The organism is Apilactobacillus quenuiae, from assembly GCF_002994005.1.
Classification (GTDB): domain Bacteria; phylum Bacillota; class Bacilli; order Lactobacillales; family Lactobacillaceae; genus Apilactobacillus; species Apilactobacillus quenuiae.
This window is the reverse complement of record NZ_POSN01000002.1, coordinates 1-354,112: the sequence shown is the minus strand read 5'-3', so window position 1 is coordinate 354,112 and position 354,112 is coordinate 1. Positions and strand designations below refer to the sequence as shown.

At 31.0% G+C, this 354,112-nt stretch carries 354 protein-coding genes, 9 tRNA genes, 3 rRNA genes, 2 pseudogenes, 5 riboswitches and 1 other annotated feature; of the genes and pseudogenes, 261 read left to right on the top strand and 107 right to left on the bottom strand.

Features of this window, described 5'->3' with window-relative positions; all coding sequences use genetic code 11:
- The 3 genes from C7N44_RS04165 to C7N44_RS04155 all read left to right on the top strand — a co-directional run.
- Positions 1 to 116 (top strand): 23S ribosomal RNA (locus tag C7N44_RS04165); the annotation flags it as partial.
- A gap of 68 nt (positions 117 to 184) precedes the next feature.
- Positions 185 to 301 (top strand): 5S ribosomal RNA (gene rrf / locus C7N44_RS04160).
- 103 nt (positions 302 to 404) lie between these two features.
- Entirely contained in the window at positions 405 to 1,667 is a 1,263-nt protein-coding gene (locus tag C7N44_RS04155; protein ID WP_105956638.1) for a cation:dicarboxylate symporter family transporter, read from the top strand.
- A gap of 556 nt (positions 1,668 to 2,223) precedes the next feature.
- Here C7N44_RS04155 and C7N44_RS04150 read toward each other — a convergent pair.
- From C7N44_RS04150 to zwf, 3 genes are all read right to left on the bottom strand, one after another.
- Entirely contained in the window at positions 2,224 to 3,762 is a 1,539-nt protein-coding gene (locus C7N44_RS04150) for a multicopper oxidase family protein (RefSeq protein WP_105956637.1), read from the bottom strand.
- 139 nt (positions 3,763 to 3,901) lie between these two features.
- Complete coding sequence (gene gndA, locus C7N44_RS04145; protein ID WP_105956636.1) at positions 3,902 to 5,341, bottom strand: NADP-dependent phosphogluconate dehydrogenase; 1,440 nt, start codon at positions 5,339 to 5,341, stop codon at positions 3,902 to 3,904.
- An 82-nt stretch (positions 5,342 to 5,423) separates the two neighbouring features.
- Entirely contained in the window at positions 5,424 to 6,896 is a 1,473-nt protein-coding gene (gene zwf / locus C7N44_RS04140) for a glucose-6-phosphate dehydrogenase (RefSeq protein WP_105956635.1), read from the bottom strand.
- A gap of 245 nt (positions 6,897 to 7,141) precedes the next feature.
- On the opposite strand from zwf, the gene C7N44_RS04135 reads away from it, so the two are divergent.
- Complete coding sequence (locus tag C7N44_RS04135) at positions 7,142 to 8,311, top strand: MDR family MFS transporter (protein ID WP_105956634.1); 1,170 nt, start codon at positions 7,142 to 7,144, stop codon at positions 8,309 to 8,311.
- 38 nt (positions 8,312 to 8,349) lie between these two features.
- On the opposite strand, the gene C7N44_RS04130 is transcribed toward C7N44_RS04135, so the two are convergent.
- From C7N44_RS04130 to C7N44_RS04120, 3 genes are all read right to left on the bottom strand, one after another.
- On the bottom strand, positions 8,350 to 9,102 hold the full coding sequence (locus C7N44_RS04130; protein ID WP_105956633.1) for a nitroreductase family protein: 753 nt from the start codon (positions 9,100 to 9,102) through the stop codon (positions 8,350 to 8,352).
- A gap of 46 nt (positions 9,103 to 9,148) precedes the next feature.
- Positions 9,149 to 9,610 carry a class Ib ribonucleoside-diphosphate reductase assembly flavoprotein NrdI gene (nrdI, locus tag C7N44_RS04125; RefSeq protein WP_105956632.1) on the bottom strand — a complete coding sequence of 154 codons (462 nt, stop codon included), beginning with the start codon at positions 9,608 to 9,610 and terminating at the stop codon, positions 9,149 to 9,151.
- Positions 9,611 to 9,678: 68 nt separating this feature from the next.
- Complete coding sequence (locus tag C7N44_RS04120; protein ID WP_105956631.1) at positions 9,679 to 11,058, bottom strand: hemolysin family protein; 1,380 nt, start codon at positions 11,056 to 11,058, stop codon at positions 9,679 to 9,681.
- Positions 11,059 to 11,270: 212 nt separating this feature from the next.
- Between C7N44_RS04120 and C7N44_RS04115 the strand changes: the two genes are divergently transcribed.
- Positions 11,271 to 12,230 carry a ketopantoate reductase family protein gene (locus C7N44_RS04115; protein ID WP_105956630.1) on the top strand — a complete coding sequence of 320 codons (960 nt, stop codon included), beginning with the start codon at positions 11,271 to 11,273 and terminating at the stop codon, positions 12,228 to 12,230.
- A gap of 98 nt (positions 12,231 to 12,328) precedes the next feature.
- Here the strand turns inward: C7N44_RS04115 and C7N44_RS04110 are convergent, their stop codons facing one another.
- The 4 genes from C7N44_RS04110 to C7N44_RS04095 form a co-directional block, all read right to left on the bottom strand.
- Entirely contained in the window at positions 12,329 to 13,264 is a 936-nt protein-coding gene (locus C7N44_RS04110; RefSeq protein ID WP_157945035.1) for a restriction endonuclease, read from the bottom strand.
- 124 nt (positions 13,265 to 13,388) lie between these two features.
- Complete coding sequence (locus C7N44_RS04105; RefSeq protein WP_105956628.1) at positions 13,389 to 14,348, bottom strand: glycosyltransferase family 2 protein; 960 nt, start codon at positions 14,346 to 14,348, stop codon at positions 13,389 to 13,391.
- 17 nt (positions 14,349 to 14,365) lie between these two features.
- Positions 14,366 to 16,471, bottom strand: a complete 2,106-nt coding sequence (locus C7N44_RS04100) for an ArnT family glycosyltransferase (protein ID WP_105956627.1) — start codon at positions 16,469 to 16,471, stop codon at positions 14,366 to 14,368.
- A 12-nt stretch (positions 16,472 to 16,483) separates the two neighbouring features.
- Positions 16,484 to 16,867 (bottom strand): GtrA family protein, encoded by a 384-nt coding sequence (locus C7N44_RS04095; protein ID WP_225362938.1) that lies wholly within the window; start codon positions 16,865 to 16,867, stop codon positions 16,484 to 16,486.
- A gap of 109 nt (positions 16,868 to 16,976) precedes the next feature.
- Here C7N44_RS04095 and C7N44_RS04090 point away from each other — a divergent pair, with 109 nt between their 5' ends.
- From C7N44_RS04090 to C7N44_RS08070, 6 genes are all read left to right on the top strand, one after another.
- Positions 16,977 to 17,663, top strand: a complete 687-nt coding sequence (locus tag C7N44_RS04090; RefSeq protein ID WP_105956625.1) for a response regulator transcription factor — start codon at positions 16,977 to 16,979, stop codon at positions 17,661 to 17,663.
- A complete protein-coding gene (locus C7N44_RS04085) occupies positions 17,663 to 18,964 on the top strand; it encodes a sensor histidine kinase (RefSeq protein ID WP_105956624.1) in 1,302 nt (433 codons plus the stop codon). Before C7N44_RS04090 ends, C7N44_RS04085 begins: the two co-directional genes overlap by 1 nt.
- Before the next feature lie 117 nt (positions 18,965 to 19,081).
- Positions 19,082 to 20,419 (top strand): GH25 family lysozyme, encoded by a 1,338-nt coding sequence (locus C7N44_RS04080; RefSeq protein ID WP_105956623.1) that lies wholly within the window; start codon positions 19,082 to 19,084, stop codon positions 20,417 to 20,419.
- 208 nt (positions 20,420 to 20,627) lie between these two features.
- Positions 20,628 to 21,053, top strand: a complete 426-nt coding sequence (locus tag C7N44_RS04075) for an Hsp20/alpha crystallin family protein (RefSeq protein ID WP_105956622.1) — start codon at positions 20,628 to 20,630, stop codon at positions 21,051 to 21,053.
- A gap of 42 nt (positions 21,054 to 21,095) precedes the next feature.
- The gene (locus tag C7N44_RS04070) at positions 21,096 to 21,512 is read left to right on the top strand and encodes an Hsp20/alpha crystallin family protein (protein ID WP_105956621.1); all 417 of its coding nucleotides are present in this window, start codon (positions 21,096 to 21,098) and stop codon (positions 21,510 to 21,512) included.
- Positions 21,513 to 21,643: 131 nt separating this feature from the next.
- The gene (locus tag C7N44_RS08070) at positions 21,644 to 21,820 is read left to right on the top strand and encodes a hypothetical protein (RefSeq protein ID WP_167387285.1); all 177 of its coding nucleotides are present in this window, start codon (positions 21,644 to 21,646) and stop codon (positions 21,818 to 21,820) included.
- 69 nt (positions 21,821 to 21,889) lie between these two features.
- On the opposite strand, the gene C7N44_RS04065 is transcribed toward C7N44_RS08070, so the two are convergent.
- Positions 21,890 to 22,216: a hypothetical protein gene (locus C7N44_RS04065; RefSeq protein WP_105956620.1), complete on the bottom strand. Its 327-nt coding sequence runs from the start codon at positions 22,214 to 22,216 to the stop codon at positions 21,890 to 21,892.
- A 94-nt stretch (positions 22,217 to 22,310) separates the two neighbouring features.
- Here C7N44_RS04065 and C7N44_RS04060 point away from each other — a divergent pair, with 94 nt between their 5' ends.
- Together C7N44_RS04060 and C7N44_RS04055 are read left to right on the top strand one after the other, a co-directional pair.
- Positions 22,311 to 22,613: a DUF4190 domain-containing protein gene (locus C7N44_RS04060; RefSeq protein WP_105956619.1), complete on the top strand. Its 303-nt coding sequence runs from the start codon at positions 22,311 to 22,313 to the stop codon at positions 22,611 to 22,613.
- Between the two features lie 26 nt (positions 22,614 to 22,639).
- Positions 22,640 to 23,767: an MrcB family domain-containing protein gene (locus C7N44_RS04055; RefSeq protein ID WP_105956618.1), complete on the top strand. Its 1,128-nt coding sequence runs from the start codon at positions 22,640 to 22,642 to the stop codon at positions 23,765 to 23,767.
- Positions 23,768 to 23,939: 172 nt separating this feature from the next.
- On the opposite strand, the gene C7N44_RS04050 is transcribed toward C7N44_RS04055, so the two are convergent.
- A complete protein-coding gene (locus C7N44_RS04050) occupies positions 23,940 to 24,248 on the bottom strand; it encodes a MazG-like family protein (RefSeq protein ID WP_105956617.1) in 309 nt (102 codons plus the stop codon).
- Positions 24,249 to 24,288: 40 nt separating this feature from the next.
- Here C7N44_RS04050 and C7N44_RS04045 point away from each other — a divergent pair, with 40 nt between their 5' ends.
- On the top strand, positions 24,289 to 26,025 hold the full coding sequence (locus C7N44_RS04045) for a DUF2075 domain-containing protein (protein ID WP_105956616.1): 1,737 nt from the start codon (positions 24,289 to 24,291) through the stop codon (positions 26,023 to 26,025).
- A 54-nt stretch (positions 26,026 to 26,079) separates the two neighbouring features.
- Here C7N44_RS04045 and C7N44_RS04040 read toward each other — a convergent pair whose 3' ends face one another.
- Positions 26,080 to 27,066, bottom strand: a complete 987-nt coding sequence (locus tag C7N44_RS04040) for a DUF805 domain-containing protein (RefSeq protein ID WP_105956615.1) — start codon at positions 27,064 to 27,066, stop codon at positions 26,080 to 26,082.
- A gap of 189 nt (positions 27,067 to 27,255) precedes the next feature.
- Here C7N44_RS04040 and C7N44_RS04035 point away from each other — a divergent pair, with 189 nt between their 5' ends.
- Together C7N44_RS04035 and C7N44_RS04030 are read left to right on the top strand one after the other, a co-directional pair.
- A complete protein-coding gene (locus C7N44_RS04035; protein ID WP_105956614.1) occupies positions 27,256 to 27,804 on the top strand; it encodes a hypothetical protein in 549 nt (182 codons plus the stop codon).
- A 93-nt stretch (positions 27,805 to 27,897) separates the two neighbouring features.
- A complete protein-coding gene (locus tag C7N44_RS04030; protein ID WP_105956613.1) occupies positions 27,898 to 29,004 on the top strand; it encodes a YdcF family protein in 1,107 nt (368 codons plus the stop codon).
- A gap of 10 nt (positions 29,005 to 29,014) precedes the next feature.
- Here the strand turns inward: C7N44_RS04030 and C7N44_RS04025 are convergent, their stop codons facing one another.
- The gene (locus C7N44_RS04025) at positions 29,015 to 29,611 is read right to left on the bottom strand and encodes a helix-turn-helix domain-containing protein (protein ID WP_157945034.1); all 597 of its coding nucleotides are present in this window, start codon (positions 29,609 to 29,611) and stop codon (positions 29,015 to 29,017) included.
- 114 nt (positions 29,612 to 29,725) lie between these two features.
- Here C7N44_RS04025 and C7N44_RS04020 point away from each other — a divergent pair, with 114 nt between their 5' ends.
- A complete protein-coding gene (locus C7N44_RS04020) occupies positions 29,726 to 30,013 on the top strand; it encodes a hypothetical protein (RefSeq protein ID WP_105956611.1) in 288 nt (95 codons plus the stop codon).
- Between the two features lie 62 nt (positions 30,014 to 30,075).
- Positions 30,076 to 30,456, top strand: a complete 381-nt coding sequence (locus C7N44_RS04015) for a hypothetical protein (protein ID WP_105956610.1) — start codon at positions 30,076 to 30,078, stop codon at positions 30,454 to 30,456.
- A 31-nt stretch (positions 30,457 to 30,487) separates the two neighbouring features.
- On the opposite strand, the gene C7N44_RS04010 is transcribed toward C7N44_RS04015, so the two are convergent.
- On the bottom strand, positions 30,488 to 31,072 hold the full coding sequence (locus C7N44_RS04010; RefSeq protein ID WP_105956609.1) for a helix-turn-helix domain-containing protein: 585 nt from the start codon (positions 31,070 to 31,072) through the stop codon (positions 30,488 to 30,490).
- Positions 31,073 to 31,234: 162 nt separating this feature from the next.
- On the opposite strand from C7N44_RS04010, the gene C7N44_RS04005 reads away from it, so the two are divergent.
- Positions 31,235 to 32,275, top strand: a complete 1,041-nt coding sequence (locus tag C7N44_RS04005; RefSeq protein WP_105956608.1) for a zinc-binding dehydrogenase — start codon at positions 31,235 to 31,237, stop codon at positions 32,273 to 32,275.
- 23 nt (positions 32,276 to 32,298) lie between these two features.
- Here the strand turns inward: C7N44_RS04005 and C7N44_RS04000 are convergent, their stop codons facing one another.
- Entirely contained in the window at positions 32,299 to 32,964 is a 666-nt protein-coding gene (locus C7N44_RS04000) for a helix-turn-helix domain-containing protein (protein WP_105956607.1), read from the bottom strand.
- Positions 32,965 to 33,110: 146 nt separating this feature from the next.
- Between C7N44_RS04000 and C7N44_RS03995 the strand changes: the two genes are divergently transcribed.
- A complete protein-coding gene (locus C7N44_RS03995) occupies positions 33,111 to 34,064 on the top strand; it encodes a biotin--[acetyl-CoA-carboxylase] ligase (RefSeq protein WP_105956606.1) in 954 nt (317 codons plus the stop codon).
- Here the strand turns inward: C7N44_RS03995 and C7N44_RS03990 are convergent.
- Positions 34,054 to 34,356 carry a CHY zinc finger protein gene (locus C7N44_RS03990; RefSeq protein WP_105956605.1) on the bottom strand — a complete coding sequence of 101 codons (303 nt, stop codon included), beginning with the start codon at positions 34,354 to 34,356 and terminating at the stop codon, positions 34,054 to 34,056. The genes C7N44_RS03995 and C7N44_RS03990 overlap by 11 nt on opposite strands.
- 105 nt (positions 34,357 to 34,461) lie before the next feature.
- Between C7N44_RS03990 and C7N44_RS03985 the strand changes: the two genes are divergently transcribed.
- Complete coding sequence (locus C7N44_RS03985; protein WP_105956604.1) at positions 34,462 to 35,004, top strand: biotin transporter BioY; 543 nt, start codon at positions 34,462 to 34,464, stop codon at positions 35,002 to 35,004.
- 257 nt (positions 35,005 to 35,261) lie between these two features.
- Here the strand turns inward: C7N44_RS03985 and C7N44_RS03980 are convergent, their stop codons facing one another.
- Positions 35,262 to 35,939, bottom strand: a complete 678-nt coding sequence (locus C7N44_RS03980) for a type 1 glutamine amidotransferase domain-containing protein (RefSeq protein WP_105956603.1) — start codon at positions 35,937 to 35,939, stop codon at positions 35,262 to 35,264.
- Between the two features lie 86 nt (positions 35,940 to 36,025).
- On the opposite strand from C7N44_RS03980, the gene C7N44_RS03975 reads away from it, so the two are divergent.
- The 3 genes from C7N44_RS03975 to C7N44_RS03965 all read left to right on the top strand — a co-directional run bounded on the left by C7N44_RS03975 (position 36,026) and on the right by C7N44_RS03965 (position 37,624).
- Positions 36,026 to 36,709, top strand: coding sequence for a glycerophosphodiester phosphodiesterase (locus C7N44_RS03975; protein ID WP_105956602.1), 684 nt, complete (start codon positions 36,026 to 36,028; stop codon positions 36,707 to 36,709).
- Positions 36,710 to 36,775: 66 nt separating this feature from the next.
- Positions 36,776 to 36,940, top strand: coding sequence for an LEA domain-containing protein (locus tag C7N44_RS03970; protein ID WP_105956601.1), 165 nt, complete (start codon positions 36,776 to 36,778; stop codon positions 36,938 to 36,940).
- Between the two features lie 69 nt (positions 36,941 to 37,009).
- Positions 37,010 to 37,624, top strand: a complete 615-nt coding sequence (locus tag C7N44_RS03965) for an SAP domain-containing protein (protein ID WP_105956600.1) — start codon at positions 37,010 to 37,012, stop codon at positions 37,622 to 37,624.
- Here the strand turns inward: C7N44_RS03965 and C7N44_RS03960 are convergent, their stop codons facing one another.
- From C7N44_RS03960 to C7N44_RS03945, 5 genes are all read right to left on the bottom strand, one after another.
- The gene (locus C7N44_RS03960; RefSeq protein ID WP_105956599.1) at positions 37,625 to 38,002 is read right to left on the bottom strand and encodes a MerR family transcriptional regulator; all 378 of its coding nucleotides are present in this window, start codon (positions 38,000 to 38,002) and stop codon (positions 37,625 to 37,627) included.
- Positions 38,002 to 38,745, bottom strand: a complete 744-nt coding sequence (locus C7N44_RS03955; RefSeq protein WP_105956598.1) for an SDR family oxidoreductase — start codon at positions 38,743 to 38,745, stop codon at positions 38,002 to 38,004. The genes C7N44_RS03960 and C7N44_RS03955 overlap by 1 nt, the downstream gene beginning before the upstream one ends.
- 69 nt (positions 38,746 to 38,814) lie before the next feature.
- A complete protein-coding gene (locus tag C7N44_RS07995; RefSeq protein ID WP_157945033.1) occupies positions 38,815 to 38,967 on the bottom strand; it encodes a hypothetical protein in 153 nt (50 codons plus the stop codon).
- A gap of 308 nt (positions 38,968 to 39,275) precedes the next feature.
- Positions 39,276 to 40,778: a glutamate/gamma-aminobutyrate family transporter YjeM gene (gene yjeM / locus C7N44_RS03950; protein WP_318530500.1), complete on the bottom strand. Its 1,503-nt coding sequence runs from the start codon at positions 40,776 to 40,778 to the stop codon at positions 39,276 to 39,278.
- A gap of 163 nt (positions 40,779 to 40,941) precedes the next feature.
- Positions 40,942 to 41,122: riboswitch (Lysine riboswitch) on the bottom strand.
- 57 nt (positions 41,123 to 41,179) lie between these two features.
- A complete protein-coding gene (locus tag C7N44_RS03945) occupies positions 41,180 to 42,034 on the bottom strand; it encodes an aldo/keto reductase (protein WP_105956597.1) in 855 nt (284 codons plus the stop codon).
- 87 nt (positions 42,035 to 42,121) lie between these two features.
- On the opposite strand from C7N44_RS03945, the gene C7N44_RS03940 reads away from it, so the two are divergent.
- From C7N44_RS03940 to C7N44_RS03930, 3 genes are read left to right on the top strand one after another with little or no spacing between them, the layout of a single operon-like run.
- Complete coding sequence (locus tag C7N44_RS03940; protein ID WP_105956596.1) at positions 42,122 to 44,467, top strand: HAD-IC family P-type ATPase; 2,346 nt, start codon at positions 42,122 to 42,124, stop codon at positions 44,465 to 44,467.
- 58 nt (positions 44,468 to 44,525) lie between these two features.
- Entirely contained in the window at positions 44,526 to 45,026 is a 501-nt protein-coding gene (locus C7N44_RS03935) for a DUF1836 domain-containing protein (protein WP_105956595.1), read from the top strand.
- Between the two features lie 49 nt (positions 45,027 to 45,075).
- Positions 45,076 to 45,708, top strand: a complete 633-nt coding sequence (locus C7N44_RS03930; RefSeq protein ID WP_105956594.1) for an HD domain-containing protein — start codon at positions 45,076 to 45,078, stop codon at positions 45,706 to 45,708.
- A 2-nt stretch (positions 45,709 to 45,710) separates the two neighbouring features.
- On the opposite strand, the gene ybaK is transcribed toward C7N44_RS03930, so the two are convergent.
- On the bottom strand, positions 45,711 to 46,214 hold the full coding sequence (gene ybaK / locus C7N44_RS03925) for a Cys-tRNA(Pro) deacylase (protein ID WP_105956593.1): 504 nt from the start codon (positions 46,212 to 46,214) through the stop codon (positions 45,711 to 45,713).
- Positions 46,215 to 46,318: 104 nt separating this feature from the next.
- Here ybaK and C7N44_RS03920 point away from each other — a divergent pair, with 104 nt between their 5' ends.
- Entirely contained in the window at positions 46,319 to 47,047 is a 729-nt protein-coding gene (locus C7N44_RS03920; RefSeq protein WP_105956592.1) for a GntR family transcriptional regulator, read from the top strand.
- A 243-nt stretch (positions 47,048 to 47,290) separates the two neighbouring features.
- Positions 47,291 to 49,681 (top strand): phosphoketolase family protein, encoded by a 2,391-nt coding sequence (locus C7N44_RS03915; RefSeq protein WP_105956591.1) that lies wholly within the window; start codon positions 47,291 to 47,293, stop codon positions 49,679 to 49,681.
- Between the two features lie 63 nt (positions 49,682 to 49,744).
- Here the strand turns inward: C7N44_RS03915 and C7N44_RS03910 are convergent, their stop codons facing one another.
- Positions 49,745 to 50,632 (bottom strand): RluA family pseudouridine synthase, encoded by an 888-nt coding sequence (locus C7N44_RS03910; RefSeq protein ID WP_105956590.1) that lies wholly within the window; start codon positions 50,630 to 50,632, stop codon positions 49,745 to 49,747.
- An 84-nt stretch (positions 50,633 to 50,716) separates the two neighbouring features.
- On the opposite strand from C7N44_RS03910, the gene C7N44_RS03905 reads away from it, so the two are divergent.
- Together C7N44_RS03905 and C7N44_RS03900 are read left to right on the top strand one after the other, a co-directional pair.
- Entirely contained in the window at positions 50,717 to 51,106 is a 390-nt protein-coding gene (locus C7N44_RS03905; RefSeq protein ID WP_105956589.1) for a hypothetical protein, read from the top strand.
- 15 nt (positions 51,107 to 51,121) lie between these two features.
- The gene (locus tag C7N44_RS03900; RefSeq protein ID WP_157945032.1) at positions 51,122 to 51,649 is read left to right on the top strand and encodes a hypothetical protein; all 528 of its coding nucleotides are present in this window, start codon (positions 51,122 to 51,124) and stop codon (positions 51,647 to 51,649) included.
- A gap of 220 nt (positions 51,650 to 51,869) precedes the next feature.
- On the opposite strand, the gene C7N44_RS03895 is transcribed toward C7N44_RS03900, so the two are convergent.
- Positions 51,870 to 52,712, bottom strand: a complete 843-nt coding sequence (locus C7N44_RS03895; protein WP_105956587.1) for an SAM-dependent methyltransferase — start codon at positions 52,710 to 52,712, stop codon at positions 51,870 to 51,872.
- Between the two features lie 176 nt (positions 52,713 to 52,888).
- Here C7N44_RS03895 and C7N44_RS03890 point away from each other — a divergent pair, with 176 nt between their 5' ends.
- Positions 52,889 to 54,217: an ammonium transporter gene (locus tag C7N44_RS03890; protein ID WP_105956586.1), complete on the top strand. Its 1,329-nt coding sequence runs from the start codon at positions 52,889 to 52,891 to the stop codon at positions 54,215 to 54,217.
- Positions 54,218 to 54,253: 36 nt separating this feature from the next.
- Here C7N44_RS03890 and C7N44_RS03885 read toward each other — a convergent pair whose 3' ends face one another.
- Positions 54,254 to 54,685 carry a helix-turn-helix domain-containing protein gene (locus tag C7N44_RS03885; RefSeq protein ID WP_404799034.1) on the bottom strand — a complete coding sequence of 144 codons (432 nt, stop codon included), beginning with the start codon at positions 54,683 to 54,685 and terminating at the stop codon, positions 54,254 to 54,256.
- A 92-nt stretch (positions 54,686 to 54,777) separates the two neighbouring features.
- Between C7N44_RS03885 and C7N44_RS03880 the strand changes: the two genes are divergently transcribed.
- The gene (locus tag C7N44_RS03880) at positions 54,778 to 55,746 is read left to right on the top strand and encodes an alpha/beta hydrolase (RefSeq protein WP_105956584.1); all 969 of its coding nucleotides are present in this window, start codon (positions 54,778 to 54,780) and stop codon (positions 55,744 to 55,746) included.
- 162 nt (positions 55,747 to 55,908) lie between these two features.
- On the top strand, positions 55,909 to 57,492 hold the full coding sequence (gene rny / locus C7N44_RS03875; RefSeq protein ID WP_225362936.1) for a ribonuclease Y: 1,584 nt from the start codon (positions 55,909 to 55,911) through the stop codon (positions 57,490 to 57,492).
- A 35-nt stretch (positions 57,493 to 57,527) separates the two neighbouring features.
- Here the strand turns inward: rny and C7N44_RS03870 are convergent, their stop codons facing one another.
- Positions 57,528 to 59,084: a bifunctional metallophosphatase/5'-nucleotidase gene (locus tag C7N44_RS03870; RefSeq protein WP_105956583.1), complete on the bottom strand. Its 1,557-nt coding sequence runs from the start codon at positions 59,082 to 59,084 to the stop codon at positions 57,528 to 57,530.
- A gap of 210 nt (positions 59,085 to 59,294) precedes the next feature.
- Here C7N44_RS03870 and spx point away from each other — a divergent pair, with 210 nt between their 5' ends.
- The gene (gene spx / locus C7N44_RS03865) at positions 59,295 to 59,693 is read left to right on the top strand and encodes a transcriptional regulator Spx (RefSeq protein ID WP_105956582.1); all 399 of its coding nucleotides are present in this window, start codon (positions 59,295 to 59,297) and stop codon (positions 59,691 to 59,693) included.
- Between the two features lie 87 nt (positions 59,694 to 59,780).
- Entirely contained in the window at positions 59,781 to 60,584 is an 804-nt protein-coding gene (locus C7N44_RS03860; RefSeq protein WP_105956581.1) for a Cof-type HAD-IIB family hydrolase, read from the top strand.
- Positions 60,585 to 60,623: 39 nt separating this feature from the next.
- Here the strand turns inward: C7N44_RS03860 and C7N44_RS03855 are convergent, their stop codons facing one another.
- Both C7N44_RS03855 and C7N44_RS03850 read right to left on the bottom strand, forming a co-directional pair.
- Positions 60,624 to 61,586: a nucleoside hydrolase gene (locus C7N44_RS03855; RefSeq protein ID WP_105956580.1), complete on the bottom strand. Its 963-nt coding sequence runs from the start codon at positions 61,584 to 61,586 to the stop codon at positions 60,624 to 60,626.
- Between the two features lie 181 nt (positions 61,587 to 61,767).
- Positions 61,768 to 62,562: an alpha/beta hydrolase gene (locus C7N44_RS03850; protein ID WP_105956579.1), complete on the bottom strand. Its 795-nt coding sequence runs from the start codon at positions 62,560 to 62,562 to the stop codon at positions 61,768 to 61,770.
- Positions 62,563 to 62,643: 81 nt separating this feature from the next.
- Between C7N44_RS03850 and C7N44_RS03845 the strand changes: the two genes are divergently transcribed.
- Entirely contained in the window at positions 62,644 to 63,639 is a 996-nt protein-coding gene (locus C7N44_RS03845; RefSeq protein WP_105956578.1) for an NAD(P)/FAD-dependent oxidoreductase, read from the top strand.
- 3 nt (positions 63,640 to 63,642) lie between these two features.
- On the opposite strand, the gene C7N44_RS03840 is transcribed toward C7N44_RS03845, so the two are convergent.
- Complete coding sequence (locus C7N44_RS03840) at positions 63,643 to 64,404, bottom strand: potassium channel family protein (RefSeq protein WP_105956577.1); 762 nt, start codon at positions 64,402 to 64,404, stop codon at positions 63,643 to 63,645.
- Positions 64,405 to 64,511: 107 nt separating this feature from the next.
- Positions 64,512 to 66,632 (bottom strand): LTA synthase family protein, encoded by a 2,121-nt coding sequence (locus C7N44_RS03835; protein ID WP_191983096.1) that lies wholly within the window; start codon positions 66,630 to 66,632, stop codon positions 64,512 to 64,514.
- Between the two features lie 205 nt (positions 66,633 to 66,837).
- Between C7N44_RS03835 and C7N44_RS03830 the strand changes: the two genes are divergently transcribed.
- Entirely contained in the window at positions 66,838 to 67,098 is a 261-nt protein-coding gene (locus tag C7N44_RS03830; RefSeq protein ID WP_105956575.1) for a hypothetical protein, read from the top strand.
- Between the two features lie 67 nt (positions 67,099 to 67,165).
- Here the strand turns inward: C7N44_RS03830 and C7N44_RS03825 are convergent, their stop codons facing one another.
- Entirely contained in the window at positions 67,166 to 67,633 is a 468-nt protein-coding gene (locus C7N44_RS03825; protein ID WP_105956574.1) for a C40 family peptidase, read from the bottom strand.
- Between the two features lie 230 nt (positions 67,634 to 67,863).
- Between C7N44_RS03825 and C7N44_RS03820 the strand changes: the two genes are divergently transcribed.
- The 13 genes from C7N44_RS03820 (at position 67,864) to C7N44_RS03760 (ending at position 82,438) form a co-directional block, all read left to right on the top strand.
- Complete coding sequence (locus C7N44_RS03820; protein ID WP_105956573.1) at positions 67,864 to 68,307, top strand: MerR family transcriptional regulator; 444 nt, start codon at positions 67,864 to 67,866, stop codon at positions 68,305 to 68,307.
- Between the two features lie 21 nt (positions 68,308 to 68,328).
- On the top strand, positions 68,329 to 68,994 hold the full coding sequence (locus tag C7N44_RS03815; RefSeq protein ID WP_105956572.1) for a glycoside hydrolase family 73 protein: 666 nt from the start codon (positions 68,329 to 68,331) through the stop codon (positions 68,992 to 68,994).
- A 73-nt stretch (positions 68,995 to 69,067) separates the two neighbouring features.
- Positions 69,068 to 69,805 carry a TerC family protein gene (locus tag C7N44_RS03810; RefSeq protein WP_105956571.1) on the top strand — a complete coding sequence of 246 codons (738 nt, stop codon included), beginning with the start codon at positions 69,068 to 69,070 and terminating at the stop codon, positions 69,803 to 69,805.
- A gap of 11 nt (positions 69,806 to 69,816) precedes the next feature.
- Complete coding sequence (trxA, locus tag C7N44_RS03805) at positions 69,817 to 70,137, top strand: thioredoxin (protein WP_105956570.1); 321 nt, start codon at positions 69,817 to 69,819, stop codon at positions 70,135 to 70,137.
- Positions 70,138 to 70,550: 413 nt separating this feature from the next.
- Entirely contained in the window at positions 70,551 to 71,936 is a 1,386-nt protein-coding gene (gene nhaC, locus C7N44_RS03800) for a Na+/H+ antiporter NhaC (protein WP_105956569.1), read from the top strand.
- Positions 71,937 to 72,285: 349 nt separating this feature from the next.
- Positions 72,286 to 72,831, top strand: a complete 546-nt coding sequence (locus tag C7N44_RS03795; RefSeq protein WP_105956568.1) for an aggregation-promoting factor C-terminal-like domain-containing protein — start codon at positions 72,286 to 72,288, stop codon at positions 72,829 to 72,831.
- 245 nt (positions 72,832 to 73,076) lie between these two features.
- On the top strand, positions 73,077 to 73,700 hold the full coding sequence (gene apf / locus C7N44_RS03790) for an aggregation-promoting factor (RefSeq protein ID WP_318530502.1): 624 nt from the start codon (positions 73,077 to 73,079) through the stop codon (positions 73,698 to 73,700).
- 409 nt (positions 73,701 to 74,109) lie between these two features.
- A complete protein-coding gene (gene apf, locus C7N44_RS03785) occupies positions 74,110 to 74,691 on the top strand; it encodes an aggregation-promoting factor (RefSeq protein WP_105956566.1) in 582 nt (193 codons plus the stop codon).
- 355 nt (positions 74,692 to 75,046) lie between these two features.
- Positions 75,047 to 75,985: an aspartate carbamoyltransferase catalytic subunit gene (locus tag C7N44_RS03780; RefSeq protein ID WP_105956565.1), complete on the top strand. Its 939-nt coding sequence runs from the start codon at positions 75,047 to 75,049 to the stop codon at positions 75,983 to 75,985.
- The gene (locus C7N44_RS03775; RefSeq protein ID WP_105956564.1) at positions 75,969 to 77,237 is read left to right on the top strand and encodes a dihydroorotase; all 1,269 of its coding nucleotides are present in this window, start codon (positions 75,969 to 75,971) and stop codon (positions 77,235 to 77,237) included. Before C7N44_RS03780 ends, C7N44_RS03775 begins: the two co-directional genes overlap by 17 nt.
- Entirely contained in the window at positions 77,234 to 78,316 is a 1,083-nt protein-coding gene (locus C7N44_RS03770; RefSeq protein WP_105956563.1) for a carbamoyl phosphate synthase small subunit, read from the top strand. The genes C7N44_RS03775 and C7N44_RS03770 overlap by 4 nt, the downstream gene beginning before the upstream one ends.
- Complete coding sequence (gene carB / locus C7N44_RS03765) at positions 78,316 to 81,483, top strand: carbamoyl-phosphate synthase large subunit (RefSeq protein ID WP_105956562.1); 3,168 nt, start codon at positions 78,316 to 78,318, stop codon at positions 81,481 to 81,483. The genes C7N44_RS03770 and carB overlap by 1 nt, the downstream gene beginning before the upstream one ends.
- 19 nt (positions 81,484 to 81,502) lie before the next feature.
- Entirely contained in the window at positions 81,503 to 82,438 is a 936-nt protein-coding gene (locus C7N44_RS03760) for a dihydroorotate oxidase (RefSeq protein ID WP_105956561.1), read from the top strand.
- Between the two features lie 63 nt (positions 82,439 to 82,501).
- Here C7N44_RS03760 and C7N44_RS03755 read toward each other — a convergent pair whose 3' ends face one another.
- Together C7N44_RS03755 and C7N44_RS03750 are read right to left on the bottom strand one after the other, a co-directional pair.
- Positions 82,502 to 83,461, bottom strand: a complete 960-nt coding sequence (locus C7N44_RS03755; RefSeq protein WP_105956560.1) for a GMP reductase — start codon at positions 83,459 to 83,461, stop codon at positions 82,502 to 82,504.
- Positions 83,462 to 83,467: 6 nt separating this feature from the next.
- The gene (locus tag C7N44_RS03750; RefSeq protein WP_105956559.1) at positions 83,468 to 84,775 is read right to left on the bottom strand and encodes an adenylosuccinate synthase; all 1,308 of its coding nucleotides are present in this window, start codon (positions 84,773 to 84,775) and stop codon (positions 83,468 to 83,470) included.
- Between the two features lie 260 nt (positions 84,776 to 85,035).
- Here C7N44_RS03750 and purB point away from each other — a divergent pair, with 260 nt between their 5' ends.
- On the top strand, positions 85,036 to 86,331 hold the full coding sequence (gene purB, locus C7N44_RS03745; protein ID WP_105956558.1) for an adenylosuccinate lyase: 1,296 nt from the start codon (positions 85,036 to 85,038) through the stop codon (positions 86,329 to 86,331).
- Positions 86,332 to 86,370: 39 nt separating this feature from the next.
- On the opposite strand, the gene C7N44_RS03740 is transcribed toward purB, so the two are convergent.
- Positions 86,371 to 87,306, bottom strand: a complete 936-nt coding sequence (locus C7N44_RS03740) for an alpha/beta hydrolase (protein WP_225362935.1) — start codon at positions 87,304 to 87,306, stop codon at positions 86,371 to 86,373.
- A 19-nt stretch (positions 87,307 to 87,325) separates the two neighbouring features.
- Positions 87,326 to 88,111, bottom strand: coding sequence for a tyrosine-protein phosphatase (locus tag C7N44_RS03735; RefSeq protein ID WP_157945031.1), 786 nt, complete (start codon positions 88,109 to 88,111; stop codon positions 87,326 to 87,328).
- Positions 88,112 to 88,255: 144 nt separating this feature from the next.
- Between C7N44_RS03735 and C7N44_RS03730 the strand changes: the two genes are divergently transcribed.
- Both C7N44_RS03730 and C7N44_RS03725 read left to right on the top strand, forming a co-directional pair.
- A complete protein-coding gene (locus tag C7N44_RS03730; protein ID WP_105956556.1) occupies positions 88,256 to 88,822 on the top strand; it encodes a hypothetical protein in 567 nt (188 codons plus the stop codon).
- A 95-nt stretch (positions 88,823 to 88,917) separates the two neighbouring features.
- Positions 88,918 to 89,886 carry an NAD(P)-dependent oxidoreductase gene (locus C7N44_RS03725; RefSeq protein WP_157945030.1) on the top strand — a complete coding sequence of 323 codons (969 nt, stop codon included), beginning with the start codon at positions 88,918 to 88,920 and terminating at the stop codon, positions 89,884 to 89,886.
- A gap of 30 nt (positions 89,887 to 89,916) precedes the next feature.
- Here C7N44_RS03725 and brnQ read toward each other — a convergent pair whose 3' ends face one another.
- Positions 89,917 to 91,299, bottom strand: a complete 1,383-nt coding sequence (gene brnQ, locus C7N44_RS03720) for a branched-chain amino acid transport system II carrier protein (protein WP_167387284.1) — start codon at positions 91,297 to 91,299, stop codon at positions 89,917 to 89,919.
- 147 nt (positions 91,300 to 91,446) lie between these two features.
- Positions 91,447 to 91,686: a binding site (T-box leader), on the bottom strand.
- 175 nt (positions 91,687 to 91,861) lie between these two features.
- Between brnQ and C7N44_RS03715 the strand changes: the two genes are divergently transcribed.
- From C7N44_RS03715 to C7N44_RS03685, 7 genes are all read left to right on the top strand, one after another.
- Positions 91,862 to 92,176 (top strand): SemiSWEET family transporter, encoded by a 315-nt coding sequence (locus C7N44_RS03715; RefSeq protein ID WP_105956553.1) that lies wholly within the window; start codon positions 91,862 to 91,864, stop codon positions 92,174 to 92,176.
- Positions 92,177 to 92,271: 95 nt separating this feature from the next.
- Complete coding sequence (locus tag C7N44_RS03710; protein WP_105956552.1) at positions 92,272 to 93,642, top strand: hypothetical protein; 1,371 nt, start codon at positions 92,272 to 92,274, stop codon at positions 93,640 to 93,642.
- Between the two features lie 127 nt (positions 93,643 to 93,769).
- Positions 93,770 to 94,990: an MFS transporter gene (locus C7N44_RS03705; RefSeq protein ID WP_105956551.1), complete on the top strand. Its 1,221-nt coding sequence runs from the start codon at positions 93,770 to 93,772 to the stop codon at positions 94,988 to 94,990.
- A gap of 21 nt (positions 94,991 to 95,011) precedes the next feature.
- Positions 95,012 to 95,413: a hypothetical protein gene (locus C7N44_RS03700; protein ID WP_105956550.1), complete on the top strand. Its 402-nt coding sequence runs from the start codon at positions 95,012 to 95,014 to the stop codon at positions 95,411 to 95,413.
- A 111-nt stretch (positions 95,414 to 95,524) separates the two neighbouring features.
- A complete protein-coding gene (locus tag C7N44_RS03695) occupies positions 95,525 to 96,748 on the top strand; it encodes an MFS transporter (RefSeq protein WP_157945029.1) in 1,224 nt (407 codons plus the stop codon).
- Positions 96,749 to 96,900: 152 nt separating this feature from the next.
- Positions 96,901 to 98,178: a glycosyltransferase family protein gene (locus C7N44_RS03690; RefSeq protein ID WP_157945028.1), complete on the top strand. Its 1,278-nt coding sequence runs from the start codon at positions 96,901 to 96,903 to the stop codon at positions 98,176 to 98,178.
- Between the two features lie 118 nt (positions 98,179 to 98,296).
- Positions 98,297 to 99,634, top strand: a complete 1,338-nt coding sequence (locus tag C7N44_RS03685; RefSeq protein ID WP_105956547.1) for an FAD-dependent oxidoreductase — start codon at positions 98,297 to 98,299, stop codon at positions 99,632 to 99,634.
- Between the two features lie 48 nt (positions 99,635 to 99,682).
- Here the strand turns inward: C7N44_RS03685 and C7N44_RS03680 are convergent, their stop codons facing one another.
- The 7 genes from C7N44_RS03680 to C7N44_RS03650 form a co-directional block, all read right to left on the bottom strand.
- The gene (locus tag C7N44_RS03680) at positions 99,683 to 101,161 is read right to left on the bottom strand and encodes an APC family permease (RefSeq protein ID WP_105956546.1); all 1,479 of its coding nucleotides are present in this window, start codon (positions 101,159 to 101,161) and stop codon (positions 99,683 to 99,685) included.
- A 181-nt stretch (positions 101,162 to 101,342) separates the two neighbouring features.
- Positions 101,343 to 102,668, bottom strand: a complete 1,326-nt coding sequence (locus C7N44_RS03675; RefSeq protein ID WP_105956654.1) for an amino acid permease — start codon at positions 102,666 to 102,668, stop codon at positions 101,343 to 101,345.
- 331 nt (positions 102,669 to 102,999) lie between these two features.
- Positions 103,000 to 104,370 (bottom strand): amino acid permease, encoded by a 1,371-nt coding sequence (locus tag C7N44_RS03670; RefSeq protein WP_225362934.1) that lies wholly within the window; start codon positions 104,368 to 104,370, stop codon positions 103,000 to 103,002.
- A 332-nt stretch (positions 104,371 to 104,702) separates the two neighbouring features.
- The gene (locus C7N44_RS03665) at positions 104,703 to 105,155 is read right to left on the bottom strand and encodes a MarR family winged helix-turn-helix transcriptional regulator (protein ID WP_105956545.1); all 453 of its coding nucleotides are present in this window, start codon (positions 105,153 to 105,155) and stop codon (positions 104,703 to 104,705) included.
- Between the two features lie 153 nt (positions 105,156 to 105,308).
- Positions 105,309 to 106,103 carry a hypothetical protein gene (locus tag C7N44_RS03660; protein ID WP_105956544.1) on the bottom strand — a complete coding sequence of 265 codons (795 nt, stop codon included), beginning with the start codon at positions 106,101 to 106,103 and terminating at the stop codon, positions 105,309 to 105,311.
- A 136-nt stretch (positions 106,104 to 106,239) separates the two neighbouring features.
- Positions 106,240 to 106,986 carry an ABC transporter permease gene (locus C7N44_RS03655; protein ID WP_105956543.1) on the bottom strand — a complete coding sequence of 249 codons (747 nt, stop codon included), beginning with the start codon at positions 106,984 to 106,986 and terminating at the stop codon, positions 106,240 to 106,242.
- On the bottom strand, positions 106,986 to 107,897 hold the full coding sequence (locus tag C7N44_RS03650; protein ID WP_105956542.1) for an ABC transporter ATP-binding protein: 912 nt from the start codon (positions 107,895 to 107,897) through the stop codon (positions 106,986 to 106,988). The genes C7N44_RS03655 and C7N44_RS03650 overlap by 1 nt, the downstream gene beginning before the upstream one ends.
- A gap of 239 nt (positions 107,898 to 108,136) precedes the next feature.
- On the opposite strand from C7N44_RS03650, the gene C7N44_RS08115 reads away from it, so the two are divergent.
- A complete protein-coding gene (locus tag C7N44_RS08115) occupies positions 108,137 to 108,523 on the top strand; it encodes an aggregation-promoting factor C-terminal-like domain-containing protein (protein WP_225362933.1) in 387 nt (128 codons plus the stop codon).
- Positions 108,524 to 108,637: 114 nt separating this feature from the next.
- The gene (gene trhA, locus C7N44_RS03640; RefSeq protein ID WP_105956541.1) at positions 108,638 to 109,309 is read left to right on the top strand and encodes a PAQR family membrane homeostasis protein TrhA; all 672 of its coding nucleotides are present in this window, start codon (positions 108,638 to 108,640) and stop codon (positions 109,307 to 109,309) included.
- A gap of 31 nt (positions 109,310 to 109,340) precedes the next feature.
- Here the strand turns inward: trhA and C7N44_RS03635 are convergent, their stop codons facing one another.
- Positions 109,341 to 109,664, bottom strand: coding sequence for a DMT family transporter (locus tag C7N44_RS03635; protein WP_105956540.1), 324 nt, complete (start codon positions 109,662 to 109,664; stop codon positions 109,341 to 109,343).
- Positions 109,665 to 109,807: 143 nt separating this feature from the next.
- Between C7N44_RS03635 and C7N44_RS03630 the strand changes: the two genes are divergently transcribed.
- Positions 109,808 to 110,410, top strand: a complete 603-nt coding sequence (locus C7N44_RS03630; protein WP_105956539.1) for a nitroreductase family protein — start codon at positions 109,808 to 109,810, stop codon at positions 110,408 to 110,410.
- A 1,295-nt stretch (positions 110,411 to 111,705) separates the two neighbouring features.
- Here the strand turns inward: C7N44_RS03630 and C7N44_RS08065 are convergent.
- On the bottom strand, positions 111,706 to 113,010 hold the full coding sequence (locus C7N44_RS08065; protein ID WP_105956538.1) for a DUF3290 family protein: 1,305 nt from the start codon (positions 113,008 to 113,010) through the stop codon (positions 111,706 to 111,708).
- Between the two features lie 201 nt (positions 113,011 to 113,211).
- Here C7N44_RS08065 and C7N44_RS03620 point away from each other — a divergent pair, with 201 nt between their 5' ends.
- From C7N44_RS03620 to C7N44_RS03585, 8 genes are all read left to right on the top strand, one after another.
- Entirely contained in the window at positions 113,212 to 113,688 is a 477-nt protein-coding gene (locus C7N44_RS03620; protein ID WP_105956537.1) for a C40 family peptidase, read from the top strand.
- Positions 113,689 to 113,794: 106 nt separating this feature from the next.
- Positions 113,795 to 114,280, top strand: a complete 486-nt coding sequence (locus C7N44_RS03615) for a methylated-DNA--[protein]-cysteine S-methyltransferase (protein ID WP_105956536.1) — start codon at positions 113,795 to 113,797, stop codon at positions 114,278 to 114,280.
- 4 nt (positions 114,281 to 114,284) lie between these two features.
- Positions 114,285 to 114,746, top strand: a complete 462-nt coding sequence (locus C7N44_RS03610; RefSeq protein ID WP_105956535.1) for a PH domain-containing protein — start codon at positions 114,285 to 114,287, stop codon at positions 114,744 to 114,746.
- A complete protein-coding gene (locus C7N44_RS03605) occupies positions 114,736 to 116,148 on the top strand; it encodes a PH domain-containing protein (RefSeq protein WP_105956534.1) in 1,413 nt (470 codons plus the stop codon). The genes C7N44_RS03610 and C7N44_RS03605 overlap by 11 nt, the downstream gene beginning before the upstream one ends.
- Positions 116,149 to 116,240: 92 nt before the next feature.
- The gene (locus C7N44_RS03600) at positions 116,241 to 116,591 is read left to right on the top strand and encodes an iron-sulfur cluster biosynthesis family protein (protein WP_105956533.1); all 351 of its coding nucleotides are present in this window, start codon (positions 116,241 to 116,243) and stop codon (positions 116,589 to 116,591) included.
- A 155-nt stretch (positions 116,592 to 116,746) separates the two neighbouring features.
- Entirely contained in the window at positions 116,747 to 117,397 is a 651-nt protein-coding gene (locus C7N44_RS03595) for an SDR family oxidoreductase (protein ID WP_105956532.1), read from the top strand.
- A 136-nt stretch (positions 117,398 to 117,533) separates the two neighbouring features.
- Positions 117,534 to 119,159 carry an ABC-F family ATP-binding cassette domain-containing protein gene (locus tag C7N44_RS03590; protein ID WP_105956531.1) on the top strand — a complete coding sequence of 542 codons (1,626 nt, stop codon included), beginning with the start codon at positions 117,534 to 117,536 and terminating at the stop codon, positions 119,157 to 119,159.
- A gap of 168 nt (positions 119,160 to 119,327) precedes the next feature.
- Positions 119,328 to 120,422, top strand: a complete 1,095-nt coding sequence (locus C7N44_RS03585; protein ID WP_167387283.1) for a C39 family peptidase — start codon at positions 119,328 to 119,330, stop codon at positions 120,420 to 120,422.
- Positions 120,423 to 120,474: 52 nt separating this feature from the next.
- Here C7N44_RS03585 and C7N44_RS03580 read toward each other — a convergent pair whose 3' ends face one another.
- Complete coding sequence (locus C7N44_RS03580; protein ID WP_105956529.1) at positions 120,475 to 121,713, bottom strand: pectate lyase family protein; 1,239 nt, start codon at positions 121,711 to 121,713, stop codon at positions 120,475 to 120,477.
- Between the two features lie 56 nt (positions 121,714 to 121,769).
- Between C7N44_RS03580 and C7N44_RS07980 the strand changes: the two genes are divergently transcribed.
- The gene (locus C7N44_RS07980) at positions 121,770 to 121,937 is read left to right on the top strand and encodes a hypothetical protein (RefSeq protein WP_157945027.1); all 168 of its coding nucleotides are present in this window, start codon (positions 121,770 to 121,772) and stop codon (positions 121,935 to 121,937) included.
- An 11-nt stretch (positions 121,938 to 121,948) separates the two neighbouring features.
- On the opposite strand, the gene C7N44_RS03575 is transcribed toward C7N44_RS07980, so the two are convergent.
- The 3 genes from C7N44_RS03575 to C7N44_RS03565 all read right to left on the bottom strand — a co-directional run bounded on the left by C7N44_RS03575 (position 121,949) and on the right by C7N44_RS03565 (position 125,779).
- The gene (locus C7N44_RS03575; protein WP_105956528.1) at positions 121,949 to 123,169 is read right to left on the bottom strand and encodes a DUF2075 domain-containing protein; all 1,221 of its coding nucleotides are present in this window, start codon (positions 123,167 to 123,169) and stop codon (positions 121,949 to 121,951) included.
- Positions 123,162 to 123,956: a methylenetetrahydrofolate reductase gene (locus C7N44_RS03570; RefSeq protein WP_105956527.1), complete on the bottom strand. Its 795-nt coding sequence runs from the start codon at positions 123,954 to 123,956 to the stop codon at positions 123,162 to 123,164. The genes C7N44_RS03575 and C7N44_RS03570 overlap by 8 nt, the downstream gene beginning before the upstream one ends.
- A gap of 86 nt (positions 123,957 to 124,042) precedes the next feature.
- The gene (locus tag C7N44_RS03565; protein ID WP_105956526.1) at positions 124,043 to 125,779 is read right to left on the bottom strand and encodes a phospho-sugar mutase; all 1,737 of its coding nucleotides are present in this window, start codon (positions 125,777 to 125,779) and stop codon (positions 124,043 to 124,045) included.
- Between the two features lie 157 nt (positions 125,780 to 125,936).
- Here C7N44_RS03565 and C7N44_RS03560 point away from each other — a divergent pair, with 157 nt between their 5' ends.
- From C7N44_RS03560 to C7N44_RS03440, 25 genes are all read left to right on the top strand, one after another.
- Positions 125,937 to 126,593 carry an NAD(P)H-dependent oxidoreductase gene (locus tag C7N44_RS03560; RefSeq protein ID WP_105956525.1) on the top strand — a complete coding sequence of 219 codons (657 nt, stop codon included), beginning with the start codon at positions 125,937 to 125,939 and terminating at the stop codon, positions 126,591 to 126,593.
- Positions 126,594 to 126,686: 93 nt separating this feature from the next.
- Positions 126,687 to 127,556 (top strand): GRP family sugar transporter, encoded by an 870-nt coding sequence (locus tag C7N44_RS03555; RefSeq protein ID WP_105956524.1) that lies wholly within the window; start codon positions 126,687 to 126,689, stop codon positions 127,554 to 127,556.
- 225 nt (positions 127,557 to 127,781) lie between these two features.
- On the top strand, positions 127,782 to 128,753 hold the full coding sequence (locus C7N44_RS03550; protein ID WP_105956523.1) for a beta-ketoacyl-ACP synthase III: 972 nt from the start codon (positions 127,782 to 127,784) through the stop codon (positions 128,751 to 128,753).
- 32 nt (positions 128,754 to 128,785) lie between these two features.
- Positions 128,786 to 129,031, top strand: a complete 246-nt coding sequence (locus tag C7N44_RS03545; protein WP_105956522.1) for an acyl carrier protein — start codon at positions 128,786 to 128,788, stop codon at positions 129,029 to 129,031.
- Between the two features lie 31 nt (positions 129,032 to 129,062).
- A complete protein-coding gene (gene fabD, locus C7N44_RS03540) occupies positions 129,063 to 129,962 on the top strand; it encodes an ACP S-malonyltransferase (RefSeq protein ID WP_105956521.1) in 900 nt (299 codons plus the stop codon).
- Between the two features lie 2 nt (positions 129,963 to 129,964).
- Entirely contained in the window at positions 129,965 to 130,705 is a 741-nt protein-coding gene (gene fabG / locus C7N44_RS03535; protein WP_105956520.1) for a 3-oxoacyl-ACP reductase FabG, read from the top strand.
- 46 nt (positions 130,706 to 130,751) lie between these two features.
- Positions 130,752 to 131,198 carry an acetyl-CoA carboxylase biotin carboxyl carrier protein gene (locus tag C7N44_RS03530; RefSeq protein ID WP_105956519.1) on the top strand — a complete coding sequence of 149 codons (447 nt, stop codon included), beginning with the start codon at positions 130,752 to 130,754 and terminating at the stop codon, positions 131,196 to 131,198.
- A 50-nt stretch (positions 131,199 to 131,248) separates the two neighbouring features.
- Positions 131,249 to 131,617, top strand: a complete 369-nt coding sequence (locus C7N44_RS03525; protein ID WP_404799036.1) for a 3-hydroxyacyl-ACP dehydratase FabZ family protein — start codon at positions 131,249 to 131,251, stop codon at positions 131,615 to 131,617.
- Between the two features lie 22 nt (positions 131,618 to 131,639).
- On the top strand, positions 131,640 to 133,013 hold the full coding sequence (locus C7N44_RS03520; protein WP_105956517.1) for an acetyl-CoA carboxylase biotin carboxylase subunit: 1,374 nt from the start codon (positions 131,640 to 131,642) through the stop codon (positions 133,011 to 133,013).
- Positions 133,000 to 133,806 carry an acetyl-CoA carboxylase carboxyltransferase subunit beta gene (locus C7N44_RS03515; RefSeq protein ID WP_105956516.1) on the top strand — a complete coding sequence of 269 codons (807 nt, stop codon included), beginning with the start codon at positions 133,000 to 133,002 and terminating at the stop codon, positions 133,804 to 133,806. The genes C7N44_RS03520 and C7N44_RS03515 overlap by 14 nt, the downstream gene beginning before the upstream one ends.
- 10 nt (positions 133,807 to 133,816) lie before the next feature.
- Positions 133,817 to 134,584: a carboxyltransferase subunit alpha gene (gene accA, locus C7N44_RS03510; RefSeq protein ID WP_105956515.1), complete on the top strand. Its 768-nt coding sequence runs from the start codon at positions 133,817 to 133,819 to the stop codon at positions 134,582 to 134,584.
- 45 nt (positions 134,585 to 134,629) lie between these two features.
- The gene (gene fabI / locus C7N44_RS03505; RefSeq protein WP_105956514.1) at positions 134,630 to 135,391 is read left to right on the top strand and encodes an enoyl-ACP reductase FabI; all 762 of its coding nucleotides are present in this window, start codon (positions 134,630 to 134,632) and stop codon (positions 135,389 to 135,391) included.
- Entirely contained in the window at positions 135,384 to 135,971 is a 588-nt protein-coding gene (locus tag C7N44_RS03500; protein ID WP_157945026.1) for a 4'-phosphopantetheinyl transferase family protein, read from the top strand. Before fabI ends, C7N44_RS03500 begins: the two co-directional genes overlap by 8 nt.
- A gap of 195 nt (positions 135,972 to 136,166) precedes the next feature.
- The gene (fabZ, locus tag C7N44_RS03495) at positions 136,167 to 136,610 is read left to right on the top strand and encodes a 3-hydroxyacyl-ACP dehydratase FabZ (RefSeq protein ID WP_105956512.1); all 444 of its coding nucleotides are present in this window, start codon (positions 136,167 to 136,169) and stop codon (positions 136,608 to 136,610) included.
- A gap of 12 nt (positions 136,611 to 136,622) precedes the next feature.
- A complete protein-coding gene (gene fabF, locus C7N44_RS03490) occupies positions 136,623 to 137,861 on the top strand; it encodes a beta-ketoacyl-ACP synthase II (protein ID WP_105956511.1) in 1,239 nt (412 codons plus the stop codon).
- Positions 137,862 to 137,974: 113 nt separating this feature from the next.
- Positions 137,975 to 138,964, top strand: coding sequence for a UDP-glucose 4-epimerase GalE (galE, locus tag C7N44_RS03485; protein WP_105956510.1), 990 nt, complete (start codon positions 137,975 to 137,977; stop codon positions 138,962 to 138,964).
- Positions 138,965 to 139,053: 89 nt separating this feature from the next.
- Entirely contained in the window at positions 139,054 to 139,965 is a 912-nt protein-coding gene (locus C7N44_RS03480; protein ID WP_105956509.1) for an aldo/keto reductase, read from the top strand.
- A gap of 104 nt (positions 139,966 to 140,069) precedes the next feature.
- The gene (locus C7N44_RS03475; protein ID WP_225362932.1) at positions 140,070 to 140,975 is read left to right on the top strand and encodes a DMT family transporter; all 906 of its coding nucleotides are present in this window, start codon (positions 140,070 to 140,072) and stop codon (positions 140,973 to 140,975) included.
- 84 nt (positions 140,976 to 141,059) lie between these two features.
- On the top strand, positions 141,060 to 141,677 hold the full coding sequence (locus C7N44_RS03470) for a TetR/AcrR family transcriptional regulator (protein WP_105956507.1): 618 nt from the start codon (positions 141,060 to 141,062) through the stop codon (positions 141,675 to 141,677).
- Between the two features lie 11 nt (positions 141,678 to 141,688).
- Entirely contained in the window at positions 141,689 to 144,397 is a 2,709-nt protein-coding gene (locus C7N44_RS03465) for an MMPL family transporter (protein ID WP_105956506.1), read from the top strand.
- Positions 144,398 to 144,541: 144 nt separating this feature from the next.
- Positions 144,542 to 145,471, top strand: a complete 930-nt coding sequence (locus C7N44_RS03460) for a YczE/YyaS/YitT family protein (protein ID WP_105956505.1) — start codon at positions 144,542 to 144,544, stop codon at positions 145,469 to 145,471.
- 297 nt (positions 145,472 to 145,768) lie between these two features.
- Positions 145,769 to 147,166, top strand: a complete 1,398-nt coding sequence (locus tag C7N44_RS03455) for an APC family permease (protein WP_105956504.1) — start codon at positions 145,769 to 145,771, stop codon at positions 147,164 to 147,166.
- A 29-nt stretch (positions 147,167 to 147,195) separates the two neighbouring features.
- The gene (locus C7N44_RS03450; protein ID WP_105956503.1) at positions 147,196 to 148,134 is read left to right on the top strand and encodes a DMT family transporter; all 939 of its coding nucleotides are present in this window, start codon (positions 147,196 to 147,198) and stop codon (positions 148,132 to 148,134) included.
- Between the two features lie 137 nt (positions 148,135 to 148,271).
- On the top strand, positions 148,272 to 149,213 hold the full coding sequence (locus tag C7N44_RS03445; protein ID WP_105956502.1) for a DMT family transporter: 942 nt from the start codon (positions 148,272 to 148,274) through the stop codon (positions 149,211 to 149,213).
- Positions 149,214 to 149,315: 102 nt separating this feature from the next.
- A complete protein-coding gene (locus C7N44_RS03440; protein WP_105956501.1) occupies positions 149,316 to 151,037 on the top strand; it encodes a glycosyltransferase family protein in 1,722 nt (573 codons plus the stop codon).
- Positions 151,038 to 151,054: 17 nt separating this feature from the next.
- On the opposite strand, the gene C7N44_RS03435 is transcribed toward C7N44_RS03440, so the two are convergent.
- Positions 151,055 to 151,753, bottom strand: coding sequence for a DUF6198 family protein (locus C7N44_RS03435; protein WP_105956500.1), 699 nt, complete (start codon positions 151,751 to 151,753; stop codon positions 151,055 to 151,057).
- Positions 151,754 to 151,831: 78 nt separating this feature from the next.
- Between C7N44_RS03435 and C7N44_RS03430 the strand changes: the two genes are divergently transcribed.
- Positions 151,832 to 152,146 (top strand): DUF7671 family protein, encoded by a 315-nt coding sequence (locus C7N44_RS03430; protein WP_105956499.1) that lies wholly within the window; start codon positions 151,832 to 151,834, stop codon positions 152,144 to 152,146.
- A gap of 102 nt (positions 152,147 to 152,248) precedes the next feature.
- Here the strand turns inward: C7N44_RS03430 and C7N44_RS03425 are convergent, their stop codons facing one another.
- Positions 152,249 to 152,488 carry a P8 family protein gene (locus C7N44_RS03425; RefSeq protein ID WP_105956498.1) on the bottom strand — a complete coding sequence of 80 codons (240 nt, stop codon included), beginning with the start codon at positions 152,486 to 152,488 and terminating at the stop codon, positions 152,249 to 152,251.
- 179 nt (positions 152,489 to 152,667) lie between these two features.
- Here C7N44_RS03425 and C7N44_RS03420 point away from each other — a divergent pair, with 179 nt between their 5' ends.
- Positions 152,668 to 153,192 carry a TetR/AcrR family transcriptional regulator gene (locus C7N44_RS03420; protein WP_105956497.1) on the top strand — a complete coding sequence of 175 codons (525 nt, stop codon included), beginning with the start codon at positions 152,668 to 152,670 and terminating at the stop codon, positions 153,190 to 153,192.
- A 61-nt stretch (positions 153,193 to 153,253) separates the two neighbouring features.
- Here the strand turns inward: C7N44_RS03420 and C7N44_RS03415 are convergent, their stop codons facing one another.
- Entirely contained in the window at positions 153,254 to 153,457 is a 204-nt protein-coding gene (locus C7N44_RS03415) for a cold-shock protein (RefSeq protein WP_105956496.1), read from the bottom strand.
- Positions 153,458 to 153,746: 289 nt separating this feature from the next.
- Here C7N44_RS03415 and C7N44_RS03410 point away from each other — a divergent pair, with 289 nt between their 5' ends.
- From C7N44_RS03410 to C7N44_RS08060, 7 genes and pseudogenes are all read left to right on the top strand, one after another.
- Positions 153,747 to 154,754: an ABC transporter ATP-binding protein gene (locus C7N44_RS03410; RefSeq protein WP_191983094.1), complete on the top strand. Its 1,008-nt coding sequence runs from the start codon at positions 153,747 to 153,749 to the stop codon at positions 154,752 to 154,754.
- A gap of 2 nt (positions 154,755 to 154,756) precedes the next feature.
- Complete coding sequence (locus C7N44_RS03405) at positions 154,757 to 155,713, top strand: ATP-binding cassette domain-containing protein (RefSeq protein WP_105956495.1); 957 nt, start codon at positions 154,757 to 154,759, stop codon at positions 155,711 to 155,713.
- Positions 155,714 to 155,720: 7 nt separating this feature from the next.
- Positions 155,721 to 156,680, top strand: a complete 960-nt coding sequence (locus C7N44_RS03400) for an ABC transporter permease (protein WP_105956494.1) — start codon at positions 155,721 to 155,723, stop codon at positions 156,678 to 156,680.
- A gap of 103 nt (positions 156,681 to 156,783) precedes the next feature.
- The gene (locus C7N44_RS03395) at positions 156,784 to 157,629 is read left to right on the top strand and encodes an ABC transporter permease (RefSeq protein WP_105956651.1); all 846 of its coding nucleotides are present in this window, start codon (positions 156,784 to 156,786) and stop codon (positions 157,627 to 157,629) included.
- Positions 157,630 to 157,704: 75 nt separating this feature from the next.
- Positions 157,705 to 159,484, top strand: a pseudogene (locus C7N44_RS03390) (ABC transporter substrate-binding protein).
- A 158-nt stretch (positions 159,485 to 159,642) separates the two neighbouring features.
- Positions 159,643 to 160,344, top strand: coding sequence for an NAD(P)H-dependent oxidoreductase (locus C7N44_RS03385; protein ID WP_105956493.1), 702 nt, complete (start codon positions 159,643 to 159,645; stop codon positions 160,342 to 160,344).
- A gap of 2 nt (positions 160,345 to 160,346) precedes the next feature.
- A complete protein-coding gene (locus tag C7N44_RS08060; protein WP_167387282.1) occupies positions 160,347 to 160,523 on the top strand; it encodes a hypothetical protein in 177 nt (58 codons plus the stop codon).
- A 46-nt stretch (positions 160,524 to 160,569) separates the two neighbouring features.
- Here C7N44_RS08060 and thiD read toward each other — a convergent pair whose 3' ends face one another.
- Positions 160,570 to 161,367, bottom strand: a complete 798-nt coding sequence (gene thiD, locus C7N44_RS03380; protein ID WP_105956492.1) for a bifunctional hydroxymethylpyrimidine kinase/phosphomethylpyrimidine kinase — start codon at positions 161,365 to 161,367, stop codon at positions 160,570 to 160,572.
- Positions 161,368 to 161,531: 164 nt separating this feature from the next.
- On the opposite strand from thiD, the gene C7N44_RS08135 reads away from it, so the two are divergent.
- From C7N44_RS08135 to C7N44_RS03360, 5 genes are all read left to right on the top strand, one after another.
- Entirely contained in the window at positions 161,532 to 161,654 is a 123-nt protein-coding gene (locus C7N44_RS08135; protein WP_263851150.1) for a hypothetical protein, read from the top strand.
- Between the two features lie 60 nt (positions 161,655 to 161,714).
- Positions 161,715 to 162,530, top strand: coding sequence for a ribonuclease H family protein (locus C7N44_RS03375; protein WP_105956491.1), 816 nt, complete (start codon positions 161,715 to 161,717; stop codon positions 162,528 to 162,530).
- A 51-nt stretch (positions 162,531 to 162,581) separates the two neighbouring features.
- Positions 162,582 to 163,133, top strand: a complete 552-nt coding sequence (locus C7N44_RS03370; protein ID WP_105956490.1) for a sugar O-acetyltransferase — start codon at positions 162,582 to 162,584, stop codon at positions 163,131 to 163,133.
- A 187-nt stretch (positions 163,134 to 163,320) separates the two neighbouring features.
- Entirely contained in the window at positions 163,321 to 164,970 is a 1,650-nt protein-coding gene (locus C7N44_RS03365; protein WP_105956650.1) for a BCCT family transporter, read from the top strand.
- Between the two features lie 93 nt (positions 164,971 to 165,063).
- A complete protein-coding gene (locus C7N44_RS03360) occupies positions 165,064 to 166,002 on the top strand; it encodes a phosphoglycerate dehydrogenase (protein ID WP_157945025.1) in 939 nt (312 codons plus the stop codon).
- A 40-nt stretch (positions 166,003 to 166,042) separates the two neighbouring features.
- Here the strand turns inward: C7N44_RS03360 and map are convergent, their stop codons facing one another.
- Entirely contained in the window at positions 166,043 to 166,843 is an 801-nt protein-coding gene (map, locus tag C7N44_RS03355; RefSeq protein WP_105956488.1) for a type I methionyl aminopeptidase, read from the bottom strand.
- A gap of 142 nt (positions 166,844 to 166,985) precedes the next feature.
- On the opposite strand from map, the gene C7N44_RS03350 reads away from it, so the two are divergent.
- The 5 genes from C7N44_RS03350 (at position 166,986) to C7N44_RS03330 (ending at position 172,046) form a co-directional block, all read left to right on the top strand.
- Positions 166,986 to 167,870 carry an alpha/beta hydrolase gene (locus C7N44_RS03350; protein ID WP_105956487.1) on the top strand — a complete coding sequence of 295 codons (885 nt, stop codon included), beginning with the start codon at positions 166,986 to 166,988 and terminating at the stop codon, positions 167,868 to 167,870.
- Positions 167,871 to 168,014: 144 nt separating this feature from the next.
- Positions 168,015 to 169,364 (top strand): MFS transporter, encoded by a 1,350-nt coding sequence (locus tag C7N44_RS03345; RefSeq protein WP_105956649.1) that lies wholly within the window; start codon positions 168,015 to 168,017, stop codon positions 169,362 to 169,364.
- 112 nt (positions 169,365 to 169,476) lie between these two features.
- Entirely contained in the window at positions 169,477 to 170,271 is a 795-nt protein-coding gene (locus tag C7N44_RS03340) for an ABC transporter permease family protein (protein ID WP_105956486.1), read from the top strand.
- A 22-nt stretch (positions 170,272 to 170,293) separates the two neighbouring features.
- The gene (locus C7N44_RS03335) at positions 170,294 to 171,154 is read left to right on the top strand and encodes an ABC transporter permease (protein WP_157945024.1); all 861 of its coding nucleotides are present in this window, start codon (positions 170,294 to 170,296) and stop codon (positions 171,152 to 171,154) included.
- Between the two features lie 19 nt (positions 171,155 to 171,173).
- A complete protein-coding gene (locus C7N44_RS03330) occupies positions 171,174 to 172,046 on the top strand; it encodes an ABC transporter ATP-binding protein (protein ID WP_105956484.1) in 873 nt (290 codons plus the stop codon).
- Between the two features lie 47 nt (positions 172,047 to 172,093).
- On the opposite strand, the gene C7N44_RS03325 is transcribed toward C7N44_RS03330, so the two are convergent.
- The 4 genes from C7N44_RS03325 to C7N44_RS03310 form a co-directional block, all read right to left on the bottom strand.
- On the bottom strand, positions 172,094 to 174,016 hold the full coding sequence (locus C7N44_RS03325) for a M13 family metallopeptidase (RefSeq protein ID WP_105956483.1): 1,923 nt from the start codon (positions 174,014 to 174,016) through the stop codon (positions 172,094 to 172,096).
- 87 nt (positions 174,017 to 174,103) lie between these two features.
- Positions 174,104 to 175,012, bottom strand: coding sequence for a glycine betaine ABC transporter substrate-binding protein (locus C7N44_RS03320; protein WP_105956482.1), 909 nt, complete (start codon positions 175,010 to 175,012; stop codon positions 174,104 to 174,106).
- Between the two features lie 15 nt (positions 175,013 to 175,027).
- Complete coding sequence (locus tag C7N44_RS03315; RefSeq protein ID WP_318530497.1) at positions 175,028 to 175,894, bottom strand: ABC transporter permease; 867 nt, start codon at positions 175,892 to 175,894, stop codon at positions 175,028 to 175,030.
- On the bottom strand, positions 175,887 to 177,086 hold the full coding sequence (locus C7N44_RS03310; protein WP_105956481.1) for a quaternary amine ABC transporter ATP-binding protein: 1,200 nt from the start codon (positions 177,084 to 177,086) through the stop codon (positions 175,887 to 175,889). Before C7N44_RS03310 ends, C7N44_RS03315 begins: the two co-directional genes overlap by 8 nt.
- A gap of 239 nt (positions 177,087 to 177,325) precedes the next feature.
- Between C7N44_RS03310 and C7N44_RS03305 the strand changes: the two genes are divergently transcribed.
- The 3 genes from C7N44_RS03305 to C7N44_RS03295 all read left to right on the top strand — a co-directional run bounded on the left by C7N44_RS03305 (position 177,326) and on the right by C7N44_RS03295 (position 179,743).
- Positions 177,326 to 178,426 carry a YibE/F family protein gene (locus C7N44_RS03305; RefSeq protein ID WP_105956480.1) on the top strand — a complete coding sequence of 367 codons (1,101 nt, stop codon included), beginning with the start codon at positions 177,326 to 177,328 and terminating at the stop codon, positions 178,424 to 178,426.
- Complete coding sequence (locus tag C7N44_RS03300; RefSeq protein WP_105956479.1) at positions 178,423 to 179,178, top strand: YibE/F family protein; 756 nt, start codon at positions 178,423 to 178,425, stop codon at positions 179,176 to 179,178. Before C7N44_RS03305 ends, C7N44_RS03300 begins: the two co-directional genes overlap by 4 nt.
- A 76-nt stretch (positions 179,179 to 179,254) precedes the next feature.
- Complete coding sequence (locus C7N44_RS03295; RefSeq protein WP_105956478.1) at positions 179,255 to 179,743, top strand: hypothetical protein; 489 nt, start codon at positions 179,255 to 179,257, stop codon at positions 179,741 to 179,743.
- 43 nt (positions 179,744 to 179,786) lie between these two features.
- Here C7N44_RS03295 and C7N44_RS03290 read toward each other — a convergent pair whose 3' ends face one another.
- From C7N44_RS03290 to C7N44_RS03280, 3 genes are all read right to left on the bottom strand, one after another.
- Positions 179,787 to 181,043, bottom strand: a complete 1,257-nt coding sequence (locus C7N44_RS03290; protein WP_105956477.1) for a M20/M25/M40 family metallo-hydrolase — start codon at positions 181,041 to 181,043, stop codon at positions 179,787 to 179,789.
- Between the two features lie 78 nt (positions 181,044 to 181,121).
- Positions 181,122 to 181,808, bottom strand: coding sequence for a VIT1/CCC1 transporter family protein (locus tag C7N44_RS03285; protein ID WP_225362930.1), 687 nt, complete (start codon positions 181,806 to 181,808; stop codon positions 181,122 to 181,124).
- Positions 181,809 to 181,823: 15 nt separating this feature from the next.
- Positions 181,824 to 182,510 (bottom strand): VIT1/CCC1 transporter family protein, encoded by a 687-nt coding sequence (locus C7N44_RS03280; RefSeq protein ID WP_105956476.1) that lies wholly within the window; start codon positions 182,508 to 182,510, stop codon positions 181,824 to 181,826.
- A 342-nt stretch (positions 182,511 to 182,852) separates the two neighbouring features.
- On the opposite strand from C7N44_RS03280, the gene C7N44_RS03275 reads away from it, so the two are divergent.
- Both C7N44_RS03275 and ppcA read left to right on the top strand, forming a co-directional pair.
- Entirely contained in the window at positions 182,853 to 184,025 is a 1,173-nt protein-coding gene (locus C7N44_RS03275; protein ID WP_105956475.1) for an aminotransferase class I/II-fold pyridoxal phosphate-dependent enzyme, read from the top strand.
- Positions 184,026 to 184,049: 24 nt separating this feature from the next.
- Entirely contained in the window at positions 184,050 to 185,561 is a 1,512-nt protein-coding gene (ppcA, locus tag C7N44_RS03270; protein WP_105956474.1) for a phosphoenolpyruvate carboxylase, read from the top strand.
- A 41-nt stretch (positions 185,562 to 185,602) separates the two neighbouring features.
- On the opposite strand, the gene C7N44_RS03265 is transcribed toward ppcA, so the two are convergent.
- From C7N44_RS03265 to C7N44_RS03255, 3 genes are all read right to left on the bottom strand, one after another.
- Positions 185,603 to 187,012: an MFS transporter gene (locus C7N44_RS03265; RefSeq protein ID WP_105956473.1), complete on the bottom strand. Its 1,410-nt coding sequence runs from the start codon at positions 187,010 to 187,012 to the stop codon at positions 185,603 to 185,605.
- Between the two features lie 99 nt (positions 187,013 to 187,111).
- On the bottom strand, positions 187,112 to 188,086 hold the full coding sequence (dapF, locus tag C7N44_RS03260; RefSeq protein WP_105956472.1) for a diaminopimelate epimerase: 975 nt from the start codon (positions 188,084 to 188,086) through the stop codon (positions 187,112 to 187,114).
- A 15-nt stretch (positions 188,087 to 188,101) separates the two neighbouring features.
- The gene (locus C7N44_RS03255) at positions 188,102 to 189,457 is read right to left on the bottom strand and encodes an aspartate kinase (RefSeq protein ID WP_105956471.1); all 1,356 of its coding nucleotides are present in this window, start codon (positions 189,455 to 189,457) and stop codon (positions 188,102 to 188,104) included.
- Positions 189,458 to 189,641: 184 nt separating this feature from the next.
- Positions 189,642 to 189,828, top strand: a riboswitch (Lysine riboswitch).
- 133 nt (positions 189,829 to 189,961) lie between these two features.
- Between C7N44_RS03255 and lysA the strand changes: the two genes are divergently transcribed.
- The 7 genes from lysA to C7N44_RS03220 are packed head-to-tail and all read left to right on the top strand — an operon-like array spanning position 189,962 to position 197,115.
- Positions 189,962 to 191,269 (top strand): diaminopimelate decarboxylase, encoded by a 1,308-nt coding sequence (lysA, locus tag C7N44_RS03250; RefSeq protein ID WP_105956470.1) that lies wholly within the window; start codon positions 189,962 to 189,964, stop codon positions 191,267 to 191,269.
- A gap of 14 nt (positions 191,270 to 191,283) precedes the next feature.
- On the top strand, positions 191,284 to 191,988 hold the full coding sequence (dapD, locus tag C7N44_RS03245) for a 2,3,4,5-tetrahydropyridine-2,6-dicarboxylate N-acetyltransferase (RefSeq protein WP_105956469.1): 705 nt from the start codon (positions 191,284 to 191,286) through the stop codon (positions 191,986 to 191,988).
- A 5-nt stretch (positions 191,989 to 191,993) separates the two neighbouring features.
- The gene (locus tag C7N44_RS03240; protein ID WP_105956468.1) at positions 191,994 to 193,136 is read left to right on the top strand and encodes an N-acetyldiaminopimelate deacetylase; all 1,143 of its coding nucleotides are present in this window, start codon (positions 191,994 to 191,996) and stop codon (positions 193,134 to 193,136) included.
- 9 nt (positions 193,137 to 193,145) lie between these two features.
- Positions 193,146 to 194,060: a 4-hydroxy-tetrahydrodipicolinate synthase gene (gene dapA, locus C7N44_RS03235; protein WP_105956467.1), complete on the top strand. Its 915-nt coding sequence runs from the start codon at positions 193,146 to 193,148 to the stop codon at positions 194,058 to 194,060.
- Complete coding sequence (dapB, locus tag C7N44_RS03230) at positions 194,057 to 194,833, top strand: 4-hydroxy-tetrahydrodipicolinate reductase (protein ID WP_105956466.1); 777 nt, start codon at positions 194,057 to 194,059, stop codon at positions 194,831 to 194,833. Before dapA ends, dapB begins: the two co-directional genes overlap by 4 nt.
- A 15-nt stretch (positions 194,834 to 194,848) precedes the next feature.
- Positions 194,849 to 196,027 (top strand): aminotransferase class I/II-fold pyridoxal phosphate-dependent enzyme, encoded by a 1,179-nt coding sequence (locus C7N44_RS03225; protein ID WP_105956465.1) that lies wholly within the window; start codon positions 194,849 to 194,851, stop codon positions 196,025 to 196,027.
- 11 nt (positions 196,028 to 196,038) lie between these two features.
- A complete protein-coding gene (locus C7N44_RS03220; protein ID WP_105956464.1) occupies positions 196,039 to 197,115 on the top strand; it encodes an aspartate-semialdehyde dehydrogenase in 1,077 nt (358 codons plus the stop codon).
- A gap of 47 nt (positions 197,116 to 197,162) precedes the next feature.
- Here the strand turns inward: C7N44_RS03220 and C7N44_RS03215 are convergent, their stop codons facing one another.
- The 4 genes from C7N44_RS03215 to C7N44_RS03200 all read right to left on the bottom strand — a co-directional run bounded on the left by C7N44_RS03215 (position 197,163) and on the right by C7N44_RS03200 (position 200,495).
- Positions 197,163 to 197,612: a Fur family transcriptional regulator gene (locus C7N44_RS03215; RefSeq protein WP_105956463.1), complete on the bottom strand. Its 450-nt coding sequence runs from the start codon at positions 197,610 to 197,612 to the stop codon at positions 197,163 to 197,165.
- Between the two features lie 106 nt (positions 197,613 to 197,718).
- Positions 197,719 to 198,147 carry a hypothetical protein gene (locus tag C7N44_RS03210; RefSeq protein WP_105956462.1) on the bottom strand — a complete coding sequence of 143 codons (429 nt, stop codon included), beginning with the start codon at positions 198,145 to 198,147 and terminating at the stop codon, positions 197,719 to 197,721.
- A gap of 57 nt (positions 198,148 to 198,204) precedes the next feature.
- Positions 198,205 to 199,122 carry a homocysteine S-methyltransferase gene (gene mmuM, locus C7N44_RS03205; protein ID WP_105956461.1) on the bottom strand — a complete coding sequence of 306 codons (918 nt, stop codon included), beginning with the start codon at positions 199,120 to 199,122 and terminating at the stop codon, positions 198,205 to 198,207.
- A 2-nt stretch (positions 199,123 to 199,124) separates the two neighbouring features.
- Positions 199,125 to 200,495, bottom strand: coding sequence for an amino acid permease (locus C7N44_RS03200; protein ID WP_105956460.1), 1,371 nt, complete (start codon positions 200,493 to 200,495; stop codon positions 199,125 to 199,127).
- 427 nt (positions 200,496 to 200,922) lie between these two features.
- Between C7N44_RS03200 and C7N44_RS03195 the strand changes: the two genes are divergently transcribed.
- Positions 200,923 to 201,960, top strand: a complete 1,038-nt coding sequence (locus C7N44_RS03195) for a lactonase family protein (protein WP_105956459.1) — start codon at positions 200,923 to 200,925, stop codon at positions 201,958 to 201,960.
- 29 nt (positions 201,961 to 201,989) lie between these two features.
- Here the strand turns inward: C7N44_RS03195 and C7N44_RS03190 are convergent, their stop codons facing one another.
- Entirely contained in the window at positions 201,990 to 204,353 is a 2,364-nt protein-coding gene (locus C7N44_RS03190) for an ATP-dependent DNA helicase (RefSeq protein WP_105956458.1), read from the bottom strand.
- 42 nt (positions 204,354 to 204,395) lie between these two features.
- On the opposite strand from C7N44_RS03190, the gene C7N44_RS03185 reads away from it, so the two are divergent.
- The 3 genes from C7N44_RS03185 to C7N44_RS03175 all read left to right on the top strand — a co-directional run bounded on the left by C7N44_RS03185 (position 204,396) and on the right by C7N44_RS03175 (position 206,158).
- On the top strand, positions 204,396 to 204,596 hold the full coding sequence (locus C7N44_RS03185; RefSeq protein ID WP_105956457.1) for a hypothetical protein: 201 nt from the start codon (positions 204,396 to 204,398) through the stop codon (positions 204,594 to 204,596).
- 86 nt (positions 204,597 to 204,682) lie between these two features.
- Positions 204,683 to 205,165, top strand: coding sequence for a DUF2798 domain-containing protein (locus C7N44_RS03180; protein WP_105956456.1), 483 nt, complete (start codon positions 204,683 to 204,685; stop codon positions 205,163 to 205,165).
- A 132-nt stretch (positions 205,166 to 205,297) separates the two neighbouring features.
- Entirely contained in the window at positions 205,298 to 206,158 is an 861-nt protein-coding gene (locus C7N44_RS03175) for a DegV family protein (RefSeq protein ID WP_105956455.1), read from the top strand.
- Here the strand turns inward: C7N44_RS03175 and C7N44_RS03170 are convergent.
- From C7N44_RS03170 to C7N44_RS03160, 3 genes are all read right to left on the bottom strand, one after another.
- Positions 206,142 to 206,831: an aquaporin gene (locus C7N44_RS03170; protein ID WP_105956454.1), complete on the bottom strand. Its 690-nt coding sequence runs from the start codon at positions 206,829 to 206,831 to the stop codon at positions 206,142 to 206,144. The genes C7N44_RS03175 and C7N44_RS03170 overlap by 17 nt on opposite strands.
- Positions 206,832 to 206,920: 89 nt before the next feature.
- Positions 206,921 to 207,256: a hypothetical protein gene (locus C7N44_RS03165; protein WP_105956453.1), complete on the bottom strand. Its 336-nt coding sequence runs from the start codon at positions 207,254 to 207,256 to the stop codon at positions 206,921 to 206,923.
- A gap of 106 nt (positions 207,257 to 207,362) precedes the next feature.
- Positions 207,363 to 208,673, bottom strand: coding sequence for a nucleobase:cation symporter-2 family protein (locus tag C7N44_RS03160; RefSeq protein ID WP_404799035.1), 1,311 nt, complete (start codon positions 208,671 to 208,673; stop codon positions 207,363 to 207,365).
- Positions 208,674 to 208,744: 71 nt separating this feature from the next.
- A riboswitch (purine riboswitch) is annotated at positions 208,745 to 208,844 on the bottom strand.
- 123 nt (positions 208,845 to 208,967) lie between these two features.
- Here C7N44_RS03160 and C7N44_RS03155 point away from each other — a divergent pair.
- Together C7N44_RS03155 and C7N44_RS03150 are read left to right on the top strand one after the other, a co-directional pair.
- The gene (locus tag C7N44_RS03155) at positions 208,968 to 209,942 is read left to right on the top strand and encodes an asparaginase (protein WP_105956452.1); all 975 of its coding nucleotides are present in this window, start codon (positions 208,968 to 208,970) and stop codon (positions 209,940 to 209,942) included.
- Between the two features lie 18 nt (positions 209,943 to 209,960).
- The gene (locus C7N44_RS03150) at positions 209,961 to 211,124 is read left to right on the top strand and encodes a hypothetical protein (protein ID WP_105956451.1); all 1,164 of its coding nucleotides are present in this window, start codon (positions 209,961 to 209,963) and stop codon (positions 211,122 to 211,124) included.
- Positions 211,125 to 211,174: 50 nt separating this feature from the next.
- Here the strand turns inward: C7N44_RS03150 and C7N44_RS03145 are convergent, their stop codons facing one another.
- From C7N44_RS03145 to C7N44_RS03130, 4 genes are all read right to left on the bottom strand, one after another.
- Positions 211,175 to 211,357 (bottom strand): LBP_cg2779 family protein, encoded by a 183-nt coding sequence (locus C7N44_RS03145; RefSeq protein WP_105956450.1) that lies wholly within the window; start codon positions 211,355 to 211,357, stop codon positions 211,175 to 211,177.
- Between the two features lie 73 nt (positions 211,358 to 211,430).
- On the bottom strand, positions 211,431 to 212,072 hold the full coding sequence (locus C7N44_RS03140) for an energy-coupling factor transporter transmembrane component T (RefSeq protein WP_105956449.1): 642 nt from the start codon (positions 212,070 to 212,072) through the stop codon (positions 211,431 to 211,433).
- Positions 212,073 to 213,479, bottom strand: coding sequence for an ABC transporter ATP-binding protein (locus C7N44_RS03135; protein ID WP_105956448.1), 1,407 nt, complete (start codon positions 213,477 to 213,479; stop codon positions 212,073 to 212,075). It abuts the gene before it with no gap.
- 16 nt (positions 213,480 to 213,495) lie between these two features.
- Positions 213,496 to 214,050: an ECF transporter S component gene (locus tag C7N44_RS03130; RefSeq protein WP_105956447.1), complete on the bottom strand. Its 555-nt coding sequence runs from the start codon at positions 214,048 to 214,050 to the stop codon at positions 213,496 to 213,498.
- An 83-nt stretch (positions 214,051 to 214,133) separates the two neighbouring features.
- Positions 214,134 to 214,224, bottom strand: a riboswitch (TPP riboswitch).
- A gap of 78 nt (positions 214,225 to 214,302) precedes the next feature.
- On the opposite strand from C7N44_RS03130, the gene C7N44_RS03125 reads away from it, so the two are divergent.
- Both C7N44_RS03125 and C7N44_RS03120 read left to right on the top strand, forming a co-directional pair.
- Positions 214,303 to 215,298, top strand: coding sequence for a D-alanyl-D-alanine carboxypeptidase family protein (locus C7N44_RS03125; protein WP_105956446.1), 996 nt, complete (start codon positions 214,303 to 214,305; stop codon positions 215,296 to 215,298).
- 110 nt (positions 215,299 to 215,408) lie between these two features.
- Positions 215,409 to 216,026 carry an LVIS_2131 family protein gene (locus C7N44_RS03120; protein WP_105956445.1) on the top strand — a complete coding sequence of 206 codons (618 nt, stop codon included), beginning with the start codon at positions 215,409 to 215,411 and terminating at the stop codon, positions 216,024 to 216,026.
- A gap of 36 nt (positions 216,027 to 216,062) precedes the next feature.
- Here the strand turns inward: C7N44_RS03120 and C7N44_RS03115 are convergent, their stop codons facing one another.
- A complete protein-coding gene (locus C7N44_RS03115; protein WP_105956444.1) occupies positions 216,063 to 217,907 on the bottom strand; it encodes an FAD/NAD(P)-binding protein in 1,845 nt (614 codons plus the stop codon).
- 121 nt (positions 217,908 to 218,028) lie between these two features.
- Here C7N44_RS03115 and C7N44_RS03110 point away from each other — a divergent pair, with 121 nt between their 5' ends.
- Complete coding sequence (locus C7N44_RS03110; protein ID WP_105956443.1) at positions 218,029 to 218,355, top strand: hypothetical protein; 327 nt, start codon at positions 218,029 to 218,031, stop codon at positions 218,353 to 218,355.
- Positions 218,356 to 218,390: 35 nt separating this feature from the next.
- Here the strand turns inward: C7N44_RS03110 and C7N44_RS03105 are convergent, their stop codons facing one another.
- Positions 218,391 to 218,900, bottom strand: coding sequence for a YbhB/YbcL family Raf kinase inhibitor-like protein (locus C7N44_RS03105; RefSeq protein WP_105956442.1), 510 nt, complete (start codon positions 218,898 to 218,900; stop codon positions 218,391 to 218,393).
- A gap of 104 nt (positions 218,901 to 219,004) precedes the next feature.
- Here C7N44_RS03105 and C7N44_RS03100 point away from each other — a divergent pair, with 104 nt between their 5' ends.
- Positions 219,005 to 219,439 (top strand): MarR family winged helix-turn-helix transcriptional regulator, encoded by a 435-nt coding sequence (locus tag C7N44_RS03100; RefSeq protein ID WP_105956441.1) that lies wholly within the window; start codon positions 219,005 to 219,007, stop codon positions 219,437 to 219,439.
- Entirely contained in the window at positions 219,432 to 220,814 is a 1,383-nt protein-coding gene (locus C7N44_RS03095; RefSeq protein WP_105956440.1) for a DHA2 family efflux MFS transporter permease subunit, read from the top strand. The genes C7N44_RS03100 and C7N44_RS03095 overlap by 8 nt, the downstream gene beginning before the upstream one ends.
- Positions 220,815 to 220,868: 54 nt before the next feature.
- Here the strand turns inward: C7N44_RS03095 and C7N44_RS03090 are convergent, their stop codons facing one another.
- The 6 genes from C7N44_RS03090 to C7N44_RS03065 form a co-directional block, all read right to left on the bottom strand.
- Positions 220,869 to 221,390 carry a hypothetical protein gene (locus C7N44_RS03090; protein ID WP_105956439.1) on the bottom strand — a complete coding sequence of 174 codons (522 nt, stop codon included), beginning with the start codon at positions 221,388 to 221,390 and terminating at the stop codon, positions 220,869 to 220,871.
- A 164-nt stretch (positions 221,391 to 221,554) separates the two neighbouring features.
- Positions 221,555 to 222,325 (bottom strand): ABC transporter ATP-binding protein, encoded by a 771-nt coding sequence (locus C7N44_RS03085; RefSeq protein ID WP_105956438.1) that lies wholly within the window; start codon positions 222,323 to 222,325, stop codon positions 221,555 to 221,557.
- Positions 222,318 to 223,214 (bottom strand): ABC transporter permease, encoded by an 897-nt coding sequence (locus C7N44_RS03080; RefSeq protein ID WP_105956437.1) that lies wholly within the window; start codon positions 223,212 to 223,214, stop codon positions 222,318 to 222,320. Before C7N44_RS03080 ends, C7N44_RS03085 begins: the two co-directional genes overlap by 8 nt.
- Positions 223,211 to 224,206, bottom strand: a complete 996-nt coding sequence (gene trpX, locus C7N44_RS03075) for a tryptophan ABC transporter substrate-binding protein (RefSeq protein ID WP_105956436.1) — start codon at positions 224,204 to 224,206, stop codon at positions 223,211 to 223,213. Before trpX ends, C7N44_RS03080 begins: the two co-directional genes overlap by 4 nt.
- A gap of 402 nt (positions 224,207 to 224,608) precedes the next feature.
- Positions 224,609 to 226,234, bottom strand: a complete 1,626-nt coding sequence (locus tag C7N44_RS03070; protein WP_105956435.1) for an APC family permease — start codon at positions 226,232 to 226,234, stop codon at positions 224,609 to 224,611.
- 171 nt (positions 226,235 to 226,405) lie between these two features.
- Positions 226,406 to 226,789 (bottom strand): VOC family protein, encoded by a 384-nt coding sequence (locus C7N44_RS03065; RefSeq protein ID WP_105956434.1) that lies wholly within the window; start codon positions 226,787 to 226,789, stop codon positions 226,406 to 226,408.
- Positions 226,790 to 226,963: 174 nt separating this feature from the next.
- Here C7N44_RS03065 and C7N44_RS03060 point away from each other — a divergent pair, with 174 nt between their 5' ends.
- Positions 226,964 to 228,514: an ABC-F family ATP-binding cassette domain-containing protein gene (locus tag C7N44_RS03060; RefSeq protein ID WP_225362941.1), complete on the top strand. Its 1,551-nt coding sequence runs from the start codon at positions 226,964 to 226,966 to the stop codon at positions 228,512 to 228,514.
- Positions 228,515 to 228,548: 34 nt separating this feature from the next.
- On the opposite strand, the gene C7N44_RS03055 is transcribed toward C7N44_RS03060, so the two are convergent.
- The 3 genes from C7N44_RS03055 to C7N44_RS03045 all read right to left on the bottom strand — a co-directional run bounded on the left by C7N44_RS03055 (position 228,549) and on the right by C7N44_RS03045 (position 232,838).
- Positions 228,549 to 229,361 carry a hypothetical protein gene (locus tag C7N44_RS03055; RefSeq protein ID WP_105956432.1) on the bottom strand — a complete coding sequence of 271 codons (813 nt, stop codon included), beginning with the start codon at positions 229,359 to 229,361 and terminating at the stop codon, positions 228,549 to 228,551.
- 108 nt (positions 229,362 to 229,469) lie between these two features.
- Entirely contained in the window at positions 229,470 to 230,381 is a 912-nt protein-coding gene (locus C7N44_RS03050) for a proline iminopeptidase-family hydrolase (protein ID WP_105956431.1), read from the bottom strand.
- Between the two features lie 36 nt (positions 230,382 to 230,417).
- A complete protein-coding gene (locus C7N44_RS03045; RefSeq protein ID WP_105956430.1) occupies positions 230,418 to 232,838 on the bottom strand; it encodes a Xaa-Pro dipeptidyl-peptidase in 2,421 nt (806 codons plus the stop codon).
- Positions 232,839 to 232,983: 145 nt separating this feature from the next.
- Here C7N44_RS03045 and C7N44_RS03040 point away from each other — a divergent pair, with 145 nt between their 5' ends.
- Positions 232,984 to 233,400: a bis(5'-nucleosyl)-tetraphosphatase gene (locus tag C7N44_RS03040; protein WP_105956429.1), complete on the top strand. Its 417-nt coding sequence runs from the start codon at positions 232,984 to 232,986 to the stop codon at positions 233,398 to 233,400.
- A 2-nt stretch (positions 233,401 to 233,402) separates the two neighbouring features.
- Positions 233,403 to 233,963 carry a nucleoside/nucleotide kinase family protein gene (locus C7N44_RS03035; RefSeq protein WP_105956428.1) on the top strand — a complete coding sequence of 187 codons (561 nt, stop codon included), beginning with the start codon at positions 233,403 to 233,405 and terminating at the stop codon, positions 233,961 to 233,963.
- Positions 233,964 to 233,992: 29 nt separating this feature from the next.
- On the opposite strand, the gene C7N44_RS03030 is transcribed toward C7N44_RS03035, so the two are convergent.
- A complete protein-coding gene (locus C7N44_RS03030; RefSeq protein ID WP_105956427.1) occupies positions 233,993 to 234,850 on the bottom strand; it encodes a LysR family transcriptional regulator in 858 nt (285 codons plus the stop codon).
- A 106-nt stretch (positions 234,851 to 234,956) separates the two neighbouring features.
- Here C7N44_RS03030 and C7N44_RS03025 point away from each other — a divergent pair, with 106 nt between their 5' ends.
- Positions 234,957 to 235,976 (top strand): YeiH family protein, encoded by a 1,020-nt coding sequence (locus C7N44_RS03025; protein ID WP_404799032.1) that lies wholly within the window; start codon positions 234,957 to 234,959, stop codon positions 235,974 to 235,976.
- A gap of 40 nt (positions 235,977 to 236,016) precedes the next feature.
- Here the strand turns inward: C7N44_RS03025 and hflX are convergent, their stop codons facing one another.
- Complete coding sequence (gene hflX / locus C7N44_RS03020; RefSeq protein WP_105956425.1) at positions 236,017 to 237,285, bottom strand: GTPase HflX; 1,269 nt, start codon at positions 237,283 to 237,285, stop codon at positions 236,017 to 236,019.
- Between the two features lie 472 nt (positions 237,286 to 237,757).
- On the opposite strand from hflX, the gene C7N44_RS03015 reads away from it, so the two are divergent.
- From C7N44_RS03015 to C7N44_RS02995, 5 genes are all read left to right on the top strand, one after another.
- On the top strand, positions 237,758 to 239,386 hold the full coding sequence (locus tag C7N44_RS03015; protein ID WP_105956424.1) for a peptide ABC transporter substrate-binding protein: 1,629 nt from the start codon (positions 237,758 to 237,760) through the stop codon (positions 239,384 to 239,386).
- Between the two features lie 150 nt (positions 239,387 to 239,536).
- Positions 239,537 to 240,466, top strand: coding sequence for an oligopeptide ABC transporter permease (opp3b, locus tag C7N44_RS03010; RefSeq protein WP_105956423.1), 930 nt, complete (start codon positions 239,537 to 239,539; stop codon positions 240,464 to 240,466).
- Positions 240,467 to 240,469: 3 nt separating this feature from the next.
- Entirely contained in the window at positions 240,470 to 241,489 is a 1,020-nt protein-coding gene (locus C7N44_RS03005; protein WP_105956422.1) for an ABC transporter permease, read from the top strand.
- A 10-nt stretch (positions 241,490 to 241,499) separates the two neighbouring features.
- Positions 241,500 to 242,546: an ABC transporter ATP-binding protein gene (locus C7N44_RS03000; RefSeq protein ID WP_105956421.1), complete on the top strand. Its 1,047-nt coding sequence runs from the start codon at positions 241,500 to 241,502 to the stop codon at positions 242,544 to 242,546.
- A gap of 18 nt (positions 242,547 to 242,564) precedes the next feature.
- Positions 242,565 to 243,506: an ABC transporter ATP-binding protein gene (locus C7N44_RS02995; protein WP_105956420.1), complete on the top strand. Its 942-nt coding sequence runs from the start codon at positions 242,565 to 242,567 to the stop codon at positions 243,504 to 243,506.
- 62 nt (positions 243,507 to 243,568) lie between these two features.
- Here C7N44_RS02995 and C7N44_RS02990 read toward each other — a convergent pair whose 3' ends face one another.
- Positions 243,569 to 244,231, bottom strand: a complete 663-nt coding sequence (locus tag C7N44_RS02990; RefSeq protein ID WP_105956419.1) for a histidine phosphatase family protein — start codon at positions 244,229 to 244,231, stop codon at positions 243,569 to 243,571.
- Between the two features lie 156 nt (positions 244,232 to 244,387).
- On the opposite strand from C7N44_RS02990, the gene helD reads away from it, so the two are divergent.
- From helD to C7N44_RS02920, 14 genes and pseudogenes are all read left to right on the top strand, one after another.
- Positions 244,388 to 246,688 (top strand): RNA polymerase recycling motor HelD, encoded by a 2,301-nt coding sequence (gene helD / locus C7N44_RS02985; protein WP_105956418.1) that lies wholly within the window; start codon positions 244,388 to 244,390, stop codon positions 246,686 to 246,688.
- Positions 246,689 to 246,806: 118 nt separating this feature from the next.
- Positions 246,807 to 247,730 (top strand): type I pantothenate kinase, encoded by a 924-nt coding sequence (gene coaA / locus C7N44_RS02980; protein WP_105956417.1) that lies wholly within the window; start codon positions 246,807 to 246,809, stop codon positions 247,728 to 247,730.
- An 80-nt stretch (positions 247,731 to 247,810) separates the two neighbouring features.
- Entirely contained in the window at positions 247,811 to 249,358 is a 1,548-nt protein-coding gene (gene guaA, locus C7N44_RS02975; RefSeq protein ID WP_105956645.1) for a glutamine-hydrolyzing GMP synthase, read from the top strand.
- A gap of 118 nt (positions 249,359 to 249,476) precedes the next feature.
- Positions 249,477 to 250,319 (top strand): annotated as a pseudogene (locus C7N44_RS08110) (DNA/RNA non-specific endonuclease); the annotation flags it as partial.
- Positions 250,320 to 250,634: 315 nt separating this feature from the next.
- Complete coding sequence (locus C7N44_RS02965) at positions 250,635 to 250,976, top strand: hypothetical protein (RefSeq protein WP_105956416.1); 342 nt, start codon at positions 250,635 to 250,637, stop codon at positions 250,974 to 250,976.
- Positions 250,977 to 251,030: 54 nt separating this feature from the next.
- Positions 251,031 to 251,399: a hypothetical protein gene (locus C7N44_RS02960; RefSeq protein WP_105956415.1), complete on the top strand. Its 369-nt coding sequence runs from the start codon at positions 251,031 to 251,033 to the stop codon at positions 251,397 to 251,399.
- Between the two features lie 34 nt (positions 251,400 to 251,433).
- The gene (locus C7N44_RS02955; RefSeq protein ID WP_105956414.1) at positions 251,434 to 252,363 is read left to right on the top strand and encodes a hypothetical protein; all 930 of its coding nucleotides are present in this window, start codon (positions 251,434 to 251,436) and stop codon (positions 252,361 to 252,363) included.
- A gap of 118 nt (positions 252,364 to 252,481) precedes the next feature.
- The gene (locus C7N44_RS02950; protein WP_167387281.1) at positions 252,482 to 253,096 is read left to right on the top strand and encodes a YoaK family protein; all 615 of its coding nucleotides are present in this window, start codon (positions 252,482 to 252,484) and stop codon (positions 253,094 to 253,096) included.
- A gap of 184 nt (positions 253,097 to 253,280) precedes the next feature.
- Positions 253,281 to 253,664 (top strand): hypothetical protein, encoded by a 384-nt coding sequence (locus C7N44_RS02945; protein ID WP_157945023.1) that lies wholly within the window; start codon positions 253,281 to 253,283, stop codon positions 253,662 to 253,664.
- Between the two features lie 37 nt (positions 253,665 to 253,701).
- Positions 253,702 to 255,096 (top strand): flavocytochrome c, encoded by a 1,395-nt coding sequence (locus C7N44_RS02940; RefSeq protein WP_105956411.1) that lies wholly within the window; start codon positions 253,702 to 253,704, stop codon positions 255,094 to 255,096.
- A gap of 12 nt (positions 255,097 to 255,108) precedes the next feature.
- Positions 255,109 to 256,107 carry a hypothetical protein gene (locus C7N44_RS02935; protein WP_105956410.1) on the top strand — a complete coding sequence of 333 codons (999 nt, stop codon included), beginning with the start codon at positions 255,109 to 255,111 and terminating at the stop codon, positions 256,105 to 256,107.
- Positions 256,043 to 256,540: a hypothetical protein gene (locus C7N44_RS02930; protein WP_105956409.1), complete on the top strand. Its 498-nt coding sequence runs from the start codon at positions 256,043 to 256,045 to the stop codon at positions 256,538 to 256,540. The genes C7N44_RS02935 and C7N44_RS02930 overlap by 65 nt, the downstream gene beginning before the upstream one ends.
- Positions 256,541 to 256,618: 78 nt before the next feature.
- Complete coding sequence (locus C7N44_RS02925) at positions 256,619 to 256,972, top strand: hypothetical protein (RefSeq protein ID WP_105956408.1); 354 nt, start codon at positions 256,619 to 256,621, stop codon at positions 256,970 to 256,972.
- Between the two features lie 61 nt (positions 256,973 to 257,033).
- Positions 257,034 to 259,559, top strand: coding sequence for an ATP-binding cassette domain-containing protein (locus C7N44_RS02920; protein ID WP_105956407.1), 2,526 nt, complete (start codon positions 257,034 to 257,036; stop codon positions 259,557 to 259,559).
- A 40-nt stretch (positions 259,560 to 259,599) separates the two neighbouring features.
- Here C7N44_RS02920 and C7N44_RS02915 read toward each other — a convergent pair whose 3' ends face one another.
- Positions 259,600 to 260,235 (bottom strand): carbonic anhydrase family protein, encoded by a 636-nt coding sequence (locus C7N44_RS02915; RefSeq protein WP_105956406.1) that lies wholly within the window; start codon positions 260,233 to 260,235, stop codon positions 259,600 to 259,602.
- 95 nt (positions 260,236 to 260,330) lie between these two features.
- Here C7N44_RS02915 and C7N44_RS02910 point away from each other — a divergent pair, with 95 nt between their 5' ends.
- From C7N44_RS02910 to C7N44_RS02890, 5 genes are all read left to right on the top strand, one after another.
- A complete protein-coding gene (locus C7N44_RS02910; protein ID WP_225362928.1) occupies positions 260,331 to 261,203 on the top strand; it encodes an RluA family pseudouridine synthase in 873 nt (290 codons plus the stop codon).
- Positions 261,204 to 261,217: 14 nt separating this feature from the next.
- Positions 261,218 to 261,976: a DUF1003 domain-containing protein gene (locus C7N44_RS02905; protein ID WP_105956405.1), complete on the top strand. Its 759-nt coding sequence runs from the start codon at positions 261,218 to 261,220 to the stop codon at positions 261,974 to 261,976.
- A gap of 18 nt (positions 261,977 to 261,994) precedes the next feature.
- The gene (locus C7N44_RS02900; protein ID WP_105956404.1) at positions 261,995 to 262,393 is read left to right on the top strand and encodes a hypothetical protein; all 399 of its coding nucleotides are present in this window, start codon (positions 261,995 to 261,997) and stop codon (positions 262,391 to 262,393) included.
- A 132-nt stretch (positions 262,394 to 262,525) separates the two neighbouring features.
- Positions 262,526 to 263,062 carry a GNAT family N-acetyltransferase gene (locus C7N44_RS02895; RefSeq protein WP_105956403.1) on the top strand — a complete coding sequence of 179 codons (537 nt, stop codon included), beginning with the start codon at positions 262,526 to 262,528 and terminating at the stop codon, positions 263,060 to 263,062.
- A gap of 93 nt (positions 263,063 to 263,155) precedes the next feature.
- A complete protein-coding gene (locus tag C7N44_RS02890) occupies positions 263,156 to 264,067 on the top strand; it encodes a cation diffusion facilitator family transporter (RefSeq protein WP_105956402.1) in 912 nt (303 codons plus the stop codon).
- Positions 264,068 to 264,111: 44 nt separating this feature from the next.
- Here the strand turns inward: C7N44_RS02890 and C7N44_RS02885 are convergent, their stop codons facing one another.
- A complete protein-coding gene (locus tag C7N44_RS02885; RefSeq protein ID WP_157945022.1) occupies positions 264,112 to 264,351 on the bottom strand; it encodes a hypothetical protein in 240 nt (79 codons plus the stop codon).
- 267 nt (positions 264,352 to 264,618) lie between these two features.
- Between C7N44_RS02885 and C7N44_RS02880 the strand changes: the two genes are divergently transcribed.
- The 3 genes from C7N44_RS02880 (at position 264,619) to C7N44_RS02870 (ending at position 266,606) form a co-directional block, all read left to right on the top strand.
- The gene (locus C7N44_RS02880) at positions 264,619 to 265,278 is read left to right on the top strand and encodes a metal-dependent transcriptional regulator (protein WP_105956400.1); all 660 of its coding nucleotides are present in this window, start codon (positions 264,619 to 264,621) and stop codon (positions 265,276 to 265,278) included.
- A gap of 101 nt (positions 265,279 to 265,379) precedes the next feature.
- The gene (locus C7N44_RS02875; protein ID WP_318530495.1) at positions 265,380 to 266,144 is read left to right on the top strand and encodes a threonine/serine exporter family protein; all 765 of its coding nucleotides are present in this window, start codon (positions 265,380 to 265,382) and stop codon (positions 266,142 to 266,144) included.
- A 9-nt stretch (positions 266,145 to 266,153) separates the two neighbouring features.
- Positions 266,154 to 266,606 carry a threonine/serine exporter family protein gene (locus tag C7N44_RS02870; protein WP_105956398.1) on the top strand — a complete coding sequence of 151 codons (453 nt, stop codon included), beginning with the start codon at positions 266,154 to 266,156 and terminating at the stop codon, positions 266,604 to 266,606.
- Between the two features lie 31 nt (positions 266,607 to 266,637).
- On the opposite strand, the gene C7N44_RS02865 is transcribed toward C7N44_RS02870, so the two are convergent.
- A complete protein-coding gene (locus C7N44_RS02865; RefSeq protein ID WP_105956397.1) occupies positions 266,638 to 267,009 on the bottom strand; it encodes a DUF1634 domain-containing protein in 372 nt (123 codons plus the stop codon).
- A gap of 10 nt (positions 267,010 to 267,019) precedes the next feature.
- Positions 267,020 to 267,853 (bottom strand): sulfite exporter TauE/SafE family protein, encoded by an 834-nt coding sequence (locus tag C7N44_RS02860; RefSeq protein ID WP_105956396.1) that lies wholly within the window; start codon positions 267,851 to 267,853, stop codon positions 267,020 to 267,022.
- A gap of 157 nt (positions 267,854 to 268,010) precedes the next feature.
- Here C7N44_RS02860 and C7N44_RS02855 point away from each other — a divergent pair, with 157 nt between their 5' ends.
- On the top strand, positions 268,011 to 268,679 hold the full coding sequence (locus C7N44_RS02855; protein WP_105956395.1) for a phosphatase PAP2 family protein: 669 nt from the start codon (positions 268,011 to 268,013) through the stop codon (positions 268,677 to 268,679).
- 35 nt (positions 268,680 to 268,714) lie between these two features.
- Here C7N44_RS02855 and C7N44_RS02850 read toward each other — a convergent pair whose 3' ends face one another.
- On the bottom strand, positions 268,715 to 269,518 hold the full coding sequence (locus C7N44_RS02850; protein WP_105956394.1) for an alpha/beta hydrolase: 804 nt from the start codon (positions 269,516 to 269,518) through the stop codon (positions 268,715 to 268,717).
- 62 nt (positions 269,519 to 269,580) lie between these two features.
- Here C7N44_RS02850 and C7N44_RS02845 point away from each other — a divergent pair, with 62 nt between their 5' ends.
- From C7N44_RS02845 to rpoC, 16 genes are all read left to right on the top strand, one after another.
- On the top strand, positions 269,581 to 270,072 hold the full coding sequence (locus C7N44_RS02845; RefSeq protein ID WP_157945021.1) for a GNAT family N-acetyltransferase: 492 nt from the start codon (positions 269,581 to 269,583) through the stop codon (positions 270,070 to 270,072).
- 41 nt (positions 270,073 to 270,113) lie between these two features.
- Positions 270,114 to 270,290: riboswitch (Lysine riboswitch) on the top strand.
- Between the two features lie 110 nt (positions 270,291 to 270,400).
- Positions 270,401 to 271,858 (top strand): amino acid permease, encoded by a 1,458-nt coding sequence (locus C7N44_RS02840; RefSeq protein WP_105956392.1) that lies wholly within the window; start codon positions 270,401 to 270,403, stop codon positions 271,856 to 271,858.
- Between the two features lie 122 nt (positions 271,859 to 271,980).
- Positions 271,981 to 272,622, top strand: coding sequence for a deoxynucleoside kinase (locus tag C7N44_RS02835; RefSeq protein ID WP_105956391.1), 642 nt, complete (start codon positions 271,981 to 271,983; stop codon positions 272,620 to 272,622).
- 278 nt (positions 272,623 to 272,900) lie between these two features.
- Entirely contained in the window at positions 272,901 to 274,184 is a 1,284-nt protein-coding gene (gene serS / locus C7N44_RS02830; protein WP_105956390.1) for a serine--tRNA ligase, read from the top strand.
- Positions 274,185 to 274,405: 221 nt separating this feature from the next.
- Positions 274,406 to 274,478 (top strand) — tRNA-Val (locus tag C7N44_RS02825).
- A 2-nt stretch (positions 274,479 to 274,480) separates the two neighbouring features.
- Positions 274,481 to 274,553 (top strand) — tRNA-Lys (locus tag C7N44_RS02820).
- A 23-nt stretch (positions 274,554 to 274,576) separates the two neighbouring features.
- Positions 274,577 to 274,660: transfer RNA gene (locus C7N44_RS02815), tRNA-Leu, on the top strand.
- An 18-nt stretch (positions 274,661 to 274,678) separates the two neighbouring features.
- A tRNA-Thr gene (locus tag C7N44_RS02810) sits at positions 274,679 to 274,752 on the top strand.
- A gap of 3 nt (positions 274,753 to 274,755) precedes the next feature.
- Positions 274,756 to 274,827 (top strand) — tRNA-Gly (locus C7N44_RS02805).
- A 20-nt stretch (positions 274,828 to 274,847) separates the two neighbouring features.
- Positions 274,848 to 274,933: transfer RNA gene (locus C7N44_RS02800), tRNA-Leu, on the top strand.
- A 23-nt stretch (positions 274,934 to 274,956) separates the two neighbouring features.
- A tRNA-Arg gene (locus tag C7N44_RS02795) sits at positions 274,957 to 275,030 on the top strand.
- A gap of 13 nt (positions 275,031 to 275,043) precedes the next feature.
- Positions 275,044 to 275,117 (top strand) — tRNA-Pro (locus C7N44_RS02790).
- 176 nt (positions 275,118 to 275,293) lie between these two features.
- The gene (locus tag C7N44_RS02785) at positions 275,294 to 275,761 is read left to right on the top strand and encodes a CtsR family transcriptional regulator (RefSeq protein WP_105956389.1); all 468 of its coding nucleotides are present in this window, start codon (positions 275,294 to 275,296) and stop codon (positions 275,759 to 275,761) included.
- A gap of 16 nt (positions 275,762 to 275,777) precedes the next feature.
- Positions 275,778 to 278,294 (top strand): ATP-dependent Clp protease ATP-binding subunit, encoded by a 2,517-nt coding sequence (locus C7N44_RS02780; protein WP_105956388.1) that lies wholly within the window; start codon positions 275,778 to 275,780, stop codon positions 278,292 to 278,294.
- A gap of 266 nt (positions 278,295 to 278,560) precedes the next feature.
- Positions 278,561 to 282,157, top strand: a complete 3,597-nt coding sequence (gene rpoB / locus C7N44_RS02775; RefSeq protein ID WP_167387280.1) for a DNA-directed RNA polymerase subunit beta — start codon at positions 278,561 to 278,563, stop codon at positions 282,155 to 282,157.
- Positions 282,158 to 282,174: 17 nt separating this feature from the next.
- Positions 282,175 to 285,834 carry a DNA-directed RNA polymerase subunit beta' gene (rpoC, locus tag C7N44_RS02770; RefSeq protein WP_105956386.1) on the top strand — a complete coding sequence of 1,220 codons (3,660 nt, stop codon included), beginning with the start codon at positions 282,175 to 282,177 and terminating at the stop codon, positions 285,832 to 285,834.
- Positions 285,835 to 285,868: 34 nt separating this feature from the next.
- Here the strand turns inward: rpoC and C7N44_RS08185 are convergent, their stop codons facing one another.
- Positions 285,869 to 286,552: a prepilin peptidase gene (locus C7N44_RS08185; RefSeq protein ID WP_157945020.1), complete on the bottom strand. Its 684-nt coding sequence runs from the start codon at positions 286,550 to 286,552 to the stop codon at positions 285,869 to 285,871.
- Between the two features lie 176 nt (positions 286,553 to 286,728).
- Between C7N44_RS08185 and rpsL the strand changes: the two genes are divergently transcribed.
- The 39 genes from rpsL (at position 286,729) to C7N44_RS02570 (ending at position 309,221) form a co-directional block, all read left to right on the top strand.
- Positions 286,729 to 287,142, top strand: a complete 414-nt coding sequence (gene rpsL, locus C7N44_RS02760) for a 30S ribosomal protein S12 (RefSeq protein ID WP_105956384.1) — start codon at positions 286,729 to 286,731, stop codon at positions 287,140 to 287,142.
- A gap of 37 nt (positions 287,143 to 287,179) precedes the next feature.
- Entirely contained in the window at positions 287,180 to 287,650 is a 471-nt protein-coding gene (gene rpsG, locus C7N44_RS02755; protein WP_105956383.1) for a 30S ribosomal protein S7, read from the top strand.
- Between the two features lie 94 nt (positions 287,651 to 287,744).
- Entirely contained in the window at positions 287,745 to 289,838 is a 2,094-nt protein-coding gene (fusA, locus tag C7N44_RS02750; protein WP_105956382.1) for an elongation factor G, read from the top strand.
- 253 nt (positions 289,839 to 290,091) lie between these two features.
- Positions 290,092 to 290,400: a 30S ribosomal protein S10 gene (gene rpsJ / locus C7N44_RS02745; protein ID WP_105956381.1), complete on the top strand. Its 309-nt coding sequence runs from the start codon at positions 290,092 to 290,094 to the stop codon at positions 290,398 to 290,400.
- A gap of 31 nt (positions 290,401 to 290,431) precedes the next feature.
- A complete protein-coding gene (rplC, locus tag C7N44_RS02740; RefSeq protein WP_105956380.1) occupies positions 290,432 to 291,067 on the top strand; it encodes a 50S ribosomal protein L3 in 636 nt (211 codons plus the stop codon).
- A 17-nt stretch (positions 291,068 to 291,084) separates the two neighbouring features.
- A complete protein-coding gene (gene rplD / locus C7N44_RS02735) occupies positions 291,085 to 291,708 on the top strand; it encodes a 50S ribosomal protein L4 (protein ID WP_105956379.1) in 624 nt (207 codons plus the stop codon).
- Positions 291,708 to 291,995 carry a 50S ribosomal protein L23 gene (gene rplW, locus C7N44_RS02730; protein ID WP_105956378.1) on the top strand — a complete coding sequence of 96 codons (288 nt, stop codon included), beginning with the start codon at positions 291,708 to 291,710 and terminating at the stop codon, positions 291,993 to 291,995. The genes rplD and rplW overlap by 1 nt, the downstream gene beginning before the upstream one ends.
- 25 nt (positions 291,996 to 292,020) lie before the next feature.
- Entirely contained in the window at positions 292,021 to 292,860 is an 840-nt protein-coding gene (rplB, locus tag C7N44_RS02725) for a 50S ribosomal protein L2 (RefSeq protein WP_105956377.1), read from the top strand.
- A 63-nt stretch (positions 292,861 to 292,923) separates the two neighbouring features.
- Positions 292,924 to 293,202 (top strand): 30S ribosomal protein S19, encoded by a 279-nt coding sequence (gene rpsS / locus C7N44_RS02720; RefSeq protein ID WP_105956376.1) that lies wholly within the window; start codon positions 292,924 to 292,926, stop codon positions 293,200 to 293,202.
- 16 nt (positions 293,203 to 293,218) lie between these two features.
- A complete protein-coding gene (gene rplV / locus C7N44_RS02715; RefSeq protein ID WP_105956375.1) occupies positions 293,219 to 293,566 on the top strand; it encodes a 50S ribosomal protein L22 in 348 nt (115 codons plus the stop codon).
- Between the two features lie 13 nt (positions 293,567 to 293,579).
- The gene (gene rpsC / locus C7N44_RS02710; protein WP_105956374.1) at positions 293,580 to 294,251 is read left to right on the top strand and encodes a 30S ribosomal protein S3; all 672 of its coding nucleotides are present in this window, start codon (positions 293,580 to 293,582) and stop codon (positions 294,249 to 294,251) included.
- 2 nt (positions 294,252 to 294,253) lie between these two features.
- A complete protein-coding gene (rplP, locus tag C7N44_RS02705; RefSeq protein ID WP_105956373.1) occupies positions 294,254 to 294,688 on the top strand; it encodes a 50S ribosomal protein L16 in 435 nt (144 codons plus the stop codon).
- Positions 294,678 to 294,872 (top strand): 50S ribosomal protein L29, encoded by a 195-nt coding sequence (gene rpmC, locus C7N44_RS02700; RefSeq protein ID WP_105956372.1) that lies wholly within the window; start codon positions 294,678 to 294,680, stop codon positions 294,870 to 294,872. The genes rplP and rpmC overlap by 11 nt, the downstream gene beginning before the upstream one ends.
- A 20-nt stretch (positions 294,873 to 294,892) precedes the next feature.
- Positions 294,893 to 295,159, top strand: coding sequence for a 30S ribosomal protein S17 (gene rpsQ / locus C7N44_RS02695; protein ID WP_105956371.1), 267 nt, complete (start codon positions 294,893 to 294,895; stop codon positions 295,157 to 295,159).
- Positions 295,160 to 295,219: 60 nt separating this feature from the next.
- On the top strand, positions 295,220 to 295,588 hold the full coding sequence (rplN, locus tag C7N44_RS02690) for a 50S ribosomal protein L14 (RefSeq protein WP_105956370.1): 369 nt from the start codon (positions 295,220 to 295,222) through the stop codon (positions 295,586 to 295,588).
- Between the two features lie 32 nt (positions 295,589 to 295,620).
- Positions 295,621 to 295,929 (top strand): 50S ribosomal protein L24, encoded by a 309-nt coding sequence (gene rplX, locus C7N44_RS02685; RefSeq protein ID WP_105956369.1) that lies wholly within the window; start codon positions 295,621 to 295,623, stop codon positions 295,927 to 295,929.
- 27 nt (positions 295,930 to 295,956) lie between these two features.
- Complete coding sequence (gene rplE / locus C7N44_RS02680) at positions 295,957 to 296,499, top strand: 50S ribosomal protein L5 (protein WP_105956368.1); 543 nt, start codon at positions 295,957 to 295,959, stop codon at positions 296,497 to 296,499.
- 15 nt (positions 296,500 to 296,514) lie between these two features.
- Complete coding sequence (locus tag C7N44_RS02675) at positions 296,515 to 296,700, top strand: type Z 30S ribosomal protein S14 (RefSeq protein WP_105956367.1); 186 nt, start codon at positions 296,515 to 296,517, stop codon at positions 296,698 to 296,700.
- Between the two features lie 30 nt (positions 296,701 to 296,730).
- Positions 296,731 to 297,129: a 30S ribosomal protein S8 gene (gene rpsH, locus C7N44_RS02670; RefSeq protein WP_105956366.1), complete on the top strand. Its 399-nt coding sequence runs from the start codon at positions 296,731 to 296,733 to the stop codon at positions 297,127 to 297,129.
- Between the two features lie 29 nt (positions 297,130 to 297,158).
- Positions 297,159 to 297,698 (top strand): 50S ribosomal protein L6, encoded by a 540-nt coding sequence (gene rplF, locus C7N44_RS02665; protein ID WP_105956365.1) that lies wholly within the window; start codon positions 297,159 to 297,161, stop codon positions 297,696 to 297,698.
- A 56-nt stretch (positions 297,699 to 297,754) separates the two neighbouring features.
- On the top strand, positions 297,755 to 298,111 hold the full coding sequence (rplR, locus tag C7N44_RS02660; protein WP_105956364.1) for a 50S ribosomal protein L18: 357 nt from the start codon (positions 297,755 to 297,757) through the stop codon (positions 298,109 to 298,111).
- A 20-nt stretch (positions 298,112 to 298,131) separates the two neighbouring features.
- Positions 298,132 to 298,635 carry a 30S ribosomal protein S5 gene (gene rpsE / locus C7N44_RS02655; protein WP_105956363.1) on the top strand — a complete coding sequence of 168 codons (504 nt, stop codon included), beginning with the start codon at positions 298,132 to 298,134 and terminating at the stop codon, positions 298,633 to 298,635.
- A 15-nt stretch (positions 298,636 to 298,650) separates the two neighbouring features.
- Positions 298,651 to 298,833, top strand: a complete 183-nt coding sequence (gene rpmD, locus C7N44_RS02650; RefSeq protein ID WP_105956362.1) for a 50S ribosomal protein L30 — start codon at positions 298,651 to 298,653, stop codon at positions 298,831 to 298,833.
- A gap of 27 nt (positions 298,834 to 298,860) precedes the next feature.
- Positions 298,861 to 299,292 (top strand): 50S ribosomal protein L15, encoded by a 432-nt coding sequence (gene rplO / locus C7N44_RS02645; protein ID WP_105956361.1) that lies wholly within the window; start codon positions 298,861 to 298,863, stop codon positions 299,290 to 299,292.
- On the top strand, positions 299,293 to 300,609 hold the full coding sequence (gene secY, locus C7N44_RS02640) for a preprotein translocase subunit SecY (protein ID WP_105956360.1): 1,317 nt from the start codon (positions 299,293 to 299,295) through the stop codon (positions 300,607 to 300,609).
- Positions 300,610 to 300,641: 32 nt separating this feature from the next.
- Positions 300,642 to 301,292 carry an adenylate kinase gene (locus tag C7N44_RS02635; protein ID WP_318530501.1) on the top strand — a complete coding sequence of 217 codons (651 nt, stop codon included), beginning with the start codon at positions 300,642 to 300,644 and terminating at the stop codon, positions 301,290 to 301,292.
- A gap of 163 nt (positions 301,293 to 301,455) precedes the next feature.
- A complete protein-coding gene (gene infA / locus C7N44_RS02630; RefSeq protein ID WP_105956358.1) occupies positions 301,456 to 301,674 on the top strand; it encodes a translation initiation factor IF-1 in 219 nt (72 codons plus the stop codon).
- 35 nt (positions 301,675 to 301,709) lie between these two features.
- Positions 301,710 to 301,826 (top strand): 50S ribosomal protein L36, encoded by a 117-nt coding sequence (gene rpmJ, locus C7N44_RS02625; RefSeq protein WP_105956357.1) that lies wholly within the window; start codon positions 301,710 to 301,712, stop codon positions 301,824 to 301,826.
- Between the two features lie 30 nt (positions 301,827 to 301,856).
- Positions 301,857 to 302,222: a 30S ribosomal protein S13 gene (rpsM, locus tag C7N44_RS02620; protein ID WP_105956356.1), complete on the top strand. Its 366-nt coding sequence runs from the start codon at positions 301,857 to 301,859 to the stop codon at positions 302,220 to 302,222.
- Positions 302,223 to 302,245: 23 nt separating this feature from the next.
- On the top strand, positions 302,246 to 302,635 hold the full coding sequence (gene rpsK, locus C7N44_RS02615; RefSeq protein ID WP_105956355.1) for a 30S ribosomal protein S11: 390 nt from the start codon (positions 302,246 to 302,248) through the stop codon (positions 302,633 to 302,635).
- A 72-nt stretch (positions 302,636 to 302,707) separates the two neighbouring features.
- Entirely contained in the window at positions 302,708 to 303,658 is a 951-nt protein-coding gene (locus C7N44_RS02610; protein WP_105956354.1) for a DNA-directed RNA polymerase subunit alpha, read from the top strand.
- A 21-nt stretch (positions 303,659 to 303,679) separates the two neighbouring features.
- Positions 303,680 to 304,063 (top strand): 50S ribosomal protein L17, encoded by a 384-nt coding sequence (gene rplQ, locus C7N44_RS02605; RefSeq protein ID WP_105956353.1) that lies wholly within the window; start codon positions 303,680 to 303,682, stop codon positions 304,061 to 304,063.
- A gap of 177 nt (positions 304,064 to 304,240) precedes the next feature.
- Positions 304,241 to 305,080 (top strand): energy-coupling factor transporter ATPase, encoded by an 840-nt coding sequence (locus C7N44_RS02600; protein WP_105956352.1) that lies wholly within the window; start codon positions 304,241 to 304,243, stop codon positions 305,078 to 305,080.
- Positions 305,050 to 305,913, top strand: a complete 864-nt coding sequence (locus C7N44_RS02595; RefSeq protein ID WP_105956351.1) for an energy-coupling factor transporter ATPase — start codon at positions 305,050 to 305,052, stop codon at positions 305,911 to 305,913. The genes C7N44_RS02600 and C7N44_RS02595 overlap by 31 nt, the downstream gene beginning before the upstream one ends.
- Before the next feature lie 6 nt (positions 305,914 to 305,919).
- Positions 305,920 to 306,714 (top strand): energy-coupling factor transporter transmembrane component T family protein, encoded by a 795-nt coding sequence (locus tag C7N44_RS02590; RefSeq protein WP_105956350.1) that lies wholly within the window; start codon positions 305,920 to 305,922, stop codon positions 306,712 to 306,714.
- A gap of 39 nt (positions 306,715 to 306,753) precedes the next feature.
- The gene (truA, locus tag C7N44_RS02585; protein ID WP_105956642.1) at positions 306,754 to 307,530 is read left to right on the top strand and encodes a tRNA pseudouridine(38-40) synthase TruA; all 777 of its coding nucleotides are present in this window, start codon (positions 306,754 to 306,756) and stop codon (positions 307,528 to 307,530) included.
- A 123-nt stretch (positions 307,531 to 307,653) separates the two neighbouring features.
- A complete protein-coding gene (rplM, locus tag C7N44_RS02580) occupies positions 307,654 to 308,097 on the top strand; it encodes a 50S ribosomal protein L13 (protein ID WP_167387279.1) in 444 nt (147 codons plus the stop codon).
- A 13-nt stretch (positions 308,098 to 308,110) separates the two neighbouring features.
- Entirely contained in the window at positions 308,111 to 308,503 is a 393-nt protein-coding gene (rpsI, locus tag C7N44_RS02575; protein ID WP_105956349.1) for a 30S ribosomal protein S9, read from the top strand.
- 175 nt (positions 308,504 to 308,678) lie between these two features.
- Complete coding sequence (locus C7N44_RS02570) at positions 308,679 to 309,221, top strand: ECF transporter S component (protein WP_105956348.1); 543 nt, start codon at positions 308,679 to 308,681, stop codon at positions 309,219 to 309,221.
- Between the two features lie 13 nt (positions 309,222 to 309,234).
- On the opposite strand, the gene C7N44_RS02565 is transcribed toward C7N44_RS02570, so the two are convergent.
- Positions 309,235 to 309,510: a DUF2187 domain-containing protein gene (locus C7N44_RS02565; protein ID WP_225362927.1), complete on the bottom strand. Its 276-nt coding sequence runs from the start codon at positions 309,508 to 309,510 to the stop codon at positions 309,235 to 309,237.
- A gap of 129 nt (positions 309,511 to 309,639) precedes the next feature.
- Here C7N44_RS02565 and C7N44_RS02560 point away from each other — a divergent pair, with 129 nt between their 5' ends.
- The 10 genes from C7N44_RS02560 to rlmD all read left to right on the top strand — a co-directional run bounded on the left by C7N44_RS02560 (position 309,640) and on the right by rlmD (position 322,093).
- On the top strand, positions 309,640 to 310,260 hold the full coding sequence (locus tag C7N44_RS02560) for a glycoside hydrolase family 73 protein (protein ID WP_105956346.1): 621 nt from the start codon (positions 309,640 to 309,642) through the stop codon (positions 310,258 to 310,260).
- 11 nt (positions 310,261 to 310,271) lie between these two features.
- Entirely contained in the window at positions 310,272 to 310,841 is a 570-nt protein-coding gene (locus tag C7N44_RS02555; RefSeq protein WP_105956345.1) for a xanthine phosphoribosyltransferase, read from the top strand.
- Between the two features lie 107 nt (positions 310,842 to 310,948).
- Positions 310,949 to 313,204: a DNA helicase PcrA gene (pcrA, locus tag C7N44_RS02550; RefSeq protein ID WP_105956344.1), complete on the top strand. Its 2,256-nt coding sequence runs from the start codon at positions 310,949 to 310,951 to the stop codon at positions 313,202 to 313,204.
- Positions 313,205 to 313,229: 25 nt separating this feature from the next.
- On the top strand, positions 313,230 to 315,257 hold the full coding sequence (gene ligA, locus C7N44_RS02545) for an NAD-dependent DNA ligase LigA (RefSeq protein WP_105956343.1): 2,028 nt from the start codon (positions 313,230 to 313,232) through the stop codon (positions 315,255 to 315,257).
- A gap of 48 nt (positions 315,258 to 315,305) precedes the next feature.
- Entirely contained in the window at positions 315,306 to 316,382 is a 1,077-nt protein-coding gene (locus C7N44_RS02540) for a CamS family sex pheromone protein (RefSeq protein WP_105956640.1), read from the top strand.
- 78 nt (positions 316,383 to 316,460) lie between these two features.
- Positions 316,461 to 316,766, top strand: coding sequence for an Asp-tRNA(Asn)/Glu-tRNA(Gln) amidotransferase subunit GatC (gene gatC / locus C7N44_RS02535; protein ID WP_105956342.1), 306 nt, complete (start codon positions 316,461 to 316,463; stop codon positions 316,764 to 316,766).
- A gap of 4 nt (positions 316,767 to 316,770) precedes the next feature.
- Entirely contained in the window at positions 316,771 to 318,231 is a 1,461-nt protein-coding gene (gatA, locus tag C7N44_RS02530; protein WP_105956341.1) for an Asp-tRNA(Asn)/Glu-tRNA(Gln) amidotransferase subunit GatA, read from the top strand.
- Positions 318,231 to 319,652: an Asp-tRNA(Asn)/Glu-tRNA(Gln) amidotransferase subunit GatB gene (gene gatB, locus C7N44_RS02525; protein ID WP_105956340.1), complete on the top strand. Its 1,422-nt coding sequence runs from the start codon at positions 318,231 to 318,233 to the stop codon at positions 319,650 to 319,652. The genes gatA and gatB overlap by 1 nt, the downstream gene beginning before the upstream one ends.
- Positions 319,653 to 319,668: 16 nt before the next feature.
- On the top strand, positions 319,669 to 320,649 hold the full coding sequence (locus C7N44_RS02520; protein WP_105956339.1) for a diacylglycerol kinase: 981 nt from the start codon (positions 319,669 to 319,671) through the stop codon (positions 320,647 to 320,649).
- 79 nt (positions 320,650 to 320,728) lie between these two features.
- Entirely contained in the window at positions 320,729 to 322,093 is a 1,365-nt protein-coding gene (rlmD, locus tag C7N44_RS02515; protein WP_105956338.1) for a 23S rRNA (uracil(1939)-C(5))-methyltransferase RlmD, read from the top strand.
- Positions 322,094 to 322,142: 49 nt separating this feature from the next.
- Here the strand turns inward: rlmD and C7N44_RS02510 are convergent, their stop codons facing one another.
- Positions 322,143 to 323,465: an APC family permease gene (locus C7N44_RS02510; RefSeq protein WP_105956337.1), complete on the bottom strand. Its 1,323-nt coding sequence runs from the start codon at positions 323,463 to 323,465 to the stop codon at positions 322,143 to 322,145.
- 63 nt (positions 323,466 to 323,528) lie between these two features.
- Positions 323,529 to 325,076 carry a gluconokinase gene (gntK, locus tag C7N44_RS02505; protein WP_105956336.1) on the bottom strand — a complete coding sequence of 516 codons (1,548 nt, stop codon included), beginning with the start codon at positions 325,074 to 325,076 and terminating at the stop codon, positions 323,529 to 323,531.
- Between the two features lie 221 nt (positions 325,077 to 325,297).
- Here gntK and C7N44_RS02500 point away from each other — a divergent pair, with 221 nt between their 5' ends.
- The 10 genes from C7N44_RS02500 (at position 325,298) to C7N44_RS02455 (ending at position 333,468) form a co-directional block, all read left to right on the top strand.
- The gene (locus C7N44_RS02500; protein ID WP_105956335.1) at positions 325,298 to 326,017 is read left to right on the top strand and encodes a GH25 family lysozyme; all 720 of its coding nucleotides are present in this window, start codon (positions 325,298 to 325,300) and stop codon (positions 326,015 to 326,017) included.
- A gap of 67 nt (positions 326,018 to 326,084) precedes the next feature.
- Entirely contained in the window at positions 326,085 to 327,425 is a 1,341-nt protein-coding gene (locus C7N44_RS02495) for a DEAD/DEAH box helicase (protein ID WP_105956334.1), read from the top strand.
- A gap of 49 nt (positions 327,426 to 327,474) precedes the next feature.
- A tRNA-Arg gene (locus C7N44_RS02490) sits at positions 327,475 to 327,547 on the top strand.
- Positions 327,548 to 327,705: 158 nt separating this feature from the next.
- On the top strand, positions 327,706 to 328,578 hold the full coding sequence (locus C7N44_RS02485) for a phosphate ABC transporter substrate-binding protein PstS family protein (RefSeq protein ID WP_105956333.1): 873 nt from the start codon (positions 327,706 to 327,708) through the stop codon (positions 328,576 to 328,578).
- Positions 328,579 to 328,638: 60 nt separating this feature from the next.
- Positions 328,639 to 329,556 (top strand): phosphate ABC transporter permease subunit PstC, encoded by a 918-nt coding sequence (pstC, locus tag C7N44_RS02480; protein ID WP_105956332.1) that lies wholly within the window; start codon positions 328,639 to 328,641, stop codon positions 329,554 to 329,556.
- The gene (pstA, locus tag C7N44_RS02475; protein ID WP_105956331.1) at positions 329,556 to 330,443 is read left to right on the top strand and encodes a phosphate ABC transporter permease PstA; all 888 of its coding nucleotides are present in this window, start codon (positions 329,556 to 329,558) and stop codon (positions 330,441 to 330,443) included. The genes pstC and pstA overlap by 1 nt, the downstream gene beginning before the upstream one ends.
- A gap of 13 nt (positions 330,444 to 330,456) precedes the next feature.
- Positions 330,457 to 331,251: a phosphate ABC transporter ATP-binding protein PstB gene (gene pstB, locus C7N44_RS02470; protein WP_105956330.1), complete on the top strand. Its 795-nt coding sequence runs from the start codon at positions 330,457 to 330,459 to the stop codon at positions 331,249 to 331,251.
- Positions 331,252 to 331,260: 9 nt separating this feature from the next.
- Positions 331,261 to 332,016 carry a phosphate ABC transporter ATP-binding protein PstB gene (gene pstB / locus C7N44_RS02465; protein ID WP_105956329.1) on the top strand — a complete coding sequence of 252 codons (756 nt, stop codon included), beginning with the start codon at positions 331,261 to 331,263 and terminating at the stop codon, positions 332,014 to 332,016.
- Positions 332,017 to 332,026: 10 nt separating this feature from the next.
- The gene (gene phoU, locus C7N44_RS02460; protein WP_105956328.1) at positions 332,027 to 332,734 is read left to right on the top strand and encodes a phosphate signaling complex protein PhoU; all 708 of its coding nucleotides are present in this window, start codon (positions 332,027 to 332,029) and stop codon (positions 332,732 to 332,734) included.
- A 20-nt stretch (positions 332,735 to 332,754) separates the two neighbouring features.
- Positions 332,755 to 333,468: a winged helix-turn-helix domain-containing protein gene (locus tag C7N44_RS02455; RefSeq protein ID WP_105956327.1), complete on the top strand. Its 714-nt coding sequence runs from the start codon at positions 332,755 to 332,757 to the stop codon at positions 333,466 to 333,468.
- 47 nt (positions 333,469 to 333,515) lie between these two features.
- On the opposite strand, the gene rbsU is transcribed toward C7N44_RS02455, so the two are convergent.
- Positions 333,516 to 334,394 carry a ribose/proton symporter RbsU gene (gene rbsU / locus C7N44_RS02450; RefSeq protein WP_105956326.1) on the bottom strand — a complete coding sequence of 293 codons (879 nt, stop codon included), beginning with the start codon at positions 334,392 to 334,394 and terminating at the stop codon, positions 333,516 to 333,518.
- Positions 334,395 to 334,664: 270 nt separating this feature from the next.
- On the opposite strand from rbsU, the gene C7N44_RS02445 reads away from it, so the two are divergent.
- Complete coding sequence (locus C7N44_RS02445; protein ID WP_105956325.1) at positions 334,665 to 336,020, top strand: gluconate:H+ symporter; 1,356 nt, start codon at positions 334,665 to 334,667, stop codon at positions 336,018 to 336,020.
- 47 nt (positions 336,021 to 336,067) lie between these two features.
- Here the strand turns inward: C7N44_RS02445 and C7N44_RS02440 are convergent, their stop codons facing one another.
- Positions 336,068 to 336,487, bottom strand: a complete 420-nt coding sequence (locus tag C7N44_RS02440; RefSeq protein ID WP_105956324.1) for a GtrA family protein — start codon at positions 336,485 to 336,487, stop codon at positions 336,068 to 336,070.
- A 1-nt stretch (position 336,488) separates the two neighbouring features.
- Complete coding sequence (locus C7N44_RS02435) at positions 336,489 to 337,424, bottom strand: glycosyltransferase family 2 protein (protein ID WP_105956323.1); 936 nt, start codon at positions 337,422 to 337,424, stop codon at positions 336,489 to 336,491.
- A gap of 197 nt (positions 337,425 to 337,621) precedes the next feature.
- Here C7N44_RS02435 and wecB point away from each other — a divergent pair, with 197 nt between their 5' ends.
- Both wecB and C7N44_RS02425 read left to right on the top strand, forming a co-directional pair.
- Positions 337,622 to 338,746 carry a non-hydrolyzing UDP-N-acetylglucosamine 2-epimerase gene (gene wecB, locus C7N44_RS02430; RefSeq protein ID WP_105956639.1) on the top strand — a complete coding sequence of 375 codons (1,125 nt, stop codon included), beginning with the start codon at positions 337,622 to 337,624 and terminating at the stop codon, positions 338,744 to 338,746.
- Positions 338,736 to 339,623 carry a YihY/virulence factor BrkB family protein gene (locus tag C7N44_RS02425; protein ID WP_157945019.1) on the top strand — a complete coding sequence of 296 codons (888 nt, stop codon included), beginning with the start codon at positions 338,736 to 338,738 and terminating at the stop codon, positions 339,621 to 339,623. The genes wecB and C7N44_RS02425 overlap by 11 nt, the downstream gene beginning before the upstream one ends.
- Before the next feature lie 26 nt (positions 339,624 to 339,649).
- On the opposite strand, the gene C7N44_RS02420 is transcribed toward C7N44_RS02425, so the two are convergent.
- A complete protein-coding gene (locus tag C7N44_RS02420) occupies positions 339,650 to 340,108 on the bottom strand; it encodes a flavodoxin (RefSeq protein ID WP_105956321.1) in 459 nt (152 codons plus the stop codon).
- Between the two features lie 78 nt (positions 340,109 to 340,186).
- Between C7N44_RS02420 and recX the strand changes: the two genes are divergently transcribed.
- The 4 genes from recX to C7N44_RS02400 all read left to right on the top strand — a co-directional run bounded on the left by recX (position 340,187) and on the right by C7N44_RS02400 (position 344,256).
- The gene (gene recX, locus C7N44_RS02415; RefSeq protein WP_105956320.1) at positions 340,187 to 340,990 is read left to right on the top strand and encodes a recombination regulator RecX; all 804 of its coding nucleotides are present in this window, start codon (positions 340,187 to 340,189) and stop codon (positions 340,988 to 340,990) included.
- 39 nt (positions 340,991 to 341,029) lie between these two features.
- The gene (locus C7N44_RS02410) at positions 341,030 to 342,136 is read left to right on the top strand and encodes an AI-2E family transporter (RefSeq protein ID WP_105956319.1); all 1,107 of its coding nucleotides are present in this window, start codon (positions 341,030 to 341,032) and stop codon (positions 342,134 to 342,136) included.
- Positions 342,137 to 342,163: 27 nt separating this feature from the next.
- Entirely contained in the window at positions 342,164 to 342,577 is a 414-nt protein-coding gene (tagD, locus tag C7N44_RS02405) for a glycerol-3-phosphate cytidylyltransferase (RefSeq protein WP_105956318.1), read from the top strand.
- 98 nt (positions 342,578 to 342,675) lie between these two features.
- Positions 342,676 to 344,256, top strand: a complete 1,581-nt coding sequence (locus tag C7N44_RS02400; protein WP_105956317.1) for a peptide chain release factor 3 — start codon at positions 342,676 to 342,678, stop codon at positions 344,254 to 344,256.
- A gap of 22 nt (positions 344,257 to 344,278) precedes the next feature.
- Here C7N44_RS02400 and C7N44_RS02395 read toward each other — a convergent pair whose 3' ends face one another.
- A complete protein-coding gene (locus C7N44_RS02395) occupies positions 344,279 to 345,235 on the bottom strand; it encodes a MucBP domain-containing protein (RefSeq protein ID WP_105956316.1) in 957 nt (318 codons plus the stop codon).
- Between the two features lie 423 nt (positions 345,236 to 345,658).
- On the opposite strand from C7N44_RS02395, the gene C7N44_RS02385 reads away from it, so the two are divergent.
- The 6 genes from C7N44_RS02385 (at position 345,659) to C7N44_RS02360 (ending at position 353,104) form a co-directional block, all read left to right on the top strand.
- Positions 345,659 to 345,925, top strand: a complete 267-nt coding sequence (locus C7N44_RS02385; protein WP_105956314.1) for a phosphocarrier protein HPr — start codon at positions 345,659 to 345,661, stop codon at positions 345,923 to 345,925.
- Between the two features lie 2 nt (positions 345,926 to 345,927).
- Positions 345,928 to 347,652 (top strand): phosphoenolpyruvate--protein phosphotransferase, encoded by a 1,725-nt coding sequence (gene ptsP, locus C7N44_RS02380; RefSeq protein ID WP_105956313.1) that lies wholly within the window; start codon positions 345,928 to 345,930, stop codon positions 347,650 to 347,652.
- 131 nt (positions 347,653 to 347,783) lie between these two features.
- Entirely contained in the window at positions 347,784 to 348,971 is a 1,188-nt protein-coding gene (locus tag C7N44_RS02375; RefSeq protein WP_105956312.1) for a glycosyltransferase family 4 protein, read from the top strand.
- 8 nt (positions 348,972 to 348,979) lie between these two features.
- A complete protein-coding gene (locus C7N44_RS02370; RefSeq protein ID WP_105956311.1) occupies positions 348,980 to 350,002 on the top strand; it encodes a glycosyltransferase family 4 protein in 1,023 nt (340 codons plus the stop codon).
- A 2-nt stretch (positions 350,003 to 350,004) separates the two neighbouring features.
- Positions 350,005 to 351,021 (top strand): lysylphosphatidylglycerol synthase transmembrane domain-containing protein, encoded by a 1,017-nt coding sequence (locus tag C7N44_RS02365; protein ID WP_105956310.1) that lies wholly within the window; start codon positions 350,005 to 350,007, stop codon positions 351,019 to 351,021.
- 22 nt (positions 351,022 to 351,043) lie between these two features.
- Positions 351,044 to 353,104, top strand: a complete 2,061-nt coding sequence (locus C7N44_RS02360) for an LTA synthase family protein (protein WP_105956309.1) — start codon at positions 351,044 to 351,046, stop codon at positions 353,102 to 353,104.
- A gap of 45 nt (positions 353,105 to 353,149) precedes the next feature.
- Here C7N44_RS02360 and C7N44_RS08180 read toward each other — a convergent pair whose 3' ends face one another.
- A complete protein-coding gene (locus tag C7N44_RS08180; RefSeq protein ID WP_225362939.1) occupies positions 353,150 to 353,293 on the bottom strand; it encodes an IS3 family transposase in 144 nt (47 codons plus the stop codon).
- 675 nt (positions 353,294 to 353,968) lie between these two features.
- Here C7N44_RS08180 and C7N44_RS02350 point away from each other — a divergent pair.
- Positions 353,969 to 354,112: ribosomal RNA gene (locus tag C7N44_RS02350) — 16S ribosomal RNA — on the top strand; the annotation flags it as partial.

Sequence of the window (354,112 nt, the reverse complement as noted above, 5' to 3'; positions counted from 1 at the left end):
TTCCCATTCCTTTATGGAAGTAAGACCCCTAAGAGATGATTAGGTAGATAGGCTAGAAGTGGAAGTGCAGCAATGTATGGAGCGGACTAGTACTAATTGGTCGAGGACTTAACCAAGTAAGGTGGTTCTCTAAAGGAATAATAATATCTAGTTTTGAAAGAACGAAGTTCTTTTAAAAGAATAGTGTGGTGGCGATAGCTAGAAGGATACACCTGTTCCCATGCCGAACACAGCAGTTAAGCTTCTAAACGCCGAGAGTAGTTAGAGGATCGCCTCTTGCAAGGGTAGGAAGTTGCCGCACAATTTTTAGAGTTTTCGATAAACATCGAAAACTCTTTTTTTATATACAATGTTACGTTTTATGGTAAAATAACAATTAATGTACATAATAAGGAGTAATTTATATGAAAAAAATTAAACTCTCTTTAGGCTGGCAGATACTAGTTGGCTTAATTTTGGGAATTATATTGGGTATAATTTTTTATAAAAATGCAACAGCAATTACTGCAATGCAGAGTATTGGAACTATCTTTATTCGTTTGATTCAAATGATTGTTATTCCAATTGTTATTTCTTGCTTAACTGTTGGAATTGCAAGTATTGGTGATATTCATAAATTGGGTAGAATCGGTGGAAAAACAATTTTATACTTTGAACTTATGACTACTATAGCCATTGTTTTAGGCCTAGTAATTGGTAATATTTTCCATCCAGGAGATTTTATTAATGTTCACGCATTACACGGTACTGATATTACTCAATATTTAGCAACTGCTAAGAGTGCTAATCATAGTGGTATTTGGGGTACTTTAATTGGACTTATTCCAGTTAATATTTTTAACTCGATTAGTAGTGGTGATATGATGCCAATTATCGTTTTTTCAGTATTATTTGGTTTAGGGACATCTGCAATTGGTGAAAAGGGACAAGTTATCATTGATTTAATGGAATCCATTTCTCAAGTAATGTTTAAAATAACTGGCTGGATCATGAAATTATCACCCATTGGTGTTTGTGCTTTAATAGGTGTTACTTTGGCTGAATTAGGGCTTTCAGCACTTGCTCCACTAAGTTACTTTGTATTACTAACGTATGCTACAATGGCAATTTTTGTAATTGTAGTAATGGGTGCCGCTGCAAGAATTTTTGGCTTTAGAATATTTGATTTGTTAAAAGTCGTTAAAGAAGAAGCAATTTTAGCATTTTCAACTGCTAGTTCTGAAGCAGCTTTGCCTAGAAATATTGATAAGATGAGTAAATTTGGTGTTAGTCCATCAATTGTATCTTTTGTTATTCCAACTGGATATACATTTAATCTTGATGGATCAGCTATTTATCAATCATTAGCTGCATTATTCCTTGCCCAAGCATATGGAATTCATTTATCAATTGGACAACAAATTACATTGTTAATTACTTTGATGATTACTTCAAAAGGAATGGCAGGGGTGCCAGGGGCCTCATTTGTTGTACTATTAGCTACCTTATCTACTGTTAATATTCCAATCTCTGGAATGACTTTTATTGCAGGAATCGATCGTTTTATCGATATGGCAAGAACTGCAGTTAATGTTATTGGTAATTCATTAGCAACCGTTATTATTGGTAAATCTGAAAATGAATTTGATACCGAAAAAGAAAAAGCTTATATGGCAAAACTTAAATAACTAAAAAAGGACTCAGAATATATTCCTGAGTCCTTTTTATTTTATTTATCGTAGATAAACAGCAATTACTTTGGCGTAAGTCATGTTCCCACAACTCAACGAAGATTTCTGTGTAATCTCATAATTACTCATTTTATCTAATTAATAGTAAATTTGGTATAAACTGTTGTTCATACCTCCCCAATTAGTTCCCTAAAAGGTGAAGCATCAATAGTTAATTATAAATTACTGTTATTAATTGCTGACAATTCACTGTCATTAAATGCAATTAAATGATACTGAGATAACCAACAACAGTTAATTTTTCCTTAAACAATCTATAGCTAAAAAGTAAAGCATATGAGTTCGGGAAAATTAACTGTCAGTGGCTGTCTCAATTCAATTTTTAAAGAATTGAAACAACGTTTGACAATAATTTTCCCTTGATAGAATGATCTTTGGACGCTCCTGGATCAAAAGGTAATTCTGCCATAGTTGTTTTCCCTCCTTTGAAAATTAATAATTATTTCTTTTACTATTTAATTATAATACAAAAATGATTAATCAATCAAGTTAATTACATTTTCATATTCATTTTATCGTAGCATTCCATACCACCTAGATTAAGTTCTGATGGTTTTACACCACGCTCCTTAGCAAATGCGTTCATTAAGGTATCCATGTCCATTAAATTGAACTTTTGAGGTTTCTTAGGATCTTGAACTTCAATTTGTGCCATCATACCACCATCTTCATGTTCAATAATGTGACAATGATACATAAAGACACCGGTATGATCAAACCATACTTTGATCTTAACTGTTTCATTGGGATCAACGGCGATGGTATCTTTTAAACCAGTTTCATTTGGATAAGGTGCCTTGCCATTACGTGATAGAACTTGGAATTGGCAACCATGCATATGATATGGGTGAATCATACCACCATCACAGTCGTTAGAATTAGTAATTTCCCAAATCTCACAACTACCCAGTGTTTGTTTAGAATCAATACGTTGCATGTTGAATTTCTTATCATTAATTGCTACTTCTTCATCCATACCGGACATTACAATCTTATGCACTGGAGTATCTGGAGTTACTTCAGGCGCATTTAATTTAAATAATGTATCTGGAAGGGTTGAATCATCCTCAGCGAATTTATGAATTCTGAAATGCACAATTGGGACATCATCAGAATATAGTGTTACTTCATCACCAGGTTTATAGTTGCTGAAATCAACCACAATTTCAGCTCTTTCAGCACAAGTTAACATTAAATGGGTAAACTTCACTGGATGTTCTAGTAAACTACCATCACCAGCTACTTGAGTAAATGGAAGGTTATCTGAAAAATGTAATCTCCATTCACGACGATTAGCGCCATCTAGAATTCTAAAACGAACTTTTTGGGTGGTTACGTCAAAGTATGGGTTAACGGTACCATTAATCATTGCAGTAGGGCCTTGAACACCATCAGGGTCATAATCAGCATGATAATCCCATTGATTATTTTCATGAAATTTACGATCCTGTAAAATTAAAGGAATATCATCGACTCCATAATTTCTTGGTAGGGGTAGTGATGCTTCATGTTCATCCTTGACGACAACAGCAGTAGCTAGACCATGCCAAACTTGTTCAGCAGTTGATGGGCATGGATGAGCATGCAACCATAAAGTAGCAGCAGGTTGATCACATTTAAAGTTTAAAACTTTGGATTCGCCTGGATAAACTGGGGTATGACAACCACCATCAATATCACCAGGTACATTTAAACCATGCCAATGGTAAGTAGTTAATTCAGACAATTCATTTTTAACAGTTACATGAATGTTTTTGCCACGTTTAAAAATAATTGTTTTACCTAGTAATGGTTGGTTATACCCCCAAGTTTTAGTCTTTTTACCAGGCATAATTTGAGATTCTCCAGCTTCAGCAACAACAGTATAATACATATCAGTATCAGTTTCTTTGTCTGGATTTAAAGCTTCTGGAATTTTTAATTTTTGTTCTGGGATATTTGGTTCTTCTAGTGGAATATATCCTCCATCATGGGTATTAAAAGCAGGTTCATAAAAGAAGTAATCGTTTATTGTATTTTGATTTTCTGCCATGTATGTTCAATCCTTTCTTGATAATATACTTACATAATATGATTATTTATAAATGTTTGCAAATAATAATAATTATAAATTGATCATAAAAAAGAGAGACGAAATCAATCGTCTCTCTAAGTTATTAACAATAATTATTTTATTGTTCAGTGTACCATGGGTAATGGAAGTTACCTTCACGGTCTGTACGTTCATAAGTGTGAGCACCAAAGTAATCACGTTGTGCTTGTAGTAAGTTAGCAGGTAATACTTCAGCACGATATGAATCGAAGTAAGTAACAGCGGCTGAAAGTGATGGAACTGGAATACCAGCCTTAGTTGCTAAAGCAACAACATCACGTGCAGCACTTTGATACTTGTTAGCAATGTCTGAGAAGTAAGGGTCTAATAATAAGTTAGTTAACTTAGGATCCTTTTCAAAGGCATCAGTAATGTTTTGTAAGAATTGTGCACGAATGATACAACCTTCACGCCAGATTTGAGCTAATTCACCGAACTTCAAGTCCCAGTCATAGTCTTCTGAAGCGAAACGTAGTTGTTCAAAACCTTGTGCATAACTCATAATCTTACCAAAGTATAGTGCTTTACGTACTTTTTCGATAAGGTCTTTTTTGTCATCTTCACCGATAACGTCAGCAGCTTTTGGTCCGTTAAGAACTTTAGCAGCATTTAGACGTTCGTCTTTTAGCATTGAGATGAAACGAGCATAAACTGATTCAGAAATAACTGATTGATCAGTACCAATTTCCATAGCGTCCATTGATGACCATTTACCAGTACCCTTATTAGCACCACGGTCTAAGATCATGTCAACGATAGGCTTGCTCTTGTCTGAACCTAAGTCATCTTTTCTAGTTAAGATATCACCAGTGATTTCGATTAAGTAACTGTCAAGTTCACCTTTGTTCCAGTCTTTAAAGATATCAGCAAGGTCATCAACTGAAATACCAGCACCATTACGTAGAATGTTGTAGCTTTCGTCGATTAATTCTTCATCACCATATTCGATACCATTATGAACCATTTTTACGTAGTGACCAGCACCATTTGGTCCAATGTATGAAACACATGGTTTGCCATCTTTAGCCTTAGCAGCAATCTTAGTTAAGATTGGTTCAACTAAGTCATAAGCTTCTTTTTGTCCACCTGGCATTAATGATGGTCCATGTAGGGCACCTAGTTCACCACCAGAAACACCCATACCGATAAAGTTAACACCTGATTTATCCAATTCAGCATTTCTTTTCATAGTATCGTGGAAGTTAGTGTTACCACCATCGATTAAAACATCACCTTTGTCTAATAAAGGTAATAGTTCACTGATAACAGCGTCAGTTGCTTTACCAGCTTTAACCATCATCATAATACGACGAGGAGTTTCTAGAGATTTAACAAATTCTTCAACAGAGTAACTTGGAACCAAGTTTTTGTCTGCGTGATCCTTCATTACATCTTCAGTTTTTGAAGATGAACGATTATAAATACCTACAGTGAAGCCTCGGCTTTCAATGTTAAGGGCTAAGTTTTTACCCATAACAGCCATTCCAACAACACCAATGTTTGCTTTTGATTCAGCCATTATAAACCTTCCTTTTTTAAAGAAAATTGTGTATAAATATACACTTAAATTTTAACATTTTACATATTAAATGTCATATAAATTATTTTTTAATCCATTCATTGCCATCGCGTGCTAATAATTCATCAGCAGCTTTTGGTCCCATTGAACCAGGAGTGTAGTTAGGGAAGTCTGGTTGGTCATGATCCCAAACATTTCTAATTACATCAGCGAATTTCCATGCACGACCTACTTCATCCCAACTAGCAAAGTTAGTAGCATCACCTAGGATAGCATCATGAATAAGTCTTTCATATGGTTCTGGAGTAGCAGCCTTTTCATCATCTGATTGAACATGAGTTAAATCAAGTGGTTGCATTTCCATACCTTGTCCAGCTTTCTTACCATTTAGATGTAAGATTACCTTGTTAACAGGGTCAACAAATAATGTTAAAACATCGTTTTGTAAATCGCCTTCTTGCTTGCCTGAAGCAGCAAAAACATCGATAAGAGGTTTTTTGAATACAATGTCAATACGAGTGAATTTATCAGCTAACATCTTACCAGTTCTGATATAGAATGGAACGTTTGCCCAACGTTGGTTATCAAACATTACTTTACCAGCAACATATGTTTCTGTATTTGAGTCTTCAGGAACATTGTCTTCATGGCGGTAATCAGCTTGATCGCCTTTTTTACCATATTGTCCACGCACAAAGTTTTCACGAGCTTCATCTGGTGAGTAGATTCTCATGCTACGTAAAGCACGAATTTTTTCACTACGAACGTCAATGTCTTTAAATGAAACTGGATCTTCCATTGTAAGAATACTTAGCATTTGCATAGTATGGTTTTGAATCATATCACGAAGTGCACCGGCGCCATCGTAATATCCAGCACGTTCTTCAACCCCTAATTTTTCTGATAGGGTAACTTGCACGTTTTTAATATATTTATTATTCCAAATACCTTCGATAAGTGGGTTGCCAAAACGTAATGCCAAGATGTTTTGCACCATTTCCTTACCTAAGTAATGGTCAATTCTGTAAACTTGGTTTTCGTTAAATGATTTACCTAACGCATTATTCAATTCTTCAGCAGATTCGTAATCACGGCCAAATGGTTTTTCGATGATTAAACGATTGAAACCGCCATTATCTGATAAGCAATTATGTGCTTTTAGATTTTTAGCGACAGTACCAAAGAAGTTAGGAGCCATTGAGATGTAGAAAATACGATTTCCTTGAATATCATATTTATCATCTAATTTGTTAGCGTATTCACTTAGTGCATCATAATGTTCAGGATTAGTTACATCATGTGACATATAGTAAAAGTGACTAGCGAAGTTTTTAGCTTCATCTTCACTTTCAGCATTATCTTTTACTGATTCCACAATAACTTCGTGGAATTTGTCGTCACTCCATTCACGACGACCAGTTCCAATTAATGCAAAATGTTCTTGATCAATGTAGCCCTTTTTATATAAATTGAAAATTGAAGGGTATAGTTTACGTTTAGCTAAGTCACCTGTTGCACCAAAAAGCATGAACAAGGCACGAGTTGCTGTTGCCAATACCGTCACTCCTTATACAAAATTTGAACGAAGCTACAATAAATGTTTAATTAGATAAACATTTATTTCGCTCTATATACATGGTTATTATATAACACAAAGTGAAATTAAAAAAGTGTTTTTAACTCCATACAAAATAGATATGAAAACGCTTTATTATTTTTATAAGCTAATCATTTAGAAATGTTTTTAATAAAAGCTTTATAATGATATAAATGAGTATTTTGTAAAAAGGGGGAATTGTTATGAAAAAAAGAAAAGGATTAGGGATGAAACTAATCTTTATGTATTCTTTGTTACTTAATTCAGGAGCTTCATTTATGTGGCCATTAGTGACAATGTATATAAATGATTATCTACATAAGTCTTTAATGGTTTCAGGTGTTTCATTACTACTAATGTCTAGCTTTATGATTGTTGGTAATTATGTAGGAGGATTCTTATTTGATCGATGGTCAGCATATAAGGCATCAATGATTGGTATTTCAATTTCAACGCTAGCGATTTTGTCTTTAATTTTCTTCAATGGTTGGCCAACTTTTGCAGTGTTATTATTTTTCTTAGGGTTTGGAGATGGAATTAGTCTAACACTGCTTAATTCTTATGCAACTACAGTTAAGGATCGTGATGTGCGTTCTGTTTTTAACCTTTTATATATTGGTTTGAACTTAGGAGTTGTAATTGGAACTGCAATGGTCGGCTATTTATTAAAGTATGGAGTTGCGATTGTTTTCATTGCAGCTGGAATTTTTTATGTAGCTCTTTGGTTAATGACATTCTTTTATTTCAACGTTGATTTTACTGATAATCAACCGGTTTCCGTTGACCAAAAACAACCTGTTAAAATAGTGGAACATTCTAAAATCAACTTAATTTATCCTATCTGTATGATGGTATTTGGTGTTTATTTAAGTTATACATTGTGGGAAAGCATTATGTCAGTTCATATTGTTAATATGGGGATATCTTTTGAGAGTTATTCTAGTCTCTGGACGATTAATGGTCTAATGATTGTAATCGGTCAACCACTAATTAATTACTTGAGCAAAAAAATAAAAGTTAAAATTTCAACACAAGTCTTCATTGGGATTTTTATATTTGCGATTTCTTTCTATGGATTAATATTTGCAAAAAGTTACGTTGGTTTCTTATTAATCATGGTATTTTTAACATTTGGTGAAATGATTGGCCTACCGGACGTACCAGCATGGATCGATCAACTATCCAACAAGGCTGAAAAAGGAAAATATCAAGGATTGTTCAATGCTTTAATGTCAGCTGGAAGGGCAATTAGTCCTTTATATGGAGGATTATTTGTTGAATATTTAGGATACAATCCATTGTTTATTTTTACAGCGACATTAATTATGGTGACATGGTTGATTGTGATATATATAAATAAAAAATCAGCTTAACTAAAAAACGCTTTATGTTTTAAACATAAAGCGTTTTTTTAATTATTTAAGAAGCCTTGTGCTTTAATGATTGGTAATAAATCTTTACGATAGTTTCCTTTTGATATATCTGCCCAAATATTTTTGAAGAAGTTAGTATCACGATTGCTACCTTTACGATTTTTATAATATTCATTCAATGTTTTATCAAAGTTTTCAACAACTTGCATGTTGGGTTCTTGATATGCATTTTCAAAATGAATAAGTTCGTTATTTATTCGCGGTTTTAAATCAGGCATTGATGCAGGATGACCAATAGCTAAACCTAAAACGGGGAAGGTTAATTCAGGTAAGTTAAATATTTTAATAATTTCTTTGGGATTATTATAAATGCTTCCCATGATAGTTCCACCTAAGCCCATACTTTCAGCGGCTAATAAGGTGCTTTGTACTGCTAAATCAACGTCGTGTATGGATGCTAAAAATTTATCTGCAGAATGAAGAGCTTCTAAATTAGCATCTGGTTTGTGATTCTGAATAATTTTGGCATTACGATGTTGATCGGCAATGAATAAGAAAAAATGACCAGCTTTATCTGGTAAATGGTGAAGGGTAATTTCACCTAAGCGTGCTAGTTGTTTAGGGTCAGTTACACTGATAATTGAGTATTGTTGTTCACTCATACTATTAGAAGTTCTTTGGGCAGCATTGACTAATGTATTAACTTCTTCCTCAGTTAACTTTTTATCTGTAAAATCACGAATACTACGATGATTTTTAATAGTTTTTAAAACTTCATTTTCAATTGCCATGAACTAAAACTCCTTAGTATATTTAAAAAAAGTTTATCAGCAAATTTTAGTTTTTCAAAGCAGTTTGCTTTAGTAGATTATATATTCTTGGTAAATCGCGGTCTGTACCACGTAATTCAAAGTCACTTACAAATGGACAATCAAATGATTCAGCATAACGTTTTGCTGATAAGCAATATTGTTCATTAAAGTTTTTATTACCTGATCCAACGACACCAATACAATAATCACGGTTGTTATCATATGCAATATATTCACCTAACGCATTGGTCATCATTTCTTTGACACCATTATCAATTCCATTGCCACCATCTAGATAAGTAGGAACAAACGCGAAAAAATTACTATTTTCATGTGCAAAGTCAGTTTGATCTGAAACTTCAGTGGCTTTAATAATTGGATTATGATTGTCTTTTTGATTTTCTTCACTTGCAAAGTTAACTAAGTTATTAACGAAATTTTTAGTGTTACCAGCGATTGATATATATAGAATACGAAGAGGTTTCAAAGGTAAGACGTCCTTTCAATAAAAAAATCTGTTAGAAATTAATTCTAACAGATTTTTTATAATAATGATTATTGTTTATTATCATCACTTTTTAATTCTTTTGGTTTATTTGAATTATTATCATCATTTACGTTAACTTCAAATAAATTAATAAATGAATTTTCAAAATGTAGCACTTTAAATGTAAATTGATCAATTGTAAATTCAGTTCCTGGTTCAATACGCATCCCAGGATTGTTATCAATAAAGTAACCGGAAAGAGTAACGCTATCTGATTTGCTGAAGTCCTTGATTTCAGTTCTAAAGTAACGTTCAAAATCATAAGTTGTCATTTTACCACTTACTTGGTAGGTACCCTTAGGTTGCTTAAAGATATATTCATTAGTTGCAGGGTCAATTTCATCTCTAACAGTTCCAAATAATTCTTCATAAATATCTTTATCAGTAATTATTCCTGAAGTTCCACCATATTCATCGACAACTACAACGATAGGTGTACGTAATGTAATCATTTTTTGTAAAACTTCAGTGATTTTCATATTTTCTGGAACCGTTGCAATATCCCTTAGCAAACGACCTACTTTGATATCTGGATTGACACGTGATTGACGAACCATATCATAACAGTATACATAACCTAAAATATTATCTTTATTGTTATTTTCAACGATTGGAATACGACTATATTTAGTTTGTAAATATTTTCCAATAGCATTTTTAATATTAGTATTAATGTCCATAACTGTTAATTGAGTACGATCAATCATAATATCTTTAGCCACTTTATCGTTGAAATCAAATGCCCTTTGCATATACAAGTAGTCATATTTTTCAAGTGCACCATTTTTAACAGCATCTTTAGAGATGTTTAAAATTTCAGCTTGTGACATTGATTCATCGCTTTCATCGGTCATTTTAAGTCCCATTAATTTAACTACACCTGATGCGGTAATGTTAATGGCCCAAACACCGGGATAGAAAATTTTATGGAAATAATGCAATGGAGTAGCAACCAACCCTAAAATCCTTCTAGGCATTGCAATACTAATATTTTTAGGAACAACTTCAGTAAATACAACTTCCAAATAAGTTAAAATTAAGACACCAACAATACTACCAATTGCATGAGCAGTAGCTGGATTAATAAAATTGGGATCTATTTCTAGTAAATCAAATAATCCGTCTACGAATAATGCTTCACCAATCCAACCCATAATAATACCACTAAGTGATACTCCCACTTGAGTTGTTGATAAATAATCATTTAAATTAGTTATCATGAACATTTCACGAGATAACTTTTTGGACTTACCTTTATTTTCTTGTTCTTCTTCCAACATGCTGTAACGTGTTTGCACTAAGGCAAATTCACACGCAACAAAGAATGCAGCAAAGAAGAAGGCTATTAAAACAATGATGATTTGAAATGCTAATGCACCACTATCCAACAGAACATTCCCCGTTTCTTATATAAAATTGTATGTAAATAACTATACTAAATACAGTATACCCGTTATCAGTCCTTATTTTAAGTCATTTGGTAATGAAACAAAATTATTTAGTGTCATCTTAAAATTAAAAATAGATTAAAATACGATTGACTTATTCTAATTTAAGCGATAGATTAAACATTAACTTTAATAAAAATGGAGTGGTAAATATGAAATATGGGGTTATTGGTGCTGGCGCAATGGGTTACCGTTATGGAATTTTGCTACAAGAAAATGCAGAAGTAGATGTTGATTTTATTGATACTTGGGAACCAAATGTTGAAAAGGTTAAATCACAGGGTGGAGTGTATGTTTCTAGAGATCATGAGAATCGTCATTTAGTTCCAATTAATATTTATTATCCAGAAGAATATCAAGGACATCCAGATGTTTGGATTGTTTTTAAAAAGCAAATGCAGTTATCTGAAGAGTTAAAGCGTGATAGTAAATCAGGACTATTTCATTCAGATCAATATGTTTTTTCTGCAATGAATGGAATGGGACATTTTGAAAAGTTAGCTGAATATTTCGATGAAACTCATATTATTACTGGGACGGCAATGATTGCCACTGTGTTATCAGGACCAGGGGATGTTGATTTCATGGGGCCTAAAAATGGGGAAGCTATGCATATGGCTCCATATAAAAATTATCCAGTGGATGATGTAAACAAGCAAGTCTTTACTGATCTAAAAAAAGCTACGTTAGGTCCTGAAATGGCAGATGATTGGCTTGGCATGTGTATGACTAAAGTTATTTTTAATGCAGTTGTTAATACTTTATGTACAATGTTTGAAATTAAAATGGGTGAATTAATTCAATATGATGGAGTGCCAGATATGGCAGCACAACTTTTTAATGAATCTTTTGATGCTTGTGAAAGAGCTGATATTCCTTTGATTGGAACTCGCCAATCAAATGTGCAATTAGTAGTTGATAATTGTCATAAATTAAAATATCATTATCCATCAATGTATCAGGACTTTTCAAAAGGTAGAAATACAGAAATTGATTACATTAATGGTTATATTGCTAAAATAGGTCGAGAAAATGATTATGTCTGCCGAACCCATGAATTTGTAGTGCATGAGGTTCATTTAGCTGAGAAAATGCGTCAATTTAAAAAATAAAATTGTTCGAAATGGTTTAAATAATTTGTAAAATCGCATAAAATAAGAAAAGTAACTCATCAAGCAGGAAAAGAGCAGCCATTGGCTGCTCTTTTTCTTTACTCAATTATTTCTGTTAATAAATCTAATAACTTATCACGATTCCAAAGATCAACATTTAATTCTTTACTGGCAGTGATTGCATGAGGGGTGAAGTAACTATTACTAATAACAATGGCTTTTTTACATTTATAATATTCAATACCGGAACTAACTTCTTGAACGGCTTTAATGCCAACCGGTGAAGAATATAGTTTACATTGAAAACCGTAAGTAGTATCACCATTTTTAGCGAGTACATCAATGCCATAATCACTACTACCCTTGGTTAATTTAACATCTTGAAAACCTAGTTTGCTTAATAATTTGCAAGTGAAATTCTCGAATTGATAGCCATCAAAATTATCGATATTATTTAATTTCTTTTTAGCTTGATATTGTAAGAATTCGGTATATTGGCTGCTTAAAGTTTTTGCTTTTAACTTTTCTTTTTTTTGCTTTAATTCATCAACTTCATTTAAAAGATCATTCTTTTCATTTTTTAAATAGCTTAAATCTTGATAAATTTTATTGATTTCATTTACCTGTTGGCTTAGTTTTTGTTTGTATGCATTCATTGAATCGATGGTTTCTTCTAAACTATTCTTTTGCATTTGGAGTTGTTCAATTTTTTGATTGAACTTATTAGACTGTTGATAAAAACTTTCTTGGTTCATTTCTACTTTTGAATCATCATATTTTAGATTTTCATGTTTATTATATTTGATTTTGAAGATGAAAGATTTACGACCAGTAAGATTGAAATAAATGGTCTTTAACAAGTTTCTTTCACGACTAGGCATAATTATGTAGATTAAAAGTAAAGTAGTAAATACAGATAATATTTGCGTAATCCAGATGTTTAATTCACTAGTTTTAAATTCACTAATTCCTGTAACCATGCTAATGGCGATTAAAATATATAAACACCTTCTGATAGTATTCCAGGTTTTCAATATTAATTACTCTTTCTAATTTATAATTACCATTATTTTATCAAAAAAAGTATACAATTCCTAGTATGACAAGGCTAGATGACAAAAAAGGGGGGTGCATATAATGCATCCCTTTTATTAACCCTTATTTTGTTTTAATGTTTTTTATATTTTTACAGTTACTTTGAAATCCATAACTATTCGCAACTACATATTGCGGACGACGTTTAGACGCATCAAAGGTTCTAAATAAATAGTTTCCAATAATCCCCATTCCTAGCATGATTGTTCCACTTAGTATAAATAGTGCGGAAGTCGCAAAAATTAGCGTGGTGAATTGATGAAATAGCATTATGAAGCCATAGATTAAACCAATCAGGATGCTAACAGTACCTATATAATTGATCAATTTGAGTGGCACATCAGAAAAGGATGTGATTCCATCACTTGCTAAACGTATCATTTTAGAAAGCGGATACTTAGTTTCACCAGCTAATCTTTCTTGGCGTTCATATTGAACGCAAGTTTGCTTAAATCCCACCCAGCTGACTAATCCTCTGACAAATGGTTCTGGTTCTTTCAATTTTGATAAAGCATTTATTACTTTACGATCCATTAATCTAAAATCCCCAGTGTCCAATGGAATTTCAATACTAGAAATTCTTTGCATTACTCTATAAAAGATTTTCGCAGTTAATTTTTTAAATAGAGTCTCTCCTTCTCTGATTAGTCTTTTTCCATAAACGACATCATATCCAGCGCGCCATTTTTGCAGCATATTAGGAATGACTGAAGGGGGGTCTTGTAAATCGGCATCCATAACAATCACAGCATCACCGTTAGCATATCTAATGCCAGCAGTAATCGCTAATTGATGACCAAAATTACGTGAAAATTCAATAATTTTAATATTTTGATATTTGTTTTGTGATTGCTTGATGATTGCAACACTTTTGTCTTTGGAGCCATCATCAACAAAGATCAGTTCATATTGGTCTGCTTGATATTTAATAAATTTTTCTAATACTTTAATTGTATTTTCAATGCCAGCTTCTTCATTGAAAACTGGTAATACAATTGAAATTAATTTTTGACTGTTTTGCATATTTTACCTCCCAACAATTATTTATAAACACTTGAAAGGTCATACAATGTTTCGCTTGAACTTTGCGGACCACCATTCATCTGATGATTAGATACTTTTTGTGGCATCATTCGATTAGGAATACCAGATTTTTTCATGCGACTAGGGCTGACTTGTTGATTATTTGCAATAGACGTACCAACGTATTCTTTTGCCGATACTTTTTTACCATGCTTTTTGATCCAATTAACGATTGAACTGTTAATTGCACCAGCTTTTCCAGCATCTAAATAGTATTTAACTTGGCCGGACTTAACTAGTTGTTTAAATTTAGACAAAGTCATTGCAGGGTCAGTACCATTAAAACCGCCCATAGCCATTACCGCTTGCTTGGTTTTAATGATATAAGGGGCCGCAGTTCCTGAGTCAGCAGTAGCAAATAGATATTTGGCGTTGCCCTGATGCTTTTGTAAATAATTTAATAATTTATTATTTACATAGCCATTGCCAATGCCACCTTGATAGCCATTATGATTTAACAAATCAGGACCAGAACTAGGAATGGCGTCAGAAGTTTTAGCAATTGTAGGGGTCATGGACCAGAAACTAGGAGCCACTGAAATGGTGATTAATCCGGCAATGATAATATTTTTCATAATCTTTTTAGACTTGATAAATACGATGCCCAAGCTAGCGGCAATTCCAATAATCAAAATGATAATTGCTAACCATGAGTAATAACTTGATACATACCATGCTTGAAGCATTGAAGTAATCGTGATGGCAAGTGGTAAGAAGTAAAAACGAATATCTTTACGATTAAATAATTTTAATGATTTTAACATGCCCATTAAACCAATCCCACTTAAAGCGGCAATTGCGGGCGCTAACATGATGGTGTAATAGGGATGGAAAAAACTAGCGACCGAGAAGAAACCACCTACTAATACTAACCAACCAGTCCATAGCACAATTTGATTTTGCTTTTCAGTAGTTTGATACCATTTTCTTCTAGGATCACCATATACGATGTAAGCTGCAATCATACCAATAATCGCAAATGGTAACAGCCAACTAATTTGTGGCCCCAACGCTGATTGAAATAGTCTTAGAGGGCCGGCAGTACCAATATTAAAGATACTACCGCCTCCACCTGGAGCACCGCCATGTTTCATCCCAGCAGGTTTATTTCCAACAGGCATTTTCAGATTACCTTTTCGTTGATTATTTTTGTTCATCTTAGGTGGAGTAGGTTGGTTTTTATTAGCTTGATTATTGTTACTTTTAGACTTTTGATTGCCCATCCCTTTAAATGTTCCACCAGTACCAGTAGTTTGGCCTAATAATCTTTGGGCTCCATTATATCCAAATGCTAATTCCATGACTGAATTATGTTCTGAGCCACCTTCATAAGGACGATTATTGGCTGATGTCATATCCACTGATAAAGGCCATGCAAGGGTTAGTATCGTTAGTGAAATCATTGCTAGCATGGTATGGACTATCTTTTTTTTCCAATTATTTTTACTTGCGATCCAGTAAAATAACAGTATTGCTGGCACAATCATGAATGCTTGGAGCATTTTGATATTGAAAGAGAATCCAATTAAGGCAAAACTGCCCATTAACCAGAAAATATTTTTCCTGTCGACAGCTTTTTGTAACATCCATAATGACAATAATAGGAAATAAACTAATGTAGCATCCATATTATTAGTTCTGGAATCAGCAACCACAATTGGCGTGGTGGTCATTACAAATGCTGCAATGCGACCAGCATTTGTACCAAATTTAGGTTTTACTAGTCGATACATTAAATAAACGGAACCAATGCCGAATAAAACAGAAGGTAAAACGACACTAAAGTTCGAGACACCAAATATTTTAGCTGAGATAGCCATAAACCATAAAGCAACTGGTGGTTTGTCTACCGTAATGTATCCAGCAGGATCAAAACTGGCATACCAAAAATTTTTAAAACTTTGCGTCATGCTAGTAATCGCAGAAGTATAAAAATCATTGGCAGAACCGGTTTTCCAAGTCCCATATCCATATAGGACTAATGCAATCGCTAAGATAATTGCTAAAATCCAATCGATATTAAATTTATAATGATTAGCTTTTGATCGATTTTTCTTTTTCATTCTTATTCCTCCTTAATTCTGATGATTAGAAAATACCCAGTATTTGCTTAAACAAAAATTTATCGGTATGGTAATAATTAAAGCAATTAATGGAATAATTTGTCCATTGATTGTAGATTGATGACTTATTAAATGAGTGATCATAACACTCAATAGCCATGTTAATAGATAAGTTGTATAGTATCTAAAAGCAAGCTTGCTTAAATCATTTTTAGACTTAAATACCCATTGTTTGTTAACCGTTATGCCAATAATTGAAGTGATGCCATATCCAAATGCTATCGCAATGGTAGGAGAAGTCATTTGCCATAATAATGTATATATAATATAAGTTAAAATGGTATTAATTAAGCCAGTGATACCGAACTTAAGAAATTGCTTAATCCATAATGTCATATTGGCCATTTCCTTTCTATATGAATGTTTTAAGTATAATTTAAGCAACATAAACTAAACTTAAACTAATCATAAAGAAAACTTAAAAAGAAAATTTGGAGGTATTTAAATGGAAGACTTAAATATTTTAATTGTAGAAGATGATGAAGCACTTGCAGATAGTGTGGAACAATTTTTAAAACCAATCGGTAAAACTAAAGTTGTCCATGATGGTTTTGAAGGCCAAATGCTGGGTAAAGATGGTATTTATGATATTGCCATTTTAGATTTAATGCTTCCAGAAATTGGTGGCTATGATATTTTGAAACATTGGAGAAATGTAGATGAAATTGATATGCCAGTATTGATATTAACTGCTAAAGATACCTTAAGCGATAAAGTTAGAGGTTTTGAACTAGGTGCGGATGATTATTTAACTAAACCATTTCACCGTGAAGAATTAGTGATGCGAGTTAAAGCTTTACTAAAACGAGCAGGTCGAATTGGTAATAATAATCAATTAAAATATGCTGGATTTACAGTTGAGTTTAACCGGCATGAAGTTGAATATAAAGACCAGCAATTACAATTAAATGGTAAAGAATATGATTTATTGGTTTATTTTTTACAAAATCCTTCAACCATCATTACTAAAGATCAAATTTTTGATCGTTTATGGGGCTTTGAATCAGAAACCTCATTAACAGTAGTTGAGGTTTATATGAGTAATTTAAGAAAGAAAATTAAACAAATTTCAGGAGAAAATCCAATTAAAACATTGCGTAACGTGGGCTATATGCTAGAGGGTGCTGAATAGTGAAAGAAAAAGTTTTAGAACACAAGCAACAATTAAAGTTCTTTATTAAAGAATTAATTGGTTTCGCCATTTTGTTTGCGCTTTTGGGATTTATTGTTTATTTTTTCTTTCAAAATTCTATTTATTCTAATATTGATGCGGGTCTTTATAGCCAAAAACATCGAATTGAAAGAAATGTGAATCAAGGACCACTTTCTGTTCAACCCCAAGATCACCCTATACCATTTAATCCTAATCACAATGCTGCATTTCAAACTAACATCATTGTTTTTAATAAAGATGGTAAAATTTTAAACAAAAATATGTTAGGACAACGTTCTTACAGCTTATTAAATAAAATAACTTTAAGTAAACACAGTATTAATGATGCTCAAGATGTTACTTTAAAAGCTAGTGATTTTACAACGCATTTTCGATCATTATTGATAAAAGTGGATAAGTATAATGCTAATCCCGACTATGCGGGAAACTATGTATTGATTCTACAAAATGTGGATGCTGATTTATTAGCATTGCATAGTTTTGTAGAAGCTTTAATTATCACGTTAATATTCTTTTGGATCATTGCAATTTTTATTGCATATTATCTTTCAAAATCTAGTATGAAACCAGTGATGAAGGCCTGGCATAAACAAAAAGAATTTAGTTCAAATGCTGCGCATGAATTAAGAACGCCATTAACAGTGATTCAGAATCAAATGGAGTTTTTGTTGACAAAACCGAATGCTAAAGTTATTGACCAAATTAAGCCGATTTCAACAACACTAGAAGAATCAAAACATTTGAAGATCTTAACGCAAAGATTATTAACTTTGGCCCGTTCTGATTCAAATATCATTCAGTCAAAGAAACAAAGTGTGGAATTAAAGCCATTTTTTGAACATATAGTGCAACCGTTTTTTGAAATTACTAATAGTCAAGAAAAAATATTGTTAAGTGATATTAATGTAAACGGAAATGGGAGCTTAGATGGTGATTTAATTAAACAATTAATGGTTATCTTAATGGATAATGCGATTAAATATACACCAATTGGTGGCAGTATAAACATTAAGGTTACTAATAATCATAATAATCTGAAAATATCAGTTTCAGACACTGGTAGTGGTATTTCAGATTTTGATAAAAAACATATCTTTGAGCGATTCTACCGCACCGATAAATCTAGGAATTCAAAAACTGGTGGAAATGGCTTAGGTTTATCAATTGCACAATGGATTGTTAATCAGCATCATGGAAAAATCTTAGTGCGTGATAATCATCCAACAGGCACGGTTTTTGTTGTTAGTATTAGTATCTAATGTGGGTGTTATATTTGTAAAGAAAATTTAAACTCTATTTAACCTATTTTGATGCCTCTCTTTGTTACAATATAAATAATTATTTATAGAAGGAAGGTGTAAAAGATATAGGGTATTATGTTGAATAATATTCACTATCAGTGTATGAAAATAAAAAATGTTTTATTAACGATTGTAGCCACCGCTTTACTAGCAATTAGTTTTGGATCAATTAAAAATAATGTCCATGCGGCAACTGCTAGCGATGCAAATTCTAGTAATACAGTTTATGATTTATCTGAATGGCAACATAATTTCACCGATGCACAAGTGCAACAATTAAAGAGTGAAGTGCCATTTGTCATTTTAAGAGTGCAATATGGTAGTCAATATTATGATAAGACCTTTAATCATAATCGTGACTTGTTAGAAAAATATGGGGTTCCATATGGAGTTTATTCATTTAGTCAATATGAAAGCCCAGCAGATGCTGCGGATGAAGCTAGAACTTTATATCGCCGTGCTCCTAATGCGAAATTCTATGTAAACGATTACGAATCACAAACGGTTAAGTCTGGTGGGACTAACAATGCTACTAAGGCTTGGGTTGATGCATTGCGTCCATTAGTTGGACAACGTAAGATTTTATTCTATTCTTATGTTAGCTTTATGCAAGCACATGCTGCATCAGCTGTGAGCAACTATGATGGTTATTGGCTTGCTGCTTATCAGAATCAAGAACCAAGTAGAGAACATGTCTTATGGCAATTCTCTAGTAACTTTTATTCTAATTCTTTAGGTCAGAACATTGATGCTAATTTATTAACTTCAAAAGATGCTAATTGGTTTATTGGAGATAATTCAACTTCTGATTCAAAACCATCAGATGATAACCAAAGTAATGATGATAATTCACAAAATAACGATAATTCATCAAACCAAGCTCAAAATAATGATTCAAATCAATCACAACAACAAACAAGAAATACACAATACGTTCAACAAAATAAAACTATGACCATTAAGAATGGTTATAACTATAAGTTCTATAATCATGTGCCTGGTGATAATAAGTTTATTGGTAAAACTTATGCCATTTCAAGTGTAAGTGAAAACATTCGTAAACGTATGTATATTAATTCCATCGCAACTATTAATGGAAAAACTTACTATCGGATGTATTCTAATGGTCGTGCTATGGGTTGGGTAAATACAAATGCATTAGTTCCTAATGTTAAGTATTCTAAATATTCAACTACTAAAGTAATGAAAAGTAATCCCAAAGTAGCATTCCATAACCATGTTAATAATAGTGGCTTTGCTAGCACAGTAACAACTGCTAATGGATCTGATTATGCTAACAAGAAAATGACAGTTACACGTCGTGCTCATAAAGATGGTTGGAATAGTTATTATTATCAAGCTTATTATCATGGAAAATTAGTTGGTTGGATTTATCAAAGTGCATTTAAATAAGATTTAAAAAAGTAGTAATTTAAATTACTACTTTTTTTATTGCTATAAATGCCTTTATATCAATGATTATCAACCTTTTTTAGCACTATTTTAAAAAGAGTGCTACTTTTCTCTTGACTATCTGACCATTACTGACTAATATAGAAACTGTTGATAAGGAAATAACAAATCAACAAATAATAAAGACTTTTGAAAGGGGTTTTTGATTATGGCTAATGAATTAAGAAATAGTGATTTAGGTGTATTTGAACCAACCGATGATTTCTTTGGAGATTTTGGTAAGAACTTTTTCAATTCAATCGCTAGTAATCAAATGAAAACTGACGTTACTGAAAACCAAAATGATTACGTAGTAACCTCTGAATTACCTGGCTTTAAAAAAGATAATATTCATATTGATTACGAAAATGATAATTTAACTATTCGTGCAACACACGATTTGAAGAAGGAAGATAATAATAAAGAAGGACGTGTCATTAGAAAAGAACGTACAGCACGTAACACTTCACGTTCATTCTATCTACCTGGTATTGAAAATGATAAAATTTCAGCATCATATGATGGGGGAATTTTGAAGATTACATTACCAAAAGAAGCAAAAGATAATAGCAAGCATAAGATTAATATTGACTAATTAAAAAATTAAATAAATATAAAAATATAGGGGGATTGTATTATGGCTAATGAATTAAGAAATGGTGCTTTTGATATGTTAGATCCAATGGAAAACTTTTTTGGAGATTTTGGTAAAAACTTTGCTAATACTTCTAAAATGAAGACTGATGTTATTGAAAATGATAATAGCTTTGAAGTAAATGCTGAATTACCTGGTTTCAAGAAGAATGATATTGACTTGGACTATCGTAATGATACTTTAAGTATTCACGCTGTTCATGATTTGAATAAAGATCAAAAAGACAAGGATGGACAATTGATTAGAAGTGAACGTTCATCTAGTAATGTTAGCCGTGCATTCTATCTACCTAATGTTGAAAATGATAAAATTTCAGCATCATATGATGGAGGAATTTTGAAGATTACATTACCAAAAGAAGCAAAAGATAAATCAAAACATGAAATTAATATTGATTAATCATAATTAATTAAATGAGCTAGCGAAGACGTTTCAGTTTTCGTTAGCTTATTTTTTATGCTATCAATACTTGTTATTACTTTATAATAGTTCTAAAATATATGTAGATGTTAAATAAGGAGCGCTTGATTATGTGTAATTCTAGGATTATTTCAATTTGCTTTGTGATTTTTTATTTAATCTTATTGTACTTTGCTTTTAGTGATAATATGATGTCTCAAATGTTGGCAATGAAAATGATGGCAGTAGGGATGTTGGCAGAAGCAATTATTAGTTTAGTCACAAGTATTAATCATAAAAATCATTAAAAAAATGTTATATAAATCAAAAATACCATGAAAAGGTAATAATTACCTTTTCATGGTATTTTTAAATAACTAATTATTAGAAGTCTTTTGATTAAACAATTGAATAGTTGAAATGATTAGTAAAATCCATCCAACCAATCCAAAAATAAATAAGAAGACACCACCAATAATTCCTAAAATAGCACCAGATTTTGAGAGGTTATTTTTATTATCTTGTACTAATGCAATTATATTTAAAATTATTGTGATTAATGCAACAATTATAATGATAATTCCAGCAACGCCAATTGAAATTGAATGTGATGTTGTTGCCATAACTCTTGCTGCAATTTGTAAAATAATAGCAATAATATTGAATATTGCAGCATATTTATTAATTGAAAGTTTATTATCCATTTTATTCACCCCCTTTCTAAACTATGTTACTATATTTCTTTGATTAAATTAAGTTAAAATGATTTTAGATAATAAGTGTTTTAGGAGATTAATTATGGATAGTAATGAAAAGAGAAATCACCACCAAGAATTTGAAAATAATAGAATCACGGATGTTAATGAACCAAATAATATGGGAACTGCTGGGTTTGTATTATCGATTGTTGCAATTTTTGCTACAATCTTTTCACCTTCTAGCATTATTCTTTGGATATTGGGAATTATTTTTTCCATCATTGGATTATCTAGGAAGCCTAAAGGCTTAGCGATAGCAGGTACAATTATCTCATGCATCAGTGCAATAGTTTTTGTGACAATGATTGTCTTTGCTTTTGAAATAATTTATTTTATTAAATAGTGAATGTTTGATTAAGGAGCTTACATATGAATTTAAAATCTCTGATAGAGTATGTTATGGATGAATATCCAATCGATAAAAATAATACAAAATTTGCTAATAATCAAATTGCAAAAATATTAAGAAATGGACTTAATAAGATAGTTCCTGATTATGTGTTGATGGACTATTATACCGTTGGATCACCAGGAAAAGGAAATTGGGCAACAGTTCCTTGGATTGGTATTTTCGATACTAATATTACTAAATCTGCAACAAAAGGATTTTATATTGTTTACTTGTTTTCAGCTGATATGCAAAAGACTTATTTGTGTTTAATGCAAGGATATACAAGATATAATAAAAGATTTAAAACTAAGGGAAATGAATACATAAGGTTAGTTACTAAGTATTTTCAACATAGATTGGGTTGTAAGGATAATAAAATATCAAATGATTTAATTGATTTGAAAAGCAACGCTAAACTACCTAAAGGTTATGAACTAGGGGCTATTTATCATTTTTCTTATAGCAAAAGTCATTTACCAGATAATGATCGAATGTTAAAAGATTTGCTTACAATGATTGAGTATTTAAGAGATACAAAACAAATTATGTATGATCCTACTGATGTTGATAATTCAATTAATTATATTTTAAAAATTACTTCAAATTACGAATCTTATGATTTAGACAAAGAAAATAATAATATTCATATTCATACAGATATTAAACATAAAAAATATTTGCACTTAACTAAAAATATAGATTATATAGCAAATGAAGAAGAAAATTCTAAAGTTGGTTTTTTAGGTGAACAAAAAATAATGGATGTTGAAAAGAATAAGTTAAATCGTTTGAGAATGAGCGATTTAGCAAACAAGGTAGAACAAGTTTCCATTACCCAAGGTGATGGATTAGGATATGATATCCACTCTTTTGATGAAAAGGGAAATGATCTGTATGTTGAAGTTAAATCTACTACTGGCGATAAGAATTCAAATTTTTATATAACTTCTAATGAACTAAAAGCAATGAAAAAAATATCTTATCAATATGTAATTGCAAGAGTATATTTTGCTAACAAAAGAGATTGGAATTATTTCTATATAGATGGAGATATTGAATCTAAGTTAAATTTGTATCCTACAAAATATCAAGCTTCTATTCGATAATTTTATATATATGATACAATAAATGTTATACATATATGAACAAAAACATCTCAACCATTATTTTGGTTAAGATGTTTTTTATTTTTGAAAGGAATAATATGACAATCTTTTTGATAATCATTAAATTATCATAATTAAAGTGAAAATATTAATTGAAATTATTTTTTATATCTTAATCATCAAATTTCCAATGTCTATTTTTATTGATATTTAGTTTCTTTTGAACAATATCCTTAGGGTTTACATTTAATTTGTCACACATGTAAAATGCATATATTAGAACATCAGCTATTTCCATTTTTAAGTTGTCAATATCTTCTTTAGATAAATCTTTGTCGGTACTTTTCCATAGAAATATTTTTTCTACTTCCGATGATTCAATTCCTAACGCTCTAGATAATTTTATGAGCGAATGATATTTGTCCCAGCCTCTTTTTTTGTCGAAGCTATGTAATTGTTCTAAAATTTCTTTATATTCCATTTAATTCTCCTTGAATATTTTAAGAGTGAGGTCTTTAATTATGAACGAAAAGGTAAAAAATTCTTATACACCTATTATTAAACAATATAATTATAATATTAATACTAATAATGAAATTATTAAATCTGACAATAATAATAAATTCATAACCAGATACCCAACAGTATATATAATAATTGATAAAGTTAAAAATAATAAATTTAAAGCATATGTAGGCGAAACAAATAATATTATAAGAAGAACAAATGAACATTTAAAAAATGAATCAAAAAGAGGTGACTGGAACAAATTAAATAAATCTGATAGTGCAAAAATTATAGTCATTGCTCATAAGGAATTTAATAAGTCTTTAACCCTTGATATTGAGGACGGCTTAATGCGCTTTCTTTTAAGCGATAAATCAATTGACCATTTGAATAATCGTAGAGTTAATGGGCAAGATTTATATTATACTAGTCAGGATTTTCAACAGATTTTTATTAATATGTGGCAGGCACTATCTAGAGATAATATTAATGTATTTCCAGATATTGATGACATAAGAAATTCTTCTATATTCAAAGCCTCACCATTTCATAAACTTACAAATGAACAGTTAAATGCTAAGGATAAAATAATTAATAAAATTGAAGAGAGTTATTCTATGAAAGATGATAAAAAAAATAATCTTATTGTAGTTGAGGGTTCAGCTGGGACAGGTAAAACTGTATTACTAAGTTCTTTATTTACTGAAATTAATTCAATTAATAAATCTAATTTTCCAAAAGAAAGTTACTTACTAGTTAATCATAATCAACAAGTAGAAGTTTATAAAAATATTGCTTATAAATTAGGTATAAAGTCTATTGCTGGTGACGATATAGTTAATAAGCCAACTAAGTTTTTAAATAAGCACCATATAAAAGACAAAAAAGTTGATATGCTTATGATAGATGAAGCACATTTGTTACTTACACAAGGGAAACAAGCATATAGAGGTAAAAATCAGCTAGAAGATCTTATTAAGAGAGCTAATATTGTTGTAGCTGTTATTGATCCTAATCAAGTTCTCACTTATGAAGAATATATAGAAAAAAGTCAGTATAACGAAATAATTAATACTGCTAAAGAAAACAACAGTCTAATACGACTAAAACAGCAGAATAGAATGCAAGCTAATAAAAATACAATTAAATGGATAGAGAACTTCATATCAAAAAATAGAATTCTTAATATCCCTAAAGATAAAAATTATGAAATAAAAATTTTTAATGATCCTTCTGAGTTACATAGAGCAATTAAATATCATGATGAAGCAAAAGAGAATATAATAAATGGACTTTCTAGAGTTGTTGCTACTTTTGACTGGGAATATAAAAATAAAAAGCCTAAAAATTCTGATTATTGGAAAGTTAGTATTGGAAGTTTTTCATTACCATGGAATTTACAATTGCCAGTTTCCAAAAAGTATAAAAAACTTTCTTGGGCTGAACAGCCTCAAACTATTGATGAAGTTGGTTCAACATTTACTATACAAGGATTTGATTTAAATTATTGTGGATTGATTATAGGACCGTCAGTTAAATTTAGAAATGGTAAAGTAATTTATGATCCAGAATTTAGTCACAATAAAAATGCAAGAAAGCAAAGAACCTTATCTAGTGGTGATAAAGTGGATATTTCTAAAAGTTTATTAAATAATGAATTGAATGTTTTAATGAAAAGAGGAGTACGTGGGTTGTATATATATGCTGTTGATGAGCAATTAAGAGCAGAACTTCTTAAAAGATCAAAATAATTTGCTACTTTATATTAAATACGTTATTTTATAAATTATTATTTTTTATTATATTTATTTATCTGAACTTGAACTAGCTGCATTATTATCATCAGCTTTTTGCTGATCAGATGATTCATTTTGGCTTTGTTGTTTATTTTGATCATCGTTAGTTTTGGCTTGGTCATTGTTTTGACTATCTTGTTTTTGATCATCAGATTGTTGTTTATCATCATCGTTATTAGACTGATCACTAGATTTATCTTGATCATCATTATCATCTGAATTTTCTTTATTACTATCTTCAGATGAAGAGCTTTGTTCACTAGCTGAATCTTTATCTTCTTGGTCTTGATTATCTTTATCTTTGTCACTATCTTGATCTTTTTGATTATCCTCGTCATCATTAGATGATTCACTCTTGTCACTTGATTCTTCAGATGAAGAGCTTTGTTCACTAGAACTAGATTCACTCGGTTCAGATGAAGAACTACTACTTTGAGATGAGGAGCTACTATCACTGCTACTTGAATCATCATTATTAGAAGTATTAGTAACATCTATTTTATTATTGTAGCTATTATCTGCATTTAAAATAAGTTCATTAATGCCAAATAACGCTAAAGCAGTCACAATGATGATTATCCAGTTTAAAATATTACTTTCCCATTTGACCCCAGCTGGTTTAGTAGAAGGTGCATGCCGATTTTCATCAGAAGTAGGTGTGATTAGTAAAACAAAAACAATCACAACACCAAAAATTGGAATTAACAATAGCCATAAAAAATGCCCTGAAAAGTTAGCATCATGTAGCCGACGAATAGCGGCAGTGAATGTCATAATTAGGTGGAAAGCACCGACAATTGAGAATAAAATAATTGCGAAAATATTACCATTAGTCCCTAATACAATTGTAAAAAATAGTAGGGCGATAATACTTGCTGTAACATAGCCTAACCAAAAATCAGCTCGTTCAGTTTTACCTGCAATATAAAACATGTTGGACCACATTTTTTTGAAAGCGGTAATTAAATTGTGATTTTCCATTTCTTCATTATTCATAATTTACATAACTCCATATTTAATAATTTATTTAGATTATAGTTTTTATTACTTAACTTTAGATTAAAAACTCAGTAAGTCTATTGTAAAGATACTGACTGAAAAATGCCAATTTAAAATGATTAAGGTGGTTATTCTTTAGTTTTAAACAATTTGGTACTATATTCTAAGTAGATGGGGGATTATATAATGAAATTGAATAACAAATTATTCTTAACATTTTTATTCGTACTATCAATTTTTATATTAGTTGGTAGTTATCATGTAACTACTAAAGCAGCTTTTAAGCCTGCTATTGTTACCTCTTTTTCTAAATCAATGCGCGGGTATTGGTATGCTTCGAATGGTAAAGATAAATATTATATAGGTAAGAAGGTATTTGAGTATAAACGTGGTAAATATTCATATAAAGCATATTTACATAATTTAAATCAGCAAAAACAATATCCAATTGGAAGTGATTCTTCATCTAAAAAGAGTCCTACGGTTAACTGGTTATATTCTTACAAGTCAAAAGCTAAAGTTCATGGAATGAAATGGATTGATGTACTTGTTTGGAATGCAGGTGCAGGTGATGGTGCTTTTTATAATTTTTCTAAACATAATGGGCATCAAATTTTGAGCACTGCTTATGGTGCTGGTCTATGGGGGACTGAACATTATTATCGTAGTTTTAAATTGGCTAAACAATTCATGCATAAACGTTATCCACATTATGATTACACACTTCAAACATAAACTATATTCAAAATAATTACTTTTTTTCACAAATAGTCTTATAATCGATTTAATTCATAGATGTTAGATTTTGGAAACTGAGGTGATTTAATAATGAAATTATTAAAATCAAAAGCTGTTAATAAAATTTCTAGTTTTTCTATTAGTGGTAAACATATTCAAGAATATGACTCTAACTATTCTTATAGTGCAGTGCAAAAATACTTGAAACACATTATTAGTAAGCCTGAGAAACTTAATTTTTTAGATGCAGTTATTCGCTATAATTACTGGTACAAGCCGGTATTATTATCAGTTAATCATGACAATATGAATAAATCATACAATAATGAAACATTGATTAAACTATACAAAGATGCTTTAAAGATCTCACCTAATAGTGAAAAATATTTGTTAGGATTAGCTTCAATGTATCGACTTAGCAAAAATTTATCAGTAGCCACTGCTATTTGGCAAAGAGTTTTGCAAAATAATCCTAATAATTATCAAGCTTTGTTGAGTTTAGCTGTTTATACGCAGTTTAATAAAAATCAAAAGGCCTTTAAGCGGTCACTAACACGTTTAAATGAAATTGATAGTCAACAAACTAAGCAAGTCGGGGGATGGTTAAAGTATTTAGAAGAACTTAAAACAATTCGCCTTACAACTAATTTAAATCGAGTTTATGATGACAATACTAGTAAACATTTCATTGTGATCTTAGGGGCTTCTTTAACGGCTGAAGGTAAGATGAAATTAAAACTAAAAAAACGTTTACGTGCTGGTTTAAAATTAGCTAAAAGAATGCCTAACACTAGGATTTTGGTGAGTGGGGGTAAATTGCCCCGTGAACCAGATTTTGAAGCTAAAGTTATGAAACAATGGTTGATTAATCATGGAATTAAGGCCAAGCGGATTTTTGAAGAAAATTATTCTCGCGATACAGTGCAAAATACGGTTAATTCAACTGATATTTTAAACGAAAATAATGCTAAAACCGTTACTATTATTTCAAATGCTTCACATATGAAACGTTCATATACACTATTTAAGACTGCTCGTTTAATTACTGGTGGTAATTATTTGTTAGATCAATATGTGGTTTTTGAATCACGAGATGAATTTAAAGCACTAGAAAATAATTCACGTGATATTCCTAAAATTATTAATGATGTTTTAAGGGTTGCCGACTTTTGGTTACTACCGGGAATTCAAAGATAAAAAACCAGCATTATGGATTGATTCCATAGCGCTGGCTTTTATTTTTTATTAAGAAATAAATTAATATTGAATATACAACTAAGCAAATGCTGGTTAATATAGGAGCATTGATAAAATACTTTATGATATTAAATACCACTAAAATAATAAAAGCAGTATTAAATAAATATGCCAAAATTTTCATTAATATTGTAGGCATCCATTTTTCGAAAAAACAGATATTTGGATCTACTATTTTAAGATTACCTAATACTTGATGAAGTTTGTAATCTTCATAAATCAGCTCAAATGTTATTAGGGGAAACAAGATGTTACTTATATCAAATGAAGAAAAAGTGATAATAATTAAAGTAAGGATACTGAATAGGACCGTACCTATATTTTGCCAAATGATTCTAGATTTAATTTTATTTTCTGGAATTAAGTATTTTAATGGGATATCGTAACACTGACTAAATTTATTTAGTGTAAAAAATTCAGGGATAATATATCCCGATTCAATTTGTTTAATTGTTTTTTCGCTGATTTCAGTTTTTACAGCGACTTCGTTAATACTTAAATCTGTGCTATAACGAATTATACGTAATCTTTGCCCGATTAGTCGCATTGAATCACATCCTTTATTGTATTTTTTTAAATTTTTCATATAAATTCATATTCACATATAGTAAAATTAAAATATAATATACGACTTAATGATCATATCCAGGAGGGTATCTAAATGTTTAACGATAAAATTGTTTTTAATTACATGTACAATTTATGGGTCGCAGTTATTTCTGATTTAAAAGATAAAGAAGTAGAAGAAATTGGTCAAGAATTGCAAGCAAAGTACAGTAAAGAATATAACGACCAAAATGATACCAATTTATCAGATGATGATTTCATCGATTTGGTTTCTAATTACACTGAATCAATTCGTGAACAAGCAGTTAGTGATGCGGAAGAAGATGTCAAAAATCATAAAGCACCTAAATTTGTTAAAAATGATTCCACTTGGAATGTATAGAAAGGTTATCCAAAATGGGTAACCTTTTTATGTTATATTGTATTTATGAGGAGGGGGTAACTTTGAAAATTAAATTTTTACATATATTAATTGTTGTTACAGCTTGCTTGTCTATGATTACTATGTTAGATTCTAGCGTGCACGCTGACGCTAAGACGCATCTGAAGCCACGTGTTGAATTAGTTGCTACATATAATTTAAACAAAGTTAGTAAAAAGACGTTAAAACAATTCTATGAAATGAAAAGAACTGACCATAATACAAATGTTTATGTAAGTCATGGTAAAGTTCATGTTTCAATGATATTGCCAGGAGGCTCACCTAAATCACCATTGAAGAAAATGAATTTTGCTGATATGCCATGTAATAGTGATGAGCCACAACATAAACATCATGCAAAAAAATATATTAAAAAGATAATGCATAATCATAATAAAAAATAAGTATCTATGTTTAGATGCTTATTTTTTATTACTAATTTTTATTTGCATCCCATACCATTACAGAAGCTAATACAGCAACAATTCCACCATCTAATAACATTGCACCAAAGGCACCTAGCCTATCAAAATTTATAATCATTAATAGGATACCCGCCAACAACAAAGTTATTGATAATGTATATGAAACAACTCTTGTTAACTTACTTTTGATCCATTTAGCAATCGGATTTTGAAAGCCAAATGGTTCTAACATTTCATTCATATCTTTCCAATGGGTAGCATATCCGCCACCAATGGCACCAATAATAATTAATGGACATGTTATCAGTAAATTATGTGAGAGAAAAATAAAAGAAAAAAGTAACGGAATCATTGATAAATTACTTATCAAATATCTTCTCTTTACTTCAAGTTCAACATCTTCTTTATTTGCCACCTGATTAATTGGTATTTCATAATATTTACTTATTTTATTTATTTGAAACATATTAGGTTTGTCATTACTAATTTCAAAATTATAAATTTTATGTGCTGAGATATTAGTTCCATTTGCTAATTCTTGAATGGATACTTCTCTATCATCCCGCAAATCTTTCAATCTTTCGCCTAAATTCATCTTAAATTCCACCTTATGTATTTATAATTAGTATAAAAAAGTCATGAAATATTTACAACCTACATGTTTTGAAAAGAATAATTTAGCAAACAAATTATTTGTATTTAAATTTTTTATATAAGAAAATGAACTTAAACATAATTAAGTGAGGAGCTTTAAAAAATGAAAAATACTTTATTTGTTGAACCTGGCAAAGTTAAAATTGAAAACATTGATAAGCCTCAAATTCAAGCGGATGATGATGTGATTTTACGTGTCGTTCGTACTTGTGTTTGTGGATCTGACTTATGGGCATATCGTGGTTTGTCTGACAAAGAAAAGAATTCACAAAATGGTGGTCACGAAGCTATCGGAGTTGTTGAATCAGTTGGTAAACATATTACTACTGTAAAACCGGGTGACTTTGTGATTGCTCCATTTACTCATGGCTGTGGTAAATGTGCTGCTTGTCGTGCTGGATATGACGGTAATTGTTTGAACCATAAAGATAACACTACTTCAGGTGCACAAGCTGAATTTCTTCGTTATCAACATGCTGAATGGTCATTAGTAAAAGTTCCTGGTAATCCTGATGATTATAGTGATGCCATGTTAGATTCACTATTGGCATTATCTGATGTTATGGCTACTGGTTATCATGCTGCTCATGCTGCTGAAGTAAGCAAGGGTGATACAGTTGTCGTTGTTGGTGATGGTGCCGTTGGTCTATGTGGAGTTATTTCTGCTCAAATGATGGGTGCTAAAAAGATTATCATCATGAGTCGTCATGAAGATCGTCAAAAATTAGCTTTTGAATTTGGTGCTACCGATGCCGTTGCTGAACGTGGTGATGAAGCTGTTGAAAAGGTTATGCAAATGACTAATAACCAAGGTGCTGATTCTGTGCTTGAATGTGTTGGTACTGAATTATCAACTGAAACTGCACTAAAGGTTGCTCGCCCAGGTGCTAGTGTAGGTCGTGTAGGACTTCCACATGTTAAGAATCCAGATGTTGTTACTCCATTCATTAAGAATGTTTCTTTATCTGGTGGAATTGCTTCAGTAACTACTTATGATAAAGAAGTTTTATTAAAAGCTGTTTTAGATGGTGAAATTCATCCTGGTAAAGTATTTACTAGCAGCTTTGATTTAGATAACATTGATGATGCATATCAAGCAATGACTAATCGTGAAACAATTAAAGCAGCAATTACAATTGATTAATTAAAAAACAAAAAATAAAGCGACTACTTTTTAGTAGTTGCTTTATTTTTTTTGACACGAGCAGACATTTTAATTTGATAAAAGATTGTTAAAATTATAATTATTAATACAAATAAAAATTCTATGATTGGTGTCGTATCATAGGATGAATAAATGAATATAAGAACATTAATGATTAAAATAATGCTAATAATGGTTTCAGTAATTATTAGGTATTTTAAATTAGTAAATATTTTTTCAAACCAAGTACTTTTATAAATACCTAATTTTATTTCTAACCTATTAAAACTACCTTGTACACCTGCAAATGATCCAATGATAATTGCTGGAATAATTATCATGAGAACATGACCATAATTATTTAACTTTATATGCTGAGTCATAATTAGTACATAGGTGAGTAGAATAACGCCACCTAAAATATTTAGGCAAATCTGAATGGGTCTTAATCCACTTTTTACATCTTTTTTATCCAAAAATTCTTTCATTCCTACATCTTCTTTGAGTAGGGTATCCAAAGAAATATGATAAAAATTGCTAATTTGAATTAAGCTATTGATATCAGGATAACTATTTTCATTTTCCCAGCTAGAAATAGTTTTTCTAGAAACTTTAAAAATAATTGCAGCATTATCCTGCGTCAGATTTTTCTTATTTCTAGCAACTTTTAGTCTTTCACCAAAACGCATCTAAACACTTTCTTTCTCTAAATTAATTATGTATATCATATATATTTTTCATTAAAATGACTAGCTAAGTTTCTTGGCATCATTGTTATATCAACATTTTAATTTTGTGATATGATTTGTATTAAAGATGAAACAAGGAGTAAATTATGAAAAAAGAGCAATTATTAAGCTTATTCATTGAACATAAAAATGAATGGCTATCAGGAAATGAACTAGCAGATAAACTATCGATTAGTCGGACCATGATTTGGAAAATTATTCGCAATTTAAAAGCATCAGGGCATCAAATTGAAAGTAAGAAAAATTCTGGTTACAAATATTTAGGATCTAATAGTTTTAATCGATTATTGATCCAAAAACATCTAAATGTACCATTTGAAATTGAAACATTTAACGAAATTGATTCTACTAATACTTACGCCAAAAAAATACTGGGCCAGAGTAAATTAAAAAATCCAACGATAATTGTTGCTGATAAACAAACTGCTGGGTATGGTCGTCGTGGCCGTGATTTCTATTCACCTAAAGATACTGGAATTTATATGACTTTGATTTTGCCAATTAAAGATAATGAAATATTCGATGGTGGGATGCTAACAACAATGACTGCGGTTGCGGTCGTAAATGGACTAAAAATATCATATCCGGATGTTGATTTTAAATTAAAATGGGTAAATGATATTTATGTTAACAATAAAAAGGTGGCTGGAATTTTAACGGAGTCCGTAATGAATGTTGAATTAATGCATCCTTTAGCATTAATTATTGGAATTGGAATTAATCTTAATACTAAAGATTTTCCAGATAACATGGATCGTCCAGTTGGATCAATTGGTGATCAAAAAGTTGATAAAAATAAGGTTGCTGCCGATATTATTAATGAATTTATTCAACTATATCCCAATTATTTAGATGGCAAATTTATTGAAGAATATCGCCAATTATCAATGCTAATAGGTAAAAAAGTAAAAATTCAAACCCATCGAGGTTTAATTAGTGGAAAAGTCACTGACTTTGATCAACATGGACGTTTAATTTTATTTGATGGTAATAAACACCAAGCTATTATGACTGGGGAAGTGATTAAAGTTAATTTTTAAAATAAATTGATTGATGAATGATACATTTCGGATTAAAACGATGCTGACAATAAGGACAATAATTTAGCTTATATTGAGTATATGTCAGCAAAGTTTGGCAATTTCCGCATAATATATTCTTAGCTTGATTAATTTTAACAGGTTTAAATTTATGATTATTTAATTCATCGTGGCATTTATAACAAGCATAAAACTTATGACATTGCTGGCACATTAAAGCCACAATGTCATTTTTAGTATGGTAATGAATACAACGACTTTGTGAATCAACTTTTATTCCATATATTTTCATGACTCCTCCTAACAGTTAACTTTATGTTGACTTAATAGTTAACTAATTATAACATTGTTAACATATAAATTAAAAAAGGTTAACTAATGAATTGTGAGGTAATTTATGAAAACAAAAGATATAACACAAATTTCAGTTATGATTGCTTTAATTATCGTATTAGGAATGATTCCTGGCATTCCAATTGCAGTGATTCCAGTGCCAATTGTTCTACAGAACTTTGCTATTATGTTAGTTGGATTATTGTTAGGTGGTAAAAGAGGGACAATTGCAGTTTTAATATTTATGATTTTAGTTATTCTAGGTTTACCATTTTTATCTGGTTTTCATGGTGGATTAGTGGTATTTGTTGGGCCAACCGCTGGATATTTATTTGCTTGGATGCTTACTCCTATATTGATATCATTTATTAATAATTTAATCAGTAAATACACTCATTGGAAAAATAATTTTGGGTCATTAATAATATCAACTTTATTTACTTCAATCTGTTTTACTTATTTTTTAGCTATTCTATGGTTAAGTTGGCAAAGTAATATTTCATTGACTAGTGCTTTTTATGCCAACCTGTTATTTATACCAGGAGATATTATAAAAGGAGTGATTGCCGTTTTTGTTGCTCAAAGATTAATGAAGATAATGAAGTAAAAAATGGTGATTAATAGTGCAAAATAGGTATATTTACAATATAATTTTCAGCCTTGTTTGTTTAATTTATGTATTGTTTATGGCATATGACATCAACCAATGGCAATTAATATTACCATTAGCATTGATTCAAGCAATTACGATTTATGGATATATAAAGAATAAGGATGATTAATATTATAAAAAGGCCAGTAATAGGCATCTTAATCTTGGAATAATAGTTTCCCAAAATTATGATTACTTTACTGACCTTTTTATTATCTAATATTTTGAATTAATATTTTAGCTACGGCTTTAGCTGAAAATGGATTTTGTCCGGTTATAATGTGATGATCTTGAACGACAAATTCTTTATATGCCCGTTGTTTTTTAAATTTAGCACCACGTTTTTTAGCCATATTCTGATTAGTGAAAGGAACCAATTTTAATTTTCCAGCCAATATTTCTTCAGCTTTAGTAAAACCGGTTACATTATGTCCATTAATTATATATTGACCATAATTATCTTTAATGTTTAATAAACCAGCAATTCCATGGCAAACTGAAGTAATAAAGCCATTATTATGATAAATTTTGTTTGCGATTATTTGTAGTTCTACATTATTTGTAAAGTCCCACATAACGCCATGCCCACCTGTATAATAAATAGCAATATAATCATTAGGATTGATATCGCTTGGCTTTAGAGATTTACACAATGCACGTTCTTGAAAGTCATCCATTTCATAACTTTCCATAATATTTTTATTAACATATCTCATACTACGCGGATCGATTGGAACAAATCCACCTTTAGGACTAACATAGTCGACTGAATATCCAGCTTCATGAATGATATCTACAAACTCTGTGGCTTCACCTAGCCAAAGCCCGGTTGGCTCATTCGTATGTTTATATCTAGTTGTATTTGTTAAAACTACTAGGATTTTTTTCATGTTTCTATCTCCCATGTAAACTAATTGATTTTATTATATAGCACATTTGGTCTAAAATGAAGTATATAGTGAGGAGATAATATATTATGAAAACAATGATTTTTGCACATCGTGGTATTCCAGTTAAATTTCCTGAAAATTCTTTAGAGGGCTTCAAATACTGTATTGATCATAATGCCGATGCAGTTGAATTTGATGTTCATTTAACTAAAGATGGCATTCCAGTAATTATGCATGATGAAAAAATTGATCGTACAACTGACGGTGAAGGCTTAATTAATTCTTATAAGTTTGATGAATTACGTAAGTTTAAATTAGATAATGGAGAACCAATTCCCAGCTTAAAAGAATTCTTAGACTTATTTTCTGGTAAAGATATTAGACTAAATCTTGAATTCAAGACTAATAAAATTCACTATCAAGATATTGAAGAAAAAGTTTTGCAAATGGTCAGTGATAGTGATTTGATGTATCCAGTAATTTATTCATCTTTTAATATCGATAGTATTAAGGTTGCTCAAAGAATTGATGATAGCCAAGATTATAATTTCTTATTTGATAAGAGAATGAATGTAGATCCTAAATTATTTATGGAGAGTGAACATCTTAATAGTTTACACCCAGGTACATATATTCCAGGCATTGAAGAACATGAAAGAATTTGGACCGTTGATGATGACATGGAGATTCATCAATTATGTAAAATTGGCATCCAAGGTATTTTTACTAATGATTTTGAAAAAGCACAAAAAATTAGAGATGAGCTTTAGATAAAGGGCATATTTTTTGAATTTAGCATTTTTGAATGTTAGAACGGAAATGAAGGAGATGTTATTATGAACTTTGATGATATTAAGAATAAGGCTAATGAAACTGCTAGTGACTTGAAGGGTAGAGCTTCAGAAGCAGCTGGTAAAGCCAAAGGCAAAGCTTCAGAAATGACAGGCAAAGCTAAAGGCAAAATGTCTGAAATGACAGGTAAAGCTGATTCAGATAAATAATATTAGTAATTAAAAAAGTACATGCTATACTTAGCATGTACTTTTTTGTCGGAGGAGGTGAAATGATTAGTGTTTACAATTGAATATTTTAAAAATCATTATTTTTATAAAAAAGATTTACAAGATATTTGTAGAAAATATGATTTACCATCAAATGGAACCAAATCAGAGCTAAATAGCTATATTTTGCAAATGTTAGATGGAGTTTCACCTAAACAAATTAAACCATTAAGAAAAAATAATAGTAAAGAATCACTTAAATGTACAGAAATTAATTTAGACACTAAATTATTGAATTCTGGATTTAAGTTGAATAATGAAGCTAGAACTTATTTTGCTAATTATTTTAATGTAGATGACTTTCATTTTAAAAAACCGATGGCAATTAAAATGAGAGAAGTACAAACAAATCACGATAATAGAGCAACCGTTAGAGATTTAATTTCAATATTAAATAATCCTAGTAAAGTAATAAGCAATGCTGAAGAAGATACATATCAATGGAATCATTTTTTGCAAGATTTTTATAAAGATCCTTCATACCAAAAATTTAATAATCCAATAAAAGTTGCTGCGATACTATGGAAAGTTGTACGTGATTCGACATGTCCTAAGAAATATCATCATGAACTGATGACTGATCATTATTTATTAATTCAACAATATAAAAAGGATGCTAAATAATTATTTAGCATCCTTTTGATTAAATTTATTATTTAGTTCTTCATAATGCTTTAACTTATATTCTAAAACTTGCTGAGCATTTTTGTATTTTAAAATTTGATATTTAATTTCTTCTAATTGATCAGCAATTAGTTGTTTTCTTTGTTCAAAAGTATGTTCACCATAGCTATATAAAAGCATATATTTTTGTAATTTATCAATGGTCATTCCGGCATTACGCATACAAGAAACAAATTCAATCTGTTTCAAGTCTTGTTCATTGTAATTTCGATACCCATTACTATCTTTATTAATCTTATATAGTAAACCAATTCTTTCCCAGTAATATAATGTTTGTTTAGAAATATTATACTTCTTAATTACTTCTGATATTTTCATTAAACATTTTGACCAGTAGGACGTACTAAGATTTCATTCATGTTTACATTATCAGGTTGTTCCATCATAAAGATAGCTGAATTAGCAACATCTTCAGCTGATAATGCCATATTTTTATCTTTCGACATTTTAGTAATAGCATCTTGAATTTGTTTATTGCCAATTGTTGAAACTAAGTTAGTATCGACGGCACCTGGAGATACAATGCCAGTTTTAATTCCTTTACCGTGTTCTTCTTGGCGTAAGCCTTCCATAATTGCACGAACAGCGAACTTAGTACTGTTATATACAGCAGAACCTGGGTAAACAACATGACCTGCAACCGAATCAGTAGCCATGATTAAACCTTTACCTTGTTTTTGCATAATTGGTAAAGTAGCTTTAATTCCATTTAAGACACCGATGACGTTAGTATTAAACATTGATTTCCAGGATTCTGGATCACTATCAACTAATTTATCTTGGGGCATAATACCAGCATTATTATAGATAATATCTACTTTATCAAACTTATCAACAGCAGTTTTTACTAGATTTTTAACATCTTCTAGATTAGTAACATCAGTTTTTTGGTAAACAACATTTGCTGGATTTTCAGTGCTATCAGCAATTGCCTTTAGATTTTCTTTATTTCTAGCACCAATTACAACTTTGGCACCTTTAGCGATTGCTTTTTTAGTAGTAGCAGCTCCCATACCAGAACTAGCACCAGTAATAACGATTACTTTATTTTTTAAAGTCATTATAAAACACTCCTTTATTTGATTAAGTTCGTTTATAATAAACCCTATACCCAACTATAATGCAAACAATTAACCTTCTTTATTTATTAAAGTATTACTATTACCAAGATAAAATAAAACTGTTGATATGATTGCAGCAATGTACATTTGATGACCTACAAAATTCAAACATAAACTATATAATGCAGTTATTAAAATTATTGCTGTAACAATTATTGCCAATATATTATTCACTTTTATTAATAATAAAATGGCTTGAAATATTAATGAAAAAATTAATATCAGTAGTGATATGTAAAGTGATTTAATGGTTAAGTTGCCATTATTATATGCAGGGCCACCAATACCCCATCAGAAAAAGCATAATTTAAACCTAAAAACATAATTGAAAATAAGCCTGTAAAAAAGCTAAATAATTTGAAAATTAATTTCATACTTATCTCCTTTCTTCTGCGATTAACAATAACAAAAATTTAGATACTAAAAAATACCAGCTTACATTTCAGTAAGTTGGTATTTTTACATCAATTTTATTCTTGATTAATTTTCTTAACACCATGTGAATAGAATAACCATGCCACAATGATAAAGAATACTGGTCCAAATAATGTCCAGAATGCAGTTTGAATATCATGATCCATCAAAGGTTGAATGGTAGTAAAGATAATAGCAAATGATAATGTAAAAATTGTAATTACAGTGGTTGCATTTGTGAATGCTTTATTTTGATAGAAGATAAAACTGTTTTTACTTTGCGTAATATGCTTTTTAAATAGTGGAAAAGCAATTACTAAGAACAAGTATGGAACTGCAGTCGTCATATTATTCATATCAGTTAAAATTGTGTAGAAAGTTTGAGCTGATGATCCGCCAAATGAAACTCCAGCAATAATCATACAAATAACTAAACATTGAACCCAAAGTGCATGTGCAGGCACGTCGAACTTATTAAGCTTAGTCATTGCCTTAGGCCATAATTTTTTTGGAGAACCTTCAATGAATGACTTAATTGGAGCATAAGTTAAGAAGATAAATTCACCTAAATAACTAATGAAACCAGTTAAACTAGTAAATCTAGCAACCCATTGTCCCATTAATAATGACTGTCCAGTGTTTAAATGAAGGAAGTTATGTCCAAATTCAACACCCAAATTAGTTAGTAAGGCGAAACGCACATTTCCTAAATTAATATCACTGTGTCCTAAATCACGAAGCCAATTAGCACTAATTCCACACATTAGGATTCCTAATAGATATCCCACTGTCATAACAACTGTAGCGATGATAACGGCACGAGGAAATGTTTTCTTAGGATTCTTGGTATTATCAGTAATACTACCTAATGTTTCCATTCCAGCATATGCAAAGATGGCATAAACTAAGAAAGAAAACATAGAAACTGGTGATTGAAAGGCAGGGTTAGGTGAAACTGCCAAGGTGTGCATATTAATCGGTTCGGCGAATTGTCCATGATTGGCCATTAATACTAAAATTGATAATCCAACAAAGATAACTAAATCAACAATTCCAATAATTCCACTGACATATGATAATCCGGCAATGGACTTCATGCCACGTGAAGCTAACCAAGTTACAAAGATAATAACTAAAATTCCTAGCACACCAATGGTTGCAGTTGAACCTAAACCAAATAGATGCCAACTACCAGTAGTATCTTTACCGGAAATAGTAACGGCTAAGGGGATCCACATATTAGTAACTAATGAAACTAATGTGATGACCCAACCAGCTAGCCAGGTAAAGCTACCTATAAATGCCCAACGTTTACCAATAGTTTGTTCTAACCATGAATAGATACCACCATGAGCATCTTTGAATGTTGAACCGTATTCAGCAAACATTAAACTAGTAGGGATGAAGAATAAAATTGCCCCTAATATGTACCAAATAATACTTGAATAGCCCATTTGATAAAAGGCTGTTTGTGAATTGGAGATTCCAAAAATGGTTGAAAAGATAATTAATACTAATCCCATCGTTGAAATCTTTTTTTGACTCTGCATGTTTTCCATGAAACATCGCTCCCTTCAAATGAGGAAGATACTTTTAATTGATAAAATAAACTTAATTATTTATAATTCACAGGTATAAATGTTTCAGCTAATAAATAAAGGGAACTATTCAATTGGAATAGTCCCCTTAAAGTATTATCAACGTTTTATTTTATCGTTAGTTTACCTTAAAAGCACCCCGTAAGTTTTAACTTACGACAGTTCTTAGCTTATTGAGCTAAGCCCCAACAAATTAATTCTTTAAGCTAATTAATAGTTTCGGCAATTATTCCTTTCAACTTATATCAACATGTCTTAAATCATTACTTAAGTCTAGTGATAATAATTGCGCCTCTTCCTTAGATATATTTAATTTACATTTATAATATTATCATTAATTTTTAATAATGCAAATAGTTCAATTAATGAGTAGGATATTGATGTTCAATTTCATATACAATTTCTGGATCATCACCAGTACGTTGTTGCTTATCCAATGCGCTGATTTGTTCCATTTCTTCATCTGATAAATTGAAATCATAAATGTCAGCGTTTTGTTTGATTCTTTCAGGATTGCTAGACTTAGGAATAATTGCAACACCACGTTGTAAATGCCATCTTAAAATGACTTGAGCAGTTGACTTATTATGGTTATTAGCAATTTCTTTTATATTTGGATCATTTAGAGTTGCTCCACGACCCATTGGACTCCAAGCTTGAGTTAGAATATTTCTTTGCTTATTAGCATTAAGCATTGGTTCTTGAGTAAGATATGGGTGATCCTCAATTTGATTAACCACTGGCATTTCATCAGCTGCAGTTGATAATAAATCTAAATGAGTTTGGTGATAATTACTTACTCCGATAGATTTAACTTTACCATCAGCTTTTGCTTTTTCAAAAGCACGCCAAGTTTCAAAAAATTTGGAATGAATAGGCCAGTGAACCAAGAGTAAGTCAATATAATTAGTTTGTAATCTTGCTAAGGATTCATCAATTGCATCTAAAGTTGATTGATAACCTTGTTTGGGTTCAGGAATTTTAGTCGTAATAAATATTTCTTTTCGATTAAGCTTTAGCTTTTTAATTGAATTACCTAGTAGTTCTTCATTATTATAGAATTGTGCGGTATCGAATAAACGATAACCACTTTCAAAAGCAGCCTTGATTGCCGCGTCTATGGTGGCTTGATCTGCTAATTTGTAGGTTCCAAAACCTTCCATTGGCATTTGATTACCATCAGCCAATTTAATTGTATCTTTAATTGAATTAGGCATAATAATCCTCCTTGGACTTTAGAATAACTTAATAATAAAGCAGTATGATAAACTAAATCAATAAAAAAACATAAATGAGGTGAGAAATTGGTAAAACAAGAAAATAGCCAAAAGGGGCTTACGCAATCTGAGGCAAATAAATTATATGAAAAGGGTTTTCATAACAATAAAAAACATGATTTTACATTAAGTGTTTCACAAATTTTAAAAAATAATACATTCACATTATTTAATTTAATTAACATTGTTTTAGCACTAATGGTTTTATACACGGGCGATTATAAAAATTTATTATTCTTAATAATCGCAATTGCCAACACCATAATTGGTAGTATTCAAGAAATTCGTTCTAAAAGGCAATTAGATAAGATGGCCATTTTATCTGAAAGCAAGGTTAAAGTATTTCGCGATGGGAATGTTCAAGCGCTTGATGCTGAAAAAATTGTTTTAGGTGATGTAATTTTACTTAATCACGGTGATCAAGTTCCCGTTGATGGAGAAATTTTAACTGCAACTGGATTGCAAGTTGATGAATCACAAATTACAGGTGAAACTAATTCGATTGCTAAGCAAGCTTCGGATCGTATTACTTCTGGTAGTTTCGTTCTAAGTGGTAGTGCCCGCATTTTGGCAGCTAAAGTGGGTGATGATACTTTTGTTAATCGGATGGAATCAGAAGTTAATCAAACTGACAAGAAATCTGATAGTAAAATGCTTCACACTATCAACCGTATTATTAAAATTCTTACCTTTATTATTGTTCCTTTAGGGAGTGCTTTGTTAGCTACTAAATTATTATCTGGTGATGATATTAATAAAGCCTTGTTAGGAACAGTTGCATCTATGATTGGAATGATTCCTGAAGGATTAGTTCTTTTATCATCAGTTACATTAGCAGTATCTGCGATGAAGTTAGCTAAGAAAAAAGTTTTGGTCAGAGATTTATCAGCGATTGAAACATTGGCACGAGTGGACACCATTTGTCTTGATAAAACAGGAACTATCACGACTGGTAATTTGAAGTTTGAAGATGTTGTGCCAATGGGCAACGTTACTAAAAATGATATGAAATCAGCACTGGGTGGCATTGTTTATTCTAGTGATGATGACAATGAAACCTCTTTAGCAATAAAAAGAGCCATTGATAATCCTAAATGGCAATTAATTGAAAGTATTCCTTTTTCTTCTGATAAAAAATGGAGTGGTGCTAAATTTGATAATGGTAACTATGTAATGGGAGCTCCACAGTTTGTTTTAAATAATATGGATAAGCAACTTCAACAAATAATTGATAGCTATACTTTAAGCGGTTATCGAGTATTGTGCTTAGCTAAAGTGAGGGGTGAATTAAATCAACCACTAAACAATGTTAATTTACTAGGACTAGTTTTAATTAGTGATGAGATTCGTTCAGATGCACGCGATACATTGGCATATTTTAAGAATCAGGATACTGATTTAAACATTATTTCAGGTGATGATCCCAAAACCGTTAGCAATATTGGTAAACGAGTAGGACTTTCAAATAGCAGTGATTTAGTTGATATGTCAACAATTTCTGATAATATGGACTATCAAGAATTGGTGAATAAATATACTATTTTTGGCAGGGTTACCCCTAAACAAAAAAAACACTTAATTCAAGCATATCAATCAAATGGTCATACAGTTGCGATGACTGGTGATGGAGTTAACGATATGCTGGCTATGAAACAAGCAAATTGTGGAATTGCGATGGCTTCGGGAAGTGAAAGTACTAAAGGCATTGCTGAATTTGTTTTGATTAATTCAAATTTTTCTGCAATGGTTAATGTTTTAGGTGAAGGACGTCGAGTAATTAACAACATAAGTAGTGTTGCTTCATTATATTTAATTAAGACCATGTTCTCCTTAGCATTAACAGTATTATTTATGTTTAGTGTATACAGTTATCCATTTCAACCAATTCAATTAACGCCTATTAATACATTTATGGTTGGATTGCCATCTTTTCTATTAGCACTTTCACCAAACTATCAACGAGTGACTAATCAATTTTATCGAAAAATATATGATGTTGCTTTACCGGCTGCAATTACGATTGTTGGTTATGTATTATTAATTATGCTTATTGGTAAATGGGTTAATTTTACTTATCTACAACGTGCAACACTCAGTGTGCTTGTAACTGGAATTATCTATTGGTTAGCATTGTTTATGGTTTCAAAGCCATTTAATAAAACCAAGTTAGTCATTATTGTGCCAACGATTGTTATTTTTGCGATGGTGTTTATCTTCTTCAATAAAATCTTTTCGTTGGTATCAATTTTTGAATATCCAATTATTTTACATGCATTACTTGTTGTAGGAACATCCATTCCGGTATTCTTTATTGTTACATTTATAGTTACTAAAATAGTTAAAATGTGCAGTAAATATAGGAGACGTAAATGAGATTAGATAGTTTTTGAAACTAGATAATATGATATAATCATTGCAAAGAGGTGGTTATATGAATAAGCAATATAATAAATGGCAAACACAAATGAAAAGCGTCAGTCTACCTAAATGGGAAGACTTACCTAAATTTGATTTATATATGGATCAGTTAATTGCGGTCGTGAATGAAGCGATTGGACCATTAGGAATGGACACAGTCACTAGATCGATGGTAAACAATTATGTAAAACAAAAAGCCACTTTTTCACCAGTAAAGAAAAAGTATCAAACTGTTCACGTCGCTGATATTATTATTATTAGTTTATTAAAACCAGTTTTCTCAATTAAGGATATTCGACAAGGAATTGATGAAATTACTAAAAATCAATTTCCAAAACAAGCATATGATGAATTCATTGAAATGCTAGTTGAAAAATTACATCATATTGCCGATGAAGGTGAAAAACCAGTTAGTGATAATGATATCGATCATTTATTAAATGCAATTGCTGATACCATTATTAATCGTTTAATTGCGAATGAAATTTATTCAGATGTGATGCATGAAGAGTGATGTGATGATTTCATATCACTCTTTTTATTATGAAAAGGGAGGTTAATTTATGGATGAGATAGCAGAAATTATTAATTTTGTAGAAGAACAATTAGCAGATGATCAAACAGGACATGATTTCTCACATATTAAAAGAGTCGTTAAGATAGCAGAACGACTATCAGATGCAATTCCTGGTTCTAATCAAATGATTGTTTTAGTTGCCGCTTATTTACATGATGTAATTGACGATAAGCTAGTAGAAAATACTAGAACGCAGAAAAAGTTAGTTATTGATAAATTAACTGAACTGGATTTTTCTTCTGAATATACTAATCAAATTATGAATATTATTGAACATATGTCTTATAATAAAAACTTAGTTAATCATTATCAATTAGATATTAATGGCCAAATTGTTCAAGATGCAGATCGATTAGATGCAATTGGGGCAATTGGTATTGCGCGAGCTTTTTATTTTGGTGGACACTTTGGTGATACTATGTATGATCCTAATCAATTACCACGTACTAATATGGATAAAACAGAATATCGTAAGCATACGACTGTAATTAATCATTTCTATGAAAAATTATTTAAATTACCAGATTTAATGAATACAAAAGCCGCAAGAAAACTTGCGGCACAAAGAAAAAAATATATGGAAAATTTTGTTAATGAATTTAAGGATGAATGGCAATAAACTTATTCTTGGCGAATATCAACAAAATGTCCTTTAATTAAATTAATCATCTGTTCAGCATTAACCTCCACTGAACGGCCAACTTGTCCAGAAGAAACAAGAATGTTTTCTTGTTTTTGAGCCTCTTGGTCAATATAAACAGGGTAATGAAATTTTTCATAAATCCCAATTGGAGTGTTAGCGCCATGAACATATCCGGTAGTTTTTAGTAAATCTTTAAGTGGGACCATGTTTACTTTTTTATTGCCAGATTCCTTAGCTAATTTCTTTTCATCTAAACGTTCATCCATTGGAACGACACCAACAACTGGTCCGGTATTTTTACCATTAAGAACTAAAGTTTTATAAACACGATGTTGATCGACACCATCTTCAATATCCATTTGTCTAACGTCACCTTCTTCGTGAGTAGCAAAAGTATATTGTTTATATGCAATCTTATTTTTATCTAGAATTTGTTCAACTAAAGTTTTATGAATGTTATTCTTTTTCTTCTTCTTTGACATTCAAATCACCTCAATGGATATTTTAGCATATTATTTGTTTAAAATTGAATGCATAAATCTGTTATAATTATTTTAATAAATTTTGTTCAAGTTAGGAGGAAACGATGTCTGATTTAGTTTATCGTAAAGTGATGCGCGATTTAAAGCAAAAAATCGTGAACAATAAGTTTCCCAATAAACGTCTTCCTGATGAACGTAGCCTAAGTGAAAATTACGATGTAAGTCGTAGCTCTATAAAGCGTGCACTTAAATTATTGGCCGATGATGGAATTATTTTTAAAAAACGTGGTTCTGGTACTTTTATTAATCCTTTATATATGAAGAATCAAACCATTTTTCATTATGAAGGATCTAATTTAGGAATTACCGATAGTTTAAAAAGTCAGGGTAAAACGCCTAAAATTCAGTTATTAGATTTTAAAGTAATTCCAGCAAGCAAAGAAATTCAACAAGATCTCTTTTTATCTGAAGGGGATTTTGTCTATGAAATTCAACGACTTCGTCTTTTTGATGACAAGCCATTTATGATTGAAACTGGTTACATTCCAATTAAGATTGCGCCAGAATTAAACAAAGAAATTGTTTCTGGTTCTATTTTTAATTATGTCGAAGATAAAATTAATAAACGTGTTACACAATCATTTTTATCAATATTAGCTAGTCCATCAAATGAACAAGATCAAAGATTACTTCATTTAAAGCCCAATGAACCGGTTGGATTGATGGAAGGAATCTTTTTCTTAGATGATGGAACTCCATTTGAAGTTTCAAATATGCGTCTGCATTACCAATATTTAAGATATAATACTTTTGTTATGTTAAGTGATGATTAATTGATAAAATTTGTGAGAAATATTGGACTATTACCAATAAATCGTTCATAATAATTACGATATTAATAATGATTTATTAAAATTATATTAATTGGACCGTATCAATTTATAAAAAGGTTGACTTTTTATAAAAACCAGTTATTATATTCATTGTATTAAAAATTATTAACCATTTTGTTGATGATTTTTTATGTAAACCATTATTAATTTCAATAGTTTTTTATTAAAAAGGAGTGTTAATTAATGGCACAAGATTTCGATTCCAAACAATACTTGGAAGAATTAGACAAATACTGGCGTACTGCTAACTATTTATCAGTAGGTCAATTATATCTAAGAAACAACCCATTATTAAAGAACAAGTTAACATCAGACGATGTTAAAGTTAAACCAATTGGACACTGGGGTACTATCGTATCTCAAAACTTTATTTATGCACATTTAAACCGTGCAATCAATAAATATGACCTAAACATGTTCTACATTGAAGGTTCAGGTCATGGTGGCCAAGTTATGGTATCTAACTCATACATTGATGGTAGTTACTCAGACATTTACCCAAACATTTCACAAGATGAAAAGGGTATGGCTAAATTATTTAAACAATTCTCATTCCCTGGTGGAGTTGCATCACATGCTGCTCCTGAAACTCCAGGTTCAATTCACGAAGGTGGAGAATTAGGTTACTCACTATCACATGGTGTTGGTGCTATCCTAGATAACCCTGACGTAATTGCAGCTGTTGAAATTGGTGATGGTGAAGCTGAAACTGGCCCATTAGCTGCTGGTTGGTTCTCAGACAAATTCATCAATCCTGTTAAAGATGGTGCTGTATTGCCTATCATTAACATGAATGGTTTCAAGATTTCAAACCCAACTATCATGTCACGTATGTCAGATGAAGAATTATCTGACTACTTCAAGGGTATGGGTTGGAAAGCCTACTTTGTTGAAAACGAAGAAGACTTTGACGATCACATGGCTTACCATGAAAAAATGGCTAAAGTTATGGATGAAGTTATCCCAGAAATCAAAGACATTCAAAAGAATGCTCGTGAAAACGAAACTGCTGATACAGCAACTGAACCTGTATGGCCTATGATTGTTGTTAGAACACCAAAAGGTTGGACTGGTCCTAAGAAGAATCTTGACGGCGAACCCGTTGAAAATTCATTCCGTGCCCACCAAGTTCCACTACCAATTTCTTCAAACAATATGGAACATGCTGATCTACTTGTAGATTGGATGAAGTCATACAAGCCAGAAGAATTATTTAACGATGATGGTACTATTAAGGATGACATTAAGGCATTGGCACCTAAGGGTGACCGTCGTATGTCAGTAAACCCTATTACTAATGGTGGTATCGATCCTAAGCCTCTAGTTTTACCAGACGTAAAGAAATTTGCTGTTGATGTTAAAACTCCAGGTGAAACAATCGCTGAAGATATGAGTGTATGGTCAAACTGGTTAGGTGCTGTTATGGATGCAAACCCTAACAACTTCCGTGCTTTTGGTCCTGATGAATCAATGTCAAACCGTCTATATGGTGTGTTCAATGAAACAAACCGTCAATGGATGGAAGACATTATGGAACCAAATGACCAATACATCGCTCATGATGGTCGTTTAATTGATTCACAATTATCTGAACATCAAGACGAAGGTTGGCTAGAAGGTTACGTTCTAACTGGTCGTCATGGTTTCTTTGCTACTTATGAATCATTTGGTCGTGTAGTTGACTCAATGTTGACTCAACACTTCAAGTGGTTACGTAAAGCTGCTGATCAACCATGGAGAAAACGTTACCCATCATTGAACTTTGTTGATACTTCAACTGTATTCCAACAAGATCACAATGGTTACACTCACCAAGATCCAGGTATGTTAACTCACTTGTCTGAAAAGAAACCTGAATTTATTCGTGAATACTTACCAGCTGATGCTAACTCATTATTAGCTGTAGGTAAGGTTGCATTCGCAAGTGAAGAAAAGATTAACTTAATCGTTACTTCAAAACACCCACGTCCACAATGGTTCTCAATTGAAGAAGCAACTAACCTTGTAAACAATGGTTTAGGTTACATCGATTGGGCATCAACTGACCAAGGTCAAGAACCAGACGTTGTTATCGCTTCAGCTGGTACTGAACCAACTTGGGAAAGTCTTGCTGCCATTTCATTATTACACGATGAATTCCCAGAAATGAAGATCAGATACATTAACGTTGTTGACTTCTTGAAGTTACGTTCACCTAAGGTTGACCCTCGTGGTCTAAGTGATGAAGAATTTGATCGTCTATTCACTACTGACAAGCCTGTATTGTTCGCATTCCACGGCTTTGAAGGTCTAGTTAAAGACATCTTCTTTGATCGTCACAACCATAACTTACATGTTCATGGTTACCGTGAAAATGGTGACATTACTACACCATTCGACATGCGTGTATTGAACCAATTAGATCGTTACGACTTAGCTAAAGAAGTTGTAAATGATATTCCAGAATACTCTGTTAAGGGTGCTTCATTCGTACAACGTATGAATGACATGGTTGACAAGCACAATGCTTACATCCGTGAAGTTGGTACTGACTTACCAGAAGTAAATGATTGGCAATGGAAACCATTAAAGTAATTTAATAATAATTAACTTTTAAAACCTAGAAAGAGCCACATCCATTTGGATGTGGCTCTTTTGTTACATAATATTAAATTCCGCTGGAATTGGTGATTCTATAACTTTGTTATTCATATAATACGGAATAATCAACTTTAATTTCCATGAATGTAGTAACATGTTTCCCGTACTATTATTTTCATTATACAGAGGGTCACCAATTATTGGATGACCAATTTTATTCATATGAACTCTAATTTGATGTGTACGACCAGTTTGAATATTGATTTCCACTAAAGAACTATTACGGTATTCTTTTAGAACATTATATTTAGTTAACGCTTTTTTTGCATGGGTGCCATTAACTTGTCTTTTTCTTTTGTCTGTTATATCTAAACCAATCGGTAAATTAATTATTCCACTTTTTTGTTTAAATTTTCCATCCACCCATGCTAAATAAGTACGATGAATTATTTTGTCTTTAATTAGTTTTACTAAAATGGGGACAACTGCCGGATTTTTACCAACTATAATGGCACCAGAAGTTTCTTGGTCTAGACGATGAATCATATATGCATGCTGTTTAGATTTATTTAAATAAGATTCGCAAAAATTTAGAAGGGTACCAGTTTCATTGGGACTATTAGGATGAGTTTTGATTCCACGTTTTTTATTTACCACTAATAAATCTTTATTCTCGAATAAAATTTTTATTTTTTGACTATTATCTGGGAGCAAATTTTGTACTGGTAATTTAAAGTCATTTGCAGTGAATAAAATTTCAATATGATCATTATTTTTAACATTAAAATTCATGGGAAGATATTTTCCATTAACTGTTATGCGTTTATTTTTTCTCAACGAAAAGATTAGATGCTTCGGAATGAGTAAATAGTTGCTTAGATATTTTCTAACGCTAACAGGTGATATTACATTTTTAACTATTAATTGATACTGCCATTTGTGCATTTAAAGCCTGCTTTCTAAAAAAATTTAGTAAAATTTAATAAGTTGTGATAAGGTGTAAATGAGTAAAATATACTGGAGGAGAATATGAATAAAAATAAAATTGCATTAATTAGTGCATTATCATTAATAATATTTATTATATGCGATATTGTAATGAGTGGAAATAATGCTGATTTATTTAAAACAATTATTATTGCAATTATTTTATATGTTGGTTTTAATATTTTAGGCTATATTAGATGGAAGTTTGCATACCACTTTTTGGGCGTAATTATTGGTATTTATACACTTAGCTTATTTGTGATTATTAATACTATGTTTAGAAATTCTGATGTGCCAGCTTTGCATCGATTTGGAGCTATTTTTATTGCCATCATTGGTGTAATTGTAAATCTCTTTTGGTATCGATTTGCATGGCCACGTATAAAGAATGACTATGTAAGAATAGTAAAACGAAATATAAAGAAAAAATAGGTGTAAAAGATGAAAATGGATGTACAAGAATTCATTGATAAGATTAATGATGAACAATTTGAGGTGCAAACTGTTGAAGTTACCTCAGCAGACTTAGCTAACGATTCAGTTAAGTCATTTCAACCACTTTTAAAATTTATGGAAGAACAAATTAATTTAGGACATTTGGCATCTGCAATGCTACACGTAAAAGGTGAGGACACTAGTTTCTTTTTACAAAATTGTATTGTAAATTTACCATACCGTTATTCTAAGAATATTAGTAAAATGATGTCTGGTGATGGAGATTGTGACTTGAATATATATATGATTGTTGAATCACCAGATGTTAATCGCTCTAAATTACGGATTGACGAATTATCATCTCAAGATGAATTTTCTGATAATGATAAGTTAGAACAAAAATTAGCTGATTGGGTTAAAAATCAATTAACCTCAATTGATGAAAACAAGGAAAAACGACTTAAAGCTGAAAAAGAACTAGCTGAAGATTCAAAGGGTAAAAAGAAAACAACTAAAAAGAAAAAATCCAGTAAAAAATAATTTCAAAACATGTTATAATTAATTTGCGATGAGTCGAGAAGGTCACGCAACTTGTTTGTTTTCATCAGATGATGATTAAGTGACGTTTTTGATGTGGGACACATTATGCTACCGTATTGTAGCGTGTTTGATATTGTTGGTGATGTGAACACCACTTATCCATTTATTTTATAAATGCCACAAAAATACCCCAACTTTATAGTTGGGGTATTTTTTTATTCTAATTTACAAAATATAATTGATCTTTAATTAAATCAAAAGGTCGATGGTGTTTATTTAATTCATTTGAGATTTCTGAATTAACAATTTTCGCATTATCCCAAAATTCTTTTGAATCAGTAGCACCGTATTTCTCACCAATTATTATTAATTGAATATCTTTTTGATATTCACGAATTTTTTGTAACAATTGCCAGTCAATATCAATTCCATCAGGGGACCAACACATAATAATGCAATCAACTGAATTTTTATATTTATCAAAAGCTTCATTAGCATCTAATTTTTCAACATTAGTTACTAAATGATGACCAGTTTCATTTTCTTTTTGCCAGTCCATGCTATCAGTGCAAATTATGTCAGTTCCGTCATCATGTAAACCTTTAGATATATAACCATTACCTGCCATTACTTCTAGCGTTTTTTTATTACCTAAATATTTAGCAAGGCTGTTTGCGAATGGTGCAGAAATATATGCCCACATACCGTACTCTGCTTCTAAATAATCACGAAAGGACCTTAAATCTTTATCTAAAACAGGTAATTGCTCTACATATTTATTCCATGCTTTATCACCTTCACGATCATTCATTGCATAATTATTATTAACAAAGTTAAAAACTTCATCTTGAATATTATCTGGCAAAATTAATTCTGGTAAATCTTGCGGTAATTGCTGTGTTTTTAAAAGTCGATCAGCTTCTAATACATTGTTGACCAAAAAGATAATTGAAGGGAAATCACTAAATATTTTTCTATATTTCTTCATTCTTTCAATATAAGAAGGCTTTTTGACTATTTGTTTATTTTTACGTAACTTTTTTATTAATTTCTTTTTATTCATAATAACCACCTTTAACTATCTAATTGTATTTGAAAAGAATAAATGATGCAAAAAGCATTTTGTGTTAGAACTTATTACATTTATATGCGTTATTTTTATAAAAAACACAATTTTTTTAACAAAAATCTCTTTTTAATGTTATAATTTATTACATTAACTTAAGGGAAGCGATAATAATGGACGTAGCTAGTACAGCATTTGTATTTTTATCAAGTATTTTGGTATTGTTTATGACTCCGGGATTAGCATTTTTTTATGGAGGACTAGTTTCAAAGAAAAATGTAGTTAACACGATGTTATCAGTTTTTATTATTACTGGTTTAGCGATTTTATTATGGATTATTTTAGGTTATAGTTTATCTTTTTCAGGAAATATTGGAGGATTTATTGGTGATGTATCTAATCCTTTTATGCATGGAATTGATTTAAAGACTTTAATGCCTAATAAGATTCCAGTTAGTGTTTATGCAATTTTTGAAATGATGTTTGCAGTTATTACTCCAGCATTATTCGTTGGATCTGTCGTTGGGAGAATTCATTTTAAATTTTTATTGATTTTTATTATCTTATGGTCGATTATTTTGTATTATCCAATGGTACATATGGTTTGGTCAGCTAACGGAATTCTAGCAAAATTAGGGACTTTAGATTTTGCTGGAGGAACTGTTGTTCATATTAATGCAGGGGTTACGGCTTTAGTATTATCTATCTTTTTAGGTAAAAGAATAAAGGAAAATCGTAATGCTAATCATTACAACTTGCCTTGGGTTTTATTAGGTACTACCATTTTATGGATTGGCTGGTATGGATTTAATGCTGGTTCTGCATTAGCAGTGAATAATGTTGCAATGCAAGCAACCATGACAACCACGGTTGCGACTGCTACTTCAATGTTGGTATGGATGTTATTAGATATGCATTTTGTTGGTAAACCACAATTAAATGGAGTATGTACTGGAACCTTATGTGGGCTTGTTGGCATTACCCCAGCTGCTGGTTTTGTAACTATAACAGGTGCGTTTATTATTGGAATTACTGCAACATTAGCTAGTTATTTATTTGTAAATTATTTAAAACCCAAAATTGGCGTTGACGATGTTTTAGATGCATTTGGTTGCCATGGAGTTAGTGGAATTGTTGGCAGCATCTTAACTGGATTTTTGGCAACAAAATCAGTTAACTCATCAGTAACTACTAATGGATTGTTCTATGGTGGTGGTTTCCACATGGTTCTCATTCAGCTAGTTGCAACTATTGGAACAATTGTTTTTGTTGTAGTTGCTTGTTCAATTATTATTTTCCTATTAAGGTTAGTTATTCCAATGCGTGTAACTAAAAAGGAAGAAATGCGTGGATTGGATCAATCTGAACATGGTGAAAATGCTGATTATACAGTTTCTCTTAATGATCAAGCATTTGATCAAAACAAGGATATTGAAGTTAATGCTAAAGAGTTTAAAGGGCAAGTTGGTCATTTGAAGAATCCTAATTTACCAAAAGATTAATAATAAAAGGATGATTTCATTTTTGAAATCATCCTTTTATTTATCATCATCTAAATCTAAATTTAAGCTTTCTTGATATTTATTATCATTATTTTTTTGATTATTGTTACTTTTACCATGAAGGTATCCGTTAATTAATTGAAAAATTTCATAACGATCATGATGAGTTAAGGTTTGATCATTAAAAGTAATTTTATTTTCACTCATCAGAACGGTTTCTAAATTAAAATGTTGGATTGATGTTCTGCCAATTAAGTAATCCATACTAACATTGAAGTACGATGCTAGTTTTTGAATTTCTAAATATGATGGTGATCTAACGCCACGTTCCCAATTGCCAATTTGGGCAGGTGTATTATGATGAGCTCTATCTTTTGAGTATTTATTTAAATTTTCTGCTAATTGTTTTAAACTAATTTTTTGACCTTTTCTTAATGCTTTTAATCTTATTGGAAACAACTTAATCACCTCTAATAATAGTATAACTTAAAATGATACTTCTTGTTAGGTAGTTGTATTTTATTAATATGAAACATATAATCAACATAATATTAAATTAAATGGAGTGGTTTGATTTGGGTAAAAAAATAAAAATTTTCTTAACTACTTTAGGAATATTCTTTTTCTTATTGTGTTTTGGCTTTTTAGGAGCTGGACTATATTTTTATCATGTAGCGGTGGTTCCAGGTAAGAAAAATTTCTTGAAGGACAAAAAAATATCTAAATCTTCACCACTTTATCTGGGTGATCAATGGTATAAATCAGCTAAAAAATATCATTGGACACAAATGTCGACAACTGATCATCTAAAACTAGTAGCTAATTATTTACCGGCTGATAAATCCACAAAGAAAACAGTAATAATTGCACATGGATATATGGGTAAAAAAGAGTTAATGGCTCCATATGCTTATATCTTTCATAAAATGGGCTATAATGTTCTAACTCCAGATAGTCGTGGTCATGGTCAAAGTCAAGGTAATTATGTAGGATACGGCTGGCCTGATCGTATGGATTACATCAAATGGATGCGTCAGGTGATTGAAGAAAATGGTAAAGATTCTCAATTGATTATGTTTGGTGTTAGTATGGGTGGTGCTACTACAATGATGGTATCAGGTGAAAAATCAGTACCACCTCAATTGAAAGCATATATTGAAGATTGTGGATATACTAGTGCTTCTGATGAAATTAATCATGAGGCCAAGCAGTTATACCATTTATCAGATTTTCCTAGATGGCCATTAGTACCGATTCTAAGTGGAATTACCCATATTCGAGCTGGTTATAGTTTGTATAAGGCTTCTGCTCTAAAGCAAGTGCAAAAGAATCATAAGCCTATGCTATTTATTCATGGCGATAAAGATAATTTTGTACCTACTAAAATGGTTTATCCTTTGTATAAAGCAAGTAAGGGACCTAAAAAATTATTATTAGTAAAAAATGCTCCACATGCAGCTTCCTATCAAACTAATCCAGAATTATATGTTAAAACAATTAAATCTTTCTTAGGTCGTTATTTTAATTAATATAGATAGGCTATAATTCATTTTATAGCTTATTTTTTTGTAAAATTATTGTTTATTATTATAAAAAAAGTGTTTGAAAATGTTATGATAATAGGGGTGTATATATAATATAAAATAAATGTAATAAAAATAATTAATATTTTCAGAGAGGAGGACTCCATTTTGATTGGTTTATTATTTGCGATATTCTTGTTGTTAGGAATTATCGCTGGTGTATTGATTAATAAATTTAAAATTAATAATGAAATAAGCAATGCACAAATAAAAGCAAACTATTATATCAAGGAAAATAGTCGTAAAGTTGAAGAGTATTGTAATAATCTTATTAACAAAGAAAAACATGATATCAATAAGTATATTAAAACCTCTAATGATGAAATGGACACACAAAAGTACGAAAATGAGACTCGTAATCAACGTCTTGATCAACATGAAAAATTTTTAAAACAGATGAAAGAACGTTTAGTAGGTTTTTCTACAGATTTAAATGATCGTAAAATTAAACAAGACGAAATGAATTCTAATATTGATAATACGTTAGATAGAGCGCATGATATTTTAAATCAACATCATTCTAAACTTGAACAAATTAGTGCGTTTAATTTTGACCAAGCGCGCGATTATGTCTTTGCTAACACCAAAAAGAAATTAAAACGAGAAACGGATATTGAAGTGAAATATCAGTTAGCCGAAAGCAAAGTATCCGCTAATAAGAGAGCAAATTCATTACTAATTGAGTCAATTCAACGTGGTGCTCGTGATGAACCCAAAACACATATTGAACGTAATTTAGTTTTACCTAATGGTGATGTAAAAGCTAAATTAATTGGTCGAGATGAACAACATATTAGATTATTGGAATCATTAACGGGAACTGAATTAATATTTGATGATGAAAACTCGCTATTATTGCATATCGTTACGCACGATGCTTTTCGTCGTGAAATTGCCCGTACCACTATTGAAAATTTAATTATCTCTCGTCAATTTACTAATAATAATATTGAAAATCAAGTCAATGTTTCAACTCAAAATGTACATGCGGGTTTACGTGAAACTGGTGAAAACGTTGTTCGTTCACTTAAAATTGGACTCATGCATCCTGATTTAATGAAAATTATTGGAAAATTAAAATTTAGAACTAGTTATGGACAAAATGTTTTATACCACTCAATTGAAGTTGCTCAAATTACTGGAGTTTTAGCTGCAGAATTAGGGATGAATGTTAAATTAGCTAAACGAGCAGGATTGTTGCATGATATTGGAAAAGCTATTGATCATGAAGTTGATGGTACCCATGTTGAATTAGGGGTTAAGTTAACCAAGGCTTTTGATGAAGACGAAGTTGTTATCAATGCAATTGCTGCTCATCATGGGGACGTTGAACCTACTAGCCCTATTTCTATTTTAGTAGCAACTGCTGACTCAATGTCAGGGGCTAGACCTGGTGCTAGAAGTGAATCAATTGAAGAGTATGTTACTCGTTTAAGAAATCTTGAAAACATTGCTAATCAACACAAGGGTGTTAAAGACAGTTATGCTATTCAAGCCGGTCGTGAAATTAGAATTATTGTTAATCCAGAAATACTTAATGACGATAAGAGTAAAGCACTTACTCAACATGTTAGAGACCAAATTCAAGATGAATTAACTTATCCAGGTAAGATAAAAGTTACTGCTATTCGTTCATTAAAAGCAGTCCAATATGTTGGAAAACGAAAAAAACAATATTCAGGTAGTAAGTAAAAAATAATCTCTAGATAATATCTAGAGATTATTTTTTATGGTTTATAAATCACTTTAAAGTTGTGATTGTTTTTTGCCTTTATATTTTTATGATTTCTTAAATAATCAGCAATTAATTGACTCATCATCCGACCATCTTTTTTAATAATTTTACCAGCATTAAACATCGTAAAATTACCGCCACCAACAGCTCGATAAATATTTAAAGCAATTTTCAATTTTTGATCACTAGTAATTGGTTTGCCATGATAAATTAATTTTGTAACACGTTTACCAACTGGTTTCGCAACGTTAATTACATAATCAACGCCTTCATACATATCATAATTATAATGTTTTGCTTTAGGAAAAATATAATCATGATTAATTGTGATATTGCCGTTTTCAACTGTAAAATATTTAGCGCTAGTTTCAATAGCGGCTTTTAAATCAGCACCCGTTATCTCTAATACAGCTAATGTATTAGGATATACATAATTAGTTATAATATTGCGCATTGTAATAGGATTTTCAAACCCATGCGCTTCATTATTGAACAGAGCAGTGGCAGATATGTCCACACCCATTGTTTTCATTTGAATTTCTTGTATAAATTGAATAAAGCTATTTTTATTTAGTCGAACGTTAAATGAATCATTAAATTCCATGTTTCCTGTAATACGGGCCATAGGTTCATCTAACCAATGATTAATATCATTTTGTATGGGCAACAATGTGTTAGCAATTCCGTCATCTATTTGGTAGTCCTTTGTTGCAATTAATTCAGCATTACTATTTTTGACAAAATATTTTCCATTTTTTTGCTCAATATTTAATTCAATATGTCCTACATATTCACCACGGTGACCAACTTGAATGATAGGGATATTAAATAAATGCCCAGCAATTTTTCGGTGTTGATGACCAGTTACAATTGCATCAATTCCTTCAATATTGGACAAAATATTATATGTTTCATTTTCACCATTTAATTCTTCCGTTGGATTACCAAATTTATCTTTTTCAATTCCGCCATGATATACGATAACATTTAAATCAGTTTTTTTATTCATTTCGTGAATATATTTTTTAGCGGTATCAGCTGCTGATAAAAATTTTAATCCTTTTAAGTTTTCAGGATTCTCCCATTTAGTAGTTCCTTGAGTTGTTAGTCCCAAGAAACCTACTTTAACTCCGTTAATATTTTTAATTACATATGGTTTACCAAATGGATTATTATTATGTTCATCGATAATGTTAGCACATAAAAATTGACGATTAGATTCTTTAATTGCTTTATGTAAATAGTCTAGTCCGTAGTTGAATTCATGATTACCCAATACTCCAAAATCATAATCCATCATATTGAAAGAATTACTGATTTGAGTTGGTGATGGTTGTTTTTTAACTTTAGCAATATAATATGCTAAAGGAGATCCTTCTATAAAGTCACCATTGTCAATAGTTACGGTATTTTCTAATTTTTGCTTTTGATCTTTAAAACAAGTTGCACATCTTAAAAGGCCAAAAGGTTTATTATCTTTTAGGTTTACATAATTAGTAGGGAATAAGAATCCGTGAGTATCGCTAGTTGCTAAAAGGTTAATTTTCATTCTTTTTCACTCCCGTATATATTCCGTTCATTTATAGAAATTATAATCTTATTTTATGCTTGTGTAAATTTATAATATATTTAAAATACAATTGATTTATAATTCTATTATGTTAGCATAAAAGTAGTTATGAATATTTACTATTAGTAAGTATTTATAATTAGATATACTTGTTTTTTCGTTAATTGAGCGATTTTAGAGGTGATAGATATGTTGAATCTTTATGTTGCACCAAGTAGTGCTTCAAGTCGTAAAGCCAGAGCTTGGTTAAAAGCTCATAATATCTCATTTAAGGAAAGAAATATCAATTCCAATCCATTAAATGCTAACGAAGTAAAACAAATTCTTCGTTTAACTGAAAATGGTAGTGAAGATATTATTTCAACTCGTTCCAAAATATTTAAGAAATTAAACATTGATTTTGATAATCTATCATTATCAAAATTAGTTGATTTAGTTGTTAAATATCCAGATTTAATTAAACGTCCTATCGTGTTTGATAATAAGCGTCTAGAAGTCGGTTATAATGAAGAAGAAATTCGTCGTTTCTTGCCACGTTCTATTCGCGAAACTGAATTGAAGGAACTAGAATCACAACTCGAAGCTTAAGCTTGATTTAGAGTATACGGCATTAATTCAAATTTGAATTAATGCTTTTTTTGTATAGAATAGTAATAACAAGGGAGATGAATTTTTATGATACAAATGATCGCTTTAGATCTAGACAACACCTTATTAAATTCTAATAAAAAAATTAGTCGAAAAAATGAAGATATTTTAAAAAAACTACATAGCAAAGGTATTAAAATTGTTTTATGCACTGGACGCCCCATTAATGCGGTTTGGCCATACATTGAACAATTGGGACTAACAGAAGGTCAAGATTATACAATTACTTTTAATGGTGCCATGGTGATTAGAAATCGGGACAAACATTTATTATTTCAAAAGGGGTTAAAATTAAAAAATTTTGATTTAGTTCATAATTTTGCTAAAAAAAATGATTTACCGTTAGATATTTTAGATTTCGAGAAAGTTTATGAGCTGACCGATTTAGTTAAGTCTACCTACAAAGAAGTTTTAAATTCTAATTTAGAATTTATTAATGCTCAGTTTAATGAATTACCCGATAAAAAATATAGTAAAGCTATTATGTCAGAACAGGCTGATAAATTAGATTGGGCTCGTAATAATATGCCTGAAGAAGTCCAAAATTATTATCATATTGTCCGCTCACAACCTAAAATTATGGAATTTATTCAAAATGGAATGAATAAATCAGTGGGGTTAGAACAACTACTGAAACATTTTGATTTAGATTTCGATAATCTGATGTCTTTTGGTGATGCAGAAAATGATATTGAAATGTTGAAAGCTTCAAGTTTAGGAATAGTAATGGATAATGCTAAAGATGATATTAAAGCAATTGGTGATGATGTAACACTTGATAATAATCAAGATGGGGTTGCAGCTTATCTTGAAAAATATTTTAAAGATTAAATAAAAATTCCTACTAATTTATAGTAGGAATTTTTATTATTATTTATTGTCTGCAAATAATTTAGTTAAATATTGCATAAATGTTTTTAAATAACGTTCATCATCAACTTGAATAGCTGCTTTATCAGAAGGATTAGGATCATCTAATTTTGCAGTATCACCAGTAGTACGACCATAATTTTCTTTACCATGATGGACGATCATATCAAGATCCAATGTTTTAACAAATGTAGGGTCGCAAGCAACACCAACTGCTAGTGGATCATGAAGCGAACAACCACCTAGTTCAGGATACATTTCATCATAAATGCCAATGTAGTAATCAACAATATCAGCAAATTTTTCACCAGCCATTGTACCTAAATCACGCCATTGTTGAGTTTCTTTTTTAGTTAATAATGTTCTTAAAGTAACATCCAGACCAACCATAGTAACAGGTACTTTGTTAGTGAATACTTCATTTGCGGCTTCAGCATCTTGATTGATGTTTGCTTCAGCTGCATCTGAAACATTACCAGGAACAGTTAGAGCACCACCCATTAAAGTAACTTGACCAATTAGGTCACTAATTTCAGGATCTTTACGTAACGCGGCTGCTAAATTGGTTAATGGGCCAGTAGGAATAATAGTTAAATCTTTTCCATATTTATGTGCAGCATCAATCATAAAATCAACACCAGATTCTTTTTCTACTGAACGGCTACTTTCTGGTAATTTGACTTCACCAATTCCGTTTTTACCATGAATATGAGCTGAAACCGGCATTACATCAAAATGATCACTTGTTTGTGAATGACTTTCTCCTTCAAATACTGGCACATCACTTGCGCCCAGCAAATCAAGAATTTGTAATGAATTTTTAGCGGCTTGTTCAACAACCACATTTCCATAAGAATTAACGATACCAATTAGGTCGGCATTAGGTGCGGCGACAGCATAAGCAATAGCCATTGCGTCATCCACACCAGTATCTAAATCAAGAATTAATTTCTTTTTTGCCATAATGAAAAACCCTCCCAAGTTTTTTACCCCTCATGAAATTTCTTCATGAACATTTTTCATTTATAAACTCATTATATTGCTAAAAATTGAAAAAATAAACCATTTTAATATAATTTATTTAATAAACTATATTAAATCCGAACAATAAAAAAGACTGAAGCATATATCTTCAGTCTTTTTCTTATAATTTAGGGTGTTTATTAAACAAGAATTCAGCAATCGTCTTATCCAGACTAGGGTTTTCGTGAAGCATTGAATGTTCTGCTGAAAGTGGATCAGCTCGATATAAATAGAATTGATAACTCTTAACATATGGTTTTACCAATTTACCCATAGGTTTAACGATGTTAACCGCTTCTTCACCATCGGTACCAACATTATAAATTTCACCAGCAATATTTAATACATGCAAAGTACGGGGCAAGTTCTTAACACGTTTATCATTTGGATCATAATCATTGGCGATACTTACAAATTTATTAGCTTCTGGCGCATTTTTTTGGTGAGGGTGCTTTACCATATATTCATAAGCAATCGTTCCACCAGAAGAATGGCCTAAGAAGTTTACTGATTTGATTTTATATTTATCATGTAGATATGACATGACATTCACCATTTGATCAGCTTGTTTTTCAGGATGAGTATTATCTTGGAAAATTAGTTGAACTAATGGGTTATCTTTCTTTATTTTTTTAACATACTTCTTCATGGTAGAAACTTTACCGTCATTAGATATGTAAATACGTAATGAACGTTTGGCAATTCCATGATCATTAAATTGGTTTATGAAATCATCAGTTGAAACTGCATTACCACCATAACCAGGAATGAAAATGGTTGCGGTTCTACTTTTTTCAACTTTAACATCATTTAAGACGCGCCCTCTAAAAACCCAAAGGGTAGATGTAATAAACGCAATTGCTTCTATGAATAAGATGATTCCAATGATAATTTTTCTTTTTCTTCTGCTATGCATAAGTGCTCTTCCTTTGCTAAAGTATAACTATATGGTACATAATATATTAAATAACGCGAAAATAAAAGGAGTTAATTTAAAATGACAGATTCAATCTATGATATCACAATTATTGGCGGAGGTCCTGTTGGTATGTTTGCAGGATTATATGCCGGTTTAAGAAATGCTAAGTTTCAAATTATTGAAAGCTTATCTGAACTAGGTGGCCAAGTGAATGCGCTTTATCCAGAAAAAACTTTATTAGATATTCCAGGTCAAGCTGCCATTAAGGGGCGTGATTTAGTTAATAATTTACAAAGCCAATTAAATACAATGAATGGTGATATTAAGTTAAATGAAACTGTTACCAATGTAGTCGGTGATGAAAATATGTTTAATATTACTACCAATAAAGGTAATAGTAAATCAAAAGCAATTATTATTGCTGTCGGAAATGGTGCATTTAATCCTCGTAAACTTATGGCAGATGGTGCTAGTGATTTTGAGAATAAACAATTAGTCTATACTGCTAAAGATATCCAACAATTTAAAGATAAAGCTGTTTTAGTTGCTGGAGGTGGCGATTCAGCAATTGACCAAGCCTTAATGTTAGAAAAAACGGCTAAAAAAGTATATTTATTACATCGTCGCAATGAATTTAGGGGATTAGAACATATGGTAGATTTACTTAAAAAGTCTTCCGTTGAATTAATTACTCCATACCTAATTAAGCAATTGAAATCTGCCGATAACGACCAAGTCACAGTTATTGCTAAAAAGATGAAAACTGATGATGATTTTAAAAATATTACTGTCGATAAAATTTTAGTTAATTATGGTTTTATTTCTAACAATAAGGATATGGAATCTTGGAAGTTAGATTTAGAAAAAGATCATCATGCTACTAAGGTTAGTCCAACTTTAGAAACTAATGTTCATAATGTATATTCAGTAGGTGACCAAGCCAAATATGACGGTAAGCAAACTATTATTGCAACTGGTTTTGGTGAAGTGCCTATTGCTGTAAATGCAATTATGAATGATTTATATCCAGATAACCATACTCCAATTCATAGTACGCAGTTAACCAATAATTAATTTTTATTTTTTAGTGTTTCTCTTTTGAGAAGCACTTTTTTTATTGACATTTTTTTGTAAATGATTGACTTGTTTGGTTAATTCTTCAATTTGTAAACTTAATTTATCAATCTTATCATCAGTGGCATCACTACTGTCATGAGTGAAAAAATCAGTAATGGTAGATGTTAATAAACCAATAAAACCAACCCCACCGAACATTAGGAATACGGCGATGCATCTACCACCAGCAGTTTGTGGGGCAATGTCTCCATAACCAACGGTTGTTGCTGTTGTAATGGCCCACCATAAAGATGTTGATAAATTATAATGTTCGAAAAAGGAAAAAATTAATGCACTTAAAATTAAAATGACGATACTGACTGAAAATAGATAAATAAATCCAGTATCATATATAAACCGATGTAGTCCACCAGTAAATTTACCATCCCAGCCAAATTTCCAGAATATATTGTAATATCTTACGATTCTTATTACTCGATATAATCGAAAAATTACAAAAATAGGGTGTGCTGGGATTAAAGATATTAAATCTAAAGCAGTTTCTAAAAGAAATTGTTTCTTGTCTTTGGTCATTAAGAATCCGGTTACATAATCGATGATATAAAATATCCAGATACCATAATATATTTTACATAAAATACCATTATATATATTAATAATATTAAAATAATCAAATATGACAAGTAAAACCGATAAAATCGCTAATATAACAATAAAAATACTATACAATAATTCAATTTTTTTATTTTTAAATCTTTTCATTTTTAACGCTCACTTATTAATATAAATTTATTATAGTTATTTTAGAATAAAAATTATAAAATTCAAATAAAGAAGCGAACATTTAAGATTAAATGTTCGCTTCTTTTTTAATTATCAAGGTTTTTATTATTTTTCTTTAAATTAGAAGATCCATTAGTAAAATGCCTTAATTCTGGAGCATCAGTTTTATAAAACTGTTTAGTAGAGTGATTCTTGTTTTGATTAAAGATACTAGTAGATTTTTTACCCAATTCGGTTTCTTTGCCTTTTTCTTTTTGTAACCCATTATTATAATTATAGTCACTAGGATTTACTGGTGTAAATCCACTTGGATTGTAAAAGCGTAGTAAGTTTTGTTCATTAAGTTCATCTGAAAATGATAATTCAGTATTGACGCGTGCTTGCATCTTATTAAAAATACGACGTTGATTTGGGGATGGATGTAATAATTTACCAGTTTTATTACTGTAGATAGTACCACCAATTGAAGTATACTTAGTACTTACCCAATCACGATCTCTAAATGCTACGATTGTGTCATGCTCATTTGAGAAGAGATCAGTTCCAAATTGAACATACTTCTTAGTGTTAATTCCTAATAAGTGTAATAAAGTAGGGAGTACATCGATTTCTCCACCATAAGTATGGTCAATGTAACCACCTTTTTTACCAGGAATATTGAACATTAACGGAACTCTTTGCAACTGTGCATTGTCAAAGTCATTCCAATCATCAGGGTTCTTGCCTAATACTTTAGCTAAATTAGGGTTTTCAGAGTTAGGGATACCATAGTGATCACCATATAACATAATAATGGATTTTTTTAATAAACCGACTTTATTTAGATAATTATAAAATTCTTTAACTGACTGATCTAAATAATGAGCAGTTTTAAAGTAATTATCAATATTATTGTCTCCAGTGTTTGTGGTTTTAAAATTAGAATCTTCGTTGTCTAGTTCATAGGGAAGATGATTAGTAACGGTTATATATTTAGCATAAAAAGGTTGTTGTAATCTTTGAAGATATTTTACGGAGTCTCTAAATAATAATTTATCCTTTAGTCCATAACCTAATGATTTGTCACCAGAAGTATCATAGTAACTGGAATCGAAGAAATATTGATATCCCATGTTTTTATAAACGCTATTACGATTCCAGAAACTAGCAACGTTTCCGTGGAATACAGCACTAGAATAATTTCCTTGTTGTTTTAAAATAGCAGGAGCAGCTTGGAAAATATTATCACTACCAAATTGAGTGAATAGTGATCCTTGTGGTAAACCAAAAGTACTGGTTTCTAGCATATTTTCAGCATCTGACGTTTTTCCTTGACCAACTTGATGAAAGAAATTATTAAATGAATAAGTTGATTTATTCTTATATAAACTATTTAAGAATGGGGTAACTTCTTTACCATTGATTTTTTTGTTAATTAAGAATTGTTGAAAACTTTCTAGATGAATTACAAATACATTTCTACCCTTAGCCATTCCAAACATCTTATTATTTGGAGCAGCATAATGTTTACGAGTGTATTTTAAAACATCATCCATTTCTGACTTAGTTGCCATTGCTCGCAAATCATTATTATGTTGTTGTTTAATTGCATCATACATAGTGAATGAATCAATTCCTAAATACTTTACTATGTAAGTCCGATCAAAAGTCCTTGTTAATAGTTGAGGTCTGTCCATTTCACCAAATGATAAATTTATAGTGAATAATAGAACGGACAATGAAGTGATTGTAAATGACCTTTTAAATCCAATTGATTTTTTATCAATTTTAATGAATCTAAACAACATTAATAGTGCAACTAATAATATGTCTAACCAAAAGAAAATATCATGTGGCATAGTTAAAGCTAAAGATGATCCACTTAATCCTTGATTAACTTTAGAATAACCAGTCATGGTACTAATCGTCATAAAATCGGTAAACTCACGAAAGTATATGACGTTTAAATATAGTAATATGGTATTTAAAATATCTAGAATAATTATGACGGGATAAAACAAACGACCGGGCTTGATATACATTGCGATACCAAATAAAAAGGTAGTTGTTGCAATAGGATTCATCAATGCTACTATGAATTCAAAAGGACTATTCAATCCTAACTGAAAATCATAAAAATATGCGTATATAGTTTTTAGCCAAAAAAGAAATACTAGTAAGCTAAAAAATCCAAGCCTAGTACTTAATTTTTGACGAATATAATTTATCACTTTCAACTTTGTAACTCCTTTTATAATTCATAATAGTTCTAATCTTAACAGACAAATAATAAAATGACATTCTTTTATTTAATAAAAACCTTAGTATACACTATATATAGATTTTAATATTTTAATATTCTATATATAGTTGAAATTTATAAAAATTGTTGTAAAATAAAAGTTAAATTAATAGGGGAGGTTTATTTAGATAATGCAAGCAAAAAAGAAACTTGATATTCAGTTGAATGACGGTAAAATTATTGAATTTATGCCTGACATGATTCATAATGCTCTGTTATCTTTAACGAATAATCAAGAAATTGTTTATCGAACTGAACGTTTGATCTTAGTTCAATTAGCCTCCTACAATTTAATAAAATTGCATGAATTAAGAATGATTATTTATCGAACTTTAGATCAATTAAGATATCATAAAATTGCCTCTAAGTATTATCATGAGGAATTAAGTTAGTATATTAATAAAAAAAATGTTTCCTAATTTAGGAAACATTTTTTATTTATAAACATTTTAGAGAATTTTAATCGTTGATATGACCATAACCAACAACGTTCCACCAAGGAGCCTTGATGCTTTCTTTAATAACACCACGGTTTTGTGCATCAATCATTTTACCGTGACCAATGTACATACCTACATGATAAATGCTTGATGTTGAACCACCAATAAATACTAAGTCACCTTTTTGTAAGTTATCACGTGAAACCTTAGTTGAAGCATTGTATTGAGCTTGAGCAGTTCGTGGCAATCTAACACCTAGAGAGTTTTTATAAACATAGCTTGTAAAACCTGAACAATCAAATGCATTAGCTCCAGTTGCACCATATATGTATGGACTACCTAATTTTGATTTAGCAACTGTATAAATTTGTTGAAAATTATCATTTGCATCTGCATGTACATTATTTTGACTAATTGCTGATCCCATAAACAATAATGAAGTGAACGCAATCATGGTCATCGCTAATTTTGTAAAATATTTTTTCATCTCTAAAATGTCCTCCTCATTTATTTCTACTTATAATAATAGTAAAAGAATATTGCAAAAGTGTAACAAAGCAGTTTCATTCCTATTAAATCATTCAATTATTAGTGTAATAAAGTAGTTTTTGTTGTTTAATATTAGTTGTGATATAAAAATTAATGAAACAAACTTAAAATTATGCTAAATTAATAAATAGTTTCATAATTACAGTATTGCAATGAAAGGAAAACACAATGGATAATAATTTTAAGCGTTTGTTCCCAAAAGCCTTAGATTTAGACCAATTAATTTTTAAAATAGGTGAAGTTAGTAAAATGTTAAATGTGTCTGCTCGACAATTAAGATATTGGGAACAAAGAGGATACATTCAATCTATACGTAATAGTTCTTATTCATCACGTGTTTTTGATATGAAAAATTTCATGTGTGTTAATCTGATTAAATATTATTTAGACAAAGGATTTACTTTAGCTGTTGCACATGAATCAGCTAAAAAAAATCTAGACAATATGAAATTTATAAGAAAATTTATGACATACTCATTTCAGGGAATTGAAAATGTTGATAATCAGCCTGCTATTAATTTGGGATATTTTGATCAAGAAGAAAAAACAGTGTTATACGGATTTATTGATGAAGAGAATAATATTAGTTACAAAGTAATAAAACATGAGTAAATTTTGAGGAGAAATAGTTAAATGAAAACTTTTAAGTGGATTATGGGGATAGTAATTATTCTAATTATTGGTTTCTTTGGATTTAAGGTATCTAAAGCTGTATACAATAATATGGAGCAAAATCAAGCAGCTAAGGATAATCAAAATCAAATTTTAGAAACCCAGAAAAAGGAGATTGAAGCAAAACATAAGTTTGCTGTAAGTATTGCTAATCCTTCAATTGAAGTATATAAAAAAAATCATCAGGTATTGCCAAGTATCGTGGTTGCTCAAGCAATTCAAGAATCTAACTGGGGAACTTCTGAATTATACAAAAAAGCTAACAATATTTTTGGCATTAAAGGTAAGTATAATGGTAAATTTATTAGATACTATACTGATGAATATGTAAGTAATGATACTCCAACTAAAAAGGGTGAAAAAGTTGTGCGTGAGGGCTCACAAAAAAAAGTATCAGTTCCAGCAACATTTAGAAAATATCCAAGTATTAAAGAAGCTGTTGAAAACCATGATCGTGTAATTGCACTCAATTTTATTAAAAAGAAGAATATTACTAGTTATGTTGATCAGGCCAATATGCTACAGAAAAATAATTATGCCACTGATCCTACCTATGCAAAATCATTAATAAAATTAATTCGTCAATACAATCTAGAAAAATATGATAATGAAGCAATCAATAATTAATAAATTGTTATGCCATTTTTAAATAAATTAATATATAATATATTTATATTATATTAAGTAAAGGAGACCTTAGTTGTTATCGATATTAGGTAAGTTGTATGGCCCATTTTTTGATGGGAGTAATTGGATTAATGTCCTAACATCTGAAGATGCATGGATTGTTATTCTTTCATTAGTTTTAATAGAATGTTTATTGTCAGTTGATAATGCAGTTGTGCTAGCTGCTCAAACACAAGTTTTACCAGATAAAAAAGAGCAAGAAGAATCTTTATTTTATGGTATCTGGGGATCTTATATTTTCCGTTTTATAATTATTGGATTAGGTACATTCTTAATTCATTTATGGGAAATTAAAATTTTAGGTGGCTTGTATTTATTTTATTTGGCTTATAAACATTTCTTTGGTCGCGAAAAGCCAAAGAAAAAACTATCCAATAAAGCTAAGCCCGGTAGTCGAAAACAATTTTGGATGACAGTTGCACAAATTGAATTTATGGATATTGTTTTTTCTGTGGATTCGGTATTAGCTGCACTTGCTATTTCACCCAATCCAGTTGTTGTACTAATTGGTGGTTTGATCGGTATTTTATGTATGCGAGGAATTGCTGAAGTAATTATGATAGTTATGAAGAAAATTCCTGAGCTTAAATCAATGGCTTACTTTTTAATTGCAGTTATTGCATTGAAATTAGTAATATCAATTCCAGCAATTGATATTGAGATTCCACCTGTGTACTTTGGATTAATTGTGTTGTGTACTTTTGCTGTTACAATTATTATCCATTTTGTTCGTCGTAAGATAAAAAAATAGGAGCGATATATATTTCAACCGAAATTACTAGAAATAATATTAAACAAGAAACTGATAATAAGATAACGGTTATTGATTTTTGGGCTCCTTGGTGTGGTCCATGTAAGATAATGAATCCAGTTATGAATCAAATGGAGGAACAATTTGCTGATAACATTCACTTTGGAAAAATGAATGTTGATGGCAATGAAGATATTGCCAAACAGTATAAAGTAATGAGTCTGCCTAGCATTGTTTTGTTTAAAAATGGTAAGGCTGTTGAAAAAGTAACTGGAATTTACTCAACTAAACAAATGGCACATTACTTAAAGCGTAAATTAGCAGAGATTTAGTTTCTTATTGACTTTTAAAATATAAGATGTTACTATTTGTTTAATCGGATATTAATAAAACAGTTATTCCAAATTTAAGTAACAATTTAACTGAGCGTCAGGAAGTCGACGGTTGCTGCGAGTCGATCAGGTTAAATTTGATGAAATACGTTGGATAGTGTCTACCCAAGAACGGATTTAGAACCGTTATTTCTAGAGAGTGAGGAATTTTATTATTGTAGATTCCTAATTTGGGTGGTACCACGGTAAAATAAAAAATTAATTCGTCCCTGTTGTTTTAAACAACAGGGACTTTTTTTATAGAAAGAAGAGGTATTAGTTATGATTAAAAATAATTGTGGAGGTAATCCTCGATATATAAACGCTATTTAATTACATAATTTACTGAATAAAAAAATAAGGGAGCGTTTATCATGGAAAATGAAAAACCAAAAGTTAATGTTTTAGAAGGCATTATAGTTTTGCTAATTATGATTGTTATGATGTCATTTGGAGTTATCGGATTGGGAATTTCTCCAGAGCTACCCATATTAGTAAGTATTTTGTTATTAGTATTTTGGGCAAAGTTCAGAGGATTTTCATGGGATGACATTGATGAAGGATTTGTCGTAGGAGTTAAAAATGGAATCGTTCCATTATTTATCTTCATTCTAATCGGAAGTTTAATTGCAGTGTGGATTGCATCTGGCGTTATTCCTAGCTTGATGGTCTTTGGCTTTCATTTAATTAATGTTAATTGGTTTTTACCATCAATTTTTCTAGTTTGTGCTTTAGTAGGAACTGCAATTGGGAGTGCCTTTACAGTAATTTCCACATTAGGAATTGCCTTTATGGGAATTGGAATTACCATGGGAATGAATCCAGCAATGATTGCCGGAGCTGTTATTTCTGGAGCTGTTTTTGGAGACAAATCTTCACCATTATCTGCGACGGTCAATTTAGCTTCTGCAGTTGCCGGAGCAGATTTAATTGATCATATTAAAAATTTAATGTGGTCTACAATTCCTGCAATGGTTGGTTCATTTATTATTTTTGTATTTTTGAATCATAGTAGCGGATCCGCTAATTTAGGGAATGTTAGCAAAACTGTTGCAACTTTAAATACCCATTTCAACATTACATTTTGGGCTGTGATTCCAATTGCATTACTTCTAATTTGTGCATGGAGTCATATTCCAACCATTCCAACATTATTTATTAATATTGTGATATCCTCAATCTTACTTTTTATTGAACATCCACATTTTGGCATCATTAAATTAAATGATTTAATTCTAAATGGTTTTGTATCTAAGACTGGTAATAAATCAGTGGACACTTTACTTTCACGTGGTGGAATTAGTTCAATGATGGGAACAATATCTTTAATTATGATTGCTTTAGCATTTGGTGGTTTATTAATGCATCTTGGCATTATTGATGCAGTAATTACGCCTTTAGCTAAGCGTCTAAACACAGATGCTAAACTAATTGTTACTGTGATTTTGACAGCTATTGGTGTTAACATCTTTGTTGGTGAACAATTCTTGTCAGAAATTTTACCAGCTAATGCATTCAAAGGGGTCTTTAAAAAGGCAGGATTAGCTCCTGTCGCATTAAGTAGAGCCTTAGAAGATGGTGGAACCGTAATTAATTACTTAGTACCATGGGGAGTTGCCGGAGCATTTATATCAGCAACTTTAAATGTGCCAGCAAGTCATTTTGCACCATTTGTCTTTTTAAGTATTCTTTCACCAGTATTTTCTATTTTAAGTGCAGTGACTGGTATTGGAATTAAACATATAAAAACAACTAAATAACAGGTGAAAAGGATAGTTAAATCAAAAACTATCCTTTTTATGTTTCATTTTATTTTATCTGCAACTTAATATAAAAAAAATCTTTATGTGTATAAAAATAAGTGTTGATAGATGAATGTTGTTAAATCAACTTTTTGTGAATTAATCATTCATTAACATTACAATCATATTAATAATGTTTCTATATCATATATTTTGTAATTTTATCGATATCTTGTCGTAATGTTTAACCTATAGAATAATTTCTCGTTGCTCAATTTTGAGTAAACAAATTTTCATTAAATATTTTTATAGGAGTGTTTGAATCATTACAGAAAGAAACCGTTACTTTTTTTACCTTTTTATCGCGATGCTAGCAATAGTATCAATTTCTATTTATCGTAAAGCTACAGATAGTATTGCTGATACTACAACTAATTCTGTAGTTACTGTTAAATCTGGTGATACTTTAGAAAATCTATCAGATAAATATAACGTATTTGTTTCTATATTGAAGAATACAAATGGTAAGTATAATAATCAATTATTAGCTGGAGATCATTTGCTATTACTAAATAGAAATAGTAAAGATTCTTATCCAAAAAATAAGAAAACTTCCATTGATAATAAGCAAAAAAAGGCTCAGAATCAAAAATTGGATTCACAAGCTGATGTTGAAAAGCGATGGAATCAAGCTAATGCTGATGCAAAAGCCTGGATTTCTTTTCATGAATCAACTGATTCGTATACAGCCCAAAATGGACAATATTATGGTAGGTATCAATTAGACAAAAATTATTTGAATGGCAATTACTCACCTGAAAATCAAGAGCAGGTAGCTAACCAATATGTATCAGACCGATATGGTTCTTGGATTAATGCAAAAGCCCATTGGATTTCTAATAATTGGTATTAACGAAAAACATGTAGATTTTCTACATGTTTTTTTATTATATATTTATACTTGTAAAACTAGCATTCCCATTATTACAAGTATAATTGTGAATGTAGTTTCAAAAAGTTACATAATTAAAACATTGTTACATGAAATCCTTATTTTTTAACGTTTTTGAAACTTGTATGTAAAAAAATAATTGTACTATGTTGTCAGTTGATTGACGAAGGTTAAGAAACAACAATTGAAAACAAAACGTATTTAAGATTTCTTACAGGAGTGATTTTATTTTTAAATCAAACAATATCAAATCAATTTTATTTGCAACTGTTGCCGCTGCTGGATTATTCATTGCAGGGGGCACTGCCGCTAATGCGGATCAAAACACAAATTCTAATTCACAACAAACACAAACAGTTACTGTTAAATCTGGTGATTCATTATGGGCTTTAGCTCAAAAACATAATGTTTCATTAGATGCTTTGAAACAAGCTAATCAAAATGTTTCAAATAATACTATTTATGTTGGAGAAAAATTAGTATTACCAGGTACTACTCAAGTAACAAGTACTAGTGATAATGTGCAAGTACAACCACAACAAGCACAATCTTCACAACAAACTAATAACCAGACTCAATCAACTAATAGTTCTACTAATACTTCTAGCAGTTCTAACTCTGCTAAAGATTGGATTGCATCTCATGAATCAAGTGGTTCATATGGAGCTTCCAATGGACAATATTATGGTAAATACCAAATATCTAAAGCTTCATTAAATGGTGACTATTCTGCAGCTAATCAAGAAAGAACAGCTGATCAATATGTTAACTCACGTTATGGTTCATGGGACAATGCTAAATCTTTCTGGCAACAAAATGGTTGGTATTAATTAGAAATATCAATTAAAAAAATGCATCGATTAATTTCGATGCATTTTTTCTATATTATAAGACTTCTAAAACTGTATAATTTTTTTATTTTGTTGTATTTTTTCAAAAATCAACCTTTATTTATAAAAAATTAATTAATATTTTATATTTTTAAGTGATTCTAGTTAATTTTAAAAAGTTGATTTGATAACGTTTTTATCAAATAATATGTCTTTATATTACATAAGTAAGACATTATTACGAAAAAAGCGATTATTTTAATTTTGATGAGAAGTCTATGTAATGATTAGCATGTACTATATGAAACAGTTAATCAATAGCGATTAACACTTTGGAAAATTATCGAATTACAAGATATAGATTTTATAGGAGTGAATTATTATTATTAAGTTAAACAATATTAAGTCAATGTTAGTTGTAACTGCAGCTGCTGCAGGTTTATTTATCGCAAGTGCTGGTTCTGCAAATGCTGATCAGACTACAAATTCTAATGCAGATCAAGCAAAAATTACTGTTAAATCTGGTGATACTCTATGGAGCTTAGCTCAACAACATAACATTTCATTAGATTCATTAGAACAAGCAAACAATAAAACATCTGATTTTATGATTTATGTTGGTGAACAATTAGTATTGCCTGGTAATGCTACCAACACAAGTAGTCAACAAACTACTACTCAATCACAATCAGTACAAGCAAATAAAACTCAAGCTCAACCAGCTCAACAAACACAATCAGCAACTACTCAAGATACATCTGCTTCAACTGGCAGTAACTCAGCTAAGGAATGGATTGCTAATAGGGAATCAAGTGGTTCATATGGTGCATCAAATGGTCAATACTATGGTCGTTACCAATTAGATAAGAGTTACTTAAATGGTGACTATTCAGCAGCTAACCAAGAAAGAGTTGCTAATCAATACGTTACTTCACGTTATGGTTCATGGGAAAATGCTCAATCATTCTGGCAACAAAATGGTTGGTACTAAGATTTAATCTTAACAATTAACTATAATTACTCATTTGATAAAAAAGATATGGAGTTTTTATCCATGTCTTTTTTTGTGCCTTGTAAATCTTAAAATTTGTGATATTATTATAAATAATAAATACGAAAGACCTTTTAATAGTTGACCAGAGAGTCACCAAGGGTTATAAATATGGTAAATAAGTGGATACTTCTAGACCATCCTTGGGACTTTCTGAATTTTCAGAAAGTCTTTTTTATTTCAATTAAGTTACTCCAGAGAGGGTACATTGGATTTAAGAAACAATATCAGTCCATCTAAAGCACCCTGCTCTGTATAGTAAGGTGCTTTTTTATAATTTTTGAGAGGATTTGTAATGAATTTAGACAGCAACTTTTTAAATATCAACGATTTATCAAATGATGAAATCAAACTAATGATTTTATTGGCACATGAATTTAGAAAAGGTAAGCAGATTAATTTTAAAAGACCATTATATGTGGCTAATTTATTTTTTGAGAATAGTACCAGAACACATACATCATTTGAAATGGCGCAACGTAAATTAAGAATGCAAACCTTCAATATTAATCCGCAAACCAGTTCAATGCAAAAGGGTGAATCTTTATCAGATACTATTAAAACGCTGCAAGCAATTGGAATGAACTGCTTAGTGATTAGACATAAAACTACCGGTTGGTATCAGGAATTAACTAAGGATCCTAACATCAACGTTTCATTAGTCAATGCTGGTGACGGTAGTGGTCAACATCCCTCACAAAGTTTACTAGATTTAGTAACTATTGATGATGAATTTCATAAATTTACTGGATTGCACATTGGGATTATCGGTGATTTAGCACATTCGAGAGTTGCTAGATCTGATGCAGAAATTTTACAAAGATTAGGTGCAAACATATATTTTGCCGGACCTAAAGAATGGTATCCAAAATATTTTGATAAATTTGGCACCTATGTAACTATTGATGAAATTATCGAGAAATTAGATGTTGTAATGGTGTTAAGAGTACAACTAGAAAGATTGAATCAAGAGTTAGTCTCATCATTTACCGCTCCTGACTACTTTAAAAAGTATGGATTGACTACTAAAAGAGCATCAAGAATGAAATCCAATGCAATTATTATGCATCCTGCACCAGTCAATCGTGATGTGGAAATTGCTTCAAAATTAGTGGAATCATCAAAATCTAGAATTTTTCAGCAAATGCATAATGGAGTTTACGCAAGAATGGCAATTCTAACAACCGTATTGGACAAATATTTAGGAGATAATAACGATGAAAATTTTAATTAAGCATGCGCTTTTAAAAAATAATTTAGTTGATATTTTGCTAGAACATGGCATTATTAATGCAATTGAACCGGAAATTATTGAAGATGATGCTAGAATCTTTGATGCCAAATATCATACTATTTTGCCAGGATTAGTTGATGTACATGTCCACTTTAGAGATCCGGGTTTAACTTATAAAGAAACTATTGAAAAGGGCAGTATGGCAGCTGCACATGGTGGCTTTACTAGTGTATTTGCAATGCCTAATGTAAAGCCAGTTGTTGATAATCCTGAGATTTTAAAAGGCCAGATTGAAAATAATAAAAATAAAAGTTTAGTTCATATTTATCAATTTGCTGCCATCTCGAGTAATTTAATTTCATACAAAACAACTAACATTGAAGAGATGGCTGATTTAGGGGCAATTGGATTTACAAATGATGGACATGGAGTTCAAGATGCTGAAACGATGTATCAAGCTATGCTTCAAGCAAAAGTAGTTAATAAGCCCATTTCTGCTCATGTTGAAGATGATAGTTTAATCAATGGTGGTGTGATGAATGCAGGATCAGCTGCTAAGAAATTAGGCTTACCAGGGATGAACTCATTATCAGAGACTAGTCAGTTAGCACGAGACTTAGTTTTAGCTAAAGCCTCAGGAGTTCACTATCATGTTGCCCATATTTCAACTAAAGAATCAGTAAATTTACTAAGAATGGCCAAGAAAGAAGGTGTTAATGTAACTGCTGAAGTTTCACCACATCACTTATTATTAGATGACGAGATGATTGAGATGAATAATCCAATGATGAAAATGAACCCACCGCTTAGAACCCTATCTGATCGTAAAGCCTTAATTGGTGGATTACTAGATGGCACTATCGATATGATAGCGACTGATCATGCTCCGCATAGTGAAAAAGAAAAATCAGGATCAATGTTAACTGCTTCGTTTGGCATTGTTGGCTTAGAGACTGCTTTTAGTCTAATTTATACGCATTTTGTAAAAAGTGGTTTAGTTAATATGCAAACTTTAATAAATTGGATGAGTAAAAATCCAGCTCAACAATTTAATATTGATGCCGGTGAAATTAAGGTTGGTGCACCAGCAAATTTAACAATTATGAACTTAGATGATCCATATAGGATTGATGTAAATACATTTTTATCCAAAGGTAAGAATTCACCATTCATTGGTGAAAAAGTTTATGGTAAGACGATGGCAACATTTGTTGACGGTAAACTGGCTTATGAAAGTGGAGGTAATGAATAATGAAACGATATTTAGTACTAAAAAATGGATCTATCTATAAAGGTAATGGTTTTGGTTCTAAAAAAATAGTTCATGGGGAATTAGTTTTTTCTACTGGGATGACCGGATATCAAGAAAGTATGACTGATGCTAGTTATTACGGGCAAATGTTGGTATTTACTTATCCATTAATTGGTAACTATGGAATTAACCGTGACGATATGGAAAGTTTACATCCAACAGTAAATGCAATTATTGTTAAAGAAACTGCTCGATTAACTGGAAACTGGCGAAGTCAGATGACCTTAACTCGTTATGCTGAAATAGAAGATTTACCAGGTATTTCATGCATTGACACCAGAGCATTATCTAAGGAATTAAGATCGCAAGGGTCGATGGAAGCTGTTGTTGTAGATAGTTTAGATGAAAAAGTTATTCATGAAGCTTTTGAAAGACCATTAGCAATATCGTCTGCTCAAATGGCATCGACGAATAGTATTTATCAAGCACCCAATAGTGGATTAAGAGTAGCGATGCTAGATTTTGGCCTAAAGGATTCTATTTTAAGAGCTTTAGCTAAACGGAATGTTAATGTGATTGTTTTTCCTTCTGATACTAGCGCTGAAGAAATTATGAAAATTAATCCAGATGGTTTATTACTATCAAATGGTCCGGGCGATCCATTAAATATTTCATATGCTTTACCAACAATCAAAAAATTAGAAGCAAAATTGCCAGTTTTAGGTATTTGTATGGGACATCAATTATTTGCTTTAGCCAACGGAGCGAAAACATACAAAATGAAATTTGGTCATCGTGGATTTAATCATTCTGTAAAAGATAAAAATCAAACTAGAACTAACTTCACTTCGCAAAATCATGGTTATGCAGTTGAAGAAGCATCATTAAAAAATACTGATTTAGAAGTTACACAACGAGAAATTAATGATGGAACGGTTGAAGGTCTTAAATTAAAAAATTGTCCGGCTTTTTCAGTACAATATCATCCTGATGCTTCGCCTGGACCTCATGATGCTGAATATGTATTTGATGAATTTATTGATGCAATGAAGGTTAATCAGAAAGCGGGGAATAAATAATGCCAAAGCGTACAGATATTAAAAAGATTTTAGTTATTGGATCAGGTCCAATTGTGATTGGTCAAGCAGCAGAATTTGATTATTCTGGTTCACAAGCCTGCCTTTCATTGAAAGAAGAGGGTTATCAAGTAATCTTGATCAATTCTAATCCAGCGACCATTATGACTGACACGGAAATTGCTGATAAGGTTTTTATTGAACCAATAACCGTTGACTTCGTTAGCAAAATTATCCGCCAGGAATTGCCAGATGCCATTCTACCAACTTTAGGAGGCCAAACCGGTTTAAATATGGCTAAAGAATTAGCTGATTCAGGAATCTTAAAAGAATTTCATGTTGAACTATTAGGTACTAAATTAGATTCAATTGAAGAAGCTGAAGATCGTGAGCGATTTAAAGAACTAATGCTTCAAATTTCGGAACCAGTTCCAGAATCAAAAACGGTAAATAATATTGATGAAGCGGTCGAATTTGCTAACAAAATTGGTTTCCCACTTGTAATCAGACCTGCTTATACTTTAGGAGGTACTGGTGGAGGATTTGCATATAATTTAGACGAATTTAAAGAAATTGCTCATAATGGATTAAGATTATCACCAATTAATCAGATTTTAGTTGAACGTTCTATTATGGGATATAAAGAAATTGAAATGGAAGTTATGCGTGATCATAAAGATAATGCCATGATTGTTTGTTCAATGGAAAATGTGGATCCAGTTGGTATTCATACAGGAGATTCAATTGTGACTTCGCCTGTGCAAACCCTATCTGATCGTGAATATGAAATGATGCGTGATGCCGCATTAAAAATAATTAGGAACTTACATATTGAAGGTGGATGTAATGTTCAAATGGCTTTAAGTAAAGAAAGCATGCAATATTACATTATTGAAGTTAATCCTAGAGTATCTCGTTCATCTGCATTAGCTTCTAAGGCTACTGGCTATCCAATTGCTAAATTAGCGGCAAAAATTGCAGTTGGCTTAAATCTAGATGAAATTAATAATCCTATTACGCAAACTACATTAGCCCAATTTGAACCAGCTTTGGATTATGTTGTCACCAAAATTCCACGTTGGCCATTTGATAAATTTACTAGTGCAGACAATCATTTAGGTACGCAAATGAAGGCGACTGGTGAAGTTATGGCAATTGGTAGAACTTTTGAAGAATCATTATTAAAAGCCATTCGCTCACTAGAAATTGGTAAAAATAATGAAGATTATCAAGATACTACAACGAAAGATTTAATAAATAATCTCATGCCAGCTACTGATAATCGAATTTTTGAAATTGCAGAATTAATTCGCCGTAATGTAACTATTGAAGAAATATCTAGAATAACAAAGATTAATATTTTCTTCTTAGATAAAATTAAACATATTATTGAAATTGAAAATTCATTGAAAACTGATCATTCAATTGAACTATTAGAAATTGCTAAACAATATGGCTTTAATGATGAAGAAATTGCTCAATTATGGCATCAAAATAGTGATGAGATTCGTGATTTAAGAAAACAAAATGACATTACGCCAGTTTATAAGATGGTAGATACTTCTGCTGGTGAATTCGAATCGCATACGCCTTATTATTATTCTACTTATGAACAAGAAAATGAATCCATTAAAACTAGTAAACCATCAGTATTAGTTTTAGGTTCAGGTCCTATTCGAATTGGACAAGGTGTAGAATTCGATTACGCGACTGTTCATGGTGTTCAAACCATTCAACAAATGGGTTATGAAGCCATTATTATGAATTCGAATCCTGAAACAGTATCTACTGATTTTTCCATTTCAGATAAATTATACTTTGAACCATTAACCTTGGAAGATGTTTTAAATGTAGTGGATTTAGAACAGCCAGAAGGAGTGATTTTACAATTCGGTGGGCAAACGGCTATTAACTTGGCTGAAGCACTTCATAAAAGGGGTGTAAAAATATTAGGAACGACTGTTGATAATATTAATCGTGCCGAAGATCGCCACCAATTTGATGAAATTATTAAAAAAATAAATCTACCTCAACCAAAAGGTGATACAGCGACTGATACAACCGAAGCTTTAAAAATTGCTAATAAAATTGGTTATCCAGTTATGATTAGACCATCGTATGTTTTAGGTGGCAAAGCAATGGAGATTGTAAATAGTGATGATGAATTAAATCACTACATGCACAATGCAGTTAAGGTATCTAATGATCATCCTGTATTAATTGATTCTTATCTTTTAGGGTCAGAAGCAGAAGTTGATGTTATCTCTGATGGAGACACCATAGTAATTCCTGGCATTTTGGAACATATTGAAAGAGCCGGAATCCATTCTGGAGATTCGATGGGTGTTTATCCACCACAACAAATGCATAGAAGTGTACAAGAACAAATTGAAGGAGATGCGATTCATTTAGCTAAAGCTTTAGATACTAAGGGGTTAATGAATGTACAATTTGTTATTAAAGATGGGAAAGCATATGTAATTGAAGTTAATCCGCGAGCCTCAAGAACGATACCATTTATGTCTAAAGTTACTAAAGTACCAATGACTCAATTAGCAACTAAAATTATGTTGAATCATAAGCTTGCAGATTTGGGGTATCAAACTGGATTAGTGGAGCAAGCTAAAAGAATTAGTGTTAAATCACCAGTCTTTAGCTTCTCCAAATTACCAATGGTAGATAATACTCTAGGACCAGAAATGAAATCCACTGGTGAAGCGATGGGCTCAGATAAGAGCTTTTCTAAGGCATTATATAAATCTTTTATCGCTTCAGGTATACAAATACCTAATACTGGGACGGTTTTATTTACGGTTTGTGATAAAGATAAAGCAACAGCTGTGAACTTAGCAAAACGTTTCCGTCATCTTGGTTTTCAAATTGAAGCCACTAAAAATACCCAAGAATATTTTGAAAAGTATGATTTAAAAACTAAATGTGTCGGTAAAGTAGCTAACGATGATGTGATTAACCCAGTAACTGAGCTATACAAACACCATGTACAACTTGTTGTGAATACAATTGATAATTCCAACACTACTTTTGATGATGAAGCTAAAATTAGAGGCGCTGCAATTGAAAGTTCAGTGCCATTATTTACCGCTTTAGATACGGTTTCATCATTGCTAACGGTCCTTGAAGCTCAAGCATTTGATGTAACCGCATTATAATATAGGAGGAATATTTCATATGACTGTTAATTTAGCATCTAAAATTCAAAAGTTTCAATTTAAAAATCTTTTCTTAAATGCATCTGGTGTCCATTGTCAAAGTAAGGAAGAATTGGATGATTTAAGGCATGATCAGTTTTCAGGAGGACTAGTTACTAAGAGTGCAACTCCTAATAGTCGTTTTGGAAATCCGTTACCTCGTTATCATTCACTACCGGCAGGATCGATTAATTCCATGGGATTACCAAATGAGGGATTCGAATTCTATTTAGACTATGTAACGCATGCAAAAATGCAAAAACCTATGATTTTGTCAGTGGCAGGGATGTCCAAAGATGAAGATTTAGACTTACTACATCAAATCCAAAATTCTGATTATCAAGGATTAACAGAATTAAACCTTTCTTGTCCTAATGTTATCGGGAAACCACAAATGGCATATGATTTTGCAGGGTCTGATCAAATGTTAAAAGAAATTTTTGCTTTCTTTAAAAAGCCATTAGGCATTAAATTACCACCATACTTTGACTTAGTTCACTTTGATAGGATTGCTGAAATCTTGAATCAATATCCGTTAAGTCATGTGAATACTATTAATTCCATTGGTAATGGAATGTGGGTTGATATTGAAAGTGAAATGACGGTATTAAAACCCAAAGGAGGCTTTGGTGGAGTCGGTGGTTCCATTGCATTACCCACTGCACTAGCTAATGTTCGAGCATTGCGCCAGCGATTAAATTCATCAATTGATATTATTGGTACTGGTGGCGTTACTAGTGGTAGGGATGCTTTTGCTCACATCTTGTGTGGTGCAAATATGGTATCGATTGGAACACAGTTATATGAAGAAGGACTTGGATCCTTTCGACGAATTAATAAAGAATTAAGTGAAATAATGGAACGTAAGGGTTATCATTCATTAGATGATTTTAGAGGTAAATTAAAAATAATGTAAACATTTTAAAAACAAAAAAGAGCTTAACAATAATAATTGTTAAGCTACTTTTGCTTTAATTATTTAGTCAATACTATCAACCAATACGTAGTTAACTTTGCGTAAAGCCATTAAATCTTTACCACCAGCATATGAAATAGCTGATTGTAAATCTTCTTGCATTTCTGTTAAAGTATCTTCCATTTTTCCGCGATATGGAATTAATAGTTGACGACCTTCAACATTGTGACGAGCACCTTTTTGTTTGGCTGATGCAGATCCCCAGTATTGTTTGAATTTTTTACCATCTTTTTCAACAATTTCACCAGGCGATTCCAAATGACCAGCAAACATTGATCCAACCATAATCATGGAAGCACCAAATTTAATTGATTTAGCTAAATCACCATTAGTTCTAATACCACCATCAGCAATCATGGGCTTAGTGGCTACTTTTGAACACCATTTAAGTGCTGATAATTGCCAACCACCAGTACCAAAACCAGTTTTGTATTTAGTAATACATGCTTTTCCAGGCCCAATACCAATTTTAGTAGCGTCTGCACCAGCTCGTTCAATTTCACGAACAGCATCGGGAGTACCTAAGTTTCCTACGATTAAGAAAGCTTTAGGTAAATTAGCTTTAATGTAGTGAATCATTTTGATAACGAAATCTGAATACCCATGAGCGACATCAATTGTAATATACTCAGGAGTCTCATTAGCATCTTTTAGTTCATCAATGAATTTATATTCCGAAGCTTTAATACCAACACTAATTGAAGCAAATAGCTTTTTTGCATGCATATTTTTAACAAAAGTTAAACGTTCTGCTGGTTGAAAACGGTGCATTACATAGAAATAATCATTACTTGCTAACCAAGTTGCCAAATTTTCATCAATGACGGTTTCCATATTGGCAGGAACTACTGGTAACTTAAAAGTATGAGGACCAAATTTAATGGTGGTGTCAGCTTCTTTCCGACTTTTAATAATACATTTTTCAGGCAATAGTTGAACATTATTATAATCAAAAGTTTGCATAATTGTTTACCTCACTTCTTCAGCTTCATTTTCTTCCCAGACATTTTTTAAAATGTTTGTGGACTCACGATCAGGGCCAACGGCAAAAGTACATAGGTTAACGCTGACTAGTTCTGCAACTCGTTTTAAATAATTTTTAGCATTTTCAGGTAGTTCATCAACTGTTTTACATTGCGTAATGTCTTCATCCCATCCCGGCATTTCTTCATAGATAGGTTTACATTTATCTAAGATATCTAAATTAGCAGGATAATAATTTAAAACTTTGCCTTCATATTCATAGGCAGTACATACAGGAACAGTTTTAAATCCAGATAATACATCTAAACAATTCAATGAAAGGTGAGTAAAGCCAGAAATTCTAGCAGCATGTTTTAACACCACTGTATCTAACCAACCAATTCTACGGGGTCTTTTAGTAACCACTCCATATTCATGAGCAACATCTCTGATATGGTCACCTTTTTCATCAAAAAGTTCAGTAGGGAAAGGACCTTCTCCAACACGTGAAGTATATGCTTTACATACTCCAACAACTGAATCAATTCGACTAGGTCCAATTCCAGTTCCAATAGCTGCATTTCCAGCAATTGGATTCGATGATGTAACGAATGGGTAAGTACCTTGGTCAATGTCTAGCATTGAACCTTGCGCACCTTCAAATAAAACTTTTTTACCTTGATCTAAATATTCATTGATTAACAATGAAATATCACAAACATAAGGCTTAATTTTTTGTCCCATTGCATAATATTCGTTAAAAATTTCATTAAAATCAAAAGGTTCTAAATCATACATTTTGTCTAAAATATTATTTTTGATGTCTAGGGCTTGATGTAATTTTCTTGCAAAGGTTTCCTTATTAATTAGGTCAGCTATGCGAATACCAATTCGCTCTAACTTATCCATGTAAGCAGGACCAATTCCTTTATGGGTAGTGCCTAACTTAACTTTTTTAGCTTTTTCTTGTAATTTATCAAATAAAATATGATATGGCATGATGACTTGAGCTCTGGAAGATATTCTTAAGCCCTCATAACTCAAACCGTTTTCTTTTAAATAGTTCATTTCTTGAAGCAATGTTTTTGGATTAACGACTACGCCATTCCCAATCACACTTAGTTTGTCAGAGTAGAAGATTCCAGATGGAATAAGCCGACAGTGAAATTTTTTACCATCGATTACGATGGTGTGTCCGGCATTGTCACCACCAGAATATCTAACAATCATGTTAGCATCTTGACTTAAAAAGTCAGTGATTTTTCCCTTTCCTTCGTCTCCCCATTGACTACCTACGATTACGATTGATGACATAAAGTCCACCTCAAATTTTTAAGTATAGTTAGTTTTATAGTTTATAATTTAACTAGAGTATTAAATAACACTCCAAGAAAGAATTTTAACAGTTTATAAAAATAAATCAAGAACTATATTACAAAAATAGTATAAAATATTTCGTCTTTTGTATATTACTGATTAATTTATAAATTAAAAAATGAAATATAATATGAAAAGACGAACAATATATGCTAAAATAAGCATGTTAAATGATTTTTATTAAGGAGTTGGCATTAATGATTGGTCGTTATACAAGAGAAAAAATGGGCTCAGTTTGGTCTAAACATAATCAGTATGCTTCATGGTTAGAAGTAGAAATTGCTGTTGATGAAGCATGGGCTAAATTAGGCGAGGTTCCAGAGGACGATGTAAAAAAGATTCGTGAGAATGCTGCATTTGATGAAAAAGAAATTGCTAAAATTGAGGCAGTTACTCATCATGATGTAGTTGCATTTACACGTGATGTTTCAAAGTCATTAGGACCTGAAAAGAAATGGATTCATTTTGGAATGACCAGTACTGATGTAGTAGATACTGCTCAAGGATATCGATTAAAGCAAGCCAATGCGATTTTAAAACAAGATATTGAAGAATTGACAAACACGATTGCTAAAAAGGCAATTGAATATAAAGATACTGTAATGATGGGGCGTACTCATGGAGTACAAGCCGAACCAACTACCTTTGGGTTAAAGGTTGCCCGTTGGTATTCAGAAATGAAACGTAACATGAAGCGTTTTGAAATGGCTGCAAAAGAAGTGGAAGCAGGTAAGATATCTGGAGCTGTTGGAACCTTTGCAAATGTTGATCCATTTGTTGAAAAGTATGTATGTAATAAGTTAGGAATTCGAGCTCAAGAAATTACTAGTCAAATCTTACCGCGTGATTTACATGCTGACTATATTGCATGCTTGGGCTTGATTGCTACTAGTCTTGAAGAATTTGCAACTGAGATTCGTAGTTTGCAAAGATCTGAAATTCATGAAGTTGAAGAACACTTTGCTAAGGGTCAAAAAGGCTCTTCTGCAATGCCACATAAAAGAAATCCAATTGGTTCTGAAAACATTTGTGGATTGGCCAGAGTCGTTCGTGGACATATCATGACTGCATATGAAGATATTCCTTTGTGGCATGAAAGAGATATTTCACATTCATCTGCTGAACGTATTATTTTACCAGATACTACCATCTTATTAGATTATATGTTGCACCGTTTTAATAAAATTGTTGCAAATCTAGATGTTTTCCCAGAAAGAATGAAGAAAAATCTAAATGCTACGAATGGATTGATTTATTCACAAAGAGTAATGTTGAAATTAATTGATGCGGGAATGTCTAGAGAACAAGCTTATGATTTAGTGCAGCCATTGACTGCTATTTCATGGGATGAAGATAAGCAATTTAAACCCTTAGTTGAAAATAATGAAAAAATTAGGGAAAAGTTGTCTAATGTTGAAATTGAAGATGCATTTGATTATCATTATCATATTCGTCGTGTTGAGAATATTTTTAAACGTATTGGATTAATATAATATAAAAATGCTTAGAATTATTATTCTAAGCATTTTTAATTACATATAAGTATGAATAAATTCTTTAACTTTTTCTTTATAAGTGATAGGGTCACTCCAAAAACTTTCTTCATGACCGGCATTTGGGACAATCCATAGTTGCTTAGGGCCCTTAGAAGCATTGTAGTTAATGCATGACATATAAGATGGAACATAAATATCACTACCACCATGAATGAACAATGTAGGCAAAGTGTTTTTCTTTAATGCATCGGTACAAGAAGCATTGTGCAAGCGATACCCAACGCGATGCCAATTGATAGCACTAACTAATGGTTCAAATGGATAAGCAGGCAAATGGAATCTCTCTTTTAATAGGTAGTTAAACTCATCACCAACATTTGTATAACCACAATCTGCGATCATCGCTTTGACTTGCTTTGGTAGTTTTTCACCACTAAGCATAGTTACAATTCCAGCTCCCATACTAATGCCAAACATTAATATTTCAGCATCTAAACCAACTTTATATAAAACCATATTAATCCAACGCTTATAATCAACACGATCGTTCCATCCATAGCTAACATATTTACCGTCACTATCACCATGTGCTCGATCATCAGGTGCTAAAACATTAAAACCTAGCTCATGATATAGCTTTACAAAGTTAGCCATCGTTTCACGATTACAACCAACACCATGAGCCATGATAATTGTTTTTTTTGTGTTTTTCTTAGCAGGAATGTAAGATGCTACCATCTTCTCACCGGTTTCTTCTTCATGCAAAATCCATTCGTCTTTAGGAATAGCATGAAACCAATCTACATATCGATAATATTCATAGGCAAATTTTAATTGATTAGTTTGAGGAACTGGTTCAGCATCTTTACGACTCATCCCTAATTTGAATAAATATTCACTGAAAGTAAAAACACCAATGCCAACAGTTGCAGATAACATTCCAATTGCAGTTGCAGTTTTTTTAAAACTCATCATCATTTCTCCTTACTAATTAATTTGTTAAATAGATGTCTCTTAACTTATTAATTTCCTTATCAGACAACCCAATAAATTGATGCAAAAAGTTATTGATATTGCCATATTCTTTTTTTATCTTATCCATTGCAGCATCAAAATATTTTTCATCGACACTATATAGATTGGTTAAATTATTTTTTAAAATATTATTCATCCCATATTTAGCATATTCGTTAATTTTTAATTGAATATATGGTTTCATTTGTTCTTTCGATATTAAGTAGTCTTTTTTTATGTCTTTTTCATTAACGCCAAGTGCAAATAATATAAAGGCAGCGGATAGACCAGTACGGTCCTTACCTTGAGCACAATGAAATAAAACAGAACTATTATCTTCATCATTCTTTAATAAAATATTGAATAATCTTCTAAATGCTATTTTTGCACTATCTTCAGTAACCATACTTTGATAAGACAAAATCATATTATTAATGCCTAAATCTGAATTATTACTATACTGTTTAGCATATTGTTCATCTGTTTTATCATGACCAGTATTGAAAACAGGATTAGAAATAAAATGAGTTTTGGGTAAAGTTTTGTCGGCAGCATTATTACGTTCTAGGTCTGAACGCAAATCAACATCATATTTAACCCCATATTCTGTTAGATATCTTTGATCAGTGTGGGATAATTCTGATAGTTCGCCTGAACGAATCAGTTTATTCCATTTGATTTTTCTACCATCTTTGGTAGGGTAACCACCTAATTCTCTAAAATTATAACCATTTTTAATGTCTAAAATTCTTTTGTTTTCCATTTTATCCCTCATTAATCGTGTTCATATTTATATTTAATTGTAAAAGAATTTTGATACTATTGAAAGTATATTGATATTTTAATAAAAGATTATTTTGTGGTAAGTTATAATATGTATTCTATTAATTAATAAGGAGATCATTTTATGAAATTTAAAAAACTAATTTCAATTTCATTAGTTACTGCTAGTTCATTGTTATGCATAGGTTTGGCAGAAAATAGTAATGTTTTAGCTAATGCTAATCACCATAAGCGAGTACATAAAGTAGTAAACAAGAAAAAGAGTATACATAAAAAGGCAAAGAAACATGCTTTTAAACCAGCCATTAATAAATGGTATAAAGGGACACCTAAACAAATTCGTGGTACTTGGTATCACAATGATTCTAATCCAAGATATAATGCTTATATAAAATATAATGCAAATCAAAGTGCTGGCAATTATTTTACTGATAATGTGGATGGTACTTTTACTCCCCAATTTGCTAAAGGTTTGTTCAATATTCATTACATGTACTCAGGCGGTCATCAATACAAGATTCGTGGAGTAGAATATTCCGGTACTGACGAAAATGGCAAGCCAGATAATCAACATCAATATTATGAATATAATGTAAATATTTATCCACATAAATTACACTATCAACTAGGTCATAACGTTAAAGATTATACTAGACATGCTAATTTTGATATTAAGCAAAATAATAGATAAATTGAAAGATGCACTCACTAATATGAGTGCATTTTTAAGTAAAATAATTGTATTTATTCACTTATCCTTATATATTGTATAAGGAGGGTGATAAATTGAATATTTTAGTTGCTGCACCAAATACCAATTTTGATATTGATAAAATTAAGGATAATTTCAAAGAAAATGATAATTTTGATAATGATAATATCTATTATGAAGATCAATCGTTATCTCAAAATGTCTTAGATAGTATTGATATTTTAGTTGGTTATAATAAAAAGATTTTAGATAAAATTTTAACTAGTGACAATGCTCAATTAAAATGGATTCAAGCTTTATCTGCAGGCGTTGATTATTATCCATTAGATCAACTGAAAGATAAAGATATTTATTTAACCACAGTTAGTGGTATTCATGCAGAACCAATCTCTGAAACTGTTATTGGGATGATTTTAGGAAATTACCGTGATATTAATGAAGCTGCACGTAAAAGATCATGGTATCAACCATCTACAATGCCTAAGATGATTAATGGTAAAAAAGCAGTTGTATTTGGAACTGGTCATATTGGTGGTAGAACCGCTGAGTTGTTAGATGCTTTTGGATCTGAAACTATTGGTGTTAATCATAGTGGCCATCCAGCTAAAGGATTTGCACAAACTGTTAGTATGGACGATATCATGACTGACAATCGTGTTTTAAATGCTGATATTATTATTAATGCACTTCCTTTAAGTGATAGTACTTTCCATTACTATAATGAAAAGTTTTTCAATGCTTTGAATAACCAACCAATGTTTATTAGTATAGGGCGTGGACCAAGCACCGTTACTGCAGATTTAGTTAATGCTTTATATGATCAAAATTTGGGGGCAGCTGCATTGGATGTTACTGATCCTGAACCGTTACCTGATGATAGTCCATTATGGAAGATGGATAATGTTTTAATTACTTCACATATTTCAGGATTACATGCAGAATACATGGATGAATCATTAGCTATCTTAGATGAAAATATGCAAGCCTTTAATTCTTATGGCAAACCAAATAAAAATTTAGTGAACCTTGTTGCAGGTTACTAAAAAAGAAGTTGCCGTTGAGCAACTTCTTTTTTAGTCTTTAATTTCCTGTGTAATATTATTTTTATCTTTTTTGAAAAGATGAACTACTAATCCAATAAATAGTCCAACAATAGCTGGAACTACCCAGTCCATCCCGATAGATGCTAATGGAAGATAGCTTTGTTGAAAACTAGTTACTGCATTGCCAAATACACTTTGAGAAATAACTGGTGGAAATGATGAAATCATATCCATTAATGCAGGAACGGCTGTAAATAATACAACAAATAGATAAACAATTAGATCATGCTTAAATAATGGTGAAAATACAGATAATAAGATTAATACCATTGCGAATGGATATAAGAACATCAACATAGGAGTAGACCATTGAATAATGGTATCTAATCCAAAGTTTGCGGTTGTAAATGATGCTAAACACATTAAGCTTAACCATTGTCGATAACTCAAAAATGAAAAATGTTTATGAAAATCTTGAGCAAATGCAGCTACCAAACCCATTGCAGTAGTTAAACAGGTTAATGTTAATAGGGTAGCTAATAATGCATGTCCAATATTTCCCATATAATAACCCATTAATTGATTAAAAGCAGTGCCACCATCGGCAGAACCTTTGAATTTATTTAAAGTAGTAGCGCCTAACCATACTAAAACAACATAGATAGCAGCTACTAAACCTTCAGCAATTAGGCCAGCTTTAGCAGTGACCTTAGCATTACTTAATGGATTAGTTTTACCTAATTGATTAACGGCAGTCACAACAGTAACGCCGAACGCTAAACCAGCAAGCGCATCCATCGTGTTATATCCTTGTAAGAATCCATTGAAGAATGATCCATTTTTGTAAGCTGCAGTGGCAGCTTGAGTGGATGCATTGCCCATAGGATGAAGGAATCCTAATAAAAAGACTGCAAATAGTAATAACAAGAAAATTGGGTTTAATAATTTACCAATGCTTTTCATGATGCTAGATTCTTTATATGAAAGTAAAAATGCAGTCAAGAAGAATAAAAATGAAAATATCAATAATCCTAAATGACCATACTTAGTAGGTAATAGTGGTTGTACTCCAACACTAAATGGAACAGTTGCAGTTCTGGGAGTACCAAATAAAGGACCGATGGTAGCATGAATTAATACCATAAATACTAGTGCAAAGGCTCCACCTAATGGTTTTCCGATATCATAAACGCCTTTGGAATGAGTAACACTAATTGCAAGGACTGATAATAGAGGCAAAACAACTGCTGTACATAAAAAGCCAAGCATTGCTAACCACCAGTTAGCCCCGGATAGTTGTCCCAAATGTAATGGGAAAATTAAATTTCCAGCACCAAAAAATAGGGCAAATAATAATGAACTAACAACTAAGTATTGTTTTAAAGATAATGGTTTCTTGTTTAAGTCTTCCATGAATAAAATCCTCCGGTATGTTTAAAAATATGTTAATTATTAATTGAATCACTATGTGTAAAATCTGAATCGGACTATCCAAAACCATCATCTCCTTTTTAATATGTATAAATGAGTAAATAAAAAACGCCCTTAATCCATTGCTGGACTAAGGGCGTCATTAGTGACACGGTACCACCTTACATTTGTAGATCTAATAAAATAGTTCTACCTCTCCACGTACAATCATACGTTGACACTGTAAGGGGTGTACCCCATGTACTTTAATCCACTCGTTTAAGTACATTGCTCGAAAGGGATTTTCACAATTAGATTAATGCTTCTTTGCACCTAACGAAGCTCGCTTCAAAAATCATCCTTGTTACTCAGCTTTCTCATCGCAATTGATTTATTTATAAAATATCATAAGATTTTAATTTCAAATTGTCAAATGTTATTTTTAGCTGGTGTTTTTATTTAAAATAGATATAATTCTCGTGTTATAATAAACATATGCTTTTAAACGAGACAAGTTAATTTATTTTTATCAAATTTTCGGCTCTCGCCAAAAGGAGAATTTTGTATGAAGATTGACAATTATGTACCAAAGAATAAACGTAAAGAAGTTTCAGATAAACGTATTAAAAACCTAAAACTCATGAGTAAAGTTGCAATTTTGACTTCTTCGCTAATGTATATTGCATATATTCCAGAAATTATGCAAAATCTTTCAGGCAATCCAGTTAGTCCAATTCAACCATTTGTAGCTACGATTAATGCTACTTTATGGACGTTGTATGGTTGGTTCAAGACTTATCGTGATTGGCCACTAGTTATTTCTAATGTACCTGGTGTTATTTTTGGACTAGTTACTTTGATAACTATTTTCATTCACTAATAATAAAAATAATTTTCCAAAGCAGACGATTTTTTCGTCTGCTTTACTTTTTTATATATTATAATATTATTATTGAGTAAGAAAGGAGCAGCTACATGAGCAAAAAAGGTAAAATTACATTTTTGTTATTTATAATATCGATTCTTTACGCCGTATTTTTTATGCATCCAACGTTATGGCGAGATGAAAGCTTTACAATGGCATTAGTAAAACATAGTTATTCTGATATTATTAACCTTGATTCAATGGATGTGCACCCACCATTTTATTACATAGTTTTAAAATCATATTTGATTATCACTACTTTTTGGACTAATTCACTTTTTATTAAAGTAATTTTTGCCCGTACCTTATCATATATAATTACACTACTTTCTTTTATTGTTTTAGGAAAAACAGCTAAATCACTAAATGCCACTGGTGGGAATGCACTTCAATGGACAGGATTATTTTTAGCACCTAGTATTATGCATTATGCGACACAAGTTAGAATGTATGCATTAGCAGCATTATTACTAGCATTGTTGTTGAATCAATTACAACATTATGATAATTCGCATAAACCAGGACATATTATTTTGGCAGTTATTTTTGCATCATTGGCTTCATATACACATTATTTTGCGGCAGTTTCAGCAGGATGGCTATTGGTTTTATATTTTGTTAAGTTTGTTTTTCAAAAATATGATACGCATTCGCTGAAGATATCAATTGGTCTGTTTGTCGGGATGTTTGTTCCATGGGGAATTGTTGCATACTTTCAAGTGCAATCAGTAGCCAAAAATTATTGGATTCCACCAATGAATTGGGAAACTGTTTTAACAGATCTAGTTGATTTATTTACTGATTTAAATACACAAAAAAATTTTGATTTATGGGCTGCAATTGGGTTTATGGTTTTATGTATCTATCCGATTATTTGGAGTTATCGTAAAATGCCTAAAAAATTTAATTTATTGTTTTCCTTTGTAATGGCTGATTTTATGTTCACTGCAATTACCGGACTATTGGTTTCATTTTTATTTAGACCTATTTATTTAGCTAGATATGGTTATCCAATTTACTTTGTTTTTATTTTCTTTATCGTAGTTATTATTGGACATATGTTATCTAGTAGTTGGCAACATGTTATTAGCCATATTTTAAACTATATATATGGATTCTTGTTATCAATTTTAATTGCTATGAACGTGGGATTAGCATTGCAAAGTCAAATCGTAAATTATGACCTTCGCACTTTTAATCTTATGGAATCAGTTGATGGTTATAAAGATATTCCTCATGATATTATTAACATTAATCCTAATCAAAGTACGAATGCAATTGCTCAAAAGATTGTTTATATCGACTCAATTAATAAAAAAGCTAAAATTAAAGACTTTGAAATTAGGCATTTATTTGGTAATGATAATCGAAAATTATTCCATGGTACTTTTGATAATGTTGAAATGGATAGTGTGAAGTAAGATTGATGAATAATTTTTCATCAATCTTTTTTAGCTACTAATATGTTTTTACATATTATGATATAATAACTCAGTTATTATTGTTATACATTTGAATTGAATTTAAGAAAAGAGGTTTTTTCACTCTATGAGTGATTCTAGTCAGCCGATTTGGCGAAGAAATTTATTAGTATTGTGGTTTGCGACATTTATTGCGGGAACGGGATTCAGTGAAGTAATTCCATTCTTGTCATTATATGTTAGTGAGCTTGGAAAATTCTCACATGGGGCCTTATCCATGGTTAGTGGGCTAGTGTATGCTGCAACTTTTATTGTAGTAGCAGTCACTGCACCGATGTGGGGACGCTTTGCTGATCGGCACGGACGAAAAAGATTGTTATTGCAGACGACTGTTGGTTCTGCAATTGCAATTACTTTAATGGGATTAGTTACCAACGCTTGGGAATTAGTCGCATTAAGAGCAGCACAAGGCTTTTTTGCAGGCGTTATTCCCAATGCAACGGCACTAGTTGCGGCTGAAACCCCTAAGAAAAAAGAGGGTTATGCATTAGGCATTATTACGACTGGTTATGTTGGAGGTAATCTATTAGGCCCTATTTTGGGTGGCTTTTTAGCCGGCTTGTTTTCCATTCGAGTAACTTTCTTTATCACTGGTGGATTATTATTCTTATCATTCTTGCTTAGCTTTTTTATGGTTAAAGAAACTTTTAAACCGGATCCTAATAAAATAAAAAAGCAAACTTCATTATTTGATATTCACTTTCTAAGGGAATTTCCTAATCCTAAATTGACGGCCTGGTTATTAGTTTCTACTATTATCGTACAGGCAGGATTATATTCAATTTATCCAGTTATTAGTTTATTTGTAAAAGAATTAATGAATAATCATGGGCCAATTACCGTAGTAGCCGGGGTTATTTCTTCACTTCCAGGTATTGCTATGCTAATTGCTTCACCATTTTGGGGACGCTTAGGTGATCGGATTGGCTCAAATAAAATTTTGATTTATGGATTTATTTTCTCTATTATTTTTTATTTACCACAGGGATTTTTTACTAGTGTAATTGTGCTAGGAATTTTAAGGTTCTTAGTTGGGATTTCAAACGCAGCAATTTATCCAATTATTCAAACATTGTTAGCTAAAAAGACACCTGCTGGGTCTACTGGGATGGTATTTAGCTTGAATCAAGCTGCACAAGCCATTGGGGCAGTGGTAGGTTCAATGATGGGTGGATTTATTTCTAATCTGTTTGATTATAGTGGAGTCTTTGTTTTTACCGCGTTATTATTAGTAGTGAACTTAATTCTTTTGGAATGGCGAGTACCTGAAATTAGGAAAAATAAGTAACTGAATAAGGAGATCTATAAAATGCGTCGACATAATGAACATATTATTGAGCTGGCAGATAGTAATTTATCTAAAGATGATTTGACTCAATTAGCGATTAATTTTGATAAATCAGCAATTAAAAAGATGATTCTACAAACACAAATCAACGATGATAATTTATATGTAGCTAAGTTTGATAGTGAAAATGGTTATAACTTATTTAAAGTAACGCAAAGCTATAATGAATATTTAAATGATTTTATTGATGCATATTTGAAAAAAATTGATAGTGTTCGTGAAATTGCTAAAGTTCATTTTCATCAAGAAATGACTTTGGGTTATTGTATTGATGAATGCATTGCTTTGTTGCATCGTAAATTTGAAAATCATCAAGATGAGGGTTCAATGGTAACTGTTGATAAGAATGGTAAGTTAATTTAGATTGAAAAAGTAACAAAATCTTAATATGGATTTTGTTACTTTTTTCTTGCCTTTTATTTTAATAGTCGTTATGTTGGTAATTACACAGTAAATATAATAGGGGGTTATAATTTGGACGATAATTCATATTGGCGTAAAAACTTATGGATATTATTGTTTGGGACATTTTTAACTGGAGTGGCCTTTAGTGAAATTATTCCGTTTCAGCCATTATATATTGCGCAATTAGGCGATTTTAGTAAAAGTGAGTTAGCTATCTGGAGTGGTATTATTTATGCGGCACCATTTATTGTGGTTATCTTTACTTCAGCAATGTGGGGACGCTTTGCAGATCGCCATGGTCGTAAAAGGCTAGTCCTTCAGACATCTTTTGGTTCCGCCATTACCATATTCTTAATGGCATTTTGTACCAATATTTGGGAACTATTATTTTTAAAAGCCTTACAAGGTTTCTTTGATGGGGTTATTCCTAATTCTATTGCTTTAGTTGCGACCGGGACACCACGTAAAAATACTGGCTATGCCTTAAGTTGGTTATCGACAGGATATACTAGTGGATTTCTAGTTGGACCTATTTTTGGTGGCTTCTTAGTCCGCCTTGTCAGCATTCGAGTATCGTTTATGATAACTGGATTATTACTTTTTTCTTTCTTCCTATTAACATTTATTTTTGTAGAAGAATATTTCAAACCAGATCCTGCCAAGTTGAAAGAGAAGAAACAATCATTTATCAAAATTATCCAAGGATTTTCCAATCCCCATTTTGTAATTTGGATTTTGGTGATTTCAATTGCCTTACAAATTATGAATAATTCAATCAATCCACTAATTACTTTATATGTTAAAGAACTAATGGGGGGCAGTGGTGATATTTCAGTTGTTTCCGGTATTGTTGCTGCTATGCCTGGAATTGGTATGGTTATGGTATCCCCATTATTTGGTCGTTTTGGTGATAAACATGGGACTAATAAGGTATTAACTTTAGGTTTCTTATTAGCAATTCTATTCTTGTTCCCTCAAGGATTTGCTCCTAGTGTTCTGTTCTTTGGTTTCTTTAGATTCTTAACTGGAATTTCCAATGCGGCATTATTCCCATCAGTACAAACCTTATTAGCTAAAGGGACACCAGCTAGTTCAACTGGAATGGCTTTTAGTTTAAATCAGGGTGCACAGGCAATAGGAATCTGTATTGGATCAATTTTAGGAAGTGTTGTCTCCTCAATTTGGGATTACAATGCTGTCTTTTATGTAAGTGCATTAGTTGTTTTAATTACTTTTATTTTAATGAAATGGAAAGTCCCAGAGTTACGAAATAGCTATGAATTTGATGAATAGATGGTTGTTCTTGATGAATAATCATCTTTTTTATTTATGATGTTATAATTATTTGTAAAAGTTATCATTAGGGGATGTAAAAAATTTATTTTATAAAAAAGTATAAAAATATTATATGTATAATAATTATTTTATTCATTTTAATGTTATATATGAAATTAACACTGGCTAAGGATGAAATATTTACATTAACTTTAGTTCATAGTAGTTATTTGGACATTATTAGAACTGATGCGTTGGATGTGCATCCACCATTATATTACATAATAATAAAGTTTGTTTTTAGTTGTTTATTATTTTATAAGCACACTTTATTAAGTGAAATCATTGTAGGAAGATTATTCTCTATATTATGTGCACTACTTTCTTTCATTTATATTAGAATGATTTCAAAAATGCTTGGTATTAAAATTGCTTGGATTTATCAATTAATATTAATGATATTGTTACCTAATGTTTTGGGATTGTTTAATTATAATGTTCATCAACCTATGGATTTACAACCAATCATTAATATTAGAATGTATTCATTAGCAGCTTTATTTTTAGTGATGGGCTTTTATTATCTAATTATTTTTCATCAATCAAAACAAGTTTCAAAGCTAACATTTTCAGTAATATTATTTGAACTTTCCGCATACTCGCATTATTTTACCGCTATGATGGCTGGTTTATTCTTGCTTTGCTATTTTGTTTGGTCTTTATATAAACACGATTACGATAATGGAATGAAATATTTTTTAAGCGGAATTATATATCTTATTCTCTATATTCCTTGGATATTATATGGAATTAGAAAACAGATAGTTCATGCTTCACAAGGATTTTGGATTAGTCGGCACTTTTTATTACAGAATTTTCTAGAAATTGCTTTTTTTGCAATATTATTTATTATTCCATTTTATTGGATGCTCAAAGATCCTAAAATTAAAGAAAAAAGTAGTTTAGTGATTTTATTTATGGTTAATTTTTTAACTGTTTTATTATCTAGTTTGATGTCAATATACTCAACACCAATGTTGTTATTAAGATATATGTATCCTTCATTATTAATCTATGAATTAATATGTTTTTCTTATTTTTTTTATTCTTATGAATATAGATCAAATAAGGTTAGTTATAAATTATTGCTAATTGTTTTCTTTATTTTTATCCCTTTATTATCATTAAAATCTATTCATTATGAAGTATTTAATCGAATTCCAGTATCTTATTCTCTATACAATCAATTTTCTGCAATTAAGCAGCATAAGAATAAATCAGTTAATATTAATAATAAAAATATTAATTTTTTTACTGAGAATGTTATGTACGCTGTCTCAAATAATAAGAAAGTTAAGTCTAAATATAAAGTCTTTAAGAGATTACCTTACAGTTATAATTATGTTTGGAAAAGGGTATATTTATACATGAATTCAAGAATAAATTAAAAGATTGCTTAAAAGCAATCTTTTTTTATGAGTCAAATTAATTGTGTTTTATTTCACAATGTATATAATTATATGCATCAAGTTAATTATTGATAAATTTAATTATGAGGTAATGAATATGAAAATCATTGTAGTTGGTTGTACTCATGCTGGAACTTTTGCAGTTAAGGAAACTTTGAAAAACAATCCACAAGCTGAAGTAACTGTTTATGAAAGAAATGATAATATTTCATTTCTTTCATGTGGAATTGCATTGTATTTAGATGGTAAAGTAAAAGATCCTAACGGTTTATTTTATTCTAATCCTAAAGAATTATCTGACTTAGGAGCAGATATTCAAATGTCACACAATGTTAAATCCATTGATCCAGAAACTAAAACCATTGTTGTTGAAAAATTAACTGATGGTTCGACTAAGACAGACCACTATGACAAGTTAGTAATGACAACAGGTTCTAGACCGGTTTTGCCACCAATTGAAGGCAGAAATAATAAGCATGTTTATTTCTGTAAGAATTGGCACGATGCACAAATCCTATTTGAAAAAGCTAAAACCACTAAACGCATTGCGGTAGTAGGTGGAGGCTACATTGGTGCGGAGTTAGCTGAAGCCTTTTCTAATCACGGTCATGAAACTACTTTAATCGACACTAATGATCGAGTGATGTCTAAGTATTTTGATCGAGAATTCACTGATGTAATTGAACAACAATATCAAGCTCACGATGTGAATTTGGAATTAAATCAACGTGTAGAAAAATTTGAAGAAAATGATGAACTAATTCTTACTACTAATCAAAAGGAAATTCATACCGATATGGCAATTCTATGTGTTGGATTTTTACCTAATACTGAATTATTAAAGGATAAAGTTGATATGTTACCTAATGGGGCATTATTAACTAATGAATATATGCAAACCTCTGATCCTAATATTTTTGGTGCCGGTGATAGTGTTGCTGTCCATTACAATCCAACAGATACAAATGAATATATTCCATTAGCCACTAATGCGGTTCGTCAAGGAATGCTAGTGGGGGAAAATATTAATCAACCTACGGCTAAATATATGGGGACACAATCATCTTCAGGATTACAATTATATGATTACTCGATTGTATCGACTGGAATGACGGTGGCAATGGCCGAAAGTAAAGGAATTGATGTCCATTCAGTTGTCATCGAAGATAATTATCGCCCTGAATTTATGCCTACGACCAAACCAGTCTTAATGTCCTTAGTTTATGATCCTAATACTCGCCGTATTCTTGGGGGCTCACTAATGAGCAAGTATGATATCTCTCAATCAGCTAATACTTTGTCAGTATGTATTCAAAACCGAAATACAATCGATGATTTAGCAATGGTAGATATGCTATTCCAACCCAATTTTGATCGGCCATTTAATTATTTGAATCTTTTAGGTCAAGCTGCTCAAGAAAAAGAAACTAAATAAAATATTGCATAAAAATAGATAACTCAAAAATGAGTTATCTATTTTTATTTATTCAATTTTATTATCAAAATCGTTATTTTTATCTCTTAATTCAGCTACTTGTGCTTTAGCACGATTATGCATTCCATAAGCAAAGTACACAACCATACCTATGATGAACCAAATCAAAGCATATAACTTAGCATCAGCATCTAATCCCCAGAATACCCATAACGAAGCTAGAAAACCAAGTGCTGGCATAACAGGGAAAAATGGCATTTTAAATCCAGGCATATTGATATCCTTACCTTCACGTTTTCTTAACGGATAAATTCCGATTGAAACAAACATGAAAGCAATTAAAGTTCCAGCTGAAATTAATTGTGATAGGAAATTAAATGTTAGAAAAGCCCCAATCAAGACTGAAATTACTGTAATGGTTAAAATTGCATTAACGGGTAATTTATGTTTATCACTAACTTTACCTAAGAACTTAGGTAACATCCCATCACGACCAAATGAATAGAGCAATCTAGAACCTGCCATCATCATTCCAATTAAGGCAGTGAACATTCCGACAACTGCTACAATTTGAACTCCGGAAGCTACATATGGATGGCCACTTTGACGTAGTGCCCAACCAACTGGTTCAGCATTGTTAGCATAGTTAGTGTATTTAAACATTCCAACTAGAACTAGCGATACAGCTACGAATAAAGTAACTGCAATTACTAAAGAACCGATGATACCACGAGGCATCGTTTTTTGTGGATTTTTAGCTTCAGCAGAATTTGCCGCAATTGAATCAAAACCAATATACGATAAGAAAATTACTGAAACCCCAGCATAAATACCACCAAAGCCACCGAATGCAGTTCCATCTGGATTAGTACGAGGTGCAGGAACAAATGGAATATAGTTTTGAATATGAATTGCGAATAATCCTACAAAGATAAATACTAAAATAGCTAAAACTTTTAAAATTACTAAAATATTTTCAATTTTTGATGTTTTATTATCACCACGAGTAATTAAAAAGGCAACAATTAAAATAATCACAACGGTACAAATATCAATAAATCCGCCGGGAGCACTAATTGGGTTAGATAATGCGGTTGGAATATTAATTCCCAATGGGGCAATTAATCCTCTAAAATTAGCTGATAATCCAGCTGCCACAAATGCAACGGCAATAAAGTATTCTGCTAATAGGGCCCAACCAGCGACCCAGCCCCAAAATTCGCCAAAAATAACATTGATCCATGAATAAGCAGAGCCAGCAAATGGCATTGCTGAAGCCATTTCAGCATAGCCTAAGGCAACTAATCCAGCTACAATTGCGGCTAATAAGAACGATATTGTAACTGCAGGGCCAGCGTTATTAGCTGCAACCACACCAGGTAAAGTGAAGATTGCAGTTGATACAATGGTTCCAACTCCTAAAGCCAAAAAATCTTTAGTAGTCATTGATCGAATCATTTTAGAATCTTTTTGTTCATAAACACTAGGATCTTCTTTTCGATTCATTCTTTTGAAAAGATTTCCCATAAGCATTACCTCTTTCTTAGTTGTAAAAACAACTTTTTATTAAAAAATGATTAGAAATTACTTAGAATTCTAATTAAATATATTATCTATGTCAAGTAAAGATTGGCCAATAATCACTATTGTATCATGAAAATAGCCACCCTTAAATTTATAATTCAAGGGTGGCTACTAATTATTTTAATTATTTATTTTCTTTTTTATTAAATTTAGCAAAGTATAAAATTGTCATAAACCCTAGGAATACAACTCCTACGATTAATGGAATTCTAGTATCATCATTAAAGAACATGAATACTAGTGTAATTGCTAACATTGCTAAAGTTAAATAGTTTGAAAAAGGTGCAAATGGCATTTTGAATGGGTGATTCTTGATACGTTCTGGATATAGTTTACGATATTTTAATTCAGAAACAATAATTACGAACCAAGGAACCATCCCGGGTAGTACAGAGGAACTGTACACATAAACGAAGATTTGACTAGCACCTTTATAGAAAAGTGGTAGGATTACGTTTAATAATACACCAAGTAAAATTCCAGTTGCGATTGAAATAACTGAAATGTATGGAACTCCATGTCTGTTCATCTTATTATAACGCTTTGGTAGTTGACCATTTTGTGCTAATAGATATGACATCCTGCTTGAGCTATAAATAGCTGAGTTAGAGCCTGATAGAGCTGCAGTTAGAACTACAAAGTTAATGATAGATGCAGCAAAACTAATGCCGACTCTTGAGAATGTTTCAACAAATGGAGAACCAATATTAACAATCTTATCCCATGGGTAAATTGCTAACATAACAAAAATAGAACCAATGTAGAAAATTAAAATTCTACCAATTGTATCTTGAATAGCCTTAACTAAAGTATGTTTAGGATCTTCAGCTTCACCAGCAGTAACCCCAATCAATTCAATACCTTGATATGAAGCAAATACAATTGATAAGGCAAAGAAGAATCCTTTAACACCACCTGTAAAGAAACCATGTGACCATAAATTAGAGATACCAGTAGGGCCAACTCCATTGAAACCTAATACAATCACAACAGCACCAACAACGATCATAGCAATAATAGTCACAACTTTAATTAATGCGAACCAATATTCTAATTCACCAAATGCACTAACCGAAATTAGGTTAGCAATACATAAGAAAATAATAGCAATAATGCCTGGAACCCACGATGGAATTCCTGGCCACCAAAATTGCATATATGTTCCAATTGCAATCATTTCAGATATACCAACAACAATCCATTGGAAAATATTACTCCAAGCGGTTAGATAACCAAAAATTGGATGCATATATTCTGTTGCAAATTGTGAAAATGAACCACTAATTGGATTATCATAAAGCATTTCACCAAGCGCTCTCATAATTAAATATAAGAAGATTCCAGCAATGCCATATGCTAATAATACAGAAGGACCAGTCCAAGCAATTGTTGACTTAGCACCCATAAACAAACCAACACCAATAGTTCCACCAAGGGCAATCATTTGCATATGTCTAGAACTAAGCTTTCTTTCTAATTCTTCTTCTTTCTTCTTTTCTGCCAATATTTTCACCATCCTATAAATATATTTATGTAGAAAAATCCCTAGTACACTATCTATTGTACTAGGGATTGGGTAACAATGTTACTAATAAATGTTTGAAAAATAAAATTTATTAATTATATATCATAAAATACTATCAAAGCGCTCCCTTGTATCTTGTCGATAAATTTTCATTGTTATTCCCCAGTAAGACTTAATTCTACTTTATATATAAATTTAGCATTAAGAAATATATTATATATAGCTTAATCTGTCAATTATTGTGTATTTATAATTATTATCTTTCAGAATTATTATATTTTACAAAATAAATAATTGTCATAACAATTAAGAATATAACACCAATAATTAATGGAATTCTTGTTGAACCATTAATAAACATAAATACTAATGTAATTAATAGAAAAACTAAAGTAATGTAGTTTGTGTAAGGGGATAGTGGCATTTTGAATGGATGGTTCTTTACTTCTTCTGGATGTTGTTTTCTAAATCTAATTTGTGAAATTAAAATAATAAACCAAGGCACCATTCCAGGTAGTACAGAAGAACTGTATACATAAACAAAAATTTGGTTAGCAGACGGATTGATCATTGGTAAGATTACATTTAGGATTAATCCAAAAAGAATTCCTGCTGAAATACTAATGACGGATACAAAGGGGACACCGTGTTTATTTAATTTCTTAAAGATTTTAGGAATTTGATGATGTTGTGCTAATAGATATGACATACGACTAGCACTGTAAATTCCTGAATTGGAACCAGATAAAGCAGCAGTGACAACCACAAAATTGATAATGGCTGCTGCAGAGGTAATTCCAATTTGGGAGAAAGTTTCAACAAATGGGGAACCAATTGAATTGATTTTATTCCATGGATAAATACTTAAGATAACAAAAATAGCGCCAATATAGAAAATTAAAATTCTACCAATTGTATCTTGAATAGCTTTGACTAAAGTATGTTTAGGATCCTCAGCTTCACCAGCAGTAACCCCAATTAGTTCAATTCCTTGGTAAGAAGCAATAACAATTGCTAATGCAAAGAAGAAACCTTTAATTCCGTGAGCAAAGAAACCAAAATTCCAAATATTAGAAATTCCAGTAGGGCCAATGCCATTAAAACCAAAAACGATTAATACTAATCCAACAATGATCATTGCAACGATGGTTACAACTTTAACTAAGGCAAACCAATATTCTAATTCACCAAATGCACTAACAGAAATTAAATTAGCTATACATAAGAAAATAATTGCCACAATTCCTGGTAACCAATTAGGTAGGTTAGGCCACCAAAATTCCATATATGTACCAATAGCAATTACTTCTGACATCCCAACCACTAAGTATTGAAATATATTACTCCATGAAGTTAAGAAACCAAAAACGGGATGCATGTACATAGAAGCAAATTGCGAAAAGGACCCAGTAATAGGATGTACATATAACATTTCACCAAGAGCTCGCATGATTAAGTATAAAAAGAGTCCAGCAATGCCATATGCTAATAATACAGAAGGACCAGTCCAATCAATGGTTGATTTAGCTCCCATAAATAGTCCTACACCGATGGTTCCACCTAATGCAATCATTTTCATATGACGAGCACTAAGTTTTCTTTCTAAATTATTGTTTTTATCTGCCATAACTATTCACCTTCTTTAAAATATTTGAGTTTATGGTGAAATAAAAAATCCCTAGCACAAATTAATGTACTAGGGACGTATTTTACGTGGTTCCACCCATATTTATATAGCAATAAAATTACTATATACTCTCATTAGTCGTTAACAGAACAATCTGATTTGGCATTATCCGCCAAAATATTTTGAAAAGTGGTAATCATATTATGATGATGACTTAACTTGCAGAAAATGCTAAATCTCTCTGAAAAATCGAAAAATATAATCATGTCTTTTCTCAATTAATTACAATTGTATACTGAGAAAATACATATGTCAACGAAACTAAAACAATTTTAACTTTTCGCTTTTTCTGCTTCTGATTTTTCCAGCCGATGCTGGACATCTAGAATTGTATCCATAGTTTTTTGGAATGTTTCATCATTATATCCTAGACTATTTAAACAACCTTGGACAGTACTGGTGATGGGTTCCTCTTGTTTAGCACCATATTCAGTTAATTTAATTAATACTCGACGTTCATCTTTTTTATCACGAGTTCTAGTGATCCAACCTGCTTTTTCTAAACGTTTTAATAATGGAGTTAACGTTCCATTAGATAAGCCAAGTTTTTGGCTAAGATAGTTTACGGTAACCTCATCTTTTTCCCATAGTGATAATAAAGTAACGTATTGGACATATGTTAAGTTGAATTTACTTAAAGGTTCTTGATAAAATTTGTTAAATAGTTGATGTGCTCTAGTGATTTGAAAACAGATTTGGTTATCTAATGTGATCTTATTAGTCATGTTATATAACTCCCTTCTTTTCTAGTATGTATAAAAGTATAGCGTATCAATAAATTGTATACAATATAAAATATATCACTAAATCAAAATTGGTCAAGGAAATAAATAGAGCACCGTAAATATTAATTTACGGTGCTCTATTTTTATAGTTAATTATGCTTTTTTAGTTATTTTATCAGTTTTTTCTTTATCATCCCATGTATTAAATTTACGAACATAAACAAATAGGACGAATGCAATGATAAAGAAGATTAATGCATATAATAATGATCCTTTAATAATCATTGGTAATTGTAATCTGGTCATCATATGTTTCATTCCATCTTGAATTTGTTTTTCAACAAAGAAGAAATTAAATGGGTTGTAAATTAATTTACGATGGGTATAGATGAAAATCATGAAGATTCCAGCAATAATTTCTGTAATCCAAGTACATGCAACGCCAAAAGCGATTGCTCCATACCAAGTTTTGCAGAAGCCGATTACCATCATGACAAATGATTGGAAAATGAAGAAGTAAGCAATATTACCAAGAACAGCCCAGCTTAATTCTTGAGCTAAAGTTCCCGCTAAAGGTTTGTGAGGGAACACTAGATATTTCATTAATATAACGGCAATAATTGCTACTAATAATAAAATTAAATATGAAATTAAAATGGTAATCACTTTTGAAAAAAAGATAGAAGCCTTACTATGATTTTTCATATTTTCTTTAACTTGAGCATTACTTTCTTGTCCAGCAAATCTGGTAGCAACAATAATAGTTGTTAATAATTCAATTACACCGGTTACAGCACCAAATTGGTTCATCCATTTCCACCCATTTAAGGTTTTGGTTTCCATACCAGTAATGGCCATAATGATAGTTACGATGAATAATCCTAATGCCATAAAACCAAAGATTTTACGATTACGACTATTCATTTCTTGTTTTAATAAATCACTCAATTTTTTGACCTCCCAGGTCTTTAACGAAAGTTAATCATGTCATGAGTTTATCACGTTCACGGAACTAGTCAATAGAAAAACACCCAATTTAGTTTAATAAATTGAGTGCTTAAATAATTTAATTATTTATTTTTAATTAAACATTTCTATGATTGTAGATGACGTATGCAATTGCTGTAAAGATTAGAGCATATATAACAATACCAATTTCCATTGAGGTTAATGAAAGATGGGTCATTGCTTTCATTGTATGATCAGTAAATTGAACATTTATATTTAAAAAGTTTATAGGGTTAAATTTTAATATTTCAAATTTTTTCATTACAAGCATTGAAAACGGATTAATAATGCTTGAAGCAAAGAAAAATAAAATTCCTAGTGCAATGGCAACTCCATTATTTTTAACGATATTACTTACTAGCATTACCATTGGAAGTAATAATAATAAGAACCATGATATACCGAACATGTCTTGTAAAATATATTTCATGCCAAAGTCACCAGAAGATGCAAAAATAATTTTAGTAATAAAAGTAAAAATATAGCTCATTACGATTAAATAAATATACATAAAGAATGTAGTAACTAATTTAGAAATGAAAATTTGTAATCTAGAAAATTGACGTGAAAATAGATATTTAACAGTATTATTTGCAAAATCTCCAATCATAATAGTACTTGAAAATACAACCATCGCAATTAGAGCAAATTCAATATTTATACTAAAAATGTTTTCAGCAAAGCCATTGTGTGAAAATCCATGTTTGTTTGATGATATAAAGTATCCACCAATTAATGACATTAATAACATCACAATTGGCCAGCCAATATAAAACTTACCATGAATTTGTTTATAAATTTCTTGTCTTAATAGAGTTAACATTATTTAGTTTCCTCCTTTTTATTATCTTCAGTTAATAGGTTCAACAATGATTCTTCTAAGTCAGCTTTATCTTTTGATACATCTTGGATTTCAAGACCGGCATTGTTTAATGCAGCTAAAGCTTTGTTCATTGCATCACCATCATCTTTGATTTCAACAATTTTGTCATTAATCTTAGCTTCAAAACCAGCTTGAACTAATGCATTGTAAGCTTTTTCTGTATCATCAGTCGCGAACTTAATATTTTGATTGTCGCTTGATAAGAATGATTTGGCATCGGATTCCTTAACAACACGACCATGATTAATAACAACATAATAATCGGCAATACGAGCCAATTCATCAAGTAAATGACTTGAAATTAGAACACTAATACCACGTTTTGATAATTTCAATAGTAAGTCACGTAAATCGTGAGTTGATTGAGGATCGAGACCGTTCATAGGTTCATCTAAGATTAATAACTTAGGATGATTTAATAATGAAATAGCAATTCCTAAACGTTGCTTCATCCCTAATGAATATTTTTTGGCTTTTCGGTTACAGAAGGAATCGATTTGTGTATCCTTCATAATTTCTTGAATTTCACCATCTGTAGTTGAACCATCATTAAATAGTTTAAGGTTTTGATAACCAGTTAAGCTTAGGTAAGGAGCAGGCGATTCAATCATTGAACCCACGTTTTGTAAACTCTTACGATTGTTCTTAGTTAAACTTTCACCATTAATCTTAATTGATCCAGAATTATAACTAGTTAAACCAACAATACTCTTCATAATTGTAGACTTACCAGCACCATTCGGACCAATAAGTCCTAAAATAGTTCCTGGTTCAACGTCAAATGTAACGTTGAATAAGGCTTGTTTTTGGCCAAACTTTTTATTTAAGTTTTTTACTTCAAGCACTTTCATAACATAATCTCCTTCATTAATTAGTTATTTACTTATGTAACTAACTATATTATAAAAACATTAGAAAGTCAAGGAGCAAAATTAAAATTAACATCTATACTATTAGAAACGAGGTTCTAATAGTATAATATTATTTCAATAACGAAATATTATGTAAATAAAATGTAATTATTAGTTAATCTCCTCGTAAGAAATTTGATGTAACATTATTAACGTAACTTAGAGGAGGGAAAACATATATGCATTCGAATAAAACATTTATATCAATTTTAAGTGTTATCACATTATTCGCTGCGATTTTGTTTTTATTACCACAGAACAATGTTAGCGCTAATGCTAAACATAGACAAAATATCGTACATATAAATAAACATCATAGACGCCATCATAGTAAAATGTCTGCTGCTAATGCAGCTGCCAAACGCTTTATTGCTATGCGTGAATCAGGTGGTTCATATAGTGCAAGCAATGGAAGTTGTTATGGTAAATATCAATTATCAATTGCTTCTTATCATGGTAATTATTCAGCAAGTAATCAAGAACTTACTGCTAACCATTATGCTAATAGTCGCTATGGATCATGGGTCGGTGCCAAAAACTTTTGGTTATCACATGGCTGGTATTAAATATTCCATAATTCCCAATTTTGGGAATTATTTTTTTACAATCTTTTATCTAGTATTGAAAACTAGATTACATGGTTATATAATGTATAAAAACGAAATGTAAGGAATGATTTAATGAAACAGACTAATGCAAATGCTAATAAGATTTCTTGGGTAGGAAGCAAGAGATACTTTTTATTAAATGAAATATTTAGTGCTATTACCCATGGAATTGGGGTTTTACTTGCCATAGCAGGCGCAGTCTGTCTGATTATTCACGGTGCATTTGAAGGCGGAGCAATACGGATTACTACATTTTCTATTTATGGCGGAATGTTAATAATCTTTTATCTAGCTTCAACTTTATTTCATAGTCTATATTTCACAGGTGCTGAAAAATTATTTCAAATTTTTGATCATTCGGCCATTTATTTACTAATTGCTGGAACTTATACTCCGTATTGCTTAGTTGCAATTCAAGGATGGCTAGGGTGGACTATTTTTGGAATTATTTGGGCAATAACAATTATGGGAATTGTATATAAGTCAATCTGGATGGGAAAGTATAAAACTTTATCTACTATTATGTATGTAGTTATGGGATGGATGTGTCTTTTAGGAATTGCTAGATTGTACCAGTATTTAGGAGTCACTGGATTCTTCTTACTATTCTTTGGCGGAATTGCTTTCACATTAGGTGCTGTTATTTATAGTTTTAAACAAATTCCCTTTGGCCATGTTATATGGCATTTATTTGTTCTATTAGGAACAATTATGATGTACTTTTCAATATATATATATGTATAAAAAATACCGTTAAGTGTTTAGCTTAACGGTATTATTTTGGACTAAATAAATTTAGCAATATAACGCCCACGATGATAAGCGCAACTCCAATAACGGATGCAATATTAGTTGGTTCTTTATACACAAAGATTGCGATAATTGTAGTTACTAGGATTCCAATTGCGCTCCAATCAGCATATGTAATGTTTAAAGGAATTTTGATCATAGCAATTGATAAGAAGTAAAAGCACAATATAAAAGACACGACTGCACCTATTGCTGGAATAATTCTAGAAAATCCCATGGACATTTTTAATAAATTGGTGCCAATAATTTCACCGACAATAGCTAAAAATAGAAATAAATAATAGAACATATACTTTAACCTCAATCAAAATATCTTCACAATTAAATCATAACATTGATATTTATGAATGTTTAAAAAATAATCAAAAAACTTTACTTATAAAAAGTAAGTGATATAATATATTTAATAATTAAGAAAGAGGGATGCTTTTTATGAAGACAGATTTATTAAACTTACAAAAACAACGCCGTTCAATTTATGCTTTAGGTAAAAATGTTGATCAAACTCCTGAAGAAATTTCAGATTTTATTAAGAAAACTATCAAGCAAGCTCCTACTCCTTTTAATAGTCAATCAACTCGTGCAGTTATTCTATTTAATGACTATCATAAGAAATTGTGGGACATTGTTTTAAATAACTTAAAACCACATTTAAAATCAGAAGATGCTGTTAAGGCAACTACTGAAAAAATTAATGCTTTTAGTAATTCATTTGGTACAGTTTTATACTTTACTGATATGGATGTTGTGCATGGACTTGAAGACCAATTCCCAGCATATGCACAAAACTTTTATGATTGGTCAGAACAATCACAAGGTAATGCTCAATATGCTGTTTGGACTGGTTTAGCTGAAAATGGAATTGGTGCTAACTTACAACACTACAATCCACTAATTGATGAAGATGTTGCTAAGGAATTTGATATTCCTGAAAGCTGGAAATTACGTAGTGAAATGGACTTTGGTTCTATTGAATCACCAGCTGGCGACAAAGATTACATGGATGATGATAAGCGTTTCAAAATCTTTAAATAATCTTATATCTTAATTAAAATGGGGCTGTTACGTAAGTCTCTTAAAAAATAGGATTTACGTTAATTTTCAACGTAAATCCTATTTTTTTATATTTGAAATTATAAAATTAATGATTTTCGTCATTAGTTTTCTTATGTTTAATGCCATTAAAATGCAAAGAAGCCTTGAGTCTACCCAAAACTGATTCTACATCTATCTTTTATCTTTCTTTGAGCATCAGTCCATATGGAATTACTTAATTCATTTTCAATAAAACGATAATTTATTTCAGATTCATAGTCAGTATTAAAAACAATGTATTTTTCTAAACTATTATTTTTACATTTTTTTCAGAAAGAAATTAAAGTGCGAGAAATCAGTGAGGATTTGATAAATATAAAAGCTGGTAATGAATTGACCATTTAACACGAAATTTTCTTTAATTCGCATAAAAGTGGCATCATGATCAGCTTTAGAATAACTATTATGATTGGCAAATATTTTATTACTTTTTTGATAATTTATTTGTTTATTTGAATTAGGTGATAATTGATTATCTTATTTAATTTTGGCATTTAAATCTTCTAAATGAATAATAATTTCGTTTAAATCATCTAATGAAATTTTAGACTTCTCCGGAATCTCACCCATATATTTAACACTATTCATGTCATGTAGTAAATTAATAATGATTTTGCGATTTAGTTTATCAAAACTTATTATATTTTTAAGTCAAGCAAAAGAGTATTTATTGGCATTTTCCAGAATGTTAGTTCCATCAATAAAACTAACATTGTCAATGTATTTATTCTTTCGTAAACTGTGTGTTAAAAAGTCCTTGCATTTATTAATTAAGTTTTCTGCTTCATCATAAACCCTGAATAGGCAAATAATTCAATAGGAAGAAAATGAGTTTTGCGTTAACCAACGTCCCGGTAGACTTTCTTCTGCTAAAGTACTAATTTGTTGAATGCTAAAGATTCCCTTTGAATATGTAAATAACGTTAATTTTAATAATGACTGTAGTTCGTATTTGTGTGGTCTACCAAAAATATATGAATTATCGGCACCAATTACTTTAACTACTTTATTAATAATTTTAGCTTGATGATTTTATTTGTATTGCCAATCTGTAATAGTTAAATTAGAGTTAGTATTAATTTTTATTTTCTTTCAGTAGGGAATTATTAAAACGATATCGGTCTTGATATCGTTTTTTTATTATATATAAAAAATGCCCGTTAGAAAAATTAAATTCCAACGAGCATTTTTTAGAGGCTTATATCACAGCCCTATTTTTGTATTTTCATAACTAATTATTTACGATTTTGATGACGGAGATTTCTCTTGTCACTTTGTTGATTGTCTTTATCATTTTTGTATTCGTGATGTCTTCTTTGGGAAAATTCTTTTAATTTTTTTATTGATTTGGACCTTTTAATTCGATCAGGAGTAAGATGATGATTCGAATTGAAATTAGACATTTGAGCACCTAATTCATAATACCAAGGCCTTTTTGGTTTAGTAGGGTACGAAATAATTACCAAATGATCATCAACATATTGGCCTAGAAAAATTTGAGAAATTTCTTTATTACTATCTTTCACTAAATCATTAATCCATTCTTCACTATGACCCATTCTTTCAAGAACATCCATATTAACACTACCATCAGTAATAATAGGATAACTCATTGATTCATCACCAAATGTATTAATCGTTAATTGGCCATTTTGTTCTAGAACAGCAGATTGAACATCTTTAAAATTATGAACACCTTGAGTTCTTAATTTAAATGCTAAGTCTGATGCAGAAAGACCATTTCTTAATGCAGTATCAACATTTATAAAACCATTTTTAATAATGTTCTTAGGTTCACCAGCAAGCAATTTTTTGAAAAATTGACTTTGACGGATGAGTATTCTACTGATAAAAATGATCGAAGACCATATTAATAATACGATAAAGAATTGTAATGTGGTAACTGTTTCACTATAGATCATACCACCAATAATTCCACCAAGAACATAATTTTGTAATTGATCAACAGCATTTGAAGGCGCTAAATTACCTTTTCCAGAAAGATTAATCTGAATTACTAACATCACAAAACCAATCAATAATTTTAAGAATATGTTGAAATATTGCTGGTTAATTGGTCCTAAATTGAATTGTGATTCGTTATGAATATTAACTTTATTATCAATTAAACCACTTTTAGTCAAACTATAACTGTTAAAAGTTGAATTGAAGTTAGCCTCATAATACTTTTTATTAACTAAAATTGTCATCCCATTAGTCAACTGAGTACTGCTTGTATATATTTTTGATTTAGGAACTTTCATATCTTTACTAATTCTTTGTACCATTTTAACAGTCTGTGAATTTTGACTGTTCGAATTATTTTGTTGCAATATATTAGCAAATACTAAACTTATTGATAAAATAGCCAGCAAAATTAACATGATAAACATATCTCGATATTTAAGATTAGTTCGATCACGCATATATTTAAAACCATTGAATATTATAAAACCACCAAAGATAATTGCTACTACCAATAATATGTAATAAATAAAAGTATTAGGGTGGGTTAAGTAATGATAAGAATATAAATCCAAAAAATCACCTGCATTAATAAAATTTTTTTACATATATATTATAAGACCTTTTGAAGTTTTAGACCATTAAGTAATATTCGGTAATAGATTTTTAATCATTTTGACACCTACGTGTAGCTGAATAGTATTATTTTTGTCCTATAATTCTGAATACTGAATTAAAGAACGGATGAAAATTTTATTAATAAGGAAGGTAATTAAATGAAATCTATACCGATATTTAAAATATTATTATTTATATCATTATTACTAGGCTTATTTACATTTAGTTTAGCTAATGCACAAACTGTTTCTGCAAATAAAAAATCTCAGCAAGAAAATTTTAATAAATTATATAAAGTAGCTAAAAAACAATTAGGAAAGAAATATGTCTATGGATCAACTGGACCTAAATCCTTTGATTGTTCAGGATTTGTTAAATATGTTTATAAACATGGCTATGGCAAAAATTTACCTAGAACTGCCCAAGCTCAATATAGAAGTAGCATAAAGGTGTCTAAACATCATTTAAAACCAGGTGATCTAGTTTTCTTTGGTGGAAGTAAACGTAGCATTTATCATGTTGGAATGTATATTGGAAAAGGCAAAATGATTGATTCACAAAACAGAGGAGTCGTTCGTGAAAATGTTAAAGCTCCTTGGTGGCATGCAGTTGGATATTCTAGAATTATGAAATAAGAAGCGGATAGATTAATTTCTATCTGCTTTTTATTTTATTATGTTGCTATTTAATACTATGGTAATATGTTCATATGTATATTACAGATAGGAATGAAAATCGTTTATGAAACAATTATTATGGGATGAAATTGAGTACAATAATATTCAAATAATATTTACTGTTAATGATGGTGGTATAAATTTTGTTAATAATCCTAATTGTGGTATTTCTAAAATATATGACTTTTATCCAAAGTTAAAAGCAGAGTTTAAATTTGGCAATGAGCAAACAGAAGAATATAAAATTCAAATTCGTGAATATTTAGATGGTAATCGACAGTATTTTGACCTACCAATGGACTTAGCAGGTAGTGAGTTCCAAAAGAAAGTATGGTCTGCAATTACAACTATTAAATATGGTGAAACCATTGATTTCATTGATTTTGCCAACCAGTTTTCTGAAAGCAAATCACAAGTTGAAGAAGCAATTTTATCTAACCCATTAATTATTTTAATCCCAAGTCATCGAATTACAGGTGTTGATTATAAAAACAGCCTTAGAAACAACTCTGCATTTATTAAATATCTTTTAAATATCGAAAAGGAGTAGTTTTATGAAAAAATTACCTGAAAATGTTAAAAAAATATGGATGCAGGCTTCAATTATTACTTTTATTTGTTGGATACTATTTTTTGTAGTATCTAGGTTTTTGTTGGCTTTTATTAAGTGGCCAACTTGGATTTCTTTTATTGTTTTAGGTATTGGAATACTTGAGTTAATATGTGAATTATCTTTGATTCCATATCGATATGCGTTTAATAAATATAGAATTGCAGAAGAATATGTTGAAATTCAAAAAGGATTTTTCTTTAGAAAGCTATCCTCAATTCCAATTGCCCGAGTTCAAAATGTTAACTTGGACCAAGGACCGTTATTAAGAATGCAAAAATTAAATAGTGTTGATATTGATACTGCCGGCGATAACCATAGAATTGAAGCAGTTACGCATCAAGAAGCTCAACTTATTAGAAAGCAGGTTATGGATCTAGCAATGGAGGCCAGAAATGAAAAATAAACTTTTAAACCCATTAGCTTTATTATTTGGCATAAGAAATTACATTTCTCAAGTTGTAGGAATATTGGTCATAAGTATATGGATTAATTTTGTTTGGATTACACCTGTCTTTGCTTTATTTTTATTAGTATATAAGATTGCATCATATTTTACATACCGTTATTCAATCTTAGATAACCAATTGTTGGTAAAACACGGTATTTTTTTCAAAAAAGAGTTACATATGCCTTATGAGAGAATTCAAAATATTCATCGCAAACAATGGTTCTTTTTGAAACCTTTTAAGTTAGAAGAAGTAATTATTGATAATGCTAGTCATTCTGATTCCAATATTGATTTAGTTGCGGTTAATGAAAATGTAGCTGATTTATTGGAAAATAAAAAAGCCATTGCTATTAACTCGAAACCTGAAAATAAAATTACAAAGTCAGATGTTAATAATAACTTTGATGCACAGTATAAAATTTCTAATCATTCAATGAATTTATTTGCTTTAACTAGTTTTAGAGGCTTATTTGGATTATTTATTTTATTTGAATTTTATCAAAGGTATTCATTTGCAATCTCTGCTAAGTATAAGGATGCGTTTTTTAATTATTTAGGTAGCAAAGGAATTATAATAGTTATACTAGAGATTTTTATTTTATTAATAATTGCTTTTGTTGTTAGTTATATCTCGATATGGATTCAATACTATCGATTTACACTTACTAAAAAGGATGGCTACTTAACTTTCAGTCGGGGGTTACTAAAGAAAGAAACACTCAGAATAAATATTAAGCGTATTCAAAGCATTAACTTTTCACAAAATATCATTCGAAGTTTATTTAAACTAACAACTGTTAAAATTACAATTATCTCCGATCGAAAAGAAAGCACTAATACTAAAGATCCTATTGTTATTCCGGTTTTAAATTCTAAAAACTTATATACAATTGCTAACCAATTTTTTGATAATTTACCATCAAAAGATCCTAAAATATTAGGACAACGTGCTTATTCGGTTTGGTTGTTTATTAGAAATAGTTTGTGGACTCTTTTATTACCATTACCATTGTTATTAAATGGAAATAATTGGTTAACCATTTCTTTTTTTATAGAAATAATGATACTATTTGCAGTTATATTTAACGGATTTTATCGATATCGTCATAATGGGGTTAAAGTTATTAAAAATGATGATTTAGTGATTGAAAACTGTCGATTCTTTAATCGTCATTTACATTTTATAAATTGGCATTGCATTCAATCGATAACTTTAAGAGAAAGCATTTGGATGCAAAAAAATAATTTAGCACATTTGAAAATATCTGAAAGACGAGGAGATTCTTCTGGTGAAATTATCTCTAGATATATTGACGCAGATATTGCTAAGCGAATATATAAATGGTATCAAAGTTAATAATTTAAAAAATATTTTGTACACAAAACATTGACACAAGATTTATAACGTGTACAATGTATTTTGTAATATAAATTGTAGGGGGTATTGATATGAAATTAACAATTACAGATGCAGCAAAGAAAAAAATTCAAGATAATATTTCTGGTAACGCAAAATTTCTTTTAAGTTTAGATGACGGTGTTGGAAAATACTCTGACGCTGGTTCTTGCGCAATTGATACATCCTTTGATTTCATTGCAGTTGACCCTGAATCAGAAGACCATGATTTTGATGAAAGTATGGATTCAGATCTTGGACCAATTTATATTAAGGGATACAGCAAGTCATATATGGATCAAAATTTGAAATTAGATCTTAAGATGAATATTTTACAGTTATCTGGTGATGCTGGAATTATTGATGAGAATGTTCCAATTTCAGATGAAAGAAAAGTTAAATAAATAAAATTACTCGACTTAATTAAACGAAAAAACAAAATTATAAAAACGTCTCTAAAACTTTGGAGACGTTTTTATAATCTGTAAAGCAAAATATTTTCAATATGATTTACAAACTGATATTATTTTAATACTTACTTTAAGAAAGGAAGTTCAAAATGACAAAAGTTTTTGTTGTAGGTGCTCATGGGCACGTAGGTAAACAAATGGTTAAAAAATTAGGTAATCAAGGCTACACCGTTTTAGCTGGTGTAAGAAGTCAAAGTCAATTTGATGAATATAAAGACATGGACAATGTTAAACCAACTTTATTTGATTTAACCTCAAGTCCTGAAGACATGACAACGGCATTTAAACAAAGTGATGCACAAGCAATTATTTTCTCTGCTGGATCAGGTGGAGCTACCGGTGATGACATGACTTTAAGCATTGATTTAGATGGAGCCATTAAGACAATGATTGCTGCTAAAAATTCTGAAATCAAACGTTATGTAATGGTTAGTGCTGCTGGGGCTGATAATCGTGCTTTCTGGCCTAATTCAGGACTACCTGGTTACTATGTTGCCAAACATTATGCTGATGCTTACTTGAAGAGTAGTGGTTTAGATTACACAATCTTACGTCCAACGGCATTAACCAATAATGCTGAAACTGGCAAAATCGTTTTAACTAGTGAAGCTGAATCTAAAATGGATATTCCAAGAGCAGATGTAGCTAATTCAGTAGTTGAAATTTTAGGTGATAGTGACACCATAAATAAAGTTTATGAAATCACTTCTGGTGACAAGAAGATATCAGATGTCCTATAATAATAAACTTGTGTTGTTTATTAGCATGTGATAAGGTTATCAGAGTTATAAATTGAATCAATAAAATATTAACGTCCTTGATTCTATATTTAGAACTAAGGACGTTTTTTATTATTTAATTAGATGGAGGTATGAAATGATAACTGTATCAGATATGGGATTGCATTTCTCAGGCAAAAAATTATATGAAAATGTTAATCTTAAGTTCACGCCCGGTAACTGTTATGGAGTTATTGGGGCCAATGGTGCCGGTAAGTCAACCTTTTTGAAGATGCTAGAAGGTAAAATTGAACCCACTAGCGGTAATATCTCAATTGGACCTAATGAACGCTTGTCAAGTTTGAGTCAAGATCATTATGGCTTTGAAGATTACGAAGTCTTAGACACTGTAATCCAAGGCTATGAAAAATTATATAAGATTATGAAAGAAAAAGATGCTTTGTATGCCAAACCTGATTTTTCTGATAAAGATGGGGTTAAAGCCGCTGAATTAGAAGGTGAATTTGCGGAAATGGATGGTTGGAATGCTGATTCTGATGCATCTCAATTATTACAAAGTGTGGGTATTCCTGAAGAATTGCATAATCAAAAAATGAGCGAATTAACTGAAGGTCAAAAGGTTAAAGTCTTACTTGCTCAAGCTTTATTTGGAAATCCAGATATTTTATTGCTTGATGAACCTACTAATGGTTTAGATAACCATACCATTGACTGGTTGCAAAACTTTTTAGCTGATTATGAAAACATTGCAATTGTTGTATCTCATGATAGATATTTCTTAAATCAAGTATGTACAATGATGTGTGATGTTGATTATCAAAAAATTCAACTATATGTTGGTAATTATGATTTTTGGTTAAAATCTAGTCAATTAGCTACTAAAATGCAACAAAATGAAAATGCTAAAAAAGAAGATCAAATTAAAGAATTAAAAGAATTTATTGCTCGTTTCTCAGCTAATGCTTCTAAATCTAAGCAAGCGACTTCACGTAAAAAACAATTAGATAAAATTACTTTAGATGATATCAAGCCATCTTCACGTAAATATCCATTTATCAAGTTTGAAAAAGAACGTGATCTAGGTAATGATTTATTAAGTGTTAATAATGTTTCTAAGACTATTGACGGTAAGAAAATTTTAGATAATATTACATTTACACTGCGTCCTGGTGAAAAGACTGCCATTACTAGTCGTAATGATTTAGCTACTACTACTTTAATGCAAATTATTGCTGGTAAAGTAGAGCCAGATACAGGTGAAGTTGTTTGGGGACAAACCACTCGCCGTTCTTATATGCCTAGAAATATCAATTCTGATTTCGAAGATGATTCATTAACAATTATAGATTGGTTAAGACAATTTGCTTCAAAAGAAGAAAGTGATGATCCATTTCTACGTAGTTTCTTAGGCCGTATGTTATTCTCTGGTGATAATATTCAAAAGCAAATTAAAGTATTATCAGGGGGAGAAAAAGTACGTTGTATGTTATCCAAGATGATGTTACAAAAGGGTAATGTTTTAATCATGGATGATCCTACTAACCATTTAGATATGGAATCAATTACTGCGTTAAATGAAAGTTTAATTCCATTTGATGGTTCCATTGTATTTACTTCTCATGACCGTGAATTCATTCAAACCATTGCTGATCATGTCATTGAAGTATCTGATAAAGGTATGATTCAAAGAGCTGATACTAGCTACAATGATTTTATGAATAATTCAGACATTCAAAAACAAGTAGAACAATTATATAAATAATAAATAATTATGACACAGTGAATATGACTTTACTGTGTCTTTTTTTGCCATTAGAACAATAATATTACCTGAGTGTTAAAATTTATTTACATAAATGGTTATTATTATTATTTATTAGTTTTTTGTATTATATTATAGTTATACAATAATTGGATGGAGTTGAACTATATGAAAAGAATATTGTCATCATCTGCATTGGTATTGTTTTTAGCCAGTGCATTTGTTTTAGGTGATCAATCTTCTTTGGCGCATGCTGATACTAATAGTGTTTCTACTACTCAAGCTACCAGTAATGATAGTCAAACTAATAATAATGATAATGAGCAACAAGAAAATGGTGAACAATCTCAACAAGAAGCTGAAAAGCAAGCAAATGCTAAAAAGGAATCTGATGAAAAACAAGAGGCTGCTAAAAAAGAAGCCGCTGAGAAGCAAGAAGCTGCTAAAAAAGAAGCTGAAAAAAATAAATTTGTTGATCATGTTAATTTTACATATTCTTCAGCGATTAATTATAATGCCAGAAATGTAAATGTTAATGGAATTAAATCATTTGTTGGACCTTATAATCGTGGAACACATGTTAAAAAGAGTTTGAATTTGAAGGGACAATTGGTTCAACTAACTAATGTAGCCAGAGCTAAAGAAAGAACTTATTATCAAATTAATTATCGTGGACAAGATCAAGGTTGGATCAATGCAACTTATTTGTCTACTACCAATGTATATGAGATTCCATTTACTTATACCAGTCAACATTTTCCATTTGATGCACCTAATGGTTGTGAAGCAACGGCTTTGAAGATATCCTTATCAACTAAAGGTGTTGGGGAAAATATTGGATTAAATGGTTTCTTGAAAAAGATGCCTCGCGCTAAATATGATCATAATAAAGGATTTGTTGGAAATCCTTATGCTGTAAACCATACTAATCAAGATTGGACTATTTATCCTAAAGCTTTGGCTGCATTTGGTAGGAAATTTTATGATGGTGTATATGATATAACTGGTGCTTCTAAGATTAAAATTATTAACGAAGTTCAGCACGGCAATCCAGTGATTGCTGCAACTGGTTATCGTATGCGAAAAGCTACAGGTCATACCTTAGTAGTAGTGGGTTATAAACGTGGTTACTTCAAGATGGCTGATCCATCCTCATGGAGAGCTACTTATAAAACTACTAATAAGCCAGTATTCTGGACTTCTACTAGTCAATTTATGAGTTTGTACAATCATGAAGGGCGTAAAGCAGTCTTAGTTAAATAATTATAAAAATAAAAAAAGGTCTCTCATAATTTAATTATGAAAGACCTTTTTACTAATCTAATATATTTCCAGAATGTTTTATGACATTTACTTTTACTTCATTTGTAGGTAATAGATTAAATTTATATTTTGGTTTCCAATTTGCTTTTTTAACATCAAAATGATTTTTAATTTGATGACCATTAAAAATATTATTTTGATTAGTTAAGCGAGCATCTTTAAAGACTGATACAAATTTTTTAGGGTTGACTTTTTTTGCATCCACAACATTATTTTGTGCAATAATATTAGATTTATAACCAGCCCCAATTGCATAACTAAATTTGTAAGCTTGATGACTATTATTTTGATAATAGTTATTAAATACTTGAACTTTACCATAACGAATACGTGGATTTCTTTGAACAGTATTTAAGAAAAAGTTATTTGCAACAGTTACATTAAGTTTATTTGTATCTGATTTTTTACTATCTGAACTACCAATTAACATCGTTTTATCATGATTAGCAAATTTGTTATAACTAACAGAGACGTTATTTGCACCATCAGTGATATCTACTATTCCATCATGATGTTGATATTGACGACCAAAGTATTCCTTGGCTTCATTATCTGATTGATATCCATTGCCATCACTAAATGAGTTATGATCAACCCAAACGTTATGAGCTTTCTTTATTGAAATAGCATCATATTGAGAGTTCCAATTACCACTTTTGCCATCTTTGGGATCCCACTGTGGAAATAGATCAAATGGTGTAGTAAATTTAATATTCTGTACTATTACGTTGTTCTTTTTAAGAACTAGGCTAGCGTTTTTAATTTGAGCATTTTTCTTACCGATAATTGAAGTGTTTGCCGGTATTTTTAATTCAATTTGTTTAGCTTGAACTTTTTGAGCTATTTTTCTAGCCCGTTCCTGCTTACCAGTTGGTTCTTTCTTACCATATTCTTTTGGATTATAATCTGCTAAATACTTTTGTAAACTATATCCGGTATTTTTAGAATAATCAGTAATTGATTTACCAGCATTCATATCAATACTACCTTTAATATAAATGATTCTAGTAGCTACTTTCTTCTTCAATGCTTTTTTTAATTGATCGGCATTTTTAACAACGTAAACATTTTTATGCTTATTATAATTTCCACCAGTTGTGTTTTTACCAAAACCAATTATATTTGAATTGGTGCTAGCATTAGCTGAATTAATTTCTTGATTATTTCTAATTCCAATAAATAGAAGTAAAAGTAAACCTATAGTTATTAGAGGAGTGACTATTTTTTTCATATCTAATATATCCTTTCTAATTATTATGGTATTATTTTAAGCAAGGAGTGTGTTATATGCCTGAAATAATTACCATTATTATTTTACTAATTTTAATAGTAACAATGTTTCTAATGAAAAAATTTAGAGACAAAATGACTAAAAAAACTTATATTTTAGTTATGTTAGTTATTTTAATCATTGCACTATTATCAATGGTTGCATTACATGTAAATAGAATTTAAAGAGCATAACTTTATGCTCTTTTTACTTTATTATAAAGCTTTATTAACTCATTTCTTAGACTATCATCATGTGCAAAAATATACAATCCTTTAACACCGCGTTTCATTAAAACATTGACTGAATTAAGGACCAATTGAGCTTTAATTTTATTAAACTCAGTTGGATTACTGATATCTTTGCGTTTCTTTAAAGATTCAACATCAGTAAAATTATTTAAGTCAACTTTAATTTCACCGTTATCTAGATAAATTGGTGGGCCTAAAATTACACCTACATAGTTTAAATCAAAGCCCTGACATGTAAACATGGAACCCACTTCGTTAATGGTTTCGGGGATCTCTGCCCATGGAGTTTGAGTATAATTATACTGATCCCAAGGCATTTTAAAATCTGGTTCAATGACATAATGTTTACCACCATCAAGTGTGGAAGGATACCCAGATGTTGAAACAATTCTAGATAATCCAACTTGATTATTCTTTTGAACAATTGTTTTACGCATTTTTTCGGCGTTATCAAAGATTCTAAAATCATATTTGTCATCAGCATTTGTTGGAATTTTTTCTAATTTACCATCAGTAAAACTATTGATCCATTTAACAAGCTTGTCACTAGCAGTCATTCTAAATTGATGAGTTAAATGATATTCATCGTTTGTATAGGGGTCAATAATTTTATGTAAACGTTCTAAATTCCAAAATGATTTAGTTCTTAACACTTGTCGATGATCAAATACTAAGATAGTAATTTTTGAACGTTTAATTACTTCAGCTAACTGGTTTTCTTGATAAAAGTTATTGTAGTGATCCCCCTTAGATAACAATAAATGAGCTTCATCAATGATTGTAATATCGACGGTTTTATTTTCTTTATCTAATTTATTAATAAATGAAGTAGGGCGGTTAAAATTCTTTTTTAATACATTTTTTTCATCACCAGCCATGTTTTTATACACTTTCATAATTTCTGGATGATTGACTAAAAAATGGTTATCAGTATTGTATAATTTATTAGCTTTATCTTTACTCATTTGTTGCAGATCATAAAATAATTTACTTAAAATAACTGATTTACCAGTTCCAGCATCGCCATAAATCGTAAAAACAGCATGCTTTTTATCATTAATATGATTTTTAGTGAACTGTTCGATTTTATTTATTAATTTAGATTGTTCTTTTGTTAGTTGATGTTCAGGTGATAATTTTTCATTAGCAGCGTTCATTTTACTCATTTAATTCACTTCTTTTAATATTTTTGATGATTTTATCTGTAGCAGACCAATTATTCATCGTATATAAATGAATGCCATCAACATCATGTTCATACAAATCATTAATTTGTTTAATTGCAAAATTGATTCCAGCTATATTTAAATTATTAGTATTTTGAATAAAACTTGGCATTATCATTTTAACTTTTTTAAGCCAATTAACGGTTTGCATTTCAGTGATTGGCATTATTCCAGCTAAGATGGGGACATTAATGTTTTGGCTTTTAGTTTTATTTATAAATTGATAATATTTTTGATTATCAAAAAACATTTGACTAATTAGTTGATTGCATCCAGCATCTATCTTTTCTTTTAGGTTTTTAATATCGTCAAATGAAGATTTTGCTTCCGGATGTACTTCAGGATAACAAGCACCCATAATTTTAAATGTTGAGTTTTTGCTTTTTACATAATTGACTAATTTACTTGCATAAGGAAAATCATTTTTTATATGACCATGCTTATCTCCACGCAATAATAATAAATTGTGAATGCCATTTTTATGCACTAACTTTAATATTTCATCAATATCATGCTTACTACGATTAATTCCGGTAATATGGATAATTACCGGAATGCTTAATTCTATTTGAATGTATTTTGCACATTGCATAATATTATCAAATGAAAAATGACTTAAATTGCTAATTGAAACAAAGTCAGGTTGCCATTTATTTAAATAATATCTCATTAATTGCAGCTGCAATAAATCGGGTGCTATTTCTACAGATAATGTTTGCTTTGACATAAGATAGATTACCTCATTTACATATTATTATTAATAAAAGAGTAGTCGAAAAATTTTTAATTTTTGACTACTCTATACAACAATTATTATTTAATTAATTGTCCAATCAATTTATTGACTGCATTAATATATGAATCTAGTCGTTCGCTAGCTTTTGCTTGAGTTTTATCTTCAGTTCCAATATAGAATTTAACTTTAGGTTCAGTTCCTGATGGGCGAATAGCAATCCAAGTACCATCTGCCAACCAATATTTTAAAACGTTTGATTTTGGTAAATCAATTGTTTTAGTTGATCCATCTTGATTGAATTGAGTAGCGGTATCAAAATCTTCTAATGCAACTACTTTACTATCATTGAATGAATCCATTGGATTGGATCTTAATTCTTCCATAATTTTGGTCATTTTATCTTTGCCATCAATGCCTTCAAACATTTTAGAAATTGTTTTTTCTTCAAAGTATCCATATTTTTCATACATTGATTGCAGACCATCATATAATGTTTTACCTTGTTGCTTGTAATAAGCAGCGACTTCAGCTAACAGCATTGTTGATTGAATCGCATCCTTATCACGAACAAATGGTTTAATTAAATAACCGAAACTTTCTTCAAAACCAAATAGGAAGGTGTGGTCATGATTTTGTTCAAAATTATGAATTTGTTCAGCAATGTATTTAAAACCAGTTAATACATTTTTCATCTCGATATTGTAATTATCAGCAATTTTAGTTGCTAATTCAGTGGAAACAATGGATTTAACAACAACTCCATTTGCTGGTAATTCATGATGATCTTTTTTAGCTTTTAAAATATAGTCTAATAATACAGAAGCAATTTGATTACCAGTCATTAATTTATATGAATTATCTGGTTGTCTAACTGCAGCACCTAAACGGTCAGCATCAGGATCAGTTGCAATTAAAACATCTGCACCGATTTTTTGTCCTAACTTAATTGATAAGTTAAATGCTTCTGGAAATTCTGGATTAGGAAAGTCAACGGTTGGAAATTCAGGATCAGAAATAGTTTGTTCTGGAACAATTGAATAGTTTTTGAATCCAGCATTTTCCAAAGCACGACGACATAATACTTTTCCAGTTCCATGAAGAGGAGTGTAAACAAATTTTAAGTCTTTGCCAACTTCTTTGATTAATTCATGATTTACGTTTACTTTATGAGCATTTTCTAAGTATGCTTCATCAACATCTTCACCAATAACTTTAAGCAATTGCTTTTTTCTTAAGTTGCGAATATTAGCCACTTTGATTGCAAATACGTCGGCAGCTTTTCTGGCATAATTAGTAATCATATCAGAAGCCTTAGGTGGCATTTGACCACCATCTTCGCCATAAATTTTATATCCATTGTATTGCATCGGATTATGGCTAGCAGTAATCATTACACCAGCAAAAGTATTTAAATGACGAATTGTGAAAGAAAGTTCTGGAGTAGGTCGAATATCATCAAATACAAAGGATTTAATATTGTGAGTACCTAATACACGCGCAGTTTCATATGCAAATTCCTTTGAATGGTATCTAGAGTCAAAGCTAATTGCAACACCACGTTGCTTTTGCTCATTATCTAAGGTATCCATATATGAAGCAAGACCTTCAGTTGCTTGTCTAACAGTATAAATGTTCATTCTATTCATACCAGCACCCATTAAGCCACGCATGCCGGCAGTTCCAAATGACATCTGAGTACCAAAAGCATCTTTAATTTTTTCATCATTGTTTTTAATTTCTTGTAAATCTAATTTAACTGATTCAGCAAGCTCGCTTTGAGCAAGCCAATTTTGGTAATCTTCTTTGTAATTCATATCAAATGTCTCCAATAAACTGAATTATGTTACTAAAATTAGTATAGTTAATGGCTTTATTTTAGTCAATTTATATTAAAGCACATTCTTTGCGCTATCATTTTATAGATGGTATTCTACTTACAATTAGTAATTAAAAGAAAGGTGAATTTTATTCATGGATAAAAATGAAGAATTAATTAAAGTTGCTAATAGAAGATATGCAACTAAGAAATTCAATCCTGATAAGAAAATATCAGATAAAGATTGGAAAACAATTATGGAAGTGGCTAGATTATCACCAAGTTCAATGGGCTTTTCTCCATGGAAGTTCTTGCTTATTGAGAATGATGCTTTAAAAAAAGATCTTTATGAGCATGCTTGGGGTGCACAAAATAGTTTAGATGGTGCTGACAAATTTGTTATTATTTTGGCAAAGAAAAACGTAACGCCAACATCTAAATACGTTCAACACATCAGTGAAGATGTACAAAAACATTCATTTGATCCTAATTCAGCTTTCGTTGCTAAATTACAAGACTTTCAAGATAATGATTTTAAATTAAATGATGAACGTACATTGTTTGAATGGTCTGCAAGACAAACTTATATCCCACTAGCTAATATGATGGATGCTGCTGCGACTTTAGATATTGATAGTTGTCCAATTGAAGGCTTTAACCGGGAACAAGTTGAAAAAATATTAGTCAAATATGATGCCATTGATCTGAAAGAATGGGGAGTTTCAGTAATGGCTGGATTTGGTTACCGTGATCAAGACATTACACCAAAGAAACGTCAACCGATGGATGAAATTTACAAAGTAATTAAATAATTTATTTTGATTAGAGCCCATAGCTTTTAGCTATGAGCCTTTTTTATGTGGTAAAGTTAAATTACTATATTAAATATATTGGAGTGTTGATGAGTGAATATTTTAATTGGGTTAATTCCAGCTCTATTATGGGGAATTCAGCCGATTATTTTACTGAAAGCCAGAGGGTCTACTATCAATCAATTATGTGGGACGGTTTACGGTGCTTTTATTGTTTCATTAATCGTTTACCTGGTCTATCGTCCAGAAATATCAATGCGACCATTTATATTGTGCCTTATTTCTGGAATGTGCTGGACATTTGGTCAAATGACTCAGTACCGAGCATTTAAATCAATGGGAATTTCATTAGGGACCCCATTATCTACTGCAATGCAATTAATCGGTAATCCAATTACTGCAGTTATTTTCTTTCAAGAATGGCCAACAGCAATGGATAAATATAAAGGTTTTTTTGCATTGTTAGTAATTATTATCGGAATCGTTTTGCTTACCAAAAATGGTAAGCAAGACGCACCTGGTTCTAATCATCGTTATAAATATGGTTTTTGGATATTGTTTATCGGGACTTTTGGTTATATTGGATATTCCGCTTTCCCACGTTTAGCAAATGTTAGTGGTTCAGATGCTATTTTTCCACAAGCAATTGGAATGGTAATTGCAGCCATTATTTTTTCTGTATTTATCATTGAGTATCGAATTCAAAAACCATTGTTTAATAAATTCAGTTTTGAAAATATGATATTAGGAATGATTTTTGGAATCGCAGCTTTTGCATATTTGGTTTCAATTAAATTAAACGGAGTGGCAACTGGCTTTACCTTAACTCAAATGGATGTTGTAGTTGCGACGTTAGGTGGCATGATATTATTTCATGAAGTTAAAGGTAAAAAGAAAATCCTCTTTACCTTATTAGGACTTTTAATAATTATTTTAGGTGGAGTTTTAATCCAAACAATTTAGTTTTGTACAAAAGGTTACGTTACAAATTAAAAAAATAGTAACTTATTAAAAATTAGGAAATCTATATGATATAATCATTGTTGTATCAATGATACACATGATTTTTTATTTTTAATTAACGATCTACGATAAATATCAGTTGAAAAAAGTTTAAAATTATTTAAAACTTAATGGGTGATATTAAAAATAAATTATCAAATATTGATTTTGTTTAGAGGAGATATCATGAGCAGTTTTTCAATTAAAGCAACTGCCAAAGCTGTTCCTGAAAAGATAGTTACTAATGATGACTTGGCTGAGATTATGGATACTTCTGATGAATGGATTAGCAGAAGAACCGGAATCAAAGAACGTCGAGTAGCTGTTAGCGAGACAACCACTTCTTTATGTGCTGAGGTTGCATCTAAATTATTAGATAAAGCCGGTGTTGATGCTTCTAATATTGATTTTATCATCGTTGGGACAATGTCTTCTGATTATCAAACCCCAGCAACTGCAGCTGCTGTTCAAGGTATCATTGGCGCAAATAATGCAATTGCCTTTGATATTAATGCTGCATGCTCAGGATTTGTTTATGGATCTTATACTATGCAATCACTATTAAATAGCAAACCTAATTCATTAGGCATCGTTATTGGTGGTGAACAATTAAGTAAATTAATTAATTGGCATGATCGAACAACTGCTGTGTTATTCGGTGATGGTGCTGGTGGGATGTTAGTTTCAAATCAAGGTAGTGGAGAAGTTTTAGCTTCTAACTTGAAAACTTATGGTGCTCAAGGGAAAGCACTATTAGCTGGTCATATGATTGGTGATGAACATTTTGGAAAAGTAGATGATCAAACTGATCAATATTTTCATATGGATGGTCGTGAAGTCTTTAACTTTGCTACTAAGAACGTTCCCAATTCAATTAAAGAAGCACTAAGCGAAGCAAATATTGATGCGAATGATGTTAACTACTTCATTCTCCATCAAGCTAATGCTCGAATAGTAAAGAATGTTGCTCGTAAAATGAAAGTAGACGATCAGAAGTTTCCAATTAATATTGATCATTATGGGAACACAGCGGCTGCTAGTGAACCAATATTGTTGTCAGAAATGATGGAAAATGGTTTAATAGCTAAAGGGGATATTATTGTCCTATCAGGTTTTGGTGGTGGCTTAACCACTGGAACAATTATTTTAAGATACTAAAAAATTTATTTTATATATGGAGTGTATTTATTATGGCAGACAAGAACGCAATTTTTGACAAAGTAAAAGAAATCGTTGTAGATCAATCAGATGTTAACGCTGATGACATCAAAATGGAAACTAAATTCCAAGACGAATTAGACTTAGATAGTTTAGACTTATTCGAAATCATTGATGCTCTAGAAGATGAATATGATATCGAAATCGATACTGACAACGACATTACAACTGTTCAACAATTAGTTGATTATGTTGCAAAACAAGTTGAAGACAAATAATATTTTTATATTAATTTAGGAGTGTTTAAGTTTGAATATTTGTTATTTATTTAGTGGTCAAGGTAGTCAATTTAAAGAAATGGGACAAGACTTATATAAAAGTAATTCTATTTATAAAGAAACAATTGACGAAGCTTCTAAAACATTAGATTTAAACTTAGCAGATCCAGACATTTTTGATAATCCTAATAATACTCAAATTTCCATTTTAACGATGAGTGTAGCAATTTATCGTATTTTAGCTGACAAATTGGACAAACCCGTTGCGATGATGGGATTGAGTTTAGGTGAGTATAGTGCTTTAGTTGCTGCTAAAGCACTATCTTTTCAATCAGGACTAAAACTAGTACATGATCGCTCACATTACATGGATGAAGCTGGAAAGCAAAATCCAGGTTCTATGGCAGCTGTATTGGGTGTTAGTCCTGATTTTGTTAAAGATGTTTGTGATTCAATTGATGACGTTTATCCAGCTAATTACAACACCAAAAAACAAACCGTAATTGGTGGAACTAAGGAAGGCGTTAAAAAGGCGATGACTGAATTAAAGGAAAAAGGAGCTAAACGTGTTATCCCACTAAAAGTAGCCGTTTCTTCTCATACTCCTTTAATGCAACCAGCGTCTGATCAATTAGCTAAGCGTTTAGAATCGGTTGAATTTAGTGAACCAGAGGTTGATGTAATTAGTAATACAACTGTTAAACCATTCAACACTGAGACTATTAAAGAAACATTAGCAAACCAATTAATCAATCCAACTCACTTTATGCAAGATGTTGCATCTATTGAAGACAAAAATATCGATGCATTTATTGAAATTGGTCCTGGTAATACACTAAGCAAACTTGCTAAAAAGACATTAAAAGCTGACACTTATAACGTTGAAAGTGTTGATACCTTAAATGACTTATTAGATAAGCTAGGAGAATAATCATGGAAAAAACTGAAAAGAGAGTTATTTTAATTACCGGTGCAACTAAGGGATTAGGATTAGCTGATGCTATTCGTTTATCCAAGGATGAAAACAACATTGTGATTATTAACTCACATCGTGAACTAAGTGACGATGAAAATGAAGCATTACAAGCTAACTTTGATAATGAAGTTAAAGTTTTAACTGGTGACGTTGCATCTGAAGAAGATGCTAAAACTATGATTGATAGTATTGTTGATGAATATGGCAAGATTGATGTTTTAGTTAATAATGCTGGAGTAACTCAAGATACATTATTAACTAGAATGAAAGCTGATTCATTTAAACAAGTCCTGAATACTAACTTATTTGGTGCTTTCAATATGACCAAATTTGCAATGAAGAAAATGCAAAGAGCTCGTAAGGGAAGTATTATTAATATGTCTAGTATTGCAGGTCTTCATGGAAACCTAGGTCAAGCTAATTATTCATCAACAAAAGCAGGCCTTGTTGGTTTAACTAAGACTACTGCACAAGAAGGATCACTTCGTGGAATTCGTTGTAATGCAGTTGCTCCGGGAATGATCAAGACTGCTATGACTGATAAATTAAGTGAAAAGAATATTAAAGCTTGGAAAAATGAAATTCCAGCAAGACGTTTTGGTAATCCTGACGAAGTTGCTCAAGTTGTTGAATTCCTAATTGATAATGAATACATGAATGGTCAAGTAATCACTGTTGATGGTGGATTAACAATGTAGTTCAAGTTCAGTAAGAATATTCTTAATTAACAGGAGAAGTTTAATAATGGACGAAAAAGATATTGAAAATTTAATGGACAAATTTGATAAGTCCAGTATGAAAGAATTTAAAATTACTGGAGATGATGGTACTGATATTTACTTTAGTAAACTAGAACATGCCCCAGTACAAAATGTTGCTCCAGCGGCTTCATCAAATGCTGTTTCAACTGCAAGTGATGGTGATTCAAAAAGCAAGGTCACTCAAGGTGGTACTTCTAAAATTAAAGCACCATTGGTAGGAATTGTTTATTTTGCACCAAGTCCTGAAAAGCCAGTATATAAAAATGTTGGGGATCACGTTAAAAAGGGCGAAACTGTTTGTGTAATTGAAGCAATGAAAGTTATTAATGAAGTCAAAAGTCCTATCTCAGGAACAATCACTAAGCAAGTAGCTAATGATGGAGATATGGTCGAATATGATCAACCTATTTTTGAAGTTGAGGAGGATTAATCTTGGATTATAATGTGCATGATTTCATTCCTCAACGTTTTCCTTTTCAAATGATTGATAAGATCATCGATGTAAAACCAGGTGAAAGTGCAAAAGCATTAAAATTACTAAATATTAATGAATGGTTTTTTCAGAATCAACCAGCAAATAGCCTAGGTATGCCTAGACCAATTGCTATGGAAATGCTTGCTCAAACTGGTGTTTGTGCATTGTTATCAATGCCAGAATACAAGGGAAAAAATGTTTTCTTTGGTGGAATTAAAGAAGCCTCTTATAAAGATAGTTTTCGTCCTGGTGATCAATTAGAACTAAACGTTGAGATGACTAAACTAAAACGTAATATTGGTGAAGGTCAAGGAACTATTGTTAGAAATGGCGAAGTTATTTGTGAAGGTACTTTAATTTTTGCAATGGAATAGAATTTCATAAAGGATGACTAAGATGTTTAAAAAAGTTTTAATTGCTAACCGTGGTGAAATCGCGGTGCAAATTATAAGATCACTTCATGAAATGAACATTAAAGCTGTTGCTGTTTATTCAACTGCTGATAAAGATAGCATGTTTGTTAAGCTGGCTGATGAAGCTATATGTATTGGAGGACCACAACCTAGTGAATCATACTTAAGTATGCCTGCAATCATTGACGCTGCTATTTTAACCGAAAGTGATGCTATTCATCCTGGATATGGTTTTTTATCTGAAAATGCTGAATTTGCTGAATTGTGTGAAAAATGTTCAATTAAATTTATTGGACCTAGTTCAAAAGTTATAAATTTAATGGGTAATAAAGCACATGCAAAAGACGCAATGAAGAATAGTGGTGTGCCTACTATTCCTGGTAGTGATGGTTCAATTGAAACTCTTGATGAAGCATTGAAATTAGCAGATAAGATTGGATACCCAGTAATGCTAAAAGCATCTGCTGGTGGTGGTGGAAAGGGAATCCGTGAATGTGATGACCCGGAACAATTAAAAGCTATTTTTACCACCACTAAACGTGAAGCGAGAATTTCTTATAATGATGATTCGTTATATATGGAAAAAGATTTAAGCGATGCTAAACATATTGAAATGCAAGTTATTGCAGATCAATTTGGTAATGTGGTTTATTTTCCTGAACGTGATTGTTCTTTACAAAGAGAACATCAAAAAATAATTGAAGAAACTCCATGTATGGAAGTTTCTCAAAGTCAACGTGATTATTTGGGTAGTTTAGTTACTAAGGCGACTAAAGAAATTGGTTATGAAAATACTGGAACTTTTGAGTTTTTACTTGATGAAAAAACAAATAAATTTTATTTCATGGAAATGAATACTCGTTTACAAGTTGAACATACAGTTACAGAAGAAGTTTCTGGAGTTCAATTAATAAAAGATCAGATTTTAGTTTCAGCAGGTGAAAAATTACCATTTACCCAAAATGATATTAATGTTGATAGTTATGCAATTGAATGTCGAATTAATGCTGAAAAACCTGAAAATGGTTTTATGCCATCACCAGGTAAATTAAAACGAGTTAATTTTCCATTCGGGACTAAGGGTGTTCGTATTGATTCAGGAGTAGAATCTGGAGATACTATTTCACCTTTCTATGATTCAATGATTGCTAAAATCATTGTACATATGCCTAGTAAAGAAGCAGCAGTCGTAAAAATGAGACGCGTAATTAATGAATTTTCAATTGATGGGGTAAGCACTAATCGTCAATTCTTAAACGATTTATTACTAGATAAGCATTTCAATGACTCAGATTTTAATAATTTGTACATTGAAAAATCATTCTTGAAAGAGTGGTTAAAGAATGTCAAAAAATAAAGAAGACTTACAAGCATTAATGGATCAAATTCCAGATAATTTATTTGTTAAATGTCCAATATGTAAGGAAAATTTTTATAATAAAAAATTAGGTATTTATAAGGTATGCCCTAATTGTGGATTTGGATTTAGACTTGGTGCAGATGAACGAATTAAGTTAACTTGTGATAAATTTAAACCAATTGATGAAGATGTTGTTGCACCTGAACGCTTTTTAAATGATAAAAAATATGCTGGAAAATTAGAAAAGTCCAAAAAAGTTACTAATTTAAATGAAAGTGTTCAAACCGGAATTGCTAAAATTGGTGATCAGGAATTTGGACTAGGTGTAATGGACTGGCGATTTATCATGGGTAGTTTAGGGACTGCCACTGGTGAAAAACTAGCACGTTTGTTTGAAAAATGTACTAAAAAAGGTCTGCCAGTAGTTGTATTTTCCTGTTCTGGTGGAGCTAGAATGCAAGAAGGAATTCATTCATTAATGCAAATGGCTAAAGTTTCTCAAGCAGTTTCTGACCATGCAGCAAAAGGATTGTTATACATATCAGTATTAACTGATCCGACAACTGGTGGAGTGACTGCTAGTTATGCAATGGAAGGGGATATTAATCTTTCAGAACCGCATACATTAATTGGTTTTGCTGGAAGGCGTGTAATTGAAAAAACAATTCAACAACGTCCGCCAAAAGATTTCCAAAGAGCAGAAACTTTATTAAAAAATGGATTTTTAGATGCTATTATAAAGCGTTCTGATATGAAATCAGTATTAGCCAAATTATTGGCCTGGAATTAAGGAGGATATTATGACAAAAGCATATGATCGTGTTCTTGCAGCTAGAAGTGCTGATAAAATTAGTATCCAGAACTTAGTTGCTGGGATTACTGAAGATTTTATGGAGCTACATGGTGATCATGCTTATGGTGATGATCCGGCAGTTTATGCTGGAATTGGAACTATTGGCGGTGAACCAGTTACAATCACTAGTATTCAAAAAGGTAATAATACTGATGAAAACATTAAAAGACATTTTGGATCGGCTGAACCTGACGGATATCGTAAAGCTTTACGTTTAATGAAACAAGCTGAAAAATTTAATCGTCCAATCATTAATTTAATTAATACACCGGGAGCTTATCCAGGTGTAGATGCTGAATATAAAGGGCAAGGATATATGATTGCCCAATCTATTATTCAAGGATTAAAGCTTTCAGTTCCCTATATTAGTGTAATCGTTGGTGAAGGTGGCAGTGGTGGTGCTCTGGCATTAGCTGTTGGTGATACTGTTTGGGCATTTGAAAACAGTGTTTATTCAATCCTTTCACCAGAAGGTTACGCTACCATTTTATGGAAAGACTCTAGCAAAGCTGCTGATGCGGCTGAGCAAATGCAATTAACTCCAAAGGATTTATTATCAAATGAAATTATTGATAAAATTGTCCCTGAAGTAAATGATAGTGAATCAATGCAAAACTTTAAGAATGCATTAATTGATAAAATAAATGAACTTAAGAAATTACCTAAAGAAGAATTATTGGCAAAACGTCATGCACGTTACCGTAAATTCAACTAATGTAATTTTTAAAAAATTGATTTGAATATTAGGAGGACAAATCTAATGTCAAACTTATTAGATGGAAAGAAAATTGTTATTATGGGTGTTGCTAACAAGCGTAGTATTGCTTGGGGTTGTGCTCAATCATTAATGGATAATGGTGCAGAAGTCATTTTGACTTATCAAAATGATCGTTTAAAGCGTCAATTAGATAGAATCGTTCCCGAAGGAACTACTATGATTCAATGTGATGTTTCAGAAGATGAAAACGTTGAAAAAACATTTGAAGAAATTCATGAAAAATTCGGTAATATTGATGGTGTTATCCATGCAATTGCCTATGCTGACAAAAAGACCCTTGAAGGTGGCGTAATTGATGTTGAAAAAGATGGATACAATTTAGCACAAGATGTTAGTGCATATTCATTTATTTCAGTATCACGTTATGCAAGTAGAATTATGAATCCATCAGGTAGTATTGCTACTTTAACTTATATGGGATCAACTCGTGCAATTCCTTCATATAACATGATGGGAGTTGCTAAAGCAGCCCTAGAAGCAAATGTTAGATATATTGCTACTGATTTAGGACCAAAGAAGATTCGTGTAAATGCTATTTCAGCTGGTGCTCTTAAGACTCTTGCTGTTACTGGTATTAAAAATCACGGTGACTTATTAAAAGAATCAGAAGCTAGAACTGTTGATGGTGAATCAGTGAATACATTACAAGTTGGTAATGTTGCTACATTCTTAATGAGTGATTTATCAACTGGGGTTACTGGTGACTTGATTTATGCTGATAAGGGTGTTCATTTACTTGCCTAAGAAGATGCAAATTTTTACTGATACGATTGATAATCCTAAATATCAAAATATCTTTAAAAAAGCTGATGTAGATTTTACTAAGTATCATAAAAGACAATCAATCGTTGGAAATTGTCTTTTAGCTGATTATATGAATATTAGTATTGAAGATTTAATTAACGGTGACTTTTTTAATTATGGTAAACATGGTAAGCCATATTTAAAATCTAAGGATTTCTATTTTAATATTTCTAATTCCTATAATTTAGTAATTTTAGTTATTAGTGATGAAGATGTGGGCATTGATATAGAAAAAATTCGTCCTTTCTCATACCATAGAATTACTCGTGCTTTTAATGACAATGAGCTTAACTATTTAAGTTCATTGCCGGAAAAAGATGAAGGTAATGAAACTTTGAAATTATGGACAATTAAGGAAGCTACATTAAAGTTGCTTGGAACAGGACTTTCTGGGAAAGCTAAAAGCGTTAATATTGAGACTGAATTTAAAACTGATGCTGATCGATTAGGTCAACAATTTAAATTAACCAATATTGATTTAGGTACTAATTATTTAGGAACTTTAGCTACTTTTAAATAACTATTTGATATTTTTTTAACTTTGTCACACAATTGCTATTATTTTTTAATTATATTATTGGGCATTGTTAAATAAACCATTTTATCATTCTTTTAAAAATGGTTATTCATTGTTAAACTAGTTATTGTTATTAAATTTTAGAAATTTAGTTAATTATTTTGAAAGATATAAAATAATTATTAAGGAGAACTTATTGTGAGTGTTTTAAATACAACTGAAATTATGGATCTAATTCCAAATAGATTTCCAATTTTATATATTGATAAAGTTGATGAATTAGTTCCTGGTGAAAAAATTGTTGCTACTAAAAATGTAACAATCAATGAAAATTATTTCCAAGGCCATTTTCCTGGTAATCCAGTTATGCCTGGTGTTTTAATTATTGAATCAATGGCACAAGTTGCATCAATTTTGATTCTAAAAAGTGAAAAATATAAAGACAAAACTGCTTACTTAGGTGAAATTAAGAAAGCTAAATTCAGAAAAATTGTTCGTCCAGGTGACGTTATTCGTTTTGAAGTTACCATGGGTAAACAAAAGAGTAATATGGGAATGGTTGATTGTACTGCATATGTTGGTGACAAGAAAGCTTGCCAAGCAGAATTAACTTTCATCGTTCCAAACGAAAAGCGTAAATAGGAGGGAATTCTTATGAAACATCGTGTAGCTATTACTGGTATTGGTGCCGTAAGTCCGATGGGTAATGATGCAAAAAGTTTCTTAGACAGTGTTTTTGCATCTAAAACTGGAATTGCACCAATCACTCATTTTGATTCATCAAACACTGGTGTAACTTTAGCTGCTGAAGTTAAAGATTTTGATCCATTGCAACGCTTAGACAAAAAAGTTTCTAAACGTATGGATGACTTTTCACGTTATGCTGTATATTCAGCGATGGAAGCCATGGAACAAGCTGGTTTGAAAAAAGGTGAATATGATCCTAAAGAACTAGGTGTTATCTATGGTTCAGGAATTGGTGGTTTAACCACTATTCAACAACAAGCTATTAAAATGAGTAAAAAGGGTCCAGGTCGTGTTTCACCATTCTTTGTCCCTAACTCAATTATTAATATGGCCGCTGGTAACATTTCTATTAACTTAGATGCTAGAAACACTAGTCAAGCTATTGTTACTGCTTGTGCTTCTGGTACTAATGCTATTGGTGATGCATTTGAACGCATTCAATATGGTAAAGCTAAAATGATGATTACTGGTGGTTCTGAAGCATCAGTTAATGAACTTGGTATTTCAGGTTTCGCTGCTTTATCTGCTTTATCTACTGCTGAAAAAGTAGAAGATGGTTCAATGCCATTTGATAAGGATAGAAATGGCTTTGTAATGGGCGAAGGTGCTGGTACTTTAGTATTAGAGGATTTAGATCATGCCAAAGCTCGTGGTGCTAATATCTTAGGTGAAATTGTTGGTTATGGTACTAATAGTGATGCTTATCATTTAACTGCTCCTAGACCTGATGGTTCAGGTGCTATGGATGCAATGAAATTAGCACTTGAAGATGCTGGCATTTCAACTAAAGACGTTGATTATGTAAATGCCCACGGTACTAGTACACATGCTAATGATTCTGCTGAATCAAAAGCCATCGCATCTGTATTTTCAGATAATGATCACATTAAGGTAAGTAGTACTAAAGGTATGACTGGTCATGCTCTTGGTGCTGCTGGTTCTCTTGAAGCTGTTATTATGGTTGGTGCTTTACAACGTCAACAAATGCCAGCTAATGTTGGTCTAAAGAATAAAGACCCTGAAGTTGAAGTTGACTTAGTAAATGAAGATAACAAGAAAGCTCCAGTTAACTATGAAATCAGTAATTCATTTGGTTTCGGTGGTCATAATGCCGTGCTTGCATTTAAGAAATATGAAGATGACTAAAAATTACTAAAATAAAAAAACTCCTATTTGTTTGGGAGTTTTTTATTTTGTTTTAAGTTTCTGATATATAATATTCATTGAAAATTAAAATTTATCTATTAGGAGATATTATAATGGCAATTTTAGTACCGGGGGGAGCTGGATACATTGGCTCCCATACAGTCGATAGATTGATTGAAAACGATTTTAAGGTAGTCGTTGTTGATAATTTAGCAACTGGACATAAAGCAAGCATTAATAAGAAAGCTCATTTTTATAATGGTGATATTCGTGATACCAATTTTTTAAACGAGGTTTTTGAAAAAGAATCAATCGATGGGGTTATTCATTTTGCCGCTAATTCGATTGTTCCAGAGTCCATGAAAAAGCCAATGAAATATTTTGACAATAATGTTTATGGCATGATTAATTTATTAGAGATTATGAATAAGCATAACGTTAAAAATATTGTCTTTTCATCAACAGCAGCTGTTTACGGAGAACCTAAACAAATTCCAATTAAAGAAAACGATGCTAAAGAACCTACTAATCCTTATGGTGAAAGTAAGTTAATGATGGAAAAAATGATGCATTGGGCTGATGTTGCTTATAATATTAAATTTACGGCATTGCGTTACTTTAATGTTGGTGGTGCTAAGATGGATGGATCAATTGGCGAAGATCATCATCCAGAAACCCACTTAATTCCCATTATTCTACAGGTAGCACAAGGATTACGCGAAAAATTAGAGATTTTTGGAAATGATTATCCTACGACAGATGGGACTAATGTCCGTGACTATGTTCACGTATTAGATTTAGCAGATGCCCACATTTTAGCAATGAAGCGTCTATTAAGTGGTGGTGATTCACAAGTGTTTAATCTTGGCTCATCAACTGGTTTTTCTAATCGTCAAATGCTTGAAACTGCTCGTACAGTGACTGGCAAAGATATTCCAGCTGAAGATGCGCCTAGAAGAGCTGGTGATCCTAGCACATTAGTTGCAGATTCCACTAAAGCCAGAGATGTTCTTGGTTGGACGCCTAAGCATGATAATGTTAAAGATATTATTGCTAGTGCATGGAAATGGGAACAAACTCATCCCAAGGGGTATGAAAATTAAGATTTGATTATAATGTATTCAAGATGATTGCAATCAGTAATTTTTACCTTTATCATATTATTTGATGATTAATAGGGAGGTTGAATTTTATGAACAGATTAGAAGGACTTGAAGAAACAACAACCCTAAATAATGGTGTTAAAATGCCACGTTTGGGACTTGGTGTTTGGAAAACAGATAATACAAGTGCTAAAGAATCAGTTAAAGAAGGTATCATTAAGGGTTACCACTTGATTGATACTGCAAAACAATATGGTAATGAAACTGGTGTTGGTGAAGGAATCAAAGAAGGCCTTGCTGCTACTGGCATGAATCGTAAAGATTTATTTATTACTACTAAACTATTTAATGGTGACCAAGGTTACCAAAGTACTTTAGATGCTGTAAATGGTACTCTAGAACGTTTAGATTTAACTTATATTGATTTATACTTAATCCACTGGCCAGTAGATGGCAAGTACATTGATACTTGGCGCGCAATGGAAAAGTTATATCATGACGGAAAAGTAAGAGCAATCGGTGTTTCTAACTTTGATAATGAAAGATTACAAAATTTGCTAGATAATACTAATATTGTTCCTGCTGTTAACCAAATGGAATTTAACCCAATTAACCAAGAAAAAGGGATTGTTGAATTCAATAATCATGCTGGTATTCAACTTGAAGCATGGTCTCCACTTGGTGGTGGTGAAGCGTTATCAAATCCTGAAATTAAGAAAATTGCTGATAAATACAGTAAATCCGTTGCTCAAGTAATTATTCGTTGGGATTGGCAAAAAGGAATTGTTACCATTCCTAAATCATCACATGAAGAAAGAATTATTCAAAATTCAGATATTTTTGATTTCAAACTATCTGACGATGATATTAAGACGATTGATGCTATCGATAAAGCAAAACGTAGTCTATGGTATGACGACTTTGGTTGGCATAATTCAGAAGGCCAAGTTGTAGATGCCGTTGATAAGTGGGACGATTCTCCTAAGAATTATAAAGATTAATTATATAAAAGATTAGATAAAAGTGTTGTAATTTATGTTACAACACTTTTATTTTTGCATTATAATTATGAATGTATTTAATTTTAAAGTTAGGAGTTTACATATTGAATAATAATAAAACTAGAAGTCATCTTTTAGGATCTATTCTGGCAATTATTGGAGCTTTATTATGGGGGATTCAAGGCCCGGTTTCACAATTCTTATTTCAAGATAATCATTTATCACCTGAATGGTTGATGGGCATTAAAATGGGAATTTCAGGAATTTTTATTTTAATTTTCTCAAAATTTTATCGAAAAGAACATTTAATGCAGTTATGGCAAAGGCCAAAAAATATATTTGTGTTTATTATGTATGCGATTTTTGGACTAGCTGCTGTTCAGTATTTATATTTAGTAACTGTAAATTTGAGCAATGCCGGTACAGCTACGATTTTACAAAGCTTGGGAACAGTATTAATTGTTATCTTTACTGCTATTTTTTATCATAAATTACCTAACAAATTTGAGGTTAGTGCAATTATTGTAGCTTTAATTGGAACTTGGTTATTGGTTACAAGAGGAAATTTAACGCAACTATCGATATCTACACCCGCTTTAACTACAGGATTATTATTAGCTTTAGCAGGTGCAATTCAAACGATGTTGCCTGTTAATTTATTAAAGAAATTTAGTTCTTTAATGGTTGTTGGCTGGGCAATGATAGTAGGTGGATTATTATTTACAATTATTCATCCATTTTGGGTAGAAGTACCTAAATTTACTTTAGGGACATTGCTTGGTGTTTTATTCATTGTGTTTTTTGGTACCATGGCATCATTTCTTTGCTTCATTAATAGTCTAAAATTTATTTCACCCACAGTTGCAGGAATGTTAGATACATTTGAACCCTTATCTGCTACTTTAGGTGCAATCATATTTTTAAACACATCATTTAATGGATATGAAGTTATTGGTGGGATATTAATATTAAGCACAGTATTTATACTAGCGATCGGTTCAAAAAAATGATGAACACCGTGTTGACTTATTGTGTATTTTTATTATAATTGTCTTTGTATTATAAATTTATTATAAGTTAGGAGGTGTGATTGTTTGAAGCGAGATAAACGTACTGTTCATACTAAATCTGCAATTATACATGCATTAGTTAAATTAATTAATAATAAAGGATTTAACAATATTAATGTTACCGATTTAACCAGAGAAGCTAGCATTGGTAGAGGAACATTTTATATCCATTATTTAGATAAATTTGATTTGCTTAATAAAATTGAGGATAAATTACTTAGTGATATTAAAGATGTTTTAAATAATCTAATGCCAGAAGAATTAAAAAGTTTCACTAAATCAGATGAAAGTATTAGTACGCCATCTGATATTGTTATTAAGACTTTAAATTACTTTTATGACAATTCAAAATTATTATCGGCTCTACTAAGTGAAAATGGTGATCCTTACTTATTTGGTCGAATAAAAAGAATATTTAGTGATGTAACAGATGATTCTTTTTCACAATTTGATGGAAAAGTTACACTTACTGATGAAATTCCAAAAGATTATGTGAAAGAAATTATGTTAAATCACTTAATGAACATTGTTGTTTATTGGATTAGTAAGGATTATCCAGAAAGTCCTAATAATTTAGCTAAAATTATTATTGCTTCACAATATATTGCACCGAATGATTTAATCAAAGTCAATAAGAAATAGGAGGTAGAGTAATGCCTAAATTTGTTAAAAAGTATACAGGTAGTCTAATTGCTTGGATTGTTGTAGTAATTCTAAGTATTGTTTTCCTACCTAATATGTCTTCTTTAGTTGCCCAGAAAGGACAAACTAAAATTCCATCAAGTTCTCAAAGTCAAGTTGCTCAAAAGATTCAAGAAAAATGGGGACATGGCATTGGTAATACAATGGATACAGTTATTGTATTTAACAATGGCAACAAGAAGATTGATAATAATTCACAACAAAAAATTAATTATACAATTAATAAATTGCGTGATAATAAAAAGAATTATGGGATTAAAGGTATTACTGCACCATATGATAATGATGCAACTAAAGAACAATTAATCTCTAAAGATAAAACTACGGAACTGGTCCAACTAAATGTTACTAAAGATCGTTCTATTCAAAGTGTGAATGATCAGTTGAAAGATGTTGTTAAAACTGGTGGCATAAATACATATGTAACTGGTGGAGATATCCTAAATGATGATTTTAGAGTATCTACTGAGCAAGGGATTCAAAAAACTGAAGTAATTGCTGCAATCTTTATTTTGATTGTGCTAATTATCGTATTTAGATCACCAATTGTCCCACTAGTTTCATTATTAACAGTAGGGGTTTCATTCATTGTTTCACTAAGTATTGTAATGAATTTAGTTCAATATTATGGATTCCCATTGTCTAACTTTACTAGAGTATTTATGGTGGTTGTACTATTCGGAATTGGTACTGACTACAATATTCTTTTATATAATCAGTTTAAAGAAGAATTGAGTCGGGGTAAGGATAAGGTTACTGCTGCTATTGATGCTAGAAAAGTTGCCGGCAAAACAATCCTTTATTCTGGTTCATCAGTATTGATTGGATTTGCTGTATTAGCATTAGCTAAATTCTCCATTTATCAATCTGCTGTTGGAGTAGCCGTTGGAGTAGCTGTACTACTATTAGTTCTAACTACGTTGAACCCATTCTTTATGTCTGTAATGGGTAAAGGGATGTTCTGGCCATCTAAGAATTTTGATGGCGAAGGTGAAAACAAATTCTGGAGATTCTTATCCAGTAAATCAGTTAAATGGTCAATTCCGGCAATTATTTTGGTATTGATTGCTACTGTTCCATTCATGGCTTCATACCATAATAAATTAAATTACGATAATAGTGTGGAATTGCATGATAATGTTCCTGCTAAAAAAGGATTTCAGGTTGTACAAAAGCACTTTTCCAAAGGAACTGCAGAACCTTCAACTATCTATATTAAAGCTAATAAACGTTTAGATAATGAAAAATCATTAAATGAATTAGATCGTTTAACTACTCAATTGAGTAAACAAGAAGGCATTAAAACTGTTGCTTCAGTCACTCAACCAAGTGGGATGCCAATTGAACAATTATATGTTAATGATCAATTAGACACATTAACTGGTAAGATGAAGACTGCTATATCAGGATTAAATACTATTCAAAAGGGAACTACTAATTCTAACTTTGATACAACACCATTAAGTGACATTGGTAGTTCAGTTAAAAGTATTGCTAGCTCTTTGAATACCATTAATGCTTCATCTGGTCAAAGTAGTAGTATGTCTGGTCAACAAATATTGCAATCATTGCAACAAAAGATGACTGCTGCTAAACAACCACTTAGCGCTCAACAAATGCAAATTGTAGGAGCAACATTACAAGGGATTAATTCTCAACAACAAAACGTAATGGCTGGATTAAAGAGTCAATTACAAGCTATTGCTGCTAATACTCAAAACATTGGTAATAATACTAAGTCTGTTGTAGCTCAATTGAAAGAAACTCAACAAAAGCTAGCTAAAGCTGCTCAGGGAATGAATAAGGTTAACAAAGGTATTGGCTCTGCTAATGATTACTTAAAGACTTTATCTGATTCCAAGGCTTCAGATTCATTTAATATTCCAGAAACTGTGTTGAAGAGTGATACATTCAAAAATTCTGTAAAATCTTACTTATCACAAGATAAGAAAATTGCTAAGATTACTGTTGTTTTAGATAAGGATCCAAGTTCTGAAGCAGCGATGAATGAAATTGATAACTTACAAACTAAAGTTCAAAATAATTTAAGTGGTACTGATTTAGCACACACAACTGTCGCAATCGGTGGCCAAACTGCTTCAACTTCTGATACTAGACATATTGCTAGTTCAGACTTTATTAGAACTGCTGTTATCATGGTAGTTGGAATTATGATTGCTTTACTGATTATTACTAGATCAATTCTTCAACCATTCTACATTCTTGGTACACTATTAATTGCTTATGTAACTTCTCTAAGTATTACTAAGTTAATTAGTTCATCATTATTAGGTCAAAATATGCTAACTTGGAACACACCATTCTTTACATTTGTTATGTTAATTGCTTTGGGTGTTGACTACAGTATTTTCCTAATGATGAAATATAGAGAATTTGGTAATGTTGATAGTACTGCATCTAAGCAAATTATTCATGCATCTGCTGTAATTGGAACAGTTGTAATTTCAGCTGCAATTATTTTAGGTGGTACTTTTGCTGCATTAATGCCATCAGGCGTATTAACATTAATTCAAGTTGCAATTGGTGTTATCGTTGGATTGATTATTCTAGTTATTATTATTCCAATGTTATTACCAAGCTTAATTAAATTAACTTATGATAATAAATCAAAAAAACATGAAGCTAAACATTCAAAATAGTTTTATATAAATGAAAACCTCTACACTGATAGATATCGGTGTAGAGATTTTTTGTTATAGTGGATTAAAAATTCAATTTTTTTATTTTATTATTAAACAGTTATATAATTAAATTATAGCAAAGCTATAAGAGGGTAATTAAAAATGGATAATGTACCATATGATAATTCTAAAAGTGTTATTAATAAGCCTTTAGATATTATATTAAAATCAATCTGTTCATTGATAGGAATAATGCTAATCTCTGTTGGTGCTACATTTTTATTAGAAGGACATATTGGGATGGATCCCTTTACTGCAATGAATACAGGAATATCTAATAAGTTAGGTATGTCACTGGGTGTTTTGCAACTAATAGTTAATTTTATTCTATTTATTTTTGTACTAATTTTCGATAGAAAACAAATTGGTATTGGGACGATATTTAACATGTTATTAGTTGGATATGAAATTGATTATTTCTCGGGATTATACCAATATTTATTTCATGGAAATCTTAGTATCCCAATGATGATTGTTGATGCAGTTGTTGGAATTGCTTTGTTTACATTAGGCACTTCACTTTATATGTCTACTAAACTAGGGGTTTCTCCATATGATGCAATTGCACCAATTATATCTGATAAGATTCATGTAAAATATCAAATTGTTAGAAGTGCTCAAGATATAGTGATAATGATAGTTGCTATATGTTTTGCTGGACCATTTGGAATTATGACTCTATTTACTGCATTTTTTGCGGGATCATTAATTAACTTTTGGAATAATACAGTTAGTCGTAGAATCATGATTCATATTGATCATTTTAGCGAAAGACCTAGCATACATAATGTATCGGGTGGATTATTAGAATTAGGTAAAAATGGTTACAATATTGTGCTACATGCTTATCAAAACACCTATACTATGCAAAAAAATATGTCTGGATATTCTGAAGCAGAGATTGAAGAATTAATTAATCGAACTAATGATAATATTAGAAAAAATGAGCAGGTTTCTATAATTTTGCAAAAAAGACTAGATTCATTAAAAGAAGAACTAGATAATAGAAAGCAGAGACATAATAATAAATAATTCTTGCATTTTAATAATATATTGGTTAGAATAACTATAATAAATAAACGAATATTAGGAGGTTTAATCATGACGATTGTTTGTAGACTTGAGACTATGAAACGAGATAATAATAATTTCTTCTTTAACATTACTAGCTGTTAAGTATAGTACGCAGAAGAAATTATTTCGTTATGATTCAAACTTCGAGCACTAGAAAAATAGCTGGTAACAGTTATTCTTTCTGGTGCTTTTTTATCGCACCAGTTAGAAATAACTGGTGCGATTTTTATTTGTTTATTAAGATGGGGGGATTTTATGAGTTTACTTTCAAAGGTGAATCGTAAGACATCATTATCTAAATTCATTGATCGAGATGAAAATTTAAAGAGAACTATTGGTACAAAAGATTTAATAATGATGGGTATTGGAGCAGTTATTGGAACTGGAATTTTTATTTTACCAGGGACAGTTGCTGCGACTACAGCTGGTCCAGGAATTATACTTTCTTTTGTTTTAGCAACTATTGTATGTTCACTTTGTGCAATGTGTTATGCAGAATTTTCTTCAGCATTGCCAATTGCTGGTAGTGCTTACTCATTTGGTAATGTTATTTTTGGTGAACTAACTGGTTGGGTAATAGGTTGGGGATTGATTCTTGAATATATGTTATCGGTTGCCACTGTTTCAGCTGGTTGGTCAGCATATTTACAGTCGTTTTTACGAAATTTTGGAATTGTGATTCCAAAAGCAATTTCTGCAAACTATAATCCACATAAAGGTACATACGTTGATATAATTGCTATTTTAATTGTTGTATTCATCTCATGGATTTTGACTAATAATGTTAAATCATCTGCAAAATTAAATGATATTATGGTATTAGTAAAAATTGCTATTATTATTATATTTGTAGTTGCAGGTTTAATTTTTGTTAAACCAGGTAATTGGAATCCATTTTTACCATTTGGTATTCATGGTATTTTTAAAGGCGCATCTTTAGTATTTTTTGCTTATCTAGGTTTTGATGTAATTGCTTCTTCAGCTGGGGAAGTTCAGAAACCAGAAAGAACGATGCCAATTGGAATTATTGGGACATTATTAATCTGTACAGTTTTATATATACTAGTTTCAATTGTTTTGACAGGAATTGTTCCTTATACAGATTTAAATGTATCTGATCCAGTTACTTATGCATTACAAGTTATTCATTTAGATAAATTAGGCATTTTAATATCAATGGGTGCTTTAGCTGGAATGTTTACTATGATGATTAATATGATTTATAGTAGTTCTCGTTTAATATACTCTATTGGTAGGGATGGATTATTGCCGCAAAAATTAAGCAAAATTAATAAGAAAAATAATGTTCCTAAGCGTAGCATTATCTTTGTTACTATTATTATTGCTTTCATGGGTGGCTTAGTTTCATTAGACAAATTAGCTAGCTTAGTTAATATTGGAACGCTAATCGCTTTTACTTTCATGTCAATTGGAATTATTCCACTTAGGAAAAGACAAGATATTAATAATAAAAATGGCTTTAAAGTACCATTTTATCCAATTTTGCCAGTCGTATCTGCTTTAGCATGTATCTACTTATTGACTCAATTGTCATTAGACACATGGTTAACAGCGATTGTATGGTTTATAATTGGGTTAGTAATTTACTTTGGATATGGTATTAAGCATAGTCGTACTAATAATGAAAAATAAATTATAAATATAATTTGGGAGTTTTGAAAATGGAAAAACAACATAAAACGTCAGAAAATGTTGTAAAAGGTATTTTCTGGTCATCAATGGCTTCGACCCTTTGGGGTATTTCAGGTGTTATTATGCAATTCGTTGCACAAAATGAAGCTGTTCCAACAACTTGGTTTATTTCAGTAAGAACGTTATTTGCTGGAATCCTATTATTGATTATCGGTGCATCATTTGTTGGAAAACATATTTTTGATGTATTTAAATCAAAAGAATCGATTATTAGATTATTTATATATGCTATTTTTGGTTTAGCTGTTAATATGTCAACATTCTATGTAAGTATTCAAGAGGGTAATGCTTCTACTGCAACTATTCTGCAGTATTTAGCTCCGGTATTCATTGTTTTATATGGATTAATATTTTTACACAAGAAACCACTTAAGGCTGATATTATTTCATTCTTATTTGCTTTAGTTGGGGTATTCATGATTATTACTAAAGGTAGTTTTAGCGAACTATCTGTACCAATGATTGCGGTAGTATTTGGTTTGTTTTCAGCTGTTTCAGCAGCTATTTATTATTCAGTTCCTAAGCCTTTAACTCAAAACAATTCACCATTTGTTGTTTTAGGATGGGGGACTTTAATTGCTGGAATTGGTTTTAACCTTTACCATCCATTCTGGACTGATGCTCCAAAGATTAATCCTGGTATTGTTTTTGGTATTGGTGGAGTTATTTTAATTGGGACTATTTTTGCTTTCTCGTCAGTTCTATATAGTTTGAAATTTGCACCATCTGAAGTTTCAAGTATTGTTGATGCTGTTGAACCAGTTGTTACAATTATTCTAAGTATCATCGTATTTAAACAAGTCCCAAGTTTCTTTGAAGCATTAGGTGCAGTTATCATTATTGTATCTATTTACTTCTTACAAAGATCACATCAAAAACGTGCTAAAAAAGCTCCTGATATTAGATAGTTTTGAAAGGCCATTCAAAGGATGGCCTTTTTTTAATGGTTTATTTAATATAAATATGATAATGTATTTAATGTACGATTTATTTTATAAAAATAGTTAATGACACGTTTTATACATATATTTATTGAGGTGTAATTATGAATAATGAAAAAGGTGTTTTGGAAACAAACGTTTTAAAGGGGATATTTTGGGCATTTATTGCATCTGCTCTTTGGGGTGTTTCTGGAACTGTACTTCAATTTGTTTCACAACAAGAAAAATTGGAAGCAAATTGGTTTTTATCTACTAGAACTATGATTGCTGGAATAATTTTGCTAATTATTTCTGCAATTGTTTATAAAGGACATATATTTAATGTATTTGGCTCATTTAAATCATTTTTATGTATTGTTGCTTATGGAGTGTTTGGAATTGGAGCTAATTTATACACATTCTTTATGAGTGTACAAACTGGTAATGCCGATGCTTCAACTATTTTACAATATTTGTCGCCGCTATTTATTTTATTAGGCTCGATGATTTTCCAAAAAAGAAAGCCATTACCAATTGATGTAATAGTTTTCGTAATTGCAATTTCTGGAATTGTCTTATCTTTAACTCAAGGTGACTTTAGTAAATTATCTATTTCAATGGAATCATTAATTTGGGGAATCTTTTCTGGTGTTACTGCTGCTTTATATGTAGTTTTACCCAGACCAATCGTTAAGACTAGTTCGCCAATGGTCATTTTAGGATGGGGAACTTTAATTGCTGGAATTATTTTTAATATTAGACAACCTTTATGGATTAATGCTCCGCATTTAACTACTGGTATTGTTTTAGGTGTTGGTGCAATAATATTACTTGGGACAATTTTGCCTTTTATAATCTTATTACATTCATTAAATTTTGCGCCCTCAGAAGTGGTTAGTTTGGTTGATGCTACTCAACCAGTAGTTACATTTATTTTAAGTATTATTTTCTTTAATACAGGAATTAATATAATTAAAATTATTGGGGCTTTATTAGTAATTTTAGCAATCTTTGTTCTACAAAATTCACATCGTAAATTAACAATTGATAAGCATAGCGAAGAATAGATTAATTTAAGTTGTATCTGAAATTTTTCGGGTACAACTTTTTTTATGTTATATTATTAATATATTATTTTTTAATTTTAAAGATTGAGGAAGTTATTGTTTATGAAAAAAGCAATAAAAATATTATGGCCTTATTTACTGATAACACTAGTTGCAATCTTAATTCTACTTCCACAAATTGTGACGGGCTCTTATATTTTGGGTGTTGATTCAATTTTTCATATGAATCGTTTTTATGAAGCAGCAATGCAGATAAAAACAGGCCATTTTAGTTACTTCTTATCTATTTATGGATACCAACAATCAGGAAGAATCATTAACGCACTATATGGTCCATTAGCTGCATATTTTAATGGTTTACTTTTAATAATTGCTGGTAATTGGGTAAGATTTCAAATTTTGTCATCATTGTCAGTGATGGTTCTTGGTGGATCATTAATGTATCATTTATCTATACGAACAAGAATTAGAAAGATTTATTCTTTAATTGTAGCAATTATTTATATGTTATCTTATGTTGTAATGGGATGGGTAATTGGAAATCAATTTACTGGTCTAGCAGCTGCAATTCTACCCTGGCTATTAAATGCTGGATTCGATATGGTTGATTATAAAAAAATTAACCTTTTGCGTCTGGCGTTACCTATGACCTTTATGTTGCAAACACATATTATGACTAGCTTGATTGGTGCACTTGCACTGATACCATTTTTCATTTTTGGCTACTTAGAAACTGATAATCGAAAAGCTATGTTGCTTAATTTTATTTATTCAGTTTTAATTACGCTTTGCTTAACTGCCAATGTTTGGTATGGCATGATTCAAATTGATTTTACAAATCACGCGCTTCCAGTTGCACCACAACTAGATATGCATGCTGATTCAATTTCATTTTTTGGTAAAAATGTATTTGTTTTGCCATCTATTTATTCACTAATATTAATTTTAACTACTATTTATTTTGCATCTAATTGGAAAAAAATTTCTACATATCGTCGTATTATTTTTATTACAGGAATTTCGTTTTTTTGGATTTCATCGACATTTTTTCCATGGCAATTTTTAGACGATAAATTTCCAAGTATTTCCTATTTAATTCAGATGCCTCGTCGATTCACTGTAATTACATTTGTTCTTTTAATCATTTGTTTTGGCATTATGATTAATGATTCTTTCAAAAATAAAATACTTAATTATTTAAAATATTTAAGTCTATTTGTAATTGTTATTTTAATATCATTGAATGCTGCAAAGTCTGTTCAGCGAGGAGTTAAAGATTATTTTTCACCAGAAGTAGTGCAAAATAATTATAACCTGCATTATCATACTTATGATACTAATAGTATTAGAAAAAGTTTGTCTGATAAAGATACAGGTAAGGTATTGAAGTATTTGACTAAAAGTACTCCTGATTACTTACCGGTTCAATATGAAGTGACACCCTTTAATTATTTTAACTACCATCCATATGGTAGTTATACTGAACAAATAGTTGATTATTCTGGCAATGTTAAAAAATATGTGAATAGATACGGACATCTAATTTTAACTTGGAACAGTAATAATAATAATAATATACAATTACCTATTTTAAAATATAAAGATAGTAATATTATTTTAAATGGGAAACATATAAATAATGTATCTTTGACCAATATTGGTAGTGTAATTGTTAAGCCTAGATTAGGGTATAATCATTTGGAACTTTATTATCATGGATCTAAATTATTAATTATGATGCTTTGGATTACTGCTATTAGTTGGGTAATATTAATCTTATATACAATTTTTAAATATTCATATAAATTAAAAAAGGCGCTATAAAAGCGCCTTTTTATAATTTATTTTTTACTATTACGTTCTTCAATTTCTTGATTAATGTTCTTATTATGCTTAAGTTTTGGAAATACCCATTTATCAGCTGCTTCAATTAATATCCCATTGCATGCTACGGAAAAAATAGTTCCAATACCAATTGAATCTACGTGGCCCAACTTAATTGCACAAAGTATAATAATTATAATTGGTGGAGTCATATCTAGTAACTGAGATTTAATGGCACTACCTTTTAAAAACTTAAAGCGTAGAATATTAGAAGTATCATCATTTGGGTGCATAAATATATTTGCTCTTTGATATAATGAAATGGCGGTACAAAAACAGATAACTCCTATTAATGCCATTGGAATTCTAATCCAAATAGAAGTATCAGCCCACCCCCATGCTCTAAAAATACTAGTAAAAATATTTATAAAATAACTAAAACAGGTAATAAATATAATTTCTTCAATGAAACGAAAAACATCAATTCTGCCAATTAATATTTGATTAGTAACAGCATTAATGACTCCTAAAATGAAGATTAAAGTTCCAACTTCAATTCCAAAGATTTCATTCATATTAACAGCTGATGCAGTCCAAATACCTGAACCACTTGCTGATATAATAGTTAATGAGTTTCCAAATGCATTGAGAATTAATCCAAAAATTAAAGCAAAAATTCTTGTTCTTAACGTATTAACAGAACTAATAATTAACATCTCCTAATATTGTTTAACTAAATTCTATACTATCACAATAAAAGATAGTTTTTATAAAAAATTATAAAGGATGATTAAATGAAGGGTAAATATAAAGTAACAAGATATAAAGGAGTACCTATTGATAGTGATGCTTCCGGTAATTATGTAATAAAAAAAGATAATCATAACGATTTTAAGCTACATGATTGGCGAACCGGCAAGCATACAAAGGGTAATTATAAGTCATTGGGTCAAATTTTTTTAACCGAGAATAATATGATGATAGCAGTGATTGCCACTTATCCAGTTAAATTTAATAGGCGGCATAATTTTACACCTTTACAAAGATTTACTAGTGAGTATATTTCAAATGATATTTTAGATGAAGCTAAAAAAAGACTTGATGAATAAAACCATCAAGTCTTTTTTATTGGCGTTTTATTGCCAAGTTGAGCTTAAAAATAAGTTGAGCTTTGTAGTTAAAGCGTCGAAAAAATTAATTAGATAAAGAAACTAGTTCTTTAGTAACTTTTCGGCATTTGCAGCGACTTCGTCGTTTGACATGTCCAAGTATGGGTGCATCTTAGCTTCAGTCTTCATTGTATCTCTGCCATCAGCTTCCATGTAGTGATCCCAAAGAGCATCTCTAACTGGTGTTTTATCGTCTTTATTAGCCCAGTCAAATTCTTTATTCATAGGTGTATCTAATACACGTTCTCTTTCTTCTACTTTTTCTTCTGCAGTTTCTGCCATAATTAATTCCTCCTTAAAATTTAGCTCAATTCCTATTATAGTTCTATTGAACTAGTATGTGAACATATATACTCAAAATTATCATAAAAAATAAATGAATTAATACTTCATTTGTGATGGCTTGCATTTATTAATAATTTCGTATATATTTTTAAATATAATAAAGTGAGGCAAAAGTGATGAGAGATAAGTTTGCAACAAAGAATAAAATTGTTAATGGAATGTTTGAATTACTTAAAACGACGCCATTTGATGAGATTAATGTGAAAGACATCTGTTCTCAAGCTGATGTTTCACGAATGACCTATTATCGTAATTTTCATAACAAAAAAGATATTATTATTTATCGTTTTGATAGTTCATTTACAACTTTCGTTCAAAGATTAGCATCTAGTCATTCACATAATTTATCTGACATTGCGACTATTTTCTTTGAAATTGTAAAAGAAGATCAAGATATGATGGAAATGATTATTAATAATAAACTTTCAATGATCTTACTTGAAAGGCTAAAATATTATATATCTGATTTAATCGATGAAGACGTTTTAGAAACTAGGGAAGAATCTTCAAAAATGCTAGTATCCTTGATAGCAGGAGGATTAACAGAAATTATAATTACATGGACTGAAGATGGAATGTCTGAACCGGTTCAATCATTGGTTATTTTTGTTTCCAAGTATATGCATTTTAAAATTAATTAATTAAATAAAAAAAGAGTTCTTAGATTAATCTAAGAACTCTTTTTTATTTTTTATCTAAACATTAACCTTCAACAGGAGTAACGTTAGCAGCTTGTGGGCCACGGTCGCCTTCTTCAACGTCCAATGTAACCTTTTCGCCTTCATCTAAAGTCTTGAAACCTTCTTTGTTGATAGCTGAGAAGTGAACGAATACGTCACCATCATCAGTAGTGATGAAACCGTAACCCTTATCAGCGTTGAACCATTTAACTGTACCTTGTTTCATAATATGAAACCTCCATAAAATCGCACTAGACGTGCTTAAATTCCAATGTATCATAAAGCCTGAATCAAGGAAGTTATTTCATAAAACTATAAAACAAGTAACCTTAGAAACTCGAACCTCTGTAACACATTAGTTAATAATATACCCTATAGATCATTTATTGTCAAACAAATTTTAAAATGAATTTTATTATGAAAAAATATTAAAATTCCATTGACAAAAAATTAGAAAAAGATGAGAATGATTAACAACAAATTAATAAAATTACTAGGGGGTTATCTATTTGGATATTTTTAAAGACAGATTATTATCAATTGAGAACGTAAATACGTCATTCAAAATGGACGGAAAATTCTATTCTGCAATTAAAAATATTAATTTAAATATTAACAGAGATGAGATTCTATCAATTGTTGGAGAATCTGGTTGTGGCAAATCTACACTTGCTGAAACAATTATGGGTTTACTAAATCCAGAAGAAGCTAAAGTAAGCGGGAAAATATATTTTAACAAAAAAGACTTGATTCAGATGGATGAAAAAGAACTTAATACATATCGCGGAATAAAAATTGGGATGATTTTTCAAGATCCTTTATCTGCTTTGGATCCACTTAAAAGAATTGAAGAACAGGTTGCTGAATCATTGCTATATCATACTAATGAGACAAGTGGTGAAAGACATAAACGAGTTCTTTATTTACTAAACAAGGTTGGTATTGATAAACCTGATTTAATTGCTCATGAATTTCCACATCAATTATCTGGTGGAATGAGACAAAGAGTCGTTATTGCAATGGCAATTGCTTGTGAACCAGACCTAATAATAGCTGATGAACCTACAACAGCTTTGGATGTAACGATTCAAGCACAAATTTTAGATTTATTGAAAAAAATTCAATCAGAAAATCATTGCGGAATTATTTTAATTACTCATGATTTGGGGGTTGTTGCTGAAACAGCTGATCGAGTAGCCGTTATGTATGCAGGCCAGATTGTCGAATTGGGTGATGTTAAACAAGTTTTTAATAATCCTAAGCATCCATATACCAGATCACTACTTAGATCAATGCCACAAAATAGTACGATTGATGATCATTTATATGTAATTGAAGGTAGTGTTCCATCATTAAAAAAGATGCCTACTGATGGAGACTTATTTGCACCAAGAATTCCTTGGGTTCCTATGAGTGAGCATGAAGAACATCCTAAAATGCACGAATTGGATTCAGGTCATTGGGTTCGTTGTACATGTTATAAAAATTTTTATTTTCCAGATAAAGATGGGAGTGCAGTTTAAGTATGAAAGATAGTCCAATTTTATTGAAAGTAAAAAATTTAAGAGTTCATTTTCCAGTTCGTGGTGGTTTTTGGAATCGCATTATTGATAAGGTAAAAGCGGTTGATGGGGTTTCTTTAACCATTAGAAAAGGTGATACTTATGGATTGATTGGTGAATCAGGATCAGGGAAATCAACTACCGGAAAAGCAATTGTTGGTCTCCAAGATGCAACTAAAGGACATATTTCATTTATGGATTCTGATGTTACTAAGAAGTCTGCTCGTAAGAAAATGAATTACAATCATGATGTTCAAATGATTTTTCAAGATCCAGAATTGAGCTTAAATCCTGAAAAAAGAATTTTTGATATCATTGCGGAACCATTAAGAAATTTTGAGCATCTTAACAATGAAGAAGAAAAAATTAAGGTGCTTAAGTTATTAGAAATTGTAGGTTTAGGACCAGATTCATTATATAAATATCCTCATCAATTTTCCGGAGGGCAGAGACAAAGAATTGGAGTTGCAAGAGCTGTTGCAACTAATCCCAAACTAATTGTTGCTGATGAACCAGTATCGGCCTTAGATTTATCAGTTCAGGCTCAGGTCCTTAATTTTATGAAAAAGATTCAAAAAGAATTTGATATTTCCTATTTATTTATATCTCATGATTTAGGTGTGGTTAAGCATATGTGTAATCATATTGCGATTATGAACAGAGGTAGGATTGTTGAAATAGGAACGAGAGAAGATATTTATGAGCATCCCTTACATATATATACTAAGAGATTATTAGCTTCAATTCCTGAAGCAGATGTAAATAAACGTGAAGAACATCATAAAAATCGTTTAGAAGTTGAAAAATATTATGAACAGAATAAGGATAAATTTTATGACGAAAATGGAGAAGCATTACCATTAATTCAAATTACAGATACACATTTAGCAGCTATTCCTAAAAACATGAAGAAAGGATGAATTTTACATGTGGAAAACCATTCTTAGAAGACTGTTGATTATGATTCCAGAACTAATTATTTTGAGTGTTTTAGTTTTTATTTTATCAAAGCAGTTACCAGGAGATCCCTTTACTGGATCAATAAATCCTAAAGCATCAATGGGACAAATTCATCATTTAATGAAAATAAATGGATTGTATGATCCATGGTATCAACAATATTGGCATTGGGTTGTTCATTTATTACACGGAGACTTAGGTAACAGTTATGAATATCAAGAACCAGTTACAGCAATTATTGGTTCAAGAGCAATTAATACCTTTTGGTTAGCATTACTCACTATGATTATGACTTATGCAATTGGATTGCCAATGGGATTATATGCTGGCCGTCATGAAGGTAAACTTCAAGATGCATTGGTTAGAATTTATTCATATGCAACGATGTCTGTTCCATTCTTTGTAGTTTTGGTTATTGGTTGTTGGATTTTTGGATATGGATTAAATATTTTTCCAACTAGTGGTTCGGTTGCTCCTAATGCAACAGGTTTCTTCCCAGTATTACTTTCAAAATTTTATCACATGATTTTACCGGCAACTTTGGGGGCATTGTTTGCTACTTCAAGTATTACTCAATATTTAAGATCAGGTGTTATTGATGCTAAGAATTCTAATTATGTAAAAACTGCTCAAGCAAAAGGTGTTTCAATGAATAATATTTACAAACACCATATTATGAGAAATGCAATGCTACCAATTGCAGCATTCGCTGGTTATTCAATTACTGGATTACTTGGTGGATCACTATTTACAGAACAAATCTTTTCTTATCCAGGGATGGGACTATTATTCTTAAATGCTGTTAATTTTAGAGATTACACAGTAATGACAGCTTTAGTATTATTATATGGATTCCTTAGTTTATTAGGGACATTATTATCAGATATAGCTTTAAGTATAATCGATCCAAGAATTAGAGTTGAATAGAGAGGAGTGCCTTAATTTGCAAGAAGTTGAATCGAAAGATATAAATTTAAAAAAATTAGAAGCAGAAGCGAAAGCTAATTCTACCCCTTCATCTTTTAAGTTGATGTTTAACGAATTTAAGTCAGACAAAATGGCGATGATTTCATTAATATTAGTTTCTTTATTTATTCTATATGTAATTATTGCATCATTCTTTATTAATACATCTAATATGATGTCGACTAATATTATGAATTACTTTGCCAAACCATTTACCCCCGATTTCTGGTTAGGGGCGGATGCTGGTGGAAGATCAATAGCTAAACAATTAATAGTAGGTTCTAGAAATTCTATTTTAATTGCGATTGGTTTAACAGCTATATCTTCTTCAGTAGGAATTGCTTATGGCTTAATATCAGGTTATTTTGGTGGGATTACCGATTTAGCAATGCAAAGAGTTTATGATTTTATGATGATTATTCCTTCTTTCATGATCATCATTGAAATTGTCAATATTATTCCTAGTTATAATGCAATTAGTTTAACCTTGATTCTTTCAATGTTTTATTGGATGGGAACATCTAGGCTAATTCGAGCTCAAACCTTATCAGAATCAAATAAAGATTATGTGCAAGCTTCAAGAGCATCTGGAACTAGTACATTAAAAATAATTTTTAAGCAAATCATGCCCAATGTCTCATCATTAATTATTGTAGATACAACGATTTCATTTGCTGAAAATATTGGAGTTGAAACTGGACTTTCATATTTAGGTTTTGGTTTACCAATGGGCACACCATCATTAGGAACATTAATTGCTAATGCTAATGATGCAGATAACATTACAACTTATTGGTGGACATGGTTACCAGCAACAATTGAAATTATCGTTTTATGTTTAGCAATTAGTTATATTGGAGCTGTATTAAGAAGAGCAACCAATGCTACGCAAAGAAGAAGTACTAAATAATATTTAAACATTTAAAGGTGGTGATATTTTTATTATAATTTGATGTTCTTATTTTATATTATGGAGGTTTTTATTATGAAAGGATATAAAAAATGGCTAGCTGCCGGTATTACTATGGTATCTGCAGTTGCGCTTGCCGCTTGTTCAAATAGTGATAATTCAGAAGTTAAGTCGGGTTATAAACCATCTGTAAAAATGGATGCATCTTATAATAATAAAGCGAAGAGTTCTTCTACATATAATAATGGAACCCTGAAAGTTGCCGAATATAGTTCTTCACCATTCACGGGTGTTTCGCTATCATCATTGGAAACAACAACTGAGGATGCAGATGTTTATTCTCCAGGAACAATCTCTCTATTTAACACAGATAATAAATGGAGGATTAGCAAACTTAAAATTGGATAAGAAATCTAAGACTGCTACTATCAATATTCATAAGGATGCTAAGTGGTCTAATGGATCACCTGTTATTGCTAAGGATGTTGAATATGCTTATGAAATTATCGCATCTCCTAAGTCCACATCTCAACAATATTCAGATGATTGGACAGCAATTAACGGAATGGAAGCTTTCCATACAGGTAAAGCCAAAACTATTTCAGGTATTACTATGCCAAAAGGTGAAAAAGGTAATGTTGTTAAAATTCAATACAATAAATTTGCCCCTGCTTTGAAGTTTGGTGGGAATTCATTTATGTGGCAGTCAGTTGAACCATATGAATATTTAAAAGATGTTCCAATTGATAAATTAGGAGCTTCAAAACAAGTTCGTAAAGATCCAATTTTTGTAGGACCATATAAATTAAGCAAACAAGTTACTGGTGAATCTACTTCTTGGGTTCCAAATAAATATTACTATGGTAAAAAAGCACAAATTAAACATATTACTATTCAAGTAGTAAACCCTAATAATTTTTATAGTTCATTGAAAGATAAACAATTTGACTTTTCAGTTAGTGGTGGTGTTAGTTCAGAATATCCTAAAGTTAAATCGTTAAAAGACTATGCCACAGTAGGAACAGTAGGAACTGGTTACGACTTCCTTTCCTTTAATTTAGGACATATGGACACTAAAACCCAAACTAATGTGATGGATAAAAATGCTAAAATGTCTAATCTTAAATTAAGACAAGCTATGATGTATGCATTAGACATTGGCGCTTTAAGAAAGAAATTTAATAATGGATTAGCATGGCAACCTAACTCATTAATTTCTCCATATTATAAAAATTACTATAATGCTAAATCGCCTCGTTACACTTTAAACTTAGCTAAAGCTAACAAATTGTTAGATGAAGCTGGATACAAGAAAAAAGGTAAGTGGCGTATTCAACCAAATGGGAAACCATTAACTATTAATTATGGTACTAGTACAGGAACTCCTGCTTCTGAAGCACAAGACAATTATTATCTACAACAATGGCGTAAAATTGGTTTGAATGTTAATTATGCCACTGGACGTCCTATGGATGGTAATAAGCTAATTGCAATTACTTTAAAACCTAAACAAAATCAAGTGGATGTTTATGATGGTGGATTTTCAGTTGCATCAGAACCTACACCAACAGGTTTATATGGTAAATCTTCTCCATTTAATTCATCCCATTTTGTAACTAAAAAGAATACTGAATTTATGAGTAATATGAACAATAGTAAAGCATGGAACGATTCATATCGTACAAAGCAATTTAAAGATTGGCAAACTTACATGCAAGAACAGGCAGCGTATGTTCCTGTTGCTATGTCAATGTCCTGGAAACCAGTAAATAAACGTGTTAAAGGATATGATTCTACGCCAACTGTTAATGAATTTTGGAGCAAGCTATCACTTACAAGTTCTGATACAGAATAATTAAATAGGTAAAAGAGTTTTATAAATCCCCCAATTTATATATACTTATTCCCTATAAAAACAAGATAACACTCTTAAGTTAACGCTTAGGAGTGTTATTTTTTAATTAAATCATTTAGAATTATTAACACAAGCAAATTAAGGAGACATAATAATATATGAAAACATTAGTAATCGTTTCACATCCTGAATATGATAATTCAATGACTGAATCATTTTTAAATCAATGTCAAAATGACATTGAGGAGGTTGATTGGCTAGTTCTTGACCATTTAGAAAACAATTATGAATTTGATGTAGATGAAGAACAAAAACGATTAGTTAAATATGATCGAATTCTATTTCAGTTTCCTATGTATTGGTATAGTTCGCCAGCATTATTAAAAAAGTATGAAGACGATATTTTCACTAGAAGTTTTACTTATGCTAATGAAGATGGAAAATTAAAGGATAAAGAATTAGGCATCATTACCACTTTAGGAGAACCGTTAAAAAACTATACTGTTGGTGGTAGTGAGGGCTTTAGTATTAATGAAATATTAAAGCCATATCAAGCTTTAGCTTTCAAAGCAGGAATGAAATTTATAAAACCTTTTACGGTTGACCAATTTGCATATATGACTGATGATGAAAAGAGTAAACTATTGGTGGATTATCGTAATTATCTAACTAACGAAGATATTAATGGCTTTGGTAGCAAACAACGCTGGTATTTATCACAATTAAAGCAATTAAGAAATAATTTAAGTTCAGAAAAACAAGCAAAATTAGATATCATTATTGATTATCTACAAGATAATTACGACCGTCTTGATGAAATTAAATGGGAATTAGACATGATTAAGAAAGAGGAAGACTAATAATGGAAGAAAATGCTTGGTTAAATCAAGAAGTTAATAATTTAAAAAAAGGTGAAACCAGTTTCAAACTACTTTCTATTTTAGAGGGAACTAAATCGTTAGCTGCTGAGCAATCAAAAAGATTACAGCAAGCACAAGATGAATTAGATGGAAGAACTTGGAGTCCAGATAAATGGTAGATAAAAAGCCAATCTTTATGATTGGCTTTTTATCTACCATTTTTATTTATGACCAATGATTAATTGGACCAAATTTATGTCCAATTTCAATACCATTTTTGATAGCTCGATCTACATATTCATCAGCAATGCGAATTGCTTGTTCAATATCTGTGCCTTTAGCAATTTCAGCAGTAATTGCTGCTGACAAAGAATCACCAGTGCCATTTTTATGAGTAGTATCATAAAATGGACCATCAATCCAAAAGTATTTACCAGATTCTAATAATACATAGTCTCTCACTTTATCAGTTTCACCAGCAATATGTTTTCCTTTAATAATGACATTTTTGGCACCCATTTTTATTAGTTCTTTGGCTGCTTGTTTTATATCTTCATCTGATTTAATTTTTTTATTAGTTAATTTTTCAGCTTCGTAGAAGTTGGGTGTAACTACAGTTGCTAATGGAAGCAATCTTTCTTTCAAGGTTTCCAAAGCATCCGGTTTTAATAGCATGTTGCCATGTTTGGTAACAATTACAGGATCAACAATTAGTGGACCAAAATCGTATTTTTTATAATTATCAACAACAATATTAATCATGTTAGTATCATCTAACATGCCAGTCTTAGCTGCTTTAATTTTAAAGTCATCAGCTAAGTCTTTAAATTCTTGGTTAATAAAGTGTTCAGGCATTATCACACTGTCATGAATTCCATAAGAATTACCAGCAACACAAGCAGTTATTACCGATGTTCCATAAGTTTTTCTTACAAAGAAAGTATGCAAATCAGCTTGCATTCCAGCACTACCATCACTGTCTGAACCTGCGATTGTTAAAGCTTGCGGAAATTCATTTACCATAAATAAACACACCCTTGATATTTAAATTAATAACATTCTAACATAAACTTGATAAATTCAATCATTATATATATAATAATATTTGATTAAGACTAATTTGCGTTAAATGTCGTTATTGTATTATAATGACATGAGTTAAGTTTTTAGATAAAGGAGTAATTGAAATGAGAGCTTGTCATCCAAATGGTGTACAAGGACGTCGTCCAATTAACACCAGCAAACGTAATAAAAAACAAAAAGAAGTAGCTGACTTAAGAAAATTCTTGAAGTCATCACCTGCTAAATAAATTTTTAGAGACTCAGTATTTGACTGAGTCTTTTTTTGTATATATAAGGAGAAATTAAAGATGGCTAAGAAAAAATACTATGCGGTTAAAAAGGGTAGAAAACCAGGCATTTATAACTCTTGGGCAGAAACTCAAAAGCAAGTAAGCGGTTTTTCAGGTGCACAGTTTAAAAGTTTTTCTACTAAAGAAAAAGCGCAATTATTTATAAAACCCAATGATTCTAAGAGACCTAATAAAATTAGTGAAATCATTATTTATACCGATGGTGGTTCCAGAAATCATGGTAATAAATTAGGTCAACATGTAAAAAGTAATGATTCAGCAGCTTGGGCATATTTAATTAATAATAATGGTCAAAAATATTCTAATTCTGCTGGTGAGTTTGGTGCCACTAACAATAAAATGGAAGTTTTAGGACTAGTAAATGCATTAGATTATTTGAACAAAAAAGATTTAAATAATTGTAATATTGACGCTATTTTAGATTCTAAATATGTATTAAATGCTATTAATAATAAATGGATATATGGATGGAAAAAGCGTGGTTGGCGTAAAAGTAATGGTGAAGTTATTAAAAATAAAACTGAGTTTATTGAACTAGATAGCTTATTATCTAAGTTTCCCAATATTCATTTTTATTGGACGAAAGGTCATTCTAATGATGAAGGCAATAATTTTGTGGACCATTTGCTAAATAAAACAATGGATGATTTAGAGAATGGCAAAAAAATGAATTTAAAACAGCTAAATGAAAATAAAACTTCAGATACTATAAAAAGTAAAAATAAAATGAAAAATACAGACAATTATATTGATAAAGAAAAATCAGTTAATAATATAGAAAACAATTTGAAACAAATGGGATTTTTTAGTTAATTTTATTATTGTGATATAATTAATTTTAAATACATGAAAGTGGGACCTTTAATGAAAACTGAACGACAAAAGATGACTGATGGTGAATCTTATGAACAATTTGACGAAGAACTACAAGCCCGTCGCCGTTTTATTCGTAAACAATTAAAAATGATTTCTAAACTTGATGATAATGGAAAACAAAATTCTCTTGTTTCTCAATTATTAGGTAGTTGTGGAAAGAATCTTTGGATTGAAGATGGACTAGAATTTGATTATGGATATAATATTCATATTGGAGATTCATTTTATGGAAATTATCATTTAACATTACTGGATACTTGTCCAATAACAATTGGTGATAATTGTTATTTTGGTCCAGATGTTGGATTGTATACGCCAGTTCATCCTATTGATCCAGACCAAAGAAAAGCGGATGTTGAATCTGGAAAACCAATAACAATTGGCAATAATTGTTGGTTTGGTGGCCATGTTACGGTATTACCAGGTGTTACGCTAGGTGAAAATGTTGTTGTTGGTGCTGGATCGGTTGTTACAAAATCTTTTGGTGATAATGTTGTTTTAGTAGGAAATCCCGCACGCGTAATCAAAACAGTAAAATAAACTATAAATCCCTTACCTAAAGCATTTTACATATTTTCTTATTTGTGTATAATATAATTGATATGTAAATATAAAATTAACTTATTTTGTATAACCTTAACAAAGCTGTGCAAATAGTTATTCGTAATTACGAATCACTTTTTGGCAGCTTTTTGCGTAAAATGGGTTTATAAATATCATGAATATCATGAGGAGGATTACTATTTTTAAAAGTAAAAATATTGACAAATTAGTCTTTATTCCTACTGTAATTTTATTCTTTGCAGTTTCCATTTTTCTAATGATCGGTGGATCTTCACTACAGGGAGTTTTACAAACCGTCCTAAACTGGGTAACTGGTAACATGGGATGGGGATATATGTGGATTTACATAATTAATTTTATTTTCTTCGGGTACTTAATATTTTCCAAATATGGAAATATTCGTTTAGGTGCTGCTGATGAAAAACCTGCATATAGTAACTTCCAATGGGGTAGTATGGTTTTTGCCACAGCAATTGATGCAAGTATCTTAATGTTAAGTATGGTTGATCCTTTAAGATATGTTCAAAGCCCTGAAGGCAATGTTAAACCATTTTCTGAAACTGCTTATAATTTGGCACATATGTATGGTCAATATGATTGGGGACCTATGGCATGGTTAATGTTTGGAGCTCCTACAATTGCAATTGGTTATATGATGTACAATAAAAAACGTAAAATTCAATCATTAAGTGATGCAATTACCATTCTAGATGGTGACTCACTTTGGAAGAATGTTGCTAAAAAGATTGTAAACATTTTGGTTGTATTTGGTATTATGGGGGGTGTAGGTGCCTCCGTTGGTTTAGAAATTCCTATTATATCAAATGTATTAAGTTCTTTAACCGGACTACCAGATAATTTATATATGAAAATAGGATTATTCTTTGTTCTATTTGTTATTTTCTCTGCTGCTGTATTTAAGGGACTTAATGGTGGAATTGATAAATTAAGTAATGCTCATATTTGGACAGCTATTATTTTCTTAGCAATTGTACTTTTATTAGGACCAACTGTTTATATTCTGAAATCTGAAACAAATAGTGTTGGGGTATTAATTCAAAAATTTATTCCAATGAGTTTAAACACGGTGCCTAATGGTAATCCTAGTATTGAACAACAAGAAACCATCTTCTATTGGGGTTGGTGGTTATCTTATATGCCATTTATGGGATTGTTTATTGCGAAGTTATCACGTGGTCGTACCATTCGCCAGGTCTTAGTAGGGATGCTTACTTATGGTGCCTTAGGTTGTATGAGTTTCTATGCAGTTTTAGGTGGATATTCATTATGGCTACAAAAGACGGGAACTGTTGATTTAGTTCATATCTTAAATACGCAAGGACAGGCTGCCGTTATTTCAGCAGTTGTAGGGTCATTGCCAATGAAATACTTAATGTTTGCTATTTATTTCTTGTCTTGTTTTGTATTCTTGGCAACTACTATCTCTTCATCAGCATTTGTTCTTTCATCCTTTACTAGTTTACCTTTAAAACCTGGTAAAGAACCTAGTCGAGTTAATCGAATGACCTGGGTAGTGGTTTTCATTATCTTCTCCTTTAGTTTGGTATTAGTTGGTGGATTTGAAACTGTTCAGACATTCTGTACACTAGCAGGATTTCCATTAATGTTTGTATGTATCTTGATTATTATGTCAGTCTTTAAAATGATTAGACAGGATAAATCAATTATTAGTACTAAAAGTTATATCAATCGCAGACGTCGTAAGAAGATTGCTACTGCCGAAAGAAGAAGTGCTATTAAAGGTAAATTAATCTTGTGGCCTAAAAATACAATTAATAAAAAACATAAATAAAAATAAAAGAAGCACTTATTAAGCAAATTAATAAGTGCTTCTTTTATTTTTATGGTAGTATTTATATATTATTTAAATATCGGAGGTATCAACATGACGGAAAAGATTATTGTTCCTAAAGAATTCGAAAACTATTTGAGACCCTCATTAGAAGAAAAGGGTTTTGAAGTTATTTCATTGATTAGTGAAAATGAAAAAGCAATCTTAGAACATAAGGATGCTTCAGGAATTGTAGTTAACACTTCTCCTTTATCTAAAACTATTTTAGATCAAATGCCTAATTTAAAAGTTATTTCCCGTTTTGGAGTTGGTTATAATAATGTTGATTTAGATTATACTAATAAAAGAGGCATATATGTAACTAATACACCTGCAGGCAATGAAATATCAGTTGCTGAAAATGCTGTAACTGATATGTTATTAATATCCAAAGATTTATACAATGTATCTCAACATATGCGTAATGGCGATGATGCATATGCCTTTGATAATCCTTCAAGAGATTTAAAAGGAAAAACAGTTGGGATTATTGGCTATGGTAATATTGGACAATATGTGGCTAAGTTGTTATCTAGCTTTGGCGTTAATATTTTGATTTGGAATCGCACTAAAAAAGAATCTTCATATGGTAAATTTGTGGAGTGGGATGAACTACTTAAACAATCTGATTTTGTTACATTACACATTCCAGCGGTTAAAGGAACGATTGGTTCTATTAATAAAGATTCATTTAAGATGATGAAAAATTCAGCGTATATTATAAACTTCGCTCGTGGAGCTGTTATTAATCAATCTGATTTAGTTAGTGCTTTAAAAAATGGTGAAATTGCCGGAGCTGGTTTGGATGTTTATGAAAAAGAACCACTACCAATGAACAGTGAATTAAGAAAATTAGACAATGTATTTTTGACACCACACAGTGCAAGTAATTCAATTGAATCATTTACTAAAATTGCTAATATGGATGTTAGTGAAATCAATAAAGTTCTAAATGGTGAAAAACCTAATCATTGTGTAAATGGATTAGAATAAAAAAATAACCACTGACAGTTGTTAGTGGTTATTTTTTAGCTTAAAAGTTTAATTTATATTTTTCATCGATGGCATCATCTTGTGATGTTAATATTTTAGGACCATCTTTTGTAATTGCAATAGTATGTTCATATTGAGCTGAATTAGTTCCATCAGCAGAAACATAATATGTCCAGTCGTCCTTTTTATCGTAACGATCAGTGATTTCCCAAGTTCCCAAGTTAACCATAGGTTCAATAGTAATAGTCATACCTTCTTTTAGACGAAGACCTTGTCCTTTTTCACCGTAAGCTGGAACATTTGGCTTTTCATGCATAGTAGGTTGAATACCATGGCCAATTAGTTCACGAACATCACCCATATGATTTTTATTTTCAATATAGTCTTGGCAAGCAAAACCAATATCGCCTAAACGGTTACCAATAACAGCTTGGTCAATACCACGATATAAAGCATCATGACAAACTTGCATTAATTTTTCATCTTCTGCTGACATTTTACCAACTTTATAAGTCCAGCATGAATCACTTTCGAATCCATCTTTGTTAACAGTCATATCAACTTTTAAGACATCGCCTTCTTTTAATAAAAGGCCTTTACGTGGGATTCCATGAGCTACTTCATCGTTGATTGAAACACAAGTAGCAAATTTGTATCCATCAAATCCCTTTTCTGAAGGAGTTGCACCATGTTCAGTGATATATTTGTTAGCAAATTCTTCAATTTCCCAAGTATCTAGTCCTGGTTTAATTATTTTTCTTAGTCCTTTGTGGACACCAGCTAAAACAGCACCTGATTTAGCCATCATTTCAATTTCTCTTGGTGATTTTAATGTAATCAAAATAAATTCTCCTTTGATATTGAATAATGAATCTATATCTCTAATCTACTACATTTTGGATGATTTGGCTAATTATAATAATTAATGTAATTTTTTAGATTTTCTAGTATCATAATAATAGAAACAAGGGAGGAGTTTTTTCTTGAGTAAAACAGCAAGAACCAATGTTATATTAATAATTATTACAATTATTGTTGCTTTTTTTGCCGTCTTTTTTGCAATTAGAAGTGATCGTATTATAAATAATAGTAAAACTAGTGGATCTTTTGGTAGTTATAATATTCCTACAATTTATGTTCATGGGATGCGCGGGTCTACTAAATCTACATCTCATTTAACAAAAATAGCTAGTCGTGATGGTGGACATAAAGCATTAGCTGTTTTTGTTGAAAAAGATGGAACGATTAACTATAAGGGAAACTTAAATTTAAAAACTAGTAAGCCATTAATTCAGGTTATATTTAAGAAAAAATTTACACCAGTGAAGCAGCAAACTAAGTGGCTTCATAGAATTTTCAAAAGATTGAAAGATCATTATGGATTTAGTGCATATAATGCAGTTGGTCATTCAACAGGAGCAATAGCTATCCTTGAAACAGTAGCAAAGCATAATAATGATAAAGATATGCCTAAATTACAAAAATTTGTATCTATTGCAGGACCATATGATGGCATTTTAACTATCAATGATCGTCCGAACACTAATTACATTAATAGTAACGGGAAACCAAGTATTATGTATCCAGCTAATAAATGGTATCCAGCATATACATCATTATTGAATGACTGTAAAGATTTCCCTACTAATGTAGAAATATTAAACATCTATGGAAATGATAATAGTAATACAAACTCTGATGGGATTGTTTCTACTTCTTCTGCTAGATCAATGAAATATTTAATTTCTAAGCGAGTGAATGACTATCAAGAAATTCCAATTTATGGATATAATGGTCAGCACTCAATGCTTCACAATAATATTGTTGTTGATCATATTATTTCTCGCTTTTTGTTTGATCGAAATTAAAAGCAAGATATTTTACTTATTTTATTTTTGGTATAGAATTGATATTGTTATTAAATTATAAACATTCTAAACTGGAAGGTGAAATTTGTGAAAAACTATGATTTAAATGGAAAGTCTTATAATCGAGTCCTTTTTGTTTTTATTATGTTGTTAGGTAGCTTTACGATGTCGATTAGTCAATCTTCTATTTCGACAGCATATCCAACATTGATGCAATTTTTCGGTATTGATGCATCTACAGTTCAATGGTTAACTACTGGGTTTATGTTAATCATGTGTGTCATGATGCCAGTTAGTCCTTGGCTATTAAATAATATAAAGTTTAAGCAATTATTTTTAATGATATTGGCAATCTTTGATGTTGGCACTTTGATTGTTGTTATTGCGCCTAATTTTTCGATTATGATGTTAGGACGTGCACTAGAAGCAGTTGCCGTTGGAATTTTATTTCCTTCTTATCAATCAGTCTTACTTTATATTACCCCTGAAGCAAAGCGTGGTTCAACGATGGGGTATGCTGGACTGATTATGGGTTCTGCACTTGCTTGTGGACCGATTCTTTCAGCAGTTGTTTTACATTTTTCTGCATGGAGAGGCTTGTTTATAGTATTTATGGTTATTATCAGTATACTATTTGTAATTTCTTTATATGCAATTAAAGATGTTATGCCACAAAGAGAAAGTCATTTAGATATTACATCTGTTATTATGTCATTTGGTTTAATTGGTATTTTGTATGTAGTAAATATGATTGGTAAAGCTAATATTGATTTAACGATAGCTTTAACTATATTGATTGTAAGTATTTTAATGATTGTTGTATTTGTATTTAGACAATTTAAAATTAAACAACCATTATTACAGTTAAGAGTATTAAAGAGCTTTAATTATGATTTATCAATTGGATTGACTGGAGCATCTTATATTGCTTTAATCGTAGTTACAGTTATTTTCCCATTGTATTATCAAAATGTTTTAGGTGTTTCTAAAACCATCTCAGGTTTAGCATTAGCACCAGGAGCTATTTTATTAAGCTTATTAAATCCAATTACTGGTAAGCTAGCTGATAAAATTGGCTTTAAACGTGTAATGCTGATTGGTATGATAATGATACTAATTGGTTGGGGAACATTAAGTGTTGTTGGTGCTACAATTAATTTAGTGCCAATGATGATCTTAGCAGCCTTAATTGAAGGTGGAAATGCTTTTGTTATGATGCCAGCGGTAACTATGGGAGCTAATTCATTGCCTAATGAATTTATTTCTGATGGGACGGCTGTTGTTAGTACCTTTAGACAAATTTTAGGATCAACTGGAGTGTTAGTTGCAACATTGATATTATCAAATGTTATGACTAATAATTTATCTAGTGGCATGAGTCATACATTGGCACAACAAAGCGGTTATCATGTCGTTTTCATTACGTTCTTTATAATTGAAGTTATTGGATTAATAATGGCTTTAATGTTAAAAAATACTAAAAAAGAAAAATAAAAAATTTATTAAAAAGCTTCTTAAACAATGTTTAAGAAGCTTTTTTGTATTGACTTATATTTCCATTAGTTTTAGTCTAATGATAATTAGTTATAGGATGGATGGTATTAATATGAATATGCATAATTTAAGTTCAGTTGCTAAATTTACCTTTAAAACTAATATTAAAAAAATGTCTTATTGGATTTGGTTTACTCTACCAATATCTACTTCTATTTTTTTATTTACAATGCTTTTATTAAATAAAAATTATATTAATAGTTATAATTGTAGATTTAGTTTATTAACTATAATGATATCTTTGGTATTATTTATTGCTATGTTTTTTTCTCCTATCATTAGTAATGAATTAATTGATGATCGTTCGTCAAAAATTAATGAGTATCTTTTTTCTATTAGTAATAGTCAAAATATTATTTTTGGTAAAATTTTAGGCATTATTAATTTAATATTTTTTACGTTATTAACTTATTTTTGCTTATTTCTAATTGTTATTTTTAATGAAAATGAAATTAAAATAACTTTTTCAAAAATATATACATATATAGGGACAATAACATTAATCCAATTATTTGTTCTAATGATACTAGGAATTATATGGACTATTTTATTTGCTTCTTTTATTAGCATTTTTGTGAAAAATAAGAAAAAAATTTTATACTCATTATTACCAATTTATCTATTTATAGTAGTATCTGCATTTATAACTTTACATTTTTATGCTAAAAGTTTGATTATTATTTCTATGTTTCTACCAATATTATCGCAATTATTTAGTGCTAAATTATTATTATTGGACAATTATAATATTTATTTATTGATTGCAGAAATAATTATTCAATTTTTAGAAATATATATATTTGCTAGATTTTTTAATAAAGAACATAAAAAATATTTATTTAAATAAAATTTATTATGGAAGTGATATTTTGAACTTCAAAATGAGACAATTACTTGTGGTCGCTAGACACGAATTCTTAAATCAATTTAAGAGTCTTTCTTATTGGATGATGGTTGTTATACCTCTAATTTTTATTACATCATTATTTAAATATGGAAATTTAAAATTTAATTTTAATAATTCCAATTTTATAAATATGATTTGGGGATTTTCTATACCAGTGTTAACATTTTTCTTTTGTCTAATTTATATAGGAATAATAGCTAATTCTGTTGCAAGAGATAAAACATCTAAATTATCTGAAATGTTAATGTCAATTGTTGATGCGAAAGAACAAATAAATGGTAAAATGTTGGGAATTTACTTATTACTATGTTTTCAAATTGCTTTTTATACTATTTTTATATTAATTTTAAGCAAAGTAATGAATAATAGTTTTCTATTTTTATTTATTAGCCATGTAAAAATAGGGCTAATAATTTATTCAATACTAGCATTATTTGTTTCATTATTTATGTTTTTAGCAATCACGGTACAATTCTCATGTTTTATAACTGATACTAGTCAAATTAGTTCAGCTACAATGCCACCAATGATTTTTTTGTTAGAATTTTTTAGTTTATCTTTATTATATAATTCTGTAGGATTTGATGGAGATAATATGATTTGGATTTTTTATATAATATGTATGTGGCCACCTGTTGGATCAATGCTTACACCATCCTTAATAGCATCAGGTAATATTTCATATTTATTTTCATATTCTACACTTATTATTCAAATTATAATAATGTATATATTATATGTTAAGTCAATTCATGTATTTAAATATGGATTATTATCCAACAAAAAGAAGAATATTTTCATAGAAGGATTTAAATTTAGATAATTATTTTGAGGTGCTTATATTGATTGAATTTAAAAATGTATCAAAAAGTTATGATGGATTTCAAGCAGTTAATAATTTATCCTTTCAATTGCACAAAGGAGAAATATTAAGCTTAATTGGTCAAAATGGTGCAGGTAAGTCAACAACTTTTCATATGCTGCTAGATTTTATAAAGCCCAGTAATGGTAACATTAATAGAAATAATAATCTAAACGTAGGATATATGCCAGAAGAACGTGGTTTATATTTGAAAGAAAGTATTAAGAATCAAATGCTTTACTTTGCTTCTTTGCATGGAATGAAACGCAGCGAAGCTTTAAAGAATATAAAATTATGGATGAAAAAATTAAATGTAGTTGGTGATGTTGAAGATAAAGTAGAAAGTCTTTCTAAAGGTAATGCGCAAAAGGTACAACTAATTGCATGTTTAATGTTTAATCCAGACTTATTAATATTGGATGAACCCTTCTCTGGATTGGATCCAGTTAATGCTGATCTGTTAATCAAAGCAGTGTTGGAAGCTAAAAAGTCAGGAACAATGATTATATTTTCGACACATAATATGGAGAATGTTGAAAAACTATCTGATTATGTTGTTATGTTAAGTCATGGAAAGACAGTTCTAAAAGGAACCCTTAAGGATATATATAATCAATTTGGTAGATCTAAACTTGATATTGTAGGCTATAATAACTTACAAAAATTTGAAGGAATGAATGGAATTAAACATATAGACATGATTAATGACTATTCTGCGCATATAACATTAAATGATGTGAGCTTTGGAAAATATATTTTTGATGAGGTAACTAAAGAAGGCTATTTACCAGTTTTTAATCAGCATTATCCTACTTTAGATGAAATTTTTAAAACAAAAGTTAAACAAAGTTAATAAAAAAGGGCTGTCCTTATAAAGACAGTCCTTTTTAGTTATATTAATTACCAAATATTTACTCGATCTTCAGGTTTCATGTACATACCATCATCAGGTTTAACATCAAATGTAGTATAGAAATCAGATAGATTCTTAACTTGAACCTGTGCTCTTAATTCGGAAGGAGCATGGACATCAATTGATAATAGTAATTGTTTAAATTGTTCAGTTGACTTTGTACGCCAAATTTTAGCCCAATTAATGAAGAAATCACGTAAGTTGCAATCTGCTTCGCCTTTGGCAGCTTCTTCAGCACAACTTAATCCACCACCATCGGCAATGTTTTCAGAAACGGTAAGCTTACCGTTAACTTTTTGCCCAGCAAATGGGATACCATCGAATTCTTTAATCATACTTTGAGCTAGCTTATCAAAATGTTCATGATCTTCTTTGGTCCACCAGTTATTCAAATTACCGTCTTCATCAAATTGACATCCGTTATTATCAAACGCATGTGATATTTCATGCGCAATTACCGCACCAATACCACCAAAGTTTTCACTTGATGATTGTTTTAAGCTATAGAAAGGTGCCTGTAAAATAGCAGCAGGGAAGACAATCACATTTTCTAATGGTGAATAATAGGCATTCACTGTATTAGCGCTCATATCCCATAAGCTTTTATCAACAGGTTTGTTCCATTTACTAAATTCATTTTTAATGACTAATTTACTAATATTATGAATATTAGTGAATAAGTCACCGTTTTCATCTTTACCGTTAACTTTGAAAGTATCAAAAAGTGGATTGATTTTGTCTGGATAACCAACATGAATTTGTAGAGCATTTAATTTTTTAATGGCCATTTTTTTGGTATCTTCACTTAACCAAGTATTATTACTCAAACGTTTCTCATAGACATTGATCATTTTAACAACCATATCATGGACATTTTGTTTAGCCTTTTCACCAAAGTATTTATGACCATAATAGTCACCAATTACTTGATCAAAAGTTCCTGATGCAAGGTAATAAGCAGCTTTTTCTTTCTTAACAGCTGATTTCTTACCAGATAGAGTTCTAGAGAATTCGCCACCAACTTGTCTAAATTCTTCAGTTAGAAGACCAGTGGAAGCATTGATGGTTTTAACTAGCATCCAGTTTTTCATCATCGCAAAAGTATCATCATTTACAATTTTGTTAAATGCATCAAAATATTCAGGTTCTGATACAATTACTTGATCTGGCTCTTGTCCAATTAAACCCTTTACATAACTATTTAAATTAAATTTGTCTACTTTATTTGATAAAGAATCAAATGACATAGGATTATACATTTTTGTAAAGTCAGCACTTTCTTCGGCTGATTTAATATTTGGTGCAATTAAGCGATCAAATTCTTCAGCAGAATTTACAATGTTTTTAGCTTGTGCTTCATTGTATCCAGCCATTACTAGTAATTTTTTAGACATATCTTTAAATACTGGCATTAATTTTGCTCCAGCAGAATTTTCCTTATCGTAATAAGTTTTATCTGGTAAGAAAGTTCCAGCTCCACTTGCATATAAAGCATTATATTTAGCATTCTTCATATCAGCTTCAATACCAAAATTAAATGGAAGTGGAAGCCCATCTAAAGTCCAGTTGGCTAATTGATTGTTTAAATCATCAAATGATTTAATATTTTCAATTTTTTCCAAAATGGGTTTAACTGGTTTTGCACCATCTTTTTCACGTTTATCAAAATCAGTAGCTAATTCATATAGTTTTTTAAATTCAACCATATCATTGTTTTGAGGTTTAATTTTACCCGATTTTATATCTTCAAAATCATTCATTAATGTTTTATCAATATTATCTACTAAGTCCATAAAACCACCAGTAGATGAATGATCACTAGGTATGGTAGCGTTTTTAATCCATTCACCATTCACAGCATCATAAAAATTATTTCTAATTTTTGAATCACTAATTTCCTTATTATTCATTAGAACACCTCGTTTTATAAATATACTCTACATCAAACTATAATATACAAAAAAACCATTCACAAGCTATGCGAATGGTTTTTAATTTTATTTGTTAATTAAATCATCAATTGAATTAATATTTTTCATATATTTTGGAACAGCTAATCCAACTTTTGCACCATTTAGGTTGGTACCAACATCATCAATTTTGCCTTTATATTGTTTCATGTAAAGGCCAGCAGTGTTTGGTAACCAGGCAGCTAGTGAAGCATCAGCAGCATTAGTTGCAATTGATGCGAACATTGGTTGCATTTCTAGAGCTTGGATATTTGCCTTATAGCCTAAATGATTTAATAATTCAGCCATAACATTAGTAGATGCGATTTCAGAATCCCATGCTACATAAGATAATTTAATTGACTTACCATTTCCCTTTGGAACACCTTTAGTCCATTCAGCCACTAATTTTGGATTATTCTTAATGAAATCATCGGCAGCTTTTTTAGGATCAACTCCGGCATTTGTCTTTAACATGACATCGGACATTTGAGCAGGGGTCCAATGGAATTGTTTTAGAAGTTGATAGGCACCAGGATTATCCTTTTTCAAACCAACTCTTGCAATGGTATGAATTTGTTCAGCTTTACCATACACATTTTTAGGATCTTTTAAGAACTTAATAGGAAACTTCTTAAACATCCAGTGTGGTTGCCAACCAGTTACAACAATTGGTTGTTTATACTTAATTGCTTTGCCTAAAGTACTTGTCATAGCAGCAGTAGAACTTGTTTGTAATTGCCAATTATTTTTTGCTAAAGGGTATTCCTTTAAAGCATTTTGAGTAGAAGCCATAATACCAGCACCAGCATCAATTCCAGTAATAGTGTAATTGATTTGAGGTCCTAACTTCTTATGAGAATTATAAGGTGAAGTAGCACTACTGCAAGCAGTCAATACTGTAGCAAGAAGAAACATTGATAAAGTTCCAAGAACAAATTTAAGTCTCTTTCTCATCATAATCCTCCTTAATTAGTCTGAACTCTTTTTATTTTTATTAAATGCTTGAGTAATACGGTCTAAGATAATTGCCAAGATAACAATAGCAATACCAGCAGCAAATCCTGAACCAGCATTATTTCTACCAACGGCAAAGTAAACTTGAGCACCTAGACCAGTAGCACCAATCATAGAAGCAATAACAACCATTGATAGTGCTAACATCATACCTTGGTTTACACCAGACATTAATGTGCTCTTTGCAATTGGTAATTCAACTTTAATTAGTTTTTGCCAACCAGTTGAACCAAATGAATCAGCAGCTTCAACTAAATCAGCAGGGACTTGTTGAATACCTAAATCAGTCATTCTAACTACTGGGGGTAGTGAGAAGATAACTGAAGCAATAACTCCTGGCACCATTCCGATACCAAATAATGATACAGCAGGAATTAAGTAAACGAAGGCAGGCATGGTTTGCATAAAGTCTAAGATTGGTTTAACAATCAAATGAACAGTATGACTTTTAGCCATCCAAATACCAAGTGGAATACCAATAATTACGATGATTAAACTAGAAGTTAAAACTAGAGTTAAAGTTTGAGTCATATCGCGCCAGTAACCTTGATTATAAATTAGTAATAAACCTAATAGTTCAAATAACATTAATCCCCAATGTTTACTATCATGTAAAGCCCAGTAAGTGATACCTAAAATAATAATAATAAATAGCCAAACTGGTAGGATATCAAAAATAGCTTGGAAACCATTAACAATTCCACCAATAAAATTAGTAATACCATTAAAGAATCCAACGAATTGAGTCAACCAATTAACAAATTTATTGATCCAATCTGCTAAAGGAATTTGTGTCATATTTAACATAAGTAAATTAGCCATCATTTTCAACCTCACTTCCAGAAATTGCTTCAAGAACAGAACTTCTAAGAATAATTCCTAATAAACGATCTTCATTATCAACAACTGAGAATGGAACAGAAGTTTTAGAAATATCATTCAAGATTGACTTGATAGGAGTATCAGGGGAGGTTGTTGGAATATTAGTATTCAAAATTTCATTAAGATCACGTTTATCATTTTCAATTAATTTGATAACTTCTTTAGCATCAACCAAACCTTTGAAATGATGTTGTGAATCAACAACAAATACACTTGAAACTTCATTATGTTGCATTAATCTTAGAGCAGTTCTTGGACCGTCTTTTTCAATGTTTACAACATTTGGACGAATCATAACACGACTAGCAGTAAGAATCTTAGTACGATCAACACCTTCAATGAATTTTTCAACATATTCATTTTTAGGATGTTGTAAAATATCTTCTGGTCCACCAATTTGAACGATTTCACCATCACGCATAATCATAATACGATCACCAATACGTAAAGCTTCATTCAAATCATGTGAAATAAAGATAATTGTTTTCTTTAGGTGTGCTTGTAATTCAAGTAATTCATCTTGCATTTCTTTTCTATTAAGTGGATCTAGTGCTGAGAAAGCTTCATCCATTAATAGAATTTCGGGATCATTAGCTAATCCACGAGCTAACCCAACACGTTGCTGTTGACCACCAGATAGTTCATTGGGATAGCGATCATCATATCCATGAAGACCAACTAATTCTAGACATTCATGAGCTTTCTTATCACGAGTAGCCTTATCAACACCCTGAATTTCTAATCCATAAGAGGTATTACCTAAAATTGTACGATTAGGGAATAAAGCAAAGTTTTGGAAAACCATGCTCATTTTTTTACGTCTAAATTCACGTAATTGTTTTTTATCAAAATTAGTAACGTTTTGTCCATCTAGGATAATTTCACCACTAGTTGGTTCATATAAACGATTTAACATTCTGATTAATGTAGACTTACCACTTCCGGATAGTCCCATAATAACAAAGATTTCATTTTCATTAACATCGAAGTTGGCGTCATGAACACCAACAACGCTATTAGTTTTTGCTAAAATTTCATCTTTGGATTTACCATCACTGATCATTTCTTTTGCACGACCAGCATGATGACCGAAAATTTTAGTTAGGTGTTTAACTTCAACCTTTTTGGTCATAAAATTCCTCCTTAAAAATTATAGATACTATAATAAGTGTAAACGCATAGATAACATTATTACAAGAAAGTAACAGTTATGTCAAATCTTGTACCATTTTGAAAAGCTGATTTGACGGGATGAAATGCTTCTATAGCTTATAGCTATGCACTTTGTTAGTATTTTATTTTAACTATGTTAAAATTATTTTATCTATATTACATTGTAGTACAAATAACAAAAGATGAGATGAAAAGTGCATGGTCAATTTATTTAAAAAATTACCGATTAAGATGATTCTAGGATTTTTGTTAGGAGGAATCTTATTAATTACATTTGCTAATCATGATGACTTCTTATACCAAAAGCCAATTTTTAAAGTAGAAACAGTTAGACAAATTAGTATCACTAAAAGTAAAGATAGTTTTCAAAATACCGATTATAATTATCAACAAGAATTGACGGGACATGTTATAAATGGTCAATATAAAGGTAAAAAATTATCTATTAATAATAGTTACACAATGTCTAGTGCAATGGATCATAAATATCTGCCCAGACAAAAGGCTTTCATAACATTACATAACTCTAGTGGGAGCGCTACAATCAAAGATTATAAAAGAGATGTTCCTATTATATTTTTAATATATTTAGCAATTGCCTTGCTATGTATTTTCTTAAAATTTTCTGGAATTACTGCTATTGGCAGTATTATTATTAACAGTATTTTATTTATATTTGCTATATATTTAGATGGCTTTAATAATGGAAACAATGTTTTGCTGATTTTTAGTGCCTTAGCTTCCATATTTTCAGCTGTGACTTTATTCGTCATTATTGGACACAATAGACAAATGTATGTAACGCTTGCATCAACCTTAATATGTACACTTATTTCGATTATTATAAGTTTAATTGTTTTCAAATTTACGCATGAAAAAGGCATCTTCTATGAGTCAATGCAGTATGTTACACAACCACCACGTCCATTATTTTTAGCATCAACGATTATTGGATCATTAGGTGCTGTTATGGATGAATCAACTGATATAATTTCCTCTTTATTTGCTTTGAAAATGGAACGTCCTCAAATATCTAAAAAACAGTTATTTTTATCGGGTAGAAATATTGGTAAATCTATTATGGGCCCCTTAATCAATGTATTGTTCTTTATTTTTATGGGTGAGACATTATCAATGACTTTATTATTTTTAAAAAATGGTAATAGTTGGGGTTATTCTTTTTCTATGAATATGTCATTAGGAATGGTACAAAGCTTAATTAGTGGAATTGGTATTGTTTTAGCTATTCCAGTTGCTAGTGCATTAACTAGTTTATTTGCTAAGGAGAGTCAAAAATGAGTGCAATTATTGTGTTAGGCATTGTTTTATTTATTTTGATGATATTAATTGGTGGAAAACAAGGACTACAATCTTTCTTAAGCTTAATCTTAAATTTTGGCTTTTTGTTTTTTGCAATTGTTTTAATTGCGTTTCATTTTCCACCAATTATCGTAACGATTGTAACTGGAATTATTGTATTAGCTTTGACTATCTTTTTAAGCGGGACTAATGATAGTACTAGTGGATTAGCTTTTGTGGCTTCAATTTTAGTACTATTTATTTTAGTATTACTTATTATTCCGATAGAGAATTGGGCACAAGTTCAAGGATTTGGATTAGAAGATAGTGATGATTTAGAAGGTTTATCTATTTTGATTGGCATTAATTTCGTTAAAATTGAAATAGCTACAGCTATTTTAAGTACTTTAGGTGCCATTGCTGAAGCAACCATGGCAATTGCTTCTGGATTAGATGAAATTAAGGAACAACATCCGGAAATTAAGCCAAGTCGATTATTATTTGATGGTATCTATGTTGGTAAACAAATTATTGGGACTACATTAAATACATTATTCTTTGGTCTATTTGGTGGTTCTTTATCTTTATTTGTTTGGTTTCATAGTTTAAATTATTCATTTGGTGATATTTTAAATGATAAAGTTTTTGATGCTCAGTTAATTGTCATTTTATTTTCGTTAATAGGGGTTATTTTAACCATTCCGATTACTTCATTAGTAATGGCTGAAAAATGGCGAAAAGATAATAAATAAGAGGATAAAATAGAGTATTTGTAAAATTAATGTGATAATGTAAATGAAAATACATAAGAAAGTGAAGTGAAAATTTATGAACACCATGGTTTATATTGTTTTGTTATTTGTATTAGCAGCTGCTGTATTATTTGGATTATTAGAAGTTTATCCTAAAATTCGTAAGCTTAATAATCAACTCCATAAAAATATTACGACTTCATTAAGTGATAAGGCGTTGATTACAAAGCTCAATAATCAAAATAAACAAATAAGCGGGCTAAATCTTCGTTATGGTTTAATGGCAATTATATTTACAATCTTTGTATTAAGTATTTTTTATGCACAAATTGCAAATAATTGGATAATTTTGATTTTAATAGTTGTAGAAGCTATTTATATTATTAATGAATTTAAAAATACTAACTTCATTAAAAAACTTTGGCAATATGATAAAGAAACCTTGAAATTAAAGCAGCAATCGAATAAATTAACTTTCTTTACAATGATTGGAATATTTATTGCTGTAGATGTATTTGAGCTACTATTTGAATTGTTATATGCGCAAGGCTTTACTCTACTTTAGTAAAAATAAAACCGCTAATCTATTTTTTAGATTAGCGGTTCTTTTATTTCATAAAGTCTTTAATAGTCTTTTTTAGTAAGTCAATCATATTGAAATAACTGGGCATATCTACATACTCATTAGGACTATGTGCGGTAGTGTTTCCAGGCCCCAAGATAATAACATCCATGTCTTTGTTATGGAGTCTAAATTCTGATGCATCGGTACCTAATGATACACCAATTTTTGGTAAAGGCATGGGTTCATCCATAATGTTTTTAGCGTTTTTTTGTAAAATTTGAATTAATCCAGTGTGATTATCACTTTTAACAGGTAGTTCACTATGTTCAATTGTTAATTCTAAATTAATTCCAGGTTCTGTGTTCATTTTATCAATCATACATTGCAGACGATTAGTTAATTCTTCATTATCCACTTGTGGGATGGTTCTAACTTTAACAATTTCATATGCTAAATCAGGTACTGAATTAATTTGTTTACCACCACGAAAAATATCAGGGGAGTAGACGGTTCTTCCTAATTCAGAATCTGATTCCTTTAATTGAGCATAAAACTCTTTTTCTTTTAAATAATATTTAATTAAAGTATCAATAGCATTAATTCCCATACGAGGCATTGAACTGTGGACAGCTTTACCATGTGCAGTGACTCGATAAGCCATCCATCCTTTATGAGCATTAATTATAAAGTGCTGCTCATTAGCATCTGATAGAAAGGATTTTTTTAATAATTCTTTTAGTGTTTCAGGTGCAATAGTTACACCGTCACTATTTACATATTTTCTTAAGCGATGAAGATTTACACCACTAGGTTCAGCAATGATCATTGCATCTAAATCATCGACAAAGCCTTTATCAGTTAAATATTTTGCACCAGCCGCACTCAATTCTTCACCAATTGTAGCTATAAATCTAATTGTACCGTTAATTTTAGAGGATGATTCATATAATTCAATCATTGAAATTACCATTTGAGCAATCCCCGATTTCATATCAGAAGCTCCACGGCCATATAAACGACCATTATTAATATTGGCGGTGAAAGGGTCAGATAGCCAAGTACGTTCATCACCTTGATGCACAGTATCCAAATGACCACTCAAGCCTAATTTAGGATGTTCACCATTGCCAATTTCAACAATTAAATTACTACGACCGTGATATTGCATGATTAACTTTCCATCAATACCATGTTTTTTGAAGGTATCTAATAGATATTTTGCAACATCGTTCTCATTATCATCAACAGTGGGCATATTTACAATGTTCTTTAAAATTTTAATTTTTTCAACTTTTTCCATAGAACATCCTCCTAAAATCATATAACGATTAGAATAATTCTATGGGATAATAACTAAAAAATCAATATTAGATTTTGATTAAAATTGATTCATTAACTTTCCAAGAGCAAAGTGAATAATCATAGTTAAAATTCCGATAATTATATTACGAATGACAGCAGTTTTAGCTAAACCATTACCCAATTTTGCACTTAGAAAACCAGTTATAGCAACTGATAGAATTACAGCGGAAATCGTAGCTGGCCAACGATAGATACCACTAGTTAAGCTCATCGCTAATAATGGAAAAATACCACCTAGTGCTGCAGAAATCAGTGATGAAAAAGCAGCATTCCATGGACTCATGTAGTGACCTAATTGAATTCCATATTTAGTATTAACAACTGTATCTAATGGTTTTTTGTCGATTAATTCTTTAGCAATTTCAGTAGATGTTTCATCACTAATACCTCTTTTTACATAGTATTGTTTAACGGCATTAACTTCACTATCTATATCATGTTTTAATAAGCTTTGTTCTACCTTTACAGCAGAACTTTCGGCATCTCTTTGTGAACTAACCGAAGCATATTCACCGGAAGCCATTGAAAAGGCACATGCTAACAAGTCAGATAGCCCAGCAATAAAAATAGTAAATATATTTGGAGTAGCAACAGCCACTGAGAAGAGAACACCTACAACCGTTAAAATTCCATCATTAGATCCCAAAACACCAGCTCTTAATGTATTTAATTTTTCGTTCATAGTTTGTTTTTTCTTTTGCATATTAATTTTCTCCTATTAACTCAATATTCCTACTAATAAACCGATTAAATATGTAACAATCATTGTTAACATTCCAGATGTAACATTTCTGATTATTGATTTTAGCTTATTAGCACGACTTAGAATTGCTGCAATATATCCAGTAATAGCAAGAGCAATAACGACCGCAATAAATGTTGTTATAATGTTTATTCCTGAAGGAAATATTGAGATAGCTAATAGCGGTAATATTGATCCAATTGGAAATGAAATCATTGATGCGATGGCTGCATCGTAGGGACTGGTGAAATTATTAACGATAAAACCATATTTTTCACGAACAGTTGTGACTAACGCATCTTTGTTCATCATTTCTTTAGTTGCTTTCTCAGATAATTCTGCTGAAATGCCACTCTGCATGTATTTATTTTTAACAAAATTAAATTCTTCTTCATAGTTGTTTTTTAAAGCAAACTTTTCATTCATAACAGCTCTTTTTTGGGAATCACTTTCAGTATTAACTGATACATATTCACCCATTGCCATTGAAACGGTTCCAGCAATCATTCCAGCAATTCCTGAAATGAAAATTGAAAAAGCGTTAGTAGTTGCTCCAGCAACCCCAATTACAATTCCAGCAACAGAAAGGATTCCATCGTTAGAACCCATTACACTAGCTCTAATTACATTTATTTTTTGAGCTAAACTTTTTTTGTTTTTCATTAAATATCCACCTCGTTACTTTATAATGATTATTAATTAATAACAATTATAACTATATTATTAAAATACGATCTTGTAAAGCATTTATAGAATATTGTATATTTAAAGAAAAAGTTAGGCAAACCAAAAAATAACTTAAAAATTGATGTAAAAGCCTGTATCATAGGTTTTAAAAATGAAAGTAAATTGTTGATTATAATATGGTTATAAAACAATGTTGATTTTATTAGTAAGTTATACTATTATTTTATTAACATTAAAATGTGAATTGAACGTTGAAAAGAGACTCTCTGTTTTTATGTAAAAACAAGGGTCTTTTTTGTTAATTTAGGAGGAAAAGTAATGCCAAAATTAGCTTCATCATTAAACGATGTATACAATAAAAGTTTAGATTCATTAGCACCATCTGGAATTAGAAGTTTTGACAAAAAAATTTCTAATGTGGATGGGATTATTAAATTAACAATTGGGGAACCTGATTTAAATACCCCTGAACATGTTAAAAAAGCTGGAGTTGATAGCATCATGAATAATGATTCTCATTATGCTAGTCAAACTGGTAAGCAGGAATTAAGGGATGCAATTGCTAATTATTTGGATAAAATGCATAACTTAAATTATGATGCTGAATCTGAAGTTGTTGTGACTGTGGGAGCTACTGAAGCAATCTATGCAGCTTTTCAGACTATTTTAAATAAAGGTGATAAAGTAATTGTTCCTACACCTACATTTGCTTTATATTTCCCAATTATTGAAATTTTAGGAGCAACTCCTATTAAAGTTGATACTTCCGAAAACGATTTTATTTTAAGTCCAGAAAAATTAAAAGCAACTCTAGATAAAGAAGGATCATCGGTTAAATCGGTTTTATTAAATTATCCGGGTAATCCAACAGGAGTTGAATATTCAAAAACTGATTTGCAAAAATTAGCTAATGTTATTAAAGAGCGTAAATTATTTGTTATTTCTGATGAAATTTATAGTGATATTACCTATGATGTAAAACATCATTCAATTGCTGAAATGCTTCCAGAACAAACTTTATATATTAGCGGATTATCTAAGTCACATGCGATGACAGGATATCGAGTGGGATACATTTGTGGACCTAGTCCAATTATTAAAAAATTATCAATGGTGCATGCATTTTTAGTCACTGCCACAACCAATTCTGCACAAGTTGCAGCGACTGAGGCATTAAAAAATGGAATGCAAGATCCAGCTGAAATGAGCAAAATTTATAAAAAACGTCGTGATATCTTACAAAAAGGATTAACTGAATTAGGCTTTAGCATGCCACAACCAAAAGGGGCCTTTTATATGTTTGCTAAAATCCCTGATCAATTTGGTAAAGATGATGAAGCTTTTGCATTAGATTTGGCTAAAAAAGCTAAAGTTGGTGTAATCCCAGGTAGTGCATTTGGTCCTGGTGGTGAAGGTCATATTAGATTTTCTTATGCTGCATCTGATGAAACAATTCATGAAGCGTTAAAAAGAATTAAAGCATATTTATAATTAGATTATTTGGGGGTAATTATTATGGATAGAAGAATACCAAACATTATGGGTACTCAACACCCAGATAACGCAAATGTTCCATTTTTTAAAAAAGACGGCGAACCATTTGTTTCAGCATTTAACGAAATTAACGAAGCATACCAAAATTATTCTTTTTTGGATGCTGATGAATATATGTGGGATTGGGAAGGAAAACATGCTGACTCCTCAGTTATTGACCGATTATATTCAGAACATTATGAATACTTTAAACAACATCCACTAGGAAATGATAAATTTCTTACTTTTAGATTACCTAATATCTGGGAAGAAAAAGGATATAGTTTAATGCAGGCGATGACAACAATTTTATTAGCAGAAGATTTTGCTGATGATTTGAAGTTTAAAAATCGTCCATTATTTGAAGCAATTTTGCCAATGGCTAGAACGGCTGATCAGTTGCTAAAAATGGAAGAAAAGTTTTCTAGTTTAGCTCATTTTAAAGATCGTGAGTTTGGTAATGGGCACAAAAACACTGACCGTCTCAGGATGATTCCATTATTTGAAAGCTTTAAAGCGCAATATAATGCACCTAAAATTTTAAAAAAATATGTAGAATTATATAAGAAAAATTTTGGTGAAGATTTAAAATATATGCGTGTATTTTTAGCTGGCTCTGATTCAGCATTATCAAATGGATTCTTAAATAGTATTATTGGAAATAAACTAGCTTTAACTAAGTTAGGTGAATTTTCAACTGAATCTGGAATTGATATTTATCCAATTGCTGGTACTGGTAGTACTATTTTTAGAGGTGGTTTATCACCTAAACTAATTGATCGTTATCTAGAAGAATTCCCGGGATTAAAGACTGCAACCATTCAGTCAGCATTTAGATATGACTATCCACTAGATTCAGTGGTTAAACCAGCAATTGCTAAATTACGTGATGGTTTACAACATAATGCTTTTAAAATTATCAATGATGAAGATCAACAAACTTTGCTAAATGTTGCAGACAAAGCAGCAGCTGAATATCATAAAACGCTAGATCCTTTAATTAATGATTTACAATCTGTTTTTGATGCATTTCCAAAACGTCGTGATCGTCATCAACATGTTGGCATTATTGGATATTCTCGTGACGTTGACGGATATAAAATGCCTCGTGCAATTACTTTTACTGGCTCCTTATATTCAGTAGGAGTGCCACCAGAAGTGCTTGGAACGGGTCGTATTTTGAAGAAATTGGATAAAGCAGAATTTAAAACTTTAACCCAATATTATCCAAATATTAAACATGATTTTGAACATGTATTAAAATACTTTAGTTCCAATGCATTAGATTCATTAATTGCCCAAAATGATAATTGGAAAGGCGTAAAAGAAGATGTTGATGCCATTCAAGATATCTTTGATATTACCGCTGGTCCAACTGATGAAGATGAAATTGAACATGCCAAGTTAGCTAATGATTTAGTTAGAATTGATGATGAAGAAGTTCGTAATATTTTAATTGAAAAAATGGCGAAAATAAGACATTTCTTAGGATAATAAATAAAGCCACTACTAATTAATTTTAGTAGTGGCTTTATTTATTGTTTTATATTTTTACGATGTCTCATTAGCCAAATTAGCATTATAGTAACTGTCACCATAATTAAAGCGGCTATCCAATAGGTAAAATGCATTCCAAATAAGAACCAATCATCATGTCCAAATGGATATGTAGTTATTGATTTTTGAGCTTTCAAACTCATTCCGGTATATAACAGTGATGTTGATAGGGATAATCCAACAGTAAAACCAATATTACGACTTAATGCTAATACCGATCCAGCAACTCCTTGCTGATCCTTACTAGCATTTTCCATTACCATGGGGTTGTTTTGGAATAATCCATTTGCAGTTGCAAACACCATAAAACCAAATAATAGAATTGCTAATGGCCAAGTTGGTTGAACCACCGCAAAGATGATTTCAGCAACTACAAAGATAATGGATGCTCTAAATGACATTTTAACTGCACCATATTTGTCACAAAGCACACCGCCTAGATAAGCTGTAAAGACATTTACAACCGGTAGGACACTCATCATGAAACCAGTCTTAGAAGGAGAAAATTTTAGATTGTCTTGAATATAAAATGGCAATAACACGTTATTAAAGTAAATAATAATATACATGAACATTAAAGAAATAATACTGATTGTGAAACCAGGATTTTTAAATAATGACAAATCTAAAATAGGTTCAGCGACCTTTAACTCAATTCTAATAAAAGTGATAATTAAAATCGCAGTAATGATGAAAGCTATAATTATACCTAAATTGCTAAAACCAATTTCTTGGCCGGTGAAAATTGTAATAAAGAATAAACCAATAGCCAGTGCTAATGTTATAAATCCTAAATAGTCAATATTTAATCTAGGCTTAGATTTGTTTTTATCAGGTTTACTATAAACAAATTCACCAAAAATAAATGCTGCAATGCCAATCGGTACATTGAATAAAAATATCCAGTTCCAACTAGCAATTGATAAGATGATTCCAGCCACTGCAGGTCCAGCGATATATCCTAATTGTCCAATTGTGGTATTAATTCCTAATGCTTTACCACGTGAACTAAAAGGGACTGATTCAGTGATAATGCCTAAATTAGTTGCCATAGTCATTGATGCACCCAATCCTTGCAAACAACGAGCAATTAACAATACAACTAAATTAGTACTAATCCCGCAAGCTAAGGAACTAATTGTAAAAACTAAAGTTCCCAATTGAAAAATTTTAGCTTTACTTAATTGATCACCTAGTTTTCCAAAAAGAATTAATGACATGCATATTAGAACTAAATATGCTGATGAAATCCACTCTGCTTGATTCATCGGGACGTTTAGGTCCTTAGAAATTTGTGGTAATGCAGTATTTACAATGCTCATATCAACAGTTCCTAAAAATGAAACTATTGCTACGGATAAAATAATAAGCATTTGTTTATGCTTCATATTTTCACTTCCTTAAATTAATTATCTAATATTGTATCAGATAAAATGAAGTTTCATTAACTAAAAAGGAATTCACTTTCAGTGAACTCCTTTATTTTTTTATTTAATTGAGCCAACAAATTTTTGATAATCTGTTTCTTCACCTGTATCGGTAAAGTTAATATTATCAACTGTTGCAGAATGTAGTTTTTTTTCTGAGATTGATATTTTTCCGACAAAAGTTGCATTACCAATTAATTCGATCCATTGATTATTAGGCGTGTTATGAACTTTAGTTTGGACCATACCGCCAGGATTATATACATCAATTTGTTCTTTAGTATCAACTAAATTAGGAAAATTAATGGCAAATGCCAATGAAGTTGCTGACATACCAGTTCCACAAGCATTAGTAAAACCAACACCACGTTCATAAGTATGCACAAATAATTTATTACGACTCAAGATTTTAGCAAAGTTAACATTAACGCCATCAGTAAAATATGGATTAGGCTCATTTAACTTTTTACCGATCTCACCTAAAGTTTCGTTTAAATCATGATCATTTTCTACAAAACTAATTAAGTGTGGATTAGGAACTGCAATTGCAGTAAATCTTAAATGGTCGCTTAATTGTGGTAATGCAGTATTTAAAATGCTGGTAGTGTTTAAATTTTCAAATGGAAAATATTTACTATCGAAATAAACTGGTGATATTTCCACACTAAATGCAGCAACATTATTTGCTAAATCTTTGTGTTTATTGACTAATAAGTCAGCAGATTTAGTTTCAACTTTAAAACTATCTTTATGGTATTTATTAGATAAGTATCTGGCTACACATCTTAAGCCATTTCCACACATTGATGCTTCACTGCCATCAGCATTTATTACCCGCATTTGAGCCAAAGCATCTTTATGTTTAGAGTTGTTAATAACTAATAAACCATCAGCCGGATTCAAATCATTACTTTTATTAGTTATTGTTTTTGTTAAATTTATTAACTCGTTATCATTCAGTTCACTTGTTAATAATGTTTGATCTAAAAGATAAAAATGATTTTCAGAACCATGAACATAAAATAAATTAATCATATTGATTGCTCCTTATTAAAAGAATTCATTATAAATGCTTTTGACTGCTTGATTAGCATTAGCTTCTCTAGTACCAATCATGATAGAAATTTGAGAAGCACCTTGATTAATCATGTGAATAGGGATGTTTTCATTAGTAATTGGATCAATAATATCACTAATAGTGTTTGCAGAATCACGCATACCTTCACCAACTACCATGATAATAGCATAGTCATCAATCCAGTTTAATTTATCAGGTTCAATAGTTTCTTGAATTTCCTTGCATAAACTTTTAACTGTATTTTTATCTAAATTTTCTTTATTAAAAATAACGGTTAAGTCATCAATTCCAGATGGCATGTGTTCATATGAAATATCATATTTTTGAAAAATTTGAAGTAATTTTAATGTGATTCCAACTTCTTTATTTAGCAAGTATTTATGTAAATACAGTGCTGAAAAACGCTTAGAAGATGAAACACCTGTGATGGGATGCTCAGGTTGAAATGATCCTTCTGGAACAATCATTGTTCCAGGATCATCTGGTTTGTTAGTGTTCTTAATATTGATGGTGACATTTCCTTTAATGGCAGGAATAATTGCTTCATCATTAAAAACTGAAAAGCCGGCATATGCAAGCTCACGCATTTCACGGTAAGTCATCTTTTTAATTGGAGCAGGATGATTAACAATTTTTGGATTAGCAGAATAAATTGAACTAACATCAGTGAAATTTTCATACATAGGAATATTTAGTCCATTTGCAATAATTGAACCAGTTATATCTGAACCACCACGTGCAAAAGTTGCCATATCACCATCTTTTGTATACCCAAAGAATCCAGGTATAACTAATTTTTCATTACCATAACCAAAGTGACCTAAGTTTTCATATGTTTCTTTTAATACATCAGCAGCATTAGGATTTTCTTTCGAAACAACAATACCTAGTTCCTTAGGATCGACAAATTTAGCTGTTATTTTTAAATGGTTAAGAATAATTGCCATTAATTTAGCATTCATTCTTTCACCATGGGCTTTAAAAGCAGCTAATAGATATTCTTTATTAGGATACTTTTTATTAGGTAGATCGCTAAATATATTTACAATTGGAGCGAATTCAGCATCACTAATTTCATATGTATCAGCAATGTTTTTATATCGTCCAATAATATTATTCAATATGTTGCCATAATCTTTTTTATTTATAACAGCTTGTGCATATTTAATTAGTAAATCTGTTACCTTAATATCGTTATCAAATCTTTTTCCAGGAGCTGATAGAACAATAATTTGACGGCTCTTATCTTTCTTAATTATGTTAATTACCTTTTGGTATTGTTCACCATTAGCTAATGAACTACCACCGAATTTTATTAACTTTGTCATTTAATATCATCTCACAATTTAATCTTTCTAATTAATTTGCATTCTAACATTAAAATAAAATTAGACAAGAAACATATTTGTTTGATTACTGCATTTTTTAAATGCATATATAGTAAATAAAAAATATAAAAAATATATTATGAAAAAATAGTTGACGTAGGTAGGTAAATAGTTTTATTATGTAATTAATCGAAGAGGTCGCAGCCGAAAATATTAGATAAACTCAGTCACTACAATGATTTTTACAGTTTATTGAAAGGCGAGGTTGCCGAAGCAATAAATACTTGTAGGTATTTGTCTGCTGGGACATGGTTCAATAGATCATGGACTGTCACAAGAAATATACTTCTTGTGGAGCGCTTTCGACAATTGAAACCGAAAATGAGAAGAACATTAAATTTGGATTCTTTTGTACGAGTGTAACCACATTCATGCAAAGGGATCCTTTTTGTTTTCAATTTGCCGAAATCGAACGAAAATATTCGATAGAAGGGCATGTTTATAATGACTAAACAAGTAACTAAAAAAAATATTAATAATGCAGGACATTTAGAAATTGGTGGATGTGATGCCATTGATTTAGCAAATCAATTTGGAACGCCATTGGTTGTATATGATACTAGCAAAATTAGATCACAGTTTAGAAAATTTAAGGCAGTTTTTGAAGAAAGTAATATTGATTATGCGGTTTGTTATGCCAGTAAGGCTTTTGTTAACACTGCAATGTATCAATTAGTTAATCAAGAGCAAGGTCATATTGATGTGGTTTCTGGTGGCGAATTAGCAATGGCATTACATGCAGATTTTCCAGCCGATAGAATTAGTTTTCATGGTAATAACAAATCTGAAGATGAATTAAGGATGGCTTTGGAAAATCATGTCGGGGTGATTATGCTGGATAACTTTCATGAAATTGATTTATTAAGTCAATTGTTAATCAATATGAATACTAGTTGTGATGTGATGTTAAGAATTACCCCTGGCATTTCAGCGCATACGCATGAATTTATTCAAACTGGTCAAACTGATAGTAAGTTTGGCTTTGACCTAGAATCTGGTGAAGCCAAAAAAGCTTTTGAAATCGTTAATACTAATCAATCAATGAATTTATTAGGAATTCATGCCCATATTGGCTCGCAAGTTTTTGAGTTAAAGGGTTTTGAGATGGCCGCTAGTAAGCTAGTTGATTTAGCAGCCGAATGGAAACTTGAATATGGATATGAAACTCAAGTGATCAATGTCGGTGGTGGCTTTGGAATTAAATATACAGATGCAGACGATCCATTGAAACCAGAAGCATTCGTCCAAAAAATTGTTGAGACTGTTAAGGATAGAACTAGAGCTGAAGGTTTAAAGATGCCAGCGATTTGGATTGAACCAGGACGTTCAATTGTTGGGAATGCTGGTTATAACTTATATCGGATTGGTTCCAGAAAAGATGTTCCTGGAATTAAATCCTATGTTTCTGTTGATGGTGGCATGGGTGATAATATTAGACCAATGTTGTATGACGCTAAATATGAAGCAGTAATGGCTGATCATCCATTGCGTAGCACAATTGAGAATGTTCATTTAGTTGGTAAATATTGTGAATCTGGTGATGTTTTGATTAAGAATCAACCATTACCAAAAACCAAACCCGGAGATGTAATTGTAATGTTGGATACGGGTGCCTATGGTTATTCAATGGCATCTAATTATAATTTAAATCCTAAACCAGCAATTGTTTTTGTTGAAAATGGTAAAGCTCAATTAGTAACTCGTCGCCAAAACTATACAGATTTATATTCATTAGATAATCAATTGAAATAAAAGGAGATTTTAAAATGGCAAATTTAGATGCACATGAAATTATCAACTATATTGGAAATGCAGAGAAGAAAACTCCAGTTAAAGTTTATATTAGTGGCCAAATGGACAAAATTGATTTTCCAAATTCAATTAAAGTATTTAAAGAACAACACACAGCTACTATTTTTGGTGATTGGAAAGATGTAGAACCATTACTACAATCTGATTTGATTGATGATTATGAAATCGAGAATAATGCTCGTAATTCAGCAGTCCCATTATTAGATTTAAAAAAATTAAATGCACGAATTGAACCAGGTGCTGTTATTCGTGACCAAGTAAAAATTGCTGATAATGCTGTAGTTATGATGGGCGCCATTATAAATATCGGTTGTGAAATTGGAGAAGGTTCCATGATTGATATGGGTGTTGTAATGGGTGGACGTGCGCTTGTTGGAAACCATTCACATATTGGTGCTGGTGCTGTTTTAGCTGGTGTTATTGAACCAGCATCAGCTAAACCAGTACAAATTGATGATGGTGTTTTAATTGGTGCCAATGCTGTAGTCATCGAAGGAGTTCATGTTGGTAAAGGTGCAGTTGTAGCAGCTGGTGCAATTGTTACCTCAGATGTTGCTCCATATACAATGGTTGCTGGCACTCCGGCTCGTAAAATTAAGGATGTTGATGCTAAAACACAATCTAAAACTAGTCTTGAAGATGATTTAAGAAAGTTGTGATTTAAATGTCTGAAATTAATTTAATCGATATTAGACGTCATTTGCATAAAATTCCTGAATTAGCATTGCATGAAAATCAAACACATGATTATTTATTGCATATAATAGGAAGTTTTAAGCAAAAATATTTAACTTTTGGTAGTATTGAATCTTTGCCTACTGCTATTTTGGTAAGAATTCAGGGAAGCAATCCTAAACGTACTATTGGATATCGAACTGATATTGATGCATTACCAATCGAAGAACAAACTAATTTACCATTTTCATCAACTCATTCAGGAATTATGCACGCATGTGGACATGATGTACATATGACAGTTGCTTTGGGAATTTTACATCATTTTGCTGAGCATAAACCTAAAGATAATATGGTATTCTTCTTTCAACCAGCTGAAGAGAGTGAAAGTGGTGGACGATTAGCATATGAAGCAAATGCATTTAGCGGGCAGTTTAAGATCGATGAATTTTATGGATTGCATGATAATCCTAGTCTACCGGCTGGTTCAATTGGATGTCGAATGGGGACTTTATTTGCTGGAACTACGGAAGTTAATATTGACCTGAATGGTAAAGGTGGCCATGCTGCTTATCCCCAAAATGCTAATGATATGGTTGTGGCAGCCGCTCAATTAATTAATCAAGTTCAAACAATTATTTCTAGAAGTATTGATCCAATTCAAAGCGGAGTTATCACTTTAGGAAAAATTGAAGCTGGAACCATTCGGAATGTAATTGCTGGTCATGCCAGAATTGAAGGAACAATTCGTGGTTTAACGCAATCAATGATTGAATTAATTGATCAAAGATTGAAAGATGTTTGTCATGGCATTGAATTAAGTTATGGTTGTAAAGTTAATTTAGAATTAAATCAAGGTGGTTATTATCCAGTAGAAAATAATCCAGTATTAACTGATAACTTTATTCAATTTATGAAAAATAATGCAGATGTTGATTTCATTGAAACAAAACCAGCAATGACTGGAGAAGATTTTGGCTATTTATTATCTAAGATTCCAGGAACCATGTTTTGGCTAGGTGTTGGTGATGACTCATCTCTGCATACATCAACTTTAACGCCTGATGAAAGTTCTATTGGTAAAGGTGTTAATGCAATTATTAGTTTCTTAGAAAATCGAATGAAAGAATAGGTGATAGTTATGTTTGAAAATGTAGATCTAATGACGGCAATTATTACTCCTTTTGATAGTGAAGGAAAAATTGATTTCGATGCTTTAAAAGAAATTACTGATCATTGTTTAAATACTGGTAGCCGAGGCTTTGTTATTGGTGGTACTACTGGAGAAACTCCTACATTAACTCATGATGAGAAAATTGAACTATATCGTCGCTTTGTTGACATTGTTGATGGTCGCGGTTCAATTATTGCGGGAACTGGTAGTAATAATACTCAAGAAACAATGTCCCTTACTAAAGAAGTTAGTATGATTAAAGGTATTGATGCAGCTTTAGTAGTAGTACCTTATTATAATAAACCTAATCAACGCTGTATGAAGGCTCATTTTGAAGCAGTTGCTAAGCAATCTAATGTACCAATTATTATTTATAATATTCCCGGCAGAACGGGAGTTACTATGAGCAATGAAACAGTGGTTGAATTATCACATAATGAAAATATTGTTGGAGTTAAACAATGTACCCCAATGGAAGATTTGGAATACTTAGTTGAACATACCGATGCTGACTTTAATATTTATACTGGTGAGGATGCTCAAGCATTATTTGCTAAGACGATTGGTGCTAATGGTGTCATCTCAGTAGCATCTCATATTTATGGCAGTGCAATGCGAGAAATGTATGATGATTTAGATGCTGGAAATTACAAAGTAGCTGGTGCAATACAAAGAAAGTTAACGCCTAGAATGTCAGCATTATTTATGTATCCATCACCATCTCCTGTAAAAGCAGTTATGAAGGCGCAAGGATATCAAGTTGGTGCTTGCCGTTTACCAATTCTTTCATTAGATAATGAAGAAAAACAACACTTAGCTGATAATTTGGGATTAGAACACGATGCTTTGTTAAATTCATTACCAAAGGAGTTAAATTTATGATTAAAATTTTATTAGCCGGTTTTACTGGTTCAATGGGACAAAAAACAATTAATTTAATAAGCAATAATGATGATATGCAATTGAGTGGCGTCTACTCACCACATTGTGTTGATGATCATTCTAAATATAATTTATCTAATGAAGTTAATATTTATAATTCATTAAATCAAATTGATGGTGATTTTGATGTTTGGGTAGACTTTACTCAACCGGATGCAGTTTATGAAAATACCAAATTTGCCATTGAACATGATATTCATCCAGTAGTCGGAACTAGTGGCATGAGTGATGAGCATCAAAAAGAATTAATTAATTTAGCTAAAAATAAACGAGTTGGTGGAATTATTGCACCTAACTTTGGTTTGTCAGCGGTTTTATTAATGAAATTTGCCGGTGAAGCTGCTAAATACTTTCCTGATGCTGAAGTGATTGAAATGCATCACCAAGATAAAAAAGATGCTCCATCTGGTACAGCTTTAAATACTGCTAAAATTATTGGTCAAAATCGTGATAGTAGTGCCGTTAGTGCTGATGAAACTAAAGATAATTTATCTGGATCTCGTGGTGGAACATATGATGGTGTGCATGTGCATGCCGTTCGTTTGCCCGGATATGTTGCACATGAACAAGTATTATTTGGTGGTGATGGCGAAGCATTAACACTTCGTCAAGACTCATTCGACCGTGGTTCATTTATGAAAGGGGTCAAAGTTGCAATTCAAAAAGTTAGTAACTTAGACCACTTAGTAATTGGTTTAGAAAATATTCTATAGAAAAGATGATATAAAATGCCTGAATTGTCTGAAGGTCTAACTAAGACTTATAATCGACGTTTGAATTTAATTCAGCCTTCTAATATTAGAGGTTTTGATAATCAAATTTCTAAAATAAAAGATATTATTAAGTTAACGATTGGTGAACCTGATTTGAATACACCTGATCATATAAAAAACGCTGCTAAAAGAAATATTGATGATGATGATTCTCATTATTCAAATCAAGCTGGAAAATTACAATTACGTAAAGCTATTCATAATTATTTATTTAATGATTATGGATTGGATTATAATTCAGAAGATGAAATTGTAGTTACAATTGGTGCTACAGAAGCTATCTATGCAACTTTTGAAACATTGCTTAATCCGGGGGATGCAGTAATCCTACCGACACCATTGTTTTCATTGTATGAACCAATTATTACTTTATTGGGTGGTAAGGCTATTGATCTAGATACTTCAAGTGATAGTTTTAAATTAAAACCAGAATTATTAAAGAAAGTTTTAGATCAATATGGTGATCAAGTTAAAGCAGTATTACTTAATTATCCAGGAAATCCTACAGGAATTGAATATTCAGTTGATGAAGTAAAAGCACTAGCAAATGTGATTAAACAATATGATATTTTTGCAATAACCGATGAAATTTATTGTGAATTAACATACGATGTTCGTCATGAGTCTTTAGCTAAGTTTCTTCCAGAACAAACTATTTATATTAATGGTTTATCTAAGTCCCATGCAATGACTGGTTGGCGCATTGGCTATGTTTGTGGACCACATTCATTTATCAAAAAGTTGTTAATGGTACACGCATTTATGGTGACATGTCCACCTGATGTAACTCAAATGGCTGCTTATGAAGCATTACAAAATGGTTTGAAAGACTCTAAACAAATGCGTGATATTTATAAGCGTCGTCGTGATTTTATTAGTGAAAAACTAACTGCTTTGGGCTTTAAAATGGCTATGCCTAGTGGAGCTTTTTATGTATTTGTAAAAATTCCTGCTCGTTTTGGTAAAAATGATACTAAATTTGCTTTGTCTTTAGCTAAACAAGCTAAAGTAGGAGTAATTCCAGGAAGTTGTTTTGGTGAGGGCGGTCAAGGATACATTCGCTTATCTTATGCTGCCTCGAAAGAAAATATCAAAGAAGCAATAAAGAGAATTGAACAATTTTTAAATAATTAAAGAAGGTAATTATCATGAAGGAATACAATGTAGCAATTTTAGGTGCAACTGGTGCGGTTGGAATGAGAATGATTGATCAATTAGCTAATTCAACAGTTCCAGTTAAATCCTTGAAATTATTAGCTTCAGCTCGTTCTGCTGGCAAGCAAATGGAATTTAATGGTGAAAAAATAACGGTTGAAGAAACAACTAATGATTCATTTAATAATGTTGATTTAGTGTTAGCTTCAGCTGGTGGATCTGCTTCTAAGAAATTTCTACCAGAAGCCGTTAAGCGTGGAGCTGTCTGTGTTGACAACACAAGTGCATTTAGAATGGATCCTAAAGTGCCATTAGTTGTTCCAGAAGTTAATTCAGAACAATTAAAGAATCATAAGGGGATTATCGCAAATCCAAATTGTTCTACTATCCAAATGGTAGTTGCTTTAGCCCCAGTTTTTAAGAAATATGGATTAAAGCAAGTTATTGTTTCTACATATCAAGCGGCTTCAGGTGCTGGACAATCTGCTTTGAATGAATTTTATCAACAAGCAAGAGATTACCTAGATGGTAAGCAAATGTCTGCTGATATTTTACCAACAGCTGGTGACAAGAAACATTATCCATTAGCATTTAATTTGCTTCCTCAAATTGATGTTTTTGAGGACGAAGGATACACTCATGAAGAATGGAAGATGATTCATGAAACTAAGAAAATTATGCTTAATGATATGAATGCTTCTGATTTAAAAGTTACTGCTACTTGTGTTCGTGTCCCAGTTCCAATTTCACATGGTGAATCAGTTTATTTTGAAGTAGAAGATAAAAATGCAAGTGCAGCTGATATTAAAAAGGCCATTAGTGATGCTGCAGGAGTAACTTTACAAGATGATCCTGATCATCAAGTATATCCTCAACCATTAAATGCTGAGGGTAAACGTGAAACCTTTGCTGGAAGAATTCGTCCCGATCAAGAAAATAAGGGATGCTTTAACATGTGGGTTGTTGCAGATAACCTATTAAAAGGTGCTGCATGGAATACAGTTGAAAATGCTGAACGCTTAGTTGATGAAGATTTAATAAGAGTCCCAAAGGACTATTACCAATGATAAATTAGATACAAAAATAGTCATCAGATTTATCTGATGACTATTTTTTATTTACTTAATTTTGTCTGACATTCTTTACATAAACCATAAACTTCAACATGACTTTGTCTAACCTTAAATCCAGTTTGTTCTTCTGTAGTTTGACTTAATGATTGTTCTAAGCTCTTGTAATCTGGATATTCTACATCAATAATTTTACCGCAGTTTTCACAAATTGCATGAAAATGTGGATTACCAAAGAAATCATAACGAATGCCACCATCTTCAGCAGGCAATTCAATAATAATTCCTAGTTTTTCAAATAATTGTAAACTATTATAAATAGTAGCAACACTCAGATTAGAAAATTCTTGTTTTAGGGCTTCATAAATAGTATCTACAGAAGGATGATTATCATGATTGATCAAATACTTGAGAATAATTTGTCGTTGCGGAGTAATTCTAACCTTACTTTCACGCAAAGTATCTAAAGCTTTTTGATATGCTTTATTAGACATATAATATCCCTCCTTAAATAATAAGCTAGTTTAGAATAATTATTATCTTAATAATAAAATTAATTACATAATAAATCAAATAAATAGCTATTAAATAAAGATTAGTTTAGTAAAGGTTAAGATGACGTTCAATTTCTGCATTAGAAGGATAAACATTATAACTAAATTTGGCAGTGGGCCAGTAATTTTTTGCTAATATATGAATACGGTTAATTAATTCTATTTCTAAGCTAGTATCAATGTTATCAATGGCTTGGATATAAATAGTAGGAGCAGTGTCATCCTTGCTAATGTTAGCAATACCGCCCATTCCCATAAATTCATGAGTTTCTTTATTTTCAATTCCCCATAATAGAGCTTTTTGTCTCATGACATCTTTCATAGCTTCATTGATAAAATCTCCAGTTGATTTTATATCAGCATTTTTATCGAATTTTTTTTGAAAATCAATAACATCTTGTAATTTAAATTCTGTTAACCAATCTAATCTTAAATGATTGGTTAAAATTGGGTGTATGCCCTCAAAATTTTTCATATTAATTAAGCTCCTTTATTAAGTTCATAGCTTAATTATATTCCATAAAAATTGTTTTTAAAAGAAATGTTCATTAATGGAAGCAGTCTGTTTTTCCGACATACAACAACATCCACCAACATATTTTAGTCCGATGTTTAGCCATTCTTTAACTAATGCATTAAAGTCTTTTGTACTGATACCGCGATTGTCCCATTTTTTTACCTTAGGATTATAACGTGCACCAGAATTGGGAAAAGCAATTAAGTCCTTGTGTTTAGGCTCATTATGCACAAATTCTTTTAATGTATTGGTTACAATTCTTGGATCCGTACAGTTTAATCCATATGCAATAACGTTTTCTTGTTGTTCTAAGAATGCTTGTACAAATTTAAAATTAGTGCCGTCTGCCAAATGGGTAGCATCTTTCATTGAACAAGCAACTATTGAAGGAACATTAAATTGTTTAGTAAATGTAACTAATGCTTTTATTTCTTGAAAATTAGGCAGTGTTTCTAACAATAATACATCGACTCCAGTATTTACTAATATCTCAATTCGTTCTTTATGGAATTTTACGTATTCATTGTCAGATAAATGATAATCACCAGTATATTCAGCTCCGTTGGCTAAGTATGCTCCATATGGACCAATCCCAGCTGCCAACCAAGTTGGATGATTATTTGAAATCTTTTGTGCATCTTTAGCAACATCGAAAGCTTTTTGAATTAGTTTACGAGCTTCTTTATGACTGTAACCAGCATTTTTCATCAATCCACTGATACTAGCCTGATAAGTATTAATAGTAGTTAATGAAGAACCAGCATCAAAATATGATTTATGAACGTCTTTAATTAAATCACTATTTTTTTCTAATGCTTTAGCTGTCCATAATTTTCCATTGAGATTCAATCCGCGTTCTTCTAGCCCAGTTGACATTGAACTATCAATTAAAATTCTTTTTTGTTTAGCTGCCCATTTTGCAAAGTTGTTCATTTTTATTCAACATCCTTTCTTGAATAGAATATTTTATAGGAGCCATAGCAAATTACTGAAAAAGGAACTCCAATAATAATGGCGATCCGTTGATTAGGATCAAAAGTTATACCTATTAGTGATAATAAACAAATAATAATTACTAACCATGGCATAAGTGGATAAAGTGGTGTTTTATAAGATAATTCATTTATTGAATGACCATTTTTAATGAATTGTTTCCTAAAATTTAATTGTGACCATCCTATTATCAACCAAACTACGACGACTGCAAATGCTGAAATAGCAGTTAATGCTAAGTAAACGGTGTTAGGCGCATAAATACTAGAAAATAATGATAAAAAGCCACCTAAAATAGTTAATCCTAAACCATATATTGGGATACCATTTTTGCTTAATTTAGATAATTTTTTTGGTAAAGTTTGCTTTTCTGCTAATGACCAGATCATTCTAGAAGCAGCATAAATTCCGGAATTGGCACCTGAAAAAATTGTGATGAATAAAATTATGTTCATAATATCAGATGCATAGGGGATGTTTATTGATTGTAAAACAGTTACGAATGGACTTTGTGATAGTGAAGAAGAGCTCTGCGGTAAGATAGAACCAAGTGCAATAATAGTACCAATAAATAAGATAACTAGAGTAATTAATGTTTTACGAATTGCTTTAGGAACTGACTTTTTAGGATCTTTACTTTCACCAGCTCCCACAGCAATCATTTCAGTTCCTGAAAAAGCAAAATTAGCAGATAGAATGATTGAAATAACGGGTGATATACCATTTGGTAAAATTCCATTTTTGAATAATTGACCAAAAAAGGGAGTAAAGTTTTGGTGATGAAAAGGTATAATTTTAAAGATTATTAAAATACTAATAGTTAGAAATATAGCTAGGGCAATTACTTTGATTAACGACATATAAAATTCACTTTTTGCAAATAAATTCATATTAATCATATTTAATAATAAAATTACAATGGCAAAAATTAAGCTGTATCCCCAAACGGGAATGAAATTTACATATTGCTTGATAATAGTCGATAAAGCAATGAACTCAGATCCTAATGCAATGGTCCAAGTTAGCCAGTACATCCAAGCTACGACAAAGCCCATAGCTGGACTAATATATTTGCTAGCATATGTATGGAATGCTCCAGTACTAGGATTATGAACTGATAACTCACCCAAACATGCCATTACCATGCATACTAATAATGATCCGATAACATATGCAATAATCGTACCGATGGGACCAGCAAATTGAATTGAGTACCCAGTACTCATAAAAATTCCAGTACCAATAACACCACCTAATGACATTGTAATTAAGTGTCTACTTTGTAAATCTTTAGATAAACTTTGTTTGCCCATATTTATCACTCCTTAAAAAGAAAAAAGCACTCGCCCTTATTTAAAAGGGCGAATGCTTCGCTGTACCACCTTAATTTATAGTCTTATTCAAAACTACCTTATCCAGAACTTCTTACATATTCCTTTGTGCTATATCGTGCACTTTCCGATATGAGTTAAATATCACTCATAAAGGTTCAAAGACCATTTTCATTAACAATAATATACCCATTTGCATCAACCATGAGTTTTCTGAAAAATTATTATTTAACTACTTTTCTCATCAAAACCTAATTATTTAATTTATTATTAATAATTATAATTATAATTTGTGAATAGTCAATTTAAAATAAATAATAAGATTATCAAACCATTTCTGATTGATATAAAAATATGTATAATAGAGGTATATTATTAATATAATTCTAGTTGAAAGTGAGATTTTAACATGATTGAAAAGTTCTTAATTGGAACATATACTACTAAACTTAGTAAAGGTGTTTATGAAATTGATTTAGACACTGATAAAAAAGAATTAAATAATTTACAATTTGTTGCTAAAGGTAAAAATCCTACATATGTAGCTATGTCAAAGGATAATAAAATTTATTCAGTTGATAAAGCTGAAAATGGGGCCGGTGGAGCAATGGCTTTAGATGCTTCTATTCGTCCTACTACAGAAATAAATCGTTGTATTAATGAAGCAACGAATCCTGCTTACATTACTGTGGATGAGCAACGTCAATTTGTATATACTGCTAACTACCATACAGGAGAAGTAATGGTATATAAAATTGAATCAGATGGTTCTATTGATTTTCAAAACAAAGTTGTTCATGAAGGTCATGTTGGACCAAGACCTGAACAACAAAATGGTGCGCATCCTCACTATGCAGATTTAACTCCAGATAACCGTTTAGTGGTTGTTGATTTAGGCCAAGACCGTGTTTATGTTTATAATATTAATGATGAAGATGGTAGCTTAACTGAAGTTTCATGTTTACAAATGGAAGCAGGCTTCGGTCCCAGACATATTGTATTTGATGAAAAGAAGCATCTTGCCTACTTAGTAGGTGAATTAAGTAGTAAGTTAGCAGTTCTAAAATACGATGCTGAGAATGGTTCGTTTGAAGTTAAACATATTGTAGACACAATTCCACATGATTGGGCTGACCATAATGGATCTGCTGCAATCAGAATGTCTGCTGATGGTCGCTTTATTTATGTTTCAAATCGTGGAAACAATAGTCTAGCTGTATTTGAAGCTAAAGATAATGCTAAAGTTGAGCGTATTCAATTAATCCCAACTGAAGGTGACTTTCCACGTGATTTTAACTTTAATTCTGATGAAAGTTTCATAATTGCTGTTAATCAAAATAGTGATAATGCTACACTATATTCTCGTGATAAAGAAAATGGTAAATTATCAGTTATTCAAAAAGACTTTATGGTGCCAGAAGGTGTTTGTGTAGCTCAAGAATATTAATTATAAAAAATAACGCACAGTTAAGTGCGTTATTTTTTTTTATTATGCCAAAATTTATTTATTAAATATTTAGTAGTTGCTTTATTATAAGAAATTTTTAAGTTCCAATTTTTTGGAAAAAACTTTTGGTATCTTTGTTGATTGAATCTAAGATCCATAAGCATAATATTTCCTACATCATACTCAGTTCTAATTAATCTGCCGGCTGCCTGCATCACATTATTAAGTCCAGGAAGCTGGTAAGCATATTCAAAGCCATGACCATTTTCTTTATTGAAAAAATCTCTAATTAAATTATTTTCCGCATTTAATCCAGGTAAACCAACTGAAACAATGCCAACGCCAATTAAAGCATCATGCTTTAAATCAATTCCCTCACTAAAAATGCCACCTAACAATGCAAAGCCAACTAAAGTATTAGCTTGATTAGCTTCAAATTGATTAATGAATGATTTTCTTTCTTTATCTTCCATTGAGGACTTTTGACAAATTGTTTGTATATTAGGATATTTTTTTATGAAGGCTTCAAATATTATTGATAAGTATTTATTTGATGGAGCAAAAATAATATAATGACCTTTTTTACTACTAATCATATCGTATATACTTTCAATAATTAGATTGAGGCTATTATTTCTTTTTTTATAAGTAGTTTCAATATAGTTTGTACCAATTACTTGCTGATTATTAACTGGAAAAGGGGATTCAATCTCAAAAGCTAAGCTATCTTCTTCGTTTCCTAAAACTCTTTGATAATAATCAATTGGTGATAATGTTGCAGAAAATAAAATGGCACTACCACCCAATCTTAATGATTCACCAAGATTAGGACTAGGATCCATACAGAAAAGTTTGATAATAATATTTTTATCATAAGTATGATAAATTCTAGTTTTATAAGTATCATCATAATATTCATTGATTTTTTGATAATGAAGCAATTTAAAATAATAATCTAAAATTTCATCATTTAATTGATCTTCTGGATGTTCCTTCCTTAGCCAATCATGGATGCTTTCAATTAATTTATTAACTTGTTTGTTAAATGCATCTAGTGGTTCTGATATACTTATTTGATCGATGTTATTATTTTTTAAAATTTTAGTGTGGATGTGAAACGAGCGACTAAATAATTTTAGAGAACGATTTAATTTATCATTAATATCAGGATTATTTTTACTCATTTTTATTAAATCTTTTAATTTACTATCGCTTAATGCAGCAGAATACATATCACGAGATCGATTTACTAAGTTGTGAGCTTCATCAATTAAAAATACATTATCTAAATCTTCTACTGCAAAAAATCTTTGCAAGTATACTTGAGGGTCAAATAGATAATTGTAATCTCCAATAATAACATCACAAAAAAGACTTAAATCTAGTGAAAACTCAAATGGATCTAGGGTGTACTTTTTTGCATATTCTTGTACTGTTACTCTAGTTATTTGATTTTCATGTTTCAATATTTGTTTGATTGCTGGTTTTAACCGGTCATAGTATCCTATCATGTAAGGATTATCTTCTGGTTTCAAATCCTTTTCTTCATCAAAAGTTATCTTATCTTTTGAAGTTAGGGTGATGCTCTTGATATATAAATTCTTTTGGGCCATTAAGTTAATAGTACTTTCAGCTACTTGTTGCGTACTTTGTTTAGCTGTAAAATAAAAAATTCGATTACATAATTTTTCACCCATTGCTTTGATAGCCGGAAATAGTGTTGAAATAGTTTTGCCTGTACCAGTAGGGGCTTGTGCAAATAAGTGCTTATTAAATGCAATTGATTTATAAACAGCTGCAGATAATTCACGTTGACCCTTACGAAAATCTTTAAAGGGAAAAATCATAGATTTAGCTGATTTATTACGTTTTTGAATAATGTCGTTGCGTAGTTTTAACCATTCTTCATATTCTTTAATTAATGCCTGAAAGAAATTTTTAGCGTCATCTCGATTGATTTCTTTAAACTGAGTTGATATTTTCTCATCAGGTGTTTGTACATATGTTAATTTAAGTTTAGCTTTTTTTATTTTAGGGTTTGAATCCATTAATAAATAAGCATACGCTTTTATTTGTCCCCAATATAGTTTTAAAATGCTATCGGGTAATTCTTCAAATATAGTGTCTGAAGTTTTAATTTCTTCAATTTCAGCAGAAGTTTGTTTTAAAACAAGACCATCAATTCTACCATCAATTTGAAAATCAATATTATTCATCTTTATTTTTTTATAAAGAGAGACTTCAGCTTTGTATTCTTTGCCATGTTTTTTTTGTAATTTACGATGAATTTTAGATCCTTGTTGAGCAGTGTTATTACTATTTAACTTAGTATTTAAATCACCACTTCTAAGTGTGAATTCGACTAATTCACGAACGCCTATTTTATTAATAATAAAACCCTCCTTAACAAATAAATTATGAAAGTAGTTATGTATATGAATGAAAATGAATTACAAAAGCTAGCTGTAGCTTTTGAAAAATATAATATAAAGATTGAGTATAATGGCTTAATGATTACTAAAATTAATCGTCAACCAGCTCAATTAAATGCTGGTACTTATATGCTAGATCAAATGGTTGAATTAATATGTAGATTTATGCAGAATCAAATAATTAAAGATATATGGAAAATGTAATATAATTGTAACTTACGAAGAATTTTTTAGCATGGTATGGTTGAACTTGTTGATAAATTTACTAGTTTAATAAGGAGATTGTATTAATGCCAAGAAATTTTAAAGAGGAATTGATGTTTACTGGAATGATGGCCGGAATGATGGTTATTGTTATGGAAGCATATAATATTGCCATTTCAAGCGGGGTTGATTCAGAATCTATTTTAGAAATCTTAAAGGGATATCCGTTAGCTTTGATTGTTGCAGCTATTTTAGATTTAGCATTAGTGGGTCCAATAGTTAAAGGTGTCTTTTTTAAATTTATTTTTAAACCAGAATGGGAAGAAACACCAATCAAAATTGCTCTATGGATTTCATGCTTAATGGTTTTAGGAATGGTTACACTAATGTCACTATTTGGGATTATTGTAACATTTGGTTTAGACAATATTTCTTTTGGAATTTATGCCCATGCATGGATTTTTAATTTAATTGTTGCCTTACCATTACAGTTAATAATTGTTGGTCCTATTAGTCGTATGGGACTAAATAAAATTCAATCATCAAGTGGTAATTCTAATGAAATTTAAACAAAGATAGATGGCTATATTTAGCTGTCTATTTTTTTATTTTAGATTGATACTTATAAAAAGATAGTGAAAAAATATGCAAATACATTTATCATAGGAATATATGAATACGCAAACTAAAGGAGAATTAAAATGATTAAAATCGTAACTGATTCAACAGCATTAATTCCAGATAAAGTAGTTGAAGAGTTAGGAATTAAAGTTATTCCATTAAATGTAAGTATTGGTGAGCAATCTTTTAAAGATGATATTGATATTAATGGTAAAAAGTTAATTAAAGATATTGAGGAGAATCCGAAAGGTGATTTTCCAATTACCAGCCAACCATCAATTGGAGATTTTGTTGAATTATATAATAGTATTACCGCTAATGGAGATACTGTTTTATCCATTCATATGACAGATTTATTAAGTGGAACAGTACATGCTGCTCAACAAGCTGCACAAATTGCAGATGGGAATGTTAAAGTTGTTAATTCTCATTTCATTGACCAAAGTTTAGGTCATATTGTAATTAGTGCAGCCAAATTAGCTAATTCTAATGAGTATAATCTTGATGAAATTTCAGCTGCTGTGGATAAAATGATTGAAAACAGTAATTTATATATTGGCGCTAGCACTCTAGAAAACCTAGTTAGGGGAGGTAGAATTAGTAAAGCTAAGGGAATTATTTCAAAGCTAATTAACCTACATGTTATTTTTGAAGTGTTGCCAAAGGATATGGACTTACAGGTCAAAGGTCGTGGTAAGAAGACTTTTACTAAGTGGCTAGACAGATACTGTGAAAGTGTAGAAAATGAAGGATTTGAATTCATTGGAATCAGTTATACAGGAGATGATACTTTCCCATTAGAAATAAAAAGACGTCTGGAAGAATTGTTCCCAGACGTTGAAATTTCAATGTTATACACTTCTGCAATTGTAGCAACACATACCGGTAACAATGCATTTGCCGTTATGACTTGCAAAAATTGGTCTAAAGGAAAAAACTAAATATTATTCCTAAAATACCACCAATAATTGGTCCTAACAATGGCACAATAGAGTACTTCCATTGTGATAATCTTTTATCATAGGTTCTTGAGAAAAAGAATCTAGGTATAATATCACGAGTTGGATTAAAAGCAGCACCGGTAATTGGTGCGATAACAGAAATTATAATAGTCATTAATATTGATGACCAAATAGTCTTAATCCACCAAGGACTTTCGACGTTAGATATTGTTTGGGTATTTACAACAATTAAAAATGTACCAAAAATTTCCCAACCAAAATTAGCACGCCAATTATTAATATTTCTTGGTACAGTTGCATAAAAATTAAGGTTTAAAGGCAAGCTTCTTAACCATTTAGACCAAACTAGTTTAACGGTTAGTGACGCTAACCATGCCCCAAATATTTGTGTAATAACTTCACCAACAAATATCCAAAAACTGATTTTGCCACTTACTGCTAATGTTAATGAAACTACAGGATTAAATCCAGCAGTACCAAAGAAAATAGTAGTGATAAACGAAGGAATTAGGATACTAAGTCCCCAATAAAATCCTGTTAGGAAACGGCTTTGATGTTTTGGAAATAAGAAATAGTTAATTACAACACTACTTACTAGACCAAGCGATAACATTATATATGTACCGATAAACTCACCTAATAATGATTTCATTGAACGATTCCTCCTTTACTAAATATTTTATATTAAAATTAAATAATATTAATCTGAAAAAAGCAAGCCATAAATATAGGCTTGCTTTTTTATGCTTCCCAATTGTCTAAGACTTTTTCATTTTTACCTAAGTAATTGAAAGCTCTTTTAGCAATTTCAGGTGCCTTTTTATTTACAATTTTACTATCATGATCATAAACATCGTTGAGATACCCAACACCAATATTGTAAAACTTTTCAGTTCTACCAAAGCCTTGATCATTAAATAAATTATCTAAATTTTTAATATCATCTTTACCGGACTCATAAATCTTTTTGGCAACATCAACATTGTTACCTAATTTTTTAGTTCCGTATTCTACCAAAAAGTCATCCATATCATGGATAATTTTTTCTTCCATATTAAGTATTTTCTTTTTGGTCATTTTAATCACCTCATAATTAATTCTAATTCTAGAGGCAATTTATTATCAAGCGGATTGTTTGTAAAAAAATAATCACTATACATCATGTATAGTGATTATTATATTATTATTTATCTAATTTAATTTGCCCACTAATACTAAATAGTACAGTTAATAGTACAGCCATAAAGCCACCAACAACAATTCCATTATCTAAAATGATTTGTGCTGCTTTAGGAAATGATGCAAAGATTTGCGGATAAACGGTAACACCAATTCCTGAACCTACAGCAATTGCAACAATTAATAAGTTAGCATTTTTATTAAAATCAACTTGTTGAAGAATTCTAATCCCTTGAACTCCAACCATTCCAAACATTACAATCATTGCACCACCAAGTACGGAACTAGGTACAACTGTAGCAAAAGCACCAACCTTAGGCAATAGTCCTAAGATTAATAAAAATAAGCCGGCGTAATAAATAGGACGCTTAGTTTTGATTCCTGATAATTGGACAACTCCAACATTTTCAGAAAATGTTGAGTATGGGAAAGTATTAAAAATTCCACCAAGCATGGCTGCAATTCCTTCTGCACGATATCCTTTTGCTAATTCTTTACTACTTAATTTGCGACCAGTTAAATCACCTAAAGCTAAAAATACTCCAGTAGATTCAACCATTGTAGTTAATGATACTAAAATCATTGTCAAGATTGCGGACCAGCTAAAATGTGGAGTACCAAAGTAAAATGGTTGTGGCAATTTGAACCAACTGGCGCTGGAAACTGAGCTTAATGAAATCATTCCCATAGCACCAGCTAATCCAGTTCCAACGACCATTCCAATTAATACTGAAATAGATCTTAAAAATCCTTTGCCAAAAATATTAATTAATAATACAACAACCATTGTAACTAAACCAACGGTTAAGTTTTGAGCATTTGCAAAAGTTTTGGCACTGGCATCACCACCACCTAAATCTTGCACAGCAACTGGGACCAAAGAGAAACCAATAATTGTAATTAATGATCCGGTAACAACTGGTGGGAAAAATCTTCTTAATTTCGAGAAAAGTCCAGAGATTAAGAACACAAATAATCCAGAACAAATAATAGCACCATAAATATAAGTAACTCCCAAAGTACCACCAATTGTTTCAAGTGGGGTAATAACCTGAACAGCACATCCTAACACAACTGGTAATCCAATTCCCGTAATAGGAGTACGTTTAAGTTGAAGCAGGGTTGCAATACCACACATAAAAATATCTGCAGAGACTAAATAAGTCATTTGAGCAGCATTAAAATGTAGAAACGCTCCAATTAATAAAGGTACTATGATATCACCAGAATACATAGCTAATAAATGTTGTAGACCTAAAACAGCAGCTTTTAGATGTGAGACTTGTTTTAAATCTTTTTCACTATTGTCCAAAATAATCCTCCTAAATTTACTATTGACCTATATGTAAATAAGCAAACAAAAAAATCCTCATGCATAAGCAAAAGGATTTAAATCTTTTCGCTTATAGTCTGAAATTTAAGGTTTCAGGTAGAAACTTACTAACCATATTTTAGTAATTATATAGGCAATAAAATATATATTATTAAGATAAATAGTATATTAAAATATTTAAAAAATCAACCTTATCATATTCTATAATTGTGATAGCAATTAATTAAATGTACAATGTAAAGTATTAGTTTTTATATTATTAGGAGGCATTTTGTCTTGAAGAAAATTTTAGCAATCCATACAGGTGGAACTATCTCTATGTCTCAAGATGATAGTGGGGAAGTAGTTCAAAATAAAGAAAATCCTATTGCGAATCAAAATAATTTATTAGGTCGTAATATTAAAATTGTAAATGAAGAGTTATTTAATTTACCTTCACCACACATTACGCCTAAAGTAATGTTGAAAATCGTAAATCGTATTAAGCAAGCAAAAAATGAAGGCTACTACGGTGTAGTGGTTACTCATGGAACGGATACTTTGGAAGAAACAGCATACTTTTTAGACTTAACTTTGAAAAATGATATGCCAGTAGTTGTTACAGGTGCAATGCGTTCTTCTAATGAAATTGGTTCTGATGGTCTTTATAATTTGTTGAATGCTGCTGCTACTGCAGCCAATGAAAATGCCAAAGGTAAGGGGGTCTTAGTAGTAATGAATGATGAAATTCATACTGCTAGATATGTAACTAAAACACATACTACCAATGTAGCAACTTTTAGAACCCCAACCTTTGGGCCAATTGGAATTATTAGTAAACATCATCCATCATTCTTCCAAGAATTAATTAAAAGTGAAGTTGTAGATATTAATAATGTAGTTGATGGTGTTTATTTGATTAAGGGCTTTGCAGGGATGGATGGTACATTATTCGATGCTTTGGATAATGACCAGACTAAAGGATTAGTAATTGAAGGCCTTGGCGCTGGTAATTTACCACCTGCAACCTTGCCATCATTACAAAAACTATTGGATCGAAATATTCCTATCATTTTAGTTTCAAGATGTATTAATGGAGTCGCTCAAGACATCTATGCTTACCATGGTGGTGGCATTGAGTTGCAAGATATGGGATTAACGATTTGTCATGGATTAAATGGCCAGAAAGCTAGAATTAAATTAATAGTGGGTATTAGCGCTGGTAAATCAGGCAAAGAATTAGCTCACTTTATGGGGAACGCAATTTCTTAAAAATTGAGGTTTTTAAATATGGAGTATGTATTAGAAGAAATAAAAAAAGCATACCTAAATCATTTGTTAGTTAATATTTATTTGGTATCTGGAGATATTTTTTATACTGGTTATATTGATCGATATAATGATCATGAAGTTTTAATCAAAACTTATGAATCTACCGCGATGGCTGATGGATTTGTCGCAATTAAGCTTTTTTCAATTGAAAGTATTGAACATAAGAGTGAAGATTTAGATCGAATAGAAGAGAAAATGGTAGTTGTTGAAAATGATAATTTATTACAATTTTCTCCAAAATCAATTAATTTTGCTAGTAAGGTTAACTTATTTCAGCAAATTTTGATTCAAAGTTATTTAGACAAACAAATGATATTGATACAAGAAAATGATTCAGCAAAGTTTTATACTGGGATTATTAAAAAAGTTAATAATGATGGTATTGAGCTTTTGGTTATTAATAAATTTAAATTATCTGAAAATTATTTAACAAGTTTTGCATTTGGAAATATTAGATTAATTGAATTTCAAGGCAGAGAACTTGAAACAATGAGTAAGGTAATTGATAAAGTGCAACCTAGCAATTTAATTGCCCATACAGCTAAATCTATTAATCATATTGTTGAAATGCTGACTCATTCTTTTGATCAACAAAGTTTTGTTGAAGTTAATGCCAGATATAATCATAATTATTTTTATGTGGGTAAAGTCATTATGATTAATGAGGATAGCATTGTTTTAAAAGTTGTTGATATGGCTGGACAATTTGGTGGATATGTATTAATGAGGATGTTGGCTATTGATAGTGTGACCGTTGATACTGATTATTTAAATATTATGCAATTAATGGTTCAAAACAATATTCAACAATCAACTGAAGAACAACCAGTCTTAAATGCAGATCGTCAATTTGATGTAACTGAAAATAATTTATTATTACTGTTGAATCAATCATTGGGTATGAAGCATTTGATTAGGTTACAATTAAAGAACGGCAATGTATTTTTGGGCTATCCATCATTAATTACTAATGAATATATTAAATTTAATTTTTTAGATGAAACCAGAACTTTCTTCATTAATGATAAAGAAATTCCGGTAAATGATATTGCTGAAATTGGTTTTGACTATATACAAGCTTATTTAGATGAACGTCGTTTAAAATTAAATGGAGATTTATAAAAAAAGATACTATGCATATGCATAGTATCTTTTTTATCATGAATTTCAGATTAGGCTAAAGTTTGTTTGATTATATTAACTTCGTCTTGATTTGGTGACTTTTCCATACTTTTAATATCATGTAGTTCTTCCACGCTAAAATGTAGTTTAAAAGCTAACAAAGTATCTGGGATATCATGATCCTTTTGATAATTAATTATTTCTTCGGCAATATTATTCATTTTACGTTCCATCTGAAATTCCCCCTATGTAATTAGCGTTCAATTTCATTATAACGTAATTATGAATTTACACATTAATTTAGTTTCAAAATGCAATTAGTATCAATTGAACAACCACAATTGTAATAATTATTTTTACATAATCAAATTTATTTATATGTATAATCTTAAAATGAGTTCTAGGATTATTTTCAACAAATAAATGTGAGGTCATACCTTCAGCTAATAAATTAGACCAGTTTAAAGCTGACATAATACTTTTAAAGTATAAAGTAGGGGATAAGAAAGTTAAGTGTAAGTTTCTCATCGTAGCTGACATCTTAATTTGCTTAATTTCTTTTTTTATAGTTTCTGTTAAATTAAAAGCACCTAATACACCATATGCAAATTTAGAAGGTAGATTGAAATTTTGTTCAAGTGTAAAAGCTAAATCCTCAATTGATGAGGTTTTAGTAAAGGTAGCTCCTAAAAATACGTATGCATAAACTCTTGTTGCAAGGATTATTCCATAATTTGCACTACCATTTATCAACTGAGAAGAATAAATACCAATAGCTGGAATAATAGGGATAATTAGAATATGCAATAAGCTCTTAATCTTTATCTTGTTCAATATTAGTATTAATAGACTAAAAGCGATTATAATAAAATTCAATATTAAGTTTTGGGTAAATGATATTTCAAATGCAATTATTAATATAGTTATTAATTTAAGTGCTGGATCCATTTAAAAAGACTCCTTATACTCCAATTTATTATTGCTTAATTGGACATGAAAATCTATTAGTTCTTCTAGCTGATATCTTTGATGACTAATAATTATTTGTGTTTGACCTCTTTGTTTAGCTAATTTAATGATATTAGTTATAGCCTTTATTGATTTCAAATCTAATCCTTCGAAGGGTTCATCTAATAATAAAACTGAATGGCCCATAATTACCATCGACAAAATTTGTAGTTTCTTTTTTTGACCTTCACTTAATGAATATACTACTTGGTCTAGTAGTGATGTTAAGCCTAAACTATTAATAAAATTATCAATTTCTGTTTGAGAAAATAATTTATGATTATGTTTCTTTATTGATAATTTAATCTCTTCTTTTACAGTTAGTTTAATGAACTGTTTTTCTGATTCTTGAAAGATAATTCCTACTTTTTTGTAGTATTTCAAACTTCTTATTTTTTTTATGCTTTTTTGATTCAATAATATCTCGCCATCAAATGAATGATTTTTAATTAGTGTATTGAACAATGAAGTTTTACCAGATCCATTCTTACCGGTGATTAAAGTTGTATATCCTTTATAGAAGTTAATATTACTGTCTTTAATTAAATCCTTATCACCGTTACTGATAGATAGATTTTTAAGGGATAGGATAATAGGTTGCTTATCAGGGATAGAGCATTTTATTGATGAAGATAATTGAAATTCTTTGAACTTTCTAATTGCCGTTTCATATGAATTTGATTTAAAAGTATTATCATGATATATGATTAAATTATTAAATATATTTTCGTATAAAGATAAATCATGATCAACAATAATGATTGTTTTTCCCATATCTTTTAATTGATGTAATTTATTAATCATTATTTTTCTTGTTTCATAATCAACACTAGCGAAGGGCTCATCTAATAAAATGATATCTGGATTAATAGCATATATTATTGATAAAGCCATTCTTTGTTTTTCGCCACCTGATAATGTATCAAATGGATGGGATATTATTTGTTGGATGTTACCAAACTTAATGGCTTTATCAATTTTATTAACGATTTGTTCTTTTGATAACTGTAGGTTTTCCATGGTAAATATTAGTTCATCATATCCATTTTGCATGCAGAATTGCTGATTAGGATTTTGAAACATCATAGCTACTTTTTTTCTAAATGATATTTCGTTAATTGAATTTATACTTTTTTGATTTAATAAAATTTTACCTGAGGTGACACCTTCATTATATTTTGGATATAATCTTGCTATTATTTTTAATAAAGTGGACTTTCCACATCCAGATGGTCCATGAATTATTGAAATGGTATTAGATTTGAATTCTAAACTTACATTACTAAATATTGGAAATTTACTGTCTTCGTAATTGAACTTTAAATTCTTAAGATTTAACGTAGCCAAATTATCATTACTCCTATTACTTAATTACATTACTTTTGGATAACATATTATTAATTAATTTGGTTAAAATTCCACCAAATAAAAATACTGATAGCATTCTAGTAATAAACAATAGAATTAGCATATTAGGAGCATATGAGCTGTAACCATTTTTGAACCAATCCCATATAAATGTGATAATGGTTGTAGTTATAGTAGTGCTGATAATTCCAATCCAATCATAGTGCTTATATTTTGTTACAGCAAATCCTAATTCAGAAGCCACTCCTTGGATAAAACCACTAATTAAAGTTGATGCTCCCCATTGTCCACCTAGAAACATCTCTACAATAGATCCTAGTATTTCTGATAATATAGCAGCTCCGGGTTTTTTAAAAATAAATCCAGCTAATGGAGCTGCCATTATCCATAAACCAATTAATATATCATTGGCGAATGGTGCTAAACCAAAGGGGGTTAACATTAGTGATAAAGAATTATATATAAAACCAGTAGCGAAGAAAATAATTCCGCATATGATAGAGATTAATGTTAATAATATAATGTTTCTTAAATTCCAAATTTTTTGCATGTTGTTCTCCTTTCAAGGACATAAAAAAAGAGTCCCAAAAAGTTTGGGACCCTTTAAATTATTGTTAAATGCACAATGATATAAGGTAAAAGGTATTGTTTTCCTTCGCAGGGATTATCCTGAATCAGGTACAATGGGTTTATCTCAGCCTAAAAGGCACCCCAAACATTAATAATATTTATTTTATAAGTACTATACAATTAAATTAAACTAAAATCAACCTATATTTATATACAGAAAGTAGAATCGAAGATGAATAGAAAAAAATTAGCCTTTTTTGTTGCTATAATAGTTGTTGTTATATTAGGACTTGGATTTATTAACAAGGATTCCATATTCAAAAAATCTTTTAATAAAATTGAAGACTCATTCGAGGATAAAAATCATAATATTAATTTTAAATATAATTTAATTTCCAAAAAATTAAACCCGGATTTATTAAGCAAACCAGAGGCAATGGTAGCAATCGATGCTAAGACTGGCCAAATAGTTTACGCACATAATGAAAACAAACCAGAAAAAATTGCATCTTTGTCTAAATTAATGACTCTATATTTAGTTATTCAAAAGGCTCAAAAAATAAATGGATGGAGTCAAGTAGTTAATACATCTAATCCCAATTTAATAAGAATGGGACAAAGCTATGACTTGGGTGGTTTTGATTTTCACAAGCATCACAAATACACAGTTAGGGAACTTTATAAAGCAGCTTTAATTCGTTCTTCAAATAATGCTGCGATTGCACTTGGAGAATGGGTAGCTGGTAGCAATAAAAAGTTTATTCACATGATGAATCAACAGGCTAAAATTTGGCAATTAAAGGCGCACTTTGTTTCATCATCTGGCTTAGAAAATAATGATTTGAAACATTATAGCTATAATCAGTTGGGTGATATTAATGATGGTAATGAAGTTTCTGCAAAAGCAATTGGTGAAATTGCAGTCTATATTTTAAAAGAATACCCGGCAATTGTGAATGATTCAAAAAAAACTGCTACTTATGATGGTGATCAAGATATTTATAATGAGAATAATCTATTACCAGGTAAAGAGTTTTATGATCCTAGTTTAAATATTGATGGATTAAAAACGGGGTATACTGATAATGCTGGGTTGTGTTTTGTTGGTACTGGAAAAATAAAGAATAAGGATCGTTTAGTAACTGTTACTTTAAATGATAGTGATGAATTTAGTAATACTATTCGTCTAATGAAATTTGTGTACAAAAATTCTTCTTTATACAATTAAACAATCTAATCATTATAATAAGAATTTGGTAATTTTACATATATAGTGTAAAATACTCATTATGTAATTTTGCGTTTTTATATAATTAGCTTTATAGAAGGAGAAGATTTATGAAATCGGGCTGGAATTTAATTGGTTTGATTTTTTGGATTGCTTTAATTATTTATGCTACGTTTGTAGTACATAATATTGGTGTAAGAAGAAGTAGAATCATTTTAAACAACAATTATTCCTTTTCATGGAATCATTTGTTTAAAACTTTGGCACAGCTTATTATTTTATTTTTAGGATTAGGATTTATGTTATTTGAAACATTTAATTCAAATGTTAGGACTAAAGACATTGCAATTAAAAGAGAATATAATCCCTTGGTATTAGACACTAATGGTAAAAATTCTTACTATGTTAAAGTTTTAAAACAAAAAACTCCTAACTTGAATCAGTCTTATTCATATTTAATTAAAAATAAAAAGAATCAAGTTTCTAGTAATACATCTAATGTTTTGACTGGAAATAACAATGCAGTCAATATTCCTGATTTTGCATTTGATTGGAAAAATCAAAGTATAAAAAAATTAGATGATCATTATCAAAAAGCTTGGGTAGTTAAAGTTAAAGCTACTTATAAAAATAATTTTTTAAATGGCATAGGTTTACATGCAGGTAAACAAGCACATGAGTATACATTGATTAGGGTTCCAGATAGCTCATTTATATATACAAGTTAAAAAATAGTCCAACAATTTTAATTGTTGGACTATTTTTTACATATATTTTGTTGGATTATTTACAGAAATATTTAAGATATTTTTACTAATATTATCAGCAGCCGTCAGAATATCATCTTTAACTCCAGGACGAGGGATAGCACTTGTAACAAAATACAATCCTTCTGTATTTAGTCCCCAAGTGAACATATTAGGTTCGTCTTTGACTTGATCACTTTTCACATCAATATCAATAGAGGAATTATTAACATTATTATCAGATAAATGAATTACTTGTGGTTTGATAATATTGTTTTTCTTTAAATTAGTTAGTAATGGGTTATCGGTAATATTTATATTAGGTGCATTTGTTCTTGCTTCAATCAAAGCATCACCTTGTATGATTTGGTGTCCATAGAAAGCAGAACGAGTTATAAATTTATGATTAGCACCAATAACTTGCATTTGAGGGGGTAAAATTTCAACAATACCAGCATTAATTAAAGCTAAAAGTTCTTCACTTCTAATTACAGGAGCGCCCATTGATAAGAACTTAATATTTGAAGAAAATTGTCCTTTATATTTGTTTACGTAGTCTTCGTTTGATAATAAATTATTAGCTAAAACATATCTAATATTATTTCTTAAGTCTCTTAGCATTTCTAATGCACCGATAATAGGGCCAGTTTTAGATCCTAATCGAGCATCTTTTATTACTGCCGATAACCATTTCTTTACATGGCCTTGATAGTCTTCCATATTGGTTATTTTTATACCAGCAACGGGATTCAAAATTAAGTCCCAGTTGAATAATGATTCACTAGATAATTCTGATTTTTTAACGACATCAATTGGACTATTACTCTTTAAAAAATCATCTTGAAATTCTTTTAAGTTAATATTAGGATAATCTTTTTTAATTAAGAACGTATAATAACGATATTCAACATCTAATCTTAATAGTCTTTGAAAATCCTCAAACGGTAATTTACCATTTTTAAGATGTTTATTAATGTTATCTTTAGTTAAGAAATAAGCAGAATAGTTTTCATCAAATTTTTTTTGACTAATTGCTTTTGGATAATATGGAATTCCACGTCTGGATCCAGCAATAATTTTAGGTTCTTTTTCAGATTTATGATAAATTAAGCCACCATTTGCATCTTTAGTAAATTTACCACCACGTTCTTTAGTTAGGCGACTTACATAATCATTAAAGCTAAGACCTAGTCCGCGAATAATTACAGTATTTTGATTATTGATTTTTGACAAATCAACTTCATCTGCATATTCAGGAAAAATATAAGTTAAATTGTTCTCAGTAGCATATTTTTTAAATGACTTCTCAGTATTAGATAACTGATTTTCTTGTTGTCCTAAACTAAAGACAACTTTATCAACATTATAAGCATCATTTGATTTTACAATGAATTTATCATTATTTTTTTGAATATCAGTTACTGTTTGATTAAGATGCAATGATAAATTAATATTATTATCTTTGCTAATTTCATTTGTTAATAGTTTAAAGAACCAATTGCAGTATGCTCCACAAATTGCTCTAGGAACATAACTATTTTCTTTTAGACTTTTAATTGCATTTATTAATTCATTTTTATTTGGATATTTATTTTCATCTAATGATTTAATAAATTTTTTAGATTGATCTGATTTTATCCAATCTGCAATTGAATAACTATTTTTTTGGTTGTCATTAAACAACGTTAGTTCATTAGCAGGTGTATTCATAATTAAATCAATTGGTTGATTTATTTTCCAAACACGACCACCAATATTTTTTCGATCAAACAGATAAATGTTTATTTGTTGATTATTGTTTTGTATTAAATTATTTAACAAGAGTAATCCTCTAGGACCTGCTCCAATAATTGCTATTTCCATATATTCAGCACTCCTTTATCATAATAATAATGTTAACATGAAATGATTTAAAATTTGTATTTTTGATTTTAAAATAAACCAAGCTGATGTGATAAAATTATAATTAAGGATGGTGTTATAAATGAGCGAATCAATTCCAGAAAGTATGGATGAAGTAAAATTAAAGATGGCACGTTTAACGATTGATGGTCATAAAAATGTAAATGAAGATGAGATTATAACTAAAGCAGTTAGTGATTTGTTTCAGGATTATTTGGATGAAGCTGAAGAGGGTCATTATGATACTGCTAATTTAAATGCTGATACAATCAGCGTTATCGACGTTACTGGCAATGAAATTACTTCTTTTAAATCAAAAGAAAAAGATTTTGTATCAGATTTTAAAAGAGATGCTATGGAACTTTGTTTTAGATTAGAGGATGAAGCCATTAAAATTGCTAAAATGTAAATAAAACGACTAGTTATTAACTAGCCGTTTTTTATTTAATTTTTAACTGGAAGATTTAAAATTTCTTTTTCAATAATATGACCATCCATCTTATGGATCATTTCGTTATACCAAAAGCCATCTGTTAACTCCAATTTTTTATCTAACGCATATACGGTAAAAGTATAATTATGTTTTTTATTAGGAGGAGTGGGACCAACATATCCTAAACTCATTGCATCACTCTTCATATCTATTAAACTACCAGCCAAACTATTATACCCATGATTAAACTCAACTGAATTTTCTTTGGCAGCATTTTCTGGAATTTGCTTTATTCTAGGGTCAATATTAGCACCTATCCAGTGAATCCATTCAAATCCACATACTGGGATTGAATCTAAATCGGTTAATGCAAAAGCTAAAGATTTCGTGTCAGCTGGAATATTATTAATATTGATTGGAAATGAGATAAAGGGTCTACCGTTTTCTTTATACTTATTATCTGTATGTTTTGTGTATTTATCTAATAAATTACCATTTTTTGTTGGAACTGTAATATCCATAAATAAAAACCTCCATTTAACTTAATCTTAACTAATTTATCTTGAAAATAAAAACAAATCGTTTATAATAGTTAGTTAGCTAACGAAATTGAGGTGAAATATATTTGAAAGAAAACATAGGTCGTTTAGTAAAAATAGCATCTATTCAATTTGTCAAACATTTTGATAATATAGCAAGTAAATATGGATTAACTAGTACTCAAATGTCGATTATTGATTTTCTTAGAATTAATAAAGAAAAAGAAATATTTCAAAAAGATATTGAAGAAGAGTTTTATATTCAACGTTCTACTGCTTCAGTGCTATTAAAAAGGATGGAAGATAAGCAATTGATTAAAAGAATTTCTTCGTTATCAGACGCAAGAAAAAAGCAAGTTATACTTACTGATAAGTCAGTAAAACTACAATCAAAGATAATTGAATTTATGAACGAAAATCAAAGTTTAATAAATGATAATTTTTCTGATAAAGATTTGAATGAATTAACTAAAGGACTAAAAAAATTAATTTCTATTTTGGGGGATAAAAAATATGAATGACAAAATTTCTTTAAAAGTACTAATGTCAGTCATTGCAGCTGGTATTATGTCTTTTAGTGGAGTTATTATTGAAACTTCTATGAATATAACATTTCCAACTTTAATGAAAGACTTTGATATTAATACAAGTACTGTGCAATGGATGACTACCATTTATTTACTAGTTGTTTCTGTAGTAGTACCATTATCTGCAATTTTAAAACGAAATTTTAAAACTAAGCCATTATTTATTACTGCTAATCTATTATTTATTTTAGGTGTATTAATTGATTTAATTGCACCCAGTTTTTCTTTATTAATTATTGGACGATTAGTTCAAGGATTAGGTACAGGAATTGCTTTACCACTAATGTTTAACATTATATTGGAACAAGTTCCTAACAAGAAAATTGGTCTTATGATGGGGGTAGGTAATTTAATAACAGCCATTGCACCAGCAGTGGGGCCTACTTTTGGTGGAATTGTTGTTTCTTCAATTGGTTGGAGATATATTTTTCTAATTTTATTACCTATTTTAGTTATTTCTTTGATAATAGGAATTTTTGCTATTGAACAAAAAAGTGTTGTTGAACGTACAAAATTAGATTTTCTTAGTTTAATCTTGATTGTTATTACTTTTGCTGGATTAGTTTATGGATTTAGTAGTATGGGCAGTGGTAGCATTCTTAGTATTAAAGTTTTATTTCCAATCATTATTGGTCTAATTGCCTTATTTGCTTTATATAGACGATCAGTTAGGATTGATAATCCAATTGTTAAACTATCAATATTAAGAAATTCAAAATTTTCTGGTCATGTTTTAGCATTCTTTATTCTACAATTTATTACATTAGGAATGTCATTCATCCTTCCTAATTATGTTCAGATAGTGAATAAACAATCTGCATTTATTGCTGGATTAGTTGTTTTACCTGGAGCTGCATTGGGAGCTGTTTTTGCACCATTAGCTGGTAAAATCATGGATAAAGTTGGTGCCTATAAACCTATCTTATTTGGAATGCTTGCAGGTTTAATTGGGCTAATGTTGTTTGCTATTTTTGGTACTCATTTATCAGATGCTATGATTCTAATATTCTATCTTATTTACATGTTCTGTTTAGGACTTTCATTTGGAAATATTATGACTAGTGGATTAAGTACATTAAGTGCAAATGATGCTTCTCATGGAAATGCGATATTTAACACGATTCAACAAATTTCTGGTGCAATTAGTACTTCAATTATTTCTGCAATTGTTGCTATCAGTCAAATGAATCCTAGTTACAGTAAGGAATTAGGAACTGCAGTTGGATCTGAACATGGATTTATTTTATTGATTATTCTGCTGTTATTAGCAGCATTTATTTTAAACAAAGTCGTTAAAAAAGAAAAATAATAAATAAAAGAACCATAACTACTAAATTTAGTAGTTATGGTTCTTTTTAATAAATTATTTAACAAACTTTAAAGTATAATAACCTTGGCTATCAGAACTAACAGTGTAAGTGTTATATCCGTCATTTAACCACTTACTTTGAGTAGCTTTAGCATAATTTTGTGCATCTGCTACTGAACTAAAAGTATGCGGTTGTGAAAATATATCATTTTCATTATTAGTATTTTGATTATTTTTACTATTAGTATTATTTTCATTACTGTCATTAGAGTTATTAATTTTTGGTTCAGAACTGTTTTTACTATTGTATTCTTTATAATAATTCTTAGTATTATTTTCTTGAGTTGTACTATTTTGATTATTTTCTTTATTAGATGTTAGTTCTGTTTTCGGACTATTATTGTTAGAAGTAAAATGGGTTACTGCTTTTACTCCACCAATAATTAAGGCAGCGATTACAACGATAAAAATAATAATTGGCCAAATACTGACATTTGAAGAAGGTGACTTTTTATTCCCATATTCTTCTTCGTTAAAGTCATATTTCTTAATGCGATTATTTTCGTCATTATTCATATATGAATATTCCACTCCATTTCAAGTAAAATAGATTACAACAATCTATATTATAACAAAGTTTCTATATTTTCGTATAATTATTGGAACTTAAACATCTTATATGAGATATCTTTAAAACTAAAAAATAGCTAAATTGACTAATAAGTCAGTATAGCTATTTCTTATTGAATGTCATTAAAGAAAGTTAGTAGTTTTTCTTTGGTTAAATGTTTTTTTTCTTCTCCTGAAATATCATATGAGATTTTACCTTGATGAAGGACTATTAATCGGTTCCCATATTTAATAGCATCATCTAAGTGATGAGTAATCATTAAGCAAGTTAATTTTTCTTTATTAATAGTATTTTCAGTAATGTTCATTAATTGCTCTGAAGTTTTAGGATCCAATGCAGCAGTGTGCTCATCTAATAATAATATACCAGGTCTATTAATAGTGGCCATTAAGAAGCTTAAAGTTTGTCTTTGACCACCGGATAAGTTACCAGTAGCAGTTTCCAATCTTTCATCTAAATTATTATTCATTTTAGCGGTTATTTTTTTGAATTTATTCATTTGACTTTTAAGATTGCGAGGAATTAATGAATGCTTTTTACCACGTTTTTCAGCTAATAATAAATTTTCAGCGACGGTCATTCGAGGAGCAGTACCTAATTTAGGATCTTGAAAAACTCGACTTAAGAATTCGGTTCTTCTTACCACTGACATTCTGGTGATATCCTTACCATTATAAATGACTTGACCAGAGTTAGGTTTTAAATTACCACCAATGGTATTAAAAAGCGTAGATTTACCGGCTCCATTTGATCCTAGAATGGTAATAAAATCTCCTGAATAAATGTCTAAATTGATATTATCTAATATGTTTAATTGTTCAGGAGTGCCTTCATTTACTGTTTTCACGATGTTTTTTAATTGAAAGATTGGTTTAGTCATTTTTTAACCCCCGTTTCAAGACATGTTTTAAATGAAATTTACTTTCTAATGCTGGTAATCCCATGAAAATTGCTAATAGTATGGATGAAATTAAGTTTAAATCAGTAGCATTGAAACCTAATTGTAGAACCAGTAATAAGACTAAACGATAGATAATACTACCAATAGTGACAGCAATTAATCTTTGAACCATGGTTAACTCACCAAAAATAACTTCACCAATGATAATTGAGGCAAGGGCAACCACAATAATCCCAATTCCCATGTTCACATCTGAATATCCATTATTTTGAGCTACTAAAGCACCACCTAGTGCAATTAAGCCATTTGAAACACTTACCCCCATTATTTTCATGTTATCAGTGTTGATACCTAATGATTCAGCCATATTTTCATTATCACCAGTAGCAATAAAAGCTTGACCCAAATCTGTTTGCAAGAAGTAAACTAAAATAGTTGTGACAATTACAATTACAATAAATCCTAAAGCAACACTATCAAAGTAGGGTGGCAATGATTGGAAAAACTTACTACTTAATAGGGTAGGCATACCAAGTAATGATTGATTGGGTTTACCCATGATTCTTAAATCAATCGAATAAGAAGCAGTCATTACCAAAATTCCAGCTAATAATACTGGAATTTTAGCCTTTGTATATAGGAGTCCAGTTACTAATCCAGCAACACAACCAACTAAGAAAGCCAGAATAGTTGCAATAATAGGTGAAATGCCATGTGCGATAGCAGTGACAGCAGTAGCTGCCCCCATTGGAAAAGTCCCTTCAACGGTCATATCAGGAAAATCTAAGATTCTAAAGGTTAGGTAAAGGCCAACTCCAATAACTGCCCATAATAACCCTTGTCCGATTGCAGAAATTATTAAACTCATTTGTAGATCACTCCTTGTTTTTCAGCTTTTTGAATTAATGATTTTGGAATGTGAATACCTAATTTTTTAGCTTGATTTAAATTAATAGCTAAATCACCATGATTTAAAGTTTTAATTGGCATATCAGAGGCATTTTTTCCTTTTAAAATTTGTGCTGTTACTTTTCCAGTTTCAACACCTAGTTTAAATTGATTTAATCCATATGTTGCTAAACCACCGTTTTTTACAACATTGGATGCAGTAGGGAAGATTGGAACATTACGTTTATTTGCTACTGCGACTAAAGTTTGAATGGCTGAAGCGACAGTATTATCGTTTGGAACATATACAGCATCAACGTTTTGAACCATTTGTGTAGCTACCTGATTTAAATCATTAGTGTTTGCAATAGAATATCCCTTAACTTTAATACCTGCTTGTTTACACATTTGGGTAAATCTTTGATACTGACTAGTTGCTGAATCATCACTAGAAGTATAAATAACCCCAAGAGTTTTCATATGAGGCATGATTTGCTTGATTAAATCTAGTTGCTGCTTCATAGGAGGTAAATCAGAAACCCCAGTAGTGTTTCTATCAGGTTTTTGATTAGAATCAACTAGTCCAGCAGATTTAGGATCAGTGATAGCACCTAAAACTAGGGGGCTATTTTTAACAGTGTTTGCTAATACTTGTGCTGAAGGAGTAGCAATTCCAATTGATAAATCTACATTTTCATTGGCAAATTTAGTACTCATAGTTTTTAGATTACTTTGATCATTTTCAGCATTTTGAAAATCAATTTTGATATTTTTCCCAGGCTGAAAGCCAGATTCTTTTAATCCTTGAATAATTCCGTGATGAATTGCATCTAATGCAGGGTGTTCAGTCAATTGTAAAATTCCAACTTCTGGAGTATGATCACGACTGATTTTAGCTGGTTGTTGTTCTTTGTAGTAACCAAATGCCAATATTAGACATAATAATATAATTACTGAATATAAGCGTTTCATTTGTTCTAACTCCTTTTTCGATGTTATTAATAAATTATTCCAATAAAAAAGCGGATAACCCAAACATTACAGGTTATCCGCTTAATTAAAAGTTATATCAATACCTGTGGTGTTTTGAATTTATTCCGCACAGGCTTTTATTATTCGCGAGAAAGAAGCCGGTACAGATGCGCTTAATTATATAGACATCTAATTAAATCGCATCTGTATATATTAATGCGATTTAATAACACCAGCTTTGCCAAGTAGAAACTAATAATAAATGTTTTAAAATATTTCTCATGGACTCTTTCTCCTTTCATTTATTAATATTAATTTTAAAATTACATCTTATAAAAGTCAAGCATAATAAAAAAGAGTAAACATTATAGCTTACTCTTATGCAGATTCATTTTATTTGTCTTATTTATCTTTGTTGTCTTCATCTTCGAAATCTTCTAAGTTGATTTCATCATTTACTTCTTTAGCATTGTGAAGATCTTTAGTTACCATAGCACTTGAAATTCCCCATTTGTAGAATACAAGTGATGAAATAATGATAACAACAAAGTCTAATGGATATGGAATCCAGTTTTGACCACCAAATGGTGTTGATCCCATGTAAGAAATGATTGAAATAAAGATTAAATAACCAATCATCCAGAAACTTCCAGTAAATTGGTTTCTAGTTTTCTTCCAACCAGTCTTCCATTCAAAGTAGAAGTAGAATGGTAAACCTAGCAAGATAACAAGAATTACTTTAACAGTTGTTGGCCACATTGCCCAGTAAGTTGCTAAACTAGCAAGGACGAAGGCTAATGGAGCCATAACTTTTAGTAACTTCAAACGAATAGGACGCTTGAAGTTTGGTGCCATTTGTCTTAGTGCAGTAACCGTGACTGGACCAGTTAAGTAAGCGATTAAAGTAGAAGTAGAAATAACACTAGCAAGTGTACCCCAACTTCTGAATATTGCTACTAATAATACACTAATTACAAGATTAACTACCATAGCCATTCTTGGTACACCCCAACGTTTATTAATTTTACCAATAAACTTAGGCATGTGTTCATTTTGAACCATAGCTGCTAATGTACGACCAGTTTGAGCAACGAATGAAACTCCGGTACCAAATGGTGATATAAAAGCATCAAAATACAATAATACGGCTAACCAATGAATACCTAGCAAGATAGCTAAATCAGCAAATGGTGATTGGAAATCAACTCCATGCCAACCGTTTGCTAAATCTTGAGGTACAATTGTACCAATAAATGTAAATTGTAATAGAACATAAATTACAATACTAATTGCAAGTGAAATTGTAATTCCTAATGCAATATTTCTCTTAGGATTTTTAATTTCTTTCCCCATGTTGATAACAACTTGGAATGCATTATAAGAGAAAATAATACCAGAAGCAGTTGTAGCTGAGAAAATAGCAGCACTACCATAAGGCATAAATCCTTGAGAATTAAAGTTTCCTGAGTGGAAACCAGACATTAATAACATGATTATTGTTAATAATGGAATTCCTAGTTTAAAAATTGAAATAAAACTAGTGAATCTAGCTAATAAATTAACAGACCAATAGTTTAATAATGTAAAGACTAATATGAAAAGAAAAACGACAAATAAACCGGTATTGGATATTTCACCATTTACCAAGAATCCATGTGTCCAGTGTGCCCATTTCCAAGGCCAAGAACCCATGTATTGTACCGCTGCAACTGCTTCGATTGGAATCAAAGTAACCAATGATACCCAGTTAGCCCAAGCAGCTATAAATCCTAGTAAAGAACCGTGGGTGTATTGAGCATATTTACTCATTCCACCACTTTCTGGGAACATAGAACCAAGTTCAATATAGTTGAATGCAATAGCACCAATAACAATAGCACCAATGATCCAAGATAGAATAGCAGCTGGTCCTGCAACCTTGGAAGCCTCCCAAGATCCAAATAACCAACCTGAACCAATAATGGAACTAAGTCCCAACATTACAATCTGAAATAAACCTATCTTTCCTGAATTATTATTTTTTTTCATAATACTCCTTTCATGGTCTCTAAGTATATTATCAAAAATAATTATCAGTGTAAACTAATAAAAGACCAGCATGATAAGCTTTTAAGCTCCCATTTACTATAATAATAGCATTTACAAGCATTTACAAATAATTAAATTAATAATAAATACCATTAAAAAAATGTAATATTATTAATCTTTATATTCACAAATTTCGATTACATTATTTTCAGGATCATTGACATAAATAGAATTCATTTCGCCATTAGCACCACGTACTTTTTTAGGGCCATCGATAATATCTATACCATAATTTGCTAAGTGAGATGTGATATCTGATAGTGAATCTTTCGCAATTATGCAAAATTTGCCTGAACCAGCAGTTGGATTTTTAGGATTATTTTTTGTACCTGAAATAATAGGTAGAAAAATTAATTTTTGTTTACCTAATTGAAATTCTAATTGTTGATCATCAAATTTTAGAATAGGTAGATCGAACACTTCATGATAAAAACGCATGCATTTTTCTAAATCATTTACAAAAATAGTAATATGATCAATATCTTTTACTTTCATTAAAAAAATCCTCTCTAATATTAAGTCTAACTATAATATTATAAACAAATTCGACTTAAATTGAAATTGACTAAACGTTTTTTAGTGTGGTACTTTTAAGAGTATGTATAATTACGATTATAAAAATGATAAGGAGTGAAAATAGTGGCTTTACTTGATGTTAAAGATATAAGTATGGGCTTTGCTGATAAAAAACTATATGATGAAGCAAGTTTCACCTTAAACAAGGGCGAGCATATGGGAATCGTCGGGCAAAATGGAGTTGGTAAAAGTACACTTATCAAAATTATTACTGGAGTAGAATTACCAATTTCTGGATCAATTAAGTGGCAGAATAATGTTAGTGTAGGGTATTTAGACCAATATGCTGATATTGAAGATGGCATGACATTAATTGATTTCTTACACACTGCCTATAAAGATTTATATGATCAATCAAATCATATGCAAACATTATATGAAAAGTATGCTGAAAATTTTGATGATAAATTATTAGAACAAGCAGGTCGAATTCAAGAAAATCTAGAAGCTAATAACTTTTATGATATTGAAACTGAAATTGAACAAGTAATCACTGGTTTAGGTTTAGATGATGTTAAACGTGATCAACAGATCGCTCATATGTCAGGGGGACAACGTTCAAAGATTATCTTAGCTAAATTAATCTTAGAAGATCCTGATGTTATCTTACTTGATGAACCAACCAATTATTTGGATACTGCTCACATTTCATGGTTGGAAGATTATCTAAATAATTTTGATGGTGCAGTTATGGTAATTTCTCATGATTATGAATTCTTGGAAAAAGTTACTAACTGTATCGTAAATATTGCTTTTGGTAAAATTACTAAGTATCGTGGTGATTTTAAATCTGCAATGCGTCAACGTGATGAACGTGAAAAAGTTCAACAAAGAGAATATGATAAACAACAAGTTGAAATTGAAAAAGCTAAAGCTTTTATTCGTAAAAATAAAGCTGGTTCTAGATCAACAATGGCTAAATCACGTGAAAAGATGCTATCACATATGGAGGTTGTTGATCCACCATCAACTAATATTCATGCTTCGTTTAACTTTCCATATGAAGATACTGGGTCTCAAAATGCTTTAGTTGTTGATGAATTATCAGTCGGATATGATAAGCCATTATTAAAACCCGTTAGTTTCTCAGTGAATACTGATGAAAAAGTTGGTTTTGAAGGTTTTAATGGAGTTGGTAAATCAACGTTAATTAAATCAATTTTAGGATTATTAAAACCGATGGGTGGTAAAGCAGACTTTTCACCGTCTGCTAAAGTCAGTTACTTTAGTCAAGATTTGATTTGGTCTAATGATAAAGAAACACCATTACAAATTATCCAAAACAAATTTCCTAAATTAGAACAAAAACCAATTCGGACTAAATTAGCTAAATGTGGTTTAGACGCTGCCAATGCAATGAAACCAATTGGTGAATTATCTGGTGGAGAACAGACTAAGGTTAAATTAGCAATGCTAGAATTTACACCAAGTAATTTCTTAATCATGGATGAACCTACTAATCATTTAGACGATGAAACTAAGGAATCATTAAAACAAGCAATTAATAATTTCCCTGGGAATGCAATTATCGTATCTCATGAAACTAGTTTTTATAATGGCTTAGTTGATAAGGTATTAGATGTTGAAAAGCTTAGTTTACGTGATAAAGATGAAATTGAAAAAGCAAATGGTCAAAGCAATTAAATTACAAAAATGCACTTCATTTGAAGTGCATTTTTTATTTGAAATTATTAGGTTCATCCGCATAATCATTCATAAAGTTTTTAGCATCACTGTAGGAAGGAAACTGACTAATAATTGTAATCTTAGAATGATGCCTTTTTAACTTTAAATTGGTTACTTTTTTAATTAGAAAGTACTCTTTAATATCATCTAGTGGTTTTAACTCATTGTTTTTAACGAATATTTGTAAAAATATTTGTTTATCATTAACTGTAAATTTACGTTTTGCTAAATTAATGTATTCTTTTGAATTTAAATGACTTTCGCGGGGATGCTTTTCTGAAATGATATTATCAGTTTTACAGAAGTACATTATGCACCAATATATATTTGCAATTAATAAAAATAAAGAAAATAAATTTCGAAATAATATTGGGAAAAATTGGGTTATAAGATTAGTGTTCTTAGTTAGTGTTAATAAAAATCTGAAATCAATCATACTTTGTAAATTAGTAGCTAACAAACAAATAATAAAAATAATAATCCAATAGAATTTATAAACTTTAGTAACTTGATGCAAAAAGTTATAGTGTAGATTTTCAAAGTAATGATTTTTAGTGGCAATTTTTGAAATAACAATTGAAAAAAGCCAAACAATAACTAAAAGAAAAGGGACCTTATAGTCAGTTAATAAATAGAAAATGTTTAGCAAAAAAGTATTCATAGATGCGGATAAAAATGTTGGAATTCGATATCCTAATACTTCTAATGCAACTAATAAAATAGCACCTTCACGAATCAAATTGATAAACTTTTCTGAACTATTACTATTAGTGCGATTAATAACTAAATTATAAAGATTATTCATATGCATAAACTCCTTAAATATCTAGATTTAGTTATACCACTAAATGATTAAAATAAACATAAAATAATTAAAAAGCATAACCACAATTAGTAGTTATGCTTTAATTTTTTATTTATTAAAAGTATTATTTTCAATTTCACGGATAAAAGTTGCTAAATGATCATAATAAACAGATGCATTATCAATCATATGATGATGTCCAGCGTTTGGAGTAGAAACAAATTTAGCGTTTGGAATCATCTTAGCCATTCGTTTACCAGTATCAACTGGCATCGACTCATGTTCACCAAAAGTAACTAGGGTAGGAACATGATTATCTTTCAAGTTTTTAGTATTGTGCCATTCACCTAATTTACCAGTGATAACAAATTCATTATCACCTTGGAATGCATTGTAAATGTCAGTGTTTGAAAGACTAATAAGATGATCCAATTTAGAAGGTTGTTTACGATCAATATAATCTTTATTTAATTTATCGACATCTTTTTGGTAACGAGCATTATCGTAATCGTTATTAGCTTCACAATTTTTCATGAATGCTAATTCATCAGGTGCAAATTCTTTTTCACGAATTTCATCTAAATGATCTGTGTAATCGTCAATTTCATCAACCATGGATGAAATAATTGCACCTTTTAGATGTTTGCCATATTTTTGTGCATATAGTTGAACTAATAGTCCACCCCAAGATTGACCAATTAAATAGAAATTGTCTAAACCAAGTTTTTGTCTAACTTCTTCAATTTCGTCTAAAAAGTAATCATAAGTTAAAACTTTTTTGGCTACTTCAGGATTGGAAAAGTCAGGAGTATCGGAATACCATGATCCTAATTGATCATAATAAGTTACTGAAACATCTAATCCTTGTTTCTTTAGTTCGTCAGCAGTATTTTCCCAATATTCATGAGTTCCTCCAGGGCCACCATGGAGAGCAAGTAAATTAATTTTACCTTCACCTGAGGTATGGGTCCATAAATGATATCCACTATCTAAAGTAATGATTTTTGTCTTTTGTTTCATGATAATCCCTCATTTCTTTTAATTATTATCCTAACACTATTGTTTACGAATAGGCAATTTAATGTCACTTTCAGCTAAACTGATTCTATATTTAATATTTTGATTGCCACGAATGGTGTTTTCAAAGTCAGTTGCAAAAATAACTAATCCTAATTGATGACCAGCAGGTACATGATAGAAGGTTGGTTGCAATTCTAATTCCATATCATAAAATTCATTGGCTTCCATATCATCTACACGATAGCTATTTTTACGATTTTGCATATTAATGTGACCTTCTGCAATTTCTTTATAAGGTGTTTTCCTATTTTGCATTTTAAATTCACGTAATGAATCTTCACGCCATAGAAAGCCTTCATTAATACGATGACCTAGGCTCTTTGGTGATTCAGTTAATCGATATGCTTCACCATAGTCAACCAGCATACAACTTAACATTCCATAATTTTGTGTTGATGATGCATTTAAGGAAACTTTTACTTTACCATCAATTGTGAATTCTTCCTTTGCAGGAATAGTTTTAAATATAACACGATTGTTTTCTAAGGGATTATTTTCATAGTCTAATACTAAATCATTACGCCATTGCTTGTAATCAAGACAATATTTTTCAAAATTATTAATTGATAATTGATCGTGAAATTCTTTGCGTCCATGATCGAAATCTTCGGTTAATTCATTATTATTTGAAGGGTGGAGCGTTTTGACATCATCAGGATTCTCCCATTCATCAAATGAATTCCAAGTTTCCGCTTTAACATTATCTTGGATCAGCACGTTTGGAATAAGTTCATCAGCATTATTATCAACATCTAGTAATTTATAAGTTAACCATAAATTAATCATATCGGTGAAATCAATTGATTGAAATGCATTGATATAAATGTGTTTTCCTTGATGCAAAATTAATTTTTTATTAATATTCAAAGGCTTAATGGCATTCCAAATTTGCTCCACATTTTTAGGTTTAACGTTATCATCATTTAAACCATGGATTAAGAACATATCGGATTTAATGTTTTTGGCGTCTTTTAAGTAATTACGAGCGTCCCAAAATTCATTATAATTACCAGTATCACGTTCTTGACCATCTGTAATGGAGGTTAATTGTTTTTCCCAAGCATCTTTATTTTTGTAAAATTCGGTAGCTTGCTGTTTACGACTGTAAGTTTCAGCAGCTAAGACATCAGCATCTTCACCTTGAAAACCGCCAGGAGCTAATACTAATCCATTTTCACGGTAGTAGTCATACCAATTGGAAATAGCAGCTTCAGCAATACAAGTTTTTAATCCATCAACTCCAGTAGTAGCAGCAGCAATTTGAAGTGTACCTAAATAAGAGCGACCAGACATAGCAATATTGCCATTTGACCAATAAGCTTCAATTTGATTATTATCAGTCTTATTAGTGAAGGCAGTACGTTTACCATTTAGCCACTCAATCACAGCAGTGGCTGATAAGGTTTCATCATAATCACCAGTGGTTCTAAATCCATCTGATTCATAAGTCCCAATTCCAGCAGAATAAACTACTGCAAATCCACGTGCTAAAAAGTAATCGTTTAAAGTATAAGATTGTTCGCGATCCAGCGTTTGTTCTGCTTTTCTAGTTTTGCCTTCAATTGGACGCGGTTCTGGTAATTTAGCTTTTTTAGAACGATGTTCCACATCAGAATATGAAAAGTTATTAGGTTCCTTATGTTTTAAACTTAAATTAACATTATGAGTTAATTTGTTGCCATCTTTATCATTAGTTCCTTGATTATAAGGACTAGCAGTAAAGATAACTGGAACCTTATTTTTATTACTTTCCTTAGGTCTGATAATCTCTGTTTTTAATAGGTCTAACTTACCATCATGATCAGTATCTTGTGATGCTTCTACATATACTACTTCACGAATTAAATTATTAGTATCGTAGACAGGCATAGTTTTACCATTAAAAATTAATGGCCTTTTAAAGCTATTTAAGTTTTGTGCAAAATAGCCTTTAGATGCCAAATCATCAATGAAAGTAGTTCCATACTTATTGTGTGTATTTAATAATAAATACCATGCAGTCATTGTGTCATATAAATTCATATTTTCATGAACATTAGCTACCGGTAAATTAAGTGTCTTCATTTTAGTGATTGGATTATCAATTAAAAAATCTTCGCCAACTTCAAAATGTAATAGTTGTAGCGCGATATTGTAAAAACCAATTTTTGAAATAGGGGCATTCTTATCTAGAAATGTTAATGCATTTTCTTCAAAACTGGCCATCATTCCTGCAATCTTTTGTCCTCTAATCGCCAAACTTTGTTGATCTAAAAATGATTTTAATAAGAAAGTTTTTAATAATTCAGCTGGATTATCTATTTTATCAGTTGAATCATCTAAAAAATTAACATCTCTTAGTTCTTTCTTTACAATTTTCAAATTGTAGTCGGCAATTGCATATTGATGATTTTTCATGAAAGTCCTCCTAAAATTGTATATATTTCACATTATATCGTAAATTATAGGGAAATGATGATAAAATTGATAGTTAATTATTTAGGACTTAATTTCTAAAATGATATAATGACAATAATTTATAAATTCTGATGGAGGAATAAATATGATTACTGAAGTTGATGGAGGGGCCATTGTTTATAAAATGGTAAATAATAAGCCACAATACTTATTAGAAAAAAGTGCAACTAGTGACTTTTGGGGATTCCCTAAAGGCCATGTTGAAGGTAAAGAAACATTAGAACAAGCCGCAATTAGAGAAATTAAAGAGGAAACTAATATCGATGCGAAAATTGATACTAATTTTAGTGTTGATGCTGAATATGATATGAAGAACGGACATCATAAGGTGGTTACTTTTTATACATCTAATGTAGATGCACCTAAAGTTACTTTACAAAAAGAAGAAATTAGTGATTATGTTTGGCAAAACTATGCAGATGCTCGTAAAACACTTACTTATGATAATTTGAAAAACATTTTAGATAAAGCAAATGATTATGTAGTAAATAAGTGGTCCTAATTATGGAAGAAAAAGAAAAATTAATCGTAATTACCGGTGCAACTGGTAGCGGTAAAACGACAATCCGCAACTACTTAGTTAATCAATATCATATTGCTAAGGTGATCACTCATACTACTAGATATCCACGTAGAAATGAAAAAAACGACATTGACTATTATTTTGAAGATGATGCCAGCTTTGCTAAAAAACACTTTTTAGAACAAGTTGAATATTCTAATGCGAAATATGGTTCTTCATATGAAGGCTTAAAAAAAGCTTGGCATAATAATCCAGTTGCTGCAATTGTTTTGGATACTCAAGGAGCGATTACTTATCTAAATAAGTTAGGGGATCAAGCAATTATTTTCTTTATTCAGGTTAATGATCATAACAGCTTAAAAAAACGTATGATTGAACGTGGCGATAGTAAAGAAAAGATTAAACAAAGGTTATGTAGTGCTGAATATGAACGTGACTTAAACATTCCAATTGAGTTACGATCAGCAGCCCATATTATCGATAACAGTAACTGGCAAACTGCTCAAATTACTATTGATAAATTAATGCATCAGCTATTTTAAAAAGAGTTATGTTTAAAACATAACTCTTTTTATTTTAATGAATTAATTATTTCATTAAAGTAGTTACTTTTGAGTGCTACTAAATTAATAGGCCTAACAATATCTAACCCTTTAATTTTTATTTCTTTTAAATGCTCAGCTTTGATTTCTTTTTCAGCTAATGATTTATACATAAATGAAATGCCTAAACCATTTTGCAGTAAGTAATTAATGACAGTAGGTTCATTTACATTAATTACTTTATTAAAATCATTTTCAGTAATATTTAAAGATTCTAACCAGTTCGCAAAAATGAAACGGGTCCCAGAACCGACTTCTCTTAATAATAAATTTTGATTTAATATTTCTTGAATGGCAAATTGTTTATGGCCAGACAATGGATTATCTTTTCCAGCAACACAAATGAATTGCTCATTTTTAATAATATGGTAACTATATTTTTGTTTATCAAAATTTCCCTCTAAAATAGCAAAGTCAATTTTACCATTATCAATCATTTTAAGTATTTCATCAGTATTAGTAACGATACATTCAACGTTATGAAATTGGGGTTCTAGTTTTTTAATGATATTTGGAGTCATAAAAATTGCAACTGATCTCGTAGAACCAAAAACTAGTTTGCGCTTTTTAGGTGTTTCTTTTAATTTATGGATGAATTTATTGCTCTGTACATCAATATTACTAATAAATTCAGCTAATTTTTGACCATCTTCAGTAATTTCTAATTTTGGTTGTTTGTATTTGACTAGTTTTAATTTTAATTCATTTTCTAAACTCTTAATTTGTTGAGTAACGGCTGGTTGTGTAACAAACAATTTTTTAGCAGTTTTGGTATATGATTTAGTTTTGGATAAAATTTGAAAAGTGATATATCTTTGATCTAACATAATACTTCCTTATAAGTTTTATTAATACCATAATTAAAAATGATAATTTTATTTTATATTAACATACAGATATACTGAAGGCATAAATTAATAGGGGGAAATCAGATTGAAAATTATATTTACACCTAAATTTTGGCTAACGATTGTTGTTACCTTTGTTTGTACAATGATTGGTACATATTTAGCAGGAATGCCATATTTAAATATTATTGGTTCATTAGTTTTAGCACTTATTTTTGGAATGTTATTGCAAGTTCAACCTAAAATAACTAATGGATTAAAGTCTGAAGCGGGATTTATTTCTAATAAATTTTTGCGTTTAGGAATTATTCTATTAGGATTTAAGTTAAATCTTAATACCTTAATGTCTTCAGGAATTAAAACCATTTTACTGGCTATTTTAGTAGTTTTAGGAACAATTACAGGAACTTATTTACTTAACCGTAAACTAGGGGTTAATAAGGAATTATCAATTCTAACTGCTAGTGGAACTGGTATTTGTGGTGCGGCAGCTGTAATGGGGATTTCACCACAGATTAAAGTTAGTTCAGATAAACAAGCACAAAAAGAAGAGGACCAAGTACTGTCAGTCGCAATTGTTGCTATTATGGGAACTGTTTTTACTTTGATTGAAATTGCAATTAAGCCCTTATTACACATGGCACCTGATCAATTTGGTGTTATGGCAGGTGGTTCTTTACATGAAATTGCTCATGCAGTTGCTACTGGTAGTTCCGATGGTCCAATTGCGTTAAATATTGCAATTATTACTAAGTTGTCTCGAGTATTGATGCTAGCTCCAGCTGCCTTAATTATTGGAATCTGGTATCAAAAGACAACTACTAATGGTGAAGTTAGTGGTAAACGTAAGCTACCAATTCCATGGTTTATGGCTGGCTTTATTTTAACTAGTGTTATTGGAACATATGCTCATTTTAGTGCTGGATTATTATCAATTTTAGTAAATGCTGCTTACATTTTCTTAGGAATGGCAATGGCAGCATTAGGGATGACTGTTAACTTCAAAGTGCTACTTAATCGCGGAATTAAGCCATTAATTGCTTCGTTTACAAGTTCCGTTATCTTATTAGTATTTGTAATTATTGTTAGTAAATTATTCTTTTAACATAGTAAACAAAAAATGTCGCTAGTTATAGCGGCATTTTTTAATCTTCATTTTTAATAATATAATTTTTAAAGCGGTTCATTTGTGAAGCAGGCATTTCGGCTTTTATCTTAGTTCCTTCAGCAAGATAGTCAGTCGCTAATACATTCGCACTATTATTTAAGTAATTTATAATTTCACCTTTATCAAATGGAATCATGAATTCAGCAGTAGTGTAATTAGAATAACTATTATCTTTAATTACTTTAACTAATTCATCAATAGAGTCATCTTCATTAGATGAAATAATTAGATCATCCCCCACACGTTCAGGGCGTTTTTCATTAGCGAGATCTGCTTTATTGAATACTGTAATCATTGGGACATTTTCGACGCCAATTTCTTTTAAAGTCTTTTTAGTAGTTTCCATCATTAATGTTTTATTTTCATCAGATTCATCAACTACTTGTATTAATAAATTAGCATTAGCAGCTTCTGATAAAGTTGAACGAAAGGCCTGTACCAATTGATGGGGCAATTTGCTAACAAAGCCGACCGTATCAGAAAGTAACATATTTTTATTATCGGGGAAGGTTATTTTTCTGACGCTAGTATTTAACGTAGCGAATAACATATTTTTAACCATTACTTGTTTTTCTACATTTTCACCATAGCGACTTACTAGTTTGTTCATAATAGTTGATTTGCCAGCGTTAGTGTATCCAACTAAAGCAACCGTTGGAATATTAGTTGAATCACGTTGCTTACGTTGAGTCTTATCTGATTTTTGAATTGCTTTTAATTCATTTTTAATATGAGTGACGTCTCTTTCAATTGCACGACGATTTAATTCGATTTGAGATTCACCAGAACCACGATTGGTAAATCCACCGCCACCTTGTTGGTCTAATCTCTGACTGGCACTGGTATGCAATCTAGGTAATTGATATTCTAATTTAGCTAATTGTACCTGCAATTTAGCTTCATGAGTTTGTGCACGATCGCCAAAAATTTCTAAAATTAATCCTGTACGGTCGATAACTTTAGTATTAGTTTTTTTCTCTAAGTTTCTTAATTGACTAGGTGATAGTTCATCATTCACGATAATCATATCAGCATTGTAATCAATGATATCGGTTGCTAATTCTTCGACTTTGCCTTTACCAAAGTAGGTCGCTGAGTCGGGATGATCTAACTTTTGTACTAATGTAGTAGTTACTTCGATATTGTTAGCGTTTGCTAAGGCTGTTAGTTCATCCATTGAATAATCGAACTCTTCATTGTCTAAATTTAATCCGATTGTAATTGCAGTTGTTTGCTTTTTATCCACTCGATCATCCTCCTTGATTTGCTATATTATAACATTTTTATACACTAATTAATTTGGTTATGATAAATTTACAAAATATTATGTAAATATATAGTTACTAATAGATCAATTGATTGTCACTAAAAGTTACATGGAAATAAGCCTTCATTGAAAAATTAAAATAAAATTATAAACATATTTTTTATGTTAACTTTAATAATTTCAATAGATTAACTGTAATTAAAATGTATAGCATATAAATGTTTAATTTATGATGATTTTTATTATGTAATCTTAAAGCAACTAATATAAAATATAATCAATCTTATGTTAGGTTAAGTAACATAAAAACGATAAAAATACGTAAAATTAAAATTAAATTAGAAAATGTCTTGCTTTTAATTATAAAGTAATGTTAATATTTTATTAATCCTTTTAAAAGAAGTTTAATCTATTTCGCGAATAGGTGTATGTAATTGGGGGTAAGGATATTATGAAGTTAAGATCTATGTTAGAAGTTGGTGCTGTTGGAGCAGCATCAGCATTCTTATTGGTCGCTTGTGGTAATAACAGCGGCAAAGAATCAAGTAGTAAGTTAATACAATGGCAACAATCAGCTAACTTAACTACTCTGGATGCATCAAAGGTTACAGATAATACAGCTTTTGGTACATTGAACAATAGTAATGAAGGATTATTAATGTCTGGTGAAAATAATACAGTTAAACCAGGTGTTGCTGAAAGCTATAAGGTTTCAAAAGATGGGAAAACATATACATTTAATTTGAGACACTCTAAGTGGAGTAATGGGGAACCAGTTACTGCCAAAGATTTTGTTTATGGTTGGCAACGCACAGTAAATCCAAAAACCGCTTCTCAATACTCATACTTATTCGATCATGTTAAAAATGCAACCGAAATTGGTAAAAACAAAGCACCACTTTCTTCTTTAGGTGTTAAAGCAGATGGTGATTATAAATTAGTTGTAAGTTTGACCAAACCTCAAACATACTTTAAATACTTAGTTGCAATGGCACCATTTTATCCACAAAGTGAAGCAGTGGTTAATAAATATGGTAATTCATATGGAACTAACAGCAATAATATGATTTATAATGGTCCATTCAAGGTAACTGGTTGGACTGGTACAAATGATAGTTGGAAGTTAGTTAAGAACAATGATTACTGGAATGCTAAGAATATTAAATTTGATGGTGTTAAGTTTAATGTTCAAAAAGATCCAAACACTGCTTTGAATCAATATCAAACTGGTGGTTTAGATATCGATACACTTTCTGGTAAACAACAGGTGAATGAATTTAAAAATAGTAAAGAATTACACAGTGCTAAAGGTGCAACCACTTTTTACATTGAAATGAATGAAAAAAACAATCCAGTATTTAAGAATGCTGACATTAGAAAAGCTATTTCATTAGCTATCGATCGTAAACAATTTACCCAAGATGTTTTAGGTGATGGTTCAACTCCAGCGGTTGGATACGTTGCTCCAGGAATGTCTAAACATAATGGTAAAGACTTTACAGATGATGCTGGAACTAAAGAAGGCGTTAGCTACAATTTGGCAGAAGCTAAGAAGCTATTCGCTAAAGGTTTAAAAGAAACTGGCAAAAAATCTGTAAATGTTTCAATGCTATCTGATGATACTTCTGCTGGTAAAAACACAACAGAATATTTACAAACTGCATTAGAAAAGATACCTAATTTAAAGGTTACTGCACAAAATATTCCATTTAAATCAAGATTAAGCCGTTCACAAAATGGTCAATTTGATATGGTAGTAAGTGCATGGGGCGCTGATTTTCCAGACCCAATTTCATTCTTATCATTATTTACAAGTGATGGTTCATATAATAATGGAAAATGGAGCAATAAAGAATATGACACTTTAGTACAAAATGCTGAAGGTAAAGATGCTAATAATGCTGGTAAGCGTTGGGATGATCTTGTCAAAGCTGAAAAGGTATTGATGTCAGACCAAGGAATTATTCCTATCTATCATCAAGTAACCCCAAGAGTTATTAAACCAAGAGTTCAAGGAATTCAATTCTTCCCAACAGGTTCACCATATAATCTTAGAGATATAACTTTATCAAATAAATAGTACACAAGTTATTTGAGATATTATCAATAGATAGACTATAATAGGAGATAAGTTAAATGCTTACTGTATTTTATAGCAGGTGTTTAACTTTTTTCCGTACATATTAAACATAGTTTAGTATAAAAACTAAAAAGATTGTGAGGAGTCATTATGGTAAGATATCTGGCAAAACGAATATTTTATTTAATCTTGACATTATTTATTGTAACGACAGTTACTTTCTTCCTTATGAAGATAATGCCAGGGACACCATTAACTAATGAAGCGAAGCTATCGCCTTCAGAAAGAAATATGGTTTTACAACAATATGGTTTAAATAAACCGGTATGGCAACAATATATTAGTTATATTGTGAATGCTGTACATGGTAATTTTGGAACATCATTCCAATTTAGTGACCAACAGGTTTCTTACTTAATTTCTAGTCGTGTTGGACCATCATTATTACTAGGTCTACAAGCAATTATTGTAGGAGTTTTGGCAGGAATTGTGGTTGGATCATTAGGAGCCATTAAAAAGGGAACATGGATAGACACAACAACTACTATTGTTTCAATTCTAGGAATTTCAATTCCTTCATTCGTTCTTTCAATCTTATTACAATACTTTGTTGCATTGAAATGGGGTTGGCTACCAATTGCTGGTTGGAGCGGATTTGCTTATACGATTCTGCCAACGCTGGCGTTAGCAGCAATGCCATTTGCTGAATCAGCTCGATTCGTTAGGACTGAAATGGTTGATGTTTTAAGTGCTGATTACATTGAATTAGCTCGTGCTAAAGGTTTAAGTAAATTTGGTATTATTTACCATCATGCTTTAAGAAATAGTTTGATCCCATTGGTAACAATCGTTGGACCACTAGCTGTTAATATCATGACAGGTTCACTTGTTGTTGAAAATATTTTTGCCATTCCTGGAATTGGTGAACAATTCGTTAACTCAGTTGTAACTAATGACTACCCAACTATTATGGGACTAACAATTATGTACTGCTTTATGTTATGTGTGGTACTACTAATAACCGATATTATTTATGGATTAATTGATCCAAGAATCAGAATTACAGGAAAGAGGGGTTAAAACATGGCAGATAAAGAACAAGAATTACCAAAAGATGCTTTTGAACCTTTATCAGATGGTTCTCATCTAGATAATGAAAAAATTGCTGCTCCTTCGTTAACTTTCTTAAGAGATTCTTGGCGTCGTTTGAAGAAAAATAAAGCGGCAATGGTTTCATTGATTATTTTAGTTTTATTATTTGTAGTTGCCTTTGGATCAGCATTGGTACCATCAATGAATAACGTTTCTACTAATCCAAATCTTAATAATTTACCACCACGTATTCCCGGAATTGATATTCCTGGATTTAATGGAATTTTAGTTCAAGGTGGGCAAAGAGTTAATGCTTATACAGGTGCTGCTGCTAATCATTATTTCTGGTTTGGTAGTGACTATTTAGGTCGTGACTTATTAGCTAGAACATTGTATGGTACTAGAATTTCATTAATCATTGCAGTTGTAGCAACTTTCTTTGATTTAACCATTGGGGTTGCTTATGGAATCATTTCCGGCTGGATGGGCGGAAAAGTTGATACTATAATGCAAAGAATTATTGAAATTATGCTATCAATTCCAAACTTGGTTGTTATGATTTTGTTACTACTAATCTTACATCCAGGAATTCCTGCTATTATTATTGCAATTGCCTTTACTAGTTGGATTAACATGGCACGTTTAGTTCGTGCTCAAACATTGGAATTAAAAAATCAAGAATTTGTGTTAGCTGCTAGATCATTAGGTGAAAGTTCAGTTAAGATTTCATTTAAGCATCTATTACCTAACTTAACTAGTGTTATTATCATTAATACTATGTTCACAATTCCAAGCGCTATTTTCTTCGAAGCATTCCTATCATTTATCGGAATTGGAGTTCCAGCTCCAGCTGCTTCATTAGGTACTTTAATTAGTAATGGTCAAAAATCATTCCAATTCTTACCATATCAAATGTGGGTTCCCGCAGTTGTGCTATCAGTATTAATGATTGCATTTAACATTTTAGGTGATGGATTGCGTGATGCATTTGATCCAAAATCAAGAGAGTAGGTGACATAGAATGGAAAACAAAGATGATATCCTAGAAGTTAGAAATTTAACTATTAATTTCAAAACTTATGCAGGTAAAGTTCAAGCCATTCGTGACATTAGTTTTGATTTAAAGAAAGGTGAAACCTTAGCAATTGTTGGTGAATCCGGTTCTGGTAAATCAGTTACTACTCGTAGTATTATGGGTTTGAATGCACCTAACGCTGAAATTGCTGGCGGTAGCATTAAGTTTAAAGATGAAGAAATTTTAGATAAAAATGAAAAACAATTAAGTAAAATTCGTGGTAAAAGCATTGCTGAAATTTTCCAAGATCCAATGACTTCATTGGATCCAACTATGAAAGTTGGTAAGCAAGTTGCTGAACCTTTACGTATTCATCAAGGAATGAGTAAAGAAAAAGCCATGGAAAAAGCATTAGAAATTATGCAATTAGTTGGAATTACTAATGCTAAAGAAAGAATCAATGATTATCCATATCAATTTTCTGGTGGGATGAGACAAAGAATTGTAATCGCAATTGCTTTAGTTAATTATCCACAAGTATTAATTGCTGATGAACCAACCACTGCCTTGGATGTTACCATTCAAGCTAAGATTCTTCATTTAATGAAGGAACTGCAAACCAAGATTAATACTTCCATTATCTTTATCACTCATGATTTGGGTGTAGTTGCAGGGATGGCTGATCGGGTTGCAGTTATGTACGCTGGAAAAATTGTTGAATATGGTACTGTTGATGAAATCTTCTACAATGCTAAGCATCCATATACATGGGGATTACTAGGTTCAATGCCTACCCTTGATACTGATGTTGATGTATTACCATCAATTCCAGGAACACCACCTGATTTGTTGGATCCACCAGTTGGGGATGCTTTTGCTGCTAGAAATAAATATGCACTTAAGATTGATACATTAAAACAACCACCATTCTTTAAAGTTTCAAATACTCACTATGCAGCAACTTGGTTATTAGATGATCGTGCACCAAAGGTCACCCCACCAGCTGACATTGTTAAGAGACAAGAACACTTTAAAGCAACACATAATAATTAATAATTAGGTGGTGAAATCATGTTAGAAGAAAATGCTCCCAAGATTCTAGAAGTTGAGGGACTAAAACAATATTTTAATGTTGGTAAAGCAGATGAAGTAAAGGCTGTTGACAATATTTCATTCAATGTTTATAAGGGTGAAACTTTTGGCTTAGTTGGTGAATCTGGTTCTGGTAAAACCACTACTGGTCGTGCAATTAGCCATTTGTACGAACCAACAGCTGGAAAAATTATTTTTGATGGTAAAGATGTTTCTAAATTAAGACATAAAGCACAAAAGCAACAATTTAGAAGCGATATTCAAACTATCTTCCAAGATCCATATGCTTCTTTAAACCCTCGTATGAAGGTTGAAGATATCATTGCTGAAGGAATTGATATTAATCATTTAGCTAAGGATAAAGAAGATCGTAAACGTCAAGTTGAAGATTTATTGGAAACTGTTGGATTAAACAAGGAACATGCTAACCGTTATCCTCATGAATTCTCAGGTGGACAAAGACAACGGATTGGGATTGCTCGTGCCTTGGCAGTAAAACCTAAATTCATTATTGCTGATGAACCAATTTCTGCATTGGATGTTTCAATTCAAGCACAAGTAGTTAATTTATTGAAGGATTTACAAAAAGAACGTAAATTAACTTACTTATTCATTGCCCATGATTTATCAATGGTTAAGTATATTAGTGATCGAATTGGTGTTATGCACTATGGTCGGATGTTAGAAATTGCAGATGCTGATGAACTTTATGCAAATCCATTACATGATTATACAAGAAGTTTATTATCAGCAGTTCCAGTTCCAGACCCAGAATATGAACGTACTCGTCAAACTGTTGATTACGATGCAAGTAAAGAAGATGATGGCAAGGATCGCAAGTTAGTTGAAATTGCACCTCGTCATTATGTTCGTGCATCTGATGATGAAATTGATATGTATAAAAAACGCTTGAAAAAATAGTTAGTATCATAAAAAAGACCCGTTATCATTTTGATAACGGGTCTTTTTTATTGATTTATTTATTATACATTTTCATCAGTACGATTATAATATTGTACTTTGATGTTTGTGCCATCTGGTTCAGCAGTTAATTTAGAAACACTACCATTTAAAATTGATTCAGAAACATCAATGCTACTATCAGCAAATTGGTCAATTGCCCATCTAATGATAGTACCATGAGCAGCAATTAAAACATTTTCGCCATCTTTAGCATTTTGAATAGCATTCTTTAATCCAGGCATAAAACGAGCACGAATATCACTATCAGTTTCAGCATCACCATAAGGATCAGCTTCAGCAATTAAGTCAGCAGTGCCACCCATACCTAGTTTATCAATCATTTCACCATAGCTACCCATACCTTTAGGGCCACCAATTTGGTGCCAAGCTTGTTCACTATCATTTCCTTCAAAATAACCAAAGTTTTCTTCACGAAATGCAGTGTCCATAATCGGTTCTTCAAGTGATGAAGGATTTTGTTTCAAAATATATTTACCAGTGTCATATGCACGTGGCATATCACTTGAGTAAGCATGGTCAAATTTAATTTTACTTAATCTTTTACCAGCATCTACAGCGTCAGCAACTCCTTTAACAGTTAGTGGAGCATTAGCTGATCCTTGAATACGGAAGTATTTGTTTAAATAAGTTTGTCCATGACGTACTAGATAAATATTGATCATAAAAAAACCTCCTATTTTTTCATAAGTCTCTATCAACACTGATTTTATCATATAAATTCATACTAATAAAAAGATGACCCTCAGTGTAAAAACTTTGTTTTGTTTCTTATTTGTGCTAAAATTATTAATCAACTTTTGAATGGAGGAAATGTCTAGATGACTGACTCAATTAGAAAATATGAAACTAAACATTTAAAAAACGTCTTAGGAAAAATAGGCGTTGCTAAAACCGAAGCGGCACAAAAAATTAATCGTGCTGAAAAAGATGAAAGTGCAATTAATAAAAACTTTTATAATGATGTTCGTTTAAAAACAAATACTTATAGTGGGATGATGGAAACTTCAGTTTCGATTCGTCAACAACAACAAATGCTTGAAGAACGTGAGAATAGTTGGAAACATGCGACCAAAGAATATGATAAGTTAAATAAAATGGAACGACGTCCATACTTTGCACGTTTGGACTTTGAAGAGGCTGGAGAAGACCAACCAGAAACTATTTATATTGGATTAGGTTCTTTTGCCGATAGTCCTGATCATTATTTGATTTATGATTGGCGTGCACCAATTTCAAGTATTTATTATGATAGTAAGATTGGTAAATTAACTTATAATACCCCAATGGGTCCCCAAGAAGTTAATGTAACGTTGAAACGTCAATTTCAAATTAAAGATGGTAAGATTGATACTATTTTTGATACTGACCAAGTAGTTGGAGATCAAATGTTACTAGATAATTTAAATGGTAAATCTAGTACTAAGATGAAGAGTATTGTTACTACCATTCAAGCAGAACAAAATAAGATTATCCGTGATACTGATTCAGACTTATTATTTGTCCAAGGAGCTGCTGGTTCTGGTAAAACAGCCGCTGTTTTACAAAGAATTGCTTTCTTGCTATATCAATATCGTGGTAAGTTACATTCTGGTCAAGTAATCCTATTTTCACCGAACCAATTGTTTAATGATTACATTAATCAAGTGTTACCTGAATTAGGGGAACAAAATATGGTGCAAATGACCTATTATCAATACAGTAGTTTGCGTGTTCCACATATGAATGTTGAAACACTATCTGAACGATTTGAAGAAGATAATTCTGAAGATGGTCAAGTTCGCAAAATTAATAATCTTAAGAACAGTTTAGATTACTTTAAAGCAGTCACAGCTTATGCTAATCATTTAAATACCGAAGATATGAAATTCAAGAACTTGAAGTTTAATGGTGAAATCTTTATTTCTCGTGAGAAGATTGCTGAAATCTACTATAGTTTTAATGAAAATTATAATTTGAGAAATCGCCTTTCCGCAACTAAAGAAAAACTTATTAAGATGTTAAATCGTCGTGTTAAAGCCGAAATGAAAACTGATTGGGTCGAACAAGCAGTTCAAGACTTAACGCGTGAACAAATTGAAGCAGTGCAAAGAACCCATCCAGATGAATTTGAAAATGCGGATAAAGAATTTAATTTCTTAGCTAAACATATTGTCATTGGGGCCTTTAGAAAAATTCGCAAACAAATTGTCCATGCACGTTTCTTAAGAATTAATAATCAATTTGTCCACATGCTAAGAAACATTCCTAATTTAGTTAATTTGAATGATTATGATTTAACTAAAGATGATTGGGAAAAGAGTGTTGATCATTCCATTGAACAAATGAAGTCTGGTGATATTTCAATCTCAGATGTATCAGCTTACTTGTATCTATTTGATAAGATTTCTGGTAAACGTGCCAAAACTGACATTAGATATCTATTCATTGACGAAGTGCAAGACTACACGGCCTTTCAAATGGCTTTCTTGAAATTCACATTTCCACGTGCTCGTTTCACATTATTAGGGGATTTGAATCAAGCTATCTTTACTCATGAAAATAGTCATAAATTATTAAAAGAGTTGGGAACAATGTTTGATCCTGAAAAGACCAATGTTGTGCAACTGACTAAATCATATCGTTCAACTGAACAAATCACTGACTTTACTAAACATCTGTTAGGTAATGGTGTCGAAATTGAATCCTTCGCGCGTGAAGGTGATAAACCGATGATTAATGTAGTTAATGATCAAAAAGCTGCCCTTAATAAATTAAATGATAAAATCAACGCTGATAAGCAAAAACATGATACCACCGCTATTATTGTGAAAACATTAGCGGATGCGGAATCATTATCCGAACGATTAAACCAAATAGACGTAAAAAATGCGCTTATTAGAACTGAAAACCAACGCTTGGCTACTGGGACATTAATTATTCCTTCATACCTTGCAAAAGGGCTAGAATTTGATTCTGTAGTGATGTGGGATGCTAGTGCTGAACAATATGGTGATGAAGCTGATCGTCAATTAGTTTATACAATCTGTACGCGTGCAATGCATGAATTAACGATTATTGCTGAAAAACAATTATCACCAATTTTTGATAACGTACCTAAAGAACTTTATGATTTACAATAATCCGGATTAGTAACAAGCAAAAAGAGCTTAACTAAGCAAGTTAGGCTCTTTTTTAATACACATAAATATAGAAATGTTATGATTAAAAGCAATTATTTATTTTATTGGAGGGATTGCTTTGGCAAATCCAATTAACTATTACACATTTAAAAAAGATGAGTGGAAAAATTTTTATCACACTCAATCAGTACCATTAACTAAAGAAAGTTTAAAACAAATCAAAGCTTTTAATGATCAAATTTCATTGCAAGATGTTAAAGATGTTTATATTCCAATTGTTCATTTATTAGATTTATGTACAAAGAACTTTAATGATTGGCAAAAAATTAAAACCCAATTTTTAGATAAAGAAAATCGCAAAGTACCATTTATTATCGGAATTTCTGGAAGTGTGGCTGTTGGTAAGTCGACCACGGCTCGTTTATTGGAAGTTTTACTAAGCCATTTCTTTCCTAAAAAGAAAGTACAGTTAATTACGACTGATGGTTTCTTATATAATACGAAAGAATTAGAACGTCGTGGGATTATGCAACAAAAGGGTTTTCCAGAAAGTTACGATATGAAAGCCTTAATTAACTTTTTAAATGAGGTTAAGTCAGGGCAACCTAATGTTAAATCACCAGTTTATTCGCATGAAGTCTATGATATTATTCCTAATCGTTATGATATTATTGACCGTCCAGATATTTTGATTATTGAGGGAATTAATACCCTCCAATTACCAAGTAATCAACAAATTTATGTTAGTGATTTCACTGATTTCTCAATTTATATTGATGCTGCTGATAATTTAATTGAAAAATGGTATTTAGATCGCTTTAAGAAGTTGATGGATACGGCTTTTCAAAACCCTTCAAACCATTATTATGAATTGGCGCACTCTAATCGTGAAAAAGCGGTCCAAATGGCTAAAGATGTTTGGCAATCAATTAATTTACCGAACCTAGAAGAAAATATTAAGCCCACTAGAACGAGGGCTGATTTAATTATTCATAAAGGTGAAGAACACCGGATTGACAATATTTTACTAAGAAAATACTAAGCAGCAAAATTTGACACAATCTTATCTTCTCGGTATGATTAAAAGCAATTTAGAAAAGGAGCGTGGATGGTTTGGCTGAAATGGACCTATCTTCATTTGATAAAATTTTGGTGCTTGATTTCGGTAGTCAATACAACCAACTAATTACTCGTCGTATTCGTGATTTTGGTGTATATTCCGAACTTAAGTCTCACAATATGTCAATTGAAGAGATTAAAGCTTTTAACCCTAAGGGAATTATCTTCTCTGGTGGGCCTAACAGTGTTTATGCTGATGATGCCTTGAAAGTTGATCCTAAAATTTTTGAAATGAATATTCCAATTCTAGGAATTTGCTATGGAATGCAATTAATGGCATATGACCTAGGTGGAGGAAAAGTTGACGGTGAAGATCATGGTCAGTATGGACATGCTGATATCGACATTACTTCTGATAATGCTGATTTATTTAAGGGCTTACCTAAAAATCAACCAGTTTGGATGAGTCATGGGGACCTTGTTAGAAAGGCTCCAGATGGCTTCGAAAATGTGGCTTCCGCAAAAGATTGTCCCATTACTGCAATGCAAGATACCGCTAGAAAGTTCTATGGAATTCAATTCCATGCTGAAGTTAGAAATACCAAATACGGTACTGACATCTTAAAGAACTTCGTGTTTAACGTTTGTGGCGCAGAAGCAAACTGGTCAATGAATGATTTTATTGACTTAAAGATTAAACAAATCAGAGAAGAAGTTGGCGACAAGAAAGTTATCCTTGGTTTATCCGGTGGGGTAGATTCAAGTGTAACTGGTGTCTTATTACACAAAGCGATTGGTGACCAATTAACTTGTATCTTTGTAGACCATGGGTTACTACGTAAGAACGAAGTTGAAGAAGTTATGGATAGTTTAAAAGGTAAATTTGGCTTGAATATTATCCAAGTGGATGCAAGTGATCGTTTCTTGGGTAAGTTGAAGGGGGTTTCTGATCCTGAGCAAAAGCGTAAGATTATCGGTAACGAATTTATTGAAGTGTTCAATGATGAAGCTCGTAAGCTAAAAGATATTGATTTCTTAGCACAAGGAACTCTATATACTGATGTAATTGAAAGTGGTACTGATACTGCTCAAACCATTAAATCTCATCATAATGTGGGTGGACTTCCTGAAGACATGCATTTTGAATTAATTGAACCAGTGCGTTCCTTATTCAAGGATGAAACTAGACACTTAGGTGAAGAAATGGGGATGCCAGCTAACTTGGTATGGCGTCAACCATTCCCAGGTCCTGGTCTAGGTATTCGTGTGATTGGTGAAATCACTCAAGAAAAACTACGTATCGTGCGCGACAGTGACTTTATTTTACGTAAAGAAATTGCTAAAGCAGGATTAGATACTGAAATTTGGCAATACTTCACAGTATTACCAGGATTCAAGAGTGTGGGGGTCATGGGTGATGAAAGAACTTATGACTATACTATCGCAATTCGTGCCGTGAACTCAATCGATGGAATGACTGCTGACTTTGCACAAATTCCATGGGATGTTTTATCAAACATTTCAACTAAGATTGCAAACGAAGTTGATGGCATTAACCGAGTAGTGTATGACATTACTAGTAAGCCACCTTCGACAATTGAATGGGAATAATGCTTTATTCCTAGTTAAAAGGCGTTATCCATTTTGGATAGCGTTTTTTAATTTGCCAAAAATATCTCTTAGAATTATGATTAAAGGTGTAAAAATTACATAACTCATAGGAGATAACATGAAAAAAATATTAACTGGAGGAATTGTTACTTTATTACTACTAGCCTTATTAGGCAGTTGTATGGGTGGCAAAGATTCCTCAAAAAAGAATAGTAATTCAGGTTCGGAAACAAGTTCTAGTTTACAAAGTAGTGATCATAGTTCACCGCATAGTGATAAACATGTTGCTAAAAAGCAAGCTAAGGCTACTAAACAACATGTTCAAAGTGATAATGAACTAGCTGATTTAAATTATACTTCTGGAAATCAAGCCTTTACTTATGTAAATGATGATCATGCTAATTTAAAGACTACTGATTGGAAGTACAATCATGTTATTTACAGTAATTTAGATAATTTAAATCGTACTTCAGCAGGGAATACTGCTTACTTAGAATCACGAAATGTTGCTAATGATAGTTTACGTTCCACTCAAGATGTTAAACCAACGGGTTGGCATCAAAAATTTATTAATAGTGAAGCCATCATTAATCGTGGTCATGAGATTGCTTATAGTTTATCTAAAGGCATTAGTGTAAATGGTAATTATGAACCTAGTGTACAATCTGGGGATCAAAATAATTTAAAGAATTTATTTACTCAAACTGCTTTTAGTAATCAAAAAGTACAAACCATTTATGAGAGTAAAGTTCGTGATGCTTTACGTGCCGGTAAAAAAGTTATTTATCAAGTTAAACCCATTTTTAAAGATAATGAACTAATGGCACGTGGTGTTCATCTGCAAGCTTTGTCTACGGATAAGACTTTGAATTTAAATGTATATTTATATAATGTGCAACCAGGAATTCAATTTAACTACGCGGATGGAACTTCTAAGATTGATCATAATATGAATGTACCAACTCCATCAGGTGCACCTAGTTTTAGTGAACATCGTAATTATAATGGTGAACACTATCATCGCCATCATTATGTTAGGGATGCTGTGATTGCTGGAGCAGCTCATCACTATATTAAACGTCACTATCAAAGAAAATATGAACGCCATTATTATCATCCATATCATCGTCATTTTTATGGATATCATAGACGCCATCATCTATTTTAAATAGTAAAAGCAGTCCTTTTTTTAATAAGGGCTGCTTTTTATTACTTTTTATATTAATGTTTATTTATGGTAATATCAGATTGCAACATTTTTAAATTAAGGAGCTTTATGCAATATACAAAGAAATTAATAATTCAATTCTTTATTTTATTTTTACCATTATACTCAATCATTGATGGTTTAATTGAATTAGCACATGATAGTTTATTTCATCCTGACGTGGTAGTTTTATTTGGAGTATTAGTAATTGGAATTATTAGCTTAATAAATATCATTATTTTTATTAATAAATTAATCTCATTAGGATGGCATAATATGCCAATATATTACAAAATAATGTTTGTATTTCATTTAATTTTGTTTATACCTAGTTTTATTGTTTGGTTGTCATTCTTTGAAATTGTTCCATTTAATTTTGAAAACTTCATTTATTATTTGGTTCATGTTTAGAATGTACTTAATTGTATATAATATGTTCTATAACTAATTCAATGGAGAGCTTATATGAATTATAAAGACAAATTATGGATACAAGGATTAATTTTATTTATTCCATTATTTATGATTATTGATGGAATGATTGAAATGGCAAAAGATGATATTTATCATCCCGATACATTTGTATTATTTGGGTTGCTAATCATGGGTGTTATTAGTTTAATTAGCGTTTTACTATCTGTCGTGAAAATTATTAGTTATGGCTGGCGTAGTATATCTACATATGATAAATGCTACTTTATTTTTTATCTGCTTTGGTTAATTCCAACCACTATTTTATGGTTATTTTTTTTAACATTATGCCAATTTCATTATTTAATTTTTAAATCAAGCATTGTCTCTTTAGACGATGCTTTTTTGTTGTTATATAATTAATGTAAATCTTTGATATGAGGAGATGAATTTAAGCATGACGCCAACAGAATTCCACAAGATTTATGATTCATTAAATCAATATGGCAAGTCAGCATTAAATTCTATCACTGATGAAAAGTCCGATTATCGAACCCATTCACATGATATTATTTATAAACGTTTCTATATTAATGCTCACGATATTGGAGAGATTTACCATTACACTAGTATTGGGGCATTAAAAAATATTGTTAAAACTAAATTATTTTATGTTGGATATATTCATTCAATGAATGATCCATTGGAAGTGCGTTATACGTATCGGGTTGCGATTGAATATTTAAAACAATTAAATGCAACTAAAAATGAAATTGTTGCGTTTGTTAATGATTATCAGCATAATAATTTTGATAGTTATGTTTGGAGCTTTTCGCCTAATCGTAATTCACAAGCATTAGGTAATTATGGGGATGTAGCATTAGGTTTTGATAGTCAAAAAATTCAACAAAAATTATCTGATCAATATACTTCACCTGATTTTAAACACATGGGTGAGGGATATGGCTATGTATTTCCGCTAAAAGTTGAATATAATCGAAAAACACATAAAGAATTTATTATGCCCATTATCAAAGAATGGCTCGATGCCTATCGTGGCTTAAGAGGAGTATGGAATTCGGTAGCTATTGATATTCGCAAAAAATGTTTAAGTTCATTATTCTTACTATCATTATGTTTTAAACGCCAAATTTTATGGCAAGAAGAAGAGTTAAGGTACGTAATTGTTAAACCTAAGCGTGATAATGTTGATTCATCAACCCTCATTAGTAATCGACCTATTTCACTAGCGAGAATTAATCCCAACATCTTACGTGAAGTCGTGCTAAGTCGTCAATCTGAATATCGTAAAAAAGAGGTCAAAGATGTATTAAATGAAAATGGTTTTTCAAAAACTAAAGTTAAGATTACTGATTTACCTTATTGAAAATATTAAATAGTATTTTTATTAATATTTATATATTATGATTATAAATATAATTTGATTTAAAAAGGAGCATTTAAATATTAATAAGAATATTTACGAAACCCCAATTGTAGGTTTATTGTTAGCGATGAATTCAGGTGCCATTGATGCATATACTTTTTTGCAACATGGGGAAGTCTTTGTTGGCTTACAAACTGGAAATTTTATTTTGTTTGGCATTAGTTTAAGTAAGCTAGCATGGTGGCAATCGCTTCGTTACTTATTTTCAATTTTAATGTTTGCTTTAGGAGTAGTTTTTATTAAGCATTTACAGGCTAGTCGATATAAAGAACATAATATTAAAAGAATTATTTTAATCATTGATGTAATTTTATTAGTTATCGTAGGGATTTTAGCAAATATACTTTCTGACATTGTTATTGTAGGTTTACTAGCAATTGCAGCTGCAGCTCAATTTCAAGAATTTAAATTGATGAATGGCAATCCATTTAATCCATTAATGATGACCGGCAATTTAAGAAAATTGTTGGATAACTTTTATTCATTTTTACGATTTAAAAATGTTAAATCAAGGAGCATATCAATTGATACATTTTTAATTTTATTTTGTTTTATATTGGGATCATTAATGATGGGATTATTAACTAATATTTTGGACGAATATGCTATTTTCATGAATGTAATTATTGTTTTAATTGTTTTATTATTTACTAATCAAAAAGTTATAAAATAGTTATTTTATTAAAGTAATGTATGAGTGTTATAACTAGAAGATATATAGATGTTATCATTAATCCAATTACATATAATTTGGAGTGATATTATTGTTTTTTCATATATTAGGATTTATGTTTTTTATTCTTCTTATTTGTTTTGCATTGTACTCTAGAAAAAACGAAAAAATAAGAAAAAAAAGAATGAATCAAATAATTAATTCTTTTCAAGAGGAAGATAGAAAAAGATTGTTAGAATATCTTAGTTCACAAAGGCGTTCATCTATTTTAGGAATGACTGTTGGAATGATTATTGGTATATATATAGCTATTATTACTTTTTCTAGTTCTGATAAGTTACCCGTATATTTTATCTGTATTATCTTGGTATTTTTTATATTAGTTTTAGATGTAATTTTAATAATACTAAGTATTCATTTTAAAAATCATAATAAATTTATGGGCATCCATTTGGATAAAATGTATAAAAGAAATAAAATATATAATTTGTATCCATATCTCGCATGGATAATATTTCATGCTTATTTGATATCGACATGCTATTCTATCTATATTATGTATAAATAATACTTTTATTTTAATTAAATATTTAGGGGTGTGAAAAATGGAAAAGTATGTATTTCAACCAACTTCAATAGATCAATTAAAAGCTAACTATGATGTAGTAATTGTTGGTTCGGGTTCAACTGGATTAGTTACTGCGATTCAAGCCTATGAATTAGGCTTAAAACCAGTTATTTTAGAAAAAATGGATAAACTAGGTGGTAATTCAACACGTGCATCTTCTGGGATGAATGCTGCTGAAACAGAAACACAATTAAAACATCATATTATTGATAGTTTTAAAGCGTTTTATAATGACACCTTTATTGGCGGTGATAAGCAGAACAATCCTGAGATGTTAGATTATTTTACTAGTCATTCAGCATTGTCTGTCGATTGGTTAGCTGATCATGGAATTGATTTAGATGATTTAACGATTACTGGTGGTATGCATACTAGAAGAACTCATCGCCCTAGCTCTGGAGCACCCATTGGGGCATTTCTAGTTACTAATTTTTTGAAAATTGTTGAAAAAGATGAGATTCCAGTTTTCAATAATATTGATGTAGATGCAATTTTAAAGAATGATAATGAAGTAACTGGCGTTCACGTTAAGTTATCAGATGGCGCTAGGAAAGATATTCATGCTAAGGCAGTTGTCTTAGCAACTGGCGGCTTTGGTGCTAGTAAAAGAATCATTGGTAAATATCGCAGTGATTTAACCCATTATCGAACTACTAATCAACCCGGAGCAACTGGCGATGGATTGAAGTTAGCTACTGATGCTGGAGCCGGATTAGTGGATATGGATAAAATTCAAGTTCATCCGACCGTCCAACAAGATAATGATCATGCTTTCTTGATTGGTGAAGCCGTGCGTGGTGAAGGTGCAATTTTAATTGATCAAAAGGGGCATCGTTTTGTAAATGAATTAGATACTCGTAAGAATGTTACAGCTGCAATTAATCAATTACCTGAAAAATCAGCAGATTTAATTTTAAATCAGGGCATTCGTGACCATGTTGGAGCAATTAATTTTTATGATTCTATTGGTTTAGTTATTCATGGAGATTCTATTAGTGATTTAGCTAAAAATATTAAAGTAGATGCTGATGAATTAAAAGCTACTTTGGATAAATGGAATCAATCAGTGAACGTTAAACATGATGCTGAATTTAATCGTACAACTGGAATGAATCGCGATATCAGTGCAGGGCCCTATTTTGCTATTCATATTGCACCAGCAGTTCATTACACAATGGGTGGCATTAAAGTGAATGCTAAAACTCAAGTCCTGAATGCAAATAATCAACCAGTGCATGGATTATTTGCTGGTGGTGAAGTTGCTGGTGGTCTACATGGTGATAATCGAATTGGTGGTAATTCCATTGCTGAAACTGTTATCTTTGGTCGTCAAGCTGGTCAACAAGTGTTTAAATATATTGAAGATAAATAAAAGGAGCTTATTTTGAAAAATAATATTGCTAAATTACTTATATTAATTGGATTAATGATACCTTTATTTAACGTTACACATATTAATGCTGATCAGTCATCGTATTTAAATAGTGTATCTATTAATCAGGATGTTAAAACTTATAAAAATCCAGCATCTAATATTAATGATCTCTATGATTTCTTTTATGTTAAGAACAAGAGTAGTTATGATCAGGAAAAACAGGTCGCTAATAAAAAACTAGATGAAGTTTTAAATTATCTGAATCATTTCCAATTTACACAAAGTCGGGCTCAATCTATTTTAAATGAAATTGTTTTTAATCATTCTGATGTTGTTAAACAAAAAGTAAATAGTTATGAAGATTTAATTAACCTTGTTAGAAAGGACTTAATCGATCCTTCATCAGTGCAGTTAAAGCCATTAAAAAAAGTTTCATCTTATCAATTTTCAGCCAAAAAATGGGAAACTGGATATGTTAATCCAGATTTTGCATATAAGTCATTGCATGTTGAAGCCTATGATGATGGTGATTATGATTGGTATAATATGAATATTCCTATTTATAAAAGTATATACAAATTAAATCATGATGATGCTCATTATAAACATGCAGATAATTATATTTATGCAACTCAGACTAAAAATAAAAAGAGCTTAGGATTTATTAATACCAGTAAACTTAAAATTAAAAAATATAATTCAAATATTTTTATGATAAAGATTAATAATCATGTTTATTATGTTCCTAAGAAGGTAAAAGTTTTATTTTTTAAGCGTACAGTTTTTGAGAAGTATAATACGCATGTAGATAATAAGGGCAATATTCTTTCATTATATTCTGCTTCTGAAAATAACTTAGGTAAAAAAATTATAATAAACAATAATGCTAAATTTCCTAAAAATAAAATATTATATTGGGTTGGAGCATTAGGATATAAGGATTATGGAAATAGATATCATTCTATTAGTAAAAAAGATCAGTTTGATTGGCAAATTGATGGATATTAATTACAGGAGGATTTCTTTTATTCAATCTAGAATTAGTTTTTTACGAATTATCTGTATCATTTGGAATTCTTTATATGGACTGGTAATGGCTTTATTTCTTCCAGTAAGTTACTTTTCATTATTTTCTTTTATGAATAAACCAATTCCTGATGCGGTTATATTACTCAGAAACTTGGTGTTTTTAGTTGGTCTAATTGGTTCCTTAATTCACTATTTATTATTTAATCAAGGAAAACACAATGGTTATCGATTAAAAGGTGCTTATTGGGAAATGTTAGTTAATCTTATTCCTGGAATTTATGGACTAATGTTAATGTTTAGAATGGAAACATATTTACCAATAGTTCTTATGGGTATTTTAATTATTCCAATTGTGACAGCATTTTTTTCTTTTTGGAATTTATCATCTATAACTAAAATAAGAAAATTTTAAAAGAATATTTAACAAAAAGCATTGTCTTTTGGGCAATGCTTTTTGTCTGCTACAATAATTTTAGGAGATGAATTACATATGCATAGCGGAGAATTAGCTGAATGGGTAGCTGCTGTAGCTGAGTCATTATCAGTTGTAGTAGCACTATTCTTACCATACTATAATAGTCATAAAGAAAAGAAATTAAAACGTCGTAATGTAAAAATTGTTATTAAGAAAATGACTGAAAGAGCCATTCAAGGTGATAAAGATGGAGTTGAACATCTACGTTCAATGTTAACTAACTTATTCTTTAATAATTTAGATTCCCGGCTAGAGGATATTATTGATTCTGGTCAACAAATTTATGAAATATTGAATAATAATGATCATCCCACAAAAGATGAAATTCAAAGAATCAAGGATTTATTAAACCAAATCGATAAAAAATAATTAAAGTGCTGAGACATAATCGGCACTTTTTTAGCATAAATTTATGAAAGGAAAAATTTTAATGGAGAATAAAAATGTTTTACCTACCCAAATTGAGGTTCGTGGTGGAAATGTGCATAACTTAAAAAATATTGATGTGGATATTCCATTAAACCAATTTGTCGCTATTTCAGGCCCATCTGGTTCTGGGAAAAGTTCACTTGCAATGGGGATTTTGTACGCTGAAGGTTCGAGAAGATATTTAGAAGCATTATCTACATATACTAGGCGTCGAATTGGGCAAAGTGCTCATACTAATGTCCGTGAAGTTCGGCATATTCCATCAGCGATTGCTTTAAAACAACGGCCTAATGTACCTTCTGAACGTTCAACAGTCGGGTCAATGAGCGAAATATTTAATATAGTAAGATTGATTTTTTCACGTTTAGGATCACCTGTTTGTCCCAATGGACATCGAGTTGCTCCCAGTTTAAAAATTGCTCAGTCAATGGATTTACCCAATGATGGTCAAAGTGGGATGGGGATGATTAAATGCCCAACTTGTGGAGTTCAATTTATGGCAAAGTCTGCAGAAAATTTTGCATTTAACTCTGGTGGGGCATGCCCCAAATGTGAAGGTACAGGTCAAGTTAGTTCACTAGATCCAGATACAATTATAGAAGACGAAAATGAATCGATTGAAGATGGTGCGATTGCACCATGGCATTTACCCGGTCGTAATTTTATGTCCTCAATTGCCCAATCATTGGGGGTTCGACTTGATGTACCATACAAAGATTTAACTGATAAAGAAAAACAGATTGTTTTACATGGTGAAAAGAAAAAATATCCTGTCGATTTTCATACTTCAACTGGCAGGGTATTTCATTCCGATAATGCTGTATATGAAAATGCATATGCATCAGTATATGATTCAATGAACAATGCTAAAAGTTCAAGAGCAATCAATCGCATTAGTAAATTTTTTCATTTTTCAACTTGTCCAATTTGTCATGGTTCACGTTTGAATCCAGAATTGTTAAATCAATTAGTTGCTGATAAAAACATTGCCGAAGTTTCTGATTTAACATTGGGTGAATTAGAGCATTGGCAAAAATCAACTAAGCAATCATTACCGGATAATATGCAACATATGGCTGATATCTTATTTGAAAGTTTAGATGATAATTTGAATCCATTACTAGAACTAGGCTTAGATTACTTAACCCTTTCTAGAAGTGGTAATACTTTATCAACTGGTGAATTACAAAGAATTCAATTGGCCAAAACTTTGCGAACAGAAACAACGGGCGTTTTATATGTATTAGACGAACCTTCAGTCGGATTACATCCTGATAATATTAAAGGCCTGATTCATATTTTTCGGGCATTAATTGCCCAAGGAAATTCATTAGTAGTGGTTGACCATGAAGTGAATATTATTAGTGCAGCTGATTGGGTAATTGAAATTGGACCTGGTTCCGGTGATGAAGGTGGTAATGTGATTGCACAAGGTACACCTAAACAGTTAACACATAACCAAAAATCATTAATTGGTCCATTTATCGATGGTAAAGCTGATATTATGCATGTTAAAGTACCATCAAATGCTAATTGTTCTGATACCAACATCAAAATAAATAATTATTATAATTTGCATAATGTGCAAGCAACTATTCCTAGTGGTCAAATTACCGCAGTTACTGGATTTTCTGGTGCTGGGAAAACTAGTCTAATTTTAAATAGTCTAGTGCCAGCTATTCGCGAATATCAGCATGGTAAGTTACCTAAACAAGTAGCTAGTTTAACGACCGGAATTAAAAATATTGTGAGTGTTGATGCTAAACCTGTTGGTAAAAATGAACGTTCAACTTTAGCTACTTACACGACTATCATGGATCACTTACGCCATATGTTTGCCCGGTTACCAGCTGCTAAAGATAAGCATTATGGCATTGGTGCGTTTTCTTATAATAATAAGCAGGGGGCTTGTCCTACTTGTGGTGGTTTAGGTAATATTCATTTAGATGTTCAATATTTACCAGACATTGAAGAAGTTTGTCCCACTTGTCATGGTGATCGTTTTAATTCTAATATTCAAGAAATAAAATGGCATGGATATAGTATTGTTGATTTATTAAAATTATCAGTAAAAGATGCGTTACCAATTTTCAAAAATGTCCCATCAATTGAAGGTCAATTACAAATTCTTGATGAAATTGGGCTGAATTATTTACATTTAGGAGAAAGTACACCCAGTTTATCTGGTGGGGAAGCGCAACGTTTAAAGTTAGTTAAACATTTGAGCAATAATCAAAGTGATACGATGTTTGTATTTGATGAACCCTCAGTTGGTCTACATCCAATCGATGTCCAAACGTTAATCGGTGTTATTAATCAATTGAAACAAAAGGGTGCGACGATTGTTTTAATTACCCATGATTTAGATTTAATGACTAATGCTGATTATATGATTGATTTAGGACCTAAGGGCGGTAACTTTGGTGGTGAAATCATGGCTACTGGAAGACCTAACGAATTAATTAAGAGTCCTAATAGTCTGACTTTGAGATATTTAAATAATCATTTTAAAAAGTTTAATTTATAAAAAAATACATCCCTAATTATTTGACTTAGGGATGTATTTTTTATTTGTTTTCATAGTACTCAATATTACGATTATTGATTGATTGACATTTACGATTATTATTACCAAATTGTTTAGCAAACCAATCAACTTGATTTTGACTAACTGTTATTTGACTATTGGTTATAATTACCCACTCTACATTTTCTGTTAATGGTGGAGTAGTAAGTGATCCAGAATAATGAAATCCATTAGCTAAGTTAGGAATCCATTCCGTGAGATTAATTGAAACATCAATTTCTTCATTAGGGACAAAGTTATTAATAATTTCTTGGATTGATGCATTAGCATTACCTATTTGTACTAATAATGCGACAACTACAGTTTGTCCAATATTATTTTTGTGAACTAAATGAATTTCAAAAGGAGCAACTTTACCATTTATAGTGTGTTCAGCGGGAGTATGAAAGTGAATTTGTTGAAAGCTAAATTCACGATTAAAAACAGTAGCGTTACCCATCCCATTTAATCTAATCGTAGTTCCATCATCAATCTCATTATTTAACTGGTAGAATTCATCTACACTGATTGGTAAAAATTCTTTATATTTATTTTGATTATCGATTGATAAATTAATCGGTGATTGCATTTTACCAAAATTATTTGGCCAATTTTCTTGATCATTATAATTTAACATCTTATGTCTTCTTTCTATAATTTTGAAATTTAGCAGTCTATCCAATTAATATGTTAATATAACATACATAATAAATAAAATGGAGGAAAATAACTTTGGAATTCACTTGGGCAAATAATGATAAAATTGAATATGGAATTAAGCAGTTTTTAGTAAAAAAAGGTGTTAGTCATCGAATGTATAACGACTTAAAAGCTAACGGAAATATATTACTGAATCATGATAATACTAAATTTGATGCTCAAGTTAAACCTGGCGATGAATTAACAGTTATTTTTCCTGATGAAAAAAGTGATGACGAGGTTGCTTTTAGTGATCATCCAATTAATATTATATATGAAGATGATAATTGGTTAGTTGTGAATAAGCCAGCAGGGTTAACTAGTGTTCCAGGTCCCTCAAATCGTGAAGATACATTAGTGAATCGCATTAAAGGTTATTTAAGAAAAATAGACAGTCACGATTTAAAGCCACATTTAATCACACGCTTAGATCGTTTTACTTCTGGTTTAGTTTTAGTTGCTAAAAATCGGTTAGCTAATAGTTTGGCAAACCAACAAGTAGCCAATCATCAGATTGAAAAATATTATTATGCGATTGTTGATGGAGTATTATCTAAGTCCCATGCGATTATTGATAAACCAATTGGCAGAGTAGGTGATAATTTTCGTCGCGAAGTGATTGCTGATGGTAAAAATGCGATGACTGAATATTGGATTGAAAAAATTGCTTCCAATAATACTTTGGTAAAAATTAAATTGCATACAGGTAGAACTCATCAAATTAGAGTACACATGACTGCATTGGGGCATCCGCTGTTAGGTGATCAATTATATAATGGACCTTTAGATAGAGGAATAAAACGCCAAGCATTACATGCTTATTATTTAAAATTCCATGATGACTTATCAAATGTCGACCGTGAATTTAAATTAGAATTACCAGCCGATATGAAAGTAATTTTATAGTGGAGGATGGAAAAATGAATAAAGATTCACAAGAACAAGTAAAATGTTTAGTTGATGGTAAAACATATTTAAGAGATGAAGGAGTAATCTTAAAGGAGTTAGCACAACCAATTTCAAATGCAATTAAACAAGATTTCCCTAAGGCTAAAATGAGTAGTTTTATTTGTGCTAATCACTTATTGAAATATCGGATGAATCGTGTAGACTCATTGATTAATTCAGATTTAAGACAAAGCCAAAAAATTAACCGTAAATTAACTAAAGCTTTAAAAGATGATAATTATGAAATCACCGACGTTAACGTTTCACTTAGTAAAAGTACTACTTTTGGGCAAAAAGTGTCAGATGCAGTTGCTAAATTTGGTGGTAGTTGGACTTTTATTTTCATTTTTGTAGCGATTCTGTTAGTATGGATGCTTATGAATGGTTTAGCAATTTTTGGTATTCACTTTGATCCATACCCCTATATATTATTGAATCTGTTTTTAAGTTGTTTTTCAGCAATTCAAGCACCAATTATTATGATGAGCCAAAATCGTTCTGCTCAACGTGATCGTTTAGATGCCGAAAATGATTTCCATGTTAATTTAAAATCAGAACATGAATTACGTATTTTGCATGCGAAGTTAGACCATTTAACACAAAATCAAATGCCCCATGATTTAGAGATTGAAAAACTACAACTACAAATTTTAGGCGAAGTTCGTTCTGAACTAACTAATTTAAGAAACGAAAATATAAAATTAAAGACACAATTAAAGCAACAAAAATAACATTAGAGGTGATAAATGATGGAAGATAATATTAAAATGGGAGCACCTGCTTTTAGCAAGATGATGTTTGTATTAAATACACCGGTTACAGAAGCAAATCATAAATACTATCGTTTCATGAACGAAGAAATGCAACAAATTGCTGAAGATATTTGGGCAATGCCTGCCTATATGAAGGAAAATGATGACTTTTCAATGTTCTTTATTCTTACTAAAATTGAATCTGGTGAAACCGTGATTGCCTTTGCTGAAGGACATTTACAAGAAAATGATTTCTCATTAGGTCAACCAATGTCATCAGGAAAAGGTTTAAATAAATTAAATGAACATGATGAAAAACGAGCTAGTTCAGTTCTTCATTTCATTAATCAAATTTCAAAAGCTGCTGAAGGAAGTTGGCGGATGCTTGAAGATTAATCAAATTAACATTCCATTTTGATGGAATGTTTTTTATTTATAAAAAAGTATAAAATTATTTGCATTTATTTAAAATGGTGATATTATATTTAAATCTAGTTTTAAATAATTAAATTGATAGGGGGCTTAATCATGTTAATGAGAAGAGCACGCATCGAAGATTTTGCAGCAATCAAACAAATTGTTTTCGAAGGAAAGGACCTACTTGCCAAACAAGGTGTTAACCAATGGCAAGATGGTTATCCTAATGCTGATTCATTAATGAATGATATTCTTAATCAATGGACTGTTGTATTAGAAGAAGATGGAGAAATCTTAGGCACCGCTGCCGTCATTCCTGGCAAAGATAACAGTTATGAACATTTAGATGGTAAGTGGTTATCAAATGGCCCCTATGTATCAATTCATCGGGTGGCTGTTTCAAGCCATCATCATGGTCGTGGCTTATCACAAAAATTATTTGAAGCCATTTATGATATTGTAAAAAATGTAAATGGCATTAATAGTATTCGAGTTGACACTAATCCTGGTAATTTAGGAATGCAACATGTAATTAAAAAATCTGGCTTTATAGAAACTGGTAAGGTGGTTCCAATTTCTGCAACTGCCAACACCGATGTTAAAAATTTTGCTTATGAACGTTTAATTAAACAACCATTATTGGTTTAAAATATCAAAAAGGTCGCTTTCTTTTAGAAAAGCGACCTTTTTTTGTTATATGTATTTATTGTATAATTAAAATATAGATAGGAGGGAGTTTAAATGCATTCACATGATGAAGAACAAAACCAAATGACCGGTAGTCGCTTTTTATTTGTGACCATTTTAAATTCATTAATTACTTTAGTGGAATTTTTAGGGGGAATTATATCTGGTAGTTTATCATTATTATCTGATGCTTTTCATAACTTAGGAGATTCCGCTTCAGTGGTGGGAAGTTATTATGCTCATCGTATTAGTGAACGTCCACAAAATAAATTTAATACGTTTGGTTATAAGCGTGCACAAATTATTTCAGCATTTCTAAATTCAATTTTCTTGTTAATGATTTCGGCGGTATTAATTTTTGAAGCAATTCCAAAACTGTTTAAACCAGAACAAATTAATGGAAACTTGATGTTAATTGTTGCTGTGGTTTCAACAGTTGCTAATTTAGTTTCAACTATTATGTTGAATCATGGTTCGAAAAATAATTTGAATGTTAAAGCTACATATCTACACCTATTAAGTGATACTTTAGCTTCAATTGGTATTATCATTGGCGGAATTTTAATTAGATTATTTGGTTGGAATATTATTGATCCCTTAGTAACCATTATTGTGGCACTATATATTATGTCTGAAACATTCCCAATTATTAGTAAAACCATTAAAATCTTGATGCAAGGTGCACCTCATGTTGATTGTTATGCAATTCAAAAAGATTTATTGAACATCGATGGAGTTACTGGAATTCATCATGTTCATATCTGGTCAGTTGATGAAAATAGTATTATGTTTTCTGCCCATGTCAATATGAAAGATATGATGATTAGTGATGCTGAAAAAATATATGATCCGATTACTAAATTACTGCATGATAAATATAATGTTGAACATGTAACATTACAAGCCGAAGTTGAACGTGGTAAAAAAGAAGACTTGTTTTATGATAATGGCACCGATATTAAATAAATTAATAAAAAGCTCAACCTCAATTTGAGGCTGAGCTTTTTACTTTATAGTCCGGCTGGTACTTTATCGTATTTTGCTTGGTACCAATCTTCCCAAGGTATTTCAGGAGTACCATTTGCTAAAAATTTAATATCTAAATCTTTTAATAGTTCGTGGTAATTTTTTCTACAATATTTAACTGTATCTTTTGCAGCATGTTCAATCGATTCAAAACGATTACGATATACTTCTCGATCAATATCCCATAAGAAGGAATTATTAATATCTTGACTAATTAATTCCATGTTTTGATCCCTGTACATTTTGACAAAGAATTTACTGAAACCTTTGACACTATTTTCTTGAGATTGTTCGCTGAGTTGGTCGAACTTAAATGATTTTTCACTCATATTTCCATCTCCAGTTTCTTATTAGTTGTATAAGTTACAATTTAATTATATATTTTTTATTAAAAAAAGTTAAATAAAAATGGTAAAATTACATTAAATGCTGTAATATTAAATATTAAAACCAAATGCATTTAGATTTTAATTTAGGAGACGCTGATAAGAATGACCCCAAAAAAAGAGGACTATTTAAAAATTATATTTGAACTAGGTGGAACTAAAGATAAGGTTTCCAATAAAAGGATTGCAATTAGTTTAGATATAGCTGCAGCATCTGTAACTGAAATGGTAAATAAATTGCTTGAAGAAGGATTAGTTTATCATGAGCCTTATTCTGGTGTATATTTAACAGAAAAAGGGATTAAGTTAGCTGAAGTATTAGTTAGAAAACATCGTATTTGGGAAAGCTTCTTAGTTAATGAATTAAGTTATCCACTTCCTGATTTAGATAATGAAGCTGAGGTATTAGAGCATGTTACAAGTGATCGTTTATTAAAAGCAATGTATGATAAACTTGGTCATCCTACTCATTGCCCACATGGTGGGGTTATTCCTAGCATTGATGGTCATTATAAAGAAGATAGTCATTTATTACTTAATGATGCTAAGGATGGTGACACGGTAGTTGTTGACCGTTTCATTGATAATCATGACTTATTAACTTATTTAGGTGATATTCAACTGGATATTGGTGATAAGCTAAAGGTGATTAAGCATTCTCCATTTGAAGGACCAGTCACGGTGCAAAATTTGACTGATAAACAAGAAAACGCAATTAGTTATAAAGCTTCACATTATATTTTTATTAAGAATTCTAACGAATAAAACGAGGATAAGTGGACAACACTGAAAACTCGTTTTTTTTATTTCACTCAAAATAATTCATGTTATAATTTGAAATAATATTATTGTTATGCAGAATGTAGGTGAATTTTTTGAATGAAAAAAGAAAAAGTAAATTAGTGGTGGAAACATGTTTGCTAGCAGGTAAAATCATGATTGAAAATGGTTCCGAAATGGTTAGAGTAAATGATACAATTGATCGAATTTGTCATAATGCTGGATTTTCTGATAGCCGATCATATGTTACTTTAACTGGTATCATAATGACCGTCAGCCCTGATATGGGTTCACAAGTGATCTCAATTGATAAGCGTAGTTTTGATTTAGAAAAGGTCTCGGTTGTTAATGATTATTCTAGGCAATTTCAGGCGGGATTAATTACTTTAGGCCAGTTTTATCATTCACTAAAACACATTGATAAGCATGTAACTAGATATCCTTTCTGGGTCGAGTTACTAGGAGCTGCAGTTGTCAGTGGAACTTTGGAAATCGTTTTTAGACATAATACTTTTGATTTTTGGGCAGCTTCCTTTATCGGTGTTCTAGGTTGGTTTGTCTATAATATTATTGATAAATATACTTCAATTAAATTTTTAAATGAGTTCATATCTGCTTTGGCAATTGGTTTTGCTTCTATTATTATGATTAGAATGCATTTAGCTAATAGTGCTGATGACTTAATTACAGGAGGACTTATGCCATTAGTACCCGGAGTTCCAATTACCAATGCAGTTCGTGATGTTTTATCGGGAAACTTAATTTCGGGACCTTCTCGTGGAGTTGAGGCAATTATGAGTGCTTGTGCTTTGGGATTTGGTGTTGCAATGGCAATTAAAATCATGGGATGAGGTGTTTGTTTGGGACTAGTTATTAATATTGTTTGTGTTTATCTAGCAACAATTGGTTTTGGACTATTGGTTAATGTGCCTAAAAGAGCACTTAATATGAGTGGAATTGTAAGTGTGTCCGGCTGGTTAGTTTATTTTTATATTAATACATATATAAGTGGATATATTTTTGCCAATTTATTTGGAACCTTTACAGTAGGTATTTTGAGCATTTTTGCTTCACGTTATAAAAAAATGCCAGTCATTATTTTTAATATTCCAGCCTTAGTACCACTTGTTCCTGGGGGGCAGGCATATCAAGTTATGAAATCATTGGCAACTGGTAACTTTATTTTAGCAAAAACTAATTTAATTCAAGTTGTTTTTATTGCTGGAGCCATTGCTTCTGGTTTCTTATTCTCTGAATTTTTAAATCAATTATATATTCGTTTGCGAGTTAATTTAGCAAACAAAAAAGAGTAGTGAAAAAATAACTTTTTCACTACTCTTTTTATTATTGCCCTAAGAAGAAACTAAAAATTAAGACTAATAATACGAATGTTGTGATATAAACATATAACATATCATGTTCTTTATAAAATGAATATATTGAAACAACTACTCGTAAAACTGGCGTTAAGATTAAACAAAAGATTCCTAACATCATGATTGCATATGGTTTTAAATTTATGATGCCGCTAAAAATTTCATTAAATGAAGAGGGGTGATAATTTCCAGCATATCCAGAATTACCAGTAATAAGAAACATCAATAGGCCGATTATCATAATCGCAGCTGATATGATAACTCCAATTCTTAAAATTTTACCAATTACTAATTCAATTTCATTCATTTCTGCTTTAGTGGTTTGCTTAGAATTATTCATTTTTAACCTCCTAGAAGCCTTTAATAACCATGCTAATACCAATATATAATAAGATTGGTACAAAACCGATGCGAATCCATCTTGCCGGTAAGATTTGCATAATTCTTGATCCAATTGTAGCACCAACTAAAATCCCTAATGCTAATGGAACTGCAATATATGGCAAAATTGATCCATTAAAGAAATAAACAGTAGCTGAAGCAGCTGCAGTCACACCCATCATTAAATTACTAGTGGCACTGGAAGGCTTTAGTGGCATTTTCATAAATGTATCCATTGCAATAACTTTGAACGCACCTGAACCGATTCCTAATAATCCAGAAGCCAATCCGGCACCAAACATTACTGATAAACCACCAGGAATATTTTCAACTTTATAATCAATTTGTTTGTGTTCTGCTTTGTCATAATAACTACCATTTAGGCGAATTCTTTTTGCAATTTTGTCATCTTTATTACTAAGGTTAGACTTATTTTTATTCATTAACTTGCGCGCCATATTAAATGATGAAAATAATAATAATAGTCCAAATAGTATGTAAAGATATTTTGTCTCTAAAATTCCAGTTAATAATGCTCCCGAAACGGCCCCGATAGTAGTTGCTATTTCTAGAAACATTGCAACTCTGAGATTCAAAACTTCGTCTTTTAAATATGCGATCGTTGATCCAGAACTCGTAGCAATTACTACAATTACACTGGCCCCAATTGCATACTTAATATCTAAGTGACATGCTAGCGTCAAAATTGGAGTGACTATAATTCCGCCACCTAATCCTAAGATAGCACCAGCAATTCCAGCGAATAGGCCAATAACTATCATAAGTATCACTGTTCCAATCATTATTTTTCCTCCTAAGATATTTAATTATTTTTATTATAACAATGATTGAATTATATACCTTTAAAAGTGATTTTTATAATTTTAATTAAAATATGAATGCATGTATATTAGCTATGTTATACTAAATTTAAAACTTTTCGAGGAGGATCAAAATTTCATGATAATTGATAAAGATAATAAAAGAGTTTTTAAAATTACTTTGGGATTAATATTATCATTATTTATTTCAATTTCAGTGAGTATGAATTCTGGTTATTTAAAATTTATTGATTCAATTATTATTGGATCAATTCAAAAATCTCAAGGTGGTTTGAAAGAACATTTGATGCATTTATCGACAACATTAGCTAGTCCTAAAATGGATATTGTCTGGATATTAATTATTGCATTTTTTCTCTGGGGATTTAGAAATAAAATTGTAGCACTATGGTCAATTTTTACCATTGTTGGTGGGGACGCAGTTGCCTTTATTATTAAAAATATTGTTAGAAGACCACGTCCATCATTACATAGTGCAGCTGATACTGGATTTAGTTTCCCTAGTGGACATGTTTTTGGAATCTTTATTGTTATTAGTATCGTATGGATTGTCTTAGTACCAATGATTAAGAGCTTAAAGAAGCAATTATTTATACAAATTATAACTTTCATTTTCTTATTGTTAGTCATGGCATCACGTATTTATTTGAATGCTCATTTTCCCACTGATACTTTGGGTGCTGCATTTATTGCCTATACTTGGGTACAAATTTCTGAAATATTTTATGTTAGATATGCTCCGCGTTTGAAAGAGCATTGGCATCCAGTACGTCATTCATATTTATAAATTAAAAAGCTGATATCATTTTGATATCAGCTTTTTTATAGAATTTGTTTTAGCCAATCATTGGATAATTCAAACCATTTAGCAACATGCGGATTATTTGAATCTTCATTCCAAGCAGTTACTTCATTGGCTAATGCCATTCCATGAGGGCCATGGTGGAAAATGTGTAGTTCATTGTCGATTTTATGTTTATTTAAACTCATTGAATATTTTAAAGAATTGGTAACTGGAACAAATGGATCATCGGCGGTATGCCAAATAAAAGTAGGAGCATTAGTATCAGTTACATGTTCTTCAGCAGCTAATTCTTTTTGTTCACCAGCCCAATTATCAATAGTTTCTTTATCACCTGGGAAACCAAGTGTTAAATCTGTAACTGGATAATTTAAAATAACAGCGTTGGGTTTTAACATTTTAGCATCATATGTTGAAACTTTGTCCATTAGCCATTTACTGTCATAAAAATCGTTATATAAACTAGTGATATGACCACCGATTGAGAAGCCAGAAATCACAATTTTATTAGGATCAATATTCCATTTACTAGCGTTTTTACGAATCATTTTGATTGCATTTGCTAATTCTATTAGTGGATTAGGTAGTAATGGACGTGCTTCTTGTTCAAAAGTATATCTAATAAAGAAGCTTTGGTAGCCTTTAGCTGAATAATTTAAGGCAATACTTTCAGCTTGTACCATTGGAATATGGTTATATGAACCACCAGGTAGAATTATTATCGCTGGGTGTTTGAAATTATTAGTTTCAACATCAGCTGGTCTAAGGTATCCTTTAATAAAAGCGTTTGAATTTTTACGAATTGATTCTTTTATTATTTTCATATTTGCACCTCAAATATATAATGTCTGTAATTATTCTAACGCAAGAAAGGCGGCAATGTCTGTTGAAAAACATAAATATTAATCTAGGGGCCATTAAGATAGATAAATTGAATCATAATGACTTTAAAGATTACTGGGAAATGATTTCAAATGATGATGTAGCTAAAAAAACTGGTTTTGAACCAGTTAAAGATGAAATTAAAGCTAGAATGCTTTTTCAATCAGAAAATGAAGATCATATAACTTTTGCCATTAGATTAATTGATTCTGGCAAGGTCATCGGTTTAATTAATTTATTTCCTGAAATTGGTGAAAACTTTGAACCAGTTTATTCTAATTTAGAATTAGGCTATTTTATGAATAATGATTATCAAAAAAGAGGTTATATGACCAAAGCTTTACTAGCAATAATTAACAATTTTGATGAATCATCTTTAATCGAGGCCACAGTAGATCAAAATAATAAGCCTTCAATGAAGGTTCTAAACAAATTAGGTTTTCATTCAATTGATAAATATGATGGTTATAAAACGTTTGAATTAAAATTATCATAGTTATTGTTTAATTAATTTATATGTTATATAATAACTAAGTAAATCTAAGAAGAGGCGCAAATGACATTAATAACCAATCTTTTTCAATAAAGTGATGTATATAGATTGGTGAAAGGGGATTTTGCCGAAACTAATAGCTGCTTTATCAACCATTAGTTGGGGCTCAGTTGAATAAGCTGAGGACTGTCGTAGTTTTTCTACGGAGTGCTTTCTAGAATCAATAATTAAAAATTGATTGATTACGGATCTCTTCTTTTTATATGGGGAGATCTTTTTTAGTTATTTTTCTGATGGCACCTCTTAGAATCATAAGAGAGGATGACATATTATGAGTGAAAACTCACAAGATAGAGGGGTAAAGAGACGACTTAAGACAAGACACGTTTCAATGATTGCCCTAGGAGGTTCAATTGGAACCGGATTATTTGTTGCTTCAGGTTCAGTTATTAGTCAAGCCGGGCCAGGTGGAGCATTAGTTGCCTATTTCTTAATGGGACTAATGGTTTACTTTTTAATGACTAGTTTAGGAGAAATGGCTACTAACACACCTGTTTCTGGTTCATTTTCTGTATATGCTTCTAAATATGTAGATCCAGCTTTGGGATTTGCGATGGGATGGAACTATTGGTTTAACTGGGCCATTACAGTGGCGGTTGATATTAGTACAGCTGCCTTAGTAATGAAATTCTGGTTACCTAATATGCCTAGCTGGATATTCAGTGCGATTACGTTAGTATTAATCCTATTAATCAATGCCTTGTCAGTTAAAGCATTTGGTGAAACTGAATTTTGGATGTCATTGATTAAAGTTATTACCATTTTTGTCTTTTTAGGTGTTGGAATCCTAACTATCTTTGGCATTATGGGTGGTCATACAATTGGCTTATCTAATTTCCACTATAAACAAGCACCATTTGTTGGTGGAATTCCAATGATCTTAGCAGTTTTTGTGGTTGCTGGATTTTCATTTCAAGGAACTGAATTAGTTGGGATTACTGCTGGTGAAGCTAACAATCCAAGTAAAGCTGTTCCTCGTGCAATCAAAGATGTATTTTGGCGCATTATTTTATTCTATATTTTAGCCATTTTTGTAATCGGAGCAATTATTCCATATACCAGTCCTGATTTACTAGGATCAAGTGCTAGTGATGTTGCAATCAGTCCATTCACGATTGTATTTAAAAGGGCTGGGCTAGCTGCAGCAGCTTCAATTATGAATGCAGTAATTTTAACTTCAGTTATTTCATCAGCTAATTCAGGGATGTATGCTTCGACTAGAATGTTATATTCAATGTCACATGAAGGATATGCACCTAAAATTATGGGACGGACTAATAAACGTGGAATTCCTTATCTTGCTTTAGGTGCCACTACATTAGTTTCACTAGCTACATTTATCAGTAGTATTGCTGGTCCACAAATTTATGTTTGGTTAGTTGCTGCTTCAGGGTTAACTGGATTTATTGCTTGGGTTGGAATTGCACTGTCACACTTTAGATTTAGACGTGCATTTGTCAAACAAGGCCATAGTTTAAATGAATTAAAATATCATGCTACATGGTTCCCAACTGGTCCAATTATTACCTTGATTATTTGTATTTTGGTTATTTGTGGTCAGGATATTTCTTCATTTGTTAACTTTAATTGGGAACAAATTGGAATTACTTATATTTCAGTACCATTAGTATTTATTTTATATTTTGCATATAAATTTAAAAATCATACTAAAATTATTCCATTAGATAAAGTAGACGTTTCACCTACTGATTTAAGGGATAAAGAATAAAAATTAAAAGATGCCTCTCGTTTTGAATCGGGCATCTTTTTTATTGTTTTTAAATATTTAATGTAAGTTTTTTAATTATGTATTAAAATATAAATATTATTGATTTATTTAAGGAGAATTACATGCTTGTATTAGCAGGAACTATCGGAGCGGGCAAAACTTCACTAACTAGATTATTATCTAAAAATTTAAATTCAACTGGTTATTATGAATCAGTTGATGATAATGAAATCTTGCCATTATTTTATAAAAATCCTAAGAAATATGCATTTTTATTACAAATTTATTTTTTAAATACTAGATTTGAAAATCTTGAAAAAGCTCAGAATGAAAAATTAAGTGTGATGGATCGTTCAATCTATGAAGATTCATTAATGTTTAGACTGAATGCAGATATGAATCGTGCCACTGAAACTGAAGCTGATATTTATGATTCGTTACTCGAAAATATGATGGAAGAAATTCCTAATTCATCATTGCAAAAGAATCCAGATTTGTTGATTCATATTAGTATTTCATTTGATACAATGTTAAGCCGTATTAAAAAACGGGGTCGCAGCTTTGAACAAGTTGATAATGACCCTGGATTGTATGACTATTACCAAGATTTAAATAATCGTTATAATAATTTTTATGAAAATTATGATCAATCACCAAAAATTCAAATTGATGGTGATAAATATGATTTCATTGAAAATGATGCTGATCGTGAAATTGTTTTAAAACAGATTGATGATAAACTAAAAGAATTGAATCTAAAATAGTTGATTATCTAAATTAGATGTAATATTATTGATTATAGATGTAAACGCGATGTATGTTTATTAGTAGATATCAAGAGATGTGATGGTTGGTGGAAATCACAAGTCGAAATTTCCGGCATACGAAAAGCGGGTAGGTAATGCTACACGGAAGGTGACCGTTATCACGATACGAGTGTTTAGTTATAACTAAGAACTTGGGTGGTACCGCGAAAAGAAGGCCTTCGTCCCAATTGGATGAGGCCTTCTTTTTTATTATATATTAATAGGAGGTATTACTTATGTTAGACATGAAAATGATTAGACAAAACCCTGATTTTATTAAGGCCAGATTGGCAACAAGAGGCATTAAAGCTGAAACTATTGATGAATTAATTGGATATGATGAAAAGCGTCGTGAATTAATTCTTAAGAGTGAAACTTTAAAAGCTAATAAGAATAAAGCATCTAAGAAAATTGCTGAAGCTAAACGTAATAAAGAAGATGCTACCGATGCTATCAATGAAATGAAACAAGTTGGTGCTGACATCAAGCAATTGGATGCTGATTTAGAAAAAACTGAAAAAGACCAACATGATTTAGCTGCACATTTGCCAAATATTCCTGCAGATGGAGTTCCCGAAAGCTTGACTGAAGAAGGAGCTGTAGAATTACGCAAAATTGGTAAACCACGTGATTTCAAATTTGAACCAAAACATCATTGGGATATTGGTGAAAAATTAGGCATTTTAAACTTTGATGCTAGTGCTAAAGTTGCTGGTAGTCGTTTTGTATACTACATGGGTGCAGGTGCCAAGTTAGAACGTGCTGTATATAATTTTTACTTAGATCAAAACGATAAAGCTGGTTACACTGAAGTTTTACCACCATACATGGTAAATTCAGCTTCAATGTATGGAACTGGACAATTTCCTAAATTTTTAGAAAATAAAGCCGGTTTTGAAATAGCTGATAGTGATTTAACTATGATTCCAACTGCGGAAGTTCCATTAGTTAACTACTATCGTGATGATGTTATTCCAACTGAAAAGTTACCAGTTAAGTTTACTGCTTTAACTCCTGCATTTAGATCAGAAGCTGGTAGTGCTGGTCGTGATACTCGTGGTTTGATTCGTTTGCATCAATTCAACAAGGTTGAAATGGTACAATTTACTAAACCTGAAGATTCATGGGATGCATTAGAAAGCATTACTGAACATGCTGAATCACTACTTAAACTATTGAAAATTCCATATCATGTTATTACTTTAACTACTAGTGATATGAGCTTTACTGCTGCAATGACGCATGATCTTGAAGTTTGGATGCCTGCTCAAGGTCGTTATCGTGAAATTTCAAGTTGTTCAAATACAACTGATTTTCAAGCAAGAAGATCTCATATCCAATACCGTGATGAAAATGGTAAATTACAATATGTGCATACATTAAATGGTTCAGGTCTTGCTGTTGGTAGAACAGTTGCAGCTATTTTGGAAAATTATCAAAATGAAGATGGTACTGTTGATATTCCAGAAGTATTACAACCATATATGCATGGGATGAAGAAAATTATTAAAGAAGACTAATTAAATAATATACAAATGAGAACAATCATTGATTGTTCTTTTTTTATACAAAATTTAAAATAAGGGTAGACAATTTATTATATATTAGATATAATGTTTTTTGTTGAGTTTTTTAGGTATAAACTTTTAATTAATCGTTAAAAAAGTTATTGACTTTATAAAAAACAAGTGATACTATTAAATAGTTGTCTTTTTGAGATAACTTATCGGAATGATCTCATGGAGGATTAGCTCAGTTGGGAGAGCATCTGCCTTACAAGCAGGAGGTCACAGGTTCGAGCCCTGTATCCTCCATTGAGCCGTTAGCTCAGCCGGTAGAGCATCTGACTTTTAATCAGAGGGTCGGCAGTTCGAACCTGCCACGGCTCATTACAATTGAAAAAAAGCAATTTGCGGGCGTGGCGGAATTGGCAGACGCGCTAGATTTAGGTTCTAGTTTCTATATGGAAGTGGGGGTTCGAATCCCTTCGCCCGCATTATGCATAGCATATGTTGCCGACTTAGCTCAGTTGGCTAGAGCGCTTCACTAGTAATGAAGAGGTCGGGTGTTCGAATCATCTAGTCGGCATATGCGGAAGTAGTTCAGTGGTAGAACATCACCTTGCCATGGTGGGGGTCGCGAGTTCGAATCTCGTCTTCCGCTTTTTATATTGTAATATGCCTGCCGGGGTGGCGGAATTGGCAGACGCACAGGACTTAAAATCCTGCGGTTAGTAATAACCGTACCGGTTCGATCCCGGTCCTCGGCATTTAACTGAATATATTTTATTTTGCACCCATAGCGCAACTGGATAGAGTGTCTGACTACGAATCAGAAGGTTGTAGGTTCGAGTCCTACTGGGTGCATTTTTTATTTCCTCGGGAAGTAGCTCAGCTTGGTAGAGCACCTGGTTTGGGACCAGGGGGTCGCAGGTTCGAATCCTGTCTTCCCGATAATAATTATATTTTGAGAAAATGATTTGACTATTAATTACTTTTGTAAGAAAGTAATGGCGTAGGAAAGTTGTTTTCTCATTTTTTGTATATAAATAATTCAAAATACTTTTATTTTTATTAATAACTCCGTATAATAAAAGTCAATATTAGTCAAAGATGGGACGGTTATTTATATGCAAGGTAAAAATCTGTCTGATATTATTGAAGCTTATTTAAAGAAAATATTGGCTGATGACGAAAAAGTAGAAATTAGTCGTTCTGACATTGCCAACCTTTTTGATGTAGTTCCATCTCAAATTAACTATGTGATAAAAACAAGATTTACCATTCAAAATGGTTACACTGTTGAAAGTAAACGTGGCGGTGGTGGATATATAAGAATTGAAAAGGTTAAGTTGCTTGATAACTTAGAGATTTTGGATACACTAATTAATGCGATCGGTGATGAAATATCTCAACGTGAAGGTAAGGCAGTAATTGGAACATTGTTAGCAAATGAGTTAGTTACTGTTAATGAGGCTGATTTATTATCAGCTGCTACTAATAAGCAAACTTTATCCATTGGCAATAAAGGATTAGAAAACGAAATTAGAGCTAAGATTATGGTCTCAATATTGAATCATTTGAGATACAAAAGCTAGAAAGTGGGGCTACTTTATGGATAATATTTTTACTCCAAGCGCAAAAAACGTTTTAATTTTAGCACAAGAACAAGCGAAAATTTTTGGACACCAAGCTGTTGGTACTGAACATTTATTATTAGCTTTAACAATTGAAAAAAATGGTATTGCTTATTCAGCATTAAAACAAAGCGGTGTCTATGAAGATGACGTTAAAGGTGAGATTGAACTTGTAATTGGATATGGGAACTTTAAAGATTCCGATAAGAACACCTACTTACCTTATTCTCCTAAATCTCAAGGTGTACTTACACTTTCTGGACAATTAGCTAAGCGGTATGGTTCTATCAAGATTGGAACTGAACACTTGTTATTAGCTTTGCTAGATACCCCTGATATTTTATCTAATAGATTGTTAAATAATTTAGGTACTAATGAAACTTCGGTTCCAAATGTAAAAACGGTTCTATTACGTAAGATGGGTGTTTCTGCTAATGACAATACTAAACACATTCCATTTCCTGGATCTAGAGAATCTAGAAATAAAGCAGGCACTCCTACTTTAGATTCTTTAGCTACTGATTTAACTCAACAGGCTCGTGATGGATTGATTGATCCTACCATCGGTCGTGATGGTGTTATCAGACGAGTAGTTCAAGTTTTAAGTCGTCGTACTAAAAATAATCCAGTTTTACTAGGTGAAGCAGGAGTTGGTAAAACAGCTGTTGTTGAAGGTTTAGCTCGTAAAATGGTTAAAAAAGAAGTTCCAGAAGATATTTCGGGTAAGCGTTTAATGATGCTTGAAATGGGTACTTTAGTTGCAGGAACTAAATACCGTGGTGAATTTGAAAAACGTTTAATGAAGATTATTCAAGAAATTAAAACCGACGGGCATGTAATTTTATTTATTGATGAATTGCATACTTTAATGGGTGCTGGTGGTGCTGAAGGTGCAATTGATGCATCTAATATTTTAAAGCCTGCATTAGCTCGTGGTGAAATTCAAACTATTGGTGCCACAACATTAAATGAATACCAAAAACACATTGAAAAAGATGGTGCTTTAGCAAGACGTTTTGAAACTGTTGATGTTCCAGAACCTACTAAAGAAGAAACTAAACAGATTTTGCAAGGTATTCGTCCTAAATATGAAGACCATCATCAAGTAAAGATTACTAATGATGCTATTGATAAAGCGGTTGAATTATCAACTAGATATATCAGTGATCGTTTCTTACCAGATAAGGCAATTGATTTAATTGATGAATCTGCCGCAATGGTTAGAATTAATAATTTAGATGATTCAGACAAATTATCTGAAAAAGAAGCTAAACTAGACGAATACAAAAATAAAATGGAAGAAGCCATTGAAAGTCAAAGATTTGAAGATGCTGTTAAAATTCGTGAACAAGAACAAAGCCTTCGCTTAGAAATTGAAGCTGAAGAATCTAAATTAGAAGACAAAAAAGCACAAGCTAAACAAGAACGCAACTATAGTCTAAAGGATACAGGTGAGGATGTTGCTCAGATTGTTTCTGAATGGACTGGGATCCCAGTTACTAAGATGAAACAATCAGACGCTAACCGTTTAGTTAATTTAGAAAGTATTTTACACAAAAAGATTATTGGTCAAGATGAAGCTGTATCTGCAGTTTCACGTGCTATTAGAAGAGCTCGTAGTGGATTAAAAAATCCAAATCGCCCAATTGGATCCTTTATCTTCTTAGGACCTACTGGGGTAGGTAAGACTGAATTAGCTAAGGATTTAGCTGAAGAAATGTTTGGTTCCAAGGATGATATTATCAGAATTGATATGTCTGAATATATGGAAAAAACATCTACTAGTCGTATGGTAGGTTCAGCTCCTGGATATGTTGGATATGATGAAGGTGGCCAATTAACTGAAAAAGTTAGAAGACATCCTTATTCGGTTGTTTTGTTTGATGAAGTTGAAAAAGCTCATCCAGATGTATTCAATCTATTATTGCAAGTGCTAGATGATGGCTACTTGACTGACGCTAAGGGGCGTCGTGTTGACTTTAGAAATACAGTTTTGATTATGACTTCAAACTTAGGTGCTACAACTTTACGTGATAAGAAGACTGTAGGCTTTGGAGCAGAGTCTGAAGATCAAGAAGAAAATCAATACAAAGAAATGTCAGCTACCATTAAGGAACAAATGAGAAGATTCTTTAAACCAGAATTCTTGAACCGTATTGATGAAACTATTATTTTCCATGAACTTAATAAGAAGCAAGTTCAACAAATTGTTAAATTGATGGCCAATGATTTACTTGCTCGTGTAAAAGAACAAGGGATTAATATTAAAGTAACTCCTAGTGCTGTTGATTTAATTGCTGAAAAAGGATTTAATCCTGAATTTGGTGCTCGTCCTATTAGAAGAACTATTCAAACTGAAGTTGAAGATAAACTTTCAGAGGTAATGTTATCTGGTGAAATTAAACCTGGTGACAATGTGAGTGTTGGTGCTTCAAAAGGAAAAATTAATATTGTAAAAAAAGAAAATAATAAAAAAGAAACTGTAAAAATATAGAATTAAAAAAGAGGAACTTTGTTCCTCTTTTTTTGTATAATTATTGACTTTGCTTTTTTATACGTGTATTATAATGAATATGTAACTACGAAGATAAATGTGTGCTGGCGATCTATTGTCCGTCAAGCATGCTTATAATTAACCAAAAATAAGTTTATTTATTTTACTTATTTTGGTTTTTTTTTGCTCATTTTTAGTAAAAATAGGCAAAAAAAGTTAATTGTAATAAAAATGTAATATAATCCTTCGTAGAATATTTTGGAGAGGTGAAGAACTTGGCAGGACATTTAGTTAAATATGGTAAACACCGTATCAGAAGAAGTTACTCTCAAATCAAGGAAGTTCTTGATTTACCTAATTTAATTGAAATTCAAACTGACTCATACAAATGGTTTTTAGATGAAGGTTTGCGTGAAATGTTTAATGGCATCATGCCAATCGATGATTTTCAAGGAAAACTTTCATTAGAATTCGTTGATTATCAACTATTAGAACCTAAGTATACTGTTGATGAAGCGAGAGATCACGAAGCAAATTATTCTGCTCCGCTTCATATTACTTTAAAATTGACCAATCATGAAACTGGTGAAATTAAAACTCAAGATGTATTCTTTGGTGATTTCCCACTTATGACTGATCAAGGAACATTCATCATTAATGGTGCAGAACGTGTTATTGTTTCACAATTAGTACGTTCACCAGGTGTGTTCTTCCATGAAGATAGAGCTAAAAATGGCCGTTTATCATATGGAACAACTGTTATTCCTAACCGTGGTGCATGGATGGAATTTGAAACAGATGCTAAAAATCTTTCATATGTACGAATCGATAGAACTAGAAAGTTACCTATTACTGAATTAGTACGTGCATTAGGTTTCGGTTCTGATGATGAAATTACTCAAATTTTAGGTAGTAACGATAGTCTTTCACTTACTTTGGAAAAAGATGTTCATAAAGATACTGAAGATTCACGTGTTGAAGAATCATTAAAAGATATTTACGAACGTCTACGTCCAGGTGAACCTAAGACAGCAGATTCTTCACGTAGTTTATTGACAACTAGATTTTTTGATCCTAAGCGTTATGATATGGCACCAGTAGGTCGTTACAAGACTAACAACAAGTTAAGCTTGAAGACCCGTTTACTAGGACTAACTCTTGCTGAAACATTAGCAGATCCTGACACTGGTGAAATTATTGCCAATAAGGGCACTGTCGTTGATAAGAACGTTATGAAAACATTGGCACCATACTTAGATCGTGATGACTTTAAAGCTTACACATTTAATCCTTCAGAACAATCAGTTGTTCCTGAACCAATGACTGTGCAAATTATTAAAGTGCAATCCGAAAATGATCCAGACCATGTTGTTAATGTTATTGGTAACGATAATATTCCATTAGATTACCAACACATTACTCCTGCTGATATTATTTCTTCAATTAATTACTTCTTCAATCTACAAGAAGGAATTGGTGAACCAGATGATATTGATCACTTGGGTAATCGTCGTATTCGTTCAGTTGGTGAATTACTACAAAATCAATTTAGAATTGGTTTAGCAAGAATGGAACGTGTTGTGCGCGAACGTATGTCAATTCAAGACACAAGTACTGTTACTCCACAACAACTAATTAACATTCGTCCAGTTGTTGCATCAATCAAAGAATTCTTTGGTTCATCACAACTATCACAATTCATGGATCAAACTAATCCATTGGGTGAATTAACTCATAAACGTCGTTTATCAGCATTAGGACCTGGTGGTTTAACTAGAGATCGTGCTGGTTATGAAGTTCGTGATGTTCACTACACTCATTATGGTCGTATTTGTCCAATTGAAACGCCTGAAGGTCCTAACATTGGTTTGATCAGTTCACTTTCAAGTTATGCTAAAATAAATAAATATGGATTCATTGAAACACCATATCGTCGTGTTTCATGGGCTAATCATAAAGTTACTGATAAGATTGACTACTTGTCAGCTGATGAAGAAGATAACTTTGTTGTAGCGCAAGCCAACTCTCCTTTAAATGAAGATGGTTCATTTGCTAATGACATCGTTATGGCTAGATATAAGTCTAAAAACATTGAAACTAAAATTGAAAATGTCGACTACATGGACGTTTCACCTAAGCAAGTAGTTTCTGTTGCAACTGCATGTATTCCTTTCTTAGAAAATGATGATTCCAACCGTGCACTAATGGGTGCTAATATGCAACGTCAAGCTGTTCCTTTGGTTAATCCACATGCTCCATTAGTTGGAACTGGTATTGAATATAAAGCAGCCCATGATTCTGGTGTTGCTTTAATTTGTAAACATCCAGGAACTGTTGAATATGTTGATGCTGATGAAGTTCGTGTTCGTCGTGACGATGGATCATTAGATACTTACAAACTAATGAAATTCCAACGTTCAAATGGTGGTAAGAACTATAATCAACGTCCAATTGTTCGTTCTAATGACCATGTTGATGCTGATGAAATTCTAGCTGATGGTCCTTCAATGGAAAATGGTGAATTAGCATTAGGACAAAACCCAGTTGTAGCATTTATGACTTGGCAAGGTTATAACTTCGAAGATGCTATTGGTATTTCAGAAAGATTAGTTCGTGATGATGTATATACTTCTATTCATATTGAAGAATACGAATCAGAAACTAGAGATACTAAACTTGGACCTGAAGAAATGACTAGAGAAATTCCTAACGTTGGGGAAGACGCATTAAAAGACCTTAACGAAGAAGGAACTATTCGTATTGGTGCTGAAGTTCATGATGGTGATATTTTAGTTGGTAAAGTTACTCCTAAGGGTGTTACTGAATTATCAGCTGAAGAAAGACTACTACATGCAATTTTTGGTGAAAAATCACGTGAAGTTCGAGATACATCTCTACGTGTACCTCATGGTGGTGGCGGTATCGTCCAAGATGTAAAAGTCTTTACTAGAAAAAATGGTGATGAACTATCTCCCGGTGTAAACAAGATGGTCCGCGTATACATTGCTCAAAAACGTAAAATTCAAGTAGGAGACAAAATGTCTGGTCGTCATGGTAACAAAGGTACTGTTTCCATTGTTATTCCCGAAGAAGATATGCCTTACTTACCAGATGGTACTCCAATTGATATTCTATTGAGCCCAATGGGTGTTCCTTCTCGTATGAATATTGGTCAAGTTCTTGAACTTCATTTAGGTATGGCTGCAAGAAAACTTGGTATTCATGTAAGTACACCTGTATTTGATGGTGCTCGTGATCAAGATATTTGGGGTACAGTTAAAGAAGCCGGAATGGCATCAGATGGTAAGTCTATTGTTTACGATGGACGTACAGGTGAACCATTTGATAAACGTGTTGCCGTTGGTGTAATGCACTACTTGAAACTTGCTCACATGGTTGATGATAAGATTCATGCTCGTGCTATTGGACCATACTCACTTGTTACTCAACAACCACTTGGTGGTAAAGCACAATTTGGTGGACAACGTTTTGGTGAAATGGAAGTTTGGGCACTTGAAGCTTATGGTGCTGCTTATACATTGCAAGAAATTTTAACTTACAAATCTGACGATGTTGTTGGACGTGTTAAAACATATGAAGCAATTGTTAAGGGTGAACCAATTCCTAAGCCTGGTGTTCCTGAATCATTCCGTGTTTTAGTTAAAGAACTACAAGCATTAGGACTTGATATGAAGGTTCTTGATTCAGACAATCAAGAAATTGAACTTCGTGATTTAGATGGCGAAGATGATGAAGTTGTTAATGTTGATGCATTGAGTAAGCTAGCTGAAAAACAAAAAGCTGAAAAAGAAGAACAAAAAAACGCTAAGTCTGATAAAACAAATACCAACACTAAGGAATAAAGAAAGGGGACTATCCATTGGTCGATGTAAATAAATTTTCAAGCATGCAAATCGGTTTAGCATCTTCTGACAAGATTCGTAGTTGGTCATTTGGTGAAGTTAAAAAACCAGAAACTATTAACTATAGAACTCTAAAACCAGAAAAAGATGGTTTATTCGATGAAAGAATTTTCGGTCCTACAAAGGATTGGGAATGTGCTTGTGGTAAATATAAACGTATTAGATACAAAGGTATCGTTTGTGATCGCTGTGGAGTGGAAGTTACTCGTTCAAAAGTACGTCGTGAACGTATGGGACACATTGAATTAGCTGCCCCAGTTACTCATATTTGGTACTTTAAGGGTATTCCAAGTCGTATGGGACTTATCTTAGACATGAGTCCACGTGCATTGGAAGAAATTATTTACTTTGCATCATATGTTGTTACTGATCCTGGTGATACACCACTAGAAAATAAACAACTTATGTCAGAACAAGACTATCGTCAAAAGAAACAAGAATACGGTAATCGTTTTGAAGGTAAAATCGGTGCTGAAGCTATCAAAACTTTACTTAAAAACGTTGACGTTAAAAAAGAAGTTGCTGAATTAAAAGATCAATTAAAGAAAGCTACTGGTCAAAAACGTGTGCGTGCAGTTAGAAGACTAGATATTCTAGAATCATTTGTTAAGTCTGGAAATGATTTAACATGGATGATTATGGAAGCTATTCCAGTCGTTCCACCTGATTTAAGACCAATGGTTCAACTTGAAGGTGGTCGTTTTGCTACTTCTGATTTGAATGATTTATATCGTCGTGTTATTAACCGTAATAATCGTTTGAAGAGATTATTAGATTTGCATGCTCCTGGTATTATCGTTCAAAATGAAAAACGTATGTTACAAGAAGCGGTTGACGCTTTAATTGATAATGGTCGTCGTGGACGTCCAGTTGCTGGACCGGGTAACAGGCCATTGAAGTCACTTTCACATATGCTTAAAGGTAAACAAGGCCGTTTCAGACAAAACTTACTTGGTAAGCGTGTTGACTATTCTGGTCGTTCAGTTATTGATGTTGGACCATTCTTAAAATTCAACCAAATGGGACTACCTGTTCCAATGGCACTTGAATTATTTAAGCCTTTCATTATGAAGGAATTAGTTAACCGTGAAATTGCTTCTAATATTAAATCAGCTAAACGTCAAATTGAACGTAAAGACGAAGAAGTTTTCGATGTCTTAGAAGATGTTATTAAAGAACATCCTGTTCTATTGAATCGTGCACCTACACTTCATAGATTAGGTATCCAAGCATTTGAACCGGTATTGGTTTCTGGTAAATCAATGCGTCTTCATCCATTAGCTTGTGAAGCTTATAATGCCGATTTTGATGGTGACCAAATGGCTATTCACGTTCCTTTATCTGATGAAGCTCAAGCTGAATCAAGACTATTGATGTTAGCTGCTACTCATATTTTGGCACCTCGTGATGGTAATCCTATCGTTACTCCTTCTCAAGATATGGTTATTGGTAACTACTACTTAACTATGGAAGAAGCTGGACGTGAAGGTGAAGGTATGATCTTCAATAATCCTGAAGAAGCTAAATTATCATACCAAAATGGTTTGACTCATTGGCACAGTCGTGTTGGAATTGCTGCTAGTTCAATGCCTGAAAAACCATTTACTGATGAACAAAGAAATAAAATTTTAGTAACTACAATTGGTAAGATTATTTTTAATGGTATTCTTCCTGATTCATTCACATACTTGAATGAACCAACTGATACTAACTTAAACGGTCATTTATCTGATAAATTCTTCTTAGAACCTGGTGAAGATATTCATGAACATTTAAAGGATGCTCCAATTAATGGTTCATTTAAGAAGGGCTTCTTATCTGATATAATTGCCGCAGTTTACAAACAATACAAGGTTACTGAAACTTCACACTTATTGGATAAAATTAAAGATTTAGGTTACAACGAATCTACTAAATCTGGTTTAACTGTTGGTATTACCGATGTTACTGACTTAAAAGAAAAACCTGAAATTATTACTGAATCTCATAAAAAAGTTGAAAACATTACTAAACAATTCCGTCGTGGTTTGATTACTGATCATGAACGTTATGAAAGAGTTATTGGTGTTTGGAGTGACGCCAAGGATGAAATTCAAAATAAATTGATGGAAAGTTTTGATCCTCAAAACCCTATCTTTATGATGAGTGATTCTGGTGCTCGTGGTAATATTTCTAACTTTACTCAACTTGCTGGTATGCGTGGATTAATGGCTGCTCCTAATGGTGAAATCATGGAATTACCTATTACTGCCAATTTCCGTGAAGGATTATCTGTTTTGGAAATGTTCATTTCTACCCACGGTGCTCGTAAAGGTATGACTGATACAGCCTTGAAGACTGCTAACTCTGGTTACTTAACTCGTCGTTTAGTTGATGTTGCTCAAGATGTTATTATTCGTGAAGAAGATTGTGGTACTGATCGTGGTGTTATTGTTACTGCTTTGAAACAAGGTAATGAAATGATCGAACCACTTTATGACAGAATCCTTGGCCGTTATGCTATGAAGACAGTTAAGAATCCTGCTACTGGTAAAGTAATTGTTAAGCATAATCAAATTATCAATGAACCAGAAGCGCAAGCAATTAATGATGCAGGTATTAAAGAAGTTGAAATTCGTTCAGCATTTACTTGTAACACTGTACATGGTGTTTGTGAAAAATGTTATGGCCGTAACTTAGCTACTGGCTCTCCTGTTGAAGTCGGTGAAGCAGTTGGAACTGTCGCTGCTCAATCAATTGGTGAACCTGGTACTCAATTAACTATGAGAAACTTCCATACTGGTGGTGTTGCTGGTAATGCTGATATTACCCAAGGACTTCCTCGTGTTCAAGAAATTTTTGAAGCTAGAAATCCTAAAGGTAAAGCAGAAATTTCAGAAGTTACTGGTACTGTTGACCTAATTGAAGAAAATCCTGCTGAAAGAGTTAAGGAAGTTACAATTAAAGGTGACGCTGATACTAGAACTTACAAGGTTCCAATCAATGCACGTATGAATGTTGCTGAAGGTGACGTAATCCGTCGTGGTGGAGCTATTAATGAGGGTTCTGTAGATCCTAAAGAACTTATTAAAGTTCGTGACTCATTATCAACAGAAGTTTACTTGCTAAGTGAAGTTCAAAAGACTTACCGTATGCAAGGGGTTGAAGTTAGTGATAAGCATGCTGAAATCATGGTTCGTCAAATGTTACGTAAAGTAAGAATCATGGATGCAGGTGACACTGACGTTCTTCCAGGTACATTAATGGACATTGATGCTTTCAAGAAAGCTAATGCTAATGCAATTATTTCTGGGAAAATCCCAGCAACTGCTCGTCCAGTTATCTTAGGAATTACTAAGGCTGCCTTAGAAACAAACAGTTTCTTATCAGCTGCATCATTCCAAGAAACTACTCGTGTATTAACTGATGCCGCTATTCGTGGTAAAAATGATCCATTAGTTGGACTTAAAGAAAATGTTATTATTGGTAAGTTAATTCCTGCAGGTACTGGTATGAAGACTTATGGTCGTATCGAACCAAAGACCGATGAAAAGGAAAACAACGATAAATCAAAAGATGTTTACTCAATTGATGAAATTGATAAGCGTATGAATGAAGAAAACGTTGACAATAAATAGCAAATAAAAAATAGCAATTGCTAAAAAGCAATTGCTATTTTTGTATACATAGAGATATTACTGTACCAATGAATATAAATGGAATGAATGGAATAGTTTTTGATTTTCTTTTTATTAAGACAAAATATATTAAACATATTGATGATGATAAAAACATAATATAAATTAGTTGATTTACATTAAATGCTAATGCACAGATACTTAATACATCAATATCAGCCATGCCTATAAAATGAAATTTCTTATTTAATAAATGAATAAAAACATATATCAATAAAACTGTAAACAAATTGATTATGCTAAAATGAATCAATAAAGATGCCGCTAATAGTATTATTATTGAGTACAGAGATACAAATTTATTTTTGAAATCCTGAACTGATAAAAATATTAAAATAAACAAAAAAGGAATATATCTAATGTTTAATGTAAAACTATAAACCATTGTTATGGAAATAATTGTGAATATTTCTGTTAATAAAAAGGAAATATTTATAGAATAATTGCATTTTCTGCATTTTCCTGAAAGCAATATATAGCTTATTACTGGAATTAGATCAAACCATTTTAAAGAGTAATTACAGTTATCACAATGTGATCTAGGTGATACTATTGATTGATGATTGCTCAACCTATATTCTACTAGTGCAATAAAAGAACCAATAACGCCACTAACTATTATGATTATTAAATATTCATATTTTAAGATTAAAATCACCTCTATGTGTTATTTACGAAAATAATAAATAATTATTTGAAATTACATTGACGAGATTTTGTGGTCATGTTAATATTATCAAGTACTTATTCATTCGGTGAGTTTTATTAAAAAAAGAACCACCTGGATGTGTGGACTTATAAATATAAAAAATTTTCGGAAGGAGGAATTTTTAGATGCCTACTATTAACCAATTAGTACGTAAAGGTCGTCATTCTAGAAGTTCTAAATCAAAAGCCCCAGCTTTAAACCATGGGTATAACAGTTACAAGAAGAAGCAAACTAACAACCCTGCTCCTCAAAAACGTGGGGTAGCTACTCGTGTTGGTACTATGACTCCAAAGAAACCTAACTCAGCTTTACGTAAGTATGCTCGTGTTAGATTATCAAACTTAATTGAAGTTACTGCCTACATTCCTGGTATTGGTCATAATCTTCAAGAACATAGTGTTGTTTTAATTCGTGGTGGTCGTGTTAAGGATTTACCTGGTGTCCGTTACCATATCGTTCGTGGTGCATTAGATACTGCTGGTGTTACTGATCGTCGCCAAGGTCGTTCAAAATACGGTACTAAGAAACCTAAAGAATAATTTTAATTAAAGCTATAATAACAAGGAGGATTTTTTAATGCCAAGAAAAGGAAATGTTCAACAACGTGAAGTTCTTCCTGATCCAATTTATAACTCAAAAATGGTTGCTAGTTTAATCAACCGTTTGATGTTAGATGGTAAAAAGGGAACTGCTACAGAAATTTTATATGGTGCATTTGACCTTATTAAGAAAGAAACTGGAAATGAAGCAGTTGATGTATTCGAAGAAGCTATGAAAAACGTTATGCCTGTACTAGAAGTTAAGGCACGTCGTGTTGGTGGATCAAACTACCAAGTTCCTATCGAAGTACGTCCTGATCGTCGTGTTACTTTAGGTTTACGTTGGATCGTAAACTATGCACGTTTACGTGGTGAACATACTATGGTTGAACGTCTAGGACGTGAAATCATGGACGCTGCTAATAACACAGGTGCTTCAGTTAAAAAACGTGAAGACACTCATAAGATGGCAGAAGCTAACCGTGCATTTGCTCACTACCGTTGGTAATATAAACTTGTACAATTTTGTGCAATTGGATTAGTGGCTAATGGTATTAGCCACTTTTTTAAAAAAGTGAATTATTGAGAGGAGAAACATTTTAATGGCTAACAACAAACGTGAATTTCCATTAGAAAAAACACGTAACATTGGTATTACTGCGCATATTGATGCTGGTAAGACAACTGCTACTGAACGTATTTTGTACTATACTGGTAGAATCCACAAAATTGGTGAAACTCATGATGGTGCTTCACAAATGGATTGGATGGTACAAGAACAAGAACGTGGTATTACTATCACTTCTGCCGCTACTACTGCTCAATGGAAAGACTACCGTATCAATATTATTGATACCCCAGGACACGTTGACTTTACTGCCGAAGTTGAACGTTCATTACGTGTTCTAGATGGTTCTATTACTATTCTTGATGCTGCTGCTGGTGTTGAACCACAAACAGAAACTGTTTGGCGTCAAGCTTCAGAATATAATGTTCCTCGTATTGTTTTTGCTAATAAGATGGATAAATTAGGTGCTGATTTTGCTGCATCAGTTCAATCATTACATGATCGTCTAGATGCTAATGCACATGCTATTCAAATTCCTATTGGTAAAGRGGATACATTCGAAGGTGTTATCGATTTAATCGATATGAAAGCTGATATTTATGATGAAGATAAATTAGGTGCAAAATGGGATACTGTTGATGTCCCTGAAGAATACAAAGAGGAAGCCGAAAAAGCTCGTCAATCATTGATTGAAGCTGTTGCTGATATTGATGATGATGTTATGGATAAATATCTTGAAGGTGAAGAAATTTCAAATGATGAAATCAAGGCTGCTATTCGTAAGGGTACATTAAATCTTGAATTCTTCCCTGTTCTAGCTGGTTCAGCATTTAAGAACAAAGGTATTCAAATGCTAATGGATGCTGTTCTTGAATACTTACCATCACCATTAGATGTTCGTCCTTACAAGGCAACTGATCCAGAAACTGGTGATGATGTTGAACTAAAAGCTGATGACAGTAAACCATTTGCTTCATTAGCATTTAAGGTTGCAACTGATCCATATGTTGGTCGTTTAACTTATATTCGTGTATATCAAGGTACTCTTGAAGCCGGTTCATATGTTTTAAATGCTACTAAGGACAAACGTGAACGTGTTGGTCGTTTACTACAAATGCATTCAAATCATAGAAAAGAAATTCCTGAAGTATTCTCTGGTGATATTGCTGCTGCTATTGGTTTGAAGAATACTACTACTGGTGATTCTTTAACTGATCAAAAACATCCTTTACATCTTGAATCAATGGTCTTCCCAGACCCAGTTATTAGTGTTTCTGTTGAACCTAAGACTAAAGCTGACCAAGATAAAATGGATATTGCTTTACAAAAATTAGCTGAAGAAGATCCAACATTCAAGGCTGAAACTAACAATGAAACTGGTGAAACTATCATTGCTGGTATGGGTGAACTTCACTTGAACATCATTATTGATCGTTTGAAACGTGAATTTAATGTTGAAGCTAAAATTGGTGCTCCACAAGTTGCTTATAGAGAAGCATTTACTAAGCCAACTAAGGCTCAAGGTAAATTTATTCGTCAATCTGGTGGTAAAGGTCAATATGGTGATGTTTCTATTGAATTTACTCCAAACGAAACTGGTAAAGGTTTTGAATTCGAAGACGCTATCGTCGGTGGTGTTGTTCCTCGTGAATTCATCCCATCAGTTGAACAAGGTCTAAAAGAATCAATGGCTAATGGTGTTCTTGCTGGATACCCATTAATTGATGTTAAAGCTAAGCTATATGATGGTAGTTACCATGATGTCGATTCATCTGAAGCTGCATTTAAGGTTGCTGCATCAATTGCATTGAAGAATGCTGCTAAAACTGCTGGCCCAGTTATTTTGGAACCAATTATGAAAGTTGATATTGTTGTTCCTGAAGAATATATGGGTGATGTTATGGGACAAGTTACTTCACGTCGTGGTAGTGTTGAAGGTATGGAAGTTAGAAACAAAGCTCAACTTATCCATGCATTTGTTCCACTATCAGAAATGTTTGGTTATGCTACTACCTTACGTTCTGCTTCACAAGGTAGAGGTACTTTCACAATGACATTTGATCATTACTCAGCTGTTCCTAAGGCTATTCAAGAAGATATCATTGAAAAAAATGGTGGAAAAGAATAATTAAAAAAAGCGTTGAATTTTTATTCAACGCTTTTTTTATAAATAAATATGCAAATGCCCTTGCGTTATTTGCATATTTTTTGTATTATATAGAGGTACCTGTTTGAGGGACAACTATGTTCCTGTACAGTTATTTAATTCAGGCTTTGATGTGGGAGGTTGCGACACACCCGGCCGCTTTGCCATGATAGGGCGTGGCGGTAATTTCCACGGAGCTAGTCTTATTTTTAAATAAAGGCGAGGAGGGAAAACAATGGCAAAACAAAAAATTCGTATTCGTTTAAAGGCATATGAACATCGTACTTTAGACCAATCAGCTGAAAAAATTGTGGCTACTGCGCAAAGAACTGGTGCCAACATTTCTGGTCCAATTCCATTGCCAACAGATAGAACTGTTTATACTGTTCTAGCTTCACCACATAAATTTAAGAAGTCACGTGAACAATTTGAAATGTTAACTCACAAACGTTTAATTGACATCTTAAACCCAACACCAAAAACTGTTGATTCATTAATGAAACTTGATTTACCAAGTGGTGTTGATATCGAAATCAAACTATAATTAAATATTACAATATATCGGAGGTGTACTCATGACCAAAAAAGGAATCTTAGGTAAAAAAGTTGGAATGACTCAAGTTTTCACTGAAAATGGTGAATTAATTCCAGTTACTGCTGTTGATGTAACACCAAACGTTGTGCTACAAACAAAGTCAACTGAAAGTGATGGTTATAATGCTATCCAATTGGGTTACGATGACAAACGTGATGTTTTAAGTAACAAACCAGAAAAAGGTCATGTAGCAAAAGCAAATACAAATCCTAAGCGCTTCATTAAAGAAATCAGAAATGTTGAGCTTAGCGATTACAATGTAGCAGACGAAGTTAAGGCAGACATTTTTGAAGCCGGTGACATCGTAGATGTAACAGGAATTACAAAAGGTCATGGTTACCAAGGTAACGTTCATAAAGATGGACAAGGTAGGGGACCTGAAACTCACGGTTCAAGATACCATCGTCGTCCTGGTTCACTTGGTGTTATTATTAACCGAGTTACAAAAGGTATGAAATTACCTGGTAGAATGGGTAACAAGCAAGTTACTATTCAAAATCTTGAAGTTGTTAAGGCTGATGTTGACAACAACGTAATCTTAATTAAAGGTAACGTTCCTGGTGCTAACAAATCATTCTTAACAATTAAATCTGCTGCTCGCGGATCACAAAAATAAGAAAGGAGGAACCATAAATGACAAGCGTAGCATTATATAAACAAGACGGTAGCAAAAACGGTAACGTTGATCTAAACGATGAAATTTTTGCTATTGAACAAAATGATAGCGTTGTGTTTGACGTTGTAACTATGCAAAGAGCATCTTTACGTCAAGGTACACATGCTGTTAAAAATAGACATGCCGTTAGTGGTGGTGGTAAAAAACCATGGCGTCAAAAGGGTACTGGACGTGCTCGTCAAGGTTCAATCCGTTCACCACAATTTCGTGGAGGTGGAATCGTTTTTGGACCTACTACACGTTCATACGGTTACCACTTACCAAAGAAAGTTAGTCGTTTAGCTATTAAATCTGTTTTATCAGAAAAAGTTGCTAATGATGACTTTGTTGTTGTTGATTCATTAAACTTTGATACTCCTAAAACTAAGGATTTCTCAGAATCATTAGACAAATTAAACGCTTCAGCTAAGACATTAGTAGTCTTGGAAGAAGACAATAAGAACGCTGCTTTATCAGCTCGTAATATCGATAATGTTGAAGTAATTAGTGTAAATAGCTTAAATACTTTAGCTGTTGTTAATAGTAGCAAGATTGTCATCACAAAGGCTGCTCTTTCTCAAGTAGAGGAGGTGCTCGCATAATGGAATCACGTGAGATTATTTTACGCCCAGTTATTACTGAACAATCAACAGCAATGATGGACGACAAGAAATACACTTTTGACGTTGACGTACGAGCAACTAAAACACAAGTGAAAAATGCAATTGAAGACATCTTTGATGTTAAAGTTGTTAAAGTTAATATTATGAATCTTAAAGGTAAGCTAAAGCGTCAAGGACGTTATGAAGGATACACTAAGAAACGTCGTAAAGCCATTGCTACCTTATCAAATGATTCAAAAGAAATTAAATTATTTAGCGATAAATAAAATATAACTATAGGAGGGAAATACCGTGGCTATTAAAACATATAAAGCAACCACTAATGGTCGTCGTAATATGACTGGTCTTGATTATGATGTTATTACAACTTCAAAACCAGAAAAGTCATTATTAGCTTCCAAGTCACATACTGCTGGTCGTAATAATTATGGTCATATGACAGTTCGTCATCGTGGTGGTGGTAATAAAAACCAATACCGTATCATTGATTTTAAACGTAATCATGATGATATTGATGGTACTGTAAAGACTATTGAATACGATCCAAACCGTACTGCTAATATTGCATTAGTTGTATATTCTGATGGTATCAAGAAATACATTCTTGCACCAAAAGGATTAAAGGTTGGCGATAAAGTTCAATCTGGAGAAAATGCTGATATTAAAGTTGGTAATTCATTACCACTTAACAACATTCCAGTTGGTACAACTATTCATAACATTGAATTAAAACCAGGTAAGGGTGGACAATTAGTTCGTTCTGCCGGTGCTTCTGCTCAATTGTTAGGTAAAGAAGGAAAATACGCATTAGTTAGATTAGCTTCTGGTGAAGTTCGTATGATTCTTTCAGTTAACCGTGCAACTATCGGAAGTATGGGTAATGAAGAACATTCATTAGTAAACGTTGGTAAAGCTGGTCGTAATCGTTACAAAGGTCAACGTCCACATGTTCGTGGTTCTGTAATGAACCCTAACGATCACCCTCATGGTGGTGGTGAAGGTAAAGCTCCAGTTGGTTACCCATCACCATTATCACCATGGCATAAGAAAACTAATGGTAAGAAAACTCGTAAAAGACAAGCTCGTTCCAACAAGTTTATCGTACGTCGTCGTAAAGGATCAAAGATGTAATAAACTAATATATACTTTTAAGTATATATTTCTCTATAATGTTATTGAAGAGGAGGTTTCATAATGGGTCGTAGTTTAAAAAAGGGACCTTTTGCCGATAAGCATCTTTTAAAGAAAATCGATGCTCAAAAAGACCAAGATAAAAAAGACGTAATCAAAACATGGTCACGTCGTTCAACAATTTTCCCTAGCTTTATCGGATACACTATCGCTGTATACGATGGAAGAAAGAATGTTCCTGTATATGTACAAGAAGACATGGTAGGACATAAACTAGGTGAATTCGTACCAACTCGTACTTTCCATGGACATGGAAACAGCGATGATAAGAAAACTGTCTAAGCAAGGAGGATAACAAATGGCTGAACAAGTTACATCAGCACAAGCTACTGCTAGAACTGTTCGTATTGCCGCTCGTAAGGTCCGCCTTGTAGTTGATCTTATTAGAGGTAAAAGCGTTTCTGAAGCTGCTGGTATTTTGAAGTTCACTCCAAGAAGTGCTTCACCAGTTGTTTCAAAAGTTTTAATGTCAGCTGTAGCTAATGCAGAAAATAATTTTGATTTAGATCGTGAAGACTTGGTAGTAAGCGAAGTTTTTGTTAACGAAGGACCAACTTTAAAACGTTTCCGTCCTCGTGCTAAAGGTTCTGCTTCTCCAATCAACAAACGTACAAGTCACATTACTGTGGTAGTTTCAGAAAAATAAGGAGGGATTAGCCGTGGGTCAAAAGATAAATCCTACCGGATTACGTGTCGGAGTTATTCGTGATTGGGACGCAAAATGGTATGCTGAAAGAGCTGATTTTGCTAGCGATTTGAATGAAGACTTGAAAATCCGTGAATATATTAGCAAGAGACTCGCTGACGCTTCCGTATCAAGAGTTGTAATTGAACGTGCTGCAAAGCGTGTTAACATTTCAATCAACACTGCAAAACCAGGAATGGTTATCGGTAAAGGCGGATCAGAAGTCGAAAATCTTCGTAAAGAATTAAATGCATTAACAGGTAAGAGAGTTCATATTAATATTATTGAAATTAAAAAGCCTGATTTAGATGCTAAATTAGTTGGTGAAAACATTGCTCGTCAATTAGAAGGCCGTGTAGCTTTCCGTCGTGCAATGCGCCAAGGTATGCAACGTGCAAGTAGAGCAGGTGCTAAGGGTGTTAAAACTCAAGTATCTGGTCGTTTAAATGGTGCTGACATGTCACGTGTTGAATCATATGCTGAAGGTACTGTTCCATTGCATACATTAAGAGCAGACATTGACTACTCATGGGAAGAAGCACACACTACTTATGGTTCAATTGGTGTTAAAACTTGGATCTACCGTGGTGAAGTTTTACCACAAGTAGCTGATGATAAGAAAGACAATAATAAAGGAGGGAAATAAACATGCTAGTACCAAAACGTGTTAAGTTCCGTCGTGAACACCGTGGAAAACTACGTGGACATTCAAAAGGTGGAAACACTGTTGCTTTTGGTAGTTATGGTTTACAAGCTTTAGATTCACATTGGATTACCAATCGTCAAATTGAAGCTTGTCGTATTGCTATTACAAGATATATGAAGCGTGGTGGGAAAGTTTGGATTAAGATTTTCCCTCATAAATCTTACACTGAAAAAGGTGTAGGGGTTCGTATGGGTAACGGAAAAGGTTCTCCTGCTGGTTGGGTTGCTCCAGTTAAGCGTGGAAAAATCCTATTTGAAATTGGAGAAGTTTCTGATGAAGTTGCTAAAGAAGCTTTGCGTTTAGCTTCTGCTAAACTTCCTGTTCGAACAAAGATTATTAAACGTGAGGAAGTAGGTGGCGAATCAAATGAAGGCTAAAGAAATTAATGAACTAACCACTGCTCAAATGCATGAAAAAGAACAAAGTTATAAAGAAGAATTATTCAACCTTCGTTTTCAATTAGCTACTGGTCAATTGGAAAACACTGCAAGATTGAAGAAAGTTCGCAAAAACATTGCACGTATTAAAACTGCATTGCGTCAACAAGAATTAAACAAATAAGAATACGATAAAGGAGGTTAATGTTAATGGAACGTAATATGCGTAAGGTCTACAGAGGCCGTGTTGTTTCAGACAAAATGGACAAGACAATTTCTGTTGTTGTTGAAACTTATAAGACACATTCTACTTACGGAAAACGTGTTAAGTACTCAAAGAAGTACAAAGCTCATGATGAAAACAATGAAGCTAAAACTGGTGATATCGTTGAAGTTATGGAAACACGACCATTGTCAGCTACAAAACATTTCCGCTTAGTTAATATCGTTAAAAAAGATGTTACTATTTAATATTTTAGAATGTTTTAATTTATCGTATTCTGAGTAAATACCGGAAGGAGGGTATTAGCTATGATTCAACAAGAAAGTCGTTTGAAAGTTGCTGATAACTCAGGTGCTCGTGAACTTTTAACTATTAAAGTTTTAGGTGGATCAAGCAGAAGATATGCAGGTATCGGTGATATTGTTGTTGCTACTGTAAAACAAGCAACACCAGGTGGCGTTGTCAAAAAAGGTGACGTTGTTAAAGCTGTTATTGTTAGAACTAAGGCTGTTTCACGTCGTTCAGATGGTTCATACATCCGTTTCGATGAAAATGCTGCTGTGCTAGTTCAAGACGATAAAAGTCCAAAAGGAACACGTATTTTTGGACCTGTTGCACGTGAACTACGTGACAACAAATTCATGAAGATTGTTTCTTTAGCGCCTGAAGTACTTTAATTAACTACTGTTAACCAAGGAGGTGCCAATAAATGTTTATTAAAACTGGTGACAAAGTTCGCGTAATTAGTGGTAAAGATAAAGGTAAAGAAGGAACTGTTACTAAAACTATCTCATCACAAGATCGCGTAATTGTTGAAGGTATTAACATTGTTAAAAAACATCAAAAAGCTTCTCAATCAAATCCACAAGGTGGAATCAATGATATTGAAGCACCTATTCATGTTTCTAACGTAATGTTAATTGACCCATCAACTAACGAACCAACAAAGGTTGGTTTCAAAATTGAAAATGGTAAGAAAGTTCGTATTTCCAAAAAATCTAACAAATCAATCGATTAATTTTAATTGAAAGGAGGATACCTTTCCATGTCAAACCGTTTACAAGACAAATACAAAGATGAAATTTCAAAATCATTAGTTGATAAGTTTAACTACTCATCAATTATGCAAGCACCTAAGCTTGATAAAATTGTTCTAAATATGGGTGTTGGTGATGCTGTTACTAATGCTAAAAATTTAGATGAAGCTGTTTCAGAACTAACTCAAATTTCTGGACAAAAGCCTTTAGTAACTAAGGCTAAAAAATCAATTGCTGGTTTCCGTTTACGTGAAGGTATGTCAATTGGTGCTAAAGTTACTTTACGTGGTGAACGTATGTATGATTTCTTAGATAAATTAGTTAATGTTTCACTACCTCGTGTTCGTGATTTCCATGGTGTTAATAATCGTTCATTCGATGGTCGTGGTAACTATACACTAGGTGTTCGTGAACAATTAATTTTCCCTGAAATTAATTATGATAACGTTAATCGCGTTCGTGGTTTAGATATCGTTGTGGTAACTACTGCAAATACTGATGAAGAATCAAAAGAATTATTGACTCAATTCGGTATGCCATTTGCAAAATAATAGGAGGGTATAAATATGGCTAGAAAAGCACTTATTGTAAAGAGTGAACGTCCTGCTAAGTTTTCAACTAGAAATTACACTCGTTGTGAACGTTGTGGAAGACCTCATTCAGTTTACAAAAAATTTCATTTATGCCGTCTATGTATCAGAGATCTTGCTCATAAGGGCCAAATTCCTGGTATGAAGAAGGCAAGTTGGTAAAATTAACTTAGTAAAAAGGAGGTTACGTTAATGTCCATGACAGATCCAATCGCTGACTTTTTAACAAGAGTTCGTAACGCCAATATGGCTCGTCACGAATCTGTTGAAGTTCCAGCTTCAAAAATGAAAAAGAGCATTGCTGAAATTTTAAAACGTGAAGGTTTCATTCGCGATGTTGAATATATGGATGATGACAAACAAGGTGTTATTCGTGTATTCCTTAAATATGGTAAAAATAATGAACATGTTATTTCTGGTTTAAAACGTATTTCAAAGCCAGGTTTACGTTCATATGTAAAATCTGATTCAATTCCTAAAGTATTAAATGGTTTAGGTGTTGCAGTTATTTCAACTTCTGAAGGTGTTATCACTGATAAAGAAGCTCGTGCTAAAAAAATTGGTGGAGAAGTATTAGCATATATTTGGTAATATTTTTCTCTTGAACTGGAGGTGTAATAATGAGTCGTATTGGTTATAGAAAAATTGTCTTACCAGAAAGTGTTGAATTAACTACTGAAGGTAATAATGTAACCGTAAAGGGTGAAAAGGGTTCTTTAACTCGTGAATTCTCACCAAACATTAAAATGAATGTTAAAGATAACATCGTAACATTTGAACCTGCCGTTAGATATAGCAATAAGGTCCGTGCTATGCATGGAACAATGCGTGCTAACTTAAACAATATGGTTGAAGGTGTAACTAATGGTTTCAAGAAAACTCTTAAACTAGTCGGTGTTGGTTACCGTGCTCAAGCTAAGGGTTCAGTATTGGAAGTAAATGTTGGATACTCCAACCCTGTTGAAATTCAAATCAATGATGATCTAAAAGTTGAAACCCCAGATAGTTTGACTATTAATGTTAGTGGTATCAACAAAGAACATGTTGGTGACTTTGCTGCTAAAGTTCGTGCTGTACGTTCACCTGAACCATATAAAGGTAAGGGTATTCGTTATGAAGGCGAAGTTGTTCGTCGTAAGGAAGGTAAGACTGGTAAATAATAGGCTTTTGCTCTTTATTTATTTAATTTTACAAATTCAATTAAGAGGTGACTATTTTGATTAACAAACCAGACAAAAATAAGACACGTCAACGTCGTCACTTGCGTGTCCGTAATAAGATCTCTGGTACTGCTGTGTGCCCACGTTTGAACGTATATCGTTCTAACCAAAACATCTACGCTCAAGTTATTGATGATGTAGAGGGTGTTACGCTTGCTAGTGCCTCAACTTTAAGTAAAGACGTAAATGGTGCAAACAAAACAGAACAAGCAAGTTCTGTTGGTGCTTTGATTGCCAAACGCGCTGTTGAAAAAAATATTAAAAATGTTGTTTTCGATCGTGGTGGATACTTATACCATGGACGTGTTCAAGCATTAGCTGATGCTGCACGTGAAAACGGATTAGAATTTTAAAAAAGGAGGAATAACCACAAATGGCAGAATTTATTGATCCAAATAAGTTAGAACTTGAAGATACTGTCGTTTCAATTAACCGTATTACTAAGGTAGTTAAAGGTGGACGTCGTTTACGTTTTGCAGCTTTAGTTGTTGTTGGTGATAGAAACGGACATGTTGGATTTGGAACTGGTAAAGCTCAAGAAGTTCCAGATGCAATTCGTAAGGCTGTTGATGATGGTCGTAAGAACTTAATTACTGTTTCAAGAGTTGGTACAACTATTCCTCATGAAATTATCGGTACTTTCGGTGGCGGTAAGATCATGTTAAAGCCTGCTGAAGAAGGTTCTGGAGTCGCTGCAGGTGGAGCTGTTCGTTCAGTTATGGAATTAGCTGGTATCGGCGATGTTACAAGTAAACGTTTAGGTTCAGATACTCCAATCAATGCAATTCGTGCAACTTTTGCCGGATTAAAATCATTGAAGAGTGCAGAAAAAGTTGCTACATTACGTGGCGTTTCTGCTCAACATTTAGCAGAATAAGGAGGGGTTTATAAGATGGCTCAATTAAAGATTACTTTAACTCATAGTGCAACTCACCGTCTCCCCAAACAACGCAAAATTGTTAGTGCACTAGGATTAGGTCGCATTAATAGTACCGTTGTTAAGCCTGATAACGAAGCAACTCGTGGAGCTCTATTCCATATTGCACACTTAGTTAAAGTTGAACAAGTTGATTAATAAATAACAAGGAGGTGCACTTTTATAATGAAATTACATGAATTAAAAGCTGCTGAAGGTTCACGTTCATCAAGACAACGTCTTGGTCGTGGATTAGGAAGTAAAGGTAAGACTTCTGGTCGTGGACAAAAAGGTCAAAAAGCTCGTAGTAAGACCCGTCTAGGCTTCGAAGGTGGTCAAATGCCTTTCTACCGTAGAATGCCAAAACGTGGTTTCACTAATATTAACCGTAAAGAATATGCTATTGTTAACTTATCTGTTTTAGATCAATTTGATGATGGTGCTGAAGTTACTCCAGAAACTCTTAAGGAATCTGGTGCTATTAAAAATGCTAAGAGCAGCGTTAAGGTTCTTGGTAATGGCGAAATCAGCAAAAAGTTAACTGTAAAAGCAAGTAAATTTTCAAATGCTGCTAAATCAGCAATTGAAAACGCTGGCGGTAAGATTGAGGTGATCTAAATGCTATCAACCTTGAAAAACGCTTTTAAAGTAAAGAGTATTAGAAATAAGATTCTTTTCACTTTAGGGGTTTTGATTGTATTTAGACTTGGAGCATATATTACTGTTCCTGGAATAAACGCCAAAGCACTCCAAAGCGTTGCTTCATCTGGTTTGGTTAGCATTTTAAACACCTTTAGTGGTGGTGGATTAACTAATTATTCACTATTCGCTATGGGTGTTTCACCATATATTACTGCACAAATTATTGTTCAGCTTTTACAAATGGACATTGTTCCTCGCTTTGTTGAATGGAGTAAACAAGGTGAAGTTGGACGTAAAAAATTAAATCAAGTTACTAGAGTTTTAACAGTAGTTCTTGCATTTGTACAGTCTATTGGAATTACAGCCGGATTTAATACTTTAAGTAGTTTGAACCTTGTTCAACATCCAGGTCCTTCTACTTATATAAGTATTGGTTTAATTTTAACCGGTGGATCAATGTTAACTACTTGGATGGGTGACATGATTACTGATCGAGGAATCGGTCAAGGTGTTTCAATGATAATCTTTGCTGGGATTATCGCTAGAATTCCTGTTGGAATTCAACAATTATATAAAGAATATATTGTTGGGGATACTTCTTCTCAATTATGGCAATCAATTATATTTATAATTTTATTGTTCATAATAGTTCTAATAATTGTTACATTTGTTACTTGGGTTCAACAAGCTGAACGTAGAATTCCAATTCAATATACAAGAAGAGAAACTGGGGCATCGGATAATAGTTACTTACCTTTAAAAGTTAATGTTGCTGGTGTTATTCCTGTAATTTTTGCCAGTTCGTTTATTTCAACACCTCAAGCTATTTTGATGTTCTTTGCAAGTAAACATTCTGGTGATGGTTGGTACAAGATTTTGAGTGATATTTTTAATATGCAAACTCTATCTGGTGCTACTTTATATACATTCTTAATTATTTTATTTACATTCTTTTATGCGTTCGTTCAGGTTAACCCTGAAAAGTTATCTAAGAATTTACAAAAACAAGGTAGTTACATTTCTGGTGTTTGGCCAGGTAATGGTACACAAACCTATGTTTCTAAATTACTTATGAGGCTTAGTGTTGTTGGTGCCTTATTCTTAGGAATTGTTGCTCTTATTCCTTTAATTGCACAGAATTTATGGAATCTTGATGAGTCAATTGGACTTGGAGGTACAAGTTTACTAATTGTTGTTGGTGTTGCTATTCAAACAATTAGTCAAATTCGTGGTTTAATGATGAAACAAGAATATGTTGGATTCATTCAAGGTACTAGACCTAAAGATTTATAAAATTTTGTGTAAGGAGGGAAAACAAAATGACAATGAATTTGATTTTAATGGGTTTACCTGGTGCTGGTAAAGGTACCCAGGCTGAAACCATTATTAAAAATTATGGGATCCCACATATTTCTACTGGAGATATTTTTAGGGCCGCTATAAAAAATCAGACTGAAATGGGAATAAAGGCTAAACAATATATTGACAAAGGAAATTTGGTTCCTGATGATGTAACATGTGGAATTGTCAAAGATCGTCTTTCAAAAGATGATACTAAAAAAGGATATATGTTAGATGGTTTTCCTAGAACTCTAGATCAAGCTAAATCGTTACAAAAGATTAGTAAAGATTTAGATCGTCAATTGGATGCTGTTATAAATATTGATGTTGACCCTAAAATTCTTATTGATCGACTTTCTGGTAGATTTATATGTAAAAATTGTGGAGCAACTTACCATAAACTATATAAAAAACCTAAGGTTGATAATACTTGTGATATTTGTGGTGGTCATGAATTTTATCAACGTAGTGATGACAAACCTGAAACTGTTAAAAATCGTTTAGATGTAAACATTAAAATGAATACACCATTAATTGATTTTTACAAAGGTCTTGACTTATTGTATACCGTTGATGGTAGTCAAAATATTGATAATGTTACTGAAGACATTGACAAAATACTCAAGAACCTATAATTTATAAAAATTTTAGAATGTTGCCGTAAGTTGGTTTGTATGATAAACTAACTCATGTGTATTTGCGGTTTTATTAATGATTTCGGGATTAATACTACTTAATTTAATATTTTAATGTGTACCCAAAGTTTATAAAGAATCGTAGTTTCGAGGAGGAAATTCTTTGTCTAAAGATAATGTTATTGAAATTGAAGGTAAAGTAACTGAAACTTTACCTAATGCTATGTTTCGTGTTGAGTTAGAAAATGGACATGAAATTTTAGCTCACGTATCAGGTAAAATTAGAATGCATTACATTAGAATATTACCTGGAGATCGTGTCACTGTTGAAATGTCACCATATGATTTAAGCAAGGGACGTATTACTTACCGTTATAAATAAGTAGTACTGTCTTTTAATATAGGAGGGTTATTATAATGAAGGTAAGACCATCAGTAAAACCAATGTGTGAAAACTGTAAAGTTATTAGAAGAAAAGGCCGTGTTATGGTTATTTGTTCTAATCCTAAACATAAACAAAGACAAGGCAAGTAATTTATTTAATATTACAGGAGGTGTATTTTAATGGCTCGTATCGCCGGAATTGATTTACCACGTGACAAGCGTATTGTTATTGGTTTAACTAGTATCTTTGGAATTGGTCAAAGTAGAGCTGCTGAAATTCTTTCAAAAGCTGGCGTTTCTGAAGATATTCGTGTTCGTGATTTAAGTTCTGAACAAGAAGAAAAAATTCGTGAAGTTGTTGACAGTTACAAAATTGAAGGTGACTTACGTCGTGAAGTAAGAATGAATATTAAGAAACTTCAAGAAATTGGTTCTTACCGTGGAATGCGTCATCGTCGTGGCTTACCACTTAGAGGCCAACATACTAAAAATAATGCTCGTACTCGTAAGGGTAAAAAGACAGCTACCATCGCTGGTAAAAAATAATTAATAAAGGAGGTTAGTAAATCATGGTTCAAAAGAAAGGTTCACGTAAACGTAGAGCAAAGAAGAATATCGAAGCTGGTGTTGCTCATATTCATTCTACTTTTAATAACACATTAGTTATGATTACTGATATGCAAGGGAATGCTATTGCATGGTCATCAGCTGGTTCTTTGGGATTCCGTGGTAGTCGTAAATCTACTCCATTTGCTGCTCAAATGGCTGCAGAAGCTGCTGCTAAATCATCAATGGAACATGGTATGAAATCTGTAGAAGTTGCAGTTAAAGGTCCTGGTTCAGGTCGTGAATCAGCTATTCGTGCTCTTCAATCAACTGGTTTAGAAGTTGCTGCTATTCGTGATGTTACTCCAGTTCCACATAATGGATCTCGTCCTCCAAAGCGTCGTAGAGTTTAATTTATGTTCATCATTTTAGATGGAAATAATTAATATTAACTCATAGCGTTTTGAAAGGGGTAGAAGATAAGAATGATTGAATTTGAAAAACCTAATATTCATAAGATTGATGAAACTGATAATTATGGAGAAGTTGTTGTTGAACCATTAGAACGTGGATATGGAACAACTCTTGGAAACTCGTTGCGTAGAATTTTACTTTCATCTTTACCTGGTGCTGCGGTAACAAGTATTCAAATTGATAATGTTTTACATGAATTTTCTACTGTACCTGGTGTAGTGGAAGATGTAACACAAATCATTTTAAATATTAAAAAGCTTTCATTGAAACTCGAATCATCTGACGATGAAGAAAAATCAATGGAAATAAATGTTACTGGACCCGCACAAGTAACTGCTGGAGATATCCAAGCTGATAGTGATGTTACTGTATTAAATCCAGAATTACACATTGCCACTGTTGCCGATGGTGCTACATTCCATATGAGAATGACTGCAAATAAAGGTCGTGGATATGTTTCTGCAGATGAGAATAAGGCTCGTAATGATGGAATGCCAATCGGTGTCTTACCAGTTGATTCCATTTATACCCCAATCGAACGTGTTAATTATCAAGTTGAAAATGCACGTGTTGGTCAAATATCTGATTACGATAAACTTACTTTAGACGTTTGGACTGATGGTTCTATCACTCCAAGTGAAGCTGTAAGTTTAGCCGCCAAGATTTTAACCGAACACCTTGAAATGTTTGTTGATTTAACCGATGAAGCTAAAAATGCTGAAGTTATGGTTGAAAAAGAAGAAACACACAAGGAAAAAATGTTAGAAATGACAATTGAAGAATTAGACTTATCTGTTCGTTCTTACAATTGTTTGAAGCGTGCTGGAATCAACACTGTTCAAGAATTAACTGACAAAAGTGAAGCTGATATGATGAAGGTCAGAAACTTAGGACGCAAGTCTCTTGTTGAAGTAAAACATAAGTTAGAAGACCTTGGATTATCATTGCGTAAAGAAGATTAGTATAAAGGAGGATATCCATTTATGAGTTACCGTAAATTACAACGTACCAGTGCACATCGTCGTTCATTATTACGTAACCTAACTACTGACTTATTAGTTAATGGTGAAATTAAGACTACAGAAGCTCGTGCTAAAGAAGTACGTTCTACTGCTGAAAAAATGATCACTCTTGGTAAACGTGGCGATCTTCATGCTCGTCGTCAAGCCGCTGCATTTTTACAAAATGTTGTTGCTGATGCAAAAGAAGATGGTGATGATGTAACTGTTACTACTGCATTACAAAAGCTTTTTGATGAAATTGCTCCTAAATATGCAGAACGTAACGGTGGTTACACACGTATCATGAAAACAATGCCTCGTCGTGGTGACGGTGCATCAATGGTTATTTTACAATTAGTTGATTAATCATTAATTAATAAAATAAACATTTAAATAGCAACAATAAATCACTAGGTATATTAGTATAGAGCGTTATGATGATGGTTTTTCCAAGTCTAGCTTGAATGGAGTATAAAATACTTTGCACTAATGTACTTATAGTGATTTTTTTATACATAAAATTATTGATTTAGAGGGATATTTATGGCAGATAAAATTATTGATGTAAAAAACTTAAATTTTAAATATGATGATTCGAATAAAAATGCTATTAATGATTTATCCTTTTCTATTAATAAAGGTGAATGGGTATCCATAATTGGTAAAAATGGTAGTGGGAAGACTACTTTAATCAATCTACTTGATGGGTTAATTAAATCTAATAAAGGTAAAATCATAGTAGACAGTTTAGAAATAAATAATAAAAATTTAGATGAAATTAGGGATAAAATAGGAATCGTTTTTCAAAATCCATTAAATCAATTTGTTTCTTCCACAGTAAAAGAAGATGTTGCATTTGGATTAGAAAATAGACAATATGAAACTTCAAAAATGCATAAAATAGTTGATAGATCTCTAATGGAAGTTGATATGTTTAAATACAAAGATAACAATCCATCTAAACTTTCTGGAGGTCAGCAGCAAAGAGTTGCGCTAGCAGGAGTAATAGCTATACTACCAAAAATAATAATATTGGATGAATCTACTAGTATGTTAGACCCAAAGGCAAAAAAAATGATAATAAATTTAATTAACAAATTAAGAATAAAAAATAATTTAACAGTATTATCTATAACTCATGATATGAATGAGATACAGTATTCTGATAGAGTTATTTTATTAAAAGATGGTACTATGATAAAAAATGTTTCTCCATTAAGATTATTTAATGAATTAGATAATGTGGAAAATTATGGATTAGAAGTCCCATTTGCAGAAAAATTGAGATTAAAGTTGCAAGAAAACGGATTCAACATATCTAACGATTATATTAACAATGAGGAGATTGTAAAATGGATAACTCAATATTATTCAAAAATGTAACTTATAAATATCAAACTAATACTCCTTTTCAGCATACTGCGCTTGATAATATAAATTTAAAAATCAAACCAGGTTCATTTGTTTCAATTGTAGGTAAAACTGGAAGTGGAAAATCAACGTTGATTAAGCATATTAATGCTTTATTAAAACCTAACTCAGGAACAATTAATGTTGGTGAATTTACCATTAAGCCTAATACTAATAATAAAAATTTAAAGAAACTAAGAAGAAAAGTTGGCATGGTTTTTCAATTTCCAGAACAGCAATTATTTGCTAATACAGTTAAAGAAGACATTTCTTTTGGTCCATTAAATTTTGGATTTAATAAGGAAAAAATTTCCAATATTATAAATAAAGTTTCTAATCTTGTTGGAATTGATGATAGTTTGCTTAATAAATCTCCTTTTGAATTATCAGGTGGTCAACAACGTAGAGTCGCAATTGCAGATGTTTTAGCTACTAATCCAGAAATTTTGATATTGGATGAACCAACTGCTGGATTAGATCCTGAGGGTAAAAAATTTATCATGACTTTGCTTAAACAGCTTAATGAAAATCAAAATATTACAATTATTTTAGTCAGTCATCAAATGGATGACGTTGCAAAATATTCAGATGAAGTTATTGTTATGCAAGATGGAAAATTAGTTCAACAATGTTATCCAGATGAATTATTTACTAATGTTAATTTATTAAAAAAGTATGATTTACAAATGCCTATTAGTGTTAAAATTAATTTAATGCTCAATGAAAAAGACTTTAAATTAAATGACTTGCATTTAGATGAAGATGAATTGATTGATGCTATTATAAATAAATTAAAGGAATGTTAGTGTTTTATGGATAATTTTATATTTGGTAGGTATTTACCAATGGGTTCTATTATTCATAAAATGAATCCAGCGGCTAAAATATTTTTATGTTTTTATTTTGTTATATTAGTGTTTTTTGCAAACAGTTTTTTTAGTTATTTTGCAATGAGCTTATTTGTAATTATATTAATATTTTTATCTAAGAGTCCTATTAAAATGTTTTTTAAGGGTATAATGCCTTTAATATGGATAATATTATTTACAATTCTTATACAAATATTATTTAGCTCAGGTGGAGATATTATATATAAAATTTGGATAATTAATATAACTACATTAGGGATTAAAAATGCAATGTTCCTTTTTATGAGGTTTATATTAATTATTTCTATTTCTACAATTTTAACCATTACTACAGATCCGTTAGAAATATCTAGTGGTATTAGTATATTACTAAATCCATTGAAAAAAATTAAATTTCCAGTTGAAACATTCTCTCTTATGATCTCTATTGCATTAAGATTTGTTCCTACATTAACTGACGAAACCAAAACTATTATGGATGCTCAAAGATCCAGAGGCGTGGACTTTGGAAGTGGCGGGTTAATCAAAAGAATTAAGTCCTTTATTCCATTGTTAATTCCATTATTCGTTAGTGCTTTTAAACACGCTGATAGTTTAAGCATAGCCATGGAATCTAGAGGTTATAAAATAAATAGTAAAAGAACTCATTATCAAAATTATAAATGGTCTAATTTTGATACAATATCTTTTTTTGTAGCAATTTTGCTATCTATAATTATTTTTATGTTAAGAAATTAGGGGGGAGGTAAAATATTGAGTCAACGCTATAAAATAATAATGTCATATGATGGTACTAAATTTTCTGGATTTCAACGTCAACCTAATGAAAGAACTGTAGAAGGAACTTTAACTAAGGTAGTTAATAAAATGGCTAAGAATCCCAAAAAACATATATCAGTTTATGGATCTGGAAGAACTGATGCTGGAGTTCATGCTATAGGTCAAGTAGCTCATTTTGATTTCCCTTATGACTTAAAAGAGATCAATATGTTAAAGGGACTTAATAGTATGTTGCCTTTAGATATTAAAATTATTGATGTTAAGATAGTTAGCTCTGATTTTCATGCTAGATATGATGTTTCTGGTAAAAAATACATGTATCGTATGGATCTTGGAGAATTCAGGGATCCTTTTAAAAGATTATATACTGCTCAATGGAAACTGCCAGTTAACATTGATAAAATTAGAATTGCTTTGAATGATTTGATAGGGGAACACGACTTTACTAGTTTTGTTGCTTCAGGATCAAGTGCAAAAACCAACATTCGTACAATTTATGAAGCAAAATGTAATTTTGAACATAATAAAAATGAATTAATTTTTGAATTTTACGGAAATGGATTTTTATATAATATGGTCAGAATCTTAGTTGGAGTTGTTTTAGAAATTGGATCTGGTAAGCGAAATGAACATGATATTTTAAGACTATATAAAATAAAAGATAGAACTGAAGCTCGAAGAACTGTACCAGCAAGTGGATTATATTTAAAGCATGTTTACTATGAAGGTGATGATCCCGAACATCCAACTAAATTACCGCATCATCAAAGATAATTTTTATGGTTGACTTTTGGAAGCGAACTTTGTATCATTAGTTATGGTATTGTTTGCCCCACGATAAGCCCCGGAAACTTATATTGGTGTCGAACAAACACAGAAACATGGAGGAATATTAAAGTGCGTACAACATATATGGCAAAACCAGGTGAAGTAGAACGCAAGTGGTACATTATCGATGCAACTGATATCAGTTTGGGTCGTTTAACTTCTACAGTTGCTTCTATTTTACGAGGAAAAAATAAACCAACATTTACACCTAATGTAGATACTGGTGATCACGTTATTGTTATTAATGCTTCTAAGGTTGCATTAACAGGTCGTAAAGCTAGTCGTAAAGTATACTCCCACCACACAGGTTATTTAGGTGGTCTTAAACAAAAAACTGCTGGTCAAATGTTAGAAGATACTCCAGAAAAATTAATTGAAACATCAGTTAAAGGTATGATGCCTGATGGATCATTAGCTCATAAGCAATTATTACATTTACATGTACATGCTGATGGCAGTCATGGTCATGAAGCTCAAAACCCTGAAGTATTAGACATTAATAACCTAATTTAAGGAGGAAACTTAATTGGCTCAAGTACAATATCGCGGCACAGGCCGTCGTAAAGATTCAGTTGCTAGAGTACTTTTAGTACCAGGAACTGGTAAAGTAGTTATGAACAAAAAAGCTATTGAAGATTACATTCCATTCCCTAACCTAAGAGCAGTGGTTATGCAACCATTCAATGTTACTGAAACTTTAGGTAACTATGATGCTTTAATCAATGTTAATGGTGGAGGATTCTCAGGACAAGCTGGTGCAGCTCGTCATGGGGTTGCTCGTGCATTACTAGAAGTTGATCCTGATTTCCGTGCTCCATTAAAGAGTGCCGGTTTACTAACTCGTGATGCTCGTATGAAAGAACGTAAGAAACCAGGTCTTAAGAAAGCTCGTAAAGCTGGTCAATTCTCAAAACGTTAATATTATTTCAATATTAATATTTAAAGGTACTTTTCATTTATTGAAAAGTACCTTTTTTATTAAAATAATATTATTACACATTTATATATCATTTTCGTATAATAAGTAATAAAGTTGATTTTAAAAAGGAAGTGTAATTATTAATAATAAAAATTATAATATAAATATTTTAACGATGTTTATAGCAATTATTTTAATTCAAACTACTATACCAGGAATTGGTAATATTCCAATTGGACCTTTAAGCATTACTATTATTCCAATTACTATCATTGTTGCTTCAATTTTGTTGGGTAGTAAGAATGGTGCAATTCTTGGAGGTGTATGGGGATTAATAACATTTGTTAGGGCTTTTTTTTGGCCTACTAGTCCACTTGCTGTTTTTGTTTTAGTTAATCCTTTAATTTCTGTATTACCTAGAGTCCTTGTTGGTCTGGTATCTGGATGGTTTTATCATAAACTAGTTAAATATAAAATTAGCGATAAACTATTAATGTCATTATCTGGAATGGTTGGATCTTTGATTAATACAATCCTTGTTCTATTTTTAATTTATCTTTTTTATAAGAATAATTCATTTAATATTTATCATATTAATACTAATGATCTTTTACCATATCTATTAGGGATTGCGGGTACTAACGGATTAACAGAAGCAATTTTGTCAGGAATATTTGTTCCAATTATTACTATTCCATTACAAAAAATAAAAAAGTAGTGATTTTACATCACTACTTTTTTTCATCTGTATTTTCTTCTTTTTGCTTAGATTCTTTACTATTATGATTACTCATCTTAACCATCTTTAGTTTTTTATTGCTAATTACAACTTTATCATGATACTTATCTTCCAATACAGGATCATTTGATTTAAATGCGATTAGATAAGCATTATTATAAGCTTTTTCTATTGTTCCTTTAAAAGTATTTTTTTCTAATTTAAACGATACCTTATCTCCAATATCAAATGGTGACTTATCATTACTTGTTAATTTATCCTTTACCAAAGATATACATCTCCTAACCTATATCTTAAAAGTAACTAAAAAAAATTGATTTGTCAATTTTTAGTTATGATATTGCTATTTTTATGTTAAATAGTTTAAAATTATAAATAAATATGAATAGAGATGATAATGATTAAAAAAAGGAAAAGTAAATTTACCATTAATATAGGTTGGTTAATTTTGATTTTAACTTTAGTATTTATTATTTTCTCGGCAGGTTACTATTATTACGAAAAGAATTATATGTATAATATTTATAATCAAAAAAATGTAATAAAAAAGCATCGTAATTTTATTAATAAGTTGTTGCCATCAGTTACTTATGCACAAAGAAAATATAATATTTTGGCAAGCATAAGCCTGTCTCAGGCAATCCTTGAATCTAACTGGGGTATTAGTAAATTGTCTACTAACTATAATAATTTGTTTGGTGTGAAGGCTTATAATGGGCAACCTCATGTTAAATTATCTACAGATGAATTTGTAAATGGTAAGTTTATAAATGTTAAAGGTTACTTTAGAGTATACAAAAATTGGGATGATTCTGTACAAAGTCATGCTAAACTATTGTTTAATGGGACTAGTTGGAATCGATACCAATATCAAGATGTTATAAATTCAGATAACTATGTAGAAGCAGCACATAATTTACAGATTGATGGATATGCAACTGATCCTAAATACACTAACAAAATAATTGAAATAATAAAAAAATATCATTTAAATCAATATGATAAAGTAAATAAATAAGGAGAATTATTATGAAAGCATTAGAGGAAAAGATTAACGATGAAGGTCGAGTTTTATCAGAGAATATTTTAAAAGTAGACAGTTTTTTGAATCATCAAATTGACCCAATGTTTATGAATAAAATAGGTAAAGAATTTTCAAGACTTTTTAAAGAAGAAAACATTACTAAAATTTTAACGGTTGAATCTTCTGGTATCGCACCGGCTGTACTTACAGGCTTACAAATGAATGTACCAGTTGTTTTTGCTAGAAAACATAAAAGTTTAACACTTAACGATAACATATATTCTAGTGATGTTTATTCATATACCAAACAAACTAATAATAAAATTAGTATTAATAAAAGATATATTAATGAAAAGGACAATGTATTAATTATTGATGATTTTTTAGCTAATGGACAAGCCGTACTTGGACTTTTAGATATTGCCAATCAAGCTGGTGCTAATGCTAAAAACGTTGGAATTGTTATTGAGAAAAGTTTTCAAAAAGGTCATGAAATTATTACACAAAAAGGAATAAAATTAGAATCACTTGCCAGAATCGCATCTTTAAATGATGGGAAAGTTAATTTTGAATAAATAATATTTAGTCGGTAATTTTACCGACTTTTATTTTTCAATGAAATGAAAATAAGTGTAGCTATGATATAATTGACTTATAAATAAATTGAGAGGATTGTGTTATTTTGCCAGTAAATGATGTAATTTCCGGAATGAATAATAAACAAAAAGAAGCAGTATTATGCACTGAAGGTCCTCTATTAATTATGGCCGGTGCTGGTAGTGGTAAAACACGTGTTTTAACCCATAGAATCGCATATTTAATTGAAGAAAAGCAAGTTCTTCCTTGGAATATTTTAGCAATTACTTTTACTAATAAAGCAGCTAAAGAAATGAAAGAACGTGTAGCTAGCCTATTAGACTATGGTGGAAACGAAGTGTGGGTTTCAACTTTCCATGCATTGTGTGTAAGAATTTTGAGAAGCCATATTGATAAAATTGGTTATAATCGAGCTTTTACAATTGCAGGAAGTAGTGAACAAAGAACGCTCGTTAAGCGAATCTTAAAGGATTTAAATATTGATCCTAAAAAAAATGATCCTAGAGCAATTTTATCAGTTATTTCAAATGCTAAAAATGATTTAAAAACTCCTTATGAATTTAATGAAAATTTAAATCATACCAGTCCTTTTGAAGAAGTAGTTGGACGAGTTTATACTGAATATCAAAAACGGTTACATAACAATCAAGCATTGGACTTTGACGATTTAATTATGATGACCATTCAATTATTTGAAGAAGTTCCAGAAGTCTTAGATTATTATCAAAATAAGTTTCATTATATTCATGTTGATGAATATCAAGATACTAACGAAGCACAATATAAATTAGTAAGAATGTTAGCTAAGAAGTATAAAAATATTTGTGTTGTAGGTGATGCTGACCAAAGTATTTATGGTTGGCGTGGTGCTAACATGAATAATATTTTGAATTTTCAAAATGATTATAAAAATGCCAATACCGTAATGCTTGAACAAAATTATCGTTCTACTAAAAATATTCTAAGCGCTGCTAATGACGTAATTAAGAATAATGTTACTAGAAAAGAAAAGAATCTTTGGACTGATAATGCTGAAGGCGATAAAATTTCATATTATCGTGGTCAAAGTGAAGTCGATGAAGCTCATTTTGTGGTTACTCAAATTAAGAAAATTATTGAAGAAAAAAATTATTCATATAATGATTTTGCTATTCTTTATCGTACAAATGCTCAATCACGTGTTATTGAAGAAACTTTTTTGAAATCTAATATTCCATATTCCATTGTTGGTGGACATAAGTTCTATGATCGTAAAGAAATTCAAGATGTTTTAGCCTATCTAACTTTGATTGCTAATCCTAGTGATTCTATGAGCTTGGAAAGAATTATTAATGAACCTAAACGTGGTATTGGTGCATCTAGCATTGAAAAATTAAGAGTATTCGCTCAAGAAAATAATTGGAGCATGCTAGAAGCTACAAAGAATATTGAACTTAATAATACATTATCTAACCGTGCTAGAAATGCTATTGATAAATTTGGTCGATTAATGACTGGACTACAAAAAATTGCTGTGGAAAATAAAGTAACTGATGTTACCCAACATATCCTAGATGACAGTGGATATTTAGATAATTTAAAACAATCTAAGTCTTTGGAATCTAAAGCTAGAATTGAGAATATCGAAGAATTTATTTCTGTTACCCAACAATTTGATAATAATCATGATGATAATGATGGAGATGAGCCATTAACTGACTTTCTTGCAGACTTAGCACTAGTTTCTGCTCAAGATGATGTTGATGAACAAACACCACAAGTTACATTAATGACATTACATGCTGCTAAGGGATTAGAATTCCCCGTAATATTTTTAATGGGAATGGAAGAAGGAATTTTTCCATTAAGTCGTTCTTTAGAAAAAGAAGATGAATTGGAAGAAGAACGTAGACTAGCATATGTAGGTATTACTAGAGCGCAAAAAAAATTATATATCACTAATGCATTTTCAAGAATGCTTTATGGTAGAAGACAAACAAATCCAGAATCACGTTTTATTGATGAAATATCAGATAACTTAATACATTCTGAAAATGATTTTTCTAAGAATAGTTCATTAAGAACACCATTTGATTCTGCTCGCAATCATAGATCTCAAAGCTTTGCTAATCAAAAATTATACCATCAACCGGCTCAAAAAGTTCAAAAACCCAAGGGTAGTGGTGCTGATAAGAAGTCATGGAATGTGGGTGATAAAGTTCAACATAAAGCTTGGGGAACGGGAACTGTTGTTAAGGTTAATGGCAATGGTGAAGATACAGAATTAGATATTGCTTTTCCAGATCAAGGACTAAAAAGATTACTCGCTGCATTTGCACCAATTCAAAAAATTGAAAAATAATTTATTGAAAATTGAGGTGAAATAAATGTCAGATAAAACTATAGATGAATCAAAAATTAAGCAAGAATATGAAAAACTAAAAAATCAATTAAAATTATGGAGTCGCCAATATTACTATGAAGATCAACCTAGTGTTGAAGATTCTGTATATGACCAAAATTATAGATCATTACAAGACCTTGAATATAAATATCCTAATTTAATTACTTCTGATTCACCAACTCAAAATGTTGGTTCTAGAACTTTACCTGGTTTTGATAAGGTTAGACATGATGTTCCAATGTTATCATTGGGGGATGTATTTTCTAAGGAAGAGTTATCAAATTTCATGGATAACTTGAATAATAATTATCCATCAATTAGTGAATACAATTGTGAACTAAAAATTGATGGACTTGCTATTTCTTTACTTTATAAGAATGGTAATTTAGTTCAAGGATCTACCAGAGGTAATGGTTTTATGGGTGAAGATATTACTGAGAACTTAAAAACCATTAAAAGTATCCCTCACAAATTAAATCGTTCTATTGATATTGAAGTAAGAGGAGAATGCTATATGCCTAAAGCATCTTTTGTCAATCTGAACAAAAGACGTGAACATGATGGTAAATCGACTTTTGCTAACCCTAGGAATGCTGCTGCTGGTAGTTTAAGACAATTGGATTCAAGTGTTACAGCTAGTCGTAATCTAAGCACTTTTATGTATAATGTTGCTGATTATAATGATTTAAAAACTAATACTCAGTCTGGTTTATTAAATGAACTGAATAATCTAGGCTTTAAAATTAACCCCACTTACGAAGTTGTTAAAAATATGTCTGATGTTGATCATTATATTGATAAGTATACTGATGAACGTGATGAATTAAGTTATGGGATAGACGGAATAGTAATTAAGGAAAATAATTTATCATTGCAAAAAGATATTGGCAATACAGTAAAGGTTCCTAAATGGGCAATTGCGTTTAAATTTCCGCCAGAAGAAGTTGAAACTAAGCTTAATGACATTGAGTGGACTGTTGGTCGAACGGGAGTAGTTACTCCAACTGCTATTATGGATACTGTTAAATTAGCGGGAACAACAGTTTCTAAAGCATCACTTCATAACCCTGACTATTTAAATGAAAAGGCAATAAGAATTGGTGATACTGTTAAATTACACAAAGCTGGTGATATTATTCCGGAAATTTCTGAATATATTGCAAGTAAACGTCCAAGTAATAGCAAACCATATGAGATACCAAATAAATGTCCATCATGTGGGGATAAGCTAGTACATCTAGATGACGAGGTAGCCTTGCGTTGTATTAATCCAAAATGTCCAGCACAGTTAACTGAACAAATTAATCATTTTGCATCAAGAAACGCTATGAATATTGACGGATTGGGACCTAAAATAGTTCAACAATTGTTCGATAAGGGGTTGCTTAATGATACTGCTAGTTTATATAATTTGAATCGTGAAGAGTTAGAAACTTTGGACAAATTTGGTACTAAATCTGCTACTAATTTATTAACAGCTATAGACAATAGTCGGACCAATTCAATGGAAAGATTACTATTTGGACTAGGCATTCGTCATGTTGGTTCAAAAGCCGCTAAATTAATATCTGAGCATTTTAAAAATATGGATTCATTAATGTCCTCTAATATTGATGATATTTCATCTATTGATTCAATCGGTAATACTATTGCGCAAAGTATAGTTACCTATTTTAATAATTCAGAAGCTAGGAAACTTATTGATGAGTTTAAATCATTAGGTATTAATATGAATTACAATGGTAACGATATTGAACCTAATGTTTTGCAAAATTCTATATTCAATAACAAAACAATTGTTTTAACTGGAAAACTATCTAGAATGAGTCGTCCTAAAGCTTCAGAATGGCTAGAAAATCATGGGGCTAAAGTTACTGGAAGTGTTTCTAAAAGTACAGATATTTTAATTGCTGGTGCAGATGCTGGAAGTAAATTATCGAAAGCTGAAAAATATGATGTATCAATTTGGAATGAAGATCAGTTCATTGATGAAATGAACAATAATGAGTGATTTGTGGAGGCAGGCAAATTGAATAAATTAAAAGTTTTATTCTTGGTAATGGTTAGTACAGTTTTATTAGTTGCTTGTGGAAATAATAATGATAATAAATCAGGAAGTTCTTCTGGAACTCAAGTTATTTCACAAACAAACAGTAATTATTATCAAGGAGTAATCAAAGATGGTCATTATTTGACTAGTAAGTCACGTGGTGTTTCTGTTCAACAAAATGATAACCAACTTAATCTAAAGGGGTTTGAAAATGGTTTGTTAGGAATATCTAAGCAACATTTTCCAACCGATGACTATATTCTACAAGAAGGTCAATATATTAATACTGATACTGTAGAAAACTGGTTAGGACGTAAAAGTAAAAATAATCCGGATGGATTAAATCCTGCAGGAAAAGATACTAAAGAACCATTATATCTTCAACAAATGGATGAACAGGATTTTATGACCGAAGATCATAATTCACTTAAAATTAAGGGAATGACAGTGGGATTAGGCATTAATTCTATTTACTATTATCGTAAAGAAGCTTATGGTGCAGTTTATCAAAAGAAATTAAATGATTCAGATATTATTCAACAAGGAAAAGAAATTGCAAATAAGATTCTTCAAAGGTTAAGAAAAAATAAAAAGTTAAAAAATATTCCAATTGTTTTTGCACTATATAAACAAGCACCTAATGATAGTTTAGTTGGAGGTAATTTCTTCTCATCTTCTGTTAATAACGGTAATTCTATTAAGAGTTCAGATTGGAAGTCTTTAAACATAAAGAACTATGTTTTACCAGCTGAATCTACTAAAGGTGTAAATAATAATGATGAAGACTCATTTGAAAACTTTAAAAATCAAATTCAAAAATTCTTCCCTAATTTAAGTGGAGTTACTGCTCAAGCACATTATGTTGATAACAGTTTAAGAGGGATGCATATTAATATTACTACTCAATTTTATGGACAAAGCGAGATTATTAGCTTTACTCAATATGTAGAAAATATGGCTGAAAAGTACTTACCAAATAATATTCCAATTGATATTCAAGTAAGCTCAACTGAAGGTATGCAAAGCTTTTTATCTAGGAAAACAGGAGAAAAAAATTTCTATACACATGTTTTTACTAGTTATTAAAACTAATTAAATTATTGTGTTAAAATATTTTATAAGTAATAGTAAAATATATTTAGTAAAGAAAGAAGGAGCTAGTCAATGTCTGAAAAAATAAGTAAAAATACAGTAAGTCATGTTGCTTCATTAGCTAAGCTAGAATTAACTGATAAACAATTGCCTTATTTTACTGATCAATTAGGAAATATTATGGGGATATTTGATTCTTTGAATGAAGTTGATACTACTGATGTTGAACCAACATTTAGCGTAACTGATCAAATTAATGTTATGAGAGAAGATATTGCTGATAATTGGGGAGAAAGAGATCAATTGTTACAAAATGCTCCTGATGTTGCTGATGGTTTAATTAGAACACCAACAATTATTGATGAAAGTGGGGATTAATTAAATGAATTTTTTGAATAAAGATATCACTAGCATTCATCAAAGTTTAGTTAATGGTGACATTACTGTTGAACAACTAACAAAAGAAGCAATTGAAAATTCTAAGAATAATGAAAAAAATATTAATGCATTTATTACAATTGATGAAGAAAATGCAATTAAACGAGCTCAAGAAATTGATAAACGAGGAATTAATCCTGATAATTTATTATCTGGAATTCCAGTTGCAATGAAAGATAATATGTTAACCAAAGATGTTTTAACATCTGCTGGATCTAAAATGTTATCTAACTTTAAACCAATCATTAGTGGAACTGCTGTTAATAAAATGTTAGATGCTGATACTGTTAGTATTGGTAAAACTAATATGGATGAATTCGCAATGGGAAGCTCTACAGAAACATCATATTATGGTAAAACTCATAATCCATGGAATTTAGACAAAGTTCCAGGTGGATCATCTGGTGGTTCTGCCGCTTCAGTTGCAGCAGGTGATGTATTAGCTGCTTTAGGATCTGATACTGGTGGTTCAATTAGACAACCAGCTGCCTTTAATGGGATTGTGGGGATGAAACCTACATATGGTCGTGTATCTAGATGGGGATTAATCGCTTTTGCATCTAGTTTCGATCAAATTGGGCCCTTAACTAACAATGTTTATGATAATGCACTTGTTTTAAATCATATTGCTGGTCATGATGAACATGATTTAACTAGTTCCGATAAAGAGGTCCCTGATTTTACCAGTAATATTGATTCTGGTGTTAAGGGAATGAAAATTGGTTTACCTAAAGAATATCTAGGTGAAGGTGTCAGTGATGATGTACGTGAAGCTATTAAATCAGCTGCTGATAAATATCGTGAAATGGGTGCTGACGTAGAAGAAGTATCATTACCACATAGTAAATATGGCGTGACTGCTTACTACATTATTGCTCCTTCTGAAGCATCATCTAACTTACAAAGATTTGATGGTATTCGTTATGGATATCGTTCAGAAAATGCTAAAAACCTTGATCAATTATATGTTAAAAGTAGATCTGAAGGTTTTGGAGACGAAGTAAAGCGTCGTATTATGTTAGGAACTTATTCATTATCTGCTGGTTTCTTTGATGCTTACTTTAAGAAAGCTGCCGAAGTTAGAACATTAATTACTAAAGACTTTCAAAATGTATTTCAAAATTATGATTTAATCCTTACACCAACAGCTCCAACTCCTGCATTTGGATTAGATGAAAACAAAGATCCATTAACTATGTATATGAATGATGTATTGACTATCCCAGTTAATATGGCTGGATTACCAGGAATGTCATTGCCAGCTGGATTTTCTGATGGTCTTCCTATTGGGATGCAGTTAATTGGGAAACCATTTGATGAAACTACTATGTATAAAGCTGCATATGCTTTTGAAAAAAACACAGATTTTCATAAACAAACCCCTAAGATTGGAGGAGACAAATAATGAATTTTGAAACTACTATTGGACTAGAAGTTCACGTTGAATTAAAAACAAATTCTAAAATCTTTAGTCCTTCTCCTGTTGGTTATGGTGCAGAAGCTAATTTAAACACTAATGTTATTGATTGGGGATATCCAGGGGTATTACCAACAACAAACAAGGGTGTTGTTAAAGATGGAATTGTTGCTGCTCTAGCTTTACATGCTAATGTTAATCAACATCCTCATTTTGACCGTAAAAATTATTTCTATCCTGATAATCCTAAAGCTTATCAAATTACCCAACAAGATACACCAGATGCTACAGATGGTTGGATAGAAATCGATGTTGATGGTAAAAAGAAAAAAATTGGTATCGAAGAAATGCATATTGAAGAAGATGCTGGTAAAAATAGTCATGGTAAGAATTATTCTTATGTTGATTTAAATCGTCAAGGAACTCCTTTAATTGAAATTGTTTCTAAGCCAGACATCGCTTCACCTGATGAAGCTTATGCATATCTTGAAGCATTAAGACAAAGAATTCTATTTACTGGAATTTCTGATGTCAAGATGGAAGAAGGTTCCATGCGTGTTGATGTTAATATTTCAATTAGACCATATGGACAAAAAGAATTTGGTACCAAAGTTGAACTAAAAAACCTTAATTCATTTAACTATGTAAGAAAAGGTTTAGCATATGAAGAAAAGCGTCAACGTCAAATCTTAATGTCTGGTGGTAAGATTCAACAACAAACTAGACGTTTTGATGAAAATAATGGTACCACCATTTTGATGCGTGTTAAAGAAGGATCTGATGACTACAGATACTTCCCAGAACCAGATTTACCATCATTAAATATTTCAAACAAATGGATTGATGATATTAATTCTAAGATGCCTGAAATGCCAAACAGTCGTCGTAATCGTTATGTTAACGAACTAGGATTAACTGAATATGATGCAATGGTTCTAACACAAACAAAAGAAATGTCTGATTTCTTTGACAAAATGATAGAATTAGGAGCTGATGTTAAAATGGCTTCTAATTATTTACAAGGAAATGTAAATGCTTATTTGAATGATAAACAAGTAGATTTATCTCAAACTGAAATTACTCCAGAAAACTTGACTACTATGATTAAGTTGATTGAAGATAGTACTATTTCTAGTAAGATGGCCAAAAAAGTATTTAAAGCAATCACTGAAGGTAAAGAACCTGAAAAGTTTGTAAATGATAACGGTATGGTTCAACTATCTGATCCAAAGAAATTACAACCAATTATTGATGAAGTATTATCAAATAATCCTCAATCAATTGAAGATTTCCATAATGGAAAAGATCGTGCAATTGGTTTCTTAGTAGGTCAAATTATGAAACAAACTCGTGGTAAAGCCAATCCACAAGTTGTAAATAAATTATTAATGGCTTCAATGAATAAATAAGATTAGGGGAATTATAATGCGAAAGCGAGCACGTGTAATATACAATCCAACATCTGGGCGTGAAGCTTTAAAACAGAATATGATTGATATTCTCGGTGTTTTTGAAAAAGCTGGTTTTGAAACTAGTGCATACGCAACAACTCCTAAACCTTTTTCAGCCAGAGAAGAAGCCAAGAGAGCTAGTTTAGATGGTTTTGATCTGATAGTTGCGGCGGGTGGTGATGGAACTATTAATGAGGTAATTAATGGAATTGCACCACTTGAAAGACGACCTAAATTAGCAATTATTCCTGCGGGAACAACTAATGACTTTGCCAGAGCATTGCATATTCCTAGAGAAAATCCGGTTGCTGCTGCTAAAGTTGTTTTAAAACACCAAAGTTTTAAGATGGATATTGGTAAAGCTGCTAACAAATATTTTATAAATATTGCAGGTGGCGGTTTATTAACTGAATTAACTTATGATGTTCCATCTGAATTAAAAACTATCTTTGGTTACTTAGCTTATTTGGTCAGAGGAGCTGAATTACTACCCCGCATTAAACCTATTGATATGGATTTAGAGTATGATGGGGGACATTTCAAAGGAAAAGCATCAATGTTTTTATTGGCTATGACTAATTCAATTGGCGGTTTAGAACAAATTGTTCCTGATGCTAGGTTAGACGATGGTAATTTTACAATGATTATTGTCAAAACTAGTAATATTGTAGAAATTGTTCAATTATTAGCAAAAGTTATTAGTGGTGGTCGTCATATAAATGATCCAAGAATAATTTATAAAAAGACAAGTAAATTAATTGCTAATCCGATTAAAGATAAGATGCAAATTAATTTAGATGGTGAATATGGCGGAGATGCTCCGATGACTTTTAAAAATTTAAAGCAGCACATTGAATTTTATGCTAATATGGATGAAATGCCTACGAAATCAATTAGTTATGATGAAGTTAAAGCTGAAAAGCAATTCGTTGATAAAGTTGATAAATTATCTTAAGTAATTTTAAAAATCAAAAGTTTTGTTGTATTATATTGTAAAGGTACAACAGAACTTTTTTATTTATTAAGGGGAAAATATGAAAATTAAAGCACCAGTTGAAAAAAATGAAATTTATGATGTTAAAATTATTGATCTTACTTATCAAGGCATGGGTGTGGCTAAGATTAATGATTTTTCAATTTTTATTGAAGATACATTACCAGGTGAAGAAGCCACCATTAAAGTTATTAAAATCAACAAAAATTTCGGATTCGGTAAATTATTGAAATTAACTACTAAATCAAAAAATCGTGTTGAAAGTGTAGATAAGGATTATACTCGTACAGGTATTGCACCTTTACAGCACTTAAAGTATGATGCTCAATTAAAATTTAAGCAAAATCAAATTCAAGAACTTTTTAATAAGGCTAAGATGCAGATTGAAGTTTTACCTACAATTGGAATGCAAGAGCCTAGTCATTACCGTAATAAGGCTCAAATTCCTGTTAAAAAAATTAATGGTAAATTAGAAACAGGATTTTATCGTAAACATTCACATGATTTAGTTCCTATTGAAGATTTTTATATTCAAGATCCAGAAATTGATAAAGCCATTGTTGTGGTAAGAGATATATTAAGAAAGTATCATATTGCTCCTTATGATGAAATTAATCATAGTGGTGTTATTAGAAATATTATGGTCAGACGTGGACACTACAGCCATGAAATGATGATTGGTTTAATTACTCGTACTAAAAAGCTCCCAATGTCAGATATGATTAGTAGTGAAATTGCAAAAGCATTACCAGAAGTAAAAAGTATTATGCAAAATATTAACTTAACGGATGGAAATGCTTTGATGGGAAAGAAAACTATTTGTTTATATGGTAGTTCACATATTGAAGATCAATTACTAGGATTGAAATTTTATATTTCGTTGACTTCTTTCTATCAGGTTAATCCAATTCAAACTGAAAAATTATACTCATTGGCAGTAGATAAGGCACAATTGGATGGAAATCAAAATGTTATTGATGCTTATTGTGGAATTGGTACTATTTCTTTAGCAATGGCCAAAAAAGCTAAGAAAGTATATGGTGTTGAAATTGTTAAAGATGCAATTGAAGATGCTAAAATTAATGCCCAAAAGAATCATATAAATAATGTTAAATTTGTTACTGGTAAAGCTGAAGATCAAATGGAGAAATGGCAATCACAAGGCTTAAAATCAGATGTTATTGTTGTTGATCCGCCACGTAAAGGACTTGCATCATCATTCATAGAAAGTGCAGTTAAAGTTTCACCAAAAAGAATTGTTTATGTATCATGTAATCCATCAACATTGGTGCGTGATGCTAGAAGACTTGCTGAATATGGATATGAAATTAATCAACCTATTCAACCAGTTGATCAATTCCCACAAACAGTTCATATTGAATCTGTAACTGTTTTTGAAAAATAATAATATAAAAAAGCTTGAAAAAAAATCTTCAAGCTTTTTATTTTACCAATTATTTTTTTAAATGTTTTTGTTGTAAATAATAAACAGGAATTCCTAGCAATGTTAATAATATTCCAACTAATGCTAAGCCAGTTTGAGATATAATAGTTTCAAATAATAAGAAGACTCCACCAAACAGTGCAATAATTGGGATAACTGGATACCAAGGAACCTTATATGGCCTAATCATCTCTGGTTCTTTGCGACGTAATTTAAATACGGCAATAAATAGTAAACAATTAAATATCCACATAACAAATACTAACATATCAGTTAATAAGTCAAAACTACCTGCAAATATCATTAAAATAGCAATAACTAGTTGGAAAAGGCCAGATACATATGGAACTAATGTTTTCTTAGTTAACTTGGTAAATGCATTACTAAAAGGTAATGATTTGCTTTTACCCATTGCATATGGAATTCTCATACCACTTAATGTATATCCATTTAATGATCCATAAACAGAGACTAAAATACCAATAGTAACTAATTTTCCACCTAATTCACCAAACAGTTTGATAGCTGCTTCTGATGCAGTATTTTGATTACCTGCAATTTGGTCAATTGGCAAGGTTTTAAGAAATACCACATTGATTAATGTATAAATAATTGTAATAAAACTTAGACCCAATATGATAGCCTTTGGTAAATTCTTTTTTGGATTTTTTATTTCTCCAGCAACGTCACAAACACCAATCCATCCATCATAAGCAAACATAGTAGCTAATAATCCGGCACCAAATGCTGACCATAGACCATCATGATTAGTAGGGGATATTGGGAATAATGATACGTTAACTTCGCCTGGAATAAACAATCCAATAATAGCAATAATAAAAATAGGAATTAATTTAAAAATTAGTGCGATTGTTTGAACATTTCCACTTACTTTAGATCCTAGTAAGTTAATGATAAGTATACTTAATGCACATCCAATAGCAATTGGATTGAGCAATTCACCATTTAGGTGAAATAAATTGATAATTTGTGTTGAAAAGACAATTGATTCAGCAGCAATATTGGCAGGATAATAAACCAATATTTGAGCCCATCCCATTGAAAAACCGGTTAGAGGTCCATAGGTATAATCTAAATATTTAATTGCACCACCAGTTTTAGGAATTGCTGCTGCCAGTTCAGAAACAGTTAGACCGGCACAGATGGTTAATAATCCACCAATAATCCACGCTAATATGGTTAGTGTAAATGAATGCGTACTTTGTACGACACTGGCAGTTTTAAAGAATACACCACCACCAATAACAGTTCCCATAACCGTGGCAAGGGATGCCATCATTCCAATACCACGTTTTAATTCATTTTCCTGCAATTTTATTCCTCCAATAACTTTCTATAAAAAAGGTCAGGCATTAATTAGCCTAACCAATTTTTATTATTTATCTTTTGCAATATCATGCTTTCGTTGGAATTCAGCAATGTTTTTATATTCACTTTGTAATTGACGACTTAAACGAATATAGATTGGAACTAATTCACGATATGCTTCATAATTATCAGGATTTGGTTTGTGAGCGTTGGTTACACCAACGAAATCTTTAACCTTGGATAGGTCATCAATAATTCCTAAGCTATACATACCAAGAGTTGCAGCACCCAATGCAGTTCCTTCAAAGCTTTCAGGAATGTTAACATTTTGTTCAAAAATATCTGCTAACATTTGACGCCATAACTCTGAACGCGCAAAACCACCAGTAGCTTGAATATTTGTTGGTTTACCAACAACTTCTTCTAAAGCTAAACTTACAGTATATAAATTATATACAATTCCTTCTAGTGCTGCACGAATCATATGAGCTCTTGTATGAATTCTAGTTAGCCCAAAGAAAGAACCGCGAGCATTAGCATCCCAAATAGGAGCTCTTTCTCCACCTAAGTAGGGATGGAAAATTAATCCATCTGATCCAGCAGGTACTTGAGCAGCAATCTTAGTTAATAAGTCATATGGATCCATATGCATTTGCTCAGCAGTAACTTTTTCAGGAGCACATAATTGATCTTTTACCCAGCGAAAAACAATTCCACCATTATTAACCGGTCCACCTACAACCCATTTGCCAGGTGATAGGTAATAACAAAATACACGGCCTTTAGGGTCAATCTTAGGTTTGTCAGTTACAACACGGACAGCACCGGATGTACCAATAGTGACAGCTACTACACCTGGTTGGATAGCATTAACACCTAGGTTAGCTAAAGGACCATCAGAAGCTCCAATTACAAATGGAACATTTTCATCAATACCAATTACTTTAGCATATGCTTTATTCATACCCGTTAACTGATAGGTAGTATCTACTAGTTCTGGCAACTGATCACGAGAAACTCCAGTTAGTTTTAGAGCTTCTTCATCCCAATCCATATTAAATATGTTGAACATACCAGTAGCGTTAGCAATTGAGTAATCTTCTTTTAATTCGCCAAATAATTTATATAAAATATATTCCTTTATGCCGACAAACCATCTAGTTTTATCATATAAATCTTTTTTATTATCTTTTAACCACATAATTTTAGTTAAAGGAGTCATTGGATGAATTGGAGTACCAGTTCTTCCATATAGTTCTTTAGCTTTACCAGATGCTTTTAACTGATCTGCATAATCAACTGAACGATTATCTGCCCAAGTAATAGCACGTGTAAGTGGTTTATGATTCTTATCTAATAATATTAAACTATGCATAGCACATGAAAAAGAAACACCTTTTAATGTACCATTTTTTAAATCGGCTTTTCTAAGCACTGAGGTAATACCAGAAGTCATTGCAGAAAAAATTTCTTCTGGGTCTTCTTCAGCCATATCTGGAGTATCTTGATATAAAGGATAGCCATTATTTGCGTATCCTTCAACTTGTCCACTAGTATTATATAAAAGGGTCTTAACACTAGTAGTACCAATATCTACACCAATGATGTAGTTCATTTTCTAAACTTCCTTTCAGTATTAACAGAATAGAATCATTTATTTACTAACTAATATAAAATAAATGTAACATTTATACAGTGAAGTTTTAAATAAAATTCATTATTAAGTTATTATTTACCGCTCTCATTATATTGAAAAAAGAGGCTCTATTCAAGCTATTTATCTAGTTTTATAAGAAAATATGTAGTAATCTTGTTTATAAAGTAAGGTGATTATCTATTAAAAGTAGAGTTGAATTATATAATAATAAAAATAAATCTAAAAATTATAAAATATACATTGTTATTTTTGCAGTACTGTTTATCTTTTTATTTATATTCTTTGGCATTAAACAATATAATAATTACTTAATTAATAAGTATAGTGTTCGTGGTGTTTTAGTTAACCAATCAGATGGTTACATTGATTTTGTTTCATTAGCAAATAATAATCAAAAATTTGTTTATATTAAGGCTAGCCAAGGATCAACATATACTGATGACAACTTTTCGAACAATTTTAATCGAAGCCAAGGCTCAGGTATGCAAATTGGGGTTTATCATATTTTTAGTGTCCAAAGTAAAATTAAAAGTCAATTAGCTAATTTCACTAAGGAAGTGGGTGCTAATTATGGTTCGATTCCACCAATGATAGTTGTAAATTCAAGGCTTAATGGTTCACAAATAAAACAATTATCTGATTTTGTTTATATGGTTCATCGTTACTATAATACTGATTTGGTCATTAGCTGTAACAATAAGATATTTAGTGACTTGCATAAAAGAAATCCATATATTAGCTTATTAAGTAGTGATTTAAATAATTCTAAAGCAACCTTTATTTCAATTGATGATCATTCTATGAATCTTGATGGTTCGAATGTTTCCTTGAATCAGGTAGCCTTTAATGGTAAAAATACAGATTGGGAACGCTATCTATTAAAAAGTCGTAATCGCTAAAATTTTATGCAATAGTTTTTAATCTTTGATAAAATTAGATGTTAATAAAAAAATATAGGTGAATTAAATGTTAGAAAAATTTGAAAAATATTTTAAAAAGTTAGGTTATGATAAGCCAACTTTAATTCAGTCAAAAGTTTATCCATTGATTCAGCAAAATAAAAGTGTGTTGGGCTTATCTCCAACTGGTTCAGGTAAAACTGTTGCATTTTTGATGCCAAGTTTATTAAATTTGAAATTAGGTGAAGGGAGCCAATTAATTATTATTGAGCCTTCCCAAGAACTTGCAATTCAAACTGCACGAGTTGCTCGAAATTGGGCCAATTTATTAGGCTTAAAAGTGTTAGCACTTACCGGTGGTGCTAATATAAAACGTCAAACAGAGCGCTTAAAAAAGCATCCTGAAGTTATCGTGGGTACAGCTGGTAGATTAAAAAACTTAATTGATGATAAAAAATTAAAGACGCATTTGTTTAAAACGGTTATTATTGATGAAGCTGATGATTTATTACAAGGTGAAACCTTAACTACTGTTCGTGAAATTGTTGATAGTATGATGTCTGATATTCAATTAGAGTTTTTCTCTGCAACTGAAACTGAAATTTTAGAAGAATTGGACCATTGGTTTGGCAATCGTAATATTGAAAAAGTCGATGTTAGAAATGAAGATGAAACACAAGGAATTGTTAAACATGGTTTAATGCAGGTTTTACGAAAAAATCGTAATAAGATGCTTGCCAGATTACAACATGTACCAAACTTTAAAGCTTTAGTTTTTTTCAACCAAACTGTTGATTTAAATAAAACATATAGTTATTTTGTACATAATCATTACACTGGGGTAGCAAAATTAACTAGTGATCAGAACCAAAATAAACGCGAAAAAGCAATGAATGGTTTTAGGTTAGGTCGATTAAAATTATTATTTACTACTGACGTTGCAGCACGTGGACTGGATATTCCTAAATTGCCTGCTGTTATTAATTATGATTTACCTGATCAGGAAAATGAATACATTCATCGTGTTGGACGTACTGGCCGTATGGGAGAGAATGGTTTGGTAATTAATTTTGGTGATGATCATGATTTAAGAGATTTGAAGAAATTACTTAAAAATTATCAGTATGATTTGAAACCAATTTACTTCTTGAAGAACAAACTGGTCGATGAAATTCCGGATTCGGTAATTAAAGCTGAAAAAATAAAAAAAGTTGCTGAGAAGAATCAGTCGAGTAAGCAATCTAATATCAAACAGCTTTCCAATAGAAACGCTAAAAATATTAAACAACCTTTTAAATCATCAAATCAATCGAGCTCAAAGAATAAAAAGAAGAAAAAAAATAAACATACAAAGAATAAAGGGATGCGTAAAAAATGGCGTAACTTAGATAATAAAAATTCTAAGTAGTGTCTTTACTTTATGTTTATTAAATGCGACAATTATAAATGTTGCAAATGGCCTCATAGCACAACTGGATAGGGCGACCGCCTCCTAAGCGGCTGATCTCGGTTCAAGTCCGAGTGAGGTCATTTTAAACTTAACTTTTAGAGCTGTTCATTTAATAATGAACAGCTCTTTTTTATTGTAAATAAATTTACAATAATTTTACATAAAAACCATATTATATTTACAAAGCATTGCTATACTTTATTTGTAATTTAGATTAATTCCTATGGGAGGCTTCATTATGTTAAATGCTAAAAAGTTTATATCCATTATTTCTATTATGATTATATCTGGTCTTGTTTTAACAGCCTGCGGCAATAGCAACGATAGTTCTAAGTCAAAGATCACCGCGGTAGGTTCAACAGCTTTACAACCTTTAGTTGAAGAAGCTGCTAATGAATATCAACAAAATAATAATAACGTATCAATTACTGTGCAGGGTGGTGGTTCAGGTACTGGATTGAGCCAATTACAATCAAAAGCAGTAACGATTGGAAATTCTGACGTATTTGCTGAAAAGCAAAATGGAATTGATGCCAAAAAGATGATTGATCACAAAGTTGCTGTTGTAGGAATGGCACCAGTTGTAAATAAATCGGTGGGTGTTAAAAACCTATCCATGAAACAGTTAAGTGATATTTTTACTGGAAAAATAACCAATTGGAAACAAGTTGGTGGTAAAAATCAAACTATCGAAGTAATTAATAGAGTTAAAGGAAGTGGAACTAGAAAAACATTTGAAGCCGATGTTTTAAAAGGAAAATCTGCAATTAAATCACAAGAACAAGATTCCAATGGGACTGTAAAGAAAATTGTCGCAAGTACTCCAGGAGCCATTAGCTACCTAGCATTTTCATTCATGGGTGATAATACACTTCAACCAATTTCGATTGATAATGTAAAACCAAATGATAAGAATGTTGAAGATAATTCTTGGAAAATTTGGTCATATGAACATATGTACACTAACAAAAATATTGATAAAGCAACAAAATTATTTATAGAATATATGAATTCAAAAGAAATTCAAAATAACTTAGTTAAGAAATTAGGCTACATTAGTATTCATAATATGAAAGTTACCAAAGATGCTAATAACCAAATAGTTAAATAAACTTTAAATGAAAATGTTGGATGATTTTTATCCTTCATTTTCATTTATGGAGGATAAAACATGGAAATAAAGAAAAAATTATTAATGTCATCCAAGGAAACTAGACAAGATAAATTTGGGAAGAGTATCAGTTATCTTAGTATTGGATTTATTATCTTACTAGTCTCTTTGATCCTATATTTTATTATTTCAAAGGGATTATCTACCTTTACACAAAATAACGTTAATGTTTGGGACTTCTTAACCAAACAAGATTGGTCACCATCTTCAATTGGAAAGGATGGTAAACCTGAAGTTGGGGCCTTACCAATGATAATTACTTCATTTGGAGTAACTATTTTATCAGCAATTTTGGCGACACCATTTGCCATTGCTATTGGAATATATATGTCAGTGATTGCTCCTAAAAAGGGACGCAAATTTTTGCAGATAATTATTGAAATGCTAGTAGGAATTCCATCAGTAGTTTACGGATTCTTAGGTCTGACTATCATTGTTCCAATGAATCGTCATTTATTTGGTGGAACTGGATTTGGAATTTTATCAGCCACATTAGTATTGTTTGTTATGGTATTGCCTACGATTACTTCCTTAACTGTTGATAGTCTAAATTCAGTACCTAAATATTTATCAGATGCTTCTTTAGCATTAGGAGCAACTCGTTGGCAAACAATCTATAAAGTTATACTGAGGGCTGCAATTCCTGGTATATTGACAGCAATTATCTTTGGGATGGCAAGGGCATTTGGAGAAGCATTAGCAGTTCAAATGGTTATTGGGAATGCTACTTTAATGCCTAAAAACTTGATTACCCCAGCATCTACTTTGACCAGTCAATTAACAACTGGGATTGGTAATACTGTTATGGGAACTTTAGGGAATAATGCTCTTTGGTCCTTAGCATTAGTATTACTTCTAATGTCATTAGTTTTCAATATTATTGTAAAGATTATTGGAAAGAGAGGTAGCATTAAGTAATGAATCCAAAAACAACAAATAAAATTGCAATTGGATTAATTTATACATTCGTAGCAATTGTAGTTGCAATTTTAATATCATTAATTGGCTACATTTTAGTAACAGGTGTGCCACATATTTCATGGCATTTTTTAACTTCTAAATCGCAGTCCTTTTTATCTGGTGGTGGAATTAGAGATCAATTATTTAATTCTATTTATTTGTTATTTTTAACATTATGTCTTTCTTTTCCTATTGCTTTGGGATCAGGAATATATTTGGCTGAATATGCACCAAAGAATTGGATTACAGAAGTTATTAGAACAACAATTGAAGTTTTAAGTTCACTACCTTCAGTTGTTGTTGGACTATTTTGTTACTTATTATTTGTAGTTCAAATGCACATTGGCTTTTCTATTTTATCAGGAGCGATTGCCTTAACTTTTTTCAATTTACCTTTATTAACTAGAAATATTGAAAATTCATTAAGATCAGTATCACACTTACAAAGAGAAGCTGGTTTATCGTTGGGATTATCACAATGGAAAACAATTACAGGTATAATTTTGCCAGCAGCTGTTCCTGGAATTATTACGGGAATTATTTTAAGTGCTGGAAGGGTTTTTGGAGAAGCAGCAGCATTGATCTATACTGCTGGTCAAAGCGCTTCAATTATTGATTATACTAATTGGAACATTTTCTCATCTTCAAGTTTTTTAAACCCAATGAGACCTGCTGAAACGTTGGCTGTTCATATTTGGAAAGTTAATTCGGAGGGGATAACCCCAGATGCTAATTTAGTTTCTAGTGGGTCCTCAGCAGTTTTAATTATTTTAATATTGTTATTTAATTTATTGGCACATTGGATAGGTAATCGTTTATATAGAAAGATGACTTCTAATTTTTAAATGAGGGTTAATAATGAAAAAATATAATTTAGATGAAAGCTTTATTTACAAATTTGATAATGAAAAGGCGATTGTTACTAAGAGCGTTAACGTGTTTTATGGTGATCATCAATCTATCTTTAATGTTAACTTAGCTTTTCCTAGATTTAGTATTACAGCATTAATTGGTTCGTCTGGTTCTGGTAAATCAACTTTCTTGAGAAGTTTGAATCGAATGAATGATTCTATTGCTAATGTTGATGGAAATATTATGTATCGTGACGTTGACATTAATGACAAAAAAGTCAATGTTTATGAAGTTAGAAAACAAATTGGAATGGTTTTTCAAAGGCCTAATCCATTTGCTAAAACTATTCGCGATAATATTACTTTTGCGCTAAAAAAACATGGTATTAAAGATAAAGAAGAATTAAACGAAAGAGTTGAAAGTAGTTTAAAAGAAGCTGCATTATGGGATGAGGTTAAAGATAAGTTAGATAAGAGTGCACTTTCTTTATCTGGGGGACAAGCACAAAGATTATGTATAGCAAGGACGATTGCCATGAAACCTGATATATTATTATTAGATGAACCTGCTAGTGCTTTAGATCCAATTTCAACTGCTAAAATTGAAGAGACTTTAAAAAATTTAAAATCTAAGTATACAATCATTATAGTTACTCACAATATGCAACAAGCTTCTCGGGTAAGTGATTATACTGCTTTTTTTCATTCAGGACATGTATTAGAGTTCGATAAAACCGCTAAGATCTTTACTACGCCTAAAATTCAGGCAACTGAAGATTATATTTCTGGTAATTTTGGATAAGGTGATAATATGACTGGTATTTTGCAAACTGAAAATGTACATTTATACTATGGTGAAAATGAAGCTTTGCATGGATTTGATTTAAACTTTAATAAAAATGAAATTACTGCTTTAATTGGACCTTCTGGTTGTGGAAAGTCGACATTTCTTAGATGTTTAAACCGAATGAACGATTTAAGAACTAATGTAACTATTACTGGTAGTTTTAAATTTAATGGCAAAGATATTTATTCACCATCAATTGATTTAACAGAGCTTCGTAAAACTATTGGTATGGTATTTCAGCAACCCAATCCGTTTCCATTTTCTGTTTATGATAATGTGGCATATGGATTAAAACTTGCTGGTATGAAGAATAAACATAAAATTGATAAAATTGTAGAAGAAAGTTTAAAAGAAGCAGCAGTATGGGATGAAGTAAAAGATAGCCTCAATAAAAGTGCTTTGTCTTTTTCAGGCGGGCAGCAACAAAGAATTTGTATTGCTCGTGTATTAGCGGTGAAACCTAAAATTATTTTAATGGACGAACCCACAAGTGCTCTTGATCCGATATCTAGTTCTAAAATTGAAGATACATTGGTTAGACTTAAAAAAGATTTTACAATCATTATGGTTACTCATAATATGCAGCAAGCTTCCCGTATTTCTGATAAAACAGCATTCTTATTGAATGGAGATTTGATTGAATATGATTCCACTCAAAAGATGTTTGTAAATCCCTCAAACAAAAAAACAAGTGACTACTTAAATGGTGAATTTGGTTAGGAGGATCATTATGAATGATTCATTTTTAAAAGAATTAAAAAAATTGCAACGTACCTATATGAAAATGGGAATCACAGTTAGTGATCAAATATATCAATCAATTAAATCTTTTATAGACAATGATAAAAAATTAGCTAGGAAGATTGTTGAAAAAGATACTAAGGTCAATGATGAAGAAGTTGACTTAGAAAAAGAGTCATTGAATTTGATTGCTTTAAAGCAACCAGTTGCCAATAATTTTAGAGCTATTATTTCTTTACTAAAGGCTAGTTCTGATTTAGAAAGAATTGGTGATCATGCGTCTACAATTGCTAGAGAAACGTTAAGATTAAAAACTGAAAATAGAATGCCTGATGTTAATGATGCAATTTCTCAAATGTCTTTAAAGATTAGAGGCATGTTGGAATCATCATTAGATGCTTATGTTCATGAAGATGAACAAGCTGCCCGTTTAATCGCAGAAGAAGATTTATTAATTGATAAAAAATTTGTTTTGGCTAAAGATATAATTATTAAGGACATTGAAAAGGACACTAATAAAATTGAATTAGTTAGCAGCTACTTAATGGTTGTTAGGCTATTAGAGAGAATTGGTGACCATATCGTAAATTTATCAGAATGGATTGTTTATAATTCAACTGGTAAGATAGTTGAATTAAATCCTGGTAAAATAGAACCAGATCTTATTGCTGAGGAAATAAAAAAAGATATTAAATAAACGGGAAGTGAAGCACCACTATGAATAGCATTCTATTAATCACTAATAATTTAAAATGGTCTTCTGAAATTGGTCAGTTAGCTGCAAATAAGGGATTCTTTATTAACAATCTAAGCAATCCAGATGTAGATTACTTAGATTTATTTTTAAAAAAAGATAAAGATTCTGCGGTTATTTATGATTTGTCAGTTAAAAATAATTTTAAAACCAATTTAGAATTTATTAGAAAGATTAGGGATGGCTTTTCAAAACCGATTATTATTATTTCTTATGATTATGTTGAAGAAAACGAACAGAAACTTTTTGATTTAAAAGTTGATGATTATATATCTAATGTTTTGAACGCACAAAGAATTCTATTAAGAACAATTAACTTAATTGAACTATATAAAAGATTAGTCTCAGAGGGGTCTAATAATTTTAAAAAATACATTTATAAAGATTTTGAAATTAGTCTAAAACATTTTCAAGTTAAATACCTTGGAGAAAAAATTGATCTAACACCAAAAGAATTTAACATTTTTTACTATATGGTTCGTCATCATGATCAAGTCTTAAGTCGAGAACAAATTTTTAGAGGCGTTTGGCGAGAGGACAGCAATGATGCTGATTTGTTTATATCATCTAGGATTGTTGATATGCATGTTAGTCATTTAAGAGATAAATTAAAGTCACTACCTGGAAATAAAGTATTTATAAAAACAGTTAGGGGCTTTGGATATATTTTAAATTAACAAAAATAAAAAAGGACACCTAATAGTGTCCCTTTTTATTTTCATCATTATAGGAATGCTGTAGTTGTAGCAGCAGCTATAATTAATATTAATCCTAATATAGTAATAATGGTTTCTTTTTTAGTTTTACTTTCATGTAAAAAGTAAACACCAGTTAGGGTTGCTAATACAACTGAAGTTTGTGAAAGAACAAACCCAGTAGCTAAACCGTTCATGTTTGGTTGAGCAGAAATTAAATAAGTTAATGCAGCAAATGCAAAGAAGAATCCTGAAATAATTTGTAAATATGATTCTTTTTGTTTAAATACATTATCTTTTTTAATATTCATTAAACAGTAGATAACAGCTGTTATAAACATTCCAAGAGCTTGTGGCAAGAATGCCTCTTTACCATTTATTTGAGCAGCTTGTGGTGCAGCAGAATATAACCAATACCCAATTACACCAATTAATAATAATACGACGGCTTTTCTTAGATCTTGAGCTCCTTGTTTATCAGGGTGTTCTTGCCAAGCAGTCATAGTAGCACCAATAATAATTACTATTAAAGCAATAAAGCCTATTATTCTACTTTTAGTACCGTCCCAATTACCTAAAGCAAACACGCCCCACAATGCAGTAGCAATTAATTGCAAAGCGGTTGTAATTGGCATTACACGAGATGATCCAATTAACTTAAATGATTTAAAAGACATAATTTGTCCAAATGACCATCCAGCACCAGAAATTAATGATAAAACAAATTTAGAACCCATTGGAATAGAATTACCAGAAATTAATAAATAAACAAAAGCAAAAATAAGAGTACCAAATGTGGCTCCAACAATTTGGTTTGTAGGTTTACCACCAAATTTGGCAGATACAGTAGGGAATAGTCCCCAACCTAATAGTGGTCCTAGACCAACTAATAAAGCGATAGCGCTCAAAACTTGTTCCTCCTCTATATAAATATATTTTTATCATTCAAAGATATTTAAAAATAATATCATAAATTAAAATTATTATATATAGAATTTAATTAAAATATTATTCGTACAATGATAATGCTCCTCATAACAATATAACACATAATAAATTTAAATTGTAAAATAAGCAATGAAATCGGTTTCATTACTTATTATAATATGATATTATTATTCTTAATAATTATAAAACGCTTTCATAAAAAATAAATCATAAAGGGAAGGTAATGCAAAATGCCATTTGTAGTCTTAGTATTAGGAATATTATTATTATTATTTTTGATTATTAAGTGTAAGCTAAATACATTTATTTCTTTGATAGTTACATCAGTATTAGTGGCTTTGGGATTAGGAATGAATCCTGCTAATATTGCTACGTCCATAAAAAATGGAATTGGGGGTTCGCTTGGCGAATTAGTTATTGTATTTGGCTTTGGTGCAATGATTGGCCGTTTGGTGTCAGATGCAGGGGGATCATATAGAATTGCCAGAACTCTAATAAGTTGGTTTGGTAAAAGAAAATTGCAATTTGCAATTGTAGTGGCTTCATTTATCATCGGGATGTCTTTATTCTTTGAAGTTGGTCTAGTCTTACTAACTCCAATTGTATTTGCAGTAGCTTTAGAAGCAGACGTACCATTTGTTTATTTGGGAATTCCAATGGCTGCTGCATTATCAGCAACTCAAGGTTTTTTACCACCACAACCTGCTCCAACTGCAGTTGCATCGGCATTAGGGGCTAACATTGGACAAATGTTATTATTAGGTGTGATTGTTGCTATACCTGGAGTAATTGTTGCTGGTCCTATATTTACGAAACTAGCTAAAAAATTTGCGCCAGAAACCTTTGTTGTAAAAAAATCTTTACCAGCTTTTGGTGAAATTAAAGAATATAATTTAAAAGATACACCTAGTTTTGGAATTGCAGCATTTACTTCCTTATTACCAGTTATCTTAATGGCAATAGCAACCATTTATGACATGGTATTTAACGGTGGTAAGGCGCAGCCTAACCCTCATGGAATTGATGCCTTTATTACGATGATTGGAAACCCAGTGATTGCAATGATAATTACTTTATTATTTGCTATTTGGTCAATGGGCTTTCATCGTGGTAAAAAAATGGAAGATATTACTGTTACCGTAACTGAAGCCATTAAGTCTATTGCAATGTTACTAATGGTTATTGGTGGTGGCTCTGCTTTCAAACAAATTTTAATTGATGGTGGTGTAGGTAAAGCAGTACAAGATATGATGTCACATGCTAACTTGTCTCCTATTATTTTAGGATGGTTAATTGCAGTTATCTTACGTATTTCACTGGGCTCAGCAACCGTTGCAGGCATGACTGCAGCAGGTTTAGTAACTCCATTGATGCATTCTTTAAGTGTCAATCCTGTTTTAATGGCACTAGCTATTGGAGCTGGTTCATTAGCTGCTTCGCATGTTAATGATGCTGGTTTTTGGATGTTTAAAGAATACTTTGATTTGGATGTAAAACAAACTTTAAAGATATGGACAACTTTAGAAACTTTAATTTCTATAATTGGACTATTGATGGTATTACTTTTAAGTATATTTATCCATTAATATTAAAAATAAAGATACCAATCATCTTAAATGATTGGTATCTTTATTTATTTATTATGATTTATAAAAACAACAAACTTAGACCAAAAGTAGTTGAAAATAATTACAATTATTTGAGCTAATATTTTAACTATATTGAAACTCCCATGCATTAATGTTTGTCCAACCCAGATAACAATTTCTTCCATTATCCATGATGCAAATCTACCGAAAGTAAATGATTTCAATTCAATAAAAATTTCTTTAATATTTTTGGCACTAGATTTAAATACCCACTTACGATTAGTAAAGAAAGCAAATATTACACTAGCTAACCAAGCGATTGCAGTGTTCCAAAAAGTATCAATATTAGTATATTGTTTTAATAGAAATGCAACCAATAAATCAACAAAGGTTGTTAGAACTCCCCAAAAGAGATATAAGACGACTTCTTTATTTTTTTTATATAATTCGACTAAATTATTCAATTTACTTCTTCTCTTTTACAATATATTTTGGACGGTGTTTAGTTTCTAGATAAATTTTACCAATATAGTTACCAACAATTCCTAAACAGAACAATTGAATTCCATTAATTAATAAAATAATTGACACCAAAGAAGGCCATCCAGCAACAGATCCACCAAATATGATTGCTCTAAATATAACTAAAATCAATCCTAAAATTGATAAGAAAAATGATGTTCCACCAACCCAAGTAGCAATTTTTAAAGGAACGTCTGAGAAATCTACGATACCTTCCAAAGAGTATTCTAATAGCTGATACAAAGACCAATGTGAAGTACCAGCTGCTCTTTCGACACCGTTATATTCAATATATTTAGTTTTAAAGCCTACCCAACTAAAGATTCCCTTGGTGAATCGATTATATTCTTTTAGCTTTAATACATTATCAACATATTGTCTAGTCATTAAACGATAGTCACGAACATTTTGCTTAATTTCTACATCTGACATTTTATTAATTACTTTATAGAATGTTGATGAAAGAAAGGCTCTTATAGGATTTTGTTTTCTTGTTTTTTGAACACAACCAACAACATCATAGTCATCTTCTTTTATGTACTTGATCATTTTAGGAAGAAGTGCAGGTGGATCTTGCAGATCAACATCCATTACAGCAACGTAGTCACCACCGACATTATCTAAGCCAGCAGCCATTGCAGATTCTTTACCGAAATTTCTAGAAAAAGATACGTAATGGACATCTTCATCTTTTTCATTTAGTTCTTTTATGATATTCAATGTTTCATCTGATGAACCATCATTAATAAACCAATATTCGTGATTATAATTTAAATTATTCTTTTTCATTTCATTGAAAACGCGTTCTACTTCTTTATAAAATAATTCAATCGAAGGTTCCTCATTATAACAAGGAACAATTAAACCAATAGTTTCCACTTTATAAACCTCCATAAACAATTTAATTTTATTTTACCATAATGAGTAATGTTTTTATGTTTGTATATAAAAAATAATATATTTATAAAACTTTTGTAAATAAACATAAAATCGTCATTTTAAAATTATTTTGTTATAATTAAATTAACGAATATAAGTTTGTCGGGGGATTGAAATTGAAAAAACCAATTAAAGTAATGACGGTTTTTGGTACGCGTCCTGAAGCTATTAAAATGGCACCAATTATTTTAAAGATGCAGGAAGAAAAAGAAAGTTTTGCACCAATTACTGTTTTAACAGGTCAACATAAAGAAATGTTAAATCAAGTTATGGATATTTTTCATATTGTACCTGATTATAATCTACATGTGATGAAAGAAACACAAACTTTAAGTTCGATTACTACTCTGGTGATAAACAAGTTGGATGGAATTATTAATGAAACTAATCCAGACATTATCTTGGTCCATGGTGATACGACAACTACTTTTGCAGCTTCAGTAAGTGCTTTTTACCATAAGATACCTTTAGGTCACGTTGAAGCAGGATTAAGAACGTGGGATAAATATTCTCCATATCCTGAGGAAATGAATCGTCAAATGACGGATACATTGTCAGATATTTATTTTGCGCCTACTAAATTAAGCCGAAGTAACTTGTTAAAACAAAATTTTAATGGCAATAGGATTTATATCACTGGAAATACAGCGATTGATGCGTTAAAACAAACAGTTGATCAGAACTATCATCATGATGTTTTAGATGATATTGATAATACTCATCGTATTATTTTGCTAACAATGCATCGTCGAGAAAATCAAGGTGAACCTATGCATCGTGCATTTACTGCAATTAAGGAAGAAGTGATGAAACATCCAGATATTGAGGTTGTATATCCAGTTCATCTTAGTCCAGCAGTACAAAAAATCGCTCATGAAGTTTTTGATGGCTGTTCAAGAATTCATCTTGTTGATCCTTTAGATGTAGTTGATTTTCATAATATGGCTGCCAGAAGTTATTTTATAATGACTGATTCTGGTGGTGTACAAGAAGAAGCACCTTCTCTAGGAAAGCCAGTATTAGTGTTGAGAGAACATACTGAAAGGCCTGAAGGGGTCAAAGCAGGAACACTCAAATTAATTGGTACTAGTTCAACAAAAATTAAAGAAAGTATGGAGCAACTACTAGACAATGAAGATGTTTACAAAAAAATGTCGCATGCGAAAAATCCATACGGTGATGGCAAAGCCTCAGAGCGAATTTTAAAAGCACTAGACACATTTATTAACGATGAATCGGGTGTTGAAAGTAATGAGATTTAATAAATATAAAAATTATTTAAAACGTTTAGTATCAATAGTGACGAATCGATATAAGAAATCTAATGCTGGAGATTCTGCTATTGTAATTGCCTTTTATGCTTTGTTATCATTATTTCCAATTACGATCATTGCTGGTAATTTGTTGAAACTATTTAATATTAATCAATATGAAATAGTTGACTATCTATCACCACTTTTGCCAGAAACGATTTTAAATACAATAACGCCAATTATTTCATCTGCTTTAAATGGTGCTAGTGGTAATAATTTATCTATTGGATTAATTTTGACCATTTGGTCTGCGAGTCGTGCATTAGCTGCATTTCAAAGAACTGTAAATCATGCTTATGGTATTTATGAGACTAGTGGAATTATGAATAGAATTATTTCGTTTGTTTGGATGCTATTGTTAATTATTTCTTTAAGTATCTTTTTAATATTCTTAGGTTTTGGTAAAGTTATTATTACATATTCAGCTAATTTTATTGGTTTATCGCATGTAGTAACAAATTTGTTTATAATGTTAAGAACACCATTAACTATACTAGGTATATTCTTATTAATATTGATTCTTTACTATTTTGTACCAAGTGTTAATACCAAATGGCGATATGTATGGTTAGGATCAATCGTTGTAACGATTGGAATGATTGTTCTTTCTAAGGGCTTTTCAATTTATCTTCATTATTTTGCTAAGAGTATGGATGCTTATAAAACTTTAGGAGCTTTTGTGATCTTAATGCTCTGGCTTTACATGATAGGTAACATTTTAATAATTGGTGCTGTTATCAACGCTTCATTTCAAAATAGTTTTAATGATAAGATTGAAAATCAGGGATTTAAATTAAAATCTTTAATCCAAAGAAAAAATAAATAAAAAAATCGTTGATTAATAGTCAACGATTATTTTTTAAGATTATTATATTTATCTACTAAATCTTTAGCCATTTTATCAAGTGTTTTAATATCATTTTCATCAGGTTCTAAATTTATTTTTATACCTTCTGATCCTTGAATAGCATTTGCTTTTTTGAATTGATTAATGAACTTATCAACAGATGTATTATATGAATCTTCATAGAAATCATCGCCAGATCCAGCAACACCAAAGATTTTGTTTGAAAGATTCATATCTGCTAAATCGTCAAAAAAATCTAGGCCTTCTTCGGGAAGATGGCCTTCATCGTAAGTATATGCACAAACAACACAAATATCAGAATTTAATAATTCTTCTGTATCAGTTTGTGAAATTTCAGTTTCAGTTACTTCAGCACCTAAATCTTCTAGGCCTTCAGTAACAATATCTGCCAAATCCTCATTATTGCCAGTGATAGTTGCAAATACAACATGTGCTTTCAATATTTTAATCGCTCCTTTTTTAAATATTAATCTAATATTTTAAACATTCATACAATAATTATACTAGGAAAGTGAAAAACTATGAACCCAAAGATAACTAAAATTTCTGCGCAAAAACGTAAAGGTCGTTTTAATGTATACATCGATGATCATTATGCTTTTCCGATTAGTGAAAATGTAATGATTAAATATCGGGTCTTTAAAGGGATGGAAGTAGACGAAAAGCTTAAGCATCAATTAATTAATGCTGATAACATTTCTAAGTTATATAGTAAGGCTATTGATTTTTTGTCTCATCAATTAAGAACTGAGAGTGAAATTGTCAAAAAATTAAGTAATTTTACTGAGGATGATTCATCAATCGAAACAGTAATTAAGCAATTAAAGGATCAACATTTAATTAATGATCAAAATTATGCTGATAGTTATGTTAGAACTGAAGTAAAAAAACAAGATAAGGGTCCTTCCAATGTATACTTTAAGTTAAAATCTAAGTCAATTAGCGAAGATAAAATTCAAAATGCGGTTGAAAATTTTTATAGTGATGAAGATGCAATTAAAAATTGTATTGTCCAAGCCAAAAAAATATTTAATAAACATAAACGTGATGCATTTAAAAATAGAATTCAGAAAACCAAAGTTAGTTTGATCAAAAAAGGATATAATAATGATATCGTAATATCTGCTGTTGATTCTTTAAATTTAGAACCAGATAATGTACAACAAGAACATTTGTTAGAAGAACAAGGTGAAAAGTTTTGGTTACGTAATAGAAATTATGATAGTAAAAAAAGAAGCTTAAAAACTAAGCAATCACTCTATCGAAAAGGTTTTAATATTGATGATATTAATCACTTTATAGATTCTAAGCTTAATAACTTCTAAAATGTTATAATTTATTCTAAAGAAGGAGCTAATTTATGTATGGTTAATAAAATAAAAAGTTCATCATTAATTTTGTGGACTATTGAACTATTATTGGTGGTTAGTATTATTTTTATATGTACTAAATTGGATTTTATTTTCTCACCAATTGGAACATTCTTTTCAGCAGTATTTATACCAGTATTAATTGCTGGAGTTTTATTTTATATGCTTAATCCTGTAGTTAACTTATTAATGAAAATTCACATTGGCAAAAGAAATATGTCTAGATTAATGGCTGTAATATTGGTCTTTTTATTACTAGGATTACTAATCTTTTATACTACATATTCTCTTATGCCCAGAATTATTACGCAGGTTACTAATTTATTTAATAATTTGCCATCATTAGCTAATGATACAACTAGCTATTTAAAAGGGTATTCGCATAAAGGATTCATGAAGAATGTTTATCTAAGTGATTATGTAAATAAATTTCAAAGCTACATATATTCTTATGCTCAGAAATTTTTAAGTGGCTTAACTAGCAGTATCGGTTCTATTATATCCATGGCTACATCAACAGTTATTGTGCTTATTACAGTACCAGTAATGTTATTTTATATGTTAAAAGATGGGCATAAACTATTACCTGGAATTACAAAGATATTACCGCCAAAGCGTCGTGATAATACAGTTGCTTTATTGACAAAAATGAGCAATACTATTTCCAATTATATTGGTGGCCAAATGATTGAGTGCCTCTTTGTTGGAGTGTTCACATCGATTGGTTATATATTAGTAGGACAAAAATATGCTTTATTATTAGGATGCTTTGCTGGAATATGCAATATAATTCCATATGTTGGTCCATACATCGGAATTATGCCTTCACTATTCGTTTCTTTATCAGAGGATATTACTAAAGTCATTGCCGTGGTTATAGTAGTTTTAATTGTTCAACAAATTGACGGTAATTTGGTTTATCCAAATGTTATTGGAAAATCTTTGAATATTCATCCGCTAACCATTATAATTATTTTATTAGCAGCTGGTAATATTTCTGGCTTGTTAGGGATGATTTTAGCCATTCCACTATATGCGGTTGTTAAAGTAATTGTACAATACGTATATTCAATATGGTTATTACAACGAGAAAAAGAGTAGCTTACGTGCTAAGAAACAGGAGATTTTATGAAAAAAGTAATTACTTATGGAACTTTTGACCTATTACATAAGGGTCATGTAAGATTATTAAAAAGAGCAAAAGCATTAGGTGATGATCTAACCGTATGTGTTTCAACTGATGAATTTAATGCTGAAAAAGGTAAAAAAGCATACACTTCCTATGAAGATCGTAAATATGTATTAGAAGCAATTAGATATGTTGATCATGTTATTCCTGAAAAAGGATGGGATCAAAAGATTAAAGATGTTAAGGATAATGATATAGACATCTTTGTCATGGGTGACGATTGGAAAGGCCAATTTGACTTTTTAAAAGATTATTGTGAAGTAGTTTATTTACCAAGAACTGAAGGTATCTCAACTACTAAGATTAAGCATGATTTGGGCCTTAATGATGATAAAAAGTGGGAATCTAAATAAATAATGTGAGACATCCTTTGGATATTATATTCTAGGGATGTTTTTTATATGTTACAATTAAAATTATATATTATTTTAAACACGGAAGGATTCAAAAAATGAGTAGTAATAAAAGCTTAGACAAAAGTGTAGATAAGAGACGAACTTTTGCGATTATTTCTCATCCGGATGCTGGTAAGACTACAATTACTGAACAATTACTTTTGTTTGGTGGAATTGTTAGAGAAGCTGGGACAGTTAAGGCTAAGAAGTCTGGTAACTTCGCCAAATCAGATTGGATGGAAATTGAAAAGAAACGTGGTATTTCTGTAACGAGTTCAGTTATGCAGTTCGATTACGCGGGTAAAAGAATTAATATTTTGGATACTCCTGGACATCAAGATTTCTCAGAAGATACTTATCGTACCTTGATGGCAGTGGATTCGGCTGTTATGGTTATTGATGCTGCCAAGGGAATTGAACCACAAACTAAAAAACTATTCCAAATTTGTAAAATGCGTGGAATTCCCATTTTTACATTTATGAATAAAATGGATCGTGATAGTAGAGATCCAATGGAATTGATTAGCCAATTAGAAGATGTACTTGGGATTGAAGGTTATCCAATGAATTGGCCTATTGGTTCAGGTAAAATATTGAAAGGGCTATATGATCGTTATAATAAGAGAATTGAATTATATCGTCCAAATGATGAAAATAAGCCTTATTTACCATTAGATGATGATGGAAATTTATTATCACCTGACCCAATAACTGATGACACTATTTATCAAGATGCTAAAGAAAGTATGGACTTAATTACTGAAGCTGGTAATCCGTTTGATAAAAATAAAATAAAAAATGGTGAACAGACACCTGTATTCTTTGGTTCAGCTTTAGCTAATTTTGGTGTTAAAACATTTTTAGATGCATATTTAAAGTTTGCTCCTAAACCAAGTGAACATGAAACTAAGAATGATGTTGATGTTAAACCAGATGATGAACAATTTTCTGGTTTTGTATTTAAAATTCAAGCTAATATGAATCCTAGACATCGTGATCGTATTGCTTTCGTGCGTGTTTGTTCAGGAATGTTTGAACGAGGCATGGATGTTACTTTAGATAGAAATCAAAAGAAGTTACGTTTATCTAACGTTACTGAATTCATGGCGAATACTCGTGAAAATGTAGAGAATGCGGTTGCCGGTGATATCATTGGTTTGTATGACACTGGTAATTTTCAAATTGGTGATACTATTTATTCTGATAAACGAAAAATCGAATTTACTAAATTACCACAATTTACTCCTGAAATGTTTATGAAAGTATCTGCTAAAAATGTTATGAAACAAAAATCATTCCATAAAGGTATTAAGCAATTAGTTCAAGAAGGTGCAGTCCAACTCTATACTGCTTATACTACTGGAGATTATATTCTTGGAGCTGTTGGTCAGTTACAATTTGAAGTGTTCCAATTTAGAATGAAAAACGAATATAATTCTGAAGTAGTAATGGAACCCATGGGTAATAAAACGGCTCGCTGGATTGATCCATCACAGTTAGATGAGAAAATGTCTTCCTCTAGAAATATTTTGGTTAAAGATACTAATGATGAACCATTATTCTTATTTGAAAATAAGTTCGCTGAACGTTGGTTCAAAGATAAATATCCAGATGTTAAATTAACTTCAAAACTATAGATAAAGAGCCTAATCAAGACGATTAGGCTCTTTTTATGTCACTTGACTTTATATAGTATAAGTTATTGATTTCGTACCAAAGTATTTTTTGATCATCTAATATAGAACTAGTTATTGTTACTTTTTTATTCTTTATATTGTAATCGATTATTTCTCCACCAGGATAATTGAATACTTGTATTCTTGTTCTTTTTAAAAGGGCTGTTGAATGAACTTTTTTGATTTGCCAATTTTTTGTATTATTTAGTCTTTTACCGAAAGGATAATAAACTTTTTTAAAATTTTTATCCATAATCCATTGATCACTTCCAATATTTAACCAAATGGAATCATGCTTTTGTAATTGAGCGAATATTTTCCAAATACTATTTTGCGGAATGGTTCCTATTGTTTTTGATGTTTCAGCTTTATCAAAGACTGTAGTAATCTGATTGGTTTTAATATAGAAATTTTCATGGGACAATTTTAACCAGTCACGTTTTTTGTAATAAAATATGATAGATTGTACATTATTACTAAATGATCCATTCAAATTTCCACTGTGAGATATGTTTGTATAGCCATTTATTTTTGGTGGAGTAATTTGATACAAACTATTTATTTTACCAATTTTAATTTCAGGTGATTTAACCAATAAATAATTTTCAAAATTTATAAAAAATATATTAATTGGTTTTCCATATAATTTTTGGTATTCAATAAAAACATCATTATTATCTATGAAGTATTTTAAATTACCAGTTATGTTATATATAACATAGTTTTTAAAACTAGGAATTATATAGTTATTTCTTGTATTTTTGGGTCCAAAAAGAATTTCATCTTTTGCTAGCTTCTTACCATTTTCATCTATATAATGTATTTTCATTGAATTTAATGGGAGAGTGTTTTTGCGAATCTCTGCTTGATTATTTAAATGTTGTTTATTGTTATTTTTTTTGAAATTATTTTTTATTATTTTTCTAAATATTTTAAACAATTCACATCCCTCCCATACATCATAATAACATATGAAAGCTTAATTTTTGCTTTTCGTTTGTCCATAATAGTTAATTAATATATAAATTTCTTGCATTAATATTTTTTATTACTAGACAATAATATATAATAGATATGAAAGAGGGAATATTATTATCAATGAGCAAAAATATACTGAATTATTAAATCAATTAAAAAATAATGAAATTAGTAAATTAGTGATAAAACCAAATGAATTTCTTGATTTTCAGGTTGCTTTTATGAATTTTGATACTAGAAAAAGAGTCTCTGGTAAAGCAAGTGAAAATGGAATAATCACTTATACTTACTTGTCTGATAATAATTCTAATAATTAACAAATCTTGTATTTTATAAAATTAATTGATATTCTAAAATTATTATGTAAATAAGAGGAGATTTTAAAATGGAAAAAAATCAATTTAAAATAGTTTCTGCAACAGGTATTCATGCACGTCCAGCAACATTGTTGGTTCAAACTGCAAGTAAGTTCAAATCTGAATTAAATTTGACTTATCAAAATAAGTCAGTTGATTTAAAGTCAATCATGGGTGTTATGTCACTAGGAGTAGGCCAAAATGCTGATATAACTATTTCAGCAGAAGGTGAAGATGAAAAAGAAGCAATTAATGCAATTTCAGAATCATTTAAAAAAGAAGGCTTAATTGATTAAGAATGTTTAATTATGAGGGAATTGCAGCCAGTAAAGGATATGCAATTGCTAATGCATATAAATTAGTTCATCCTAATTTGTCTTTTTCTAAAATGAAAATTGGAAATCCTAGTAAACAAGTTAAACGTTTGAAGAATTCTATTAATAGAGCTGTTAAAGATTTAAATAATATTGAAGAAGTTGTTATTACTAATATGGGGTCAGCTTCTTCAGAAATATTTAAATTGCAAGCTACATTTATTTCTAGTCCTAATTTTATTAATGAGGCTGCTAATGTGATTAATAGTAGTAAAGTTAACGCTGAAACAGCTATAAGTGAAATATTAGACTGCAGAATTAGTAAACTTAAGAATTCCGGAAATGATAAATTTGTTTTAGATAAGATTAAGGATATAGATGATATTAAGAAAAGATTGCTTGCATATTTGTTAAATAAGAAGATGTCTGACTTAGCTTTAATTCAGACTCCTGTGATTGTGGTTTCAGAGGATTTAACACCTAATGATATTATTCAGCTTAGCAATAAAAATGTTAAGGGAGTTATCGCTGATTTAGGTACAAATACCTCTCATTCCGCAATATTAACCAAATCGTTAAATATTCCGTCTATATTTGGCTTAAATAATATTAGCAAAAATATTTCCAATAATGATTTAATTATTGTTAATGGAATGTCTGGAGAGGTTATTGTTAACCCTAGTAATGAATTGGTGAAAAATTATAGTCTTAAAATCACCAAGTATAATCAGACTGAAAAACCGTTAGATAAATTAAAGAAAAGAAATGCATTTACTAATGATGGAAAACAAATAAGTATTAATGCTAATATTTCTAGTCCTAAAGAAGTTAATTTAATAAAGAATTATATGATTGATGGAATTGGACTATATCGAACTGAGTATCTATACATTGATTCTTATTCTTTGCCCACTGAAGAAGAGCAATTTAATGTTTACAAGGATATCCTTTCTTCAATGAGTAATAAACCGGTAGTCATTAGGACTTTAGATATTGGTGGAGATAAACAAGTTCCATACTTAGATAATAATTCTAATAGCGAACGAAATCCTTTTTTGGGAAATCGATCAATTCGTTTCAGTTTATCTAAAACGACCATTTTTAGAACTCAAATTAGAGCTTTACTTCGTGCATCTATTTATGGGAATCTTTATATTATGTTTCCAATGATTTCAGAATTAAATGAGTGGTATAAAGTAAAAAAAATAATTAATGAAGAAAAGAAAAAAATGGATGATGACGGTATTCCATATAATAATCCTAAGCTGGGTATTATGGTTGAAGTGCCCTCAGTTGCTATAATGGCGGATCAATTTGCTAAAAATGTTGATTTTATGAGTATTGGAACTAATGATTTAATTCAATATATAATGGCTGCTGATCGTGGTAATCCAACTGTTGCAGCTTTAGATAATCCTTTAAACCCAGCATTATTAAGAATGTTAGAGAGAGTATTTAATGTTGCTAATGCGTATAGTATAGATATTTCTATTTGTGGTGAAATGGCCTGTAATCGATATGCGCTTCCTATTTTAATAGGTATGGGTTTTAAAAACTTATCTATGAATATTAACTCTACTTTAGATGTTAAAGCATTGCTTAGTTTATTAGATTACGATCTAATGCAAAAAATGTCTGAAGAAATTATTAAAAGTGCATGTACAGTTAAAGATGTTATTAAAATAGAACAACGATTTATAAAAATTTAATCACTTTTTTGGACTAAAGAATGCTTTTTAATTGTAATTCTTTAGCTCTTTTTTTATTTGACTGTTTGCAAAGAAAAGTTCAAAAACATATAATTACAATAAATTGATAACTAAAAGGAGGTGGTGGTATTTTGAACATTGGAATATTTACTGATACTTATTTTCCGCAAGTCAGTGGTGTTGCTACATCAATAAAAACTTTAAAAGAGCAATTAGAGAATAATGGCCATCAAGTTTATATTTTTACTACTACTGATCCACATGTATCTAAAAATACTTATGAAGAAAATATATTTAGATTCTCCAGTATTCCATTTGTTTCTTTTACAGATCGCAGAATAGCTGTTAGGGGAATGTTTCAAGCCTATCAAATAGCTAAGAAATTAAATTTGGATATAATTCACACACAAACCGAATTCTCTATGGGAATGATAGGAAAATTTGTTTCTAAATTTTTGAGGATACCTTGTTTGCATACATATCATACTATGTATGAAGATTATCTACATTATGTGGCTAATGGAAAGTTATTAAAGCCTGTGCACGTTAAAGAGGCAACTTTAGCTTTTTGTCATAATATGTCTGGGGTGATTGCTCCTAGTAAACGCGTATTAGATACATTAGTAAGATATGGAGTAAAGAGCCCAATTAGAATTATTCCAACTGGAGTAAACATTAATAAATTCGATTTTAATCCAGAAGAAGGTCTTAAACATAAATTAGGTTATAAAGAAGATGTTCAAATACTATTATCGGTTAGTCGATTAGCATATGAAAAAAATATATCTGGTTTAATTGATATAATGCCTAAAATTATTAATGAAAAGCCTAAAGCTCAGTTAATGATTGTTGGTGATGGGCCAGCTAAAAAAGATTTAGAACAACAAGTACAAAATATGAATTTATCTAATAATGTGAGATTTATCGGTGAAATTAGCAATGATAGCATTAGCTCTTATTATCACTTAGCTGATTTGTTTGTTTCTTGTTCTAGTTCTGAATCACAGGGACTTACTTATATTGAAGCAATGGCTTCAGGAATAAAAGTAGTGGTTACTTCAGGTCCATATACTGATGATTTGTTAGATAATAATGCCTTAGGAATGACATTTTCAAATGAAGATGAATTTGTATCTGATATAATAGGATATTTAGATGGTAAGGTGCATTTTAATCTAGATGATGCCAATAAAATTAGAGATAAAAAGCTTCATGAAATTTCTGCAAAGAATTTTGCTGATCGCGTAACAGCTTTCTATAAAAATGCTCAAATTGAATATAATAATCAAATTAGGAATTCGACTAGAATAAACGATTAGGAGGACTTATGTTAAACATAAATATGCTTTCTACTGCGGATAAAGTTAAGGGACAAGGAGTGGGAAGTGCTTATCTTGAATTGATTTCAATGCTCAATAAACATTTTCCAAAAGAGTTTAATGTTGAAATCAATAAGCATGGCAAATCTGAAATCACTCATTATCATACAATTAATCTCAGTTATTATTTCTCTACTTTTTTTTCTAAACGTGGGAGAAAGATTGGATATGTTCATTTTTTACCGGAAACATTAGAGGGTAGTTTAAAATTGCCTAAACTAGTTAAGTGGATTTTTTATAAATATGTAATTGCTTTTTATAAGAGAATGGATCATATTGTTGTTGTAAATCCAACTTTTATCCCAAAACTAGAAAAATATGGTATAGATAAGGATAATATTACTTACATTCCAAATTTTGTTAGCAAAGATGAATTTTATCCTTTATCAAATGAAGAAAAATCTAAAATCAGAAAAAATATGGGGTTTAAAGATGAAGATTTTATAGTTTTGGGAACTGGTCAAGTCCAAACAAGAAAGGGCGTATTAGATTTTGCTAAACTTGCACAAGCTAACCCAGATGTTAAATTTATTTGGGCTGGTGGATTTTCTTTTGGTAAAATTACGGATGGTTATAAGCAATTAAAATTTTTAGTTGATAACCCACCTGAAAATCTTTATTTTCCGGGAATAGTTGATCGTGATTTAATATTTAAATATTATAATATTGCAGATCTTTTTTTATTACCCTCATACAATGAGCTTTTTCCAATGTCTGTGCTTGAAGCTTTTTCTTGTGGAACTCCAGTGATGTTAAGACATCTAGATTTATATAAAAAGATTATTGAAGGATATTATGTTCCATTTGATAATTTTGCTGAAATGGATGCTAATCTTAAAGATTTAAAAAATAGTCGCAATGATTTAAAAAATTTATCTAATAGATCAATTAAAGCTTCTTCATATTATTCTGAAGACCATTTAGCATCGATATGGTATGACTTTTACATATCTCAAGCAAAAGAAGGTTAAAAATGTCAAAAAGAAATGCAGTCACTTTTGTTCTTATGTTTCTATTTGGTGCATTTATATTTTGGTACTTTATTAGAGACATTCAAATTAGTGTTTTAATTGAAGATTTTTTTACCATTAATTGGTGTTGGATTTTAGTAGCCTTAATTTGTATGGCGCTTTATTTAGGACTAGAGGCAGTTATTACTAAAATAATTGTAAATACTCAGTCAAAAAATTTTACTTTTAAGGATGCTTTAAGAGTTCCTTTAGTAGAACAGCTATTTAATGGTATTACACCATTTTCTTCTGGTGGACAACCTGGACAACTATATGTATTAGTGCAAACAGGAGTTGACGCTGGTAAGGCTAGTTCTGCTTTACTAATGAAATTTATTATATTTCAAGGTATGATTGTACTAAACTTTATATTGAGTCTCATTGTTGGATTTCAATATATCGAAGAAAAACTTCATTACCTTGCTATCTTTGTGATTTTCGGATTCTTTATTCATTTATTTGTAATTGCGATTTTGCTATTAATTATGTATTGGTATTCATTTACTAAAAAAATGATTGATGTAATTATTAAACCGGTTCGTTTTTTTATTAGTAATGATAAATTTAGTGATTTTAAGAGTATGATTGATGAAAAGGTGGATAATTTTCACCAAGAAAGTATCAAGATAGCTAAACAATGGAGACTTATGCTTAAGATAATTTTAATCACATTTTTTCAATTATCATTTTATTACCTTATTCCTTATTTTATAATGCTGTCATTAGGGTTTAATAAAGTAAATATTATTGTAGTAGTTAGTCTCCATGTTTTAATATTTATGATTATATCTTTGTTTCCTATTCCTGGTGGAGCAGGTGGAGCAGAGTATAGTTTTGAAGCTTTATTCAAGAGTTATATCACTAATAGTACCAAATTAGTTTTAGCTCTTATGATTTGGCGCTTGTTGACATACTATTTAGGAATGATATTGGGTGTAATAGCACTATTTATTAAACCAGATAAAATTTCTAAAAAATAATTTATTTTCGGAGGCATTGATAATGTCCAGTAACATTAAAAATACCAGAAAGTTTATTAATACTAAGTTTGGATTCTTTGTATTAATGATCTTACTTTTTTGGTTAAAAACTTATATTTCATATCGAATGGATTTTACTTTAGGTGCAAAGGGTGGAATCCAAGAGTTCCTATTAGCAATTAATCCTATACCAGCTGCATTATTAATTTTTGGAATAGCACTGTATTTTAGGGGTAAATTGGCATATTGGTTAATGCTAATTATTAATTTAATAGAGTCAATATGGTTATTTGCCAATATTGTTTATTATCGAGAATTTTCTGATTTCCTATCCTTTGGAGTTATTAAGGGATCTGGGGATGTACAAAATAATCTTGGAAAAAGTTTATCAGAAATTATTCATCCATCAGATTTTATTATATTTATTGATATAATAATTTTAATTATTTTATTATTATTTAAAGTGATTAAAGTTGACCATTCTCCCTTTAAAAAGAAGAATGCTTTTGCGGTAACTATATTATCTATTGTTTTAATTTTTGCTGAATTTGGGATTGCTAATGCTAACCGGTCTGGTTTATTAACTAGAACTTTTGATAATAATTATATTGTTAAGTATTTAGGACTAAATGAATATGCTGCATTTAATGGTTATCAGACATATAAAGAAAGTAAAACTCGTTCTGAAGCTAAGCCATCAGATATGAATGATGTTCTCAAATATTTAAAAAATAATCGTAGTGCACCTAATATGGAATATTTTGGTAAAGCTAAGGGTAAGAATGTTTTTATTCTACATTTAGAAAGTTTTCAACAATTTTTAATGAACTATAAAGTTGATGGTAAAGAAGTTACCCCTAATTTAAACAAATTTTATAATAATAAAAGTACTCTTTCTTTTGATAACTTTTACCATCAAGTATCTCAAGGTAAAACATCTGATGCTGAAATGATGCTAGAAAACTCTTTATTTGGTTTGCCTCAAGGATCAGCAATGGTGAGCTATGGTACGCAAAATACTTATCAAGCTGCACCTGCTATTTTATCTCAGCATGGATATAGTACTGCTGCATTTCATGGAGATGTACCAAGCTTCTGGAATCGCGATAATACTTATAAGTCTTGGGGTTATCAATATTTCTTTGATTCAGATTACTATACTGAAAAGCCTTCATATAGTGTTGGATATGGACTTAAGGATAAAATTTTCTTAAAAGATTCTGCTAAGTATATTCAACAATTACCACAACCTTTCTACGCTAAGTTAATTACATTAACTAATCATTATCCATATGAACTTGATAAACAAAACCAATCATTCCCAGCAACAAAAACTGGAGATGATACAGTTGATCCATATGTTCAAACCGCTCACTATTTAGATCAAGCTTTTGGTGAATTTGTACACTATCTTAATAAAACCGGGTTGATGAAAAATAGTATGATCGTACTTTATGGTGATCATTATGGTATTTCTAATAATCATAGGCCTGCTATTGCTCAATTGTTGCATAAGAAGAGTATTAATAATTATGATTTAGCACAATTTCAAAAAGTTCCGTTTATGATTCATATGAATGGCTTAAAGGGTGGTATTAATCACACCTATGGTGGAGAAATTGATGTTTTACCTACCTTATTACACTTACTAGGTTATAAGGATGATAAAACTATTCAATTTGGAAATGATTTATTGTCTAAGAAGAGAATTCAAGTGGTTTCGTTTAGAAATGGTGACTTAGTATCTCCTAAATATACCATTGTTGGTGGAACTGTATATAATACTAAGAATGGATCTGTTATTAATCCTAATACTACTCAAAAAAATGAAATTAAACGTATGCAAGATCATGTTACAACTGAACTTTCTTTATCAGATAGGGTTGTTTTAGGAGATCTTTTGAGATTCTATAAATCAAAAGGATTTAATAAAGTTAATAAAAAAGATTTCAATTATAAATATTCTTCTGCTATGAAGCAATTAAAAGAAGCAGATAAGAAGAGTCACTCTGATTTGCTTAGTAAGCTTCATACTAATAGTACCGAGAATTTGTATAAAACAGATGCTCCTGAATTAAAATAATTTAATAAAAAGAGTAATCATTATTAATTGTGGGAACTGCAACTATTATTTTAAACAAATAAATAAAGCAGCTTTCTTTTGGTTTAATTGGGTAACTGATTTCCTGTATTCTACAGGCGATTGGTTACCCAATTTTGTTAATATTCGTCTATTATTCCAAAATTTGATATAATTATCTACGCACTTGATGGTATTTTGTATATCATTTTAGATTTTAGAGTGGAGTGAAATGATTCACTAATGGCGCTATCAGCTGACGTTACTTTATAGGATATAATCCTGATAGCGTCTTTTTTTGTGCTAATTCAAAGTGTAGATTGAATCTTGATCACTATGAACAATATCCCCATTGTTATAACTTCATTTTCTTGATTATTCTTTTTTTATTGACTATATATTTTTATGTTGGTATTATTATATTTGTTGTCGAATTATTAAATAATTTATATCATTTAATAATTTATATTGACTTAATTATATTATTTTGATAACATATTAATTGCTGTTGAAAAAGAGTTAGTTAATTTTTGGACTTAAAAATTAATTACAAAAAGTTATTGACTTTTAGTTGTTAAGATGGCATAATAATTAATGTTGCGTTGTTGATATGACAAACAGCAACATACCAATTAAAAATTTAATTATAAAAAAGTTGTTGACATTGAATTGTTAATATGATATAATTAAAAAGCTGCTTGTTTCAAGCAGTTAACTGATAAGTAGATCTTTGAAAACTGAACAAGATTGATAATCAATGATGTGTAAGGAACTTACGATTTAGATCGTAAGTAAATTAAACACAGCGAAGTCAATTCGCTTTTAAAAACAATTAATTTGATGAGCTAGTTAAAAGCTTTTCATCTATAAGATGAGAGTTTGATCCTGGCTCAGGACGAACGCTGGCGGCGTGCCTAATACATGCAAGTCGAACGAGTCCTCCCAATTTGATTTTATGCTTGCATAAATGATTTTTGGATTCGGGACGAGTGGCGAACTGGTGAGTAACAC

Coding starts and splice junctions, on each gene's coding strand:
- C7N44_RS04155 (WP_105956638.1), top strand. CDS start 405: ATGAAAAAAATTAAACTCTCTTTAGGCTGGCAGATACTAGTTGGCTTA.
- C7N44_RS03520 (WP_105956517.1), top strand. CDS start 131,640: ATGTTTAAAAAAGTTTTAATTGCTAACCGTGGTGAAATCGCGGTGCAA.
- rpsG (WP_105956383.1), top strand. CDS start 287,180: ATGCCAAGAAAAGGAAATGTTCAACAACGTGAAGTTCTTCCTGATCCA.
- C7N44_RS03710 (WP_105956552.1), top strand. CDS start 92,272: ATGAGCAAAAAAGGTAAAATTACATTTTTGTTATTTATAATATCGATT.
- spx (WP_105956582.1), top strand. CDS start 59,295: ATGTTGAATCTTTATGTTGCACCAAGTAGTGCTTCAAGTCGTAAAGCC.
- C7N44_RS02960 (WP_105956415.1), top strand. CDS start 251,031: ATGAATTATAAAGACAAATTATGGATACAAGGATTAATTTTATTTATT.
- C7N44_RS03900 (WP_157945032.1), top strand. CDS start 51,122: ATGGATGTACAAGAATTCATTGATAAGATTAATGATGAACAATTTGAG.
- yjeM (WP_318530500.1), bottom strand. CDS start 40,778: ATGGAAAACATGCAGAGTCAAAAAAAGATTTCAACGATGGGATTAGTA.
- C7N44_RS03715 (WP_105956553.1), top strand. CDS start 91,862: ATGAAGATTGACAATTATGTACCAAAGAATAAACGTAAAGAAGTTTCA.
- thiD (WP_105956492.1), bottom strand. CDS start 161,367: ATGGTAAATGAATTTCCGCAAGCTTTAACAATCGCAGGTTCAGACAGT.
- truA (WP_105956642.1), top strand. CDS start 306,754: ATGTCATATGATGGTACTAAATTTTCTGGATTTCAACGTCAACCTAAT.
- C7N44_RS04090 (WP_105956625.1), top strand. CDS start 16,977: ATGGAAGACTTAAATATTTTAATTGTAGAAGATGATGAAGCACTTGCA.
- rplO (WP_105956361.1), top strand. CDS start 298,861: ATGAAATTACATGAATTAAAAGCTGCTGAAGGTTCACGTTCATCAAGA.
- mmuM (WP_105956461.1), bottom strand. CDS start 199,122: ATGAACAACTTTGCAAAATGGGCAGCTAAACAAAAAAGAATTTTAATT.
- C7N44_RS03945 (WP_105956597.1), bottom strand. CDS start 42,034: ATGCCTAATTCAATTAAAGATACAATTAAATTGGCTGATGGTAATCAA.
- C7N44_RS02990 (WP_105956419.1), bottom strand. CDS start 244,231: ATGATCAATATTTATCTAGTACGTCATGGACAAACTTATTTAAACAAA.
- gatC (WP_105956342.1), top strand. CDS start 316,461: ATGTCTGAAAAAATAAGTAAAAATACAGTAAGTCATGTTGCTTCATTA.
- rpsK (WP_105956355.1), top strand. CDS start 302,246: ATGGTTCAAAAGAAAGGTTCACGTAAACGTAGAGCAAAGAAGAATATC.
- C7N44_RS03735 (WP_157945031.1), bottom strand. CDS start 88,111: ATGGAAAACAAAAGAATTTTAGACATTAAAAATGGTTATAATTTTAGA.
- pstA (WP_105956331.1), top strand. CDS start 329,556: ATGAATCCAAAAACAACAAATAAAATTGCAATTGGATTAATTTATACA.
- gatB (WP_105956340.1), top strand. CDS start 318,231: ATGAATTTTGAAACTACTATTGGACTAGAAGTTCACGTTGAATTAAAA.
- C7N44_RS02890 (WP_105956402.1), top strand. CDS start 263,156: ATGCATTCACATGATGAAGAACAAAACCAAATGACCGGTAGTCGCTTT.
- C7N44_RS02635 (WP_318530501.1), top strand. CDS start 300,642: ATGAATTTGATTTTAATGGGTTTACCTGGTGCTGGTAAAGGTACCCAG.
- C7N44_RS03825 (WP_105956574.1), bottom strand. CDS start 67,633: ATGAAAAAATATTTTACAAAATTAGCGATGACCATGATTGCGTTCACT.
- C7N44_RS02570 (WP_105956348.1), top strand. CDS start 308,679: ATGTTTATAGCAATTATTTTAATTCAAACTACTATACCAGGAATTGGT.
- C7N44_RS02945 (WP_157945023.1), top strand. CDS start 253,281: ATGAATCAAATAATTAATTCTTTTCAAGAGGAAGATAGAAAAAGATTG.
- C7N44_RS03375 (WP_105956491.1), top strand. CDS start 161,715: ATGGCTAAGAAAAAATACTATGCGGTTAAAAAGGGTAGAAAACCAGGC.
- C7N44_RS03795 (WP_105956568.1), top strand. CDS start 72,286: ATGCTAGCAATAGTATCAATTTCTATTTATCGTAAAGCTACAGATAGT.
- dapD (WP_105956469.1), top strand. CDS start 191,284: ATGGCAAATTTAGATGCACATGAAATTATCAACTATATTGGAAATGCA.
- C7N44_RS03990 (WP_105956605.1), bottom strand. CDS start 34,356: ATGAAAATATATGGAATAAAAGTTGATTCACAAAGTCGTTGTATTCAT.
- brnQ (WP_167387284.1), bottom strand. CDS start 91,299: ATGGAAGACTTAAACAAGAAACCATTATCTTTAAAACAATACTTAGTT.
- C7N44_RS03845 (WP_105956578.1), top strand. CDS start 62,644: ATGACAGATTCAATCTATGATATCACAATTATTGGCGGAGGTCCTGTT.
- C7N44_RS03670 (WP_225362934.1), bottom strand. CDS start 104,370: ATGGCAGATAAAAACAATAATTTAGAAAGAAAACTTAGTGCTCGTCAT.
- C7N44_RS03345 (WP_105956649.1), top strand. CDS start 168,015: ATGTTGTTAGGTAGCTTTACGATGTCGATTAGTCAATCTTCTATTTCG.
- C7N44_RS03045 (WP_105956430.1), bottom strand. CDS start 232,838: ATGAAAAATCATCAATATGCAATTGCCGACTACAATTTGAAAATTGTA.
- C7N44_RS03340 (WP_105956486.1), top strand. CDS start 169,477: ATGAATATGCATAATTTAAGTTCAGTTGCTAAATTTACCTTTAAAACT.
- rpmJ (WP_105956357.1), top strand. CDS start 301,710: ATGAAGGTAAGACCATCAGTAAAACCAATGTGTGAAAACTGTAAAGTT.
- C7N44_RS03615 (WP_105956536.1), top strand. CDS start 113,795: ATGAAACAATTATTATGGGATGAAATTGAGTACAATAATATTCAAATA.
- C7N44_RS03265 (WP_105956473.1), bottom strand. CDS start 187,012: ATGAAGCATAAACAAATGCTTATTATTTTATCCGTAGCAATAGTTTCA.
- C7N44_RS03680 (WP_105956546.1), bottom strand. CDS start 101,161: ATGGGAAATCTTTTCAAAAGAATGAATCGAAAAGAAGATCCTAGTGTT.
- accA (WP_105956515.1), top strand. CDS start 133,817: ATGACAAAAGCATATGATCGTGTTCTTGCAGCTAGAAGTGCTGATAAA.
- C7N44_RS03275 (WP_105956475.1), top strand. CDS start 182,853: ATGCCAAAATTAGCTTCATCATTAAACGATGTATACAATAAAAGTTTA.
- C7N44_RS03150 (WP_105956451.1), top strand. CDS start 209,961: ATGGAGTATGTATTAGAAGAAATAAAAAAAGCATACCTAAATCATTTG.
- C7N44_RS03855 (WP_105956580.1), bottom strand. CDS start 61,586: ATGGCAAAAAAGAAATTAATTCTTGATTTAGATACTGGTGTGGATGAC.
- tagD (WP_105956318.1), top strand. CDS start 342,164: ATGAAAAAAGTAATTACTTATGGAACTTTTGACCTATTACATAAGGGT.
- C7N44_RS03895 (WP_105956587.1), bottom strand. CDS start 52,712: ATGAATAAAAAGAAATTAATAAAAAAGTTACGTAAAAATAAACAAATA.
- C7N44_RS03180 (WP_105956456.1), top strand. CDS start 204,683: ATGCCAAGAAATTTTAAAGAGGAATTGATGTTTACTGGAATGATGGCC.
- C7N44_RS03090 (WP_105956439.1), bottom strand. CDS start 221,390: ATGAATAATGACGAAAATAATCGCATTAAGAAATATGACTTTAACGAA.
- C7N44_RS03360 (WP_157945025.1), top strand. CDS start 165,064: ATGACGGAAAAGATTATTGTTCCTAAAGAATTCGAAAACTATTTGAGA.
- C7N44_RS03065 (WP_105956434.1), bottom strand. CDS start 226,789: ATGAAAGTAAAAGATATTGATCATATTACTATTTTTGTAAATGATTTA.
- C7N44_RS08060 (WP_167387282.1), top strand. CDS start 160,347: ATGGAAGAAAATGCTTGGTTAAATCAAGAAGTTAATAATTTAAAAAAA.
- C7N44_RS02445 (WP_105956325.1), top strand. CDS start 334,665: ATGCCATTTGTAGTCTTAGTATTAGGAATATTATTATTATTATTTTTG.
- C7N44_RS04000 (WP_105956607.1), bottom strand. CDS start 32,964: ATGCGTTTTGGTGAAAGACTAAAAGTTGCTAGAAATAAGAAAAATCTG.
- C7N44_RS03325 (WP_105956483.1), bottom strand. CDS start 174,016: ATGAATAATAAGGAAATTAGTGATTCAAAAATTAGAAATAATTTTTAT.
- C7N44_RS03035 (WP_105956428.1), top strand. CDS start 233,403: ATGGAAGAAAAAGAAAAATTAATCGTAATTACCGGTGCAACTGGTAGC.
- helD (WP_105956418.1), top strand. CDS start 244,388: ATGACTGACTCAATTAGAAAATATGAAACTAAACATTTAAAAAACGTC.
- C7N44_RS02540 (WP_105956640.1), top strand. CDS start 315,306: ATGGTTAGTACAGTTTTATTAGTTGCTTGTGGAAATAATAATGATAAT.
- C7N44_RS03580 (WP_105956529.1), bottom strand. CDS start 121,713: ATGAAAAAAATAGTCACTCCTCTAATAACTATAGGTTTACTTTTACTT.
- C7N44_RS02365 (WP_105956310.1), top strand. CDS start 350,005: ATGTCAAAAAGAAATGCAGTCACTTTTGTTCTTATGTTTCTATTTGGT.
- C7N44_RS03650 (WP_105956542.1), bottom strand. CDS start 107,897: ATGAAAGTGCTTGAAGTAAAAAACTTAAATAAAAAGTTTGGCCAAAAA.
- C7N44_RS03115 (WP_105956444.1), bottom strand. CDS start 217,907: ATGGAAATAGCAATTATTGGAGCAGGTCCTAGAGGATTACTCTTGTTA.
- C7N44_RS04105 (WP_105956628.1), bottom strand. CDS start 14,348: ATGCAAAACAGTCAAAAATTAATTTCAATTGTATTACCAGTTTTCAAT.
- dapA (WP_105956467.1), top strand. CDS start 193,146: ATGTTTGAAAATGTAGATCTAATGACGGCAATTATTACTCCTTTTGAT.
- C7N44_RS03545 (WP_105956522.1), top strand. CDS start 128,786: ATGGCAGACAAGAACGCAATTTTTGACAAAGTAAAAGAAATCGTTGTA.
- C7N44_RS03385 (WP_105956493.1), top strand. CDS start 159,643: ATGAAAACATTAGTAATCGTTTCACATCCTGAATATGATAATTCAATG.
- trhA (WP_105956541.1), top strand. CDS start 108,638: ATGAAACAGACTAATGCAAATGCTAATAAGATTTCTTGGGTAGGAAGC.
- C7N44_RS03750 (WP_105956559.1), bottom strand. CDS start 84,775: ATGTCATCAATCGTAATCGTAGGTAGTCAATGGGGAGACGAAGGAAAG.
- C7N44_RS03935 (WP_105956595.1), top strand. CDS start 44,526: ATGAATAAGCAATATAATAAATGGCAAACACAAATGAAAAGCGTCAGT.
- C7N44_RS04130 (WP_105956633.1), bottom strand. CDS start 9,102: ATGGCAATTGAAAATGAAGTTTTAAAAACTATTAAAAATCATCGTAGT.
- C7N44_RS04080 (WP_105956623.1), top strand. CDS start 19,082: ATGTTGAATAATATTCACTATCAGTGTATGAAAATAAAAAATGTTTTA.
- C7N44_RS03005 (WP_105956422.1), top strand. CDS start 240,470: ATGGCAGATAAAGAACAAGAATTACCAAAAGATGCTTTTGAACCTTTA.
- C7N44_RS03215 (WP_105956463.1), bottom strand. CDS start 197,612: ATGTCTAATAAAGCATATCAAAAAGCTTTAGATACTTTGCGTGAAAGT.
- rpsQ (WP_105956371.1), top strand. CDS start 294,893: ATGTTAATGGAACGTAATATGCGTAAGGTCTACAGAGGCCGTGTTGTT.
- C7N44_RS03455 (WP_105956504.1), top strand. CDS start 145,769: ATGAGTTTACTTTCAAAGGTGAATCGTAAGACATCATTATCTAAATTC.
- C7N44_RS03070 (WP_105956435.1), bottom strand. CDS start 226,234: ATGAAAAAAAATAATAATTCAGGAAAGATAGGTTTATTTCAGATTGTA.
- C7N44_RS03850 (WP_105956579.1), bottom strand. CDS start 62,562: ATGCATAGCAGAAGAAAAAGAAAAATTATCATTGGAATCATCTTATTC.
- C7N44_RS04010 (WP_105956609.1), bottom strand. CDS start 31,072: ATGAATTTAGGCGAAAGATTGAAAGATTTGCGGGATGATAGAGAAGTA.
- C7N44_RS04050 (WP_105956617.1), bottom strand. CDS start 24,248: ATGGAATATAAAGAAATTTTAGAACAATTACATAGCTTCGACAAAAAA.
- C7N44_RS02955 (WP_105956414.1), top strand. CDS start 251,434: ATGACGCCAACAGAATTCCACAAGATTTATGATTCATTAAATCAATAT.
- C7N44_RS04045 (WP_105956616.1), top strand. CDS start 24,289: ATGAACGAAAAGGTAAAAAATTCTTATACACCTATTATTAAACAATAT.
- opp3b (WP_105956423.1), top strand. CDS start 239,537: ATGGTAAGATATCTGGCAAAACGAATATTTTATTTAATCTTGACATTA.
- C7N44_RS03210 (WP_105956462.1), bottom strand. CDS start 198,147: ATGAAAAATTTTGAGGGCATACACCCAATTTTAACCAATCATTTAAGA.
- C7N44_RS03585 (WP_167387283.1), top strand. CDS start 119,328: ATGAAAAGAATATTGTCATCATCTGCATTGGTATTGTTTTTAGCCAGT.
- rplD (WP_105956379.1), top strand. CDS start 291,085: ATGACAAGCGTAGCATTATATAAACAAGACGGTAGCAAAAACGGTAAC.
- C7N44_RS03575 (WP_105956528.1), bottom strand. CDS start 123,169: ATGAGTAAAATGAACGCTGCTAATGAAAAATTATCACCTGAACATCAA.
- C7N44_RS03295 (WP_105956478.1), top strand. CDS start 179,255: ATGAACACCATGGTTTATATTGTTTTGTTATTTGTATTAGCAGCTGCT.
- C7N44_RS03460 (WP_105956505.1), top strand. CDS start 144,542: ATGGATAATGTACCATATGATAATTCTAAAAGTGTTATTAATAAGCCT.
- C7N44_RS03815 (WP_105956572.1), top strand. CDS start 68,329: ATGAAAACTTTTAAGTGGATTATGGGGATAGTAATTATTCTAATTATT.
- carB (WP_105956562.1), top strand. CDS start 78,316: ATGCCAAAGCGTACAGATATTAAAAAGATTTTAGTTATTGGATCAGGT.
- C7N44_RS03610 (WP_105956535.1), top strand. CDS start 114,285: ATGAAAAAATTACCTGAAAATGTTAAAAAAATATGGATGCAGGCTTCA.
- serS (WP_105956390.1), top strand. CDS start 272,901: ATGTTAGACATGAAAATGATTAGACAAAACCCTGATTTTATTAAGGCC.
- C7N44_RS03445 (WP_105956502.1), top strand. CDS start 148,272: ATGAATAATGAAAAAGGTGTTTTGGAAACAAACGTTTTAAAGGGGATA.
- C7N44_RS04025 (WP_157945034.1), bottom strand. CDS start 29,611: ATGCGACTAATCGGGCAAAGATTACGTATAATTCGTTATAGCACAGAT.
- C7N44_RS03740 (WP_225362935.1), bottom strand. CDS start 87,306: ATGAGTTTTAAAAAAACTGCAACTGCAATTGGAATGTTATCTGCAACT.
- C7N44_RS03140 (WP_105956449.1), bottom strand. CDS start 212,072: ATGGATCCAGCACTTAAATTAATAACTATATTAATAATTGCATTTGAA.
- rpsJ (WP_105956381.1), top strand. CDS start 290,092: ATGGCAAAACAAAAAATTCGTATTCGTTTAAAGGCATATGAACATCGT.
- C7N44_RS02965 (WP_105956416.1), top strand. CDS start 250,635: ATGCAATATACAAAGAAATTAATAATTCAATTCTTTATTTTATTTTTA.
- C7N44_RS02920 (WP_105956407.1), top strand. CDS start 257,034: ATGGAGAATAAAAATGTTTTACCTACCCAAATTGAGGTTCGTGGTGGA.
- C7N44_RS03525 (WP_404799036.1), top strand. CDS start 131,249: ATGATTGATAAGATCATCGATGTAAAACCAGGTGAAAGTGCAAAAGCA.
- C7N44_RS03840 (WP_105956577.1), bottom strand. CDS start 64,404: ATGAAAAGATTTAAAAATAAAAAAATTGAATTATTGTATAGTATTTTT.
- lysA (WP_105956470.1), top strand. CDS start 189,962: ATGACTAAACAAGTAACTAAAAAAAATATTAATAATGCAGGACATTTA.
- C7N44_RS03130 (WP_105956447.1), bottom strand. CDS start 214,050: ATGCAAAAAATTTGGAATTTAAGAAACATTATATTATTAACATTAATC.
- trpX (WP_105956436.1), bottom strand. CDS start 224,206: ATGAAACGCTTATATTCAGTAATTATATTATTATGTCTAATATTGGCA.
- C7N44_RS02940 (WP_105956411.1), top strand. CDS start 253,702: ATGGAAAAGTATGTATTTCAACCAACTTCAATAGATCAATTAAAAGCT.
- C7N44_RS02995 (WP_105956420.1), top strand. CDS start 242,565: ATGTTAGAAGAAAATGCTCCCAAGATTCTAGAAGTTGAGGGACTAAAA.
- gatA (WP_105956341.1), top strand. CDS start 316,771: ATGAATTTTTTGAATAAAGATATCACTAGCATTCATCAAAGTTTAGTT.
- C7N44_RS03365 (WP_105956650.1), top strand. CDS start 163,321: ATGAGGAGGATTACTATTTTTAAAAGTAAAAATATTGACAAATTAGTC.
- C7N44_RS03320 (WP_105956482.1), bottom strand. CDS start 175,012: ATGAGAAAGAGACTTAAATTTGTTCTTGGAACTTTATCAATGTTTCTT.
- recX (WP_105956320.1), top strand. CDS start 340,187: ATGAACCCAAAGATAACTAAAATTTCTGCGCAAAAACGTAAAGGTCGT.
- C7N44_RS03000 (WP_105956421.1), top strand. CDS start 241,500: ATGGAAAACAAAGATGATATCCTAGAAGTTAGAAATTTAACTATTAAT.
- C7N44_RS03370 (WP_105956490.1), top strand. CDS start 162,582: ATGAAAACTGAACGACAAAAGATGACTGATGGTGAATCTTATGAACAA.
- C7N44_RS04030 (WP_105956613.1), top strand. CDS start 27,898: ATGAAATTATTAAAATCAAAAGCTGTTAATAAAATTTCTAGTTTTTCT.
- C7N44_RS04135 (WP_105956634.1), top strand. CDS start 7,142: ATGAAAAAAAGAAAAGGATTAGGGATGAAACTAATCTTTATGTATTCT.
- C7N44_RS03060 (WP_225362941.1), top strand. CDS start 226,964: ATGGGCTTTGCTGATAAAAAACTATATGATGAAGCAAGTTTCACCTTA.
- C7N44_RS03775 (WP_105956564.1), top strand. CDS start 75,969: ATGAAAATTTTAATTAAGCATGCGCTTTTAAAAAATAATTTAGTTGAT.
- guaA (WP_105956645.1), top strand. CDS start 247,811: ATGGACCTATCTTCATTTGATAAAATTTTGGTGCTTGATTTCGGTAGT.
- rpmD (WP_105956362.1), top strand. CDS start 298,651: ATGGCTCAATTAAAGATTACTTTAACTCATAGTGCAACTCACCGTCTC.
- C7N44_RS03565 (WP_105956526.1), bottom strand. CDS start 125,779: ATGAATTACAAAGAAGATTACCAAAATTGGCTTGCTCAAAGCGAGCTT.
- C7N44_RS03675 (WP_105956654.1), bottom strand. CDS start 102,668: ATGCAAATGATTGCCCTTGGTGGAACTATTGGTGTTGGTTTGTTTATG.
- C7N44_RS03435 (WP_105956500.1), bottom strand. CDS start 151,753: ATGTTAATTATTAGTTCTGTTAATACGTTAAGAACAAGAATTTTTGCT.
- C7N44_RS03760 (WP_105956561.1), top strand. CDS start 81,503: ATGACTGTTAATTTAGCATCTAAAATTCAAAAGTTTCAATTTAAAAAT.
- C7N44_RS03175 (WP_105956455.1), top strand. CDS start 205,298: ATGATTAAAATCGTAACTGATTCAACAGCATTAATTCCAGATAAAGTA.
- C7N44_RS08115 (WP_225362933.1), top strand. CDS start 108,137: ATGCATTCGAATAAAACATTTATATCAATTTTAAGTGTTATCACATTA.
- C7N44_RS04005 (WP_105956608.1), top strand. CDS start 31,235: ATGAAAAATACTTTATTTGTTGAACCTGGCAAAGTTAAAATTGAAAAC.
- C7N44_RS03820 (WP_105956573.1), top strand. CDS start 67,864: ATGGATAATAATTTTAAGCGTTTGTTCCCAAAAGCCTTAGATTTAGAC.
- gndA (WP_105956636.1), bottom strand. CDS start 5,341: ATGGCTGAATCAAAAGCAAACATTGGTGTTGTTGGAATGGCTGTTATG.
- C7N44_RS03915 (WP_105956591.1), top strand. CDS start 47,291: ATGGCACAAGATTTCGATTCCAAACAATACTTGGAAGAATTAGACAAA.
- rplC (WP_105956380.1), top strand. CDS start 290,432: ATGACCAAAAAAGGAATCTTAGGTAAAAAAGTTGGAATGACTCAAGTT.
- C7N44_RS02555 (WP_105956345.1), top strand. CDS start 310,272: ATGAAAGCATTAGAGGAAAAGATTAACGATGAAGGTCGAGTTTTATCA.
- C7N44_RS03315 (WP_318530497.1), bottom strand. CDS start 175,894: ATGGCTAATTTACTTATGTTAAATATGACACAAATTCCTTTAGCAGAT.
- C7N44_RS03685 (WP_105956547.1), top strand. CDS start 98,297: ATGAAAATCATTGTAGTTGGTTGTACTCATGCTGGAACTTTTGCAGTT.
- C7N44_RS02855 (WP_105956395.1), top strand. CDS start 268,011: ATGATAATTGATAAAGATAATAAAAGAGTTTTTAAAATTACTTTGGGA.
- C7N44_RS03930 (WP_105956594.1), top strand. CDS start 45,076: ATGGATGAGATAGCAGAAATTATTAATTTTGTAGAAGAACAATTAGCA.
- C7N44_RS02590 (WP_105956350.1), top strand. CDS start 305,920: ATGGATAATTTTATATTTGGTAGGTATTTACCAATGGGTTCTATTATT.
- rpsL (WP_105956384.1), top strand. CDS start 286,729: ATGCCTACTATTAACCAATTAGTACGTAAAGGTCGTCATTCTAGAAGT.
- C7N44_RS02835 (WP_105956391.1), top strand. CDS start 271,981: ATGCTTGTATTAGCAGGAACTATCGGAGCGGGCAAAACTTCACTAACT.
- C7N44_RS04150 (WP_105956637.1), bottom strand. CDS start 3,762: ATGGCAGAAAATCAAAATACAATAAACGATTACTTCTTTTATGAACCT.
- C7N44_RS02400 (WP_105956317.1), top strand. CDS start 342,676: ATGAGTAGTAATAAAAGCTTAGACAAAAGTGTAGATAAGAGACGAACT.
- C7N44_RS02675 (WP_105956367.1), top strand. CDS start 296,515: ATGGCTAGAAAAGCACTTATTGTAAAGAGTGAACGTCCTGCTAAGTTT.
- C7N44_RS03080 (WP_105956437.1), bottom strand. CDS start 223,214: ATGAGTTTAATAATTTCTGCAATCGGACAAGGGTTATTATGGGCAGTT.
- C7N44_RS03605 (WP_105956534.1), top strand. CDS start 114,736: ATGAAAAATAAACTTTTAAACCCATTAGCTTTATTATTTGGCATAAGA.
- rplQ (WP_105956353.1), top strand. CDS start 303,680: ATGAGTTACCGTAAATTACAACGTACCAGTGCACATCGTCGTTCATTA.
- C7N44_RS03310 (WP_105956481.1), bottom strand. CDS start 177,086: ATGACCAAAAAGGTTGAAGTTAAACACCTAACTAAAATTTTCGGTCAT.
- apf (WP_105956566.1), top strand. CDS start 74,110: ATGTTAGTTGTAACTGCAGCTGCTGCAGGTTTATTTATCGCAAGTGCT.
- C7N44_RS03665 (WP_105956545.1), bottom strand. CDS start 105,155: ATGACTAATAAGATCACATTAGATAACCAAATCTGTTTTCAAATCACT.
- C7N44_RS02780 (WP_105956388.1), top strand. CDS start 275,778: ATGGATAATATTTTTACTCCAAGCGCAAAAAACGTTTTAATTTTAGCA.
- C7N44_RS03690 (WP_157945028.1), top strand. CDS start 96,901: ATGAAATTAACACTGGCTAAGGATGAAATATTTACATTAACTTTAGTT.
- fabG (WP_105956520.1), top strand. CDS start 129,965: ATGGAAAAAACTGAAAAGAGAGTTATTTTAATTACCGGTGCAACTAAG.
- C7N44_RS02840 (WP_105956392.1), top strand. CDS start 270,401: ATGAGTGAAAACTCACAAGATAGAGGGGTAAAGAGACGACTTAAGACA.
- rplW (WP_105956378.1), top strand. CDS start 291,708: ATGGAATCACGTGAGATTATTTTACGCCCAGTTATTACTGAACAATCA.
- C7N44_RS03290 (WP_105956477.1), bottom strand. CDS start 181,043: ATGGAAAAAGTTGAAAAAATTAAAATTTTAAAGAACATTGTAAATATG.
- rpsS (WP_105956376.1), top strand. CDS start 292,924: ATGGGTCGTAGTTTAAAAAAGGGACCTTTTGCCGATAAGCATCTTTTA.
- C7N44_RS03285 (WP_225362930.1), bottom strand. CDS start 181,808: ATGCAAAAGAAAAAACAAACTATGAACGAAAAATTAAATACATTAAGA.
- C7N44_RS03780 (WP_105956565.1), top strand. CDS start 75,047: ATGAATTTAGACAGCAACTTTTTAAATATCAACGATTTATCAAATGAT.
- C7N44_RS08135 (WP_263851150.1), top strand. CDS start 161,532: ATGAGAGCTTGTCATCCAAATGGTGTACAAGGACGTCGTCCAATTAAC.
- C7N44_RS03015 (WP_105956424.1), top strand. CDS start 237,758: ATGAAGTTAAGATCTATGTTAGAAGTTGGTGCTGTTGGAGCAGCATCA.
- C7N44_RS03055 (WP_105956432.1), bottom strand. CDS start 229,361: ATGAATAATCTTTATAATTTAGTTATTAATCGCACTAATAGTAATAGT.
- C7N44_RS03050 (WP_105956431.1), bottom strand. CDS start 230,381: ATGAAACAAAAGACAAAAATCATTACTTTAGATAGTGGATATCATTTA.
- C7N44_RS03030 (WP_105956427.1), bottom strand. CDS start 234,850: ATGTTAGATCAAAGATATATCACTTTTCAAATTTTATCCAAAACTAAA.
- C7N44_RS03975 (WP_105956602.1), top strand. CDS start 36,026: ATGAAAACAATGATTTTTGCACATCGTGGTATTCCAGTTAAATTTCCT.
- nhaC (WP_105956569.1), top strand. CDS start 70,551: ATGGAAAATGAAAAACCAAAAGTTAATGTTTTAGAAGGCATTATAGTT.
- C7N44_RS04070 (WP_105956621.1), top strand. CDS start 21,096: ATGGCTAATGAATTAAGAAATGGTGCTTTTGATATGTTAGATCCAATG.
- C7N44_RS02485 (WP_105956333.1), top strand. CDS start 327,706: ATGTTAAATGCTAAAAAGTTTATATCCATTATTTCTATTATGATTATA.
- C7N44_RS03960 (WP_105956599.1), bottom strand. CDS start 38,002: ATGAAAATATCAGAAGTAATTAAGAAGTATAATATTTCTAAACAAACA.
- phoU (WP_105956328.1), top strand. CDS start 332,027: ATGAATGATTCATTTTTAAAAGAATTAAAAAAATTGCAACGTACCTAT.
- rplP (WP_105956373.1), top strand. CDS start 294,254: ATGCTAGTACCAAAACGTGTTAAGTTCCGTCGTGAACACCGTGGAAAA.
- C7N44_RS03830 (WP_105956575.1), top strand. CDS start 66,838: ATGCAAGCAAAAAAGAAACTTGATATTCAGTTGAATGACGGTAAAATT.
- fabF (WP_105956511.1), top strand. CDS start 136,623: ATGAAACATCGTGTAGCTATTACTGGTATTGGTGCCGTAAGTCCGATG.
- dapB (WP_105956466.1), top strand. CDS start 194,057: ATGATTAAAATTTTATTAGCCGGTTTTACTGGTTCAATGGGACAAAAA.
- pstC (WP_105956332.1), top strand. CDS start 328,639: ATGGAAATAAAGAAAAAATTATTAATGTCATCCAAGGAAACTAGACAA.
- C7N44_RS02600 (WP_105956352.1), top strand. CDS start 304,241: ATGGCAGATAAAATTATTGATGTAAAAAACTTAAATTTTAAATATGAT.
- C7N44_RS03105 (WP_105956442.1), bottom strand. CDS start 218,900: ATGGATATTACAGTTCCAACAAAAAATGGTAATTTATTAGATAAATAC.
- C7N44_RS04065 (WP_105956620.1), bottom strand. CDS start 22,216: ATGGATAATAAACTTTCAATTAATAAATATGCTGCAATATTCAATATT.
- C7N44_RS03870 (WP_105956583.1), bottom strand. CDS start 59,084: ATGAAAATTAACCTTTTAGCAACTAGCGATACTCACGGATTCTTATTC.
- C7N44_RS03185 (WP_105956457.1), top strand. CDS start 204,396: ATGAATGAAAATGAATTACAAAAGCTAGCTGTAGCTTTTGAAAAATAT.
- C7N44_RS02925 (WP_105956408.1), top strand. CDS start 256,619: ATGCATAGCGGAGAATTAGCTGAATGGGTAGCTGCTGTAGCTGAGTCA.
- C7N44_RS02900 (WP_105956404.1), top strand. CDS start 261,995: ATGGAAGATAATATTAAAATGGGAGCACCTGCTTTTAGCAAGATGATG.
- C7N44_RS03195 (WP_105956459.1), top strand. CDS start 200,923: ATGATTGAAAAGTTCTTAATTGGAACATATACTACTAAACTTAGTAAA.
- C7N44_RS03515 (WP_105956516.1), top strand. CDS start 133,000: ATGTCAAAAAATAAAGAAGACTTACAAGCATTAATGGATCAAATTCCA.
- C7N44_RS02610 (WP_105956354.1), top strand. CDS start 302,708: ATGATTGAATTTGAAAAACCTAATATTCATAAGATTGATGAAACTGAT.
- C7N44_RS03165 (WP_105956453.1), bottom strand. CDS start 207,256: ATGACCAAAAAGAAAATACTTAATATGGAAGAAAAAATTATCCATGAT.
- C7N44_RS03630 (WP_105956539.1), top strand. CDS start 109,808: ATGAAGACAGATTTATTAAACTTACAAAAACAACGCCGTTCAATTTAT.
- rplN (WP_105956370.1), top strand. CDS start 295,220: ATGATTCAACAAGAAAGTCGTTTGAAAGTTGCTGATAACTCAGGTGCT.
- C7N44_RS03465 (WP_105956506.1), top strand. CDS start 141,689: ATGCCTAAATTTGTTAAAAAGTATACAGGTAGTCTAATTGCTTGGATT.
- C7N44_RS02455 (WP_105956327.1), top strand. CDS start 332,755: ATGAATAGCATTCTATTAATCACTAATAATTTAAAATGGTCTTCTGAA.
- purB (WP_105956558.1), top strand. CDS start 85,036: ATGATTGGTCGTTATACAAGAGAAAAAATGGGCTCAGTTTGGTCTAAA.
- C7N44_RS03985 (WP_105956604.1), top strand. CDS start 34,462: ATGAAAACAAAAGATATAACACAAATTTCAGTTATGATTGCTTTAATT.
- C7N44_RS02360 (WP_105956309.1), top strand. CDS start 351,044: ATGTCCAGTAACATTAAAAATACCAGAAAGTTTATTAATACTAAGTTT.
- rplF (WP_105956365.1), top strand. CDS start 297,159: ATGAGTCGTATTGGTTATAGAAAAATTGTCTTACCAGAAAGTGTTGAA.
- C7N44_RS04075 (WP_105956622.1), top strand. CDS start 20,628: ATGGCTAATGAATTAAGAAATAGTGATTTAGGTGTATTTGAACCAACC.
- C7N44_RS02885 (WP_157945022.1), bottom strand. CDS start 264,351: ATGGAATTAATTAGTCAAGATATTAATAATTCCTTCTTATGGGATATT.
- rlmD (WP_105956338.1), top strand. CDS start 320,729: ATGAAAATTAAAGCACCAGTTGAAAAAAATGAAATTTATGATGTTAAA.
- C7N44_RS03970 (WP_105956601.1), top strand. CDS start 36,776: ATGAACTTTGATGATATTAAGAATAAGGCTAATGAAACTGCTAGTGAC.
- C7N44_RS03755 (WP_105956560.1), bottom strand. CDS start 83,461: ATGCAAACTTTTGATTATAATAATGTTCAACTATTGCCTGAAAAATGT.
- C7N44_RS03620 (WP_105956537.1), top strand. CDS start 113,212: ATGAAATCTATACCGATATTTAAAATATTATTATTTATATCATTATTA.
- C7N44_RS02495 (WP_105956334.1), top strand. CDS start 326,085: ATGTTAGAAAAATTTGAAAAATATTTTAAAAAGTTAGGTTATGATAAG.
- C7N44_RS04055 (WP_105956618.1), top strand. CDS start 22,640: ATGAATTTAAAATCTCTGATAGAGTATGTTATGGATGAATATCCAATC.
- C7N44_RS03890 (WP_105956586.1), top strand. CDS start 52,889: ATGGACGTAGCTAGTACAGCATTTGTATTTTTATCAAGTATTTTGGTA.
- ppcA (WP_105956474.1), top strand. CDS start 184,050: ATGGATAGAAGAATACCAAACATTATGGGTACTCAACACCCAGATAAC.
- C7N44_RS03705 (WP_105956551.1), top strand. CDS start 93,770: ATGAGTGATTCTAGTCAGCCGATTTGGCGAAGAAATTTATTAGTATTG.
- C7N44_RS03480 (WP_105956509.1), top strand. CDS start 139,054: ATGAACAGATTAGAAGGACTTGAAGAAACAACAACCCTAAATAATGGT.
- C7N44_RS04040 (WP_105956615.1), bottom strand. CDS start 27,066: ATGAATAATGAAGAAATGGAAAATCACAATTTAATTACCGCTTTCAAA.
- rplX (WP_105956369.1), top strand. CDS start 295,621: ATGTTTATTAAAACTGGTGACAAAGTTCGCGTAATTAGTGGTAAAGAT.
- galE (WP_105956510.1), top strand. CDS start 137,975: ATGGCAATTTTAGTACCGGGGGGAGCTGGATACATTGGCTCCCATACA.
- wecB (WP_105956639.1), top strand. CDS start 337,622: ATGACGGTTTTTGGTACGCGTCCTGAAGCTATTAAAATGGCACCAATT.
- dapF (WP_105956472.1), bottom strand. CDS start 188,086: ATGATTAATTTATTTTATGTTCATGGTTCTGAAAATCATTTTTATCTT.
- C7N44_RS02595 (WP_105956351.1), top strand. CDS start 305,050: ATGGATAACTCAATATTATTCAAAAATGTAACTTATAAATATCAAACT.
- C7N44_RS04020 (WP_105956611.1), top strand. CDS start 29,726: ATGTTTAACGATAAAATTGTTTTTAATTACATGTACAATTTATGGGTC.
- C7N44_RS03550 (WP_105956523.1), top strand. CDS start 127,782: ATGAGCAGTTTTTCAATTAAAGCAACTGCCAAAGCTGTTCCTGAAAAG.
- rpmC (WP_105956372.1), top strand. CDS start 294,678: ATGAAGGCTAAAGAAATTAATGAACTAACCACTGCTCAAATGCATGAA.
- C7N44_RS03635 (WP_105956540.1), bottom strand. CDS start 109,664: ATGTTCTATTATTTATTTCTATTTTTAGCTATTGTCGGTGAAATTATT.
- C7N44_RS04035 (WP_105956614.1), top strand. CDS start 27,256: ATGAAATTGAATAACAAATTATTCTTAACATTTTTATTCGTACTATCA.
- C7N44_RS03730 (WP_105956556.1), top strand. CDS start 88,256: ATGAAATTTAAAAAACTAATTTCAATTTCATTAGTTACTGCTAGTTCA.
- C7N44_RS07980 (WP_157945027.1), top strand. CDS start 121,770: ATGCCTGAAATAATTACCATTATTATTTTACTAATTTTAATAGTAACA.
- C7N44_RS02860 (WP_105956396.1), bottom strand. CDS start 267,853: ATGATTGGAACAGTGATACTTATGATAGTTATTGGCCTATTCGCTGGA.
- ligA (WP_105956343.1), top strand. CDS start 313,230: ATGTCAGATAAAACTATAGATGAATCAAAAATTAAGCAAGAATATGAA.
- C7N44_RS03420 (WP_105956497.1), top strand. CDS start 152,668: ATGAGAGATAAGTTTGCAACAAAGAATAAAATTGTTAATGGAATGTTT.
- C7N44_RS03655 (WP_105956543.1), bottom strand. CDS start 106,986: ATGTTAACTCTATTAAGACAAGAAATTTATAAACAAATTCATGGTAAG.
- C7N44_RS02785 (WP_105956389.1), top strand. CDS start 275,294: ATGCAAGGTAAAAATCTGTCTGATATTATTGAAGCTTATTTAAAGAAA.
- rplE (WP_105956368.1), top strand. CDS start 295,957: ATGTCAAACCGTTTACAAGACAAATACAAAGATGAAATTTCAAAATCA.
- C7N44_RS03125 (WP_105956446.1), top strand. CDS start 214,303: ATGAATAGAAAAAAATTAGCCTTTTTTGTTGCTATAATAGTTGTTGTT.
- C7N44_RS02520 (WP_105956339.1), top strand. CDS start 319,669: ATGCGAAAGCGAGCACGTGTAATATACAATCCAACATCTGGGCGTGAA.
- rpsH (WP_105956366.1), top strand. CDS start 296,731: ATGTCCATGACAGATCCAATCGCTGACTTTTTAACAAGAGTTCGTAAC.
- C7N44_RS03200 (WP_105956460.1), bottom strand. CDS start 200,495: ATGGGCAAACAAAGTTTATCTAAAGATTTACAAAGTAGACACTTAATT.
- rpsM (WP_105956356.1), top strand. CDS start 301,857: ATGGCTCGTATCGCCGGAATTGATTTACCACGTGACAAGCGTATTGTT.
- C7N44_RS03995 (WP_105956606.1), top strand. CDS start 33,111: ATGAAAAAAGAGCAATTATTAAGCTTATTCATTGAACATAAAAATGAA.
- C7N44_RS02425 (WP_157945019.1), top strand. CDS start 338,736: ATGAGATTTAATAAATATAAAAATTATTTAAAACGTTTAGTATCAATA.
- C7N44_RS03400 (WP_105956494.1), top strand. CDS start 155,721: ATGTGGAAAACCATTCTTAGAAGACTGTTGATTATGATTCCAGAACTA.
- C7N44_RS03920 (WP_105956592.1), top strand. CDS start 46,319: ATGTCTGATTTAGTTTATCGTAAAGTGATGCGCGATTTAAAGCAAAAA.
- fabI (WP_105956514.1), top strand. CDS start 134,630: ATGTCAAACTTATTAGATGGAAAGAAAATTGTTATTATGGGTGTTGCT.
- C7N44_RS04115 (WP_105956630.1), top strand. CDS start 11,271: ATGAAATATGGGGTTATTGGTGCTGGCGCAATGGGTTACCGTTATGGA.
- C7N44_RS02895 (WP_105956403.1), top strand. CDS start 262,526: ATGTTAATGAGAAGAGCACGCATCGAAGATTTTGCAGCAATCAAACAA.
- C7N44_RS03415 (WP_105956496.1), bottom strand. CDS start 153,457: ATGAAACAAGGTACAGTTAAATGGTTCAACGCTGATAAGGGTTACGGT.
- ptsP (WP_105956313.1), top strand. CDS start 345,928: ATGTTTAATTATGAGGGAATTGCAGCCAGTAAAGGATATGCAATTGCT.
- secY (WP_105956360.1), top strand. CDS start 299,293: ATGCTATCAACCTTGAAAAACGCTTTTAAAGTAAAGAGTATTAGAAAT.
- C7N44_RS03240 (WP_105956468.1), top strand. CDS start 191,994: ATGTCTGAAATTAATTTAATCGATATTAGACGTCATTTGCATAAAATT.
- C7N44_RS03590 (WP_105956531.1), top strand. CDS start 117,534: ATGATAACTGTATCAGATATGGGATTGCATTTCTCAGGCAAAAAATTA.
- C7N44_RS03560 (WP_105956525.1), top strand. CDS start 125,937: ATGGATAAAAATGAAGAATTAATTAAAGTTGCTAATAGAAGATATGCA.
- C7N44_RS02370 (WP_105956311.1), top strand. CDS start 348,980: ATGTTAAACATAAATATGCTTTCTACTGCGGATAAAGTTAAGGGACAA.
- C7N44_RS03095 (WP_105956440.1), top strand. CDS start 219,432: ATGAATGACAAAATTTCTTTAAAAGTACTAATGTCAGTCATTGCAGCT.
- C7N44_RS02865 (WP_105956397.1), bottom strand. CDS start 267,009: ATGAATAATTCTAAGCAAACCACTAAAGCAGAAATGAATGAAATTGAA.
- C7N44_RS08070 (WP_167387285.1), top strand. CDS start 21,644: ATGTGTAATTCTAGGATTATTTCAATTTGCTTTGTGATTTTTTATTTA.
- pstB (WP_105956330.1), top strand. CDS start 330,457: ATGAAAAAATATAATTTAGATGAAAGCTTTATTTACAAATTTGATAAT.
- rplV (WP_105956375.1), top strand. CDS start 293,219: ATGGCTGAACAAGTTACATCAGCACAAGCTACTGCTAGAACTGTTCGT.
- C7N44_RS03440 (WP_105956501.1), top strand. CDS start 149,316: ATGAAAAAAGCAATAAAAATATTATGGCCTTATTTACTGATAACACTA.
- C7N44_RS03860 (WP_105956581.1), top strand. CDS start 59,781: ATGATACAAATGATCGCTTTAGATCTAGACAACACCTTATTAAATTCT.
- C7N44_RS03120 (WP_105956445.1), top strand. CDS start 215,409: ATGAAATCGGGCTGGAATTTAATTGGTTTGATTTTTTGGATTGCTTTA.
- C7N44_RS03700 (WP_105956550.1), top strand. CDS start 95,012: ATGCGTCGACATAATGAACATATTATTGAGCTGGCAGATAGTAATTTA.
- C7N44_RS02410 (WP_105956319.1), top strand. CDS start 341,030: ATGGTTAATAAAATAAAAAGTTCATCATTAATTTTGTGGACTATTGAA.
- C7N44_RS03040 (WP_105956429.1), top strand. CDS start 232,984: ATGATTACTGAAGTTGATGGAGGGGCCATTGTTTATAAAATGGTAAAT.
- gntK (WP_105956336.1), bottom strand. CDS start 325,076: ATGAACTACATCATTGGTGTAGATATTGGTACTACTAGTGTTAAGACC.
- C7N44_RS02560 (WP_105956346.1), top strand. CDS start 309,640: ATGATTAAAAAAAGGAAAAGTAAATTTACCATTAATATAGGTTGGTTA.
- C7N44_RS03880 (WP_105956584.1), top strand. CDS start 54,778: ATGGAGTGGTTTGATTTGGGTAAAAAAATAAAAATTTTCTTAACTACT.
- pstB (WP_105956329.1), top strand. CDS start 331,261: ATGACTGGTATTTTGCAAACTGAAAATGTACATTTATACTATGGTGAA.
- C7N44_RS03980 (WP_105956603.1), bottom strand. CDS start 35,939: ATGAAAAAAATCCTAGTAGTTTTAACAAATACAACTAGATATAAACAT.
- C7N44_RS04095 (WP_225362938.1), bottom strand. CDS start 16,867: ATGACATTATGGATTAAGCAATTTCTTAAGTTCGGTATCACTGGCTTA.
- C7N44_RS03905 (WP_105956589.1), top strand. CDS start 50,717: ATGAATAAAAATAAAATTGCATTAATTAGTGCATTATCATTAATAATA.
- C7N44_RS04060 (WP_105956619.1), top strand. CDS start 22,311: ATGGATAGTAATGAAAAGAGAAATCACCACCAAGAATTTGAAAATAAT.
- C7N44_RS03085 (WP_105956438.1), bottom strand. CDS start 222,325: ATGACTAAACCAATCTTTCAATTAAAAAACATCGTGAAAACAGTAAAT.
- ybaK (WP_105956593.1), bottom strand. CDS start 46,214: ATGTCAAAGAAGAAGAAAAAGAATAACATTCATAAAACTTTAGTTGAA.
- C7N44_RS02915 (WP_105956406.1), bottom strand. CDS start 260,235: ATGTTAAATTATAATGATCAAGAAAATTGGCCAAATAATTTTGGTAAA.
- C7N44_RS03600 (WP_105956533.1), top strand. CDS start 116,241: ATGAAATTAACAATTACAGATGCAGCAAAGAAAAAAATTCAAGATAAT.
- C7N44_RS03225 (WP_105956465.1), top strand. CDS start 194,849: ATGCCTGAATTGTCTGAAGGTCTAACTAAGACTTATAATCGACGTTTG.
- C7N44_RS03305 (WP_105956480.1), top strand. CDS start 177,326: ATGGTCAATTTATTTAAAAAATTACCGATTAAGATGATTCTAGGATTT.
- C7N44_RS03425 (WP_105956498.1), bottom strand. CDS start 152,488: ATGGCAGAAACTGCAGAAGAAAAAGTAGAAGAAAGAGAACGTGTATTA.
- C7N44_RS03300 (WP_105956479.1), top strand. CDS start 178,423: ATGAGTGCAATTATTGTGTTAGGCATTGTTTTATTTATTTTGATGATA.
- C7N44_RS03110 (WP_105956443.1), top strand. CDS start 218,029: ATGAGCGAATCAATTCCAGAAAGTATGGATGAAGTAAAATTAAAGATG.
- C7N44_RS03170 (WP_105956454.1), bottom strand. CDS start 206,831: ATGAAATCATTATTAGGTGAGTTTATCGGTACATATATAATGTTATCG.
- rpsE (WP_105956363.1), top strand. CDS start 298,132: ATGGCAGAATTTATTGATCCAAATAAGTTAGAACTTGAAGATACTGTC.
- C7N44_RS02905 (WP_105956405.1), top strand. CDS start 261,218: ATGAATAAAGATTCACAAGAACAAGTAAAATGTTTAGTTGATGGTAAA.
- C7N44_RS03530 (WP_105956519.1), top strand. CDS start 130,752: ATGGACGAAAAAGATATTGAAAATTTAATGGACAAATTTGATAAGTCC.
- C7N44_RS02385 (WP_105956314.1), top strand. CDS start 345,659: ATGGAAAAAAATCAATTTAAAATAGTTTCTGCAACAGGTATTCATGCA.
- C7N44_RS03280 (WP_105956476.1), bottom strand. CDS start 182,510: ATGAAAAACAAAAAAAGTTTAGCTCAAAAAATAAATGTAATTAGAGCT.
- C7N44_RS03145 (WP_105956450.1), bottom strand. CDS start 211,357: ATGGAACGTAAAATGAATAATATTGCCGAAGAAATAATTAATTATCAA.
- C7N44_RS03395 (WP_105956651.1), top strand. CDS start 156,784: ATGTTTAACGAATTTAAGTCAGACAAAATGGCGATGATTTCATTAATA.
- C7N44_RS03405 (WP_105956495.1), top strand. CDS start 154,757: ATGAAAGATAGTCCAATTTTATTGAAAGTAAAAAATTTAAGAGTTCAT.
- C7N44_RS03450 (WP_105956503.1), top strand. CDS start 147,196: ATGGAAAAACAACATAAAACGTCAGAAAATGTTGTAAAAGGTATTTTC.
- C7N44_RS02880 (WP_105956400.1), top strand. CDS start 264,619: ATGACCCCAAAAAAAGAGGACTATTTAAAAATTATATTTGAACTAGGT.
- C7N44_RS02930 (WP_105956409.1), top strand. CDS start 256,043: ATGGAAATAGATATCATTCTATTAGTAAAAAAGATCAGTTTGATTGGC.
- C7N44_RS03570 (WP_105956527.1), bottom strand. CDS start 123,956: ATGTCAAAGCAAACATTATCTGTAGAAATAGCACCCGATTTATTGCAG.
- C7N44_RS04100 (WP_105956627.1), bottom strand. CDS start 16,471: ATGAAAAAGAAAAATCGATCAAAAGCTAATCATTATAAATTTAATATC.
- C7N44_RS02850 (WP_105956394.1), bottom strand. CDS start 269,518: ATGAAAATAATAAAAGAATCAATTCGTAAAAATTCAAACGCTTTTATT.
- C7N44_RS03255 (WP_105956471.1), bottom strand. CDS start 189,457: ATGACAAAGTTAATAAAATTCGGTGGTAGTTCATTAGCTAATGGTGAA.
- C7N44_RS03955 (WP_105956598.1), bottom strand. CDS start 38,745: ATGACTTTAAAAAATAAAGTAATCGTTATTACTGGTGCTAGTTCTGGT.
- C7N44_RS03595 (WP_105956532.1), top strand. CDS start 116,747: ATGACAAAAGTTTTTGTTGTAGGTGCTCATGGGCACGTAGGTAAACAA.
- C7N44_RS03430 (WP_105956499.1), top strand. CDS start 151,832: ATGAAGGGTAAATATAAAGTAACAAGATATAAAGGAGTACCTATTGAT.
- C7N44_RS03910 (WP_105956590.1), bottom strand. CDS start 50,632: ATGCACAAATGGCAGTATCAATTAATAGTTAAAAATGTAATATCACCT.